397 protein-coding genes, 7 tRNA genes and 1 pseudogene (1 of these 405 only partly in view) are annotated in these 461,373 nt (G+C 65.5%); 156 read left to right on the top strand and 249 right to left on the bottom strand.

The annotated features are described in order from the left end of the window. The 5 genes from QW845_RS02025 to QW845_RS02005 all read right to left on the bottom strand — a co-directional run. Positions 1 to 38 carry the 5' portion of a hydroxyacid dehydrogenase gene (locus QW845_RS02025; protein WP_315799991.1) on the bottom strand. 961 nt of this gene lie to the left of the window's left edge, so the window shows 38 of its 999 coding nt (coding positions 1-38); it begins with the start codon at positions 36 to 38; its stop codon lies off the left edge, out of view. Between the two features lie 29 nt (positions 39 to 67). Then, positions 68 to 1,168 (bottom strand): sn-glycerol-3-phosphate ABC transporter ATP-binding protein UgpC, encoded by a 1,101-nt coding sequence (locus tag QW845_RS02020; protein WP_315799990.1) that lies wholly within the window; start codon positions 1,166 to 1,168, stop codon positions 68 to 70. 19 nt (positions 1,169 to 1,187) lie between these two features. Beyond that, positions 1,188 to 2,099, bottom strand: a complete 912-nt coding sequence (locus tag QW845_RS02015) for a carbohydrate ABC transporter permease (protein ID WP_315799989.1) — start codon at positions 2,097 to 2,099, stop codon at positions 1,188 to 1,190. After that, positions 2,099 to 3,034, bottom strand: a complete 936-nt coding sequence (locus QW845_RS02010) for a sugar ABC transporter permease (RefSeq protein WP_315799988.1) — start codon at positions 3,032 to 3,034, stop codon at positions 2,099 to 2,101. The genes QW845_RS02015 and QW845_RS02010 overlap by 1 nt, the downstream gene beginning before the upstream one ends. A 124-nt stretch (positions 3,035 to 3,158) precedes the next feature. Beyond that, positions 3,159 to 4,499, bottom strand: a complete 1,341-nt coding sequence (locus tag QW845_RS02005) for an ABC transporter substrate-binding protein (protein WP_315799987.1) — start codon at positions 4,497 to 4,499, stop codon at positions 3,159 to 3,161. A 477-nt stretch (positions 4,500 to 4,976) separates the two neighbouring features. On the opposite strand from QW845_RS02005, the gene QW845_RS02000 reads away from it, so the two are divergent. Together QW845_RS02000 and QW845_RS01995 are read left to right on the top strand one after the other, a co-directional pair. Further along, positions 4,977 to 5,621 carry a Spy/CpxP family protein refolding chaperone gene (locus QW845_RS02000; protein WP_315800427.1) on the top strand — a complete coding sequence of 215 codons (645 nt, stop codon included), beginning with the start codon at positions 4,977 to 4,979 and terminating at the stop codon, positions 5,619 to 5,621. A 429-nt stretch (positions 5,622 to 6,050) separates the two neighbouring features. After that, on the top strand, positions 6,051 to 7,325 hold the full coding sequence (locus tag QW845_RS01995) for a hypothetical protein (RefSeq protein ID WP_315799986.1): 1,275 nt from the start codon (positions 6,051 to 6,053) through the stop codon (positions 7,323 to 7,325). A gap of 146 nt (positions 7,326 to 7,471) precedes the next feature. Here QW845_RS01995 and QW845_RS01990 read toward each other — a convergent pair. Then, positions 7,472 to 7,561 (bottom strand) — tRNA-Ser (locus tag QW845_RS01990). 926 nt (positions 7,562 to 8,487) lie between these two features. Here QW845_RS01990 and QW845_RS01985 point away from each other — a divergent pair. Continuing rightward, complete coding sequence (locus QW845_RS01985) at positions 8,488 to 9,402, top strand: septal ring lytic transglycosylase RlpA family protein (RefSeq protein WP_315799985.1); 915 nt, start codon at positions 8,488 to 8,490, stop codon at positions 9,400 to 9,402. Positions 9,403 to 9,535: 133 nt separating this feature from the next. Here QW845_RS01985 and QW845_RS01980 read toward each other — a convergent pair whose 3' ends face one another. Continuing rightward, on the bottom strand, positions 9,536 to 14,197 hold the full coding sequence (locus QW845_RS01980) for a putative Ig domain-containing protein (RefSeq protein ID WP_315799984.1): 4,662 nt from the start codon (positions 14,195 to 14,197) through the stop codon (positions 9,536 to 9,538). A 492-nt stretch (positions 14,198 to 14,689) separates the two neighbouring features. On the opposite strand from QW845_RS01980, the gene QW845_RS01975 reads away from it, so the two are divergent. From QW845_RS01975 to QW845_RS01960, 4 genes are all read left to right on the top strand, one after another. Beyond that, positions 14,690 to 15,232, top strand: a complete 543-nt coding sequence (locus QW845_RS01975; protein ID WP_315799983.1) for a phage tail protein — start codon at positions 14,690 to 14,692, stop codon at positions 15,230 to 15,232. Between the two features lie 91 nt (positions 15,233 to 15,323). Further along, the gene (locus QW845_RS01970; RefSeq protein ID WP_315799982.1) at positions 15,324 to 15,851 is read left to right on the top strand and encodes a phage tail protein; all 528 of its coding nucleotides are present in this window, start codon (positions 15,324 to 15,326) and stop codon (positions 15,849 to 15,851) included. Between the two features lie 49 nt (positions 15,852 to 15,900). Next, complete coding sequence (locus QW845_RS01965) at positions 15,901 to 16,449, top strand: phage tail protein (protein WP_315799981.1); 549 nt, start codon at positions 15,901 to 15,903, stop codon at positions 16,447 to 16,449. A gap of 16 nt (positions 16,450 to 16,465) precedes the next feature. After that, positions 16,466 to 16,981 carry a GNAT family N-acetyltransferase gene (locus QW845_RS01960; RefSeq protein ID WP_315799980.1) on the top strand — a complete coding sequence of 172 codons (516 nt, stop codon included), beginning with the start codon at positions 16,466 to 16,468 and terminating at the stop codon, positions 16,979 to 16,981. Here the strand turns inward: QW845_RS01960 and QW845_RS01955 are convergent. Next, on the bottom strand, positions 16,978 to 17,931 hold the full coding sequence (locus tag QW845_RS01955) for an alpha/beta hydrolase (RefSeq protein ID WP_315799979.1): 954 nt from the start codon (positions 17,929 to 17,931) through the stop codon (positions 16,978 to 16,980). The two genes, QW845_RS01960 and QW845_RS01955, sit on opposite strands and share 4 nt — an antisense overlap. A 163-nt stretch (positions 17,932 to 18,094) precedes the next feature. Here QW845_RS01955 and QW845_RS01950 point away from each other — a divergent pair, with 163 nt between their 5' ends. From QW845_RS01950 to QW845_RS01920, 7 genes are all read left to right on the top strand, one after another. Then, a complete protein-coding gene (locus QW845_RS01950) occupies positions 18,095 to 19,354 on the top strand; it encodes a D-alanyl-D-alanine carboxypeptidase family protein (protein WP_315799978.1) in 1,260 nt (419 codons plus the stop codon). 4 nt (positions 19,355 to 19,358) lie between these two features. Further along, a complete protein-coding gene (tmk, locus tag QW845_RS01945; RefSeq protein WP_315799977.1) occupies positions 19,359 to 20,039 on the top strand; it encodes a dTMP kinase in 681 nt (226 codons plus the stop codon). Further along, positions 20,036 to 21,076: a DNA polymerase III subunit delta' gene (locus tag QW845_RS01940; RefSeq protein WP_315799976.1), complete on the top strand. Its 1,041-nt coding sequence runs from the start codon at positions 20,036 to 20,038 to the stop codon at positions 21,074 to 21,076. The genes tmk and QW845_RS01940 overlap by 4 nt, the downstream gene beginning before the upstream one ends. 69 nt (positions 21,077 to 21,145) lie before the next feature. Beyond that, positions 21,146 to 23,224: a methionine--tRNA ligase gene (metG, locus tag QW845_RS01935; protein ID WP_315799975.1), complete on the top strand. Its 2,079-nt coding sequence runs from the start codon at positions 21,146 to 21,148 to the stop codon at positions 23,222 to 23,224. Beyond that, positions 23,224 to 24,015, top strand: coding sequence for a TatD family hydrolase (locus tag QW845_RS01930; RefSeq protein WP_315799974.1), 792 nt, complete (start codon positions 23,224 to 23,226; stop codon positions 24,013 to 24,015). Before metG ends, QW845_RS01930 begins: the two co-directional genes overlap by 1 nt. Then, complete coding sequence (locus QW845_RS01925; RefSeq protein ID WP_315799973.1) at positions 24,012 to 24,812, top strand: MBL fold metallo-hydrolase; 801 nt, start codon at positions 24,012 to 24,014, stop codon at positions 24,810 to 24,812. Before QW845_RS01930 ends, QW845_RS01925 begins: the two co-directional genes overlap by 4 nt. Positions 24,813 to 24,988: 176 nt before the next feature. Beyond that, the gene (locus tag QW845_RS01920) at positions 24,989 to 25,618 is read left to right on the top strand and encodes an antibiotic biosynthesis monooxygenase family protein (protein ID WP_315799972.1); all 630 of its coding nucleotides are present in this window, start codon (positions 24,989 to 24,991) and stop codon (positions 25,616 to 25,618) included. 211 nt (positions 25,619 to 25,829) lie between these two features. Here the strand turns inward: QW845_RS01920 and QW845_RS01915 are convergent, their stop codons facing one another. From QW845_RS01915 to QW845_RS01905, 3 genes are all read right to left on the bottom strand, one after another. Further along, positions 25,830 to 27,473: an acyl-CoA synthetase gene (locus QW845_RS01915; RefSeq protein WP_315799971.1), complete on the bottom strand. Its 1,644-nt coding sequence runs from the start codon at positions 27,471 to 27,473 to the stop codon at positions 25,830 to 25,832. Positions 27,474 to 27,501: 28 nt separating this feature from the next. Next, positions 27,502 to 29,388: a TRAP transporter large permease subunit gene (locus QW845_RS01910; RefSeq protein ID WP_315799970.1), complete on the bottom strand. Its 1,887-nt coding sequence runs from the start codon at positions 29,386 to 29,388 to the stop codon at positions 27,502 to 27,504. A gap of 90 nt (positions 29,389 to 29,478) precedes the next feature. Beyond that, positions 29,479 to 30,507, bottom strand: a complete 1,029-nt coding sequence (locus tag QW845_RS01905; protein ID WP_315799969.1) for a TRAP transporter substrate-binding protein — start codon at positions 30,505 to 30,507, stop codon at positions 29,479 to 29,481. Between the two features lie 478 nt (positions 30,508 to 30,985). Here QW845_RS01905 and QW845_RS01900 point away from each other — a divergent pair, with 478 nt between their 5' ends. Continuing rightward, on the top strand, positions 30,986 to 31,804 hold the full coding sequence (locus tag QW845_RS01900; protein WP_315799968.1) for a hypothetical protein: 819 nt from the start codon (positions 30,986 to 30,988) through the stop codon (positions 31,802 to 31,804). 51 nt (positions 31,805 to 31,855) lie between these two features. Here QW845_RS01900 and QW845_RS01895 read toward each other — a convergent pair whose 3' ends face one another. The 7 genes from QW845_RS01895 to QW845_RS01865 form a co-directional block, all read right to left on the bottom strand. Continuing rightward, entirely contained in the window at positions 31,856 to 32,908 is a 1,053-nt protein-coding gene (locus QW845_RS01895) for a hypothetical protein (protein WP_315799967.1), read from the bottom strand. A gap of 34 nt (positions 32,909 to 32,942) precedes the next feature. Beyond that, positions 32,943 to 34,412 carry an ATP-binding cassette domain-containing protein gene (locus QW845_RS01890; RefSeq protein WP_409997866.1) on the bottom strand — a complete coding sequence of 490 codons (1,470 nt, stop codon included), beginning with the start codon at positions 34,410 to 34,412 and terminating at the stop codon, positions 32,943 to 32,945. Between the two features lie 8 nt (positions 34,413 to 34,420). Next, positions 34,421 to 35,350 carry a branched-chain amino acid ABC transporter permease gene (locus tag QW845_RS01885; protein ID WP_315799965.1) on the bottom strand — a complete coding sequence of 310 codons (930 nt, stop codon included), beginning with the start codon at positions 35,348 to 35,350 and terminating at the stop codon, positions 34,421 to 34,423. A 2-nt stretch (positions 35,351 to 35,352) separates the two neighbouring features. Further along, a complete protein-coding gene (locus QW845_RS01880; protein WP_315799964.1) occupies positions 35,353 to 36,228 on the bottom strand; it encodes a branched-chain amino acid ABC transporter permease in 876 nt (291 codons plus the stop codon). A gap of 76 nt (positions 36,229 to 36,304) precedes the next feature. Beyond that, positions 36,305 to 37,537 carry an ABC transporter substrate-binding protein gene (locus tag QW845_RS01875; protein WP_315799963.1) on the bottom strand — a complete coding sequence of 411 codons (1,233 nt, stop codon included), beginning with the start codon at positions 37,535 to 37,537 and terminating at the stop codon, positions 36,305 to 36,307. Positions 37,538 to 37,835: 298 nt separating this feature from the next. After that, positions 37,836 to 38,561, bottom strand: a complete 726-nt coding sequence (locus tag QW845_RS01870; RefSeq protein WP_315799962.1) for a site-2 protease family protein — start codon at positions 38,559 to 38,561, stop codon at positions 37,836 to 37,838. Then, positions 38,558 to 39,412 carry a DUF2167 domain-containing protein gene (locus QW845_RS01865; RefSeq protein ID WP_315800426.1) on the bottom strand — a complete coding sequence of 285 codons (855 nt, stop codon included), beginning with the start codon at positions 39,410 to 39,412 and terminating at the stop codon, positions 38,558 to 38,560. Before QW845_RS01865 ends, QW845_RS01870 begins: the two co-directional genes overlap by 4 nt. Before the next feature lie 321 nt (positions 39,413 to 39,733). Here QW845_RS01865 and QW845_RS01860 point away from each other — a divergent pair, with 321 nt between their 5' ends. Next, a complete protein-coding gene (locus QW845_RS01860; RefSeq protein ID WP_315799961.1) occupies positions 39,734 to 40,555 on the top strand; it encodes a hypothetical protein in 822 nt (273 codons plus the stop codon). A gap of 69 nt (positions 40,556 to 40,624) precedes the next feature. Here the strand turns inward: QW845_RS01860 and QW845_RS01855 are convergent, their stop codons facing one another. Further along, complete coding sequence (locus tag QW845_RS01855; protein ID WP_315799960.1) at positions 40,625 to 41,539, bottom strand: hypothetical protein; 915 nt, start codon at positions 41,537 to 41,539, stop codon at positions 40,625 to 40,627. A 243-nt stretch (positions 41,540 to 41,782) separates the two neighbouring features. After that, positions 41,783 to 43,243, bottom strand: coding sequence for a GH1 family beta-glucosidase (locus tag QW845_RS01850; RefSeq protein WP_315799959.1), 1,461 nt, complete (start codon positions 43,241 to 43,243; stop codon positions 41,783 to 41,785). 273 nt (positions 43,244 to 43,516) lie between these two features. Between QW845_RS01850 and nthA the strand changes: the two genes are divergently transcribed. The 4 genes from nthA (at position 43,517) to QW845_RS01830 (ending at position 46,148) form a co-directional block, all read left to right on the top strand. Continuing rightward, complete coding sequence (nthA, locus tag QW845_RS01845; protein WP_315799958.1) at positions 43,517 to 44,152, top strand: nitrile hydratase subunit alpha; 636 nt, start codon at positions 43,517 to 43,519, stop codon at positions 44,150 to 44,152. Then, entirely contained in the window at positions 44,152 to 44,814 is a 663-nt protein-coding gene (gene nthB / locus QW845_RS01840) for a nitrile hydratase subunit beta (protein ID WP_315799957.1), read from the top strand. Before nthA ends, nthB begins: the two co-directional genes overlap by 1 nt. Then, entirely contained in the window at positions 44,811 to 45,197 is a 387-nt protein-coding gene (locus tag QW845_RS01835; RefSeq protein ID WP_315799956.1) for a nitrile hydratase accessory protein, read from the top strand. Before nthB ends, QW845_RS01835 begins: the two co-directional genes overlap by 4 nt. A 183-nt stretch (positions 45,198 to 45,380) precedes the next feature. Beyond that, entirely contained in the window at positions 45,381 to 46,148 is a 768-nt protein-coding gene (locus QW845_RS01830) for a hypothetical protein (RefSeq protein ID WP_315799955.1), read from the top strand. Between the two features lie 52 nt (positions 46,149 to 46,200). Here QW845_RS01830 and queC read toward each other — a convergent pair whose 3' ends face one another. Beyond that, the gene (gene queC, locus QW845_RS01825; protein ID WP_315799954.1) at positions 46,201 to 46,917 is read right to left on the bottom strand and encodes a 7-cyano-7-deazaguanine synthase QueC; all 717 of its coding nucleotides are present in this window, start codon (positions 46,915 to 46,917) and stop codon (positions 46,201 to 46,203) included. Positions 46,918 to 47,049: 132 nt separating this feature from the next. Here queC and mazG point away from each other — a divergent pair, with 132 nt between their 5' ends. After that, positions 47,050 to 47,892 carry a nucleoside triphosphate pyrophosphohydrolase gene (gene mazG / locus QW845_RS01820; protein WP_315799953.1) on the top strand — a complete coding sequence of 281 codons (843 nt, stop codon included), beginning with the start codon at positions 47,050 to 47,052 and terminating at the stop codon, positions 47,890 to 47,892. On the opposite strand, the gene QW845_RS01815 is transcribed toward mazG, so the two are convergent. Next, the gene (locus QW845_RS01815) at positions 47,893 to 48,795 is read right to left on the bottom strand and encodes a LysR family transcriptional regulator (RefSeq protein ID WP_315799952.1); all 903 of its coding nucleotides are present in this window, start codon (positions 48,793 to 48,795) and stop codon (positions 47,893 to 47,895) included. Between the two features lie 124 nt (positions 48,796 to 48,919). Here QW845_RS01815 and QW845_RS01810 point away from each other — a divergent pair, with 124 nt between their 5' ends. The 3 genes from QW845_RS01810 to QW845_RS01800 are packed head-to-tail and all read left to right on the top strand — an operon-like array spanning position 48,920 to position 53,753. After that, entirely contained in the window at positions 48,920 to 50,293 is a 1,374-nt protein-coding gene (locus tag QW845_RS01810) for an MFS transporter (RefSeq protein ID WP_315799951.1), read from the top strand. Between the two features lie 24 nt (positions 50,294 to 50,317). Beyond that, positions 50,318 to 52,003, top strand: coding sequence for an FAD-dependent oxidoreductase (locus QW845_RS01805; RefSeq protein ID WP_315799950.1), 1,686 nt, complete (start codon positions 50,318 to 50,320; stop codon positions 52,001 to 52,003). A gap of 16 nt (positions 52,004 to 52,019) precedes the next feature. Continuing rightward, entirely contained in the window at positions 52,020 to 53,753 is a 1,734-nt protein-coding gene (locus QW845_RS01800) for a thiamine pyrophosphate-requiring protein (RefSeq protein ID WP_315799949.1), read from the top strand. Between the two features lie 176 nt (positions 53,754 to 53,929). Here the strand turns inward: QW845_RS01800 and QW845_RS01795 are convergent, their stop codons facing one another. The 8 genes from QW845_RS01795 to dusB all read right to left on the bottom strand — a co-directional run bounded on the left by QW845_RS01795 (position 53,930) and on the right by dusB (position 65,484). Continuing rightward, positions 53,930 to 55,597 (bottom strand): HNH endonuclease signature motif containing protein, encoded by a 1,668-nt coding sequence (locus QW845_RS01795; RefSeq protein ID WP_315799948.1) that lies wholly within the window; start codon positions 55,595 to 55,597, stop codon positions 53,930 to 53,932. Positions 55,598 to 56,071: 474 nt separating this feature from the next. Beyond that, positions 56,072 to 57,451 (bottom strand): GTPase HflX, encoded by a 1,380-nt coding sequence (gene hflX, locus QW845_RS01790; protein ID WP_315799947.1) that lies wholly within the window; start codon positions 57,449 to 57,451, stop codon positions 56,072 to 56,074. Positions 57,452 to 57,478: 27 nt separating this feature from the next. After that, on the bottom strand, positions 57,479 to 57,727 hold the full coding sequence (hfq, locus tag QW845_RS01785) for an RNA chaperone Hfq (protein WP_006613906.1): 249 nt from the start codon (positions 57,725 to 57,727) through the stop codon (positions 57,479 to 57,481). Between the two features lie 270 nt (positions 57,728 to 57,997). Next, entirely contained in the window at positions 57,998 to 59,368 is a 1,371-nt protein-coding gene (locus QW845_RS01780) for a sigma-54 dependent transcriptional regulator (RefSeq protein WP_315799946.1), read from the bottom strand. A 17-nt stretch (positions 59,369 to 59,385) separates the two neighbouring features. After that, a complete protein-coding gene (locus QW845_RS01775; RefSeq protein ID WP_315799945.1) occupies positions 59,386 to 61,731 on the bottom strand; it encodes a PAS domain-containing sensor histidine kinase in 2,346 nt (781 codons plus the stop codon). A gap of 175 nt (positions 61,732 to 61,906) precedes the next feature. Continuing rightward, complete coding sequence (gene ntrC, locus QW845_RS01770) at positions 61,907 to 63,349, bottom strand: nitrogen regulation protein NR(I) (protein ID WP_315799944.1); 1,443 nt, start codon at positions 63,347 to 63,349, stop codon at positions 61,907 to 61,909. A gap of 9 nt (positions 63,350 to 63,358) precedes the next feature. Beyond that, the gene (locus QW845_RS01765) at positions 63,359 to 64,534 is read right to left on the bottom strand and encodes a nitrogen regulation protein NR(II) (RefSeq protein ID WP_315799943.1); all 1,176 of its coding nucleotides are present in this window, start codon (positions 64,532 to 64,534) and stop codon (positions 63,359 to 63,361) included. Continuing rightward, positions 64,531 to 65,484: a tRNA dihydrouridine synthase DusB gene (gene dusB / locus QW845_RS01760; RefSeq protein WP_315800425.1), complete on the bottom strand. Its 954-nt coding sequence runs from the start codon at positions 65,482 to 65,484 to the stop codon at positions 64,531 to 64,533. Before dusB ends, QW845_RS01765 begins: the two co-directional genes overlap by 4 nt. A gap of 449 nt (positions 65,485 to 65,933) precedes the next feature. Between dusB and QW845_RS01755 the strand changes: the two genes are divergently transcribed. Together QW845_RS01755 and QW845_RS01750 are read left to right on the top strand one after the other, a co-directional pair. Beyond that, on the top strand, positions 65,934 to 67,115 hold the full coding sequence (locus tag QW845_RS01755; protein WP_315799942.1) for a bifunctional 2-C-methyl-D-erythritol 4-phosphate cytidylyltransferase/2-C-methyl-D-erythritol 2,4-cyclodiphosphate synthase: 1,182 nt from the start codon (positions 65,934 to 65,936) through the stop codon (positions 67,113 to 67,115). Between the two features lie 269 nt (positions 67,116 to 67,384). Next, a complete protein-coding gene (locus QW845_RS01750; RefSeq protein ID WP_315799941.1) occupies positions 67,385 to 67,999 on the top strand; it encodes a CinA family protein in 615 nt (204 codons plus the stop codon). Positions 68,000 to 68,395: 396 nt separating this feature from the next. On the opposite strand, the gene QW845_RS01745 is transcribed toward QW845_RS01750, so the two are convergent. Further along, positions 68,396 to 68,743 carry a DUF1127 domain-containing protein gene (locus QW845_RS01745; protein WP_315799940.1) on the bottom strand — a complete coding sequence of 116 codons (348 nt, stop codon included), beginning with the start codon at positions 68,741 to 68,743 and terminating at the stop codon, positions 68,396 to 68,398. A gap of 247 nt (positions 68,744 to 68,990) precedes the next feature. Continuing rightward, positions 68,991 to 69,548, bottom strand: a complete 558-nt coding sequence (locus QW845_RS01740) for an HD domain-containing protein (protein ID WP_315799939.1) — start codon at positions 69,546 to 69,548, stop codon at positions 68,991 to 68,993. A gap of 800 nt (positions 69,549 to 70,348) precedes the next feature. On the opposite strand from QW845_RS01740, the gene QW845_RS01735 reads away from it, so the two are divergent. Further along, entirely contained in the window at positions 70,349 to 71,611 is a 1,263-nt protein-coding gene (locus QW845_RS01735; protein WP_315799938.1) for a methyl-accepting chemotaxis protein, read from the top strand. A 351-nt stretch (positions 71,612 to 71,962) separates the two neighbouring features. On the opposite strand, the gene QW845_RS01730 is transcribed toward QW845_RS01735, so the two are convergent. Both QW845_RS01730 and lipA read right to left on the bottom strand, forming a co-directional pair. After that, complete coding sequence (locus QW845_RS01730) at positions 71,963 to 72,436, bottom strand: type II toxin-antitoxin system RatA family toxin (protein WP_315799937.1); 474 nt, start codon at positions 72,434 to 72,436, stop codon at positions 71,963 to 71,965. A gap of 10 nt (positions 72,437 to 72,446) precedes the next feature. Next, a complete protein-coding gene (gene lipA, locus QW845_RS01725; protein ID WP_315799936.1) occupies positions 72,447 to 73,406 on the bottom strand; it encodes a lipoyl synthase in 960 nt (319 codons plus the stop codon). Between the two features lie 135 nt (positions 73,407 to 73,541). Between lipA and QW845_RS01720 the strand changes: the two genes are divergently transcribed. Then, positions 73,542 to 74,180: a DNA-3-methyladenine glycosylase gene (locus QW845_RS01720; RefSeq protein ID WP_315799935.1), complete on the top strand. Its 639-nt coding sequence runs from the start codon at positions 73,542 to 73,544 to the stop codon at positions 74,178 to 74,180. 80 nt (positions 74,181 to 74,260) lie between these two features. On the opposite strand, the gene QW845_RS01715 is transcribed toward QW845_RS01720, so the two are convergent. From QW845_RS01715 to QW845_RS01695, 5 genes are all read right to left on the bottom strand, one after another. Then, complete coding sequence (locus QW845_RS01715) at positions 74,261 to 77,125, bottom strand: valine--tRNA ligase (RefSeq protein ID WP_315799934.1); 2,865 nt, start codon at positions 77,123 to 77,125, stop codon at positions 74,261 to 74,263. 311 nt (positions 77,126 to 77,436) lie between these two features. Next, a complete protein-coding gene (locus QW845_RS01710; RefSeq protein WP_315799933.1) occupies positions 77,437 to 78,192 on the bottom strand; it encodes a DUF2497 domain-containing protein in 756 nt (251 codons plus the stop codon). A 379-nt stretch (positions 78,193 to 78,571) separates the two neighbouring features. After that, positions 78,572 to 79,957, bottom strand: a complete 1,386-nt coding sequence (locus tag QW845_RS01705; protein WP_315799932.1) for a TolC family outer membrane protein — start codon at positions 79,955 to 79,957, stop codon at positions 78,572 to 78,574. Between the two features lie 281 nt (positions 79,958 to 80,238). Continuing rightward, positions 80,239 to 80,904: a protein-L-isoaspartate O-methyltransferase family protein gene (locus QW845_RS01700; protein WP_315799931.1), complete on the bottom strand. Its 666-nt coding sequence runs from the start codon at positions 80,902 to 80,904 to the stop codon at positions 80,239 to 80,241. A 133-nt stretch (positions 80,905 to 81,037) separates the two neighbouring features. Continuing rightward, positions 81,038 to 81,223 (bottom strand): hypothetical protein, encoded by a 186-nt coding sequence (locus tag QW845_RS01695; protein ID WP_315799930.1) that lies wholly within the window; start codon positions 81,221 to 81,223, stop codon positions 81,038 to 81,040. A gap of 258 nt (positions 81,224 to 81,481) precedes the next feature. Between QW845_RS01695 and QW845_RS01690 the strand changes: the two genes are divergently transcribed. The 6 genes from QW845_RS01690 to QW845_RS01665 all read left to right on the top strand — a co-directional run bounded on the left by QW845_RS01690 (position 81,482) and on the right by QW845_RS01665 (position 84,711). Continuing rightward, positions 81,482 to 81,556, top strand: a tRNA-Asn gene (locus QW845_RS01690). A 164-nt stretch (positions 81,557 to 81,720) separates the two neighbouring features. Beyond that, entirely contained in the window at positions 81,721 to 82,224 is a 504-nt protein-coding gene (locus QW845_RS01685; protein WP_315799929.1) for an NUDIX domain-containing protein, read from the top strand. 15 nt (positions 82,225 to 82,239) lie between these two features. After that, positions 82,240 to 83,085, top strand: coding sequence for an EamA family transporter (locus QW845_RS01680; RefSeq protein WP_315799928.1), 846 nt, complete (start codon positions 82,240 to 82,242; stop codon positions 83,083 to 83,085). A 228-nt stretch (positions 83,086 to 83,313) separates the two neighbouring features. Then, positions 83,314 to 83,778 carry a response regulator gene (locus QW845_RS01675; RefSeq protein ID WP_315799927.1) on the top strand — a complete coding sequence of 155 codons (465 nt, stop codon included), beginning with the start codon at positions 83,314 to 83,316 and terminating at the stop codon, positions 83,776 to 83,778. After that, positions 83,756 to 84,160 carry a response regulator gene (locus QW845_RS01670; protein WP_315799926.1) on the top strand — a complete coding sequence of 135 codons (405 nt, stop codon included), beginning with the start codon at positions 83,756 to 83,758 and terminating at the stop codon, positions 84,158 to 84,160. The genes QW845_RS01675 and QW845_RS01670 overlap by 23 nt, the downstream gene beginning before the upstream one ends. A gap of 371 nt (positions 84,161 to 84,531) precedes the next feature. Continuing rightward, positions 84,532 to 84,711, top strand: coding sequence for a hypothetical protein (locus tag QW845_RS01665; protein ID WP_315799925.1), 180 nt, complete (start codon positions 84,532 to 84,534; stop codon positions 84,709 to 84,711). A 120-nt stretch (positions 84,712 to 84,831) separates the two neighbouring features. Here QW845_RS01665 and QW845_RS01660 read toward each other — a convergent pair whose 3' ends face one another. Further along, complete coding sequence (locus QW845_RS01660; protein ID WP_315799924.1) at positions 84,832 to 86,574, bottom strand: methanol/ethanol family PQQ-dependent dehydrogenase; 1,743 nt, start codon at positions 86,572 to 86,574, stop codon at positions 84,832 to 84,834. Between the two features lie 91 nt (positions 86,575 to 86,665). Next, positions 86,666 to 87,241, bottom strand: coding sequence for a ubiquinol-cytochrome c reductase iron-sulfur subunit (locus QW845_RS01655; RefSeq protein ID WP_315800424.1), 576 nt, complete (start codon positions 87,239 to 87,241; stop codon positions 86,666 to 86,668). A 453-nt stretch (positions 87,242 to 87,694) separates the two neighbouring features. Here QW845_RS01655 and QW845_RS01650 point away from each other — a divergent pair. Further along, positions 87,695 to 87,768, top strand: a tRNA-Cys gene (locus QW845_RS01650). A gap of 48 nt (positions 87,769 to 87,816) precedes the next feature. Here the strand turns inward: QW845_RS01650 and QW845_RS01645 are convergent. Genes QW845_RS01645 through QW845_RS01620 form a run of 6 tightly spaced genes read right to left on the bottom strand, consistent with a single transcriptional unit; the run spans position 87,817 to position 97,990 of the window. Continuing rightward, positions 87,817 to 87,990, bottom strand: a complete 174-nt coding sequence (locus QW845_RS01645) for a hypothetical protein (protein ID WP_315799923.1) — start codon at positions 87,988 to 87,990, stop codon at positions 87,817 to 87,819. Between the two features lie 50 nt (positions 87,991 to 88,040). Next, entirely contained in the window at positions 88,041 to 88,778 is a 738-nt protein-coding gene (locus QW845_RS01640) for a tRNA-uridine aminocarboxypropyltransferase (protein WP_315799922.1), read from the bottom strand. A gap of 39 nt (positions 88,779 to 88,817) precedes the next feature. Next, positions 88,818 to 91,922, bottom strand: coding sequence for an efflux RND transporter permease subunit (locus QW845_RS01635; RefSeq protein WP_315799921.1), 3,105 nt, complete (start codon positions 91,920 to 91,922; stop codon positions 88,818 to 88,820). After that, a complete protein-coding gene (locus QW845_RS01630) occupies positions 91,922 to 95,050 on the bottom strand; it encodes an efflux RND transporter permease subunit (protein WP_315799920.1) in 3,129 nt (1,042 codons plus the stop codon). The genes QW845_RS01635 and QW845_RS01630 overlap by 1 nt, the downstream gene beginning before the upstream one ends. A 29-nt stretch (positions 95,051 to 95,079) precedes the next feature. Further along, entirely contained in the window at positions 95,080 to 96,477 is a 1,398-nt protein-coding gene (locus QW845_RS01625) for an efflux RND transporter periplasmic adaptor subunit (RefSeq protein ID WP_315799919.1), read from the bottom strand. Beyond that, positions 96,467 to 97,990: an efflux transporter outer membrane subunit gene (locus tag QW845_RS01620; RefSeq protein ID WP_315799918.1), complete on the bottom strand. Its 1,524-nt coding sequence runs from the start codon at positions 97,988 to 97,990 to the stop codon at positions 96,467 to 96,469. Before QW845_RS01620 ends, QW845_RS01625 begins: the two co-directional genes overlap by 11 nt. Positions 97,991 to 98,285: 295 nt before the next feature. On the opposite strand from QW845_RS01620, the gene QW845_RS01615 reads away from it, so the two are divergent. From QW845_RS01615 to QW845_RS01600, 4 genes are all read left to right on the top strand, one after another. After that, entirely contained in the window at positions 98,286 to 99,599 is a 1,314-nt protein-coding gene (locus QW845_RS01615) for an NAD(P)/FAD-dependent oxidoreductase (protein ID WP_315799917.1), read from the top strand. 7 nt (positions 99,600 to 99,606) lie between these two features. Then, complete coding sequence (locus QW845_RS01610) at positions 99,607 to 100,452, top strand: DUF1365 domain-containing protein (protein ID WP_315799916.1); 846 nt, start codon at positions 99,607 to 99,609, stop codon at positions 100,450 to 100,452. A 109-nt stretch (positions 100,453 to 100,561) separates the two neighbouring features. Beyond that, on the top strand, positions 100,562 to 101,794 hold the full coding sequence (locus tag QW845_RS01605) for a cyclopropane-fatty-acyl-phospholipid synthase family protein (protein WP_315800423.1): 1,233 nt from the start codon (positions 100,562 to 100,564) through the stop codon (positions 101,792 to 101,794). 81 nt (positions 101,795 to 101,875) lie between these two features. Next, positions 101,876 to 102,910 (top strand): cysteine synthase A, encoded by a 1,035-nt coding sequence (locus QW845_RS01600; protein ID WP_315799915.1) that lies wholly within the window; start codon positions 101,876 to 101,878, stop codon positions 102,908 to 102,910. A gap of 68 nt (positions 102,911 to 102,978) precedes the next feature. Here the strand turns inward: QW845_RS01600 and QW845_RS01595 are convergent, their stop codons facing one another. From QW845_RS01595 to QW845_RS01580, 4 genes are read right to left on the bottom strand one after another with little or no spacing between them, the layout of a single operon-like run. After that, positions 102,979 to 103,722, bottom strand: coding sequence for an amino acid ABC transporter ATP-binding protein (locus QW845_RS01595; RefSeq protein WP_315799914.1), 744 nt, complete (start codon positions 103,720 to 103,722; stop codon positions 102,979 to 102,981). A 22-nt stretch (positions 103,723 to 103,744) separates the two neighbouring features. Beyond that, positions 103,745 to 105,265, bottom strand: coding sequence for an amino acid ABC transporter permease (locus QW845_RS01590; protein WP_315799913.1), 1,521 nt, complete (start codon positions 105,263 to 105,265; stop codon positions 103,745 to 103,747). A gap of 13 nt (positions 105,266 to 105,278) precedes the next feature. Next, the gene (locus QW845_RS01585; protein WP_315799912.1) at positions 105,279 to 106,484 is read right to left on the bottom strand and encodes an amino acid ABC transporter permease; all 1,206 of its coding nucleotides are present in this window, start codon (positions 106,482 to 106,484) and stop codon (positions 105,279 to 105,281) included. A 28-nt stretch (positions 106,485 to 106,512) separates the two neighbouring features. Further along, a complete protein-coding gene (locus QW845_RS01580; RefSeq protein WP_315799911.1) occupies positions 106,513 to 107,529 on the bottom strand; it encodes an amino acid ABC transporter substrate-binding protein in 1,017 nt (338 codons plus the stop codon). A gap of 316 nt (positions 107,530 to 107,845) precedes the next feature. Between QW845_RS01580 and metC the strand changes: the two genes are divergently transcribed. Together metC and QW845_RS01570 are read left to right on the top strand one after the other, a co-directional pair. Continuing rightward, positions 107,846 to 109,039: a cystathionine beta-lyase gene (gene metC, locus QW845_RS01575; protein WP_315799910.1), complete on the top strand. Its 1,194-nt coding sequence runs from the start codon at positions 107,846 to 107,848 to the stop codon at positions 109,037 to 109,039. A gap of 123 nt (positions 109,040 to 109,162) precedes the next feature. Beyond that, positions 109,163 to 110,857 (top strand): Na/Pi cotransporter family protein, encoded by a 1,695-nt coding sequence (locus QW845_RS01570; protein ID WP_315799909.1) that lies wholly within the window; start codon positions 109,163 to 109,165, stop codon positions 110,855 to 110,857. Between the two features lie 156 nt (positions 110,858 to 111,013). Here QW845_RS01570 and QW845_RS01565 read toward each other — a convergent pair whose 3' ends face one another. The 6 genes from QW845_RS01565 to QW845_RS01540 all read right to left on the bottom strand — a co-directional run bounded on the left by QW845_RS01565 (position 111,014) and on the right by QW845_RS01540 (position 122,211). Continuing rightward, positions 111,014 to 111,352 (bottom strand): lipid-A-disaccharide synthase N-terminal domain-containing protein, encoded by a 339-nt coding sequence (locus tag QW845_RS01565; protein WP_315799908.1) that lies wholly within the window; start codon positions 111,350 to 111,352, stop codon positions 111,014 to 111,016. Continuing rightward, entirely contained in the window at positions 111,346 to 112,089 is a 744-nt protein-coding gene (locus tag QW845_RS01560; protein ID WP_315799907.1) for a glycosyltransferase family 2 protein, read from the bottom strand. Before QW845_RS01560 ends, QW845_RS01565 begins: the two co-directional genes overlap by 7 nt. A gap of 94 nt (positions 112,090 to 112,183) precedes the next feature. Further along, positions 112,184 to 112,975: a phosphatase PAP2 family protein gene (locus QW845_RS01555; protein ID WP_315799906.1), complete on the bottom strand. Its 792-nt coding sequence runs from the start codon at positions 112,973 to 112,975 to the stop codon at positions 112,184 to 112,186. Further along, positions 112,976 to 114,718 (bottom strand): glycosyltransferase family 39 protein, encoded by a 1,743-nt coding sequence (locus QW845_RS01550; protein WP_315799905.1) that lies wholly within the window; start codon positions 114,716 to 114,718, stop codon positions 112,976 to 112,978. A gap of 51 nt (positions 114,719 to 114,769) precedes the next feature. Continuing rightward, the gene (gene pbpC / locus QW845_RS01545) at positions 114,770 to 116,992 is read right to left on the bottom strand and encodes a penicillin-binding protein 1C (RefSeq protein WP_315799904.1); all 2,223 of its coding nucleotides are present in this window, start codon (positions 116,990 to 116,992) and stop codon (positions 114,770 to 114,772) included. Next, complete coding sequence (locus QW845_RS01540; RefSeq protein ID WP_315799903.1) at positions 116,989 to 122,211, bottom strand: alpha-2-macroglobulin; 5,223 nt, start codon at positions 122,209 to 122,211, stop codon at positions 116,989 to 116,991. Before QW845_RS01540 ends, pbpC begins: the two co-directional genes overlap by 4 nt. A gap of 475 nt (positions 122,212 to 122,686) precedes the next feature. On the opposite strand from QW845_RS01540, the gene QW845_RS01535 reads away from it, so the two are divergent. The 3 genes from QW845_RS01535 (at position 122,687) to QW845_RS01525 (ending at position 124,200) form a co-directional block, all read left to right on the top strand. Continuing rightward, positions 122,687 to 122,763 (top strand) — tRNA-Arg (locus tag QW845_RS01535). 131 nt (positions 122,764 to 122,894) lie between these two features. Beyond that, positions 122,895 to 123,734, top strand: a complete 840-nt coding sequence (locus QW845_RS01530; RefSeq protein WP_315800422.1) for an FkbM family methyltransferase — start codon at positions 122,895 to 122,897, stop codon at positions 123,732 to 123,734. A gap of 304 nt (positions 123,735 to 124,038) precedes the next feature. Further along, positions 124,039 to 124,200 carry a hypothetical protein gene (locus tag QW845_RS01525; protein ID WP_315799902.1) on the top strand — a complete coding sequence of 54 codons (162 nt, stop codon included), beginning with the start codon at positions 124,039 to 124,041 and terminating at the stop codon, positions 124,198 to 124,200. An 81-nt stretch (positions 124,201 to 124,281) separates the two neighbouring features. On the opposite strand, the gene QW845_RS01520 is transcribed toward QW845_RS01525, so the two are convergent. The 3 genes from QW845_RS01520 to QW845_RS01510 all read right to left on the bottom strand — a co-directional run bounded on the left by QW845_RS01520 (position 124,282) and on the right by QW845_RS01510 (position 127,276). Beyond that, entirely contained in the window at positions 124,282 to 124,494 is a 213-nt protein-coding gene (locus QW845_RS01520; RefSeq protein WP_315799901.1) for a hypothetical protein, read from the bottom strand. 122 nt (positions 124,495 to 124,616) lie between these two features. Continuing rightward, positions 124,617 to 125,090: a hypothetical protein gene (locus QW845_RS01515; protein ID WP_315799900.1), complete on the bottom strand. Its 474-nt coding sequence runs from the start codon at positions 125,088 to 125,090 to the stop codon at positions 124,617 to 124,619. Between the two features lie 149 nt (positions 125,091 to 125,239). After that, a complete protein-coding gene (locus QW845_RS01510; RefSeq protein WP_315799899.1) occupies positions 125,240 to 127,276 on the bottom strand; it encodes an acyltransferase family protein in 2,037 nt (678 codons plus the stop codon). 993 nt (positions 127,277 to 128,269) lie between these two features. On the opposite strand from QW845_RS01510, the gene QW845_RS01505 reads away from it, so the two are divergent. Both QW845_RS01505 and QW845_RS01500 read left to right on the top strand, forming a co-directional pair. After that, positions 128,270 to 128,425 (top strand): hypothetical protein, encoded by a 156-nt coding sequence (locus QW845_RS01505; protein ID WP_315738062.1) that lies wholly within the window; start codon positions 128,270 to 128,272, stop codon positions 128,423 to 128,425. Positions 128,426 to 128,693: 268 nt separating this feature from the next. Beyond that, positions 128,694 to 128,969: a hypothetical protein gene (locus QW845_RS01500; RefSeq protein ID WP_315799898.1), complete on the top strand. Its 276-nt coding sequence runs from the start codon at positions 128,694 to 128,696 to the stop codon at positions 128,967 to 128,969. A gap of 84 nt (positions 128,970 to 129,053) precedes the next feature. On the opposite strand, the gene QW845_RS01495 is transcribed toward QW845_RS01500, so the two are convergent. Continuing rightward, positions 129,054 to 129,422 carry a PRC-barrel domain-containing protein gene (locus QW845_RS01495; RefSeq protein WP_315738064.1) on the bottom strand — a complete coding sequence of 123 codons (369 nt, stop codon included), beginning with the start codon at positions 129,420 to 129,422 and terminating at the stop codon, positions 129,054 to 129,056. 376 nt (positions 129,423 to 129,798) lie between these two features. Here QW845_RS01495 and QW845_RS01490 point away from each other — a divergent pair. Further along, positions 129,799 to 130,451 (top strand): annotated as a pseudogene (locus tag QW845_RS01490) (SDR family oxidoreductase); the annotation flags it as partial. A gap of 14 nt (positions 130,452 to 130,465) precedes the next feature. Here QW845_RS01490 and QW845_RS01485 read toward each other — a convergent pair. Both QW845_RS01485 and QW845_RS01480 read right to left on the bottom strand, forming a co-directional pair. Then, the gene (locus QW845_RS01485) at positions 130,466 to 130,597 is read right to left on the bottom strand and encodes a hypothetical protein (RefSeq protein ID WP_315799897.1); all 132 of its coding nucleotides are present in this window, start codon (positions 130,595 to 130,597) and stop codon (positions 130,466 to 130,468) included. 24 nt (positions 130,598 to 130,621) lie between these two features. Further along, positions 130,622 to 130,813 (bottom strand): hypothetical protein, encoded by a 192-nt coding sequence (locus QW845_RS01480; RefSeq protein ID WP_315799896.1) that lies wholly within the window; start codon positions 130,811 to 130,813, stop codon positions 130,622 to 130,624. Positions 130,814 to 131,351: 538 nt separating this feature from the next. On the opposite strand from QW845_RS01480, the gene QW845_RS01475 reads away from it, so the two are divergent. Then, the gene (locus QW845_RS01475; protein WP_315800421.1) at positions 131,352 to 137,531 is read left to right on the top strand and encodes a HAMP domain-containing protein; all 6,180 of its coding nucleotides are present in this window, start codon (positions 131,352 to 131,354) and stop codon (positions 137,529 to 137,531) included. A 13-nt stretch (positions 137,532 to 137,544) separates the two neighbouring features. Further along, entirely contained in the window at positions 137,545 to 139,038 is a 1,494-nt protein-coding gene (locus QW845_RS01470; RefSeq protein ID WP_315800420.1) for an HWE histidine kinase domain-containing protein, read from the top strand. Positions 139,039 to 139,052: 14 nt separating this feature from the next. On the opposite strand, the gene QW845_RS01465 is transcribed toward QW845_RS01470, so the two are convergent. Together QW845_RS01465 and QW845_RS01460 are read right to left on the bottom strand one after the other, a co-directional pair. Next, positions 139,053 to 141,335, bottom strand: a complete 2,283-nt coding sequence (locus QW845_RS01465; protein WP_315799895.1) for an FdhF/YdeP family oxidoreductase — start codon at positions 141,333 to 141,335, stop codon at positions 139,053 to 139,055. Between the two features lie 288 nt (positions 141,336 to 141,623). After that, the gene (locus QW845_RS01460) at positions 141,624 to 142,184 is read right to left on the bottom strand and encodes a type 1 glutamine amidotransferase domain-containing protein (RefSeq protein WP_315799894.1); all 561 of its coding nucleotides are present in this window, start codon (positions 142,182 to 142,184) and stop codon (positions 141,624 to 141,626) included. Positions 142,185 to 142,325: 141 nt separating this feature from the next. On the opposite strand from QW845_RS01460, the gene QW845_RS01455 reads away from it, so the two are divergent. Then, the gene (locus QW845_RS01455; RefSeq protein ID WP_315799893.1) at positions 142,326 to 142,706 is read left to right on the top strand and encodes a hypothetical protein; all 381 of its coding nucleotides are present in this window, start codon (positions 142,326 to 142,328) and stop codon (positions 142,704 to 142,706) included. Positions 142,707 to 142,786: 80 nt separating this feature from the next. On the opposite strand, the gene QW845_RS01450 is transcribed toward QW845_RS01455, so the two are convergent. Further along, entirely contained in the window at positions 142,787 to 143,020 is a 234-nt protein-coding gene (locus tag QW845_RS01450) for a hypothetical protein (protein ID WP_315799892.1), read from the bottom strand. Between the two features lie 95 nt (positions 143,021 to 143,115). Between QW845_RS01450 and QW845_RS01445 the strand changes: the two genes are divergently transcribed. Together QW845_RS01445 and QW845_RS01440 are read left to right on the top strand one after the other, a co-directional pair. Then, entirely contained in the window at positions 143,116 to 143,307 is a 192-nt protein-coding gene (locus QW845_RS01445; RefSeq protein WP_315799891.1) for a DUF3072 domain-containing protein, read from the top strand. Between the two features lie 131 nt (positions 143,308 to 143,438). Next, positions 143,439 to 143,726 carry a hypothetical protein gene (locus tag QW845_RS01440; protein ID WP_315799890.1) on the top strand — a complete coding sequence of 96 codons (288 nt, stop codon included), beginning with the start codon at positions 143,439 to 143,441 and terminating at the stop codon, positions 143,724 to 143,726. Positions 143,727 to 143,747: 21 nt separating this feature from the next. Here QW845_RS01440 and QW845_RS01435 read toward each other — a convergent pair whose 3' ends face one another. After that, positions 143,748 to 145,115: a glycoside hydrolase family 3 N-terminal domain-containing protein gene (locus QW845_RS01435; protein ID WP_315799889.1), complete on the bottom strand. Its 1,368-nt coding sequence runs from the start codon at positions 145,113 to 145,115 to the stop codon at positions 143,748 to 143,750. A gap of 213 nt (positions 145,116 to 145,328) precedes the next feature. On the opposite strand from QW845_RS01435, the gene QW845_RS01430 reads away from it, so the two are divergent. The 7 genes from QW845_RS01430 (at position 145,329) to QW845_RS01400 (ending at position 154,496) form a co-directional block, all read left to right on the top strand. Further along, positions 145,329 to 146,807, top strand: coding sequence for a DUF4173 domain-containing protein (locus tag QW845_RS01430; RefSeq protein ID WP_315799888.1), 1,479 nt, complete (start codon positions 145,329 to 145,331; stop codon positions 146,805 to 146,807). Between the two features lie 23 nt (positions 146,808 to 146,830). Beyond that, positions 146,831 to 147,532: a response regulator transcription factor gene (locus tag QW845_RS01425; RefSeq protein WP_315799887.1), complete on the top strand. Its 702-nt coding sequence runs from the start codon at positions 146,831 to 146,833 to the stop codon at positions 147,530 to 147,532. After that, positions 147,529 to 149,142 carry an ATP-binding protein gene (locus tag QW845_RS01420; RefSeq protein WP_315799886.1) on the top strand — a complete coding sequence of 538 codons (1,614 nt, stop codon included), beginning with the start codon at positions 147,529 to 147,531 and terminating at the stop codon, positions 149,140 to 149,142. The genes QW845_RS01425 and QW845_RS01420 overlap by 4 nt, the downstream gene beginning before the upstream one ends. Positions 149,143 to 149,418: 276 nt before the next feature. After that, complete coding sequence (locus QW845_RS01415; protein WP_315799885.1) at positions 149,419 to 151,035, top strand: ABC transporter substrate-binding protein; 1,617 nt, start codon at positions 149,419 to 149,421, stop codon at positions 151,033 to 151,035. Between the two features lie 24 nt (positions 151,036 to 151,059). Continuing rightward, on the top strand, positions 151,060 to 152,037 hold the full coding sequence (locus QW845_RS01410) for an ABC transporter permease (protein ID WP_315799884.1): 978 nt from the start codon (positions 151,060 to 151,062) through the stop codon (positions 152,035 to 152,037). Between the two features lie 3 nt (positions 152,038 to 152,040). Beyond that, positions 152,041 to 152,871: an ABC transporter permease gene (locus tag QW845_RS01405; RefSeq protein WP_315799883.1), complete on the top strand. Its 831-nt coding sequence runs from the start codon at positions 152,041 to 152,043 to the stop codon at positions 152,869 to 152,871. Further along, positions 152,868 to 154,496 (top strand): ABC transporter ATP-binding protein, encoded by a 1,629-nt coding sequence (locus QW845_RS01400; protein ID WP_315799882.1) that lies wholly within the window; start codon positions 152,868 to 152,870, stop codon positions 154,494 to 154,496. Before QW845_RS01405 ends, QW845_RS01400 begins: the two co-directional genes overlap by 4 nt. On the opposite strand, the gene QW845_RS01395 is transcribed toward QW845_RS01400, so the two are convergent. Continuing rightward, positions 154,493 to 155,803, bottom strand: a complete 1,311-nt coding sequence (locus QW845_RS01395) for an FAD-dependent oxidoreductase (protein WP_315799881.1) — start codon at positions 155,801 to 155,803, stop codon at positions 154,493 to 154,495. The genes QW845_RS01400 and QW845_RS01395 overlap by 4 nt on opposite strands. A 150-nt stretch (positions 155,804 to 155,953) precedes the next feature. On the opposite strand from QW845_RS01395, the gene QW845_RS01390 reads away from it, so the two are divergent. Further along, positions 155,954 to 156,811, top strand: a complete 858-nt coding sequence (locus QW845_RS01390; protein WP_315799880.1) for a VOC family protein — start codon at positions 155,954 to 155,956, stop codon at positions 156,809 to 156,811. 39 nt (positions 156,812 to 156,850) lie between these two features. On the opposite strand, the gene QW845_RS01385 is transcribed toward QW845_RS01390, so the two are convergent. Genes QW845_RS01385 through QW845_RS01375 form a run of 3 tightly spaced genes read right to left on the bottom strand, consistent with a single transcriptional unit; the run spans position 156,851 to position 159,995 of the window. Next, positions 156,851 to 157,885: a 2Fe-2S iron-sulfur cluster-binding protein gene (locus QW845_RS01385; protein ID WP_315799879.1), complete on the bottom strand. Its 1,035-nt coding sequence runs from the start codon at positions 157,883 to 157,885 to the stop codon at positions 156,851 to 156,853. Further along, positions 157,885 to 159,816: an ethylbenzene dehydrogenase-related protein gene (locus tag QW845_RS01380; RefSeq protein ID WP_315799878.1), complete on the bottom strand. Its 1,932-nt coding sequence runs from the start codon at positions 159,814 to 159,816 to the stop codon at positions 157,885 to 157,887. Before QW845_RS01380 ends, QW845_RS01385 begins: the two co-directional genes overlap by 1 nt. After that, a complete protein-coding gene (locus tag QW845_RS01375; protein WP_315799877.1) occupies positions 159,813 to 159,995 on the bottom strand; it encodes a hypothetical protein in 183 nt (60 codons plus the stop codon). Before QW845_RS01375 ends, QW845_RS01380 begins: the two co-directional genes overlap by 4 nt. 777 nt (positions 159,996 to 160,772) lie before the next feature. Here QW845_RS01375 and QW845_RS01370 point away from each other — a divergent pair. The 9 genes from QW845_RS01370 to QW845_RS01330 all read left to right on the top strand — a co-directional run bounded on the left by QW845_RS01370 (position 160,773) and on the right by QW845_RS01330 (position 179,901). Beyond that, on the top strand, positions 160,773 to 162,635 hold the full coding sequence (locus QW845_RS01370; protein ID WP_315799876.1) for a type I secretion system permease/ATPase: 1,863 nt from the start codon (positions 160,773 to 160,775) through the stop codon (positions 162,633 to 162,635). Positions 162,636 to 162,638: 3 nt separating this feature from the next. Continuing rightward, positions 162,639 to 164,594, top strand: coding sequence for an HlyD family type I secretion periplasmic adaptor subunit (locus tag QW845_RS01365; protein ID WP_315799875.1), 1,956 nt, complete (start codon positions 162,639 to 162,641; stop codon positions 164,592 to 164,594). 67 nt (positions 164,595 to 164,661) lie between these two features. Next, the gene (locus QW845_RS01360; protein WP_409997856.1) at positions 164,662 to 166,791 is read left to right on the top strand and encodes an autotransporter strand-loop-strand O-heptosyltransferase; all 2,130 of its coding nucleotides are present in this window, start codon (positions 164,662 to 164,664) and stop codon (positions 166,789 to 166,791) included. A 551-nt stretch (positions 166,792 to 167,342) separates the two neighbouring features. Then, on the top strand, positions 167,343 to 170,609 hold the full coding sequence (locus tag QW845_RS01355) for a hypothetical protein (protein WP_315799873.1): 3,267 nt from the start codon (positions 167,343 to 167,345) through the stop codon (positions 170,607 to 170,609). Positions 170,610 to 171,171: 562 nt separating this feature from the next. Next, positions 171,172 to 172,992 (top strand): hypothetical protein, encoded by a 1,821-nt coding sequence (locus QW845_RS01350; RefSeq protein ID WP_315799872.1) that lies wholly within the window; start codon positions 171,172 to 171,174, stop codon positions 172,990 to 172,992. Between the two features lie 226 nt (positions 172,993 to 173,218). After that, positions 173,219 to 177,445, top strand: coding sequence for a sulfotransferase (locus QW845_RS01345; protein WP_315799871.1), 4,227 nt, complete (start codon positions 173,219 to 173,221; stop codon positions 177,443 to 177,445). A gap of 723 nt (positions 177,446 to 178,168) precedes the next feature. Further along, entirely contained in the window at positions 178,169 to 178,762 is a 594-nt protein-coding gene (locus tag QW845_RS01340; protein WP_315799870.1) for a formyltransferase family protein, read from the top strand. A gap of 298 nt (positions 178,763 to 179,060) precedes the next feature. Beyond that, the gene (locus QW845_RS01335; protein WP_315751045.1) at positions 179,061 to 179,411 is read left to right on the top strand and encodes a hypothetical protein; all 351 of its coding nucleotides are present in this window, start codon (positions 179,061 to 179,063) and stop codon (positions 179,409 to 179,411) included. A gap of 22 nt (positions 179,412 to 179,433) precedes the next feature. Next, on the top strand, positions 179,434 to 179,901 hold the full coding sequence (locus QW845_RS01330) for a hypothetical protein (RefSeq protein ID WP_315799869.1): 468 nt from the start codon (positions 179,434 to 179,436) through the stop codon (positions 179,899 to 179,901). 6 nt (positions 179,902 to 179,907) lie between these two features. On the opposite strand, the gene QW845_RS01325 is transcribed toward QW845_RS01330, so the two are convergent. Then, on the bottom strand, positions 179,908 to 180,138 hold the full coding sequence (locus tag QW845_RS01325; protein ID WP_315799868.1) for a hypothetical protein: 231 nt from the start codon (positions 180,136 to 180,138) through the stop codon (positions 179,908 to 179,910). A 232-nt stretch (positions 180,139 to 180,370) separates the two neighbouring features. On the opposite strand from QW845_RS01325, the gene QW845_RS01320 reads away from it, so the two are divergent. Then, the gene (locus tag QW845_RS01320) at positions 180,371 to 181,261 is read left to right on the top strand and encodes a DMT family transporter (RefSeq protein ID WP_315799867.1); all 891 of its coding nucleotides are present in this window, start codon (positions 180,371 to 180,373) and stop codon (positions 181,259 to 181,261) included. A 199-nt stretch (positions 181,262 to 181,460) separates the two neighbouring features. Then, positions 181,461 to 182,921: a caspase family protein gene (locus QW845_RS01315; RefSeq protein WP_315799866.1), complete on the top strand. Its 1,461-nt coding sequence runs from the start codon at positions 181,461 to 181,463 to the stop codon at positions 182,919 to 182,921. Positions 182,922 to 182,995: 74 nt separating this feature from the next. Here the strand turns inward: QW845_RS01315 and QW845_RS01310 are convergent, their stop codons facing one another. Continuing rightward, complete coding sequence (locus tag QW845_RS01310; RefSeq protein WP_315799865.1) at positions 182,996 to 183,235, bottom strand: BrnA antitoxin family protein; 240 nt, start codon at positions 183,233 to 183,235, stop codon at positions 182,996 to 182,998. Positions 183,236 to 183,237: 2 nt separating this feature from the next. Beyond that, positions 183,238 to 184,200 (bottom strand): cysteine synthase A, encoded by a 963-nt coding sequence (gene cysK, locus QW845_RS01305; protein ID WP_315799864.1) that lies wholly within the window; start codon positions 184,198 to 184,200, stop codon positions 183,238 to 183,240. A gap of 489 nt (positions 184,201 to 184,689) precedes the next feature. Here cysK and QW845_RS01300 point away from each other — a divergent pair, with 489 nt between their 5' ends. After that, positions 184,690 to 184,908, top strand: a complete 219-nt coding sequence (locus QW845_RS01300; protein WP_315711782.1) for a hypothetical protein — start codon at positions 184,690 to 184,692, stop codon at positions 184,906 to 184,908. Between the two features lie 175 nt (positions 184,909 to 185,083). Here the strand turns inward: QW845_RS01300 and tgt are convergent, their stop codons facing one another. Beyond that, positions 185,084 to 186,238: a tRNA guanosine(34) transglycosylase Tgt gene (gene tgt, locus QW845_RS01295; RefSeq protein ID WP_315799863.1), complete on the bottom strand. Its 1,155-nt coding sequence runs from the start codon at positions 186,236 to 186,238 to the stop codon at positions 185,084 to 185,086. Positions 186,239 to 186,511: 273 nt separating this feature from the next. Here tgt and QW845_RS01290 point away from each other — a divergent pair, with 273 nt between their 5' ends. Next, positions 186,512 to 187,537 (top strand): aspartate-semialdehyde dehydrogenase, encoded by a 1,026-nt coding sequence (locus tag QW845_RS01290; RefSeq protein WP_315799862.1) that lies wholly within the window; start codon positions 186,512 to 186,514, stop codon positions 187,535 to 187,537. Positions 187,538 to 187,648: 111 nt separating this feature from the next. Here the strand turns inward: QW845_RS01290 and queA are convergent, their stop codons facing one another. The 4 genes from queA to coaD form a co-directional block, all read right to left on the bottom strand. Then, on the bottom strand, positions 187,649 to 188,743 hold the full coding sequence (gene queA, locus QW845_RS01285) for a tRNA preQ1(34) S-adenosylmethionine ribosyltransferase-isomerase QueA (RefSeq protein ID WP_315799861.1): 1,095 nt from the start codon (positions 188,741 to 188,743) through the stop codon (positions 187,649 to 187,651). Between the two features lie 198 nt (positions 188,744 to 188,941). Continuing rightward, entirely contained in the window at positions 188,942 to 189,406 is a 465-nt protein-coding gene (locus tag QW845_RS01280; RefSeq protein WP_315799860.1) for a peptidylprolyl isomerase, read from the bottom strand. 291 nt (positions 189,407 to 189,697) lie between these two features. Next, the gene (locus QW845_RS01275; RefSeq protein ID WP_315711771.1) at positions 189,698 to 190,261 is read right to left on the bottom strand and encodes a peptidylprolyl isomerase; all 564 of its coding nucleotides are present in this window, start codon (positions 190,259 to 190,261) and stop codon (positions 189,698 to 189,700) included. A 68-nt stretch (positions 190,262 to 190,329) separates the two neighbouring features. Beyond that, the gene (gene coaD / locus QW845_RS01270; protein ID WP_315799859.1) at positions 190,330 to 190,824 is read right to left on the bottom strand and encodes a pantetheine-phosphate adenylyltransferase; all 495 of its coding nucleotides are present in this window, start codon (positions 190,822 to 190,824) and stop codon (positions 190,330 to 190,332) included. A gap of 292 nt (positions 190,825 to 191,116) precedes the next feature. Here coaD and QW845_RS01265 point away from each other — a divergent pair, with 292 nt between their 5' ends. Further along, entirely contained in the window at positions 191,117 to 191,374 is a 258-nt protein-coding gene (locus QW845_RS01265) for a hypothetical protein (RefSeq protein ID WP_315799858.1), read from the top strand. A 43-nt stretch (positions 191,375 to 191,417) separates the two neighbouring features. On the opposite strand, the gene gyrA is transcribed toward QW845_RS01265, so the two are convergent. The 3 genes from gyrA to QW845_RS01250 all read right to left on the bottom strand — a co-directional run bounded on the left by gyrA (position 191,418) and on the right by QW845_RS01250 (position 195,382). Then, positions 191,418 to 194,162, bottom strand: coding sequence for a DNA gyrase subunit A (gyrA, locus tag QW845_RS01260; protein WP_315799857.1), 2,745 nt, complete (start codon positions 194,160 to 194,162; stop codon positions 191,418 to 191,420). A 171-nt stretch (positions 194,163 to 194,333) separates the two neighbouring features. Then, the gene (locus QW845_RS01255; protein ID WP_315799856.1) at positions 194,334 to 194,732 is read right to left on the bottom strand and encodes a DUF2306 domain-containing protein; all 399 of its coding nucleotides are present in this window, start codon (positions 194,730 to 194,732) and stop codon (positions 194,334 to 194,336) included. A 152-nt stretch (positions 194,733 to 194,884) separates the two neighbouring features. Further along, positions 194,885 to 195,382 carry a single-stranded DNA-binding protein gene (locus tag QW845_RS01250; protein WP_315711764.1) on the bottom strand — a complete coding sequence of 166 codons (498 nt, stop codon included), beginning with the start codon at positions 195,380 to 195,382 and terminating at the stop codon, positions 194,885 to 194,887. A gap of 451 nt (positions 195,383 to 195,833) precedes the next feature. Here QW845_RS01250 and QW845_RS01245 point away from each other — a divergent pair, with 451 nt between their 5' ends. From QW845_RS01245 to uvrA, 6 genes are all read left to right on the top strand, one after another. Next, on the top strand, positions 195,834 to 196,577 hold the full coding sequence (locus QW845_RS01245; protein WP_315799855.1) for a porin family protein: 744 nt from the start codon (positions 195,834 to 195,836) through the stop codon (positions 196,575 to 196,577). 193 nt (positions 196,578 to 196,770) lie between these two features. Further along, on the top strand, positions 196,771 to 197,526 hold the full coding sequence (locus tag QW845_RS01240; RefSeq protein WP_315799854.1) for an outer membrane protein: 756 nt from the start codon (positions 196,771 to 196,773) through the stop codon (positions 197,524 to 197,526). Positions 197,527 to 197,810: 284 nt separating this feature from the next. Next, positions 197,811 to 198,596 carry an outer membrane protein gene (locus QW845_RS01235; protein ID WP_315799853.1) on the top strand — a complete coding sequence of 262 codons (786 nt, stop codon included), beginning with the start codon at positions 197,811 to 197,813 and terminating at the stop codon, positions 198,594 to 198,596. Positions 198,597 to 198,809: 213 nt separating this feature from the next. After that, positions 198,810 to 199,550 carry an outer membrane protein gene (locus QW845_RS01230; RefSeq protein ID WP_315799852.1) on the top strand — a complete coding sequence of 247 codons (741 nt, stop codon included), beginning with the start codon at positions 198,810 to 198,812 and terminating at the stop codon, positions 199,548 to 199,550. A gap of 286 nt (positions 199,551 to 199,836) precedes the next feature. Beyond that, on the top strand, positions 199,837 to 200,481 hold the full coding sequence (locus QW845_RS01225; protein WP_315799851.1) for a porin family protein: 645 nt from the start codon (positions 199,837 to 199,839) through the stop codon (positions 200,479 to 200,481). Positions 200,482 to 200,758: 277 nt separating this feature from the next. Continuing rightward, a complete protein-coding gene (gene uvrA / locus QW845_RS01220; RefSeq protein WP_315799850.1) occupies positions 200,759 to 203,821 on the top strand; it encodes an excinuclease ABC subunit UvrA in 3,063 nt (1,020 codons plus the stop codon). Between the two features lie 180 nt (positions 203,822 to 204,001). Here the strand turns inward: uvrA and QW845_RS01215 are convergent, their stop codons facing one another. From QW845_RS01215 to QW845_RS01205, 3 genes are all read right to left on the bottom strand, one after another. Further along, on the bottom strand, positions 204,002 to 204,328 hold the full coding sequence (locus tag QW845_RS01215) for a hypothetical protein (RefSeq protein WP_315799849.1): 327 nt from the start codon (positions 204,326 to 204,328) through the stop codon (positions 204,002 to 204,004). 223 nt (positions 204,329 to 204,551) lie between these two features. Further along, positions 204,552 to 204,866: a hypothetical protein gene (locus QW845_RS01210; protein WP_315799848.1), complete on the bottom strand. Its 315-nt coding sequence runs from the start codon at positions 204,864 to 204,866 to the stop codon at positions 204,552 to 204,554. 161 nt (positions 204,867 to 205,027) lie between these two features. After that, complete coding sequence (locus QW845_RS01205) at positions 205,028 to 206,020, bottom strand: lipase family protein (RefSeq protein ID WP_315799847.1); 993 nt, start codon at positions 206,018 to 206,020, stop codon at positions 205,028 to 205,030. 273 nt (positions 206,021 to 206,293) lie between these two features. Between QW845_RS01205 and QW845_RS01200 the strand changes: the two genes are divergently transcribed. Then, positions 206,294 to 206,938, top strand: coding sequence for an HAD hydrolase-like protein (locus QW845_RS01200; RefSeq protein ID WP_315799846.1), 645 nt, complete (start codon positions 206,294 to 206,296; stop codon positions 206,936 to 206,938). Positions 206,939 to 207,112: 174 nt separating this feature from the next. Here the strand turns inward: QW845_RS01200 and QW845_RS01195 are convergent, their stop codons facing one another. The 6 genes from QW845_RS01195 to QW845_RS01170 form a co-directional block, all read right to left on the bottom strand. Beyond that, a complete protein-coding gene (locus QW845_RS01195) occupies positions 207,113 to 208,045 on the bottom strand; it encodes a cytochrome D1 domain-containing protein (RefSeq protein ID WP_315800419.1) in 933 nt (310 codons plus the stop codon). A gap of 245 nt (positions 208,046 to 208,290) precedes the next feature. Further along, entirely contained in the window at positions 208,291 to 208,860 is a 570-nt protein-coding gene (locus tag QW845_RS01190) for an SRPBCC family protein (RefSeq protein ID WP_315799845.1), read from the bottom strand. A 103-nt stretch (positions 208,861 to 208,963) separates the two neighbouring features. Further along, positions 208,964 to 209,857, bottom strand: coding sequence for a UPF0149 family protein (locus QW845_RS01185; protein ID WP_315799844.1), 894 nt, complete (start codon positions 209,855 to 209,857; stop codon positions 208,964 to 208,966). Between the two features lie 460 nt (positions 209,858 to 210,317). Further along, positions 210,318 to 211,088, bottom strand: coding sequence for an AAA family ATPase (locus tag QW845_RS01180; RefSeq protein ID WP_315799843.1), 771 nt, complete (start codon positions 211,086 to 211,088; stop codon positions 210,318 to 210,320). A gap of 75 nt (positions 211,089 to 211,163) precedes the next feature. Then, the gene (locus QW845_RS01175) at positions 211,164 to 212,021 is read right to left on the bottom strand and encodes a PCC domain-containing protein (protein WP_315799842.1); all 858 of its coding nucleotides are present in this window, start codon (positions 212,019 to 212,021) and stop codon (positions 211,164 to 211,166) included. 6 nt (positions 212,022 to 212,027) lie between these two features. Further along, positions 212,028 to 213,626 carry an acyl-CoA synthetase gene (locus tag QW845_RS01170; protein ID WP_315799841.1) on the bottom strand — a complete coding sequence of 533 codons (1,599 nt, stop codon included), beginning with the start codon at positions 213,624 to 213,626 and terminating at the stop codon, positions 212,028 to 212,030. 255 nt (positions 213,627 to 213,881) lie between these two features. Here QW845_RS01170 and QW845_RS01165 point away from each other — a divergent pair, with 255 nt between their 5' ends. The 3 genes from QW845_RS01165 to QW845_RS01155 all read left to right on the top strand — a co-directional run bounded on the left by QW845_RS01165 (position 213,882) and on the right by QW845_RS01155 (position 214,983). After that, positions 213,882 to 214,424 (top strand): DUF3828 domain-containing protein, encoded by a 543-nt coding sequence (locus QW845_RS01165; RefSeq protein WP_315800418.1) that lies wholly within the window; start codon positions 213,882 to 213,884, stop codon positions 214,422 to 214,424. A 6-nt stretch (positions 214,425 to 214,430) separates the two neighbouring features. Further along, a complete protein-coding gene (locus QW845_RS01160) occupies positions 214,431 to 214,703 on the top strand; it encodes a GNAT family N-acetyltransferase (protein ID WP_315799840.1) in 273 nt (90 codons plus the stop codon). A 115-nt stretch (positions 214,704 to 214,818) separates the two neighbouring features. Next, positions 214,819 to 214,983, top strand: coding sequence for a DUF1127 domain-containing protein (locus tag QW845_RS01155; protein ID WP_315799839.1), 165 nt, complete (start codon positions 214,819 to 214,821; stop codon positions 214,981 to 214,983). Positions 214,984 to 215,083: 100 nt separating this feature from the next. Here QW845_RS01155 and QW845_RS01150 read toward each other — a convergent pair whose 3' ends face one another. Continuing rightward, a complete protein-coding gene (locus QW845_RS01150; RefSeq protein ID WP_315799838.1) occupies positions 215,084 to 215,491 on the bottom strand; it encodes a DUF3597 domain-containing protein in 408 nt (135 codons plus the stop codon). Positions 215,492 to 215,892: 401 nt separating this feature from the next. On the opposite strand from QW845_RS01150, the gene QW845_RS01145 reads away from it, so the two are divergent. Next, positions 215,893 to 216,804 (top strand): DUF2189 domain-containing protein, encoded by a 912-nt coding sequence (locus tag QW845_RS01145; RefSeq protein ID WP_315799837.1) that lies wholly within the window; start codon positions 215,893 to 215,895, stop codon positions 216,802 to 216,804. Positions 216,805 to 216,994: 190 nt separating this feature from the next. Then, positions 216,995 to 217,816: a lytic murein transglycosylase gene (locus QW845_RS01140; RefSeq protein ID WP_315799836.1), complete on the top strand. Its 822-nt coding sequence runs from the start codon at positions 216,995 to 216,997 to the stop codon at positions 217,814 to 217,816. Positions 217,817 to 217,883: 67 nt separating this feature from the next. Here the strand turns inward: QW845_RS01140 and QW845_RS01135 are convergent, their stop codons facing one another. Then, a complete protein-coding gene (locus tag QW845_RS01135; RefSeq protein ID WP_315799835.1) occupies positions 217,884 to 218,147 on the bottom strand; it encodes a hypothetical protein in 264 nt (87 codons plus the stop codon). Between the two features lie 477 nt (positions 218,148 to 218,624). Here QW845_RS01135 and QW845_RS01130 point away from each other — a divergent pair, with 477 nt between their 5' ends. From QW845_RS01130 to QW845_RS01110, 5 genes are all read left to right on the top strand, one after another. Continuing rightward, positions 218,625 to 218,777, top strand: a complete 153-nt coding sequence (locus QW845_RS01130) for a DUF1127 domain-containing protein (RefSeq protein WP_006614327.1) — start codon at positions 218,625 to 218,627, stop codon at positions 218,775 to 218,777. A gap of 157 nt (positions 218,778 to 218,934) precedes the next feature. Beyond that, entirely contained in the window at positions 218,935 to 220,368 is a 1,434-nt protein-coding gene (gene trmFO / locus QW845_RS01125; protein ID WP_315799834.1) for a methylenetetrahydrofolate--tRNA-(uracil(54)-C(5))-methyltransferase (FADH(2)-oxidizing) TrmFO, read from the top strand. Between the two features lie 7 nt (positions 220,369 to 220,375). Further along, positions 220,376 to 221,476, top strand: coding sequence for a serine/threonine protein kinase (locus tag QW845_RS01120; protein ID WP_315799833.1), 1,101 nt, complete (start codon positions 220,376 to 220,378; stop codon positions 221,474 to 221,476). A 67-nt stretch (positions 221,477 to 221,543) separates the two neighbouring features. Further along, positions 221,544 to 222,434, top strand: coding sequence for a TauD/TfdA family dioxygenase (locus QW845_RS01115; protein WP_315799832.1), 891 nt, complete (start codon positions 221,544 to 221,546; stop codon positions 222,432 to 222,434). 243 nt (positions 222,435 to 222,677) lie between these two features. After that, entirely contained in the window at positions 222,678 to 223,370 is a 693-nt protein-coding gene (locus QW845_RS01110) for a TauD/TfdA family dioxygenase (protein ID WP_315799831.1), read from the top strand. Positions 223,371 to 223,383: 13 nt separating this feature from the next. Here the strand turns inward: QW845_RS01110 and QW845_RS01105 are convergent, their stop codons facing one another. The 5 genes from QW845_RS01105 to yajC form a co-directional block, all read right to left on the bottom strand. Continuing rightward, a complete protein-coding gene (locus tag QW845_RS01105) occupies positions 223,384 to 224,244 on the bottom strand; it encodes a phytoene/squalene synthase family protein (RefSeq protein ID WP_315799830.1) in 861 nt (286 codons plus the stop codon). Beyond that, the gene (locus QW845_RS01100; protein WP_315799829.1) at positions 224,241 to 224,624 is read right to left on the bottom strand and encodes an Mth938-like domain-containing protein; all 384 of its coding nucleotides are present in this window, start codon (positions 224,622 to 224,624) and stop codon (positions 224,241 to 224,243) included. The genes QW845_RS01105 and QW845_RS01100 overlap by 4 nt, the downstream gene beginning before the upstream one ends. 55 nt (positions 224,625 to 224,679) lie before the next feature. Then, complete coding sequence (gene secF, locus QW845_RS01095) at positions 224,680 to 225,705, bottom strand: protein translocase subunit SecF (RefSeq protein ID WP_315799828.1); 1,026 nt, start codon at positions 225,703 to 225,705, stop codon at positions 224,680 to 224,682. Between the two features lie 8 nt (positions 225,706 to 225,713). Continuing rightward, on the bottom strand, positions 225,714 to 227,315 hold the full coding sequence (secD, locus tag QW845_RS01090) for a protein translocase subunit SecD (RefSeq protein ID WP_315799827.1): 1,602 nt from the start codon (positions 227,313 to 227,315) through the stop codon (positions 225,714 to 225,716). 88 nt (positions 227,316 to 227,403) lie between these two features. Then, positions 227,404 to 227,772 carry a preprotein translocase subunit YajC gene (yajC, locus tag QW845_RS01085; RefSeq protein ID WP_172108587.1) on the bottom strand — a complete coding sequence of 123 codons (369 nt, stop codon included), beginning with the start codon at positions 227,770 to 227,772 and terminating at the stop codon, positions 227,404 to 227,406. Positions 227,773 to 227,975: 203 nt separating this feature from the next. Between yajC and QW845_RS01080 the strand changes: the two genes are divergently transcribed. After that, positions 227,976 to 228,980 (top strand): ATP-binding protein, encoded by a 1,005-nt coding sequence (locus tag QW845_RS01080; RefSeq protein WP_315799826.1) that lies wholly within the window; start codon positions 227,976 to 227,978, stop codon positions 228,978 to 228,980. A gap of 226 nt (positions 228,981 to 229,206) precedes the next feature. Here QW845_RS01080 and QW845_RS01075 read toward each other — a convergent pair whose 3' ends face one another. Together QW845_RS01075 and QW845_RS01070 are read right to left on the bottom strand one after the other, a co-directional pair. Continuing rightward, positions 229,207 to 230,658 carry a LysM peptidoglycan-binding domain-containing M23 family metallopeptidase gene (locus tag QW845_RS01075; RefSeq protein ID WP_315799825.1) on the bottom strand — a complete coding sequence of 484 codons (1,452 nt, stop codon included), beginning with the start codon at positions 230,656 to 230,658 and terminating at the stop codon, positions 229,207 to 229,209. A gap of 107 nt (positions 230,659 to 230,765) precedes the next feature. Continuing rightward, entirely contained in the window at positions 230,766 to 231,413 is a 648-nt protein-coding gene (locus tag QW845_RS01070) for a protein-L-isoaspartate(D-aspartate) O-methyltransferase (protein ID WP_315800417.1), read from the bottom strand. Between the two features lie 261 nt (positions 231,414 to 231,674). Between QW845_RS01070 and QW845_RS01065 the strand changes: the two genes are divergently transcribed. Further along, a complete protein-coding gene (locus QW845_RS01065) occupies positions 231,675 to 232,058 on the top strand; it encodes a response regulator (protein ID WP_315799824.1) in 384 nt (127 codons plus the stop codon). An 8-nt stretch (positions 232,059 to 232,066) separates the two neighbouring features. On the opposite strand, the gene surE is transcribed toward QW845_RS01065, so the two are convergent. The 12 genes from surE to QW845_RS01005 form a co-directional block, all read right to left on the bottom strand. Next, positions 232,067 to 232,834 carry a 5'/3'-nucleotidase SurE gene (gene surE, locus QW845_RS01060; RefSeq protein WP_315799823.1) on the bottom strand — a complete coding sequence of 256 codons (768 nt, stop codon included), beginning with the start codon at positions 232,832 to 232,834 and terminating at the stop codon, positions 232,067 to 232,069. A gap of 95 nt (positions 232,835 to 232,929) precedes the next feature. Next, positions 232,930 to 233,289, bottom strand: coding sequence for a hypothetical protein (locus QW845_RS01055; protein ID WP_315799822.1), 360 nt, complete (start codon positions 233,287 to 233,289; stop codon positions 232,930 to 232,932). Between the two features lie 103 nt (positions 233,290 to 233,392). After that, positions 233,393 to 234,721, bottom strand: coding sequence for a serine--tRNA ligase (serS, locus tag QW845_RS01050; RefSeq protein ID WP_315799821.1), 1,329 nt, complete (start codon positions 234,719 to 234,721; stop codon positions 233,393 to 233,395). A gap of 130 nt (positions 234,722 to 234,851) precedes the next feature. Beyond that, positions 234,852 to 235,667, bottom strand: coding sequence for a twin-arginine translocase subunit TatC (tatC, locus tag QW845_RS01045; protein ID WP_315799820.1), 816 nt, complete (start codon positions 235,665 to 235,667; stop codon positions 234,852 to 234,854). Continuing rightward, positions 235,664 to 236,191 (bottom strand): Sec-independent protein translocase protein TatB, encoded by a 528-nt coding sequence (tatB, locus tag QW845_RS01040; RefSeq protein ID WP_315799819.1) that lies wholly within the window; start codon positions 236,189 to 236,191, stop codon positions 235,664 to 235,666. Before tatB ends, tatC begins: the two co-directional genes overlap by 4 nt. Before the next feature lie 112 nt (positions 236,192 to 236,303). Continuing rightward, positions 236,304 to 236,537 (bottom strand): twin-arginine translocase TatA/TatE family subunit, encoded by a 234-nt coding sequence (locus tag QW845_RS01035; protein ID WP_006614346.1) that lies wholly within the window; start codon positions 236,535 to 236,537, stop codon positions 236,304 to 236,306. Positions 236,538 to 236,816: 279 nt separating this feature from the next. Beyond that, the gene (gene scpB / locus QW845_RS01030; RefSeq protein ID WP_315799818.1) at positions 236,817 to 237,914 is read right to left on the bottom strand and encodes an SMC-Scp complex subunit ScpB; all 1,098 of its coding nucleotides are present in this window, start codon (positions 237,912 to 237,914) and stop codon (positions 236,817 to 236,819) included. Positions 237,915 to 237,933: 19 nt separating this feature from the next. After that, a complete protein-coding gene (locus QW845_RS01025; protein ID WP_315751001.1) occupies positions 237,934 to 238,773 on the bottom strand; it encodes a ScpA family protein in 840 nt (279 codons plus the stop codon). Continuing rightward, entirely contained in the window at positions 238,770 to 239,798 is a 1,029-nt protein-coding gene (nagZ, locus tag QW845_RS01020) for a beta-N-acetylhexosaminidase (protein WP_315799817.1), read from the bottom strand. The genes QW845_RS01025 and nagZ overlap by 4 nt, the downstream gene beginning before the upstream one ends. A gap of 42 nt (positions 239,799 to 239,840) precedes the next feature. Further along, positions 239,841 to 241,403: an SPOR domain-containing protein gene (locus QW845_RS01015; protein WP_315799816.1), complete on the bottom strand. Its 1,563-nt coding sequence runs from the start codon at positions 241,401 to 241,403 to the stop codon at positions 239,841 to 239,843. Positions 241,404 to 241,498: 95 nt separating this feature from the next. Continuing rightward, positions 241,499 to 243,295, bottom strand: a complete 1,797-nt coding sequence (gene argS / locus QW845_RS01010; RefSeq protein WP_315799815.1) for an arginine--tRNA ligase — start codon at positions 243,293 to 243,295, stop codon at positions 241,499 to 241,501. An 8-nt stretch (positions 243,296 to 243,303) separates the two neighbouring features. Continuing rightward, positions 243,304 to 244,470: a deoxyguanosinetriphosphate triphosphohydrolase gene (locus tag QW845_RS01005; protein ID WP_315799814.1), complete on the bottom strand. Its 1,167-nt coding sequence runs from the start codon at positions 244,468 to 244,470 to the stop codon at positions 243,304 to 243,306. A gap of 112 nt (positions 244,471 to 244,582) precedes the next feature. Here QW845_RS01005 and erpA point away from each other — a divergent pair, with 112 nt between their 5' ends. Continuing rightward, the gene (gene erpA, locus QW845_RS01000) at positions 244,583 to 244,924 is read left to right on the top strand and encodes an iron-sulfur cluster insertion protein ErpA (RefSeq protein WP_315799813.1); all 342 of its coding nucleotides are present in this window, start codon (positions 244,583 to 244,585) and stop codon (positions 244,922 to 244,924) included. Positions 244,925 to 244,942: 18 nt separating this feature from the next. On the opposite strand, the gene QW845_RS00995 is transcribed toward erpA, so the two are convergent. The 3 genes from QW845_RS00995 to QW845_RS00985 form a co-directional block, all read right to left on the bottom strand. Beyond that, entirely contained in the window at positions 244,943 to 247,258 is a 2,316-nt protein-coding gene (locus QW845_RS00995; protein WP_315799812.1) for an ATP-binding protein, read from the bottom strand. A 779-nt stretch (positions 247,259 to 248,037) separates the two neighbouring features. Next, a complete protein-coding gene (locus QW845_RS00990; RefSeq protein WP_315799811.1) occupies positions 248,038 to 248,778 on the bottom strand; it encodes a metallophosphoesterase family protein in 741 nt (246 codons plus the stop codon). A gap of 200 nt (positions 248,779 to 248,978) precedes the next feature. Next, the gene (locus tag QW845_RS00985; protein WP_315799810.1) at positions 248,979 to 249,638 is read right to left on the bottom strand and encodes a hypothetical protein; all 660 of its coding nucleotides are present in this window, start codon (positions 249,636 to 249,638) and stop codon (positions 248,979 to 248,981) included. Positions 249,639 to 249,904: 266 nt separating this feature from the next. Between QW845_RS00985 and QW845_RS00980 the strand changes: the two genes are divergently transcribed. Beyond that, positions 249,905 to 250,225 (top strand): hypothetical protein, encoded by a 321-nt coding sequence (locus QW845_RS00980; RefSeq protein ID WP_315799809.1) that lies wholly within the window; start codon positions 249,905 to 249,907, stop codon positions 250,223 to 250,225. Positions 250,226 to 250,362: 137 nt separating this feature from the next. Here the strand turns inward: QW845_RS00980 and QW845_RS00975 are convergent, their stop codons facing one another. Next, a complete protein-coding gene (locus QW845_RS00975; RefSeq protein ID WP_315799808.1) occupies positions 250,363 to 251,268 on the bottom strand; it encodes a LysR family transcriptional regulator in 906 nt (301 codons plus the stop codon). A 99-nt stretch (positions 251,269 to 251,367) separates the two neighbouring features. Between QW845_RS00975 and styA the strand changes: the two genes are divergently transcribed. After that, positions 251,368 to 252,615 (top strand): styrene monooxygenase subunit StyA, encoded by a 1,248-nt coding sequence (gene styA / locus QW845_RS00970; protein ID WP_315799807.1) that lies wholly within the window; start codon positions 251,368 to 251,370, stop codon positions 252,613 to 252,615. Positions 252,616 to 252,631: 16 nt separating this feature from the next. After that, positions 252,632 to 253,159, top strand: coding sequence for a flavin reductase family protein (locus QW845_RS00965; protein ID WP_315799806.1), 528 nt, complete (start codon positions 252,632 to 252,634; stop codon positions 253,157 to 253,159). A gap of 475 nt (positions 253,160 to 253,634) precedes the next feature. Here QW845_RS00965 and QW845_RS00960 read toward each other — a convergent pair whose 3' ends face one another. Next, complete coding sequence (locus QW845_RS00960) at positions 253,635 to 254,657, bottom strand: aldo/keto reductase (protein ID WP_315799805.1); 1,023 nt, start codon at positions 254,655 to 254,657, stop codon at positions 253,635 to 253,637. A gap of 176 nt (positions 254,658 to 254,833) precedes the next feature. Here QW845_RS00960 and xth point away from each other — a divergent pair, with 176 nt between their 5' ends. Continuing rightward, a complete protein-coding gene (gene xth / locus QW845_RS00955; protein WP_315799804.1) occupies positions 254,834 to 255,643 on the top strand; it encodes an exodeoxyribonuclease III in 810 nt (269 codons plus the stop codon). Next, a complete protein-coding gene (gene bla, locus QW845_RS00950) occupies positions 255,640 to 256,509 on the top strand; it encodes a class A beta-lactamase (protein ID WP_315799803.1) in 870 nt (289 codons plus the stop codon). Before xth ends, bla begins: the two co-directional genes overlap by 4 nt. Here the strand turns inward: bla and QW845_RS00945 are convergent. The 26 genes from QW845_RS00945 to QW845_RS00820 all read right to left on the bottom strand — a co-directional run bounded on the left by QW845_RS00945 (position 256,464) and on the right by QW845_RS00820 (position 281,749). Then, entirely contained in the window at positions 256,464 to 257,309 is an 846-nt protein-coding gene (locus QW845_RS00945; RefSeq protein WP_315799802.1) for an urease accessory protein UreD, read from the bottom strand. The genes bla and QW845_RS00945 overlap by 46 nt on opposite strands. Beyond that, entirely contained in the window at positions 257,306 to 257,950 is a 645-nt protein-coding gene (gene ureG, locus QW845_RS00940; RefSeq protein WP_315799801.1) for an urease accessory protein UreG, read from the bottom strand. Before ureG ends, QW845_RS00945 begins: the two co-directional genes overlap by 4 nt. Continuing rightward, the gene (gene ureC, locus QW845_RS00935) at positions 257,947 to 259,653 is read right to left on the bottom strand and encodes an urease subunit alpha (RefSeq protein ID WP_315799800.1); all 1,707 of its coding nucleotides are present in this window, start codon (positions 259,651 to 259,653) and stop codon (positions 257,947 to 257,949) included. The genes ureG and ureC overlap by 4 nt, the downstream gene beginning before the upstream one ends. Before the next feature lie 3 nt (positions 259,654 to 259,656). After that, positions 259,657 to 260,355, bottom strand: coding sequence for an urease subunit beta (gene ureB, locus QW845_RS00930; protein WP_315799799.1), 699 nt, complete (start codon positions 260,353 to 260,355; stop codon positions 259,657 to 259,659). An 11-nt stretch (positions 260,356 to 260,366) separates the two neighbouring features. Next, complete coding sequence (locus QW845_RS00925) at positions 260,367 to 261,044, bottom strand: urease accessory protein UreF (RefSeq protein WP_315799798.1); 678 nt, start codon at positions 261,042 to 261,044, stop codon at positions 260,367 to 260,369. Further along, the gene (gene ureE / locus QW845_RS00920; RefSeq protein WP_315799797.1) at positions 261,037 to 261,486 is read right to left on the bottom strand and encodes an urease accessory protein UreE; all 450 of its coding nucleotides are present in this window, start codon (positions 261,484 to 261,486) and stop codon (positions 261,037 to 261,039) included. Before ureE ends, QW845_RS00925 begins: the two co-directional genes overlap by 8 nt. Before the next feature lie 266 nt (positions 261,487 to 261,752). Continuing rightward, positions 261,753 to 262,055: a putative quinol monooxygenase gene (locus tag QW845_RS00915; RefSeq protein ID WP_315799796.1), complete on the bottom strand. Its 303-nt coding sequence runs from the start codon at positions 262,053 to 262,055 to the stop codon at positions 261,753 to 261,755. Next, positions 262,055 to 263,569 carry an amidase gene (locus tag QW845_RS00910; RefSeq protein ID WP_315799795.1) on the bottom strand — a complete coding sequence of 505 codons (1,515 nt, stop codon included), beginning with the start codon at positions 263,567 to 263,569 and terminating at the stop codon, positions 262,055 to 262,057. Before QW845_RS00910 ends, QW845_RS00915 begins: the two co-directional genes overlap by 1 nt. Positions 263,570 to 263,655: 86 nt before the next feature. Beyond that, on the bottom strand, positions 263,656 to 264,357 hold the full coding sequence (locus QW845_RS00905) for an ABC transporter ATP-binding protein (RefSeq protein ID WP_315799794.1): 702 nt from the start codon (positions 264,355 to 264,357) through the stop codon (positions 263,656 to 263,658). Further along, on the bottom strand, positions 264,354 to 265,082 hold the full coding sequence (locus QW845_RS00900) for an ATP-binding cassette domain-containing protein (RefSeq protein WP_315711676.1): 729 nt from the start codon (positions 265,080 to 265,082) through the stop codon (positions 264,354 to 264,356). The genes QW845_RS00905 and QW845_RS00900 overlap by 4 nt, the downstream gene beginning before the upstream one ends. 1 nt (position 265,083) lies before the next feature. Further along, positions 265,084 to 266,139: a branched-chain amino acid ABC transporter permease gene (locus tag QW845_RS00895; protein ID WP_315799793.1), complete on the bottom strand. Its 1,056-nt coding sequence runs from the start codon at positions 266,137 to 266,139 to the stop codon at positions 265,084 to 265,086. Continuing rightward, entirely contained in the window at positions 266,139 to 267,005 is an 867-nt protein-coding gene (locus QW845_RS00890; RefSeq protein WP_315711674.1) for an ABC transporter permease subunit, read from the bottom strand. Before QW845_RS00890 ends, QW845_RS00895 begins: the two co-directional genes overlap by 1 nt. Before the next feature lie 65 nt (positions 267,006 to 267,070). Continuing rightward, positions 267,071 to 268,309, bottom strand: coding sequence for an ABC transporter substrate-binding protein (locus QW845_RS00885; RefSeq protein ID WP_315799792.1), 1,239 nt, complete (start codon positions 268,307 to 268,309; stop codon positions 267,071 to 267,073). 100 nt (positions 268,310 to 268,409) lie between these two features. Then, a complete protein-coding gene (locus tag QW845_RS00880; protein ID WP_315799791.1) occupies positions 268,410 to 269,459 on the bottom strand; it encodes a substrate-binding domain-containing protein in 1,050 nt (349 codons plus the stop codon). A 199-nt stretch (positions 269,460 to 269,658) separates the two neighbouring features. Then, entirely contained in the window at positions 269,659 to 270,135 is a 477-nt protein-coding gene (locus tag QW845_RS00875) for a GNAT family N-acetyltransferase (RefSeq protein WP_315799790.1), read from the bottom strand. A gap of 47 nt (positions 270,136 to 270,182) precedes the next feature. Then, a complete protein-coding gene (locus tag QW845_RS00870; protein WP_409977886.1) occupies positions 270,183 to 270,899 on the bottom strand; it encodes a tetratricopeptide repeat protein in 717 nt (238 codons plus the stop codon). A 103-nt stretch (positions 270,900 to 271,002) separates the two neighbouring features. Beyond that, positions 271,003 to 272,727, bottom strand: coding sequence for a dihydroxy-acid dehydratase (ilvD, locus tag QW845_RS00865; protein ID WP_315799789.1), 1,725 nt, complete (start codon positions 272,725 to 272,727; stop codon positions 271,003 to 271,005). 236 nt (positions 272,728 to 272,963) lie between these two features. After that, entirely contained in the window at positions 272,964 to 273,935 is a 972-nt protein-coding gene (locus QW845_RS00860) for a tripartite tricarboxylate transporter substrate binding protein BugD (RefSeq protein ID WP_315799788.1), read from the bottom strand. Between the two features lie 90 nt (positions 273,936 to 274,025). Continuing rightward, on the bottom strand, positions 274,026 to 275,267 hold the full coding sequence (locus QW845_RS00855; RefSeq protein ID WP_315799787.1) for a threonine synthase: 1,242 nt from the start codon (positions 275,265 to 275,267) through the stop codon (positions 274,026 to 274,028). A 137-nt stretch (positions 275,268 to 275,404) separates the two neighbouring features. Next, positions 275,405 to 276,826 (bottom strand): dihydrolipoyl dehydrogenase, encoded by a 1,422-nt coding sequence (gene lpdA / locus QW845_RS00850; protein WP_315799786.1) that lies wholly within the window; start codon positions 276,824 to 276,826, stop codon positions 275,405 to 275,407. 32 nt (positions 276,827 to 276,858) lie between these two features. After that, positions 276,859 to 277,098, bottom strand: a complete 240-nt coding sequence (locus tag QW845_RS00845) for a hypothetical protein (RefSeq protein ID WP_315799785.1) — start codon at positions 277,096 to 277,098, stop codon at positions 276,859 to 276,861. Positions 277,099 to 277,137: 39 nt separating this feature from the next. Then, positions 277,138 to 278,496, bottom strand: a complete 1,359-nt coding sequence (locus QW845_RS00840; protein WP_315799784.1) for a pyruvate dehydrogenase complex dihydrolipoamide acetyltransferase — start codon at positions 278,494 to 278,496, stop codon at positions 277,138 to 277,140. A gap of 2 nt (positions 278,497 to 278,498) precedes the next feature. After that, positions 278,499 to 278,804, bottom strand: coding sequence for a DUF5076 domain-containing protein (locus QW845_RS00835; RefSeq protein ID WP_015666657.1), 306 nt, complete (start codon positions 278,802 to 278,804; stop codon positions 278,499 to 278,501). 13 nt (positions 278,805 to 278,817) lie between these two features. Then, positions 278,818 to 280,215: a pyruvate dehydrogenase complex E1 component subunit beta gene (locus QW845_RS00830; RefSeq protein WP_315799783.1), complete on the bottom strand. Its 1,398-nt coding sequence runs from the start codon at positions 280,213 to 280,215 to the stop codon at positions 278,818 to 278,820. Positions 280,216 to 280,245: 30 nt separating this feature from the next. Then, a complete protein-coding gene (pdhA, locus tag QW845_RS00825; RefSeq protein ID WP_315799782.1) occupies positions 280,246 to 281,268 on the bottom strand; it encodes a pyruvate dehydrogenase (acetyl-transferring) E1 component subunit alpha in 1,023 nt (340 codons plus the stop codon). Between the two features lie 232 nt (positions 281,269 to 281,500). Beyond that, a complete protein-coding gene (locus QW845_RS00820; RefSeq protein WP_315799781.1) occupies positions 281,501 to 281,749 on the bottom strand; it encodes a hypothetical protein in 249 nt (82 codons plus the stop codon). Here QW845_RS00820 and QW845_RS00815 point away from each other — a divergent pair. Continuing rightward, positions 281,748 to 283,427, top strand: a complete 1,680-nt coding sequence (locus tag QW845_RS00815; RefSeq protein WP_315799780.1) for a methyl-accepting chemotaxis protein — start codon at positions 281,748 to 281,750, stop codon at positions 283,425 to 283,427. The two genes, QW845_RS00820 and QW845_RS00815, sit on opposite strands and share 2 nt — an antisense overlap. Positions 283,428 to 283,560: 133 nt before the next feature. Here the strand turns inward: QW845_RS00815 and QW845_RS00810 are convergent, their stop codons facing one another. From QW845_RS00810 to eno, 8 genes are all read right to left on the bottom strand, one after another. Further along, positions 283,561 to 283,878 carry a septum formation initiator family protein gene (locus tag QW845_RS00810; RefSeq protein ID WP_315711657.1) on the bottom strand — a complete coding sequence of 106 codons (318 nt, stop codon included), beginning with the start codon at positions 283,876 to 283,878 and terminating at the stop codon, positions 283,561 to 283,563. A 78-nt stretch (positions 283,879 to 283,956) separates the two neighbouring features. Continuing rightward, positions 283,957 to 284,667 (bottom strand): GNAT family N-acetyltransferase, encoded by a 711-nt coding sequence (locus QW845_RS00805; protein WP_315799779.1) that lies wholly within the window; start codon positions 284,665 to 284,667, stop codon positions 283,957 to 283,959. A gap of 26 nt (positions 284,668 to 284,693) precedes the next feature. Next, a complete protein-coding gene (locus QW845_RS00800) occupies positions 284,694 to 285,485 on the bottom strand; it encodes an aldolase (RefSeq protein ID WP_315799778.1) in 792 nt (263 codons plus the stop codon). A gap of 134 nt (positions 285,486 to 285,619) precedes the next feature. Beyond that, positions 285,620 to 286,177 (bottom strand): NADPH-dependent FMN reductase, encoded by a 558-nt coding sequence (locus tag QW845_RS00795; RefSeq protein WP_315799777.1) that lies wholly within the window; start codon positions 286,175 to 286,177, stop codon positions 285,620 to 285,622. A 144-nt stretch (positions 286,178 to 286,321) separates the two neighbouring features. Then, positions 286,322 to 287,491 (bottom strand): serine hydrolase, encoded by a 1,170-nt coding sequence (locus QW845_RS00790; protein ID WP_315799776.1) that lies wholly within the window; start codon positions 287,489 to 287,491, stop codon positions 286,322 to 286,324. A 215-nt stretch (positions 287,492 to 287,706) separates the two neighbouring features. Further along, positions 287,707 to 288,702, bottom strand: coding sequence for an MBL fold metallo-hydrolase (locus QW845_RS00785; protein ID WP_315799775.1), 996 nt, complete (start codon positions 288,700 to 288,702; stop codon positions 287,707 to 287,709). Positions 288,703 to 288,822: 120 nt separating this feature from the next. After that, complete coding sequence (locus tag QW845_RS00780) at positions 288,823 to 289,962, bottom strand: zinc-binding dehydrogenase (RefSeq protein ID WP_315799774.1); 1,140 nt, start codon at positions 289,960 to 289,962, stop codon at positions 288,823 to 288,825. A 32-nt stretch (positions 289,963 to 289,994) separates the two neighbouring features. After that, the gene (eno, locus tag QW845_RS00775) at positions 289,995 to 291,278 is read right to left on the bottom strand and encodes a phosphopyruvate hydratase (protein ID WP_315799773.1); all 1,284 of its coding nucleotides are present in this window, start codon (positions 291,276 to 291,278) and stop codon (positions 289,995 to 289,997) included. A 210-nt stretch (positions 291,279 to 291,488) separates the two neighbouring features. On the opposite strand from eno, the gene queF reads away from it, so the two are divergent. Beyond that, entirely contained in the window at positions 291,489 to 291,965 is a 477-nt protein-coding gene (gene queF, locus QW845_RS00770; RefSeq protein ID WP_315799772.1) for a preQ(1) synthase, read from the top strand. Between the two features lie 249 nt (positions 291,966 to 292,214). On the opposite strand, the gene QW845_RS00765 is transcribed toward queF, so the two are convergent. The 8 genes from QW845_RS00765 to secG form a co-directional block, all read right to left on the bottom strand. Continuing rightward, a complete protein-coding gene (locus tag QW845_RS00765) occupies positions 292,215 to 292,643 on the bottom strand; it encodes a hypothetical protein (RefSeq protein ID WP_315799771.1) in 429 nt (142 codons plus the stop codon). Positions 292,644 to 292,877: 234 nt separating this feature from the next. Then, positions 292,878 to 293,492 carry a T6SS immunity protein Tdi1 domain-containing protein gene (locus QW845_RS00760; RefSeq protein ID WP_315799770.1) on the bottom strand — a complete coding sequence of 205 codons (615 nt, stop codon included), beginning with the start codon at positions 293,490 to 293,492 and terminating at the stop codon, positions 292,878 to 292,880. Positions 293,493 to 293,705: 213 nt separating this feature from the next. Then, positions 293,706 to 294,299: a DUF416 family protein gene (locus tag QW845_RS00755; RefSeq protein WP_315799769.1), complete on the bottom strand. Its 594-nt coding sequence runs from the start codon at positions 294,297 to 294,299 to the stop codon at positions 293,706 to 293,708. A 901-nt stretch (positions 294,300 to 295,200) separates the two neighbouring features. Beyond that, on the bottom strand, positions 295,201 to 296,412 hold the full coding sequence (locus tag QW845_RS00750; protein ID WP_315799768.1) for an MFS transporter: 1,212 nt from the start codon (positions 296,410 to 296,412) through the stop codon (positions 295,201 to 295,203). After that, entirely contained in the window at positions 296,412 to 297,275 is an 864-nt protein-coding gene (kdsA, locus tag QW845_RS00745) for a 3-deoxy-8-phosphooctulonate synthase (RefSeq protein WP_315799767.1), read from the bottom strand. The genes QW845_RS00750 and kdsA overlap by 1 nt, the downstream gene beginning before the upstream one ends. Before the next feature lie 117 nt (positions 297,276 to 297,392). Next, positions 297,393 to 297,719 carry an NIPSNAP family protein gene (locus QW845_RS00740; RefSeq protein WP_315756696.1) on the bottom strand — a complete coding sequence of 109 codons (327 nt, stop codon included), beginning with the start codon at positions 297,717 to 297,719 and terminating at the stop codon, positions 297,393 to 297,395. A gap of 201 nt (positions 297,720 to 297,920) precedes the next feature. Continuing rightward, positions 297,921 to 299,552 carry a CTP synthase gene (locus QW845_RS00735; RefSeq protein WP_315799766.1) on the bottom strand — a complete coding sequence of 544 codons (1,632 nt, stop codon included), beginning with the start codon at positions 299,550 to 299,552 and terminating at the stop codon, positions 297,921 to 297,923. A 167-nt stretch (positions 299,553 to 299,719) separates the two neighbouring features. Next, positions 299,720 to 300,103 carry a preprotein translocase subunit SecG gene (gene secG / locus QW845_RS00730; RefSeq protein ID WP_315799765.1) on the bottom strand — a complete coding sequence of 128 codons (384 nt, stop codon included), beginning with the start codon at positions 300,101 to 300,103 and terminating at the stop codon, positions 299,720 to 299,722. A gap of 210 nt (positions 300,104 to 300,313) precedes the next feature. On the opposite strand from secG, the gene QW845_RS00725 reads away from it, so the two are divergent. Both QW845_RS00725 and QW845_RS00720 read left to right on the top strand, forming a co-directional pair. Continuing rightward, on the top strand, positions 300,314 to 300,880 hold the full coding sequence (locus tag QW845_RS00725; RefSeq protein ID WP_315799764.1) for an XRE family transcriptional regulator: 567 nt from the start codon (positions 300,314 to 300,316) through the stop codon (positions 300,878 to 300,880). A gap of 2 nt (positions 300,881 to 300,882) precedes the next feature. Then, entirely contained in the window at positions 300,883 to 301,407 is a 525-nt protein-coding gene (locus QW845_RS00720) for a GNAT family N-acetyltransferase (RefSeq protein WP_315799763.1), read from the top strand. A gap of 37 nt (positions 301,408 to 301,444) precedes the next feature. Here the strand turns inward: QW845_RS00720 and tpiA are convergent, their stop codons facing one another. Next, on the bottom strand, positions 301,445 to 302,200 hold the full coding sequence (gene tpiA / locus QW845_RS00715) for a triose-phosphate isomerase (protein ID WP_315799762.1): 756 nt from the start codon (positions 302,198 to 302,200) through the stop codon (positions 301,445 to 301,447). A gap of 222 nt (positions 302,201 to 302,422) precedes the next feature. Between tpiA and QW845_RS00710 the strand changes: the two genes are divergently transcribed. The 5 genes from QW845_RS00710 to QW845_RS00690 all read left to right on the top strand — a co-directional run bounded on the left by QW845_RS00710 (position 302,423) and on the right by QW845_RS00690 (position 309,562). After that, a complete protein-coding gene (locus tag QW845_RS00710; protein ID WP_315799761.1) occupies positions 302,423 to 304,330 on the top strand; it encodes a peptidylprolyl isomerase in 1,908 nt (635 codons plus the stop codon). A gap of 22 nt (positions 304,331 to 304,352) precedes the next feature. Next, positions 304,353 to 305,366: an anthranilate phosphoribosyltransferase gene (gene trpD, locus QW845_RS00705; protein WP_315799760.1), complete on the top strand. Its 1,014-nt coding sequence runs from the start codon at positions 304,353 to 304,355 to the stop codon at positions 305,364 to 305,366. 16 nt (positions 305,367 to 305,382) lie between these two features. Then, entirely contained in the window at positions 305,383 to 306,201 is an 819-nt protein-coding gene (gene trpC / locus QW845_RS00700; protein ID WP_315799759.1) for an indole-3-glycerol phosphate synthase TrpC, read from the top strand. Positions 306,202 to 306,203: 2 nt separating this feature from the next. After that, positions 306,204 to 306,698, top strand: coding sequence for a cyclic pyranopterin monophosphate synthase MoaC (gene moaC / locus QW845_RS00695; RefSeq protein WP_315799758.1), 495 nt, complete (start codon positions 306,204 to 306,206; stop codon positions 306,696 to 306,698). Positions 306,699 to 306,850: 152 nt separating this feature from the next. Beyond that, positions 306,851 to 309,562 (top strand): EAL domain-containing protein, encoded by a 2,712-nt coding sequence (locus QW845_RS00690; RefSeq protein WP_315799757.1) that lies wholly within the window; start codon positions 306,851 to 306,853, stop codon positions 309,560 to 309,562. Positions 309,563 to 309,812: 250 nt separating this feature from the next. Here QW845_RS00690 and QW845_RS00685 read toward each other — a convergent pair whose 3' ends face one another. After that, on the bottom strand, positions 309,813 to 311,147 hold the full coding sequence (locus QW845_RS00685; protein ID WP_315799756.1) for a S41 family peptidase: 1,335 nt from the start codon (positions 311,145 to 311,147) through the stop codon (positions 309,813 to 309,815). Positions 311,148 to 311,567: 420 nt separating this feature from the next. Between QW845_RS00685 and QW845_RS00680 the strand changes: the two genes are divergently transcribed. Together QW845_RS00680 and QW845_RS00675 are read left to right on the top strand one after the other, a co-directional pair. Beyond that, the gene (locus QW845_RS00680) at positions 311,568 to 312,704 is read left to right on the top strand and encodes an alpha-hydroxy acid oxidase (RefSeq protein WP_315799755.1); all 1,137 of its coding nucleotides are present in this window, start codon (positions 311,568 to 311,570) and stop codon (positions 312,702 to 312,704) included. A gap of 45 nt (positions 312,705 to 312,749) precedes the next feature. Continuing rightward, positions 312,750 to 313,379, top strand: a complete 630-nt coding sequence (locus QW845_RS00675) for an HAD family phosphatase (RefSeq protein WP_315799754.1) — start codon at positions 312,750 to 312,752, stop codon at positions 313,377 to 313,379. A gap of 1,100 nt (positions 313,380 to 314,479) precedes the next feature. On the opposite strand, the gene QW845_RS00670 is transcribed toward QW845_RS00675, so the two are convergent. Both QW845_RS00670 and QW845_RS00665 read right to left on the bottom strand, forming a co-directional pair. Beyond that, entirely contained in the window at positions 314,480 to 315,469 is a 990-nt protein-coding gene (locus QW845_RS00670; RefSeq protein ID WP_315799753.1) for an alpha/beta hydrolase, read from the bottom strand. 12 nt (positions 315,470 to 315,481) lie between these two features. Continuing rightward, positions 315,482 to 316,414 carry an MBL fold metallo-hydrolase gene (locus tag QW845_RS00665; RefSeq protein WP_315799752.1) on the bottom strand — a complete coding sequence of 311 codons (933 nt, stop codon included), beginning with the start codon at positions 316,412 to 316,414 and terminating at the stop codon, positions 315,482 to 315,484. A gap of 84 nt (positions 316,415 to 316,498) precedes the next feature. Between QW845_RS00665 and QW845_RS00660 the strand changes: the two genes are divergently transcribed. From QW845_RS00660 to QW845_RS00640, 5 genes are all read left to right on the top strand, one after another. Further along, positions 316,499 to 317,452, top strand: a complete 954-nt coding sequence (locus tag QW845_RS00660; protein ID WP_315799751.1) for a LysR family transcriptional regulator — start codon at positions 316,499 to 316,501, stop codon at positions 317,450 to 317,452. Positions 317,453 to 317,664: 212 nt separating this feature from the next. After that, positions 317,665 to 318,876: a gephyrin-like molybdotransferase Glp gene (glp, locus tag QW845_RS00655; protein WP_315799750.1), complete on the top strand. Its 1,212-nt coding sequence runs from the start codon at positions 317,665 to 317,667 to the stop codon at positions 318,874 to 318,876. 205 nt (positions 318,877 to 319,081) lie between these two features. Then, on the top strand, positions 319,082 to 319,780 hold the full coding sequence (gene lexA / locus QW845_RS00650; protein WP_006611089.1) for a transcriptional repressor LexA: 699 nt from the start codon (positions 319,082 to 319,084) through the stop codon (positions 319,778 to 319,780). A 290-nt stretch (positions 319,781 to 320,070) separates the two neighbouring features. Next, positions 320,071 to 320,511, top strand: a complete 441-nt coding sequence (locus QW845_RS00645; protein WP_315799749.1) for a hypothetical protein — start codon at positions 320,071 to 320,073, stop codon at positions 320,509 to 320,511. A gap of 233 nt (positions 320,512 to 320,744) precedes the next feature. After that, complete coding sequence (locus QW845_RS00640; RefSeq protein WP_315799748.1) at positions 320,745 to 320,945, top strand: hypothetical protein; 201 nt, start codon at positions 320,745 to 320,747, stop codon at positions 320,943 to 320,945. Here the strand turns inward: QW845_RS00640 and QW845_RS00635 are convergent. Next, positions 320,900 to 323,203, bottom strand: a complete 2,304-nt coding sequence (locus QW845_RS00635) for a ComEC/Rec2 family competence protein (RefSeq protein WP_315799747.1) — start codon at positions 323,201 to 323,203, stop codon at positions 320,900 to 320,902. The genes QW845_RS00640 and QW845_RS00635 overlap by 46 nt on opposite strands. 142 nt (positions 323,204 to 323,345) lie before the next feature. Here QW845_RS00635 and QW845_RS00630 point away from each other — a divergent pair, with 142 nt between their 5' ends. Continuing rightward, positions 323,346 to 323,558, top strand: a complete 213-nt coding sequence (locus QW845_RS00630) for a hypothetical protein (RefSeq protein ID WP_315799746.1) — start codon at positions 323,346 to 323,348, stop codon at positions 323,556 to 323,558. A 30-nt stretch (positions 323,559 to 323,588) separates the two neighbouring features. On the opposite strand, the gene QW845_RS00625 is transcribed toward QW845_RS00630, so the two are convergent. Continuing rightward, the gene (locus QW845_RS00625) at positions 323,589 to 325,277 is read right to left on the bottom strand and encodes a glutamine--tRNA ligase/YqeY domain fusion protein (RefSeq protein ID WP_315799745.1); all 1,689 of its coding nucleotides are present in this window, start codon (positions 325,275 to 325,277) and stop codon (positions 323,589 to 323,591) included. A gap of 136 nt (positions 325,278 to 325,413) precedes the next feature. On the opposite strand from QW845_RS00625, the gene gltX reads away from it, so the two are divergent. From gltX to QW845_RS00610, 3 genes are all read left to right on the top strand, one after another. Beyond that, positions 325,414 to 326,838, top strand: coding sequence for a glutamate--tRNA ligase (gltX, locus tag QW845_RS00620; protein ID WP_315799744.1), 1,425 nt, complete (start codon positions 325,414 to 325,416; stop codon positions 326,836 to 326,838). A 301-nt stretch (positions 326,839 to 327,139) separates the two neighbouring features. Next, on the top strand, positions 327,140 to 328,444 hold the full coding sequence (gene gltA / locus QW845_RS00615) for a citrate synthase (protein WP_315799743.1): 1,305 nt from the start codon (positions 327,140 to 327,142) through the stop codon (positions 328,442 to 328,444). A gap of 361 nt (positions 328,445 to 328,805) precedes the next feature. After that, entirely contained in the window at positions 328,806 to 329,483 is a 678-nt protein-coding gene (locus QW845_RS00610) for a phosphatase PAP2 family protein (protein WP_315799742.1), read from the top strand. A 572-nt stretch (positions 329,484 to 330,055) separates the two neighbouring features. Here QW845_RS00610 and lpxB read toward each other — a convergent pair. From lpxB to QW845_RS00510, 20 genes are all read right to left on the bottom strand, one after another. Then, on the bottom strand, positions 330,056 to 331,219 hold the full coding sequence (gene lpxB, locus QW845_RS00605) for a lipid-A-disaccharide synthase (protein ID WP_315799741.1): 1,164 nt from the start codon (positions 331,217 to 331,219) through the stop codon (positions 330,056 to 330,058). A 26-nt stretch (positions 331,220 to 331,245) separates the two neighbouring features. Beyond that, on the bottom strand, positions 331,246 to 332,100 hold the full coding sequence (locus tag QW845_RS00600) for an LpxI family protein (RefSeq protein WP_315799740.1): 855 nt from the start codon (positions 332,098 to 332,100) through the stop codon (positions 331,246 to 331,248). 4 nt (positions 332,101 to 332,104) lie between these two features. Further along, a complete protein-coding gene (lpxA, locus tag QW845_RS00595; RefSeq protein WP_315799739.1) occupies positions 332,105 to 332,914 on the bottom strand; it encodes an acyl-ACP--UDP-N-acetylglucosamine O-acyltransferase in 810 nt (269 codons plus the stop codon). Between the two features lie 29 nt (positions 332,915 to 332,943). Further along, on the bottom strand, positions 332,944 to 333,402 hold the full coding sequence (fabZ, locus tag QW845_RS00590; RefSeq protein ID WP_315799738.1) for a 3-hydroxyacyl-ACP dehydratase FabZ: 459 nt from the start codon (positions 333,400 to 333,402) through the stop codon (positions 332,944 to 332,946). Next, the gene (gene lpxD / locus QW845_RS00585) at positions 333,402 to 334,469 is read right to left on the bottom strand and encodes a UDP-3-O-(3-hydroxymyristoyl)glucosamine N-acyltransferase (RefSeq protein ID WP_315799737.1); all 1,068 of its coding nucleotides are present in this window, start codon (positions 334,467 to 334,469) and stop codon (positions 333,402 to 333,404) included. The genes fabZ and lpxD overlap by 1 nt, the downstream gene beginning before the upstream one ends. Positions 334,470 to 334,586: 117 nt before the next feature. After that, a complete protein-coding gene (gene bamA, locus QW845_RS00580; protein ID WP_315799736.1) occupies positions 334,587 to 337,133 on the bottom strand; it encodes an outer membrane protein assembly factor BamA in 2,547 nt (848 codons plus the stop codon). 174 nt (positions 337,134 to 337,307) lie between these two features. Beyond that, a complete protein-coding gene (rseP, locus tag QW845_RS00575) occupies positions 337,308 to 338,459 on the bottom strand; it encodes an RIP metalloprotease RseP (protein WP_315799735.1) in 1,152 nt (383 codons plus the stop codon). 38 nt (positions 338,460 to 338,497) lie between these two features. Further along, on the bottom strand, positions 338,498 to 339,721 hold the full coding sequence (gene dxr / locus QW845_RS00570; protein ID WP_315799734.1) for a 1-deoxy-D-xylulose-5-phosphate reductoisomerase: 1,224 nt from the start codon (positions 339,719 to 339,721) through the stop codon (positions 338,498 to 338,500). A 41-nt stretch (positions 339,722 to 339,762) separates the two neighbouring features. Next, the gene (locus QW845_RS00565) at positions 339,763 to 340,650 is read right to left on the bottom strand and encodes a phosphatidate cytidylyltransferase (RefSeq protein WP_315799733.1); all 888 of its coding nucleotides are present in this window, start codon (positions 340,648 to 340,650) and stop codon (positions 339,763 to 339,765) included. Further along, complete coding sequence (locus QW845_RS00560; protein ID WP_315799732.1) at positions 340,647 to 341,405, bottom strand: isoprenyl transferase; 759 nt, start codon at positions 341,403 to 341,405, stop codon at positions 340,647 to 340,649. Before QW845_RS00560 ends, QW845_RS00565 begins: the two co-directional genes overlap by 4 nt. Before the next feature lie 12 nt (positions 341,406 to 341,417). After that, positions 341,418 to 341,981, bottom strand: coding sequence for a ribosome recycling factor (gene frr, locus QW845_RS00555; RefSeq protein WP_315799731.1), 564 nt, complete (start codon positions 341,979 to 341,981; stop codon positions 341,418 to 341,420). 162 nt (positions 341,982 to 342,143) lie between these two features. After that, positions 342,144 to 342,860: a UMP kinase gene (gene pyrH / locus QW845_RS00550; RefSeq protein ID WP_315799730.1), complete on the bottom strand. Its 717-nt coding sequence runs from the start codon at positions 342,858 to 342,860 to the stop codon at positions 342,144 to 342,146. A gap of 74 nt (positions 342,861 to 342,934) precedes the next feature. Beyond that, positions 342,935 to 343,858 carry a translation elongation factor Ts gene (gene tsf / locus QW845_RS00545; RefSeq protein WP_315799729.1) on the bottom strand — a complete coding sequence of 308 codons (924 nt, stop codon included), beginning with the start codon at positions 343,856 to 343,858 and terminating at the stop codon, positions 342,935 to 342,937. A 128-nt stretch (positions 343,859 to 343,986) separates the two neighbouring features. Continuing rightward, complete coding sequence (locus QW845_RS00540) at positions 343,987 to 344,976, bottom strand: 30S ribosomal protein S2 (RefSeq protein ID WP_315799728.1); 990 nt, start codon at positions 344,974 to 344,976, stop codon at positions 343,987 to 343,989. Between the two features lie 154 nt (positions 344,977 to 345,130). Continuing rightward, a complete protein-coding gene (locus tag QW845_RS00535) occupies positions 345,131 to 345,652 on the bottom strand; it encodes a hypothetical protein (RefSeq protein WP_315799727.1) in 522 nt (173 codons plus the stop codon). A 90-nt stretch (positions 345,653 to 345,742) separates the two neighbouring features. Next, a complete protein-coding gene (locus QW845_RS00530) occupies positions 345,743 to 346,705 on the bottom strand; it encodes an FHA domain-containing protein (RefSeq protein WP_315799726.1) in 963 nt (320 codons plus the stop codon). After that, the gene (locus QW845_RS00525; protein WP_315799725.1) at positions 346,702 to 347,994 is read right to left on the bottom strand and encodes a serine protease; all 1,293 of its coding nucleotides are present in this window, start codon (positions 347,992 to 347,994) and stop codon (positions 346,702 to 346,704) included. The genes QW845_RS00530 and QW845_RS00525 overlap by 4 nt, the downstream gene beginning before the upstream one ends. Positions 347,995 to 348,191: 197 nt before the next feature. Beyond that, a complete protein-coding gene (locus tag QW845_RS00520; RefSeq protein ID WP_315799724.1) occupies positions 348,192 to 350,504 on the bottom strand; it encodes a caspase family protein in 2,313 nt (770 codons plus the stop codon). A 165-nt stretch (positions 350,505 to 350,669) separates the two neighbouring features. Continuing rightward, the gene (gene dnaE / locus QW845_RS00515; RefSeq protein ID WP_315799723.1) at positions 350,670 to 354,197 is read right to left on the bottom strand and encodes a DNA polymerase III subunit alpha; all 3,528 of its coding nucleotides are present in this window, start codon (positions 354,195 to 354,197) and stop codon (positions 350,670 to 350,672) included. Positions 354,198 to 354,660: 463 nt separating this feature from the next. After that, on the bottom strand, positions 354,661 to 355,374 hold the full coding sequence (locus tag QW845_RS00510) for an outer membrane protein (RefSeq protein WP_315711588.1): 714 nt from the start codon (positions 355,372 to 355,374) through the stop codon (positions 354,661 to 354,663). A 265-nt stretch (positions 355,375 to 355,639) separates the two neighbouring features. Between QW845_RS00510 and QW845_RS00505 the strand changes: the two genes are divergently transcribed. Then, the gene (locus QW845_RS00505) at positions 355,640 to 355,975 is read left to right on the top strand and encodes a DUF3551 domain-containing protein (RefSeq protein ID WP_315738242.1); all 336 of its coding nucleotides are present in this window, start codon (positions 355,640 to 355,642) and stop codon (positions 355,973 to 355,975) included. A gap of 105 nt (positions 355,976 to 356,080) precedes the next feature. On the opposite strand, the gene QW845_RS00500 is transcribed toward QW845_RS00505, so the two are convergent. After that, positions 356,081 to 356,854: an outer membrane protein gene (locus tag QW845_RS00500; protein WP_315799722.1), complete on the bottom strand. Its 774-nt coding sequence runs from the start codon at positions 356,852 to 356,854 to the stop codon at positions 356,081 to 356,083. A 448-nt stretch (positions 356,855 to 357,302) separates the two neighbouring features. Beyond that, complete coding sequence (locus QW845_RS00495; protein ID WP_315799721.1) at positions 357,303 to 358,073, bottom strand: helix-turn-helix transcriptional regulator; 771 nt, start codon at positions 358,071 to 358,073, stop codon at positions 357,303 to 357,305. Positions 358,074 to 358,211: 138 nt separating this feature from the next. Between QW845_RS00495 and QW845_RS00490 the strand changes: the two genes are divergently transcribed. Continuing rightward, entirely contained in the window at positions 358,212 to 359,291 is a 1,080-nt protein-coding gene (locus QW845_RS00490) for an alcohol dehydrogenase catalytic domain-containing protein (RefSeq protein ID WP_315799720.1), read from the top strand. Between the two features lie 12 nt (positions 359,292 to 359,303). Here QW845_RS00490 and QW845_RS00485 read toward each other — a convergent pair whose 3' ends face one another. The 10 genes from QW845_RS00485 to QW845_RS00440 all read right to left on the bottom strand — a co-directional run bounded on the left by QW845_RS00485 (position 359,304) and on the right by QW845_RS00440 (position 370,055). Beyond that, positions 359,304 to 360,005, bottom strand: a complete 702-nt coding sequence (locus tag QW845_RS00485; protein ID WP_315738246.1) for an ABC transporter ATP-binding protein — start codon at positions 360,003 to 360,005, stop codon at positions 359,304 to 359,306. A gap of 7 nt (positions 360,006 to 360,012) precedes the next feature. After that, positions 360,013 to 361,296, bottom strand: coding sequence for a lipoprotein-releasing ABC transporter permease subunit (locus QW845_RS00480; protein WP_315799719.1), 1,284 nt, complete (start codon positions 361,294 to 361,296; stop codon positions 360,013 to 360,015). 94 nt (positions 361,297 to 361,390) lie between these two features. Further along, a complete protein-coding gene (gene proS, locus QW845_RS00475) occupies positions 361,391 to 362,725 on the bottom strand; it encodes a proline--tRNA ligase (RefSeq protein WP_315799718.1) in 1,335 nt (444 codons plus the stop codon). 208 nt (positions 362,726 to 362,933) lie between these two features. Beyond that, entirely contained in the window at positions 362,934 to 363,431 is a 498-nt protein-coding gene (locus tag QW845_RS00470) for a TlpA disulfide reductase family protein (protein WP_315799717.1), read from the bottom strand. After that, positions 363,428 to 364,654: a sialidase family protein gene (locus QW845_RS00465; RefSeq protein ID WP_315799716.1), complete on the bottom strand. Its 1,227-nt coding sequence runs from the start codon at positions 364,652 to 364,654 to the stop codon at positions 363,428 to 363,430. The genes QW845_RS00470 and QW845_RS00465 overlap by 4 nt, the downstream gene beginning before the upstream one ends. A gap of 8 nt (positions 364,655 to 364,662) precedes the next feature. Next, complete coding sequence (locus QW845_RS00460; protein WP_315799715.1) at positions 364,663 to 367,056, bottom strand: TonB-dependent receptor family protein; 2,394 nt, start codon at positions 367,054 to 367,056, stop codon at positions 364,663 to 364,665. Positions 367,057 to 367,149: 93 nt separating this feature from the next. Continuing rightward, positions 367,150 to 367,617 carry a DUF2946 family protein gene (locus tag QW845_RS00455; protein WP_315799714.1) on the bottom strand — a complete coding sequence of 156 codons (468 nt, stop codon included), beginning with the start codon at positions 367,615 to 367,617 and terminating at the stop codon, positions 367,150 to 367,152. 39 nt (positions 367,618 to 367,656) lie between these two features. Next, a complete protein-coding gene (locus QW845_RS00450; protein ID WP_315799713.1) occupies positions 367,657 to 368,175 on the bottom strand; it encodes a copper chaperone PCu(A)C in 519 nt (172 codons plus the stop codon). A gap of 137 nt (positions 368,176 to 368,312) precedes the next feature. After that, positions 368,313 to 368,678: a DUF2946 family protein gene (locus tag QW845_RS00445; protein WP_315799712.1), complete on the bottom strand. Its 366-nt coding sequence runs from the start codon at positions 368,676 to 368,678 to the stop codon at positions 368,313 to 368,315. A 531-nt stretch (positions 368,679 to 369,209) separates the two neighbouring features. Beyond that, the gene (locus QW845_RS00440; protein WP_315799711.1) at positions 369,210 to 370,055 is read right to left on the bottom strand and encodes a metallophosphoesterase family protein; all 846 of its coding nucleotides are present in this window, start codon (positions 370,053 to 370,055) and stop codon (positions 369,210 to 369,212) included. A gap of 197 nt (positions 370,056 to 370,252) precedes the next feature. Between QW845_RS00440 and QW845_RS00435 the strand changes: the two genes are divergently transcribed. From QW845_RS00435 to QW845_RS00425, 3 genes are read left to right on the top strand one after another with little or no spacing between them, the layout of a single operon-like run. Further along, positions 370,253 to 371,281, top strand: coding sequence for a sugar ABC transporter substrate-binding protein (locus QW845_RS00435; RefSeq protein ID WP_315799710.1), 1,029 nt, complete (start codon positions 370,253 to 370,255; stop codon positions 371,279 to 371,281). A gap of 10 nt (positions 371,282 to 371,291) precedes the next feature. Beyond that, positions 371,292 to 372,797, top strand: coding sequence for a sugar ABC transporter ATP-binding protein (locus tag QW845_RS00430; RefSeq protein WP_315799709.1), 1,506 nt, complete (start codon positions 371,292 to 371,294; stop codon positions 372,795 to 372,797). Between the two features lie 10 nt (positions 372,798 to 372,807). Next, positions 372,808 to 373,845 (top strand): ABC transporter permease, encoded by a 1,038-nt coding sequence (locus tag QW845_RS00425; RefSeq protein ID WP_315799708.1) that lies wholly within the window; start codon positions 372,808 to 372,810, stop codon positions 373,843 to 373,845. A gap of 285 nt (positions 373,846 to 374,130) precedes the next feature. Here QW845_RS00425 and mtnK read toward each other — a convergent pair whose 3' ends face one another. The 21 genes from mtnK to QW845_RS00320 all read right to left on the bottom strand — a co-directional run bounded on the left by mtnK (position 374,131) and on the right by QW845_RS00320 (position 394,467). Next, positions 374,131 to 375,432 (bottom strand): S-methyl-5-thioribose kinase, encoded by a 1,302-nt coding sequence (gene mtnK / locus QW845_RS00420; protein ID WP_409997855.1) that lies wholly within the window; start codon positions 375,430 to 375,432, stop codon positions 374,131 to 374,133. A gap of 101 nt (positions 375,433 to 375,533) precedes the next feature. Further along, on the bottom strand, positions 375,534 to 375,809 hold the full coding sequence (locus tag QW845_RS00415) for a DUF1467 family protein (RefSeq protein ID WP_315799707.1): 276 nt from the start codon (positions 375,807 to 375,809) through the stop codon (positions 375,534 to 375,536). A 15-nt stretch (positions 375,810 to 375,824) separates the two neighbouring features. Then, positions 375,825 to 376,229 (bottom strand): methylmalonyl-CoA epimerase, encoded by a 405-nt coding sequence (gene mce / locus QW845_RS00410; protein ID WP_315799706.1) that lies wholly within the window; start codon positions 376,227 to 376,229, stop codon positions 375,825 to 375,827. A gap of 46 nt (positions 376,230 to 376,275) precedes the next feature. Further along, positions 376,276 to 377,946, bottom strand: coding sequence for a ribonuclease J (locus QW845_RS00405; protein WP_315799705.1), 1,671 nt, complete (start codon positions 377,944 to 377,946; stop codon positions 376,276 to 376,278). Next, positions 377,947 to 378,750: a biotin--[acetyl-CoA-carboxylase] ligase gene (locus QW845_RS00400; protein ID WP_315799704.1), complete on the bottom strand. Its 804-nt coding sequence runs from the start codon at positions 378,748 to 378,750 to the stop codon at positions 377,947 to 377,949. It abuts the gene before it with no gap. After that, positions 378,751 to 380,178, bottom strand: a complete 1,428-nt coding sequence (gene nuoN / locus QW845_RS00395) for an NADH-quinone oxidoreductase subunit NuoN (protein ID WP_315799703.1) — start codon at positions 380,176 to 380,178, stop codon at positions 378,751 to 378,753. It lies immediately after the preceding gene. Between the two features lie 28 nt (positions 380,179 to 380,206). Beyond that, positions 380,207 to 381,715: an NADH-quinone oxidoreductase subunit M gene (locus QW845_RS00390; RefSeq protein ID WP_315799702.1), complete on the bottom strand. Its 1,509-nt coding sequence runs from the start codon at positions 381,713 to 381,715 to the stop codon at positions 380,207 to 380,209. Continuing rightward, entirely contained in the window at positions 381,712 to 383,787 is a 2,076-nt protein-coding gene (gene nuoL, locus QW845_RS00385) for an NADH-quinone oxidoreductase subunit L (protein ID WP_315799701.1), read from the bottom strand. Before nuoL ends, QW845_RS00390 begins: the two co-directional genes overlap by 4 nt. A 65-nt stretch (positions 383,788 to 383,852) precedes the next feature. Then, positions 383,853 to 384,161, bottom strand: a complete 309-nt coding sequence (gene nuoK / locus QW845_RS00380) for an NADH-quinone oxidoreductase subunit NuoK (protein WP_006611001.1) — start codon at positions 384,159 to 384,161, stop codon at positions 383,853 to 383,855. Further along, entirely contained in the window at positions 384,158 to 384,796 is a 639-nt protein-coding gene (locus QW845_RS00375) for an NADH-quinone oxidoreductase subunit J (protein WP_015666525.1), read from the bottom strand. The genes nuoK and QW845_RS00375 overlap by 4 nt, the downstream gene beginning before the upstream one ends. A 9-nt stretch (positions 384,797 to 384,805) precedes the next feature. Continuing rightward, on the bottom strand, positions 384,806 to 385,294 hold the full coding sequence (gene nuoI, locus QW845_RS00370) for an NADH-quinone oxidoreductase subunit NuoI (RefSeq protein WP_006611003.1): 489 nt from the start codon (positions 385,292 to 385,294) through the stop codon (positions 384,806 to 384,808). 7 nt (positions 385,295 to 385,301) lie between these two features. Continuing rightward, complete coding sequence (gene nuoH / locus QW845_RS00365) at positions 385,302 to 386,372, bottom strand: NADH-quinone oxidoreductase subunit NuoH (protein ID WP_315799700.1); 1,071 nt, start codon at positions 386,370 to 386,372, stop codon at positions 385,302 to 385,304. Positions 386,373 to 386,382: 10 nt separating this feature from the next. After that, complete coding sequence (gene nuoG, locus QW845_RS00360) at positions 386,383 to 388,452, bottom strand: NADH-quinone oxidoreductase subunit NuoG (RefSeq protein ID WP_315799699.1); 2,070 nt, start codon at positions 388,450 to 388,452, stop codon at positions 386,383 to 386,385. 97 nt (positions 388,453 to 388,549) lie between these two features. After that, complete coding sequence (gene nuoF / locus QW845_RS00355) at positions 388,550 to 389,875, bottom strand: NADH-quinone oxidoreductase subunit NuoF (RefSeq protein ID WP_315799698.1); 1,326 nt, start codon at positions 389,873 to 389,875, stop codon at positions 388,550 to 388,552. Positions 389,876 to 389,894: 19 nt separating this feature from the next. Next, the gene (locus QW845_RS00350) at positions 389,895 to 390,110 is read right to left on the bottom strand and encodes a hypothetical protein (RefSeq protein ID WP_315799697.1); all 216 of its coding nucleotides are present in this window, start codon (positions 390,108 to 390,110) and stop codon (positions 389,895 to 389,897) included. Next, positions 390,107 to 390,718 carry an NADH-quinone oxidoreductase subunit NuoE gene (gene nuoE, locus QW845_RS00345; RefSeq protein WP_315799696.1) on the bottom strand — a complete coding sequence of 204 codons (612 nt, stop codon included), beginning with the start codon at positions 390,716 to 390,718 and terminating at the stop codon, positions 390,107 to 390,109. The genes QW845_RS00350 and nuoE overlap by 4 nt, the downstream gene beginning before the upstream one ends. A gap of 14 nt (positions 390,719 to 390,732) precedes the next feature. Next, the gene (locus QW845_RS00340; RefSeq protein WP_315799695.1) at positions 390,733 to 391,692 is read right to left on the bottom strand and encodes an FkbM family methyltransferase; all 960 of its coding nucleotides are present in this window, start codon (positions 391,690 to 391,692) and stop codon (positions 390,733 to 390,735) included. Next, on the bottom strand, positions 391,692 to 392,888 hold the full coding sequence (locus QW845_RS00335) for an NADH-quinone oxidoreductase subunit D (protein WP_315711546.1): 1,197 nt from the start codon (positions 392,886 to 392,888) through the stop codon (positions 391,692 to 391,694). The genes QW845_RS00340 and QW845_RS00335 overlap by 1 nt, the downstream gene beginning before the upstream one ends. Positions 392,889 to 392,902: 14 nt before the next feature. Next, complete coding sequence (locus QW845_RS00330; protein WP_315799694.1) at positions 392,903 to 393,508, bottom strand: NADH-quinone oxidoreductase subunit C; 606 nt, start codon at positions 393,506 to 393,508, stop codon at positions 392,903 to 392,905. Between the two features lie 12 nt (positions 393,509 to 393,520). Then, complete coding sequence (locus QW845_RS00325) at positions 393,521 to 394,105, bottom strand: NADH-quinone oxidoreductase subunit B family protein (RefSeq protein ID WP_315800415.1); 585 nt, start codon at positions 394,103 to 394,105, stop codon at positions 393,521 to 393,523. Then, positions 394,102 to 394,467 carry an NADH-quinone oxidoreductase subunit A gene (locus tag QW845_RS00320; protein ID WP_008964559.1) on the bottom strand — a complete coding sequence of 122 codons (366 nt, stop codon included), beginning with the start codon at positions 394,465 to 394,467 and terminating at the stop codon, positions 394,102 to 394,104. Before QW845_RS00320 ends, QW845_RS00325 begins: the two co-directional genes overlap by 4 nt. A gap of 590 nt (positions 394,468 to 395,057) precedes the next feature. Between QW845_RS00320 and QW845_RS00315 the strand changes: the two genes are divergently transcribed. Beyond that, positions 395,058 to 395,255: a hypothetical protein gene (locus QW845_RS00315; protein ID WP_315799693.1), complete on the top strand. Its 198-nt coding sequence runs from the start codon at positions 395,058 to 395,060 to the stop codon at positions 395,253 to 395,255. A gap of 192 nt (positions 395,256 to 395,447) precedes the next feature. Here QW845_RS00315 and QW845_RS00310 read toward each other — a convergent pair. Beyond that, positions 395,448 to 395,524: transfer RNA gene (locus QW845_RS00310), tRNA-Asp, on the bottom strand. Positions 395,525 to 396,245: 721 nt separating this feature from the next. Between QW845_RS00310 and pepT the strand changes: the two genes are divergently transcribed. After that, entirely contained in the window at positions 396,246 to 397,502 is a 1,257-nt protein-coding gene (pepT, locus tag QW845_RS00305; protein WP_315799692.1) for a peptidase T, read from the top strand. 18 nt (positions 397,503 to 397,520) lie between these two features. Here pepT and QW845_RS00300 read toward each other — a convergent pair whose 3' ends face one another. Then, positions 397,521 to 398,378, bottom strand: coding sequence for a class I SAM-dependent methyltransferase (locus QW845_RS00300; protein ID WP_315800414.1), 858 nt, complete (start codon positions 398,376 to 398,378; stop codon positions 397,521 to 397,523). 223 nt (positions 398,379 to 398,601) lie between these two features. Here QW845_RS00300 and QW845_RS00295 point away from each other — a divergent pair, with 223 nt between their 5' ends. Further along, a complete protein-coding gene (locus QW845_RS00295; protein ID WP_315799691.1) occupies positions 398,602 to 399,429 on the top strand; it encodes a metallophosphoesterase in 828 nt (275 codons plus the stop codon). Here QW845_RS00295 and QW845_RS00290 read toward each other — a convergent pair. Beyond that, positions 399,368 to 399,853, bottom strand: a complete 486-nt coding sequence (locus QW845_RS00290; RefSeq protein ID WP_315799690.1) for a cyclic nucleotide-binding domain-containing protein — start codon at positions 399,851 to 399,853, stop codon at positions 399,368 to 399,370. The genes QW845_RS00295 and QW845_RS00290 overlap by 62 nt on opposite strands. A gap of 194 nt (positions 399,854 to 400,047) precedes the next feature. On the opposite strand from QW845_RS00290, the gene QW845_RS00285 reads away from it, so the two are divergent. Further along, positions 400,048 to 400,275: a hypothetical protein gene (locus QW845_RS00285; RefSeq protein ID WP_315799689.1), complete on the top strand. Its 228-nt coding sequence runs from the start codon at positions 400,048 to 400,050 to the stop codon at positions 400,273 to 400,275. Positions 400,276 to 400,312: 37 nt separating this feature from the next. Here QW845_RS00285 and QW845_RS00280 read toward each other — a convergent pair. From QW845_RS00280 to QW845_RS00255, 6 genes are all read right to left on the bottom strand, one after another. Next, positions 400,313 to 400,389, bottom strand: a tRNA-Val gene (locus tag QW845_RS00280). Positions 400,390 to 400,570: 181 nt separating this feature from the next. Continuing rightward, positions 400,571 to 402,994 carry an endopeptidase La gene (lon, locus tag QW845_RS00275; RefSeq protein ID WP_006611021.1) on the bottom strand — a complete coding sequence of 808 codons (2,424 nt, stop codon included), beginning with the start codon at positions 402,992 to 402,994 and terminating at the stop codon, positions 400,571 to 400,573. A 327-nt stretch (positions 402,995 to 403,321) separates the two neighbouring features. Continuing rightward, on the bottom strand, positions 403,322 to 404,596 hold the full coding sequence (clpX, locus tag QW845_RS00270; RefSeq protein WP_012044595.1) for an ATP-dependent Clp protease ATP-binding subunit ClpX: 1,275 nt from the start codon (positions 404,594 to 404,596) through the stop codon (positions 403,322 to 403,324). 442 nt (positions 404,597 to 405,038) lie between these two features. Beyond that, complete coding sequence (locus QW845_RS00265) at positions 405,039 to 405,671, bottom strand: ATP-dependent Clp protease proteolytic subunit (protein WP_172109612.1); 633 nt, start codon at positions 405,669 to 405,671, stop codon at positions 405,039 to 405,041. Positions 405,672 to 405,967: 296 nt separating this feature from the next. Further along, positions 405,968 to 407,326: a trigger factor gene (tig, locus tag QW845_RS00260; protein WP_315799688.1), complete on the bottom strand. Its 1,359-nt coding sequence runs from the start codon at positions 407,324 to 407,326 to the stop codon at positions 405,968 to 405,970. A 171-nt stretch (positions 407,327 to 407,497) separates the two neighbouring features. Further along, positions 407,498 to 407,582 (bottom strand) — tRNA-Leu (locus QW845_RS00255). A gap of 174 nt (positions 407,583 to 407,756) precedes the next feature. Here QW845_RS00255 and QW845_RS00250 point away from each other — a divergent pair. Next, positions 407,757 to 409,061 (top strand): multicopper oxidase domain-containing protein, encoded by a 1,305-nt coding sequence (locus QW845_RS00250; RefSeq protein WP_315800413.1) that lies wholly within the window; start codon positions 407,757 to 407,759, stop codon positions 409,059 to 409,061. 27 nt (positions 409,062 to 409,088) lie between these two features. Beyond that, positions 409,089 to 410,171 carry an enolase C-terminal domain-like protein gene (locus tag QW845_RS00245; RefSeq protein ID WP_315799687.1) on the top strand — a complete coding sequence of 361 codons (1,083 nt, stop codon included), beginning with the start codon at positions 409,089 to 409,091 and terminating at the stop codon, positions 410,169 to 410,171. 211 nt (positions 410,172 to 410,382) lie between these two features. On the opposite strand, the gene QW845_RS00240 is transcribed toward QW845_RS00245, so the two are convergent. Beyond that, positions 410,383 to 411,882 (bottom strand): NAD(P)H-hydrate dehydratase, encoded by a 1,500-nt coding sequence (locus tag QW845_RS00240; RefSeq protein WP_315799686.1) that lies wholly within the window; start codon positions 411,880 to 411,882, stop codon positions 410,383 to 410,385. Positions 411,883 to 412,421: 539 nt separating this feature from the next. Between QW845_RS00240 and QW845_RS00235 the strand changes: the two genes are divergently transcribed. Together QW845_RS00235 and glnA are read left to right on the top strand one after the other, a co-directional pair. Continuing rightward, positions 412,422 to 412,760, top strand: coding sequence for a P-II family nitrogen regulator (locus QW845_RS00235; protein WP_009027873.1), 339 nt, complete (start codon positions 412,422 to 412,424; stop codon positions 412,758 to 412,760). 223 nt (positions 412,761 to 412,983) lie between these two features. Beyond that, the gene (glnA, locus tag QW845_RS00230; RefSeq protein ID WP_315799685.1) at positions 412,984 to 414,393 is read left to right on the top strand and encodes a type I glutamate--ammonia ligase; all 1,410 of its coding nucleotides are present in this window, start codon (positions 412,984 to 412,986) and stop codon (positions 414,391 to 414,393) included. Between the two features lie 298 nt (positions 414,394 to 414,691). On the opposite strand, the gene QW845_RS00225 is transcribed toward glnA, so the two are convergent. Then, positions 414,692 to 415,294 (bottom strand): hypothetical protein, encoded by a 603-nt coding sequence (locus tag QW845_RS00225; protein ID WP_315779418.1) that lies wholly within the window; start codon positions 415,292 to 415,294, stop codon positions 414,692 to 414,694. Between the two features lie 201 nt (positions 415,295 to 415,495). Between QW845_RS00225 and QW845_RS00220 the strand changes: the two genes are divergently transcribed. The 3 genes from QW845_RS00220 to QW845_RS00210 all read left to right on the top strand — a co-directional run bounded on the left by QW845_RS00220 (position 415,496) and on the right by QW845_RS00210 (position 418,713). Then, positions 415,496 to 416,395: an AraC family transcriptional regulator gene (locus QW845_RS00220; protein WP_315799684.1), complete on the top strand. Its 900-nt coding sequence runs from the start codon at positions 415,496 to 415,498 to the stop codon at positions 416,393 to 416,395. A gap of 124 nt (positions 416,396 to 416,519) precedes the next feature. Then, positions 416,520 to 417,806, top strand: coding sequence for an MFS transporter (locus QW845_RS00215; protein WP_315799683.1), 1,287 nt, complete (start codon positions 416,520 to 416,522; stop codon positions 417,804 to 417,806). Then, positions 417,799 to 418,713, top strand: coding sequence for an amidohydrolase family protein (locus tag QW845_RS00210; protein ID WP_315799682.1), 915 nt, complete (start codon positions 417,799 to 417,801; stop codon positions 418,711 to 418,713). The genes QW845_RS00215 and QW845_RS00210 overlap by 8 nt, the downstream gene beginning before the upstream one ends. Before the next feature lie 56 nt (positions 418,714 to 418,769). Here the strand turns inward: QW845_RS00210 and QW845_RS00205 are convergent, their stop codons facing one another. Then, complete coding sequence (locus tag QW845_RS00205; RefSeq protein WP_315799681.1) at positions 418,770 to 419,381, bottom strand: hypothetical protein; 612 nt, start codon at positions 419,379 to 419,381, stop codon at positions 418,770 to 418,772. Between the two features lie 81 nt (positions 419,382 to 419,462). Beyond that, positions 419,463 to 420,233, bottom strand: a complete 771-nt coding sequence (locus QW845_RS00200; protein WP_315799680.1) for a gamma-glutamyl-gamma-aminobutyrate hydrolase family protein — start codon at positions 420,231 to 420,233, stop codon at positions 419,463 to 419,465. Between the two features lie 240 nt (positions 420,234 to 420,473). On the opposite strand from QW845_RS00200, the gene QW845_RS00195 reads away from it, so the two are divergent. Then, complete coding sequence (locus QW845_RS00195; protein ID WP_315799679.1) at positions 420,474 to 421,622, top strand: AI-2E family transporter; 1,149 nt, start codon at positions 420,474 to 420,476, stop codon at positions 421,620 to 421,622. 18 nt (positions 421,623 to 421,640) lie between these two features. On the opposite strand, the gene QW845_RS00190 is transcribed toward QW845_RS00195, so the two are convergent. The 4 genes from QW845_RS00190 to QW845_RS00175 all read right to left on the bottom strand — a co-directional run bounded on the left by QW845_RS00190 (position 421,641) and on the right by QW845_RS00175 (position 425,150). Continuing rightward, entirely contained in the window at positions 421,641 to 422,810 is a 1,170-nt protein-coding gene (locus QW845_RS00190; RefSeq protein WP_315799678.1) for a M20 aminoacylase family protein, read from the bottom strand. A gap of 160 nt (positions 422,811 to 422,970) precedes the next feature. Beyond that, positions 422,971 to 423,519 carry a phosphohydrolase gene (locus QW845_RS00185; RefSeq protein WP_315799677.1) on the bottom strand — a complete coding sequence of 183 codons (549 nt, stop codon included), beginning with the start codon at positions 423,517 to 423,519 and terminating at the stop codon, positions 422,971 to 422,973. A 36-nt stretch (positions 423,520 to 423,555) separates the two neighbouring features. Beyond that, on the bottom strand, positions 423,556 to 423,858 hold the full coding sequence (locus QW845_RS00180) for an antibiotic biosynthesis monooxygenase family protein (RefSeq protein ID WP_315799676.1): 303 nt from the start codon (positions 423,856 to 423,858) through the stop codon (positions 423,556 to 423,558). 68 nt (positions 423,859 to 423,926) lie between these two features. Then, positions 423,927 to 425,150, bottom strand: coding sequence for a GGDEF domain-containing protein (locus QW845_RS00175; protein ID WP_315799675.1), 1,224 nt, complete (start codon positions 425,148 to 425,150; stop codon positions 423,927 to 423,929). A gap of 387 nt (positions 425,151 to 425,537) precedes the next feature. On the opposite strand from QW845_RS00175, the gene QW845_RS00170 reads away from it, so the two are divergent. Beyond that, complete coding sequence (locus QW845_RS00170) at positions 425,538 to 427,634, top strand: LamG-like jellyroll fold domain-containing protein (protein WP_315799674.1); 2,097 nt, start codon at positions 425,538 to 425,540, stop codon at positions 427,632 to 427,634. Positions 427,635 to 427,723: 89 nt separating this feature from the next. Here the strand turns inward: QW845_RS00170 and rpsI are convergent, their stop codons facing one another. The 3 genes from rpsI to QW845_RS00155 form a co-directional block, all read right to left on the bottom strand. After that, positions 427,724 to 428,206 (bottom strand): 30S ribosomal protein S9, encoded by a 483-nt coding sequence (gene rpsI / locus QW845_RS00165; protein WP_006611043.1) that lies wholly within the window; start codon positions 428,204 to 428,206, stop codon positions 427,724 to 427,726. Between the two features lies 1 nt (position 428,207). Beyond that, on the bottom strand, positions 428,208 to 428,672 hold the full coding sequence (gene rplM, locus QW845_RS00160; RefSeq protein WP_315799673.1) for a 50S ribosomal protein L13: 465 nt from the start codon (positions 428,670 to 428,672) through the stop codon (positions 428,208 to 428,210). Positions 428,673 to 428,830: 158 nt separating this feature from the next. Beyond that, the gene (locus QW845_RS00155) at positions 428,831 to 429,259 is read right to left on the bottom strand and encodes a PaaI family thioesterase (RefSeq protein ID WP_315799672.1); all 429 of its coding nucleotides are present in this window, start codon (positions 429,257 to 429,259) and stop codon (positions 428,831 to 428,833) included. A 70-nt stretch (positions 429,260 to 429,329) separates the two neighbouring features. On the opposite strand from QW845_RS00155, the gene QW845_RS00150 reads away from it, so the two are divergent. From QW845_RS00150 to QW845_RS00140, 3 genes are all read left to right on the top strand, one after another. Then, positions 429,330 to 430,151, top strand: coding sequence for an enoyl-CoA hydratase (locus QW845_RS00150; RefSeq protein ID WP_315799671.1), 822 nt, complete (start codon positions 429,330 to 429,332; stop codon positions 430,149 to 430,151). Positions 430,152 to 430,389: 238 nt separating this feature from the next. Continuing rightward, positions 430,390 to 430,974: a CoA-binding protein gene (locus QW845_RS00145; RefSeq protein WP_315799670.1), complete on the top strand. Its 585-nt coding sequence runs from the start codon at positions 430,390 to 430,392 to the stop codon at positions 430,972 to 430,974. Positions 430,975 to 431,199: 225 nt separating this feature from the next. Then, positions 431,200 to 432,483, top strand: a complete 1,284-nt coding sequence (locus tag QW845_RS00140; protein ID WP_315799669.1) for an O-acetylhomoserine aminocarboxypropyltransferase — start codon at positions 431,200 to 431,202, stop codon at positions 432,481 to 432,483. Positions 432,484 to 432,712: 229 nt separating this feature from the next. Here the strand turns inward: QW845_RS00140 and QW845_RS00135 are convergent, their stop codons facing one another. Next, positions 432,713 to 432,907 (bottom strand): hypothetical protein, encoded by a 195-nt coding sequence (locus tag QW845_RS00135; RefSeq protein ID WP_315799668.1) that lies wholly within the window; start codon positions 432,905 to 432,907, stop codon positions 432,713 to 432,715. 313 nt (positions 432,908 to 433,220) lie between these two features. On the opposite strand from QW845_RS00135, the gene QW845_RS00130 reads away from it, so the two are divergent. Beyond that, positions 433,221 to 433,556, top strand: a complete 336-nt coding sequence (locus tag QW845_RS00130) for a hypothetical protein (protein ID WP_315799667.1) — start codon at positions 433,221 to 433,223, stop codon at positions 433,554 to 433,556. 55 nt (positions 433,557 to 433,611) lie between these two features. Here the strand turns inward: QW845_RS00130 and QW845_RS00125 are convergent, their stop codons facing one another. The 4 genes from QW845_RS00125 to QW845_RS00110 all read right to left on the bottom strand — a co-directional run bounded on the left by QW845_RS00125 (position 433,612) and on the right by QW845_RS00110 (position 436,152). Beyond that, on the bottom strand, positions 433,612 to 433,848 hold the full coding sequence (locus QW845_RS00125; protein ID WP_315799666.1) for a transcriptional regulator: 237 nt from the start codon (positions 433,846 to 433,848) through the stop codon (positions 433,612 to 433,614). Between the two features lie 115 nt (positions 433,849 to 433,963). Further along, on the bottom strand, positions 433,964 to 434,164 hold the full coding sequence (locus QW845_RS00120; protein ID WP_315799665.1) for a hypothetical protein: 201 nt from the start codon (positions 434,162 to 434,164) through the stop codon (positions 433,964 to 433,966). A gap of 4 nt (positions 434,165 to 434,168) precedes the next feature. Beyond that, positions 434,169 to 434,462: a BrnT family toxin gene (locus tag QW845_RS00115; protein ID WP_315799664.1), complete on the bottom strand. Its 294-nt coding sequence runs from the start codon at positions 434,460 to 434,462 to the stop codon at positions 434,169 to 434,171. A gap of 601 nt (positions 434,463 to 435,063) precedes the next feature. Then, a complete protein-coding gene (locus QW845_RS00110; protein WP_315799663.1) occupies positions 435,064 to 436,152 on the bottom strand; it encodes a COX15/CtaA family protein in 1,089 nt (362 codons plus the stop codon). Positions 436,153 to 436,254: 102 nt separating this feature from the next. Here QW845_RS00110 and QW845_RS00105 point away from each other — a divergent pair, with 102 nt between their 5' ends. Further along, positions 436,255 to 436,476: a DUF2842 domain-containing protein gene (locus tag QW845_RS00105; protein ID WP_315799662.1), complete on the top strand. Its 222-nt coding sequence runs from the start codon at positions 436,255 to 436,257 to the stop codon at positions 436,474 to 436,476. On the opposite strand, the gene QW845_RS00100 is transcribed toward QW845_RS00105, so the two are convergent. Beyond that, positions 436,477 to 437,538: a polysaccharide deacetylase family protein gene (locus QW845_RS00100; protein WP_315799661.1), complete on the bottom strand. Its 1,062-nt coding sequence runs from the start codon at positions 437,536 to 437,538 to the stop codon at positions 436,477 to 436,479. A 275-nt stretch (positions 437,539 to 437,813) separates the two neighbouring features. Here QW845_RS00100 and QW845_RS00095 point away from each other — a divergent pair, with 275 nt between their 5' ends. Beyond that, positions 437,814 to 439,058, top strand: a complete 1,245-nt coding sequence (locus QW845_RS00095; RefSeq protein WP_315799660.1) for a GNAT family N-acetyltransferase — start codon at positions 437,814 to 437,816, stop codon at positions 439,056 to 439,058. Here QW845_RS00095 and QW845_RS00090 read toward each other — a convergent pair. Further along, a complete protein-coding gene (locus QW845_RS00090; RefSeq protein ID WP_315799659.1) occupies positions 439,055 to 441,352 on the bottom strand; it encodes a lipopolysaccharide biosynthesis protein in 2,298 nt (765 codons plus the stop codon). The two genes, QW845_RS00095 and QW845_RS00090, sit on opposite strands and share 4 nt — an antisense overlap. Before the next feature lie 364 nt (positions 441,353 to 441,716). On the opposite strand from QW845_RS00090, the gene QW845_RS00085 reads away from it, so the two are divergent. The 3 genes from QW845_RS00085 to QW845_RS00075 all read left to right on the top strand — a co-directional run bounded on the left by QW845_RS00085 (position 441,717) and on the right by QW845_RS00075 (position 445,859). Beyond that, the gene (locus tag QW845_RS00085; protein ID WP_315799658.1) at positions 441,717 to 442,850 is read left to right on the top strand and encodes a glycosyltransferase family 4 protein; all 1,134 of its coding nucleotides are present in this window, start codon (positions 441,717 to 441,719) and stop codon (positions 442,848 to 442,850) included. A gap of 153 nt (positions 442,851 to 443,003) precedes the next feature. After that, a complete protein-coding gene (locus tag QW845_RS00080) occupies positions 443,004 to 444,533 on the top strand; it encodes an undecaprenyl-phosphate glucose phosphotransferase (RefSeq protein ID WP_315799657.1) in 1,530 nt (509 codons plus the stop codon). A gap of 87 nt (positions 444,534 to 444,620) precedes the next feature. Next, positions 444,621 to 445,859, top strand: a complete 1,239-nt coding sequence (locus tag QW845_RS00075; RefSeq protein ID WP_315799656.1) for an O-antigen ligase family protein — start codon at positions 444,621 to 444,623, stop codon at positions 445,857 to 445,859. A gap of 32 nt (positions 445,860 to 445,891) precedes the next feature. Here QW845_RS00075 and QW845_RS00070 read toward each other — a convergent pair whose 3' ends face one another. Further along, positions 445,892 to 447,070, bottom strand: a complete 1,179-nt coding sequence (locus QW845_RS00070) for a saccharopine dehydrogenase family protein (protein ID WP_315799655.1) — start codon at positions 447,068 to 447,070, stop codon at positions 445,892 to 445,894. Positions 447,071 to 447,195: 125 nt separating this feature from the next. After that, positions 447,196 to 447,981 (bottom strand): DUF169 domain-containing protein, encoded by a 786-nt coding sequence (locus QW845_RS00065; protein WP_315799654.1) that lies wholly within the window; start codon positions 447,979 to 447,981, stop codon positions 447,196 to 447,198. A 186-nt stretch (positions 447,982 to 448,167) separates the two neighbouring features. Between QW845_RS00065 and QW845_RS00060 the strand changes: the two genes are divergently transcribed. Further along, positions 448,168 to 450,015 (top strand): tetratricopeptide repeat protein, encoded by a 1,848-nt coding sequence (locus QW845_RS00060; protein ID WP_315800412.1) that lies wholly within the window; start codon positions 448,168 to 448,170, stop codon positions 450,013 to 450,015. Here the strand turns inward: QW845_RS00060 and QW845_RS00055 are convergent. Continuing rightward, positions 450,012 to 450,800 (bottom strand): YdcF family protein, encoded by a 789-nt coding sequence (locus tag QW845_RS00055; RefSeq protein WP_315800411.1) that lies wholly within the window; start codon positions 450,798 to 450,800, stop codon positions 450,012 to 450,014. The two genes, QW845_RS00060 and QW845_RS00055, sit on opposite strands and share 4 nt — an antisense overlap. Before the next feature lie 130 nt (positions 450,801 to 450,930). Here QW845_RS00055 and QW845_RS00050 point away from each other — a divergent pair, with 130 nt between their 5' ends. From QW845_RS00050 to QW845_RS00040, 3 genes are all read left to right on the top strand, one after another. Continuing rightward, positions 450,931 to 451,872, top strand: a complete 942-nt coding sequence (locus tag QW845_RS00050) for an acetamidase/formamidase family protein (protein ID WP_315799653.1) — start codon at positions 450,931 to 450,933, stop codon at positions 451,870 to 451,872. A 1,047-nt stretch (positions 451,873 to 452,919) separates the two neighbouring features. Beyond that, entirely contained in the window at positions 452,920 to 453,117 is a 198-nt protein-coding gene (locus QW845_RS00045; protein ID WP_006614936.1) for a hypothetical protein, read from the top strand. An 86-nt stretch (positions 453,118 to 453,203) separates the two neighbouring features. Then, a complete protein-coding gene (locus tag QW845_RS00040) occupies positions 453,204 to 453,680 on the top strand; it encodes a GcrA family cell cycle regulator (protein WP_315799652.1) in 477 nt (158 codons plus the stop codon). Positions 453,681 to 453,931: 251 nt separating this feature from the next. Here the strand turns inward: QW845_RS00040 and QW845_RS00035 are convergent, their stop codons facing one another. Continuing rightward, positions 453,932 to 454,900 carry an SDR family NAD(P)-dependent oxidoreductase gene (locus tag QW845_RS00035; RefSeq protein ID WP_315799651.1) on the bottom strand — a complete coding sequence of 323 codons (969 nt, stop codon included), beginning with the start codon at positions 454,898 to 454,900 and terminating at the stop codon, positions 453,932 to 453,934. Positions 454,901 to 455,125: 225 nt separating this feature from the next. Between QW845_RS00035 and QW845_RS00030 the strand changes: the two genes are divergently transcribed. The 6 genes from QW845_RS00030 (at position 455,126) to QW845_RS00005 (ending at position 461,177) form a co-directional block, all read left to right on the top strand. Then, positions 455,126 to 455,281, top strand: a complete 156-nt coding sequence (locus QW845_RS00030) for a hypothetical protein (RefSeq protein ID WP_315711478.1) — start codon at positions 455,126 to 455,128, stop codon at positions 455,279 to 455,281. Between the two features lie 526 nt (positions 455,282 to 455,807). Continuing rightward, positions 455,808 to 456,917, top strand: a complete 1,110-nt coding sequence (locus QW845_RS00025; RefSeq protein ID WP_315799650.1) for a BMP family ABC transporter substrate-binding protein — start codon at positions 455,808 to 455,810, stop codon at positions 456,915 to 456,917. Further along, the gene (locus QW845_RS00020; RefSeq protein WP_315799649.1) at positions 456,914 to 458,023 is read left to right on the top strand and encodes an ABC transporter permease; all 1,110 of its coding nucleotides are present in this window, start codon (positions 456,914 to 456,916) and stop codon (positions 458,021 to 458,023) included. Before QW845_RS00025 ends, QW845_RS00020 begins: the two co-directional genes overlap by 4 nt. 3 nt (positions 458,024 to 458,026) lie before the next feature. Then, positions 458,027 to 458,953: an ABC transporter permease gene (locus QW845_RS00015; protein WP_315775139.1), complete on the top strand. Its 927-nt coding sequence runs from the start codon at positions 458,027 to 458,029 to the stop codon at positions 458,951 to 458,953. A gap of 14 nt (positions 458,954 to 458,967) precedes the next feature. Continuing rightward, a complete protein-coding gene (locus tag QW845_RS00010) occupies positions 458,968 to 459,651 on the top strand; it encodes an isochorismatase family cysteine hydrolase (protein WP_315799648.1) in 684 nt (227 codons plus the stop codon). 50 nt (positions 459,652 to 459,701) lie between these two features. Continuing rightward, positions 459,702 to 461,177, top strand: a complete 1,476-nt coding sequence (locus tag QW845_RS00005) for an ABC transporter ATP-binding protein (protein WP_315800410.1) — start codon at positions 459,702 to 459,704, stop codon at positions 461,175 to 461,177. Positions 461,178 to 461,373: the final 196 nt, after the last annotated feature.

The following is a 461,373-nucleotide window of genomic DNA, read 5'->3' as shown; positions in this document are numbered from 1 at the left end:
AGGATCTTGTTCTTGTTGGTTGCCGTCCTGGTGGTCATGTCCTGCCCTTGAATCGTCCTGGTGCTCGTCAGATCACGAGCCCGGTCGCCTCGTTTAGCAGGTGCATGTTGTTGAGGTCCATTGCCATGCGCAGAGGGCTGCCATCCCGCGCGCCGGCATTGGGGTTGACTCGCCCGCAGACCGGCGTCTCGTTGAGGGTGAAGTAGACCAGCGTCTCCATGCCCATCGGCTCGGTGACGTCGAGCAGCGCCTCGAACGGCTCGATCCCAGGCTCCGCATGCGGCTTGGTCTCGGTGATGTGCTCCGGCCGGATGCCGAGCAGCAGCGGCTCATTCCGTGACACGGACTGATAGCGCGCGGCGCGCGCGGGCGGCAGCGGAAAGGCGATCCGATCGGTGAGGCGGATGTGGAGCCGGCCATTGGCCTCCTCGAGCCGGCACGGCACGAAGTTCATCGCGGGCGAGCCGATGAAGCCGGCGACGAAGCGTGTCGCCGGATTGTGGTACAGCTCGTTCGGCGTGCCGATCTGCTCGATGCGGCCCTTGTTCATGACCACGACACGATCGGCCAGGGTCATCGCCTCGACCTGGTCGTGGGTGACGTAGACCGTCGTGGTGCGGACCTTCTGGTGCACCTTCTTGATCTCGATGCGCATCTGCACGCGCAGCTTGGCGTCGAGGTTCGACAGCGGCTCGTCGAACAGGAACACCTTGGGATTGCGCACGATGGCGCGGCCCATCGCGACGCGCTGGCGCTGGCCGCCGGAGAGCTGCTTGGGCTTGCGGTCGATGAGGTCGGCGATATCCAGCATGCGCGCGGCCTCCGCCACGCGGCTCTTGATCTCGGCCTTCGGATAGTGCTTCAGCCGCAGCCCGAACGACATGTTCTCGGCCACCGTCATGTGCGGATAGAGCGCGTAGTTCTGGAACACCATGGCGATGTCGCGGTCCTTCGGCGGCACGTCGTTGACGACGTCGCCGCCGATCGTGATGTCGCCGTCGGAGATGTCCTCGAGCCCTGCGATCATCCGCAATGTCGTCGACTTGCCGCAGCCGGACGGGCCGACCAGCACGACGAACTCGTGATCGGCGATGTCGAGATCGATGCCACGGACGGCCTCGACGTCATCGTAGCGTTTCACGACCTTGCGCAAGCTCACTTCAGCCATGTCAGATCAACTCCCGTCCTCAGCCCTTGGTCGCGCCGGCCGTGAGCCCGGCAATGTAGTAGTCCATCAGGAACGCGTAGATGATCAGCGGCGGCGCCGCGCCCAGCAGCGCCCCGGTCATGATCTGTCCCCAGTTGAAGACGTCGCCCTTGATCAGGGTGGTGACGATGCCGACCGGCAGCACCAGCTGGTCGGTCGAGGTCGTGAACACCAGCGGATACAGGAACTGCGCCCAGGAGACGGTGAAGGCGAAGATCGTCGCCGCGATCAGGCCGGGCAGGGCGACGGGAATGAAGATCCGCGTCAAGGTCTGCAGCCAGGAGGCGCCGTCGATGATGGCGGCCTCGTCGAGCTCCTTGGGGATCGAGGCGAAATAGCCGATCATGATCCAGGTGCAGAACGGCACGGTGAGCGTCGGATAGATGAAAAGCAGCACGTACCAGCGATTGATCAACTGGATGCCGGTGACGTCGCCGACCAGCGCGAACATCTTGAACAGCGGAATGAACAGCAGGCTGTCCGGGATCAGGTAGGTCAGGAACACGCCGGTCGCCAGCGTCGCCGAGCCCCAGAACTTCATCCGCGACAGTGCGAACGCGGCCGGAATGCTGATCAGCATGGTGATGATCACGACGATGATCGAGACCATGGCGGAGTTGAAGAAGAAGCGCAGGAACTGGTTCGAGGTGAGCAGCCCGACATAGTTCTCCAGCGTCGGGTGGAACACCCACCAGGGGTTGGTCGCCGCCGAGATCTCCGCGCTGCCCTTCAGCGAGGTGATCAGCATGTAGAGCGGCGGCACCAGCGAGAAGATCGCGAACAGCGTCAGGAAGAAATACGACCAGCGCAGCGCCCAGGCGCGGTCGCGGCTCATCGAGCCATATTTGACATTGCGGGTCGGGCCGGCCTTGTCGACGGTCATCGTGCTCATCAGGACTCGTTCCCCCGCTTGTTGACGTCGCGCAGGATGAAGATGGCGGCGACCGCGAGGATCGGCACCATGAACAGCGAGACGCTGGCGCCGAGCGGAATGTCGCTGCCCTCGATTCCGACGCGGAACGCCCAGGTCGCGAAGATGTGCGTCTTGTCGAGCGGGCCGCCGGCGGTGAGGATGCGGACGATATCGAAATTGGCGAACGTCACGATCAGCGAGAACAGCGTCGTGATGGCGATGATGTTGCGCATCATCGGCAGGGTCACGTACCAGATCCGCTGCCACCAATTGGCGCCGTCGATCGCCGCGGCCTCATAGAGCTGGTCCGGGACGGATTTCAGCGAGGCCAGGTACATGATCATGAAGAACGGTGCGCCGTACCAGACGTTGACCAGGATCACCGAGAACCGCGCCCAGGCGGCATCACCGGTCCACGGGATCGGGCCGATGCCGAAGAACGACAGCGTATAGTTGAAGGCGCTGTAGGACGGGTCGAACAGCCACAGCCAGGCCAGCGTGCTCATCGCCGGCGGAATCACCCAGGGCACCAGCAGCATGCCGCGCCATTTGCGCTGGCCCTTGGCCGGGATGTTGTGGACGAAATGCGCGACGATGAAGCCGATCAGCGCCTTGAAGACGACGGCGGTGATCGCGAAGATGCAGGATTGCTTGACGACCAGCCAGAACGTGTCGCGCTTGAACAGGAACTCGAAATTGCCGAAGCCGACGAAGCGCTGCATCGACTTGTTCAGGGTCGCCAGATGCACCGAATACAGGGCGGGATAGACGACCAGGAGCACGATCAGCAGGATCAGCGGCAGCGTCATCAGGAAAGCGGCGGTCGATTTCCGCTTCAGCGCCCTGTGCAGACCATTGCGGCGGGCCGCGCGGGGGCGGGCGACGGCGTTTTCACCGATGGCGGCATCAACCATGAAAAAAGGCTCCTCGTGATGTCCCCTGCGACGGCGGGGTCCTCACTGGATGGGAAACACTGACGAGGTGAAAGGGGGCGGTCCGCCTGCCGAGGCGGACCGCCGGCGTTGCTTCGAGCATGCCTCAGCTGCGCATGAAGCCTTCGCACTCGCCTTCGGCCCAGGCGAGGGTCGATTCCATCTTCTCGCCCTGGGCGTAGCGCAGGCACATCTTGGTCATCGTCGCCTGTGCATAGATCTGCTGCGCGATCTTGGGCGGAGCAGGGGAGGCTGCGATCGACAGCGTCTGGTGATTATAGGGGTTGGGATAGTGAAACAGCGTCCCCTTTGGCGGCGCCGCCTCGGCCCACACCTTCAGCGTCGTCAGCTTCTCGTAGGCCGGCAGGTCGTAGCCACCGCTGGCCACCACCATCTTTTCGATCGAAGACGGTTTCGAGAGGTGGACGATCAGGCTCTTGGCCGCCTCCTTGTTCTTCGAGAACGCCCAGATGCCCCAGAAGTACGGCAGGAAGGGTGCGAAGCGTCCCTTCGGGCCCGCCGGGAACCCGTGCGTCCAGCATTGCTCGGCGACCTGCGGCGCATCGCGCTTGGCGACCGCCCAGGCGCTCGGCGGATTCATGATCATCGCGCCCTTGCCGGACACCAGCCATTTGTTGTTGGACGCGTCGTCCCACGCCGCGACGTCGGGCGGCAGCACGGCAATCAGCCGCTTGTAGAACTCCAGCGCCTGACGGACTTCATCGGTCTTGACCGTCACGTCCCCCTTGGCGTTGACGAGATCGGCGCCGAACGCCTGGAAGAAAGCGCCGGCGGAATCGACGCTGTCGGTCGTCTCGCCGAGACCGATGCCGAACGGCACGCCGGCCTTGTGGCATGCCTCCGCCGCCTTCAGGAACGTCTCGGTGGTCCAACTGTCGGCCTTCGGCGGGCTGCCGGCGGGATACAATTCCTGCACGTCGATCCCTGCGTGCTTCTTCATCAGATCGATGCGGGTGCAAGGGCCCTTGATCTGGCTGCCGACGCAGGCCGGCACCGCGAGCCATTTGCCGCCAGCCTGGCCGAGATATTTGACGGTGCCGTTGACGGAGCCATTCTCCTTGACGATCGGCTCCATGATGTCGTTGACGGGCTCGAGCTGATTGGCATAGGCCTGCGGCCACCAGGTGGGATGGGCGAGAATGTCGTGGCCCGAACCGGCCGCCGCCTCGGCAGCGATGGTGAGCTCGAGCTTCTTGCCCTGGCTGGTGATGTAGTCGATCTGGACCTCGACCTTTTCCTTGGCAGCCCATTCGTTGACGAGATCGGTCGAAGCCTGATTGGCGCCGGGAACCCAATGGTCCCAGAATCCCATCGAGAGCTTGCCGGCGGCGTAGGCGCCGCGCACATAGGGCGCGGCAATCATGACCGCCGAGGTGGCAGCGGTCGCAGCAACGAATTGTCGGCGGTTCAGCTTCCTCCGTGACATGGCGTTCCCTCCCTGGTGAGCCAAGCGTTTGGGTGCGAATCCGATTTGTTAGTTGTTGCGTCGCGTCATGCGACGCATGGATTTCGCTTGGGTGCAATCAGAGCAGAATTGCGAGCGGCTGTCGAGAAAGCAGGTGGGGCGAATCCTAGAACTAATGGCGGGCACAATCGTCGCAGGTCTCGCAACTGATTGCATCGCAACGATGAGCGCTGCAGCGCAAAGCGCGTCACGGCAGAACAGGAATCGATGTAGCTGGACGCGTTGGATGCATCGCACTGCGTGCGACAGATGGACTTGCGCGGTGCGGCAACGATAGAATTCGTTGGAATCATGGCCGTCACGACCGGCAAGTCGCGAGACGGTCGGACGTGTTGCACGGAGCATGAACTGATGGTGACGAGCCCCGCCGGCATCTGGCGCCGGTCTTTCGGATGCATCGCAATAGGAGTGTCAGTGGGCCTCGTCGGCCTCGCGGGGCTGCCGCGTCAGTCTGCCGCGCAGGGCCTGTTCAGGGGTGTCGAGCAGGGCGCGCGCGAAGGCAACAAGGCGGCAGGCCCGGTCGGCGGTGTGCTCGGTGGCGCGATCGGCGGTGTCGTCGGCGTGGTCACCGGCGTGACCGGGGCGTTCACCGGCAACAACGACCAGCAGAGTGCGCAGCCCGCGGCACCGCTGGCCGAGGCCAGGAAGGCGAAGCCTTCCAAGCCGGCGAAGACGAGCAAGGTCGCCAAGGCGACGCCGATGCTGACGCAGCCAGGCGCCCCGCAACTCACGGCCGAACAGATCGTCGCCAACAGCGACAGCAATGTCGAGCGGCTGAAGACCGGGCTGAAGCTGACGGAAGAGCAGGCGAAGAACTGGGGTCCGTTCGCCAATGCGATGCACGCGCTCGGCCGCAACGGCGCTGACAGGCTCGATCTGCGCATCGCGCGGTCGAAGCGCGACCCGCCGGATGACATCGTCGAGCAGATGCGCAACGAGGCTCAGTTCCTGGTCGACCGCGCCGCCGACCAGCGCGCCGTGGCCGACGCGTCGGAGCCGCTCTTCACCAGCCTCGACGACAGGCAGAAGCAGATCTTCATCGACGAGATGGTGCGGCTCAGTCGCGAGCGCGGACTGGACTAGCTCGACGGAGTTGGCGTCGCCGCGGCTGTGTCCGTTGGCAGCAGCGGCGCCTGCGGCATGCCGTGACGCATGATCACCGCGGCCGCACCGCGCTACGGTATTTTAATACCCCAAAAATGACGATTGGTCGCGTTGACGGCCTGACCGGGAGAAAGCAGGCTCCAGCGGCGTGCACATTTATCGAGCACGAGCGGGGTGCTCGCGCAACGTCCCGGCCCATCAGCGCTGCTTCTGCAACCGAACTGCGACGCATTTTGATGTACATTGCAATTGTATTACGTAGAGAGCCGGAGCCGGCAAGGCGGTCTTCGCAGGCGTGCTGATTCGCAGCAGCGATCGCACGGCAGACGATCAGCAGGCCGTTCGGCTCGATGTCTTGGAGGATGATTGTTGTCGAGAGTGCGACTGCGCCGATGGATCGAGGGCCGGTTGGGGATTGGCACCGCCAGCACCGAAAGCCGCCTCGATGAGGATGTGAAACGCTTCGTCGATGCGCTGCAAGCGGAGTTGATCGCCGCGAAGGATGAGTCCGAGCGGTACAGGCGCATCACCGAAGAGAGGGGCGTGATCATGGGCCGCCTGCGCGACGAGCGCGACGGCTACAGGCTGGAGTGGGAGGCGGCATCCGCGGAGCTTCGCCGGCTGACGCGCCAGCGTCCGGCCGTGGTCTCGGACAATGGAGCGACGCGCCCCTCCGGCAATCGCCGTGACGTGGCCTTGAGGAATTCTCCGCCTTCCGCGCTGCGGGTGCTGTGCGTCGGCACCGGCCGGGACGGCACGACGTCGCTGGCGCGGATGATGCAGGAGGTGTTCGACAACCAGGGCAACGGCGACAGTGCCGTGCACGAATGGGCGTCGAGCGAGCTCAATGAGCTGTTCTGCCAGCTCAAGGAAACCAACGATCCCAGCTTCGCGGATCAGATTCGTCAGACGATCCTCGATTGCCCCCATGCCTGCGTCGTCGGCAACGGTTATGCGGCCGTGCTGCCGATCATCGCCGAGCTCCTCGGCGACCAGGTCACGCTGGTGCATCTGCGCCGGCGCGACCGGGCGGCGTGCATCGCAAGCCTGGTTGAGAATGCGGCGCTGTCGCCGCAGAACCACCTCTACTACGCCGACTCGCCGGCCGCGCAGCGCAAGCGTCCGACCGCTTTCCACTTCGGAGAGATGTTGAAGCAGCAATGGATGGATCTGTCGCTGGCCGACAAGTTCGGCTGGTACTACGACAAGACCCACGCCTTGATCGAACGGCACAAGAGCCTGTTCCCGAACACGCTCTCCGTCGATACCGAGGACCTCAACGCGGACAGCGTGCGCCTCGCGCTGGCCCACGCGGCCGGCAGCGCCGAGGCGCCGCGCGCCTTCCACGTCAACCGGTTCGTCGATCTGCGCCATGTGCCGCCCGATCGCCGCAGCTTCGTGCAGCGGCTGCTCGGCCAGCTCGATGTCCAGAAGCTCGCCCATGACGACCTGTACGGGCTGCGGCAGGTGCTCAACGAGATGATCTATCATCTCTCGCATTTTCCCGACGCGGCACCAGGCGCGGTGGATGAGCTGCGCTGGACGCTTGGAGAGATGCACGGCCTTCTCGACAGCCGCATCCGCGACGTTCGCGAACTGATGGAGCGGGTCGGCGTGCCGCCGGAAGCTGCCGACGTTCACGGTGCGCCGCGAGCGATCAACGGCGCGCACGTCAGCCACTGATCGGGGGGGGGGGGCGCGCGCGACCCTGCGGGCAGGCTCAACGCCTCAGCGGCCGGATTTCTCAGCCTCTCGCGTCTGCCAGTATGGAACAGTGCATCGCCGGGCGAATCCGGCTGCCTGCAGTTTGCTGCCAGCAAATACGGGAATGGCGGAAGGGGTGGGATTCGAACCCACGGTACCCTTGCGGGCACGCCGGTTTTCAAGACCGGTGCCTTAAACCACTCGGCCACCCTTCCATCCGGCGTCGTCTCCAGGACGTCGGCGACGTCCACGCCACGGCGGCGCGGGATCGACGCGATCCTTGTTTAGGGTGCGGGCTTGCGGCTCGTCAACGGCGCATTCACGCCTGCCAGGACGGCCTCAGCTCAAAGCCCACGCTCACCTGAGCGCAAAGGCCATCAGGCCGGAGCACAAGACTGCGGTGCTCAGCGCTGCCAGGGCGAGAAAGCTGCCCGAGAGCAAGTCCTGATGTCGCAACGCTTGATGTCGTAGATCTTGGTGTCGCATGGGCCACCTGCTGCGGCTGCGCTACCGGTCCGACCTCACACCGGCCGGAGAAAACCGAGGGCCGGGCGACGAACGGTCTGGATGATCTGCTGGTCGAAACTTCCGGCTTCAGGGATGCTCCTGAAGTGTCGTTATTGAAGCGGACGCAAACATTGAAACGGACGAGAGCCGACCATGGCGTCGGCTGTCCGATCCGTCCGGAATCAGGCCCGCGAGCGGACCCCTTCAAACGCATGAGCAAGGAAGATCCCGGCGCCAACCAAGCCCATCACTGCCGTCATTGCTTCGATCATAGCGAACACACCCTGTTGCGCCCCACGTGAAGCAAACGACGTGCAGCCCCGCACAGTCAAAATGATTCAGGTCCCGCGAAATGAGAACACTCCCAAGTGAGGATTTCACGCAACATATGTGTCCAAAAAGGTGCACTCGCAACACAGTGGCGCAGCGGAGTGCACGCCTGGGCGGCCATCGTCCGCGTCACAACCGCTGGAAAGCTCCGGTTAACCACGGCGGGGCCCACCCCATTTCCGCCGTGTTCGGGTTGCGTTATCCTTGTGTATTGAGTTGCGGGGATGCGACTCGGGGACAAGCCGGGACGCGGGGGCCTGATGGGATGGCTCGGCTGCGACCGGCTCATTGGTAATTGGGGTCGATGGGGATTGGTCAAACAGATCCGGTCGAGAGAGCGGTGCGCAGTGCCGTCGCCGTCCTCGCCTGCCTGATGGTCGCGAACTGCGCCTCGTCCAACAAGTTCGCCAGCAAGGTCGATCCGAAATACGGCGTATCGTCGAGCCCGCGCGTCGTCGGATTCGGCGAGCCGGTGCCGAAGGGCGGCGGCGTCTACCGCGTCGGCAAGCCCTATACCGTGGCCGGAAAGACCTATGTTCCCGAAGAGGACACCAACTACCGCGCCGAGGGCTTGGCCTCCTGGTATGGCGATGATTTTCACGGCCGGCTGACCGCCAATGGCGAGGTCTTCGACATGACGTCGCTGACGGCCGCCCATCCGACCCTGCCGCTGCCGAGCTACGCCCGCGTCACCAATCTCGCCAACGGCAAATCGCTCATCGTCCGCATCAACGATCGCGGCCCGTACCACGGCAACCGGCTGATCGACGTCTCCAACAAGGCCGCCGATCTGCTCGAGTTCAAGGGCAGCGGCATCGCCCGCGTCCGCGTCGAATATGTCGGCCGTGCGCCTCTCGAAGGGTCCGACGATACCCAGCTGATGGCGACCCTGCGCACCGGCATCCCGGCGCCGGCGCCGTCCCTGGTCCGTGTCGCCTCCGCCAAGCCGTTCGTTCCCGAGATTGGCGCAGGTCGTCCGATTCGCGGCGAAGTCCCGCTGCCCGAGGGGCGTCCCTACACACTCGGCAACACCTCCGCCGACCTGGCGTCGGTCGCGGCGACGTCGGAGATGTCGGCTTCCAGCCGGAGCCGCGGACGCAGCCTCGATAATCCGCGTGCCGTGTCCTACGATCAGGCCGGCCGTTACGTGACGCCGACCAGCGCATACGACGGCGCGGATGAGGCCCGCGAGATCCTCGGCGGCCGCGGCCTGTACTGATCACGCAATACGCTCACGGAATACGATCTCGCACGTCGAACCAGCCGTCCCTCGCCGGGGCGGTTTCGATTCGACCGAGCCGCCAAGACCTTTTGCGAAAAGACCTGTTGGGAAAAGTCCTGCCGGGAGGGGCCTATCGGGCGGTGAATGGCACGCGCGCCCTGGCCGAGAAGGTCCAGACCCGGGTGTTGCCGCCGATCCCGCCATACTCGGCACCGAGGCCGACGCCGGCACCACCCTCCGTCTGGATGCCGAGCCCGCCGGTGAACCGGGCCGACCAGCCCTGCAGCAGCGGCGTCGAGGCGAGCGCGCCGGCGGCGAGCGTATTGGCGTCCTCCTTGTTGAAGTAGTAGTCGCCGTACATGCCGAGGAACGGCGTCAGCAGAACGCCGCTGTCGAGCCAGGCGACAGGGTAGGCGGCACGCAGGCCGCCCGAGGCGCGGCCGCTGGCGAAGTCGTTGGTGCCCTGCCGCGTGCCCAGCGAGTCGGTATAGGCGTTCTGGTGCTCCCACAGCGCGTAGACCTTGGTCGAGGGCTCGAGCACCACGCCGGCCAACTTGTAGGTTCCGGTCAGACCGGTCGACAGCATCCAGCGCTGACCGCTGAAGTTACCTTGGGCCGTCCCCGCGGTCCCGTCATAGCCGATGCCGGAATAGGCGACGGCGGCATCGAAGCGCAGGGTGGGGACGATCTTCCAGCCGAGATAGGCGCCGGTGGTCCAGCCGTCGCCCTTCAGCTTTCCGTTAATCTCCTGCTGGGTGTAGCTGAACGTCTCGTAGCCGCCGAGCACGCCGACCAGGAAGCTCGGCGTCGCCCGGTAGGTCAGCCCCATCATCGCGTTGAGCTGCTGGCCGTACAGCGAGACCTGGTTGGCCTGGGTGATGCCGCCGTTGTTGGTCGTGCCGAAGCGATCGACACCGGTGCCGCGGACATCAGCCCACAGCAGCCACTCCTTCTGCTCGTGCCATCTCGGCGCAGCCTGCTTTTTGTCGCCACGGTCGATGGCCGCGAAGGCATCGTCGACACGCCCGCGGCTGCGGCCTCGCGGCGGCTCCCGGCCGGGCAGCATGGAGGAATAGGCGTCGCTCCCGCCGGCCGCGGCACGGTCCGAGGTCGGCGCCGGCTCGTCCTGGTCGCGTGGATCGGCTGAGAAGTTGAAGCGCATGCGCATGTTGCCCGGCGACATGAACGGACCGCCATCACTGAAGCCGTCGGCAATCGCGTCATCGATCGCGCCGGAGATCGCCTGTCCCGAGTTCTGCGCCACCAGCTTGCTGACCGTCTGCTGCAGCGAGCGCAGCCGCACACTGTCGACGGGCACGTTGACGGTCTGGGCGAGGGCAGGCGATGTGCTCGCGGTAAACAGCGCGCTGCCGGCATAGCTTGCGGTGACCGTGTGGCTGCCGACGGCGAGCGTTGAGGTGGCGAAGGTCGCGACGCCTCCAGCCAGTGTCACCGTGCCGATCGGCGAGCCGTTGTCGTTGAAGGTGACCGTGCCGGTCGGCGTGCCGCCCGACGCTGAAACGGTGGCCGTGAACGTCACGGGCTGGCCGAACTGGCTCGGATTCTGCGACGAGGTCAGCGCGACCGTCGTGACCAGCTGGCCCACCGACAGATTGAAGGTGGCATTGGCCGAGGCACTGTTGGTGTCGGTCACGGTCACGGTATACGTGGTCATTGCCGCCGGCGCCGTCGGCGTGCCGGTGATCTGGCCATTGGTCGTGTTGAAGCTGAGGCCGGCCGGCAGGGCCGGCGAAACGGCAAAGACCAGCGCGCCCGTACCACCCGAGCCCGTCACAGGCGTGAATGGCGTCACAGCCTGGTTGATCGGCAGCGAGCTGGACGGCACGGCCGTCGTCGCCGTCACCGCACCATTGATGGTCAGGCTGAATGTGTTGCTTGCGGTCGCGTTGGCGGCGTCGGTCACGGTCACGGTGAAGGTCGTCGCCGCAATGGTCACCGTGGGCGTTCCGGAAATGCTGCCGTTGGCCGTATTGAGAGACAGTCCGGCCGGGAGCGCCGGCGCGACGGAATAGGTGAGCGGCGCGGTGCCGCCGCCGCCCGTGACCGGCGTGAACGGCGTGACGGCGTGGTTCGCGGTCAGCGTCGTCGCGGCGATCGCCTGCGTCGCGCTGACGGCGCCGTTGACCGCCAGGCTGAACGTATTGGTCGCCGTGGCACTGTTGGCGTCGGTCACCGTGACCGTATAGGTCGTGGCGCCGCTGGTCGCGGTCGGCGTGCCGGTGATCGCGCCCGAGGACGTATTGAAGGTGAGACCCGCGGGCAGCGCCGGCGCGATGCCATAGCTCAGCGGCGACGTGCCCCCGGCGCCGGTCACCGGCGTGAAGGACGCCACCGGTGTATTCACGGTCAGGCCTTTGGACGCGATGGCCTGCGTCGCGGTCACCGCGCCATTGATCGTGAGGCTGAACGTGTTGCTGGCGCTGGCGCTGTTGGCGTCGCTCACCGTGACCGTATAGGTGGCGGCGGTGCTGATCGCGGTCGGTGTGCCCGTGATGGCACCCGTCGAGGTGTTGAAGCTGAGGCCGGCGGGCAGCGCCGGTGCGATGCCATAGGTGAGCGGCGAGGTGCCGCCGCCCCCGGTCACCGGGGTGAAGGATGTCGCGGCGACATTCACGGTCAGGGACTTCGCCGCGATCGACTGCGTGGCGCTGACGGCGCCGTTGACGGTCAGGCTGAAGGTGTTCGTCGCGGTCCCGTTGTTGGTGTCGGTGACGGTCACGGTGTAGGTCGCCGTCGCCGCGCTGGTCGAGGGCGTGCCCGAGATCGCACCGGTGGAAGTGTTGATGCTCAGCCCGGCGGGCAGACTCGGCGAGATTGAATAAGACAATGCGCCCGTGCCGCCGCCGCCGGTGACCGGCGTGAAGGCGGTGATCGCCTGGTTGGCGGTAAACGTCCGAGAGGCGATGGCCTGCGTTGCGGTCACCGCGCTGTTCACCGTCAGGCTGAACGTGTTGCTGGCCGTGGCACTGTTGGCATCCGTCACCGTGACCGTGTAGGTCGTGGCGCCGCTGGTCGCCGTCGGCGTGCCCGTGATTGCGCCGGTCGAGGTGTTGAGCGTCAGGCCCGTCGGCAGCGCGGGTGCAACGGAGTAGGAGAGCGGCGGCGTGCCGCCCGATCCGGTGACAGGCGTGAACGAGGTCGCTGCTGTATTCTGTGTCAGCGCCTTGGACGCAATGGCCTGGGTCGCGCTCACCGGACCGTTGACGGTCAATTGGAAGGTGTTGCTGGCGGTACCGTTGTTGGCATCCGTCACGGTCACCGTGTAGGTGGTCGTGCTGCTGGTCACGGTCGGCGTGCCGCTGACCTGGCCGGTGCTGGTGTTGAAGCTGAGACCGGTCGGCAAGGTCGGCGCGATCGCATAGGTCCGCGGCGTCGTGCCGCCGCCGCCGGTGACCGGCGTGAATGGCGTGATGGCCGTGTTCACGGTGACGGTGGCCGAGCTCACCGACTGCGTCGCGGTGACGGCGGTGTTCACCGTGAGGCTGAAGGTATTGCTGGCCGTGGCGCTGTTGGCGTCGGTGACGGTGACCGTATAGGTGGTTGCACCGCTGCTCACGGTCGGCGTGCCAGTGATCGCGCCGGTGTTGGTGTCGAGCGTGAGGCCCGAGGGCAGCGCCGGCGACACGCCGTAGGTGAGCGGCGGGGTGCCGTTGCCGCCGGTCACGGGCGTGAAGGAGGTCGCAGCCGCATTCTGCGTCAATATCTTCGATGCGACCGACTGGGTCGCGGTCACGGCCGCATTGACGGCGAGACTGAACGTGTTCGAGGCCGTCGCGCTGTTCGCGTCCGTGACGGTGACCGTGTACGTCGTCGATCCGCTCGTGGCCGTCGGCGTGCCCGTGATCGCGCCGGTCGACGTATTGAGCGAGAGACCGGAGGGCAGCGACGGCAAGATGCTATAGGTGTAGGGCGTCGTGCCGCCGCCGCCGGTGACCGGTGTGAACGAGGTCGTCGCGTGGTTCTGCGTCAGCGTCTTCGAGGCGACCGCCTGCGTCGCCGTGACCGCGCCGTTGACCGTCAGGCTGAACGTGTTGCTGGCGGTGGCGCTGTTGGCATCGGTGACGGTGACCGTATAGGTGGTCGCGGTGCTGGTGATCGTGGGCGTGCCGGTGATCGCACCCGTGGACGTGTTGAACGAAAGACCGGTCGGCAGCGACGGCGCGATGCCATAGCCGAGCGGCGCGGTGCCGCCGGATCCGGTGACCGGCGTGAACGAGGTCGTCGCGGTGTTGACGGTCAGCGCTTTCGACGCGATGGACTGTGTCGCGGTGGGGCCGGGCAGGTTGACGGTAATGGTCCAAGAGGTGAGCGCCGTTCCGGAGCCTGAGCAGGTTACGAGAAAGTCGCTACAGTCTGACGCATAAAACAGCGTGATCGTATCCTGACCGCCGCCCGTCAGGCTGTTCAGAGTGATGTTGATCTGAGCCTGACCGGTATTCGCACTCTGCCCATTGTCGTTTCCACTGCTTGGATGCAGGGTGTAATTGGCCTTGCTCGTCGTCGGGCTGTAGTCGGAATAGGCACTCGAGCTCGTGCCGGCGATGGGCAGCTGGGTGTTCGCATTCGTGCCGGATACGGAGTACAAGCCGTAGACAACGGCATCGTCTCCGGTGTTGGGAGTGCCAACCACGGTGAGACACAGGTGATAGACCTGTGACACGGAATTGAATGTGATCGTGGCCCCGGTGGTCGAATTGACGGTCAGATCGCAGACCGCCTGCGCCGACGAGATCGACGCGCCCATGGCCGCGAGAACGACAAAGGTCGTCACCGCCAACGTTCTCACGTTGCCGACGGCCGACGACCAGCGAGTCAGAAACCGCTGGAACGACGTCTTCCACGCGCCAATGATGATCGCGAAAAGCTGCACCTTGCCCCTGCGCTTCCCCGCGACCGCGGGTCGACCTCGGCCGCGGTCCCAAATATTCTGCGACTGCAATAAAGATTACCGAAAACTTACCGTTGATTAAGCTTTGTTTCCCCTGTGCCGCAAGCCAGTGATGCACGGAACCGCTGCACTCGCGCGGCCTTTCTCGAAGTTAGTTGCGCGCCCGCAACACTGCGACCTTTCCGCGTGCTGATTCGGGGCAGGTCTCGCGAAACACCCCCACATCCCCTGCGGGTTCATGCTTGACTGTTCGCGTTGGATGCATGACACTTTCGAATTGCACATGATGAATACTGGACGCGTCGGTTGTCCGCGTTTCGTCGTGACACGCTTTCTTTTTTCGTTGAATTGCACAAAATCATTTGGAGGCAACGCATGCCGCTTACGCCTGTGCTCGGGCAAATCATGCCATTTGCTGGAAGCCAGCCACCGAGGGGGTGGGCGTTCTGCAACGGTGCGCTGTTGGCGATCCAGACGAATCAGGCATTGTTCTCCCTGCTCGGCACCTATTACGGCGGCAATGGTGTCACGACGTTCGCACTGCCTGATCTTCGCGGACGGGCTATCCTCGGCTCGACCGGCGGCAGCGGCCAGTTTCCCGCTGGCACGGTCAGCGGCGAGACCACGGTGACGCTCACGACGGCGCAGATGCCGACCCATAATCACCAGATCCAGGCGTCCAGCAACGATGGTGCGGGGCGTGGAGCGTCGGCGACCAACAACGTGTTCGCGACCAACAAGCTCCCGCCAGACAATCCCAAGCTGATCTTCACCACCGCTGGGACGAACGCGGTGCCGCTGTCGCTCAGCACCAACATCGTCGATATCGGCGGCGGGCAGCCCCACAACAACATGCAGCCCTATCTGGTGATCAATTATCTGATCGCCCTGAATGGGGTTTACCCTTCGCGCAACTGAGACGGCTCGGCGCTCACGTTTCTCACCATCGTCGCAATCCGCCGCATCGCGCCCGCTTCGCGGCGCCCACCGCACTTGAAAGGATGTCGGGATGTCAGACCCGTTTCTCGGCGAGATCAGGCTGTTCGGCTTTCCGCGCATACCGGATGGCTGGCTGGCCTGCGACGGAAGCGCATTGTCCATCGCCAACTATGATGCGCTCTATGCGGTCATCGGGACGACGTTTGGTGGCGACGGGGTCCAGACCTTCAATCTGCCGGACCTGCGCGGCCGCGTTCCGATCGGGCAGGGCACGCCGCCCGGCGGCGCATCCTATGTGCTGGGGCAACTCGACGGCGAAGACGAACACACCTTGATCACGACCGAGATGCCCACGCACAGCCACGCTTTGTTGGCGTCGACCACCGTCGCCGACACGGCACAGCCGGGGACCAGTACCTTCCTGGGAACCGCGACAGCGGGCAATCTCTACGCGCCCAGTGCTGACGCCGGGACTTACGAAGTGATGGCGGCCTGCGTCGGGCCGTCGGGGCAGAGCGTTGCTCACAACAACATCATGCCGACCGTCGTCGGCAATTACTGCATCTGCATCAACGGCATCTTCCCGTCGCCGGGCTGACGCCTTCGCGTTCGATCGGCTCTATTGCGCATTCCTCAGGAGAGACGTCGTGTCAGACCCCTTCGTCGGCGAAATCCAGGCCTTTCCGTTCACCTTCGCAAGCGACGGCTTCAACAGCGCGTGGCTGCCGTGCTTCGGCCAGTTGCTTCCGATCCAGCGGTATACGCCGTTGTTCGCGCTGATCGGCACCTATTACGGCGGCAACGGCACCACCAATTTCGCCCTGCCGAATCTGAGCGGCGCGATCACCAACGGGCAGGGCGACGGCCCCGGTCTGCAGCCGCGCGTCATCGGTGAGGCGATGGGGACCAGCACCGCCTTTCTGACCACGGCCGAGATGCCCGCGCATGCCCATACCTTGCAGCTCGGCAGCAAGGCGGCGGCGAATGCCACGCCGGGGCCGGGGACGGGCGTGGGCATCGTGGCGATCGATCCCAGCTTCAACGGGTTCCTTGCGCCGCCGGGCAATACGACGCTGGCGGTCAATGCGGTCACACCGAACGGGCAGAGCATTCCGCACGACAACATGCAGCCGACCCAGGCGCTGATCTGGTGCATCTGCTATGCGGGCATCTTCCCGTCATTCAACAACTCCTGAGCCGAGCAGGCTCGGAGTGACGCTCGGGATCGACGTCGTCTCACCGGACGTTCGCTTGCGGCTGCGGCCGGCCGAGACCGCCGACGAGCCGTTCCTGCGTGACCTCTTTGGTTTCGTCAAAGGTGCGCAGCTCGCCGCGGCCGGTCTGCCGCCGGCGATGCTCGATCTCGTGCTGGCGCAGCAGTATCGCGCCCAGCTCGCAAGCCATGCGGCGCAGTGTCCGGCGGCGCAGTCGCTGATCATTCTCCGCGACGCCGCGCCGGTCGGGCGGCTGCTGCTCGACCGCGCGGCGTCACAATGGCACGTGGTGGATCTCGCGCTGCTGCCTGGCGCGCGCAACGCGGGTGTCGGGCGCGAGATCATGCAGGCGGTCGCCACCGCCGCACGGGAGCAGGGCGCCTCGGTGCTTTCGCTCGCGGTCGCAACCACGAATGACGACGCGATAAGGTTCTACGTCCGACTGGGCTTCCGCGACGTGGCGGACAACGCGACAGCGTCGCATCGCATGATGGAGCTGCCGCTCGCGCGCTAACGAGCCGGAGCCACCTCGCGCAGGAACGCGATCAGCGCCGCGTTCACCTCGGCGGCGCATTCCTGCTGGATCCAGTGGCCGGCGCCGTCGATGATCAGCTTGCGCCGGAGATCCGGCAGCACGCGCGCCATGTCCTGGACGCGCCGGGCGCCGATCAGCCCGGTCACCACCGCGTCGTCGCTGCCGGCGATGAACAGCGATGGCTGGCGAATTTGTGCGTCCTGCCAGGGCGCGGTCAGCTCCCAGTTACGGTCGATGTTGCGATACCAGTTCAGGCCGCCGCGAAAGCCGGAGGCGAGATAGGCTGCGATGAACTCGGCGAGATCTGCCTCGCTCAGCCACGCCGGCAGAGGCTGATCGGGCGTTACGTCGCCGAGAAAGCCCTTGTCCGGCGCGACGAACAGCGACTGCGGGTCGGAGAAGCCACGCGCCAGCATCGTGCGCATCGTCAGCGCGACGTCACGCTCGAGTTCGGCCTCGGCGACGCCCGGCGTCTGAAAATACTGCCAGTAGAAGTTCTCGATGCCGCCGGCGCGGAGCGTGTCGAGCGGCCGGCCGCGGCCGCGAAGCGGCGGCGGCACGCTCAGTCCGGCGACGGCCGTGAACAGGTCCGGCCGGAACAGCGCCGCATGCCAGGCGACCGGCGCGCCCCAGTCGTGGCCGATGATGACGGCGGTGTCCTCGCCGAGCGCCTGGACCAGCGCCACCATGTCGCCGACGGTATCGAAGATCGAGTAGGCGGCAATGTCTGCTGGCGCCTGCGAGCGGCCGAACCCGCGCATGTCGGGCGCGACCACCCGATAGCCGGCCTCGGCCAGCGCCACGATCTGGTGCCGCCACGAATAGGACAGTTCGGGCCAGCCGTGGCACAGCACGACAAGCGGGCCTTCGCCCTGTTCGCGCACGAACAGCTCGATTCCGTTGGCCTTGATGGTCCGCGTCGATGACACCGTTTCCCCCTTGGTTGCTCGACTTGTGATTGCCGCCCCTGGACGTATCGCACCGCGCGATGAGCCGTGCAAATCCCGGGACAGCGGACGGATCCGCGGATTGCCGAGTTGTTTGCCCCCCCCCGCAACTGCTAGAATCCCAGTGCGCTCCAGAGCTTAGCCGATGAATGTCATGACCTTACCGCCGCGTCGCTCCGGTTTCACGTCCGGACGGGTGACGCGTGTGCTCATCGCCTTGGCCGCGGCGTTCGCCGTCGGCTGGAGCGGCGTGCTCTACGCCGCCAACCAGAGCGTCCAGGGCGCGCGCAAGGAGGATGGCGGCTTCGACGGCGATGCGCCGACCGCGATCCTGATGGAGGCCAACAGCGGCAGCGTGCTGTTCGAGAAGAATGCGGACGAGCTGCGGGCGCCTTCCAGCATGATGAAGCTGATGACCGCCGAGGTGGTCTTCAACGCGGTCAAGGACGGCACGATCAAGCTCAACGACGAATACCGCATCAGCGAGAACGCCTGGCGCCGGGGCGGGGCGCCCTCCGGCACCTCGACGATGTTCGCCGCGCTCAACAGCAAGGTGTCGGTGAGCGACCTCCTGCACGGCGCGATCATCCAGAGCGGCAACGACGCCTGCATTGCGCTCGCCGAGGGCATGGCCGGCAACGAGAAGATCTTCGCCGCCGACTACATGACCAAGCGGGCGCGCGAGCTCGGCCTCACCAGATCGACCTTCGCCAATTCCAACGGGCTGCCGGATCCCGGCAACAAGATGACGGTGCGCGAGCTCGCCATGCTCGCCCGGCACATCATCCTGGATTTCCCGGAGTTCTATAAGATCTTCGGCGAGAAGGAATTCACCTGGAACAAGATCCGGCAGCAGAACCGCAACCCGCTGCTGAACGCGATGGAGGGCGCCGACGGCCTCAAGACCGGCTACACCAAGGAAGGCGGCTACGGCATGGTCGGCTCGGCCGTGCAGAACGGCACCCGGCTGATCGTGGTCGTCAATGGCCTGGAGGACTCCGAGGACCGCGCCACCGAGGCCAAGAAGATGCTGGAATGGGGCTTCCGCAATTTCGAGACCCGCACCCTGTTCGCGGCGGAGCAGCCGATCGGCTACGCCAAGGTGTTCGGCGGCGAGAGCCGCTCGGTCAAGCTGTCGAGCCCGGTGCCGGTCAAGGTCATGGTGCAGAAGAACGGCGGCGACAAGCTGATCGCCCGCATCATCTACAGTGGCCCGGTCAGGGCTCCCATCGAGCCCGGGCAGAAGGTCGGGGTTGTCAGGGTCTGGCGCGGCCCCAATATCGCCATGGAGGCCCCTGTCTATGCTGCGGAGGCGGTGGGCAGGGGATCCACGATGCGGCGTGCGATCGATGGGGTCAGCGAGCTCGTGATCGGGATGTTCCGCGCCGGGGCCGAGAAGCTCTAGAGACATGGCGGATTCAGCTTTGAAACGTGGTCCGGGCCGCGGCCGATTCGTCACCTTCGAGGGTGGCGAGGGCGCCGGAAAATCCACGCAGATCAAGATGTTGGCGGACCGTCTGCAGAAGGAGGGTGTGCGCGTCGTCCTGACTCGCGAGCCCGGGGGATCGCCGGGCGCGGAGATCATGCGCCACCTCGTGCTGTCGGGCATGGGCAAGCTGCTGGGGCCGGAGGCCGAGACGCTGCTGTTCGCCGCCGCACGCGACGACCATGTGCGCAACGTGATTCTCCCGGCGCTGAACCAGGGAAGCTGGGTGTTGTGCGATCGCTTCTTCGATTCGACCCGGGCCTACCAGGGCAGCCAGGGCAAGGTCGCGCCTGATGTGCTCAATGCGATGCAGCGGGTCACGATCGGCGACCTCAAGCCGGACCTGACGCTGATCCTCGACGTGCCCGTCGAGGTTGGCCTGCAGCGAGCCGCGGCGCGGCGCGGCAGCGGCGCGCCGGACCGGTTCGAAGGCGAGGACATCAAGTTCCACAAGGGGCTGCGCGACGCCTTTCACAAGATCGCCGCCGAGGATCCCCGGCGCTGCGTGCTGGTCGACGCCACGGCGAGCGCGGATACGGTCTCGCAACTCGTTTGGGACGCCGTGCGCGAGCGGCTGTTCGCGGAAGTGGCGGCCGCCTCATGAGCGCACGCAAGGTCGAGCCGGAGATCGCGGTCCGCCATCCCCGCGAGACCAGCGCCTTGTTCGGCCATCGCGAGGCCGAGGCCGCGCTGCTGTCAGCCTATCGCAGCGGCCGGATGGCGCATGCCTGGCTGATCGGCGGCCCGCAAGGCATCGGCAAGGCCACCTTGGCCTACCGCATGGCGCGCTTCGTGCTGACCCACCGTGATCCTGCGTCGGACGCGGTACGTACCGCCGGCTCGCTGTACGTGGACCCGGATGATCACGTGGCCCGGCTGATCGCCTCCGAGGCCCATGGCGGGCTGCTCACCTTGGAGCGCTCAGCCAACGACAAGGGCGTGCTGCGCACCGTCATCACCGTGGACGAAACCCGCGAGACGATCTCGTTCTTCGGCTCGACGGCGGCGGTCGAGGGCTGGCGGGTCTGCATCGTCGACACCGTCGACGAGCTCAATCCCAACGCCGCCAACGCGCTGCTGAAGATCCTCGAGGAGCCGCCGCAGCAGTCGCTGTTCCTGCTGGTCAGCCACGCGCCGGCGCGGGTGCTGGCCACCATCAAATCGCGCTGCCGCCGGCTGGCGCTGCGGGCCTTGGCGACCGACGACGTCATCAGCGCCGCGGCCGAGGCCACCGGCATGAACGGAGCCGAGCCGGCGCTGCGCGAGGCGGCCAGGGCCTCCGAGGGCAGCGTCGCGCGCACCCTGATGCTGCTGGGCGGCGACGGGCTGCAGCTGCAGACCCGGACCACGGCGCTGCTCGCGAGCCTGCCGCGAATCGACGCCGGCGAGCTGCATGCCCTGGGTGATGCGCTCGGCACCAGCGACCGCGTCGCGCTGGCGAGCTTCCTCGACAGCATCGAGCGCTGGGTGGCGGAGCGGCTGCGCGCCGGCGATGCCAACGCGGAACTGCCGCGCCTTGCACGGCTGGCGGAGGTATGGGAAAAGATCGTCCGCGCCGCGCGCGACACCGAATCCTATAATCTGGAACGAAAACCGCTGGTTTTCTCGGTGTTCGGGATGCTTGCCGAAGCCACGCGGTAACCGCGCGACCATCATCCCGGGATCATCAGGATCAATCCGTCGACCGACGTCGTCAAAGAGGAATCTGCCGTGGCCAAGGCCAGCAAGACAACCGTGAAAAAGGGCAAGCCCGCGAGCAAGAGCGGCGCGAAGAAGGCTGCCCGCAACGCGCCCGCGAAGGGCAAGGTCAGCGCGGCCAAGGCGAAGGCGGCGAAGGACAAGGACGCCAAGAAAAAGACCGCCACATCCAAGACGGCCCCCGCGAAAGCCAAGAGCAAAGCTCCGGCGGCGACCGCGGCCAAGAAAGCTTCGAAGAGCGCCGCCAAGAAAGCGGTCAAGAAAGCTGTGAAGGCGCCAGCCAGGAAGGCCGTGGCAAAGCCCGCCAGACCGCCGGCCAAGAAGACCGCCGCCAAGCCTGCGGCAGCAACGAAAAAGCCTGCGGCAGCGAGGAAGCCCGCCGCTCCGAAACAGCCGGCCGCACCGAAGAAGGTCGCGCCGGCCATCGTTGAAGCCCCGAAGCCGCCGCGCGCCGCCAAGCCGAAGGCGCCGCGCAAGCCGAAGGTCGAGGCCGCTGTCGTCGTCGAAATCGACGAGATCGTAGCGCAGGTCGCCGCAGCTCCGGTCGACAAGAACACCTTCTACGTCACGACGGCGATCGCCTATCCCAACGGCAACCCACATATCGGCCACGCCTATGAGGCGATCGCGACCGACGCCATCGCACGCTTTGCGCGGCTCGACGGCAAGGACGTCTTCTTCCTCACCGGCACCGACGAGCACGGCCTGAAGATGGTGCAGACCGCGCAGAACGAGGGCCTGACGCCGTCGGAGCTCGCGACCCGCAATGCCGGCCGCTTCCGCGAGATGGACGAGCGGCTGAACGTCTCGTTCGACCGCTTCATCCGCACCACCGAGCCCGCGCATCACAACTCGGTGCAGGCGATCTGGACTCGCATGCGCGAGAACGGCGACATCTACGCCGACACCTATGCGGGGTGGTACTCGGTGCGCGACGAGGCCTATTACGCCGAGGACGAGACCGTCGTCGGCGAGGACAATGTCCGCCGCGGACCGCAGGGCACGCCGGTGGAGTGGGTCGAGGAGAAGAGCTATTTCTTCCGCCTGTCGGCCTACCAGGACAGACTGCTCGCGCTCTATGAGAGCCAGCCGGATTTCATCGGGCCGGACGCGCGGCGCAACGAGATCATCAGCTTCGTCAAGGGCGGGCTGAAGGACCTCTCGATCTCGCGCACCACGTTCGACTGGGGCGTCCGCGTGCCCCACGACGACGAGCACGTGATGTATGTCTGGGTCGACGCGCTCACCAACTACATCACCGGCGTCGGCTTTCCCGACGAGAGGGATCCGAACTGGAAGTATTGGCCGGCCGACGTCCACGTCATCGGCAAGGACATCATCCGCTTCCATGCGGTGTACTGGCCGGCGTTCCTGCTGTCGGCCGGCGTCCCTGTGCCGAAGCGGGTCTATGCCCACGGCTTCCTGTTCAACAGGGGCGAGAAGATGTCGAAGTCGGTCGGCAACGTCGTCGATCCGTTCAATCTCGCCGACCAGTATGGCGTCGACCAGCTCCGCTACTTCTTCCTGCGCGAGGTGCCATTCGGCCAGGACGGTAACTACAATCACGAGGCGATCGTCGCGCGCATCAACGCCGATCTCGCCAACGACCTCGGCAATCTCGCACAGCGCTCGCTGTCGATGATCTCGAAACAGCTCGGCGGCGTGCTGCCGGAGCCCGGCGAGTTCTCGGCCAATGACAAGGCGATTCTGGCCGAGGCCGACGCGATGATCGGCGCGGCGCGCAAAGCCATGGCGACGCAGCAGATCCACCAATGGCTCAACGCCGTGTGGTCGGTCGTGGCCGAGGCCAACCGCTATTTCGCGGGCGAGGCGCCCTGGGCGCTGGCGAAGACCGATCCGAAGCGGCAGCACACCGTGCTCTACGTCACCGCCGAGGTGATCCGTCAGGTCGCGATCCTGACCCAGCCGGTGATGCCCGCGGCTTCGGCAAAGCTGCTCGACAGCCTCGGCATTCCCGAGGACGAGCGAACGTTCGCGCGGCTTGGCGGAGAGCTCCGGATCGCTGCGGGCACGCAGCTGCCAGCGCCACAGGCGGTGTTCCCGCGCTACATCGAGCCGACGGCCGCGTGATGCTGGTCGACAGCCATTGCCATCTCGACTTTCCGGATTTCGCCGAGGATCTGGATGGCATCGTCACGCGCGCCGCGGCCGCCGGCGTCGGTCGCATGGTGACGATCTCGACGCGAGTGCGGCGCTTGCCCGAGCTGCTCGCCATCGCCGAGCGCTTCGACAACGTCTACTGCTCGGTCGGCACCCATCCGCACAATGCCGACGAGGAGGATGGTATTCCGGCCGCGGAGCTGATCGCGCTGACCCGCCATCCGAAGGTGGTCGCGCTCGGCGAGGCCGGGCTCGACAATTTCTACGATCACGGCTCGAAAGACGCCCAGGAGCGCGGGTTCCGCGCGCATATCGCCGCCGCCCGTGACACTGGTCTGCCGCTGGTGATCCACACCCGCGAGGCCGACGAGCAGTGCAGCCGCATCCTCGAGGAGGAGATGGCGCGCGGACCTTTCAACGCCGTGCTGCATTGCTACACCGGCGGACGCGAGCTGGCGATGAAGGCGATCGATCTCGGACTGCACATCTCGTTCACGGGCATCGTGACCTTCAAGAAGTCCGAGGCCTTGCGCGCGCTCGCCGCCGAGGTGCCGGCCGACCGCATCATGGTCGAGACCGACGCGCCATATCTCGCGCCCGGCAAGTTCCGCGGCAAGCGCAACGAGCCGGCCTATGTCGTCGAGACCGCGAAGGTTCTGGCGGAGACCCGCGGCGTCTCGCTCGAGGAATTCTCGCAGCAGACCACCGAGACCTTCTTCAAGCTGTTCTCGAAGGTGCCGCGGCCAAGGGAGGCTGCATGACGCTGACGCTGACCATTCTCGGCTGCGGCTCCTCGGCCGGCGTGCCGCGCCCGGCGCTGGGGTGGGGCGCCTGCGATCCGAACAACCCGAAAAATCGTCGCCGGCGCTGCTCGCTGCTGGTGGAGCGCCGCGCCACGCACGGCGTGACGCGCGTCGTGATCGACACCTCGCCGGATCTACGCGAACAACTGATCGATACCAATGTCGACCACATCGACGCGGTGTTCCTGACGCATGAGCACGCCGACCAGACCCACGGCATCGACGACCTGCGCTCGGTGGTCATGCATCAGCGGCGGCGGATTCCGGTCTATTTGAACCAGTCGACCGCCAAGGACATCATGCACCGGTTCTCCTATTGCTTCATCTCGCCACCGGGAAGCGACTATCCGCCGATCCTGACCCAGCACGCGATCGAGGCCGGCGAGACCCAGGCGGTGGAAGGCAAGGGCGGCGAGCTCAGGCTGACCGCCTTTCTGGTCCAGCACGGCAACATCCCCGCGCTCGGCTATCGCATCGGCAACGCCGCCTACACGCCTGACCTCAACGACATCCCGGAGGAGAGCTGGGGCGCATTGGAGGATCTCGACCTCTGGATCGTCGACGGCCTGCGCCCAGCCGCGCATCCGAGCCATTTCTCGGTCAACGACGCGCTTGCCTGGATCGAGCGCTTCAAGCCGAAGCGCGCCGTCATCACCAACATGACCGCCGACCTCGACTACGAGGTGCTGCGCCAGAGCCTGCCGGCCGGCGTGGTGCCGGCGTATGATGGCATGCGGCTGGAGCTGACTGCGTAGGGTGGGCAAAGGCGCGGCGGTGCTCGCTCCGCGGGCGAGACCGTGATGGCGCCGTGCCCACCATCTTGCTGATGAGTGCGTGGCCCGACGGTGGGCACGCGTCGCCTGACGGCGCCGCTTAGCCCACCCCACGCAGCAACGACGATTTCCGTCGAACTAACAAGGAGCAGCTTGCCATGCTGTCGCTGTTCTTCGAAGTCGAGGTCAAGCCGGGCCGGCTCGACCAGTATCTGCAGCTCGCTGCCGCGCTGCGGCCCGAGCTCGACGCCCTCGGCGGCTGCCTGTTCCTCGACCGCTTCAGGAGCCTGTCGCGCGACAACCTGATCCTGTCCTACCAGATCTGGCAGGACGAGGGCGCTATGACCGCCTGGCGGGTGCACGCCCATCACCACGACATCCAGACGCTCGGCCGCGACAAGGTGTTCTCCGACTATCGCCTGCGTGTCGCCGAGCTGGTGCACGAGGTGAGGCCGGGGCAGGCGGCATGGCAGCCGGAGCGGCGGGGGACGTACAATGATTCGAAGCGAAGGGCGCCGACCTATGTCCTCGTGGTGGAGACGGCAGAGCCACAGCTGAGCGGCGTGACGGACCTGCCGATTGCGAGCTTCTCGAGCGTCTATCGGGAGGGCCGCTTCGCTCACCTAGTCGAGCTGCCGGACGAGGCCGCTGGCGCGGCGTTGAGCCCGCAGCTTCTTGCCGAACCCGGCGCCGACAACATCCGCGTCGTCGAAGTCACCCGCGACTACGGCATGTACGACCGCCGCGAAGCGCCGCAATATTATCCGGAGAAGAGCAGAGAGATTTAGCTTCCGTCATTGCGAGGAGCGCAGCGACCGAAGCAATCCAGGACGTCGCGACGACTCTGGATTGCTTCGCTGCGCTCGCGATGACGACTTGGCCGATACAGTACCCCAACGGTTGGTGCGTAGGGCGGATTACGCTGCGCCAATCCGCCACAGCTTCCGGCACCGGTGCGGCGGGTTACGCCTGCGGCTAACCCGCCCTACTCAGAGGCACCTACGCGGAGATCGCCTTGGCCGAATTGACCTCGTTGCGCAGCAGGAATTTCTGGATCTTGCCGGTCGAGGTCTTCGGGATCGGGCCGAACACCACGACCTTGGGCGTCTTGAAGCCGGACATGTGGCTGCGGCAATAGGCGATGATCTCGGCTTCGGTTGCCTGCGCACCGTCCTTCAGCTCGATGAAGGCACAGGGCACCTCGCCCCATTTCGGGTCGGGCTTGGCGACGACGGCGGCGAACAGCACGGCGGGATGCTTGTAGAGGATGTCCTCGACCTCGACGGACGAAATGTTCTCGCCGCCGGAGATGATGATGTCCTTGGAGCGGTCCTTGATGATGACGTAGCCGTGCTCGTCGAGCACGCCGAGGTCGCCGGTATGGAACCAGCCGCCGGCGAAGGCGTCCTGCGTCGCCTTCTCGTTCTTGAGATAGCCCTTCATCACGATGTTGCCGCGGAACATGACCTCGCCGATGGTCTCGCCATCGCGCGGCACCTCCTGCATCGTCTCGGGATTGAGCACCGTGACGGCTTCCTGCAACGGATAAGGCACGCCCTGCCGACGCTTCAGCCGCGCGCGCTCCGGCGCCGGCAGGTCGTCCCAGCCGGGCTGCTCGGCGCAGACGGAGGCGGGGCCGTAGACCTCGGTGAGGCCGTAGACATGCGTCAGCTTGATGCCGATGCTCTCGGCGCCTTCGAGCACGGCAACCGGCGGCGCGGCGCCGGCGATCAGGCCGACGACCGGCTTGTCGCGCCTGCCCTTGGGCGCGTCCGGCGCGTTGATCAGCACGTTGTAGACGATCGGCGCGCCGCACATGTGGGTGACGCCGTGGGTCTTGATCAGCTCAAAGATCTTGGTCGGCTCGACCTTGCGCAGGCAGACATTGACGCCGGCGGCGGCCGCCATGGTCCAGGGGAAGCACCAGCCGTTGCAGTGGAACATCGGCAGAGTCCAGAGATAGACCGGATGCTGTCCGAGCCCGCCGGCGAGAATGTTGCTGACGGCGTTGAGATAGGCGCCGCGGTGATGGGTGACGACGCCCTTGGGGTTGCCGGTCGTGCCCGACGTGTAGCTCATCGCGATCGCGTCCCACTCATCAGCGGGACGGCGCGGCTCGAATGAGGGATCGCCCGCGGCAACGGCGGCCTCGTACTCGATCTCGCCGATGCGGCTGCCGCCGGCATAGGAGGCGTCATCGACGTCGATCACGAACGGCTTGGCGCCGCTCATCAGCTTCAGCGCCTCGCTGATCACGGCAGAGAATTCGGGATCGACCAGGATGATCCTGGCCTGGCCGTGATCGAGCTGAAACGCGATCGAGGATGCATCGAGGCGGATGTTGAGGGTATTGAGCACGGCGCCGGCCATCGGCACGGCGAAATGCGCCTCGTTCATCGCCGGGATGTTCGGCAGCATCGCAGCCACGGTGTCGCCCTCGCCGATGCCGCGTCCCGCGAGATAGGACGCGAAGCGCCGGCAGCGCTCATAGGTCTGGCGCCAGGTGAAGCTGCGGCCTTCATAGACCGTGCTGACGTGGTCGGGATAGACGGCCGCGCTGCGCGCCAGGAAGCTGAGCGGGGTCAGCGGCACGTAGTTGGCCGGCGTCTTGTCCAGGCCGAGCTTGTACTGGTTCGTGCTCATCACCACCCTCCCTCGTCATCTGAAGAGTTTACAGGAACCCGATCGAAATCCATGGAAAAATCGCAACCACGATGAGGCCGATGAGAAGCGCCAGCAGGTAGCCCCAGATCGGGCGGATGCCCTCGGCGGGATCGACCCGACCGATCGCGCAGGCGGCGTAATATCCAACCCCGAACGGCGGTGCGAACAGGCCAATGCCCATCGCCAGGATGATCACCATGGCATAATGCACCTCGTGCACGCCGACGGCACGCGCGATCGGAAACAACAGCGGCCCGAACAGCACGATTGCCGGAATGCCCTCGAGCACGCTGCCGAGGATCGTGAAGGCGACGATCGAGACCGCGATGAACGTCGCCGGGCCGCCCGGCAGCCCGGTCATGGCGGCCGCCAGCGCGCGTGAGAAGCCGGACTGCGTCAGGCCCCAGGCCATGCCGGTCGCCGTCCCGATGATCAGCAGGATCGCGCCGGACAACGCCGCCGTCTCGATCAGCATCGGCATCAGCCGGCGCCAGTCGAAACGGCGATAGACCAGCAGGCCCGCCAGCACGCCATAGACGATGCCGATGGTCGAGACCTCCGTCGCCGTCGCGACGCCCTCGACGACGGCCGCGCGGATCACGAAGGGCAGGGCCAGGGCAGGGAGCGAGACGATGAAGGCCTTGCCGATCTCGGCTCCGGTGGCGCGGCGGACGCCGCTCATGTCCTCGTTGCGGTAGCGCCACCACACCAGCGTGCACAGCGTGATCGCCAGCACCACGCCCGGCAGCAGGCCGCCGGTGAACAGCGCCGCGATCGACACGCCGGTGACGGAGCCGATCGTGATCAGCACCAGGCTCGGCGGAATGGTCTCGGTTTGCGCGCCGGTGGCGGCGAGCAGGGCGACGAGATCGCCGGGCCTGGCGCCGCGCGCCTTCATCTCCGGAAACAGCACCGGCGCGACCGCGGCCATATCGGCGGCCTTGGCGCCGGAAATGCCCGAGACGAGGTACATCGCGCCGACCAGCACGTAATGCAGCCCGCCGCGGACGTGCCCCAAGAGGCTTGCCAGGAACGCGACCATGGCGCGGGCCATGCCGGTCATCTCGATCAGCAATCCGAGAAAGACGAACAGCGGCACCGACAGCAGGATGAGGTGGCTCATGCCCTCGTCCATACGCCCGACCAGCACCATCAGCGGCGTGCGCGTCGTCAGCGCGAGATAGCCGAAGATCGCGAGCCCGAAAGCGAACGCGATCGGCACGCCGGCGAAGACGCACAAGCCGACCACGCCGACGAAGAAGATCACGAGGTTGATGTTGCCGAGCGGCTTCAGCAGCGGCTGCGCCACCCAGAACAGCGCGATGATGGCTACGACGGAGACGACGGCCAGCAGCATCGTCCTGACGCTGGCCGTGCGGGCGAGACGGATGAGGGCGAACAGCGCCATCAGTCCGACGCCGACCGGCAGTGCGGCGGCGCGCCAGATGTTTTCGATCTGCAGCGCCGGCGTGGTGATGAAGCTTTCCTCGTAGGCGTACTCCCAGGACGGCCAGGCGATCATGACCAGGAACGCCAGCGCCGCGCTCGTCGCGACCAGATCGAGATAGGCGCGTAAGCCGGGGCTGGCGCGCGCCACCATTGCCGTCATCCGCATGTGCTCGCCGCGGCGGAACGCCACCGCGGCGCCGAGCATTGCGAGCCACAGGAACAGGATCGAGGCCAGCTCGTCCGACCAGATCAGCGGCTGGTGCAGGACGTAGCGCGCCACGACGCCCGCGAACAGGATGACGATCTCGGCCACGACGAGCAGCGCGGCGGGGATCTCGACGAGGAGGCCGAGCAGGGCCTCCAGGCCGTCGAGCCAGGACCGGCGGCGAGGGGTCTCGATGATCACCTCGCTGATCGCAATTTCCGTGAACTCGGCATGCGCCATGACGTCACCCGAACGCGCCCTACGCCATTCTTGTTTTGAGCATGATCTTTTCGGAAAACCGGTCTCCACTTTTCCGGATCATGCTCGGGGCTACGACAGCTTGCCGACGGCCTTTTCGAGCAGCGCCCAGGCCTCGTCGCCGTATTTGCCCTTCCACTCGGCATAGAAGCCGGCGGTGCGCAGCTTGTCGCGGAACGGCGCGACGGTCGGCTGATTGAACGTCAGGCCCTTCGACGCGAGTTCTGCCTGCAGGCCGGCATTGAGCTTGGCGACGTCCTCGCGCTCCTTCACGGCCGCCGCGTTGATGTGCTTGGCGACGATCGTGCGCATGTCGGCCGGCACGGCCTCCCAGGCACGGCGGTTCGCCAGGAACCAGAAGCCGTCCCACATGTGATTGGTCAGCGAGCAGTACTTCTGCACCTCGTAGAGCTTGGCGGTGGAGATGATCGCCAGCGGGTTTTCCTGGCCCTCGACCACCTTGGTCTGCAGCGCCGAATAGACCTCGCTGAAATTGATCGAGGCGGGCGCCGCCTCGAATGCCTTGAACATCGAGGTCCACAGCGGCGACACCGGCACGCGGATCTTGAAGCCCTTGAGGTCATCCGGACCGTTGATCGGCTTGGTCGACGACGTCGTCTGGCGGAAGCCGTTGTCCCAGATCTTGTCCATGACCACCAGGCCGGCCTTGTTGATCTGGCCGCGCACATAGGCGCCGAGATCGCCGTCCATGGCCTTCCAGACCGTGTCGTAGTCCGGGAACGCGAAGCCGATGCCATTGATCGACGCGGCTGGCACCAAGGTCGCGAGGATCAGGCCCGAGAGCGTGAAGAACTCGACGCCGCCGGAGCGGATCTGGCTCAGCATGTCCGTGTCGGAACCGAGCTGGTTGTTCGGGAAGATCTGCAGGTCGAACTTGCCGTTGGTCTCGGCCTTGATCGCCGCCGCCATCTCCTTGGCGCGGACGTTGAGCGGATGGGAGTCGGGCAGGTTGTTGGCGTATTTGTAGGTGAACTCGGCGCTCTCAGCGCGCGCCACATGCGGCGCTGCGACGGCGCCAATTCCACCCAGTACGGCTGTCGCCGCGGAGGCCTTCACCAGCGCGCGTCGTGACAGGCTCATTCTCGTTTCTCCCTGAGAAGCTTCTTCTTGTTGCATCGCGCCGCCGCAAGCATCGCCGGACGAATCCAGCGACATCAGCGACGTCGCCTGCGCTTATTGCAGCGATGGGCCGCAGCAGCAATATCGGCGTTCGCAGTAGGCCCCATGCGCAGCGCGAGTCTCGGCGATGGCGAGCGCCCATCAGCTTGGCTGGCCGGGGGGTCTGAAGGGCCCGCGGCTGCCGTAAATTCGAGGATTCGGCGCCAAGCCATTGAACTCCCTCAGCATATAAATATTCCATAATATACCTTATGCGAATTGGCTATGGGCGGTTGCCTGACGGTGGAAGCCGCACATCGGCCCGCCCAGCGCACGTCGGCGCCTGTGCGAAATCGCCCCCGCCTCGTCACCCCGCAGTCTTCGTTTGGTCAAAGCCCAGAGGTCAAAACCGCATCCTTCAGGATTGGGCACGGGCGTATCGTGAATGGGATCCGAAGACATGCCAGTTCAGTCGACGTCGAAGGAAGTTGATCCGGGTGATGTCGCGCTGCCGCCTGACGACGCTGTCTGCGAGGAGATCTATCAGCGGGTGCTGGCCGAGGTGCGCGCACGTATCGATCAGCGGATCGCCGCCATCGAGGCCCAGGCCGCCGCAGATGCTGTCGAGGCTGCCGAACCCGCTGCAGGCATCGAGCACCTGGAAACGCCTCCTCCGGCCCGGCGCCGGCCCGTATTGCGGGCCATGATCACGCTGATGGCGTCAGCCGGGCTCATCGGCGCGGCCATCACCCTGGCGCGGGACCATACCGAGACCATCACCTCCGTCACCGATCGGATCGAAGCGGCGGTTCAATCCATCCGGCGCGAGAACGCTCAGACGGCGAATCCAGCCGTGACGCTGGAGACGGCGGCGAACGGATCGAGTGTGGCCGAGACGGCCCCTGCCTCACCATCACCATCCGTTTCGCCAACACCGGAGACGTCACCGTCAGCATCATCAACGCGCTCCAGCGATCCATCCTCCGCGATGGCGGAGGCAACGTCGGAGCGTGACATGCCGCCCGCTCCCGACCGGGACGTTATGCCACTGATCGAGAAGATCGCGCATGATGTCGCCGAACTGCAGAGCGGGTTCCAGGAGTTCAAGTCCAGCCAGGAGCAAGCCAACCGCGATCAGGCCAGGGCGATCGAACAGCTGCAGGCAAGCCAGGACCAGCTGGTGCGCGCGGTCCGGGGGGCGAAGACCGAGGCCACGACGGTTGGCGCAGCCGTGCGCCTCCCACCCCGGCCGCCTCAGGCCCGCCCGCCTCGCTTCTAAGAAGTTCCGGCACGGTTCTCCCGGACGCGCAGGCATGTGCGGACTTTGCGATCAGCGAAATCGCCAGGCCCAGTGCGCGTCGCCCCGGTCGCGCCGCTCGACGATGTCGATCCTCATGAATCGGTCGTGCGCGAGCGCCGTGCCGACCCAGAGTTCGCTCCAGGCCTCGAACACGGCTGGCGGGAGGTTGTCCCGCTCGGACATCAGACGCCAGGACGTCTGGCGTACGAGGATCGAGTCGCGATCCGGCGACAGCTCTGCGTCGTCGCCTTGGCCGCGGGCCAGTCGCGCGAACGCCTTTGCGAACCCTGCGGCGCCAGGCTCGACGCCGCCAAGAAGCGCTGCGACCTCGTCGAACGTATGCATGCCGATCAGCCTCGCCGCGGCGCCGGCCAGATGGCCGCCTTCCTCCGGGCCGAGCACGGCCACCGTCTCCGGCACGATCGAGGTGATATACTCCATCGCATAGTTGCGGAGCACCTTGAGGAGCCGTTCTTCGGGCCAGGCATTCTCCGCGAGCTTGGGAGCGCGGGCCGGATCGAAAGCCGGGCAACGCTCGCCCGGCGAGAACTGAAGACGTTCGTCCGGCACGAGATCGTGATCCCATTCCTTGTAGTAGCCTTCGAGGCCGGGCTGGCCGTCGACGGTCTGCCCGGTGCAGACGAAGCCGAGCCTGGGATTGCCGAGGACGACGCCATTGTTGGCGTGCCATCCGCGCAGCATCGCGCGCGACACCTCGGAGGGAATGCCGCAGATCGCCGTCCCTGACCAGATCCAGCGCGGCGGCGGATAGCGCACCCACGCCTTGCGATCGTTTTCGTAGACGTATTCGACCTTCACGCCGCCGACCTGATTGGACAGGTAATGGTACTGCGCACACGCGACCGCATGCGGCAGACCGTCGAGACCGAGCTTCTTCAACCCCGGAAGGAAGCGAGCCAGTTGCTGCCGCCGAAACGTCCGGAACACGATCTCCGCAGCGCGCTGCGGACCCGCCCGCGACGACAACATCAGGATGAGGCCGGTCAGGTAGGAGTGATAGATCAACTCGACGGCGCGACAGGCCGCAACGTCGGAAACGGGTGCGTGGCCATTCCCCTTCAATTGGCTCCCCTTCCCCACGCTCTCCGCTCAACCCTCACAGATAGTTCGCAGCGGCCTCGGCCTCGAAGCGGTCCGGCGGGCCTTCCCAGACGATCTTGGCATGATCCAGCACGTAGACGCGGTCGGCGTGCGGGAGCGCGAAGGTGACGTTCTGCTCGCCGAGCAGCACCGTGATCTTGGTGGTCTCGCGCAGTCGGTCGAGCGCCTTCGAGAGCGTCTCCAGGATGACCGGCGCGAGCCCGAGCGTCGGCTCGTCGAGGATCAAGAGCTTCGGCTTCATCATCAGCGCCCGCGCGATCGCCAGCATCTGCTGCTCGCCGCCGGACAGCGTGCGCGCCAGCTGCGGCTGGCGCGACTTGAGGATCGGAAACAGCCCGAACAGCCATTCGAGCCGCTCGGCACGCTCGGTGTCGGCCAGCGCATTGCCGCCGAGCTCGAGATTTTCGCGCACGCTCATGTCGCCGAACAACTCGCGCGTCTCCGGACATTGCACGATGCCTGAGCGGGCGATCTGCGCCGCCGTGCCGCCGGCAAGGCTGCGCCCTGCCCACTTCACCTCGCCCGAATATGGCACCAGGCCCGAGATGGCGTTGAACAGCGTCGTCTTGCCGGCGCCGTTGAGGCCGACGACCGAGACGAACTCGCCCTCATGGACGTGCAGCGACACGTCCTGGAGCGCCTGCGCCTTGCCGTAGAGCACGCCGACCTTGTCGACCTGCAGCGCAGGCGTGACGTCCTTGAAGCTCGCCTCCGGCCGCGCGGTCGACACCAGCGCGCCGCCGAGATAGACGCGCCGGACCGTCTCGTCCTGCATCACCTCGGTCGCCCTGCCCTCGGCGATCTTCTCGCCGAGATACATCGCCAGCACGCGGTCGACCAGCGCCGACACGCTCTTGACGTTGTGGTCGACCAGCAGCACGGCGTGGCCGTCGTCGCGGAATTCGCGGATGAGCTCGGAGAAGTCGGCGACCTCGGACGCCGTGAGGCCGGCGAAAGGCTCGTCCACCAGCACCAGCTTCGGGCTGCGCGCCACCGCCTTCGCAAGCTCGAGCCGGCGCAGATCGGCAAACGCCAGTGTCGGCGGCCGCCGGTCGATGACGCCGCCGAGGCCGACGCGCTCCGCAATGGCCCGTGCGCGCGCATCGACGTCCTTGTCGGCGAACAGCCGCGTCAGCTTGTCCGGCAGCAGCGCGACCTTGATGTTCTCCAGCACGGTCTGGCGCGCCAGCGGTCGCGAATGCTGGAACACCAGCCCGACGCCCATGCGCGCGATGCGATGCGACGGCAGGCCCGCGAGCTCGACGCCGTCGAGCCTGACCGAGCCCGCGGTCGGCCGCTCGACGCCCATGACGCTCTTCATCGCGGTCGATTTGCCCGAGCCGTTCGGCCCGATCAGGCCGAGGATCTCACCGGGCCGGATCGAGAAGCTCAAATTCTTGACGGCGACGAGGCCGCCGAACCGTTTGGTGAGGCCGTTGACCTCGAGCATCGGAGCGCCGCTCATGGCTTGCGTCATGCCTTGGCCCCTCCCCTGATCATGCCGAGGAAGCCGTCGGGGAAGAAAAGGATGACCACGAGCGCAATCACGGAGACGATGAGGGTCGCGAGCTCGCCGAGCGGCCGCAGCAGCTCGCCCATGCCGATCAGGAAGATCGCGCCGATCGCGGCGCCAATGACGGTGCGCCGGCCGCCGAGCACCGCGGCGATGATGATCTGCACGCCGACGCCGACATCGACAAAGGTCGAGACCGAGGCCGTGCCCATGTAGAACACCATCAGCGCGCCGGCGAGCCCGGAGAAGAACGCGCTGACGACGAAGGCGGCGAGCTTGTGCTTGGTGACATTGAAGCCGAGCGCGCCGGCCTGGATCTTGTCTTGGCCACTCGCCTGCAGGATCAGCCCGATGGCGCTGCGCGACAAGCCGAACAGGATCGCTCCGCTCACCAGCATGAAGCCGAGCGCGATCCAGTAGTTGGTCCTGGCATCGATCGAGATCACGTCCGGCACGGCGAGGCCGATCTCGCCGCCGGTCAGCCCTGCGGCAACGACGATGAAGTTCTGCAACATCAGCACGGCCACCAGCGTGGTCAGGCCGAAATAAGGCCCGCTGACGCGCAGCGCCGGCAGCGCCAGCACGACGCCGCCGACGACCGCCGCCAGTGCGCCGGCGGCGATGCACAGCCAGATCGACAGGCCCGGCGAGAAGTGCGCATCGAGAATGCCGGCCGTATAGGCGCCGACGCCGATCAGGAAGGTCGGTCCGAAATTGACCTCGCCGGCGAAGCCGAACAGCAGATCCCAGGACATCGCGAACACGGCCGTGTAGTACGCGACCGTCAGCAGCCCGAGGACGTAGCCTGAGACGTAGGTTGGCAGGATCAGAGCCACGATCACCGTCAGGAGCGCGATCCAGAACAGCCGCGACATAACGAATGCAGGCATGCTCACCTCCGTCCGAACAGCCCTTGCGGGCGCAGATACATGACGATGACGAGCAGCAGCAGCGCCGGGATCGTCCGGTAGGCCGGCGAGATCAGATAGGCCGTTCCGGTCTCGAGATAGCCGACGACATAGGCCGCGATCAGCGAGCCTGACACGCTGCCGAGGCCGCCGAGCACGACGATCGAGAACGCGCTCGCCGTCAGCGGTCCGACGCTGTAGGAGCTGACGCCCAGGAACATGCCGAGCAGGATGCCGGCAACGCCCGCCAGCAGGCCGTAGATCGCCCAGACGGTGAGATAGATCGACGACAGCTCGATGCCGAGCAAGGTGACGCCGCGCGGGTTCATCGACGCCGCCATCACGGCCTTGCCGCGCCTGGTGCGGTTGACCAGGAACCACAGCAGCCCGATCGCGACCCAGCAGATCACGGCGGTGAAATACTCGTTCTTCGGCGTACGCACGCCGAACACCGTGGTCACGCCCTCGACGATGGGCAGCACGGTCTTGGCGTTGTTGGTGAACAGATACGCGATCGCCTCCTGGATGATGATGCCCCACAGCAGCGTCGCGGTCAGGATGAAGATCTCCTTCTCGGACTCGGCGATGACCTTCGATCGCTGGATCGGCCTGACGGCGATGAAGTAGGTGGCAAACGCCAGGATGAAGCCGGCGAGGACGCCGATCAGCGCTCCCGTATAGGGCCCGACGCCCAGCTCGCTGGCGGCGGCCCAGGCGGCGACCGCAGCGCCAACCATGATGGCGCCGTGGGAAAGGTTGAGTACGCCCGAGACACCGAAGATCAGCGTGAAACCTGTCGCGCCGAGGGCATACAGCGCGCTGATGGCAAAGCCATCGATCAAGATCTGCCAGAAAAGCATTGAAAATCGACCTGCAACGTCAGACTGAGGCACCAAGAAAATGGGCCGCTCCTTGAAGGAGCGGCCCCGCGATGCGTCAGTTGCTGGCCGCCTTGAGCTTGATGAAGGACGGCCACGTGGCGGTGCCGGCGGCGAGCTCCTTGGGCCAGACGTTGACCTGCTTGCCGCTCTGCCATTGCAGCATCAGCCCGGTGATGTAGCCCTTGCCGGTCCGCAGCGCATGGGGGTTCGGATCGCCCTTCGGCTTGAAGGCGATGCGGCCGATCGTGCCGACATAGTCGGTCGCTTCCATCGCCTCGACCATCTTGTCGGGATCGGTGCCGCCGGCGCGATGGATCGCGTCCGCGATCATGTAGACTTCGTCGTAGGAGGTGTAGCCGGCATAGGATGGGAAGTTTCCGAACTTCTTCTGATAGGCATCCACGAACGGCAGTGTCTTCGGCGTCACCGCGACGCCCGGCCCCGATACGGCATTGTACATGACGCCCTCGACGGCGCCGTTGGTGTCCTTCCAGAAGGTCGAGTTGGTCGCCTGCGAGGAGATGCCGAACATCGGGATCGGCACCTGCTGGCTCTTCCACTGCACGGTCGGCTGGGTGCCGACATGCGAGATGCCGGTGATCATGACGTCCGGCTTCAGGCCTTCGATCTTGTTGAAGATCGGTGTGAAGTCGGTGGTATCAGGCGACATGCGGATATGGTCGACGACCTTCAGCCCGATCTCCGGCAGGCACTTCTCGTAGCCGGCGTCGAGCGGCGTCGTCCACGCTGCATCCTCGCTCATGATCACCGCGGTCTTCATCTTGTAGGGCTCGACCAGCAGGTCCTTGGCGGCGTCGCAGACGAGGCCGGCCAGCGAGGTCGAGGTCAGATAGCCATGGAAGGTGTATTTGAGCTGGTCGTAGTTCTTGGCGATGTTCTGGGTGATGACGTCGGAAGCGGCGCCGGGCGTGATCATCAGCGTCTTGAGGCGCCCTGCCCACGGCTCCAGGGCGAGCACGACCTCGGAGATGTAGCTCGCAATAACGGCGTTGACCTTGTCCTCGCTGACGGCCCGCTGGAAGGCACGCACCGATTCCGCCGAGGAGGAGTGATTGTCGTAGACGACGATCTCGATCTTGCGCCCGTCGACGCCGCCCTTGGCATTGATCTCCTCGGCGGCCAGTTGAGCGGCGGGGGCGATCGACGAGCCGGCGACGGCCTGGGCTTCTGCGATGACGCCGATCTTGATGGGATCGGCGGCCATGGCGGCCGAGGAGACGAGCGCAGTTGCGCAGCTCGCAAGCAAGATGGACTTGAGCGAAATCATGAAACCTCCCGAATCCTTATGCCTCTGACGGGCAGGCTCAACTTTGGTCTCCGATATGCCAGTGAGCAAGGGAACATCCCGCAACGTGCTCTGCGCTCAGCGCATTGTGATTGCGCGCCGCGCTCATGGCTGATGGAACATCGTACAAGACTGCCTCATTCCTGCGCGCCGCCCAGACACATCCGCTGCATTGCAGCAACGGATATTCCGAGTCGCAGAAGGCCCACGTCCTTACGACCAGGCGGTGCCGGTGCCCTCGATCTACATGAAGCTTCTCGTCTGAAGCGGCGACCTCAACTCAGCCAAACTGGCGCAAGTGTCCAAGCATCTCGTGCACGTCGTAGGTCATGACGGCGAGCAGCGCCGCGAGCGCGAGATAAGTCCCGGCATATTCGAGCTTCGTCTGCAGCGTTGTGCCGTAATAAGCAACGTTCTCGGGCGCGCCGGGATCGTAGCGCCAGGCCTTCATCAGTTGCGGGGCTGCGAGGATGGCGATGATGAACAGCATCGGGCTCGGCCGATAGAGCATCAAGGCCAGCAGCAAGGGAACGCCGAGCAGCCAGATGCGCGGGCTCAGCACGCTGGTGATGCGGCCGCCGTCCAGCGGCGAGATCGGCAGCAGGTTGAACAGGTTGAGGAACAGGCCGGAATAGGCGATCGCGAGCAGCAGATTGCTGTCTTCCGATCTTGCCAACAAATAGACCGCGAGCGCCGCGGCGGTCCCGACCAGCGGACCGGCGAGTGCCACATAGGCCTCCGTCTCGACGTCGACCGGCTGCTCCTTGAGCGCGATCCAGGCGCCGACGAACGGGATGAAGGCGGGAGCGCCGACGTCGAGACCGCGCTGGCGCGCGGCGACGTAGTGCCCCATCTCATGAGCAAACAGCAGCGCGATGAAACCCGCCGCGTAGCGCCAGCCCCAGATGCCCGCATACACGACCAGCGACAGCAGCATCGTGCCGCCGCTCATGGCGAGCTTCCCCCATTTCAGGCCGGAGAACAGGATCAGCAGGAGTGCCTTCACGCGGGCCCGCCCGCGTTGTCGCCGCGCGGCTTGCGGCGCAGGAAGTTCATGACCGCGGCCCCGGCGCCGACGACGGCGAAGATGATGATCTTGGCGAACTTCAGGACGAACGCACCGGCCAGCGCCAGCAGCCCGAGCTTCTTCGCGGCAACGCCGCCGACCAGCGCCAGCAAGCCATATTCGGCAATCCGATCCGTGCCGGCGCTGAAATCCTCATAGCGCTTGCCGGCATTGTAGGAGAGATCGGACAGCAGTTCGTGCGCGACAGCCTTGTCGCCCGCGATCCGCTCCGAGCCGGACAGCAGGTTCAGGCTGAAATAGCCGTCACGCCCGAGCGCGTAGGTGTTGTAGTTGACGTTCTTCGGCGCGTCGTCGGGCTGACCCTTCTCCTTGGCGAGCAGCGACCAGACGAGACGATGCGTCGTGGCATCGTAGGCCGGCGGCTCGACCCAGCCGACCACGGCCATTTCCGGAAATCCGCGCGCCGCACGGTCCTTGTTCGCCTCTTCGGCGCCGGCGCGGAGGTTGCTCAGGAGATCGTCCGCGTTCCAGCTCTTGGCGTCGTCGTCTTTGATGTAGCCTTCCTTGATGTGCTTGATGACCACCATCCAGTCGTCGTTCTGGCGCCTGCCGACGACCAGCCCGACGAAGGTCGCGTCGTTGACGACGTTGCCGAGCGCGCGAAGGACCCGCAGGCCTTCGTTCTTCGGGACGTAGAAGTAGTCGGCCGGAAGCTTCAGCGTGCCCTGGTCGATCAGCACGATGTCGCTTGGTCCGTCGGTGCCCGCTTGGCTCGCTGCCTGCCAGGCGGCCATCAGTTCAGCCTTGCGCGTGGCCTCATCCAAGGGCACGGCCTGCGCGTGAGCGGACAGAACGACGAACGCTGCGCACAACACTGCGCGCGCAATGACAATCAAGCTTTGCACCGGCCCCAATCCCCCAAAAACATCGGTCGGATAGTACCTCGAAGGCTCGGCAGCGCGCAACCAAAGGCCGATTGAGGCCTCTCGAAGCGATCGACTGGCGCTGCAGCGAGGGAGAGATGGTCCGAAAAGGCCCCCTCCTCGTCACGACGCTGTCTTGCTTTCGGCCAAAGCGGCGGGTCGAGTCACGTTTGAAAATTCAAAGAGAACATCGGCGTCGGCGGCGGGCCAAGGGTTTGGGGATCAGCAATGCAGTCCACACAGAACGTGCAACAGATTGATCAGAGCGAGATCGGCCTCGCCCCTGAGAAGCCCGAGAAGGCAGGCTACGATCAACTGTACCGGCGGGTCCTGCGCGAGGTGCTGACCCGGATCGATACGCGGCTTGCGGCGATCGAGAAACCCGGCATGGCGGCGGATGCCGCGGCGGCAGCGAGCACGAGCGGGGCGGCAGACGCCGGGGCCAGCCGCTGGGCGCGGGTGAAGGCCCCCCTCGGCAGGCTGCGCGGGCGCAACGCCGTGGGTCTCGCGCTGCTGGTCGTGCTGGTCGGCGGCTCGGTCGCCTGGTCGCAGCGCGACGTCGGCACGTCACTGATGGACCGCTGGATGCCGGGCGCCAGCGAAGCGACGCAGGACGAGGCGACGGCTCAGCAGGGCAGCGAGGATGCCATGATGTCGAATGCCTCGCTGAGGGGAGCGGAAGACACCACCGGCTCCCGCGAGCCCGCGACGTTGATGCAGAGGATGGCGCGCGACATCGCCGATCTGCAGCAGGGCATCGAACAGATCAAGTCCACACAGGATCAGGCCAGCCGCGATCACACCCGCGCCATCGAGCAGCTGCAGGCCGGCCAGGATCAGCTGATGCGACTGGTGTCACGAATGTCCAACCAGGCGGTGCAGGCACGCGGCACGGTCCCCCCAGGCCCGCCCCAGCAGATCATCGTCACGCCGCAGCAGCGGACCACGACGGGAATGGCCCGGCCGCAGCCGGCGCAGCCGCAGGGTTCGACGTTCGGGACACTCTTTACCCGCAACACCTCGGGCATTCAGCCGCCGATGCCGCGTTGATGGTGTGATCGGCAGCGGCCATCGGTAGCGGCCTTTGCGCTGCCGATGCGCCCATTTGCCGACCGGTCCTTACGAGCAGGTGTGAACGCGCCCGTCGTAGCCGCGATAGGTGCCCTTCTCCGCATCGTAGGTGCGGAAGCTCTTGCAACTGACACCACCCCTCTTCGCTTCCCGCTTCGCTTCGCTCTCGGGCTTGCTGCGGGCGCGGAGCTTGCGCTTGGCCGGCTTGGCGTCGTCCTCGGTGTGATGAGCATGCGCGTTCGCTTTGCCGTGCCGTTCGGGTTTGGCCGACGGGGCTGCGGTATCCTGCTTCACGGCCGCCGTCTGCGGTACCGCCGCTGAAGGCGCCGCGGCCGGCGGCTCGGATGTCTTGGGCTCGGCCGGCGCTACCGCAGGCTTCGCCTCGGCAGCGGTGGCCGGCTGTTCCGCCGGCGCAGCGGCCGCCGGCTTGCTCTCCGCCGCCTTCTCCTCGGCCTTCCCTTCGAGCTTCTCCGGTACGGGCGCGTCCTTGGCGACGGCGGCGGGCTGAACGGCCGGAGCGGGCTCTGCCGGTTTCGACTCGGTCACGGCCGGCTTCTGGCCGACGTCGGTGGCGGAGTTCGGTTCGACCTTGGTCTCGGATTTGGCCTCGGCCGGCTTGCTCTCGGCCGCAACATCCGTCGCGGTTTTTTCGGTCGATACTTTGTCCGCCGGCTGCGGGCTGGCGCTGTCAGTGGACTGAACGGGCTTGGTGTCCACAGCGGCCGGCTCGGCGGGCTTCTCGGCCGTCTTCTCAGGCTCGGCCGCAGCCGCCGGCTTGCCGGCGGCGTCCGAGGGCTGCTCTGCGGGCTTGTCGGCCGTCGGCGCGGCAGACTGCTCCGTGGCGGGCTTGGCCGCATCGTTCGCGGCTCCCTGGGCCCAGGCGCTGGAGCCAGCGATCACTCCGAGGACGCACAACAGAACGCCCGCGCGGACGGCTGGCGGACAGACAACGGAAACTTGCATGCTGGAAAACTCGCTTGAGGGGCCGGCAGATTGCCGGTTTAAGTCATCTGCAGCCAGCTTTCGCCACGAAAACTGCGTGCGCGCAAAAGAGTCGCACAAGGTGTGCTTTCCGCATCATGGATTTGCAATCGCGGCGTGAAGTCCGGCGCGCCGACACTCAATGCGTCGGGTGCCGAGGGCACATTGGCCGCCTGAATGGCGTGGACTGGGTCCGGCTGGACCCCCGGGTGACGTCGCGGCGCTTCACGCGCTCACGGCGTTGCGGCTGATCACGTGATGGTAGTACGACGCGCTGAGCTTGGGCGTGCGCACCTGGGTGTCGAAGTCGACGTAATAGATGCCGAAACGCTGCTTGTAGCCGAACACCCACTCGAAATTGTCCAGCAGGCTCCACAGGAAGTAGCCCTTCACGGGCACGCCCTCGGACGTTGCGCGCTGCAGCTGGGCGAGATAATTGCGCAGATACATCACGCGGTCGAGGTCGTGGACCTTGCCGTCGGCGGTCAGCTTGTCGTCCGATGAGGTGCCGTTCTCGGTGATGTAGATGGTCTGGAGATTCCAGATCTTGGCGGCGAGCTTCGGCACCCAATAGGCCGTCTCCGGACCGACCTGCAGCCAGGGGGAGCTCATATGCGGGAACGAGGACGGCATCGGCAGCACGTCGAACCCGGCCGCGCGGTCCGACGCGACGACATAGGCTTGCGGCGCGTAGATGTTGAGGCCGACGAAATCGACCGGCGCCGAAATGATCTTCAGTTCGTCGGCGGTGAATTTCGGCGCATCCTTGCCGGACCACGCCAGGAAACCGTCCGTGTAGCGCCCCTCGAGGATGACGTTGAGGAAGCCCGCATTCAATTCGCGCGTCGCGATCTCGGCGGCGCGGATGTTCTCCGGCGTGTCGATCGCCGGCAGGCAGGCCGTGATGTTCTCGGCCATGCCGACGCGCATGCCAGTTTGCCCGCTGGCGCGGATGGCCTGGACGGCGAGACCGTGCGCCAGCGCCACGTGATGGCGCGCCTGGTTGACCTGCTGCTGCGGCAGCTTCAGCCCGGGCGCGTCGACGCCGAGGCCATAGCCGAACGGGATGAAGCGGCCGCATTCGTTGATCGTGAAGATGGTCTTCACACGGTCGCCGAGATGCTGCGCGACGTAGCCCGCATAATGCGCAAAGGCCCTGGCCGTGTCGGCCGAGAGCCAGCCGCCGACCCGATCCTGCAGCGCCTGCGGCAGATCCCAATGATACAGCGTTGCGTACGGCGTGATGCCGTTGGCCAGGAGCTCGTCGACGAGGCGGTTGTAGAAGTCGAGGCCCTTCAGATTGGGCGTCAGCCCGCCGTCGGGAAACAGCCGGGGCCAGGCGATCGAGAACCGATAGGCCCGGCAGCCGAGCTCCTTGATCAGCCGCACGTCGCCCTTGTAGCGGTTGTAGTGATCACAGGCGACGTCGCCGGTGCTGCCGTCCTCGATGTTGCCCTGCAGATGCGTGAACACATCCCAGATCGACGGTCCGCGGCCATCGGCCGTGGCCCCGCCCTCGATCTGATACGACGACGTCGCCGTCCCCCACACGAAATCGGCGGGAAACCGCCGCCCGGCATCCTCCTTCACCGCGCTCTCCTCCGCCTGCGCCGGGCCATTGGCCGCCCCAAGGGCAGCCAGCCCGGCCAGCTTTGCAAGATCACGGCGGGAGACGTCGTTCGGCATTGATGAACCTCAAACCTCTGTCGCTTTCGCGCCCGATCGGGACAACGAAGGCCCTACGAACCATATCTGGGCCCCGATTTGAACAGCCCGGGATGGCGGCAATGGAGCGACCCCGATCACATCTGCGTCCCGCGCCGTCGCGTCAACGGCCGAGGACGCAACGCTCGGCATTCTGACCGCCGCACGGCTGCGGCGGCCGTTGAACACGGCGGCACGCACCGAGGGAGCCACCTCGGCTCGACAGCGGTGCCCGATTACGCCTATGGTTGAGTCATGACGGATCACGATCACCATCACGACCATCCGCACGATCACTCGGACCTGTCCGAGACCGATCTGCGCGTTCGCGCGCTCGAAAGCATCCTGACCGAGAAGGGGTATATCGATCCTGCTGCGCTCGACGTGCTCATCGAGACCTATGAGAGCAAGGTCGGTCCCCGCAACGGCGCCCAGGTCGTGGCGCGGGCCTGGACCGATCCCGCCTATCGGGCGCGCCTTCTTGCCGAGGCCACGCCGGCGATCGGTGAGCTCGGCTATGCCGGCCGCCAGGGCGAGCACATCGTGGCGGTCGAGAACACGCCGGATCTGCACAACATGGTCGTGTGCACGCTGTGCTCCTGCTACCCGTGGCCCGTGCTCGGCCTGCCGCCGGTCTGGTACAAATCGGCGCCCTATCGCGCCAAGGCGGTGAAGGATCCGCGCGGCGTCCTGAAGGATTTCGGCTTCGAGCTGCCGCCGACGACGAAGATCCGGGTGTGGGATTCGACCGCCGAGGTCCGCTATTTCGTGCTGCCGATGCGTCCCGCGGGGACCGACGGCTGGAGCGCGGAGCAGCTCGCCGAACTCGTCACGCGCGACAGCATGATCGGCACCGGGCTGCCGAAGCAACCGCATGAGGTCGGTAGCTGATGGATGGCGCGCATGACATGGGCGGCGTCGCCGGCTTCGGTCCGGTCCGCCCCGAGCCGAACGAGCCGGTGTTTCACGCCGAATGGGAGCGTCGTGCGTTCGCCATGACGCTGGCAATGGCGACGCCCGGCGGCTGGAACATCGACATGTCGCGCTTCGCGCGCGAGAACCGTCCGCCGGACGATTACCTCGGCATGAGCTACTACCAGATCTGGCTCGCGGGCATCGAACGGCTGATGCAGGAGCGGCATCTGGTCGACGCCGATGAGATCGCCGCCGGCGAGGCGCTGCATCCGGCCAGGCCCGTCGCCAGGATCCTCACTGCAGATGCCGTCGCGGCGACCCTGCGTCGCGGCGGTCCGACCGAACGCGCGGAAACCAAGCCGGCGCGGTTCGCCGTCGGCGACCGCGTGCGCGCCAAGGACATCCATCCGGCGACGCATACGCGGCTGCCGCGCTATGTGCGCGGCCATCTCGGCCGCATCGAGGCGATCCGGGGCGTGCACGTGTTTCCCGACAGCAACGCCCATGGCGGCGGCGAAGACCCGCAATGGCTCTACACGGTGTCGTTCAGCGGCGCCGAGCTGTGGGCCGACGCGCCCGATCCGCTGCTGGAGGTGACGGTCGACGCCTTCGAGCCCTATCTGGAGCCAGCCCGATGACACCGGACCGTGAGGCGGCGGTCGCGGCGACGCGCGCCCTGCCCGGCATTCCCGTCGATGACAGTGGGCCCGTGTTTCGCGAGCCGTGGGAAGCGCACGCCTTCGCGATGGCCGTCACGCTGCACGCCCGCGGCCTCTTCACCTGGCCCGAATGGGCGGCTGCGCTCGCCGAGGAGATTTCGCGCGCGCAAGCGTCTGGTGATCCCGATTGCGGCGATACCTATTACCGGCACTGGCTGGCGACGCTCGAGCGGCTCGTCGCCGAGAAGGGCGTCACCTCCGCGGACGCGCTGACGCGTTACCGCGATGCCTGGGATCACGCTGCCGATCGCACCCCGCATGGCAGGCCGATCGAGCTCAAGCCCGAGGATTTCGTCGGTTGAGCCCTTCGTGCGCGTCGTAAGAATGCTTAATGCCCGGTGAGCGGGCGATCCTGCTTTTGGTGGGCCGGTCTTAACGGCCGGCTATTCATGCCGCGAACAGCCGTATTCGTTCGAAATTGAACATTCATCAGTGCGTCCGTAGCGTCCCGCATCTTCTTTGCTGAAGTTGAGGGGGACGTCGAAATGCTCGCGCCAGAGTTCGCCACCATCGTCGACACGCTCGCCGGCGTGCGCCAGGACTATCACGAGAAGCTGAAATCGATTCCGCAATACGAGGCCTTCCTGCTGATCGAGAGCTCGACCGAGAAGGCCGCGGGCGCCCTGCACGGCACCGAGGCGTCGGGCTCCTCCATCGCCACCGACGTGATCGACTCGCTGCAATATGCGCGCAACCGGTTCGAGCAGCACATGGCCTCGATCCCGGAATATCGCGTGCTGGTGGCGATCGACCGCGTGATCAAGGAGATCTCGCAGCATCTCGGCCTCACGCCGGCTGATGAGGCGCCTGCCGCAGAGAGCCCCGCCGCGGCCGCCGAGCAGCCCGCCGAAGCTGCTGAGGCAATGGCGAGCGCCGAAACCGACGCCTCCGCCGAAGAGACCGCGCCCGTCGAGCCGGCCCAGCCCGAAATGGCCGAAGACGAAACGGCTTCAGCCGAGGACGAGCCGGTCGAAGCCGGGGCCCCGACCCTGCGTGTCGTCGATACTCCGGCGAAGTCGCCATCGATCGTGCCCGCCGATCAGGATGATGCCGCGGAGGACGACGACATCGTGGTGCTGAACGCACCCGCCTGGGAGAAGAGCGGCAAGGACGCCAAGGACGAGATCACTGCGCGTCTCGTTGCGCAGGCGGCCTCCGCTGCCGCCAACCAGGCCGATGACGGCCACGACGTCGCCGATGCCGATCTCGTCATCGTCAGCCAGCGCGAGCCGTCGGACACCGAAGCCGCCTGAGCGCTCGTCTGTCGCGCAACTCTCCGCGGGGCTCGAGGGCCCCGCTTCCGATTCAGGATGGCCCGCCCGCCGCGATGTATTCGCGCCATCCCTTGGCGCGCAGCTCGCAGGCGGGACACTGCCCGCAGCCATGGCCCCAATCGTGCCGCGCGCCGCGCTCGCCGAGATAGCAGGTGTGCGACTGGTCGCGGATCAGGTCGACGAGGCCGGTGCCGCCGAGATCGTGCGCCAATTGCCAGGTCGCGGCCTTCGACAGCCACATCAGCGGCGTGTGCAGCTCGAACGCGCGCGCCATGCCGAGGCTCAGCGCGCTCTGCAGCGCCTTGATGGTTTCGTCGCGGCAGTCCGGATAGCCCGAATAGTCCGTCTCGCACATGCCGCCGACGATGTGGCGGATGCCGCGGCGATAGGCGAGCGCCGCCGCAAAGGTCAGGAAAACCAGATTGCGGCCCGGCACGAAGGTGTTGGGCAGGCCGTCAGCACCCATCTCGATTGCGACGTCGCGCGTCAGCGCCGTCTCGGAGATCGCAGCCAGCGTTGGAATGTCCAGCGTGTGGCTGTCACCGAGCTTGGCCGCCCAGTCGGGACGCAGGCGCGCGATGCCCTCGACCAGCCGGTCGCGACAGGCGAGCTCGATCGCATGGCGCTGGCCGTAGGCGAACCCGATCGTCTCGACGCGCGCAAAGCGGTCGAGCGCCCAGGCCAGGCACGTCGTGGAATCCTGCCCGCCCGAGAACAGCACCAGGGCCGTCGTGTCCTGCTCATTCATGGCTCCCGCTTAGCATCATCGACGGGTCGGGCCAACCTGCGGCGCGATCCCGCGTCATGGCCTTTTTGCTGGGAGCCGCGCGCCGCTTGGGGCATACAGGACAGGATCGAACGATGCTGTCAGGACCTGCCCATGATCCCTTCCCGCGACATCTCCCGCCTGATCGAGATCATGGCGGCGCTGCGCACGCCGGTCACCGGCTGTCCGTGGGACGTCGAGCAGACCTTCCAGACGATCGCGCCCTACACCATCGAGGAAGCCTATGAGGTGGCCGACGCGATCACGCGCGACGACATCGACGATCTGCGCGAGGAGCTCGGCGATCTCCTGCTGCAGGTGGTCTATCACGCCCGCATCGCCGAGGAGCAAGGCGCGTTCGCGTTCGGCGACGTCGTCGAGGGCATCACGAAGAAGATGATCCGCCGCCATCCGCATGTGTTCCCGGATAAGGACGGCAACGTCACCCAGCCCACCAAGGGCACCTGGGACCGCATCAAGGCCGAGGAGAAGGCCGAGCGCGCCGCGCGCCGCCCGCCCGAGGAGCGGACGAGCAAGTCCTCGCTGCTGGCAGCGATCAAGGCCGGACAGCCGGCGCTGGTGCGCGCGATGGAGCTGCAGCGCAAGGCCGCGACCGTCGGCTTCGACTGGAACGATCCGCGTGCCGTGTTGCAGAAGATCCGCGAGGAGGCCGACGAGATCGAGGCCGCCCTCGACAACAGAGATGCGACCGAGCTGACCGAAGAGACCGGCGATCTCCTGTTCGCGCTGGTCAATCTCGCCCGCCATGCCGATGTCGATCCGGAGACCGCGTTGCGCGGCACCAACGCCAAGTTCGAGCGCCGCTTCGCGCACATCGAACAGGCGCTGACGGCCAAGGGCCGCAGCCTCGAAGAAGCCTCGCTCGACGAGATGGACGAATTGTGGAACGAGGCGAAGCGACTGGAGAAGGAGCGTCCCCCGTCTCCGAAGCCGTGATCAGCCGCCCTTGCGCGACAGCACGGCCTTCGCGATCTCGACGAAGCGCTGCGCGGCGGGCGACAATCCGAAATCGGCGCGGCTCAAGAGCGAGACGTGCCGATGGATCGTCGGCTGCGACAGGGGGATGGCAACGAGCGTCGGAAATTGTGCCTTCGGCAGCATGTGCGCGGGCAGGATGCTCAGGCCTGCGCCCTCTGCCGTGAGCGCCAGCGCGGTGGTGATCAGCGACACCTCCCAGGCCGGCTTCAGCGCCCGCCCCGTCTGCGCCAGCGCCTCGTCGATCTGACTGCGGATCCGCGTGCCGTGACGCATCGTGATCAGCTCGGAGCTCATGATGCCGTCCCACGTCAGGCGGCGGTGCTTCTCGAACCGGCCGTCCTTGATGCCGATGGCCGACAGCGGACTCTGCATCAGTGTGTCGATCCGGACCTCCGGCACGCCCTCGTCCTCGACGCTGCCGAGGCCGAACTCCGCCTGCCCGGCCATCACGATCGCGAGCAGCTCGTCGGGCGCGACATCACGCAGGTCGATCCTCACCTCGGGATGGCGCGACCGGAACGTCGCGAATACGCGTGGCAGCAGCGCCGACGCCACGCCCGCTGAGACCGCGATGGAAATCCGGCCGGCCTTGATCTCGGCAAGGTCGCGCATCCGCTGCGACAGCCCCTGCGCTCCCGCCAGGATGCGCTCGGCGGCGGTGATCGCCTCGCGGCAGGCCGCCGTCGGATGCAGCGCCCGCGTCGTGCGCTCGAACAGCTTGAGCTGAAAGTTCTCCTCGATCTGCCGGATCAAGAGGCTGATCGCCGACTGCGTGACGCGCAGCTCGGCGGCCGCCCTGGTGATGCTGCCGAGCCGATACACCAGGACCAGGGCCTCCAGTTGCCGCAGGGTCGGGGGCATTAGCTTTCCTCATGAATGAATGAGAATTTTGTGGCTAATCGAAAGAGTTTGATCATGCAACATATTTGAAAACAGCCGGAGCGGCGAAGCGGCCCGGCAACAACAAGCACATGGGGAGGGACATTTGACGCAGGCGATCAATCTCACGCGCTACGTCGACGAGCGGCCGCTGTCGGGATTCCAGATCCGGGTGATCTGCCTGTGCGCGCTGGTCGTCGGGCTCGACGGCTTCGATGCCCAGGCGCTCGGCTTCGTCGCCCCTGCCCTCAGCAAGGATTTGCATCTGGCGCCGGGCGCGTTGGGGCCCGTGTTCGGTGCGTCCCTGTTCGGCGTGATGATCGGCTCGCTGGTGTTCGGCGCGCTGGCCGACTATCTCGGACGCAAATGGCTGGTGGTGGCCGGCGTTCTCGTATTCGCGCTCGGCTCGCTGGCGACGACGCAGGCCACCAGCATATCCGACCTCGTCGTCCTCCGCTTCGCGACCGGAATCGGGCTCGGCGGCGTCCTGCCCAACACCATCGCGCTGACCGGCGAATATTCCCCGCAGCGTCGCCGAACCTTGCTGATCATGCTGATGTTCATGACCGTGTCGCTGGGGTCGGCGATCGGCGGAGCGGTCGCGGCCAAGCTCATCACCGCCTATGGCTGGCAGATCATCTTTCTCATTGGCGGCGCTCTGCCGCTCATCCTCTGTCCGGTCCTGATCGTCTGGCTGCCGGAATCGCTCTCGCTGATGGCGCTCGATCCGCGCAGGAGCGAACGCGTGCGCACGTTGCTGGCGCGCATCGATCCCACGGCCCAGCTTCCGGCCGATGCGCGGTTCACCATCGTCGAGGAGAGCGGCAAGGGCTTCCTGCTGCCGCAGTTGTTCACCATGCGGCGCCTGCTCCCGACCCTGCTGCTGTGGGTGATGTTCTTCATGAACATGATGGACATCTATTTCCTCAACAGCTGGCTGCCGACGCTGACGCATGGTGTCGGCCTCGACGTCCAGGCGGCGATCGCGGTCGGCGTCGCCTTTCAGCTCGGCGGCATGCTCGGCACCGTCGGGCTCGGCCTGCTGATCGAACGGTTCGGCTTCGATCGCGTCCTGTTCGTGACCTACGTCGCCGGCTTCCTCTCGATCGTCACCATCGGCATCGCCGGCGCCTCGTTGCCGATCCTGGTGCCCGCGGTCTTCATCGCCGGCGTCGCCGTGATCGGCGGACAGATCGGCTGCAACGCCTACGCGGCGCGGATCTATCCGACCTACATCCGCGGCACCGGCATCGGCTGGGCGCTGGGCATCGGCCGCTTCGGCTCGATCCTCGGCGTCACGCTCGGCGGGCTGATGCTCGCGGCGAAATGGGACGTGTCCTCGCTGTTTCAGGCGAGCGCGGTGCCGCAGCTGTTTTCGGCACTGGTGATCCTCGGCCTTGCCGTCCTTGGCATGCGCGGCAGTCTTCCGAGCGCCGGCGACGCGCAGCGGGACACGCTTTCGACAGCCGAGCGTGCCTAGGTTCAAATTAAAAAGAGAACTGACATGAAGACGATTCAAACCCAGGTGCTCATCGTGGGTGCCGGCCCGGTCGGGCTGACCGCCGCCATGGACCTTGCCTCGCGCGGCATCGACGTCGTCGTCGCGGAGATCAGGCGCGCCGGAGAGCCGCCCAACGTGAAGTGCAACCACGTTTCCGCGCGGTCCATGGAGGTGTTCCGCCGCCTTGGTATCGTCCAACACGTGCGCGAAGGCGGCCTGCCGGCCGACTTTCCCAACGACTGCGCCTATCGCACCGCGGTCGTCGGCCGCGAGCTGACCCGCATTCCGATTCCGTCCCGCCAGGATCGCTATACGGCGACCGGTGGACCCGACACCGATTGGCCGACGCCCGAGCCGCCCCATCGCATCAACCAGATCTATCTCGAGCCCATCCTGTTCGCTTGCGCCGAGGCGCAACGCGGCATCACGATTCTCAACCGCGTCGAGGTCGATCGGTTCGACCAGGATGAAGACGGCGTGGTCGCGCGGGCGCGCGATCTCGACACCGGCCAGGACATCACCATTTCGGCCGATTATCTGATCGGCTGCGATGGCGGCCGCTCCGCGGTGCGCAAGCTGATCGGCGCACGGCTCGGCGGCACCGATGTCGTACAGCGGGTGCAGTCGACCTACATCCGTGCCCCCGCGCTGAAGGACCTGATCACCCAGAAGCCGGCCTGGATGACGATGTCGCTCAACCCGCGGCGCTGCGGCACTACCGTCTCCATCGACGGCCGCGACAACTGGCTGATCCACAACCACCTCGCGGCCGAGGAAGTCGAATTCGACAGTGTCGATCGCGACTGGGCGCTGCGCACCATTCTCGGCGTCGACGACCGTTTCCAGTATGAGATCATCAGCAAGGAGGACTGGATCGGACGCCGCCTGGTGGCGGACCGCTTCCGCGATCGCCGCACCTTCATCTGTGGCGATGCCGCGCATCTGTGGATTCCCTATGCCGGCTACGGCATGAATGCGGGGATCGCCGATGCGGTCGACCTGTGTTGGATGCTCGCCGGCGTGCTGCACGGCTGGGCTGCCCCCGCCCTGCTGGACGCCTATGAGGCGGAGCGTCAGCCGATTACCGAGCAGGTGTCGCACTTCGCGATGAACCATGCGCTCGCCGTGATGAGCCAGCGGCGCGCCGTGCCTGCCGAGGTCGAAATGGAGGGCCCCGTCGGCGACGCGGCGCGTAGCAAGGTCGGCAAGGCCGCCTACGATCTCAACGTGCAGCAATATTGCTGCGCCGGCTTGAACTTCGGCTACTACTATGACCGGTCACCGGCCATTTCGTACGATGGCGAGACGCCGCCGCCCTACGGCATGGGCCATTTCACTGCGTCCACGGTGCCGGGCGCACGCGCCCCTCATGTGTGGCTCGCCGATGGCCGATCGCTGCTGGATGCGCTCGGCCCGGCCTACACGCTGGTCCGGTTCGATCCGGCCGTCGATGTCACGGCGCTCGTCGAGGCCGCAGCTCGGCATGGCGTTCCCCTGACTGTGGTCGACGTCGACCGGGCCGCGGCCGGCTATGGCTTTGCCGAAAGCCTGCTGCTGGTGCGGCCGGATTCCCACATCGCCTGGCGTGGCATGGCCGCACCGAAAGAGCCCGACGACCTGTTGGACCGCCTGCGCGGCCTCACAACCCAGCCTGAGGCCGTGCGCCGTGACAATGCCGTCGTCGCCTGATCCGCGTCATCGCGCCATGACCCGCCACACCACCGCGCACTACTTCCTCGAGGCGCTCGTCGAGATCGGCGTCGACTACATCTTTGCCAATCTCGGCACCGATCATGTCTCGCTGATCGAGGAACTTGCGCGCTGGGACAGCGAAGGCCGACGGCACCCAGAGGTGATCCTGTGCCCCCACGAGGTGGTCGCGGTGCACATGGCGATGGGCTATGCGAGTGCGACCGGCCGCGGACAGGCCGTGTTCGTCCACGTCGATGCCGGCACGGCGAACGCGTGCATGGCCATTCAGAATGCCTTTCGCTACCGGCTTCCGGTGCTGCTGTTCGCGGGGCGGGCTCCGTTCGCGCTGCATGGCGAGCTGCCGGGAGGACGTGACACCTACGTCCACTTCGTGCAGGAGAGTTTCGATCAGGGCAGCGTCATCAGGCCCTATGTCAAATGGGAATACACGCTGCCGTCGGGCGTCGTCGTCAAGGAGGCGGTGGCCCGCGCCGCCGCATTCATGCACAGTGATCCGCCCGGCCCGGTCTACATGATGCTGCCGCGGGAAACCCTGGCCGAGACCTGGGACGAGCAGGCGATGCCGGCCTACCCGGCCGCGCGCTATGGCAGCGTCAAAGCGGGAGGCATCGAGCCGGAACGGGCGCAGGCGATCGCGGACGCGCTGATGAAGGCGGACAATCCGATCGCGCTGACCGCCTATCTCGGCCGCAGCGCCGAGGCGGTTTCCGTCATGGAGCGGCTGGCGCTGGTGTGCGGCATCCGCGTCGCCGAGTTCAATCCCGTCACGATGAACATCTGCCAGGACTCCCCCTGCTTTGCGGGCGCCGACCCCGCCGCGCTCATCGCAGGCGCCGACCTCGGACTGCTCATCGACATCGACGTGCCCTTCATTCCACAGATGCTGAAGGCGGCCGATCGGCTGCGCTGGATCCAGATCGACATCGACGCCCTGAAGGCGGACATCCCGATGTGGGGATTTGCCACCGACCTTCGCATTCAGGGCGATTCGGCCGTCATTCTCCGCCAGGTCCTGGAGATCGTCGTCGCCCGTGCCGACGATGCGTATCTGAGAAAAGTGCGCGATCGGATCGCGAGCTGGCAGCCGGCCCGCGAGGCGGCACAGGCGAAACGCACCGCCGCGGCGGGCCAGAAGGGCCGGACCGGCGCGATCAACCCGGCCTATCTGTTCGCGCGGCTGCAGGCGCATCTGTCGGAGGACGACATCGTCGTCAACGAGGCGGTCCGCAATGCGCCGCTCCTGCAGCAGCAGCTTCGCCGCACCAGGCCGATGACCTATGTGGGCCTCGCTGGCGGCGGCCTCGGCTTCAGCGGCGGCATGGCGCTCGGGCTCAAGCTCGCCGATCCCTCGACGCGCGTGGTGCAGATCGTCGGCGACGGCGCCTACCATTTCGCCGCACCGGATTCCGTCTACGCCGTAGCGCAGCAATACCAGCTCCCGATCCTGACCGTGATCCTCGACAACAACGGATGGCAGGCGGTGAAGGCGTCGGTTCAGCGCGTCTATCCCGATGGCACGGCCCAGCGGACGGACTCGTTTCTGTCCCGGCTCTGCACCGGCCGTCAGGACGAGCAGCGCCGTCTCGCCGACATCGCCTGCGCGTTCGGCGCCCATGGCGAGCGGGTCGACGATCCGGACGCGCTCGACGCGGCGATCGAGCGCTGCCTCGCAGCCGTCGATGGCGGCCGCACCGCCGTGCTGCATGTGGACATCACGCCGCTTTAGTTCGATCGGGCGCGACCAAACGGCGCGGTCTGACCCGGCGCGGCGGTCAGTTCTCTTTGCCTACATCGAGCTCGTCCCTGCTGACGGGGCCACTCTGGAAGTGGTCCTTGCCTGAAGATGTCGACAACTATGGAACGACACGGAGAAGGCCAGTCGAACATGAAGTATGAAATGAATCATGCCGAGCTTCGGGACAGACCCGGTAATTCTTCCAATCTGGCGAGGGACGCTTCCAGATCGGCGATCGCGCTCCCATATCGCGCGCCTGCCACGCTCCGTGCCCTAACTAGGTGCGCCCGTGCTTCCTCCAGACGCTTTACATGCAAGCAGGCCCGCACACGTGCAGCATGTATCGGAAACTTATGCCCTCCATAGCGATTGGCGCGTTCGAAAAACCGCATTGCGAGATCCAGATCAGATCTACAACGAGCAGTTAAGGTACCTAGCATCGTCCAGAACTCCGCTTCATCAACACCGAAGAGCACGTCGTGGCCGAATGCGTCTTGCCCAAAAAAACGCCGTCGCGCATCAGTCAAGATGTTTGCGAGTTGGTTTGGAGCTTCGAGGTCAGTCTCAAACTTAGATAACAGGTTAACATCGAACCACTCTTCATCCACGATGGACCTGCAAGCAATCCAAGCCTTGAAATTGTGGGCATGGTCGAAGCCCTGACGCAATGACTCCGAAAGAAACGAGAGCGCGTCATTCACAATGGTCAATCCCCTGCTTCGATCTTGCGAATATGCAGCAGTCGACGCCTCGCCTATGATGTACGCCACTCGGCTCAACGAAGGACGAAATCCGAAATCGATGCCCTTCCAAAATGCGTCTATCGACTTGGTATATTGAAATGTCTGCCGATAGAAGATTGGACGATATTTTGCAGACGCGCCGTATTCTAGAAGTTCGGGGCCCTCCAAACTCTGGCCTATAGCGGCTATCCGTTCATCATACTCCGCAACCGACCTCAGCGGGAGCAATCTTGCCTTCGAGTATTCCACGAGCAAAGACTGCAGCAACGCCGACGAGGATCTGACGAGAGACAGGCTACGTTTCGCGCAGCGTTCAGCTTCGCTGAACGAACTCTCTTGGTGTGATTGAAGTCGCTGCAAGCGGCCTCGCCACCTGACGACGGCTGACTTCACTATTAAGATATAGGCCAAGGCGTCCTGATCTTCAGCTGAAGCACTAACTGAATCGAGCTTGTCGTTCAGAGCCTTTGCCAATGTGAGCTTCTTTTGCGTATCGAATACGCTGTACTCATCCCTTAAGAAAAGCAGCATAAGCGAAACCGCGACGGGCACCTTTCGCGCGTCTGCTATCTTTCTCAGCAGAGCGGTGCTCGCCTGCAGACCCTTCTCCCATCGAGACGAAGAATAGTCGTTCTCCAACGACGTCGTCTTGAGTTCAAGTCGCGCCAACTCCACCCATTGCACGGCAGTTTCGACCAACGGGTTGAGCGCAATATCGCCTAGAACACGCTCTGCCTCCCGGAGAAGACTGCGCCCCTCTTTTGGTCCGCTCAGGGTCGCCTCATTCATCAGGTCATAGATTCGACCGACCCTGACATCTTGCGCCAACTCGTGGTGGTCGAACCTGAATGGACTGCTCTGAAACAAGTCATCTACGAATCTAGCGACGTGACGAGCTTTGTTCATGACCATCTGGAAGAGGATCGCCGGCGGGTATTCGCTCGGTTTTTCCTGATCGATCAGGTGATGGTGCTTTCGGCAAAGCAGCATCAAGTTGTTTTCAGAATCGAGATCGACGTGCGGAAACGATGCTTTGAATTCGGATCGACTGCCATCATTCACCGGCAGGATGTGGCAGAGTTCGCCGATCATCTCGATGTGCCCATTGGACCATCTTGCAGCGATTTCCCCACAAGCACCGTACTCACAGTGACCAATCGATCTCATAAAGATCGAGGTTCGGACACTCTGTCGGATTTTTTCTCTTGAGGCCATACGCGCAACCCGCATGTCGCTCGACAAAATAATCTCATTTGAACGAAAGGCACTTCTGAACGGCGTGGCCGTCGGCCGCTATTGATACAAATCAATATTATGATTGACACGTTTTAGTTGTAAGTTTTTTGTCTGTAAAGTCATCCGCGTCTGTGAGCCGAGATGGCTGTTAGAGCCGTTGAATCGGCTGCATCTGTTTGATTTTGCTGCGCGATGAAGCTGATGGTGGCCCACTAAGCGGCCGCCGGAGACGCTCAAAGAATATAGCGAATAAGCGCTCAAATCAGTTGATTTGGATGGTTGCGCACTCGATCGAGTGGCAATCGATAGTGGTTGGATACCTTTACTATTCTACGCAACCCGGGGCACGCCGTGATAGCGCTCCACCACGATGTCGCGCTTGGTGGCGTCGACGCGCACGGTCATGTCGTAATGGCCCTCGTGCAGCTCCTTGGCCAGCACCTCGGCGTTGCGGTGCAGCCAGGAGATGCCGGCGCCGTCGGCGGCGTCGATGGTGAGGTCCAACGTGGTGCGCGCCGCCGCGAGCCGGTCCTCGATGGTCTGCAGCAGCGCGTCGACGCCCTCCCCGGTTTCGGCCGAGACCAGCAGGCAAGGCCGCTCCGGCGGACGCCGCGCGGCGATGTTGGCTAGGTTCTCGCGCGCAGCCGCATCGAGCCGGTCGATCTTGTTCCAGACCTCGATGATGGTGTCGGTGGCCTCGGGATCGATGCCGAGCTGGCTCAGCACCAGCTCGACGTCGTGCTGCTGCGCCTCGGCATCCTCATGCGACATGTCGCGGACGTGCAGGATCACGTCGGCCTCCAGCACCTCCTCGAGCGTGGCGCGGAAGGCGGCGACGAGCTGCGTCGGCAGGTTGGAGATGAAGCCCACCGTATCCGACAGCATCGCCTTGCCGCCATGCGGCAGCGTGATCGCGCGCAGGGTCGGATCGAGCGTCGCGAACAGCATGTCGGCGGCCTGGACGTCGGCGCGCGTCAGGCGATTGAACAGCGTCGACTTGCCGGCATTGGTGTAGCCGACCAGCGCCACGACGCGATACGGCACGCGCTGGCGTCCGGCGCGATGCAGCCGCCGCGTCGCCTGGACCTTCTTCAGCTCGTTCTCGAGCCGCGTGATGCGGTCGCCGATCAGCCGGCGGTCGGCCTCGATCTGGGTCTCACCGGGACCGCCCATGAAGCCGAAGCCGCCGCGCTGGCGTTCGAGATGGGTCCAGGACCGCACCAGACGGCTGCGCTGATAGTTGAGATGCGCGAGCTCGACCTGCAGCGCGCCCTCCTTCGTCTTGGCGCGGCGGCCGAAGATCTCGAGGATCAGGCCGGTGCGATCGAGCACCTTGGTGTTCCAGGCCTTCTCCAGGTTGCGCTGCTGGATCGGCGAGAGCGCGCAATCCATCACCACCAGCTCGACGCCATGGCCGGCGATCACGCCGGCAATCTCTTCGACCTTGCCCTTGCCGAGATAGGTCGCGGGGCGGATCTGCCCGATCGGCGCGAGAATGGCCTCGGCCACGGTCAGCTCGATGGCCCGCGCGAGGCCGGCCGCCTCGTCGATCCGCGCCTCGAAATCACGCATGTCGGATTGGCCTGCTTGCGCGCCATCGTCGCCGCGGCGCGCTCGCAAGTAGGGGCCGACCACGATGACGAGCCCGGTCCCCTTGTTGTCATCCGGCCTCGACAGGCCGATGGTCCCTTCGCGATCGCGGGGTTCCAATCAGGTCACTCTCACGTCAGGTCAGACTTACGCAGACGCGTCCTCGCCACCCTCGAACAGCTGGATCGGCGCTCCCGGCATGATGGTGGAGATCGCATGCTTGTAGACGAGCTGCGAGTGACCGTCGCGCCGGAGCAGCAGGCAGAAATTGTCGAACCATGTGACAATCCCCTGCAGTTTCACGCCATTGACCAGGAAGATCGTGAGCGGCGTCTTGGTTTTGCGGACATGGTTGAGAAAGGTGTCTTGTAGGTTTTGTGCGCGGTCGGCCGCCATTGTTGTTATCTCGCAGTCTTGTGCTTTTTCTTATTGAACCTTCGATGACCCGATCGCAGGCCCCGGATTCATCGAGGTGACCCATGGTCCATTGAGATCCCCCTCGAGGGACCACGGGATGCCGGATTAGAAGACAGGCGAGCATATTAGGCAAGCCGCTTGCAGGGAAGCCGGTTCCAAAAGACCCGGATTCATCCGTAAAATTCCGGAACTGGCCGAATTTTCCAATGTAAATTCGTCCAGTCGGCAAGTTTGGCCGAGCCGAAGGCCTCAGCCGACGCCGAGCGCCTTCAGCTTGCGATGCAGGGCGGACCGCTCCATGCCCACGAACTCGGCGGTGCGCGAGATGTTGCCGGAGAAGCGGCTGATCTGGGCGATCAGATAGTCCCGCTCGAACACCTCGCGTGCCTCGCGCAACGGCAGTCCCATGATGTGCTCGCCATTGTTGCTGGTCGGCATCGCCGGCACCATCGATCCCACATCCGGCGGCAGCATGTCCGCGGTGATGATCACCTCCGGTCCACCGGCGGCCAGAATCATCACGCGCTCGACGTTGTTGCGGAGCTGGCGGACGTTGCCGGGCCACACATGCGACTGCAGCACGGCCATGGCGTCCTGCCCGATCTGCCGCTTCGGCAGGCCGGTCGTGACCGAGATCTGGTCCATGAAATAGTCGATCAGCTCGGGAATGTCCTCGCGGCGCTCCGACAGCGGCGGAACCCGGATCGGCACCACCGACAGACGGTGATACAGATCCTCGCGGAAACGGCCGGCGGCAATCTCCTCCTCGAGATTCCGAGCGGTCGAGGAGATGATGCGCACGTCGACGTGCACCTTGGTGGTGCCGCCGGCGCGCTGAAACGTCTGGTCGACCAGCACGCGCAGGATCTTGTTCTGCGTTTCGCGTGGCATGTCGGCGATCTCGTCGACGAACAGCGTGCCGCCGTGTGCCTCTTCGAGCGCGCCGGTCTTGCGCGCCTGCTCGCCATTGGACTGCTCGATGCCGAACAGCTCCTCCTCCATCCGCTCCGGCGTGATCGCGGCAGCGTTGATGACGACGAACGGGCCTTCGGAGCGCGGCGACTGCGCGTGCAGCGACCGCGCGGCGAGCTCCTTGCCCGAGCCGGGAGGGCCGACGATCAGGATCCGGCTGTTGGCCTTGGCGGCGCGCTCGATGGTCTGGCGCAGCTGGTTCATCGATGGCGAGCGACCGGTCATGGTGCTCGCGGTCGGCGCCAGCTGCTTCAGCTCGCGCACCTCGCGCTTGAGCCGCGAATTCTCCAACGCACGCGTCGCGACCAGAATCAGGCGGTCGGACTTGAACGGCTTCTCGATGAAGTCATAGGCGCCGCGCTTGATCGCGGCGACCGCCGTTTCGATGTTGCCGTGGCCGGAGATCATCACCACCGGCAGGTCGGGATGGTCCTTCTTGATCTGCTCGAGCAGCTGCAGACCGTCCAACTTGGAGCCTTGCAGCCAGATGTCCAGGAACACCAGGTTGGGACGGCGGCTCGTGATCTCCGCGAGCGCCGAATCGCTGTCGCGCGCGGTTCGCGTCGTGAAGCCTTCGTCGTCCAGGATGCCGGCGACCAGCTCCCGGATATCGGCTTCATCGTCGACAATCAGAATATCACTCGCCATGGGTCACGCCTGTCTCGTCAGCTGCCGGTTGCGGCTTGGATTTTTGGTTCATCATTGGTCGTTTGAACCGTGTCGGCGGTTTCGCCGCCGGCCTCGGTCTTCTGCGCATTGTCAGACGCCGCCGCCTGCTCCTTCGCGCCCGTCTTGGCGGCCTGGCCGGAGACGGCAAAGCGCAGCCGCATCCAGGCGCCACGCTGGCCGGGACGAAAATCGGATGCGTCCTTCAGCTCGAGCTTGCCGCCATGGTCTTCCAGCACGCGGCCGACGATCGCGAGCCCGAGGCCGGTGCCCTTGGCGCGCGTCGTGACGTAGGGCTCGAGCAGCCGCTGCCGCGCCACCTTCGGCAGGCCGATGCCGTTGTCGATGACGTCGATCAGCACGTCCTCACCCTCGCGCGAGGCGACGACATCGATTCGGCCCTTGCCGAGCTCCGCCTCGGGCACCACCTCGATCGCCTCGGTGGCGTTCTTGATGATGTTGGTCAGCGCCTGCGAGATCAGGCGGCGATCGAACTGCGCGCGCAAGGGGTCCTGCTTGATCTCGGTCTCGATGTCGATCTCGGGATGCGCGACCTTCATCAGGAACACGGCCTGCCGCACGGTGTCGGCGACGTCCTCGCCTTCCATCACCGGCTTCGGCATCCGCGCGAACCGCGAGAACTCGTCGACCATTCGCCTGATGTCGTCGACCTGCCGCACGATCGTCTCGGTACATTGCTCAAATACCGCCTTGTCCTCGGTGATGACCTTGCCGAATTTGCGGCGGATGCGTTCAGCCGAGAGTTGAATCGGCGTCAGCGGATTCTTGATCTCGTGTGCGATGCGGCGCGCGACGTCGCCCCACGCCGAGGTGCGCTGCGCCGACACCAGCTCGGTGATGTCGTCGAGCGTGATGATGTAGCTGTCGCGCGCCTGGTTGGTCTGCTCGGCGGTGACGCGCACCGACAGATTGCGCTCATGGCCGTCGCGCTGGATCGTGATCTGGCCCTGCACCAGCCGCTGCTTGCCCTCGCGCGCGGTCTTCATCATGTCGTCGAGCTCGGGCAGCACGTCGGAGAGCGGATGATCGAGCACCTCCTGCTCGGCATGTCCGATCAGCTTCTCGGCCGAGCGGTTGAGGATGCCGACGCTGCCGGAGGCATCGACACCGATGATGCCGGCGGAGGCCGACGACAGCACCGCCTCGATGAAGCGGCGCCGGCTGTCGATCAAATCGCTGGCGCTGACCAGCTCGTCGCGCTGCGTGCGCAGCTCCTGCGTCATCTTGTTGAAGGTCTGGCCGAGCTGCGCGAGATCGCCCTCCGAGCGATGCACCGGGACCTGGACGTTGAGATCACCGGTCGACACGGTGTTGGCGGCATTCATCAGTTGCCGGATCGGCGCCACCAGCCAGTTGGCGAAGTTCAGCCCGATCAGCACCGAGGCCATCAGGATGGTCAGCGCGATCACCGCGAACATCAGCGCGAAGGCGATCTGGATGCCGAAGCGCCGCGCCTCGACCTGGGCATATTCGGCGACCGACAGCTCGGTCTGCTTGAGCTGCTCGACGACCTGCGGATCGAGCGGACGCGCGACGTAGAGGAAGGTGTCGTTGAACGCGCGCAGCCGGATCACCGCAGCGACGTAGTTCGACTCCGGCAGCACCGCGATCTCGGGTTCCTCCTCCCGGACATTGTTCAGGAAGTCGGGTGCCGGCGGCGAATAGGCCAGTTGCACCCCGCCGGACTCGGCCCAGACGATCGGATTGGTGTTCTTGTCGATGATCATCGCACCCGGCAGATTGCGCGAGGCGGCGCTGGTGGTCAGCAGATCGCGGAAGCTGGCGCGATCCTGATCGAACAGCGGCCGCGCACGGGCGATGTCATTGGCCATGCCGATGATGTCGCCGCGGATGAACTGCGCGTGCTCCTGCATGTAGGCGCGCGCGATGGTCAGCGAGTTCTGGATCGCGACCTTGGCCGGTCCGGAGAACAGCCGGTCGAGGCCGCGATCGATGGTGACGTTGGCGGCCACCGCGACCAGCACCGCCGGCAGGACCGCGATCACCGAGAACAGGCTGACGATCTGGACGTGCAGCCGCGCCGCCGCCCGGCCGCGCCGGCGGGCCTGCACCACCTGCCAGACCTCGCGGATGATGATCCCGACCAGGACCAGGATCGTTCCGGCGTCGATCAGATAGAAGGTCTTGACCACGTCCGTCGTCGGCTCGACCGGGGTCAGCCCGACCAGCACGATGAAGGTGAGGAAGGCCGACAGCAGCGCCAGCGCGACCGCGACCGGCGCGAGCCAGGTGCGCCAGGTCCAGCGCCGGCCGTCGGCGGACGAGGAATCGAAGGGGGTGGCCGAGGTCTCTGCGCTGGTCATTCCGGCAAGGTGGGTGATGCTGAACGCGGCACGTCCGGGAATCGGACTGATGCATTCCTACCACGCTGTTGCCAAATTGCGACAAATCCGCGGCGCGGAAGCGCGACGCGGATTTGTCTACAATAATTCTCACCTGAGGCGGGCTTGAGCCAGCCGCGAAGGTATCAAAGCACCGTCAGCCGCCGCTGCGGTACACCTGGATGTCGAGGTCGCGAATCTTCTTCCGCAGCGTGTTGCGGTTGAGACCGAGCAGATCGGCGGCGCGGATCTGGTTGCCGCGCGTCGCTGCGAGCGCCGCCGTCAGCAGCGGAATCTCGATCTCCTTGAGAATGCGGTGGTACAGCCCCGGCGGCGGCACGCCGTTCGGAAATCCCTGGAAGTGCGAGGACAGATAGGCCTCCACGGCACCACCCAGATTGTCGATCGAGGTCGGCGCGTTGGAGCCGGTGGTCACCGCCGGCGGGGCCAGTTCGCCGTCGATGACCGAGGCGGTGATGACGTCCTGCGGATACAGCGCCGCCAGGCGCCGCGCGAGGTTCTCCAGCTCGCGGACGTTGCCCGGCCAGCGGTGCTGCTTGAGCCGCTCGAGCGCGGCGGCATCGAGCTTCTTCGGCGGCAGCCCGTCCTTCTCGGCCAGCGCGAAGAAGTGCCGGACCAGATCCGGCAGGTCCTCAATGCGCTCGCGCAATGGCGGCAGCCGCAGCGGCACGACGTTGAGGCGGAAGAACAGGTCTTCCCGGAACAGCCCCTGCTGGATCAGGATGCGCAGATCCTTGTTGGAGGCCGCGACGATGCGCACGTCGGTCTTGATCGGGGTGCGGCCGCCGACTGTGGTGTACTCGCCCTGCTGCAGCACGCGCAAAAGCCGCGTCTGCGCCTCCATCGGCATGTCGCCGATTTCGTCGAGGAACAAGGTGCCGCCCTCGGCCTGCTCGAAGCGGCCGGAGGCGCGGGTGTTGGCGCCGGTGAAGGCGCCGCGCTCATGGCCGAACAACTCGGACTCGATGAGGTCGCGCGGGATCGCCGCCATGTTGACCGCCACGAACGGGCCGTTGCGGCGCTTGCCGTAGTCGTGCAGCGCGCGCGCCACCAGCTCCTTGCCGGTGCCGCTCTCGCCAGAGATCATCACGGTCAGATCGGTCTGCATCAGCCGCGCCAGCACGCGGTAGATGTCCTGCATTGCCGGCGAGCGGCCGACCAGCGGGATCGATTCGAACTCGCCGTCGTCGGGCTGGCTCGCCGCCCGCTCCTTCGGCTCGGCCAGGGCGCGGCCGACGATCGCGATCAGCTCCTTCAGGTCGAACGGCTTCGGCAGATACTCATAGGCGCCGCGCTCCGAGGCCTTGATCGCGGTCATGAAGGTGTTCTGCGCGCTCATCACGATGACCGGCAGGTTCGGCCGCATCTTCTTGATGCGCGGCAGCAGGTCGAACGCGTTCTCATCGGGCATCACCACGTCGGTGATGACGAGATCGCCCTCGCCCTGGCTCACCCAGCGCCACAAGGTGGCGGCATTGCCGGTCAGCCGCACCTCATAGCCGGCGCGTGACAGCGCCTGGTTCAGGACCGTGCGGATGGCCGTATCGTCATCGGCAACGAGAATGCTACCTGCAGGCATAGGTGGTCCTCAATTTGATCCCTGTGAGGCATGCAACGGCGTCCCCGAAACGTCATCGCGATTGCTTTGGTCTGGTTGTTTGGTTGCGCTGTACATCGGCATCAGCACCCGGAAGGTCGTCTTGCGCGGCTGCGACTCGCACTCGATGATCCCGCCATGGTCGCCGACGATCTTCGCGACCAATGCAAGTCCGAGGCCGCTTCCGGTCGGCTTGGTGGTCACGAACGGATCGAACAGGTTGGGCATCAGATCTTCCGGCACGCCGGGGCCGTTGTCCCTGACGCAGAACTCCAGCGGCAGCGACACCCGCGACTTCTTGCCGGGCACCGACAGTCGCACGCCCGGGCGGAACGCGGTGGTGAGCTGGATCTCCGCATCCGAGCCGAGGTCGACGACCGCTTCGGCGGCATTCTTGACCAGGTTGAGAAACACCTGGATCAACTGGTCCTGGTTGGCGAGCACCGGCGGCAGCGACGGATCGTAATCCTCGACGAAGCGGATGTTGCGGGCAAAGCCGGATTGCGCCAGCCGCTTCACGTGGTCGAGCACGGAGTGGATGTTCACCGGCCCGCGCGCCACCGGGCGGTCGTCGCCGAACACCTCCATGCGGTCGACCAAAGTCACGATGCGGTCGGCCTCGTCGCAGATCAGCCGGGTCAGCATGCGGTCCTCCGAGGAGGCCTGCTGCTCCAGGAGCTGCGCCGCGCCACGGATGCCCGACAGCGGATTCTTGATCTCGTGCGCCAGCATCGCGGCCAGCGCGATCACCGAGCGCGCGGCGCTGCGATGGGTAAGCTGGCGGTCCATCTTGTCGGCGATGGTGCGCTCCTGCAGCATCACCACGATGTGGCCGGGCCGCTCCGGCAGCGGCGCGACGTGCAGGTCGACGAGGCGATCGGCGCCGGTGCGCGGCGTGCCCAGATCGACCTTGTACTCGTTGACCGGCGCGCTCGTGGTTCGGACCTGGTCGATCAGCGCCAGCAAGGGGCTGCCGAACGGCACCAGCTTCTTCAGCGATTGCCGCTGCAAAAACTGCGTCGAGGAATCGAAGAACGATTCCGCCGCCATGTTGGCGTCCATGATCATGCCGTCCGGGCCGATGACGAGAACCGGATTGGGCAACGCGTTGAGGATGGCATCGCCATCCGACGGAAGTCGCTTGCGCTGTTCTGCGGCTGAGCTCATGCGGCTGCACTCCAGGCAAAATCGTCGAAAGCGTCACGCAGCGCCCGATGCACCAAAGACGGCTGCTCGGACGTGAGGATACGGTCGCGCCAGGCCTTCAGTTTTTCGGCCGGCGCGCGGGCGTGCTCGGCGGCGACGTCGAGCCCCCAGCTGAGATGCTTGCGGGCGTGGCGCAGGCCGACACGCTCGCCGTAATGGCGGCAGATCTCGTCATAGAGCGCCGTGAGCAGTGCGAGCTGCTGCGCCAGCTCCGGCGCGCCCTCCTCCGCCCCGCCATTGAGCTGGCGGCCGATCTGACCGGGCAGCCAGGGGGCGCCTTGCGCGCCGCGCCCGATCATCACGGCATCCGCGCCGGAGGCGTCGAGCGCCTCGCGCGCGTCTTCGTAGGTGGTGATGTCGCCGTTGACGACGACCGGCAGATCGACGGCGTCCTTCACCGCGCGCACCGCGCTCCAGTCGGCCTCGCCCTTGTAGAACTGCTGCCGGGTGCGGCCATGCACCGTGATCAGCTGCACGCCCGCGGCCTGCGCGCGGCGCGCCAGCTCCGGCGCGTTCAGGCTGCGCTCGTCCCAGCCGAGCCGCATCTTCAGGGTCACGGGCACATCGACGGCCTCGACCGTCGCCTCGATCAAGGTCAGCGCATGATCGAGATCGCGCATCAGGGCCGAGCCGGACTGGCCGCCGGTGACATGCCGCGCCGGGCAACCCATATTGATGTCGATGATATCGGCGCCGCCGTCCTCGGCCACCCTGGCGCCCTCCGCCATCCAATGCGCCTCGCAGCCGGCGAGCTGCACGACATGTGGCCCGATGCCGCTGGCCTCGCAGCGCAACCGGGATATCCACCGCCCGCGCACGAGATCGTCGCTCGCGGTCATCTCGGACACCACCAGCCCGGCGCCGAGTTCGGCCGCGAGTCGGCGGAACGGCGCGTCGGTGATCCCCGACATCGGCGCGAGAATGGCCCGGTTGGCGAGCGAAACGCCGCCTATCTTCAAGGCTTTGGCTGGTGGTTTGGCCGGACCGGTCACGAACGACTCTTAAAGCTCTTTGGACGCATCATCGCGTCTGCGCTGCACTCTCAAGCACAAATCTTGGGCAGTCAAGCGTCATGCCTACACTTTAGCCAAAACGATCAGTATTTCAAGTGCAGTGCAGCAAAATATGCTTGTTCGGCAGTCATGGTAAACCCTTGAGCCGCCGGATTTTTGCATGGCTCCACGGCGGTTCGCAGCAGCGGATCGGCCTTCAAGTGCCTCACGGCGCCTTACGAACGCGTCGCGGTCGCAGTCGCCGCTCAAGTCATGTGTGATCCTGCTCGCTTAACATCCTCTGCAGATGTAAGAAGCCGGCAAATCTCCTCACCCTGGTCTTTCATCAGCATCGATATCCTGTTCCCATGACGACTTCTCAGCGGACTGCAGCCATCCTCGTCGCGGCCGGACGCGGCCTGCGCGCCGGCGCCGGTGGTCCGAAGCAGTACCGCACGATTGGCGGCCGTACCGTCATCCATCGCGCGCTCGCCGCCTTCGCCGATCATCCCGAGGTGGCAGTGGTCCAGCCGGTGGTGAATCCCGATGACATCGACATCTTCAATGCTGCCGTATCAGGCCTGCGCCACGAGGTCCCCGCACATGGTGGCGCAACGCGCCAGGCCTCGGTGCTGGCAGGCCTGGAAGCGCTGGCGCCGCACAAGCCCGACATCGTGCTGATCCACGATGCCGCGCGTCCGTTCGTCACGCCGGCCGTGATCTCGCGCGCGATTGTCGCGGCCGGCAAGACCGGTGCGGCGATTCCCGTCGTGCCGGTGACCGACACCATCAAGGAGGTCGGAACGGGCGGCGACATCACCGCGACGCCGGAGCGCGCGAAGCTGCGCATCGCGCAGACGCCACAGACCTTCAAGTTCGAGACGATCCTCGAGGCGCATCGCCGCGCCGCGCGCGAGGGCCTCACCGAGTTCACAGATGATGCGGCGATCGCGGAATGGGCGGGATTGACCGTCGCGACCTTTGAGGGCGATGTTGCCAACATGAAGCTCACCACACCGGAAGATTTCGTGCGCGAGGAAGCGCGCCTCGCTGCCACCCTCGGCGACATCAGGACCGGCACCGGCTACGATGTGCACGCCTTCGGCGAAGGCGACCATGTCTGGCTGTGCGGCCTGCGTGTGCCGCATAGCAAGGGCTTCCTGGCCCACTCCGACGGCGACGTCGGTTTGCACGCTCTGGTTGATGCAATTTTGGGCGCCCTGGCCGATGGCGACATCGGCTCGCACTTTCCGCCCTCCGACATGAAGTGGAAGGGCGCGGCCTCCGACCAGTTTCTCAAATACGCCATCGAGCGCGTCACGGCGCGAGGCGGCCGCGTCGCCAATCTCGAGGTCACGATGATCTGCGAGCGGCCGAAGATCGGCCCGCTGCGTGACCAGATGCGCGCCCGCATCGCCGAGATCACCGGCGTCGACCTCTCGCGCATCGCCGTGAAGGCCACCACCAGCGAGCGGCTCGGCTTCACCGGCCGCGAGGAAGGCATCGCGGCCACGGCAAGCGCGACGATCCGGCTGCCGTGGAATGTTTGACGGGAGTCCCGGCGAGCAAGTGATGGAAGCAGTCGATGCCCGAAGAAGACATCGACTGCTGAGTTGAGACACGAGATCAAACTGATCTCTGGACCTTGGAATCGAGTTGTAACCGCGAGCGCGGTGCGCTCCCTCGCCCCGTCAGGGCGAAGCGAAGCTTCGCTAGGGTGGGGAGAGGCGAAGCTCGCGGCGCCACCTCGAACTTTTCGAACGCCATCGCTTTGGTGGTGCTTCCTGAGGTCTCGATCGGCATCGAGGAAACGCTGCAGATGGCGAGCGAACGTCAAATCGGCTCCACCAGCGCGCTGGCCCGCTCGCTGCTCGACCTCTGCCGGTCGCGCAAGCTGATGATCGCGACCGCCGAGTCCTGCACCGGCGGCTTGGTCGCCGCCGCGCTGACGGAGATCCCCGGCTCGTCCGACGTCATCGACCGCGGCTTCGTCACCTACTCCAACGAGGCCAAGCGCGCGATGCTCGGCGTCGAAGCCTCGACCTTGCAGACCTTCGGCGCCGTCTCCAAGGAGACCGCGATCCAGATGGCCGTCGGCGCCCTCGAACGCGCCGACGTCGACCTCGCGGTCGCCATCACCGGCATCGCCGGCCCCGGCGGTGCCACCCCCGGCAAGCCCGTCGGCCTCGTCCACTTCGCCGTCGCCGCCCGCGACGGCCGCATCACTCACCGCGAGCACCGCTTCGGTGCCATCGGCCGCAGCACCGTCCGGACACGTTCGGTGATCGAGGCGCTGCGGATGTTGATGGAACTGGCAAGACCGCAGGTCCCCGCCAAGCCGAAACGCGCGGCCGCGACGCGTCTGAGACCGCGCGTGGCTCGGGCGCCGCGGCTGCATCCGGTGAAGCGTCCGCCGAGGCGGCCGCGGACTTAGTTGGACATAGTGCGCCCGCTCCCGCTGCGCCGTCATCGCGAGCGCAGCGACGCGATCCAGTGTATCTCCACAACATCGAGATTGCTTTGGCGCAACGGCCCCTCGCAAATGACGCACACCTGACCTGCCCTGCGCCCGACAAACATCAACGGCCCGCTTGCCTGCCCTCGCGAGGTGGAGACGACGCTGCCGCCTTTGCCTCGGTCGTCATCCCCGCGAAAGCGGGGATCCATAACCACAGGATGTCGTGTAGCGGAACGTCCGTGGATCTCGTCCCACCACATCCGCCGCGGCGTGAATCCCGGGTCGGCGCCTGCGCGGCGCTCTGCGCCGCTCCGGCTTGCCCGGGGCGACACCGGTGCTTGAAACTCGCGGTGACAGTTCAGCCAGCAATGCTCATGCACGCCAGAACGGCCGTCGGCACAGCCGCCGCGCTTCATCGCGTGTCATGCCGTAGTCCTCCAGCACTTCATCGGCGAGCCAGGGGAGCTCCCTGGCGAAGCGGCGGCGCTCGCGCAAGCGCGCCAACCAGAGCCGAAGCACCGATTTTGGCACGGGCCCAGAGCTGCCGTGACCGACAATCGGTTGCGGCAAGTAGTAGACGTTGGCCCCAAGATTCGGCGAAGCAGGAAGTCGCGCGGCGTGATCGCGACCGCGCTCGAAGATCCGCGGCGCATGCGCGACACCACGCAATCCACGCGTCCCGATGGCGCTGACACTCTGCTCGTCGGTCGTGCTCGGCATGGCGGGCTCCCTTGAAAAGAAAGAACCTGCCGGCAATAAAAAAGCCGCCAGGTTCCTGGCGGCTGTTCGGATCAAAGACTGCACATCATCAGATTGCGCGTGATCCTCCCGCCGCCCGCAAGCTACGGTGCGTCCAACGACCAAAACGATGGGTGGCGACGGTGATCATGGCTGGTCTATAGCTGATAGATCTGAAGTTGTCATCTGCCAATCCGGTGAAAGATCAGCGCCCGCGCTGTCCAAAGTGTCAGGACGGAAAAGCGCCCACCGTCTGCGCTAGCTGCCGCGCCAACGATCCCGGCAACGCCTGATCGAAGATGCTGCTCAGCGTGCGGTAGTACCAGATCGTCCCCTCCCTTCCTCCGGTGAAGCGCTGCCACACCGCGTCGCCGACGTCATCAAGATCGCGCGCGATCGCCTCGGCATTGTCGACCTTGTCGGCGAGCGACACCAGCAGCGATGACGCCGGCTTGAGCGGCAGCTTGGCGAGATAGGCTTCCTTCCGCGGGCGCCATGCGGGCTTCGGATCGACCCAGGAATCCGTGCAGTCCGCGACGATCTCGGCGACGCCATCACCGAATCGCCGCCGGATCTCGTCCAGCGTGGCCTGTCCGCCCTGATCCTCGGCGGCGTCGTGCAGCAGGCCGGCGATGGCCTGCACCTCGCTGCCGCCCGCCGACAGCACGCGGCTGGAGACGCTGAGCAAGTGCGCGATGTAGGGCACCATGCTGCCCTTGCGCAATTGGGTCCGGTGCAACTCCGCCGCATAGACCAGCGCGTCGTCGTAGAGATGAGAGAGTGACATCAGCCTGCTTTCTTCTTCAGATTGTCCCTTGAGCATCATGATAGCTGACCCGTCGGGCAAATCAGCCCTCTTGCGGGTTTGCGCCCGGCGGGTTGCCTAGTCCCTTCCAACCGCCGAAGGCGCATCCAAGCCATGCGCCACGCGACGAATTTCTTGAGGGCTTTCAACGTCCGACTCACTGTCCAGTCCTCACCGTGAAAATAATCTTCTTTCGCTTTTCCGGAATCCGTGTTTCCCTCCGCTCATCCCGCCTCGACACGAGGGGCGTTTCGCGATCGTCACGACACGCGAGGTGGGGAGGCGATGGCCGCTGATTGCCGCAGCGCGTCTTGGACGTGCGGACGAACGGCTCCTGGCGGACGTGAAGTCGCAGCGTCCTGACACCCCGAAGCTGGTGTCACGCCGGTGGAGATGATGATCCGCCGGTCACGGGGGCAAGACAGCCGGTCCCCGGGGAGACTGCGTATAAGCGTGAAGACCGTCGCGCGGGGAATGCCGGGATGTCTCGGCTGCACCTGTGGTACCTGACGCCTGCATTTTTTTCCGCAGGCGGGCCATGGGGGCGGCGAGCTCCCGGCATTCCCTGCGCCCTCGTGATTTCAGAGGGGCCATCGACAGGCACAGCCCGGGCGCGATCGCGCCGCGGAGGATGCGGCTGCTCGTCCGCTCGATGCCGTCCCTCACCGTCCGGATCGCGATCGCCGACGATTATCGCACGCGCCGCCACGGCCTAAAGGTTTTGGTTAATTTTGTCCTGCTACGTCTCGCGCATTCTTCTCTGACAGTGGATTCGGGACCCCATGGCTTTCTTCTCCGGCAAGTCGGCTGATCGCACGCATAACCTCCTGATGACGGAGCTGTTCGAACGCCATCGCGACGCCATCCTGGTGATGTCCGACGGCAAGATCATCGCCTGCAACGAGACCGCGGTCCGCTTCGGCGGCTTCCGCAGCAAGCAGGACCTGCTGTCGCGTTCGCCGGCGACCATGGCGCCGGAGTTCCAGCCCAGCGGCAAGCGTTCCGCCGATGTCGTGAAGGAGATGGATGCCAAGGCGAGGCGCGAGGGCCACGCGACGTTCGAGTGGACCACCAAGCGCGCCGACGGCAGCCCGGCGCTGGTGCAGATCACGCTGGTGCCGACCCAGGTCGAGGGCCAGACCTATGTCATCAGCTTCCGCCGCGATCTCTCCGACCTCATTGCCGCGCGCGAGGAGAAGAAGCGCGCGCTCGACCGGATCGCCAAGGATTTCGAGACCTCGGTCGGCGCCATCGCCAATGCGATCTCCGGCGCCTCGCGCGAGGTCGAGACCACGGCCGCCTCGCTGACCACGACCGCGGATCAGGCCGCGCAGCGCGTGGCGCTGGTGGCGTCGGCGTCCAACTCCGCCTCCTCCAACGTGCAGTCGGTGGCCGGCGCCACCGAGGAGCTCTCGACCTCGGTCAGCGAGATCAACCGCCAGGTTGCGACCTCCTCGACCATCGCCGCCGAGGCCGTCGAGGCGTCCTCGCGCACCAACGACCTCGTCAACAGCCTGGCGGACGCTGCGGCCAAGATCGGCGCCGTCACCGACATGATCAACGCGATCGCGAGCCAGACCAACCTGCTGGCGCTGAACGCCACCATCGAGGCCGCCCGCGCCGGCGATGCCGGCCGCGGCTTCGCCGTGGTCGCCTCGGAGGTGAAGAGCCTGTCGAGCCAGACCGCGAAAGCGACCGACGAGATCAGCGCCCACATCAGCGCGATGCAGCGCGCCACCAGCGATACGGTGGCGGCGATCCAGGGCATCGGCGGCACCATCGGCCAGATCAGCGAGATCGCCAAGACCATCGCGACCGCGGTCGACCAGCAGGGCCACGCCACGCAGGAAATCGCGCGCTCGGTCAGCCAGGCCGCCAGCGGCACCCGCGAGGTCGCCACCAACATCGGCTCGGTCAGCCAGACGGTGGAATCGGCCGGCGGCGCCGCGCGGCAGATGCTGGGTGCAGCCGGCCAGCTCGCCAAGCATGCGGACGAGCTGCGCGGCAAGGTGAAGGACTTTTTGACCGCCGTGCAGGCGGCGTAGGTTCGATCGCAGCAGTTGACGCCGGCGATCAGGACGGCTCCGCGACCATGTCGCGGAGCAGCTGTTTGAAGACGTGGATAGGAAGGAACTTGCACGCTGCCGTCTCTGCGGTGAGAGGCACGCGGCCAACCGCGCCCTCCGCTGTCGTCCCGGGCAAGCCGGAGCGGCGCGGAGCGCCGTGGAGGCGCCGACCCGGGACCCATACCCTGCAGCAGATGTGGTGAAACGAGATCGGAGTGGCGCGCGTGCGGCCACACGGCCCTCTGTGGCTATGGGTCCCCGCGTTCGCGGGGACGACAGCGGAGAGTGGAGCGCCGTCAGTAGTTGATCATTGGCGTGATCAAAAAAGCGCTATGTCGACGACACCGCGGGCTTGCGGCCGTAGATCGCGTCGGCGCGCTTCTCGAACGCCGCCGACATGCGCGCGAAGATCGTGTCGAACATCGAGCCCATCAGCATCGCCAGCATGCGGCTCTTGAACTCGTAGGCGATGAAGAACGTCACCTCGCAGGCGCCCTGCTCTGTTGGCTCGAAGCTCCAGCGGTTCTCCAGGCTTGAGAACGGTCCGCTGACATATTCGACCAGGATCTTGCGCCCGGCGCGGTCGAGCGTGACGCGGCTGGTGAAGGTCTCCTTGACCAGCTTGAACGAGACCGTCATGTCGGCGACGACGACCTCGGTGCCGTCAGGCTTCGGATTGCGCTGGCGCACCACCAGCTTCTCGCACAGCGGCACGAACTCCGGATAGCGCTCGACATCGGCGACGAGGTCGAACATCTGGTCGGCCGTGTGCGCGACGCGGCGCTTGTTGGAAAATCTCGGCATCTGGTCTCGATCAGCGCGCGAGCGCGTCGCGCGCGGCCTTCAGTCTGGCGAAATCCTCGCCGGCATGGTGCGAGGAGCGCGTGAGCGGGCTCGCCGACACCATCAGGAAACCCTTGGTGTAGGCGACGGTCTCATAGCCGGAGAATTCCTCCGGCGTGACGAAGCGCATCACGGCGTGATGCTTCCTGGTCGGCTGCAGATACTGGCCGATGGTGAGGAAATCGACCTCGGCCGAACGCAGGTCGTCCATCACCTGCAGCACCTCGTGGCGCTCCTCGCCGAGGCCGACCATGATGCCGGACTTGGTGAAGATGGTGGGATCGATCTCCTTGACCCGCTGCAGCAGCCGGATCGAGTGGAAGTAGCGCGCGCCGGGGCGGACCGAGAGGTAGCGCGACGGCACGGTCTCGAGATTGTGGTTGAAGACGTCGGGCTTGGCCGCGACGACCTGCTCCAGCGCGCCGTCCTTGCGCAGGAAGTCGGGCGTCAGCACCTCGATCGTGGTGGTCGGGCACTTGGCGCGGATGGCGCGGATGGTCGCGGCGATATGGGCGGCGCCGCCGTCGGCGAGATCGTCGCGATCGACCGAGGTGACCACGACATGGGTCAGGCCGAGCTTGAAGGTGGCTTCCGCGACGTGCTCGGGCTCGCCGGCGTCGAGGGCGGCGGGAAGGCCGGTCTTGACGTTGCAGAAGGCGCAGGCCCGCGTGCAGGTGTCGCCCATGATCATGAAGGTGGCGTGCTTCTTGTCCCAGCACTCGCCGATGTTCGGGCAGCCGGCCTCCTCGCATACGGTGACGAGGCCGTTCTCGCGCACGATGTTGCGGGTGTCGGCATAGCCGCGGGTGGTCGGCGCCTTGACCCGGATCCAAGCCGGCTTGGCCGGCGAGATGGAATCCGGCCGGTTCGCCTTCTCGGGGTGGCGGGGGCGCAGCGGCGTGTTCGCGTTGATGTCGACGATGGTGACCATGGGATTCGCACAAACCTCTGTTGCGCCCTAGCTATTCCGTGCCGCGGCGCACCGCAACCGGCTGGCCGAGGATACCAGGGCATGGCAGATATGGGCAGCGCGGAACAGCGCTCACCACGGCGGATTTGCTCGAGAATGGCGCAAAAACCGGCAAAAGCCCCCGGAGTTTCACGGCTCCGGCGCAATGCGGCGGCCAAGCGGCTGACGCGGGCGTTCTTCGCCCGCGAGGTGCTCGCGGTGGCGCCGGAGCTGATCGGGGCGACGTTTCTGGTCGACGGCGTCGGCGGGATCATCGTCGAGGTCGAGGCGTATCACCACACCGAGCCGGCGGCACATTCGTTCCGGGGACCGACACCGCGCAACCAGGTGATGTTCGGCCCGCCCGGCTTCGCCTATGTCTACCGCTCCTACGGCATTCATTGGTGCGTGAACTTCGTCTGCGAGGCCGAGGGCTCGGCCAGCGCTGTGCTGATCCGGGCGATCGAGCCGACGATGGGGATGGAGGAGATGCAGCGGCGGCGTGGGCTCGAGGACGTCCGTGCACTGTGCGCGGGGCCAGGCAAGCTGACGGAGGCGATGGGCATCACGATCGCGCATAATGCGCTTCCGCTCGATGCTCCGCCGATCGAGCTGTTCGCCCGACCTGATGATGTCGAGATCGCCGCCGGCATCCGCATCGGCATCACCAAGGCCGTCGACCTGCCCTGGCGCTTCGGCCTGAAGGGCTCGCGATTCCTGAGCAAGCCGTTTCCTCCGTCATCGCGAGGAGCGTAGGCGACGAAGCGATCCGGGGGCCTCACAGGGACTCTGGATTGCTTCGCTGCGCTCGCAATGACGAAAGAGAGAGCGTCGTGTCAGACGCCCTGCAGCCGCGACAGCGCCTCCTGGAACTTGGCCTTGCGGGCCAGCGCCGCCTCGCGCTTCTCCTTCTCTTCCTCGACGAGCTCCTCCGGTGCGTTGGCGACGAACTTCTCGTTGCCGAGCTTCTTGTCGACGCGCTCGATGTCGGCCTCGGCCTTGGCGATCTCCTTGCCCAGGCGGGTGCGCTCGGCGGCGAAATCGACGACGCCCTTGAGCGGCAGCGCGGCGACCTCGCCGCGCACGACGAGCTGGGCGGAGCCGTCAGGCGCGGCGTCGGCGAAGCTGATGTCGGAGAGCCGCGCGAGGCGCTTGATGACCTCGGTCCAGCGCGGTGCGCGCTCCCTCGTCTCGGCGGAGGCCCCGACCAGCGCGAGCGGCATCAGAGTCGCCGGCGGAATGTTCATCTCGGCGCGGACCGAGCGGATCGCGGTAACGAGATCGACCACCCAGCCGATCTCGGCCTCGGCCGCCTCGTCCTTGAAGCTGGCGGCGTCGAACGAGATCAGCAGCGGCGGCACCAGGGGATCGCCGAAGCTGGCCGCGGACAGCGCGGCGATCTCGGCCACCGTCGGCCTGTCGGTGCGGTGCGGCCAGGGTGACAGGGTCAGCAGACTGTCGCGCTTGGCGGTGGACTCCCACAGCGCCTCGGTGATGAAGGGCATGAAGGGATGCAGGAGCTTGAGGATCTCGTCGCGCGCCCAGGCCACCATCGCGCGGGTCTCGGCCTTGGCGGGCCCGTCCTCGCCGAGCAGGGTCGGCTTGGAGAGCTCGACATACCAGTCGCAATAGACGTCCCAGACGAAACGGTAGATCGCGTTGGCCGCGTCGTTGAAGCGATAGGCCTCGAGCGCCTCGGTGACCTCGCGCGTCGCCGCGGCCGCCTCATGCGCGATCCAGCGGTTCAGGGTCTCCTTCGCGGAGCCCGGGTCGAAGCCCTCGGGCACCGTGCAGCCGTTCATCTCGGCGAAGCGGCTGGCGTTCCAAAGCTTGTTGGCGAACTTGCGGTAGCCGTCGACGCGCTGGGTCGACAGCTTGATGTCGCGGCCTTGGGCTGCCATCGCCGCCAGGGTGAAGCGCAGCGCGTCGGCGCCGTGCTCATCGATCAGCGCCAGGGGATCGATGACGTTGCCCTTCGACTTCGACATCTTGGCGCCCTTCTCGTCGCGGACGAGCGCATGGATGTAGACGGTCGAGAACGGCACCTCCTTCATGAAGTGCAGGCCCATCATCATCATGCGGGCGACCCAGAAGAAGATGATGTCGAAGCCGGTGACCAGCACGTTGGTCGGATAGTAGCGCTTCACCTCCGGTGTGTCGTCGGGCCAGCCGAGCGTGGAGAACGGCCACAGCGCCGAGGAGAACCAGGTGTCGAGCACGTCCTCGTCACGCGTGATGAAGCCTTCGCGCTTGTTGCGGTCGAGCGCCATCTCGCGCCCCTGCTCCGCCGTGATGACCTCCTGCTCGACGTAGTAGCCGATGGCGTGGCCGACGGCCTCCTCCTCGGTTTCGGCGACGAAGACCTTGCCGTCAGGGCCGTACCAGGCGGGAATCTGATGGCCCCACCACAACTGGCGCGAGATGCACCAGGGCTGGATGTTCTCCATCCAGTCGAAATAGGTCTTCTCCCAGTTGCGCGGCACGAACGTCGTCGCGCCCGACCTGACCGCCGCGATCGCCGGCTGCGCCAGGGTCTTGGCGTCGACATACCACTGGTCGGTCAGATAGGGCTCGATCACGACGCCGGAGCGGTCGCCATGCGGCACCATGTGCGTGTTCGGCTCGACCCGCTCGAGGAAGCCGAAGGATTCCAGTCGCTCCAGGATCTTCTTGCGCGCAGCAAAACGCTCGATGCCGTGGAACTCCCTGGCAAACTCCTCGGAGCCCTCGGGAAGGCCGCGCAGATAGTCCTCGTTGTCGACCAGCGCAATGCAGCCTTCGCGATCAAGAATGCTGATCTGCGGCAGGCCGTGGCGGCGGCCGACCTCGAAATCGTTGAAGTCGTGCGCCGGCGTGATCTTGACCGCGCCGGTGCCCTTCTCCGGATCCGAGTAAGTGTCGGCGACGATCGGGATCTCGCGCCCGACCAGCGGCAGGATCACGCGCTTGCCGACCAGGTGCTGATAACGTTCGTCATCCGGATGCACGGCGACCGCGCTGTCGCCCAGCATGGTCTCGGGACGCGTGGTGGCAACGACGATGAAGCTGGTCGGATCCTCCGGGCTGAACGTCTTGCCCTCGATGGGATAGCGCAGGTACCAGAGGTTGCCCTTGACCTCGATCTGCTGGACCTCGAGGTCCGAGATCGCCGTCAGCAGCTTCGGGTCCCAGTTGACCAGCCGCTTGTCCTTGTAGATCAGGCCGGCGCGATGCAGCTCGACGAACACCTTCACGACGGCCTTGGACAGGCCCTCGTCCATGGTGAAGCGCTCGCGGCCCCAGTCGCAGGAGGCGCCGAGACGCTTCAACTGGTTGATGATGGTGCCGCCGCTCTCGTCCTTCCACTGCCAGACGCGCGCGAGGAACTTCTCGCGGCCCATCTCGCGGCGACCGGGCTGCTGGCGCTCCATCAGTTGGCGCTCGACCACCATCTGGGTCGCGATGCCCGCGTGATCCGTGCCTGGCTGCCACAGCACGTCGCGGCCGCGCATGCGCTCGAAACGGCACAGGATGTCCTGCAGCGTGTTGTTGAGCGCGTGCCCCATGTGCAGCGAGCCGGTGACGTTCGGCGGCGGGATCACGATGGTGAAAGGATCGGCATCGCGGCGATCGGGGCGACCGGCGGAGAACGCCCGGGCATCCTCCCAGACCAGGGACATGCGACCTTCGAGATCGGTGGGCTGATAATTCTTATCGATCATGGCATTTCCAGCGGCGTGGGGCCGGCTGTCCAATTCGGGATGTCGCGGAACTCGTCCGGGCCTTTTGTGACATGACCTGAAAAAGCTCACGCAAGCTGTTGGTGCTTGGGCTGTTTTCGGACTGATGTCCGACCGCGGACCGTGCTCCCGGAGGAGCCCTCTCGATCCGTCCGGCAGGGATCAGCTTGACAGGGCTAGAAAGCCGCCGCGGCGCGCCAAGTCAACAGCAGCGGCGAACATTGACGGAAAGGGCCTACCGCCCGCCGCGGCTCGCTCCAGAACGGAATGCGAGTTCGTGCCCCCTCTCGGCGTCAGCGGCCGCGCGAGACGCGCTCGATCTCGGCCTTGACGATGCGCTCCACCAGGGCCGGAAGATTGTCATCCAACCACGATTTCAGCATCGGACGCAGCATCTCCTTGACGAGGTCCTCAAGCGTCCGGGCGTTGTTGCTCAGCACCGTGTTGGCCAGCGCATTGAATGCCGATTCGACGGCGTTGACCGTGGACGGCGCCAGGATCGGCTGCTTCGGCGTGGCCTGCTCGAAAGACGACTCGAAGCTCGCGGCCTTCTGGTTGAGCCGCCCGGACTCGATGAACTCGATATCGTTCTGCGGATCCACCTTTCGGAAGGATGCCGCGGCGGGGGCTGGCGCTGGAGCGGGAGTCGGTGGGGCCACTGCCATGTCGTCCGTCAACTCGAGTACTTCAGGTTCTGGATCCGGCTCGGGTTCGGCCGGCCTGACCTCTGCCGCCGGAGTCGTTTCATCCAAACCCGCCAGCAATGCGTCAATGTCATCCTGACTGTTGGGCGCCGCAGCCGCCGCGGGCGGCGGCGCAGGTGGTGGTGGCGCGGGCTTGGCGGGGGCCGCAGCAGCGATCTTCGAAGGCGGGATGTCGTTCATCACCGGCTTCGCGGCCGGGGCCGCCGGCTTCTCGGCCTTCACCGGCTCCGGCGCGGCAGCCTTGTCCGCCGCCGGCGGCTTGCCCTCGTCGTCGGCAATGATACGCCGGATCGACGCCAGAATCTCCTCCATGGAGGGTTCTTGGACCTTCGCAGGCTGCGTCATTTCCGACTCCAAATCAGCAACGCCGCCCTACGTATCGGCGCGGCGCAAAAGTCCCGGGCGCCGGATCCAAGAGGCTTGGACTTCTCAACGGACATGCCAACTTGTCTCCGGACAAGGCCTGATCGATGCAAAACAACAGAACGATACTGCCCATGTCGGAGACTATTCTTGGAAGAACTTCCGACGCAGTCCGAATCGTTCGGCGGCCATTTTGAGGCTATGTCATGGCAACAAATGAATGCAAGCAACGCCGGCCGCGAACCCGGTGGAGCACGGAGGTCGCCTGTCAAGCGTCGCCCATTCGTCACAACCACAGCATGTGCCACAAAAAAATCCCCCGGCCAAGGACCGAGGGATCAGGGTCGATATTAAGAATGTACTAACGACCATCCGGCGTCCGTACACCCGCCCAGTTATCCCGGACCTGCTGGTAGTGAACGCTGGGATCGTAGGTGGTCGTCGGCAGGTTCAGCACCTGCGGCGACAGCCGACCGACGGTCTGAAGCACCGAGTAGGACGCCACCACACGATCGTGCTGTGCGTTCACCAGCGAGTTCCGCGCATTGACCAGCGCCTGCTGAGCGTTGAGGACATCCAGCGTGGTCCGCTGGCCCGCCTTGGCTTCCTCGCGCACGCCGTTCAAGGCGATCTCGGAGGCCGCCACCTGGGCCTGCGCCGACTGCACCTGAGCCTTGCCCGCGAGCAGCTTGCCCCAGGCAGATACCACGTCGGAGCGAGCCTGATCACGCGTCTGCTCCAGGACCAGACGCTGCTGTGCCAGCGACTCCTTGGACTGCCGGATCAGCGAATATTCCGCCCCTCCGTTGTAGATCGGAACGTTCAGCGAGGCGACAGCCGACGCGCTGAACCCACGATAGGATTGCAGGCTCGACTCATAACCCTGCTGAGCCTGAGCCTGGACGTTTACGGACGGCAGCAGCGCACCTTCCTTGATCTTCGTGTCAAGATACTGGACGTCGATGCCGTACATCGCCGCGGTCACGCTCGGGTTTTCCGTCAGGGCCGTTTCGACCGACTGCTGGAGGCTCGGCGGCAAGTAACGATCAACAGGAGAGCCCGGCGCCAGATTCTGGGGATCGTTGCCGATGATTCGGCGGAAGTTCGAGCGGGTCGCCGTCAGCTGGGCCTCTGCTGTGAGCTGCTGCGTGCGGCCGGCGGCGAGCTGAGCCTCGGATTGCGCGACGTCGGTGCGGGTGACCTCGCCGACGTTGAACCGATCCCGAGTCTGCTTGAGCGTCTGCTCCAGCACTCGCGTGTTGCTGCGCTGGACCTCGACGATCGCCGCATCGCGCAGATAGTCCATATAGATCGTGGCCGCGGCTAGCAGCACCTGCTGCTCGAGAATACGGAGAGCCTCTCGTTGCGCCGAGACGTTCGCCTCGGCCTTGCGCACGCCGTTTGCCGTCTGCTGACCGTTATACAGATTCTGGTTGACCGTCAGGCCGACGCTTCGCGGCCTCTGCACGCCGCTGACGGCCGGCGTCGCGGGTGCCGCTTGCAAATCCGTATACTGAATGCCCGCCGTCGCAGTCAGATTGACCTTCGGCCGATACCCCGAGAGTGCCTGCGGAACGCCTTCGTCGACCGCACGAGCCTGGGCCCGCGACGCGTTCAGTTGCGGGTTGTTCTGATAGGCGCGCACCAGCGCAGCCTCGATCGTGTCGGCCAGCGCAGGCGTCGGGCCTGCACAAGCCATCACGAGGACCACAGCCGCCGCTGCGGTGACGAGCTTCACCCCAAACATCCCTGTTCCATTCATTTGTTACCGGCTCGAACGCCAGAGCCGGGCCGTAACCTGTTGAAGAGACTCCCGCGCACCTCGCACCTTATTCCCCATGCAAGCGCAACGGAACCACCCAAGCCTGGAACCCGTATCGAAAACTGTCAACGTGCAGCATCCAGGCCACACTTCTGATTTAAAACAGAATTTTGCCCGCCCGCAGCCGCGAAGACAACGCACCAAGCCGTACTGCGCGACGGGATGCCGGCAGTTCAGAGGGGTCGCCAAGAACTTCGTCTGACGACTTAAAAAACGAACTCGGGGACCCGTTCGAGGCCGGAAATGACCGGCGCCGCGGCATCGAACAGAACCCTGCTGCCGATATCACCATGCGATCGCGTAAAGATCATGGCGCGGGCGGGTCGCGAGGTGGCGAAGACGCCGACCAGGCGGCCGCCCTCTTTCAATTGACGGCAAAGACCGTCAACAGCGACCTCGGTCGCTCCATTGAGGAGAATCACGTCGAAGCGGCCGTCCGCCGGATCACCCTCCGCAGCCGGCGCGACTCGAATCGTAACCGGGCAGCCATCGACGGCGGCAAGCAGATGCTTGGCGCGACCTTCGACCGCCGAATCGACCTCGGTCGCCGTCACGTTGCCCGCAAGCCGGGCGGCCAACGCAGCGAGATAGCCCGTCGCACATCCGACCACCAGCACGCTGTCGGTCGGCTTGATCTCGGCAGCCTGCAGCAGTTTTCCCGTCAGCATCGGTTTGATCAGATACCGCTTGGTCGAAGCGGATTCGGAGACGTCGAGATCCAGGTCGAGATAGGCCAGCGCCTGCCGATCTGTGGGAACGTAGGCTTCCCGCGGCACGGTCAACAACGCATCCAGCACGCGGTGATCGGTGACGTCGTTGGTCCGGACCTGACCATCGACCATTTTCTGGCGCGCCGTCGCGAATGAAGACATGAGCAGACCTGCAAGCAAAGCGGATGGACCGCGGACGATCTGCGCAATCTTTTGGTACAAGGCCCTCGAAAAGGCAACATGCGGGTTTCAACGGAGCCGCTGGGACACCGCCTGTGAGGACGCCGACCGCCGGCTACTCGATCACCACGGCCAGTCGCCCGAGCAACTGCACGATCTCGTCAATATGTTCAGAATCACCGCGCGTCATCATGTCGGCCAACCGCGTGAGACATTCGTCGTCGCTGAGACGCTCGACCTGGTCGGGAATCAACGAGGGCGCGGAGACTTCTTCAGCGAATGGGATGACGGTGTTTGGCATCTACGACACTCCATGACCGCGGGGGACTGGCCGGTTCCAGCAAACTATCGGGGCCGGTTTGCTCCCCTCCAAGTGAATTTCCTGTCATCGAACTGTGGGCGGCCGCTGCCCAGCAAGCGTTCAAAATCAATCTAACCATATGAAATTTCGGTATTTTATTCCTGAGCCCGCAATCGTCGCAAAGATGCGATTTCGTTCTATGCAAGGCGAAACGGCTTTGTTATACGCAGCCGCATTCGCGAACATTGCTTCGCCTGTTCCTCGGTAGCTCAGCGGTAGAGCATTCGACTGTTAATCGAATGGTCGCTGGTTCGAATCCAGCCCGGGGAGCCATTCTGGCCATGCCGAATGGTTCTTTATCCTCCCAATCCTTCTTTCTTGTGACGCGGGACATCCGCCGATTGGCGGCGAACGTTCGCCGATCTTCACGGTCTTCCCTTGACCGCGCATGGGGCGTCGGGCAAGCGGGGGCACTCCTTCTGCAGTGACGACCAGCGATGCCGATTTCCGATCATCTGAGAGCCGTCCGCAGCAAGATCGGCCATGATCTGTTGGCGACCACGGCGGTTTCCATCTCCGTGTTCGACGACCAGGGCCGCATTCTGCTCGGGCGCGACGCGGAGACGGGCCTCTGGACGTTGCCCGGCGGCGCCATCGATCCGAACGAGCATCCGGCCGACGCCGCCACCCGCGAATGCTTTGAGGAGACCGGCCTCGTGGTCCGCCCGAAACGTCTGCTCGGGGTGTTCGGCGGCCCGGAGTTCCTCATCCGCTATCCCAACGGTGATCTGACCTACTATACGGTCATCGCCTTCGAAGCCGTCATCGAAGGCGGCGCGCTTGCGCCTGACGGCGAGGAGATCGCGAGCCTCCGATTCGTCGATCGTGGGGAATGGGACCAGCTCCCGGTGTCGCCATCGAGCCGGATCATCTCGCGTCAGGCGCTCCAGCACGACCCGGTCCCCTACTTCGCTGCCGCGAGCTGGCGGCCCGAGAGCTGAACCGGACTCGAGTCCTTGGATCCTGTCGCCGCAATTCTCATGCTGATGGCCGGTCTGCTTCATGCGAGCTGGCATGCCATCGTCAATACCGGCAGCAGCCTCTCCCTTCTGGCTGGCATGGGTCTGGTGAGCAGCGCCCTGATCCTGCCCTTCATGTTTCTCGTTCCCGTTCCGGCGCTCTCGACCTGGCCGCTCATCGTGGCCTCGCTGGTCTTGCACGCGGGCTACAAGGCGAGCCTCGCAATGGCCTACCGTTCAGCCGAGCTTGGACGTACCTACCCGATCGCGCGTGGCACCGTTCCGCTGTTCGCAACGCTGTTTGTCTCGCTGGGTCTGCAGCAACTGCCACGGAGCGGGCAGTTGATCGGAATCGCCGTCATCGTCCTCGGAATCACCGGCCTGGCACGCGACCGCATCCACGGTCCGATCGACCGCCGCGCGTTCTGGGCTGCGGTCTGCGCCGCCGCACTGGTCGCCGGCTATTCGGTCGTCGATGCGGCAGGCACTCGGCAGACCGAAGGCTGGGCTTCGTTTACGGTCTGGATGATCGTGCTCGACAGTGTCGTGTTCTTTCTTGTCGCAATGATGTTGCGAGGACCTGCGCTGGTGTTGGAGATCCGAGACGCCCGGACTCCGGTGCTGATCGCAGGCACCCTGGGGCTGACGTCATTCGTGGTATTCCTTTGGGCCTTGAGCCGCAATCCGATCGCCAATGTGGTCGCGTTTCGCGAATGCAGCGTCCTGTTTGCGACGCTGATCGGCGTACTGTTCCTGAAAGAGCGTGCAACGCCGCAACGGCTTTGCTGCGCGGCGCTGATCGCCGTCGGGCTGGTCATCGTCGCCTTGCTCAAGCCGGATTGAGATTCGTCAAACAGCCGGAGCCATCGACCCGGACATCATAGTTCCATCTTCATCGCATGATGCACAACAGAAGATCTGCCTGCGGTCCGGACAGGGAAGTTCCGTAAAACTCCTGGTTGCAGAATCGCAGCAACTAATTCAGTGTTAACTACTTTGCCATTTTTGAGCCTCAGCCTATTGTCCTTGTAGCGTGAGAGTCCTTCAGTCCCGCTGATACTGAGGTGGCCCATGCCTACTGTCCTCATTATTGACGATGATTGTGCCACGCGCGCTGCGCTGGAAACATTATTGAAGAAGAAGCGGTTCTGCGTGTTTCTCGCGCCGGATGGTCCGACCGGCATTCGATTGATCGGCAGCGTGTCCTTCGATGCCGTCGTGATCGACATGTTCATGCCGGGCATGGACGGCATCGCAACCATTCGCGAGCTCATCAAGCTCGATCCCACGGTCCCGTTCATCGCAATCTCCGGCTACGCGTTCACCGATAAGAAACTGGGAGCTCCAGACTTCCTCGGTATGGCAATCAAGCTCGGAGCAACGGCAGCGTTGCAGAAGCCGTTCGACATCCTCGATCTGCTCGAAGCGGTCGATCGTGCGATCGAGGTGCGGCAACGACTTCTGACCGAGGCGCGGCGCGTGGCTCCTCATCCACGTCTGTCAGGAAGGGCTCATGATGAACATCCTGGTCGTTGATGACGAAGTCGGCGTTTGCTGTGTCATCCAGCATCTTCTGGTTCGCGAGGGCTACGCGGTCACGGCCGTCACCGACGGTCGGCTGGCCATGGATGCCGTGTCCCGCGACGATTTCGCTGCGGCCCTGATCGATCTCAACCTGGCCGACATGGACGGCAACGACGTCATCCGGGCTGCGCGCGCGGCCCGGCCCACGATGCCGATCGTGATGATGTCGGGCATGGTGCTCGAGTCAGGACAGGGGGCGCCTGACTTGCTCTCCCCCTCGCCCAAAGTGGTCGGCCTTCATCGTTTGGCGAAGCCGTTCAAGCCGAAAGACCTGTCGCAGCTGATGCGTGACATTCTGGCGCAGGACACCGAGCTTCTCGCCGTGGCGGTCTGACTGCCAGCGATTCTGCTGCTTGCGTCGAGCCGGGCGTTTGGAGCGGGTCGCCTCTCTGGTCTTTGCCGGCAAGGCAGCCTGCGACGTGCGGCAGACGTTCTGGATCTCTTGCTCACGGTCGGCTACGGGCGGACTCGTGATCGCTGCAGGGCATCACCTGCCGCACGGGCAGACGGGTCGACGGACGACGAGAAGCCTTGGGATGTGAGCCCGTTCACACTGGAACGGCGCGGACCGCGGTATCTTTTGGAACGAAGGGCACCGGTAACCAATTAGGTCCTTCGTGCCCGATCGTTAGAATTTGAGCGATCCGCTCAATTTGAACAAAGTGGAATTTTGCCATCGTGGCTCGCAGTTTGTGCGAGGGCGAGATGAGCGAAGCCGAATACGAGTTGTTGATGGATGTTGTGAGAACCGCTATTGCGCCCGAGACCGAGACCGATTCCATGGCCCGCTTGTTCGCGATTCTGCATCTCCCCACGGCAGCCAACGACAACCAGGGCGCCTGGCCGCTGATCCCGTTTCCGGACGGCTGGTTCGCGGCCTGCTGACGCGCGATCTTCGGTCGTCATGCAAGCCAGTGGATCGGCACGTCTTTGCCGGAACACTGCTGCGGTCTTCATTTTCTGAGATGGCGACGGCGGAGGCCGCCGCCCCTCAGATCGCCGGCGCTACTTCTTGACTGCGAACACCCAGACGACGCCGCCTTGCGGGACGTTGTCCTCCAGACCGATGTTGCCTTTCGAGAGCGCATCCTGGATGCGTTGCGCATCGACGCCCCAGCCGGACTGCACGGCGATGTACTGCGTGCCATCGACCTCATAGGCGACGGGCATGCCCATGATCCCCGAGTTCGTCTTCTGCTCCCACAGCAGCTCGCCGGTCTTGGCATGGAACGCCCGGAACATCCGGTCGTTGGTGCCGCCGACCAGAACGAGATCGCCCGCCGTCGCGGTCACCGACCCGAACAGCTGGGATTTCGGGAAATTGTGCGACCACACCTTCTTGCCTGTCGCGGGATCCCAGGCCTGCAGCTCCCCGAAATGGTCGGCACCGGGCCGCACCGTGAGCCCGATGTCCTCGGCCTTGGTGCCGAGCCAGAGCTGGCCGGGAACGAGCGGCAGCTTTTCCCCGGTGAAGCCGCCGCAGAAATTCTCGTTCGCCGGCACGTAGACGAAGCGCGTCTTCTGGCTGTAGGCCGCGGACGGCCAGTCCTTGCCGCCCCACAACGAGGGACAGAAGTCGACACGCTTGCCGAGCGTCGGCTTGTGCGCGGGATCAACGATCGGCCGTCCCGTCTCGGGCTCGATGCCCTTCCAGACATCGGTGTGGACGAAGTTCCAGCCATTGACGTAGTTGATGCGCTCCGGCGTGCGCTCGAGCACCCAGAAGATGGCGTCGCGTCCGGGATGGATCAGGCTCTTGAAGCTGCGGCCGTCGCGCTGCAGGTCGACCAGCATCGGCGCATCGACCTCGTCCCAGTCCCACGAGTCGTTCTGGTGATACTGGAAATGCGTCTTGATCTTTCCGGTCGCAGGATCCAGCGCGATCACCGAGCTGGTGTAGAGATTGTCGCCGGGGTGCAGGCCCCCTGGCCAGGGCGCGGCGTTGCCGACGCCCCAATACACCGTCTTGGTGTCCTTGTCGTAGGTGCCGGTCATCCAGGCCGAGCCGCCGCCGTTCTTCCAGTCGTCGCCGCTCCAGGTGTCATGCCCGGGCTCGCCTTCGGCCGGGATCGTGAAGGTGCGCCAAAGCTCCTTGCCGTCCTCGGCGTCATAAGCGGCAACGTAGCCGCGGACGCCGAACTCGCCGCCGGAGCCGCCGACCATCACCTTGCCGTCGACGATCAGCGGCATCAGCGTGAGATATTGTCCCTTCCTGTAGTCCTGGACCTTCTTGTCCCACAGCACCTTGCCGGTCTTGGCGTCGAGCGCGACCAGATGATCGTCCGTCGTGGCGAGGTAGAGCTTGTCCTGCCAGAGGCCGACGCCACGATTGGTCGGATGCAGCTGGAACAGATCCTCGGGGAGCTCGCGCTTGTAGCGCCAGTACTGATCGCCGGTCTTGGCATTCAGCGCGATGACCTGCCCCATCGGCGTCGTGATGAACATGACGCCGTTGTTGACCAGCGGCGGCGCTTCGTGCCCCTCGACCACGCCGGTGGCAAAGGTCCAGACCGGCACCATGTCCTTGACGTTCGCGGTGTTGATCTGGTCGAGCGGACTATACCCCTGGCCATCATAGGTGCGGCGGTAGAGCATCCAGTTGTCCGGTTCGGGATTTTCGAGCCGCGCGGGCGTGACGGGACTATAGTTGTCGATCGGGCCGGCCACGGCTGCCGGTGCGGCGAGACAGGTGAACGCCACGGTGCTCGATAGCAGCCATTGCTTGATCGCGGTGGACGTGATGGACATGGACAAACCTCCCCTGCTTCGTTTTTCGATTCACTTGTTGTCGTGACGGGTGTCGAGACGACGCGAGTTCCGATAGGGACATGGGATCTCATCAGCCCTGTTGGCCACCTACCTTCCCAATGAAGGGCCCGGCGATCAGGAGCGTGCCGTCCTTGATCGCGAGGGGAAGCGCGGCAAGCCGCCGCGGCGCGGGGCCGAACACGACCTGCGCCCCGCGCCTCGGGTCGTACTCGGAATTGTGGCACATGCATTTGAAGACATCGTCGTTGCCCTCGGTCGCCTTGATCCAGGCCGTGACCGGGCATCCCGCATGCGAGCAGATGGCCGAGTAGGCCACGATGCCTTCGGCCGCGCGCTGACGCGTGTCGTCGTCGAGTTCGTTTGGATCGAGCCTGACGAGCACCACCTCGTTCAATCGCGATCCGTCACGCACGATCGCATTCGCTGGATCCTTCGGCCACGCGTGAACCGGTGGCTCGCCGAGCTTCAAGTCGTCAGGCGTGATCGTCTGCCCTTCGCGCTCCCCTTCCGAGAACACGATCAGGTCGCCTTTCTGCGGCCGCTTCTCCTTGCGAGGATCATCGTCGTCGGCCGCTGCGCCGGCGACTGTTGCGCATGCGGCAAGCGTGCCGAAAACCACCGAGCGGCGTGTCGGGTGATCATCCATGACAGATCTTTGCGTGTGAAGTTGTGTGCGTGAGTCGTGGGAATGCTGCTCTAAAGTCCGGCGTCCCGCAGCGCACCCTGACATAGAACAATTAGAACAACACAACCTGACGAAATCAAGGCGCGTTGCGCGATTTCGCCGCGATGTTTTCAACTATCGTCGCTGCTGCGCGTCATTGCCGATGCAACAGTTCGGCGAAAGCTGCTGGTGATCGGCAGCGACGGTGTCGCCAGCTCCGTCTGCAATTTTCGACCACGCGAGATGTGGACCAGGGTCGGGATGAGAGCGGCGCGACAACACCCCTACGCGCTGCCGAGCCCGATGCCGACCAGTTCGAAACGCGGCTCGGCGGATCGAACGTCCGGCCGGCTGAGGGCCCGGATCGATGGAGTCGGCTTCGCGACGAGAGTGGTTGCCTAAGCGACCGATTGCCTATATTGCTCCGCCCACAGGGGCCACGTGGCGGAGTGGTTACGCAGCGGTCTGCAAAACCGTTTACACCAGTTCAATTCTGGTCGTGGCCTCCACTCAATCAAGATCAAGCGGGTTGGACCACCCATTGGCCGCGGCCGGCGCTAGATGGGCAGATCGTCGATGCCGCCAGGATAGCTGACCTGCGCGCGCGGCCAGGTCAGAATTGCCCCTCGTTCACCGGCCGAGACGCCGCCCCGATCCGAGCCGGACCTGCCGGCCAGCCGGGGCGCGTAATCCCTGAACTGCACCACATTGGATTTTTCTGCTTCCTGCATGGCTCTGATCCTCGTTCCATGCTGCGATGCAAGAAGCGTACCCCCGGTTCCTAAACCCGGCGTTTACGGCCGCGCCAATCCGGCTTGCGGGCCTTTGGGCGGGGCGTGAGCTCCGGTTGCTCTTTTTCCACCTCCCGATACCGCGCCAGCATGCGCTCGAAGCTGGCGTCGAGGGTCGTGGCGATCTCCGGCCGGCGTTCCAGCGCGGCCATCAGCATCCCCGCCGCCTCGATGGTCGACAGCCCGTCGCGGCGCGGCTCGCGGCGCAGCCGGCCGTAGCGCGACGGCTGCCGCGGCCCGAGGATCACGCGCTGGCACTTCAGCATCCACGGATTGCGCCACCACAGCGCCTTGGCCTGGCTCCAGGTGCCGTCGAGCAGGATCACGCCCTCGATCGACTTGAGGATGGCGCGCTGGTTGTCGGCCACCTCGCCCTTGCGGGTCAGCGCGACCACCTCGGTCTCAGGATCGAGCTCGGCCGCCTTGGCCGAGCCGAGATAGAGAATGGCCCAGCGCGCGGGATCGGCAACCGGCCGTCCCAGCGCCCTGGCGAGGCTCGGCCAGGACAGCCCGACCTTGACCACCGCGTTCTTGAAATGCTGGGCGGCGAGCCGCGCGGTGCCGAGCGCGCGGTCCTGCTCCTGCGGGTGCTGCAGGATCAGGAGCCCCAGCCGGCTTTCCAGCGGCGTGACGCTGTCGCAGATGCACAGCGGCAGCGGCTTCTGGCAGCGCGGGCAGTCGGGTGGCGCCTCGGTGGCAAGCGGCGGATGGTTGTGTGTCTCTGGCATGCCGCGCCTATACGCGCCGCTGAACGTCGCGACAACGGCTCATTCGGCAGGAGCTGCGAGCGGCTCCGGCGCCGAGCGGCGGCGCAGCCGGTCGATCAGCAGATAGATCACCGGCGTGGTGTAGAGGGTGAGGATCTGCGACACCAGCAGCCCGCCGATGATGGTGATGCCGAGCGGGCGGCGCAGCTCGGTGCCGGGACCGGTCGCGATCACCAGAGGCAGGCCGGCGAACAGCGCGGCGAGGGTCGTCATCAGGATCGGGCGGAATCGCACCCGGCAGGCCTCGAAGATCGCATCGGCCGATGACATGCCGCGCTGCCGCTCGGCTTCCAGCGCGAAATCGACCAGCATGATGCCGTTCTTCTTGACGATCCCGATCAGCAGGATGATGCCGACGAAGGCGATCACCGTCAGCGGCGTGTTGGTAACCTGCAAGGCGAGCAGCGCGCCGAGCCCGGCCGACGGCAAGGTCGAGATGATCGTCAGCGGATGCGCCAGGCTCTCATAGAGCACGCCGAGCACGATATACATCGCGGCCAGGGCGAACAGGATCAAGAGAGGCTGGCGGCCGCTGCTCTTGTTGAAGTCCCCGGCATTGCCGTCGAAGCTGCCGCGGATGCCCTCCGGCATGTGCAGCTCGTCGACGGCGCGCTGGATGTTGGCGGTCGCGGTCTGCAAGGGCACGTCCGGCAGCAGGTTGAACGAGACGGTGGTCGAAGGGAACGATTGTGAATGATACACCGCCAGCGGTGACAGGCCGCGCTCGGCCTTGACCAGCGCCGACAACGGCACCTGCGCGTCCCCTGCCCCGGCCACATAGATGCGGTCGAGATTGGAGGGATCGGTCTGGAACTTCGGGTCGATCTCCAGCACGACCATGTACTGGTTGCGCTGGCTGTAGACGATCGAGATCTGGCGTTGCGCGAAGGCGTTGTTGAGCGCGTTGTCGATATCCTGGACGCGGACGCCGAGGCTCGCCGCCGTTTGTCGGTCGATCCGCAGCGCGAGCTGCAGGCCACCGGGATCGCGGTCGCTGGAAATGTCGGTGATGCCGTCGACCGTCTCCAGGCGCTTGGCGACAATCGGCGCCCATTTCTGCAGAAGGTCGAGATCGGGGCTGCTCAACGTGTACTGGTAGTCGGAATCGCTCTGGCGGCCGCCGGTGCGCACGTCCTGCGCGGCGAACATGAAGAGCCGAATGCCGGGGACCATCGCGAGGCTCCGCCTGAGGCGGTTGATCACGAGCTCAGTCGAGACGCCCTCGCGCTCCGCCGGGGGCTTGAGGTTGATGAACATGGTGCCGCGGTTGGACGTCGCGCCGCCCGGCCCGCCGCCACCCCCGACCGTCGAGCCGATGCCGGCCACGGCGGGATCGGCCATCACGATGTCGGCAAGCCGCTGCTGCAGGCCCAGCATGGACTGGAACGAAATGTCGGCCGAGGCGCGCGTCGCACCGATGACGAAGCCGGAATCGTCGGTCGGGAAGTAGCCCTTGGGCACCTTGATGTAGAGCGTCACTGTGAGCGCGATGGTGGCGAAGAACACGATCAGGGTGAGAAACGGATAAACCAGCACGCCGCGCAGCGTCCAGGCATAGAAGCGGACCATGCCGGACAGCGCGCCTTCGACGATACGGTCGAACCAGGTGGCACGATCGGACAGCGTCTCCTTGATGTAATGCGCGCAGATCATCGGCGTCACCGTCAGCGATACCAATGTCGACACGACGATCGCAAAGGTCAGCGTCAGCGAGAACTCACGCAGGAGACGGCCGACGACGCCGTCCATGAAGATCAAGGGCACGAAGGCTGCAATCAGAGAAAGGCTGATCGACAACACGGTAAAGCCGATCTGGCGGGCGCCATCGAGCGCGGCGCGCATCGGCGACAGGCCATGCTCGAGATTGCGGTACATGTTCTCGATCATGACGATGGCGTCGTCGACGACGAAGCCGACGGAGATCGCGAGCGCCATCAGTGACAGATTGTCGATCGAGAAGCCTGCGAGCCACATCGCCGCGCAGGTACCGGCAAGCGCCAGCGGCACCGAGACGCCGGCCGCGACCGTCGGCACCAGACGGCGAAGGAACAGGAACACGACGATCATCACCAGCACGGCGGTCGCGAGCAAGGTCCACTGCATGTCATCGACCGAGGCGCGAATGGTCCCGGTGCGGTCGACCAGCGTGGAGATCTCGATCCCCGCCGGCAGCCATTGCTTGAGCTCCGGGATCAGCGCCTTCACCCGGTCGACCGTCTCGATCACGTTGGCATCGCCCTGCTTGGCGATCTGGATCAGCACCGCCGGCTGCTTGTTGAACCAGGCGATCGAACGCACGTTGCGCACGGAATCCTCGACGTCGGCGACATCCGACAGCCGTACGAAGCTGCCATTGCTGCTCTTGATCAGGATGTCGCGGAATTCGGCCGCGCTGCGCATCTGCCGGTTGATGGCGATGGTCTCGCTCTGGCGGCCGCCCTCGAAGATGCCGACAGGCCCGATCGGATTGGCATTGATGATCGCCGTCCGGACATCGTCGGTCGAGATGCCGGCATTGGCGAGCGAGACCGGATTGAGCGCGATGCGCACGGCGGGTTGATCGGCGCCGCTGACCGTGACGTTACCGACGCCGGGTACCTGGAACAGCCGCTGCGCGAGCACGGTGTCGGCGACGTCATACATCGCGCTCGTCGTCATCGTCTTCGAGGTCAGCGCCAGAACGAATACGGGAGCCGCGGCCGTGTTCGCCTTGCGGAACCGCGGCAGCGCCGGAAGGTCGCTCGGAAGGTCCGACAGCGAGGCATTGATGGCCGCCTGCACGTCGCGCGCGGCCTTGTCGATGTCGCGGCCGATCGAGAATTGGATCTGGATGTTGGTGGTGCCGAGCGAGCTCGTCGAGGTGATCTGGTTGACGCCCGCGATCTCGCCGAGTCGCCGCTCCAGCGGCGCCGCGACCGTCCCCGCCATGACGGACGGGTCCGCGCCCGGGCGCGACGCGCTGACGAAGATCGCCGGGAAATCGACGTTCGGCACCGGCGCGACCGGAAGGAAGATGTAGGCGACGATCCCGACCAGGAACAGGCCGATCGAGAGCAGTGTGGTGCCGACCGGCCGGCGAATGAACGGCTCGGAGATCGAGGCCATCACTGGACGCCTTCGGTCGCACCTGCAATCGGCGGCGACGGCAGGTTCGGCGCCGGCGGCAGCGCGCGCTCGAAGCGACGATTGATGCGGTCGAGCGCGAGATAGATGACCGGCGTCGTGTACAGGGTCAGCAATTGGCTGAGCAGCAGGCCGCCGATGATGGAGATGCCGAGCGGAAAGCGCAGCTCCGAGCCGGTGCCGCTCTCGATCGCCAGCGGCAGCGCACCGAACAGCGCGGCCAGGGTCGTCATCATGATCGGGCGGAAGCGCAGGAGACACGCTTGCACGATCGCGTCGTAAGGCGTGCGGTTCTCGTGACGCTCCGCCTCGAGCGCGAAGTCGATCATCATGATCGCGTTCTTCTTGACGATGCCCATCAGGAGGATGATGCCGATCAAGCCGATGACCGAGAGATCCTGGCCGAACAGCATCAGGGCCAGGATGGCGCCGACGCCCGCCGACGGCAAGGTCGACAGGATCGTGATCGGATGGATGTAGCTCTCATAGAGCACGCCGAGCACGATGTAGATCGTGACCACGGCCGCCAGCAGCAGCCAGGGCTGGCCGGCCAGCGACTTGGCGAATTCGGCGGCATCACCCGAGTACACGCCGATGATGCTGCCGGGCATGCCGATGCGGTTCTCGGTCGCATGGAGCGCGTCGACCGCCTCGCTCAGGGCCACGCCGGGCGCGAGATTGAAGCTCAGCGACACCGCCGGAAACTGCGCCTGGTGCGAGATTGCCAGCGGCGCGGTGGTGCGCTTCAGGCTTGCCACCGCCGAGAGCGGCACTTGGCCGCCGGCGCCAGGCAGATAGAGCTTCGACAGGATCGAGGGATCGCGCTGATACATCGGCAGCGCCTCCAGCACGACGCGGTACTGGTTGGCCTGGCCATAGATCGTCGAGATCTGCCGCTGCGCAAAGGCGTCATTGAGCGTGTCGGTGACGCCCTGCAGACTGACGCCGAGCTGGCCGGCGCGCTGACGGTCGATGGTCAGCTCCGCGCGCAGGCCGCCCTCCTGGGCTTCGGAGGAGACGTCGCGGAACAGAGGGTCGCGACGCATTTCTCCGACAAGCTGCCTCGCCCATTTCGACACCTCGGCGGCATCGGCACCGGTCAGCGTGTACTGATACTGCGAACGGCTCGCCTGGGTCGAGATCTGCACGTCCTGGACCGGCTGGAAGTACACGGTCATGCCGGGAACGCCCGAGGTTTTCTGCTTCAGCCGGTCGATCACCTCGGCGACGCCATCCTGCCGGTCGCCGAGCGGCTTCAAGGTCATGACGAGACGGCCGACATTGGTGGTCGGGTTGACCGATCCGGCGCCGATCACCGAGACGACGCCGACGACGTCGGGATCGGCCCGGATCGCGGCGGCGACATCCGCCTGGCGCTTCTTCATTTCGGCGAACGACACGTCAGGGCCGGCTTCGGTCACCGCCGTGATCGAGCCGGTATCCTGCAGCGGCAGGAAGCCCTTGGGCGCGACGACGTAGAGCGCCAAGGTCGCCGCCAAGGTCGCGAAGGTCACGACGAGCGTCTCGGTCTGGCGGTCGAGCACCCAGAGCAGGCTGCGGTGATAGACCGCCACCGTGCGGTCGATGAAGCGGCTGATGGCGTTCAGTCCCGGCAGCACCCATTCCTCGCTGGCATGCTTCAACAGCCGCGAGCACATCATCGGCGTCAAGGTCAGCGAGACCACCGCCGACGTCACCACTGCGATCGTCAAGGTCAAAGCGAACTCGCGGAACATGCGGCCGACAAGCCCCGACATGAACAGCAGCGGAATGAACACCGCGATCAGCGACACGGTCAGCGAGATCACGGTGAAGCCGATCTCGCGCGCGCCGCGCAGCGAGGCGTTCATCGCGCTCTCGCCATTCTCCATGTGGCGCACGATGTTCTCGATCATCACGATGGCGTCGTCGACGACGAAGCCGGTGCCGATGGTGAGTGCCATCAGCGAGAGATTGTCGAGACTGAAGCCGGCAAAGTACATCACGCCGAAGCTCGTGATCAGCGAAAGCGGCAGCGCGACGCCGGCGATGATCGTGGCGCGCAGCGAGCGCAGAAACAGCAGCACGACCAGCGTCACCAGCACCACGCTGAGCACCAGCGTGAACTGCACGTCGTGCACCGAGGCGCGGATGGTCACGGTGCGATCGCTGACGATGGCGAGCTTCACGCCGGCGGGAAGCGTGCGCTGCAGCTTCGGGATCTCGGCACGGATCTGCTTGACGACCTCGATGACGTTGGCACCCGGCTGGCGCTGGATGTCGAGGATGACCGCAGGGACACCCTGGTACCAGCCGCCGGTCCGATCGTTCTCCAAACCATCGATAATCGTCGCGACATCGCCGATCGTGACCGGCGAGCCGTTGCGGTAGGCAATGATGATCGGCTTGTAGGCGTCGGCGGCCGCGATCTGGTCGTTGGCCGTGATCAGATAGGCCTGCTGCGCCCCGTCGAGCGATCCCTTGGGACCGGAGACGTTGGCGCCTGCGATGGCGGCGCGCAGGTCCTCCATCGAGATGCCATAGGCGGCGAGCCGCGCCAGGTCGGCCTGCACGCGCACCGCGGGCTTGAGTCCGCCGAGCACCGAGACACGGCCGACGCCCGAGACCTGGCTCAGCCGCTGGGCCATGATCGTGTCCGCCATGTCGCTCATCGCGCGCAGGGAGATCGTGTCCGAGGTCAGCGCGAGCGTCATGACCGGTGCGTCGGCCGGATTGACCTTGGCATAGGTCGGCGGATAGGGCAGCGACTTCGGCAAGACGCCGGCGGCGGCATTGATCGCCGCCTGGACGTCCTGCGTGGCGCCATCGATGTCGCGTCCGAGATCGAACTGCAACGAGATCTGGCTGACGCCGAACGAGCTCGTCGAGTTCATCGCCGAGAGCGACGGGATCTGCCCAAGCTGGCGCTCCAGCGGCGCCGTGATCAGCGAGGCGATCACATCCGGGCTGGCGCCCGGCAGTTGCGTCGTCACCTGGACGGTCGGGAAGTCGACCTGCGGCAGCGCCGAGACCGGCAGCGCGAGATAGCCGAGCAGGCCGCCGATCAGCAGCGCGACGCCGAGCAGCGAGGTCGCGATAGGACGGCGGATGAAGGGTTCGGAGACGCTCATCGCGACTGCTCGTCACTCTTGCGGTCGCGTCATGGCTGCGCCTTCGCGCCGCGACCTGCCTCACTCCCTCCCTGGGGCGCTGCACCGGCATCGGTCTGGCCCGCGGCCTGAGGTCTGCGACGCCGCTCGCCGTCCTTCGGCGCGCCGTTAGGCGGCGCTCCGCCCTCCTTCGCCTGGTCCTTGCCTTGATCCTTTGCTTGCGGATTGCGGCCGCGTTTGCGAGGCGCCAGATCGGCCTGCGGCGTCTGCTCGGCGCGCCCGACCACCACTTTGACGCCCTCGGCGAGGTTGGCAAAACCTGTCGTCACCACACGGTCCGAGGGGCTCAAGCCGCTCGCGATCACGGCCTCGCTCTCATTCTGCTGCACGACCGCCACCGGATGCGCGGAGACGATGTCGCCCTCGCCAATCACGTAGCTGAACGTACCTGCCGGCCCGCGCTGTACTGCCGACGTCGGCACCGTGATCGCCTGCGACAGGGTCTCGACCTTGAGCCGGACATTGACGAACTGTCCTGGCCAGAGCTGGAATTTACCGTTGGGGAATTCGGCTTTCAGCTTCAGCGTGCCCGTCGTCTGATCGACCTGGTTGTCGATGCCCCGCAACGTGCCGGTGTCGATGACGGTGACGCCGTCATTGCCGAACACGTCGACGGCGAGCGGTCCGTTGGCGGCGGCCGCATTGACGCGCATGATTTGCTGTTGGGGCAGGCTGAACTGAACCGCAATCGGCTGCAGCTGCGTGATGACGACGAGGCCGGTCGCGTCAGAGGCATGAACGACGTTGCCCTGGTCGACCTGGCGCAGACCGGCGCGGCCGGAGAGCGGCGCCACGATCTTGGTGTAGCTCAAGGTCGTCGCCGCGTTGTCGATCGCGGCCTGATCCGCCTTGATCAGCGCCTGCTGCTGCGCCACCACCGCGCGCTGCGTGTCGGCCTGCTGCTTGGTGCCGGCATTGCTGGCGGCGAGCTGCTCGTAGCGGGCGAGGTCGAGCTTCTGGTTGGCGAGCTGCGCCTCGTCCTGCGCCTTCTTGGCGACGGCCTGGTCGTATTGCGCCTGATAGATCGCCGGATCGATCTCGGCGAGCACGTCGCCCTTCTTGACGTCCTGCCCTTCGACGAAATTGACCGCGATCAGCTTGCCGTCGACCTGGGAGCGAACCGTGACGGTATTGAGCGCGCGGACCGAGCCGACGCCGTCGAGATAGACCGGCACGTCCTTGATGGCAGGCGAGGCGGCCAGGACCGGAACGGGAAGGTCGGGCCGCGCGAAGCGGTTATTGGTCTGCTGCTTCTGCTGCATCGCCGACCAGCCGATATAGCCGAGGCCGCCCAGGATCAGCAGCGTGATCGTGATCGACACCAGCCGCCGCGCCACGCTGGACCGCGCGCGCTTCACTGCTCCCTTCTCGTCCGGTTTAAAGAGCATCGGCCGACTTCTCCATGCGCGGCTCCCAGCCGCCGCCGAGCGCCTGATAGAGGCTCACGAACGCCTGCAGGCGCGCCAGTTGCGCCTGCCATAGCGCGTCCTCGGCCTGGAACAGCGTCAATTGCGTATTCAAGACTGTCACGATGTCGGCAGTTCCCGCGCGCAGTTGCTGCTCGGACAATTCGAACGCACGACGCGAGGCGGTAACGACCTGGCGCTGCAGTTGAAGCCTGATCGTGGTCTGCTTGATCGAGAACAGCGCATTGTCGACGTCGGTGAAGGCCTGGATTACGGTCTTGCGGTAGGTCTGCAGCAGCTCATCCTGGCGCGCTTTGGCATTCTCGAAATTGCCGAGAATCCGGCCGCCGTCGAAGATCGGCTGGGTCAGGCTGCCGGCGAGGCTGAAGAACGCCGCATGCGGCTGAAACAGCGAGGTCAGCGCTGCACTTTGATAGCCTCCGTTTCCGGTCAACTGGATGCTCGGAAAGAATTGCGCCCGTGCGCTGCCGACATTGGCGGTGGCTGACGCCAATTGGGCCTCCTGCCGGCGGATGTCGGGACGCTGCGTCAGGATCTCCGACGGCAGACCAGGCGTGACCCGCGGAGTCCTGATCTGGTCGAGCGAGCCGCCAATGACCCGAATGCCTTCGGGCGATCGCGCGACCAGCACAGCCAGGGCATTGACGTTCTGATCGAGCGTTTGGCGCAGCGGCGGCACCGCCGCCTTCTGATTGGCGAGCACGCTCTCCTGCTGCGCGACGTCAAGATCATTGCCGGTGCCGGCCTTCTGCCGCTCGCGGATGGCATCGAGCACACGCGTGGCGCTGGCGATGTTGCGCTCCGCCGTCCGAATCCGATCCTGGGCGGCCAGCACCTGGAAATAGGCATTGGCGACGGTGGCGAGCGTCGTCAGCTGCGTGACGTCGCGGTCGAAGCGGTTGGCCAATGCGGTCTCCTCGGCCGCCTGCAGCGCGTCGCGATTCTGGCCGAAAAAGTCGAGCTGGTAGCTCGCAGAGAGCGAGGCCTGGTAATTGACGACCTCGCGGCCGCCATTCGTGAGCCCGCTGGAGCTCGACCCGGACGTGCGCGAATAGGTCTCCTGCCCCGTGCTCGACAGGCTCGGCAGCAGCGCCGCGCCGGCCTGCCGCGCCAGCGCATCGGCCTGCCTGAACCTGGCCACAGCAGCGGCTATATCGAGGTTGACGGTCTGCGCCTCCTCCATCAGCTGGGTCAGCTCGCGTGATCCGAAGCCGCGCCACCAATCGAGCGGCGGTGGCGCCGCCATATCGGAACCGGACGCCGCCTTGTAGCGCCGGGGCATGTCGAGGGCCGGGTCGGGAATATCCTGCGTCAGCAGGCAGCCGGCCGAGCTTGCCGCCAGGCCGATCGCCGCGATCCAGCGGACGAAATGCCGCAGGCCCGCCGGAGCGCTATTCTCCCGCTTCCCGGCAACGATCCGCGGGTCAGCGGACGCGCGGCAAGGCTCGTCGACGGCAATCGGCACGGTGGACACTGGCGTGATGCTTCCCTGTAGTCTTGGGAATCATTCTAGCCGCAGCCCACGGCGCCGGACAGCCCTGCAGCCCCCGTCTCCCCGGCAGCGATGGTGCCGATAAAGTCCGCCGAATCGACAAATCTCCCGTAAATCAGCAGAGTTTCGTGCAGACGCGGCCCCGGGCCATGGCTGCCGCCTTACCAAGATTTCATCTGTCCAATGCCGTTTTAGGCGGGGTGTGACGCGGCGAGCGCGCCCGTGAAACCCTTTGGCGGGGACTCCGTAACTTGCACGTGAACTTCAGGGGGCATTCATGCGAGTTGCGGTGGTCGGAACGGGTATTGCGGGTAACGCCGCGGCCTGGTCCCTGGCGAAGCGTTATCCGATCACCGTCTACGAGCGCGATCTCCGTCCGGGCGGCCACAGCCACACCGTGACGATCGACTATGACGGCGCTCCGGTCTCCGTCGACATCGGCTTCATCGTCTACAACGAGCTGAACTATCCTGAGCTCACCGCCTTGTTCGATCACCTGGGGGTCGAGACGGTCGACAGCAGCATGAGCTTTGCCGTCACCGCGGATGCCGGCCGGTTCGAATGGAAAGGTGGCGGCAACACCTGGCTCGACACCGCCAAGGGGCTGTTCGCTCAGCCGAGCAACCTGCTGTCGACATCCTATCTCTGGATGCTCAGGGACATCCTGAGCTTCAACGAGCAGAGTACAGCGGACTTCAAGGCCGGTCGTCTCGAGGGCCTGACGCTTGGCGACTATTTCCGCCGCAACCATTTCGCGCCGCGCCTGCTGACCGACTATCTGGCGCCGATGGGTGCCGCGATCTGGTCGGCCCCGGCATCCGAGATGCTTGACTTTCCGGCCGAGAACTTCGTCGCGTTCTTCAGCAATCACAGGTTGCTGCAATATGATCGCCCGGTCTGGCGCACCGTCAAGGGCGGCAGCCGCCGCTACGTGGAGAAGCTGACGTCGAGCTTCCGCAACCACATCAGGCTCGGCAGCGCTGTGACGAGCATCGAACGCACCGGCCACGGCGTCGTCGTCCAAGATAGCAGCGGACGTCGGGATACCTACGATCATGTGGTGATTGCCGCGCACAGCGACCAGGCTTTGTCGATGCTCACCGACGCGGACGAGCGGGAGCGCGGCATCCTCGGTGCGATCAAATATTCGCCCAACACGATCTATCTGCACCGTGACAGCCGGCTGATGCCAAAGCGCCGCCGCGCCTGGGCTTCGTGGAATTTCCTGCGCTGGCGGCGTGAAGGCGTTCCCATGAACGATGTCGCCGTCACCTATTGGATGAACAATCTGCAGGACATCGACGACGCCAGGCCGCTGTTCGTCAGCCTCAATCCACCCTTCGCTCCGGCTCCGGAGCTGACCTTTGGCAAATATATCTGTGAGCACCCACAATATACGGCTGCCGCCTTTGCGGCGCAGAAGCGTCTGGCAGCGATTCAGGGGCAGCGCCATACTTGGTTCTGCGGGGCCTGGACCGGCTACGGCTTCCATGAGGACGGGCTGCGCTCGGGTCTCGCCGTGGCGGAGGCGCTCGGCGCGAGCGTGCCATGGCGCGGGTTTCCAGCCGAGCTCGCCGAGGCTGCGGAATAGGCGCGACATGGACATGGATCACTCGGGGCCGGAAGAACGAACAGAAGCGGCCGCGCTCTATGTCGGAGAGGTCATGCACGCCCGCATGCGGCCGACCACGCATCGCTTCCGGTATCGCGTGATGAGCCTGCTGATCGATCTCGGCCGGCTCGACCAGGCGGACCGGCAGACCTCGCTGTTCGGGGTCAATCGGCGCGCGCTCTACAGCTTCCACGAGGCCGACCACGGTCCGCGCGACGGCTCGTCGCTGCTGGCCTATGCGCAGACCTGCGCGGCGGATCAGGGGATCGATCTCAGCGGCGGACGCGTGCTGCTGCTGTGCTATCCGCGGCTGCTCGGCTACGTGTTCAATCCGCTGTCGGTCTATTTCTGCCATCGCAGCGACGGCACCCTGGCGCTGATGATCTACGAGGTCCGCAACACCTTCGGCGAGATCAAGCCCTATGTGCTGCCCGTCAGGCCCAATGAGCTGTCCGCGGCAGGGCTGCGCCAGACGCAGGACAAGACCTTCTACGTCTCGCCGTTCATCGACATGGCGATGCGCTACCATTTCCGCATCATGCCGCCGGGCGACAAGGTCAAGTTGCGGATTCTGGAAACTGGCGCCGACGGGCCCCTGCTCGCTGCAACCTTCTCCGGCCGTCGTCGCGGGCTGACGTCCGGCTCCCTGCTCGCTGCCTTCGTCTCGCTCCCGCTGGTGACTGTCAAAATCTTCGCCGCGATCCATTGGGAGGCACTGCGGCTGTGGGCCAAAGGCGTCCGGCTCGTGCCGCGCGGCGAAATCATTGCAGGCCCTGGAACCAATACCGGCTTGGCGGGGAACGGCAGCCACGCTTATATATCACGACGCTGACCGGAAACGGCCGGCTCGCTCTGCGTCCGTGATTCCCTGCCCGCACAGGTGCCACACCGGCCAGCCGACGGGGACGTGGGCTGGAGCCGTTTGCGTGAGTGGACCTGCCATGCCGGACGTCATCCCAGTCACCCCCGATACCATCGACAAGGTGCTTGCCGATCTTCCCCGCCTGCCCCGCCTTGCCCTCGGCTTCGGATCGCGGTTGCGAAAAGGCACGCTCGACGTGACCCTGCCGGACGGACGGGTGATCCGGCTCGGCGGCGTTGAGCCCGGGCCGGCCGCCGCAATGATCCTGGCCAATTACGGCTTCGCATCGCGCCTTCTCAATGGCGGCGACATCGGCATCGCCGAGGCCTATCTGAACGGCGAATGGGATACGCCGGACCTGACGCAGTTTCTCTATCTGTTCTGCGTCAACCAGCACCTGCTGCAGTCGATGCTGGAAGACAAGCCGCTGATCCGGTTTGCCCAGCTGGTCCGGCACTGGTTCAACCGCAACACCAAACGTCAGGCGAAGCGCAACATCTACGCCCATTACGACATCGGGAATTCGTTCTACTCGGCCTGGCTCGATCCGAGCATGACCTATTCCTCGGCCTTGTTCGAGGAGCACACCACCGACCTCACCGCTGCGCAGACCAACAAGTACAAGCGGCTGGCCGAGGCGATCGATCTCAAGCCCGGGCAGAAGCTGCTCGAGATCGGCTGCGGCTGGGGCGGCTTTGCCGAATATGCCGCCAAGACGTTCGGCACCAAGGTCGTTGGGCTGACGATCAGCCAGCAGCAACGCGATTTTGCACAGCGCCGCATCCACGAGGCCGGGCTCGCCGAGAAAGTCGAGATCCGCCTGCAGGACTATCGCGACGAGCGCGACCGCTACGACCGTATCGCCTCGATCGAGATGATCGAGGCGGTCGGCGAGCAGTTCTGGCCGAAGTATTTCTCGCAACTGCGAGACCGTCTGCTGCCGGGCGGACTGGCCGGTGTCCAGGCCATTACCATCCAGGACAGCCTGTTCCAGCACTATCGCCGCGAGGTCGACTTCATCCAGCGCTACGTTTTCCCGGGGGGCATGTTGCCAACACCGCAGATCCTGAAGTCGCTTGGCGACCGCTTTGGCATACCCGTCATCCGCGAGCGCATCTTCGGGGAAGATTATGCCAGGACGCTGGCGATCTGGCGAAATAACTTCCGAGAGGCTTGGCCTGACCTCACGCCCGCCGGATTCGACGAGCGCTTCAGGCGGCTCTGGGAATATTATCTGTCCTACTGCGAAGCAGGTTTCCTCTCTGGGAACATCGATGTTCGCCAGGTGGTCTTTGCGAAATCAGGGGGCTGATCCAGCCGGCTTACGCTCCCCTGGATATCAGGCTAGGGTCCTCTTAAGTGTGCTCGAGGAAACTCCTACGGTATCTGCAAAATGACCATTCATAACGACGTCGTCGCGGCGATCGGCAATACGCCGCTGATCAAGCTCAAGCGCGCCTCGGAGGCGACGGGCTGCACCATTCTCGGCAAGGCCGAGTTCATGAACCCGGGCCAGTCGGTCAAGGACCGTGCCGGCAAGTGGATGATCCTGGAGGCCGAGAGACGTGGCGATCTCAAGCCGGGCGGCCTCGTGGTGGAGGCCACTGCCGGCAACACCGGCATCGGTCTGGCCGTGGTCGCCAGCGCGCGCGGTTATCGCACGCTGATCGTGATTCCGGAGACGCAGAGCCAGGAAAAGAAGGACATGCTACGGCTGTGCGGCGCGGAGCTGGTCGAGGTGCCGGCGTTGCCGTTCAGCAATCCCAACAACTATCAGCATGTCGGCCGCAGGCTCGCCGACGAACTGCGCAAGACCGAGCCGAACGGCGTGCTGTTCGCCGACCAGTGGAACAACCTCGACAACGCCAAGGCGCATTATGCGTCCACGGGACCCGAGATCTGGGAGCAGACCAACGGCAAGGTCGACGGCTTCATCTGCGCGGTCGGCACCGGCGGCACGATTGCCGGCACCAGCCGCTATTTGAAGGACAGGAACAAGGATATCGTCACCGCCTGCGCCGATCCGCACGGCTTCGCCATGTACGAATGGTTCAAGAACGGCGTCGTCAAGTCGACGCCCGGCGACTCCATCACCGAAGGCATCGGCATCGGTCGCGTGACGCCCGTGATCGAGACCGCCAAGGTCGACGACGCGTTCCTGGTGTCCGACGAGGATGCCGTCAACACGATCTACGACCTCGTGCAGCATGAAGGCCTGTGCCTGGGCGGCTCGACCGGCGTCAACGTCGCCGGCGCGGTGCAGCTCGCCCGGAAGCTCGGCCCCGGCCACACCATCGTGACCATCCTGTGCGACTCCGGCACCCGCTATCAGTCGAAGCTGTACAATCCAGAGTTCATGCGTTCGAAGAACCTGCCGGTGCCGGCTTGGCTCGAGAAGCGCAGCGGGATCAAGCCGCCGTTCATGTAGGACGCGAAAGACGAGTAGCGAACGAGAAACGACCTCTATTCGCTATTCGCATCTCCCAATTCGCCCCATCAATGCCGCAGGATCTGGCTCAGGAACAGCTTGCTGCGCGCATGCTGCGGATTGGCGAAGAACTCCTGCGGCGTGTTCGATTCGATGATCTGGCCGGCGTCCATGAACACGACGCGGTTGGCGACCTCGCGCGCGAAGCCCATCTCGTGGGTCACGACCAGCATGGTCATGCCCTCCTTCGCGAGATCGACCATGGTGTCGAGCACCTCCTTCACCATCTCCGGATCGAGCGCCGAGGTCGGCTCGTCGAACAGCATGACCTTGGGGTTCATCGTCAGCGCGCGCGCGATGGCGACACGCTGCTGCTGACCGCCCGACATCTGGCCCGGGTATTTCTGCGCCTGATGCGGGATCTTGACCCGCTCCAGGAACTTCATCGCGGTCGCCTCGGCTTCCTTCTGCGGGATGTTGCGCACCCAGATCGGCGCCAGGGTGCAGTTCTCCAGCACGGTCAGGTGCGGAAACAGGTTGAAGCTCTGGAACACCATGCCGACCTCGCGGCGAACCTCGTCCACGCGCTTGAGGTTCGGACCGAGGTCGATGCCGTCGACATTGATCTCGCCCTCCTGGAATTCCTCGAGCGCGTTGATGCAGCGGATCAAGGTCGACTTGCCTGAGCCCGAAGGCCCGCAGATCACGATGCGCTCACCCTTCCCGACCGAGAGATTGATGTCGCGCAAGACGTGGAATTCGCCGTACCACTTGTTGAGGGCGGAAATGCTGACGATCGAATTTGCAGTCATGGATCTCTCGATGATCTCTGGCTCAATGGCGCCGGTGCGCGTTGACGCGGCGCTCGACCAGCAGGGAGTAGCGTGACATGCCGAAGCAGAAGGCGAAGTAGATCAGCCCCGTGAAGGCAAAGCCGGTGAAGGCCGTGGTCGGCGTCGCCCAGACCGGATCGGCAAACGAGGCCTTGAGGCTGCCGAGCAGGTCGAACAGCGCCACGATGGACACCAGCGAGGTGTCCTTGAACAGCGAGATGAAGCTGTTGACGATGCCGGGGATCACGTGGCGCAGCGCCTGCGGCAGCACGATGAAGCTCGTCGTCTTCCACCAGGACAGGCCGAGCGCGCTCGACGCCTCCGCTTGGCCGCGCGGAATGGCCTGCAGACCGCCGCGGATCACCTCGGCCATGTAGGCGCCGGAGAACAGCGCAACGCCGATCAGCGCCCGTACCAGGCCATCGACCCTGGCATTGCCGGGCAGGAACAGCGGCAGCATGTAGGTGGCGAAGAACAGCACGGTGATCAGCGGCACGCCGCGGACCAGCTCGATGAAGGCGATCGAAAAGATGCGGATCAGTGGAATGGTCGAGCGGCGGCCGAGCGCAAGCGCAATGCCGATCGGCATCGACGCAACGATGCCGATCACCGAGACGACCAGCGTCACCAGCATTCCGCCCCACAGCCTTGTGTCGACGATGGGAAGGCCGCCGCGATCGAGGCCCATGATCGCAATGACGACGGCAATGCCAGCGAAGGTCGCGGCCGTGGCGATGACGCTGCGCAGCGCCCTGCTCCCGCCGCCGACGATGAACACCAGCGCGGTGACAATGATCGCCGAGAGCGCGAGATCATTCCACACGGGCTGGTGAGATTGCTGCAGTTCGTTGCGGATCCAGACCAGTGGCCAGATCACGAGCGATGCGAGCGTTCCGATCAGAACGACCAGCTTGCCGAGCAGCCACAGCAGCATGCCGACCACCGGCACGTTGTCGCCGGCGCGCATCAGCGCGTTGCCGGCCGTATCGATGCTCTCGACGAACACCTGGAGGGCGCCTGTGGTCCAGCTCACGCCGAAGCCCTCCAGCCCACCGCCATAGAGCAGGAAGAACGCGACCACCGGCAGCGCGAAGAAGAACAGGCCCGCGTTCAATCCTTTGGCAGGCAGGCGCGGAATCAGCAGCGGCACCAGCAGCACCACCGCCAGCACATAGGTCAGATTGACGCGCCAGCGGTCGGCCTCCGGGTAGAAGCCGTACATGAACTGGCCGAACTTCGCCGAAATGTAGGGCCAACAGGCGCCGACCGGATGGCCGGCGTTCTGCGCCAGGCATGCTTCGCGGTCCTTGCCGACCCACACCGCGTCGACCAGCAGGAACTTGACCGCCGGGATCACGGTGAACCAGATCAACAGCGCGCTCACCAGGGTGAGCAGGATATTGGTCGGCGAGTTCAACAGCCTCGTGCGGACGAAGCCGACGAAACCCGTCGTCTTGATGGGCGCCGGGCGTTCTCCGGCCATGTCCTGACGGATGAAGGTTGAGGCCGTGATGTCGGTCATGCGCCAAGTCTCTTCATGCGCCAAGTCTCTTCCCAAGCCGCCAGCTGTAGAAGCTCATCATCGCGCTCGTGATCAGCGACAGCGCCAGATAGACGCCCATCGTGATTCCGATGATCTCGATGGCCTGACCCGTCTGGCTCATCGTCGTGCCCGCGAACACCGACACGAGATCGGGATAACCGATAGCGACCGCGAGCGAGGAGTTCTTGGTCAGGTTCAAATACTGGTTCGTCAGCGGCGGCAGGATGACGCGAAGCGCCTGCGGCACGACGATCAGGCGCAGCACGGTGCCTCGGCTCAGTCCAAGCGAGAGCCCCGCTTCCATCTGTCCCTTGTGGACCGAGAGAATGCCGGCGCGCACGACCTCGGCGATGAACGACGCCGTGTACATGGTCAGCGCCAGGGTCAGCGCGACGAGCTCTGGAATGATGCGCGAACCGCCGGCGAAGTTGAATCCCTTGAGCGCCGGTACCTCGAACGAAATAGGCACGCCGAACACGAGCGCTGCAATCAGCGGCAGGCCGATCAGCAGCCCCAGCACCCAGGGCCAGATCCGCATCACATGGCCGCGGAGGAACAGCTCGCGCCGCGCATAATAATGCAGACCGACCGAGACCACGATCGCCACACCGAGCGCGATCACGAACGGCATGAAGCCGGGCTCCTCAATCGGGCGCGGAACGATGAAGCCGCGGTTGTTGAGAAAGAAGGTCGAGAAAAGAGAGATGCTCTGTCGCGGTCCGGGCAGAGCCGCCAACACCGCAAGATACCAGAACAGGATCTGAAACAGCAGCGGCAGGTTGCGGATCAGCTCGACATAGGCGCCGGAGACTCGCGACAGCAATGCGTTCGGTGACAAGCGGCCAAGCGCAACCAGAAAGCCAAGGATGGTCGCCAGCACGATACCTATGACGGAGACCAGCAGCGTGTTCAGCACGCCGACGATCAGCACGCGACTGTAGCTGTCGGAGCCGGAGTAGCTGATCAGGGTCTGGTTGACGTCGAAGCCGGCCGTGTTGTTGAGGAAACCGAAGCCCGACGTGATGCGCTGGGCGGCGAGGTTGCTGCGTGCGTTGGCCACGATCTCGTAGCCAACCCACACCAGGACTGCGACGAACAGGATCTGCAGGATGATGCCGTTCCATCCTGCCTTGCCACCCAGCATGCGCTTCAGCCGAAGCCCATATTGCGCAGGCGGTAACCTCGCTTCGATACTCATTCGCCGCAGCCCCGCTATCGTGCAGTGATCAGCGGATCGGCGGCGCGTACTGCAGGCCGCCCTTGTTCCAGAGCTGGTTCAGACCGCGCGCGATCTGCAGCTTGGAGCCCGCGCCGACGTTGCGGTCATACATCTCGCCGTAGTTTCCGACCGCTTTCACGATCCGGGAGAACCAGTCCTTGGTGAGGCCGAGCTGCTCGCCGAGATTGCCATCGGTGCCGAAGGCGCGCTTGAAATCAGGCTTGTCCGACTTGGCCATCTCGTCCACGTTCGCCTGGGTGACGCCCATTTCCTCGGCCGTGATCAGCCCGAACAACGTCCACTTCACGATGTCGAACCACTGGTCGTCGCCGTGGCGCACCATCGGGCCGAGCGGTTCCTTCGAGATCACCTCGGGCAGCACAACATGGTCGGCCGGATTGGAGAGCTTCAGGCGCTCGGCATAGAGGCCGGAGACGTCGGTGGTGAACACGTCGCAGCGGCCGGATTCATAGGCTTTCACGGTCTCGTCGGCGCCGGCGAACGCGATCACCTCGTACTTCATCTTGTTGGCCTTGAAGTAGTCGGCGAGGTTTTGCTCGGTCGTGGTGCCAGTCTGCACGCAAACCGAAGCGCTGTTCAGCTCCAGCGCCGAGTTGACCTTGAGGGCCTTCTTCACCATGAAGCCCTGGCCGTCATAATAGGTAATTCCGGCGAAGTTCGCGCCGAGCGAGGTGTCACGCGACAGGGTCCAGGTGGTGTTGCGCGACAGCACGTCGACTTCGCCCGATTGCAGCGCGGTGAAGCGATCCTTGGCGGAGAGCGGCACGAACTTGACCTTGGTCGGATCGTTGAAGATCGCGGCGGCAATGGCGCGGCAGACGTCGACGTCGAGCCCGGTCCAGTTGCCCTTGTCGTCCGGGTTCGAGAAACCGGGCAGGCCCTGGCTGACGCCGCAGGCGAGCATGCCGCGATCCTTGACGGTCTTGAGCGTTTCGGCCTGGGCGCCGACGCTCGCCAGCATCGGGGCGAGAGCAAGAGTGAGAGCCAGAGTGACGCGTTTCATAAATACAGCCTTTCGCGGTCGTCCTTGGGGAGCGATGAAATCTCAGCGCGAAGATGGGGCCGACCTGAATCCGCCTTTGCAAACGCCATACCAAGAATATGGCACACGCAATGCACAACGGAGCCGTGCATGCGAGATGAAGCGGGAATCGCGGCAAGCCCCTCAACGTGCAGCGATCGAATTGCGCCGGCATCACAGAACGACTGGCGGTCCGGGTCAAGGGGTTGACGGGCCTGTTCTGCATTCTGTTATTAACGACCGCAGTGCAGCCTGATTTCCAGCTATCCCGGCAGGCTCAAAGAGAAAAGACACGCGAATGGCATTATCGAACGACCCCGCTGCGGCGGTGCGACAAAACGTCGAGACACGGCTGGTCACGGCGGGGCGGGACACGAAAGCGCAGCACGGATTCGTGAATCCTCCGGTCGTTCATGGGTCGACGGTCCTGTATCCAACGGCTGAAGATCTGCATGCACACCGCGGCGAATTCCAATATGGCCGCCACGGCACGCCGACCACCAAGGCATTGCAGCAGGCGCTGATGGCGTTGGAGGGCCCGCAATGCGCCGGCGTCGGCATCGCGCCGTCAGGTCTCGGGGCGATCTCGACGACCCTGCTGTCGGTGCTCAAGGCCGGCGACCACGTGCTGGTCTGCGACAGCATCTATCGCCCGACCCGCAATTTCTGCAACGGCATGCTGGCGCGCTACGGCGTCGAGACGACCTATTTCGACCCATTGATCGGCACAGGAATTGAGCAACTGCTCAAACCAAATACACGCGCGGTAGTGGTCGAGGCGCCCGGCTCGCAGTCGTTCGAAATGCCGGACATCCCCGCCATTGCGGCGGTTGCGCATGCGCATGGCGCACTCGTCATCGACGACAACACCTGGGCGACGCCGCTCTACCACCGCTCCCTCGATCAGGGCGTCGACGTCAGCATGCAGGCGGCCACCAAATATATCGGCGGCCACTCCGACATCATGTTCGGGACGATTTCGGCCAATGCGAAGGCGTGGCCGCTGATCTCCGAGGGCATCCGCCTGCTCGGCGTCTGCGCCGGGCCGGACGACGTCTTCCTGGCGCTGCGCGGCGTGCGGACGCTCGGCGTGCGGCTGGCGCAGCATCATCGGTCCGGCCTGGAGATGGCACGCTGGCTCGCCGCCCGCCCCGAGGTGATCGAGGTCCTGCATCCTGCGCTGGAGAGCCATCCGGGGCATGCGATCTGGAAGCGGGACTTCACCGGCGCCTCCGGCCTGTTCAGCATCGTGCTGCAACCAAAGCCGCAAGCCGCGGTTGATGCGATGCTCGACACGCTGACGCTGTTCGGAATGGGCTATTCCTGGGGCGGCTTCGAGAGCCTGGCGATTCCGTTCGACTGCGCGAGCTATCGCACGGCCACCACCTGGGCGCCCGGCGGCCCCACGCTGCGTCTGCATATCGGCCTGGAGAATGTAGAGGATCTCAAGGAGGATCTCGACCAAGGCTTTGCGGCGTTCAACGCATCTTAGCCACATCTTGGGCAGCCCATGGAACGCCCTGCGATCAGGCACGCAGGGCCGACAAAATAGCGTTGATCCCCAGCCGATTGGGCGTAGCCTTCGCGGCAGAGGTCGCGGAGACGAACGGAAATCATGGTTCTGCTCGATCTGATGGGCGGCGTGGCGTTGCTGCTGTGGGGCCTTCACATGGTCCACAGCGGCATTCTTCGCGCCTTCGGCCCGGATCTCCGGCTGCTGCTATCGCGGGGGCTGCGTAACCGCTTCAGCGCCCTCGCCGCCGGGCTCGGCCTGACCGCTCTGCTCCAGAGCAGCACGGCGACCGCGCTGATCACGACCTCCTTCGCGGCGGAAGGCCTGGTCGGCCTGATCCCGGCGCTGGCGATCATGCTCGGCGCCAATATCGGCACCACGCTGATCGTGCAGGTCCTGTCGTTCAACGTGGCGGCGATCGCCCCCATCCTGTTCGTGCTCGGCCTGGTGGCGTTCCGCAGCGGGCCGCGATCGCGCATCAAGGACCTGGGGCGGGTGTCGATTGGCCTTGGCCTGATGCTGCTGTCGCTGCACATCCTGATCGACACCCTGGCGCCGGCTGAAGAAGCGCCGGCGATGCGCGTGTTCATGCAGGCGATCACCGCCGATGTCACGCTGTGCGTCATTTTCGGCGCCGTCGTCACCTGGATCGTGCATTCCAGCGTCGCCAGCGTTCTTCTGGTGATGTCGCTGGCCTATGCGCACTTCATCACGGCCGATGCCGCGCTGGCGCTCGTGCTTGGCGCCAATCTCGGCAGCGCCGTCAATCCGGTGTTCGAGGGCGCGCGCCGCGACAATCCCGCGAGCTATCGGCTGCCCGTCGGCAATCTCCTCAACCGTGTCATCGGCGTCGCGCTGATCGCGCCGTTCCTGCATCCGCTCGCAGCGCAATTGCGGCAATTTCAGCCCGATCTGTCGAAGCTGACGGCCCAGTTCCACATGGCTTTCAATCTCGGCACGGCCGTGGTGTTCATCGGCCTGCTCGGCGTCATGGAGAAGCTGCTCGTCAGACTGTTCCCCGACCGCCCGGCGGAGGTCGATCCGGCCAAGCCGCGCTATCTCGACGAGACCGCGCTGGAGACACCGTCGCTGGCGCTTGCGGACGCGGCGCGCGAGGCGCTGCGAATGGGCGATCTGGTCGAGACCATGTTGCGCAATGTCATGACCGCGATGATGACCAACGACCGTGGCCTCGTGGATCAGGTGTCACGCGCGGACAATGTCGTCGACCGGCTCGATGAAGCTATCAAGCTCTACATCACCAAGCTGACGCGGGGCAGCCTGGACGACCGTGAGGGCAAGCGCGCGATGGAGATCATCTCCTTCGCGATCAACCTCGAACACATCGGCGATATCATCGACAAGAACCTGAGCGAGCTCGCGACCAAGAAGATCAAGCGCAGGTTCCAGTTCTCCGCGGAGGGCGCCGACGAGCTGCAGGCCTTTCACCGCCAGATCATGGAGGCGCTCCGCGTCGCGTTCGGCATCTTCATGTCCGGCGATGCGCAGCAAGCCCACCAACTGCTCGATCAGAAAGCCGAGCTCCGCAACGCAGAGCTCGGCGCGACCGAGCGGCACCTCGAACGTCTGCGCGAGGGCCGCTCGGAGACGCTCGAAACCACCTCACTGCATCTCGACGTGCTGCGTGACCTCAGGCGTATCCACTCCCACATCTGCTCGGTCGCCTATCCCGTCCTGGACGCGGCCGGCGAAGCGGCCAGCCGCCGCAGCGAGGCGGCAGACAGCGGGGCCACCGTCGCCCTGCCCGCATCCTCTGCAAAGCCGCTGCCGCGCTGAGCGTAGGACGGCGCTACGAACCGGTTGTTCCGCATGCCCGCGCCGGGGCCGAAGCGCCTTCGGCGCGGAGAGAGCTGGGCGCGAACTGCGATGGGAGAGGCAATGCCTGTCCTGCGCCAGCGAACATCCGCCCTGTGAACCTGAAGACGGCCCCGATCAATTGCTCAGCGTCTGGGATTCCCGCTGGCGGTTCTTGAAGATCAACATCACGTTGCGGACGTAGATGATGTTCGACAGCAGCTGGCCGAAGATGATGACCGGCTCGCGCTTCACGAGACCGTAGATCAGCGTCATCAGCCCTCCCCCGATCGAGAAGAACCAGAAGGCGATCGGCACCACGCTCTTGCCCGCGCGCTCGCTGGCGATCCACTGCACAAGGAAGCGCGCGGCGAAGGCCAGTTGGGCGGCGAGGCCGAACACCAGCCAGAAATCGAATTTGGCGACGAAGATGTCGTAGAGATAGTTGCTGAACGCCTGCCCGAATTGAATCAGCATGACTTCACCTCGATCGCAACCGGCGTCGGCTTCTTGCGGCGGATCAGCCACCACACGCCGGCGAGATCCATGATCCCGATCCACAGCCGGTCGAAGAACCCGTAGTTCGACACGCCCGAATGCCGGGGACGATCGATCACGTCGATATAGGCGATGTCGTAGCCCTCGCGCCGCACCAGGGCGGGAAGGAAGCGGTGCAGACCATCGAAATACGGCATCATCAGGAAGACGTCGCGACGGACCGCCTTGAGGCCGCAGCCGGTATCGCGGGTGCCGTCATGCAGCACCGCATTGCGGATCTTGTTGGCCAGCCGCGACTGTAGCTTCTTGAAGCCGGTATCCTTGCGGCCGACGCGCTGCCCTGCGACGAGGCCGACGCCTGCACCGCCCTTTTCGAGCGCGGCAATGAGGTCGGGCAAGAACGCGGGATTGTTCTGGCCATCGCCATCCAGCGTGGCCACCATGGCGCCATGGGCCGCGCGGATGCCGCTACGAACCGCAGCCGATTGGCCGGTCGATTTCTCATGCCGCAGCACACGCAGGTTCGGCCGCCGTGCCATTTCCTCGGCGAGCCGCTGCGCGGTGTCATCGGTCGAGCCATCGTTGACGTAGATGATCTCGTAGGACCACAGACCATCGAGCGCCGCCGCGATCTCGGTGATCAGCGGAACGATATTGCCGGCCTCGTTGCGCACGGGAACGACGATGGAGACGGCAACGGGGGTTTCGGTCGACAAGATGAGAACTCGTAATGGCGTGACTGGACCGGTTGCTGCACCGGGCGCTGCGGCGGAGGCTTCTTATGGGGCTTGGGGCCGCCTATCAACCCCTTTAGCGCGGTACGATTTGGCCGTCCTTGCCCAGGCGGAAACCCAGCCGCCGGGCTGCGAACCAGTAGCGGACCAGCATGGCGCAGGCCAATCCGACCACGGCGCCGGCGACCACATCGCTTGGATGATGGGCCAGCAGCACCAGCCGGCTCAGGGCGATCACGACGGCATAGATGAACGCGGGAACGCGCCATCGCGGCCAGACGGCGGCAACGGCGAAGGCCAGCGCAAAGGCCGTCACCGCATGCGCGGAGGGCATGCTGAAATAGGCAGGTGTGCCGTTGAACGGGTCGAAGTTGAAGGCATTCGCCTTGCCGCCGACGAAGGGGCGGCCGCGGCCGATGATGTATTTCAGCACCTGAGCCACGAGCACCGAGCCCAGCACCGCGAAGAAGGCGTACTGAACGTGGGTGGCGAAATTCAGCAGGCGGCTGCGCGTGGCCTCGGGCCATAGCGGCGCGATCAGGATCGTCACGATGACGCCGACTGCCAGCAGACCCAGCACGTATTCATCCTGGCCGAACTCGGTGACGATGCGCCATGGCCACATGCTGGGGGTGCCGCGGGCGGGCATCAACCCGATCTCATAGGCATCGAAGGCAACCATCAGGATCACGATCGCGCCCAAACCGATGCCAATCAGCAGGAGAAGTTCGCGCCACAGACGCTGCCGGCTTGCTGCATCGGGCGCCGTCTGAGGCCGGCGCACCAGCCGTCCCAGCGAGAATTTGCCGACCAGCGCGAGCTGCGAGACATAGCCTGAGGAAGACGGAGAGGTGTCGGGCGCCGACATCTATTCGGTGCCCTCCGAGCGATAGATCGCGATCGAGACCGGGCGGCCCTGCGAGATGTTGTAGCCGTCGATCCGCTTGGCGACGTTGTAGCGCAGCCCGATCGCCTCGGCGCGCTGCACGAAGGCGCGCTCGGTGCGCTGCTCGACAAGCGCGAAGCGGCACGTGCCCTGGTTGAGGAAGTCGGCCGCCCCCGAGCCGTCGGTGAGCTGGGTCGAGGTTCCCGTCATGAACACCAGGCTCGGCTCGTGGAAACCTGCCGCTGCCGCCTTTGGCCCGACGCAAACCACGTTGCGCAGCGCGCGCGCAATCTCCGCGCTGGGAAACAGCGGCGTCAGCGCCGGCAGCACGGCGCCATACACCACGAACGCCAGGAACATCGCCGCCACGCCGGCATTCAAGAGCGAGCGCTCGGCACGGCCATCGTCATAGAGCCACCAGGCGAACAGGCCGAAAATCAGCGATGCCGCCACGAACGGCCAGGCCAGGAACACCGGCTGATGCGCGACGATGATGGCGCCGATCACGGCCACGACCGAGGTGATGGCGGGAATCGCGAACCACCAGGCGGCGCCGCGGCGCAGCCACGAGCGCGACAGCACCCGCCGCTCCAGCGCGCCCACGGTCAGGATGGCGATCGCCGGATACAGCGGCAGCACATAGTGCGGCAGCTTGGTCAGTACCGCCTCGAACACGATCCAGGACGGCACCAGCCAGGCCAGGAGGAACTGCGCACCGGGCTCGCGCCGCGCGCGCCACACCGCGGGGGCTGCCATTGCGGCCAGCGGCGCGCCCGGCCAGAAGGTGATGAACAGCAGCAGCAGATAAAGTCCCGGCGGTGCGCCATGCGACTCCTGGGCGCCGATCTTGCTCAGCATGTCGCCGCCGACGGAATCGGCAAAGAAGGTGTCGCCGGCGCGCAGGAAGATCAGCACGAACCAGGGCAGCACCAGCACCAGCATCCACATCAGCCCCCACAGAGGGCGCAGACGCGACAGCCAGCCGGCGCCGCGATCCATGATCGCCAACGCCAAGATCGTCAGTCCTGCGAACATCAGGATCAGCGGGCCCTTGATCAGGATGCCGCCGGCGAGCGCCGTCCAGAAGATCGCAGGCGGCCCCCACGGGGGATGCACCGGATCCTCGCCGCGCTGCCACGACAGATAGACGCGGGCCAGCGCGCCCATCGCGGCCACCACGGTGAACAGCAGCATCGCGTCGGTCTTGGCGAGCCGGGCTTCCACCCCGAGTAGGACCGAGCAGCACATCAGGAGGGCGGCGAACACCGCGCCGCGCCGTGTCACGAAAGAGAGCGCGGTCCAATAGGTCAGCAGCACCGCGCCGATCGCGCCGATCAGCGAGGGAATGCGGTAGACCCAGATGCGGAGCTGCGCACGCGGCAGCCCGATCGCCGACGCCGTCTCGACCGCAGCCGATTGCAACCAGTAGATGCCGACTGGCTTCTTGTAGCGCACGTCGTCCTGGAAGCGGATGTCGACATAATCGCCGCTCTCGACCATCTGCTTGGTCGCCTGGGCGAAGCGCGCCTCGTCACGATCGATCGGCGGGATGGTGAAGAAGCCCGGCAGGAACAACAGCAGCCCGCAGACGAGCAGGAACGCCACCGCCCTGGTGTGGCTCACGGTGACGGCATCGATCATCCGCACCAGCCGATTGCCTGGATTGACCAGGTTCTTCGGCTCGCGCGGCTCTCCAAAACGGGGGCGGGCATAGGTCTCGACCATGGGGTTCCGAATACGCTGAAACCGCCATGCCGACAACCGCTTAGCGAACCCTCACTGGATTCTGACCACAACTGTGTCCGCAGCGCCCGTGGCATCGATCACGGTGAGGCGGGCAAAGCCCGGCCCGGGCGGATCGATCAGGCGCTGGCGCCGGCCGTCGATCTCGCCGACGGCCAGTCCATTGACCAGCATGGTCAGCGGCAGCACGCCCCCGGACACTTTCACCGGCATCACCGACGCCTCGCGTCCCGCGGATCGGTCGACATCGATCCGGGAGCCGTTCAGCGGGAACTGAATGTGCGGCGCCTGCTCTGCGCCGGTCCGCACCAATTCCCCGACCGGCCGGAACCGGCGAAGGGGCATTGGCAACTTTGAATTGCTGGCGACAAGCGCCCCTTTGGGCGCCTTTGGCAGTGTCGCCGGCAGCTTGCCGCTGCGGGCAAAAGCGTCGAACAGGATCGGCGCCGCGGCGACGCGGCCGATCAGGCCGGGCACCGGCGCACCATCGGGCCGGCCGACCCAAACGCCGATCGTGATGCGGCCGTCGAAGCCGACCGACCAGGCGTCACGATAGCCGTAGCTGGTGCCGGTCTTGAAGGCGATCCGGTTCCGGGCTGCGTTTTCCGGCGGCGGCGTCCCCAGCAGCACGTTGCCGACCTGCCAGGCGGCCGCCGAGTCCATCAGCCGCATCGGCTCGCGGGCGTTATCCTGCGCACCGTCAGCCGTCATGATCTCGCGCAGCGGCCTGGTGGTGCCGAGCCGCGGAAAGCCGGTATAGAGCTGGGCGAGGTCCTGCAGGGTCACACCGACGCCGCCAAGGCCCATGGCGAGGCCCGGGGCCTCGTCCTTCGGCAGCACCAGATTGCCGCCCGCCTGCTTCAGCCGCGACGACAGCCGGCTGGCGCCGACGCGGTCCAGCAGCACGATCGCCGGTACGTTCAGCGACAGTTGCAGCGCCTTGCGCACCGGCACCGTGCCCTGGAACGTCATGTCGAAATTCTCCGGCGCATAGGAGCCGAAGCGCACCGGGCGGTCCTCGATCAGGCTCTCCGGGTGCACGAAGCCGTCCTCGAAGGCGAGCCCGTAGATGAACGGCTTCAAGGTCGAGCCGGGCGAGCGCACCGCGCGAGTCATGTCGACCTGCCCTGCCCGCTTCTCGTCGAAATAGTCGGCCGATCCGACATGGGCGAGCACGTCGCCGCTGTCATTGTCGACCACGATGATGCCGACCGAGACGTTTGGTCCCAATGCGATGGCGCGATCGCGCGCCAGCGGCTCCAGCACCTTCTGCAGCGAGGCATCCAGCGTAAGGCGGATCATCGGCTGACCCTTGACGGCCGCCGAGGCCTGGTCGGCGGCATGCGGCGCCAGGATCGGCATCGGCTTGCGGAAGGTAGGCACGGCTTGCGCCTTCGCCTGCGCCGCGTCCTCGGCGGAGATCACGTTCTCCGACACCATGCGGTCGAGCACGCGGTCCCGGCCGCGTCGAGCGGCCTCGGGATGGCGGTCGAGCCGGCGCGTCTCCGGTGACTGCGGCAGCGCCACCAAGAGGGCCGCTTCTGCCAGCGACAGCCGCTTCGGCTCCTTGCCGAAATATGCGATCGAGGCGGCGCGGATGCCTTCGAGATTGCCGCCATAGGGCGCGAGCGTCAGATAAAGATCAAGGATCTCGTCCTTGCTCTTCTGATGCTCGAGCTCGAGCGCGCGCACGATCTGCCTGAGCTTGGCGTGCAGCGAACGCTGCCGTCGCGGCTCCAGCAGCCGCGCCAGCTGCATCGTGATGGTCGAGCCGCCGGAGACGATATGGCCATGCGAGCCGAGTTGGATCGCGGCCCGCGCCAGCGCGCGTGGATCGACGCCGTGGTGGTCGTAGAAGCGCTGGTCCTCATAGGCGAACAGCAGCTTCAGATAGGTCGGATCGACGTCCTTCTTCGCGCTGACCGGCAGCCGCCAGCGCCCGTCCGCCATCGCATAGGCGCGCAAGAGCTTGCCGTGGCGGTCGACGACGGTGGTGGACAGCGCCTCGGCCTCGCGCAGCGGCAGCGGGCCGAGGGAGATGGCGTAGGCGGTGAGTGCGAGAACGATTGCAACGATCGACAGGAGCGTACACACCAACAGCCGTTTGACGCCCCGCCCCCTCCTCCCGTCATGGCCGGGCTTGTCCCGGCCATCCACGTCGTGCGGAGGCAGCGTGGGTGCCCGGGACAAGCCCGGGCATGACGGAGTATGTGGCTCCGTCCTGCGCCCATCACCGCTCGTTCCAGCCTCGCTCATTTCGCCGCGCGGACCTCCACGGACCCCGTCCCGGTCCGACCATAGCGCGACGGATTGTACATGTCCTCGACATAGGCCTGCGGCAGCACGTATTTGCCGGGCGACACCGCGCGCACGACGTAAGCGACCGTGAACACGGACTTGGAATCCGCGGCGCGGTCGAGCGCGGCGGTGAAGCGGTCGTCGCGGAACTCGGTATTGACCGGTTCCTGGCCGTCCTCGATCCAGTCGAGCGTTCCGCTGTCTCCCGACGACACCAGATGCGGATTGTCGATCTCCAGCCCCGCCGGCAGATAGTCCGACACCATGATGTGCCCATATTCCGGCTTGGCCTCGGTGACCTTCAGCACGACAGCGAAACGGTCGTTCTGCTTCGCGGTTCTGATATCCGCCGGCTTGCCGTCGAGCGTGTAGTAGCCGCGCTCGATCTTGAAGCCGTTGGACGCCGCGGGCTCCGGCGTCAGCGGCGAGCCGGACACCGAGACCACCGCCTGCACCGGCGCATCGCCGGTATTGGTGATCTTCAGCGGCTGGCCTGAGAGCTCAGCCGCCTTGTAGCTACGGTACAGCGCCTGCTTCACCGCCTGGCCGTTCACGTCGAGCGTCAAGGTCTCCTTGGCGAGCGCCCGCGCCGCCAGCACCATCCACGCATTTTCCTGCGTCGAGGTGTAGGGCGTCAGCCCGCGCGCGGCCTCGACGCGGGCCACCGCCTGCGTCAGCGTCGCGCGCGGCGCATTGCCCTCGCCCGCCAGCGACACCAGCGCCGCGGCATCGCGCAGGTCGGAGCCGTAGTCGGTGCGGCCGAACACCAGCACCGGCTTCGGCGCGAGGCTGTCGGCTGCGGCACCATAGACCCGCTCGGCGCGGGCGCGATCGCCGACCAGCGCGAGCGCGGCGGCGAGTTGCGCCTTGGCAATTGGAGTTGCCAGATTGCCGAGCTTGGTGTCGGCGAGATAGCGCAGGTCGCCGATCGGCGCCGCGCCGTTGCGCGCCAGCACGTAGAGGCCATAGGCAAGATCGCGGCCTCCTGTCTTCTCCGGCTCCTCGGCATTGACCACCGAGTTCCTGACGCGATCCAGCGCGCTCTTGAACAGCACGTCGGGCACCGCAAAGCCCTTTTCGCGGGCGCGGGTCAGGAAGTCCGTCACGTAGGCGTCGAGCCAGGGATCATCGCCGCCGGCCGACCAGAGGCCGAACGAGCCGTTCGAGCCCTGCCGCGCCAGCAAGCGATCGATCGAGTCGCGGATGCGCTGATCGACCTCGGTGTCCATCGCCAGATGCGCGCCGGCCGCGAGCTCATTGACATAGAGCAGCGGCATCGCTCGGCTGGTGATCTGCTCCGAGCAGCCGTGCGGGTAGCGGTCGAGCGCCTTGAGGATCGTCGCCGCGTCGAGCGCGGTCGACAGTCCCGCCGACAGCGACACCGTGCCGGTGCCCGCCACGAGGTCGGAGAACATGTCCGACGTCAGCGTCAGGCTCTCGCCCTTGGCCAGCGTCCGGATCGAGCGCCGCGCCAGCACCTGTGTCGCCGGCTTGACATCGAGCTGATAATGCCGCGCGAGGCTCAGCCCGTTCGGCCCCTTGATGTCGACGTCGAGCTGCGCCGTGCCGGTGCCCGAGGCGTCCAGCGGCAGGGTCGATGAGCCCCGCTGCTTGGCCGCAAGCTTCAACGTCACATTGGCATTGCCGGACAGCTTGACCGGACCGCTCGCTTTCACGGCCACGACATAGTCTCCGGGCGCGCCCTCGACATTGTCGACGTCGAATGACAGCGTGCCGCGGTCGCCCGACAGCAGGAAGCGCGGCAAGGTCGCGGTCAACACCACGGGATCGCGCACGGTGACATCGATGTTGGCACGGCCGACCTTGGTCGCGCTCCACGCCACCGCCATCACGCGCGCCGTGCCCGCGAACTCCGGAATGTCGAAGCTGACCTCAGCCGTGCCGTCCGGTCCGACGGTGACGATGCCCGAATACAGCGCCAGCGGTTTCTGCGTCGGCGGCGAGCCCTGCAGCTCGGCGCCGCCGGAGTCACCGCCGGAGCGGATCTGGCCGCGCGTGCCCTGCATGCCGTCGATCAGCTGGCCATAGAGATCGCGGATCTCGGCAGAGAGCTGGCGCTGGCCGAGATAATACTCGTCCGGCGCCGGCGGCTTATAGTTGGTGAGGTTGAGAATGCCGACATCGACCGCCGCGATGACGATCTTGGCGTCCTCGCCGGGATTGAGGCCGCCGATCTTGACCGGGATCTTCAACGCCGAGCCCGGCCGCACCAGTGCCGGAGGTGTCAGCGCGACATTCAACGTGCGCGCCGACTTGTCGATGCCGAACCAGGCAACGCCGAGCGCGCGGCCCGGCATGCGCTGCGCGGCCGCATCGAGCGGACGGCGCAAGGTCGTCACGACATAGGCGCCCGTGCCCCAGTCCCTGCCGACCGCGAGCTTGACCTGGTTGGTGCCTTCCTTGACCTCGGTGGTCTGCGTCGTCAGCAGCCGGTCGCCAAGCACGTTGACCGTGAGCTTGCCAGCGGTGCGCGCATTCACCGTCACCACCATGGTGTCGCCCGACTGGTACTGCGGCTTGTCGAGCGAGGTCTCCAGGAGGTCAGGCGTATCGGCGCTGCCCTCGGTGTACCAGCCGACGTCGAACTGCAGCGACGTCACTGGACCGTCGGCCTCGGCCGACTTGACGTCGAGCCGATAGCGTCCAGCCTCCGGCTGGAAGCTCAGCTGCGCCGGCTTGTTGGCGGCGATTGCGACGTCGCCGTCACCGACGCGTTTGGTCGACTTCACCGGCTCATACTCCCAATAGGAGTTCTGCCGGTACCATTGATAGCGCGACTCGATCTTCAGGAGCTCATAGCGCAGGCCATTGCGCGCTAGCGTCTTCCCCTCGGGCGAGACGAACACGATTTCGAACTCGGCCTTGTCGCCCTCGCCGACACTCTTGCCGGAAAACGACGGCTTGATGCCGATCTGCGCCGCCTTGGGCGCCACGGGGAGCACCAGCTTGCGCTCGACGGCGCGGCCGCCGGTCTCGGCCATGCGCACGAAGATCTGCGCCTCCTGCGGCCGGCTCGACGACGGCGGCTTCGGCAGGCTGACCGGGAAGGTCGCCGCGCCCTTGTCGTCGGTCTCGGGCAGCCCCTCGATCGGCGCGCGCTCGTTGGAGGCGCTCTCCTCGTCGGCGACGCCGAACTGATAGCCGGGGAAGCCCGGCCGCTCCGAGGCCGTGGTCACCAGCAGGTCGCCTTCGAGCTGCAGGCCGGAGGCCGGCGCACCATAGAGGAAATGGCCGTCGACCTTCACCTCCACCGGAGTCTCAGCCTTGATCTGCTTGTCCTTGGAGGACAAGTCGAATTCCAGCCGCTCGGGGACGTAGTCCTCGACCATGAACGTGGTCTCGCCGACCGCCGTCCCCTTCGGATCGGTGAAGGCGCGGACGCGATAGGTCCCGGTCGGCACTGCCGAGTTCAGCACCACGCTGAACGAACGGCCGCCGGCGCCCTGATCCGGCAGCACGGCGCGGCGGAACTCGACGCCATCGGGACGCTCGACGACGAGCGTCAGCGGCGTGCCGGTCATGGCGTTGCCCTTGCCGTCGCGCAACAGCGCGGTGAGGTAGACCGTCTCGTTGGAGCGGTAGACGCCGCGCTCGGAATAGACGAAAGCGTCTGGCCCCGTGGGCGCCTCGCGCCCGGCGACGCCGCGATCGGACAGGTCGAAGGCGGACGTCTTCAGGCTGAGGAAGGCATAGTCGGTCTTCTCGCCCGATACGGTCAGCATCGCCGGCGACAGCCCCCCCTCGCCACGCGCCAGGCCCGTCTCGAACAGCACGTGGCCGGCGTCGTCGGTCTTGCGCGTCGCCAGGATCTCGTTGTTGCGTGCCACCAGCCGCACCTCGGCGCGCGCGACCGGATCGGTCGAGGCCAGCGAATTGACGAACACGTGAATGCCGTCATTGCCGGAGAACGCGGCGACGCCGAGATCGGAGACGATGAACCATTGCGTCGCGAGCTGGCCGCCGCTGTCCTCGTCACTGTTGCCGCTGGTCGGGCCCTTCGGCGCGGCCGTCATCACATAGACGCCCGGCTGCATGTCGCTCAGCGCCTGGTCGACCGGGAAGGCAGTGGTGATGTCCTGGTTCAGGGTCATCGCGGTCGACAGCTCGCCGCTCCACACCTTCATGCCGCGCTCGTTGCCGAGATCGGTGAGCTGGTAGCTCGACAGCGGACGCTGGAAGTCGCTGTCGATGACGGTGTTGATCAGGTTGCGGTCGCCGATCCGGAACACGTTGATATTGACCGCGGGCGTGTTGACGCTGACCAGCGGAATGCCCTTCTGCCCGGTGCGCGGCAGCACATAGGCCTTGCCGGTGAAGCGCACGAACGGCTTGCGGTCGCGGACATAGATATTGAACTCGGCCGATTTCGGCAGGCTCTCCTTGACGCTAGAGGGCAGGCCGGCGCGCAGATTGATGTTGTAGCGCTCGCCATGCTTGAGTCCCTCGACGCAGAGCTGCTTGTCCTCCGAGGTCAGCGCCGGCTTGTCATTGCCGGCCTGTGCCACGAAGGGCGAAAAGTCGGTGCGCTTGGCCAGATCCTCGGAGAACTGGAAGCAGGCGCGCGGGCTCGCCGAGTCCGAATCCACGGTATAGTCGAGCAGCCTGAAGCCGTGCTCGTCGCGCATCCGCTCATACTGGCCGCGGACGTCGGCGACCTCACGGAGCTCGAGCGACATCCTGAGCGTATCCAGCGCCGGACGCCACAGCTTGCGCTCGGCCATGGTCTTTCCGAGCACCGCGAGCGCGTCGGCCTCCTCCCCGGCATTGCCGGCGCGCTGATAGGCGATGTAGGCCGCCGTCGAGGCGCGCTCGAGCAGGAAAGTCTGCTCCGACGAGTTGGCCGGCTTGATCTGGTTCAACACAGTGCGCGCCAGCCGCAGCCAGTTGCCGGAATCATCCGGCGCCGCGGTGGCGATCTGCCCGAGGATCTGCAGCCCGGTGCGCAGGTCGTTCCGGCGAAGCGCCGCGTCGGCGTCCGTGCGCAAGGTCGCCAGCGGCTTGTTCACCGCCCCCGCCTCGCTCTTGATCTGCGCCTCCAGCTTGATTGCGGCATCCGCCAGGTCGTCGCGCTTGAACGCCTTGTCGGCGGCGTGGGCAGAAGCAAGACCGAGCGCCATGATGGCGCAGAGGACGGCGGCGCGGACCAGACCGATCATGGGGCAGCTCCTTGGACGGCGATTTCGGCGGCTGTTCGGGACACGCGGAGGGATGTCCGTGTTTGGCCGATTCGTGGCGAGAATGGACGCGAAATGGTGACGGACTGATGGCAAAGGTTGCAGTGGACCGCTGAGCGGCCCGTCGCAGGCGCGATCATCGGCATGCACATGCGACAGGAAAATCTGTTCATCGACGGGCAATTCACGGGACATGGCATACAGACAAGCCGCGGCGGCCGCTGATCCGACGCCGCTGACGCGCAAATGGGGCGATAGACCCACCTCCGCCTCCGCTTGGTCTCCCCGGGCCTCCGTCGGGTTCGGCCGCTCTTGGCGAAACGGAAGATTTTTCATATGACCCGTGCTATGGAAAGCGCGCTGGCCGGACGTCGCCCTCCGGCATCCATCCCATGACGCTCATCCTCCGGACGTTCATCTTGGGATGGTCACCCGGCGATGCTCGTCTCGCGACGACGGTCCCATAGCTCAACTGGATAGAGTAGCGGATTTCTACTCCGCGGGTTGCAGGTTCGAGTCCTGCTGGGATCGCCAATCGCCACGCCAGCGCCATCGTGGCGCCCCGCCGCTCGTTCATTTCGAAGCATCGCCGTGAGCGACAGGGCGTGCGCCACTAGGCTTGCCTTCGTTTGCCGGGCGCGTGGCCATGGCGTTGGGAGGCTCGGTTGGCGAAGCATGAGGCATCCCGGTTTCTGGTCAGAATCCTGCGGTCCCGATTCCGCGACCACAAGACGGAGCTGTCCGAGTTGCGGCGTCACATCCGGCGCGGCGACATCGTTTGCGACATCGGCGCCAACAAGGGCAGTTTTCTCTACTGGCTGGCACGGTGGTCGGCGCCGGGGCGGGTCGTCGCCTTCGAGCCCCAGCCGGATCTTGCCGAGCGATTGGCGCGGCTCTGTTCCCGGTTCTCGCTCGACAATGTCGTGGTCGAACCGCGCGCCGTCTATTCGTGCTCCAGCAGGAAAACCCTGTTCGTTCCCGAGGGGCATCAGCCCGGGGCCTCGCTGCTCCGGCCCGCCGAGACCTCGAGGGCGATCCAGGTGCAGACGACGTCGCTTGACGACTATCTCCCTGACACCGGAAACGTCTCTGCGATCAAGATCGACGTCGAGGGCGCCGAACTCGACGTGCTGCGCGGCGCCGAGCGCACCTTGCGCCGATGCCGGCCGTTGATCGTGGTCGAGTGCGACCGCCGCCTGGCGACGCTCGACAGGGTGAAGGAGACATTCTTGTTCCTGCGGGGTCTCGGCTATCAGGGCCAATTCCTGAGCCACGGGAGATTGCTTCCGTTGTCTGCCTTCGACCCGGAAATCCATCAGCGCGCCGATGGCGAATGGTTCTGGAAGCGGAAGGACTATTGCAACAACTTCATCTTCAGGAGCGTGCGCGCGCCCATGTCCTATGACCGCGAAGCTTTCCTGGCTCCGATCGAAACCACTTCGCTGGGCGCACGAAGTCGTCTTGAAACAGACCCCCGGCATGTTGCCGAGCATCACGTCGACTGATGGGGGTTACCGATGTCCACGTTGCTGAGCTTCATTTTCGAGTCCTATTGCCTGAGCTGCCGGGCGATGTTTCCGGAGCTCGATACCGATCAATCGACCGTCGCTGAGTAGTACGCGCCAAACGGCAGGACTCGCGATCCGCGATTCCGCCGCGCGGGCCCAGCGGTTCTGCTTTAGATGTTCGCCTGCAGCCTGCGACGCAGGATGACCCGCGCGCATTAAGCTTTCCTCTTCAGCTTAACGCCGGCTTCCATTTGACGCCGGCGCCCTTCATCCGCCACGTCTGGGGCGATGGAGTTGCATCATGTTTGAATTGGCCATTTTGACCGCAATCTGTTTCATTGCCGTTGTCGCCCTCACGATCATCTACCAGCGGCGCCAGGACGTTTTGTACGGCCCCTACATCTCGGACGTCTCGTGGCCGACGGCGCTGCCCGACGACCGCATGGAGGCGTCCTCGTCCTGACCTGGACAGGCTCTCAGAAGCCCACTCCGCAGGCGCCACGATCACGTCAGGGAAAATTGGTGGCCGCTGGACCGTCCGGCTTCACAAGCCGATGCGCCCACCGGCCTCGTTGAGCAACGCATCGAGCCGATCCGGGCTCATGCTTTGTCCGCCCGGCGTTTCAATGCTGACGCAGGCGGCGCCGAGACGCAGATAGGCGTTGGCCGTAAGCAGCGCGTCCTGCGCGCTGCGGCACCTGATGGTGGCGATCGCGCTGGCGCTTTGGGCCCGTACGGTGAAGGACGCTGCGGCCATGTAGGGCTGGCTCGTCTGTAAGCGGCGGCTGAAATGAAGCCGAAGCTTATTCAGAGGAGCCCGACGGCATCATTGAGGTGGATCAAAGCCGCCAGCCGAAGACTTCGTTAAAGGCGCCCCGCTCAGCTCCGGTTCAGCGACAGGCTGATACGGGTGACGATGCCGTCCCAATCGCGTTCCCAGGCCCGGGGATAGTTGATCAGCACGCAGTGCACATAGCCCCCAACGAAGTTGCAGCGATTGTACCAGACGTAGTCGCCCTTATAGCTCGACACCGCGAAGAAGCGCGAGGTGACGCGCTTGTATTGGATGTTCGGCGGCGGGTTCTTCCTGGCGAGGAACCGCGCAGGTGACTCCTGCGCGTTGTTGGATATCGACTGCACGGTCAGATTGGCGCGGCCGTCGGCAGTCTGGAAGCGTTGGCCGTAGCCCTCGGGTTGGCCCGCCGTGTCCCTGAAGATCGAGACCGGAATGTCGACCGAGGTGCCGGTCTCCGGGATCCTGTAGGTGTTCCAGCGCACCGATTGGGCTGTCGCGGCGGTGCTCCAGCAGGCGGCGCACGCAAGCACTGCCATCGCCTTGATGATCGGATTCATGTGTGTCGTCCCGAACGGCTTGAGAAACCGATGACGTTGGACCACTTTCACGGCCGCGCGAAGGCAACGTCCGACATCAACGGCAGGGGAACGCACGACACTCGCCGAAGTTCATGGCTCCCGCAGGTCCCGTGCTCGGTCGCTTCCCATCATTGAATCCGGGACGGAGCGGGGTTCCGGGTTGCCGTCGGGCCGTCACCCGCCAGGATCTCGTTCGTCCCGGCCCCGGAGGGCTGCTCCAGTCTCTGCAAGAATGCATCCAGTTGCGGAGCGAGTTGCGAGACGACGAACCTCGAGCCTTCCGGGGTGAAATGGATGGTATCCCAAACGATCGGTGTTTCCGCGTCGATCGTCAGCGGACAACGCCTCTTGCTGCAAATCGTGCCGAGAATGGAAACGTATTGAACGAGCGGATACGCGCGGGCGATCTCTCGCAGACGATCGTCCGCCTCGAACGACGCATCTTTCGGCATCAGCGCGTTGCCGATCGGGACGTGCGTCTGCTCATGGTTGAACAACGTCGACGCCAAGGGAGCTGGAAACTCGATCGAGGGACCGAGGAGCAGAACTGGAACTCCCGTTTCCTGAGCGACCACCAGCAGCGCGTTCAAATGACCGTCGACGCGCCGTGCGGGGGGCTGGCCATAAGTTTCGAGATAGGCGCGCCAATTGCCGGAAAGAATGATGGCGTCAAAGCGGTGCGCCCTGATCTGATCGCGTAGCAGCTGATTGACGTCGTTACAGTTTCGCGAGCTGCGCAGCTTGAGCTCGACAAACGGCGGGCAGCCCCCTGACGTGAGCTGCAGAAGATGGTAGGCATCGGACGATAGGTAGCTGCGCAACGCCCAGGCATAATGCGCGGCAAGGCTGTCGCCGGCGAGCAGAATGTTGCGCTTGTTTGCAGCCGGCTTCAGGCACGCCTCGAAATCGTAGGCCGATGCCGGCTCATCGGGCTGCAAGAAGCAGCTATGCGCCCGATAGAACGGCTCCATCGTCCGGGAATCGTACCGGAGCATTCGCGCCTGTGATTGCGGGAAGCGATCGGCGTAGCCGTCATGCGCGACGCCGTGAATTCCGACCGCAAACAGGACGGCGGCAACGCCCGCGATCACCGGTGAGCCACGCACGCCGACCCACACGGTTCGCGCGCGCGCCGGCCGCTCGACGATGACATAGGAGAAATAGGCCAGCAGCAGCGAGCACAGTAGGAGTCCAGCCGTAGCGGCGGCTGAGGTCGCAACATCCAGCGGCAGCGCGGCCCTGCCGAGGACGAAAACCGGCCAGTGCCAAAGATAGAGCGAATAGGACAGACGACCGAGGAATGCTCCGATCTCGCTGAATGGCAGCCTGGGTCTGCCCTCCTCCTGATTGAACGCGACGATGTAGACCGCAGCACCGACACAGGGGATCAGCGCGTGCAATCCCGGGAAGCGGGTCTCTGCGCGGAAGGTGACCACGGCGAGCAGCATGGAGACCAAGCCCAAGGCCGCGAAGGCCAGGCGCGTCTCGCCTCTGACCGGTGACCATCGATGCAGGAAAAACGCAATGCTTCCGATCAAGAACTCCCAGGCCCGCAGCGGGGCGATGTAGAAGGCGGTCGAGGGCGATTGCTTGATCCAAAGCTCGTCGAGCACACACAGCGCGACCGTTCCGAGGATGACCAGCCCGAGTGACGGCTTCGACGTTGGGTCGGGAAACAGCCGGCTCCAGAGCCATGTCACGACCGGAAACAGGAAATAGAACTGCTCCTCCACCGACAATGACCAGGTGTGGATCAGAATCTTCCCGATCGTTGGCAGATCGAAATAGCCGGTCTGCGACCAGAAGAAGACGTTTGACGAAAACAGAACCGTGGAGATCGCGCTTCCGAAGAACATCCGGTAGTCGCCAGGAGGCGCCAAGAACCACGCGACCAGCCCGGTGACGACGATCATCAGATAGAGCGCCGGAAGCAGGCGCCGCGCCCTTCGTTCGTAGAAGGCGATGAACGAAAAGGAATTGGATTGAATGCCGGTCCAGATGAGACGGGAGATCACATAGCCGGAGATGACGAAGAAGATATCGACCCCGACAAACCCCCCGCCAAAGCCTGGCAACTCGTAATGAAATCCAATGACCGAAATCACGGCGACGGCGCGCAGCCAATCGATGTCCGAACGGTACTCTAAAACCTTTGCACGCGTCATGCTGGCAGCCCGGGCGGGCCGTTCGCCCTAACAAGTTACCTGCTGACATACCGCCAAATGAATTGCAACGTGCAGAAACACACGAAAATACCGTTGATGGTTGGTGTATCCGAATTGCCGCACCCACCTCAGGGGCCCATCATGCGGGATGCTGGAGGATCGCGGGCGCGGCCCGGCTCCCATTCGCCTGCGGCGTCATCCGCTTCGCATCAGGAGGGCGGCCGGTCGGGACATCCCGGTACTGAGATGGGACCGGTGATCGGAAGCTCGACAGAGCAGCGAGAACGCGCAGCATCCGTCCAGGCCGTCACCGGAGGGCGGGCATGCCACGCGCGCTTCCTCCATCATCCATGAACTGCCCATCACGCTGGTGCCTCAACTGGGCTCGACACGAGACGCCCGTGCGATCCCTGCTCGATGATTATGCGGCTGTTGTTTGATGAGCACACCCACCTGCGAGATTTCAGCGAACGGCTTCCGTCGTCACCACTCACATGATACCAGTCATGCTAAAGAAGCCGGCGAGCGAGTGGCGACATTGCCATAGCCGTTAACGCCGCGTCACAAATTGGCCGAGGTCGAGGTGAGCCGCCTCTATACTTCGAGTTGCTTTTGCAACCGCATTGGCGTCGTGGCTCGGACACTGCTCATCGGCCAGCGGGCCGCACAGGCTGAGAACACTCAAACCGCTTCCCCGATGGAATTATGCTTAAAAACGTGCGGCGCCGCGTCGCCGCAACTTGGCAACTTCTTTCAGCAGCCAAGACGTGCAACAATACTGTACGCAACTAATATCAACCTCAGATTTAATTTACTGATCATTTACTTTCCGCAACTTTGCCCCAAAAACTGCACGATGCTGGGTTCCTCTTTCACAATTAGAACTCTTCTGGGACTCTACAAAAACCACCTCCCCAGAACGGGATCTAACAACCTCAGATATACTTTTCATAACTCACTCTCCGTCTTCGTTTCGCGTACAGAGGTCCCACAATGACAACACTCATCAAGGCTCTCCCGACCCATCTCGAAGAGACTCGTATCGACTCCGAGAAGCTGCGCACGATCCTGATGCTCTGCGGCGCCACGGCGTTTGGCTTCATTCTCCACGCCACCTACGGTCTCGATCTCAGCTACGCTTTCTTCTGATTTGATCAGTCCGCCGGTCGCGGGCTGGTACTCTTCATTGCCGGACGCAATCGGCGCCGGTCCCGGCTCGCGGGGTTATTGAACGGCCCCGCGCGTCGCCTTTTTCGCAGCGATACGCGTGTCATGCGAAGAATATGGAAGAGACCGTCCATCACAGGCTTGATCGTGCTTTTGCACAGCCTGGCCGCGTCGCTCCCACAATTCCGCCGCGACGACGCGACACGCTGAGGGTGTTGAGAATTGCGGTTGCTTGAGGACGAGTAGCGTCATGCGTTCACCAGTATATGATCTCTATCAGATGAAGCAGGATCGCTTGCCGAAAGGAGCCCGTTCGGCATGGCTGAGGACGAGGCCGAATGAGCCGCCACCTGCCGCCGACGACTGGGTCTTCGTCGGCAAGGAACGGCATCCGAGCCGGTGGACGGTCGCAGAGATGAATGAAAAAGGCACCTGCTACCGCGAGATTCCGATCTGGCTGTCGAGCCGCCGCAGCATGATGGCTGGATCGGCGGCCGAAAACAGCGCTCAGCCGCCGGCCGCCTGAGATTTCATCGGGGAGCGCTGACATGGCCGCGACGTGCGAGGTTCGTCAACGGCCTGGACAGCGCAATGAACGGGTTCGGCGGTCCTAAGCGAGTTGGACGCCGTAATAGTCGTCGACCTTGCGCCCTGCTCCGGCATCGCCCCAGTCCCACTCACGCTCGTCGGAATATTTCGGCGCACCTCGCAGCTGATTCTCGGTCACGCCGGTAACGTAGCCGCCGAGTCGCGTGTCGTACTTCAGGGATTGCCAGGGCAACGGGTAGTGGTCATTGCCAAGCCCGAGGAAGCCGCCGAAGCCCAGGACGGCATACGAGACCCGCCCGCTCAGCTTGTCGATCATCACGCGTTCGATGGTGCCGATCTTGGTGTCGTCGGCGCCATAGACGGCCGTGCCTTCGACCTTGTCGCTTCCAATCAGGTTGCCATATTCGCGTTCATCGAGCATCGATGTCATGTGATCCTCCCATGCCAATGGATCGGCAACGTTCGACCGTCACCGGCTGTTCCCAAGTCCCGCCGGACGCTCAGTCCGAATCCAAGTCTCCGCTGTGTTGCTTGCGATCCTGCGAAGGATGCCGCGTCGCCTCGCGCGAGGGCGCATCCGGCGATGTAGTCTGATGCACCCGCTGCGCACGCTCCTTGTCGGCGGGCTGGTCCTCGCCGCGTTCAGTCCTGACAATGCCTTGGCTTGGCTGCGTCATCGGATAGCTCCTTCTGTCGGTGATCCAAGCGCGCCGAGCTGGGTAGCGCCGACGCGGCCGCGGTTCGCGCCGTAACGACGCCGGCTACGCCTGTTCGTTCCCTCCTTGAGCCAACACGTCGCAGAATCGACCGCGTCACCCGGCTCAGCGCAGTTCGGAGGCCCTCGCCGGCGCAAGGCGCTGATCACCGGGGAGCGACTGCTGCATGGGACGCACTGACGCCCTCGCCGAAACGCGCCGAGCGACGACCCAACCGAAGAGCCGGATGCGCAGGAGGTCATCGCCTTGATCCGGGCGGGAGGGCGGAAGGCCGTCGCCATCACTGGCGACCTGCGCGACGAGGAGTTCTGCCGGCGGCTGGTGCAACAGGCCATCGAAGCGCTCGGCGGACTCGACATCGTCGCGGCAGCAGACGCGTCAGTCGATCCGGGACGTCTCTTCCGAAGATTTCGATGCAACCATGAAGGCCAACATTCATGCCCCGTTCTGGATCATCAAGGCCGCCTGCCCTCACGTCAAGCCGGGATCAGCCAACGAACTACGTAAAGTCGTTGGCCAAGCAGCCGGGCCGAAGGGTACTCGTAACGCCGTCGCTCCCGGCCAACCTGGACCCCGCTTCAGGTCTCCGGCGGAGCTGAAATGGAGACGCTGGACGCGCGGCGGCCAGACCCCGCTGGGCCGTACCGGCGGAGCTCGGATCGATCCATGTACAATTGGCGGCTGCAAACGCGAGCTACGCCGATGGACAGGTCTATGGATCCTCGGGCGGATCGGCAGCTTTGATGCTGCCGCTGGTTCAGATGCGGGTGATGGGCTGCGGCAGCGAATACGCTTCCGTATGCACCTGGCGGATCGTCGTGAACGCGGCGACGGCCGATGCCAGGCCGAAGGCCGTCAGCAGTGCAATGAGAACGGTGCGGGGTGTCATGGGACGCTCCTCCATTCGGATTTGTTACTTGGGCAGCGCAGTCCGGGGCTCTCCGAGCGGCGCAATCTCGCCATCGAGCCAATCCTGCTGGAGGGCGAGGGCGTTCCAGCCCTGGGCCATCCGTTGATAGCGCCGGAACGCCGGCTCTCCGTCGGCGCGCTCCGCGAGCTGAAGACAGTTGTCTGCGTTCTCTCTGAAAAGATCTGATTGTTTCATCCCAATGAGTTGGTAGACGCGGCGGAGCGGTGCAACTCTGTTACATGATATTAATATTCGCCCTGCGCTCGATGGAACATGGCGCGCATTGCAGCGCCATCCGACCTCCTCCTGTCTCCCGTACCATTCCTCGTCGTGCCTTCGGAGGCCATCGCGGCGACTGAGCTACCGATCTCGACCCGCGGTTCTCCGACGGCGTCTCTTCGTTGTTCCATGGAAATGGCCGTCCTCGTTGGCAGTTAAATCCTTTGGAACCCTATTGCTGGAGGGGAGTTGAGGTGCTTGTGCCAGCAGAAGCCGGTTCCATAAGCCTGAGAAATCGGCGTCCCGGCTTGATTTGGATAGTTGCGGCGGCTTGTATGCCGCCGGCTATACGAATCTCGGATTCTTGCTGGCAGGCGGTCTGCCACGGGGGAACTTGATGAGCGATGTCGATTCTGCTGCCGGTCCGATGCCCCTGCGCCAAGGGTTTGGTCGCCAAGGCAACGGAGCCGAGGCGGCCGATGCCAGCCAGGATCTGCTCCGTGTCCTCCAGGCGATGCGTTCCGGAGATTTCTCCGTGCGCATGAGCGGCGACTATCTCGGCATTGACGGCAAGATCGCCGACACGTTCAACGAGATCATTGCAGCCAACGAGCGGATGGCGCAGCAGCTCGAACGCGTCGGCCAGGTCGTGGGACGGGAGGGAAAGACGCGCCAGCGCGTGCGATTCGGCATTGCCAGCGGCTCCTGGGCGGACATGGAGAGCTCGATCAACACGTTGATCGACGATCTTCTATGGCCCACCCGCGAGGTGACGCGCGCGGTCGCCGCCGTGGCCCAAGGCGACCTCCTGCAGACCGTGAAGCTGGACGTCGATGGGCGGCCTCTGGGCGGCGAGTTCCTGCAGTCGGCGACCATCGTCAACACGATGATCAAGCAGCTCAGCGTCTTCACCTCCGAGGTGACGCGCGTGGCGCGCGAGGTCGGCACCGAGGGCAAGCTCGGCGGCCAGGCCCAGGTTCCCGAGGTCACGGGCGTCTGGAAGGACCTGACCGAGAGCGTCAACTCGATGGCCAACAACCTCACCGGCCAGGTCCGCAACATCGCGGAGGTGACAATCGCGGTGGCCAATGGCGACCTGTCGAAGAAGATCACCGTCGACGTGCGCGGCGAGATCCTGCAGCTGAAGGAAGCCATCAACACGATGGTCGATCAGTTGCGCTCGTTCGCCTCTGAGGTGACGCGCGTGGCGCGCGAGGTCGGCACCGACGGCAAGCTCGGCGGCCAGGCGATCGTTCCCGGCGTTGCCGGCACCTGGAAGGACCTCACCGACTCCGTCAACGCGATGTGCGGCAACCTCACCGCTCAGGTCCGCAACATTGCCAACGTCACCACTGCGGTCGCCCGCGGCGACCTGTCACGCAAGATCACGGTCGACGTGCGCGGCGAGATCTTGGAGCTGAAGGACACCATCAACACGATGGTCGACCAGCTCAACGCCTTCGCCTCCGAAGTGACGCGCGTGGCGCGCGAGGTCGGCACCGAGGGCAAGCTCGGCGGCCAGGCGCAGGTGCCGGGCGTTGCCGGCACCTGGAAGGATCTCACCGACAACGTGAACTTCATGGCGTCGAACCTGACGGCCCAGGTGCGCAACATCGCCGACGTCGCGACCGCCATCGCCAGCGGCGATCTATCAAAGAAGATCACGGTCAACGTCTCCGGCGAGATACTTCAGTTGAAGGAGACGCTGAACACGATGGTCGACCAGCTCAACGCGTTCGCCGGCGAGGTCACGCGCGTCGCGCGCGAGGTCGGCACCGACGGTCGGCTCGGCGGCCAGGCCAACGTGCTCGGCGTTGCCGGCACCTGGAAGGATCTCACCGAGAGCGTCAACTCGATGGCGTCGAACCTGACGGCGCAGGTCCGCAACATCGCGGAGGTGACGACCGCCGTCGCCAATGGCGACCTGTCCAAGAAGATCACCGTCGATGTGCGGGGCGAGATCCTGGAGCTGAAGGACACCATCAACACGATGGTCGACCAGCTCAACGCCTTCGCCGGCGAGGTGACGCGCGTGGCGCGCGAGGTCGGCACCGAGGGCAAGCTCGGCGGCCAGGCCATGGTGCGTGGAGTCGCCGGCACCTGGAAAGACCTCACCGACAGCGTCAACTCGATGGCCTCGAACCTGACCGGCCAGGTCCGCAACATCGCGGAGGTCGCCACCGCCGTCGCCAAGGGCGACCTGTCGAAGAAGATCACGGTCAACGTCTCCGGCGAGATCCTTCAACTGAAGGAGACGCTGAACACGATGGTCGACCAGCTCAACGCCTTTGCTGGCGAAGTCACCCGCGTGGCGCGCGAGGTCGGCACCGACGGCAAGCTCGGCGGCCAGGCCGAGGTGCCCGGCGTCGCCGGCACCTGGAAGGACCTCACCGACAGCGTCAACTCGATGGCCGGCAATCTGACCGCCCAAGTGCGCAACATCGCCGAGGTCGCAACCGCCATCGCCGGCGGCGACCTGTCGCGCAAGATCACGGTGGACGTCCGCGGCGAGATCCTGAGCCTCAAGGAGACGCTGAACACGATGGTGGATCAGCTCAACCGCTTCGCGGGCGAGGTGACGCGCGTGGCGCGCGAGGTCGGCACCGAGGGCCGGCTCGGCGGCCAGGCCAACGTCCCCGGCGTCGCCGGCACCTGGAAGGATCTCACCGACAGCGTCAACTCGATGGCCGGCAATCTGACGGCCCAGGTCCGCAACATCGCCGAGGTGACCACGGCCGTGGCGCGCGGTGACCTCTCCCGCAAGATCACCGTGGACGTGAAGGGCGAAATCCTCGAGCTGAAAAACACCATCAACACGATGGTGGACCAGCTCAACGCCTTCGCGTCCGAAGTGACGCGCGTCGCCCGTGAGGTCGGCACCGAAGGCAAGCTCGGCGGCCAGGCCGAGGTGCCCGAAGTCGCTGGTACCTGGAAGGACCTCACCGACAGCGTCAACTTCATGGCCTCGAACCTGACCGCGCAGGTCCGCAACATCGCCGAGGTCGCGACCGCCATCGCCGGCGGCGACCTATCGAAGAAGATCACGGTCGACGTGCGCGGCGAAATCCTGCTGCTCAAGGACACCCTGAACACGATGGTGGAGCAGTTGCGCTCGTTCGCGGCCGAAGTGACGCGCGTCGCGCGCGAGGTCGGCACCGAGGGCCGGCTGGGCGGCCAGGCCGTTGTGCCCGGGGTCGGCGGCACCTGGAAGGATTTGACCGACAACGTCAACCTGCTCGCGGCCAACCTGACCACGCAGGTCCGCAACATCGCAGAGGTCACCACCGCGGTGGCGCGCGGCGACCTGTCGCGCAAGATCACCGTCGACGTGAAGGGCGAAATCCTCGAGCTGAAGAACACCATCAACACCATGGTCGATCAGCTCAACGCCTTCGCCGGCGAGGTGACGCGCGTGGCGCGCGAGGTCGGCACCGAAGGCAAGCTCGGCGGGCAGGCGCAGGTGCCGGGCGTTGCCGGCACCTGGAAGGATCTCACCGATACCGTGAACTTCATGGCCGCGAACCTGACCGAGCAGGTCCGCGGCATCGTCAAGGTCGTGACCGCCGTCGCCAACGGCGATCTCAAGCAGAATCTCACGGTCAAATCGAAGGGCGAGGTCGCAGCGCTCGCCGACACCATCAACAACATGACGGAGACGCTGGCGACCTTCGCCGACCAGGTGACGAGCGTGGCCCGCGAGGTCGGCGTCGAGGGCAGGCTCGGCGGTCAGGCCAACGTGCCCGGCGCGGCCGGCACGTGGAAGGACCTGACCGGCAACGTCAACCTGCTCGCGGCCAATCTGACGTCCCAGGTGCGCGCTATCGCCGAGGTCGCGACGGCCGTGACCAAGGGCGATCTCACCCGCTCCATCCAGGTCGATGCCCGCGGCGAGGTGGCCGAGCTCAAAGACAACATCAATACGATGATCACCAATCTGAGGCTCACCACCGACCTCAACACCGAGCAGGATTGGCTCAAGACGAACCTCGCCAAGTTCACCAACATGCTGCAGGGCCAGCGCGACCTGACCACCGTCGGCCGCCTGCTGCTGACCGAGCTGACGCCGCTGGTGAACGCCCATCGCGGTGTGATCTATCAGGTCGAGACTGAGTCCGCGCCACAGCTGCGCCTGCTCGCCTCATACGCCGATGACGGCATCTATCCTCACCGGACGCATGTCCAGTTCGGCGAGGGCCTCATCGGGCAATGCGCGATCGACAAACGCCAGCGGCTGGTCTCGGAGATCCCAGCCGACGTCATCCCCGTGGGCTCCGCCCTGCTCCGCGCCGTCCCGAAGAACCTCGTGGTGCTGCCGGTGTTGTTCGAGAACCAGGTCAAGGCGGTGATCGAGCTGGCGTCGCTCAGCCCATTCACGACGTCGCAGATGACGTTCCTCGAGCAGCTCACCGACTCCATCGGCATCGTGCTCAATTCGATCGAAGCCACGATGCAGACCGAGGGACTGCTGAAGCAGTCGCAGCAGCTCGCCGCGGAGCTTCAGACCCAGCAGCGCGAGCTGCAGCAGACCAACGAACAGCTCGAGCAGAAGGCGCAACAGCTCGCCGAGCGCAACGTCGAGGTCGAGCGCAAGAACCAGGAGATCGAGCAGGCCCGCCGCGCGCTCGAGGAAAAGGCGACCGAACTCGCGCTGACATCCAAGTACAAGTCCGAGTTCCTCGCCAACATGTCGCACGAGCTGCGCACGCCGCTCAACAGCATCCTGATCCTCGGCCAGCAGCTGACCGAGAATCCGGACGGCAATCTCACTCTCAAGCAGGTCGAGTTCGCCCGCACCATCCATGGCGCCGGCACCGATCTGCTCAATCTGATCAGCGACATCCTCGATCTCTCCAAGATCGAGTCCGGCACCGTGACGGTCGATGCCGAGGAGATCCTCACCACCAACCTCCTGGATACCGTGGGACGTCCGTTCCGCCACGAGGCAGAAAACCGCCTGCTCGCCTTCAACATCGACGTCGACCCGAACCTGGCCCGCAGCATCGTCACGGATTCCAAGCGCTTGCAGCAGGTGCTGAAGAACCTGCTTTCGAACGCCTTCAAGTTCACCGCCGAAGGAGGGGTGCGCTTGAAGGTGTCTGCGGCGCTCGGCGGATGGAGCGCAGAACATCCGGTGCTCAACACTGCGCCGGCCGTGATCGCGTTCGAGGTCTCGGACACCGGCATCGGCATTCCGCAAGACAAGCAGAAGCTGATCTTCGAGGCGTTCCAGCAGGCGGATGCCGGCACGAGCCGCAAATATGGCGGCACCGGTCTCGGGCTCGCGATCAGCCGCGAGCTCGCCAACCTCCTGGGCGGCGAGATCCATCTCAAGAGCGCCCCCGGCAAAGGCAGCACCTTCACGCTCTATCTGCCGCTCAAATATTCAGGTCCCGCAACGACGCCGCGCGTCAGTCCCGCATCGCCCGTTCCCTACGTTCAACCTCCAGCCCTGCAGCAAGCGGCCGCGCCGGAGCGCGGGATCGAGCCGCCGCCGGACGATCGTCTCGATCTCGAACCCGGCGATACGATCCTGCTCGTGGTCGAGGACGATCCACACTACGCGCGCGTCCTGATCGACCTCGCGCGCGATAAGGGCTTCAAGGTCCTGATCGCCGGCCGCGGCGCCGAAGCGCTGGATCTCGCCAAGCAGTATCAACCAGCCGCGATCTCTCTGGACGTCTTCCTGCCGGATATGCTCGGCTGGACCGTTCTGAGCCAGCTCAAGCATAATCCGCTGACGCGGCACATCCCGGTGCAGATCATCACGCTCGACGAAGATCGCCAGCACGCTTTGGCGCGTGGCGCCTTCTCCTTTGTCAGCAAGCCCACGACAACAGAAGGCGTCAGCGCGGCCCTGTCGCAGATCAAGGAATACGCCAAGCCGCGACGCAAGCGGCTGCTGATCGTCGAGGACAACGCGGCCGAGCAGCTCAGCATCCGCCAGCTGTTGGATCACGACGACATCGAGATCATCGCGGCGGATACGGGAGCTGCGGCGCTCGATACGCTGCGTAGCGCCCCGTGCGATTGCGTGGTTCTCGATCTGCGGCTGCCCGACATGAGCGGGTTCGACGTCCTCGATCAATTGCGCTCCGACGAATTCTTGTCGAGCGTTCCGGTGGTCGTCTTCACCGGGCGGGAATTGTCGGCCGAGGAGGATGCGGAACTGCATACGATGGCGCGGAGCATCGTCGTCAAGGGCGTGGAATCGCCGGAGCGGCTGCTCGACGAGACGTCGTTGTTCCTGCACCGTGTGATTACGGAACTGCCGCTCGAGAAGCAGCGCATGCTCGAGAAGCTGAACAGTTCCGACGAGGATCTGATCGGCAAGACGGTGCTGCTGGTCGACGACGACGCCCGCAACATCTTTGCTCTCTCCAGCGTGCTGGAACGCCGCGGCATGAAGGTGCTGACGGCGACCACCGGCAGCGAAGCGATCGACCTGGTGCAGAGCAATCCTGCAATCGCGATCGTCCTCATGGACATCATGATGCCGCAGATGGATGGTTATCAGACAATCGGCGTCATCAGGCAAAACCCCGCCTTCGTCCGGCTCCCCATCATCGCGTTGACCGCGAAAGCCATGAAGGGAGACCGCGAAAAGTGTCTCGAAGCTGGCGCCTCCGATTATCTGGCAAAACCCGTCAACACCGAGCAGCTGCTTCTTGCGATTCGCATGTGGCTGCACCGCTGAACGGCTCATCATGATGGAACATGCGAAGGTCAACATCCTCCTGGTCGACGATCAGCCCGCGAAGCTGCTGGCCTACGAGGTCATCCTGAAGGAACTCGGCGAAAACCTCGTAGTCGCCACCTCTGGTCGCGAGGCGCTCGAAATTCTGTTGAAGAACGAGATCGCCGTGATCCTCGTCGACGTCTGCATGCCTGAGCTCGACGGTTTCGAGCTGGCGCAAATGATCCGTGAGCATCCGAGGTTCCAGAAGATTGCGATCATCTTCATCTCCGCCATCCAGGTAAGCGACTTCGATCGCCTGCGTGGCTATGAGATGGGCGCCGTCGACTACGTGCCGGTTCCCGTCGTGCCGGAGGTGCTGCGCGCCAAAATCAAGGTCTTTGCCGAGCTCTATCGCAAGACACGCGAGCTGGAACATCTGAACCTTGAGCTGGAGGACCGGGTACGGGCCCGCACGGCCGAGCTTGAGCGATCAACAGCAAAGCTCGTCGAGAGCGAGCAGCGTCGGAGCATGGCGATCGCGGCCGGCCGGATGGGCTCGTGGGACTGGGACGGTGTCGATGGCGACTGGATGTGGGACGAGGGCCAGTACCGCATCTTCGGCGTCACGCCGCAGAACTTCGAGCTGAACACCGTGAACATCATGGCGCTGCTGCACCGGGAGGATGCCGAGCGCGCCCGCCAGGTGGTCGCGGAATTCAGCCGTGGCACGGCTTCGTATGAGGCTGAGTTCCGGATCAACCGGCCCGATGGCGAAGAGCGGTGGTGCGTTGGAACGGCCGCGGCGACCACCGACAGGACTGGCCGCGTGATCCGCGTCAGCGGGGTCACGATCGACATCACCGAGCGCAAGCGCGCCGAGGAACGACAGAACCTGCTGACCCGCGAGGTCGATCATCGTGCCAAGAATGCGCTGACCTTGGCCCAGTCGATCGTGCGGCTCACCAAGGCGGACAGCGTGAAGACCTATGTCAACGCGGTAGAGGGGCGCATCAGCGCACTGGCCCGCGTTCACACCATCCTCTCGCTATCAAGCTGGGAAGGTGCGAAGATAAGCAGGTTGGTGGCCGAAGAACTTGCACCCTATGCACCGGGCGGCCAGGTCGCCTTTGACGGTGCCGAGCTGCAACTCGAGCCTGCGACCGCACAGACGCTGGCGTTGGCGCTGCACGAGCTGGTGACAAACTCGGCCAAATACGGCGCGCTGTCGGTCCGCTCCGGACATCTCTCGGTCAAATGGACCATCGAGGATGAGCGCCTGGATCTGATCTGGATTGAAACCGGCGGTCCCTTGGTGCGCGCACCGACCTCGCGCGGCTTCGGCACGCGCAGCCTGATGGCCAGTGTGGAAAGCCAGCTCGGTGGGCGCGCCTCCTTCGACTGGCGTCCAGAGGGATTGGTGTGCCGGCTGGTCGTCCCGCTCCGCCCCGGCGCGACCCCGCCGGAGATCACGAGCCCTTGCGCAACGGCGGCGCCGGGCGACGCACGACAACGGGCTGCGGGCTGACCGCACCGGATAGCTCAGGCCATGTCGCGCGAGATCCGGACCGGGATCGACTTGGCGGCGGGCACCTTGCTGCCCTCCGCATAGTGCCATAGCGGAATCAATCCGTTGCATTCGGGGTAGTAGGCCGCAACGCTGTAGCGCGGAATGTCGAACGCCACTGCCTGGAGCCCGCCCAGCGAGCGCTCCACGCCGTCATCGGCCTCGGTCGAGAGCCGAACCGGCTCGCCCTGCTTGATGCCCAGATCAGCCATGTCGCTCGCGTTCATGAAGACGATCTGACGGCCTCCGGTGACGCCGCGAAACCGGTCGTCCTCGTTGTAAATGGTGGTGTTGAACTGGCCGTCGGCGCGCAAGGTCATCAGCTGATACACGCCATTGCCTTCCTCCGGAGGATTGAGCGCCGCCTTGGGCACGGTGAAGTTCGCCTTGCCGGTCGGCGTCTTCCATTTGCGTTCGCGGGCGCCAAGCGGCCGCGGAAAGCCGCCGGGCTCAAACAGGCGCTTGTTGAAGTCTTTGAACTGCTCGGGATAGGTCCGCTCGATCGCGTCTCTGACGCGCGCGTAGTCGCCCACCCAGGCATCCCAGTCGACGTGCGGATTTGGCTTCAGGGTGGCCTTGGCGAGACCGGCGACAATGGCTGGTTCGGACAACAGGGTCTCGGCGACGGGTTGGCGCTGCCCGCGCGAGCCGTGAATGCAGGTGGTGGAGTCCTCCATCGAGACCGCCTGATCTCCGCTGGCCTGCCGGTCGATTTCGATGCGGCCGAGGCACGGCAGCAGATAGGTCACCTCGCCTGCGACGATGTGGCTGCGATTGAGCTTGGTTGCGATCTGCACAGACAGCCGCAGCTTCGACCACGCCGGCTCCATCAGCGAACGTTCCGGGACGGCGCGCAGGAAGTTGCCGCCGAGACTGATGAAGCCCTTCACGTCGCCCTTGATGATGCCCTGGCAGGCATCCACCGTGCTGAGACCGTCCCATCGCGGCGGCTCGAAGGAATAGAGATCGGCCAGTTTGTCGAGTGGCACCAGCTTGGTCTTCTCGGAGATTCCCACGGTGCGCTGACCCTGCACGTTGGAATGGCCGCGGACAGGCGAGATGCCGGCCCCGGGCTTGCCGATATTGCCGCGCAACAGCAGGAGATTCACGATCATCTTGGCCGTCTCGACGCCGTGCCGATGCTGCGTAATTCCCATGCCGTAATTGGCGATCACGGCGTGCGAGTTCGCGTAGACCTTGGCAGCCTCCAGGATGGCGGCGCGCTCGAGGCCGGAGGACCGCTCGATGTCGCTCCACGACGCCTGCCGGCAGAAGGTCGCAAAGGCCTCGAAGCCAGACGTGTGCTGCTCGATGAAGGCGACATCCAGCACACGCGGGCTCTTCGTGGCGACCGCCGCGTCATCCGCCTCGATGACCGCCTTGCACAATCCGAGCAGCGTCGCCCCATCTCCGCCGACGCGCAATTGATGATATTGCGTGCTGATCCGCGTCCCGCCGGTCAGCACCATCTGAATCGGGTTCTGCGGATCGGTGAAGCGCTCCAGCCCCCGCTCACGCAGCGGGTTGAAGGTGATGATGGGTACGCCGCGTTGCGCCGCCCGCTGCAACGGATGCAGCATGCGCGGCGAGTTCGTCGTCGTGTTCTGGCCGAAGAAAAATATGCAATCCGCTTTGTCGAAATCCTCCAGCAGCACCGTGCCGACGGGCACGCCGATCACCTCAGGCAGCGCTACCGACGTCGACTCGTGGCACATGTTGGAGCTGTCGGGAAAATTGTTGGTGCCGTACATCCGGCCGAACAGCTGATACATGTAGCTCGTCTCGAGCGAGGCCCGGCCCGACGTGTACATCACGACCGACCGTGGATCGAGCCTGTTCAACTCCGCCCCGATGTCGCGGAAGGCCTCGTCCCAGCTCACGGCAACATAGCGATCCGCCGCAGCGTCGTAGCGCATGGGATGAGCGAGACGCCCCTGCTCTTCGAGCTGATGATCCGACCAGCCTCGCAACTCTGTCAGACTGTGCCGAGCAAAGAACTCCGGTCCGACGGTCTTGCCGGTGATTTCCCACGCGGTCGCCTTGGCGCCATTCTCGCAAAATTCGAACGGGTGCGGCTTTGCCGGCTTGGCCCAGGAGCAGCTGACGCACATGAAGCCGCCCGGCTTGTTCTGTTTCAGCAGGATCTCGCTGCCGAGCAGCGTCACCTCCTCCTGCGTGAGGATGCTCGCGACCGCGTGCACCGACCCCCAACCGCCAGCCGGAGATTTGTAGTCCTGGATTTTTGCCTTCTCGCTCACGACGCATCTCCGCGGCCTGGTCAAAAGCGGCAAACCCGGGATGAGCAGCGAAGTTCCGATTCCTCACTGAACCTTGCGAGGCTATCATCGAAGTCACGCGGGCGAAGGACCGAACATAGGAATTAGGAACGACCCAGCCCGCCGCGAGTCATGTCCGTGCCTCTGGCGGCGTTCCCCCATCTCGCTGGAGGCACTCCGTGTGGACTGCGGCCCAGCGTTCGACCCCTCGGGCGCTGGGCCTGTCCCTCCTGAGGTAGCCGGGATTTCTCCCGGCTTCCGATCTCAGCTTCAAGCCGCGCTGCGCTTGAGATGGCGGCCTTCCCTGACCTCCTCGATGATCTTGGCGCTGAAGGCTTCCAGATCGCCGGGATTGCGCGAGGTGATCACGCCTTGATCGACGACGACCTCCGCGTCCTGCCACTGCGCGCCGGCATTGGCAACGTCCGTCTTGATCGATTTGTACGACGTCATTTTGCGCCCCTTGGCGATGCCGGTCTCGATCAGGAGCCACGGCGCATGACAGACCGCCGCGACGATCTTCTTGGCTTCGAAGATCTCCTTGATGAACCGCAGCGCCTTCGGCTCGAGCCGCAACAGATCCGGATTGATCTGGCCGCCCGGCAGCACGACGGCGTCGTAGTCCGCAGCAGAAGCCTGGTCCAACGTCTTGTCGACCTTGACGGGCCGTCCCCAATCCTTCTCATTCCATCCCTTGATCTCGCCCAGCGCGAGCGAGACGATCTCGACGGTCGCGCCCGCCTGCTTGAGGCGATCGCGGGGCACTTCGAGCTCGGATTGCTCGAACCCGTTGGTTGCGAGGATCGCGATCTTCTTTCCCTTGATATCCATTGAACTCTCCTGGCCATTCGCACCGCGGGCAACCTCCCGCTGGCGGGCATGTTCCACCTGGAAAGCGCGAGGACCGTCACAAATGGTCAATCGCTTGACGCTCTCCCGGGGGTGGAACCAGCCCGCACGTGCCGCAGTTTGTTGGACGTCCCTGCCCTGAAATGGATGGGCGGCGTCGGGCGGCACGGCATCGCTGCGTCGGCGGATCGCAATCTGGAGGCGCTCGTGCCCTACGCATTGTTTGAGAATGACGAACAGATGACCCGCCCGTTTCGCACCGAGCGCGAGGTCTGGGAGGCCGCGGAACAGGCCGATCTCATCACGTTCGGCACGCATGGCGAGAAAATTCTGGACAACAATTTCGAGATCAAATCATGCGAGGCCACTCCGGAAGAGCTGACGGCCGTACCGCCGGACATCGTATTGCCCGAAGCTCACACGCCCCATGTTGGCGAGCGGCACGGGACCGCCGACCCACCTTTGCCCTCGCTGCCCAAGCCAAGGACGCGGACCTCCTCATGACCGGGCGCGGACCCGCCATGGCCGTCTCGGCGAGCTGAATACCGACGAGCAGCGGATCGCTCGACCTTGTCGCCGGAATGTCATGCGTGCCGGGCCCCTCTCTGCCTGGGAGGCAGCCTGCTCGCCTCTTCCAGCTTGAGCTGCTCGCGTTGTTGCCGCAGTCCCTCGAGCGTTCCCAACATCCGCTGCAACAGCGCTTCGGCCGCCGCCGCCGGCACGCCGGCCCGCCGCAGTTGCACGATTTCGCGACGCTGCCGCCCGACCTGAAGGCGCAGACGGTCGATTTCGGCTCGAACCAGATCGAGATCGCGCATGGAGCCCCCCTCAGACGATGATCATTACACCATAGAACAAAATAGGAACATTCTGCAAGCTGGCGCATTGAGCCCGCCAAGAACGGCAGAGCCCCATGGCTGAACGGCTGCAGAAAGAACCCGAGGACTGGGGTTCCGGAGCCGATCCGATGACCGATGCCCACGCGTCCTGCTTGAAGACGCTCAGCGAGCAGGCCGGTCGCCCTGCCCCCACGCAAGCGGAGATGACGAAGGCTGAAGCGTCCGAACTGATCGATGAGATGAGACGCGCCGCGAGGTTGGATTGAGCTGGCCAAGTTCAAGTCATCGAGACGATGATTCGGCAGATCGGTATTCCGATGTTGCCGATGCCGGGCCTAGGCTGTCGCGAATCAGAAATCGGTCGTTTAGTCTTCGCGGCATTTCGCGGGAGTCCACCATGGTTGCGGACAGTGACAGCAAGGTTGCCTGGCATCGCGCCCAGCTCAAAAAGAATCGTGCTGCCTTGAAGCAGATTGAGACGGCGCGGTTCACGGTGGGCGAGAGCGCCGATGCGAAGGCGCTCGAACACACCAAGCGGCAGGTCGCGGAACTCCAGCTCAAGATACGCGAGTCCGAGCACCTCATTGCCCAGCACGACAAACAGGTACGACGCCCGCTGGCGACCGACCTGAGAAGCCTCTCGAACGTCGCCTGGCGCAACTGGACCGGCAACGGCCCGCGCTGAGGACTCGCGCTGTCCTGCCCTTCAGTCGACGATTTTCTGATGCTCGGCTCCAGTCTCTTGCAGAACCGTGGACACATTCGACGGCTCTGATCTGTCAACCGCCGGCGCCCAGCGCTTCAGCCGCTCATCGCTTCGGCTGAGGGCATCGAGGTCGATGCGTCCTTGCGCCAGAGCCTCCTTGGCGCAGGCCAGCACGCGATGAAACTGGGTGCCGTCATAGGCCACCAGCAACAGGTCGGCACCGCCGTTCAGAGCCTCCACGACAGCTTTGCAGAGATCGCGGCCGTAGATCGCCCCCATCACGAGATCATCCGTCACAATCACACCCTGATAGTTCCAGCGGCCGCGAATGAGTCCCTCGAGCACGGCTTTGGAATGTGAGGCAGGCCGCTCCGGATCGACCGCATCGACCGTCACGTGACCGACCATCATCGCCGCGTGCGAGCCCTGCAGCACCTGTCGAAATGGCCTCCAATCCGACCGTTCCAGGACATCTGCCGGTGTGCCGAGCTGTGCCGAGAAATGATGCGTATCGGCTGCGACGCGCCCCAGACCAGGGAAATGCTTGACGGCCGCGCGGACACCGCTAGCTTCCAGGCCACGGACGTAGCCGAGCGCAATGTCGCCAACCACCGCGGGATCGTTGGAGATCGCGCGGCGGCCGATCAAGGTGTGAAAGTCCAGTCGATTGCGTGTCCAGCTCGGGCGAAGGTCGACGACAGGCGCCAGGTTGAAGGTGATGCCGGCAGCCGCGAGCGCCTCACCTTGGGCGCGCCCCATCGCGAACGCATCCTGCGCGCGCCGCGAGGCCGGCAGATCGGCCAGCGTGGCGAGGCCGGGCATGTTCGGCAGTGTCGGAGACAGGTGCGCGACGGAGCCTCCCTCCTGATCCGCCGCGACCAGCAGGAACGGCAGCCCGGCACTCCGGCGCGCGTCCTGCAACCGCGCGATCTCGGCACGGAGTTGCGGCTCGGTCCGGCCACGGACGTTGTGGTGAGTGACGTAGACTCCCGCGATCAACCCCTGCCGCGCCAACGCGGCTGCGTCGCCCACGGCCGTGTAGCCGACGATGAAATGCCGGCCGAGCAGACGCGCCACGTCCGGGGGCGTGCGGAACGTCTCGTACTTGCGCCAGGCAAACATGAACTGCGTCGACGTCAGCATGATCAGCGGAACGCACCATGCCAGCACGAGCGCGCGTCCGGCGGCCCCCTGCCGCCACCGGCCGCCGAGCATCAGCAGCAGCGGGACAGCAAGCCCGATGAGGAGCAGGGCCGCATGGCCGCTGCCCCGCAGCCGAACCAGATAGGGCTCGTTGCTGTTCAGCGTGACGAAAATGAAGAGCAGAGCAAGGATCCAGAGAACCGCGGTCCTGATACGTCCAAGCATGTGTGTAGCCGATCATCCCAGGGGAAAGACGGCCATTGCGTAACAATCACGTTTCGCCCGCGCCAGCAGCAGAATCGCGTCTGCACGAAATCTGCAAACAAATCCTGAAATGCTGCAGATCCCCTCGTGAGCCGCTGCATGGGCAGGCGTCATGCTGGGCTCATCGGTTTGTGCCTCCCGGCCCGAGCGATGACCCGAACCAAGGATTCCTCCATGACCACCCTCACCGAGCCGACGGCTGCGACCGTCGCGCCCGATTCCATGTGGCTCAAATTCGCCCTCGCTACAGGCCTCGTCGGCCTCGCCGACCCGTTGCTCTACGACGGCCGGCCGATCGGCCTGGCGTTTCCGCTGTTTTTCGCCGCGCTTGCCGCGGCCAGCGTTCTTGCCAACCTTGCCAAGACCACTCGAGGCCGTCTGGTCGGAGCCGCAGTTCTCTTCTTTGCCGGCCTGGCTCCCGCCATCGAGGACCTGAACCTGCTTTCCTTTCCTGTCCTGCTGCTCACGACGCTGTCGGCTGTCACGCTGGCGACCAACCGATCCGCGCGCGGCTTCCGGCTTCCGTTGACCGGCGCGCGGCAATTGCTCCTGATCGGACCGTTTCGGCTGATACCGGATGCGATCGTGACGCTCCGCACGAACACGGTGATGCGAACCCTCCTTGTCTGGAGCATCCCGCTGGCACTCGGCTGCGTGTTCCTGGCTCTGTTCGCGGTAGCCAATCCGGTCATTGAGCGCTGGTTCGCCGTCCTCAGTCCCGAGCACGTCGCCTCCCAACTCACGATGGGGCGCGCGATCTTCTGGCTCGTCACGTTGTCCATGGTCTGGCCGTTCATCAATCTTCGCTGGCGCGAGCGGACCAAGACTCCGAGCCCGCCGATCGAAGGCGAGCCCGATCAGCCGTCACTCCTGGCGACCGTGCTCGGCCCTGAGACGGTGCTTCGGGCGCTGATCCTGTTCAACATCCTGTTTGCTCTCCAGACGGCGCTCGACGGCGCCTATCTGTGGGGGCATGCCGCGCTTCCGGACGGCATGACCTATGCGGCCTATGCGCACCGGGGCGCCTATCCCTTGATCGTCACGGCGCTGCTCGCGGCGGCCTTCGTCATCGTCGCCGTCCGCTCCGAGACCACGGCAAACGAGTCGCGATTGGTCCGGCCGCTGGTCTATCTCTGGGTGGCACAGAACGTGATGCTGGTCGTATCCTCGATCCAACGGCTTCATATGTATATCGAGACTTATGCTCTGACCTATTGGCGGATCGCGGCCTTGATATGGATGATCCTGGTTGCGATCGGCCTGATCCTCATCGTGCTCAGGATCGCTCTCGCCAAGTCCAACGCGTGGCTCGTCCGCATGAACATGCTGGTGCTCTCGGCGACCATTTACGGCTGTGCACTGATCAATTTCGACCGGCCGATCGCAGACTTCAATGTCTCCCATAGTCGTGAGGCGGGGCAGAGCGGCCCTCTCATCGACGGCTCCTATCTCGTCTGGCTCGGGCCAGAGGCGCTGCCGGCCATCGAGCGGGCGATGCTGTTGCGACCGACGGACCGGGGACTGGCGAGCGACCGCGATCGGCTCCTCGCGCAACAGCAAAGCAGCATGGCGTCCTGGCGATCCTGGAGTTTTCGCGGCTGGCGCCTGCAGCGCTATCTCGATACACATCCCGTGTCGCAGAAACCAAGCTGATGCCTCGCCGCGGAGGAAAGCACGTGTCTCCCCGAATCCTCATCGTCGACGACGACCCGCATATCCGCGAGGTCCTGCGCGTGGCCTTGAGCAAGGCCGGCATGGCGGTGAAGGAAGCCGCCGACGGCCGCGCCGCGCTGGCCAGGTTCGCCGAAGACCGTCCGGACCTGATCGTGCTCGACGTCGGCATGCCGGAGTACGACGGCCTCGAGGTCTGCCGGCGGATTCGCCGGACCTCGCAGGTGCCGATCCTGTTCCTGTCGGCGCGCGACGAGGAGATCGACCGTATTCTCGGGCTCGAGATCGGCGGCGACGACTACGTGACCAAGCCGTTCAGTCCGCGCGAGCTCGTCGCCCGCGTCAACGTCATTCTCCGCAGGGTCTCATCCGGTGGGGCGGATCGTGCGCCCGAACCGGAGGAGCTGGCGCATGGCAGGCTTCGTCTCGACCCGCAGCAGCATCTGGCGCGCTTCGGCGACGCGCCGCTGACACTTACCGCCCTGGAATTCAGCATCCTGCGCACGCTGATGACGCGCCCTGCCGTCGTGTTCAGCCGCGAGCAGATCATGAGCGCCGCCTATCAGCTCAACATCCAGGTTTCCGACCGCACCATCGACAGCCACATCCGCAACATCAGGGCCAAGCTGGCAGCCGCGCATTGCGAGGACGCCATCGAGACGGTGCATGGCGTCGGCTTCCGGCTCGGCCGCTGCGGCGCCCCATGATCGCGCCCAAGCCCAAGGCAAAATGGCGGCCGTCGCTGGGACAGATCGTCTTCGGCGTTCTGGCGCTGGTCGGCACCTTGCCGCTGGTCGGGCTGTTCTTCTTTCGCATCTATGACAACCAGCTGATCCGCCAGACCCAGGCGGAGCTGATCGCGCAGAGCCGCGTGCTGGCGGCGGTCTTTGCCGAGGAGGTTTCCGCGCGCCTTGCCGCCGGCGTGCCGCTCGGCGCCGAGATCCCGCCCGAGTCACGTCCGGATGCCTCCGACGAGGTGACGCCGATTCGCCCCCTGCTCGATCTCCTGGCCAACGATCTGTTCGTCCGCCGGCCCGACGCACGCGATGCGGTCCATCCTGCGGATCCGGCCTACGTCGCGATCGGCGCGCGCCTGCTGCCGATCGTCAGGGAGACGCAGAAGGTCACCTTGGCCGGGTATCGCGTGCTCGATCCCCAGGGCGTCGTGATCGCCGGCCGCGACGAGATGGGCAAATCCCTCGCCCATATCGACGAGGTGGCCGCCGCCCTGAAGGGACGCTACAGCGCCGCGCTCCGCATCCGCATTCCCGACAAGGCCCCACCACCGATCTATTCGATCAGCCGCGGCGTCGGCGTCCATGTGTTCTCGGCCATGCCCGTGATCGTCGACGATCACGTCGCCGGGGTCATCTATACCTCGCGCACGCCGCGCAACATCTTCGAGCATCTCTATCAGGAGCGCGGCAAGTTCATCGCGGCCGGCTCCACCATTGTCCTCACGACGCTGCTGGTCGGCCTCATCGTGGCGCGCACGATCACGCGCCCGATGCGCGAGCTGGTCGATCGCGCCGGCCGGATCGGACGCAACGATCCCGCAGGCTTCCGTCCGCTCGCCCATTACGGCACCCGCGACTTCGCGGAGCTCGCCGAGCACTTCTTCGCCATGGCCGAGCAACTGGCGCAACGCTCCAACTACATCAGGAGCTTTTCCGCGCATCTGACCCACGAACTCAAATCACCGCTCACCTCGATCAAGGGCGCAGCCGAGCTGCTGCTCGACTCTCTGGCCAGCCCTTCTGAGACCTTGACGCACGCCGAGCAGGAGACGTTCCTCTCCAACATCCTTGGCGACGCCGACCGCCTCGCGGCACTGGCCCAGCGCTTGCGCGAGCTGGCACGGGCGGAGACGGTGTCGGCGGTCGAGGCCGGTAGCATCGCCGAGGCCGTCGGCACGCTGCGATCGCGTTTCCCGTCGGTTGTCATCGAGACATCAGGGCCGGTCGAACGTAGCACGACATTACCGAACGAAACCGTGCTCATCGTGCTCACGCATCTCGTCGACAACGCCGTCCGGCATGGCGCCCGGCGCATCCGCCTCGAGGCCGAGGAGAGCAAGGAGATGCTGATCGTCATCGCCAGCAATGACGGCGATCCGATCTCGCCTGACAACCGCGACCGCATCTTCGACGCCTTCTTCACGACCCGGCGCGACAGCGGCGGTACCGGCATGGGGCTGGCGATCGTGCGCGCCATCATGGCAAACCATGGCGGCGAGATCTCGCTGCGGCCAGGCGAGACCTGCGTCGCGTTCGTGCTGCGGCTACCGATCGAATGCAGTCGCGGGACGCCGACTTAAGATAGCGTGCTCTCTGCGGCGCCACGTCAAAGTTGCTTCCGGTCGCTCAATCGCCGCCGGCAATCCCCACCACATTCAGGGCCTTGTCGACGAAGGTCTTCTCCCATTCGTTCGTATACGAGCAATGTATGCCACGGTGCCGCCGGCTGCATGGGCCGCACGAGAATGCCGCAGAACTGCATGGCAATTCGCAAATGACTTGGACCCGCGATCCGCGTAATCTTCGCCCCGATTGCACCATCGGCCAGCGTCCCGCTTGGCCTTCGGGAGACCTTGATGAATTCGAGCCGTTTCGAGATCAGCCGCCGGACCGCCCTCCTGACCTCCGCTGCCATCGCAGCGAACGTGGTCAATCCATTCCGCGCCTTCGCCCAGGAGACGCCGCGCAAGGGTGGCGTGTTCAACGTTCACTACGGCGCCGAGCAGCGCCAGCTCAATCCGAGCCTCCAGGCTTCGACCGGTGTCTACATCATCGGCGGCAAGATCCAGGAGAACCTCGTCGACCTCGACGCCAAGGGGCAGCCGGTCGGCGTGCTGGCCGAGAGCTGGGAGGCGACGCCGGGCGGCAAGACCGTCACTTTCAAGCTGCGCAAGGGCATCACCTGGCATGACGGCAAGCCGTTCACGTCGGAGGACGTTGCCTTCACCGCGATGAACATGTGGAAGAAGATCCTCAACTACGGATCGACCCTGCAGTTGTTCCTGACTGCGGTCGACACGCCAGATCCGCAAACTGCGATCTTCCGCTACGAGCGGCCGATGCCGCTCAACCTGCTGCTGCGCGCCCTGCCCGATCTCGGCTACGTCTCGGCCAAGCACATCTACGAGAGCGGCGACATCAGGCAGAACCCCGCCAACCTCGCCCCCATCGGCACTGGTCCGTTCAAATTCGTGAAGTACGAGCGCGGCCAGTATATCATCGCCGAGCGCAATGCCGACTACTGGCGGCCGAACGCACCCTATCTCGACCGCATCGTGTGGAAGGTGATTACCGACCGTGCCGCGGCGGCGGCGCAGATGGAGGCTGGCGAGCTGCACTACAGCCCGTTCTCGGGCCTAACGATCTCCGACATGGCGCGGCTCGGCAAGGACAAGCGTTTCATCGTGTCCACCAAGGGCAATGAGGGCAACGCGCGCACCAACACGCTCGAGTTCAACGTCCGCCGCAAGGAGCTGGCGGACGTGAAGGTCCGCCGTGCCATCGCGCATGCGATCAACGTTCCCTTCTTCATCGAGAACTTCCTCGGCGATTTCGCCAAGCTGGGCACCGGTCCGATCCCGTCGACCTCGACCGACTTCTACCCCGGCGCCAATACGCCGCAATATCCCTACGACAAGGCCAAGGCGGCGGCGCTCCTGGACGAAGCCGGCTACAAGCCCGGCGCCGGCGGAACCCGCTTCTCGCTGCGGCTGCTGCCTGCGCCGTGGGGTGAGGACATCTCGCTGTGGTCGACCTTCCTTCAGCAATCGCTGGGCGAGGTCGGCATCGCGATCGAGATCGTGCGCAACGATGGCGGCGGCTTTCTCAAGCAGGTCTATGACGAGCACGCCTTCGATCTCGCGACCGGCTGGCACCAGTACCGCAACGACCCCGCGGTTTCGACCACGGTCTGGTATCGCTCCGGCCAGCCCAAGGGCGCGCCGTGGACCAATCAGTGGGGTTGGGACGATCCCAAGATCGACAAGATCATCGATGACGCGGCGACCGAGGTCGATCCGGCCAAGCGCAAGGCGCTCTATGCCGATTTCGTGCGCGAGGCCAATACCGAGCTGCCGGTGTGGATGCCGATCGAGCAGATCTTCGTCACCGTGATCACGGCCAAGGCGCGCAACCACTCGAACACGCCGCGCTGGGGATCGTCGAGCTGGCACGATCTGTGGCTTTCCGCCTGAGCCGGAATCCGTCAGGATGAGGCCATGCGCATCTTGAGCCTTGCGGGGCGGCGGCTCGCCGCCTCGATCCCCACCCTGTTCCTGATCCTGATCGGCGTCTTCCTGCTGCTGCAACTCGCGCCCGGCGATACCGTCGACGCGATGATGGCGCAGATGGGCGGCGGCGATGCCGCCACCGCTCGCGAGTTGCGTCGCTTCTATGGACTGGACCTGTCGGTCCCGATGCAGCTCGCCAATTATCTGTGGCGGCTGGTGCGTCTCGATCTCGGGTTCTCCGCGATCTACGGCAAGCCCGTCGCTTCCGTGATCCTGGAGCGGCTGCCACCGACGCTGCTGCTGATGACATCGGCGCTGTCCTTTGCCTTCTTCTTCGGTCTTGTTTTCGGGGTGATCGCCGCGCGCGGCGTCAACCGCTGGCCGGATACGCTGATCTCCACGGTGGGCCTGATCTTCTATGCCACCCCGTCGTTCTGGTTCGGACTGATGGCCATCGTCGTGTTCTCGATCTACCTGCAGTGGCTGCCCGCCGGCGGCTTCGAGGATATCGGCGCGGTCACGACCGGCGTCTGGCGCGTGCTCGATATCGCACGACACTTGGTGTTGCCGTCCTTGACACTCGGCCTGATCTTCCTCGCCATCTATCTCCGCATCATGCGCGCCTCCATGCTCGAGGTCCTGAACCTCGATTTCGTCCGCACCGCGCGCGCCAAGGGCCTCGACGAGACCCGCATCGTCACCCGCCACGTGCTGCGCAACGCGCTGCTGCCGATGGTGACGCTGATCGGACTCCAGGCCGGCACGATGCTCGGCGGCTCCGTGGTGGTCGAGACGGTGTTCTCGCTGCCCGGCCTCGGACGTCTCGCTTATGAGTCGGTCGTCCAGCGCGACCTCAACACCCTGCTCGGCATCGTCTTCGTCTCGGCGCTGCTCGTGATCGCCGTCAACTTCGTGACCGATCTGCTTTACGCGCGGCTCGATCCGCGCATCACGGCGGAGAGCTAGCGCATGGACGCGGTCAAACGCTATTTCCGCAGTCCCGCTGCCGTCCTGGGCCTCGTGCTCCTGCTGATCGTCATCGGCATGGCGCTCAGCGCCGGCTATTTCTATCCACGCGATCCGCTCGCGCTCGCCGGCCGGCCCCTGATCTGGCCGCTCGCCAATCCGCGCTTCCTGCTCGGCACCGACAATTCCGGCCGCGACATCGCCGCCCAGATCTTCTACGGCGCCCGCATCTCGCTCCTGATCGGCGGCGTCGCCACGCTCATTGCCGTGGCGATCGGCGTGTTGGTCGGTGCGCTCGCGGGCTACTACGGCGGCTGGGTCGACAACATCCTGATGCGCATCACCGAAGCCTTCCAGACGCTGCCGAACTTCGTCCTGCTGCTGGTCCTGGTCGCGGTGTTCGGCTCGACTTTGACGACGGTGACGATTGCCGTCGGCATCGTCTCCTGGCCGGCACCGGCCCGGCTGACACGGGCGGAGTTCCTGTCGCTGCGCAGCCGCGAATTCGTCCAGGCCGGCCGCACCCTTGGCATGCGCGACACCCAGCTGATCCTGCGCGAGATCCTGCCGAACGCGCTGCCGCCGGTGATCGTCTATGCCGGTGTCGTGATGGCGGTCGCGATCCTCTTGGAGAGCGCGCTCGCCTTCCTACGGCTGTCCGACGCCAATGTCGCCTCCTGGGGCAACCTGATCGGGCTCGGGCGCGACGTGCTGCGCGTGCAGTGGTACGTCTCCGCGATCCCGGGCGTCGCCATTCTCGTCACTGTGCTCGCGGTGTCGCTGGTCGGCCAGGGGCTCAATGACGCACTGAATCCCCGGCTGAAACAGCGATGAGTCCCGCACAGCCCATTCTGACCGTCGACCGCCTCAGCGTGCGTTTGCCGAAGGGCGCCGACCGCACGCATGCGATCTCCGAGGTCTCGCTTTCGGTCGCCGAGAACGAAATCGTCTGCATCGTCGGAGAATCCGGCTCCGGCAAGTCGATGATGGCCAATGCCATCATGCGGCTGCTGCCCGACGGTGTGGGCACCGACGGCGGACGCATCCTGTTTGCCGGGCGCGATCTCTGCACCGCCACGGCGGCAGAGATGCGCAGCATGCGTGGCGCCGAGGTCGCGATGGTGTTCCAGGAGCCGATGACCGCGCTCAATCCGTTGCGCACGATCGGCGACCAGATCGGCGAGGTGCTGGACATCCATACCGATCTGTCGAAAGCCGAGATCAAATCGCGCGTGCTGTCGCTCCTGTCCGACGTCAACATTCCCGATCCGCCGCGCGCGGCGAAGGCCTATCCGCACGAGCTGTCCGGCGGCCAGCGCCAGCGCGCCATGATCGCCATGGCCTTGGCGCTTGATCCGAAGCTGCTGATCGCCGACGAGCCGACGACGGCGCTCGACGTCACGACGCAGGCCCAGATCCTCAAGCTCATCCGAGAGCTGCAGCAGCGGCGCAGGACGGCGGTGCTGTTCATCACGCATGACTTCGGGGTCGTCGCCGAGATCGCCGACCGCGTCGTCGTGATGCAGCATGGCAGCGTCGTCGAACAGGGCGCGGCGGCGGATGTCCTGCAACGGCCGCAGCATGACTACACCAGGCAACTGATCGCTGCGGTGCCACCCGTGGCGGCCCCTCCGGCACGCAGATTATCGGACCAGATGATCCTCGCCATCTCCGGTATCTCGAAGACCTATCGCACCGGCGGCTTCCTCGGCCGCGGCGAGCGCACTACCCATGCAATCAGGGACGTTTCGCTTTCACTGCCGAAGGGGGCAACGCTCGGCATCGTCGGCGAGTCCGGCTCCGGCAAATCCACCCTCGCCCGCTGCATCATTCGCCTGATCGATCCCGACACAGGAACGATCCTGCTCGACGGCGAGGACTGGGCACGCCTCTCGCGCAGCGAGGTCAGAAACAGAACCCAGCAGATGCAGATGGTGTTTCAGGACCCGTTCGCCTCGTTGAATCCGCGGCGCAAGGCGGTCGAGCTGGTGGCGCAGGGACCGATCGTGCACGGCACCGCGCGAGCGCAGGCGCTGACCGAGGCGCGCGAGCTGTTCAGCCTGGTGGGGCTCGACCCGTCCGCCGCCGACCGCTTTCCGCATGAGTTCTCCGGAGGTCAGCGCCAGCGCATCGGGCTTGCGCGCGCGCTGGCGCTGAAGCCCAAGGTGCTGGTCGCGGACGAGCCGGTGTCCGCGCTCGACGTCTCCGTTCAGGCGCAGGTGTTGAAGCTGCTGACCAGCCTGCGCGAACGGCTCGACCTGTCGATCATCTTCATCACGCACGACCTGCGGGTCGCAGCCCAGATCTGCGATCTGGTCGCGGTCATGAAGGACGGCGTCGTCGTCGAGCATGGGCCCACGCACGACGTGTTCGGCAACCCGCAGCATGCCTATACGCAGGCGCTGCTGGAGGCCATTCCGGGCGGCGACTTCGCCCGGACCCAACATCCCACGTCTTAGCTGATCTCACGCGCGTCGCGGTACCGGTACAGGAGCAGCATCAGTGGCGCGAACGGACGCAGCAGCGCGTGCGCCGGAATGGTGACCGGCTCCGTGAACGGCAGCGCCAGCTCGTTCGCCGGCACGCCGCGCACCGCCTTCGCTAGCTCCGCACCGAGGGGGATCGTGAGCGCGACCGCCCGGCCGTTGCAGCCGGTCCAGCCATAGGCGTCCGGGCCGAGGCGGTGAATCCGCGGCATGTAGTCCGTGGTCATGCCGACATAGCCATTCCAGACATAGTCGAACCGGACCTCGCCGATCTGCGGCCACAGGCGCTGCAGGCGCTCGGCGACCCTCGCCTTCAGCCGCTCGGCCCTGTTGCCGGGACCGATCACGGCGCCGCCCGTCACCAGGCGGTTGCGCGCATCGTAGCGGGCGAAATAGAGCTCGCCATGAGTATCGGACATCGCCTGCCGCGCCGGGATGATGGTCTTCCGCACATTGTCCGACAGCGGCTGCGTCGCCATCTGCCAGGACAGCACCGGCATCACCTCATGCGCGATCTCGGGTGCGAGAGCCTTGGAGAACTCGCCGCTATAGGCATTGCTCGCCAGCACCAGCGCGCGCGCCGACACCTCGCCTTGCGCGGTGCGGACGATCCAGCGATTCCCGCGCCGCTCGAAATCGATCACCGGCGAGCGCGCATAGATGCGGCCCCCAAGGCTCAGCACGGTTCGCGCCAACCCGCGCGCGAGCGCCAGCGGATTGATGTGACCGCCGGTCCTGTTCCAGAAGCCCCCATGCCATGCATCCGAGCCGAGCATGTCGCGCGTCTGGTCGCGTGACAGCAGCTCGACTTCCGCGCCGAACTTCGACCACTGCTTGAACCTGCGCTCGGCGATCTTGATGCGGCCGGGCGTATGCACCGGCTGGACCCAGCCGGCCTGCTCATGCTCGGCGTCGATGCCGTAGCGCCTGACGGTCTCGAACAGCGCCGAGGCACTGTCGCGCAGCATCGCAACGAAGCGCTCGCCGGCGGCGCCGTGACGGGCGATGAGATCCTCGGGATCCGGGCGCGACAGTGTCGGGATCACCTGGCCGTTGTTCCGACCCGAGGCGCCCCAGCCCGGCTCCATGGCTTCGACGATCGCGACATCGACACCGGCCTCGCGTAGATGCAGCGCCGTCGACAATCCGGTGAAGCCGCCGCCGATGATCACGACATCGGCCTGCACACTGCCCTGAAGCTCGGACAGGTCAGGTCCAGACGGGGTCTGCGCAGCCCACAAGGACGGCGGCCATTGAACGTTTTCCATCGTCATGCTCATCGTGAACAGCTCATCCCTGCTGATCAACCGCCCTCCAGGAAGACGGTCTTGCCTTGCGCCGAGCGCCCATCCGCGCCGGTTGCGGCGCATAGGTCGATTGGGCATAGTTCGGCCGCCAATATGCCAACTTCGCTGCAAGGAGACAAACGCGTGGCCCTCAAGAATGTCATCGGTATCGATCACGCGGTCGTCGTGGTGAAGGATCTCGACGCCGCGGCGGAGACCTGGAGGCGGCTGGGCTTCACGCTGTCTCCGCGCGGCACGCACAGCGCCAAGATGGGGTCCGGCAATTACACCATCATGCTCGATCCTGATTACATCGAGCTGCTCGGCATCCTCGCCGAGACCGACCACAACGTTCCGACCCGCAATTTCCTCGCCCAGCGCGGCGAAGGCATCGAGCGCATCGCCTTCACCGCGATCGACTCGGCGGCCGGCGCCGAGGAAATCCGCGCGAGGGGTTTTGAGCCGATTGGCCCGATCGATTTCGAGCGCCCGGTGCCCCTGCCCGACGGCTCCATCTCGGCAGCGAAATTCCGCGTGTTTCAATGGCCGGTCGTGGAGGCTCCGGGCGGCCTGCGCATCTTCGCCTGCCAGCACAAGACGCGCGAAACAGTCTGGATTCCTGAATTGATGCGCCATGCCAACGCCGCCAAGCAGCTGAAGCAGGCCCTGATCGTGACGCCGGATCCGACCAAGGACGCAACCCATCTGTCGCGCCTGATCGATCGCGACGGGCGAGCCGAGGCCGACGGCGCCGTGACCGTGACCTCGGGCGGCGATCGCGCCGATTTCGTGTTCTTGACCCGGGAGCAGCTCGCAGCGCGTTATCCCGGCGTGTCGCTCGCCGGCCTGCCGGAGCGCGGCGGCGCCGGCCTGGTGCTGGCTTCACATGATCTCGCAACGACGGAAAAGGCGCTTGGCGCGGCGGCGGTGCGCAGCGGCGCGAGCCTCGTTGTTCCGCCGGCGTCAGCGACGGGCACCCTGCTCAGCTTCGTGGCCGGCTAGACTTTCGCGAGGCGGCCACGGGCCGTGGCTGCCTCGATGTCATTCGGCCGGCTGGAACATCGCCGGCCGGCCGCGCTGGCTGTCGAGCCATCCGGCGAGACGATCCATGAGTCCGCCGCGGGTCTCCGAAGGTTGCGCCGACGACACGAACGGATCGCAATGACACTTCGCGCCGGCCGCGCGTGACATCTTCGCGACCGCCTCAGTCATGGCCGGCGCGCCGCAGGTATAGACGACGTCGTTGGGCGTGAGCTCCGGCATGTGTTCGGTCGGCCGGCCGCTGCGAATCGCGGGCGAGACGTTCTGCGGCTCCGACACGATCGGAATGATCTTCACGTTCGGGAAGCGCGCCAGGCGGCACAACGCCTGATGCATGTAGAACGACTGCAAGGTGCGCGACACGACGATGAAGACAATCTCGCGCTTGGGGTTCTCGGTGATGGCGGCGACAGCGATCGCCCACATCGGCGCGAAGCCGGTGCCGCTCGCCACCAGGATGATTCGGCCGCGATGCTTCTGCCGGAAGAACGCGGTGCCCAACGGCGCCGTCAGCTTGACGCGATGGCCGACCTGGATGTCGCGGCCGAGCGCCGAGGATACCAGGCCATCCTTCAGGATGCGGATGTGCAGATACAGCAGATGGCTGTCGGGTGCGCCAACCATCGGATAGGTCGGGCTGTAGCAGCGGGTCGGAAAACCGCGGTACTGCACCTTGGCGTATTGTCCGGGGAAGAATCGCAGCGGCTTCGGCATCTCGAGGGTGACGCCGACGACGTCGGGCGCGAGCCGCACGAGATCGCCCACCTCGCAATTCATCGTCACCGTATCCGGCACGGGCTCGGTGATGATCTTGAGGTCGGACACGACACGCGCCTGGCACGCATGCGCCATGTCGCCTTCCATCCCGCCGAACAGCTTGCCGTCGACGACCGTTACCTTGCAGGAGCCGCAGATTCCGCTGCGGCAGTCATGGGGCAGATCCACGCCACTGTTGATGGCGCCGTCGAGCAGGATATCGCCCACATTCGCGTAGAACGTTTCCCTGTTGTACTGGATTTTGCAAATCTTACCCATCACTGCACCTCAAGTCGCATCGGCCGGATCTGCCTCGTATGTCGGATCTGGGTGTGGTCGAACGCAGCGACTCGCATGAAGACACCGTTCTTGATCGGGACGTCGTACTTGCTTTTCGTGTCCATTTTGCGGGCAATTTCGAGCGTCCAGTGGCCCGCGGCCCAACGCGCTGCGCAACGGATGTCCGCGCGATCGCCGGTGAACTCGCCGCTGACGAGCACACCGGGCACGACGGTCCCGATCGGCGTCTGGGCATCCGCCTCGGCCGAATACGGCACCGATTCGGCCTCGGTCATGAACCAGCGTGCGCCTTCGCTCTCGCCGATGTTCGGATCGAGATTGATCTCGCCCATCGCCGCGGTCATCGCGGCGACGTCCTTCGGAAGGCGCTTCGGTCTCACGCCCCGATTCCCCAGTCTTGCGGCCTCCCTGTCGATCACGAAATTGTCGGAATAGTTCGCGGTCCCCGGATCCGGTGCGAACCCGCCCTTGTAGGGCGTGAGTCCCTTGACCTGATCCGGCGTGGGTTCTGCAGGCGGACCGAAATGATCATCATCCATCCATCCGGTCGGGCCGCCGCTCGTCGCCTTCCACAGCCAGGCGTCGGCATAGAGATTCGGCGCCGGCGTGTAGTGGATGCCGCGACCCGACAGCGTCGGCGGCTTGTCCGGCATCGGCTGCGAGCTCATGTGAAAGGTTCGGTCCGCGGCCAGGGTGATCGGCAGCGTCGTGAACAACAGCGAGAACTTGTCCTCGTTGAAGTCGTTCTCGTCGCCCTTGTCGAATCCGTTCTGCAGCAGATGCCAGCCGTCGGCCTTCTTGATCAGCGGCAACTGCTTCAGCGACCGCGTCGGGTCCTCCCAGATGACGAGGAAATACACCCACGTGCCGTCATGCGCGGCCTTGATCCAGACGCGCGATTCGCCGGTACCGTCGAAATTGTCGCCCTGGTTGGTCGTCACCATGTGCGGCTGGATGTTGCGCCAGACACGATCCGACGAATCGCCGTCAAGCGTCGGCGCATCCGATGTCGCGATTCGGTACACCGTGACGGTGTCCTCGGCGTAGTAGTCGGCGGCGAACATCGCCGAGCCGATCACAATGGCTGCGGCGATCGCGACCATGAACGGGTTGGACTGGAAGCTCGGATTGCGGCGACGGGAGTTGCCCTTGGCAGGTGCCGGCGGCGGACGCATGCGGCCTGGCGGCACCCGCGGCTCCGAACGTGCCCGCAGCGGCTCCTCCATGCGCCGCGGCGCCGGCATCGGCTCACGCGCTGCAGGCCGCGCGGCCGGCGCGGGCCGCTTCGGAGGCGCCTCCGCCTCCTCCAGCTTTTCCGACTGCTCGACCAGCATCGTGAGCAGTTCGACGGGATCGAGCTTCGGCGGCGGCGGCGGCAAGGGCGCCGGCCGGAACACGCGATAGAGCTGCATCTTTCCGCCGATGCTGAAATGAACCAGGACGTGCAGCACCACGAAGGCCGGGATCACCCAGGTCGCGTACCAGTGGATCATCATGGTGACGTAGCCGGAGGCCACGCCGAAGAAGAGCATGCCTCCGGTGACGATCAGGATCGCCATGGAGATGAAAAGCACCCAGTGCAGCATCACACTGATCGAGCCCAGCCGCGCCGGCCGGCGGCCGAGCAGGCCCTTGAAGCGCATCTTGTCGATGGTGACGCGGCGACCGAGCCCCGACTTCGAGATATAGATCATGTAGGCGACGGCGACGCTCGCGAGCACGACCCCAGCCGGCATGTGCCAGGTCCAGGTCCGGTGCCGGGGCAGCAGCCAGTCGAGATTGTTGGCGATCCACGCGTGTCCAGGCGCTTCGGTCGCCATGCGAAGCCCCGTCAAGAACGCGATCACAGTGGCCCCAACCAGGGTCCAGTGCAGGATGATCGTTCCATAGTCGGTCTTGCGGATCTTCATGCGTGCGCCTCCAGAGCTGCGCGCACGCGATCGGCGCGATTTACCGCCGACCTGGCGACCGTATTTCGTCTCAGCGGACCGATCCGGCGCAGGATGATGAAGTATTCACTCCTGCGGGCCGCCCCTCGACCCGAATCCATTCCCGCATCACGCGTCTCGATGGTGATGTCGTTCAGCAACTTTGTCGTCCCCCGGATACGCTTTACTAAGTGAGCAACTTCGTCCGACTTCGGCGTTACGGCGCCGTTCTGCACCCAATCGTTGCCCCGCTACGCTTGAGCGTGACCGGTTGGATCACGCCTATGGTTGATCAACTGCCGTGGCCCGAGCCGGTGACGAGTTGCTCGGATTGCACGCGGACTGATCTGCTTGGTCCTCCCTGGAGCTGATGTTGATCTCGTGCGCCCGATGCTTGACGGGTCACTGGTTCCACAGCGGCCGCACGTTCGATGATAGAACACATCGTCGGCCGCCATGCCTGGCCGAGCTGATTGCACGTCCTGGATTGGTGCGCGGGGCCGCATGTCCTCGTGTTGCCGCCGCCATCATGATCGTTCTCCGCACCATCATCGAATACCGCATGATCGAGATGACAACGCCTGTGCGTTGCACCGCAGGAAGATTTATTCGGCTTCGTGGCGTCATTCGGCCCGGACCGCGACCAATGAGTACGGAACCAAGGTGATAGACGGACGAATGTGTGACACGCGTCGCGTGCCGATGGCTGTTATCACGCTGCAACCATCGACGATCGCGGACAGATTTCGCACAGACCCGATCGCTCCGAACGACGCCACAACTTTTCAGAGCCGACCCGGCGCATTGCGTCTCGCGCCGGTCGTGTGCCCGCGACGCTGCGACGGAATTGCCCACATGTCCAATTGTTGCCGGAAAATCGTCGGTATCGACTGTCAATAGCGCGGAGTGAAGCACTGTGTTTTGGGAGACGCGCCTGGATGAGTCTGGCTCAAGAGCGCCCGAGAACGAAAGCCGCGGCTGCCCTCAACGACCTTCTCTCGGGAAGCGACGATCCGGTGACGCGCGGGTTGCGCCAGGCTGTGAAGCGCATGGCCGGCATCGGCGTGTTCAGCGGCGTCATCAACATCCTGATGCTCTCGGGCTCGGTTTATATGATGCAGGTCAATGATCGCGTCGTTCCGAGCAAAAATCTCGCCACGCTCGTCGGCCTGTCGGTGATGATTCTGGCCGTCTATCTGATTCAGGGTTATTTCGACGCGTTGCGCACCCGCATGCTGTGCCGGGTGGCGACCGTGTTCGACGCGAGCCTGCAGGACGCGATTCATCACGCTCTGGCCACCCTGCCCCTGCGCGGCACAAAGCCGATGCTGATGCAGCAGCCGCTGCGCGATCTCGACCAGCTCCGCGCCTTCATGTCGAGCATGGGACCGACCGCCTTTCTCGACATGCCGTGGATACCGATCTTCCTGATCGGGATGTTCCTGTTTCATCCGCTGATCGGCATCACGGCCGTCATCGGCACGGTCGGAATCATCTCGATGACGCTGGTGACCGACCGGTTGTCGCGTCAGGCCAGCAAATCCGCCAGCGATACGAGCGCCGCGCGGCAGGTCCTCGCCGATGCCACCCAGCGCAATGCCGAGGTGATTCGCGCGCTCGGAATGCTCGATCGCTTCTCGGCACGCTGGAACGCCGTCAACGAGCGCTATCTGAAGGACAATATTCGCGCCAGCGATGTCTACGCCAATCTCGGGGCCGCCGCGAAAGTGCTGCGCTTCATCCTGCAGTCGGGCATGCTCGGTATCGGCGCGGCGCTCGTCGTCTCCGAACAGGCGTCCGGCGGCGTGATGATGGCCTCGTCGATCCTGATGGGCCGCGCGCTCGCCCCGATCGAGATCGCACTTGGCAGCTGGAAACAGCTGGTCGCCGCGCGCCAGGGCATCGCGCGTTTGCGTGATATCTGCAAGGCCACGGCCAGGCCGGAAGCGCCGCCGGTCGCGTTGCCCCGCCCATTCCGCGAGCTGACCGTACAGGAGCTGACGGTCACCGCGCCGGGCACCGATCGGCCGATCGTTCAAAACGTGTCGTTCTCGATCAAGGCAGGCACGGGTCTGGCGCTGCTCGGCGCGAGTGCCTCCGGGAAGACCTCGCTCTCGAAGGCGCTGGTCGGCATCTGGCCTGCACAGCATGGATCCGTCCGCCTCGACGGCGCAGCGCTCGACCAATGGAGCAACGAGGATCTCGGCCGCCATATCGGCTACCTGCCACAGGACGTTGCCCTGTTCGATGGCAGCATCGCCGACAACATCTGCCGCTTCGACGAGAATGCGAGCTCGGATGCGATCCTGAAGGCGGCGCAGATCGCCGGCGTGCACGACATCATCCTGCGGCTGCCGGAGGGCTATTCGACGCGAATCGGCCAAGGCGGCATGTCGCTGTCGGCCGGTCAGCGGCAGCGCGTCGGTCTGGCCCGCGCGGTGTATGGCGATCCGTTTCTCATCGTCCTCGACGAGCCGAATGCCAATCTGGACACCGACGGGGAGAACGCGCTCAGCCGCGCCATTCAGATCATGCGGCAGCAGAACCAGAGCATCGTGATCGTGATTTCGCACCGTCCCAGCGCGCTGAATGCGCTCAACATGGCGCTGGTGCTGTACGAGGGCAAGGCGATCGCATTCGGTCCCTGCCAGGAGATCTTTGCCCGAGTCGCCGGGGCCAACAAGGCCGCGGGACCTGCCGTCGCGCATGCCCCCGCTCCGCCCAGGGTTGCTGCTCCCGCAGCGGCGCCAAATCCGAACGCCCGCTCGCTTCGTCGCGCCGCCCCAGCAGAAAGCGCTTGATCAATGAAACACATCAACGACTTCAGGCCGTTCGACGACGACGACTATGTACGACCGAAGACTCGCGCGGTCGGTCCGCAGGGCGACGCATTGATCCTCGAGCTGCAGCGGCTGCAGGGCGCATTCGACGACGGCTCCGACGAGGACCCGCGACAACGCCGCGGTGCACGTGACGGCGGCAAGAAGCGCCGGCGTCCGCCGCCGTCGCAGGGCAGGCCGAAGCCGCGCTCGAAGAAAAAGGGCAGCACCATGGGCCGCGCCCTCGGTGCGTCGCTGTCGCTGTTCGGTCTCGGTGCCCAGGCGCCCCGGGCACGCCGCGGTGAAGGCATCCGCGAGATGGACTGGCAGCAGCCCGCACCGATGCGTGGCTACGAGCCGGAGCTATCGCCGCCGCCGCGCCATCCGCCTGCACGCATGGCGGGCGGCAATTCGGCGCCCGTGCTCGACCTGCAGGATGCGCGGCGCGACGGCAATTTCGGCGTCGGTGCGCCGCGACCGATGGGACAGCAGAACCTCCCTGCCCGCCTGGCGCATGCGCCCGTCGTTCCGCAAACCCGTGTCGGCCGCCTGGTCGGCACCGCCGGCACGGCCTTGACCACCGGCATGACCTTCATTGCGACGCAAGGAACGGCGGCTGATCTCGACGACGGCTCGGACGAATCGCTGGTGCCGCGCGTCAGCCGCATGTTCGAGAACGAGCTGCGTCTCGGCTTGCGGGTGCTGCTCGTCGCCGGCGTTCTCGGCGGCGGCTGGCTGACCCTCGTGCCGCTCGCCGGCGCGATCGTGGTCCCCGGCAATCTCGTGGTGCAATCCAACGTGAAGGCCATTCAGCATCCGACAGGCGGCATTGTCGCGGAAATCAAGGTCGACAACGGCAAGCGCGTTGCGGCGGGTGATCTGCTCGTGCGGCTCGACGCCACGCAGAGCCAAGCCCAGCTCCAGGCGATCACCAAGCAATTGAACGAGCAGCGCGCGAAGATTGCACGGCTCTCGGCCGAGCGTGACGGTCTCGATCAGCCGGACTATCCGTCCACTCTGACCTCACGTCAGGACGATCCGAATGTCCGCACCGTGATCGCGTCGGAGAACGCGCTGTTCAAGGCCCGTGCCACGACCCGCAAGAGCCAGAAGGAGCTGCTGCAGGGCCGCATCGTCCAGCTGAACAACGAGATCAGCGGCATGGAGTCCCAGCTCGAATCCAAGAACAAGCAGATCGAGTTGATCAAGGGCGAGCTGGCCGGCGTGCAGGAGCTCTATGACAAGCGGCTCGTTCCACTGACGCGACTGACCACGCTGCAGCGGGAAGCCGCTCGAATCGACGGTGAACGCGGCCAATTGGTGTCCAGCGTGGCGGAGACGAGGTCCAAGATCAGCGAAGCCGAGCTCCAGACCGTCAAGATCGATCAGGATTTCCGCAGCGAGGTGGTCAAGGATCTCAGCGAGTCACAGGCCAAGGAAGGCGATCTGGTCGAGAAGGGCGTCGCCGCGCGCGACCAGCTCGATCGCATCGAGATGCGCGCGCCGAACTCCGGCACCATCCACCAGCTCGCGATCCACACCATCGGCGGCGTCATCAAGCCGGGTGAGACCGTCATGGAGCTGGTCCCCGATTCGGACGAACTGCAGGTCGAAGGGCACGTCCAGCCCAAGGACATCGATCACGTCCACACCGGGCAGGATGCGATGGTCCACTTCAACGCCTTCAACCAGCGCACCACGCCGAAATTGAGCGGCCAAGTCTCGTTCGTGTCGCCTGACATCACCAATGACCCAAGAACCGGCTCTACCTTCTACACGGTCAGGATCACGCTGTCCGACGAGGAGCGCAAGCGGCTCGGCAACGTCAACCTGATGCCCGGCATGCAGGCCGAAGTCTACGTTCAAACCGGCAGCCGGACGATGCTCAGCTATCTGATGAAGCCGGTTCTCGATCAGTGGCGCCGCGCCTTCGTGGAGTAACAAGACCGAACAGCCGCGGTCGGCGCCATCGCTCACGAATGAACGCAGACCGCGTCGGCACCTCAACATGAACGTTGCAAATTTTCCCCGCACCTCGGACCCGGCGATGGTGCCGACGAGTGCGTTACCGTCCGCCCAGCCCGGCGCCCGCACCGAGGCGTCTGATCAGGCACGCAAGCCGCGACTGCCACCGCCAGCGGCCATGCCGACCCAGGAGGGTCCCCAAGGGCTGCGCTTCGATTTCAACGACGGCTGTCGTGTCATGCTGCCCGACACCGGACACGCCTGGCGCGTCCGGTTGAGCGATCTCGAGACCGCCAACGTCCTGTTCGACATCGACCTGCGTTCTGGGCACGTCAACAGCAGCAAGCGCTACTTCGTCCCGTTCAGGCTGGAAGTGTGGTCAGGGCCCGAGCTGCTGCTGTGCCACGACTATGACGCCACCGACCGCGACGTCCTGATCCAATTCCCGGTCGGCACGATCGGCGACATCATCGGCTGGATGAGCTATGTGGTGAAGTTCAGGGACCTGCATCGATGCCGCCTGAGCTGTGCGATGGGCGAGCCGCTGATCCCGCTGTTCCGCGCCGTCTACCCAGACATCACGTTCCTCAGCCACGACACGGTCCAGGCGGAGCGATACTACGCGACCTACTCGGTCGCGCTGTTCTTCGACGATGCCGAGTTCGTGCATCATCCCTGTGATTTCCGGCAGGTCGGTCTGCATCGGACAGCAGCTCATATTCTCGGCGTCGATCCGGCCGAGCAGCCGCCACGCGTCGCGTTGAGCGAAGAGAGCCGTCCCATCGAGGACCCCTATGTCTGCATCGCCGTGCAGGCGACGACCGCATGCAAGCACTGGAACAATCCGGAGGGCTGGCAGAGCGTCGTGGCCTTCCTGCGCGCGACCGGCTATCGCGTGATCTGCGTCGATCAGACCGCGGAGCGCAGCCACGGCGCTTTCCGAACGCAGATTCCTGCCGAAGCCGAGGATCAGACCGGCGACCGGCCGCTGCCCGAGCGCGCCCGCTGGCTCAAGCACGCCGCGTTCTTCATCGGCCTTTCCTCGGGGCTGTCATGGCTGGCCTGGGCGGTCGGCACTCCGGTCGTGCTGATCAGCGGCTTCACCCACCCGACCAACGAGTTTGCGACCCCCTATCGGGTCATCAACCATCACGCCTGCAACAGTTGCTGGAATGATGCCCGTCATCGCTTCGACCATGAGGACTTTCTGTGGTGCCCGCGATGGCAGGGCACGTCCCGGCAGTTCGAATGCACGCGCCTGATCACGGCCGCGCAGGTCGAGGGCATGTTGCGCCGAATTCCCGGCTTCGGACGGGGATTGCGTCCGCAACCGCGCGCCTCTCAGCAGCAGGCGCCGCCTGCGCCCTTTGATCGGGATCGAGCCTCGAGAGCAGAGTCTGCGCCGGAATCCGTGGAGAGCGACGAGCCGGTCGCGCTCGCCGCGCTGCTGGAACGCCCGCGCGGCGATGTCGCCCGCGGGGGCCTTGCGGTCGGCGTCACGGTCGCCGCCGGCAGGCTGCTGGATCAGGCTGCCGCCGGGATCGCGGAAGGCGATCGCGCAGCCACCGCCAGCGATCTCATGGACGCGTTGCAGAACTACAAGCAGAGCATCGCCATCGTCAGGTACCTGACCGCAGCCAATCCGGACGACGCCGGGTTTCAACGCAACCTCTCGGTCGCCTTGAACCGCATCGGCGCCGTGTTGTTCGTTCAGCGAAACCTCGAGGCTGCGCATGCCGCCTATTCCGCCAGCCTCGCCATCATCCGGAAGCTGACCGCGGCCCATCGCGGCAATCTCAGCTTTCAGCGCGACCTCGCCTGGTGCCACGCTCTGCTGGCGGATGTGCTCACCGCCCAGGGCCGCCATGCCGAAGCCTTCGAGCAGCGTCGCGCCAACACCGCGCTGATCACCCATCTCGCCAACACGATCGCCAACGACCCGTCGCTGCAGCAGGCGCTTGCAAATTCCTATCAGAGTCTGGGCGATGCCTTCCTTCCGCTCGGCAACATCGACGGCGCCCTCGCCGTCTACCGGATCAGCCTGGGCCTGACCAAGCAAGGGCTCGACGCGAACGGGCAGAATGACCCGGCCTGGAATCAGCTCTACACCACACTGCTGCAGAAGATCAGGACTGCGCTCCTGGCGCAGCGCCAGGCCGCGCCGCCGTCCTGAACGGCGCGCGGCGAGGTCGCCGACACGCCCAGACGCCTTTGCCTCTAACTTCCCCGACACACAATCCATCGTGGCGTTTTTCCAGCGATGGCGCTGAGACAATGCCGCGCGCCCGCGTCGCCGGGCAGCCTTGACAGCATCAGACCAACCCTGCGTCTGATCGCTGGAGACCGGCCACTCACCGGCGAGATGCAGGCAGCATCTTGACGACAAGATGCAATTCGCGCCCGGTCGCCGCACCGCGCATTTGCTGCTTGCTGCCAGAAATCAATCACTTGGCACGCGATCGCGGCGCATCTGTCACAGATCCGCGATGTCCCGAGAACAACATATTTGCGGACTCCCCCACGCCTTTTTTGGCCCGATTGCTCCGAGCATATAGCGAGGTGCGACAAAGTAGCGCGCGTCAGAAGAACGCGCGACACAGCGGCGCACGGGCGTGAGGCGCGGCGCATCACGTCCGACGCAGGGCCGATGCGCTTCCGCATCGTCCGGCCAGTTTCGGTACGGGGCCCTGCCGGGCGTCGGATGAACTTGGGGAGAGATGATCTATGGCGAATAACACCTTCAACCCGACGGCGCTGGCCAACGGAACGTCGAACCTGCTGGTGCGCGCCTCAGCGCTCAACATGTCGACCGACCTCGTCCAAGCCGGCGTGGTGTTCAACGATGCGGTGCGCGCCTCGCTCGGCCTGTTCTCGCAAGCCGGCAGCGGCAACTCCAACCCCTTCCTCGGCAGCTACACGACCGATCTGCACGCCGTGCAGAACGATATCGCGGCGATGCTCGCGAATGCCGGACAGGTCACCCTCGGCGGCCAGGCCTTCACGCTGAACGCGACCGACACCGCCGTTCTCACCAACGTGCAGGCGCAGATCTCGACGCTGATCACTGCGGCCCAACAGACCACGAACGCGGCGACGATCACGGCCGCCGACCAGACGCTGCACGCCGTCCAGCAGGAGATCCTGCAGGAGATCAACGGCGACGCGCATCTGTCCGGCGCGCTCAACAAGGTCAACTTCCTCGCCAATACCGGCGGCCAGGACGTCGCCTTCCAGAACACGCCGGCCGGCGCCGATGATGCGGCGACCTTGGCTGCAGCGACCGCAGGCAACACGCTGAAGGATGTCGGCCTCGTTTTCAACAAGGTCGTCGACCTCGCCTCCGGCGGCATCCACACCGGCAACCTCCAAGAGGTCACGACCGACCTCACCGCGATCTCGCAAGGCCTCACCAACATCCTCAACAACAAGACCCAGCTCGCGCAGATCGAGAAGGGCGAGACGGCGAACGCGGCCGCGCTTACGACCATCCATCTGCAGACGGTGCTCGGACAGATCAACCTCGAGCTCAACCAGTATGCCAAGGCGGAAACGACCGGCAATCAGGCCGCGTTGCGCGGCACGGCCGACAACCTGCTCGACAGCATCGACATCATCCAGAACGACGCCAACCTGAACATGGCAGCCGGCGGCAACGGCATGCCGGGCCATGCCGGAGGCTTCGCGGAGGATCCCGGCGGATTGACCGGCACGGTCACCAAGTTCCAGGACAATCAGGCGCAGACCAATTTCTGGGCCGCGTTCCTGGCCGAAGCGAACACCATCAACGCAACCCTGCAGAAGATCTCGACGGGCGGCGCGCAAGCCAGCGCGGCATTGATCACGCAGATCCAGAACTACCAGCAGTTCGGCGCCAATTTCGACGCCGCCCAGGGCAATGTCTTCCGTGGTCGCTTCGACAACGAGCTGCTCAGCGGCACGCTGGAAGCCGACTCGGCGGCCGCCGTGAAAGGCTTGCAGGGCATCCTGAACGGTGACACCGGCGCGGCTCTCGCGGCGGACAAGGCGGCGATCAACGCCGCCGGACAGGGCTTCGCCGCTGACGCCATGGACGTCTCCGGCAACAACATCGCGATTGGCGGCGCGACCTATGTCGGCACGGCCACCACGGTCTCGACGGCGACCTCGGTGCACGGCCTCGCCCACGGCACGATCCCGGTGACGGCGACCCCGAACATCGCCAACGGCACCGGCGGCACCACTTCGACGCCGCCGAGCAGCGGCGGTGGTGCCACGCCGGTCAACTTCAGTCCGACCGCGCTCGCCAACGGCACGTCGAACCTGCTGACTCGCGCCACTGCTATTCAGCATTCGACCGATCTGGTGCAGGCCGGCGTCGTCTTCAACGATGCGGTCCGCGCCTCGCTCGGCCTGTTCAGCCTCGCCAACAGCGGCAACTCGCCGACGTTCCTGAGCAGCTATCAGGCCGACATCACGGCGGTGCAGACCGATATCGCCGCCATGCTGGCCAATCCAGGTCAGGTCACGCTCGGCGGACACACCTTCGCACTGAACGCCACTGACACGGCAGTCCTCACCAACGTCGAGGGTCAGTTGGGGACGCTGCTGCAGGCGGCGGGGCAGTTCGCGAACGCCACCACCCAGGCTGCCGCCAGCCAGACCATTCATGCGCTCCAGCAGGAGATCCTGGGCGAGATCCACAACGACGCCCATCTGGCGAACGCGCTGAACAATGTGCCCTTCCTCGCCAACACAGGCGGCCAGGACATCGCCTTCCAGACCTCGCCCGCCGGCGCGGACGATCCGGCGAGCCTTGCTGCGGCGACCGCTGGCGCCAGCCTCAAGGACGTCGGCCTCGTCTTCAACAAGGTGGTCGAGCTCGCCTCCGGCGGCATCGACGCGGCGCACCTGCAGGAGGTCAACACCGATCTGACTGCGGTCTCGCAGGGCCTGACGGCCATCCTCAACAACAAGACTCAACTCGCGCAGATTGAGGCCGGCGAGACCGCCAACGCGGCGGCGCTGACCACGATCCACCTACAGACCGCGCTCGGTCAGATCAACCTGCAGCTCAACAAATACGACGCGGCGGCGACCACGGGAAATCAGGCGGCGCTGCGCGGCACGGCCGACAATCTGCTCGACATCATCGACATCGTCCAGGGTGACACCAACCTCAACATGGCCGCGGGCGGCAACGGCAATGCCGGCCATTCCGGCGGCTTCGCCGAAGATCCGGGTGGACTGACCGGCACGGTCACCAAATTCCAGGACAATCAGGCGCAGACGAATTTCTGGGCTGCATTCCTGGCCGAGGCCAACACCATCAACGCCACCTTGCAGAAGATCTCGACCGGCGGTGCGCAGGCGAGCGCGGCCCTGATCACGCAGATCCAGAACTACCAGCAGTTCGGCGCCAATTTCGACGCCGCGCAGGGGGCCGTATTCCAGGGTCGGTTCGACAACGAGCTGCTCAGCGGTACGCTCGAAGCTGACACTGCCCATGCCGTCAAGGGCCTGCAAGGCATCCTCAACGGCGACACCGGCGCAGCACTTGCGGCAGACAAGGCGATGATCGCCGCGGCAGGCCAAGGCTTCGCGGCGGACGCCATGGACGTCTCAGGCAACAACATTCCCGTCAATGGCGGCACCTATGTCGGGACGGCCACGACGGTCTCGACGGCAACCTCCATCAAGGGCACCGCGCACGGCACCATTCCGGTCACCGCGACACCGAACCTGGCCAACGGCACTGGCGGCACAGCTGCGGCAGGAACCACCGCCGGCGGTGGCGCGGCAGCCGGTGGCACCGCGGCGAACGGAGGCACGTCGACCGGCGGAGCGGCGGCTGGCGGCACATCGACGGGTACGACGGCCAACAACGGCAGCAACGCGGCGCATCACAGCGATCATCATCATCACGATCACAGCCAGGGCGCGCATACGAACCAGGCCGCGGCTGCCGGTCCCGACATGTCGCATCTCCACGCGATGCATCACATGTGGGGTTGATGAGGCAGCCGCAGCGGCTGCTGCGGATCGGATACCCGGGAGCAAGCGGATGAGGTCAACTCACGCAGTGCTCCCGGGGGAAATGAGAAGGACGATGAGCCGGGCGAGACGACACGCGTTGAAGAAAGGAAGCCTCTGAAGATCAGCAAAGATGCATGTTCCGTTCCGCACTGTGAACCCTCGTTACGCTGGAACTTTTCTAAGGAGAGATCGGCGACCAGCCGCAAGATCGGGGCAACTTCTTGTCTGGACCGTGCATCGAAGCTTCGCTGAGCGGTGATGTTGCAAGGATGCCACGACGGAATTCAAGGAGTTAGTACGCTTCCGAGCGCGGCCGTGACCCGGCTGCGACAATCGTCGTTTGCCCGAACAACATCATATTTGAGGACTCCGCGGCGCTTCTTTTGGCCCCATTGGAGCAAATAATTCCCAGGTGCTCTGAGGCTGCGACATTTCGCCCGCTCCGCGAGGAGGTGAACGAGATGTCTCAGCCCGATCAACGCCCGCGTGCTGCCGAACCGCCAAGCAGCAGACGCCGGGTTGAAACTTGGGGAGATGATCAATGGCAGCCAATACCTTCAACCCGACGGCGCTGGCGAATGGCACGTCCAATCTGCTGGTTCGCGCCTCGGCGCTCAACCTGTCGACCGACCTCGTGCAGGCCGGCGTCGTTTTCAACGACGCCGTTCGCATCTCGACCGGCCTGTGGTCGACGCCGCAGAACAGCGGCAACTCGAACCCGTTCCTCGGCAGCTACACCACCGACCTGCATGCCGTGCAGAACGACATCAACGCGATGCTGGCCAATCCCGGAGACGTCACGATCGGCGGCAAGGCCTTTACGCTCAACGCGACCGACACCGCGGTGCTCACCCAGGTCTCGAACGAGATCACGACGCTGATCAACGCGGCGCCGAACACGACCAATCCGGCGACCCTCGCCGAAGCCGACCAGACCATCCACAACGTGCAGATGCAGATCCTGGCGCAGATCCAGGGTGACGCGCATCTCTCGGCCGCGCTCAACAACGTTCCCTTCCTGGCCAACACGGGTGCCATGGATGTGGCATTCCAGAGCCTTCCCGCCGGCAACGACAGCGCCACCAATCTCGCTGCAGCGGCCGCGGGCGACCTGACCGCCATCGGAACGGTGTTCAATGCCGTCGCTGATCTTTCGCTGGGCGGCATGAGCGCCAACAATATCAATCAGGTCCAAGCCGACTTCACGGCCGTGGCGCAGGGCCTCCAGGCGATCCTGAACGATCCCGCGAAGCTCGCTGCGATTGAAGCAGGTCAAACCGCCGTCGATGCCCAGACGACGACGCTGCATCTGATGACGCTGCTCAGCCAGGCAAACCTTCAGATCAACAACTACAACGTCGCCGAGACGATGGCCAATCCGACGGCGCTGCGCGGCTCCGCCGACAACATCGTCGACATGATCGACGTGTTTCAGAACGACGCGGCCCTCAACGCGGCGGCGGGCGGCACCGGCATGCCGGGACACGGCGGCGGCTTCTCGGAGATGCCCGGCGGCCTGACCGGCACGGTCACGAAGTTCCAGGACAATCAGGCGCAGACCAATTTCTGGGCCAATTTCCTCGCCGAGGGCAACACGCTGGGTGCGAAGCTGGTTGCGGTGGCCAATGGAACGGGGACGGCGTCGCAGGCCCTGATCGACCAGATCACCAACTACCAGAACTTCGGTGCGGCATTCGATGCGGCGCAGGGCGCGGTGTTCAAGGGACGCTTCGACGACGAGCTCGCCGCCGGTGCTCTGCAGTCCGACACCATCATGGCCACGAAGGCGCTGATGGGCATCATGAACGGCGACACGGGTGCGGCCCTGGCGACCGATCAGGCGATGTTGAAGGCTGCCGCCGCGAACTACATCGGCAATGCCGGAGACATCGCGGGCAACAACATCGCGATCGGCGGATCGGCCTACGTCACGTCCGCGACGAGCTTCGTGACGGCGACGGCGGTCAATGGCATTGCCCAGGGCACCGGTATGCCGGCGGGCGCCACGCCGAACATCGCCAACGGCACGGGCGGAACGCCTGCGAGCACGACCACGCCCGGCGGCGGCATGGGCGGAGGTGGCACGACAGGTGGCGGCACCACCGGAGGCGGCACTGCCGGCGGAGGCACCACGGGTGGCGGGACGACCGGAGGCGGCACGACGGGCGGTGGAACGGCCGGCGGAGGAACCACCGGCGGCAACAACAACACCACCACGACCCATCACTGCGGCGGCCACCACAGCCATCACAGCAGCCACCACACGGCGGCGGCCGCGGCGGCGCCAGCCGCAACCGCTGCAGCCGCATCGAGCGGTCCGGACATGTCCCACCACCACGCGATGCATCACATGTGGGGCTGACGCCCTCGGCAACCTGACCAACATTGGCCGGCGCAGACCCTTGGGTCTACGCCGGCTCGTTGCGTTGTGGCAGCACCGGCCATCGACGCTGCACGTGGCCGGACAAATTCCATGCACTGCTCGAAGGGTTCTAGCCGACCGCTTGCGATCGGCCTCGTCTAAGCCTCCGTTTCGCTTCAATCCGCCTCGACAACGGCATTCGTCGAACATTCAGCAAGTTGTCATCATGAACGAGCTCGCCGTCGCCTTCCGCCCCCGCCTCGTCCCCGCAGCGTCCGACGGCGGACAGCCGTCGGCGGCCGCGCTCAGCGATCAAGCCTTGCGCATCGCCGAGCAGGCCTACCGGAAAGTTCTTTCGCTTCAGCCCCGTCATTTCCGCACTTTGTGCAGCCTCGCCATGGTCCGCCTGCAGCTCGGCGACACGCATGAGGCACGCGCCCTGCTCGACCAGGCCGCAGAGGAAGCCGGCGACGCCGCGGATCTGCAGCTGTCGCTCGGCAAGACCTTCGCAGGTCTCGGCGACCTCGCCAGAGCGAGCACGCATCTGCAGCGTGCCGTCGCGCTCGACGAACGCTCGGCCGAGGCCCGGCTGCTGCTCGGCAGCGTGCTCACCAGCCTTGGCGATCCCGCCGGGGCGGTTCGGCATCTGGAGCTGGTGCTGGCCGCGGACGCAGGCAGCGCCGATGCACACCAGGCGCTCGGCTTTGCCTTGCAGCGCCTCGACCAGTACGAGCGCGCCCTTGCGCATCACGAGGCCGCGCTCGACGCGCGGCCCGATTTCGCCGCAGCCGCCGCCAGCCTCGGCGACGCCTGCCGCATGCTCGGGCGGCATTCGGAAGCCATTGCCCACTACACGCGCGCGCTTGCTATCCAGCCCAATGCGCCGGTCGTGCTGCTCAACATCGGCGGCTGCCAGCAGGCCGCCGGCGAGCTCGACGCCGCGATCCGCACCTATCAGCAGGCCCTTGCCCTGAGCCCGCATCTCGCCGAGGCGCACTACAATCTCGGCAATCTGCACCTGGAGATGAAGAGCGTCCCTGCCGCCATCTTCCATTATGAGCGCGCCATCGCCGAACGGCCCGACTTCCCGGAGGCCCATAACAATCTCGCCAATGCCCTGCAATCGCGCGGCAAGCATGACCTGGCGCTCACGCATTACGACGAGGCGGTGCGCCGGCGCCCCGACTATGCCGTCGCCCACCGCAATCGCGGCGATGCGCTGCGCGACATCAAGCGCTACGAGGACGCCATCGCGAGCTATCGAACCGCCCTCGCCCACGATCCCCGCGATGCGACGACGATGAACCATCTCGCCGGCGTGCTGACGATCCTGGGACGGCTCGACGAGGCGGCGCTCGCGTATGAGTCCGCCCTGGCTGTCAACCCGCGCAGCATCGGCACGCACCTCAACTACAGCGTGGTCAAGCCGTTCGCGGTCGACGACGCGCGCTGGGCGCCCCTGCAGGATCTGGCCGCGAGATCGGAGACGCTTACCGAGGATGCGCGCATCGCCCTGCACTTCACCCTCGGGCGGGCTTATGCCGACATCAAGGACGGCGAACGGTCGCTGGTCCACCTCAACGCCGGCAATGCTCTCGAACGCCGCCGCATCAACTATGACGAGAACCAGACGCTGCGCCAGATCGAGCGCATCCGCGCGGTGTTCTCCAAGGATTTGCTGCAGGCGCGCGCCGGCCATGGCGATCCATCGCAGGCGCCGGTGTTCGTCATCGGCATGCCTCGGTCCGGCACCAGCCTGGTCGAGCAGCTCCTCGCCAGCCATTCCGCCGTGCACGGCGCCGGCGAGGTCAACTATTTCGCGGCCGCCGCGGGACTGTTCACCGACCGTGCCCGCGGCGACTATCCGGAGATGCTCGCCAAGCTGTCCGACGCCGACATTGAGGCCCTCGCGCGCGCCTATCTCGAGCGGTTCACCGACCTGCCGGCGGACACCAAGCGCATCGTCGACAAGATGCCGTCGAACTTCCTGTTCGCCGGGCTGATCCATCTCGCGCTACCGAATGCGCGCATCATTCACGTCCGGCGCAATCCGATCGACACCTGCCTGTCTTGCTACACGCAGCTGTTCGCCGAGCCGCAGCCCTTCGCCTACGACCTCGCCGAGCTCGGCCGCTACTACCGCGCCTACGATGCCCTGATGAGCCATTGGCGCAAGGTGCTGCCGGACGGCGTCATGCTGGAGGTGGCGTATGAGGACGTGGTGCGTGACTTCGATGCGCATGCGCGCAAGATCGTGGCGCATTGCGGGCTCGACTGGGATGACGCCTGCCTGTCGTTCCACGAGAACGAGCGTCCGGTGAACACGGCCAGCCTGGTCCAGGTCCGCAAGCCGCTGTTCTCCGGATCGGTCGGCCGCTGGCGGATGTATGGCGACCGGCTGAAGCCGCTGCTCGATGCGCTCGGCAGCGAAGCCGTGCGGCCGACCATTGCCGAGGCGATCGCGGGCGCCAAGCCGCCCCAGCCCGTGAACGTGGCCCCGCCCGTGGTGACGCCGACGACAGCATCGCTTTCCTTCGCTTCGCAGCAGGCCGGATCGTTGCAGACGTTGGTCGAAGGCGCCGCTGCCGTGGCAAAGAGGCTGCAAGGCCGCGGCGACTCCAAGGATGCCGAGACGATCTACAACCTGATCCTGGCGGGGCAGCCGAACCAGTTCGACGCGCTGGTCGGACTCGGCATGATCTGCACCACCGCCAACCGGCTCGACGAGGCCAAGGACTTCTTCGTGCGCGCGGTCGCGGTGAACGACAAATCCGCCGAGGCCCATGGCAGCATCGGAGCCGTCGAGGCCTCCGCCGGCCACTATGAGACGGCCGTACAGCATTACGAGACGGCACTTGCGCTGGCGCCGAGCCACCCCGGCATCCTCTACGCCTTCGCCATGGTTCGCCAGAACCAGGGGCTGATCGACGAGGCGATGGCCCTGCTCCGGCGGGCGATCGACAACAAGCCGCAGCACCTCGATGCGCATTTCGCACTCGGCAACCTGCTCTACACGACAGGAAAAGACATCGAGGCAGCGAAACACTACCTCAAGGTCCTCGACTTCAGCCCGGAGCATGCCGAGACCCACAACAACATCGCCAACGTGCTGCTGCGCCAGGGCCATCGCGAGCGCGCCATCGAGCACTACAAGCGGGCGATCGCGAGCCGGCCCGACTATGCCGACGCCTATGGCAATCTCGGCAACGCCTTCCTCGAGCTCAACCGGCTCGAGGAATCGATCGAGCAGAACCTGCTGGCCATCAAGATCAAGCCGGAACGCTTCGGCTCCTACAACAATCTCGGCGTCGCCTACCAGGCGCTCGGCCGCTTCGACGAGGCGACGGCGGCGTTCCAGAAGGCCCTGGAGCTGGCGCCGGACGACGCGCCGATCCACCTCAATCTCGCGAACATGTCGAAGTTCAAGCCGGACGACAGCCGGCTTCCTGGTCTGCGGCAGCTGATCGAACGCGTCGACCAGCTCGACCAGGAGAAGCAGATCGCAGCCCATTTCGCGATGGGCAAGGCGTTGTCCGACCTGAAGGACTACGACCTGGCCTTCTCGCATCTGCACAAGGCCAACACCCTCAAGCGCAAGACCTTCGACTACGACTCCGAGCAGCGGCTCGGCATGATGAAAAACGTCGCGACGCGCTTCACGCCCGAGTTCTTTCGCATGGTTGCAGGGCACGGCGACGATTCCTGGGCCCCGATCTTCATCGTTGGCATGCCGCGCTCCGGAACCACCCTGATGGAGCAGGTGCTGGCCAGCCATTCCAAGGTCTTCGGCGCGGGCGAGCTCGAGACCTTCAAGGATCTCGTCGGCGAATGCGCCAACCGCCAGAAGGTCGTTCCGGCGTATCCCGATCTGATCACGCTGCTGCCACCCGAGGAAATGACGAAGATCGGTCAGGAGTACACCGCCCGCGTTCGGACGCTGGCGCCCGAAGCCGAGCGCATCGTCGACAAGATGCCGCTGAACTTCCTGTTCGTCGGGATGATCCATGCGGCGTTCCCGCGCGCCAGGATCATCAACGCGCGGCGCGACCCGCTCGACAATTGCATTTCCTGCTACTCGCTGCTGTTCACAGGCTCACAGCCATTCGCCTACGACCTGACCGAACTCGGCCACTACTACCGGGGTTATGAGGGCGTGATGGAACACTGGCACAAGGTGCTACCGCCCGGCATCCTGATGGACGTTCAATACGAGGATCTGGTCGACGACCTCGACGGCGTGTCGCGCCGCGTGCTCGCCCATTGCGGGCTCGACTGGGAGGATGCCTGCCTCGACTTCCATCGCACCGAGCGCATGGTGCGCACGGCGAGCCTGATGCAGGTGCGCGAGCCGATCTACCGCCGCTCGATCGGAAGCTGGCGCCGCTACGAGAAACATCTTGGGCCGCTGTGCGCGGCGCTCGGCATCGACCTTCCGCCGCCGGAAACCACATGACCGCCGGCAAATAACCGGGTGCTGTTGCCCAGGGATCGGTGACAGGCGCGGCACCCGGCTATCCGGCCGCGCGGCGGAGCGGCTCGAGCATTGTGCTCCTGGGCCTTTAAGAAATTATATTCGTCATACGCAGAAGCGTCAGTTTTACTACGCAGACGCGCCAACTGATAACACAACCAGAAGTTCGATGACATCTTCAGCCATGGGTCCAGGAAATTGCGTTCGAAGACCGACCAGATCGCGCCCGTTGAGCCGACAGGAGCGGCATCTTCGGTTGTCCTCATCAGTACAGTTGATAGCTCGGCGCCTTTAGTTGAGCTGTGTCGAGCAATATGCGTGATGCAGCACCGGTCTATACACAACCTATAGGCGAATTTCCGGCACCTGTCCTGACGTCCCGGTTCATCTGAGGCCGCCGCCGGTACCGACGAGGGCGTGTCATCCGCCACGGTCGTCTCGGCCTGCATCTTGATGGCGGCCAGGTTGATGGCGACCATGGCGATCGGCGCGCCAATAGGCGTGAGGGGCCCCGCCAACTCCGGCTCGGAGCGGCCTTCCCCTTTCCCGTTTGGGTCCCACAGCGCCTCCGGCGGCCGGACGAAGCCAGACTGTGACGACGGCCCAGCAGGCGCTTGACCTGGAGGCCAAGGCTTGGTTTGACCCGTTTCGCCCGGTCAGAGCCTCCGACCGGATCCAGCCCCCAACCGTGGAAGATCCCTGGCCATGCGCATCACTCTCGTCGGCTCCCGCCATTTCGGTGTCGCCACACTGAACATGCTGCGCGAGAGAGGAATCGAGATCGCGCGGGTCGTCGTTCATGATGGCGAGGACCGGCTTGCAGCCGCGGCGCGGGCGGCCGGGATCGAGGTCGTGGTCCAGGCCAATCCGAAGGTCGTGCCCGCCGGCGAGATCGCCCCCGGCACGGACCTGATCGTCACGGCGCATAGCCACGCCCGCGTCACTCACGAGGCGGTCGCAGCCGCCCGGCTCGGCGGCATCGGCTACCATCCGTCGCTGCTGCCGCGTCACCGGGGCATCGCTGCGGTGGAGTGGACCATCAAGGAAGGCGATCCGATCGCCGGCGGCACCATCTATCACCTCGCCGACCGCATGGATGCGGGCGCCATCGCCGCCCAGGAATGGTGCTTCGTCAAGAAGGGAGAGACCGCGCGCGAGCTGTGGGAGCGCGCTCTCGCACCGCTCGGGCTCAAGCTGCTCGGCGATGTCGTCGAATCGGCCAAGGCGACCGGCGCGATTCCGGCCAAGCCGCAGGACGAGCAGTTCGCGACCAAGGCGCCCAGCCTCACCCCGCACTGAGCATCTGATCGCATCGCCCTGATAAGTTGTGGACATCCTCCCCGCTGGCGCCCTCGCGGTGCCCTGCGAACGGCAGCATGGGCGGTCAGCGGAAAGATGTGGGCGTTCGCCCGCTCATGCCGTGGGCGAAGGCGCAGTTTGCGCACAATGCCGCCCGAATGCCTCCAAGCCGGGTTCCGCATTAATCGTTAATGGACTGAAATTGCTCGATAAAAATCCGTTGTGGCGCTGCGGCAAATTTTCGTCACAATTCTTCCAAATAAGGTCGTGATCAACGACATTTGAGGGACAACGATTCATGCGTCTCGACCGCATTGGAATGGCTTTCGCCGCGTCGATCCTGGTGGGCAGCTCGGCCGCCCCCGCATTCGCCCAGTCGCCCTATGACGGGCAGTGGCAGGTGACGATCGTCACCAACAGTGGCAGCTGCGAGCCCACGGCCAGCTCGACCTTGATCGTCGCAGACGGTAAGATTTCTGCGGCTGGCGCCAATGTGTCGGGTTCGATTGGACGCGAAGGCCTCGTCAAGGTCTCCATCAATGGCGCATATGCGAATGGGCAGCTCAACGGCAATTCTGGCTCGGGCAAGTGGAACGGCGCCTCGGCAGGCATCCCCTGCAGCGGCCGCTGGCAGGCTTCGCGCCTGTAACGGCGCGCACACGCTCCTGAAGATGGTGCGGCGGGTCGCGGCCACCGCCGTTGTTTTGACGGCGGGCGTGACCGCCTCGCCGGGGCATGCCGACCCTGGTCCCTTCACGGGCATGGCCGGAACATGGGGCGGCAGCGGCACGGTTGCCCTCGAGGACGGCTCAACCGAGCGCATCCGGTGCCGGGCCAATTACGGCGTCTCGGGACCGCGGATGACGCTCGTCCTGACCTGCGCCAGCGATGCCTACAAGTTCGGGCTGCAGGCCGAGGTGATCGCTGAGGGCTCGGCCATCTCGGGAACCTGGAGTGAGACCAGCCGCGGCATCAATGGCGTGCTGCAGGGCCGTGGCGGCGGCGGCAATTTCCAGCTGCTCGCGACCACCGCCGGCTTCAACGCCAACATCGCGCTCGCCACCCGCGGCAAGAGGCAGTCCGTGTCGATCCGGGCCGACAGCCAGTTCCGCGCAGCTAACATTTCACTGTCGCGGTGATCCCGATCAACTGCCGCGCCTGGCGCCGGGGACCGCACCTGCGGACGGCGGCGGAGCAAGCTGCGCGGCGGTGCGCTTGATGGTCTTGGCGACCAGCAGCGCCTGCTCCCGCGTCATGGCGAAGTCCTGCACACCTTTATGGGTGGTCAGCGACAGCACCATGAGATGAGGCTCCCGCTCCGGCCAGCCAGTGGCAAAGGCGGTCACGAAGTCGGCTGAAGCGGCGCGTTCGGTCATGTCTTGTCTCTGGCTGCCTTAGACTGTGTTGTGCTGTTCGCGGGCTGTATCGCGGCGGTCGCTTTAGGACGAAACACAGCCACACTCCACGTTTTTCTCGATGACGCGCGTCCGTCGCGAGCAAAGCCTGCAGCGGCGTTGGTGCGCTGCACCGTTGATTTCGTTTGCATTGCTCTGCGCGCGAGGTGATACAGCCCGCCTTCGCCGCCGTCCTCGCTCTCCCCGCCACCGCATGAATCGTCCCGCTTCGAAACTGATTGCCGCACTGTGGATGACGGGCTGGCTCAGCCTGATGCTGGTGATGGCGGTGGCCGGACGCGAAGCTATGCGCGAGCTCAACGTGTTCGAGCTGATGGAGCTGCGCTGCCTGATCGGCCTGGTGATGCTCTCGCCGGTCATCGCCCTCAGCGGAGGCTTTGCCACCTTGCGCACCTCGCGGCTCAAGCAGCACGCGGCGCGCAACCTCGTCCATTACGGCGCGCAGCTCGGCTGGTTCTTCGCGCTCACCTTGATCCCGATCGGCCAGGTGGTGGCGATCGAGTTCACGATGCCGATCTGGACGGCGCTGCTGGCCGCGGCCTTCCTCGGCGAGCGCGTCACCCTGTTCAAGCTGGCGGCGATCGGGCTCGGCCTCGTCGGCGTGGTCGTGATCGTCCGCCCGGATACCGGGGCGATCAATCCGGGACAGCTCATCGCGCTGGCCGCCGCGGTCGGCTTCGGTATCTCGATCGCACTGGTCAAGCTGCTGACGCGCACCGAGCCCACCGTGTCGATCATCTTCTGGATGCTGGTGGTGCAATCCGTCGCCGGCCTCATCCCTTCGCTCGTATTCTGGACGCCGCCATCGGCCACCGCCTGGGGCTGGATCCTGCTCGTCGCCCTCTGCGGCACCTTCTCGCATTTCTGCATGGCGCGGGCGCTGCTCTACGCCGACGCCACCATCGTGGTGCCCATGGATTTTCTCCGCGTTCCGCTGACCGCCACCGTCGGCTGGCTGGTCTATGCGGAGCGTCTCGACGGATTGACCGTGGTCGGCGCGGCGTTGATTCTCGCCGGAAACCTGCTGAACCTGCGTCCGCCGCAGCCTCGGCCGGTGCCGATGGGCAGTTCGGCAGGGACCTGAGGCGCCGAGCATCCCCTCAAGCGGCGTGACCCGGATCACGGAACCGCCGCGCTACACGCGATCGTCGTGGATCTGGCGCAACACCCGCGAACTGGTTTATGGCGGAAGCGTGATTTTTTGACCGGGAACAAGACTTTTGGCGCCGATCCGCGACAAATGCTGCAGTGAACGCTTCGCTTGATCGTTGGGGGATCTCCTGATGCGCTATCTCACCGTCGCCCTGTCCCTGCTCTGCGTGGTGCTGACCGCTGAAGCCGCCAAGGCCGACCGCCGGGTCGCCTTTGTCGTTGGAAACGGCGCCTATAAGAGCGTGGCCCAACTGCCGAACCCGCCGGTCGATGCCAAGGCCATGGCGGCCACCCTGCGCAACGTCGGCTTCGACGTCGTCGAGGGCACCAATCTCACCCGCGACAAGATGACCGAGAAGCTGCTCGATTTCGGTCGCAAGGCGCAGGGCGCCGATATCGCGGTGTTCTATTACGCCGGACACGGCATTGCGATCGCCGGCACCAACTACCTGCTGCCGGTCGACGCCGACCTGAAATCGGAGATGGACGTCAAGCTGGGCTCGGCCATCAACATCGACGTGACGCTCGACCAGACGATGGGCGACGCCAAGGTCAAGCTCGTCTTCCTCGATGCCTGCCGCGACAATCCGTTCGCCGCCAAGATCAAGTCGAACTCGCCGACCCGCAGCGTGTCGGTGCAGACCGGCCTGGCCGAGATGAAGTCCGGCGAGGGTACGCTGATCGCGTTCGCCACCGGCCCGGGCCAGACCGCCCTCGACGGCGAGGCCGGCGCCAACAGCCCGTTCACCCGCGCGCTGATCTCGCACATCGCCCAGCCCGGCATCGAGATCCAGCAGGCCATGACCGCCGTGCGCGCCCAGGTCAATGAGGAGACCAGCAAGGGCCAATTGCCCTGGGGGCATACCAACCTGATCGGCGCCGTCTACCTCAACCCGGCGGCGGCCCCTGCTGCAACGGCCGCCACGGCCGGGACGACGCCGGCCGTCGCGACGGCCACCGTGACCGCAGGCGAAGCCGAGCTCGAATTCTGGCGCTCGGTGAAGGACTCCAACAAGCCGGAAGAGCTGAACGCCTATCTCTCGACCTACCCGAACGGGCAGTTCAAGTCGCTGGCGATGGCGCGCATCGCCGCGATCGAGAGCGGCGCCATCAACACCGCCACTCGCAACGTCGCCAAGGGCGTCGATCCCGCCACCTACACCGAGGAAGGCACTCAGGTCAGCGAGGATCAGATCGGCCTCGACAAGACCAAGCGCCGCGACGTGCAGCGGCGGCTGACCGGTCTTGGCTTCGACACCAGGATGACCGGCGTGTTCGACGACCAGACCCGCGGTGTCATGAAGCGCTGGCAGGCGGCCCGAGGCTATCCATCGACTGGATTCCTGACCAAGCTGCAGCACAAGGCGCTGCTGGCAGAGCCGCAGCCCGCGCCGGCGACCGCCGCAGTCGGCGACGAGGCCAGGCCGCGCCGCGCCAAGCCGGCCGGCAACGTGGCTGCCGGCGGCCCGCCGCCTCAGGGTGCGCCGGTCTATCGCAATCCGCCGCCGCAGGACAATTCGGGCAACGCCGCCGGCGCCGCCTTCATCGGTGGCATGATGGGCGGTGTGCTCGGCAGCGCGCTGCGCCGGTAAGCGACTTCGTCTTTCCCCCGTAAAAAAGCCCGGAGCACGAGCTCCGGGCTTGTTCGTTAGAATGCAGCCGCCCCTCAGAGCCCTGCCGCCTTGCGCAGCGCCGCGTTGATGCGGTCCTGCCAGCCCGGCCCTTGAGACTGAAAGTGCTCGAGAACGTCCTGGTCGATCCGCAACGTCACCTGCTCGCGCACACCAGGAACCGCCGCCTTCTTCGGCGGCGCCTCCACCGGCTTGGTGGTCACCTTCTTGAACGCGGCCTCGGCCTCGGTACGGGCGTCAGCGAGCGTGCGCGGACGCCGCGGCTGGTCGGCCATGATCAGATCCCCTCGAACAGCGCGGTGGACAGATAGCGCTCCGAGAACGACGGCACGATCGCCAGGATCGTCTTGCCCGCGCTCTCCGGCCGCTTGCCGATCTCGATCGCGGCTGCAATCGCCGCGCCCGAGGAGATCCCGCCGGGAATGCCCTCGGTGCGAGCCAGCGCGCGCGAGGTCTCGATGGCGGTGGTGCTGTTGATCTTGACGATCTCGTCGATCACCGAGCGGTCGAGAATGTCCGGCACGAAGCCGGCGCCGATGCCCTGGATCTTGTGCGGCGAGTGCTGGCCGCCCGACAGCACCGGGCTCTCCTCCGGCTCGACCGCGACGACCTTGAGACCGGGCTTGCGCGACTTCAGCACCTGGCCGACGCCGGTGATGGTGCCGCCGGTGCCGACGCCGGCGACGAACACGTCGATATTGCCCGCCGTGTCGTTCCAGATCTCCTCGGCCGTGGTGCGGCGATGGATGTCCGGGTTTGCGAGGTTCTTGAACTGCTGCGGCATCACCGAGTTCGGCGTCGTCCGCAACAACTCCTCGGCGGTGGCGATGGCGCCTTTCATGCCCTGCGACGCCGGCGTCAGCACGATCTCAGCGCCGAGGAAGGCGAGCATCTTGCGCCGCTCCACCGACATCGACTCCGGCATCACCAGTTTGAGCTTGTAGCCACGCGCCGCCGCGACGAAGGCCAGCGCGATGCCGGTATTGCCCGAGGTCGGCTCGATCAGCACGGTGTCGGGCTTGATCACGCCGGCCTGCTCCATCGCCAGGATCATGCCGACGCCGATCCGATCCTTCACGCTCGCGGCGGGATTGAAGTATTCCAGCTTGGCGAGGATGGTCGCCTTGACTCCATGTTGCTCCGGCAGCTTTCGCAACCGCACAATCGGCGTATTGCCGAACGCGTCGACAATTGAATCAAATACGCGCCCGCGTCCTGGACGCTGTGCTGACGACTCCATGAAATCACTCCTCTGCGCGCCCCGCGCGACGTCGACAACGCTTCTGACCATCTTCAGCGAGCCTGTTGCGCTGCGCAAGCACGTTTGCGCGATCTTAGGACGATCGCGGCGCACAACAAGTCGTGGCTAAATTGCGAAAAACCAACGCATTTGTGTTGCGACAAGGTCAATAAACTCGGTGTATGCTTGATTTTAGCCGGATGAAGATTCACGGTGCAGGTCGACTGCAACCCGGGCGGACATCAGCAAGATGTCATCTTCGGAGTGATACAATCGGGGCGTTCGTGCCAAACGAAAGCGCCGTTGTAGAATAGATATAAGAACAGACCACCCAGACAAAACTCTTTGTGTGACGGACTTGATATCCGCGAAAGTTGGACTCGTCGGAAATAGACCCGTTCGAACGCGACTTGTTCGAAATCGACCCTTTTCGAAATTGACGTCGTTCAAGCAGAGATCGCCAACAAAGAGATCGTCCAGGAGGTCAATATGTCAGCACTCGCTGATCTCGTGTCGACCGCAACCGCCCGCCCGAATCCCCGCGGCTGCGATCTGCCGACATGCCCGGTCTGCGCCGACTCCATGATTGCCGCGGAGGCGTCGGCATATTTGGCTGACAATGCGATCAGCTATCTCTGGACCTGCGACACCTGCGGCTATGGCTTCGTCACCAAGCACTCCGTGAAAAGCCGCTTCGTCTGCAACTGAACGGCCCCAGGGCGAGAGAGTTCCGCGACGTGATGTCACGGCCGTTCGATGGCCGAGGATAACGCAACCGTCGGCCATCGAGCCGGTCGGCAGTGCATGATCAGCACAATTTCATGAGGGCCGGCGCACAGGGCCGGGCTCACAACAAGCTGACGGCCTTCACCTGAAGCGGCCGTCAGCCGGCGCGCGAGGCGATGTCGCCGCGCGCCCAATCGGCCTTGGTGCGCTCGTAGAATTCCGTGAACCGCCCCTGTGCAATCGCCTCGCGCATCCCGGCCATCAATTGCTGGAAATAGGCAATGTTGATTTCCGACAGCAGCGTCGCGCCGAGCGCCTCGCCCGCCTTGATCAGATGATGCAGATAGGCGCGGGCATAGCTGCGCGCCGCCGGCCACGGGCTCTCCTCATCCAGCGGCCTGTCATCGTCGGCATGACGCGCGTTGCGCAGGTTCACCGGCCCGAAGCGCGTGTAGGCGACGCCGTGGCGGCCGTTGCGGGTCGGCAGCACGCAGTCGAACATGTCGATGCCGCGCCGGACCGACTCCAGGAGATCGTCAGGCGTGCCGACGCCCATCAGGTAGCGCGGACGGTCGGCCGGCAGCGCCGGCGCGGTCGCCTCGATCATCTCGAGCATGACCGCCTGCGGCTCGCCGACGGCCAGGCCGCCGATCGCATAGCCGTGGAAGCCGATGTCGACCAGCGCCTGCGCGCTGGCGACGCGTAGTGCGGGCACGTCGCCGCCCTGCACGATGCCGAACAGCATGTAGCCTGCCGGCGCCTTCTCGAAGGCGCGGCGGCAGCGTTCGGCCCAGCGCAGCGACAGCCGCATCGCGCGCTCGATATCGTCGCGCTCGGCCGGCAGCCGCACGCATTCGTCGAGCTGCATCGCGATGTCGGAGTTGAGCAGGCGCTGCACCTCGATGGCGCGCTCCGGTGACAGCTCGATCTTCGCGCCGTCGATGTGCGAGCGGAACGTCACCGCCTGCTCGGTCACCTTGCGCAAGCCCGACAGCGACATCACCTGGAAGCCGCCGGAATCGGTCAGCATCGGACCGCCCCAGCCGGTGAAGCGCTGGAGGCCGCCAAGGGCGGCGATGCGCTCTGCCGTTGGCCGCAGCATCAGGTGATAGGTGTTGCCCAGCACGATGTCGGCGCCGGCCTCGCGGACGTCGCGCCAGTGGATGCCCTTCATGGCGCCGGCGGTGCCGACCGGCATGAAGGCCGGGGTGCGCACCACGCCGTGCGGAGTCGTCAGCCGGCCGGTACGGGCCGCGCCGTCTGTGCCGAGCAGTTCGAAATGGTTGGGAAGGTCGCTGACCGAGGAGCTCATGGCCGGCTTATTGCGTCAGGACCGCCCCCGATTCAACCGCGATGGCGCTGTTTTGGTGCCTTTCGGCCGTTGACGGCGGTTCCGGCCGCCCCTATGGTCCGGCGCCATGTCGACCTCGACCAAACGCACGACGAAAACCACCAAGCCCTTGCGGGCCTCGGGAGGCGTGCGCGCGTAGTCGAACTCGATTGCGACCATCTTCGAACCGAAGCCCCGCCTGATGAAGGTCCGGGGCTTTTTTTATGCCCAGATTCCAACCGGAGACTTGAAGACGTGCCTCACGATCCCACCATTGCCATCGTCGGCGTCACCGGCGCCGTCGGCGCCGAGTTCATCGCCACCCTGGACCGCCGTAATGTCCGCGTCGGCAAGCTCAAGGCGCTGGCAAGCGCCCGCTCGGCCGGGCAGACCCTCACCTTCCGTGGCCAGACGATCGTGATCGAGGAGCTCAACGAGCGCTCGTTCGAAGGCGTCGACATCGCGCTGTTCTCGGCCGGCAGCGGCATCTCCAAGAAGTTTGCGCCGATTGCGGTCCGCTCCGGTGCCGTGGTGGTCGACAACTCCTCGGCCTTCCGGATGGACCCGAACGTTCCGCTGGTCATCCCGGAGATCAACGCCCGCCGCATCCGCGACCACAAGGGTATCATTGCCAACCCGAACTGCGCGGCCATCACGGCGCTGGTGCCGCTGTGGCCGATCCACCAGAAGAACCGCATCAAGCGCATGATCATCTCGACCTACCAGGCCGCCAGCGGCGCCGGTGCGGCGGCGATGGACGAGCTGGTGCAGTCGACCCGCGCGAGCCTCAACGGCCAGGTCTATGCGCCCAAGGTGATGCCGCACCCGTTCGCCTTCAACCTGTTCAGCCACAACACGGCCATCGATCCCGACACCGGCTACAACGACGAAGAGACCAAGGTCATCAACGAGACCCGCAAGATCTTCGAGGATGAAGGGATCGCCGTCGGCGTCACCTGCGTCCGCGTGCCGGTGCTGCGCGCGCATTGCGAGGCGATCACCTTCGAATGCGAGAAGCCGATCACCGAGGACGACGTCCGCCGCATCCTGGCGACCGCGCCCGGCGTGCGCGTGGTCGACGACCGCGCGAAGAACTACTTCCCGATGCCGGTCGACGCCTCCGGCCAGGACGACGTGCTGGTGGGCCGCATCAGGACGGATCTGTCCGATCCGTCAGGTCACTCGATCGCGATGTTCGTCGCCGCCGATCAGCTGCTCAAGGGCGCTGCGCTGAATGCGGTGCAGATCGCCGAGCTCTTGCCGGAGCAGGCCATGGCGTGAGGCGGCCACGCACCCTACTCGCCAACACTGTCATCACCCGCGAAAGCGGGTGATAGACGGTGGGCACGCATCGCCTTCGGCGCCGCTTTGCCCACCCTACGTTTCTGCGCTCTACGGCTCGACGACCCGCTCGTCCGGTTGGCGGAACAGCAGACACGCATCGCCGTAGGAATAGAACCGGTAGCCGCTTTGAATCGCATGCGCGTAAGCCGCCTGCATCGTCTCGAGCCCGGCGAAGGCCGAGACCAGCATGAACAGGGTCGAGCGCGGCAGATGGAAGTTGGTCATCAGGATGTCGACCGCGCGAAAGCGATAGCCGGGCGTGATGAAGATCGACGTCTCCGCCTCGAATGGTGCGATCGTGCCGTCGGGCTGCGCCGCGCTCTCGAGCAGCCGCAGCGACGTCGTTCCGACCGCGACGATGCGGCCGCCTTGGGCGCGGGCCCGGTTCAGCGCAGCGGCGGTCTCAGGCGTCAGACTGCCCCACTCCGCATGCATGCGGTGGCCTTCGGTGTCATCGACCTTCACGGGCAGGAAGGTGCCGGCGCCGACATGCAGGGTGACGCGCTGCAGCCCGACGCCGCGCTCGCGCAGCCGCCGTTCCAGCGTCGGCGTGAAATGCAGTCCGGCGGTGGGGGCCGCCACCGCGCCCTCCTTGGCCGCGAACATGGTCTGATAATCGGTCGCGTCCTGCTCGTCTGCGGGCCGCCTGCCGGCGATGTAGGGCGGCAGCGGCGGCCGGCCGAGATCGGCGATCGCCTGGTCGAGCGCGGGCCCATGAAACACAAAGGACAGCGTCAGCTCGCCCTCCTCGCCCTTGGCTTCGACGGTGGCGTCGAGATGGCCGAGCAGGCAGACCTTGCCCTCGTTGCCGAAACGGATCGTATCGCCTGGCGCGAGCTTCTTGGCGGGCCGCACCAGCGCCTGCCAGCGCGAGCCGTCGAGCCGCTTGATCAGGGTCGCCTCGATCTTCGCCTCGGTCTCGCGGCTGATGCGGCGTCCTGAGAGCTGAGCGGCGATGACCTTGGTGTCGTTGACGACGAGCTGATCGCCCGGCTCCAGCCAGTCCGGCAGGTCGGCGACCGTGCGGTCGCGCAGCACGCCATCGCCCTGCACCACCAGCATGCGCGCGGATTCGCGCGGGCTCGCCGGCCGCAGCGCGATGTTTTCGGGGGGCAACTGAAAGTCGAAGAGGTCTGTGCGCATCGTCGTTCTGGAACGACCGTCGAAAACCTCATCCTGAGGAGCGCGTCAGCGCGTCTCGAAGGATGAGGCCCGACTGTGGCCTCATGGTTCGAGACGCGTGCTGCGCACGCTCCTCACCATGAGGGTCAAAAGCCGAGGGCGGTACTGCACACCGACCATGAACACGCCGAGAGGCGTGTTCATGGAGAGGGTCGTTGGTTACGCCGCGTCGGCGGCCATGTAGGCCTTCACGATCTTGTCCGGGTTCTGCACCGGCTCGCCGCGCTTGATCTTGTCGACATTCTCCATGCCCTCGGTGACCTTGCCCCAGACCGTGTACTGTTTGTCCAGGAAGCGGGCGTCGTCGAAGCAGATGAAGAACTGGCTGTCGCCTGAATCTGGATTGGCCGCACGCGCCATCGAGGCGGTGCCGCGAACATGCGGCTCGGCGTTGAACTCGGCCTTCAGCTTCTTGCCGGAGCCGCCGGTGCCGGTGCCCTGCGGGCAGCCGGTCTGCGCCATGAAGCCGTCGATGACGCGGTGGAAGACGATGCCGTCGTAGAAGCCCTCGCGGACGAGCTCCTTGATGCGCGCGACATGGCCGGGCGCGAGATCGGGACGCATCTCGATGGTGACGGGGCCCTGGGTGGTCTCGAGGATCAAGGTATTTTCGGTCACAGCCATGCTGGTCTCTCGGTTTTGGTAGAATTGACGGGGGTCAGGACAAAGCAAATCCTGGGTCTGAAATGTCGCGGCGCCTTCCCATGTGCGGCCGTCACCCCTCCTGACGGCAATCCGAGCACGACGAGGCCCGCGATGCTGGTCCAGAATAGACCCAATGCGTTTAAAGCTGAAGCCACCGGCCCTGTCGATGTGGCGGGCCGGCAGAATCGGCATGCCGCCGCGACGTGGCAAAAGGTTCCTTAAAGCCCGAGGGAACCGGGCGCGAGACCCGGGTGTCCCCCTGCTCTGCCTCTACTTGATGTCCGAGGCGACCTGAACCTTCACCATCTTGTCCGGATCGGTGACGGCACCGCCCGAGGAGCCCGGAGGCGCCTTCTTGAGCTTGTCGACGACGTCCATGCCCTGCACGACCTCGCCAATCACGGTGTATTGGCCGTTGAGGAAGGAGGCATCGCCGAAGCAGATGAAGAACTGCGAGTTGGCGGAATCGACGCTATCGCCCCGGCGCGCCATGCCGACGGTGCCGCGCTTGAACGGCGTGCTCGAAAACTCCTGCTTCAGGTTCGGGTACTTCGAGCCGCCGGTGCCATTGAAGTTCTGGCCGTCACCGGTCTGCGCCATGAAGCCGTCCATGACGCGGTGGAACGGCACGTTGTTGTAGAAGCCTTCGCGCGCCAGCGTCTTCAGCCGCTCGGCATGCTGTGGCGCCAGATCGGTGCGCAGCTTGATGATGATGCGGCCCTTGGTGGTGTCGATGACCAGGGCATTCTGCTTGTCGAGGCCGGCAGGCAGCGACTGGGCCAGCGCCGGCAATGCGAAGACGAGAGCGAAGACGAAAGCGAGCGCGCGGATCATGGCAACTCCGATGACATGAGACGATGTGGAGAGGAAGGCACCGCCGGAAGCGGCCGGTGCCTGAAGGATCACTTGAACTTGGCCTTGAGACTTTCGACCACCGACGGCGGCACGAAATGCGAGATCTCGCCGCCCATGGCGGCGATCTGGCGAACCAGCGTGGCTGCGATCGGACGGACACCCACCGAGGCTGGAACGAACACCGTCTGGACCTGCGGTGCCATGGTCTGGTTCATGCCGGCCAACTGCATCTCGTAGTCGAAATCGGTGCCGTCGCGCAGGCCCCGGATCATCATGATCGCACCGGCCTTTTGCGCGGCCGTGACCGTCAGATTGTCGTAGGTCGAAGCCTCGAAGCTGCAGCCCGCCGCGGTTGCCACGGGGCCGAAGATCTCATGCGCCATCGCCAGCCGCTCCTCGGTCGAGAACAGCGGCTTCTTGCCGTGATGCACGCCGACCGCGACGATCAGGCGGTCGCAGAGGTGGACGGCCTGCCGGACCACATCGAGATGGCCGTTGGTGACGGGATCAAACGAGCCCGGATAGAGCGCAATGCGTTGCATGCGCTCGTCCTATACCGCCCGGAACAGGCCGGCAAGCCGCCGTCAGGCGCGCTGGCGTGGCTGTGATGGGCAAAGAGCGGCCGAGAGACTGCATTGCGATGGAACGAGGTGCGACGCCGGTGGGCCGGAACCGTGGTCGGCTACCGCGATTGTTTCGTCGGAACATCCGACATGAAACACGCTCGCGCCGAGACGAAACCAATTCGCCCGTCCCGCGAAGACGTCTCGAAACCCGACCTGGTTATCAAATCGTTAACGAACACGGGCCGAACGGCCCAGACAGGGGACCGTCATGATCAAAGCGCTATCTGCAGTCGCAGCAGCCGGCTTGGTGGCTGCCGGCATCACCCTCCTGCCCGGCTTCGCTCCCCAGGTCGAAGCCAGCGTGCCGCGTCCGCTGGCCAAGGCGGACCGCCTGGACATCCGCCCGATCGGCCGCGACTGCTCGCAGCAGGCCTGGCCCAACTTCGAGGCGGGCTGCCTGCGCAGCGCCGGAACCCGGGGAACCATCCGCGAGGCCAGGATGGTCTCGGTCGAGCGGACGCAGTGAGGCGAACAGCGAAAGACCTGCGTCGTCCGCTATTCGCTACGCCCTATTCGCCATTCGCCTGGTCAGCGTTCCCGTTGCCGTTCTCGGCCTCCTCGCCGATATGCTCCACCGAAACGACGTGCTCATCATCGGCGGTGTCGAACACGATGACGCCCTGCGTCGAGCGTCCCGCGATGCGGATGCCGTCGACGGGGCAACGGATCAACTGCCCCTTGTCCGTCACCAGCATGATCTGATCGCCATCCTCGACCGGGAATGAGGCGACGAGCTTGCCGTTGCGGTTGTTGACCGACATCGCGACGATGCCTTTGCCGCCGCGGCCGGTGGTGCGGTACTCGTAGGACGAGGTGCGCTTGCCGTAGCCGTTGACCGAGACGGTCAGCACCACCTGCTCCTGCGCCGACATCTCGACATAGCGTTCCTGCGACAGCTGGATCGCGCCAGCGGCCGCCTCCTCGCCCTCGGCCTCGACCGGCTCCTCGGTGGCAGCATCGCCCGACATCGCCCGGCGCATCTTCAAGTACGCCGTACGCTCGTCCGAGGTCGTCTCGACATGGCGCAGGATCGACAGCGAGATCACCTTGTCGCCGCCGGCGAGCGCGATGCCGCGCACGCCCATCGAGGTCCGACCGGTGAAGACGCGCACGTCGGTGACGGGGAAGCGGATGCACTGCCCGCCCGACGCCGTGAGCAGGACGTCGTCGCGCTCGGTGCAGATCTGCACGTTGACGATCTCTTCGCCCTCGTCGAGCTTCATCGCGATGATGCCGGAGCGGCGCACGTCGACGAAATCCGACAGCTTGTTGCGGCGGACGTTGCCGCCGGTGGTCGCGAACATCACGTCGAGATTGGCCCAGGAGGATTCATCCTCCGGCAGCGGCATGATGGTGGTGATGCGCTCGCCCTGCTCCAGCGGCAGGATGTTGATCAGCGCCTTGCCACGCCCGTTGGGCGCCGCGATCGGCAGCCGCCAGACCTTCTCCTTGTAGACCTGGCCGCGCGACGAGAAGAACAGCACCGGCGTGTGCGTGGAGGCCACGAACAGCCGGCTGACGAAATCCTCCTCGCGGGTCTGCATGCCCGAGCGGCCCTTGCCGCCGCGGCGCTGCGCCCGATACGCCGACAGCGGCACGCGCTTGGTGTAGCCGGCATGCGACACGGTCACGACCATGTCCTCGCGCTGGATCAGGTCCTCGTCCTCGACCTCGCCTTCCTGCTCGGCGATCACGGTGCGGCGCGGCGTGCCGAACTCCGCCTTAACAGCGGCGAGCTCGTCCTTGATGATCCCCTGTACCCGCGCCCGCGAGCGCAGGATGTCGAGATAGTCGTTGATCTCGACCTTGAGCTTGTCGAGCTCGTCGGAAATCTCCTCGCGACCGAGCGCCGTCAGGCGCTGCAGGCGCAGGTCGAGAATCGCCTTGGCCTGCTCGAACGACAGCCGGATGGTGCCGTCCTCGGAAAGACGGTGGCGCGGATCGTCGATCAGCGTGATGATGGCCTCGACGTCGCGCGCCGGCCAGTCGCGCGACATCAACGCCTCGCGCGCGGTCGCAGGATCGGGCGACGTCCTGATGACCCGGATGACCTCGTCGATGTTGGCGACGGCCACGGCAAGGCCGACCAGGATATGAGCGCGGTCGCGCGCCTTGTTGAGCAGGAACTTGGTCCTGCGCGTGACGACACGCTCGCGGAACGCGACGAAGATCGTCAGCAGGTCCTTCAACGTCATCGTCTGCGGGCGGCCGCCGTCGAGCGCCAGCATGTTGGCGGCGAAGCTCGTCTGCAGCGGCGTGAACTTGTAGAGCTGGTTGAGCACGACGTCCGGCACGGCGTCGCGCTTCAGCTCGACGACGACGCGGTAGCCGTCGCGGTCGCTTTCGTCGCGCAGGTCGGCGACGCCTTCGATCTTCTTTTCGCGCACCAGTTCGGCGATGCGCTCGACCATCGTCGCCTTGTTCACCTGGTAGGGAATCTCGGAGATGATGATCGCCTCGCGATCCTTGCGGATCGTGTCGATCGTCACCTTGCCGCGCATCATGATCGAGCCGCGGCCCAGATGATAGGCCGAGCGGACGCCGGCGCGGCCGAGGATGATGCCACCGGTCGGGAAATCCGGCCCCGGAATGATGTTGATGAGGTCGTCGATCGTGAGCGCGGGATTGTCGATCAGCGCGATGCAGGCATCGATCACCTCGCCGAGATTGTGCGGCGGGATGTTGGTGGCCATGCCGACCGCGATGCCGCCGGCGCCATTGACCAGCAGGTTCGGATATTTGGCCGGAAGAACCGACGGTTCCTTGTCGGAATTGTCGTAGTTGGCCTGGAAGTCGACGGTGTCCTTGTCGATGTCGTCGAGCAGCGGAATCGCCGACTTGGCGAGCTTCGCTTCGGTGTATCGATAGGCCGCGGGGGGATCGCCGTCGACGGAACCGAAATTGCCCTGGCCGTCGATCAGCGGCACGCGCATCGAGAAGTCCTGCGCCATGCGCACCATGGCGTCGTAGATCGACTGATCGCCATGCGGATGGTATTTACCGATGACGTCGCCGACCACGCGCGCGGACTTGACGTACTTCTTGTCGGGCGTGTGCCCCTGCTCGTACATCGAATACAGGATGCGCCGGTGCACGGGCTTGAGGCCGTCGCGCGCATCGGGCAGCGCTCGCGACACGATCACGCTCATCGCGTAATCGAGGTAGGAGCGTTTCATCTCGTCGAGGATGGAAACGGGACGAATGTCGGAAGGTCCGCCCGGCTCGCCGGGCTTCTCATCTTCTTTATCGGACAAAGGGGATACCGGTCGGTTTTGACACGCGAAAATCGCTTGGAATCATATAGCGCATGGCGCTGCCGCTAGCCACCCCCAAGGGGGTTCGGAGCGCGCTTTTTCTGCTCGCCTTTCCAGGGACTTAACCGGTTGCCGCGGCCGCCCATGGCAGGCTCCGGGAACCCTGTTTGGCTATGGGCCGAAGACCACCTTGTGCATGATCCGTCCAGGCATGAGCGTGAACAGTCCGGCAATCACGAGGGCGCCGGAGAACAGCGTGATCATGGCCCGGCGATGGGGCCCCACCCGATGGCGGTGCGCAGCCCACACCGCAACCGGCAGCACGGCCAGCGTATAGAGCGACAGCAGGTGAATCGGGCTGAAGGGACCGACCAGCCGGATGGTGTGAATCCAGAACGAGCTGGCCGCAACGGCGGCCATGAGAGCGACCCAGATCCAGCCGAGCGTTCGATGCGGCAAGGTCCCGTTCGGGGCTGCGAACTGGACCAGCCCCAGTGCGAACGCCGTCATCGCGGCGACAGCGTGCAGCAGGACGGCGGGCTCGGCGGCGAGCAGCGGTGCGAAGCTCATGCAACACCCCGGTGGTCAGGTTACGCACAGCTCAAGCGAACGAAACGTCAGACGCGCGCGATCGCCTGCAATGCGAGACCCGAGGTGATCGCCCCGGCTCCCGTCCCGACACGGACGGAAGCCACCTTGTATCGACCGAGGACGCAGGCGGCTCAGAACGGAATGTCGTCGTCCATGTCGCTGTTGCGTCCGCCACCGCCGGCCGAAGCGACTGCGCGGCGCGGCGGCGCCATCGACGGACCGCTGCTGCCGAAATCGCCGCCACCCATGTCATCGGAGAAGCTGCCGCCCCCGCCACCACGGCCATCGAGCATCGTCAGGGTCGAGTTGAAGCCCTGCAGGACGACCTCGGTCGAGTACTTCTCGACGCCGCTCTGGTCGGTCCATTTGCGGGTCTGCAGCGCGCCCTCGATGTAAACCTTGGCGCCCTTCTTCAGATACTGCTCGGCGACCTTGCAGAGACCTTCATTGAAGATCACCACACGGTGCCATTCGGTCTTTTCCTTGCGCTCGCCGGTCGCCTTGTCGCGCCACGTTTCCGACGTCGCAATGCTCAGATTGGCGATCGGCCGCCCATCCTGCGTACGCCGGATCTCGGGGTCCTTGCCGAGATTGCCGACCAGAATCACCTTGTTCACACTACCCGCCATCACCACTCTCCCGCGGTTCTCGATCATCGGACCGGCCGTCCACACCGGCCTCACGGCGTCCGGTGGCTAACCCTTCCTCTCGCGGCGGACCCTATACGGTTGCCGCGCGGTCCACCCGCCTCGTCCATTGTTTATCCACATATAGCAGGCGGACGGCCATTGTTCCAGTTTTGTTCGCGCGCCTGTGTCTACAACCGTGCGTCGAGTTCCAAGGAACCCGATGGAACCCAATGGAACCGCGAAAAAGTTCCGTCAATCACGAAAAAGCGATTAACTTTCATCAGCTTACATCGCCCCACTTCCTCCCCGCCTGTGGCTTTTGGGAGACGGTATCCAGGGTTGAATCGCGTATATTTGAGGACGGATTGGGGCCGCAAGCGTGGTCGCACCAACTTCACAGACGTGCGTCTCCGGGGACCATTTTGGAGACGCCCAAAGCGGGAGACTTGGGATGAAAAGAATTTTTCTTGGAGCTGTCAGCTTGATGGTCTTGGGGGCGCTGACGCCGGCGGGAGCCGCCGATCTCGCCGCCCGCCCGTACACGAAGGCCCCGGTGATGGCGCCCGCTCCGCTTCCGACCTGGGCCGGCTTCTATCTCGGTCTGCAGGGCGGTGGCGGCTGGGGCCGCAGCGATGAGACCTTCTTCGGTGCGCCGAATACGGCGATCTTTGCCGGCACGCAGCGTTACGACATCACCGGCGGCTTCGCCGGCGGCGTGATCGGCTACAATTGGCAGGTCGACAACATCGTGTTCGGCCTCGAGGGCGACTATCACTGGGCGGACATCGACGGCCGCTCGGCCGTGATCAACGCCGGCGTCGGTGACACCTACTTCACCAAGCTGCGCGGCTTCGGCGACATCAAGGGCCGGCTCGGCTGGGCCACGGGTCCGGCACTGCTCTTCGTCAGCGGCGGTGCCACGGTCGGCGATCTGCAGCACCGCTACGATGGCGTTCCCGGCAACGTGTTCGTGCAGAACGACTGGCGCTGGGGTTGGACGATCGGCGCCGGTGCCGAGTACATGTTCGCTCCGAACTGGTCGGCCAAGGTCGAGTACAACTATCTCGATTTCGGCAAGAGCTCGATCCAGTACTCCCCGGTCGCGACCAACCGCTCGGAGTGGAGCGACACCGTCCATACCGTCAAGGCCGGCATCTCCTACCACTTCGGTGGTCCGGGCATGTCGCGCTACTGATCGCACGCCAAAAGCGAATATGTCGAAAGGCCGGCCTCGCGCCGGCCTTTTTTTGCGTGCCAGAACCGGTACTTGCCGAGCCGTTGTGTCCTTTGGGTGACGGCTTTTTACGGCGGAAGGGGCTATCAAGGTCCGGCGGGTGGGCGTTGGTGAGAGCGTGCGTGCGGGCGTCGGACTTGGTTTGGGGAATGCGATGAGAAGGCTGTTGCTGGGGGCGACAACTTCGCTGGCGCTGGGGATTGCGCCGGCCATCGCTGCCGATCTGCCCGCGCGCACCTTCACCAAAGCGCCTGCGATGATCGCGACGATCTATGATTGGAGTGGTTTCTATGTCGGCCTGAACGCCGGCGGCGCATCCTCCCGCACCTGCTGGACCAACAAGGTCACTTTTGCCGGCGTCGCGGCGACCAATGCCGAGGGCTGCCATGATGCGACCGGCGCGCTGGCGGGCGGCCAGATCGGCTATCGCTGGCAGGCTGGCGGCTGGGTGTTCGGCGTCGAAGGTCAGGGCAACTGGGCCAACCTCAAGGGCAGCAACACCAGCCAGTTCGCCCCGGCCGTGACCAACCAGACCAAGATCAACGGCATCGGCGTGTTCACCGGCCAGGTCGGCTATTCCTGGAACAACGTGCTCTGGTACGTCAAGGGCGGCGCCGCGGTCGCAAGCGAGAAGTACAACGGTCTCGCCACGGCAACGGGCGCGGCTCTCGACCAGTCCAGCGCCACGCGCTGGGGGGCTGCGGTCGGCACCGGTGTCGAGGTCGGCTTCGCCAAGAACTGGTCGGTCGCAGCCGAATACGAGCACCTGTTCATGGGCAACCGCACCCTGGGCTTCTCCGGTGTTCCCGGCGGAGCCGCGGGCCGGACCGATGCGGTCGGCCAGGACGTCGACATGGCGACGGTCCGCGTCAACTATCGCTGGGGCGGTCCCGTCGTCTCCAAGCACTGACCCTCGAGGACAGGCACTCGAAGACTGGCGCGCTCGAAGACTGGCACTCGAGGCCTGACGCGCCAGGCGCTCACCATGCGTGCCCTCGGGACAGCTCCACGATCGGCGCGACGGCCGCCATCTTTACCCGCGCTTAAGCACGTTCGACACATCCCGCCGCACGCCTGCTGCCGATCACGAGTTTAGAAAGCAGTCTCTCCTACAACCAGCCACAGGCCACCTTCGCGTGGGCCCGGATCGGAGGGATCCGGTGCGAGGACAGTTATGGGACTGGGGAGAGACGAATGCAGAAGACGACCTTGATCTTGACCGCTGGAGCCGCGGCGCTGGGACTGGCGCCGGCCTCCGCGGCCGACTTCGCGACGCGCCCTTACAGCAAGGCGCCGCCGCCGGCCTATGTCACGCCGCTGCCGAGCTGGGCCGGGTTCTACCTCGGCGTCAATGGCGGCGCCGACTGGAGCCACAACTGCTGGACGCTCAATCGCGTCGGCGGCGTGCCGGTCGTGCCGGCCCAGTCCGAAGGCTGCCACAATGCCTCGAGCGGACTCATCGGCGGCCAGGTCGGCTATCGCTGGCAGGCGGCGAGCTGGGTGTTCGGCGTCGAGGCCCAGGGCGACTGGACCGACCTGAAGTCGTCGAACGCGAGCACGGCTGCGCTGGCTGCAGGCATCACCAACACCACCAAGACCGATGCGATCGGCCTGTTCACCGGCCAGGTCGGCTATGCCTGGGGCAACGTGCTCTGGTACGTGAAGGGCGGCGCGGCCGTCACCCACAACAAATACACCGGCACGGCGAATGCGGCTGCGCCCTTCCCGGTCGGCACGCTGCTGGATTCCGCCAGCGAGACCCGCTGGGGCGGCACCGTCGGCACCGGCGTCGAGTTCGGCTTCGCGCCAAACTGGTCGGTCGCCGTCGAGTACGACCACCTGTTCATGGGCTCGCGCGACATCAGCTTCCCGGCCACCGCCACCGTGCTGTCGCGCGTCGACACCATCAAGCAGGACATCGACATGGCGACCGTCCGAGTGAACTATCGATTCGGAGCGCCGATGGGCACCCGCTACTGAAAAAAAACCGCCACTCGCACGCATTCGGAAAGGCCGGCCTCCACGCCGGCCTTTTTCGTGTCAACAGCCCGGCAGCGTCGCGGCGTTTTTGTGCTAAATATATGATTTATAACGCTTTTTCGTTTCTGTGGCGGGCGCGTTACAGCGTCTCCGGGATGCCCTGTGTATGACTTGCCCATCGCTTGTCATTCCAACCTCCCGGGGGAGAATTTGATGAAGAAGTTGCTTGTGATCACGACGGCCCTCGCCGGCGTCGCGGCCGCCACGTCCGCGTCGGCGGCCGACATGGCGGCACGGCCCTACACCAAGGCGCCGCCCATGGTCGCGCAGATCCTGAGCTGGTCGGGCCTCTACGCCGGCATCCAGGGCGGCGGCGGCTGGGGCACCAGCAAGGAAACCTTCCTTGGCCGCTTCAATGCGCCGGGCTTCCTGGGCACCCAGAACTACAACACCAATGGCGGCTTCGTCGGCGGCGTGCTCGGCTACAATTGGCAGGTCGACAACGTCGTGTTCGGCCTCGAAGGCGACTATCACTGGGCCGACATCAACGGCCGCTCCGCAGTGGTCAATGCCGGCGTGGGCGACACCTTCTTCACCAAGCTGACCAGCTTCGGCGACATCAAGGGCCGCCTCGGCTACGCCGCAGGTCCCGCTCTGTTCTTCGTGAGCGGCGGTGCCGCCGTGGGCCAACTGCAGCACCGCTACGACGGCGTGCCGGGCAACGTCTTCAGCCAGACCACCACCCGCTGGGGCTACACGGTCGGCGCCGGCGCGGAATACATGTTCGCCCCGAACTGGTCGGCCAAGCTCGAGTACAACTATCTCGACTTCGGCAAGAGCGCGATCCAGTACAGCGCTTTCGCGACCAACCGCTCCGAGTGGAAGGACACCGTCCACACCGTCAAGGTCGGCCTCAGCTACCATTTCGGCGGCCCGGTCATTGCCAAATACTGATACCTGCAACCGACAGGTTCCGAGAAAGGCCGGCGAAAGCCGGCCTTTTTTGTTGCACCGATACCACCGTGCCGGCTCGCCACACACGGAACCAAGCAATTGAGTAACATAGGCTTTCTGGAACTGGGCCGTAAAAACGCGGTTTGGCCGCGAGTGTGTCTTCAGGGTGACGGTAATCCGTACGGAACCGGGCTATAGGAACCTCGTCAACTTGAACGGGTGAGTCTGTTTCGTGCGTAAGCTTATCGGTGCGATGCGGACTTCGAGGAATAAACTGGAGACTGGAATGAAGAAGATCTTGCTCGCGACCGTGGCCCTGGCCGCCCTGGCCGCTCCCGCTGCCGCCGCTGATCTCGCCGCACGCCCGACCTACACCAAGGCCCCGGTTCTCGCGCCGGTGCAGACCTGGACCGGTTTCTACATCGGTGCGATGGGTGGCTACGCCAATGAGGATGCTGACTTTGCGGCCATGAAGGGCGGCTTCGCCGGTGGCACCGTCGGCTACAACTGGCAGCAGGGTGCTGTCGTGTTCGGCCTCGAGGCCGATGCTGCCTGGGCTGACATCAATGCCTCCGTCGGCGCGCTTGGCGTGACCGCCGAATCGAAGATCCGTGACTGGGGCACCGTCCGTGGCCGCATCGGTTACGCCTTCGGCCCGACCCTGCTGTACGCCACCGGCGGTTACGCCTGGGCGGACAACCGCATCTCGCTGACGGCTCCGGGCGTCGCCGTTTCGGACAGCAAGATCCACTCGGGCTGGACCGTCGGCGCAGGCGTCGAGTACATGTTTGCCCCGAACTGGTCGCTGAAGGGCGAGTATCTCTACAAGAGCTTCGGTGGCGAGAGCTACACCTTCACCGGCCTCGGCACGCTCGCGACCGGCACGCTCAACGTGCATTCCGGTCAGGTCGGCATCAACTACCACTTCTAAGAACGTCGCCTCCGGGCCAACGCACACAGCCTCCGCTCTGCCAGAGCGGAGGCTTTTTCTTTGCGGGATCGCGCACAGGGCCGGACGGAACCGGCAGCCTCCTGCCATTCGCTGCCATTCCCTGAGCGCATTGTTGATGATTCGCTGACGGTACTGGAAATCCGGCCACGTTCTTCCTACGTTCCGACGATACCTTTTCCCTCTGGCGTCCGATGGCCGGCTCCCGGCAGAACGCGCCTGCAACAATGGCGCGGTCTCGCGCCGTGGGACGATCGTCATGGATGAAGTGCTCAAGGCCAAGCAGCGCGCGCAAGCCAACCAGTCGAGCCTGCGGGCCATCACCATCCGCGGCGCCCGCGAGCACAATCTGAAAAACATCGACGTCGAGATCCCGCGCGACAGGCTGGTGGTGTTCACCGGGCTGTCCGGCTCCGGCAAATCCTCGCTCGCCTTCGACACCATCTATGCCGAGGGCCAGCGCCGCTACGTCGAATCGCTGTCGGCCTATGCACGCCAGTTCCTGGAGATGATGCAGAAGCCGGATGTCGACCAGATCGACGGCTTGTCGCCGGCGATCTCGATCGAGCAGAAGACGACCTCGAAGAATCCGCGCTCGACGGTGGGCACCGTCACCGAGATCTACGACTACATGCGCCTGCTGTGGGCGCGCGTCGGCGTGCCCTACTCGCCGGCCACCGGCCTGCCGATCGAGAGCCAGACCGTGTCGCAGATGGTCGACCGCGTGCTGGCGCTGCCCGAAGGCACCCGCCTCTATCTGTTGGCCCCGGTCGTGCGCGGCCGCAAGGGCGAGTACAAGAAGGAACTCGCCGAATATCTCAAGAAGGGCTTTCAGCGCGTCAAGATCGACGGCACCTTCCATGAGCTCGCCGAGGCGCCCACGCTCGACAAAAAGTTCCCGCACGACATCGATGTCGTCGTCGACCGTATCGTCGTGCGCCCCGATATCGGCCAGCGCCTGGCGGAGAGCTTCGAGACCGCGCTGAAGCTCGCCGAGGGCTTGGCCGTGATCGAGTTCGCGGATGCAGCCCCTTCCTCGTCATCACCGGGCCGCGCCGAAGGCGCGAGACCCGGTGATCCATCCTCTTCGAAGGAGATGGATGGCCGGGTCAAGCCCGGCCATGACGAGAAGAAGAAGGTGGCCAAGATCCACGACAAGAGCGGGCCCGAGCGCATCCTGTTCTCCGAGAAGTTCGCCTGCCCGGTGTCCGGCTTCACCATCCCCGAGATCGAGCCGCGGCTGTTCTCGTTCAACAACCCCTATGGCGCGTGCCCCGAATGCGGCGGCCTCGGCGTCGAGCAGCACGTCGATGCCGACCTCGTGATCCCCGACAAGGACGTCACGCTGCGCAAGGGCGCGATCGCGCCGTGGGCCAAGTCGTCATCGCCCTACTACCTGCAGACGCTGACCGCGCTGGGGAAGTTCTACAAGTTCACGCTCGACACTAAGTGGAAGGATCTGCCGAAGAAGACGCAGAACGCGCTGCTGCACGGCTCCGGCGACGACGAGATCAAGTTCACCTATGAGGACGGCGTTCGCGCCTACGACACCAAGAAGCCGTTCGAGGGCGTGATCACCAACATCGAGCGCCGCTTCCGCGAGACCGAGAGCGAATGGGCGCGCGAGGAGCTCGGCAAGTACTTCAACGACGTGCCCTGCGCCGGCTGCAAGGGTTTCCGGCTCAAGCCCGAGGCGCTGTGCGTCAAGGTCGGCGGCAAGCACATCGGCGAAATCAGCGATCTCTCCGTCAAGGCTGCCGGCGAATGGTTTGCCGAGGTGCCGAAGGCCCTGAACGCGCAGCAGACCGAGATCGCCACCCGCATCCTCAAGGAGATCCGCGACCGCCTGACCTTCCTGCTCGATGTCGGCTTGAACTACCTGACCCTGGCGCGCTCCTCCGGCACCTTGTCCGGCGGCGAGAGCCAGCGCATCCGCCTGGCCTCGCAGATCGGCTCGGGGCTGACGGGTGTGCTCTACGTGCTGGACGAGCCGTCGATCGGCCTGCACCAGCGCGACAATGCCCGCCTGCTCGACACGCTGAAGCGGCTGCGCGACCTCGGCAACACCGTGATCGTGGTCGAGCATGACGAGGATGCCATTCGCCTCGCCGACTACGTGCTCGACATCGGCCCCGGCGCCGGCACCCATGGCGGCAACATCGTCGCCGAGGGCACGCCGGCCGAGATCATGCGCAATCCGGCGTCGCTGACCGGCAAATATCTCACCGGCGAGCTCGAGGTCGAGGTACCCGAGCGGCGGCCACCGAACCATCGCCGCACCATCAAGGTCGTCAACGCCCGCGGCAACAATCTGAAGAACGTCTCCGCCGAGATTCCGCTCGGCCTGTTCACGGCGATCACCGGCGTGTCCGGCGGCGGCAAGTCGACGCTGCTGATCGACACGCTGTACAAGGCGATCGCGCGCAAGCTCAACGGCGCCAACGAGGCGGCGGCGCCGCACGACCGCATCGAGGGCCTGGAGCACATCGACAAGATCATCGACATCGACCAGTCGCCGATCGGCCGCACCCCGCGCTCCAACCCCGCGACCTATACCGGCGCGTTCACGCCGATCCGCGAATGGTTCGCCGGCCTGCCGGAATCGAAGGCGCGCGGCTACGAGCCCGGCCGCTTCTCCTTCAACGTCAAGGGCGGCCGCTGCGAGGCCTGCCAGGGCGACGGCGTCATCAAGATCGAGATGCACTTTTTGCCCGACGTCTACGTCACCTGCGATGTCTGCAAGGGCAAGCGCTACAACCGCGAGACGCTCGACGTCCTGTTCAAGGGCAAGTCGATCGCCGACGTGCTAGACATGACCGTCGAGGAGGCCGCCGAGTTCTTCAAGGCGGTGCCGCGCGTGCGCGACACCTTCGAGACCTTGCGCCGCGTCGGCCTCGACTACATCCATGTCGGCCAACAGGCCACCACGCTCTCAGGCGGCGAGGCGCAGCGCGTCAAGCTCGCCAAGGAATTGTCCAAGCGCGCCACCGGCCGCACGCTCTACATCCTGGATGAGCCGACCACCGGCCTGCACTTCCACGACGTCAAGAAGCTTTTGGAGGTGCTGCACGAGCTGGTCGCCCAGGGCAACACGGTCGTCGTCATCGAGCACAATCTCGAGGTCATCAAGACCGCCGACTGGGTCATCGACCTCGGCCCCGAAGGCGGCGACGGCGGCGGCGAGATCGTCGCCTGGGGCCCGCCCGAGGACATCGTCAAGGCCCCGCGCAGCTACACCGGGCAGTTCCTGAAGCCGGTGCTGGAGAAGTCGGCCAAGCCGAAGAAGCGCAGCCGCGGCGCCGCGAGCGAGGCGGCGGAGTAGTTCCGTCGCGCCGTCATTGCGAGCGAAGCGAAGCAATACAGGGCCGAACCCGAGCCTCCGGATTGCTTCGTCGCTTTTTGTCCCTCGCAATGAGGGGCGATGGATAAACGTCCTCTCCAAAAAGCGAAGCCCGCCGCTCGATCACGAGCGGCGGGCTTCGTCTGTCTGCTCACGTACAACTCACCAGCGATAGTACCCGCTGCGCGTGCCGTTGTTGTTGCCGCCGGGCCCGACATCGCCCTGGGTCGAGCTCGGAGTCGGATGGTTGGTGCCGTTGTAGCCGGCGCCCCAGCCCGGGCCGTCATACGGGCCCGGCGCGACCGCGACGTAGCCTTCCTCATAGACCGGACCCGGCGCCCAGGCGAAGGAATCGCGGTAGGCGTAGGTGCTGGTGACCTGGCCGCCATAGCCGTAGCCACCCGGGCCATACTCGCCGGCTGAAGCGGCGGCGGTGCCGGCAACCAGCGTGACCGCGGTCAAGGCCGCCAAACCAAACATGCGCCTCATGAACTTGCTCCTTCGTTCCTAATTATCGCGGAGCAAACAACGTGAGGACCCTGCCGGTTCCGCGGCAGGTCACGACAATGCTGCGACACAACGCTTCGCTCACATTGCCGCGATTGAATGATCCAACGCGGCTGTCTCTCGGTAGCTCCTTGCGGAAGACAAGCCCGCCGCTCGTGTCCGGGCGGCGGGCTTGTCGACTGGACGCTGACTTATCTGACAGCGATTACCACTGACGATAGACGCCGGTCAGCGTGCCGTTGTTGTTGCCGGACGGACCGACATCGCCCTGGGTCGAGCCCGGGGTCGGATGGTTGGTGCCATTGTAGCCGCCGCCCCAGGCCACTGGGCCAGCCACCGGACCGGGCGCGTAGGCCGGCGCCGGCGCTGCGCCATACACCGGCTCGGAATCCGTGGTCTGCGCCGGCGGCACCCAGGCCATGGAGTCGCCGAAACGGGCATAGCCCTGCGCCGACGCGGCGGCGGTGCCGATCACCACGGTGGCTGCGGCCAGCGCGGCCATCTTGATCGTGCGTTGCATGTCTCTCTCCTTGCTTCTGTGCGGGGTCAACCACCGCACCGCGCAAGGCGTTCCTGCAGCGCACACTCACAAAAATCGTGATGAAAGGTTGATTGGCCGCCGCACCGAGCCCCCTTGCAGGACTGAGCGAACCCAGCCCCGCAAAAGCTCCCCTGCGACGCTCAGGCCGCGACGGCGACCGCCCGCGGCCGCGCCACGCCGGTCTTGGTCACTCCCGGCAGGGGCGGCGCCTTCGTGCCGGTCGCATGCGGGAAATACTGCAGCTGCATGGAATGCATGTAGCCGGCTTCCGCGGTCCAGGAGTCGTTCGCCTCGACGATCGGCGTGATCGTGAACAGGTCCGGATTGCTCGGCGCAATCGCGGTATAGGTCGGGATCGATGCGCTGAGCCACTCGAGCGGTTTGTAGATCGAGTAGTAGTTGGTGTCCTTCAGGACAGGCGCCGGCGGCGGATAGGTGCCGAGAATCCCGTTCAGGTTGGCCCAGCCCATCGGCACGATGTCGTTGCTGTTGACCGCCGCGTAATAGGTGTAGCTCTTCGCGAAGGTCGCCGCGAATCCCGCGTTCCACATCGTCGGAGCCGCGAAGGTGTGCGGCCACAGCGTGAACTTCAGCGACGAGTTCAGCTTCGGCAGCTGATCCTGCAGCCATGCCGTCGCCGCCACGGCGAGCGCGCCGCCGAGGCTGTGCCCGGTCACCATCAGTTGCAGGTTCTGCTTGGCCGCGAGGCCGCGCAGATAGTCCAGCAGCGACAGGTCCGTCGTGGGATCGGTGAGCGCGATGACCAGCGCCAGCGCGTCGTTGATTCCGGCGCTGATCTGGAGCGGCGCGCCGGCCTGCTGCGGATACAGCCACGGCACCTGGAAAACCGCGTCGGCATCGGCGAGCACGTTCTCGAAGGCGCCGGCGACCGAGCCGTCGACATCGGTGCCGCGGAACGCCAGCGCATAGCTGCCGTCGCTGCCTTGCGCGACATAGGCGAGCACGCCGTTGTTGACCGCCGGGCCCCAGACGAGCGACCACGGACCGTTCGCGGCGCCCGATGGGACGGACTTCAGCATCGTCACGAAATCGCTCGGCTGAACCGCATCGAGCGCATCGTCGATATAGGCGAAGTAGGACAGATAGGCTGCAGCAACCTTGTTGAGGGCCATGTGAAATCTCTCTGGCTTGAATGATGAAAACAATTTCGATCAAATCGGGCAGGCAGACCCTGATCCGCCGGCGCACCGCGATCATAGACCGCGTCATCTCCAGGTGCACATCACAACATGTTCAACCCCTGATCATCGAACGTCGCCATGGCGCTGCGAGACGCAATGGTCGCGTCTCATTGCGCCCCGCCCCTCCCATTGCTATGGCGCAGGGCTGTCGCAGCACGACACGCCTCGACGATCATCAGCCCCTCGCCACGCTCACCCCGCGCGATGCCATATTCTCTCGTCATCTTCGATCTCGACGGCACCCTCGCCGACAGCTTCCCGTGGTTTCGGGTCCACGTGAATGCGGTCGCCGCGCGCTTCGGCTTTCGCCAGGTGAAGGACGAGGACATCGACGGGCTGCGCCATGCCTCGACCCGCGAGATCCTCGATTTCCTCCAGGTGCCGCGCTGGAAGCTGCCCTTCATCGCGCGCCACGTGCGCCGCCTGAAGACGGCGCATGCCGCAAGCATTCCGCTGTTTGCAGGCGTCGACATCATGCTCGACACGCTTGCCGCGAACGGCACGACGCTCGCATTGGTCTCGTCGGACAGCGAGGCCAACGCGCGGCAGAAGCTCGGATTGCGCGCCGGTCTGTTCGCCGATTTCGATTGCTCGGCCTCGGTGTTCGGCAAGGCACGCAAGTTCCGCCGCGTGCTGAAGCGGCTGCGCGTCGACCCGGCCCGGGCCATCGCGATCGGCGACGAGACCCGCGACATCGAGGCGGCGCGCGCCGCCGGCATTGCCTTCGGCGCGGTGACATGGGGCTATGCCGCGGAGCAGGCGCTGCGCGACCAGCGACCGGAGATGCTGTTCACGCGGGTGGAAGAGATCGTGGAGCGGCTGGTCGTGCATGCCGGACGAGATCCGTAGCCTGCATCGGCGCCGGGATGCAGGGACAATGACGAACCTCGATACCTGCCCGCGTCTTTGTGAGCGCCTCGTCAAAGCCCGGATGAGCGCAGCGACATCCGGGGTCATCGCCGGCGTCGCAGAAGAACCCGGATATCGCTGCGCTCATCCGGGCTACAGTCCGTGCCCAGCGCCTCACCGCCGCAGGAACGCGCCGAAGGCGCGCGGACCGTCGCCGACCTTGATCTCTCCCGTGACCTTCAGCGCGGCCACGTCGATGACGCTCAGGATGTTGCTCTCCCAATTGGCGACGATGACGCACTGGCCGTCGGCGGTCGCCTCGATGCCCTCCGGATAGTCGCCGACACTGATGCGCTTGAGCGGCTGCAGGCTCGCCAGGTCGAACACGCTGACCGTGCCGTCATACTGGTCGGTGGCGAAGCCCCTGCCCTGCGCCAGCGCCACCGCATAGGGCCGCAAGCCGGTCTTGACCCGGCCGATCTCGCGGCGCCCGGCGAGGTCGATCACCGAGACGTCGTTGGAGGCGACATTTGCCGTGTAGGCGCGCTTGCCCTCGGCGTCGATGGTCACACCGAACGGCCGCGCGCCGACCTTGATGGTCGCGAGCCGCTGGCGCGTCGCCGTGTCGATCACCGAGACCATGTCGTCGTCGCGGTCGGCGGAGAGCAGCAGCTTGCCGTCGGGGGTCACCGCAAGCCCCGAAGGCGAGGCGCCGACCGTGATGCTGCCGCTCACCGTCCGGGTCTTCGCATCGATCACGCGGATCGCGGCGTTGTACCAGTCGGCGACGTACACCGTCGAACCGTCCGGCGTCACCGCTATGCCGAGCGGCCCGCCACCGACCTCGATGCGGCCGACGACTTTTCGCTCGGCAGCATCGACGACGCTGACGGTCTTGTCGTCCGGACTCGCGATATAGGCGAAGCGGCCGTCTGCGGCGACGGCAACGCCGGCCGGCTTGCCGCCGATCGGAATCGTTGCCACCGGCTTGGAGGTCACGAGATCGACGATCGTCAGATCGTCGCTGAGCTGATTGGTGACGAAGGCTTCCTCGGCGTGAGCTGCGGTGCCAAGGGCGAGCAAAGCACCAAGCAGAAGGGCTCGAATATGATTAGAGAGACGACAAACGCTGCGGCCGCGGTCTCCGTCTTTACCTCGCCCCGCTTGCGGGGACGCGACGAGCTTCGCTCGCACTGAGAGGTCGGATTGCATCGGAGATGCAATCCGGGTGAGGGGGTACAGGTCCCTCTGTTCACACCACCCGTGCGGCTGCCCCTCACCCCAGCCCTCTCCCCGTGAAGGACGGGGAGAGGGAGCGCACCGCTGACCGGGCGACATCTTCCGCCTTGCGCTCAGCTGCCGCTCTCCACCTTCTTCTTCAGGCCCTCGAGCCCGCCCTTGTAGAGCCCACTCACCGCGTTGACCGCGGCCTCGTCGTTCAGCTCCGGCGGCGGGTCGTTGTTGGGGAAGCCGCGGTAGAACGCGCCGGTCCATTCGACCACGCTGCCCTTGCCGTCAGCGCTCGGCGTCACCGCGATGGTCGACGAGTAGTTCGTCACCGGCAGCACCTTCACGTCGACGGCGGTGATGCGATACGAATAGCTCATCTTCTCGGCGTCGTATTTGTAGAGCTCCTCGTCGACGGTCGCGCCGCCCTTCAAGGTCAGCTTGCGCGTTGCGCCGATCTCGTTGCCCTTGTCGCCCGCGGTCTTGTCGACGATGCCGAGCCAGCTCATGTCCTGGAAGTTGCCGATCACGGCCCACACCTTGGCGGGCGCGGCGTTGATCTCCACGTGCTCCTGCACCTTGCGCCGGGTGGGCCCATGCGCTTCCGCCATCGTCAGGGTCGTGATTGTCAGGGCCGTCGTCGCGATCGCGAGCGCCGTCCTTGCGGTCAGCGCCTTGCCGAACACCATCCTCATCTCGTTTCCTCGGTCACTTTCATTGGTCCGCATCCGGCGCGGACAGGCCTATCTTTGCACCGCACTGGATTGTTGCAACAAAAAAGACCGTGTCGTGGCCGCCTCAATTCGCGCCGCAGCAGCGCTTGTATTTCTGGCCGGAACCACAGGGACAGGGGTCGTTGCGGCCGGTCTTGCCGAACGAGGCGAACGGATTGGGCTGCCGGGCAAAGTTGGTCGACGTGGGCACCGGCGGCCCGCTCTGCCGGTATTGATACAGCGTCAGCACCGCCTCGCGGATATCAGCCGGCGCCTCGCGGTCGAGCTTGGCGTTCTCGGCACGATCGTCGTCGAGCGCCAGCTCGATCGCCACCATCAGACGCAGCGCCGCCTCGCCCACCTCCCCGTCGACCTGCCGATAAGCCTTGAACCTCTCATGGCGAAGGTCCACGGCCGCCGCAAAACCGTCGATCCACAGCTCCCAGACGACGTCGCCGTTGAAGGCGTCGATTGGAAAACGCGGCTGGTACTGCTCCGGATGCTGCGCGAGCGTCAGCGCGATCTCCCGGTGATAGTCCATGACCAGCCCGAGCACCTCATTGGCATGGTCGATGCTGGAGAAGACGGAGCGATGCCCCTTGCCGAGCCCGAAGGCCGCCGCGAACCATTCGCCCGGCGGAATCGGCTCAGGCAGCACGAGCAGGCCGGCGATGAAGCCGTCGAGCTCCTCCAGCACCATGGCGCGATCATCCAGGGCCAGCAGCGCCCGTTCGAGCTTGTCGTGGCGACCGATCTGCTCCGGCATGCAGCCCCCTCTTCCTTCGCTCCCGTCACGTTCCGAGTCGCCCGACGGGCAAGCCGCGCACACGGCCGAGCCACGACGCGGCCGTTTTGACACCAAAACAGCCGTGCGCGCAAAACCTAAATTTCCGCACGGGATCAGCGGCATCACCCTTGTCCAGTCCTGCCGCGAAAAATATTCTTCTTTCGTTTTTACGGAATTTCTGTTTTCCTGCATGCGTCCCGTCCTCACGAGAGGGGCGCTTCGCGGTCGTCACGGGCGTGGAGGGCGGGATGCGATGGACGTCACGGGCCCGGTGCTGATGCGCAAGACGACGGGTCGCGGGACGGACGGCGAAATCGTGTGGTCCTGACCTCCCGACGCTGAGGTCAAATGGGTGTCGATGCCTTCAGGGCATCGCGCCGATGACGGTGGCCAGAAAGCCCGGTGCACCGAGGAGAGCGCGTATAAGTCGTAAACCGTCGCGCAGGGAAGGCCGGTTGTTCGGCCAATCCTGTGGTTCCTGCCGCCTGCATTTTTTTCGCAGGCGGGCCATGGGTGCGGCCTGCACCCGGCCTTCCCTGCGCCCTCTCACCTTGGGAGGGCGGAATGAATGTCAAAGCTCGGATGCCAGGGCATCGCGAGATCGGTGTCACATGGCCAGTCGCGGCGAGCAATCCAGAGTCGTCTGGAGCCCTCACTCCGCGAACACCGCCTGCACGAACCCGTCCGGATCATTGCAGAACTCGCGCATGGCCTTGAAATGATCGGTGTCCTGCACGCGGACGGGCTCCAATCCGTATTTGGTCAGCCGCAGCAGCGTCGCGCCCGGATAGGCCATCAGCACCGGCGAATGCGTCGCCATCAGCACCTGGCAATGGCTGGAGTCATCCATCCGCCGCATCAGCTTCAAAAACTCGATCTGCCGCGCCGGCGACAGCGCCGATTCCGGCTCGTCGAAGATGTAGATGCCCTGGCGCTGGCAGCGCTCGTCGAAGAAGCGCAGGAAGCCCTCGCCGTGGGAGTGGGACAGGAAGTCCGGCGGCGGCCCGCCGAGCGGATCGTCCAGTGCGGCCTGGTCGAGATAGCGCGCCACCGAAAAGAAGCTCTCGGCGCGGAAGAACCAGCCCTGCGTGATCTTCGGCTGCCAGCTCGCCCGCAGCGCGGCAGCGAGTGCGCCGCCCATGCGCTCCACCGCGCGGCCATGATCAACCGGCATGTAACCCTTGCCGCCGCCGGCCTCGTCATAGCCGGCGAGCGCTGCGATGCCTTCGAGCAGGGTCGACTTCCCGGTGCCGTTCTCGCCGACGATGATCGTAATCGCACTCGTGAAGCTGAGCTCGAACTCATCCTGCAGGAACGGCAGGCAGAACGGATAGGCGGCGCGATCGGAGATCTTGGCCGGATCGAGCCACAGCCGCTTCAGATAAGGGGCTGGCAGCCGGATCTCGCGTTGCTTCCTCGCCATGACGCCTTCACAACCTCGGTGACATCCCCGGCAATCTCGCACATCGCGGCCGCATCGGCCACCGCCGCACCACCGCTACGCCACGACCTCCAGCACCAGCTCCATGGTCATCAGCACCGGATTGTCGCCGCGGACGAGGCGGCCTTGCGCGAGTGCTCCGGTGTAGTCGACCAGCGCGACGTCAACAGTGGCTTCAAGGCTGTCGTCACCGGGCGCGATCGTGCCGGCGGTGATCGTCAGCTCCGTCGCGAACGGCTCGACGACGCCGCCGTCCTCGAAGCGCGCCCCGATGGTCGAGCCGACGCCGCCGCGAATGCGCCCTTTGCTGATCCGCTGCGCCCGGCAGAACGCCTCGAGGCAGCCGGCGAAATCCTGGTTCGGCCGCAGCCGCAACGCGAAGGCGCGGCGATCCGTCGTGGCGCCGCTTGGTGCGGCCGCCACCGGGCCGAACAGCTTGAAGCCGGTCTCGGGATCAGGCGCGGCCGTGAAGATCGCGCCATCGAGCCCGAAAGCCTCGACCTCGAACGGCTCGGCGACGATGGTCTCTTCCGGCAGGATGTGCCCTCCCCCGGCGCGGCCGCCCTGTTCCGTCCACAGCGCGTGGCAATGGAAGAATGGCGCGCCGTCGCGCACGCCAAGCGTCATCGTCGCGGTCGACAGGCGCGTCACACCGGCGGGCCGATAGGTCTCGCTGTAGAACGCGGCATGATCCGCCGTCTTCGACAGCGCCGGCATCACATAGGCGAACGGTCCGAGCGCCCCGCCTTTGATGTCGAGCACGCCACCGGCAAAGCCATTGGCCGCGAAGCCGCGGCGCGCGGCTTCCAGCAGCGGCAGGCCTTTTTCGAGCGCGAACGTGAAAGCGCGGCCGCGCGCCGCGACCCACTGGATGCGGTCGGCCACGGGCGCGCCGGGCTGGATGATGGATCGCATCACGCGTCAGTCCTGCCTGGTGAGATCGAGCAGGCCGCGCGCCTCGAGCTCGTCGCGCACCAGACGCTTCGGGATCTTGCCATAGCCCGATTTGGGCAACGCGTCCCAGAAGAAGAACCGCTTCGGCATCTTGTAGCGCGGCAGCTTGGTCGCGAGATAGCCGGCGATGGCGCTCTCGCTCGGCGCCGCGCCCTCGCGCGCGACGCAGACGGCGACGCCGACCTCGCCCCACACCGGATCGGGCACGCCAAGCACGGCGACCTCGCCGATATCCGGATGCGTCAGGATCTTTTCCTCGACCTCGCGCGGATAGATGTTGGAGCCGCCGGAGATGTACATGTCCGACGCGCGGCCGGTGATGTAGACGAAGCCGTGTTCGTCCATGTGGCCCAGATCGCCGGTGCGGAACCAGCCGTCGCGAAACGCCTTCGCGTTGGCCTCCGGATTGTCGTAGTAGCCCGCGAACACGGCCGGTCCGATGACGCAGATCTCGCCAGTCTCGCCGGGCTTGAGCTCACGCCCCTGATCGTCCTGGATCGAGACCTGCATGCCCGTGCGCTCATAGCCGCAGGTGCCGATCCGCGCCTCCGGTCCATCCTCTTCCTCATGCGCCGCGGCCGGCAACACCGTGATGTTGCCGGTGACCTCGCCGAGACCGAAATACTGCACGATCACCTTGCCGAGCCGCGCGAGCGCGCGCTTCTGGTCCTCGCGATACATCGGCGCGCCGGCATAGATGACATGCCGCAGCGAAGAATGATCGAACTGGTCGACCGCGGGATGCTCGACCATCATCTTGAGGATGGTCGGGACCGTGAACAGGTTGCTGACGCGATGCCTCTCGATCAGGCGGAAGGCTTCGGTGATGTCGAACTTCTCGCTCGGCAGCAGCACCGTCCGGGCGCCGCGCGCGCTCTGCATCAGCTGGTGCACGCCGGCGCCGTGCGACAGCGGCGCCACGACGAGAGACGCGTCGTGTTCTGTCGTGCCCGGCGTCAGATCCGCGAGATGATTGGTGATGACGAACGCCATCTGGCCATGGGTCAGCACCGCCGCCTTGGAGCGGCCCGTGGTGCCCGAGGTGAAGAAGAACCAGCAGGGATCGTCGTGCTCGACGGCCGCATTTGCGACCTCTGCGCCCGCATGCGCCTGCATGGCGTCGGCCACGGAGCGCGCGCCGAAGCTGCCGCCCTCGCCGATGCGCCACGTGAACTCCGTGGTCGTCACCGCCGCAGCATGCTCCGGAAAATCGCCATGGCAGAGAAATGCCTTGGCGCCCGAGGCGGTCGCGAGATAGGCGACCTCGTCCGGCATCAGTCGGAAATTGGTGGGCACCCAGACCGCGCCGAGCCGGAACGCGGCGAACATCGAGACGAACATCTCCTCGCAGTTCTTGGAGTGCACCAGAATGCGATCGCCCTTGGCGATCCCCCGCTCGGCCAGCGCCGCCGCGAGCGCCGAGACCATCGCGTCGATTTCGCGCCAGGTCCACGACCTCTCGCCCCAGACGAAGCCGACGCGATCGCCAAGCCGGCGGCCATTTTGCGTAACGATATGCGCGAGGTTCATCACCCGGCGGGACATGCGCAGGGGTGCCGGTGTCATCGACAACCTCTCGCGCCGCTGCAGCTGACGAACAGACCCATGGAAGCGTCCCCTCGATCGATCCTTCAGGCGATCTCAGCCGCCCGATACCTTTGGGCCTGTTTATCCCGGTCCTGCTCGCCCTCGCAAGGCCGGCCTCCCCATCGCACCCATGCGGTGGCGTGTTTCGAACGGATGCAGATGCCGCGCGACAAACCGTGGCCGGCCGCGCATTTCTTCATATCACCGCGCGCCGAATCTGATTTGAGGACAACCATGATCGATCGTCGCTTCCTGCTTCTCGGCCTCGCTGGCGTGCTCGCCGCTTCTCCGCTGCACGCGCAGGCGTCTTCTTCCAACGAGCCCGTCGGCATCATGACCGCGATCTATACCCGCGTCGCCAAGGGCAAGGGCGAGGATGGCGGCACCTTCATCATCGAGGACAAGGCGGCGCGCGCGAAATATCTGTCGAAGTCGCTGGCCGCCCAATGGGCGAGGATGGACGCCCGCACGCCCAAGGGCGAGGTCGGGGCGATCGATTTCGATCCCGTCACGAATTCGCAGGATCCCGATGTCGCCTCGTTCAAGGTGACGCCGGAAATGCAGGACGGCGACAAGGCAACCGTTGCTGTCAGTATTCGCGGCCACCGGACCGAGCGCAAGGAACAGGCCGACGACATCATCCGTTACGACCTCGTGCGCGAAGCGGGCCAATGGAAGATCGACGACATCCGGGGTGCGGTCGATGGCAAGCCATGGTCGATCCGCGCGATGCTGGCGGAGTTCCTCAAACTCACCGAGAAGCCCAAGCGAAAGTAGAGACGCATGACTGATGTCCGTGACAACAAGGCCGGGAGCCGCTTCGAGCTCGACATCGATGGCCACGTCGCGTTTGCCGATTACCGGGCCACGCCGCAGGGGGTGATCATCACCCACACCGAGACCCCGCTACCGCTGCGCGGCCGCGGCATCGGTTCGCAGCTCGTGAAAGGCGCCCTCGCGCTGATCCGCGCCGACGGCCGCAAGGTCATCGCGGGCTGCAGCTTCGTCGCCGACTACCTCCGTGACCATCCGGAGAATCGGGATCTCATGGCCTGATGGGCCGTGGAATTACCGGACGAGACGATTGGACGGTGCGCTTTAACGCAATGGCTACCTGGATGGATCAGCAATCCCCCGCCGAACAAGCAACCAGACCCATGGGGAGAGGCACATGTTCATCACAGCCATTTTCGACGTTCTCAAGCGCTACGTTCACTACCGCACCCAGCTCGCCTATCTCGACCAGCTCGACGAGCGCACGCTGCGCGACATCGGCTTCGAGCGCGACCAGCTGCACGCGGAGGCCTGGGAACGCGCCGGCTTCGTACACGTCTGAGGCGCTGGCGCAGCCTCGCGCTCGACGCGATCCAAGACGACAAAGGCCCGCACGATGGCGGGCCTTTCGCTTTCTTGTTCTTGCCGTGAGCGGCGCAAGCTCAGTGCTTGATCTCCGGCGGCAGCTTGCCGCCATTGGCGGCGAGCTTGCTCATCACCTGCTTGTGCAGCCACACGTTCATGCTGGCGGAGTCGTTGGTGTCGCCGCTATAGCCGAGCTCCTTGGCGAGCTCCTTGCGCGCAGCGAGGCTCGAATCGATGTCGAGCGCCTTCATCAGGTCGACGATCGAGGTTCGCCACTCCAGCTTCTCGTGCTTGGCAGCCGCGGCCTTGTCGACGATGGCCGCCACATCGACATTTTGCGGCGCAGCGGCCGGGGCCGCCGTCGGGGACGCAGCAGCGCCGCCTGCCGGCGCGGTACCACCCGCGGCCGGCGCACTGCCGCCGGCCGGTGCAGCCTCGGCATGATGGCCGAAAATTGCGCCCATGATCTTTCCGAAAACGCTCATCAATGGCTCCCAATGGATAGTGATCGAACAAGAACTCGGCCGGCGATGTTCCGTTGCGAAGAGGCCCGTCAAAACCCCTCCGCCACCACCGTTGCCTGCCAAACGCGAACACGGCGACGAATGTGAAGCTTACCCAAGGCGGAATGACGGCGGAATGACTTTATTGGACAATGCTCAGCTTCTGCATGGACGTACCGTTTTAAATGCACTGCGACATTCACAGCCCTCACCGAGGCGTGAGTAGGCGCAGCCTGTTTTGGCACTATCCTGATGACTTCCGTTCGCGAATGGCCGCCCCGAGGTTCGTCGCGTCTGGCCGTCCGCGAATTTGTTCCAACGAGAAGCGCAGCCCGCCTGCGTGGTTGGGAAGCGCCCTACGCAAGTTGAGGGAGCACACGACGATGGCCACCTACCACAGCAATGCTGCCTCCCACGTTCGGGCGGCAGACGAGGTCGCGGCTGAGCTGACGATTCGTACGATCGACATGTCGAGCCTGATGCGCGCGCTCCGGCTCGGCTGGGATGACTTCAAGGCGGTGCCGAGTCACGCCGTGATGCTATGTGCGATCTATCCCGTTCTCGGCCTGGTGCTGGCACGCGCAGCGTTCGGCTATGCGGTGGTGCCGCTGTTGTTTCCGCTGGCGGCGGGCTTCGCCCTGCTCGGCCCGTTCGCCGCGCTCGGTCTCTATGAGCTCAGCAGCCGCCGTGACCGCGGCGAGGACACCAGTGCCTGGGACGCCCTGGAGGTGCTGCGGTCGCCCTCGTTCGGCTCGATGCTCGGACTGGGCACGCTGCTCCTCGCGCTGTTCGTCACCTGGGTCGCGACGGCGCAGGCGATCTACGTCGCAGTGTTCGGCTATGGCGGCGCGACCGGTGTGAGCGATTTCCTGCAGCGGGTCTTCACCACACCGCAAGGCTGGTGGCTGATCGCGGTCGGCTGTGGCGCAGGCTTCCTGTTCGCGCTGCTGGCGCTGTGCCTCAGCATCGTGTCCTTCCCATTGATGCTCGACCGTCACGCCGGCGCGCTCGAAGCGGTGGTCACCTCGCTGCGCGTGGCGGCCAAGAATCCAGTTCCGGTTGCGGCCTGGGGCCTCATCGTCGCAGTGCTCCTGGTGGCCGGCACGATCCCGTTCTTCCTCGGCCTCGCCGTCGTGATCCCGGTGCTCGGCCACGCCACCTGGCATCTCTACCGTGAGGCCATCGCGATCCATCCCGACGCCGCCCGGATCGTGCCGCCGGCCCCCCGCAGCTCCAAGCCCGCGGCGGATTTCCCGGCGAACCTGTTCCCATGGCGCTCGCGTGACCAGATGTGAGGACGCCGCGATGAATCTTCACTGCCGCCGGCCTCCAGGCCGGCGGTCGCGTCGAGTGGCCGCAGAGTGTGGCGGCGCTCACGAAATCCGACGCCAATGTGATCGAAAGGCCTTGCTGCTGCCGCGGTTACGCCCGACATGGAGCACGCCCAGCAACGCCTTTTGAATCCATTGCCGTCCAGGTGTTTCGATGATTGCTCGCGTTCTCGCCGTTTCCGCTCTTGCCTGTCTCGCTGCCCTCACCCCCCTGTCAGCGCCAGCGCATGCCGCGGTACCCTGCGGCAACGGCAATTTCGACGGCTGGCTCGCCGAGTTCAAGACCGAAGCGGCGGCCAAAGGCATCTCGCAGAACACGATCAATGCGGCGCTGACGGGCGTGACGCCCGACCAGAGCGTGCTGAACCGCGACCGCGGTCAGAAGGTGTTCAGCCAGACCTTCGAGGAGTTCTCCGGGCGCATGGTGCCGCCGCGCCTGACCCGCGGCTCCAACATGCTGAAGCAATACGGCTCGGTGCTGTCGCGGATCGAGCAGAGCTACGGCGTGCCCGGCGAGGTGCTGGTCGCGATCTGGGGTCTCGAGACCGATTTCGGCGTCAACGTCGGCAAGTTCCCGACCATCCGCGCGCTCGCGACGCTGGCCCATGACTGCCGCCGCGCCGAGCAGTTCCGCGGCGAGCTGCTGGATGCGCTGCGCATCGTCGACCGCGGCGACCTTCAACCGGCCGAGATGCACGGCGCCTGGGCCGGCGAGATCGGGCAGACCCAATTCATGCCGTCGTCCTGGATCAAATATGCCGTGGATTTCGACGGCAATGGCCGGCGCGACCTGATCCGCAGCGCGCCCGACGTTCTCGCCTCCACCGCGAACTATTTGAAGGGCTATGGCTGGCAGAAGGGCAAGGACTGGGAGCCCGGCGGCCCGAATTTTGCGGTCATCCAGCAGTGGAACAAGAGCGAGGTCTATGCGCGGACGATCGCGACGTTCGCGACCCAGCTGGCGCGGGCGCCGTAGGAGGGAGAGTGAGGCCGATCGCGGCATCGCGACCGGCCGTTCGTTCGATGATGCTGTGATACGCCCGCTACTTGCTCATCCCGGCCTGCATCGCCCTGGTCAGGTGCATGCTGCAGGCACCCATCTTGCCGCTCAGAAGCGCGTCCTGCGCCGCCGCGATCTCTTTTTGCGCCGTGTATCGGGCGTCGCCGTCGGCCATGGCCTCGATCGCCGTCTCGGTCTTTTCCAGGTTGGCCCCGCTGCAGCCGGCGCCATGCATCCGCGCGGCCTGAGCCGGATCGAACGCCACGATTGCCGCAGTGATGAGCGCGGCCCCAAACAGTTTGTTCATTGTTCTTCCTCGCTGGTGCGGCGGCATCGGCATCATTGCCGGATACCGCGACACTTTGTCGCACCTTCCGCGAGATGGCACGAAATGAAATCGCCGCGAGCGATCCGTGATGGCGAGCCTTCCATTCGACAGGTAAAGCCAAAATAATGAATTTATATTCATTCTATCAACCCATGCATTTCGCGAGGTACGGACCGGGCGGGCACCTCCAAAACTTGTCCAGCATCGGAGTTGGCATTACGCGATCCGGCAATCCGAACGAGCGATTGAAAAACCGCATGAATACGTGGTTTTTTGCAATTCGCTTAGCGGCTGGGCGCCCTGCCCGATTCTTACCCAAGCGTTACTCAAGCTATGCGCCGAGGGGTTAGCTGCATCGCAACATTCACGCTTCCGCATCGCAACATTCCCTTCTATGTTCATTTCAACGATGAAGTTCCAACGAAGAACTGAATCGCGAACTAAAGGAGATTTCTCATGTTGCTCTCGCTCATCCGCATGGTTCAGGCGTTCCGTGAGTATCAGCGCAACGTTGCCGAGCTGTCGCAGCTCAGCGATCGCGAACTCGCCGACATCGGTCTCGATCGCTCGGACATCCCGCGCGTTGCCGCCGGTCACTACAACGGCTGATCAGCACTCTTCCGATATCTACCGGACATCGCCCGCCTCGCTGCGGGCGTTGCCGTTTTCGGGCGGTTCGCACACGGCGACACACGCGCCCGCTTTCTCGCGCCGAGCCTCACTGGCGCATTTGCAGCGCTCGGGAAAAGCGCTACCTGTCCCGCGCATGACAGGCTCCAAATCACCTTCGAAGACCGTCCACATTGTCGGTGCCGGCCTCGCCGGCTCGGAAGCCGCCTGGCAGCTCGCCGAGGCTGGAGTCGACGTCGTGCTGCACGAGATGCGGCCGGACCGCATGACCGAGGCGCACCGGACCGCGACGCCGGCCGAGCTCGTGTGCTCCAACTCGTTCCGCTCCGACGACGCGGCCAATAACGCGGTCGGCCTCCTGCATGCCGAGATGCGTCGGCTTGGCTCGCTGATCATGCGGGCCGCCGACGCCAACCAGGTCCCGGCCGGCGGTGCCTTGGCCGTCGACCGTGACGGGTTCTCGGCTGCCGTCGCAAGCGCGCTGGAAGGCCATCCGCGCATCGAGCTGCGCCGCGGCGAGATCACCGGCCTGCCGCCGGCGGACTGGGAGAAGGTGATCATCGCCACCGGTCCGCTCACCTCGCAGCCGCTGGCAGAGGCCGTCCGTGACCTGACCGACGAGACGGCGCTCGCCTTCTTCGACGCCATCGCGCCGATCGTGCACAAGGACACGATCGACATGTCCAAGGCTTGGTTCCAGTCGCGCTACGACAAGGTCGGTCCGGGCGGCACTGGCGCCGACTACATCAACTGTCCGATGACGAAGGAGCAGTACGACGCCTTCGTCGCGGCGCTGCTCGCCGGCGAGAAGACCGACTTCAAGGAGTGGGAGACCAACACGCCCTATTTCGACGGCTGCCTGCCGGTCGAAGTGATGGCCGAGCGCGGTCACGAGACGTTGCGCCATGGTCCGATGAAGCCGGTCGGCCTGACCAATCCGCACAATCCGACCGTCAAACCCTACGCGATCGTGCAACTGCGCCAGGACAACAAGCTCGGCACGCTCTACAACATGGTCGGGTTCCAGACGAAACTGAAATACGGCCCGCAGCAGCAGATCTTCCGCACGATCCCCGGTCTCGAGAACGCCGAATTCGCGCGGCTCGGCGGGCTGCATCGCAACACCTTCCTCAACTCGCCGAAGCTGCTCGATGCGCAGCTCCGTCTGCGCGCGCAACCTCGGCTTCGCTTTGCCGGCCAGATGACGGGATGCGAGGGCTATGTGGAGTCGGCGAGCATCGGCCTGATCGCAGGCCTCTACGCCGCCGCCGAGGTGCGCGGCGCCGATCTGCTGCCGCCACCGCCAACCACCGCGCTCGGCGCCCTGCTCGGCCATATCACCGGCGGCCACATCGAGACGATCGACGGCGCGACGCGCTCGTTCCAGCCCATGAACATCAATTTCGGCCTGTTCCCGCCGCTGGCGGCGGCCCCCACCCGCAAGCCGGACGGCACGCGGCTGAAGGGCAACGAGAAGACGGTGGCGAAGAAGCAGGCGATGAGCGCCCGCGCGCTGGCTGATCTCGACCGCTGGATCGCCGAGCACCTGCGCGTCGCGGCCGCTGCGTGAGAGCCCCATGAGTTTGCCGAAGACTGATTCCGCCGTGCTGGCGGCACGTTGGAGCGAAGGCGTGCTGCTCAAGCGCGACGTGTTCTCGACCGTCGAGCGCGGCCGCTTCCAGAGCGAGGCCGGCGAAGTCGATGCGGTGCTGCGCCGGCTCGACGAGGTGCCGTGGTGGTCGTTCGTGCTGGCGCGGCATTTGTTCACGCGCGAGCGCAAGGCGCTGACGCGCGCCAGGGGGCTCAACGCCGGCCCCGATCTGCTGTGGGCGGGGGATCGCGCGCTGGTCCGCGGCTTCATCAATGGCGTGGCGCTGCATCTGGCCAAGCCGCACGGCAACGTCGCCTATTTCCGTTCGGCCAAGCGGATGATGCGCCGGCTGCATCGCGCCGGAATCACGCACAACGATCTCGCCAAGGAGCAGAACTGGCTGGTCGGTCACGACGGCCATAGCTACGTGACGGACTTTCAGCTGGCCGCCTGCTTCGACAGCCGCAGCCGCCTGTTCCGGATCGCGGCCTATGAGGATTTGCGTCACCTGCTCAAGCACAAGCGGAGTTACGCGCCCGAGGCGCTGACGCCGAAGGAGCGCAAGATCCTGGCACGCAAATCGCTGTTCGCGCGCATCTGGCTGATGACCGGCAAGAAGGTGTATCGCGCGATCACGCGCGGCATCTTCAATTTCACCGACCGCGAGGGGGGTGGACGGCGCCTCGTCAACGATGCGCCGGTGCTGATGGATATGATCCGGAAGAACCCGGCCGTGCGCGATGCCGCGATCGTCGCCTTCGCCGACCGCCGAACCGGCGTCGGGCTGTATGCGTTCGTCGAGGGGGAGCAGCCTACGCTTGAAACCCAGTTGCAGAACGAGCTTGCTTCAGCCAAGGGCCCGAAGCCGCCGGAGCACATCCAGGTCGTGCATGCCCTGCCGCGCGACGCCAGCGGCAGGCCACGCACCGAGCTGTTGCAGCTGGTCGCGATGAACCAGATCGACCTGATCGAGCCGATGCTCACGAGCGACAGTGATCGCGCCTTCCTCAAGGACATCCTGGACTCGCGCAAGAACCTGCGCGACCGGTTCAATTTCGAGGCCGACCTGAAGCTGCCTTCGGCCTGAGCGGACGAGACTTCGCGGCCCGGCCATTGTATCCTGTGGTTGCAATGTCGTTTGGGAGGATTTGGCAATGAACGTCGAGACCCGCGCGGCGACAATCTCTCGGTCGTCGAGCATCGAGATCATCCCGACTGGCCGGCAACTCGGGGCGGAGATTCGACATGTCGATCTCAGGCATCTCGACGATGCGGCCTTCGGCGCCCTGCTCCGCGCCTTTCACACGCACTCCGTTTTGCTGGTGCGCGGCCAGGATCTGACGGACCAGGACCTGATCGCCTTCAGCCGCCGCTTCGGTGATCTCGACTGGGCGCCGGTGCAGGAGAACGGGCGCCGCTTCGTCGACGGTCTGCCCGAAATCTATATCGTCTCGAACGTGAAGGTGAATGGCGAGGCGATCGGCAGTCTCGGCGCGGGAGAAGCGGTGTGGCATACGGACATGTCGTATCTCGACACGCCGCCGATCGCGAGCGCGCTCTACGCGCTGGAAATTCCGCCCGCCGGCGGCAACACCTCGTTCTGCAGCATGTATGCCGTGTACGACGGGCTTCCGCTCGAACTGAAGCGCCGTGTCGCGGATCTGAAGATCAAGCACGACGGCACCTACAACAGCGGCGGCTTCGTACGTCAGGGCGTGACGCCGACCGATGATCCGCGCACCTCGCCGGGCGCGATCCATCCGCTGGTCTGCACGCATCCCGATTCCGGTCGGCAGATGCTTTATCTCGGCCGCCGGCGCAACGCCTATCTGGTCGGGCTCGAACTGGCGGAATCGGAGGCACTGCTCGACGAATTGTGGGCGTATGTAGCCCGTCCGGAATTCGCCTGGGAGCATGTCTGGAAGGTCGGCGATCTCGTCATCTGGGACAATCGCTGCACCATGCATCGGCGCGATCCGTTCGATGATCATGCGCGGCGAATCATGCATCGGACCCAGATCAAGGGAACGAATCGCCCGCACTGATTCGCTTGCGCGCGACATCCGCACGATCAAGCGCCAGATTGCCTGCGAATGAGTTGCAGGTTGCTGGATATTTCCTCGTGCGTCGCCTTGAAGCGTCCAATTTCCGACTCAGAGCGGCAGAGTGTGCCGACAATCGGCAGATCGTGCCGCGATCCTTCCGCGAATTGCCTCCGAGCCGAAACACCCGCGACAAATTACGATGGTTGATTTGCAGGCGCTGGTGAAACTTGGGAGATGACGCAAGTGAGTCTCAGAAGCAACGTTGCTCGAAGCGCCGAAAGCAGCCTCATCCAGGTCATCCCGACGGGAAAGACGCTCGGTGCCGAGGTCTGCAATGTCGATCTCGGATCCTTCGATGATTGGGCGTTCGCCTCGTTCATGCGCGCGCTGCTCAAGCACCAGGTCCTGCTCGTGCGCGGCCAGCGTCTTGGTGAACGTGACATCGCGGCTTTCAGCCGCCGCTTCGGTCACGCGGATCTATTTTACACCTCTCCCGGCGGCTTGCTGGGCGACAGACTGTCATTCTGCAGCCTCTACGCCGCTTATGACGCGCTCTCGCCGGCGCTGCGCAGCCGCGTCGCTCATCTGAAGGTTCGTCATCTCGCGACCGACACCGCCGATGATGGCCGTCGCACCGTCATCGCAGGCCCGGTGCACCCGCTGGTCGGCAATCATATCGATACCGGCCGCTCGATGCTCGCGCTGGGGCAGCGCCGCCATTCCTACGTCGTCGGCCTCGAGCAGGACGAATCGGACGCGCTGCTCGACGATCTCTGGCAGCTTGCCGAACGGCCCGAGTTCAGTTGGACCCACACCTGCCGGCCCGGTGATCTCGTCGTCTGGGACACCCGCTGCACGATCCACCGGCACGAGTCGCCGGACATGCCGAGACTCCTGCACAGCCCGCCACTATGGAACACGATGCCCTCGGCTTGAGCCGGCGACGGCGTCAGCGCGCGCGAAAACTCGCCGTCCCCGCGGCCCGCCACAGCGTCCACAGCGTCGCGAGGCGCGAGCGGGGGCGCTGCTGAAACGGATCGTCGCGGGGCTCGGCCCGCGCGAGGTCGCGCCGGACCAGCGCGAGCGGCAGCAGAACCGGCCGCACGGACGGCGGCGCCTGGCGCGCCAGCTCGAGGGTGTGATCGAGATGCTGCCGGGCCTGCCCGCGCAGCTCCATGATCACCTCCTGGATCGCCGGTGACGCCTTGCCGGAGAACATCTCCTCCTGGCCGACGCCATGCCGCGCGAGAAGATCGAGCGGAACGTAGAGCTGCCGGTGGGCGGCATCGCGCGGCAGCGACGCGATCACCTGGAGCAACCCTTGCGCGATGCCGGCATGGTGCGCGAGATGATCGGCGTCCGCAAACGGCGGCGCAATGATCTGCGCGGCCAGCGCGAACAGCGCGCCGCGCGTGTCGCCGAGATAGCCGTCCAGCGCCGCCATCGTCGGCATCGGATCGTTATAGAGATCGAACTGGTGCTCATCGACCAGGCGCGTCAGCCGCTCGACCGGAAGCGCGAAGCGCTGCACGGTGAGCAGCAATTCGGCCGCAACGGGATTTCCCTCGGCGCCGCCATGTTCGTGACCCGTCAGCGTGTCGTGCCACCACTGCAGCCGGACTTCGCCCGGCAGCGGCTGCGACACCAGATCTCGTATGCGGCTGACTTCGACGTTGAATGCGTACAGCGACAACAGCGCACGCCGGGGCTCGGGCGGCATGAACAGCGTCGAGGCGTAGCGGTCGAAATCGTGCTCGCGGACAAGGCCTGCACAGAACGCGGCGTCGCTGTTGGCGCTCGTCTCGCTCATGGGACGGCGATGAGCGCTGCCGCAACCCGGCGCCGCTCGCCGATCATGACGTTGTAGGTGCGAATCGCGGGGCCGGTCTGCATCGCATCGAGCACGACGTTCACGCCGCGCAGGGCCGCGCGCAGCGGTGCGGGCGGGATCCAGACTTCGTTTCCGGTGCCGATGATGAGCGTGTCGATTCTGTTCGCCGCGTCGAAAACGCGCTGCAGCGAATATCGGTCGATCTGGCCGGGCTGAGTGACATCCCAGGCCCAGATCGAGTCGGGCAGGCACAACAGCGAGCCGCGGTGCGACATGCCGGCAAAGGCAAAGCCGCCTTTGCCATAGCCGTCGATCGGCGCCGATCGCGGGAAGTGCGGAGTGTCGTTCGGAGTGGTCATGCCCGAGACCAGCTTGCTGCCTCCGGATCTGATCCGAAGGCAAGCTTCCTTCGAATCACGGCATCTTCTTCTTCGCCGCCGGCTTCTCCTCCTGCGCTTCGGCTCGGACCGAATGCACGCCAAGATAGATGAGGATCGGCGACGCGATGAAGATCGAGGTGTAGGTGCCGACCAGCACGACTCCGAACATCATCACCGCGGTGAAGCTGTGGATCGCCGGGCCGCCGAACAAGAGCAGCGCCAGCAGCGCCAGGGTCACCGTGACGTGCGTGATGATCGAGCGCGACAAGGTCGAGTTGATCGATTCGTTGAGCAGCTGCGGCATCGGCATCTTCTTGTAGCGCCGCAGCATCTCGCGGATACGGTCGTAGATGACGACGGTGTCGTTCAGCGAGTAGCCGAGAATGGTCAGCAGCGCCGCGATGCTGGTGAGGTCGAAATCGACCTGGCTGATCGACATGAATCCGATCGTCAGCACGATGTCGTGGACGTTGGCGATCATGGCGCCGAGCGCGAACTGCCACTCGAAGCGGAACCACAGATAGATCAGGATCGAGACGATCGCGAGCATCAGGCCGAGCAGTCCGACGGCGAGGAACTCGCCAGAGACGCGCGGACCCACGACCTCGACGCGGCGATATTCGACGGAATCACCGATCGCCGCCTTCACCTTGTTGGCGGCCTCCTGCTGCGCGGCATCACCGCCAGGCTGCTCGGCGATACGGATCAGAACCGATGCATCGGTATCAGCACCGAACTGCTGCAGCTGCACTTCGCCGAGGCCGAGCGTCGACAGCTTCGCACGCATCCCGGCGATGTCGGCGGTGCCCGACTTGGCCCGCACCTCGAGCAAGGTGCCACCGCGGAAGTCGATGCCGAGGTTCAGGCCGTGGGTGAAGAACAGCACGATCGCCAGGATCGACAGTGCCGCCGAGATCGGGAAGCTGATGCGGCGGAACTGCGTGAAATCGAAATGCGTGTCGTCGGGCACGATGCGCAGCGACGGTAGCAGGCCGAGCGCGCTGACCACCGTCAGCACCACGATCAGGATGCCAAGCCCGATGAGAACCCAGTGTGTCACAGTAGCTCCTAGATTGGCACGCTTTGCGGCCGCTTCCACCGCACCCACCCCGCCACGATCAGGCGGGTGAGCGTGAAGGCGGTGAAGACCGTGGTGAGGATGCCGATGCCCAGCGTCACGGCGAAGCCGCGCACCGGGCCGGTGCCGATGTAGAACAGCACGGCGGCGGCGATGAAGGTGGTGATGTTGGAGTCGAGAATGGTCGCCAGCGCGCGCTTGAAGCCGGCGTCGATCGCCGAGATCGCGTTGCGGCCGCCACGCAGCTCCTCGCGGATGCGCTCATAGATCAGCACGTTGGAGTCCACGGCGATGCCGACCGTCAGCACGATGCCGGCGATGCCCGGCAAGGTCAACGTGGCGTTGAGCAGCGACAGCACACCGAAGATCATGGCGACGTTCACGACCACCGCGATGTTGGCGAACACGCCGAACAGCCGGTAGGTCACCAGCATGAACACGATGACCAGGATCGAGCCGACATAGGAGGCGAGCTCGCCCTTGGCGATCGAATCGGCGCCGAGACCCGGACCGACGGTGCGCTCCTCGATGACCGTGAGCGGCGCCGGCAGCGCACCGGCGCGCAGCAGGATCGCGAGCTCGTTGGCCGACTGCACGGTGAAATTGCCCGAGATCTGGCCCGAGCCGCCGGTGATCGGCTCGCGGATGACCGGCGCCGAAATCACCTTGTTGTCGAGGACGATGGCGAACGGCTGCCCGACATTCTCGGTCGTGGCCTGCGCAAACTTGCGCGAGCCGGCCGAGTTGAAGCGGAAGGTGACGATCGGCTCGTTGGTGCGCTGGTCAAAGCCGGTCTGCGCATCGGACAGATCACCGCCGGAGACCAGCACCTGCTTCTTGACGACATAGGGCTGGTTGGGCGGCGATGCGCTCTGCAGCACCTCGGAATCCGCCGGCACCCGCCCCTGCATCGCCTGATCCGCCGGCACCGAGGTGTCGACCATGCGGAATTCCATCTTGGCCGTGCGCCCGAGCAGGTTCTTGAGCTGCGTCGGATCCTGCAAGCCCGGCACCTGCACCAGGATGCGGTCGTTGCCCTGGCGCTGGATCACCGGCTCGACGGTGCCGAGCTCGTTGACGCGGCGCTCGACGATCTGCATCGACTGCTCGATGGTCTGGCGGATGCGTTCCGTGATGGCCGCCGGCGGGATCGTCAGCCGGACCAGTCCGCCGCCGGCATCGCTGACCTCGAGGCTGCGCTGGCCGCTGGAACCGAGCAGCCCACCGAGCGGCTGCGAGAGATCACGCAGCTTGGAGATCGCAGTTCCCGTGTCGCCTTCCTTGGTGATCCGGACCTCGACCCCATCACCCCGGCTCACCAATCCGGTGTAGCCGATCTTGGCATCGCGCAGCGTGCGGCGAACGTCGTCGCGCACGGCATCGAGCCGCTCCTTCTTGATGTAGTTGGAGTCGACCTCGAGCAGCAGATAGGAGCCACCCTGCAGGTCGAGGCCGAGCACCAGCCGGCGCTGCGCCCAGGCCGGCCAGGTCTTGACCGTCGCCTCGGAGAAGAAGTTGGGCACCGCGCACAGGCACACGACGAGCGCCGTGAGAATGATGCCCAGCGCCTTCCACCGCGTGAAATACAACATGGAGCTTGTCCGTAAGGGCCGTAGCCGGCCCGAAAAATCAGAACATCACTAAAGAGCGAAGGCCGGAGTTGATCTGGCCGGGCCGCAATCAGCTCGCGGCCTTTTCGTCCTTCTTGTCGTCCTTTGCGTCTGCCTTCGCGGGCTCGCCCTTGGTGCGGACGCCCGTGATCATCTGGCGCATCTGCCGCACGCGGATGCCGTCGGCGATCTCGAACTCGACCTGGTCGTCGTCGACGACCTTGGTCACCTTGCCGACCAGGCCGCCCTGGGTCACGATGGTGTCGCCGCGGCGGACGTTCTTGACCAGGTCGGCATGCTCTTTGACCTTCTTCTGCTGCGGCCGAAGGATCAGGAAATACATGATCACGAAGATCAGCGCGAACGGCAGCAGCGACATCAGCATGCTGTTGGTGTCGCCAGCGCCGGCGGCCTGGGCATAGGCAGGGGTGATCAGCATGTGGTCGATCCTCGTGGGCAGCGCCCGGTGAGACGGGAATAGCCGGCGAACCACGCATGTCTCGGCGCGGGCCGGCCTCTTGCGAATTTCGCGCGGAATATAGCGGCAGCGGTCCCAATAGCAAGGCGCCCCGCCCCTTCATTTCGCCCCGCTTGCGGCAGCCGGCGAGGCCCGATATGGCTGCCCCATCAGGAACTTGCAGCATGTCGAAAAAACCAGCCAAAGCCCCGTCCCGTAGCCCCGCCAAAAACGCCCTCGGACCGCTCGCCAAAGGCACCCGGCCTGCAGCGCAAAAGCCACCAGAGATCGCGGCAAAACGTCCTGCCCGCCCCGCCTCCGACGATACGGCTGACCGGATTGCCCGTGCGCTGGAAGCCATTGCCACGCATCTGGCGGCAACCCATGCGGGTGCCACGCCCGCGCTGGACCTCAACGCGGCCGACGCCTTCGTCTGGCATCCGAACGGCCGGCTCTCGACGGTGCCGCGCGTCAGCCGTGTCGAGATCGACCTGCTCAAGGGCATCGACCGGATGCGCGACATCCTGATCGAGAACACCGAGCGCTTTGCCAACGGCCTGCCGGCCAACAACGCCTTGTTGTGGGGCGCGCGCGGCATGGGCAAATCATCGCTGGTGAAGGCCGCCCATGCCAGCATCAACGTCACGCGCAAGCCGGCCGACCGGCTGAAGCTGATCGAGATTCACCGCGAGGACATCGAGAGCCTGCCGGCGCTGATGGACATCCTTCGTGCCGCGCCGTTCCACTTCATCGTGTTCTGCGACGACCTGTCGTTCGACGGCAATGATGCGTCCTACAAATCGCTGAAGGCCGTGCTCGAAGGCGGCATCGAGGGACGGCCCGAGAACGTCATTCTCTACGCCACCTCGAACCGACGCCATCTGTTGGCCCGCGATATGATCGAGAACGAGCGCTCCACCGCGATCAATCCGGGCGAAGCGGTCGAGGAGAAGGTCTCGCTGTCCGACCGTTTCGGCCTGTGGCTCGGCTTCCACCGCTGCAGCCAGGACGAATATCTCGCGATGGTCAAAGGCTATTGCAGCCATTTCGACATCGCAGTGGCCGAGGATCAGTTGGAGCGCGAGGCGCTGGAATGGGCCACGACGCGCGGCTCGCGCTCGGGCCGCGTCGCCTGGCAGTTCACGCAGGATCTGGCGGGCCGCCTCGGCGTGCGGCTGAGCGCGAAGTAATCCGACCTTCCGCGCCCCATCGCAGGCGATGACAGTCGCCTGCGTGGCACGCAACCAGTCTCAGCCTCCGTCATTGCGAGCGCAGCGAAGCAATCCAGAGTCCCGCACACCACCCTGGATTGCTTCGCTGCGCTCGCAACGACGCCTTTGGCTGATATCCCGCCTCAAACGACAAGGGCTCGCCCAGAGGCGAGCCCTTGCATGTGAGGGCGGCAGGCGTCGCGGCTCACGCCCCGTTGAGGAATTGCAGCGGGTCAACCGGAGACGATCCCTTGCGGATCTCGAAGTGGAGCTGCGGCGATCCGACTTCTCCCGATTGACCCGACTTGGCAATGACCTGGCCGCGCTTGATCGGATCACCGCGCTTCACCATCAGCTCACTCGCATGGGCATATGCGGTGACATAGCCGTTGGAATGCCGCACCAGGACCAGGTTGCCATAGCCCTTCAATTCATTGCCGGCGTAAGCGACGACGCCATCTTCGGCTGCCTTCACCGGGGTGCCCTCGGGCACGGCGATGTTGATGCCGTCGTTGGACTTGCCGTTGGTCTTGGCGCCGTAGCTCGTGATCACCTTGCCGCGCGCCGGCCAGCGGAAGGTCGGCAGCGAGCTGGTGGTTTCGGCCGGCCGCGCCGGCTCCTCCTCCTTCTCGGGCGCCGGATTGGCCTGGGCCAGGCGGGCGCTCTGGACCGGACCTGCCGCCGCAACCCGCGTCGTCGGCGCTGGCGCCGGCACGGTCGCAACCGCCTGGGGAACGGTTGCGACCGGGGCCACCGGCGCGGCTGCCGCTACGGCCCTGCCAGGGACGGTCAGCCTGGTCCCGAGCTTCAGCGGCGATGCCTGATCGATGTTGTTGGCGCGGGCGAGCTCAGCCGCCGTCAGATGATTCTGGCGGGCGATGCTGGCGAGTGTCTCGCCGCGGTTGACGAAGTGGACGGTGGACGGTGCTGCGGCCGCCACCGGCTTCGGCGCGATCATTGGCGCCGCAGCAACGGGCTGGGCCGCGGGCGCAGCCGCCACCGCGCCAGGATGCGGAATGATCAGCTGCTGGCCCGGCGACAACGCGCGCGGCCCCTTGTAGCCGTTGGCAGCCAGGATCTCAGCCGGCGTCACGCGGTAGCGCTTGGCGAGGATGTCGAGCGTATCGCTGGTGCCGACGATGATCTTGGTGCCACTGGCAGGACGCGCGGCCGCGACCGAACGCGGCGGCACGGTGCCGGTGGTCTCGAGCCGCGGCTGAGCCGGCGGAGCATAGGAATGCGCCGGCTGTGCATAGGCCTGGGGTGCGGCGACGGCGGGCGCTGCGACGGGGACCGCAGCGGGTGGCGCATAGGATGCGACGCCGCGCCCACCCGACGACATGCCTCCGGCACCGCCGCCCGTCGGATAGGATTGCGGAGCCCCGACCGCCGGGGGCGGCAGCGCCGCGGACGAATAGGCTGGCGCCGGCGCGGGAGCCGGCGTGTAGGACTGGCTGTATTGCTGGTGCTGCCGGGGCGGCTGCGCCTGCACCGACCCGGTGGAATCGGATGCAAACGGGTTTGAAAACGGATTTTGCGTCTGCGACAGCCGCGTCGACATGTCGGCGCTGCAGCCGGCGACGCCGAATGACATCAGCGCCAACGCCGCAACCTGCGGCAGGCGGCGCGAGCGAAGCAACTCGACAGTGGCGGGCATGGTTACTCACTCGTACGCAACAAACAACGAATTCGAGTAAACACAGCCGCGGTAAATAAGCGCTTAAGCCGCGAATAAAGCGTTGTGCGGCCTGCTGATCCGTCTCTTTAGAGTTCGCGCGCAATTCCCGGAATTGCCGGCACAAATCGCACGTCGACGAGCTCTTTTCGGTCGAAACGATCACCCGTCCGCGTGATCCTGACGAGCGTCTGCACCCCGTGTTGCGGCCCGACCGGCGCGATCAGGATACCGTCCGGCTCCAGCCGGTCGAGCAGGCTCTGGGGAATCTCATCCATCGCCGCCGTTACGATGATGCGGTCGAACTGGCCGCCCCCCGGCGGCAGCGCGTAGCCATCGCCGAGCATGACCTCGACATTGAAGCAGCCGAGCTTCTCCAACCGCTCCCTGGCCTTGTCGGCCAATGTCCGGAAGCGCTCCACCGTCAGGACGTTGGTGACCAGCCTGGACAGAATCGCGGCCTGGTACCCCGACCCCGTCCCGATTTCGAGGACACGATGGGACTTCTGCAGCTTGAGCTGCTCGGTCATGTAGGCGACGACGAAGGGCTGGCTGATGGTCTGTCCACAAGCGATCGCCATCGCGCTGTCGCGATAGGCGTCCGGGCGGTCGGCCGGCAGAACGAACTCCTCCCGCGGCACCTCTTCCATCGCACGCAACACCGCCTGATCGCTGATCCCGCGCCGACGCAGGGTCAGCTGAAACATCATTTTCTCGGGAGGAGCAGCTGGGGGCATCGGGATGTCGGTTGGTGGGCTCCTGCGCAATTTACCTGCCGGGCGAGGGTTGCGCACCGATTTTCCGCGTACCCGTCGCAACCAGGATGCATGGTCCCGACAACGACCGCGTTCCGAACGAGGAACCAAGTCGGATCCGATTCGTTCACCTTACGGGCGATCGTGCCCACGCCGCACGGCCACGAAAGACGACATTGTTGACGTTGCGCCATAAGCCGTTATTTGCGAGCGTCAAATCGGATATGGGCAAGGACTGACATCATGACTGCACCGCGGCCGCCGCGCGGCTCTGTGTTTTTGGTTGAAGACGAAGTCATGATCCGAATGATGGTGGCCGACATGCTGGAAGAGCTCGGCTACACCGTCGCGGCCGAGGCCGGCGAAATCGGCGAAGCGATGCGGCTGGCGGAGAGCACCTATTTCGACGTTGCCATTCTCGACGTCAACGTCAACGGCAAGGTCATCTCGCCGGTGGCCGATCTCATCAAGGCGCGCAACCGGCCCTTCATCTTCGCAACCGGCTACGGCTCGTCGGGGTTGCCGGAAGAATATCGCGACCGGCCGGCCCTGCAGAAGCCGTTCCAGCTCGAGACGCTCGGAAAGGCGATCGATCATGCCCTGCGTGGCGCTGAGCCGCAGGGGTAGAAGGCGCTTCAGCCGAGAATGTCGCTGAGCTTGCCGGAGAACGCCTCGTCCGTGCGATCCAGGCGAAGCGGAGTCACTGACACGTAGTGCGCCGCGAGAGCTGCGAGGTCCGTCCCCTCGTCGGGCAAATCGAGCGAAGCTGCCCGGTCGAAGCCGATCCAGAAATAGGGGTTGCCGCGGCCGTCGCGCCGCTCATCGACCTTCAAGAAGCCGAGATTGCGCTTGCCCTGGCGGGTGACCACGACGCCCCTGACCTCTTCCGGTGCACAGGCGGGGAAGTTGACGTTGATCACTGTATTCCTCGGCACGCCGGCTTCGAGCACCTTGCGCACGATCTGCGGGCCGAATTTGAGCGCGGTGTCCCAGGACGGCTTGTCGCGAGTGGCGATGCTGAATTCCTGCGACAGGGCGAACGACGGCAAGCCGAGAATGGTGCCTTCGAGCGCGCCGGCGATGGTGCCCGAATAGACCACGTCCTCGGCAACGTTGCGGCCCTTGTTGACGCCGGACAGCACCACGTCGGGCAGCTTCGCCCCCAGGATATGCCGGGCCCCCATGATGACGCAGTCGGTCGGCGTGCCGCGCACGGCAAAGTGGCGCGGGCCGACCTCGCGCAGCCGCAACGGATCATTGAGCGAGAGCGAATGCGACACGCCGCTCTGGTCGAGCTCGGGCGCCACGATCCAGACGTCGTCGGACAGGGCCCGTGCGATCTCCTCGATCACCTTGAGACCCGGCGCATGGATCCCGTCGTCATTGGTGCAGAGAATCCGCATGGCCAACCTTCCGTCTCTTCGAAAGCATCGTTCGGGGGTGTCTTATCTGCTGTGCAGCAGCGAGGCAAACCCGAGCGCTCGCCGGCATCACCCGGTCAATGCCGGATCCGCCACTGCGGCAGGAACCTGGCGAGCTGCCCTCGTATGCCCAGCCTCAACGGTAGGCTGGACGTGCCGGATACGCCGGCTGCCTGCTGAGCAGGAGGCGCCGGCACTGCTGAAGGCTCGGTCGGCGGCACTGCTGCAAACCGGGCCCGCGCGACACTCAACGCCTTCTCGAAGTCGACCGGGTTGAACCAGGGCTGATCGCGCAGCGAGTCGTGCAGACCCTCGTCCCAGACCCTCGAGCGATCGACGTCGAACGCTCCCTTCAGGCGCTGATCGACCGCCTGGATGCCGGAGCCGGTGACGGCCCATTGCCGCCCGATCCAGAAAATATCCCGATGCAGGACCATGTTGCCGGTTTCTGAAAAGCAATTGCTGAACAGAACCGGAGGATACGACCCGCCGGCCGCCACGCAATGGCGGCGACCGGGGCGGATGCAATTTGCCGCGGCGCTATGGCTCGGCGGCCACCACCTTGAGGCCGCCCATATAGGGCTGCAGCACGTCGGGGACCGCGATCGAGCCGTCGGCCTGCTGATAGGTCTCCATGACCGCGATCAGCGCACGGCCGACAGCCGTGCCCGAGCCGTTCAACGTGTGCACGAAGCGCGGCTTGCCGTCACTTCCGCGATAGCGTGCATCCATGCGGCGCGCCTGGAAGTCGCCGCACACCGAACAGCTGGAGATCTCGCGGAAGGCGCCGCCATCGCCTTGCCCCGGCATCCAGACCTCGATGTCGTAGGTCTTCTGCGAGGAGAAGCCCATGTCGCCGGTGCACAGCGTGATGACGCGATAGTGCAGATCGAGCCGGCGCAGCACCTCCTCGGCGCAGGCCAGCATGCGCTCATGCTCGTCCTTGCTGGCTTCCGGCGTCGTGATCGAGACCAGCTCGACCTTGGTGAACTGATGCTGACGGATCATGCCGCGGGTGTCGCGGCCGGCCGCGCCTGCCTCGGCGCGGAAGCACGGCGTCAGCGCCGTGAGCCGCATCGGCAGCTCCTTCTCGTCGACGATGGACTCGCGCACGAGGTTGGTCAGGGCAACCTCAGCAGTTGGAATGAGTCCGAGCCGCTCGGTCTTGAGGCGATCATCCGGCTCCGCAATCAGCTCGCCCTTCACGGCCCAGAACTGGTCGTCCTCGAACTTCGGCAATTGTCCCGTGCCGAACATGACGTCGTTACGCACCAGCAGCGGCGGGTTGATCTCGGTGTAGCCGTGCTCGGTCGTGTGCAGGTCGAGCATGAATTGCCCAAGCGCGCGCTCCAGCCGCGCCAGTCCCTTCTTCAGGACGACGAACCGCGCGCCCGACAGTTTTGCGGCCGCCTCGAAGTCCATGCCGAGCGGTGAACCAATGTCGTCATGCGGCTTGGGCGCGAACGCGTAGTTGCGCCTGGCGCCGAACACATGGCGCTCGACATTGTCGTGCTCGTCCTTGCCGTCGGGCACTTCGTCGAGCGGCAGATTCGGAATCGCTGACAGCTCGCGCGCCAGCTCCTGGTCGGCCTGCTTCGCTGCGGCCTCAAGCTCCGGCATCGTGGTCTTGAGCCTCGCGACCTCCTCCATCAACGCGCTCGCACGCGCCTCGTCCTTGGCCTTCTTGGCCTCGCCGATTTCCTTGGAAGCGGCGTTGCGCCGGGCCTGCGCCTGCTCGGACGCCAGGATCGCCGCGCGACGCCGCTCGTCGATGCCCAGCAGTTGCGACGACTGGGGCGACAGACCCCGGCGCGTCAGCGCCGCATCGAAACCTTGCGGGTTGTCACGGATCGATCTGATGTCGTGCATGGTCGTTCGGTCCTGGGAACGAAAGATGTCGGCGAGTCGCCGTGGATCACGGGCCGGCCTGCACTACCGCGAAAGGCGGCGGATGGGAACAGGCAACGCCCGGGATGGAGCCCGGGCTTGCGGGCCTGCCCTAGTCCGCTGGTGTGGTCGGCAAGTTGCCGGAGCCCGACGAAGAGCCCGCCTTGGCCGCAGCCGCCTGCTTCTCGACGATGCCGACCGCGATGATCGCGCCCTCGTAGAGGGCCAGCAGCGGCAATGCCAGCGAGGCCTGGCTGAGCACGTCGGGCGGCGTCAGGACGGCCGCGATGATGAAGGCGATCACGATGAAATAGCGCCGCTTCTCCTTCAGCATCTGCGAGGTGACGATGCCGATCCTCCCAAGCAGGGTCAGGATGACCGGGAGCTGGAATGCGATGCCGAAGGCGAAGATCAGCGACATCATCAGCGACAGATATTCGCCGACCTTTGGCATCAACGCGATTTGCGCCGTCTCGGGGCCGCCGAGCTGCTGCATGCCGAGTGAGAAGCGCACGATCATCGGCCACACCGCAAAATAGACCAGCATGGCGCCGAGCACGAAGAAGACGGGGGTCGCTATCAGGTAAGGGAGGAAAGCATTGCGCTCGTGGCGGTAGAGGCCGGGCGCCACGAACTTGTAGATCTGCGTCGCAATGATCGGAAAGGAGATGAAGCCGGCGCCGAACATCGCCAGCTTGAGCTGCGTGATGAAATATTCGAGCAGCTGGGTGTAGATGAACTTGCTGTTCTCGGCACCTGCCACCCAGACGAACGGCAGCACTAGGATGTTGTAGATCTGCTTGGCGAAGAAGAAGCAGAAGATGAAGGCCACGCCGAAGCCGAGCAGCGCCTTGATCAGCCGCGACCGCAGCTCGATCAGGTGGTCCATCAACGGGGCCTTGCTGGCCTCGATATCTTCGACGGTCATGACGCTTTGGCGTCCTTCAGGCGTTCAGCTTCTGCTGACGCAGACATTTCGGGCTGCGGCTCGGGCTTGATTTCACGTACGATCGCCAGCGGCTCGCCCACCGGTTGATGAGCTTCAGCCTCCACGAAGGTCTCGGCCTGTGGCGGTTCGGGGGTCGTCGGGGTCATCAAAGGAGGCTCGGACGAAGCAGCGGCCGCGTCCGGTGCGGGCGCCGGCTCAGTAGGCTTGTCGATCCCCTCGATATCGAGAGCCTTGTCGACGTCGCGCTGCAACGAGGAGATCACGCCGGTCGGGGTGAAACCGCTGGCGGCCTCACGGACCTCGTCGAAACTCTTCTTGAGGTCGGCCATTTCCGCTTCGCGCATCGCCTCCTGGAACTGGCCCTGGAACTCCGAGGCCATCCGGCGCGCCTTGCCGATCCATTGCCCGACCATGCGCAGGACGCCCGGAAGCTCCTTGGGACCGATCGCGATCAACGCGACGACCCCAATGACGAGCAGCTCACTCCAGCCGATATCGAACATGAAACAATCCGCCTACGCGACGACGCCTCTGATCCCGCCTGCCCGGGCCTGCCTGAACAGGTCCCGGTGCCGTCCCTGCGGGGGCGCGCCGCCCGCGCCTTTCACGCGCAGATCAAACGGCTTTGCTGCCGACATCCGTGCGGGTGGCCGAAGGCGTGGCGCCATGATCGATCGACTTGACGGGCTCGGTCTTCTCCGGCGCCTTGTCGTCGTCCTGCATGCCCTTCTTGAACGCCTTGATGCCCTGCGCGACGTCGCCCATCAGATCGGAAATCTTGCCGCGCCCGAACAACAGCAGGACGACCGCGATCACGACGATCCAGTGCCAAATGCTAAGCGAACCCATCCTGCAACCCTCCAAACACCGGCGCAGCCTTCACCCGACTGCCCGTCGACGCTACCGCCGAAACCGCGTCATATCCATGGACTTGACCGCGACACTTCGCTTCTAGCATTCGATTGCGAAACAGCAACACGAACGCGGCCTAGCACCGGCCGAAAATAGCGCGCGGACAGCCCGATCTGGGCGGAAGGTAGGCGCCAACGCCTCCAAAAACAAGCACTTAAGGTCCGACAATTCGCGGCGGGACCTACGTAATAACGCGAGTGTTAACAGCTCCGACCACTAGTTTTGGTGCGGCGAGCCGTCCTCGTCGGTATCGCGGTCGTGCTCGCCATCGGCTGCGTCGATCTCATGGTCTGCCGCGTCGATCTCGGCCTCTGCTTCTGCCTCGTCCTCCACCTGAGCCTGAGCCTCGGCAGAAGTTTCGACGAGCTCGGTCACGGCCTCGTCCTCCTGCTCGAGCTCGGTCTCCTCGACGGCGAAGTCCACCTCCGTCGTGTCGGTTTCCGCATCGGTGCCGGGCAGTTCCAGATCGCCAACGGCGACCTGCGACGAGGCGTCGTCCTGAACCGCGGTCTCGGCGGTTCCCATCTCGCCCTCGGCAGCCTCGGCCGCCGCCGTCTCGGCTGCGACTGTTTCCATCTCCGCCGTTTCGGCCTCTGCCGCCTCAGCGTCGCCAGGTTCGGCCTCGACCGCCGGCGCAAGCGCCAGATCGAGATCGCCCGGATCCAGCGGCTCCTCGTCCTCCCGGAGCGTCGGATCGTCCGATGGCGTCGGGACGGTGAAGCCGGTCGGCAGACGGGAATCCAGCAGGCCCGTGCCCTTCAGCTCTTCCAGGCCTGGCAGATCGCCCAGGGTCTCCAGGCTGAACTGGGCCAGGAACGCATCGGTGGTGCCGAAGGTCAGCGGACGGCCTGGGGTCTTGCGGCGCCCGCGCGGCTTGATCCAGCCGGTCTCCAGCAGAACGTCCAGCGTTCCCTTGGAGGTGACGACGCCGCGGATCTCTTCGATCTCGGCGCGCGTCACCGGTTGATGATAGGCGACAATGGCCAGCACCTCGATCGCCGCACGCGACAGCTTGCGCGTCTCGGTGCTCTCGCGCGTCATCAGCCAGGCGAGATCGCCGGCGGTGCGGAAGGTCCATTTGTTGGCAACGCGCACGAGATTGACGCCGCGATTGGCGTACTCCGCCTGCAGCTGCGCCAGTGCGGCCTTGATGTCGACACCTTCAGGCATACGCTTGGCGAGCGCGGCCTGCTCGAGCGGCTCGGCCGAGGCAAACAGGAGAGCCTCGAGGATGCGCAACTCTTCGGGGCGCGCCGCGGGCTCGATCGCGATCTCGTCGGGCTCTTCCATGCGCAGTTCCGCCAAGCTTGCCATGGCAGGGTCTCCTTGTTCGTTACTCAACCGTCAAGTCCGGCGCAGCCATGGCGCCGGGCTGGATCGGTGGACGCTTACGAAAATACAGCGGCGCGAACGCCTGCTTCTGGTTCAGCTCGAGCTTGCCTTCGCGGACCAGTTCGAGGACGGCCGCAAAGCTCGATGCGAAGACGGTGGCCTTCTGTGCAGGCTCGACGACGTAGTCCAGCAGGTAGTCGTCGAGACATCCCCAGTCGTCCGACACCTCCGTCATGCCGACGAGCCGTTCGAGCGACGCGCGCGCCTCGGCGAGCGACCAGACGGTGCGCTTGGCCATATGAACGGACGTGACGACGCGCGACTGCCGCTGGATGGCATAGGCCGACAGCAGGTCGAACAGGGTCGCGGTGAATTTGGGACGACGGACCTCCGCGATGGCCTCCGGGTTGCCGCGCGGGAACACGTCACGCTGGAACTGCGGCCGGTTCATCAGGCGATTGGCGGCCTCGCGGATCGCCTCCAGCCGGCGCAGCCGGTTGGCAAGTGCTGTGGCCATCTCCTCGGCGCTCGGACCTTCCTGCGCCGGCGGCTCGGGCAGCAGCAGGCGCGACTTCAGAAAGGCGAGCCAGGCCGCCATCACGAGATAGTCGGCGGCGAGCTCCAGCCGGATCTTGCGGGCGGCCTCGATGAACTGAAGATATTGGTCGGCGAGCGCCAGGATCGAGATCTTGGCGAGGTCGACCTTCTGCTGCCGCGCCAGCGCGAGCAGCAGATCGAGCGGGCCCTCGTAGCCCTCGACGTCGACGACCAACGCCGGCTCGGCCTCGGCCAGCTCCGTCGTGGGACGGCCGGTTTCAAACGACAGAATTTCAGCGGTCATGCGCTCGCGGGTCCCAGCCGGTTGATCAGGGCGTCGAGCTCGCCGCGCGCGGCGTCACGATCGAAGCCCGTGGGCGCCTTGCGCGCCGCAAGTGCACGATCGGCGCGGATCAGGGCTTGGCCGGCCAGCTCCGGCGTCTCGGCGGCCACGGCCTGCATCTCGTCGAGCTTGCCGTTGCAATGCAGAACCATGTCGCAGCCGGCCGCCACGATCGCACGCGTGCGCTCGGCGATCGATCCGGCCAATGCGTTCATGGAAACGTCATCACTCATCAACAAACCCTGGAACCCGATCCGTTTGCGAATCACCCGTTCGATCATTGTCGCAGAAGTCGTGGCCGGATGGGCGGCGTCGATCGCGCTAAACACAACATGTGCAGTCATCGCCATCGGGAGGTCGGCCAGCGGCCGGAAGGCGGCGAAATCGGTTGCATCGAGTTCCGCTTCCGGCGCGTCCACGGTCGGCAGCCGGAAATGGGTGTCGGCGGTGGCCCGGCCATGTCCCGGAATGTGCTTGAGCACCGGCAGCACGCCGCCCCGCTCCAGCCCCTCCGTCACCGCCCGGGCGATCGCCGCCACCTTTTCCGGCGTCGTGCCATAGGCCCGATCCCCGATCACGGCATCGGCGCCAGCGACGGGGACGTCGGCGAGCGGCAGGCAATCCACGGTGATGCCGAGCGCGATCAGGTCATCGGCGATCAGGCGGGCGCTGAGCCAGGCGGCACGGAGGCCTGCGGCCGAATCAAGGTCGTAGAGACGGTCGAACACCACGCCGGCGGGATAGGCCGGCCAATGCGGCGGCCCCAGGCGCTGCACCCGGCCACCCTCTTGGTCGATCAGAACGGGAGCGTCGGCGCGGCCGACGCAGGCCCTTAATTCCTCAACCAGTTCAGTCACTTGGGCGGGTGACTGGACGTTGCGCTTGAACAGGATGAAGCCCCAGGGCCTGAACTCGCGGATGAACGCGCGCTCGGCGTCGCTGAGATCAGGTCCGGAGATGCCGGTAATGAAAGCCCGCATGGTCATGCGGGCCGCATAGACCCCGCCTCGGAGGCGGTCAAGCGAGCCTTAATTGTTGCTAAACGGGAAACACTGTCCGCCGGCAGTTTTCAACGATCCGCACATCTTGTTGGCCTCTTCCTTCGTCGCGAAGGGCCCAACGGCCGCGCGGTACCTGACGCCACCCTTCTCACCCAGATCCATCCGCTTGATGATCGGCTCGTATTTGCCCAGCACGGCGCCGTACTTGTCCTGCACCGCCTTGTACGATGTCATCGCCTCGGCCTCGCTGGCCTGCGACGAGATCGAGACCAGATAACCGCCGGTCCGATCGTTCTGGGTCTGCTCGGTGACCGGCACGGCGGCGGCGATCCGGGCCGGCGCGCTCGCCGGCGCGGCCGGCTGCGGTGTCAGCGGCATCGGGCTGTCGTTGGCGGCCGACGCGTTGGCGTTGGCCGGCGATTTACGGCCCTTCGGCGTCGCCGCCGGTTTGGTTGCAGGCGTCGCAGGCATCGGCGGATCGACCGCGGCGGCCTGATTGCCTCCCGTCACGGACAGCGTCTTGATCGGACGCGGATCACTGTTGGGCAAAATGCCATTGGCATTGGCCATCTGCGACATCGGGGCCGCCCCGGCGCTGACCGGCGGCGGCGCCGCATTCTGGTTCATCTGCGGGAACACCACGCGCGGATTGCCGCCGCGGGTGTTCAGATCCATCGGCGTCTCCTCGCGGGACACCAGCTTCTCGCCGCCGTCATTGCCGAGCAGCCGATCCGGCACCTTCGGCGTCGGATCCTGCTGGGCCATGATCTTGGTCGGACTGTTGTCAGCGCGGATGATCGGCGGCTCGCCGGTCCGGCCGGACGAGATGTAGGTCTTGTAGCCGTAGGCGCCGCCGGTGCCGACCACCGCAAGGGTCAGCACCGCGAGCACGGTGCTCATGCCGCTGCGCCGCCGCGGCCGCTCCTCTTCCTCGCCTTCGTCGTAACCGTCCTGATAGCCGTATTGGCTGTCCTGGAAATCGTTGTCGCCCTGAAACCCCTGCTGTCCCGAGCCCATCTGCCCGAACAGCGCATCGTCATAGCGCGAGGAGTCCGGCTCGTTGTCATCGAAGCCATTGTCGCGGTTGTAGTCGCGATCATTCTCGGCGAACCCGTGGCGCGACTCGCCGACGCTGTAGTCGAGCTTGGACAACTGATCGGCAAACTCCGCGTTCGGATAACCCTGCTGCTGCCGGGGAGCGGGCGCGGGCGCGAAATCCTGATCAGGGAAGCCTGGCTGGCCGCGCGGATCCTGATAGCCCGCCGGAAAGGCCGGCGGTGCGGGCGCCGGCTGCGGCGGCTCGCGGCCCATGTCGGCGAAGGGGTTGGCGGCGGCAGGCTGAGCTCGCTGCATCCAGGCCGGGGCACCGGCCGAAGGCATGCCGGGGACCGGCTGTTCTGGCGCGGGCGCCGCGGGGCGCGCCATCGGCCGCGGCTGAGACTGCGGGGTGGCCCGGCCCGAGGCGGCAAAAGGATCGTTCTGCCCGATCAGGCGAGCGAGTTCGGCGAGCGGATCGGCATCGGCCTGCTGGTTTCCACCACGGCCAAAACCATCAGCGGGAAAGGGTCTGTCCTGGTAACGATCAGCCATCGTGATGAAGCGTCCCTGCGGGTGAGCCGCATATGCGTCCTAAGGCGGACCCTGCCAGATTGAGGCCCCCAACTGAAGTCGTGTGTTTCCCCCAATCAGCGCATTGCATCAGGAGCATTAACGCCCAAGATCGCAAGTCCCGACGCCAGAACCGAGACGACGCCCTGAACCATGGCCAAACGTGCCTTGGTCAATTCTGCATCATCATCGATAATGAAGCGTAAATAGGGCAAATCCCGCCCCCGCGTCCAGAGGGCGTGAAATTCGCTTGCAAGTTCATACAGGTAGAAGGCGATCCGGTGCGGCTCATGCGCCAGAGCCGCGCTCTCCACCGTACGTGGGTACAGTGCCAGGCGTTTCAAGAGGTCGTGTTCGGCCGAGTCGGAGAGTTTTTCGAGGTTGGCCTCGCGGAGGAACGCCAGCCGTGCCCCCTCCTCCTCCGGCAGCTCGGGCACGCTCTCCCGCGCATTGCGGAAGATCGAATGCCCCCGCGCGTGACCGTACTGGACGTAGAACACCGGATTGTCGCGCGACTGCTCGATCACCTTGGCCAGGTCGAAATCGAGCACGGCGTCGTTCTTGCGATAGAGCATCATGAAACGGACCGCATCGCGCCCCACTTCATCAACAACTTCCCGCAAGGTGACGAAGTCGCCGGAGCGCTTCGACATCTTCACCGGCTCGCCATTGCGCAACAGCTTGACGAGCTGCACGACCTTGACGTCGAGCACCGCCTGTCCGGCGGTCACCGCTTTCACCGCGGCCTGCATGCGCTTGATGTAGCCGCCGTGATCGGCGCCGAACACGTCGATCAGGTCGGCGAAGCCGCGCTCGAACTTGTGCCGGTGATTGGCAATGTCGGAGGCGAAATAGGTGTAGCTGCCGTCCGACTTGATCAGGGGACGATCGACGTCATCGCCATAGGCGGTAGCGCGGAACAGCAGTTGCTCGCGATCCTCCCAGTCCTCGGGCGGCGCGCCCTTCGGCGGCGGCAGACGGCCTTCATACACGTCGCCCCGCTCGCGCAGGAACTCGATCGTGTCGGCAACCTTGTTGGTGCTACCTGCGATCAGCGAGCGCTCCGAGAAGAACACGTCATGACGGATGTTGAGCGCGGCGAGATCGTCCTTGATCTCGGCCATCATCATCGTGATCGCCTTGTCGCGTACGATCGGCAGCCATTCGGTTTCAGCGAGCGACTTGAGCTTGTCGCCGTGCTCGGTCGCGAGCGCCTGCCCGACCGGCTTGAGGTAGTCGCCCGGATAGAGCCCATCCGGAATCGCGCCGATATCCTCGCCGAGCGCCTCGCGATAGCGGAGGAAGGCGGAGCGTGCGAGTACGTCGACCTGGGCGCCGGCGTCGTTGATGTAGTACTCGCGCGTGACGTCGCGCCCGGCGAACTGCAGCAGGCTGCATAGCGCATCGCCGAACACGGCGCCGCGGCAGTGCCCGACATGCATCGGCCCGGTCGGATTGGCCGAGACGTACTCGACGTTGACTTTCGGCGCGCCCGGCACCGGCGCGACGCGGCCGTAGGCAGCGCCTTCGCGCAGGATCGTGCCGAGCGCTTGCGCCCAGACGGTCGGCTGCAGGGTCAGGTTGATGAAGCCCGGTCCGGCGACGTCGACCTTGGCGACCAGCTCGTCGGCGCGCAGGCGCTCGGCAATCTGTTCGGCGAGCTCGCGCGGCTTGGCCTTCGCCTCCTTGGCGAGCACCATCGCGGCATTGGTGGCCATGTCGCCATGGCTCGGATCGCGCGGCGGCTCGACCACCACGCGCGAGAAATCGATGCCCTCGGGCCAGCCGCCCTGCTTGGCGATGATGGCGCAGATGGTGTGGACACGCGCGAGCATGTCGGCAAAAAGGTAAGGGGTGGAAGCTTGTTCGACCATGCCGCCGCCTAACGCAAATCCGGAGTCGAGTCAAAAAGCCGGTGGTGCTCGGTTAAGGCGAAACGGTCCGTCATTCCGGCGATAAAATGGCCGATGCGGCGAGCCCGATCGCCCTCGCCGTCGCAACCGTCCAGCCAGCCTGCGGGCAGCGTCGAACCGTCCTCATGGTAGCGGCCATACAGGTCGGCGACGATGCGCTCGGCGTCGCGCATCACCCGCATCACCCGCTCATGGCGGTACATCCGCTGCCAGAGAAACCCCTTGATCGTCGCCTCGTGCTCAGCGACATCGGCCGGAAATGCCACCAGCGGCCCGCTGTGCCGCCTGATGTCGTGCGGCGACATCGGCTGCGCCCGCGTGATCCGGCGCTCGGCTTCGGCCGCTACAGCTGCGATCAGGTAGGAGATCAGCTCGCGCACCAGCTCGGCGCCGCGCCGGATCGGATCGAGCGCCGGATATTGCCGGTCGATCTCGGCGATCATCGCCGCGAGCAGCGGAATCTCCTGGAGGTCATCGACCGTGAACAGGCCGGCCCGCAGCCCGTCGTCGATGTCGTGGGCGTCATAGGCGATGTCGTCCGCGAGCGCGGCGACCTGGGCCTCGAGCGAGGCGTAGCTCCACAGCTCCAGGTCAAACCGGGCATTGAACTCGGCGATTCCCGGCGGGATCGGCGCCTGCAACGGCCCGTTGTGCTTGACGATGCCTTCGAGCGATTCCCAGGTCAGGTTGAGGCCATCGAAATCGGGGTAGCGCTGCTCGAACGAGGTGACGATGCGCAATGTCTGGGCATTGTGGTCGAAGCCACCATGCTCCGCCATGCAGCGGTTCAGCGCGCGCTCGCCGGCGTGGCCGAACGGCGGATGTCCCAGATCATGCGCCAAGGCCAGCGTCTCCGTCAGGTCCTCGTCGAGGCCGAACTGGCGGGCCAGGGCGCGGGCGATCTGGGCGACTTCCAAAGAATGGGTCAGACGGGTGCGGTAATGGTCGCCTTCGTGGAAGACGAACACCTGGGTCTTGTGCTTGAGCCTTCGGAAGGCCGTCGAATGGATCACCCGGTCGCAATCCCTGCGGAACGGGCTGCGGGTTCGGGACGGCGGCTCGGCGAACAGGCGGCCCCGGCTGCGATCGGGATCGCAGGAATAGGGAGCGCGGGGGGCAGCCATTCCGACCGACACGGGCAATTGTTCCTTTTGCGATTTGATTCCTCGGCGGAGCCCACATAACTATGGGGAGTGCCCGGGACCAAATGAATAGGGCATGACGCACGACCCTCGGAGACCTCCTGCCATGACCGATGCCTCGACCGGCCCCGTCACCATCAGCGAACGCGCCGCCCGCCGCATCGGAGAGATCCTCGGCAAGGAGAGCGCCGGCGCGATGTTGCGCATCTCGGTCGAAGGCGGCGGCTGCTCCGGCTTCCAGTACAAGTTCGACATCGACCGCGCCAAGGCCGACGACGACCTCGTGATCGAGCGCGATCACGCCGTGGTGCTGGTCGATCCGGCCTCCGTGCCGTTCCTCGCCGGCTCGGAGGTCGATTTCGTCGACGACCTGATGGGCGCCTCGTTCCGGGTCAATAATCCCAACGCCACCGCCTCCTGCGGCTGCGGCACCAGTTTCTCGGTCTAGCGCCCCCTCATTATCGGCTCAGGCCTCCGCCGTCGCGGCCGGGACATCGGACGGCGCAAGCGCCGGCGCCTCGACGTTCGGCGCGGGCGTTCCGATCGCCTTCAGCATCGCCGCCACCATCGCCGGCTTGCGCAACGGCTTGGCCAGAAAGTCGGTCATGCCGGCCTCGCGGCACTGCTTGATATCGTCGGGGAAGGCATTCGCGGTCAGCGCGATGATCGGCAGCGCGACAAGCCGTCCGCCCTTCGCCCGGATGGCCCGGGTCGCGGTGATGCCGTCCATCTCCGGCATGCGGACATCCATCAGCACCAGGTCGAACTCCCGTTCGTCGGCCGCCTTCACTGCCTGCAAGCCGTCCGGGACGATGCATTTGTCGACCGGGAACTCCTGCAGCATCTTCGACACCACCATGCGGTTGGTGGCGTCGTCCTCGGCGATCAGCACGCGCAAGGGACGACCGAGCGCCTCGATCCGCGCCTTGAGGTCGCCGGCGCCGACGCGGTCGCCGCGCTGATCGGACACCTGCTTGTCGCTCCACGGCAAGGTCAGGCTGAAGCGGAAGGTCGAGCCTTCGCCCTGCACCGACGACACCGCGATGACCCCGCCCATCTGCTCGATGATCCGCCGGGAGATCGCCAGACCGAGCCCGGTGCCGCCGAAGCGGCGGTTGATCGAGGCATCGGCCTGGGCGAAATCCGTGAACAGCTTGCCGACCCGATCGGCGGGAATGCCGATGCCGGTGTCGGAAACGCGCCACTCGATGGTCGCCTTCTGATCGTCGCGCGCGCGGCAGGCCACGGCGATGGTGATGCCTCCCTGCTCGGTAAACTTCACCGCATTGGAGGCGAGATTGATCAGCACCTGACGAATGCGCGCCACGTCGCCCTTGAGCGCCGGCGGCAGCTTCGGATCGATATCCGCATTGACCAGCAGGCTCTTCGATTTCGCGTTGACGCCCATGATGGCGGTGACCGCCTCGACCAGCGCCGCCGGCGAAAAATCCACCGTCTCGAATTCGAGCTTGCCGGCGTTGAGCTTGGACAGATCGAGGATGTCGTTGAGGATGCGCTGCAGGTTGTCGCCGGACTCGCGGATCGTCATGACCGCGTGACGCTGCTCGTCGTCGAGCTTGGTCTCCAGCAAGGTCGAGGCGAGCCCGAGCACGCCGTTCATCGGGGTGCGGATCTCATGGCTCATCATCGCCAGGAAGTCGGACTTGGCACGGCTTTCGGCTTCCGCCTGCTCGGCGCGCCAGCGCTCGGTGACGTCGCGGCCGAAGCCGCGATAGCCTGCGAACTTGCCCTCATGATCCCGCGCCGGCCGCGCCGTCAGCGCCCAGCGGCGGCGCTCGCCGCCCGCGACCACGACATGGATCAGAATCTCGGGGATCGACAGCCGCTGCGCCATGCGGTCGGCGAACGTCTTGAGCGTCGCCGTATCCGTCGGGCAGAGATATTTCAGCGTATCGATCAGCCGCTCGCCCTTGAGCTGGTCGAGCGGAAGCTGGGCCACGTCGGCGAAGCGCTGCGGCGCGTCGATCAGACGGCCCTCGGCATCGGTCTGCCACAGCCAGCTCGCGGCATTCTCCTGGAATTCCTTCAGCAGCAGCGAGATCGTCTCGTTCTGGCGCTCGTGCCGGATCTGCGCCTTCAGGTTCTCCAGGAATACGTTGCCGTGCGACACCAGGTGCCGCACCATGAACGAGGTGTAGAGCAGCAGGAACACGACGAGCACGAGATAGGTCGCGCCGCCGCAAAGAAACAGCGAGCCCACCGAGGCGACCATCAGGGTCCAGGTGTACGCGAGACCAGCCCGCGGCACGCTCGACATCGCGAATGCGCCACCGGAGATCATCCCGGTCATCAGCGAGCCCACGATGATCTGCAGATGCGGATCGACCTGCGGCATCACGATCAACGGCAGCGATCCCCAGATGGTCGCCAGGAAAAACGCCTGCAGCGTCATCCGGGAGATGGCGCGTTCGGACGCCTCCTGCGGCCGCGACCTGCGCGCCCGCCACCAGCCGCGCAGCGCCATGCCGCCAGCCACGCCGATCGCAGTGCCCCACGCGATCAGGAAGAGATTGGAGACCGTGTTCCAGAACACGCCGAGAATGATGGCCGCGTTCGCGAAATTGATGCCGATGGTCACGGGGACAAGGCGCGCGACGGCATCGACCTGCCGTGCCCGGATACGCCGGCGATCGCGCTCGGTCAGCGCTTCGTCGTCGAGGCCTTCGATGGCGTTGAAACCGCTGATCCAAAGGAAGAAGGCGCCCAGCGGACTGCCGCCCGCGGTACGCTTCGCGATCGAGGAGTCCCCAGGCCAATTCATGTGGGCGCAGAACCTTCCTTGTGATCCCTTGCCATGCCTGATCGGCTGCTTCAGCCGCGTTAATTGTTCCGCCCGTAGAATTACGGAACCTCCGAATGCGCGCGCTGACAGGGCTGGATGCAACTCGTCGTTCCCGCGGCACGATGTGCCCGAGTCATGATCGTCCATGTCCCCCTCGTTCAGGTCGAGGGCGCAGGGAATGCCGGGTGCTGGCCGCAACCCATGGCCCGCCTGCAGAAAGAAAGCAGGCGGCAGTCACCACAGGTCCAGCCGGTCAACCGGCATTCCCTGCACGACGGCTCTACGCCTTATACGCACTCTCCCCGGGGACCGGCTGTCTTGCCCCCGTCGCCGGCGGATCATCGTCCCCACCGGCTTGGCCTCAGCATCGGGAGGCCAGGACCATGCGATTTCGGCGTGCGCCAGGGCTGTTCGTCCGCACGGCATCAGCCATGCTGCAGCCCCAAGCGCCCATCGCATCCCACCCCGCGTGTCGTGACGATCGCGATACGCCCCTCGTGCCGGGGCGGGACGGCGGGATGAAAGCACGACTTCTGACAAAGCGAAACAAGAGAATTGTTCCCGGCAGGACTGGACAGGGCAAATCAGCTTGAAGGCGTTGGAGAAATGAATTTCTGCGCGCAGGCAGATTTAAAGCCGGTGTCGCCCGTTGCATCGCGCACAACAGCGATGAACCGGCCTTGATTTGCCCGACGGGCATGGCCGATCGCATAGCGCCTCGCCAAGTACCTTGCCAAGCACCGCGTCGTCGTGACCTGTCAGATAACCGCGCCCGAGGCGTAGGCGCCGGCCCAATGCGGAAAGCCGTTTTCGGCGGCGCGCGCCGCCGCGCGATCCCAGTCATAGGTCAGCGCCAGCAGCTCGGCCTGCCAATGCCCGCGGCGCTCCGTCAGCACGGCGTAGCGGGCGTGCGGCGAGCGATATTCGAGCTGGGCTGCGATCGGGATGTCGCCGAACACGGGACAGCCGACGCTGCCGGGATTGACCACCAGGGGTCCGCGCGGCACCTGCACCATCGCCTGACGATGACTGTGGCCGCACAGCACGAGCGTGGCACCGCCGAGATTGACGAGGCGCGAGGCCAGCACGTCGCGGCGCGCCGGGACGTAGCGGCCGTCATCGAGCATCTCCTCGAGCAGAAGGGCGCAGTCGTCGTCGGGCGTGCCATGGACGGCGAGGATGCCCTGCTCCAGGGCGAGCCGTGGCGGAAGCGCGTGCAACACCCGGCGCTGCTCGGCGGTCAGCGCCGCGCGAGCGAAGCGACCGGCGGGAGAGAGCTTCTCTTCCGGAAACTCCTCGATCCAGCGGTCATGATTGCCACGCACGGTCGGCAACTCCAGCGACCGCAGCAGGTCGAATGTCTCGCGCGGCCACAACGGGCTGGTCACGCAGTCGCCGAGATTGACGGTGGCATCGACCTCGCGTGTCTCGATGTCCGCGAGCACCGCCTCCAGCGCCGGCAGATTGCCATGCACATCGGAAATCACTGCCAGCCGCATCGTCGTCTCCTTCGTCACGCGGTTCGATCGGTCCGTTCAAGGCAAAGCCTTAGCATCTTCGTCATTGCGAGCGAAGCGAAGCAATCCAGGCCGCGCGTGGGACTCTGGATTGCTTCGCTCGCGATGACGGCGGAGAGGCCGGTGTCCGAAGCGACGCCAGCGGGCGGCGCGTGCCGACGATCCTCAAAGAGACGCGCGGATCACAACCTTGCAGGAACAACCGTCAACACCGGCGCGCGGCCTGCATAGCGCAGCAACAGTCGGTGGGTCGGATAGAAGATCACGAGCGGCAGGCCGATCAGCAGCATCGCGAACCATGCCGGACCCGGCATGAAGCTCTGCGCCAGGGCATCGCTGAGGCCGAACACGTAGTTGATGTTGACCGGCAGGTCGCTGGTCGCGGGTGGCGGCGGCATCAGGAAGTAGCACACCGACAGCAGCGCCCAGGCGGCGACGGTCCAGACCGCGAAGGCGCGGCGATCATAGCCGAGCCGCCAGACCAGCCAGGCCAGCACGAACGGGAGCCAGAAATGGAAGAACGACAGGCTGCGGGTGAACAGCGGCAGCTTGGCGTCGAACATATAGGCCGTCATGCCCGTCAATGGCACGCCGGCAGCGGTGCCGAGGAAGTCGACGACCCACAACGCCTGCGGCAGGAGGATGCCGACCGCCGGCGCCGAGGCGAGCAGCGGGCTCTCCAGCCAGACCGCCGCCAGCGTGGTCAACAGCGCGACGTCGCAGAAATACAGGAAGTTGGTCGGGCCGTAGGCCATCAGATAGGTCGGCACCAGCACCGCGCAGAACGCGCTATAGGCAAGCTTGAACCACAGCGGAATGCCTGGCTTCGCGGCCTCGTTCATCGATCCCCTGCCCCCTGCAATATGAGTGTTTTCGCAATCGCGCGGAGATTGTGGGGAGATGAGCCGGCGCGTCAATCAGGGCGCCCGTGATGTTCACGAGCAGCGTTAATGAGAGTTTGCGCTGGTCGCAGTGGCAGCCACGCGTGACGCGAACCGCGGCCTGCGAGGCGCTGTGCTCAACCGGCACCTCTCCCAATTTGAAGTGCTTGGGCACCCTGTGCAAGACCGGGCGGAACCGTCCATCTGCAAGGCAAGGAGACGGAAGAATGGTGCAAGTGTTTGCTGGGCCTGCTGTCGCATGGGTGACGTTCTTCGGGGTCATGATGCTGATCGTCCTGGGCATCGGCATCTACTGGCTGTTCAACAAGCGGGCCAGGTTGAGAGATATCGAGATCCTCCGCGAGAAGCTCGGTCAGATGACGACAATGGATCCTGAATACGGCGCCGTGAGAGCCCTGTACACATCGATGGTGATCGACGCCCGTCGCTGGCACTTCTATCATTCCGATGCAGCATCGGGAGATCACGGCGGCAGTCACCATTCCGGCGCTGATGATGCCGGCTCCGGTGGCCATGGCGATCAATGATCATTGGACTCCGGAGGGTGGGCAAAGCGACGCCGTCAGGCGGCGCGTGCCCACGGTCTTCCTGCCGCGAGAACGGTGGGCACGGTGCTCACGACGCTGTCGCGTCGTCGCGCGCCTTTACCCACCCTACGCATCCCTCAATGCGACGTACCGATCGCGAACACATCGGCACGCTCGATGATCAGATCACGAAACAATCGCGCGCGATGCGACATCCATTGCGGGTCGGGATAGACGACGTGCAGCGGCAGCGACGACACATCGTAGTCCGGCAGCAGGTGGACGAGCTTGCCTGAAGCGATGTGGCCCACCGCGCACCAGTCCGGCAGCACGGCGGCGCCGAGGCCTTCCAGCGCCGCCAGCGCCATGATGTCGGCGTCGTCGCAGGTGAGCGAGGGCGCGATGCCGACGACATGTCGGCCGGTCTCGGACTCGAAGCTCCATTCGTTCTTCGGCGACAGCCGCGAATAGGTCACGCAGGGCAGCTGGCGCAGATCGTTGGGCAGGCGCGGCGGGCGGTGTCTCGCGAGCAGCGATGGCGCCGCGACCAGCAGCCGCTTGACCGTGCCGACGCGGCGCGCGACCAGCGAGCTCGATGAGAGCAAGCCGATGCGGATGGCGAGCTCGGTGCCGGTCTCGACGAGGTCGACGAACTGCTCGGTGAAGCGGATGTCGAGCCGCACCTCGGGATAGCGGCGGCCATACTCCGCAAAGATGTCGGCGAAGAAGAAGCGGCCGAACGAGGTCGGCACCGTCATGCGCAGGGTGCCGGAGGGCGCGCCGACGCGCTTCGGCGATGGCACGCCGGCGCTCTCGAACAAGGTGACGATGTCCTTGGCGAGCTTGAGCACGCGGTCGGCCTCGGCGGTCGGCCGCAGCTTGCGCGTGGTGCGTACGAATAGCCGACAGCCGAACTGTTCCTCCAAGAGCGCGATGCGCTTGGTGATCGCCGGCTGTCCCAGGCCGAGATCAGCCGCAGCCTGGGTGAAGCTGCCGGCCTCCATGACCCGGATGAAGGTCTGCAGCGCGTCGATCCGGTCCATCCATTCCTCCCCGGAATGAGTTTTATTCTGGCTATTCCGTATACGTCAGGAGGCGGCCTAGTCTAGCCTCTCAAAAAAGATCACAGGGAGGGGAGACCCATGGAGAAGTCGATTGGCATCGTCGGCGCCGGCATCGGCGGGCTGCATCTGGCGCTCTATCTGCAGCAGCACGGGATCCAGGCGACCGTCCTGACGGATCGCGCGCCCGAGCAGTATGCTGCAACGCGGCTGATGAACACGGTGGCGCATCACGGCATCACGGTGGCGCGCGAGAACGAGCTCGGCGTGAACCACTGGGACGATCCCGATGTCGTCTATCACCACCATGATCACTTCTTCAATTTTCCGGGCAGCCCCCTGCTCTTCCGCGGCGCCTTCAAGCAGCCGAGCCGCGCGGTCGACTACCGGATCTACCTGCCGGCGCTGATGAAGGATTTCGAAGATCGCGGCGGCACGATCGAATACGCCAGCATCCAGGACGACGACATTCCGGCGCTGGTGGCGCGCTTCGACCTGCTGGTGGTGTCGACCGGCAAGGGCGCGCTCGGGCGGATGTTCAGCCATCGGCCGGAGCTGTCGCCCTACAACCAGCCGCAGCGCCTGCTCTGCGTCGGCCTCTATGACGGCGTCGATCACGGCAGCCCCGAGGGTGACGATCCGCGCGGCGTCACGCTGTCGGTGTCGCCGGGCCATGGCGAGATGATCGTGATCCCGACGCTGACCTTCGGCGGCATGAAGACGGCGCTGCTGATGGAGAACATTCCCGGCGGCGACATGGCCGAGCTGGTGTCGCTCAACTACGACGCCGATCCCTCGGCCTTTCGGCAGACGCTGCTCGACAAGCTCGAAAAGCACCATCCGCACACCTACAACCGGATCGACACGCACCGCTTCGATCTGCAGCCGCTGGACCTCTTGCAGGGCGCGGTGGTGCCGACCGTACGGCGCTCCTCGGTGAGCTTCGACGACGGCAAGATCGCGATCGCGCTCGGCGACGTGCACTCCGTGGTCGATCCGATGATGGGCCAGGGCGCCAACATGGCTTCCTACGCCGCGTTCGAACTGGGCAAGGCGATCGTTGACGCCGTGGCGTTCGACGACCGCTTCGTCGAGACGGTCGATCGCGCGCGCGAGAACCGCGTGCTCGCCGCGGCGCGCTGGACCAATCTGATGCTGCAGCCGCCGTCGGAGGCGATGGGCCGGCTGATCTTCACCATGGCGCAGGATCGCGCGCTCTGTGACGAGTTCACCGACAATTTCAACTATCCGGAGCGGCAGTGGGACCGGCTGGCGAGCGACCGGCGTATTCATGCCTGGATCGATGACCGGGCAAGGCTCGCAGCGTGATGGCGGAGAGAAGCCGATGAGCCATCATCCGGACCCGGCCAGCTTTCGCGCTGCCGCCTCGCGGTTCTCGACAGGCGTGACCGTCGTGACGAGCCGCGATGCCCAGGGCGCACCGGTCGGGATGACCGCGAACAGCTTCACCACGGTCTCGATGCAGCCGCCCACGGTGCTGGTCTCGCTGAAGCGCGGCCGCACCTGGCAGGCGGTGAGTACCTCCGGCCGCTATGCGGTCAACGTGCTCGCGGCGGATGACGTCGCGATCGGCCGGCATTTCGCCGGCGCACCACTGGCGCAGGGCGCACCAAGCTTCGACGAACGCGATGGCTTCTTCCTGCTGCCGCAGGCGATCGCGCAGTTCGGCTGCGAGGTCGTCAACGCGATCGAGATCGCAGACCACACGCTGTTCATCGGCGAAGTGCGCTGGTGCCGGCACCAGGACGGCCTGCCGCTGGCGTTCTATGCCAGCCGATTTTGCAACGGGCTGGGCGCGGAGATCAGGCCAAGCGAAGCGCTGGCCTATCCGGCGGAGGGATGGAGCATTTGATCGCACAGCCGGCGAGCCGAGTACGCCACCATCGTTCACCGTAAGCAGCTTCGCATGATCAAGGTGCAGCGCCGCTCTCGGAGCTGCCCCCTCATGGTGAGGAGACGCGCAGCGCCGTCTCGATCCATGAGGCCACAGTGTGGGCCTCGCCATTCGAGACGCCCGCCTGCGGCGGGCTCCTCAGGGTGAGGAGCGAGAGTTTCGCTCTTCAGCACAAATCGGATGCGGTTCGCCGGGACGACTTAGTGAGCCAAACATCGTCACATTGAAGACTGCGGGTCCGGCACAGTCGTGAGGCTCAACCGCCGATCGGTCCGGGGTCGATGCCCCCCGTTGTGGCGGCTCCAGGATGACCGGAGCGCGGCCACGTGACGATCGAAGCGTGATTTTAGTGCCGGCCGGGGGACGTCGTCAAATGCATCGGCCGCAGGCACGAGGCCTGCGGCCGATGGTCCACAGCAGTTTCGCTCGTCGGCTAGCGCCGCTCGTTCAGCATCGGGAAGCCGCGCTGATGCCAGACCGGATAGGCCGCGGGAATGTCGCTGGCGGCATCGAGCGTGGCCACGTGCTCCGCCGCCAGGCTCCAGCCGAGCGCGCCGATGTTCTCCATGAGCTGGCTCTCGTTGCGGGCGCCGACGATGATGGTCGACACGGTCGGGCGCTGCAGCAGCCAGTTCAGCGCCACCTGCGGAATCGTCTTGCCGGTCTCCTTGGCGACGCCGTCGAGCGCATCGACGACGCGATACAGCCGCTCCTCCTCGTAATGCGGTCCCGTGCCGGCGATGTCGTGGGCGCGGGTGCCGGGCTTGGCCGGCTGTCCGCGGCGGATCTTGCCGGTCAGCTTGCCCCATCCGAGCGGGCTCCAGATCACGGCGCCGACGCCCTGGTCGCGGCCCAGCGGCATCAGCTCCCACTCATAGTCGCGGTTGAGCAGCGAGTAGTAGGCCTGATGCGCGACATAGCGCGGATAGCCGTAGCGGTCGGAGGCGGCCAGCGACTTCATCAGGTGCCAGCCGGAGAAGTTGGAGCAGCCGATGTAGCGGATCTTGCCGGCGCGCACGAGCTGGTCGAGCGTGGACAGCGTCTCCTCCACCGGCGTGTTGTAGTCCTGGCCGTGCAGCTGGAACAGGTCGATGTGGTCGACGCCGAGCCGCGCGAGCGAGCCGTCGATCGCCTCGATCAGATGCTGGCGCGAGGAGCCATAGTCGTTCGGGCCACTGCCTTTCGGGAACGTCGCCTTGGTCGAGATCAGCAGGCGGTTGCGCTTGCCTTTGATGGCCTGGCCGAGAATGCTCTCGGCCAGGCCGTCCGAATAGACGTCGGCGCTGTCGAACATCGAGAGGCCATGATCGAGGCAGACGTCGATCAGCCGGGAGGCGCCGTCAGCGTCGGTCCCGCCCCAGGCCTTGAAGAAGTCGTTGCTGCCGCCAAAGGTCGCGGTGCCGAAGCTGAGCGCGGGCGCGCGGAGGCCGGAATGGCCGAGACGTCGATGGTCCATCATGATCTCCCTGGGTGTTGGCCGCATGAATACGCGCAGCGCGCGCCCCCGACCATGCCGCACCGTGCATGGCATTGTTGCACCGCCTGTGATTCCGACGCCATTCGCCTTGACCGGAGTGGTCGCGGCTTGATCTAACCGGGGCCGTTTCTCTTTCCCCCCGGGAACCTCAGGCCATGCGTATCGCCACTTGGAACGTCAATTCGGTCCGGCAGCGGATCGATCACCTTCTGACCTGGCTCAAGGAATGCTCCCCGGACATCGTCTGCCTGCAGGAGATCAAGTGCACGGACGACGCATTCCCGCGGCTGGAGATCGAGGCGCTCGGCTACAACGTCGTGACCCACGGTCAGAAGACCTTCAACGGCGTCGCGCTGCTGTCGAAGCTGCCGTTCGATGAAACCAAATCGGGTCTGGATGGCGACGCCGAGGACGTGCATGCGCGCTTCCTGGAGGGCGTGGTCAGCCTCAAGAGCGGGGTGGTGCGCATCGCCTGCCTCTATCTGCCCAACGGCAACCCGCCGAACACGGAAAAATATCCCTACAAGCTCAAATGGATGTCGCGGCTTCGTGACTACGCGCGTGAACGGCTGAAGACCGAGGAGCCGCTGATCCTCGCAGGCGACTTCAACGTCATTCCGGCCGCCGCCGACGTCTCCAACCCCGAAGCCTGGGTCGAGGATGCGCTGTTCCGTCCCGAAACACGGGAGAGCTTCCAGTCGCTGCTCGGCCTCGGGCTCACCGACGCGCTGCGCGCCGTGACCGATGCGCCGGGGCAGTACACGTTCTGGGACTATCAGGCCGGCGCCTGGCAGAAGAACATGGGGATCCGGATCGATCACCTGCTGCTGTCGCCGCAAGCCAGCGACCGGCTGGTCGAGGTCGGCATCGACAGCTATGTCAGGGCCTGGGAGAAGCCGTCGGATCACGTGCCGGTGTGGGCCGATTTCGATCTCGAGACGGCGTCACTCGAGGACGCTCGATGACGATGTACACACGGCGGCAATTGTTTCCGCTCGCACTCGTGCCGCTGCTGGCGGCGAAGCCGGCGCTTGCCGCCGACCTCCAGGCGACGATCGCCGGCATCGAAGCCGACAGCGGCGGTCGGCTCGGCGTGGCCCTGCTGGACACCGCGAGCGGCGCCCTCGGCGGCCATCGGCTCGACGAGCGGTTCCCGATGTGCAGCACCTTCAAGGCGCTGCTGGCGGGCGCGATCCTCACCAAGGTCGATGCCGGCTCCGAGCAGCTGGCGCGCCGCATTCCGATCGCGCAAGGAGACATCCTGTCCTATGCGCCGGTCACCAAGGCCTATGTGGGGACGTCGGGCCTGTCGGTCGGCGAATTGTGCGAGGCGACCGTGACGCTCAGCGACAACACCGCGGCGAATCTGCTGCTGGCGACGCTCGGCGGCCCCGCCGGCTTGACCCGCGCCATCCGCGGCTTCGGCGACGCCATCACCCGGCTCGACCGCATCGAGCCTGCGCTCAATGAAAGCGTGCCCGGCGATCCGAGGGACACCACCACGCCCGCGGCGATGGCCCAGACCTTGGCGAAGCTGACCACCGGCACTGCGCTGTCGGCGGCGTCGCGCGATGTCCTGAATGGCTGGCTGATCGCCTGCAAGACCGGTGGCGCCAAGCTGCGCGCCGGCCTGCCCGGCGAATGGCGCATCGGCGACAAGACCGGCGCGGGCGACAACGGCAGCAGCAACGATGTCGCCGTGATCTGGCCGACAGGGCGCGCGCCGGTCCTCGTGAGCAGCTATCTCACCGAGACCAAGGCCAGCGACGAGAAGCGCAACGCGGTTCACGCAGCGGTCGGCCGCGCCGTCGCCGGCGCGCTCGGGGCCTGAGCCGCCGCCTCGCGATAGATCGCGGCGATCGCGTCGAATCCGGTGCGCAGCTGGCGCATCTCGCGGGCGGCGAGGCGCACGCCGAGACCGGCGCTCTCCGGCAGCAGGCTCGCCGCGGCGTAGAGGCCGTCGATGCAGGACAGCGCATCGGCGAGACGCTGGCGGAGCGCGGCGAGATCGTTCGTCGGCGGCAACATCAGCACGGCCGAGCCGAACGCGCGATGACCGTTGAAGACGGCGACATCAGGATCGCTCAGATGCATACGGTCGATGAGGAGCGGCTCCTCGCCCGTCCGGCGCACGACGAGCGCGGAGTCGAGCTCGCGGAACAAGCGTCCTTGCCCGTCCGGGTCATGCATCGTGAAGGCGTCGGTGACGAGCGCCGATGCATCGGCGGCGCAGTTCAGGTCGAGCACCTGGCACAGGGCCGCCCCGGGAAAGAGGATGCGCGGCTCCGGCCGATAGTCGAGCCTGGCGCCGGTCGCGACCCGGAGCAGAACCTGCTCCTTGGCACGTGCGCCCGGCTCGGCGCGATGTACTGAGGTGGCGCCCTGCGTGGCCACGCAAACGGCTGTACCCGCAGATAGCGTGAAGCGCTGCGTCAACCGGTCCTCGCCATGCACCGCGCCACTGCCCGTCTGCAAGATCACCCTGAGGCAATCCGGCCGCGCAGCATCGGCGTGGAAGCTGCGCGTCAGCACAAACGGCCAGGCGAACAGGCGCCGGTCGATCACGGTACGTCCGCCCCGGCGGACGAAGGAGAGATCGAGCCGCGGCGGCTCTGGGGCGGAAGCGCTCACGAGCGGAACAAAACCTCGCGCTCCAACAGATCGACGATTGCGTTCACGCCTTCGCCGCGCCGGCAGTTGGTCAGGAGCACCGGCCGGCCGCCGCGCACGTCCGTCGCCTCGCGCTGCATGCGGGCGAGATCGACGCCGACATGAGGGGCGAGATCGACCTTGTTGATGACCAGGAGATCGGCGCGGATGACGCCGGGGCCGCGCTTGCGCGGGATGTCGTCGCCGCCGGCGACGTCGATCACGAACATCCAGAAATCGGTGAGGTCGCGCGAGAAGGTCGAGGCGAGATTGTCTCCGCCGCTCTCCAGCAGGATCAGCTCGACGCCGGGAAAGCGCCGCTCCAACTCGTCGGCGGCCTCGATGTTGAGCGTCGGGTCCTCGCGGATCACGGTGTGCGGACAGGCGCCGGCCTCCACCGCCGAGACCCGCTCGGGGTCGATCAGGCCGGAGCGCCGCACGCGCTCGGCATCTTCGGCGGTGACGAGATCGTTGGTGATGACGGCGATGTCGATGCCGCGCGCCTGCAGCGCCGGGATCAGCTGCTCGACCAACGCGGTCTTGCCGGAGCCGACGGGGCCGCCGATGCCGACGCGCGCGGCCGTCATCGGCGCATCGGCGCGGGTGAGAGCGAGACGGCTCATCGCAGCATGAACCTCCTCGCGAGCGGCACGGTTGTCGCGGGCGGGCACATCAAGAGCTTGCCGTCGGCGCGGACCTCGAAGGTCTGCGGATCGACCTCGACATGCGGCATCGCCGCGTTGCGGACCATGTCGGTCTTGCGCAGGCGGCGCACGTTCTTGATCTGCACCGTCTCGCGGCCGAGCCCGAGCCTGCCGCGGATGCCGGCGTCGACCGCGAGCTTCGACATGAAGTTGACGCCGAGACGCTGCGGCGCTGCGCCAAGCGCGCCCCACATCCGCTTCTGGATCATCGGCTCCGACAGCCCGAGGCTGCCATTGCCGTCGCCCATCGCGGCCCAGACCGGAAAGCCGTTCTTGATCACCATGTAGGGCTTCAGCCCGAACGAGGCGCGCGGCCACAGCACGAGATCGGCCATCTTGCCGACCTCGATGGAGCCGACGACATGATCGATGCCGACGGCAATAGCCGGATTGATCGTGAGCTTGGCGACGTAGCGCTTGATGCGCTCATTGTCGGCCCGAACAGTTGTCTCCTCCGGCAGCCGGCCGATGCGGTCCTTCATCACGCTCGCGAGCTGCCAGCATTTGGCGACGTTCTCGGCGAGCCGGCCCATGCCCTGCGTATCCGTGCCGAAGATCGAGATCGCGCCCATGTCGTGCAGGAAGTCCTCCGCCGCCATCGACTGCGCGCGCACCCGCGCCTCGCCGAACATGACGTCCTCGGGTGAATTGTAGTTGAGCTGATGACAGATCATCGTCATCGGCACGCCCTCCTCCATGCCATACGACGTGTACGGATTGGTCGGATTGGTGGAGGACGGGATCACGTTTGGCCAGGACACGACCTTGAGCAGGTCGGGCGCATGGCCGCCGCCGGCGCCCTCGACGTGGTACATGTGGATGGTGCGGCCATCGACCGCCGCCATCGTGTCCTCGCAGAAGCCGTATTCGTTGATCGAGTCGGTGTGCAGATGCACCGCGAAGTCGTGACGATCCGCCGCGATCAGGGTCTTGTCGATGACATCGGGCGACGCGCCGAAGTCCTCGTGGATCTTGACCGACATGCCGCCGGCCGCGACCGCCTCCTCGACCGCTGCGGGATTGGAGCCGCCGCGGCCGAACAGCGCGTAGTTCAGCGGCGAGAACTCGATCGACTTGAGGAAATGGCCGAAGTTCGGGCCCGAGCCGGAGCCGACGTCGAACACCGGCCCCGAGCCGTTGCCGACCATCGTGGTGGTGCCGCCGGCCAGCGCGTGATCCGACTGCTCCGGCGAGATCAGATGCGCGTGGCTCTCGATCGCGCCCGCGGTGACGATGAACGGGCCGCCGGCGATCGGCGCGGTGGTGTGACCGACCACCATGTCCGGATGCACGTCCGGCATGATGTCGGGATTGCCGGCCTTGCCGATGCCGACGATGCGGCCGTCGCGGATGCCGATGTCGGCCTTCACGATGCCGATCACGGCGTCGACGATGGTCGCGTTCTTGACGACGACGTCGAGGGCCTTGTGAGTGGACGTCCGGTGCGCCGCGACGGCCTCGCCGTCGCGGATGTTCTTGCCGGCACCGACCAGCAGCTCATGGCCGTAACTCGTGTAGTCGTGCTCGATCTCGGCGAGCAGGCTGGTGTCGGCGAGCCGGACGAGATCGCCTTTCGTGGGACCGTAAAGCTCGGCATACGCTTGCCGTGTCAGTGTTGCCATGACCTAGGCTCCGAGATAGCCACGCGATTGCGCGAGCTTCAGCGCGGCGTCGCGCGCGCCGGGCGCATCGAGCGGACCATTGACCAGCCCGGCCTGGCCGCGCACGATCCGGTCGCCGGTGATCGGCACCAGCCGCACCGATTTGAAGATCCCCGGCTCGAAGCGGATGCCCAAGCCCGCGGGCCGGTCGATCTTCATGCCCCAGGCGGCGGCGCGGTCGAAGCGCAGCGCGCGATTGACCTCGAAGAAGTGGGTGTGACTGCGCACCTGGATGTCGCGATCCCCGGTGTTGACGACGTCGATGGTGACCGCCGGCAGCTCCGTGAACATCGCGATGTCGTCGCCGCCGGCGATGATCTCGCCGGGCACGATCTCCTCGGCGGCTGCGCCTTCGGCCGGCTGGATCGGCTCGAACAGCGCCATCACCTTGGTGCCCTCGGCGAACATCAGCTCGACATAGAGCATCGGGATCATCTGCGCGACGCCGGGCTCGACGTCATCGGTGGTCAGCAACCGGCCGGCCATGTCGCGGATCTCGGCATAGGGCAGATTGCGTCGCGCCGCGGTCATCACCTCATCGGTGATGTAGGCGACCGCCTCGGGATGGCTCAGCTTGATGCCCAGCAAGCGATTGCGCCGCGCCATCTGCGCGGCGTTGAAGATCACGAGACGATCCAGCTCGGTCGGCGACAGGTTCATCATGGCGCGGCACCTCAGGTCGTGAACATGCGCACGTGCCGCAACGGCCCGCGCGACACGGCGATATCGATGAAGGGCGTGAAGCTCGACGGCATCGCGTCGTCGTCGGGTGTGCCGTTGAGCAGATCGCCGAGCCGTGCGCGGGCGCGCGCCAGGCTCTGCTGCGAGTCGATGTGGCCGATCAGGCCGAGCCGCACCGCGGCGCTGACGAGGCCAGTGATGAGGGTCCAGCCGGAGACGAGCTCGGCGGCATCGAGGCTCAGGCCGGCATCACGGCCGGCGATCGCCTGCGCCACGGCGAGGTGTCCAAGTCTCGGATCGGCCGAGACGCGCGCGCGGTAGGACACGGACAAGGGGCCTGCAAGCTTGACCCAGACGCCGAGCAACGCCCTGCCCGCACGCCGCGAGCCCTCGCGCATCTCGGCCGACGCCGTCGTGGCCTCGGCGAGGCGATCCACGGCTACCATCGCCGCGGTATCGCCAGCGTGCCAGGCGCGCCGCAGCAGGATGCGATCCATCGTGGCCCAGCGCTTTGCAAGGTGATCGGCAATGACGCCGTCGAGATCGCTGCGGTCGGACAGCAGGCCATCGGCGGCGAGGCCTTCGATGCCCCAAGAGAAGGCAAAGCCGCCGGCGGGAAAGGCGCTGTCGCCGAGTTGCAGCAGGGCCAGCGTCTCGCCGCGGTCAAACATGCGCGCGCTCCACGACTTCGCCGGCGTCGAGCAGCGGCTTGATCCGCGCACGGTAGGTCTCGATCGGGGCGTCGAGCAGTACGACGAGGCTGTCGCCCTCGAAGCGGACGCGCCAGTGCAGATTGCCGGCATGCCAACCGAGCTTGAGCGCGCTGGCCTCGTCACGCGCCTTGAGGCGCAATACCTGCTGCTCGCCAAAACGTGCGATGATGGCGCGATCGGAGTCGAGATGCAGCAGCGCGCCGTCGACCAGGTCCTCGTCGCGATCCAGGCTGACGGCGCAGTCGGTGCCGCGATCTGTTGTCAGGCGGAAGCGCTTGCGGCCGGCATCCTCCGGCGGCACGAACAGCAGCTCGATGCCACCGCGATGCTCCAGCGCGTGGATGCGGCCGGCATAAGCCTTGTCGCTCGCGCGTCCCAGGATGCCGTGCAGACGGAGCATCGGCGATGTTCCTCTTGTTGTTCTGCGCTCGTCGTTTGGGGCCTCGTGGTTCGAGACGCCCGCCCAAAGGACGGGCTTCTCACCATGAGGATCGAGATAGAGGGCGGGACTTGCATGCGGTGTGGCCGCAAGCCCCGTACGATTTTGCATGAGGCTCGCTTTGGCCGAAGACTTTCATCCGGCCAAACCCGAAGCCCTCGTCGAGAGGAGCCCGCCCTTGGCGGGCATCTCGAAGAACGGTTGGTGTGGTCATCTCTCGCCGCGCCCTACCGCATCGTCGCCGACACCTCCTGCGAGGTCACGAGAATGACCTCGCCGTCGAGGATCGGCTTGGCGATGCCGAAGAAGGTCGCCACCGCGGCGGAGCCGTTGTGGCGGTCCATCGCGGCCTTGTCGGCGAAGCGCTCATAGGTGGTGAACAGACCGGGCTCGGTCTCGCTCTGCGAGATGAAGAACCCGATCGTCTCCGGTTCGTTGGCCGCGACATGGGCCGCGACGGCGACGAGGGCGTCGCGCATCGTGGCCTCTTGTCCCGCCTTGGCCCTGATGACCGCGGTGATGGTGATCATCAGAAGGTCTTCCAGTCGCCGTCGGCCTCGAACGCCGCCGCCGCCTGGTAGATCGTGGACTCGGCGTAGTCCTTGCCGATCAGCATCAGGCCGACCGGCAGGCCATCGGAGAGGCCGCACGGCACGGTCATCGCGGGATGACCGGTGACGTCGAACGGGCTCGTCGTCGCGGTCATCTCGAAGGCGCGCTGCACCACCTCGGCGAGCGGCGCATCCTTGGCCGGAATCGGCGTGGCGACGCACGGCAGGGTCGGCATCAGCAAGAGGTCGTAGGAGCCGAACATCGCGTCATAGGCCGCCTTCGCCTGGATCGCGATGTTGCGCGACTTGGCGTAGTAGCGGCCGCGGTAGTGCTCGAGGCCCCACTGCCCGACCAGCATGGTCAGCTTCAACGTCACCGACAAATCGTCAGCGCGCGTGCGCCAGCCGGAATGCGCGTCGAGCAGGCCGACGTCGTAGAGGCCCTTCCAGTTGAAGCCCATGCCGTTGCCGAGCATCATCTGCACCAGGAAGCCTTCCAGCGTGATCGGATTCCACGCCGCCAGCGCATGCATGTGCTCGGGGATCGAGACCTCCGACACCGACGCGCCCATCTTGGCGAAGCGCTTTGCGCCGGCCTTGACCTTGCTGACCACGCCCTCTTCCATGTTCTGCGCGCTGAAGCCTTCCTTGAGCACGCCGATCTTGAGGCCCTTGACGCCCTTGCCGAGCGCCTCGGTGTAGGCCGAGACCTTCGGCGCATATTGCCGCGGATCGAGGCCGTCGGCACCCGCCAGCACTTCGAGCAGCAGCGCGTTGTCGGCGACCGACTTGGTCATCGGCCCGGTGTGGTCGATCGTCGACTCGATCGGCATGACGCCGGTGTAGGGCACGAGACCGTGCGTCGCCTTCATGCCGTAGATGCCGCAATAGGACGCGGGAATGCGGATCGAGCCGCCCTGGTCGCCACCGATCGACATGTCGACCTCGCCGGCCGCCACCAGCGCAGCGCTGCCCGAGGACGAGCCGCCGGCCGAATAGCCCATCTTCCAGGGATTGTGCACCGGCGCGGGATTGGAGGTATGGCTGCCGCCGGACAGGCAGAAGTGCTCGCAGACGGCCTTGCCGACGATGGTGCCGCCGGCATCGAGGATGCGGGAGACAATGGTGGCGTCGGCTGCGGGAATGAAGCCTTCCAGCGTGGTCGAGCCGTTCATCATCGGCACGCCGGCGAGCGCGACGTTGTCCTTCAGCACCACCGTGCGGCCGGCGAGCTTGCCGGACGACGCACCCTTCACCTCGGTCTTGATCGCCCAGGCGTTGTACTTGTTCTCCTTAGGCATCGGCTTGGCGCCCGGCGTGCGCGGATATTTCACCGGCGGCAGCGGGTTCGGCAGCTCATCGATGATGTCGTACTGGTCGAACATGCCGCCCATCAGCGACAGATATTCGGCGGCCTCCTCGACCGTCATGTTCATGTGCAGGCTGGCGGCGAGATCGGCGACTTCCTCGGCATTCGGGCGTTTGATGGACATGAGTCATCCTTTCTTGTGAGGACAAGCTGGGCAGAGACAGCAAATTGTCAGTTCAATGGGCCGGCGCGCGCGCGCCGGTACGGGCTCTAGCTCGGGATCATCTGACCTTCCCGGGCCAGGAGAGTCTCACGGTCGAGTTCCTCGGTGATACGCCCCTTCTGGATGTGCAGGATGCGATCCGATAACGACGTGATGAATTCGAGGTTCTGCTCGACCACGATCAAAGACATCTTCCAGCGCGACTTCAACGCCAGCAGCGTCTCGATGATCTCCTCGATGATCGACGGCTGGATGCCTTCGGTCGGCTCATCCAGCAGGATCAGCTTGGGCTTTGTGCACAGGCAGCGCGCCAGTGCCAGCAATTGCTGCTCGCCGCCCGACAGCGCGCCGCCGCGGCGGTCGAGCAGCCGCACCAGGCGCGGAAAATCCTGCAGCACGGCATCGATGACGCTGCGGTCCTCCCTCGGCGCCGCGGCGAGCCCCATGCGCAGATTTTCCATGACCGACAGGTCCGGGAAGATCTCGCGGCCCTGCGGCACCAGGCCGATGCCGAGCCGGGAGCGCTCGTGCGGCTTGAGATGCGTGATGGTCTTGCCGGCAAACACGACCGAACCGTCGGTGGTCGGCAGGTGTCCCATCAAGGTGCGCAGCGCCGTGGTCTTGCCCATGCCGTTATGGCCGAGGATGCCGAGATATTCGCCGTCGGCGACCGTCAGGTCGACGCCGAACAGGATCGGAATCCGCCCATAGCCGGACTTGAGCCCCTTAACCTCGAGAAGCGTGCTCATGCGGCCACCTTCTTGCCGAGATAGACGTCGCGCACGCGCTGGTCGGCGAGCACCTTGTCGACGGTATCCTCGACCAGCACGCGGCCCTGGTGAAACACGGTCACACGCTTGGCGATCTGCTTGATGAACTCCATGTCGTGCTCGACCACGACGATGGCGCGGGTCTGGTTGATCTCGCGGATGATCGCAGCGGTATGGAACGTCTCCTCGTCGGTCATCCCGGCGGCGGGCTCGTCGAGCAGGATCAATTCCGGCTCGGCGGCGAGCACCATGCCGATCTCGACCCACTGCCGCTGTCCGTGGGACAGCGTCGCGACGATGCTGTCGGCGTAGTCGGTCAGCCGGATCATCTCCAGCACGGCATTGACCGCCGGCCCCTGCTGCCGCGGCGTTGCCTTGCGCCGTACCGCCATCCAGATGTTCTCACGCACCGAGAGGCCGTTGAACACGTTCGGGACCTGGGTCTTGATGCCGATGCCCATGCGCGCGATCTCGTGCGACAGCTTTCCCGCGATCGGCATGCCGCGGAACGCGATGCTGCCCGACGTCGGCACCAGTTGTCCGGTCAGCGTCTTGAAGAACGTGCTCTTGCCGGCGCCGTTTGGGCCGATCAGGCAGCGCAGCTCCATCTCCTGCAGGGTGAACGTGATGTCGTCATTGGCGACCACGCCGCCGAAGCGCATCGTCAGGTGCTCGGCCTTGAGCAGAGGGACGAGGTCGGCCATGTCACTCGGCTCCTGCAGGATGCGGCGCCGCCGCTGACGGGACCGGCGGACCATTGGTCTTCGGCTTCTTGTCCGGGATCAGCCGCATCACCAGATCACGCGCGGTCGGGAAGATGCCCTTCGGCAGGAGCAGCACGAACACCACGAGTACGCCGCCGAGAACGAGGTTGGAGTTCAGGAGCTGCTGCGAGCCGATATAGGCGACGATGTACTCGATCACGACGCAGCCGATGATCGGCCCGAGCAAGGTGCCGAGCCCGCCGACCGTGATCCAGATGATGATCTCGGCGGACAGCGACAGGCTGAAGATGGTCGGGCTGACGAAGGCGCCCCAGTTGACGTAGAGCGCGCCGGCAAGACCGGCGATGGCGCCGCCGAGGATGAAGGTCAGGCACTTCACCAGCCGCGGATCGTACCCGAGCAGCGACGCCCGCACCTCGTTCTCGCGCACCGCGACGATGATGCGCCCGGCCGGCAGCGCCAGCAGCAGCCGCAGCAGCAGGAACACGCCGAGCAGCACGTAGGCGGTGGTCCACCACGACTGCTCGGGCGACAGCACGGTCGACGGATCGAACGGCATGTTGAAGGTCGGCACCGCCGGCATGCCGTTGAAGCCGCCGAGGAGCGCCTTGCCGATCTTGTAGGCGTCGCCCGAGGTCGAATTGACCGAGTTGAACAGGATCAAGGTGACGGTGAGCGTGATGACGCCGAGATAGACGTCCGAGATGCGGCCGAAGAAGATGAAGTAGCCGAGGATCGCCGCGAACAGCGCAGGCACGGCGATCGCCAGCAGGATCGCCGGCGTCGAGTCCTGGAAGTTGACGGCAGCGATCGCGTAGGCATAGCCGCCGAGGCCGAAGAAGGCGGTTTGGCCGAACGACAGGATGCCGCCATAGCCCCAGATGAAGGCGAGGCTCAGCGCCAGAACCGACATCGCGGCGAACAACGTCAGTTGCATCAGGCCGAACAACTCGATCACGCTCGGCATGATCGCGATCACGCCAATGGCGACGACGGTCCCCGCGGCCTGGAGAGCGAGGCGAAGGCGCTTGTCCATCACAGGTTCCCCTTGAAGAAGCGCCCGGAGATGCCCTGCGGCAGCAGACGGATGAGCACGATCGCGGTGGTGAAGACGATCACCTCGCCATAGACGGGCGTGGTGAAATAGGCGCCGATCTGGTTGACCGAGCCGAACAGGCTCGCCGCCGAGAGCGTGCCCGACAGGATCGCCGCGCCGCCGCCAACCACCGTCATGAAGGCCTTGGCGACATAGGCGCCGCCCATCACCGGCGTGATGCCGGACACCGGCGCCAGCAGGCCGCCGGCGAGACCCGTCACGGCGGCCCCGAGCGCGAACGTGCTCATGTAGACGCGGGCCGGGTTGACGCCGAGCGTCGCCGCCATCGCCGGGTTCTGCATCGTGGCGCGGGCGACCAGGCCGAACCGGGTGTAGCGCATCACGCCGTAGATGATGGCCATCATGACGGCCGCCATCAGTGCAAGGAACAGCGTGTAGTAGCTCGACTGGTACGAGCCGATCGAGAAGCCGCCGAGCGGCGTCGGCACGCCCTGCTGGGTGTTGCCGTAGATCGTGGTGATGATGCCGATGATCAGGAGGCTGAGGCCCCAGGTCGCGAGCATGGAATCGACCAGGCGGCCGTAGAGAAACCGGATCAGGCAGCGCTCGATCACGAGGCCGACGATGCCGACGAACAGGGGCGCGATGATCAGCATCGCGATCCAGATGTTCACCCCGGCATTGGCCGAGATCACGGTGGCGTAGGCGCCGAGCATGATGAACTCGCCATGGGCGAGATTGATGATCTTCATCATGCCGAAGATGATCGCCAGTCCCAGGCAGAGCAGGAACAGCGATGAGATTCCATTGAGGACATCCAGCGCGAGGATGACGTAGATCGCCATGCGTCAGGTCTTTCAGGGCAGTCCAATGAAACCGGGTCCCGCCGAATGGCGGGACCCGGCACGCGTCAGAGATTGATGATGTACTGCTTGACGTCGTTCGGGTTCTTGACGAGGTCACAGACGCTCGCGGTGTCCGCGGGCTTGGCGTCGGTGTAGGTCTCGAGCACCGACCATTTGCGGTCCTTCACCTCGGCCAGGAACGCGTTGCGGACGGTGTGATGGGTCTGCTTGTCCAGCGAGACCTTGCCGCTCGGGCCGTCGAAAACGAGGCCGCTTTCGAGCGCCTCGATCACCTTCATGCGGTCGATGCTGCCGGCCTTCTTGACGCCTTCAGCCCAGAGCATGACGCCCTCATAGGTGCACGAGGCGAGCTCGCTGATGTAAGGCGAATCCGGATGCGCCTTCTTGATCTTCTCGACGAAGCTCTTGGAGGCCGGCGTGGTCAGCTCCTCGAAATAGCCGTAGGCCCCGATGACCCCATCGCTCTCCGCCGCATCCAATGTCGAGGGCTCGTTGACGAGACCAAAGGTGGTCGAGGCGATCGGGATCTTCCCCTTCATGCCGGCCGCGGTCCACTGCCGGTAGAACGCGGTGTGGTTGCCGCCGACCAGCGCCGACAGGATGAGGTCGGGCTTGGCCGCCTGGATCTTCGAGATGGTCGAGCCGAAATTGGTGACGTCGAGCGGGAAGAAGTCGGTCGCCAGGATCTCGCCGCCATTGTCCTTGCAGTATTTGGTCATCCACTTCGCGGTGATCTGACCGTAATTGTAGTCGGCCGCGATGATGTAGGCCTTCTTGCCGGACTTCTTCATCGCGCTCGGCACAAGCTTCTCCACCGTCTGCGCCGGCGTGGTGCCGGTGCAGAAGGTGTTGCGGTCGCAGACGCCGCCTTCGTACAGCGTGTTGTAGAAGTACAGCACCTTGAAACGGTCGAAGGTCGGGCGGATCGCCTCGCGCGAGGCCGAAGTAATGCCGCCATGGACGACATCGACCTTGTCCTTCACCGCCAGCTGCTGGGCGTATTGCGAATAAAGCTGGATGTTGGACTGGGTGTCGTAGTGGATCACCTTCAAGGGACGCCCGAGCAGGCCGCCCGCGGCGTTGATCTCCTCAACGGCAAGCTGCAGCGCGTAGACCATCGGCGTGCCGGAGGTGCCGATGGGACCGGACTGGTCGTGCAGGCTGCCGACCGTGATCGGGTTCTCGGCCGCGAGCGCACCCGAGCGCAGCACGGCGGGTGCCGCGATCAATGTCGAGGTCGCGATGGCCGAGCGTTGCAGGAAACGACGTCGGGAGAGAGTCATAAAGGTCCCCATGGGTTGATGATGCTGGTTCATGATCCGCGAGAAGTTTAAAATTACAATATTTGAAAAGGCAAGTGTTTTTTGGAGCGCGCCCTGCGCCTCAGCGCGAGGCGACGACCGCGAAGTCGTAGCCATCCAGCTCGGCGAGATGGATCGGATGGCGCCCGCCAACCACCGGCTGCGCCTCGTTGCCGCGCGCCGTGCGCCGCTGCAGCGTGCGCCCGAAGACGCGCCTGAGATCGCGGGCGTCGAAGCTCTCGGCGCGCTCGATCAGCGCGGCGAGCGCGTGAATGCCTTCGTAGCAGGACTCGCCATAGCCGTTGGGCGGCGGCGGATTGTCACCGAAGGCCGTGTAGTAGCGCTCGAGAAACGCGCCGTTGTTGCGCGACCGCAGCGAGGCGAAATAGCTGGAGGCGACATAGACATTCTCGGTCTCGCCGCTGTCGAGCCCGTAGACGATGGTCTCGTCGAAGGCGGACGAGAATCGCAGCACGTGACGGCTGAGACCGGCGGCGCAGAAGGCGCGGCTGAAGGCGATGCAGTCGAAGCCGAGAAAGACCGGCAGCACCACGTCGCTGCGCGTGGTCTTGATGCGGTCGAGCATCTCGTCGAAATCGTGGACGCCGACCGGCACGTAGCATTCGCCGGTCACGGTCCCGCCGAAGCGCGCGATCAAGCGCCTGGCGATGCCGAGCGACGAGCGCGGCCAGATGTAGTCGTTGCCGCACAGGAAGAAGCGCCGGGCGCGCTTGATCTCGGAGAGCCACTGCACCGCCGGCCCCAGTAATTCGCCGGCGGTCTCGCCCGTGGTCATCACATCGCTGTTCGCCGGCAGGCCCTCGAACTGGGGCGTGTAGACGAACGGCACGCGGCCGCGCGCGGCTTGCGCGACGGGATCGCGCGCGTAGCTCGGCAGCATGCCGATCAGGCCATCGACGGCGAGCTCGTCGACCGCCTCCACCGCAGCCCGGCCCGCGCTGGCGCCGGTCGCGCCGGCGTCGATGACGATCAGCTCGACCTGTCGGCGGCGGATGCCCGCGGCCTGGTTCAGCTCGGTCACGGCCAGCCGCCCACAGGCTTCCGCGGAGGGTGCCCACAACCCTGCCGAGCCGCGCCGAGGAATGATCAGGCCGATCCGAACGCTGCGCAAACGTGCCGCCTCTGCTGTTGCAGGGGACTTGCACTCACGAATCGTGCCAAGCGCGTTTTGGCGTCATCGCGGTCGTTCGTGTACCAAAGATCGCCGATTTTGGTTATGGAACCTGACGCTGATCAAAACATCGGCGCGCCGACGCCTATTCGTTAGGCATCCGCGGCCATGGCCTCGATGTCTCACCATGGCCCGCGACTCACGGCGCAGTGGCGAGGGTCTTGCTCATCGGATAGGAGGCCGCGGTGCCGAACTTGCCGGCGGGCACGCCGACATCCGCGTAGCCGCGGGCGAGATAGAATCGGTGCGCGGTCTCGGTGCTCAGCAGGGCCACGTCACGCGCGCCCAGTGCGGCCGCCCGCCGCTCCAGCTCCGCCAGCAGAGCCGAGCTGATGCCGCGAAAGCGTCCGCGCGGCGACACGTAGTTGAGCGTGATCTCGCCGGGGTGGGCGAGCCCGCCGACGGCGAGAATCACATCATCCTCGACCGCGACGAGCAACGATCGCCCTCGCCCGCCCGCCCAGGCCGCGACGTTCTGCGGTGTCTTGTTGGCGAGCCAGCGCGCCAGGATATCAGGGTTGCCGCGGTGATCCGCCAGGCACAATTCGGATATGGAGGCGCGCAGCACGGCGCAGGCCGCCTCGGCATCGTCAGCCGTCGCATCGCGGATGATCATCGCAGTCCCTCTGTCGAACGGAGGGAACGCGATGCATTCCGCTCCTGCTACTCGCGCTTGCCCTGCACCCAGCTCTCGAGCATCTGCAGCGCCGAGGCGCGGTCATCGTCCGAGGCCTTGGCGAAGGCGCGGTTGTAGCTCTCCTTGATCCAGGCTTCGTCCGGACCGGCGCTGTCGCGCGCCAGCGTGAGCCACATCAGTCCGCGCGCCGGCTGGCGCGGCAACCGGTCGCCGTTGAACAGCATCTGACCAAGCAGCGCCTGGGCCTGGTGCTGGCCCTTCTGCGCGGCGAGGCCGAGCCAGCGCGCGCCATAGCGGAAGTCGTCGCGCGAGGCGTCTGCGGTCTTCAGGTACATCCGCGCCAGATCGTACTGGGCGTCGGCATTGCCGAAATAGGACGCCGCATAGGAGAACATCTCCCGCGCGCGATCCGGATCGGCCTTGACCTTCGTGTTCGGAATGCCGCTCAGGTAATAGCGGCCGAGCGCGACAAAGGCATTGGCGACGATCTGCGCCTGAGGCGCCGACGGACTGTCCTCCGCATGCGCATTGGCGATGCGGCTGAAATAGTCGAAGGCGCGCATGTCGTCGCGCGCAACGCCATCGCCCGCCGCATACATGCGGCCGAGCTTGAACTGCGCAATCGGGTGACCTTCCTCCGCCGCGTATTGCAGCGCCGTCAGGGACTGCGTGGGCGAGGTCGAGGACGTCGTCGCGGGCAGCGCCTTGCGCAGCGCGCCGGCGCCAGCCTGCTGTCCAGCCACGGGGATCGCCGGCTCCTGGTTGACCGGAGCGCCATCGAACGCGAACGATGGCGTCGGCAACGCGAGCGGGGCAACCCCCAGCATCAATGCGAAAAGGATCCGATCAGATGTCCGCATAGCAATACTTCTCTTGCGCACCACCTGGATGGGTCACGGCGCCCGCCACGGCCGGCCCCACCTGCTGGGCATATTTCCAAAGTGCACCTGACGTGTGATGCGTCTCACGCGGCGTCCACTTGGTCTTGCGTGTCGCCAGCTCGGCATCGCTCAACTTCACGTTAAGGATGCCCGCCTCGGCGTCGATCTCGATGATGTCGCCATCCGCGACCAGCGCGATAGGTCCGCCGACCGCCGCCTCCGGTCCGATATGACCGATGCAGAAGCCCCGGGTCGCGCCCGAGAACCGGCCGTCGGTGATCAGCGCGATCTTGCCGCCCATGCCCTGCCCGGTCAGCGCCGCCGTGGTCTGCAGCATTTCCCGCATGCCCGGACCGCCGCGCGGCCCCTCGTAGCGAATGACGATCACGTCGCCTTCGCGATAGGTGCGCTTCTGGACGGCGTCAAAGGCGTCCTCTTCCCGATCAAAGCAGCGGGCCGGCCCAGAGAATTTCAAGTTCGACATGCCCGCGACTTTCACGATCGCGCCCTCTGGCGCGAGATTGCCTTTCAGACCGACCACACCTCCGGTTGCAGTGATCGGCTGGTCGGCCGGCCTCACCACGTCCTGGTGCGGATTCCACTTCACGCCATTGAGGTTTTCGGCGATCGTCCGGCCGGTGACTGTGAGGCAGTCGCCGTTCAAATAGCCATGGTCGAGCAACGTCTTCATCAAGAGCGGAATGCCACCAGCCTCGAACATGTCTTTGGCGACATAGCGGCCACCCGGCTTCAAATCCGCGATATAAGGTGTCTTTTTGAAGATTTCGGCGACGTCGAATAAGTCGAACTTGATGCCGGCCTCGTGTGCAATCGCAGGTAGATGCAGCGCAGCATTGGTCGACCCGCCGGACGCCGCCACAACCGCAGCGGCATTTTCCAGGGATTTTCGCGTGACGATGTCGCGCGGCCGGATGTTGGCGGCGATCAGTTCCATGACCTTCTCGCCGGCGGTCATGCAGAAGGAATCACGGATCTCGTAAGGCGCGGGGGCGCCGGCCGAATATGGCAGCGCCAGCCCGATCGCCTCGGACACCGTCGCCATCGTGTTGGCCGTGAACTGGGCGCCGCAGGCGCCGGCCGACGGACAGGCGACGCGTTCGAGCTCGTCGAGGTCGTCGTCCGACATCGCACCCACCGAATGCTTGCCGACAGCCTCGAACATGTCCTGCACCGTGACCTGCTGGCCGCGGAAATTGCCGGGCAGGATCGAGCCGCCATAGATGAAGATCGAGGGCACGTTGAGCCGGACCATCGCCATCATCATGCCCGGCAGCGATTTGTCGCAGCCGGCGAGGCCGACGAGCGCATCGTAGGAATGGCCGCGAATCGTGAGCTCCACCGAATCGGCGATCGCCTCGCGCGACGGCAGCGACGAGCGCATGCCGTCATGGCCCATTGCGATGCCGTCGGTCACGGTGATGGTGCAGAACTCGCGCGGCGTGCCGCCGGCGTGGGCGACGCCCTTTTTCACCGCCTGGGCCTGCCGCATCAGCGCGATGTTGCAGGGCGCAGCCTCGTTCCAGCACGAGGCGACGCCGACGAAGGGCTGATGGATCTGCGCCGTGGTGAGGCCCATGGCGTAGAGGTAGGACCGATGCGGCGCACGCTCGGGCCCTTCCGTCACATGACGGCTGGGCAGCCTGCGCTTGATGTCGGTCTTCGCGTCCATCGCTGTTTTGGCCTCCCGGTGCTGCGGAGAACGCTCAAAATCCGGCAAGTGGATTTTCGGCAGCCTCACACGCACTGGTTATGTTCTGATCAAAGTATTTCACGACCAGGTGTGGCTAAAAAGCGGCGCGTTTGCGGAGCGCCGGAGATTGTTACCAAAACTTCGCAAACTGTGGCGACGTCGCAACATTCGTGGCCGATGCGCAACCATCCTTGGTTGGCAGGAACTGAGGGCGCCTACTCGGGCACCACCCCTGCGGCGCGGATCATCGGCCACCATTTGCGGATCTCGGCCCGCTGCAAAGTTCCAAGCGCGGCGGGGCCGCGCTGATCGGCCGCCGGCATCTGCAACCCCAGGTTTTTCAACTGGTTTTTCACATCCGGATCGTCCAGCGCGGCCACCGCCGCCGCACTGAGGGTGTCGACGATCTCCTTGCTGACGCCCTTCGGCAGCCAGAGGCCCGACCACAAGGTCATGTGGAAGCCCGGCAGGCCGGCCTCGTCGGTGGTCGGAATTTCCGGCGCGGAATCGAGGCGCTTGGCGTCGGTGACGGCGTAGGCGCGGATCGTCCCGGCACGAACCTGGTTGATGGCGTTGGAGGTCTGGTCGACGATCAGGTCGATCTGGCCAGCGACCAGATCATTCATCGCCGGCCCCGTGCCGCGATACGGCACATATTGCAGCTTGAGGCCGGTGACCTGCTCGAAATAGAGCCCTGCGATGTGGCTGCCGGAGCCATTGCCGGCGGTGCCCGCCGATACGGGGTTCGGCTGCGATTTCACCCAGGCGAGAAACTCCGGCAGCGACTTGGCCGGGATGTTGTTCCTGCTGACGATGATCATCGGATTGCTCGGCAGCAGCACCACCGGCTCGAGATCGCCCTCGAGGTCATAGCCGAGCCGGTAGACGGCACCGTTCGCGACATGGGTGCCGAGATGGCCGAAGCTCACGGTGTAGCCGTCGGGCTTCGAGCGCACCGCGCGTCCCACGCCGATCGAACCGCCCGCCCCGGTCACGTTCTCGATCAGAATGGGCTGCCCGAGCGTCTGTCTCATGTGCTCGGCGAGGATGCGCATCATCGCATCCGACGGGCCGCCGGCGGCGAACGGCACGATCACGGTGATCGCGCGCGAGGGATAATTGTCGGCCCGCGCCGGCAACGTCAGCACGAGACATACAAACAGCACGGCGCAAAGAGCTCGTCGCATCACGTCCTCCCTTGTGTCGCACGCGCCGGTCACAGACGCGAATGCGTCTGCGCCGGAGCATGTGCCCGAGGCCGCGGTGCTGGTTGTTAGTTAGAACTGCCCGAAGTCGATCGGCTGGTGACGATCGAGCGTGCGGGTAACCGGCGGCAGCGGATATTTAAGTCCTGTCGCGCAATTGAACAGCATGACGCGATCGTTTTTCGTCACGCGTCCGTCGGCCAGGCTCTGCTTGTAGGCGGCATAGGTCGCCGCGCCCTCCGGGCACAACAGCAGCCCCTCCTCGCGCGCGACCTCGGTGAGCGCAGATGAAATCTTCTCGTCATCGACCGCGGTGGCGAAACCTTTGCTCTCGCGCACGGCGCGCAGGATGAGGAAATCACCGACGGCCTGGGGCACGCGGATGCCGGACGCGATGGTGTGGGCGTCCTCCCAGCGCGTGGCATGCTCGACGCCCTGCTCGAAGGCGCGCACCATCGGGGCGCAGCCGGAGGCCTGCACTGCCACCATGCGCGGGCGCTTGGCGCCGATGAACCCGATTTTCTCCAGCTCGTCGAACGCCTTCCACATGCCGATCAGGCCGGTGCCGCCGCCGGTCGGATAGAAGATCACGTCGGGCACGTCCCAGCCGAGCTGCTCGGCGAGCTCCAGGCCCATCGTCTTCTTGCCCTCGATCCGATACGGCTCCTTCAAGGTCGAGGTGTCGAACCAGCCGACTTTGGCCTTGCCCTCGCCGACGATCTTGCCGCAATCATCGATCAGGCCGTTGACGCGATACACGGTCGCGCCTTGCAGCTCGATCTCGCTGACGTTCACTTCTGGCGTATCGGCCGGGCAGAAGATGGTGGTCTTGATGCCGCAGGAGGTCGCATAGGCCGCGAGCGCCGCGCCGGCATTGCCGTTGGTCGGCATCGCCATGTGCCTGATGCCGAGCGCCTTGCCCATCGACACCGCCATCACCAGGCCGCGCGCCTTGAACGAGCCGGTCGGCAGCCGGCCCTCGTCCTTGACGATGATCTCGCCGCCGCCGAGCTTCTTCGACAGCTTGGGCAGATTGATCAGCGGCGTCATCACCTCGCCGAGGCTCACGATGTCGGCGCATTTGCGCACCGGCAGCAGCTCGCGATAGCGCCACATGTCGGCCGGACGCTGCGCCAGCGCGTCCTTGGTCAGCGCCTGTTTCACCCCTGCGAGATCGTAGCGCACCAGCAGCGGCTTGCCGGCCTTGGAGAGGTTGTGGACCTGGTCCGCCGGATAATGATCGCCTTCCATCGCGCATTCGAGATGGGTGACGAAGGTCGGGCGCTCGGTGGTGAGATTGTCGCTGGATTTCACGGCGGAGCCTTCTTGTTGTGCCCGTCTGGTCATCTCCGTCATTGCCGGGCTTGCCCCGGCAATCCATCCCCTTCGCAAGGATTTTCGAAGGGGATGGATGCGCGGGTCAAGCCCGCGCATGACGGCCGGTGAGCGGATTACATATTCAGCACGCGGCCGTAGGCGTCGAGCACGGCTTCCTTCATCATCTCCGACAGGGTCGGATGCGGGAACACCGTGTGCATCAGCTCTTCCTCGGTGGTCTCGAGGTTCATCGCGACCACATAGCCCTGGATCAGCTCGGTGACCTCGGCGCCGACCATGTGGGCACCGATCAGCTGTCCGGTCTTCTTGTCGAAGATCACCTTGACCAGACCCTGGTCCTCGCCGAGCGCGATCGCCTTGCCGTTGCCGACGAAGGGGAAGCGGCCGACTCTGACGTCGCGGCCCTGCTCCTTGGCCTTGGCCTCGGTAAGACCGACGGAGGCGACCTGCGGATGGCAATAGGTGCAGCCCGGAATCAGGTTCTTGTCCATCGGGTGCGGATGCAGCCCCTTGATCGCCTCGATACAGACCACGCCTTCATGCTCGGCCTTGTGCGCGAGCATCGGGGGCCCCGCGACGTCGCCGATCGCGTAGAGGCCGGGCACGTTGGTCTTGCCGTAGCCGTCGATGACGATGCAGCCGCGGTCGGTCTTCACGCCGAGCTTCTCCAGCCCGAGATTCTCGATGTTGCCGACCACGCCGACCGCCGAGATGACACGGTCGAACTCGACCGTCTCGGTCTTGCCCTTGCCGTCGTCGATCGTCGCCACCACGCTGTCGCTCTTCTTGTCGAGCTTGGTGACCTTGGCGCCGGTCATGATCTTGAGACCCTGCTTCTCCAGCTGCTTGCGCGCGATGCCGGCGATCTCGGCGTCCTCGACGGGGAGGATCTGCGGCAGCACCTCGACCACGGTGACCTCGGAGCCCATGGTGCGGAAGAACGACGCGAACTCGATGCCGATCGCGCCGGAGCCGACCACCAGCAGCGACTTCGGCATCCTGTCGGGCACCATCGCCTCGAAATAGGTCCAGACCAGCTTCTTGTCCGGCTCGAGGCCCGGCAGCACGCGCGGCCGCGCGCCGGTCGCGACGATGATGTGCTTGGCCTGATAGGTCCCCTCGCCGAGCGCACCCTTCGGCGCCTCGACATCGGACTTGGTCACGGTGACCTTGCCGGGCGCATCGATCGCGGCACGGCCCCAGATCACCTGGACCTTGTTCTTCTTCATCAGGAAGCCGACGCCGTCGTTCAGCCGCTTCGACACGCCGCGCGAGCGCTGCACCACCGCCTTCGGATCGTAGGAGATCTTTTCCGCCGACAGGCCGTATTCCTTGGCGTGCTGCATGTAGTGATAGATCTCAGCCGAGCGCAGCAGCGCCTTGGTCGGGATGCAGCCCCAGTTCAGGCAGATGCCGCCGAGGTAGGATTTCTCGATGATCGCGGTCTTGAAGCCGAGCTGCGCGGCACGGATCGCGGTGACGTAGCCGCCCGGGCCGGAGCCGATGATGATGACGTCGAAGGATGTGTCGGCCATTACGGCTCCCATTCAACTGAAGCAGTTGGAAATCAGATGGTCGTGGTGCTGCCGACGGAACGTCGCCAGATCAAGGCTCGAACTATTGCCTCCAGCAGCACCAGCACGGCGCAGATCGCAAATCCGGCAAGCACGATCGGCGCCCAGATGCCGCGCGACAGCGCCTCGCCGGAGTAGAAAGCAGAATGGATGACGTCGATCCCGAGCGGGTTGGCAAACAACGCGGCGCTCACCAGTGCCGTGATCCAGGGCCACCGCGTTCTGATGCGCATGCGCTGGCCCCGTCTGCCATCCCGCTCCGGAACGCAACGTCACACCATCATCATCACGGGATTCTCGATCAGCTGCTTGAACGCGCCGATCAGCTCGGCGCCGAGCGCGCCGTCGATGGCGCGGTGATCGCACGACAGGGTCACGCTCATCATGCTGGCGATCTCGATCTTGCCGTTGCGCACCACGGGGCGTTCTTCCGAGGTGCCAACCGCGAGGATCGTCGCATGCGGCGGATTGATCACGGCGGTGAAGTGATTGATGCCGTACATGCCAAGGTTGGACACGGCCGTGGTGCCGCCCTGATATTCCTCCGGCTTCAGCTTGCGCGAGCGGGCGCGTGCGGCGAAGTCCTTCATCTCGCCCGAGATCGCCGACAGCGTCTTGGTCTCGGCCTTGCGGATGATCGGCGTGATCAGCCCGCCCGGCATCGCCACGGCGACGCCGACGTCCGAATGCTTGTGCTTGACCATGCCGCCTTCGGTCCAGCTCACATTGCAGTTCGGAATCTTCTGCAGCGCGACCGCCATCGCCTTGATGACGAAGTCGTTCACCGAGAGCTTGTAGAGCGGCTTCTTCTCCTTGTCCTTTGGAGCTGCCGCATTGATCTCCTCGCGGGCGGCGAGCAACTTGCCGATGTCGCAGTCGATCGTGAGATAGAAGTGCGGGACGTTCTGCACCGACGCGGTCAGGCGCTGCGCGATGGTGCGGCGCATGCCGTCATGCGGGATGACCTCGTAGGAGCCCGGCTCGAACAGCGCCAGGATCTGCTTGTCCGACATCGACGGCGCCAGCGCCGGCGCGCCTGCCGCGGCAGGTGCCGCCGACGGCGCAGCCTTCAGGCCCTTGCCGGACTTTGCGTCCTCAACGTCGCGCGCGACGACGCGGCCGTGCGGGCCGGTGCCGGTGATGCGGCCGAGATCAATGCCGGCATCCTTGGCGAGACGACGTGCCAATGGCGACGAGAAGATGCGCGCGTGACCGTTGACCTGGGGCGCAGCCGCGGGAGCGGCCGGCGCAGGAGCCGCGGCCGGCTTCGGCGCGGGCGCGGCGGAAGGTGCAGGTGTGGCGGCGGGCGCCGCCGCGGACACCGTCGGCTTCGCCTCGGGCTTGGGAGCCGCCGCCGCCGGCGCGCTGCCGGCCGCCTTGACGTCCTCGCCCTCGCCGGCGAGCACCGCGATCACGTCGTTGACCGGCACGTCCTGCGTGCCTTCCGGCACCAGGATCTTGGCGAGCGTGCCCTCATCGACCGCCTCGACTTCCATCGTGGCCTTGTCGGTCTCGATCTCGGCGATGACCTCGCCGGACTTGACCTGGTCGCCTTCCTTCTTGAGCCAACGAGCGAGGTTGCCCTTCTCCATCGTCGGCGACAGCGCGGGCATCAGAATGTTGATCGGCATGATCAGTGACCTTGTTTCGACCTGGGGCTGGTGGTGCCCGTGTCAGTCGGCCGAGCCAGCTCGGCTTCGAACATCTCGACGATGCGCTGCAGCGCCTCGTCTTCGGAATAGTCGCTCTCGCGCGCATAGGCGCGCGCAGCATGTCTGGCGACGTCGACCAGGAGCAGCCCCCACACGTCGGGCTCCTCGAAGGCGCGCTGGAATGCGATCGAGAGCCCGCCATCGAGCACGAAGGCGCGCAACACTTCGGTGGCGTCCTCGCGGCCGATGACGTCGGGCGGCAGCGGCTGCTCCTTGGGTCCGGCCATGGTGGGATGTCCCTTAGCGGTAGCAGACGGACTTGGCGGCCTGCACGACCTCCGCCGCCGACGGCAGCGCGAGCTTCTCGAGGTTCGCCGCGTAAGGCATCGGCACGTCCTTGCCGGATACGCGCGTCACCGGCGCATCGAGATAGTCGAAGGCGTGCTCCATGATGCGCGCGGCGATCTCGGCGCCGACGCCGCTCTGCGCCCAGCCTTCTTCCACCGTCACCGCACGGCCGGTCTTCTTGACCGAGGCGACGATGGTCTCGGTGTCCATCGGACGCAGCGTGCGCAGGTCGATCACCTCGGCCTCGATGCCCTCCTTGGCGAGCTCATCGGCGGCCTTCAGCGCGTAGGTCATGCCGTTCGACCACGAGATGATGGTGACGTCCTTGCCGCTACGGGCGATGCGCGCCTTGCCGATCGGGATCACGTAGTCGTCGAGCTTGGGCACCTCGCCGGAGTGACCGTAGAGCACCTCGTTCTCGAGAAAGATCACCGGATTGGGATCGCGGATCGCGGCCTTCAACAGGCCCTTGGCGTCCGCGGCGGAATACGGCGCGATCACCTTGAGGCCCGGGATGTGCGAGTACCAGGACGAGTAGTCCTGGCTGTGCTGCGCGGCAACGCGGGCGGCAGCGCCGTTCGGACCGCGGAATACGATCGAGCAACCCATCTGGCCGCCGGACATGTACAAGGTCTTGGCCGCGGAGTTGATGATCTGGTCCATCGCCTGCATGGCGAAGTTGAAGGTCATGAACTCGACGATCGGCTTCAGGCCGGCCATCGCGGCACCGACGCCGATGCCGGCGAAACCGTGCTCGGTGATCGGCGTGTCCATCACGCGGCGGGCGCCGAACTCCTGCAGCAGGCCCTGGGTGACCTTGTAGGCGCCCTGATATTCGGCGACCTCCTCGCCCATGATGAAGACGTCGCCGTCGCGGCGCATCTCCTCGGCCATCGCGTCGCGCAGCGCCTCGCGGATGGTTTGCGTCACCATCTCGGTGCCCGCGGGCACCTCGGGATCGGGCTCGGCCACGCTCTGCGGCGCAGCCACGCCGGTCGGCGCAGGCGATGCCGACACCGAAGCAGCCGGCTCGGCCGGCGGCGCCGACTGCGCGGCCTTCATCTCGGCTGCAGGCGCTGCCGCCTTGCCGAGATCGGCGGCGGTCTCGCCGTCGGCGAGGATGGTCGCAATCGGCGTATTGACCGCGACGTCGGCAGTGCCTTCGGGGATCAGGATCTTGCCGAGCGTGCCCTCGTCGGTCGCCTCGACCTCCATCGTGGCCTTGTCGGTCTCGATCTCGGCGATCACGTCACCCGACTTGATCGCCTCGCCTTCCTTCTTCAGCCATTTGGCGAGATTGCCCTTTTCCATCGTGGGCGACAGCGCAGGCATCAAAACTTGAATAGGCATATCAGCTCCAGAGAAACAGCTTGCGCGCGCTCAGCGATAAACGTCGGTGTAGAGCTCGGCGACATCGGGCTCGGGATCGGCTTGCGCGAAATCGGCGGCCTCGTTGACGATCTTGCGCACGTCGGCATCGATCGTCTTGAGATCCTGCTCGCTGACCTTGGCCGCCAGCAGGCGGTTGCGCACCTGCTCGATCGGATCCTGGTCGTGACGGACCTTCTCCACCTCCTCGCGGGTACGGTACTTGGCCGGGTCCGACATCGAGTGGCCGCGATAGCGGTAGGTCTGCATTTCCAGGATGTACGGACCCCTGCCCTCGCGGCACCACGCGACCGCCTTCTCGCCGGCGGCCTTCACCGCGCGGACGTCCATGCCGTCGACCTGCTCGCCCGGGATGTTGAAGGAGATGCCGCGCTTGGAGAAGTCGGTCTGCGCCGAGGCGCGCGACACCGCCGTACCCATGGCATAGCGGTTGTTCTCGATGACGTAGATCACCGGCAGCTTCCAGAGCTCCGCCATGTTGAAGCTCTCATAGACCTGCCCCTGGTTGGCCGCGCCGTCGCCGAAATAGGCGACGCTGACCGAGTCGTTGCCGCGGTAGCGGTTGGCGAGCGCAAGGCCGGTGCCGAGCGAGACCTGGGCGCCGACGATGCCGTGGCCGCCGAAGAAGTTCTTCTCCACGCTGAACATGTGCATGGAGCCGCCCTTGCCCTTGGAATAGCCGCCGCGGCGTCCCGTGAGCTCGGCCATGACGCCCTTGGCATCCATGCCGGTGGCCAGCATGTGGCCGTGATCGCGATAGCCGGTGATGACCTGGTCGCCCGGCTTCAGCGCCATCTGCATGCCGACCACGACCGCTTCCTGGCCGATGTAAAGATGGCAGAAGCCGCCGATCGCACCCATGCCATAAAGCTGACCTGCCTTTTCCTCAAAGCGGCGGATCAGCAGCATGTCGCGCAGCGCAGCCAATTCCTGTTCTCTGGTGAATTCCGGCGGCGGGCCGTTATCTCTGTCCTGCCCTTGTTCCTTTGCGGCGGTCTTCTTCGGTGCGGCCATGGCAATTCCGGATGAGAGAAAAAGTAGCTCTCTCTAGCTCAACTCCAGGAGACGTAAAAGGACCGCGTGGCACGTCCGAAGGCTTTGGCGTGCCGCACTGCAATGCACACGAAATATTGCAAATACAATTCCACCATTTTTGGAATCCGACCGCAGGCCGCTACAAAAAAGAGCAGCCATCTCAGCGGATGGGACGCGTCAGGCCAAGCCGACGACGCCCTCCGCGACACCCTCATCGGTGGATCTCGACGACGCCATCGGCGACCAAAAAACCCGACATATCGAACATCGGCATAACGGATATTCCGACCGAGCAGCGGCAGAGGGTCTCCGTGTTTCTACGGGCCTTCGAATCAATCAATTCTAAACCTTCCGCAACGCACAATTTTTCCGAATTCATCAACGAAATCAAATAACTCAACGGAAATCCCTGGCTGCCTGAACTGTCCGGCTGCCTCGGCCCCCGGACAGGAACGAACATGGTTCTCACCATCCCTCGCCGCTTTGCGGTTCTGGTCGCGCTATCCATCGGCGTCTGTATCGTCGCCGTCGTCAGCCAGCTGCTGGCCACCCGCACAGCCCTGGTCGAAGAGCGTAAGGCCGCGGTCGTCGGACAGGTGCAATCTGCCGTGTCGATCGTTAAGGGCTTTGCCGATGCGGCGGCGAAGGGCGCCCTGACCGCGGACGAGGCGCAGAACCGCGCCAAGGCCGTGCTCCGCGGCATCCGGTTCGGCAAGAACGACTACATCTTCGTCTACCAGCCGGACGGCGTGAACCTCGTGCTTGGCCCGAAGCCGGATTGGGAGGGCAAGGGCCTGCTCAACGAGAAGGACGCCAACGGTCTGCCTTTCGTACGCGAGTTGATCGCGGCTTCGACCCAGCCTGGTGGCGGCTTCGTCAGCTATATGTTCGCGCGCGCCGGCAGCAGCGTCCCGGTGGCGAAGCTCGGCTACACCTTGAAGGCCGATCCGTGGAACTGGGTCGTCGGCACGGGCGTGTATGTCGACGATCTCGACGAGGCGTTCTACGCCTCCGTCAAGGTGACGCTGATGTGGGCCGTCGGATTGATCGCCCTGCTGTGCGTTGCGACCCTGATGATCGCGCGCGGCCTGGTCCGGCCGCTGCAAGCGATCACCCGGACGATGACCGAGCTTGCGAACGGGAATCTCGCTGTGCAGATACCGAGCTCGGAACGGCGCGACGAGGTCGGCGAGATGGCCCGTGCCGTCGAGGTGTTCAAGGTCAATGCCGTCGCCCGCCAGCGGCTCGAAGCCGAGCAGAACGAGCTGGAGGCGCGCCAGGCCGAGCAGCGCAAGATCGATACGATGCGCCTTGCGAACGATTTCGAGACAGCGGTCGGCCAGATCATCGAGACCGTGTCGTCGGCAGCGACCGATCTGGAGTCATCGGCCCAGTCGCTCAGCGCGACTGCCGAACGCTCGAAGGGTCTCGCCACCGTCGTAGCCGGCGCCTCAGGCGCCGCCTCCAACAACGTCCAGTCGGTTGCCGCCGCCACCGAGGAAATGTCCTCCTCCGTGAACGAGATCAGCCGGCAGGTGCAGCAGTCTTCGGCGATCGCCAGTGAAGCCGTCGAGCAGGCCCGCAAGACCAATGAACGCGTGGGCGAATTGTCGCAAGCGGCGGCTCGCATCGGCGACGTGGTGGAGCTCATCAACACCATCGCCGGCCAGACCAACCTGCTGGCCTTGAACGCCACCATCGAGGCGGCGCGGGCGGGTGAAGCCGGCCGCGGCTTCGCCGTTGTCGCCTCGGAGGTCAAGGCGCTCGCCGAGCAGACCGCCAAGGCGACTGGAGAGATCAGCCAGCAGATCGGCGCCATCCAGACCGCCACCCAGCATTCGGTCACCGCCATCAAGGAAATCGGCGACACGATCGGCCGGATGTCGGAAATCGCCGCCACCATCGCAGCCGCTGTCGAAGAACAGGGCGCCGCAACCCAGGAAATCTCGCGCAACATCCAGCAAGCCGCCAGCGGCACGAAAGAGGTTTCCGCGAATGTTGCCGACGTCCAGCGCGAAGCAACCGAGACGGGGACGGCTTCGTCCCACGTGCTCAACGCCGTGCAGTCACTGTCCCAGGACAGCAACCGCCTGAAGGCCGAGGTCCACAGGTTCCTCGCCACCGTGCGGGCCGCATAAGGAGCAGCGCATCAGCGATCGTCGAAGGCCCGCGCGCAGCGCGGGTCTTCCTCGTCATGGGCTTGTCGTGCACGCGTTCGGTACGCAGACAAAGGCCAGTCTCACGACGGATGCCTCGAGGAGACCGGCTCGCTCAGTTTGGCCGGTTGATCCGGATCAGATCGCGCGGGTTGGCGTAGCCGAGCTGAAAGCGGGCGCGCTCATCGAGCATGTCGGGATCAACCCGGTCGGAGCGCAGCAGCGACACGCGCTTCTCGCCCTCGGCCCGCTCCTGCTTCAGTCGCGCGAGCTCGGAGGTCAGCGCGATGATCTCCTGGTCGAGCTCCTGGCGCGCGGTCAGGCCGTAGCGGCCGGTATAGGCGTTGATGCCGAAATAGCCGATGATGGCGGCCGCCATCGTGTAGAGGGCGAGCCCCGTCAGGAACGATTTGAGCCGCGCGCGGGAGACCATGGCCGGAAGATGGGGCACCTTGGTTAAGGATTTGCTAATCCGCCCCGCGAGGCTTCTTTACGAAGGTCGCATCACCGGTCACTGGCTGACGGATTGCCGAAGCACCGTGAAACACAAGGTGGCTCGCGACACGAAGCCGAGACGCTCATACAGCGCGATCGCGGCATGATTGTCCTCTATGACGTGGAGAAACGGCGTCTCGCCCCTGCCCCTGATGGCCGTCATCAGGGCTGTTACGAGCCTTTGGGCATAGCCACGGCCGCGATAGTCCGGATGGACACAGACCGCGCTGATTTCCGTGAACCCGTCGAGGCGCATGCGCTCCCCGGCCATCGCGGCCAGGCGCTCCCCGTCGCGAATGCCGATATAGCGGCCCAGCTCGTGGGTCCTGGCCAGGAACGGGCCCGGCTTGGTCAGCGCCGTCAGCTCCAGCATCGCCGGAATGTCACGCTGGTCGAGCGTTTCGATCACGGCATCCCCAACAGGGGCCTCGGCCTCGACCGCAACCATCTGGCGGACGCAGGCGCTGAACCAGGCGGCAAGGCCGTGCAGGTCGCCCGGAGGAGCGGGAGTCACGATCGCAACCACGTCCTTCTTGGCGAAGTCGGCGAGCTCAGACCACGCAGCATCGCTGTCGTCCGACATGGCAGCGAATGGTGCAATCGCCGCTGGATAGCGACGAGCATGCGCGGTGCCTTCCGCCAGCGCCCGGTGCCCGGTGGTCAGGGCTGACCAGACGGGACGATCCAGCGCTGCGCGCTGTTCGGCAGAAAGCTCCAATCTGGACATCGCACCAGCCTCCAGACGATCAGTCCTCAGCTCCGGTAGACCGGCTCCTCGAGGTCGAGCATGCGTTTGACGGCCTCGAGGTGCAACCGAGCCGATTCCGCATCTCCTTCGCGCATCTGGCGAGAGGCGGCTTCCGCGATTGCCGGCGCGACGGCGGTGACCTTGCGGCCGGTCGACAGCGCCAGGCACTGCACCTGGCAGGCGCGCTCGAGATAATAGAGATCGTCCCAGGCTTCGGCGATGGTCGGCGCCAGAACCATGACGCCATGATGCTTCATGAAGACGATGTCGGCGTTGCCGACCGCCCCGGCGATGCGGTCCCCCTCCCGCGCGTCGAGCGCCAGCCCGTTGTAGTTCGCGTCGACCGCGGTTCGTCCGTAGAATTTCAGCGCCGTCTGCCCGGCGAAGATCAGCGGGTCGCCTTCGGTCATCGACAGCGCGGTGGCGTAGGGCATGTGGGTGTGGAACGCGACCTTGGCCCGCGGCAACGCCTTGTGGATGCGGGCATGGATGTAGAAGGCAGTCGCTTCCGGGCGGCCATCGCCGGCAATGACGTTGCCGTCGAAATCGCACACCAGCAGCTTCGAGGCCGTCAGCTCACGAAAGGCATAGCCGTAGGGATTGACGATGAAGAGGTCGTCATAGCCGGGCACCAGCGCCGAGAAGTGGTTGCAGATGCCCTCTTCGAGCCCGTGCCGCGCCGCCATCCGGAAGCACGCCGCGAGGTCGATCCGCGCCTGCCAGACGGCCTCCGAGTCGAGATCCGGCTGGTTCGGGCCGGGCCTCGACGACGACGCGGGTGTGAACGAATGGGCCATCATGCTTCCTTGGCAATGCGCATCCTTGCGCTGGTCCGGCATGGCCTTGAAACGGATCGGGCAAGGCGCGTCAACGCCCTGCCCGCATCATACCCGTCATGCAGTTGGCGACCGCCGCACGGCGACGACCAAGGTCAGCCGTTCTGCTTGGCAACGAAGGCGGCGAAGGCATCCAGATATTGCTGCAACACCGTCTTGAGCGAATCCTTGACCAGCTCACCCTGGGCGCCGAACGCGTCGCCGACGCCATTCAGGTAGATTTCCGGCTGCCCCATGATCGGGCCCGAGATGCCCGGCATGATGTTCTGCAGGTGCTTGGCCGCCGCCACGCCGCCGAGCGGGCCCGGCGAATTGGAGATGAGGCCGACCGGCTTGCCCAGGAACGAGCTCTGCCCATAGGGGCGCGAGGCGATGTCGATCGCGTTCTTCAGCACGCCGGGGATCGAGCGGTTGTATTCCGGCGTCAGGATCAGCACGCCGTTCGAGGCCTTCAGCTTGTCGCGCAGGGCGAGCCAGTCGGCCGGCGGATTGGCTTCGAGATCCTGGTTGAAGAACGACAGGCCGTTGAGCGTGGTGACGTCGATCTTCAGGCTGGCCGGCGCCAGCTTGGCGAGCGCATTGGCGATCTTCAGGGTGAAGCTCTCCTTGCGGAGACTGCCGACGAGGGCGACGATGGCGTACGGAGCAGGCATAGGGCATCCTTTGCAGGGGAACGTGAGGGGTGCACTTAAGACACATGGGCAAGACCATGCAAGTGCATGAAAACAGCGTGTCGCGAAACTCAGCGTTTCATCGCGAGCAGGGCTCCAATGTTCCAGACCTTCGCCGCGGCGAGCTCAAGCCGTGGCTTTGAGGCTGCGGGCAAATTCAGCCACCGCCTGATGCGTCAGCCAGATCGCCTGCCCGTCGACCGGCTGCGCCCATGACGAGACCTTGGCGATCACGATGCCGTTGGCGGCATCGACGAACAGGTTCTGGCCGTGAATACCCATCGCGAACATCAGCTGCGGCTGATCGTTGATGACGTACCAGCCGCTGCGATAGTGCATGTTGCGGCTGATCGCGGCAAAACTGTCGCGCCATTGGCCGTCGCGCCAGGCCTTGATGTCGCCATTGTGCCTGATGTCGTCGAGCCAGGCCTCGGGGATGATCGCGTGCGAGCCGCGCCGCCCGCCTGACAGCACGAGCTGCCCAAGGCGCGCGAAATCGCGCAAGGTGGCGCAGAAGCCGCCGGTGCAGCGCGGCGCGCCCTTGCGATCGAGGGTGATGAAGGCCTCGCCGCTGGCCCCCATCGGCTTCCACAGCAGGCTGCCGACGAGGCTTGCGAAACTGCGGCCGGTGGCGCGCTCGATCGCCCAGCCCAGCAGATCGGTGTTGGAGGAGACGTAGCTGAAGGTGCCGCCATGCGGCGCCGACTGGGCGCGCATCGTCGCGAAGAAATCGTGCAGGTTCGGCGTGGTGCCCGGCGCGACCGGCTCCCAGCCGCTGGCGTCGGCATAGGCCTGCAGGCCGGCGCCATCGAAGACGACGCCGGCGCGCATGTCGAGAAGCTGCCGGATCGTGGCGCCGCGATAGGCCGTGGCGGCCACTTCCGGCACATAGCGCGTGACCTCGGCGTCAATGTCGAGCTCGCCGCGGCCAGCCAGGATGCCGACCATGAGGCCGGTGATCGACTTGGTCGCCGACATCAGGATGTGCGGCGTGTCGCAGTCGGTGCCGCCGTCATAGTGCTCGAAGACGATGCGGCCGTCATGCAGGATCAGCAGCCCGTCGGTCGCCGTCGCCTTCAGGAAACCGTCGAGATCGAGCGTGCCGCCCTTGGGCAGCCGCACGCTGAAATCCTCGAACGCAACCGGGCTCGCCGGCAGCGGCCAGGCGCTGCCGGGCGCGCTCTCGACGTCGGCGACCGGCAGGATCGCGCGGATGTTGTGAAAGGCCCAGCGGCTGAACGGCGCAGTGCGCCAGTTGGAGAGATCGGCGGTGGTGGGAGAGAGGTCGATCGACATGCAAGGCCCTGCGGAGTCCCGGGAACGCCTGACATAGGCGTTCGCCGGAGCGGCGGGAAGCCCGGCATTTCGCATATGCAAAACAAGCAGGCCGCATCGAAAGACGGCCTGGCACACTCCATCCCCGTCATTGCGAAGAGCGAAGCGACGAAGCAATCCAGAGTCTCAACCGACCCCTGGATTGCTTCGCTTCGCTCGCAATGACGAGGAGGAGATCAGATCACCGGATTCCACGGCGCCGGAATCAGCCGGTACTTGGCGCCGTCCTTCTCGACATAGCCCACGGAGGGGAACGAGAAGTGGAAGCCGATCACCTTGGCCTTCTCGGCGGCGGCCATGTCGTAGAACTTGTGCCGCGTCTCCTGCGCCATCGCGGCATCGGTGTCGAACATCACGTGCCAATCCGGATTGCGCAGGAACAGCTCGGGGACGTTGGTGACGTCGGCCTGGATCAGGACCCTGGCATTGCCGGAAGCGACCGCGAACGAGGTGTGTCCCGGCGTGTGACCGGGCGTGCCGAGCGCGGTGATGCCGGGCGCGACCTCCTTGTCCCACTCGTACTGCGTGACCTTGCTTTCGAGCCCGCCGAACACCTTCTTGAAGTTGGCGAAGTTGCCCTTCATCAAGTCGGTCTGCGCCTTGGCGGCGTTCTCGTCGCTATTCCAGAACGCCCACTCCTTGGCCGGCACCTTCAGCTCGGCGTTCGGAAATGCCAGCGAGCCGTCCGCGAGCTTGAGGCCGTTGATGTGGTCGCCATGCATGTGGGAAAGCACGACGACGTCGATGCTCTTCGGATCGACGCCGGCGGCAGCGAGGTTCTGCAGGGTGCGCCCGACCGCGCCCTTGCTGGCCTCGAAGGCCCCGGCGCCGTTGCCGGTATCGATCAGGACCAGCTTGGAGCCGGTGTTGATCAGTTGCGGATTGAAGGGGATCGTGATCATGCCCTTCGGCATGTAGGCGCTTTCGGCAGCCGCGAGCGCGTCGTCCTTGGCGGTGTTGACGACGAACTTGTCGGGCATCGGGAAGGTGCGCGCGCCGTCATTGACGGAGGTGCACTCGTAGTCGCCGACCTTGTAGCGGTAGAAGCCGGGGGCCTGCGCGCCGGCGGGCGCAACCGCCGCGCGTGCCTGTCCGGCCAGCGGCGGCAAGGCGGTTGCAGCTCCGGCGAGGGCCGCACCAGCCAGAAATCGACGGCGATCCAATCGGGTCATGACAAATCTCTCCTCAGTGCTCCATGCGGCTGACGCCGCCCCCCAGACAAACGGGGCGGATTGTCTCCGCATGCGGGCCAAACGCAAGCCCGTCAGCAACGTCCGAGGAGCGACGTTAGGTCACTTATCTTTGTTGGGGTCGATGAGGAATTTTTCGCCGGTAGCCCGTTTGGCGTACACGGCGAGGTTGGCCGGATCGAGCGCCTCGGACAAGGAAACGACCTTGGTGTAGTGGCTCGCAAAGGTCGTCTTCAGCTCGTCGACGACGCGCTGGCGCAGCCGCTCGGTATCCGCCTTGCCGATCTTCATCAGGAACGGAAACAGCAGCCAGCCGCCCACGCTCCAGGTCATGCCGAAGCCGCGGGTGATCTCGGTCGGCCTGACGTCGAGGCTGCCGTAGATGTAGACCTGCTTGTGCACGTTCGAGCCGTACCGGCTGTACGGGTGCTTGCCGGACTTGTTGATCGCGGCTTCCATCGCGTTGAGGATCTGGCCGGCGAGCTTGCCGCCGCCGATCGCATCGAAGGCGATGGTCGCGCCGGTCTCGACCAGCGCCGCGATGAGTTCGTCCATGAAGGTGGGCGAGGTCGAATCCACGACGTATTTGGCGCCGAGGCCGCGCAGGATCTCGGCCTGCGCCGCACTGCGCACGATGTTGACGAGCGGGATGCCGTCCTTGAGGCAGATCTTGTTGAGCATCTGCCCGAGATTGGACGCGGCCGCGGTGTGCACCAGCGCCGTATGGCCCTCGCGCCGCATCGTCTCGGTCATGCCGAGCGAGGTCAGCGGATTGACGAAGCAGGAGGCGCCCTCGGCCGGGGTCGTGCCGGCCGGCAGCGGCAGGCATTCGGAGAGCTTCAGGCAGCGATACTGGCTGTACATCGCCCCACCGATCGCCGCGACCGTGCGGCCCATCAGCGCCTTGGCGGCGTCGGAGGATCCGGTCTTGACCACGACGCCCGCCCCCTCGTTGCCAACAGGCATGGACTCGTCGACCCGGGCGGCCATCGCCCGCATCCCCGCCTCCGGCACCTTCGCGATGATGACCGGACGGTCCTTGGTGCCGGACGCTTGCATGGTCGTGAGGTCGGCAGCGCCAACGAGCAGGCCGAGATCGGACGGGTTGATCGGCGCCGCCTCGATCCGCACCACGACCTCGTCCGGCCCAGGCTCAGGGGTCGGCACGTCGACCAGCGAGAGCTCGAGCTCACCGCTGCGCTTGATCAGCGTCCGCAGTTGCAGGCCTGCCTCGACACCCATGCGCGCCTCCCTCTTCCGTGTTGCGTTCCGGATCAGGCCAGCGCCTTCAGCGCCGCCCTGCCCGCATATTTGGCCTGCGCGTCGAGCTCCTGCTCGATCCGCAGCAGCTGGTTGTACTTGGCGGTGCGGTCGGCACGCGCCAGCGAGCCGGTCTTGATCTGCCCGCAATTGGTGGCAACCGCGAGATCGGCGATGGTGGAATCCTCAGTCTCGCCGGAGCGGTGCGACATCACGGCGGTGTAGCCGGCCTTGTAGGCCATCTCGACCGCGGCGAGCGTCTCGGTCAGCGTGCCGATCTGGTTGACCTTGATCAGGATCGAGTTGGCGCGGCCGTTACGGATGCCGTCCTCCAGACGGTTCACGTTGGTCACGAACAGGTCGTCGCCGACGAGCTGGCACTTGTGGCCGATCAGGTCGGTCAGCTCCTTCCAGCCGTCCATGTCGTCCTCCGACATGCCGTCCTCGATCGAGGCGATCGGATAGCGCGCGACGAGGTCGGCGAGATATTTGGCCTGCTCCGAGCGCGAGCGCGACTTGTTCTCGCCCTCGTAGACGTACTTGCCGTCCTTGAAGAACTCGGTCGCGGCGCAGTCGAGCGCCAGCATGACGTCCTCGCCCGCGGTGTAGCCGGCCTTGCCGATCGCGCTCATGACGAAGTCCAGCGCTGCGTCCGCCGACGGCAGGTTCGGCGCGAAGCCGCCTTCGTCGCCGACATTGGTGTTGTGACCGGCCTTCTTCAGCTCGCCCTTCAGCGTATGGAAGATTTCCGAGCCGCAGCGCAGCGCTTCCGCAAAGGTCGGTGCGCCCACCGGCATGATCATGAATTCCTGGAAGTCGATCGGGTTGTCGGCGTGGACGCCGCCATTGACGATGTTCATCATCGGCACCGGCAGGGTGCGCGCCGAGGTGCCGCCGACATAGCGATACAGCGGCATGTCGTAGGAGATTGCCGCCGCCTTGGCGCAGGCGAGCGAGACGCCGAGGATGGCGTTGGCGCCGAGCCGGCTCTTGTTCTCGGTGCCATCGAGCTCGATCAGGATCTGGTCGATCTGGACCTGGTCATGCACCGACATGTCGGCCAGGGCCTCATAGACCTCGTCGTTGATGGCCTCGACGGCCTTGAGCACGCCCTTGCCGAGATAGCGGTGCTTGTCGCCGTCGCGCAGCTCGACCGCCTCATGGGCGCCGGTGGAGGCGCCGGACGGCACGGCGGCGCGGCCGACCGAGCCGTCCTCCAGGACGACGTCGACCTCGACCGTGGGATTGCCGCGGCTGTCCAGGATTTCGCGGCCGATGATGTCGACGATGGCGGTCATGGGGTCCTCGTGCGGGCTTTTCTGGTGGGCGACTTTTGCTGCGCCGCTTCTACCGCAAGGGCAGGAGGGCGAAAAGGCCAAGTGTTGCTGAAATCGAGTCTTGCTGACATCAGGTCGCGCTGACGTGAGGTCGCCGAGGGATCAGGAAGCGGATGACGCCGGCGCCCCGATTGGGTAAGAGGGCGCCTCCTCCCACCCGTGACGCGAGACATGGCGAAAAGACCCGGCAAACCCGAGACATCAGCAGGCCTGCAACTGGGCCGCGAGGTGGCGTGGCCCGAGAGCCCCGAGGCGGCCCGGCTCGACCGCGTGCCCAATCCGCAGAAGGATACGGATTACCTGGCCCGCTTCACGGTGCCGGAGTTCACGTCGCTGTGTCCGGTGACGGGCCAGCCGGACTTCGCCCATCTCGTGATCGACTATGCGCCCGGCCCGTGGCTGGTCGAATCCAAGTCGCTCAAGCTCTATCTCGCGAGCTTCCGCAACCATGGCGCCTTCCACGAGGACTGCACGGTCGCCATCGGCAAGCGCCTGGCCAACGAGCTCAAACCGAAATGGCTGCGCATCGGCGGCTACTGGTACCCCCGCGGCGGCATCCCGATCGACGTGTTCTGGCAGACCGGCAAGCTGCCGAAGGGCCTGTGGGTGCCCGACCAGGGCGTCGCGCCGTATCGCGGCCGCGGCTAGCGCCCGATCACACCTGACGATTCGAATCCGGCACCTTCCGCGCCGTCATGGCCGGGCTGCGTCCCGGCCATCCACGTCGATCGGCATACGCGGCTGGATGTGGATGCCCGGGACGCAGCCCGGGCATGACGATGTGGAAACAGCGTGGCGACAAACTCAGGGACACGGAGACGATGCTGGACAGCACTTCACGTGACACCCAAGCCATTTGCCGCCCCGTTTCCGACGGCTTCACACAAGCCGACTATTTCAAGGGCGACTTGGCTCGCTCAAGATCGACTCGGTGATCACTCGCTCCCACTCGCTATACTTGGCGGGGCTGATAGGAAGGCCGATAACGTGATAACCAGAGGAGTCTTCGTACATCGCCACAAAATATTCCTGCTCGAGCTGATACGGTGTGCGGGGACCTCGAGCGTAGCTTGGATCGCCTCCGAACGTCACGTTTATGCGCTCCAGCTCGGGTCGCTTGCCACGGATGACCTCAATCACCTGCAACCAGGCCGACCAGCGCTCGCGGGGAACTATGCGTGTAGGCTGTCCAGATTGGTTCTCCCCGACAAGATATGCAGGCCGGCCTAACACCCGCACTTTAGCCAACAAGATTTCATGCTCTGATGACGGGGCCTTGGGTTTTGGTATTTCTAAGGGCAACTCTTCCGAGAAGTAGGTGAGCAAGCCATCGGCTGTCGCCTTCGCGATAGTCGCGGTCCAAATCAGGATAACACAGACCAAACAGCTAACGAGCGATCTCATCGCTCTCGACCTCGATCGGCCCAATGAATCAGATTTCGATGAGTTGTTCATAGCAGATCAGCCTTCAAGCAGGACAACGCTAGGTTACGGTGACCGCCCAGCACCTTCACCGGAATTCCTCACCGCACGCTCGTGTTACCCTGAAGTCATCGATCTTCACGGACGACTGATGCGAATCGGCGTCCCGACGGGAAGCCCTTTGGCCTTGAGGATAAGCTGGCCGGATATGTGCCAGTACACGTCAATATCGGAAGGCTCCAAATTCCCGACATCATCCACTCCGCCGAGGAACAGCGGCTTCTTATAACCGGCACACTGATCGTATTCCAATTTGGTACGAGCAAGTTTCTGCCAGCGTTGGAAAAAATCAATTGCAAGAACAGCCTCGCCAAAATTGACCAGCTCGCCATCGTGAAAGGTTTCGATATTCGCAGGAATCTTCAGAGCTTCCCCTGTGCCGGGCTCAAACATCACTACCCCGGGCTTTCCGCCTTCGAGGCGCTTTTCATCAGTCGCGAACGCCCTACCAAGCCAATCATAACCAAAGCACGCGATGCGCCCTTTGAATTCGGGAAACGCATAGCCAACGCGCGCGGCCCATGTGTCGAGGCTGCTCACCCGCACCACGCGATACAGCCCGCCATTGAAGGAGCATCCACCAAATTCAGCGAATAGTTTCGCAGCCTCCGGCCGCAAGCTCGCATCACTTAATGGGCCTATCGGGCTTGGGCCTGCATCCAGAAGAAAATGTCTCTTGAAGGTCTCGAACATCACATTGGACCAATCGTAACGCTATTGATAGCCGTTCCTACGCGCAGACGTCTGATCTGCAGTTAAACTGACGGTTATTCCCTCTTGCTGCCACAGGTCATCCTCGAAATGCCTGTCACCGAGATTATCGTGTCTCACTGGAGGGGTGCAGTCCAGCACTGTCACCGTAATTCCGTAATTCATCACGATCAAAGTCCGCCCAACCTCAGCCTTTCACCTGAGCAAGCCGTGCTGGCCTTCGGCCCTCCCCCGCACCAAGGAATACATGCTTTCCGACCAGGGCGGATCCTCGATCGTGCTCAAGAATGCGACGTCTTCTTCCTCCGTCCGCGCCTCTCTTTGCACGAGCGGGTGGCCGCCCACGATGTTGTTGATCGCCTTATCGTAGGTGACCAGTCCCATTTGATCGATCGCGTAAGCATGCAGCGACTCCAGAGGATACTCCATGGCTTCGACGATATGGACGTCTCGCGCATCAGCCATAAATCCGGCGATATTCGCCGCAACCAGAGCTGCGTTCAATGCGAATGAGACTTCCAGAGAACCAAAATCCTCGGTGTCGGGGGTCGCATCGAGAATATCCTCACGAAGCTGGGCCCAAGATATAGGACGCGAACCATCCAGAAGTGATCGCCAATACTCCTGTCGTGCCTTTTCAAAAATGAAGAAGTCGCGGTCCTCGGCAAGGCAAAAAGAACGAAGCTCGGGCACCATTCTCTCGTAAAGCAGAATCAGAAAGGCGGCCTTCTTTCCTGCCGAGAATGACAGGAGCTTTGTGGCGGCTTCGTTGGCGATCAGCTTCATCATCTGATTGTCACTTCCACAAAGTAGCGGAGCAAGCGATCGTGGGTTGAGCTCTCGCCGTCTCCAACGCTGTCATGCTGCCGAGTCGCCCGACGGGCGCGACTCGCCCAATGGGTTGGCTTGCCCCGTCTTGTTCGACCGTCAAACCGCGCGCGCCTGGAAACTGATTTCGTCAGCGTGTTCAAGCCGATCACCCCTGTCCAGTCCTCCCGCGAAAAATATTCCACATTCGTTTTATCAGAATCCATGATTGACTATCTCCGTCCCGTCTCGATCAGAGGGGCGCTTCGCGGTCGTCACGGACGTTGAGGCGGGATGCGGTGGGTGTGTCGGGTTCGCAGCGTGATCAGTCACGCGGACGAACGAGCCCGATGCGCCGGCGAAATCGTATGGTCCTGGCCTCCCGACGCTGAGGTCACGCTGGTGGTGATGATCCGCCGGTCACGGGGGCAAGACAGCCCGGTCCCCGGGGAGAGTACGTATAAGCCGCCCAACCATCGCGCGGGGAATGCCGGGATGTCTCGGCTGAACCTGTGGTTCTCGCCGCCTGCATTTTTTTCCGCAGGCGGGCCATGGGGGCGGCCAGCTCCCGGCATTCCCCGTGCCCTCTTCTCAGAAAGAGGGCATGTCCAAAGGCAAAGCTCGGACGCAGATGCGCCGCGAGATGGCGGCGGTGTGCGCCCAGGGCTAAAGCAGCAAACGATGGGCCTTTATGCGCTCGCCTGTCTCCACGTCGTCATGCCCGGGCTTGTCCCGGGCATCCACGTCCTTCTCGGCGTGCCGGACGACGTGGATGGCCGGGACAAGCCCGGCCATGACGGAGCTACAAATGAGCAGGCGTTCCTGCGGCTATGGCTCGGTGTCTTCAGATGCAATGAGCATGCACCTGTGCCCGACAGGGCGGTCAGCTCGTCGCCGCATCCGCCGGCGGCCGCTGCCGCAGCAGCGCGGCACAGGCGAAGCCGAGCGCGACCATCAGGACGGCGCCGGCGAGCAGCGTCGGCTGCTTGCCGCCATGGACGACGCCAAAGCCGTAGGCGATGGGGCCGACGGTCTGGCCGAGGAAGAAGAAAAACGAGTGCAGCGACATCGCGGTCGCGCGGGCGCCGATCGACAGCTCGCTGGCGAACACCTGCAGGCAGCCGTGGATCATGTAGAAGCCCCAGCCCATCATCAGCATGCAGGCGAACTGCAGCTTCCAGCCGGGGCCGAAGGCGAGCGCAGCGAGTTGCAGGCCGACCAGTCCCGCGCCCACGATCATCATGCCCTTGACGCCGAGCCGCGGCAGGAAGCTCGACACCGTGAAGGTGTAGAACAGGCCGCCGACCGCAAAACCCGCGATGACGATGCCGGCGATCGACAGCGAGGTTTCGCCGAGGTCGAACAGGAACGAGGCGATGAACGGAAACAGCCCGAATACGCAGCAGCCTTCGACGAACACCGCCGGGAAGCAGAAGCGCGCATTCGGATTGGTGAAGATGGTGCGGTAGCCCCTCCTCAGCGCGGCGAGATCCGTGGTCGGCACGTGGGTGACCTTGGCGCCGCGGAAGCCGGCCGCCACCGCGAGCGAGGCGATCAGCCCGAGCGCGCCGAGGATCGCGAGCACGCCGCGCCAGCCGATGAAGTCGCCGATGATGCCCGACGCGGTGGCGCCGAGCAGGTTGCCGGCCATCGATCCCGCCAGCGTGCGGCCGATCGCAACCTGGCGCTTGTCGGGCGCGACGAGATCGCTGGTCAATCCGAGCGCGACCGGGAACACGCCGCCCGAGGCAACGCCCGCGAGAATGCGCGAGGCGAACAGCAGCGGAAACGAGGTGGCGAGCGCGCCAAGGATGCTGGCGACGCCGAGCAGCGCGAGGCACAGCGTCATCAGGCGCGCCTTGCCGAACAGATCGGCGGCGGCGCCGATCGCCGGCTGGATCAGCGCATAGATCAGCGCATAGCCGGCGGCGATGCCGGCCGCCGTCGCAATGCTGATCGAAAAATCCTCGGCGACATGCGGCAGCACCGGATCGAGCGCCCGCGTCGACAGCGCCGCCGAGAAGCCCGCCAGCGCGATGATGTTCACGGCTGGCGGAAACTTGTTGTCTGCGGGCTTGGCGACGGGCTGGTGCATCAGCTGATGGCGTCTGTCGTCTGCGCCTTGGCCAGCCGGTCGAAGTCCATCAGCGTCTTCAACAAGGCCTCGAACTGGGCGAGCGGCACCATGTTCGGCCCATCGGAGGGCGCATGATCCGGATCGGGATGGGTCTCGATGAACACGCCGGCGACGCCGACCGCGACCGCGGCGCGCGCCAGCACCGGTACGAATTCGCGCTGGCCGCCCGACGAAGTGCCCTGCCCGCCCGGCTGCTGCACCGAATGCGTGGCGTCGAAGATGACCGGCGCCCCGGTCGTGCGCGCCATGATCGGCAGCGACCGCATGTCCGAGACCAGCGTGTTGTAGCCGAACGAGACGCCGCGCTCGGTCGCCAGCACGTTCGGATTGCCGGCGCCGGTAATCTTGGCAACGACGTTCGCCATATCCCACGGTGCCAGGAACTGGCCCTTCTTGACGTTGATCACCTTGCCGGTCGCGGCGGCCGCGAGCAGCAGGTCGGTCTGGCGGCACAGGAAGGCGGGGATCTGCAGGATGTCGACGGCCTGCGCCACCTCGGCGCACTGGCTCGCGTCATGGACGTCGGTCAGCACGGGAAGGCCGAGCGAGGCGCGGATCTCGGCGAAGATCGGCAGCGACTGCTGAAGGCCAAGCCCGCGCGCGGCGGAGCCAGAGGTGCGGTTGGCCTTGTCGAACGAGGTCTTGTAGACGAGGCCGATGTTCAGGCGCGTCGCGATCTCCTTCAGCGCCGAGGCGACCTCGAGCGCGTGGGCGCGGCTCTCGAGCTGGCACGGCCCGGCGATGACCGCGAGCGGCAGATGATTGCCAAACTTGACGGAGCCGAGGCTGACGACCGGCGCGGCAGAGATCGGAGCGTTCACGACTTCATCCTCTTTGAGCGCGCGACCATGGCCCGGCGCGGGCATCCGGATCAACCCGGCGCGCGCCCGCGAATAGCAGGGTTGCGGGGATCGGTCATCCCCGCCCCTCCCCGGCCTCTATTTCAGCGCCGAGAATGCGGTCGGCACCAGGAACTGGCTGGTGATGTTGGCGACGATCTGGCCGTCCTCCTCGCTCTTGGCGCGGGCGGCGATCCAGTCCGGATTGGTCATGAAGGCGGTCCATTTGGTCTCGCGCTCGGCGAGCGATTCCCAGGCGAGGAAATAGGTCAGGTCCTGGTTGGATTCGCCGATCAGGGTGGTGAAGAAGCCGACCGGGCGGATGCCGTGCTTCTCCCACAGCTTCAGCGTCGTCGTCTCGAAGCGCTTGAGCAGCGCCGGCAGCCGGCCGGGAATGCAGCGATAGATGCGGCTCTCGTAGATCATGTGATCCTCCCTGATCTCTGTTGCTTCGAACGATCAGGGAGCCTTGTCGCAACAATCGGCGCAGTCGTCAAAGGCCGCGGCTCTCGCCCCGACCGTCATTGCCAGGAGCGTCAGCGACGAAGCAATCCAGGGCCGCGCAAGGACCCTGAATTGCTTCGCTGCGCTCGCAATGACGGCTTGCGCGGGGAGAGCAGCTCCCGCTCACACCAGTCGCGACTGCACCACCGCGGCCTGGATGAACGAGGCAAACAGCGGATGCGGCTCGAACGGGCGCGACTTCAGCTCGGGATGGAACTGGACGCCGATGAACCAGGGGTGGTCCTCGTACTCCACGATCTCCGGCAGCACGCCGTCGGGCGAGAGACCAGAGAATTTCAGGCCGTGCTGCTCGAGCCGGTCCTTGTAGGCGGTGTTGACCTCGTAGCGATGGCGATGGCGCTCGGAGATCTCGGTGGCGCCGCCATAGACCTCGGAGACGCGGCTGCCGCGCTTCAGCGCCGCAGGATAGGCGCCGAGCCGCATCGTGCCGCCGAGATCGCCGCTCTTGGAGCGCTTCTCCAGCTCGTTGCCGCGCAGCCATTCGGTCATGAGACCGACCAGCGGCTCCGGCGTCGGACCGAACTCGGTCGAGTTGGCCTCGGTGATCCCGACCAGATTGCGCGCGGCCTCGATCACCGCCATCTGCATGCCGAAGCAGATGCCGAAATACGGCACGTCGCGCTCCCGCGCGAACTGCGCCGCGCGGATCTTGCCCTCGGCGCCGCGCTGGCCGAAGCCGCCGGGCACCAGGATGCCGTTGACGTGCTCGAGGAACGGCGCCGGGTCCTCGTTCTCGAACACCTCGCTCTCGATCCAGTCGAGCTTGACGCGGACCTTGTTGGCGATGCCGCCATGCGACAGCGCCTCGATCAGCGACTTGTAGGCATCCTTCATGCCGGTGTACTTGCCGACGATCGCGATCGTCACGTCGCCTTCCGGGTTGCGGACGCGCTCGTTGATCGTGTGCCAGCTCGCCAGCGCCGGCGGCACCCGCGGCTCGATGCCGAACGCGGCCAGCACCTCGTCGTCCAGACCCGCGGCGTGATAGGCCTCGGGCACGGCATAGATGTTGTCGACGTCACGCGCCTCGATGACGGCGCTTTCGCGCACGTTGCAGAACAGGCCGAGCTTGCGCCGTTCCTCCTTCGGGATCGGGCGGTCGGTGCGGCACAGCAGGATGTCCGGCTGGATGCCGATCGAGCGCAGCTCCTTGACCGAATGCTGCGTCGGCTTGGTCTTCAACTCGCCGGCGCTCGGGATGTACGGGAGCAGCGTGAGATGGATGTAGATCGCGTGATGGCGCGGCAGCTCATTGCCGAGCTGGCGGATCGCTTCGAAGAACGGCAGACCCTCGATGTCGCCGACGGTGCCGCCGATCTCGACCAGCACGAAATCGTACTCGTCATTCCCGGACAGCACGAAATCCTTGATCGCATTCGTCACGTGCGGAACGACCTGGATGGTCGCGCCGAGATAGTCGCCGCGGCGCTCCTTGGTCAGGATGTCCTGATAGATCCGCCCGGTGGTGATGTTGTCGGCCTTGGTCGCGGGCCGCCCGGTGAAGCGTTCGTAATGGCCGAGATCGAGATCGGTCTCGGCGCCGTCGTCGGTCACGAACACTTCGCCGTGCTGATACGGCGACATCGTGCCTGGATCGAGGTTGAGATAGGGGTCGAGCTTGCGAAGCCGGACCTTGTAGCCGCGGGCCTGCAGCAGCGCGCCTAACGCGGCTGAAGCCAGACCCTTTCCGAGCGAGGAAACCACGCCGCCGGTGATGAAGATGTACCGCGCCATGGGACCCTACCTTTAATGCCGCTGATGCGATTCGCCAAAACGAATCGTGGTCGGCCCGCAACGTCGTCGCGGGCCTGTGGGTGACGTCAAAATATGAATGGTCCCAGGGACTTGAGACCGCTTTATGATGCAGGACGCCAACTGCGTTCCTGCATGGCTTGCCCGCTTTATTGCGACTGCGGGGCCTGCGGCGCGCTCGGTGCCGCGGGGGCCTGCTGCTCGTCGGCCTTCTTGAGCTGGTCGAGCACGCCACCGCTGGTCGGCGCCACCGGGGTCGCCCCGCCCGATTGGGTCTGCCCAGGCACGGTGCCGAGGATCGAGGCCGGCTTGCGATCGTATCCTGCCAGCCAGGTCAGGGCCAGGCTGGTGAGGAAGAAGCCGACCGCCAGGATCGCCGTGGTGCGCGTCAGCAGGTTCGCCGTGCCGCGGCTCGACATGAAGCCGGCGCCGCCGCCCATGCCGAGGCCGCCGCCTTCGGACTTCTGCAACAGCACCGCGCCGATCAGGACGGCGACGATCATGAGGTGAATGACGATCAAGACAGTCTGCATGGTGACCTTCCGTCACAAGCCCTCGCAGGCCCCGGCCGGAGGCCGGGATCGCGAGAGCTTCGCGGGCTATTCGGAAATTTGCGCGGTGTTACACGATCGTGTCGAGCAACGCCACCCCGCAGATAATCGCAAGCACGCTTCACACAAGCGCCGACGTAACCCTCGGGGTCGCCCCTTGCCGTCCGCCGTGACATCCATTATCAGAGACGAATGGATCAAATAATGGACGATTTCAGCCAGCGGCTCGCGCGCCGCCTGCTGCTGGAACGCGACGCCCGCGGGTGGTCGCTGGCCGACCTCGCCGAACGCTCCGGCGTGTCGAAGGCAACCATCAGCAAGATCGAGCGTGCCGAGGTCAGCCCGACCGCGGTCATCCTGGTGAAGCTCGCAAGCGCGTTCGACCTCACGCTGGCCGGCCTGATGCTCCGCGCCGAAGCCCAGTCGGAGCGCCTGTCCAAGGCGGCCGAGCAGCCGGTCTGGCGCGATCCGGAGACGGGCTATGTCAGGCGCCAGGTCTTTCTCAGGCCGGATCATCCGATCGAGTTGGTAACGGTCGAGATGCCGGCGCACCGCAGCGTGACCTTGCCGGCCTCTTCATACATCCACATCCGCCAGCTTCTCTGGGTGCAGAGCGGACAATTGACCATCACGGAAGGCGCGGACCGCCACGTCCTCGGCCCCGGCGACTGCCTCGGCTTCGGCCCACCGATCGACACCACCTTTGCCAACGAATCGGACGCGCCCTGCGTCTATGTCGTGGCGCTTGCCCGGAGTTGAGCATGTTACCGCGAATCGCAGCCTTGTCCGACACGCCGGCCATTCGCGCGGCGCTGAGCGCGATGCTGATCGAAACAGTGGCCCATGGCGGGTCCGTCAGCTTCATGCACCCGCTCAGCTCCGGCGATGCCGATGCTTTCTGGCAGGACTCGCTCGCGGCCGCGGAGCGCGGCGAACGAATCGTGCTGGGGGCCTTTGACGGGCAGGATCTGATCGGGACGGTGACGCTGCAGCTGAAGCTGCCGCCGAACCAGCCACATCGCGCCGAGATCGCCAAGATGATGACCCGCGTGAGCCATCGTAAGCGCGGCGTCGCACGTGCTCTGCTGGATGCGGCAGAAACCCTCGCGCGCGGGCACGGCCGCACGATGCTCGTGCTCGACACCGCCGAAGATGGCGGCGCCTCATCACTCTATGAAGGCGTCGGCTTCCAGCTGAGCGGCATCATTCCAGACTATGCCGTGAAGCCGCATGGCGGCCTCACCGGCACGATGATCTATTGGAAGCGGATTGGAGAAGCGGCATGAGGCGCAGGGCATCAGAGCGCCCGGCTCAGCTCGGCTCTCAACAGCCCTTCGCAATTGCGAGAAAATCAGCCGCTTTCAGGCTAGCGCCGCCGACCAGCCCACCGTTGACATTCGCGACCGCCATCAGCTCGGCCGCATTGGAGGGCTTGACCGAGCCACCATAGAGGATACGCATGCGCGCCCCCTGCTCCTTGAAGCGGTCGATCAGCAATTGCCGAATAAAGGCATGAATCTGCTCGACATCCTTGGCGGTCGGCGTGAGGCCGGTGCCGATCGCCCAAACCGGCTCATAGGCCACGACCAGGTTGTCGGCCCGTGAGTCCTGCGGCAGGCTGAGGTTGAGCTGGCCGCGCAGGATGTCGAGCGTCTGTCCGGCATCGCGCTGCTGCTGGGTTTCGCCCACGCAAACGATCGCGACCAGCCCCGCGCGCCACACCGCCTCGGTCTTCTGGTGCACCACAATATCGCTTTCGCCATGATCGGCACGCCGCTCGGAATGGCCGACGATGATGGCGCTGGCGCCAGCATCGGCCAGCATCTCCGCCGAAATGTCCCCGGTATGGGCTCCTGAGGCCTTAGGGTGGCAGTCCTGCGCGCCGATCGCGATCGCGTGGGTGCCGCGCGCCCGCTCGGCGAAGCCTGCCACCAGGGTGGCGGGAGGACAGACCAGCAGGTCGGCCTTGCCGGTGACCTCGGCGGCTCCGGCCAGCATGGCGTCGAACTCGGTGGTCGAGGCCTTCAGGCCGTTCATTTTCCAGTTGCCGGCGATCAGCGGCCGGATGCGGTCGGTCATGGCGGGATTCCAGCAAATGTTGTGACGGACATCGGCTAGCAGAGCCCTTCGAGGAGCACCAGAGCGGGAGCCGTCTTCTCACCGCTTCAATCGGCCTCAGGGCCGAGGTTGCGACCGGGCGGCTGCCTCTTTATAAGCCGTTTCAACTCGGCGACGGCCTTTCGCGGAATCTGCTTTAAGGCGCGGCCTCTTCATCCTTTTTCCTGCAGACAGACTGGACCCATGCTTCGAGGATTACGCAAGGCCTCATCAAACTGGCTCGGCAAGACCATCATGGCGGTGGTCATGGGCGTTTTGATCGTCAGTTTCGGCATCTGGGGCATCGCCGACATCTTCCGCGGCTTCGGGCAGTCGACGGCTGCAACCGTGGGACGCACGGAGATCTCGATCAACGAGTTCCGGCAGATCTATACCGACCGGCTGCAGCAGATCGGCCGCCAGCTCGGCCGTCCGCTGACCACCGAGCAGGCCCACATGTTCGGGCTCGACCGCTCCGTGCTGCAGCAGACGATTGCGGAAGCCGCCCTCGACGAGCAGGCTCGCCGTCTCGGTCTCGCCCAGTCCGATGCGGAGACCATGCGGGTGATCCTCAGCGATCCCAACTTCAAGGGCCCGAACGGGGCATTCGACCCGCAGCGTTTCCAGGCCATCATCCGCAATTTCGGCTTCACCGAGCAGCGCTATCTGGCTGACCAGCGACGACAGTCGCTGCGGCGGCAGATCACCGGCACGATCGCGGCCGGGCTGGAGCCGTCCAACACGATGCTCGAGGCGCTGAGCCGCTTCCAGAACGAGCAGCGCTCGATCGATTACATCAAGCTCGACGCGGCGCAGGCCGGCACCATCGATGCGCCCTCGCCCGAGGTTCTCGCGTCCTATTTCGATGAGCACAAAGCCCAGTTCAAGGCGCCGGAATATCGCAAGATCTCGTTCGTCGTGGTGACACCCGAAGAGATCGGCAAGTCGACCGACGTTTCTGACGAGGACGCCAGGAAGCTGTTCGACCAGCGCAAGGCGCTGATGGGCACGCCGGAGAAGCGCCAGGTCCAGCAGATGACCTTCCCCACCATGGAGGAGGCACAGGCGGCGCGCGCCCGGATCGCCGCGGGTGAAGTCACGTTCGACGAGCTCGCCAAGGAGCGCAACCTCAACCCGGCCGATCTCGATCTCGGTCTGGTGACGAAATCGGCGATTCTCGACCCTGTCGTTGCCGATACCGCCTTCTCGCTGCCGACCGGCGAGGTCAGCCAGCCGGTCAAGGGCGCGTTCAACGTGGCGCTGGTCAAGGTCAGCGCGATTCAGCCGGGCCAGCAGCCCGAATATGAGAGCGTCGCTGCCGAGATCAAGAAAGAGATCGCAGCCGACCGCGCCAAGTCGCAAGTCGCCAATCTTCGCGACAAGATGGAAGATGAGCGCGGCGGCGGCGCCAGCGTGGCCGAGGCCGCCAAGAAGCTCGGTCTCAATGCCGTTACGCTCGAAGCGGTCGACAGGTCCGGCAAGCAACCCAACGGCCAGCCCGTTTCGAACATCCCGCTTGGCCTTGATGTCGTTGCGCAGGCCTTCACCAGCGACGTCGGTGTCGACAACGAGCCGATCTCGTTCCGCGGCGGCTATGTCTGGTTCGAGGTTCTCGGCATCACCCCGCCGCGCGATCGCGCCCTCGACGAGGTCAAGGATCAGGTCGCCGCGCGCTGGCGCGACGACGAGGTCGCAGCGAAGCTGCGCGCCAAAGCCACCGAGCTGGTCAAGAAGCTCAACGAGGGGGGCGAGCTCGCCGATGAGGCGACATCGCTGGGCGTGAAGATCGAGACGGCCAGCGCGTTCAAGCGCGACGCCTCGGTGCCCGGCGTCCCCACCGGAGCGATCACCGCCGCGTTCCGCACCGCCAAGGACGGCGTCGGCCAGACCGAGGCTGATGGCGGCCGGCAGTGGATCGTGTTCCGTGTCACCGACATCATCGATCCGAAGGTCGACCTTGCGTCCGAGGACACCAAGAAGCTGAAGGACCAGTTGCAGCGCGCGCTCGCCGACGAGCAAGGCACGGCCTATGTCATGAAGCTCGAGAAGGACATCGGGACGACGATCAACGAGGCCGCCGTGGCCCAGGTGGTCGGCGGCAACAATCAGTGACGGTTTGCTAGGGGCACGCGTGATGGACGATCTCAAGTCGATCATTGGCAAGGTCGCGACCGGCGCGCCGCTGTCCCGCGAGGAGGCGGCGTCCGCCTTCGACAGCATGATGTCGGGCGAGGCGACGCCGTCGCAGATGGGCGCGCTGCTGATGGCGCTGCGCGTGCGCGGCGAGACGGTCGAGGAGATCACCGGCGCCGTCAGCGTGATGCGGGCGAAGATGCTGCGCGTCGATGCGCCGGCGAGCGCGGTCGACATCGTCGGCACTGGCGGTGACGGCTCCGGCTCGGTCAACGTCTCGACCTGCGCCTCCTTCATCGTGGCCGGCGCCGGCGTGCCGGTCGCCAAGCACGGCAACCGCGCACTGTCGTCGCGGTCCGGCGCCGCCGACGTGCTCGCCGCGCTCGGCGTCAAGATCGACCTGAAGCCGGACCAGGTCGGACGATGCGTGCACGAGGCCGGCATCGGCTTCATGTTCGCGCCCGCGCATCATCCGGCGATGAAGAACGTCGGACCGACCCGGGTCGAGCTCGCCACCCGCACGATCTTCAATCTGCTCGGTCCCCTGTCCAATCCGGCCGGCGTCAGGCGCCAGATGGTCGGCGTGTTCTCGCGGCAATGGGTCGAGCCATTGGCCCACGTGTTGAAGAATCTCGGCTCGGAGGCCGCCTGGGTCGTGCACGGCTCCGACGGGCTCGACGAGATCACCTTGACTGGCCCGACCTTCGTCGCCGCGCTGGAGAACGGCCATATCCGCACCTTCGAGGTCTCGCCCGAGGAGGCCGGGCTTGGCCTGTGCGGCAGCGACGGTCTGAAGGGCGGCGACGCTGCGGCCAATGCGGTGGCGCTGCAGAGCGTGCTGGACGGCCTGCCGAGCCCCTATCGCGACGTCGCTCTGCTGAACGCTGCGGCGGCGCTGGTCGTCTCCGGCCGTGCCAAGACGCTGAAGGACGGGGTCGCAATCGGCCGCGATTCGCTCGACAGCGGCGCCGCGGCGGCGCGGCTGAAGCAGCTGATCGAGGTCTCCAACAGCTGATCCACCGGAGCGTGCCATGTCGGACATCCTGACCAAGATCGAAGCGTATAAGCGCGAGGAGATCGCGGCAGCCAAGCGGGCATGCGCGCTGCCCGAACTCGAGGCCCGCGCGCGCGTCGCTTCGCCGCCGCGTGGCTTCGTGGCGGCGATCCGAGCCAAGCACGCAAACGGCGACTACGCGCTGATCGCCGAGGTGAAGAAGGCCTCGCCGTCCAAGGGACTGATCCGCGCCGATTTCGATCCGCCGGTGCTCGCAAAGGCCTACGAGGCCGGCGGCGCGGCCTGCCTGTCGGTGCTGACCGACACGCCATCGTTCCAGGGCCATCTCGACTTCATGGTCGCCGCGCGGACCGCGACCGCCCTGCCCGTGCTGCGCAAGGACTTCATGTTCGACACCTACCAGGTGATCGAAGCGCGTGCTCACGGCGCCGACTGCATCCTCATCATCATGGCCGCGCTGGACGATGCCGCCGCTGCGGACATCGAGGCTGCCGCGCTCGCCCACGGCATGGATGTGCTGATCGAAATCCATGATCGCGCCGAGCTCGATCGCGCGCTGAAGCTGCGCTCGCCGATGATCGGCATCAACAACCGCAACCTGCGCACCTTCGAGACCACGCTGGCGACCTCCGAGGCGCTGGCGCCGCTGGTGCCGAAGGAGCGCCTGCTGGTCGGCGAGAGCGGCATCTTCACGCCCGCCGACCTCGCGCGCCTGGCGCGCGTCGGCATCCAGACCTTCCTGGTCGGCGAGAGCCTGATGCGGCAGGCGGACGTCACGGCGGCGACGCGCGGGCTGCTCGCGCGCAATGCCGCCTCCGCCAGCGCGGCTGAGTGACCATGTCCGACAAGTCGCCCGACGCTCCCGCCCTCACCCACATCGACGCCCGCGGCGAAGCCCGCATGGTCGACGTGTCGGACAAGGCCGCGACCGAGCGAACCGCGACCGCCGAGGGCCGCGTCGTCATGAGCCCGGCGACGCTCGAGCTCATCCTGTCCGGCAACGCCAAGAAGGGCGACGTGCTCGGCACTGCCCGCATCGCGGGCATCATGGCCGCCAAGCGGACCTCCGAGCTGATTCCCCTGTGCCACCCGCTGGCGCTGTCCAAGGTGACCATCGACATCACGCCCGATGCCGCGCTACCCGGCTGCATCGTCAGCGCCACCGTCAAGGTGACCGGGCCGACCGGCGTGGAAATGGAAGCCCTGACGGCCGTGTCCGTCGCCTGCCTGACCATTTACGACATGATCAAGGCGGCCGAGCGCGGCGTACGCATCGAAGGTATCCACTTGACCGAGAAGATCGGCGGCAAGTCCGGGCACTATCGCGCCTGAAGAGATTACCAAGTCAAATACAACTTCGAATTAATTGTTCGCTAACTCAACTTCCTAACCTCACTTCCATAGCGGGCCTATAGCAATGGTTGTGGGAGGGACGTCGTAGCGGTCCATCCCGAAGCGCCTATCGCAAGCGTATTCAGGGGCCGATGACGACCAACGCCAGTCCACGGAATGCCCTCAGAGCTTCGACCGACCGCGGTGGACCGATCCGCTGGCTGGTCGGCGGAGGCCTCGTGCTGATTGCAGCCATCGCGATCGGCACGACCATCATGGCCGACAGTTTCCGGGAACGCGCGCTGAACAGCGCGACGCGCGAGCTGGAGAACACCGTCCTTCTGCTGGCGCGTCATTTCGATCAGCAGATGGAGGATCTCGGCGCGATCCAGCGCGATCTCGCCAACTACGTCCGACAGAACCACATCGACACCGGCGCCCGCTTCAAGGAGCAGATGGGAAGTGCCGCCGTCAATGCCATGCTGAAGGACAAGCTGAGCGCGGTGACCTATGTCGGCGGTTTGAACATCTTCGACTCCGAGGGCAACCTGATCAACTCCGGAGCGGCTTGGCCGGTACCGCCCGTCAACATTGCCGATCGCACATTTTTCAAGCGGCTGAAATCCGATCCGACTGCGCCGCAACTGCTGATCGAACCGGTCGTGGGCCGGATCACCGGCACCTATGTCGCGGTCATCGCCCTGAAACTGACCAGTCCCAGCGGCGAGTTCCTGGGCATCATCAGCCGCAGTCTCGAACCCATCAATGTCGAGCGGTTCTTCGCCTCCGTCGCGCTCGGGCCCGACGCGGCGATCTCGATGATGCATCGCGACGGAACCCTTCTGGCCCGCCATCCACGCCATGAGGGCATGCAGAACCAGAACTACAAGAACGCGCCGATCTTCCGCCAGATCCTGGCCGGCGATGGCAACACCACGGGCATTTTCAGCAGCCCCGTCGACGGCGAGCACCGCATCGGCGCATCGCACCGGCTGACGAGCTATCCCTTGATCGTGACCGCGACGACAACGGTTTCGGCGGCGCTCGCTGACTGGCGCGAGCAGATGCGCTTCCTGATCGCCGTCGGCGTGACATCGGTGCTGCTGATCGCCGGCATGCTCTACGTCGTCGTGCGCCGGCTGATCAGCGACCACGACGTTTCGAGCCGCCGCTTGACGCTGGAGAAGGAACGGCTCGACAAGGCCGTCAACAACATGACCCAGGGCCTCCTGTTGTTCGACGCATCGGAGCGCCTGGTCATCAGCAACCAGCGCTACGTCGACATGTACGGCCTGTCGGCCGACGTCGTGAAACCAGGCTGCACGTTCCGCGAGCTGATCGCGCACCGCAAGGCGACCGGCTCGCTCGCGGGCGACGACGGCGAATATGCCGATGCGGTGCTGCGCGACATCGGCCGCAAGACCTCGCAGATCATCGAGACCACGGACGGTCGCTGGATCCAGATCGTCAACGAGCCGATCGCGGGCGGCGGCTGGCTCGCCACCCACGAGGACATTACCGAGCGCAAACGGTCCGAGGAGCAGATCACGCATCTGGCGCACTACGACGCCCTGACGGATCTGCCGAACCGCACCCTGTTCCACGAGCGCCTCAAGGAGGAGCTGACCGGCGTCCCCCAAGGCCGGCGCCTCGCGCTGCATTACATCGACATCGACGAGTTCAAGGGCGTCAACGATTCGCTCGGCCATCTCGTCGGCGACGAGCTGTTGAAGTCCGTCGCGGCGAGCCTGAGCGCCTGTGTCGGCACCACGGGATTCGTCGCCCGCCTCGGCGGCGACGAGTTCGCCGTGGTTCAGACGGCGATCCGCAACCGCGAGGACGTCGAACAGCTGATCGAGGACATTCTCGGCGCGATCCGCGCGCCGCGCGACTGCCTCGGCCATCAGCTCACCGCCGACGCCTCGATCGGCGTGGCGCTGATCCCCGAGCACGGCACCGATCTCGACCAGATCATGAAGAACGCCGATCTGGCAATGTACGCCGCCAAGGGCGCGGGACGGCGCACCTGGCGCTTCTTCGAGCCCGAGATGGACGCCCAGGTCAAGGCGCGCCACCAGCTCGAGGTCGACCTGCGCCAGGCCATCGCCGACGATCGGCTCGAGGTCTACTACCAGCCTTGCCTGAGCCTGCAGGACGACCGCATCGTCGGCTGCGAGGCACTGGTGCGCTGGAAGCATCCGGTGCGCGGCAGCGTCTCGCCGGCCGAGTTCATTCCGATCGCCGAGGACACCGGCCTCATCAACCTGCTCGGCGAACGCGTCCTCCAGGTCGCCTGCACCGAGGCGGTGAGCTGGCCGGACGACATCCGGCTCGCCGTCAACGTCTCGCCGGTGCAGTTCAAGAGCGGCACCCTGGCGCTCAAGGTCGCCAATGCCCTTGCGACCTCCGGCCTGCCGCCGCATCGGCTGGAGCTCGAGATCACCGAAGCGGTGCTGATCCGCGACGACGACGCGCTCGACACGCTGCACCAGTTGCGCGCGCTCGGCGTCCGCATCGCGCTCGACGATTTCGGCACCGGCTATTCGAGCCTCAGCTATCTGCAGCGCATTCCGTTCGACAAGATCAAAATCGACCGCTGCTTCGTCCAGGACATCACCGAGAGCGAGGGCTCCGCGGCGATCGTGCAGGCCGTGGTCAACATTGCCGCCATCCGCAAGATGTCGACGACCGCCGAGGGCGTCGAGACCGAGGCGCAGCGCCAGGTGCTGAAACGGCTCGGCTGCTCGGAGATGCAGGGCTATCTCTTCAGCCCTCCGAAGCCGGCGGCCGACGTGCGGCAATTGTTCGCCGCGCAGCGCACCAATCGCTCACCCGGCCGCCGTTCGCGCTCGGACGCCGCCTGAGCCGGTTCCGAACCGATAAATACCGTTGCAATTTGAGGCGTTTCCGCAAGCCAGATTCAAACCCTGCCGACCAGTCGTCCCGTTCGCCGCTTGAAGTCCACAGCTCCGCCATGATCTACCGGACACAGACGGACATGCTCCGTGTCCGCCAGTACACGCTGGTCGAATACCACGGCGGGACGGCCTCAGGGCCGCCCCGTCGGGTGTGAGCATCGAGCGTCGCAAGCCGCGCACCCGCCCACTTCGCAGATCAGTTCGGCACCGCCGCCTTGGCGCGGACATCGGCGTTCACCGTGACGCCCCGCAGCACGTTGAATGCGGCGTGCAGCGCCTTGTCGTCCTTCTCGTCCGGCGGAACGTAGGACTGCGACCCGGTCTGCTCGGTGCCGTCGGCGGCCGAGAGATGGCCGCGCATGCCGGCCTCCCCCTTGAGATCGCCGCGATCCTTGAATTCGTCCGGCACGTCCTGCTTGACCTCGATGTCCGGCGCGATGCCCTGCGCCTGGATCGAGCGGCCCGACGGCGTGTAGTAGCGCGCCGTGGTCAGCGCCAGCGCGCCATTGCCGGCGCCGAGCGGAATGATGGTCTGCACCGAGCCCTTGCCGAACGAGCGCGTGCCGACCAGCGTCGCACGCTTGTGATCGTGCAGCGCGCCGGCCACGATCTCCGAGGCCGAGGCCGAGCCGCCATTGATCAACACCACGAGCGGCTTGCCCTTGGTGAGATCGCCGCCGCGGGCGGTGAAGCGCTGCGTCTCTTCCGGATTGCGGCCGCGGGTGGAAACCACCTCGCCGCGCGGCAGGAACGTGCTGGAGACCGACACCGCCTGGTCGAGCAGGCCGCCCGGATTGTTGCGCAGGTCGACCACGTAGCCGGCGAGCTTCTCCTGCGGGATCTCCTTGGAGATGGTGGCGACGGCCTTGCGCAGGCTCTCGGTGGTCTGCTCGTTGAAGGATGTGATGCGGATATAGCCGATGTCGCCGCCTTCGGTGTGATAGCGTACCGGGCGCACCTTGATGATCTCGCGCGTCAGCGTGACGTCGAGCGGCGACTCCTTGCCCTTGCGCATGATCGTGAGCTTGGTCTTGGTGTTGACGCCGCCCTTCATCTTGGCGACGGCCTGCTCGAGCGTCAGTCCCTGCACGGCTTCGCCATCGATCTTGGCGATGAGATCGCCGGAGAGAATGCCGGCCTTGGACGCGGGCGTGTCATCGATCGGCGCGACGACCTTGACCAGGCCCTCTTCCATGGTGACCTCGAGACCGAGTCCGCCGAACTCACCGGACGTCGTCTCCTGCATGTCGCGCCAGGACTTGTCATTCATGTAGCGCGAGTGCGGATCGAGCGACGACACCATGCCGTTGATGGCGCCTTCGATCAGCGCGGGATCGCTGGGCTTCTCGACATAGTCGGCGCGGACACGCTCGAACACCGCACCGAACAAATTGAGCTGCGAATAGGTGTCGGCCATGCCGGCCGCGGCCTTGGCCTTCGCCACGAGTTGCGCGCCGTCGGGACCCGTCACCATCAGGGTCAGACCGACGCCGGTCATCGTGCCCGCCAAGAACAGCCAGTTTTTCCGCATTGTTTGCTTCCCGAGCGTTTGTTGGATGGCCGGTCGATCACAGGGTCCGCACGCGTCGCCGGCGCGATTTGTGTTGCGAACTCACACCACATTTCCGGTTTCTTCAAGGCCGATATTGCGCCGCCGTACCGGAGCCCGACCGCCGGCGCCCGCATCCGAAATGGACGTTCGCAGGCTGAAATCAAGATCAGGGCTGCGCCTGTCCTCCAGGGACCGACTGCACATATCCGGTCTTTCACGGGCACCCCTCATCACATTTCGACGAGCCGCGGAAGATGACGCGATTTGACCGCCGGCGGCTGCGGCGACCGCCTTTGCACGCCCGGCGAACTCCAGTTCGGAATGGCTTGCACCCGGACCGCACGATGGGCGATGCTCCGCGGCAAAACCGGGAAACATGACAGTCGCTGGGAGGCAACCATGAACCAACAGACCCCGATCGAGGCCGGGTGGCGGAACGTCGAGCTCGGCTCGAGCGACGAGAAGTTCCAGAACCTGCACGAGTTCATCCGCAAGGCCCGCGCCCAGCTCAACCAGAATGCCTGGGACTACATCATCGGCGGCGCCGAAACCGAGACCACGCTGCGCCGGAACCGGATGGCGCTCGACGAGATCGCGTTCCGTCCGCGCGTGCTGCGCGACGTCTCCAGGGTCGATGCCTCGGTCGAAACCTTCGGCCGCAGGCTGCGCCTGCCGGTGGTTCTGGCTCCGGTCGGCGCGCTCGAAATCTTCGATCCGGCAGGGGCCGCCAGCGTCGCTCGGGGCGCCGGACGATTCGGGGCCGCGCATATGCTGAGCTCGGTGTCCGAGCCCGGGCTGGAGAAGACCGCCGAGGCCGCTCCCGACGCGCTGCGCATCTTCCAGCTCTATGTCCGCGGCGACGACGCCTTCGTCGAGGACTATGTGAGCCGCGCCGTCGCCAACAGCTACACGGCGTTCTGCCTCACCGTCGACACCGCCCACTACAGCCGGCGCGAGCGCGACATCGCCAAGCGCTATGTGCGCGAAAGCCGGCTGCGCGCGACCGGCGGCGATCATCAGAAGGCGCTGAGCTGGCACACCGTCAAGCTGATCAAGGACAAGTTCAAGCTGCCGCTGATCATCAAGGGCATCGCGACCGCCGAGGACGCGCAGATCGCGGTCGATCACGGCGTCGACTGGATCTACGTCTCCAACCATGGCGGCCGCCAGCTCGATCATGGCCGCGGCGCGATGCACGTGCTGCCGGAGATCGTCGCGGCGGTGAAGGGCCGGGCCAGGATCATGGTCGACGGCGGCTTCTGCCGCGGCACCGACATCGTCAAGGCGATCGCCTCCGGCGCCGATCTCGTCGGCATTGGCCGGCTGCAATGCTGGGCGCTGGCGGCCGCCGGCGAGGACGGCATCCTGCGCATGCTCGAGCTGCTGGAGGACGAGGTCATCCGCGCGCTCGGCCTGCTCGGCGTCACCTCGTTCGCGGAGCTGAACGCATCCTATCTGCATCCGGCGACCGCCACCAACCTGCCGAGCGTGGTCAGCGCGTTTCCGCTGGTCGACATCGAGCCCTATCGCTATTAAGGAGGCGCTCCGTCGCTTCCACACCAGGCACCGCCGCCGCTGTCCATGCCCTCCTCCGCTCTCCACCCCGGCGCGGCCGATGCGCTGCTGTTCGATCTCGGCCGCGTCGTCATCGACATCGATTTCGTCCAGGTGGTCTCGCGCTGGGCGGCGCATGCCGGCTGTCCGCCCGAGCAGATCGCGGCGCGCTTCGTGCGCGACGAGATCTATCACGGCCATGAGCGTGGCACCGTTTCCGACGCCGCGTTCTTCGCCAACCTGCGCCAGCAGCTCGGCATCGACATCACCGACGCGCAGTTTCTCGAGGGCTGGAACGCGATCTTCGTCGGCGCGATGCCGGGCATCGCCGCGCTGCTCGCACGCGCGGCGGAAAAGCTGCCGCTCTACGCCTTCTCCAACACCAACCAGCCGCACATCGATCACTTCTCGCCTGTTTACGCCGATCTGCTCGGTCACTTTCGCGAGATCTTCCTGTCGTCGTCGATCGGCCTGCGCAAGCCGGATGCCGAGGCGTATGATCACGTGGTGCGAGCGATCGGCGTGCCCGCCGAGCGGATCGTGTTCTTCGACGATCTCGCCGAAAACGTCGAGGGCGCGCGGGCCAGCGGGCTGAATGCGGTGCTGGTGCGCTCGACAGCCGATGTCGCCGCGGCGCTGGAGGCGCTGGGGATCTAGGCGCTTGTCGGAAGGACGCGTCATGGCCGGCGGCGGCGTATCAACGAGGCTCGGGCCCGCAACTCCGCCACAACCTCCGCTGTCGCCCCTGCGAACGCAGGGGCCATAGCCACCGGCAGCCATGATCTGGCAAGACTCGTTCGATATCGTGCGCAAAACATCTCCCTGTGGCTATGGATCCCGGGTCGGCGCCCCGCCGCCGCTGGCGCGGCGTCGTGACTTGCCCGGGACGACAGCGGAGGGCGGCGCTGGATCGAAGCTCATACAGGCTTGAGGCGGTGAGAGAGGCACGAGGAATTCGCAAAGACGAAAACTCCGCTTCTCGATCACCGCGCATAAGCGGAGTCCCCCCGCGGAAAAATTCTGAGTTGCTGCGCTCGCAATCACGACGTCCACTCATGCGAAATTGTTCTCGCGGCACGGTGAGCCCGAGTGATGCTGCTGTCGTTCACCCTCGAAGTCGGAGGGCGCAGGGAATGCCGGGCTGCAGGCCGCAACCCATGGCCCGCCTGCAGAAAAAAAGCAGGCGGCAGTCACCACAGGTCCAGCCGACATCCGGCATTCCCTGCGCGATGGTCTTCACGCTTACTTCGCGCTCTCCCCGGTGCTCCGGCTTGTTGGCCACCGTCGCCGTCGGGCTCATCATCACCCGCCGGCTTGGCATCAGCGTCGGGATGCCAGGACCACGCGACTTCACGTCCGCGCCATGCCGTCCGTCCACATGCCGAAGCACGCTGCGACACGTCGCGGCCACCGCATCCCGCGCTCCACGTCCGTGACGATCGCGAAGCGCCCCTCCTGTCGAGCACGGGACCAAATCAGCATAGCAGACTTTTCCGAAAAAGCGAATCCTAAATTCGGCCGCCGGCAACGGCGCCGTCCGGCCCGCCTCCCGGCGCGTCCGCTGGCCGCGGTCGCAATGGACCGGCGTGACCTTCGATCGATCGGGTGAGATCGAGATCCCCTGTGCTCTCGTGCCTGTGCTCGCGTCGGTCGCGCACGACCATGCCGCCTATGTCGAGCCGAATGTCTGGATTCGACATCCGCTCTAACAGACCGCACGAAAGCCGTCCGCCCGTTGCAGATCGTCCGCGCCATGATCAACGCGCCGGCACGGCGCGTTCGTCGAGAAATCCGATCACTGCATCGAACGCCTGCTGTCGATTCCGTTCCATCAGGACCATGTGCGTGCCCTGGCCGATCTCGACCAGGCGCTTGTACGGCGCGCTCGCGAGTCGAACGAACAGGTCGTGCGCCATCTCGAAGCTGACATCCACATCCCATTCCGCCGAGAGCAGGAGAACCGGGCAGTTGATGCTGCCGGGATCATAGGTCGGCCTGGCCGCGGTCCAATGCGCGCGGACGTCCTGTACCGCGCCCGAGGGCGCGCGGATCGCGTCGGGGTACGGCGAGTCCGGATCGGTCGCGAGCGTCGCCTGCGCCCAGGTCTCGAACCAGCCGTCCGGAATCAGCTTGTCCCGCGCGTGCTCCGGAGCCGCGCCGCGCCATGCCGCCTCGAACGCGCGCGGGGTGACGATCCGATAGGCGCCGAGCGGTCCGCCGGCGTCGATGCGCAACGGCTCGCTCGACAGCCAGAGCGGCGTCACCAGGATCAGCTTCTCGAGCTTCGCGTTCGCCGCGCTCGCGAACATGCCGGCGATCGTGGCGCCCCAGGACATGCCGAGCACGTTGACGCGCGGGATATCGCGATGCCGGCGGATGAAGTCCACCGCGGCAGCGAAATCGTCCACGGCGGTCCGCGCATTGACCAATGGAGAACCTTCCTCTGGCGCGCGCGACATCTCCGGCGGCCGGCTGGAGCCGCCGTAGCCGCGCGCGTCGACGGCCCAGACGTCGTAGCCGGCCTGCGCCAGCACATCCATGAAGGAGGCGCCATCGACCGTGACGTCGAACAGGCTTGCGGACGAAAAGGTGGCGCCGTGCATCATCACCAGCGTGCGCTCGGCCGAGAAGCGTTGCAGGTCGTGCCGGCGCTTGTTGATGAGCTGAAGCTGGACATCGGACACCGGACCTTCGATCAGGCGGCGCTCGGAAACGATGCGCGAGGAGAACGTTGCATTATCGATCATGGCCATCTCGGATCAGGCGAAGTGCCAGGCAAACCGGTCGCCGTCGCGGCTGACGCGCCCGGCCGAGGACTCGGCGAAATGGGTGGTGAACACGAGGGAGCCGGTCTCCGCGGCATGGTTCATCGCCCATAGCCGTGAGGTCCGCGCCGCCTCCGGGAATTCGCAATAGACCGAATTCCAGTCCGGATGCGCGACCTGCATCGGATGATGCAGCACATCGCCCCAGAACAGCGCGCGCTCGCCACGCGAGCTGAAGCTGATGCAGGCGTGATCGATGCTGTGACCGGGGCTCGGCACAAAACGGAAGCCGCCTACGACCTCGCTGCCATCGACCGTGATCTCGCGCGCGAGGCCGGCCTCGACGATCGGCAGCACGCTGTCTTCGTAGACCCCCGGCATCGGTGGATGCAGCATGGGTCCGAGCCCGGCCGCGTCCCTGATCGCGGCGTCCGAGCCGTCGCCGGCCGAGAGGGCGGCGACATAGGCGCGCTCTCGGCCCGAGAAAACGTGCCGGGCGTTCGGAAACACCGGCATCCAGCGGCCATCGGCAAGCTGCGTATTCCAGCCCACGTGATCCGCATGCAAATGCGTCATCAGGACGAGGTCGACATCGTCGGGGGCGACGCCGGCCGCCCGCAATCGGTCGAGGAACGGCTCGTTCAGGCGATGCAGAACGGCCGCGCCGGGCCGCTCCTTGTCGTTGCCGGTGGCCGTGTCGATCAGCACCACGCGCTCCGGCGTCCGCACCAGCCAGCTATGGATGCTCAGGCGCAGCGATCCCGTGCGCGGATCGACCGATCCCGGCCCGAAACGGCCGCGTTCGCGGGCAATGCTGGCGGCGTCCACGCCTGGAAACAGAAACTCGCCCTCGACCGCATCGAGACCGATCTCGAAAATCCTGCTGATGGTGGCGTCCCCGACGCGATAGGTCGTGATGTCCTGCATGTTTGGCGGCCTCGATCCGAACGGTGATCTTGTCTGGGCCGAGATCTACGATTAGGTCATGCATTCCTCAAATCGATCCAACTCATGCAGTCCATCGATCATTTCGATCTTCGCTCCTTCGACCTCAATCTGCTGGTCGCGTTCGACGCGCTGATGCAGGAGCGCAGCGTGACGCGCGCGGCGGCGCGCCTGAAGGTGGGGCAGCCGGCGATGAGCCATTCGCTGTCGACGCTTCGCGTGCTGCTGCAGGATGAGCTGTTCGTCCGCGTCGGCACGGTCATGCAGCCGACCCCCAAGGCTGCGGTGCTGGCCGGACCGGTTCGGGCGGCGCTGGCCCAGATGCAGGCTGCGTTGCACGCCGCACCGGAGTTCGACCCAGCGACCGAGCAGCGCACCATCCGCTTGGGATTCTCGAGCGAGGTCGAGCTGCTGCTGATCCCCGAACTCACGGCGGAGCTGCGTCGAACGGCGCCCGGCGTGCGGCTTCTCAGCCGTCCGACCGAACGCAACGAGGTGCATCGTCTGCTCGACGAGGGCGCCTTGGATGTCGGCGTCGGCTGCTTCGAGGCGGTGGCGCTGCGGCACCGATCCCAGTTCCTGTTCGAGCAGGCGCTGAGCTGCGTCTACAATCCAAAGCGCATCGCGATGAAAACACCGATCGGCCTGGATGCCTATCTGTCGCTTCCGCACGCACTGGTGACGCTGACCAACAGCCTGCAGGGCTGCCTGGAGGCGGCGCTGGATGAGATCGGCACCGAGCTCAACGTGGTCTCGGCCTCCTCGGATTTCCTCAGCGTGCTGGCGACGGTGGCCGCGTCACCGGTGATCACCACGATCCCGACCCGGATGGCAAGGCTCTACGGACCCCGGTTTGGGCTGGCGCTCTGTCCGGCGCCGTTGAAGTTGCGGCTGCCGGCGGTCTCGATGGTCTGGCCGCTGCAGCTCGATCGTGACGCGGCATCGGTCTGGCTGCGGAACATGGTGGCGGACATCCTGCACACCACCGAGCGCGCCGCCTGTCGCGCGGCTGCCGGATAGCTCCGTCTGGACTCCGTGTGCACGTGAGCAGATCGCGACTGCCCCCCCGGCATGATTGCAGAGTTTCTCGCGCGATCGTGAGGCGGCGGGCCACGCGACGCACCTTCAGACGATCGGAAAGCCGGGAGCGGCTTAGGCTCTTGGCCACCCCGTGCGCGTTCGGTTAGAAGGCGATTCAGTCGATCTGCCCGTCTTCGTCCGAAGGTAATCCCATGGCCCTGATGCCGGTCTCCGATGCGTTGTCCGCGGTGCTCGCCGGCACCGAGCCGCTGGCTGAGGAAATGGTCGGGCTGGACGAGGCCTATCACCGCATCCTGGCCCGCGACCTCGCGGCGCTGCGGACGCAGCCGCCCGAGGCGATGTCGGCGATGGATGGCTATGCGGTGCGCGCGGCCGACGCAGCCGAGGCCAAGGCGCGGCTGAAGGTGATCGGCGAGGTCGCGGCGGGACGGCCGTTCGATCGCGTGGTCGGGCCCGGCGAGGCGGCGCGGATCTTCACCGGCGGCGTTGTCCCCGCAGGCGCCGACGCGGTGGTGATCCAGGAGGACACGATCGCCGAGGACGGCCATGTCGTGATCACCGAGGCCGCGATCACAGGCCGGCACATCCGGCCGGCCGGCGTCGACTTCCACCAGGGCATGGTGCTGCTGAAGGCCGGGCGCCGGCTCAGCGACCGCGACCTGTCCCTGGCGGCCAGCATGAATCATCCGGCGCTGCCGGTGCGGCGGCGGCCGAAGGTGGCGCTGCTCGCCACCGGCGACGAGCTGGTGATGCCGGGCTCGACGCCCGGCCCGGGGCAGATCGTCTATTCCAACGGCTACGCGCTGCGGGCGCTGGTGCGCAGCGAGGGCGCGACGCCGATCGATCTCGGCATCGCCGCGGATACGATGGAGGCGACGGTCGCTGGAATCCGGCGCGCCCGCGCGGCCGAGGCCGACGTCCTGATCACGACCGGCGGCGCCTCGGTCGGCGATCACGACCTGGTCAAGCAGGCGCTGGAGGCCGAGGGCGTCGAAATGGCGTTCTGGAAGATCGCGATGCGGCCGGGCAAGCCGATGATGCACGGACGGCTCGGCGACATCAGGGTGATCGGACTGCCCGGCAATCCGGTGTCGTCCTATGTCTGCGCCATCCTGTTCATGGTGCCGCTGATTCGGCGCCTGCTCGGCCGCGACGAGGCCGTGATGCCGCGCGAGACCGCCCTGCTCGGCCGCGAGTTGGGGGCGAACGATTCGCGCGAGGACTATCTGCGGGCGCAGCTCAAGGAGCGCGCCGACGGCACCCTGGTCGCAACACCGGTGACGCAGCAGGATTCGTCGCTGCTCGGCAATCTCGCGCTGTCGCAGGCGCTGGTGATCCGGCCGGCGTTTGCGCCGAAGGCGCCTGCCGGCAGCCCGTGCGAGATCCTGCGCCTGCCGAACTGAGCCGCTTCCCCGGTAAAGCCCGGTCCGTTCATCATATTTTTAGGATTGCGGAACACACATCGAACATATAGTGTCCGTTCATGATTTGTTTTTAGTATGTTGCGGGCGACGCGATGACGGTCCGACTCCAGGGCGCTCTCAGCCGGCTTGTGCTCAAGGCGCAGCTCCTGGACTCGGACAACAACAAACCGGGGACCAGGTCGAAATGCTGACGCGCAAACAGTACGAACTTCTGCGGTTCATCAACGAGCGGCTCAAGGAAGCCGGCGTGCCGCCGTCCTTCGACGAGATGAAGGATGCGCTCGATCTGCGCTCGAAGTCCGGCATTCATCGCCTGATCACGGCGCTCGAGGAGCGCGGCTTCATCCGCCGGCTGCCGAATCGCGCCCGCGCGATCGAGGTGATCAAGCTGCCCGAGCTGTCGCAGGCCGCGGGCAACCGTCGCGGCTTCACGCCGTCGGTGATCGAAGGCAATCTCGGCAAGGTGCGCACCAGCACTCCCGCGCTGGACGATGGCGAGCGCCCTGTCGCGGTGCCGGTGATGGGCCGCATCGCCGCCGGTACCCCGATCGAGGCGCTGCAGACGCGCAGCCACACCATCAGCGTGCCTGCCGACATGCTCGGCAACGGCGATCACTATGCGCTCGAGGTGCGCGGCGACTCGATGGTCGATGCCGGCATCCTCGACGGTGACATGGCGCTGATCCAGCGCAACGAGACCGCCGACACCGGCGACATCGTGGTGGCGCTGATCGACGATGAGGAAGCGACCTTGAAGCGCTTCCGCCGCCGCGGCGCATCGATCGCGCTCGAGCCGGCCAACACCGCCTACGAGGTGCGCATCCTGCCGCCGAACCGGGTGAAGATCCAAGGCAAGCTGGTCGGGCTGTACCGCAAGTACTGATCGCGAATGGGATCGGTCGATCGGCGGCGGGCGCACGCGCTGTCGCCGCCGAGCGAGAAGCCAGCCAAGCTGGAATCAGCCAGCAAAATACGCCACACGCGAATGCACTTCATGATGTGCAGCGCGGCATGCTCAAACGCTTGTGATCGGCCGCGGGCACACGCGATGCAGATCAGCGCAGAATTGCCGCGAAGCGCGCGCTAACATCACCATCGATGTCCACTCTGATAGAGGCCTGCGCCTGTCCGGGGGGAGCGTGGGTCGGCTATCTCTCAACGAGGAGCGATCCGATGTGTGACTACAGCCTCCATGCGGTTGCGTCCCGTCCCGCCAAGGTCGGCGAGACGTTGATCTCGATGACCTTCCGTGGCACCGCCACCCGCGGCTTCGCGCTGGAGAGCGAGCCGACCGTCGCAGTCTGCATGCTGCCCGGCACCGAGTTGGCCTTTGCCGAGGACGTCCGCTACGACAGCCGCTGGCTCTGGACCCGGACGATCCGCGAGCGCGTCGCGAAGTTCAACAGCATCGAGACGCACATTCCCGATCGCCATCACGACGCGATCGAGTTCGCCGACGGCCGCCACGTGCTGGTGACCCAGCTCTGCGAGGGCCAGCGCGTCACGGTGCTGCAATTGCCGGTCAGCAAGCAGCCGGCAGAGCGCCGCCCGGACATCGCCGAGGACGTGCCGACGTCGCAGGCCACACCGATTCGCCGCATCAGCATCACCTAAGGGTCTGCGCGTCGGCATTTCTGTCGGTCGTGAGCGCGCTTTCGACGGCGGGAGACTTGGTAGACTTGGGTTCTGCAAGCGCAAAGTCCTCTCGGGCGAATCTCACGCCCCGGCATCGCATCGGATAGGAACGACATCCCTCGGCCGGCATTGTGTGCCCGGGGGAGCTTGCCGCCGTGGTCAACAAGATCGATTAGAACAAGGCCGGACGGATCACCGAGCCCGGCCGCGACATGCTTGCGTTCGGATGGCTGACGGTCACGGCTGATGACGTCGCCATCTGGCAACGCTATCCGGGCGCTGCGTTCACGCTGGTCGAAGGGCCCTCGCTGTTCGATGGACCAGACGACACCGAGTATCATCTCGGCACGTTCGAGCTGCCCGGCGCTCAATCCTGCTCGCCCTGCTCCGTCTCCGGCGGCGTCGCGTCCTGAAGCCGCGCGGCCGGCGCACGCGGCGTCAGCGTCGTGTCGAACTCGCCGGCCTCGGCGGGCGCCGGCCACCATGGGCGGTCGGTGCCGCCGGCACGCGCCGGCGTCACGGCGAAGCCTATGCCCTGCTGCACCAGCAACAAGGCGCCCTGCTGCCGCAGCCGCTCGCGATCGATCACGGCCGCCGCGCAGGATGACGGCGCGGCGCGCGTGGTGACGATCAGCGCGACACGGGCGCAATCGTCGGCGAGCGCCTCAGCGCGCAAGGTCATGGCGGCGAAGCGGCCGTCGGCCATCGCGACCACGCAGCCCGCCTCGTCGCAGGAGACGCCATCGGCGAGCGAGGCGTCCGCCGGCAGCCGGGCATCGGCGTCGGCCGCGAGCCACTCCTTGGTGGCGAACACATCCTTGCCGGCGCGCATCACATGCAGGCGTCCGTCACGGCCGCGCACCGCCACCGCGCGCCCATCGCCGGCGACCAGGACGTCGGGCAGCGGCGTCGCGGCCGCCCAGGCGGTGGCGGCCAAAAGCCCCATGGCGCCCAACCAGCGCAGCGGTGTGCGCAGCAGGCCGATCAGGATGACGCCCAGGCTGGCCAAGATCAGCGGGCCGATGCCGAAGGCCGGGATGCGGCCGACCGCGCCCGGCAGCGCCGCCACCCAGCGCGTCACCGCGATCATCCAGTCGATGCCGAGGCCCATCAGCGACCACCAGACGCCATCCAGGCCGAACGGCGCCGCCAGCAAGCCCATCAGGCCGGCCGGCATCACCAGCGCCGAGACCACCGGCATCGCCGCGAGATTGGCGAGCACGCCATAGGGCGTCACGCGATGGAAATGGAAGGCGGCATAGGGCGTGGTCGCGAGCCCGGCGACCAGCGAGGCCAGCAGCAGCATCGCGAGCTCGCGCCCGCCCCACAGCGCGACGCGCTGCGTCGTGGAGCTGTCCGGCGTCGCGAACAGCCTGGGCAGGCCGAACTGCACCAGCGCGACCAGGCCGAGCGTTGCCGCGAACGACATCTGGAAGCTCGGATGCACCAGCGCCTCGGGGGCTGCGATCAGCACGATCATCGCCGCGACCGCGAGCGTGCGGAAAGTGACGGCGCGGCGGTCGACCATGACCGCGATCAGCACCACGGCCGTCATGAAGAACGATCTCTGGGTCGCGACCTCCGCGCCTGAGAGCAACAGATAGAACGCCGCCGCGACCAGCGCCGCGGCCGCCGCCCATTTCTTGATCGGGTGGCTGACGGTAAGGCCTGGGATCAGCGCCAGCAGCGCGCGCACGGCGAAGAACACGACGCCGGCCACGACCGCCATGTGATAGCCTGAGATCGACAGCACATGGCCGAGACCGGAGACGAACATCGCGTCGTTGACATCGGGCGTGATGGCGTCGCGCCGGCCTGTCAGCAGCGCGGTGGCAATCGCCCGCTCGTCGCCCGACAGGCGGGCGCGGATGCGTGCGTCGATCGCGTCGCGCAGGCCCTGCATGGCCGCCGCATAGCCCAGGCCGAAGCCGACGGCCTGGGGCGGCGGCGCCGTCGTGATCGCGCCCATCACGAAGCCGGAGGCTCCGATGCCCTGGAAGAACATGTCGCGCGCGAAATCGTAGGAGCCCGGCCGCACCGGGGCCATCGGCGGCAGCAGCCGCGCCTTGAGCTGCACGAAGCTGCCGACCTCGGGCGCCGCGCCCTTGCGCACCGCGAGCCGCACGCGCGCCAGCGTGATCGCGTTGCGCGGGCTCTCCATCGCGGTGACGCGCAGCACGATGCGGTCGCTGCGCTCGCGGATGTCGCGCGCCTCGACGAAGCCGGACAGCGCCACCGAATACAGCGGCCGCGCCAGCACCGGATGCGCCACCCGCGCGGTCTTGATGGTCGCGGTGGCAAAGCCGCACGCCGCCGCCGCGATCATCACGGCAGCCGGAAACAGCCGATGCCGCCGCATCATGATGGCGACGAGGCAGAGCAGCGCCGCCGTGATGGCGGCGATCCAGAGCACAGGCTCGTGATCGGCGGTGAAATACAGCGCGATGCCGGCCCCGAATGCCACCGGCACCCAGGGCAGCAGCCGCCCCGCGCCGGCCTCCTCGGCCGCCCAGATCTTGAGGCGCGCGGCGAACGCCGATGACGCGCCGGGCCGGATCGCGGGCCAGCCGCCGGCCAGCGCGCCCCGCGGCGGCCAGACGTCGGCCATCACGCCCGCGATCCCGCGCCGCCCTCCTGGACGTCCTGCTGGCGGCCTGACCGGCTCCGCCATTGCCAACACCACCCGTGACCCGACCGGGCGGGAAGGCTATCGGAAGCTGCGCGAGGCCGCCTAGCAGAACGGAACGGGAATCCTGGCTTTCTGCACGCGCACTTGGCTTGGAACTTTTCGCGTCGCACGCGCTTATCGGGGTATGGACGCTAAAGGTATTGACGACCCCTTCGCCGATCTCGCGCTCGAGAGGGCGATCCACCTCCGCTGGACTCTCCGGGACATCAAGGCCCACCGGCTCACGCTGTCCCCAGTCGCCGAGGAAGACCTCTCGCTCCTCGCCGAGCGCGGGCTCGTCGAGCTCACCGACGGTGTGCCGACCCTGACGAACGCCGGCCAGGACGCGATCAGCTGAGCTGCAAGCGTCCCGCGGCTTCCGCTCGCCTCAGCCCTTGGCGACCTCCTTCGCAAACGTGTCGCGCAGGCCGATGGTACGATTGAACACGAGCTTGTCGGGCGTCGAGTCCGGATCGCGCACAAAGTAGCCCTGGCGCTCGAACTGCATCGGCGCGTCCGAATTGCTCGCGGCGATCGCCGGCTCGATGCGGGCGTCGGTCAGCACTTCCAACGAGTTGGGATTGAGGTCGGCCGTAAAGTCGGCCGCGTTCGGGCTCGGACTGGCGAACAGCTGATTGTAGATGCGGATCTCGGCTTTCAGCGACTGCGCCGCCGGCAGCCAGTGCATCGTCGCCTTGACCTTGCGTCCGTCCGGCGCGTTGCCGCCCTTGGTCGCCGGATCATAGGTACAGCGCAGCTCGACGATCTCGCCGGCATCGTTCTTGATCACGTCGCGGCACTTGATGAAATAGGCGTAGCGCAGCCGCACCTCGTTGCCGGGCGACAGGCGGAAGAACTTCTTGGGCGGGTTCTCCATGAAGTCGTCCTGCTCGATATAGAGCTCGCGGCCGAAGGCGATCTTGCGCGTGCCGGCGGAAGCGTCGTCGGGGTGGTTGATCGCCTCGAGCTCCTCGACCTGGCCTTCCGGGTAGTTCTCGATCACCACCTTCAAGGGCCGCAGCACCGCCATCCGGCGCTGCGCCGTGCGATTGAGCTCCTCGCGAATGCAGAATTCGAGCATGCCGACATCGACGATGCTGTTGGCCTTGGCGATGCCGATGCGCTTGATGAACTCGCGCACCGCCGCCGGCGGCACGCCGCGGCGCTTCAGCCCGGCGATGGTCGGCATGCGCGGATCGTTCCAACCGGAGACGTGGCCGTCCTGCACCAGCCGCGTCAGCACGCGCTTGGACAAGAGGGTGTAGGTCAGATTGAGGCGCGCGAATTCGTACTGGTGCGGATGCGACGGCACCGGCAGCTTGTCCAAGAACCAGTCGTAGAGCGGCCGATGGTCCTCGAACTCAAGCGTGCAGATCGAGTGCGTCACGCCCTCGATCGCGTCCGACTGGCCGTGGGCGTAGTCGTAGCTCGGATAGATCTTCCAGGTGTCGCCGGTGCGCGGGTGATGGGCGTGCAGGATCCGGTACAGCACGGGGTCGCGCAGGTTGATGTTGCCGGCGGCCATGTCGATCTTGGCGCGCAGCACGCGCGCGCCGTTGGGAAATTCGCCGGCCTTCATGCGCCGGAACAGGTCGAGATTCTCCTCGACCGAGCGGTCGCGGAACGGGCTGTTCCTGCCGGGCTCGGTCAGCGTGCCGCGCGCCAGCCGGATCTCCTCCTGCGTCTGGTCGTCGACATAGGCCAAGCCGGCCTTGATCAGGCCCTCAGCCCAGTCGTAGAGCCGCTCGAAATAATCCGAGGCGAAGAACAGGTTGTCGCCCCAGTCATAGCCGAGCCAGCGCACGTCAGCCTGGATGGAGTCGATATATTCCTGCTCTTCCTTGGTCGGATTGGTGTCGTCGAAGCGCAGATTGCAGCGGCCGCCGAACTCCTGGGCAATGCCGAAGTTGAGACCGATCGACTTGGCATGGCCGATATGCAGATAGCCGTTCGGCTCCGGAGGGAACCGGGTGACGACCGTCTTGTGCCTGCCGCTGTCGAGATCGGCCTGGACGATGTCGCGGATGAAGTCGCGCCCTGCCTCTGCCGTCGCCGCCGTGTCTGTCGTCGTGGTCATCAAGAATATCCTGCTCCGGAATTTGGCAGCCTATGTGCCAAATCCGCCTCCCCCAAGGAAGGCTTTAGTTATGCGATAGGCCTGCTATACACCCCCCGCCCTTCATAGCCCCTGCCTGGATTTCGTGCTGCCGCCCATGACCTCCCCGATCGTCACGCGCTTTGCCCCCTCCCCGACCGGCTTTCTCCACATCGGAGGTGCCCGGACGGCCCTGTTCAACTGGCTGTATGCGCGGGGCCGCGGCGGCAAGATGCTGCTCAGGATCGAGGACACCGACCGCGAGCGCTCGACCGATGCGGCCATCGCTGCCATCCTGGATGGCCTGAAATGGCTCGAGCTCGATTGGGACGGCGAGGTCATCTACCAATATAGCCGCGCCGCGCGCCATCGCGAGGTCGCCGAGCAGCTGCTCGCCAGCGGCATGGCGTATCGCTGCTATGCCACCGCCGAGGAGCTGACGGCGATGCGCGAGAAGGCGCGCGCGGAAGGCCGCACCCGGCTCTACGACGGGATGTGGCGCGACCGCGATCCGAAGGAGGCGCCCGAGGGCGTCAAGCCGACCATCCGGCTGCGCGCGCCGCTGACCGGCGAGACCGTGATCGAGGACCAGGTCCAGGGCCGCGTGGTCTGGCAGAACGAGAACCTCGACGACCTCGTGCTGCTGCGAGGCGATGGCAATCCGACCTACATGCTGGCGGTCGTCGTCGACGACCACGACATGGGCGTCACCCACGTCATCCGCGGCGACGACCATCTGATCAACGCCGCGCGCCAGAAGCAGATCTACGACGCGCTCGGCTGGACGGTGCCGTCGATGTCGCACATCCCGCTGATTCACGGGCCCGACGGCTCGAAGCTGTCGAAGCGCCATGGTGCGCTCGGCGTCGACGCCTACCGTGCGATGGGATATCTGCCGTCGGCGCTGCGCAATTACCTGGTGCGGCTCGGCTGGAGCCATGGCGACCAGGAGATCTTCTCCACCGAGGAGATGATTGGGGCGTTCGACCTGCCGGCGATCGGCCGCTCGGCGGCGCGGTTCGACTTCGCCAAGCTCGAAAATCTCAACGGCCACTACATCCGCCACAGCGACGATGCGGCGCTGGTGCGGCAGTTCGAGGACGTGCTGAATTACGTGCCGAACGGCGCGGCTCTCAAGGCCAAGCTCAACGACGCCACGCGCGCGCAGCTCACTTTGGCGATGCCGAGCCTGAAGGAACGCGCCAAGACGCTCTTGGAGCTGATCGACGGCGCCGCCTTCATCTTTGCCGACCGGCCGCTTCCGATCGACGCCAAGGCCGCCGCCCTGCTGACGCCGGACAGCCGCGCCCTGATCGGCCGGCTGCATGACGCGCTGGCCGCCGTCGAGTCCTGGAGCGGGCCGGCCACGGAAGCCGCGCTGCGTGCGTTTGCCGAAGCCAACAATCTCAAGCTGGGCGCGGTGGCGCAGCCGCTGCGCGCGGCGCTTACCGGCCGAACCACCTCACCCGGTATTTTCGACGTTCTGGCGATCCTGGGGCGTGATGAATCCTTGGGCCGCCTGGAGGACCAGACCACCTCATAAGGTCTCATGGACCTCCATCTTGCAGCGCACAGGGCAATACGATACGCATTTGCGCGGCACCCACTGGTTTTCCCGGCTCGGACATTCTTCACACGTTGCGGCGGGCTCGTTGAGCGATGTTTGGGCCGAAGGACACTAGTAAGCATAAGATTCCAGTACGGTTTCGGATTTGACCTTCTTAAGCTGTTGGCAGCGACAGTGACGCGAATGTCAAAGCCGCCGCACTAGATAAAGTCCACCCGCCCTGCCATCTCTCACAAAGAACAAGGGCCAAGCCTAACGATCTCATCGGGGACAAACGATGGACGCAAAATCCGCAAGCAAGACCGCGACGCTCACCGTCGGCAACAAGAATTTCGATCTTCCGATCCTGAGCGGCACCGTGGGTCCCGACGTCATCGACATCGGCAAGCTCTACGCCCAGACCGGGATGTTCACCTATGACCCCGGCTTCACCTCGACCGGCAGCTGCCAGTCCAAGATCACCTATATCGACGGCGACGCCGGCGTCCTCGAATACCGCGGATATCCGATCGAGCAGCTCGCCGAGAAGGGCGACTTCCTGGAGACCTGCTATCTGCTGCTGTACGGGGAGCTCCCCACCAAGGCCCAGAAGCAGGATTTCGACTATCGCGTGACCCACCACACGATGGTGCACGAGCAGATGTCGCGCTTCTTCCACGGCTTCCGCCGCGACGCGCATCCGATGGCGGTCATGGTCGCTTCGGTCGGCGCGCTCGCCGCGTTCTACCACGACTCCACCGACATCAACGATCCGAAGCAGCGCATGATCGCGTCGATGCGGATGATCGCGAAGATCCCGACGCTGGCGGCGATGGCCTACAAATACACCATCGGCCAGCCCTTCGTTTATCCGAAGAACTCGCTGTCCTTCGCCGAGAACTTCCTGAACATGTGCTTCGCCGTGCCGTGCGAGGAGTACAAGCCGAACCCGGTGCTCGCCGACGCGCTCGACAAGATCTTCATCCTGCACGCCGATCACGAGCAGAACGCCTCGACCTCCACGGTGCGCATCGCCGGCTCGTCGGGCGCCAACCCGTTCGCCTGCATCGCCGCCGGCATCGCCTGCCTGTGGGGCCCGGCGCATGGCGGCGCCAACGAGGCTGCGCTGAACATGCTGGCCGAGATCGGCACCGTCGACAAGATTCCGGAATTCATCGCCAAGGTGAAGGACAAGAACAGCGACGTGCGCCTGATGGGCTTCGGCCATCGCGTCTACAAGAACTACGATCCGCGCGCCAAGATCATGCAGAAGATGTGTCACGCGGTGCTCAAGGAGACGGGCCACGCCGACGATCAGATGCTCAAGGTCGCGCTAGAGCTGGAGAAGATCGCGCTCAGCGATCAGTACTTCATCGACCGCAAGCTCTACCCGAACGTCGATTTCTACTCGGGCATCACGCTGAAGGCGATGGGCTTCCCGGTCTCCATGTTCACGGTGCTGTTCGCGGTCGCCCGCACCGTCGGCTGGATCAGCCAGTGGAGCGAGATGATCGAGGATCCGCAACAGAAGATCGGCCGTCCGCGCCAGCTCTACACCGGCGTGACCACGCGCAGCTACGTCGAGATGGACAAGCGCGGCTGATCGCGCCCGCCGCGAGACATCAAATCACCAAAGGCCCGTCCAGCACGCTGGATGGGCCTTTTTCGTTACGGCTGGATGCTCTTGCGCCGAAGCTTGGGATGCGTCGCAAAGATCGGCAACGCGGCAGTCCCAACCGTCGATCGGCGAACCGATCAGCAAGACGGGGGGACGGCGCCACGGCGTAGCCTCTCGACGAGGACCGTCTCGGGCTGATGCCGGAGACATGATCATGTGGGGACCGGGCATACGACGACACCGCGGGCGGCAGGGTTAACCAAAATCGCATGTTCTGCTTGCTGCCGATTGACGCAGTCTGCGAGGGATGGCTGTCCCGCAGTTATATTTAGACTTGGCTAAGGAGATGACTGGCAATTTGGATCAGGACCTGTTGCTTGGAATAAACGCGCTCGCCGGAACGCATGCCGGTCTCTATGAGCTTGCGACCAATTCCCTGTTCAGAGGAATTCCGATATTCGGCTCGCTTGTCGCGCTGTGGTTCGTGGACGATTGTGCAAAGCGCCGGAGTCGTATGCTGGCAGGACTGTTCGGAGTCTGCTTGGCGACGATGCTGTCTGTCTGGCTCCAGTTTCACGTCTTTGTCCACACGCGTCCTCTCCTGGACCCAGCGCTTCATGTGAACTCCGTCGCCGTACCCTGGAGCTGGGACCGCCAGAGTTCGTTTCCCAGCGACACCGCGACGTTGTTCTTCGGCCTCGCGACGGTGGTGTTCATCGAGAACAGATGGGCTGGATGGCTTTGCTTTCTTTGGGCGACCGTCGTCGTTGCGCTATCCAGGGTCGCCTTTGCGTTTCACTATCCAAGCGACGTGATCGGCTCGCTGGTCCTTGGCGTAGCATTCGTCATGCTTTTCGGCAGGCCTTCATATCCGCGCGTCGTCATCGAACGTATGCTCGTTACGCTCGGCAACCGCATGTATCTGGTGCATGCATTCCTTTTCGTCTTTTTGGCCGAAGCCTCAAATTTGTTTCTGAGCTTGGAACAGCTCGGAAAAGATCTCGTGCGAATGGTGCACTCGTAGAGCTTCGAGCCGCGGAACAAATGCCAGCAGCCGATTGAGCTGCGACAGCCCGTTGAAAGTGTCCAAGGCAACGGACGCGCTCACACGAGCGACCAGCTTTCTTGTGGAGCAGTTCAAGTGAGCGGCTCTGCGAGCCGCCATAGGTGGGCAAAGCGGTCGCCGCAAGGCGGCAGCAGGCCCACCGTCGCGCGGCGCGGTCTGTCGGGGAGTCCGCTGGACGCATCGCCTATCCGTCGGCGGCACGCCAATCGTCGGTCGCCAACCTTGTGGACGTCGGGCTGCGTCGCTCTAATCCCGCGGCCTAACGCGGCATACCTCGCACGGCTGCGTCGAAGGCGACACGGATGTCAGTTTGGCTGAAATTCCGGTCCCATAGCTCTGTCATCAAGGTGCCGATGATCTCGTTCAGCGGCCCAGGCAAACTGTGAGGGTTTCGCGCAGACCATTCCGCGCATCGCAATGCGAACGTGTACGCGGCATCGGCGCATTGTCCCTCCCAGGGGAGATCGTCTTGGTCGACCATCGTTTTACACCTCTCGCGGCGCTTAGACTGTAGCTCGGACTCGACCTGATTAGTTCCCTGCCCGTCCCCCGCGCATCGTCTCCAGCACGATGTCGGCGGCGCGCATGCTCGGTGACGATGCGCCGGTCGACATGATGGCGTCGAGGCGATTGAACGCCTCGACCTGACGCGCGCGGATCGGGCCGTTGCTCAGCAGATCCGCCAGCACGGGCGCGAGATTGTCGGCGGTGCAGGCTTCCTGCAGGAATTCCGGGATGACGTTGTCGCCGATCACGAGATTGGCGAGGATGACGGATTGGACCTTGATGAGACGTCGCAAGATGAAGGCTTCGACCTCGCCGACGCGATAGGCCGTGACCATCGGCACGCCGGAAATCGCGAGCTCCAGCGTGACCGTGCCGGATTTGGCGAGCGCCGCATGGGCGCTCCTGAAAGCGGCCCGCTTCTCGGCCTCGGCGGTGACGATCTGCGGCACGACCTCCCAGTTCGCTACCCCTGCCCTCACCGCCGCTTCGAGATGCGGCGTGGTGGGCACCACGGCCTCGAACGCGACGTCCTGCGCCCGCAGCCGCGCCAGCGTCTCACCGAAGACGGCGATGTGACGCGCGACCTCGCTGCGCCGGCTTCCCGGCAGCACGAGAAGAATCGGGGGTTTGGCGTCACGGCGCTGCTGCTCGGCCGCATTCGGCCGGAGCGTTGCAAGCTGCTCGATCAGGGGATGGCCGACATAGGTGCAGGGCGGGCCGCCGAGTCTGCGGAACGCCTCCGGCTCGAACGGCAACAGACCCAGCACGTGATCGACATAGCCGCGCATCGCCCTGGCACGGCCGGGACGCCAGGCCCACACGGTCGGCGCCACGTAGTTCACGATCGGAATCGCGGCATCGCGGGCATGAACCTTCTTCGCCACCCGCTGGGTGAAATCCGGGCTGTCGATGATGACGAGCACGTCGGGCTGAGCTGCAACGATCGCGTCCACCGTGCCGCGGATCAGGCGCAGGATCTTCGGCAGCTGCTTCAGCACCGCCGCGAAACCGACGATCGAGAGCTCCTCGATCGGAAACAGCGAGGCGAGCCCCTCGCGTGTCATGCCGCGACCGCCGACGCCGGAGAACTCGACGCCGTCGCCGAGCCGCTGGCGCAGCACCTTCATCAGGCTGGCGCCGAGGCGATCACCGGACTCTTCGGTCGCGACCAGGCAGATCCTGCGCATCGCCGGGCCTGCCGGAGGCCGGAACGTCACGCCGTGACACCCGTGATGAACACGCCTGCCCGGTCGGCGGCAGCCACCGTCTCCTGGGGATCGGCGAGCAGGGTATAGGCGGCAGCCACGGCGACTCCGGCGAGACCCGCGGCTGAAAGCCCCTCGACGGTGCGCGGCCCGATGGTCGGCAGGTCGTAGCGGAGATCCTGGCCGGCCTTGGGCGCCTTCACCAGCACGCCGCGCCCGGCGGCAGCACGAATGCGGCGATCGGCACGCAGCCGCGCCACGCGGGCCAGCAGCCCGTCGGTGCCCTCGATATCCTCGAGCGCAACGACGTGGCCGTCGATCACGACCACCGCCTGCCCGACATCGAACGGCGCCATGGCGCGGAGCACGGACATTCCTTTGGCGATGTCGCCGGTCACGAGATCGTTGGGCCGGCTTCGCGTGAGATGCCCCTCGGGAACAAGCAGATTGGGGGCGACGTCCTTGACGCCGATCATGTGGAAGCCGTGGCGCTCGAAGATGCGGCCGACGCCGGACAGCAGATGATCGTCGCCGCCGCGAAAGGCGGACCAGATGTAGGGCAGCTCGCGCAGCGTGCCCCAGTCGAACCGGATCTCCGACACGGCCGGCCGAACGAGATTGCCGATGAACATGAGATCGCGAACGCCCTCGGCCTTCAGCAGCTTCAGGGCATTGCCGAGCTGGCCGAGGCCGATCCAATGATGACGAAAGCGCGCCAGCGGCTTTGGATCGCAGATGCCCTTCAGGGCGAACAGCACCGGCGTCTGGCCGCGCGCGACGATGGCGTCGGCGACCGCGAAAGGCAGCACCCCGCCCGCGGCGATCATGCCGATCGGCGGAGAGGTGTCGGCGGCGGGCGCCATGGCGCTACGGCTCGATGGCCGGCCTGCCGATCTCGGGCAGGCACAAGGCGCGATGTCGGCCGCCATCGATGAAGGCGAGAATCTCGGCAATCGCGGGATCCTCGCCAGCGAGCGGCCGCACCGCCGCGAGGCGATCGGCGAACACGCCCGGACCGTGGAACAGTTTCTGATAGAACGCCCGCACCGTGGCGAGGCGCTCACGGGTGAACTTGCGGCGCTTCATGCCAATGACGTTGAGACCTTCGAGCGCGGCATACTGGCCGTTGGCGAGGCCATACGGAATGATATCGCCGCGTACGCCGCAGACGCCGCCGACCATCACGCCGTGGCCGATGCGGGTGAACTGATGCACCGCGGACAGGCCGCCGATGTAGACGGCATCACCGACCTCGACATGGCCGCCAAGTGTGGCCGAGGTTGCGAAGATGACGTTGTCGCCGACCACGCAATCGTGGGCGACATGGGCGTTGTTCATGAAGAAGCCGGCATTGCCGACCTTGGTGAGACCGCCGCCCTTGGTGGTGCCGATGTTCATCGTCACGCCTTCGCGGAAGGTGCAGCCGGAGCCGATCTCGAGCCGATGCGGCTCGCCGCGATAGCTGAGATCCTGCGGCGCGCCGCCGAGCACGACGAAGGGCGAGATCACGTTGTCATCGCCGAGCGTGGTGTGGCCCATGATCTGGACGTGGCTGATCAGCTTGCAGTTGGCCCCGATCACGACGTTGGGGCCGACGATGCAGTAAGGACCGATCACGGTCCCCTCACCGATGACGGCGCCATCCTCGACGCGTGCGGTGGGATCAATCTTGCTCATTTCGACGCAATCAACTTTCTACCAGTCCGTCAGTCGGTCAGCATCGCGCCGACATCGGCCTCGGCGACGACGACGCCGTCGACCTTGGCATCGCCGTGGAACCACCACATCGTCTTGCGCCGGCCAATCGAGCGCATGTGGTACTCGATGGTCTGGCCGGGCAGCACGGGCTTCCGGAACTTGCACTTGTCGATGGTGAGGAAATACACCGCGCGCGGCTTTTCCGTGCCCTCGACCGACTTGATGCCGATCACGCCCGCCGTCTGCGCCATGCCCTCGATCATCAGCACGCCCGGATAGACCGGCCGTTCCGGAAAATGGCCCTGGAAGCACGGCTCGTTGAACGAGACGTTCTTGACGCCGATGCCGCTGTAGTCGGCCCGGATGTTCTTCACGCGGTCGATCAGGAGAAACGGGTTACGGTGCGGCAGCGTCTTCAGAATCTCGTTGATGTCGATGTCCGCAAACCTGATGGGTGACTCGTCCATCACTCCCGCCCCTCGTCCCTGTTCGCCGCCGTCTGATCGCGCACCAGCCGTTCCACGGCGACGATCTCGCGGAACCACTGCTTGGTCGGCTTGGCGAAGAAGCCGCCCCACCGGCCGTTCGGCGGAATGTCGTCCTTGACGCCGCTCATCGCGGTCACTTGGGCACCATCGCCGATCGTCAGGTGATTGTTGATACCGACTTTCGCTCCAAGCGCGACGTTGTCGCCGATCGTGAGGCTGCCTGCCAGCCCGATCTGGGCCGCCAGCAGGCAATGCCGCCCGATTGTGACATTGTGGCCAATCTGCACCTGGTTGTCGATCTTGGTGCCCTCGCCGATGACCGTGTCGCGCAGGCTGCCACGATCGATCGTCGTACCGGCGCCGACCTCGACGTGGTTCTGGATCAGCACCCGCCCGGTCTGCGGCACCTTGGTGTGCCCATCCGCGCCGAAGAAGATGAAGCCGTAGCCGTCCTGGCCGATGCTGCAGCCGGGATGGATCAGGACGTCATTGCCGATCAGCGCGCACTGAATGACGGTGCGGGCGCCGACATTGCAGTCGCGACCGATCTTGACGTGGGGGCCGATCACCGCACCCGCACCAACGATCGTCCCCGAGCCGATCTCGACATGGGCGCCGATCACCGCCAGCGGCTCGACGATGACGCCGTCCTCCAGCCGCGCGGTGGGATCGATGATGGCTTGGGGCGAGAGTCCGTCGTCGCCGAACCAGGGCTGCGGCCGCAGTGCGTCGGCATGGAACTCACGCGCAAGCTGCACGAAGGCGCGGAACGGCTGATTGGCGCGGACCACCGCGACATGGGACGGCACGCGCGCCTCGAATCGGGGACTGACTAGGCAGGCGCCCGCCTTGGTCCCGGCGAGCTGGTCGGCGTATTTGAGGTTGTCGAAAAACGCCAGATGCATCGGGCCGGCCTCGTCGAGCGACGCCAGTCCCTTGATCACCTGCTCGCCGCGGGACGGGTCGACCAGGGTCGCCTTGGCGGCGGCTGCGATCGCCGCCAGCGTCGTGGGCGGCGGCGAGTGGAAGAAGGTCGGCTGGGCCATTCCGTCGTACTCTCTGGGCAAAAAGTCAGAGCCCGGCTCCGGTGTCCCGGAACCGAGCTCCCATCTCTTACACCGGCGGGGTTGGTCGATGCCAACCCGGATTCGATCGGCCCAGGCTCAGAACGACGTACCGCCGCCGAACCGGAATTCCTGCGTCCGGTCGAACTGACCCTTGGTGAGCGGGATCGCGTAGTCGAAGCGCAGCGGACCGAACGGCGATGCCCACACCAGACCCACACCGACCGACGTCCGGACCGTATTCTGGTCGCTGAACTGCAGGCCCAGGCAGGTGCCGGCGTTGTTCGGATTGCGCGACGGCGGGGTGCAAGGGGCTCGATTGACTTCGTTTGTCAAATCCCAACCCGTCGGACCCTGATAACCCGACAGACCGCCTGCATCAGCGTAGATCGCGCCCTTCAGACCCGTCTCCTTAGGCAGGAACCAGAACGGCATCTGCAATTCGAGCGAAGCGCCCCAGTACTTGGTGCCGCCCAGCGCATCCTGCGTGCCGAAGGGATTGATGTCACGCGGACCAATGCCGTTCGGGGCGAAACCACGAACCAGGTTCGGACCCATCTGGAAGTGATCGAGCATGCGCAACTGCGTGTTGCCGATCTTGTTCAGGATGCCGCCCTGGAGGTGGACGATGCTGACGATGTCCGACACCAGCGGGGTGAAGTACTTCGCATCGAAGGCGGTCTTCAGGTACGACACGTCGCCGCCAACACCCGCAAAGTCCTGCTTGAAGTCGACCAAGAGGCCGTCGGTCGGGTTCTTGGTGTTGTCGAGCGTGTTGTAGTTCAGCGTATAGCCGAGCGCCGAGGTCAGCGTCGCGCCCTTCGCCAGCTCCTGGCGGACCGGCAGCGAGGCCTCGCCATCAGAGAAGCACCCGAGGCCACCGGTCGCCGCACCGATCGCCGCAGCCTGCGCGTTGCCGGGATTGGCGTTGATGAACGCCGGTGTCGGATTGAAGGGCAGCGGGCTGCCGCCACCGCCGTTGTTACAGTTCGAGAGCGTCGCCGGCAGCGAGATCTCCTGGCGGTAGATCGAGTAGCGCAGCTGCAGCGACAGGTCTTCACGCAGCTGGAAGCCGAGGCGCGGGCTGAAGCCGAGCGTCTTGGTGCCGTAGGAGATGAAGTTGTTGGCGAGCTGCTGGCGCTGATACAGGTCGAGGCCCAGCGCAACCCGGTAGTCGAGCAGATACGGCTCGACGAAGGACAGCGAGTAACCGCGGGCGAACTGGCCGTAGGTCACAGACGCCTTGGCGAACAGGCCGCGGCCGAGGAAGTTGCGCTCGGAGATCGAGACCTCGGCCAGCGCGCCGTCCGTGGTCGAGTAGCCGCCGGAGATCGAGAAGTCACCCGTGGATTTCTCTTCCAGGTTGACGTTCAGGACCACGCGGTCGCTCGACGAGCCTGGCTCGGTGACGATCTTCACGTCCTTGAAGAAGTCGAGGTTCTTCAGGCGGCGCTCGGCACGGTCCACCAGGGCGCGGTTGTAGGCGTCGCCCTCGGAGATGTCGAACTCGCGGCGAATGACGTAGTCGCGGGTGCGGGTGTTGCCGCGAATGTTGATGCGCTCGATATAGGTGCGCGGGCCCTCGTCGATGGCGAACACGACCGACACGGTGTGGGCCTCGAAGTTGCGATCACCGCGCGGGCGGACCACCGCGAACGCGTAGCCGCGCCGCGAGGCCTCGATCTGCATCTCCTCGACCGATTTCTCGATGTTCTCGACATTATAGAGCGAGCCGACGCTGACGCGCGAATAGCCGCGCAGCGCGTTGCCGTCGAGCGTCGCGATCGACGACTGGAAGTCGACCGAACCGACCCGGTACTGCTGGCCTTCCTCGATCTTGAAGGTCACGAGGAAGCCCTTGCGCTCCGGATCGTACTCGCTGAGCGCGGCCACGACCTGCACGTCGGCATAACCGTTCTTCAGGTAGAAGCGGCGAATCAGGTCGCGATCGGCCTCGACACGGTCCGGATCGTAGACGTCGCCCGAGCCCAGGAAGCTCAGGAGGTTGGTCTCGCGGGTCTTGATGACGTCCTTGAGGCGATAGGACGAGAAGGCGTTGTTGCCGACGAACTCGATCGACTTCACGCCGGTCTTGGCGCCTTCCTCGATCGTGAAGATCAGGTCGACGCGGTTGTTCGGCTGCTCGATCATCTCCGGCGTGACGCGCACGTCGTAACGGCCCGAACGGCGGTAGATCTCCGCAATGCGCTGGGCGTCGGACTGCACCATCGGGCGCGAGAGCGTGCCGCGCGGCTTCGACTGCACTTCCGCCTGGAGCTGCTCGTCCTTGACCTTCTTGTTGCCTTCGAAGGCGACGCGGCCGATCACCGGATTCTCGACGACGGTCACGATCAGCCGCCCACCCTGGCGGTTGATCTTCACGTCCGAGAACAGGCCGGTCTCGATCAGCGCCTTGAGGCCGTCATCGACCCGGCCGGCGTCGAGCGTCCCGCCGGGGCCCGGCTTGAAGTACGAGCGGATGGTCTCCAGCTCGACACGGCGGTTGCCGACCACTTCGATCGAGTTGACCGTCTGCGCCGCAGCTGGCGACGAAAGAACCACGCTCGCCAGCGGCAAAGCCACCGGTCCGGCGAACATGATAAAGGCGGCCGCCAAGCCCCCCCGCACCCGCAATCCGAACTTCATGCGCTACGCGCCCTTATATTCCGTTGCCGGTTCCGTACCCCTACGAACCCGACAGATTCCCATTTGTCGTTCGCTTGTAGCCAATTTGGACCCGACGGCAAACGCCGGATCTCTCTGAATTTTCAAATTCGTTTCAAAACGTTGCCTAACGGCCACGTCGTAAAAAAGCCGCGCTCAGGACCCGGCGAGGTGAAGGATATCGTTATAGGTTGCAAAGACCATGAGCATGAGGACCAGCCCGAGGCCGATTCGGAACCCCATCTCCTGCGCCCGCTCCGACAGCGGCCGGCCGCGGACGGCCTCGACCCCGTAGAACAACAGGTGTCCGCCATCGAGCAGCGGAACCGGGAACAGGTTCAGCAGCCCGATCGAGACCGACAGCGTCGCGCACAGCTGCACAACGAACTGGAAGCCGAGGCTGGCCGCCTGTCCCGAGAGTTGAGCGATTCGGATCGGACCGCCGACGTCGCCGGCACTCCCGGCGCCCGCGAACAGCGAGGCGATGAACTTGAAGGTCGTGGAGATGATGAACCAGACCTGCTCGAAGCCGATCTTGATCGATTCGAGGAACCCGACCGGGATCGACCGCGATTCGTCCGGCTTGGCGTTGTACTGGATGCCGAGCACGCCGATCCGGTGGCTGTTGCCGAACAGGTCCTTGACCTCCTTGAGCGCCGGCGTCGCCTTGAGGGTGAGTTCCGTGCCGTCCCGCTTGACCAGGAAGGACAATTCCGTGCCGGCGCTGACCGAGACGACGCGCTGCATGTCGGCGAAGGTCTCGATCGACCGGCCGTCGATGGCGGCAATGACGTCACCGTCCTTGAAGCCGGCGGCGGCCGCGACGCTGTCCGGCTGAACGGCGTCGACCCGCGGGGTCGTGTTCGGCTTGCCGAAATACAGCGCCATGCCGGCGAAGATGATGACCGCCAGGATGAAGTTGGCGATCGGGCCGGCCGCGACGATCGCGGCGCGCTGGCCGACGGTCTTGTGGTGGAAGCTGTCGGCGCGCTCCTCGGCCGTCATCTTGGCAAGCGCCTCGGCCGACGGAGTCGAGGCCTCGGATTCGTCGCCGAAGAACTTCACGTAGCCGCCGAGCGGGATCGCCGAGATCTTCCAGCGGGTGTTGTGGCGGTCGTTGAAACCGATCAGTTCTGGGCCAAATCCGAGCGAAAACGTCAACACCTTCACGCCGGCCCAGCGTGCGATCAGGAAATGGCCGAGCTCGTGGAAAAACACCACGATCGTCAGCACGAACAGGAACGGGACGATGTAGCCGAGAAGGCCGTGGCTCAAGGTATTGAAGATATGGTGGAAAAATTCGGACATCGATGACCTTCCCGACGGGCCAGCGGCCCATCAACCCGTTAAGATGCTTTTGCGGCGATTTGAGGCAAGAGGCCGGCGGCCCTTTTTCGCGCATCATGGTCAATGGCGATGGCGTCGTCCGCGGACGTCAGAGGTGCCAAATTACCTGAGCGCGTCCAGCTCTCGAGGGTCGCCTCGACCAGGCGGGCGATCGCACCAAAGCGGATGTGGCCGCCGATGAAGGCCGCGACGGCGACCTCGTTGGCGGCATTGAACACCGTCGTCGCGCCGCGCCCGGTGCGCAGCGAATCGTAGGCCAGCCGCAGACCGGGGAACCGCTCGAAATCCGGGGCCTCGAAGGTCAGCGTGCCGATCTTGGCGAGATCGAGTCGGGCCGACGGACCCTTGATGCGCTCCGGCCAGCCGAGGCAATGGGCGATCGGGATCCGCATGTCGGGCGCGCCGAGCTGCGCCACCACCGAACGGTCCGAGAACTCGACCATGCCGTGGACGATGGACTGCGGGTGCACCAGGACATCGATCTCGTCGGGCGACAACGCGAACAGGTAGGACGCCTCGATCACCTCGAGGCCCTTGTTCATCATCGAGGCGGAATCGATCGTGATCTTCTGGCCCATGCTCCAGTTCGGATGCTTCAGCGCCTGGGCCAACGTCGCCTGCTCGATATCGGCCGGCGCCCAGGTGCGGAACGGGCCGCCGGAGGCGGTGATGATCACCCGCACCAGCTCCTCGCGATTGCCCGAGGACAGCGCCTGGAACAGTGCGTTGTGCTCTGAATCGGCCGGCAGGATGCAGGCGCCGGCCCGGGCGGCCCGCTCCATGAAGAAATCGCCGGCACAGACCAGGCATTCCTTGTTGGCGAGCGCCACGGTCGCGCCGCGGTCGACCGCGGCGAGCGCCGGCTTGAGGCCGGCAGCGCCGGAGACGGCGGCCATGACCCAGTCGGCGGGACGGGCTGCCGCCTCGATGATGGCGCTCTCCCCTGCCCCGCATTCGATCCCGGTGCCGGCCAGCGCATCGCGCAGCTCGTCGAGGCCGGCCGGATCGGCCACCGCCACGAAGCGCGGGTTGAACTCTCGGGCCAGCTTCACCAGCCCCTGGACGTTGCTGTTGCCGGTCAGCGCCTCGACGCGGTAGCGCTCCGGCGCGCCGCGCACGAGGTCCATGGTCGAATCGCCGATCGAGCCGGTGGCGCCGAGCACGGTGACGCTGCGCATCTCCGCGACACCGGCCTTGTTGTTCCGCAATGGCACTGCGCTCATGTTCTCACCAAACATTATCGACCGGTCGGCTGCGCCGACGGTCACCAAACCAGAAGACCGCGGCCGACCCCATCGAGGCCGCCGCGCAGCAAACCGAGCAATGCGGCGACGACGATGGCCGCGACATAGCCGTCCAGGCGATCCAACAGGCCGCCATGGCCGGGAATGATGTGACTGGAGTCCTTGACCCCGAAGTGCCGCTTCACCGCAGATTCGGCGAGGTCGCCGAGCTGCGAGACCACCGACAGCGTCGCGGCCAGCACGAGCGTCGTCACCAGTCCGCCGGCGCCGGCCATCGACCAGGCGGCCGCGGCGACGAGGCTGGCGGCGAAGCCGCCGACTGCGCCGGCCCAGGTCTTGTTCGGGCTGATCCGCGGCGCGAGCTTCGGCCCGCCGATGCTGCGGCCGGCAACATAGCCGCCGATATCGCTGGCCCAGACGACGAGAAACACCAGCACCAGCGCGTGCCATCCCTCGGCGGCATCGAAGCGCACCAGCACCGAGCCGAGCTCGGCCGCCGACGCATAGGCGAAGCCGGCGGCCACCCAGGTGCGACGCCCCGCAGCAAGCGCCGTAGCGGCGACCAGACCGAGCCCGAGCACGACGACGGCGAAGTCGATCAAGCCATAGGCGCAGCAGACGCCGGCAATGCCGATGGCCAGGGCTCCGGCCGTGCCGACGCTGGCGGTGCGGATCTCGCCTACCACCATCAACCATTCGAGATACAGGCCGACCGCGACCACCGTGACCAGTGCGGTCCAGAACATGCCGCCGGCATAGGCGGCGCCAAGCGCCAGCGGCACCAGCACGAGTGCAGCCACAACCCGCATCACCAGATTGCTGGTTGCGGCCTTTTTCGGCTGACCGGCATCATTGCGCTGCGCGGCGTTGGCGGCGTCTCCCACGGCTGCGGTATCCGGTTTGGTCACGAGGCGGTTTTCGCCGCGAGGCCGCCGAAGCGGCGTTCACGCCGGCCGAACTCGGCGATCGCGCCCTCAAGCGCCGCCTTGTCGAAGTCGGGCCAATGGATCGGCACGAACACCAGCTCGCTATAGGCGGCCTGCCACATCAGGAAGTTGGACAGCCGCTGCTCGCCGCTGGTGCGGATGATGAGGTCGGGATCGGGAATGTCGGGCGCATCGAGATGGGCGCCAATGGCATCGGCATCGATCGACGCCGGATCGCGCCGACCCTCGGCGACCTCGCGCGCCAGCCGCTGCGCCGCGCGCGCGATCTCCTGGCGCGAGCCGTAGTTGAAGGCAACCACCAGCGTCAGCTTGGTGTTGCCCCGGGTGAGATCCTCGGCTTCGCTGAGAAGCGCGCAGATGTCGGGCTCGAGCCCGTCGCGCTCGCCGATCACCCTGACACGCACGCCGTCGCGATGCAGGGTCGCGAGATCGTTGCGGATGAAGCGGCGCAACAGGCCGAACAGGTCGCCGATCTCGCTGGCCGGACGCGACCAGTTCTCGGACGAGAACGAGAAGATGGTGAGATAGCGGATGCCGAGCTCATGCGAGGCACGCACCACGCGGCGCAACGCCTCGACGCCGCGGCGATGCCCTTCCGCGCGCGGCAGCCCGCGGGCCGCAGCCCAGCGGCCATTGCCATCCATGATGATGGCAACATGGGCCGGTGCGTCGGACCGGTCCGGCGCCTCCGTCACCGGGGCCGCGGCTTTCGACATCAAGCGCATCCTTCAGACGGTGAGGATTTCCTTTTCCTTCGCCGCCAGCAACTGGTCGATCTCGGAGATCACGCTGTCGGTCGCCTTCTGCACGTCGCCGGCGAAGCGCTCCTGATCGTCCTCGGACATCTCGTGATTCTTCTCGAGCTTCTTCAGCGTATCGAGACCGTCGCGGCGCACGTGACGCACGGCGACACGGGCAGCTTCCGCATATTTGTGCGCGACCTTGACCAGCTCCTTGCGCCGCTCCTGGTTGAGCTCGGGAATGCGCAGCCGGATCACCTGGCCTTCGGTCGCAGGCGACAGGCCGAGGTTGGAATCGACGATCGCCTTCTCGACGGCCTTGACCATGGAGCGGTCCCAGACCTGCACCGAGAGCAGCCGCGGCTCGGGCACGGAGACGGTCGCGAGCTGGTTGAGCGGCATGTGCGAGCCGTAGGCCTCGACCTGGACTGGCTCCACCATCGATGCCGAGGCGCGGCCGGTGCGCAGGCCGCCGAGCTCGTGCTTCAGCGCCTGGGTCGCGCCCTGCATGCGGCGCTTCAGTTCGTTGAGGTCGAAATTGCCCGTGCTCATCACGCTTTCCTTTCTGCAATCCGGGGGGCTGCGGCCGGCTCTGCCGGGCCTCGAAAGGCCTGCGGTCGGACTTGGGCGACTCCCGGACGAATTCCTGTCTCGCTTACGCTTCTACCGCAGGCTCGAAGCCGGTCCAACACCGGCCGCCAGCGGCGCCGCGGCTCACCCCGCGACGATGGTACCGCGCCCTTCGCCCCGCAACATGGCGCCGATCGAGCCCGGTTCGGCAATGGAGAACACAATGATAGGCAGCGATGTTTCCCGGGCAAGGGCGAATGCGGTCGCGTCCATGACCTTGTAGCCGCCTTCGATGGCCTGCGAATGCGTCAGCCGGTCGAAGCGCTTGGCGGCCGGATCCTTCTTGGGATCGGCGCTGTAGACGCCGTCGACGTTCGTAGCCTTCAGCACGGCCTGGGCGCCGATCTCGGCGGCCCGCAAGACCGCCGTGGTGTCAGTCGTGAAATAGGGATTGCCGGTGCCGCCCCCGAGCACGACGATACGTCCCTCGGCCAGCGACTTGTGCGCCGCAGCGCGCGTGAACAGCTCGCACACTTCCGGCATGACGAACGCCGAGAGCGCCTGCGCCGGGGTGCCCTTGCGCTGGATGGCGGCTTCCAGCGCCAGGCAGTTCATGACGGTGGCGAGCATGCCCATGGTGTCGCCGGTCGGACGCGACACGCCCTGCGACGAGACCTCGACGCCGCGCACCATGTTGCCGCCGCCGACCACGACGGTGATCTCGATGCCGAGCTTCTGCGCTGCGATGAGGTCGTCGGCGATCCGATCGACGGTCGGCTGGTCGATGCCGAAGGAATGAGGGCCCGCGAGATACTCGCCGGACAGCTTGACCACGACGCGACGATAGACCGGCTCAGCCATGTGCCAATGCTCTCCTATCCCGCGCGTTGATATCCGGCGCGAACGCCGCGCCGGATCGTGACTGTGCCCAGTCGTTACTTCTTGCCGCTCGCAGCGGCGACTTCGGCCGCGAAGTCGGTCTCTTCCTTCTCGATGCCCTCACCGAGGGCATAGCGGACGAAACCGGCGACCTTGATCGGACCGCCGACCTTGCCTTCGGCTTCCTTCAGCGCCTGCGCGACCGACTTGCCGCTGTCGTGGATGAAGGCCTGCTCGAGCAGGGTGACTTCCTTGTAGTAGGTCTTCAGGCCGGACTCGACGATCTTCTCGATCACGTTCTCCGGCTTGCCCTGCTGACGATACTTGTCGGCGAGCACGTCCTTCTCGCGCTTGACGAGCTCGGGATCGAGACCCGCCGCATCGATCGCCTGCGGGTTGGCCGCGGCGACATGCATCGCGAGCTGACGGCCGAGCACGGCGAGCTCGTCGGTCTTGCCGGGCGACTCCAGCGCGACGATGACGCCGAGCTTGCCGGCGCCTTCGATGACGGCGCCATGGACGTAGCTCGACACGACGCCTTCGCTCACTTCGAGCGAGGCCGCGCGGCGCAGCGTCTGGTTCTCACCGATGGTGGCGATCGAATCGGCAATCGCGGCCTCGACCGTGATGCTGCCGACCTTGGCGGCCTTGATCTTCTCCACGTCGGCGCCGACGTCGAGCGCGACCTGGGCGATCATCTTGACCAGGCCCTGGAAGTGCTCGTTGCGCGCGACGAAGTCGGTCTCGGAGTTGACCTCCACGACCACGCCCTTCTTGCCCGAGGTCAGCGCGCCGATCAGGCCTTCAGCCGCAACGCGGCCGGCCTTCTTGGCGGCCTTCGACAGGCCCTTCTTGCGCAGCCAATCCTGCGCGGCCTGCATGTCGCCGCCGTTCTCGGTGAGCGCGGCCTTGCAGTCCATCATGCCCGCGCCGGTCGACTCGCGCAGGTCCTTCACCATCGCTGCGGTGATATTCGCCATTGTTGAACGTCCTTTTGCCTGTCCAAAGCGCGACGCAGCGGATGGCTCGCCGCCGCCCGCTGCCAGGAAAACCTATCTCAGTCGCGATGGCCGGCGTGCGACGCCGGCCAGAATGGTGTTGTGTCGTCTTACGCGTCGGCGAGCGACTTGGCCTGCGCGACCCAGGCATCGGCCCGGCTCGGGAGACCGACCTCTTCGCCGATCTGGTGCGCGGTGTCGTGGTTGAGCTCGGCGAGCTGCCAGTAGTGGAAGATGCCGAGGTCGTTGAGCTTCTTCTCGATCGCACCGGACACGCCGGTGAGCTTCTTGAGATCGTCGGCCGTGCCGCGCGGACCAGGCAACCCCTGGAACGTCGAAGCGGACGCAGCCGGAAGATCCTCCTCGAGCGGAGCCGCCGAGGCGCCGACATCGATCCCGAGCTCGCCCTGCGCGCGCGAGATGCCGTCAATGGCGGCGCGCGCGATCAGGTCGCAGTACAGCGAAATGGCGCGGCCGGCGTCGTCATTGCCGGGCACGACATAGGTGATGCCCTTCGGGTCGCAATTGGTGTCGACGATCGCGGCCACCGGGATCTTGAGGCGCTGGGCCTCCTGGATCGCGATGTCTTCCTTGTTGGTGTCGATCACGAAGATCATGTCGGGCAGACCGCCCATGTCCTTGATGCCGCCGAGCGAGCGGTCGAGCTTGTCGCGCTCGCGCTGCAGGGTCAGGCGCTCCTTCTTGGTGTAGGAGTTGGCTTCGCCCGAGGACAGCACCTCGTCGAGATGGCGCAGGCGCTTGATCGAGGCCGAGATCGTCTTCCAGTTGGTCAGCGTGCCGCCGAGCCAGCGCGAATTGACGAAGTACTGGGCGCAGCGCTTGGCTGCGTCGGCCACGTTGTCCTGTGCCTGACGCTTGGTGCCGACGAACAGGATGCGGCCGCCCTTGGCGACGGTGTCGCTGACGGCCTGCAGCGCCGTGTGCAGCATCGGCACGGTCTGGGCGAGGTCGATGATGTGGATGTTGTTGCGGGCTCCGAAAATGAAATCGGCCATTTTCGGATTCCAGCGGTGAGACTGGTGACCAAAGTGAACGCCAGCTTCGAGCAGCTGGCGCATCGTGAATTCAGGCAGCGCCATTGGATATTCTCCGGTTGATTCCTCCGGAAACGCGTGAGCAAAAACGGGCCATCAAGGCCCGGCTTGCCACCGGACGCCCTCTAGGAGAGCCAAGTTTCCGTGTGAGATGGCGCGCTATATAGCCGGATTTTGGCGCAACGCAAGGAAAATGGGCTCATTCCGCCTGCAGAAGCTCGGCCATCGCCGTCCGGGCCTGGCCCTCCTGGAGCGGAACGAAGTCGACCGGGCCCTTGTTGTCGGCGCCGGACGAGGCCGCGGCCATCACGCCCATGCCGAGCAGACCGAACGCCATGCCGCCGCCCTGCATCGCCCTGGACCGGTCGCTGGGCCTGATCGAGAAGAAATAGGTCCGCCCCGGTTCGGTGTTGAAATCGAGCACCGAGTCGCCTGGGAACAGGGTCTGGCTGGCGACGAGGTGGTGCGGACCGGCCGGCCGGTCGATGTAGACATAGGTCCCGGGGATCAGGCGGCTCAGCGCGACGCCGTCGACCTTGGCGTCGCAGGTGGTCCTGTCCAGCCAGGCATCCTTCAAGCTCATGATGATGATGCGGGACTGCCCTGGACGCGGCGCCCCGATCTTCTGTGACACCACGGCGTATTCGGTGCCTTCCTTGCCTGTCAGGCATCCTGATACCAGAAATGCCGCTCCCAGTCCCAGCAGCGCTCGCCTGTTCATCGCCCCCTCCCCGTAGAAACCCGGGCTCCAAGGCTATGACGGGAACCAGGGAACTTTCAATCTCGGGGAGCAAAGACAATGGAACTGTGATCAGCGCTCCACACCGGCCGGCGCCAGCGCGGCGCGGTCCGCATCAAGCTTCGCCCTCAGCCGCGCGGCGTCTTCGAAGAAGGTCTGCTCGTCCTGCACCGGAACCAGGCGCAGGGACGGCGGCATCAGCACGTGGCTCACATTGGGACGGCCGGAATTCGCCAGCGCCTCCGACCGCTGCACGGTCTGGATCGCGATCGCGACCACCAGCAGAAGGCCGACCACCACGCCCTTGGCGAGCATATGGCTGCGTCCGACCTCACGCAGATGCAGCAAGCAGGTCGCGGCGAGAACGATCCACGAGACGAGGTAGCCGTAGGTGAAGACAGCGGTCCAGGTCAGGGCGAACGAGGCAATCTGGGCGAACTCGCTGTAGACCCAGAACGCGATCAGACCCGCCTGCGCGATCAGGAGGTGGCGCAGAAAATGCGAGCGGCCGGAAAACAACCGCGCCAGCAGCGCCCAGACGCCAACCCATGCGACGACCACCCCGATCATCGTGACGGTCGGCACGAGATAATCGGACAGATGCGCCTCGGAGGTCTGCGCAAACCAGGTCATCACCGCGTTGATTGCGAGCAGGACGACGCCGAGGGCGATCGCGGCGATGATCGGCAGCGCCCCGCGTTCGGAGCCCGCGAGCCGCTCCGGCTCGACGGCATGGCCGGCGTCGCGGATCCGAAGCAGCGTCTGGCCGATCCGGATCGGCTTGGTGCCGTCGAGAACGAGCTGCGGCTTCCGGCTCTTGCCGCGATCGAGAAAGAGGCCGTTGGCGCTGCCGAGATCCTCGGCGACCAGGCGCCCCTCGCCGTCGCGGAAAATTCGCACATGGCGCGCGGCGACATAGGGATCGTCGAGAATGACGTGATTGTCGTAGCCGCGGCCGATGCTGATCTCGGCGGCATCGACACGGAAGCGGCCGGCGACGTCGCGATGCTTGGAGAGGATCTCGATCCAGATCATCGTGCGACCTGCAGGCGTTCGAGGAAGCTCTTGCCGAGGCGCAAGGCGTCGTCATAAGCGATCGCCTGCAGGTTCAGCCGCGACACCAGCGCCTCGTCGGCATGATCCTGCGTCACCGCGACCAGAACGACGTCATAGAGGCCGTCGAACTCGCGATAGCCCTGCGCGCACCACAGCACGCGCAGCGGCGGATGAGCGGCCGCCGGCGTCACGCCGACGAAATCGGCATGGCAATGCTGCGGCGTGTACCATTTGCGGAACGAGCCGCCCTGGGTGAGCCGCGGCTGCGCGAGCTGCGTCAGCACGGTCGCGAACTGGAACTGGTTGAGGTCGATCGATTTCGCGTAGGAGTGGCTGACCTCGACCACGCCGGTGTTGAGGTCGGAGGCGACATAGACGCTGGCCTCGGCCTTGCAACTGGTCGAATTGATGCTGGCGCGCGGCTTCGGCGACGCGCTGGCATTGGTGCTCGCCCAGCATTCGAACCACCCCGCGCGCGTCTCCGGCGCCTGATAGGACCCGAACACGCGGTCGCGGAAGCCCTCCTCGCCCAGCGACTTGTAGAGCGCTCCCCGCCAGCTCGTAAGCTGCGCGATCACGTCCTTGCGCAGATCGGCCGCCGCCGGCCTGGCATCCTGGCCGCGCGCCAGGAGCGCGGCCGCGAAGCGTGCGGGCACCAGGAAGCTGATGAGCTGGCCGCCGCGGCGCGTCGCGACGTTGATGCCCACCACCTGGCCCTGCGCATTGACCGCCGGGCCGCCGCTCATGCCGGGATTGAGCGCGCCGGTGAAATGGATGTGATCGTTGTAGCTGTGCTCGACGAGGCCGTTATAGGTGCCCTCGATGATGGTGAAGCCGAGGTCGAGCGGGTTGCCGAGCGAATACAACCGCTCGCCTTTCGGCAGGCTGCCGTCGAGCGCGGCCTTGTCGAACGAGAAGAACGGCGCGTTCTGCTTGTCGACGCGAACGAGCGCGAGATCGTTGGGCAGGTCGACGGCAAGCAACGTGACGCCGCCCTGCGTGCCATCCGCTCCGGTATATTCGAGCCGGTACGTCTTCGGCTCGAGCGCTGCATCCGAGACGACGTGATAGTTCGTGACCGCGAGCCCGTCGGCCGAGACCAGAAAGCCGGATCCTGTCGAGGTCTGGCGGCCGGCATCGGCCACGAGCGTGCGGATCTGGAGCAGGCGCGGCGGCGCCGAGGCATAGACGGCTTCGGCGCCCGGCAGCCCCTGCGCATCGCTTGGCGAAGGCAGGCCGGCGATACCGACGCTGCAAAGGGCGGCCATGATTGAGCTTCGCCAAATTGAGCTTCGCCAAGACAGCGTGCGCAAGGTCCCGACAAACGCTGATTTCACTGAAGCCCCCGCAACACGTCGTCGGCCGTCGACGTCTTGCGCCCACGATCGATCAGTCCGGCGGTCCGCCCATATCGAAAACAGGCCGATGTTGCAACCGCGCCGGCGTCAGGCCAACGCGCGGCGGCTCAGCAATGCGGAACGTTCGGCGGACATCTCTTGCCCGGCGGCGGCGGGGCCGCCGGACGTGGCGGCGGCGCCGCGGGCCGTGCCATCGGCGGCGGTGGCGGCGCCGGCCGGGCCACGGCGGCCATCGGCGGCGGACTGGGACGCGCCATCTGCGGCGGAGGCGCAGGGCGCGCCATCGGTGGCGGAGCGGACGGACGCATGACTTGCGGCGGCGGTGGCGCCGGCTGAGGTGGCGGAGCCGCCCGAACCATCGGTGCAACCGGCGGTCGTGGCGGCGCCGGCGGCGGACTCAGACGCGCCGTCGCCGGTGGTGGCGGCGGGCGGCGCTGGATCTGCGGTGGCGTCGCCTGCTGAATGCGCGGGCTCACCTCAGGCCCGCGCGGAGCGGCTGACGGCATGACCGGACGGGACGGCATCGCCGACGGCCTTGCCGGCTGCGGCATGACGGCGCCCGGCGGCGTGCGGTTCGCGCGCAGATCCTGGCGCGCGGGCGGTGGCAGCGCGCCAGAGGGCGATGCCGGTGCCGGCTGGCGCAGACCAGGAGTCTGAACCGATGGTGGCACCGGCGGACCACCGCGACCGGGCACCGGCAGCGGATTGACGTTGGCATGCCCCTGCCCTGGTCCTGTCATGGCGGGCGAGGGTCCACCCGGCGGAGCGTTGGCCTGAATGGCCGGTGCCGCACCGGGCCGGAGTGCGGGATTGGCGAGCGGTCCTCCCGGCGGCGGGACCTTGCCCTGCTGGATCAGCGTGGCGCGCTGCACGACAGCCGGCGGCAGGGCCGGTGCCACCGCCACGGCCGGCGTCGGCACCGCCGCGGGGCCTGCAGTGATCGGTCCGGCCGGCGGCGCCGGACGATTGATCACGGTGTTGATGACGGTCGTGTTGTGGATGTTCTGGTAGATGATGTTGTTCGGCGGCGGCGCAACGAAGGCCGGCGGCCGGACATAGACCGGGATCGGCACGAACACCGGCCGCGGCAGGATGAACAGGCCCACCGGGGCGAATGGCGGCGGCAGCTCCACGAAATCCGGCGGAGGCGGCGGCAGGATGTAGACCGGCGGCGGGGGCGGCGGCACGAAATCGAATTCGGGATCCGAGAACATCAGCACCGGGCGCTCGACATAGATCACCTCGTCGAGCGGCGGCGGCGGCACGTCATAGTCGATCATCGCGAAGGTCGGCGGCGGCGCGGGCGGCGCGGACAACATCGCCAGCCGCCGCCGGGCGTCCTCGGCATGCGCGCCATAAGGATAGCGCTTCAGGTAGGACCAATAGGCTTCCGGACTGTCGGTGCGGAACGTCCGCCGCCAGGTCAGCGCCTCGCGGCGTGCGGCGACGAGGGCGCGCACGCGCCGCGCCAGCGGGTCGCTCGGATAGGCGGCGATGAAGTCCTCATAGCCCTGCAGCGTGTCGCGCTCGAGCGCGGCGGCATAGGCCTCCTGCACCGGCAGCTCGCGGATCGGGCGCGAGCGCAGCGCCGCGCTCTGCTCCGGCGAATCCGACGTGGCGGGGGCGTCGGGCGCCCGCTCGAAGAAGGTGAAGGCGGCCTGGATCTTCTGCGCGTCCCAGGGCACCTGCGCGCCCTTGGTCTCCTCATTGACGCGCAGCCGCAGCCGGTCGAACACCTCCGGCAGCGACAGCCCGCCGGTGCGGATCATCTCGGCGAGCGAGCGCGCGTAGACGCCGTAGGCGCCGGTCTCGTTCGGCGCGATCGTGCCCGGCGCGGCATTGAACGCGATCAGCATGTTGGCATCGGGCTCGACCAGCGCCAGGCCGCCGGCGATCGCCGGACCGCTGGCGATGAAGGGCTGCTGGCGGGCGGCATCGAGCACCACGACGCTGGCCTTCACCGGCGTCGCCGCAAGCTGGCGGATGTAGTCGCTGAGGCGCAGCCCCTCGGTCGGAATGTCGACGTCACTGCCGATGTTGGCGTCGACGGGAAGAAAGTAGTTCTCGCCGGCGAGCTGCATGCCGTAGCCGGCGAGATAGACCATCGCGACGGTGTTGTTGTCGGCTGACTGGGCCTTGTGAATGAAATCACGAAAGCTCTTGCGCAACGTGTCTGCATCGAGATCGCGCGCGCCGACCACGTCGAAGCCCGCGGCCTGCAGCGTCTGCGCGATCAGGCCGGCATCGTTGGCCGCCGACGCCAGCGGGCCCTTGGCATAGGCCCCGTTGCCGATCACCAAGGCGATACGCTTTTCGGCACCGGGCTGCTGCGCTGCGGCAGGCCGCGGCAGGGCCGCCCAGGCGAGCAGGCAGAGCGAAACACTCAGGACGATCTTCGCGGTGATCTTGGCCAAGCGCATGGTTCAAGCCCCTTCGAGGCACCCGCCGCGGATTCAGCGGGAGAATGGCTGAACCGCGGTTGAACGGAGGCATGTCCGTACAGCCCACGCGCAGCTTTTTTGTTCCTCGTCCCCGTTCGACCGGCAAGATCGCCGGACGCAGCCGCTCCAGCGGAACGATCGCCTTTAGAGCTGCTGCACGTCGACCACGCCGGTCACCGCCTTGATGGCACCTGCGATTTGTGGCGAAACCTTGAAGCGCCCCGGCAGCTTCATCTCGACCTCGGTTTCGAGGTCCAGCATCATCACCAGCGATACCTCGCCCTCGCCTGCTGCCGTGCGGGGCGCCAAGGGGGGCGCCGCACCCTTGGCGATCGCTCCATTGCCATTGGCCGCGGTGCCTTCCGGCCCCTGCAGGCGCTTGACGATGGAGTCGAGCGGCTTGGTGTCGCGCAGGAAGATGCGCAGGCCGCGCTGCGTCTTGGCGGCGGCATCGTCGAGCGGTTCGGCATGCAGCACGCGGGCGCGGACATCCTCGCCCTGCAGCTCGGCGCCGAGCTGCAGCAGCACGGCCGCGCCGGGCTCGAGCACGTCGCGATATTGTGCAAGCCCCTCCGAGAACAGCACGGCCTCGAAATGCCCGGTCGGATCCGACAGGCCCATGATGCCCATCTTGTTGCCGGTCTTGGTGCGCCGCTCCATGCGCGATACCACGGTGGCGGCGACCTTGCCCGCGGTCGCGCCGGTCTTCACCGCGCGCGAGAACTCGGCCCAGCTCTGCACCCGCAGCCGCTTCAGCGCCGCCGCGTAGTCGTCGAGCGGATGGCCCGACAGGAAGAAGCCGATCGCATCATATTCGCGCCGTAGACGCTCGGCCGGCAGCCAGTTCTCGATGTTCGGCAGGATGATCGCCGGCGCATCGGCGGCGTTGCCGAACATGTCGTTCTGGCCGGAGGTGGCAGCCTCGTTGGCGCGCTGGCAGGCGGCAACGATGGCATCAGCGCCGGCGAACACGCGCGCGCGGTTCTTGTCGAGCCCGTCGAAGGCGCCGGCGGCGGCCAGGGTCTCGATGATGCGCTTGTTGATCGCGCGCGGACTGACGCGGGAGGCGAAGTCGGCGAGCGAGGTGAACGGCCCCCCCTTGTTGCGGGCCTCGACGATCATCTCGATCGCCTGCGGGCCGACGCCCTTCAAGGCGGCGAGCGCGTAGAAGATGGTGTTGCCGCTGACCTCGAAGGTCGGACCGGAGCGGTTGATCGACGGTGGCTCGACCTTGATCCCCAGACGCTGCGCCTCGGTACGAAATTCCGAGAGCTTGTCGGTGTTGTTGAGATCGAGCGTCATCGACGCCGCGATGAACTCCACCGGATAATGCGCCTTCATGTAGGCGGTGTGGTAGGACACCAGCGCGTAGGCGGCCGCGTGCGACTTGTTGAAGCCGTAGTCGGCGAATTTGGCCAAGAGGTCGAAGATCGTGTCGGCCTGGTCCTTCGGCACGCCGTTCTTGACGGCACCTTCGACGAAGCGGACGCGCTGCTTGTCCATCTCGGCGCGGATCTTCTTGCCCATGGCGCGCCGCAGGAGATCGGCTTCGCCGAGCGAGTAGCCGGACATCTGCTGCGCGACCTGCATCACCTGCTCCTGGTAGATGATGACGCCGAAGGTCTCCTTCAGGATCGGCTCCAGAATCGGGTGTAGATATTCCGGCTCCTCCTCGCCGTGCTTGCGGGCGCAGTAGGTCGGGATGTTGGCCATCGGGCCCGGGCGATACAGCGCGACCAGCGCGATGATGTCCTCGAACCGGTCGGGGCGCATGTCGATCAGCGCCCGCCGCATGCCCTGACTTTCAACCTGGAACACGCCGACCACGTCGCCGCGGGCGAGCATCTGGTAGCTCGGCGCATCGTCGATCGGCAAGGTCGCGAGATCGACGTGGATGTCGCGCTGCTTCAGCAGCTTCACGGCGACGTCGAGCACGGTCAGCGTCTTCAGGCCGAGGAAGTCGAACTTGACGAGGCCGGCCGGCTCCACCCATTTCATGTTGAACTGGGTGACCGGCATGTCCGATTTCGGATCGCGATACATCGGCACCAGCTCGCTCAGCGGCCGGTCGCCGATCACGATGCCCGCGGCGTGGGTCGAGGCGTGGCGCGTCAGGCCTTCGAGGCGCATCGCGATGTCGAAGGCGCGCGCCACCACCGGATCCTCGTCGCGGAACGCCTGCAGCTTCGGCTCGCCCTCGATCGCGGCGGCGAGCGTGACGGGAGCAGCCGGGTTCTGCGGTACCAGCTTGGTGAGCTTGTCGACCTGGCCATAGGGCATCTGCAGCACGCGGCCGACGTCGCGCAGCACGCCGCGCGCCTGCAAGGTACCGAAGGTGATGATCTGCGCCACCTGGTCGCGGCCGTAGCGCTGCTGGACGTAGGAGATCACCTCGCCGCGGCGGTCCTGGCAGAAGTCGATGTCGAAGTCCGGCATCGACACGCGCTCGGGATTGAGGAAGCGCTCGAACAGCAGCGCGAAGCGCATCGGGTCGAGGTCGGTGATGGTCAAGACCCAGGCGACCAGCGAGCCGGCACCGGAGCCGCGGCCCGGTCCCACCGGGATGCCGTGCGCCTTGGCCCATTTGATGAAGTCCGACACGATCAGGAAGTAGCCCGCGTACTTCATGCGCATGATGACGTCGAGCTCGAAGGCGAGCCGCTTCTGGTAGTCCTCCTCAGTCATGCCCGGCGCCATGCCGTGCACCTTGAGGCGCCGCTCCAGGCCCTCCTCCGCCTGCCGCTTCAGCTCGGCGGCCTCGGCGCTGGCGGCGTCCACGGCATCGCCGCTGCCGGCGCCGACCGTAAAGAACGGCAGGATCGGCTTGCGCGTGCGCGGCCGGTACGAGCAGCGCTCGGCGATCTCGACCGTCGAGGCCAGCGCCTCCGGCAGGTCGGCGAACAGCACCGCCATCTCGGCACGGGTCTTGAAGCGGTGATCCGGCGTCAGCTGCACGCGCTCGGTGTCGGCGATCAGATGGCCGCCGGCGATGCACAGCAGCGCATCATGCGCCTCGTAGTCGTCGGCGGTCGCGAAATACGGCTCGTTGGTCGCGACCAGCGGCAGGCCCCTGCCATAGGCGATGTCGATCAGGCCGCCTTCGACGCGGCGCTCGCGATCGACGCCGTGGCGCTGCAGCTCGATGTAGAGGCGGTCGCCGAACAGGCTCGCCAGCCGCTCGCAGCGCTGCGTCGCAAGTGCCGCCATGTCGTGCTGGATCGCAAGCGAGATCGGCCCATCGGGCCCGCCCGTGAGCGCAATCAGGCCATCGACACCCTCGTTCAGCCACTCGAACTTGATGTGCGGCGCCTGGTGCGTCGGCGTCTCCAGGAAGGCGCGCGAGTTCAGCCGCATCAGGTGGCGGTAGCCCTCCTCGCGTGCGGCGAGCAGGACGATTCGCGAGGGCTGCGCGACCGCGCCGGCATTGCGGGCATTCGGGTCCATGTCGCCGAAATCGATGGCGAGCTCGCAGCCGGCGATCGGCTGGATGCCGTAGCTCGCCATCTTGTCGGAGAATTCGAGCGCACCGAACATGTTGTCGGTGTCGGTCAGCGCCAGCGCCGGCTGGCGATCGGCCTTGGCGAGCTCGCCGAGCTTGGCGATCTTGATCGAGCCCTTCAGCAGCGAATAGGCGGAGTGAACGTGGAGATGGACGAATCCGGCGCTGGACATGCTCGCCTTGCTGATACCTGGGCTTTTCCGAGATCACGGGATCGGGCCGGCTTCGGGGCTCGCTCGGGATCCTGCCCCCCGCGCCATGCCCTATCCTCCGACCGACTCGCCCCCGCATCATATCGGAGGCCCATCGGTAAGTCCGGCGCCCTCGCCTGCCTTGTCCCCAGCCAACGCGCTCGGAAAACTAAAGCTGTGGAATGATTTGCGCCCAGAGCGCGATCATGCCGACGAACAGCGTGATCGACGCCAGCGCGGCGGCTTCTTGAACGAAAACCTTCAGCATCGGGACCTCCCTGAGTCAGAACATATGAAGAACAATGTTCCTTTTCTGTTCTCAGGTCAAGCGCGCTGATCGGCCCGTCGCGGCGCCGGCGCCGCAAATGGTTAATCCGCCGCCCCAAACAAAAAGCCCCGGCGCGAACGCCGGGGCTCTCCAATCCGCCGATCGGGCGGAATCGACTCAGTAGCGCGTCGCGACCGGGCCACCGAAACGGTAGTTCAGGCGGGCGGTGAACAGATCGACGTCCTGCTTGATGCTGTCGGAGCCGAGCGCGCCGAAGCTGACGGTCTGGCGGTCCATGAACAGATGATCGTACTCGACGCCCAGCGACCAGTTCGGCGCAAAGCCGTATTCGACGCCGGCACCGACCACGCCGCCCCAGCGCGTGTCGTCGTTTGAGGCGAGGAACGCGCCGGTCGCCGCATTGGTGATCGTGTACTTGTTGCTGGTCACGGCCGCACCGCCCTTGGCGTAGAGCAGCACGTTGTTGATGGCGTAGCCGACCTGGCCGGTGAACAGGCCGAACGCATCGGTCTTGGTGCGGTTACGCGTTCCGAACAGCGCGCTCTGATTGTCGCCGGTGAGGTCGGCCCAGTTGCCCTGCGCCTCGACGCCGAACACGATCTGGCCCATCTGCCAGCGATAGCCGACCTGGCCACCGACGGTGCCGCCGGATGCATCATGCGAGCCCTCGCGGCCGCCGCCGACCAGATCCCAGGTGTTCTCGCTCCAGCCGCCGCCACCGTTCACGCCGATGTAGAAGCCGCTCCAGTCATAGATCGCAGCCATCACCGGCGGCGGTGCCTTCGTGTAGGGACGCGCGGCGAGATCCGCAGCAAGCGCCGGCGAGGCCAGCACCACGAGCGCCGTCGTCGTCAACAGAAGTTTCTTCATCACAGGTCCAGTCTCGTCTCATTTGGCCCCCAGGCCAGCCGCACCTCTTAACGATCTGCGCCACAATTGCTGTAGCCGCTCGGTCACAGCTCGCTGCTGAAAGGCCGTGAGACATGTCGGGAAATTAATCTGTAATCACAGTGTGTTGATGGAACTTTCCAGCTTGCAATCGAGAGCCGACCGACTACACACGTCAGGGCCGCGCCAGTGCTTCGCCATGATGCACCCGCGTTCTGGTCATCGAAGGGATGAAGGGAGATCGTTGATGCGTGAGGTGTTATTCGCGGCCCTGGCTGCAGCCGGCCTCGTGGTCGCAACCCATGCCCCGGCTCACGCCGTCGGTGTCAGACATGCGTTCTGCCTGCAGGGTGATGAGTTTCCGGGCTTGAGCCACTGCACCTTCGACACTTACGCGCAATGCCAGGCGACGGCGTCGGGACGCCTGCTGAACTGCATCGCGAATCCCTATTTCGCCGGCGTCAGCAATGACCCGCGCGCGACGCCCTATCCGTATCCGCACAGGCAGCGGATCAAGCCGCGTCCGCCGGCGCCCAATCCCTACGCGCCGTTCCCCAACCCGTTCGTGTTCGAAGAGGACTGACCCGTCCCCGCCTTCAACGCGACGCGTTGCCGTCTCAGGCCGTAGCATCAAGGTTCGTCGAAGCCGCGGCTTCGACGAACCGGAGCAATCGAGGGTGACGTTGCGTCAGCGCATCATCCCGAAACCCGGACCGAACTTGTAGTTCAGCTTCACGAGTCCGATGTCGATATCCTGCTTGATGCGATGAGTCATCGCGGGCGCGCCGGCCGCGGCGACGAAGTTCAGGTTCTTGTTGCCCAGGAAAATGTGATCGTATTCGACGCCGACCGACCAGTTCGGCGCAAAGCCATATTCGATGCCGGCACCGACCGTGCCGCCCCAACGCGTCGTGTTGGCCCGATCGAGCATCACGTTGGTGCCCGTGGTGAAGGTGTCGTAGCGATCGCCGACGACCGCGGCACCGCCCTTGATATAGCCGAGAATGTTGTCGAAGGCATAGCCGACCTGGCCGGTGAACAGGCCGAAGCCGTTGGTGCGTGACCGGTCGCTGACATTGGGAAGAATCAGGTTGCGATTGGTGCCCTTGAAGTTGGCCCAATCCCCCTGCGCCTCGACGCCGAACACCCAGTTGGCCATCTGGTAGCGGTAGCCGACCTGGCCGCCGACCGCCGCGCCGCCACCGCCGGAACAACCCTCGCGATTGGCGGCCGGGTTCACCGCCACGCCGGCGTTCGAAACCAGATTCCAGCAATCCCGGCTGGAACCGCCGCCGGCGTTGAAGCCGACATAGAAGCCGCTCCAGTCATACACCGTCGCCACGACGGCGGGCGGCGCCTTGGTGTACGGTCCCTTCTTCATTGGAAGATCAGCTGCGAATGCAGACGTCGCCGCCGCGATTGCGCCGAGCCCCACCGTTGCGCCGAAAAGCGTCTTCATCATCGAACTCCGTAGCTTCTGTCCCAAAGTCCCCAGGCCCTCTGGTTCCCTGCGAAAAACATGCAGCGCGACGAAGCGACTATGCCACCCGCATTCGCTCCGCCGACATCAAACCGATGTGCAGATCAGAACCATTCTTTCCGGCTTTTATGGGATTGGGTGCAAAGGCCTGTTTTCAAAGGCTTTGCCGGCAACATGAACAAACAACTAATAAGATGTATGGAGGAGTCGTGGCCGTCGTCCATCCATGGCCACAATACGAGCGACGGCAAAATCGTGATCGGGAAACTCCCGGTCACGTAACGAACCTTCTGGCGTCCCAGTCGTGGATTCTTCGGGGCAGCACGATGGGTCCTGCGAATGCGTAGCATCATCATCCGCAAAGCAGTCGATTGTATGATGCCTGCCGGTCGATGCCGAACGCGCGCGCTCGTCCGCAGCGGCGGCGTCATCACGTGTAGTAGATCGCCAGCTTCAGCGCGGGATCGTCGTTGGACTGGAACGTCGCGTATCGCAGCCTCACGCGGCCCTTCTTCGGGTGCTCGAGCAGCTTCTCGCCCGCAGCAAGCGGGTTGATGTCGTGCGCCGCCCACAGACCGTCGAACTCGCGGCTGCCGTGCCGCAGCCGCGCGATCAGATCGACGAAGGCGGGATCGCCCGCCCACAGATCATAGGTCCCGCGAAACTGCGCGACCATGCGTTGCGCCAGCTCCTTCCATTGCGCGCCGAACAGCCGGCGCACGCCGGGCTTGCAAAGCATCAGCACCAGCGTGTTGCGCTCGTCGTCGGCGAGTTGCGAGAAGCCGAAGATCTCGTCCGCCGCGGCATTCCAGGCCAGCACATCCCATCGTCGTCCGGAGATGTAGGCCGGCTGGTTCAGACTCTGCACGAGATCGCGCAGCCGGACCGGCACCTGCTCGCGCACGAACGGCTTGCGCGTGGGATCGCGCACCAGCGCCTTGAGGTGAGCATGCTCGGTTCGGCTCAGGCGCAGGGCGCGCGCCAGCGCATCGATGGTCGAGGAGGACGGCTTCACCGCCCGGCCCTGCTCGATTCGGATGTACCAGTCGACGCCGATGCCAGCGAGCTCGGCTACTTCCTCCCGCCGCAGCCCTGCGGTGCGTCGCCGCCGCCCGGTCGCGAGTCCGACCGCCTGCGGCGTCAGCTTCTCGCGCCGCGAGCGCAGGAAGTTGCCGAGCTCGGCATGGCGCTGATCACTCATGCGCTGGATCCCTCATGGTTCGCTTTCGAGGCGGCTTGCCAGCCTGGGCTTGCCCAATCCCAGGATAATACCAGGCCTTCCTGCGCGGAGCATAGACCGGCAGGCTGCAGCCTCGCCATCGCGAAATGGAGAAGCACCATGAAGGCCGCCGTACTCAAACGATTTGGATCGCCGCTCGAGATCGAGCGTGTCGAGGACCCCGTGCTCGGCACCGGCGAGGTCATCGTCGACATCGCCGCGGCCGGCGTGCTGTCCTATGCCAACGAGGTTTTCAGCGGCGAGCGGAAGTACCTGCTGGACCTGCCGGTCATCCCGGGGACCGGGGGCATCGGCCGGATCAGCGCCCTCGGCCCCGATGCGACGCATCTCGCGATCGGCGACTGGGTGTACTGCGATCCAACCGTGCGCTCGCGTGACACAGCACTCGCCCCTGACATCACCCTGCAGGGCCTGAGCGCGCGCGGACCGGGCGGGCTGAAGCTGCAACAGCATTTCCGGCACGGCTCGTTTGCCGAGCGCATGCGCGTGCCGACGGAGAACGCCAAGCCGATCGGGGCCATCGACGCTGACGACGCGGCACGGTGGTGCGCGCTCGGCACCCTGCTCGTGCCCTATGGCGGCTTTCTTGCCGCCCATCTGCAGGCGGGCGAGACCGTCCTGGTCAGCGGCGCCACCGGCAGGTTCGGCAGCGCCGCGGTTGCGGTGGCGCTCGCCATGGGCGCCGCTGCGGTCGTGGCGCCCGGCCGCAACGAGGCCATGCTGGCGGAGCTGAAGCGCCGGTTCGGCCCCCGCGTCCACCCGGTCAGACTCTCCGGCGACGAGAGCGAGGACACCGCACGCATGAAGCGCGCGTCGCCGCGTCCGATCGACTGCGTGCTCGACATCATGCCGCCGTCGGTCTCGGCCGGGGTCGTGCGATCAGCCGTGATGACCGTGCGTCCCTATGGGCGCGTGGTGCTGATGGGCGGCGTCGGGATGCTGGGCGGAGCGGGGCTCGAGCTGCCCTATCCATGGATCATGCGCGACTGCATCACGATCCACGGCGTCTGGATGTATCGGCCGGATGCTGCGGTCAGGATGGTCGCGCTGATCCGGGCCGGGCTGCTCGACCTCGCGCAGTTCGAGCCCACCTGTTTCGACCTCGATCATGCCAACGACGCGGTCGCCCACGCCGCCGCTCATCGCGAGCCATTCCAGATGACGGTGATCAGGCCCTGACTGCGACCTGACTCAATCCAGCTCGACGACCTTGCCGCCGACGATGGAGACGCGCCGGTCCATGCGGCCGGCCAGCTCCATGTTGTGGGTCGCGATCAGCATCGCGACCCGCGTCGCCTTCACGAGCTGCATCAGCGCGTGAAAGACGTGATCGGCGGTGCCAGGATCGAGATTGCCGGTCGGCTCGTCCGCCAGCAGCGCACGCGGCGCATTGGCGACCGCACGCGCGATCGCGACGCGTTGCTGCTCGCCGCCGGAGAGTTCGGCCGGGCGGTGCTTGATCCGCTCGCCGAGGCCGAGATAGGCCAGGATCTCGGTCGCCCGCTTCACCGTCTCGGACCGTTTCAAGCCGCGGATCATCTGCGGCAGCATCACGTTCTCCAGCGCCGTAAACTCCGGCAGCAGCCGGTGCGACTGGTAGACGAAACCGATGTCGGTCCTGCGCATCTGGGTGCGCTCGATGTCGGTGAGCTGCGACGTCGGCACGCCCCCGACATAGACCTCGCCCTCGTCGGGGCTCTCCAGGAGGCCCGCGATGTGCAGCAATGTCGACTTGCCTGAGCCCGACGGCGCCACCAGCGCCACCGATTGCCCGGCCCACAGCGCCAGCTTGGCCCCGTCGAGAATGGTCAGCTGCTGCTCGCCCTGCATGTACCGCCGCTTGATCTCGTGGAGATAAACGACCGGCACATCCTCTGCCCCCTGCTCTTCCATCAGCGCCTCACTCGTAGCGAAGCGCTTCGACCGGGTCTAATCGGGCCGCGCGCCAGGATGGATACAGCGTAGCCAGGAAAGACAGGGTCAAGGCCATGATCAGAACGGCCGTAGTCTCGCCGGCATCGATCTCAGCCGGCAGCTTCGACAGGAAATAGAGCTCATTGGGAAACAGATCGGTGCTCGTCAGCCAGGACAGAAACTTCCTGATCGAATCGATGTTCATCGAGATCAGGAGGCCGACGACAAATCCGGTGAGCGTGCCGACCACCCCGATCGAAGCGCCGGTGATCAGGAATATCCGCATGATCGCCCCCTGCGAAGCCCCCATGGTGCGCAGCACGGCGATGTCCTGGCCCTTGTCCTTGACCAGCATGATCAGTCCCGAAACGATGTTGAGCGCGGCGACCAGCACGATCAAGGTCAGGATCAGGAACATCACGTTGCGCTCGACCTGCAGCGCATTGAAGAAGGTCGAGTTGCGCTGGCGCCAGTCGACGAGAAAAATCGGGCGGCCGGCCGCCTCCGTCACCGTCTTGCGAAACTCCTCCACCTTGTCGGGATTGCTGGTGAATATCTCGATCGCGGTGACGTCGTTGTTGCGGTTGAAATAGGCCTGCGCTTCGGCCAGCGGCATGAAGACGAAGCTGGCGTCGTACTCGGACATCCCGATCTCGAACACCGCCGCGATCTTGTAGGGCTTGATGCGCGGCGTGGTGCCCATCGGCGTCACGGCGCCCTTCGGGGCGACCAGAGTGATGCTGTCGCCGGCATGCAGCGACAATTGGTCGGCAAGCCGGCGGCCGATCGCGACGCCCTGGCCTTCGTCGAAACCTTCCAGCGAGCCCTGCTTGATGTTCTTGGCAATCGACGTCAGGTTCGTGAGGTCCTGCGCGCGAATGCCGCGGATGAACACACCGGACGCATTGAAGGGCGACGAGCCGAGACCTTGTCCGTCGACCACCGGCGCGGCGAGGCGGATGCCCTGCACCTGCGCGATCCGATCGGAGACGTCCTTCCAGTCGGTGAGCGGCGACTCCAGCGGCTGCACCAGCAGATGCCCGTTCAGGCCGAGGATCTTGTCGAGCAGCTCCTTGCGGAAACCGTTCATCACCGCCATCACGATGATCAGGGTTGCGACGCCCAGCATGATGCCGAGGAAGGAGAACCCCGCGATCACGGAGATGAACCCCTCCCTGCGGCGCGCACGCAGATAGCGCCCCGACAGCATCCACTCGAAGGGAGCGAAGGGAGTGGTGGTCTGCACCGGTTCGGTCATGGCGTCATCCATTGTGCGATCATCCCATGATTCGGGCCGAATGTGGCCGGATTGGCCTGAAGGGGCGGGCAGCCCCGGTGGATAATCCGATGATCGAACGAGCGCCTCAGCCAGCCGATGTCCCGCCGCAGAGCCGTGCCACGACGTCCGCCGGGGACATCATCTGGCGGGCGCCGTCGCTGCGAGTCTTCACCTCGACCTTGCCTTCGGCAAGGCTCTTGGGTCCGACCATGATCTGCCAGGGGATGCCGATCAGGTCCGCCGTGGCGAACTTGCCGCCGGCGCGCTGCTCGGTGTCGTCGTAGAGCACGTCGACCCCCTTGGCGAGCAGATCGCGATAGAGCTGCTCGCAAGCGGCATCGGTGTCGGAGCCGCCCTGCTTCAGGTTGAGGATGACGGCGCGGAACGGGGCGACCTCCTCCGGCCATTTGATGCCGGCCTCGTCGTGACAGGCCTCGATGATCGCACCAGCCAGCCGTGACACGCCGACGCCATAGGAGCCACCGTGGACGGTGACCTCCGCCCCCTCTGGGCCGGCGACCAGGGCCTTCATCGGCTCGGAATATTTGGTGCCGAAATAGAAGATCTGGCCGACCTCGATGCCGCGGGTATGGACCCGCCGCTCGGCCGGCACCTCGGCCTCGAAGCGGGCCGCGTCATGGACGTCCTCGGTCGCCGCATAGAGCGAGGTCCATTGCTTGATGATCGGGGTCAGGTCGCCGTCATAGTCGACGGAGGCCGGCGGGATCGGCAGGTCGAGCACGTCACGGTCGCAGTAGACGCCGGATTCACCGGTCTCAGCGAGCACGATGAATTCATGGCTGAGATCGCCGCCGATTGGACCGGTCTCGGCGCGCATCGGGATGCCCTTCAGGCCCATCCGCGCGAAGGTGCGCAAGTAGGCGACGAACATCTTGTTGTAGGCACGCCGCGCGCCGGCCTCGTCGAGATCGAACGAATAGGCGTCCTTCATCAGGAACTCGCGGCCGCGCATCACGCCGAAGCGCGGACGCTGCTCGTCGCGGAATTTCCATTGGATATGATAGAGATTGAGCGGCAAATTGCGGTAGGACTTCACATAGGCACGGAAGATTTCCGTGATCATTTCCTCGTTGGTCGGCCCGTACAGCAACTCACGCTTGTGGCGGTCGCTGATGCGCAGCATCTCCGGCCCATACGCGTCGTAGCGGCCGCTCTCGCGCCAGAGGTCGGCGAGCTGCAGCGTCGGCATCAGCAGTTCCAGCGCACCGGCGCGGTTCTGCTCCTCGCGCACGATCTGCTCGATCTTCTTCAGCACCTTGAAGCCCAGCGGCAGCCAGGCATAGATGCCGGCCGCCTCCTGCCGCAGCATGCCCGCGCGCAGCATCAGACGATGCGAGACGATCTCGGCTTCCTTCGGATTTTCTTTCAGAATGGGTAGGAAAAACCGCGACAGACGCATGGGCGAGGCCTTCAAGATTCGGTTCGGGCTGGCGCAGTCAAACCGGATCAGGCGGCAAAACACAAGGCTGGGTTTGAAAAAAGGCGGCTAAGCCGCCGGATTCCCAATCAATTTACCGGTTCCGCTGAAGTGGAGGATGAACGGCGCACGCCGCCATGACGAGGCTCGCACTGGGCGCCCGGGCAGGATCCCGCGCGCCCTAGACGCCTTAGTGCCCCCGCCCCTGCTCCGACGACCATTTGTCGAGATCGCTGATCTCGGCGCTGCCTTCGATGGTCGAGACCACGCCCTCGCGGGTCACGAGCATCGTGCGCGGGATGTCGCCCTGCCAGGACGGATCGATCTCGAACCGGAGGCGCTCGACGTAACCGTCGTTGAAGATGAAGTTCTCCGCCGTGGTGAGACCGGCCTTGTCCAGCATGGCCTGGGTCGCAGCATCCAGATTCGGCACCAGGTCGGCGCTGACGGTGACCACGTCGATCTCGGGATGATCGGACATGAACTTGCCGAGCTGCGGCAGCTCGATCTTGCAGGGGCCGCAGGTGACGCCCCAGAAATGGATCAGTGTCGGACGACCCGCATGGGCCCGCAGCACCTCGCGCCAGGTGCCGCGCTCGAACGGCTTCAGCGACGGTGGAGCTGCGGTGCTCGACGCCGTCAAGGCGACGAGGCCAAAGATCGCAAGGGCGGCGAATGCGCGTGTCATGATTCATCTCCGATCGGCTGCAACCGATAGCCGTCCGACTTGGTCATCCAGGACAGGAAGATCTGCCTGCCATGGGCGACCAGGAGCGGATGATCCGACGCATTGTCCGTGCTGGCAAGCGCGCGCGGCTTCGACCACGTCTCGCCATCGTCACGGGATTGCATCACCATCACCGTGGTGCGCTCGCCATCGAACTCCTTCCACACCAGCGTCGTGGTGTCCTGGGTCGCGAGCATATAGGGTCGCGTCGGATTGCGGTCGGCCTGGCCGATCGCCATCGGTTCCGAGAACGTCCGGCCGCCGTCGCGCGAATGCGCGTAGAACAGCCCCTTGCGAACCTTGCCGCTGGTGAACCAGGCGACATGATAGGTGCCGGTCGGCGCCACGGTCAGGCTCGGACCCTGATGCGGGCAGGCCTTGATCTGCCAATCATCGGTGCTGACCCGGTAGACCTCGCCGGGGGTGCCGAGGTCGCTGAACGTGATCACGGCGTGGTCGCGCACGCTGCCTTCGAAGATGTTGCGGAACATCACCACCGGACGTCCCGGCCCCGCGAAGGCAACGCCGAGCCGGCAACATTCGCAGGTGTTGTCCTGGGCCAGCGTCGCTTCGGCATAGGTGGCGCCGCCATCGCGCGACGAGGAGAAGTACAATGCCGCACCCTCGTACGAGCGCCCTGCGGCCTTGGCCGGCACCCGGTTGCGCTTGTCGAGCCACGCCACGAAGACGGTGCCATCCTGGTCCAGCGCCAGCGCCTCGAAGCGCTGGCTTTCGTTGTTCGACGTGATCGGACGGGGCGCCGCGAAGCTCTTGCCGCCATCCTCCGACCTGGAGTACAGCACCTGCCCGTTGAACGCCTGGTCGCGGAAGATCGAGAACGCCACCGCTATAACGCCTTTGCGATCGACCACCAGCTTCGGCCGGGCATCGGGCCCCCAGTCGAGATTGAGCTGCTGCTCGGTGACCGGCGCGGCGGCGGAATACGTTTTCCCGCCGTCGGTCGAGCTCGCCACCGACACCCGTCCTCCGGCCATCCAGACGAGCCAGAGCTTGCCGTCTTCAGCGAAGAATGGCGTCACCTTGGTGGCGCATCGGAGCTCGGTGCCCTCGCATGCCGCCTCCGACCCGTGCTGGTGCGCCATCTGGGCTCGGGCGGTGAGCGGACAAAGCATGGCGATCGCCAGCCCGACGAGCCCGCTCCGAAGCCGTGCGATCCTTGTCATTTCGGCCCTCATCTGAATGCCACCTTCATCCCGGCCAGGAACGCGCGCGGCGAGCCGGCGTAGATCGTTCCCGTGCCTGCCAGTCCCTGCACGCCGGCGCCCGTCACCGTATTCTGCAGGTTGTTCGCGGAGGCGATGTAAGTGCGGTCGAACACATTGCGGACTTCGAAGAAGACGTTCATCGACTTGAACGTGTCAGAGGCAAGCTCGGTCTTGTAGTGAACGTTCAGATTGACGAGCTCGTAGCCCGGCGCCTTCAGCAAATTCGCATTGTCCATATAGAACGAGTCCTTCCACTGGACCTCGACGAACGCACCAAGTCCCGCGAACCGCCCGCTGTCGTGATCGTATCCGAGCCGCGCGGTCAGCTCGTTCGGCGAGATGCCGGGAATCTTGTTGCCGGCGCGGTTGAAGCCGAACAGGTTGCTGCCGTTCACAAGGTTCTCAGAATACTCGGTGTAGACTTGGTCGAGGTAGGTGTAGGCAGCGGTGAACCGCCAGCCCGGCAGGACCCGCCAATCGGCCGCCAATTCGACGCCGCGATGCTCCGAACGCGGTGCGTTGAAGGTGTAGGACGTGTTCTGCGTCCCTGTGACGGCCTGGGTGACGATCTCGTTGCGGAAGAACTCGTAGAAGCCCGTTGCGCTGAGGGTCAGAGACCGGTTCGGCGTCCAGTCGAACCCCACGTCGTAGCCCAGATTGGTCTGCGACTTCAGCTGCGTGTTGTTGCCGAAATCGCCGGTCGGCAGCACGAACAGGTTGGAGACCTGCGGCGTGCCGTACCCGGTGGCGACGCGAGCTCGCAGCAGCCAGTCGCTATTCACCCTGTAGAGCAGTGCCAGCTCGGGGGCGAGATTGTCGAACTGCCGGTCCGCCGTCGTGATCGTGGTCGTCGTTGCCGTCGCGCCGTAGGTGTAGGCGGTGTTCACGCCGCGCAGATGGGTGCGCTCCCAGCCGAGACCGGCCACCCCCGTCAGTGCCGACGTCAACTTGAGCTCCTCGCGGGCTCGCAGGCCGTAGTTGGTGGTCTCGCTCCAGGTGTTGGCCGAGAGGCCGCCGAGCGCTGCGTTGCCGCCGGGCACGACGAAGCGCGTATCTCCGGACGCGGTCAGCGTGTTGTAGAACGCGCCGAAGAAGGCGGTCGATTCCAGCCCGAAGATCTCTCCCCTCTTGGTGATGTCGCTCATGTAGTTGTAGGACGGATAGTCGCCGATCGCGCTGGTCGATCCTGTCGGCTGGCTGATGTTGCGGTCGTCGAACACGAACTGGTTGCGCCAGGTCGTGTCGTTGTCGAAGTCGTGCTCCCAGCGGCCGCCGACGATCGTGCGTCGATCGTTGCGGCCGAGCCCCGCCTGCAACGCGGTCTCCTGATCAACCCCACCGAGCGTATTGATTCCGTTCTTGTTGAGCCCGACGGTCGCGCAGCCGGCCGCCATAGACGTTCTCGTGGTGCAGCCCTGCTGATATGGGTTCTGATAGTACTGGCTCAGCGTGTATCGAATCGGCAGCCGCGTAAACAGGTCGTTGTTGATGATCTTGACCGTGAAGCGGTCATCCGGCGTCGCCTTGTAGGTGCCGAGGAAGTTGACCGTCTGGGTGTTGAACCAGCCGTTGCCGAGATAGCCGTCGCCGCGGACGTCGCTGGTGAACAACGAGCCCTCGAAATTGCCGACCTTCTTGCCGAAGGTCATGTAGTTGCTGAGATAGCCGAAGCTGCCGCCCTCGCTGCCGATCTCCGCGCCGTCGATGCTGCCGCCCGGACGGGTGCGGAAGTTGATGGCGCCTCCGGTCGCATAGTTGCCGTAGAGCGCCGAGGACGGGCCGCGGATGACGTCGACCGCGCCATAGGCGTGGGGATCGATCAGGTCGCTGCGCGACAGCCCGTCCGGCTGCGTGACGGGAAAGCCATCCTCGAACAGCGCGATGTTGCGGATGCCGAAGCCGTTGCGGGCGTTGGAGCCTCGGATCGAGATGCCGAGATCGCGCGGTCCGTTGCCCTGCTTGAGCGAAACACCGGGGCTTTCGCGCAGGATGTCGCCGACGGAAAACGCAGGCCGGTCATCGTAGCGGCTGCGGTCGATGGTGGTTGCGGTCTGGCCGGACGGCGACTGGCTGAGCTGGTTGCGGGCGGCGCCGACAGCCGAGGCTGGGTCGGACACCGCTCCTCCCGGCCCGGAGCTGCCGGCCACGGATGCGCCGGCCGGCTTCGGCGCGCGGGGGCGGACGGAGGCGGCCTGCACAACCGGCTTGCGCACGGTCCGTTGTGGTGCTGCACGCGGCGCGTCGACGGTGACGGACGGCAATTCCTTCTCGGTCTCGGCGCGCGCGATCGTGGCCGGTTGCAGCAGCATGAGCTGCAAGGCGACCACGCTCACGCCACCCAGGGCATGACGACGGAACATGTTTGACTTCCCCGATGCCGGCTCTACACGGCCGGTCTTCCTGGTTCAAAACGGATCGGCGCGCTGCTGCGGCGCCGACGACGAGTTCTGTGCTCAGGAGGGGAACGGGGGTCCTCTTGGTTGCGCCTGCGCCCGGGCGAGGAGATGAACGAGGCGGAGCTCGCGCGCAGTCCAGACGATGGACGCCGTCAGACGCAGCGGAGCCGCATCGAATGGCGCCGGCGGCGCATCGAGCGCCGCAGCGGCGTGCAGCACGCAGCACATGACGCAGTCAAGGCCGCAGGCAGCGCGGTCGGTATCACCATTAGAGGGCGCCGCATCCGTCTCGGCATGGCAGATCGCCGTCCCGCCGAACGGATCGACCGTCACGATCGTCGCTGCCGTCAGGGCGGACGCCGCCACTGGCGCCAACACCTGCAACAGCATTGCTAGCAGCGCGACCGGCAGATATCGGACGAACTTCTGACGGACATTGGCAGGACGTCGGGTGCGGTCGGCCGCCAGCAGCCGGCTCGCGCGCGAGCCGGCTATCATGGCGGCGTTCAACACCCGTTGCGTCATCGAGGCCGGCCTCTCCGTCGGAGCCGCAGAGCGCCCGGCCTACATCTTCATGCCGGAATGATCATGCTGCTTCATCATGCCGCCGCCCTCGCCGCCTGGTGCCTTGGCGCCGACCGCCTGCACCTCGAGCGTCACGGCCACCTTGCCGGCCTTCTCGAACTCCAGCGTGACCGGCAGCTTGTCGCCCTGCTTCAGCGGGCTCTTCAGATCCATCAGCATCAGGTGATAGCCGCCCGGCGCCAGCGCGACGGTCTTGCCCGGCTCGATCGTGAGTCCCTTGTCGAGGGGACGCATGGTCATGACGCCGTTGGTGACGGCCATCTCGTGAATCTCGACTCGCCCGGCGACGTCGCCGGTCACCGCGACGAGGCGGTCGGGCGCGCTGCCCTTGTTCTCGATGGTCAGATAGCCGGCGCCCGTCTTGGCGCCGCCCGGCGTGGCGCGGCTCCAAGGCTGGGTGATGACGAGGTCACCGGCCTTCACGTCGGCGGCCAAGGCGGCGGAAGATCCTCCCAACAGGAGAGCGAATGCGAGCAGATAGCGTCCGAGGAAGGTCATGTCGATTATCCTTCTTGTCTTGGCGGCGATGCGCCAGCTTGGTTGATCGGCGCATGTCCGCACGGCGATCGCCGCGCAGACAACGCAGGTCGTGGTGATGTGATTTGGGAGGTCAGGGCCGCACGACGGCCAGCGCGTCACGCTGCGGGCGGAGCCCGTGCCTGCGCGTTCGAAAAAGCCTTGGTGATCCCGTCAGCCCGGTCACCGGCGCGCCACACGACCTCGCCCGAATCGCGTTGCGGAACGGCGATGGTGGAGAGCTCTGGCCCATCCAGTGTGACCGGCTGCGCCAGGCAGCACAGCGAACAGCCGTGAAGCGCAGGGCTCGCCGGCGACCCATCGTCAATCGGCTGGGAACCCAGCTGGCCGTGGCAGATCTCAAGTCCGTACAGGGGATCGGCCGCGGCTGATGCCGCCGCCCAGGCAACACCGATCGGCGCCAGGATCTGCACCATCAGTGCGATCAGCATGATCGGGAGAAACGCCTGCAGCCGCTGCCGCATCAAAGCCTGCCAAATGAACCGAATTCTTGTGCCCGAGTGGACGCCCGGAGTCGAGGTCGCGCAGGGCACAGTCGGCACATTTCGCCAGCGGTCGTTGATTAAGAACAATCCCGCCGCGCCTCAGGGGCCGCCGTCAAATACGGTAACTTGGCACCTATCACGAGAAAACACGAAAATAAAACTCGTCAATTGCAAGCACTTACCGATCATTTCAGGAAGTGCGCGAAATTTGAACAATCGTTGCCGAAAAGGATGACAAACGCAAAAAGATCGTCTACGAATTTGGGCCTCAGGCTAACGCTTGCGGAAGTCTGGTGGTCCAAGTCTCGGGAGGAGCCCTGGCGCGCAACAAGCAGCGTCACCCCGCTTAACAAGATCAAATCTGAACTTGCGGGATATCTAAAGGGTCGACACAATTTCCGAGCAGGGCCCGCTGCCCTGCTCTATTTTTTTTGCAGTCCTCGCAGGGCAGCCACCGTCTTCATGACGGTATTGCGGGCCGCATGAACGCCACCTGAACACGCCACCACCTCAAGCCACCGCAGCCGTCGCGAAGCGTGTCAATGGCGCACGCCACCGCGCCTTGGCCTTTGGCCAAGGCAACGTCACCGACAGCGGTTCGCGGCCCGTCACGCTCCAGCGCAACGAACCATCGCCGATATCGAGAAGGCCAGCCGCTTCGGCTGGATCGCCCGAGATGAACGTCTCGGTCAGCGACTGCAACGTCAGATGCGGTGTGCCATCGACCGTCGTCATCGTATTCCAATGGACATGCCCGGCGAGCGCGACGATCGGGCAAGGCGCATCCGCGATCGCCGCGCGGATCGCATCGGTCTCGGCATAGGCCGCGTGTTCCGGATTGGCTTCGAAGTAGTAGTTGCCGGTCTGAGCCTGTCCTGACAACGGCACGTGGCTGACGAGCAGGGTCGGCCGGTCATCCTGGGCAAGCAGCTGGACCAACGCGCCGAGATCGCCCGCGGAGAGGCGAAAGCCACGGCTCCGCGTCAGACTCACGTCGGGTTGCCACAACACGCATCTGACATCGCCGATGTTCAGAGCCCGCGACCCGCTCGGACGATCCATGATCGCTTCATTGTCGGCGAGACTGAGCAATGCGACATCATGATTGCCGCTGACATGATGATGCGCCGGCGCAAGCTTTGCGAAACACATCGCGACGTCGCTTTGCAGCAGACGATCGCGCTCGGGATCTTCGTCGGAAATCCGGTCGCCGAGATCGATGACCGCAGCGATGTTTTCGGCGTTCATCTGCGTGACGAAGCGCTCGAGCAATGGCAGCGCCACCGATCCACGCTTCGTCTGCGTGTCCCGGCCGTGATGGATGTCGGCGATCACGGCGATGCGTGTCGTTGCCAAAGGCTCTCTCCCAAAGCTGCGCTGCCGCGTACCACGGGTGCATCACGGTTTTCTGACATTGCGCGTGCAGCGCGAAAGCCATCCAGTGCAACGCACAACATCCGGCTGTGGCGTGATGAATTGGGTTGTGAAACACTGCAGATCTTGGCGGCGCGATCAATGACGCCGCCGGACAACGATGGGACAGGGAGCACGGGATGCCCGGCACTGACAAAACGTCCAAGAAAACGACCAGGCGCGATCTTCTCCAGGCGGCGACGGCCGCGGGCTCTGCGGCCGCGCTGCTCGCCGGCTTCGGCATCAATCCGGCGATGGCCGCCGAGATGGGCCGTTCCGAAAAGCCGCTCAAGGCGGCGTTCTCCAATGCCGGACTGCAGGCGACCTGGTGCGCCCAGGGCAAGCAGGCCGCGGAATGGTGGGGCAAGCTGCTCAACGTCGAAGTCACCTGGTTCGACGGCCAGCTCGATGCGGTGAAACAGCGCGCCGCGATCGACAACATGGCGTCGCAGAAGTGGGATTTCGTCGCCATCCAGGCGTTCGGCATCGGCACCCTGACCCAGCCGGTGCAGAAGATGATCGACGCCGGCATTCCCGTCATCGACATGGACACGCTGATCGCCCCGCTCGATCAGATCAATGTCCACTCGTTCCTGGCACCCGACAACGAGTTCATGGGCGCATCCGTCACCCAGGCGTTGGCGAACGCGATGGGCGGCAAGGGCAAGATCATCATGACGCAGGGCGCGCTCGGCCATACCGGCGCGCAGGGCCGCGCCAAGGGCTTCAATTCGGTGATCAAGCAGTTCCCGAACATCGAGGTGCTGGACACGCAGCCGGCCGACTGGGACGTGTCGAAGGCGGCGCGGCTGTGGGAGACCTATCTCACGAAATATCCGCAGATCGACGCGGCGTTCTTCCACAATGACGACATGGCGCTTGCCGCCTACAACATCATGAAGGCGCGCAACCGCACCAACATCCTGATCGGCGGCGTCGACGCCATGCCGCCTGCGATCCAGGCGGTCAGCGACGGCCGCATGTTCGCGACCGTGCGCAATCCGTCCTGCCGCATCCACGGCGGCGCGATCGTGGCCGGCGTCGCGGCGGTCACCGCCGGCGAGAAGAGCGGCCAGGGCATTCCGAAGCATGTCATCACCGACGGTCCGGTCGTGACCAAGGCGAATGCCGCGGGCATGCAATGGATGGAGGATCATTTCCTGATCTGAAGTCCCTCCCATGTCGAACAGCCGCCCGCCGCTTCTGGAACTGCAGGACATCACCAAGTCGTTCGGCGGCGTCACCGCGTTGCGCGGCGTCGACTTCACGCTTCGCCCCGGCGAGATCCATGGTCTCGTCGGGGAGAACGGCGCTGGCAAGAGCACGCTGATGAAGATCATCGCCGGCGTGCATACCGGGTTCTCCGGCCGCTTCCTGCTCGACGGCCGCGAGGTTCACTTCAACTCTGCCCGGGATGCCCGTGCAGCCGGCATCGCCATGGTCCATCAGGAGCTGAGCGTCGCCCCGGATCTCACGGTGGCCGAGAACGTGTTTCTCGGCAACCAGCCGACCAATGCGCTGGGCATCGTGCAGTGGCGCCGGATGGCGCGCGAGGCCGCCGAGCAGCTCAAGCGCCTTGGCATCGACGCCGATCCGATGAGCCGGCTCGGCGATCTCCCGATCGGCGTGCAGCAGCTGATCGAGATCGCGCGCGTGCTGTTCTCCGGCGCGCGCATCATCATCCTGGACGAGCCGACCTCGGCGCTGTCGCCGCCCGAAGTCGAGCGGCTGTTCGCGGCGCTGCGCAAGCTACGCGAGCAAGGCACGGGGATCATCTTCATCTCGCACTTTATCGAGGACATCCTGCTGATCTCCGACGAGGTCACGGTGTTCCGCAACGGCCGCAAGATCATGGAGACGCGTGCTGCCGACACCAGCAAGGCCGCGCTGATCGAGGCCATGATCGGCAAGGGACGCGATGCGCTGGAGGACAGCTACACCCACGACATCACCCTGCCCGCGCCCACGGCCGGCAAGCCCGTGGTCGTCGAAGCCGACGGCCTGTCGCTGGCGCGCAATCTGAAGCGCGTCTCGTTCGCCGTGCGCGCCGGCGAGGTGCTCGGCATCTACGGCTTCATGGGCTGCGGCCAGCTCGAACTGGCGCGGATCCTGTTCGGCAAACTCGCACCCGACGCCGGCGAGTTGCGCATCGCCGGCGAGCGCAACCGCTTCAAGAGCACGGCGGATGCGCGCCGCGCCGGCATCGCCTTCGTGCCGGAGAGCCGCCGCGACATGCTGTTCCTGCAGGAGCCCGTCTACAAGAACGTCTCGATCAGCATCCTCGACCGCATCAACGCGGTGCTGCTGAAGCCCGCACACGAGCGCGCGCTCGCGAAGCGCCAGGTCGAGCAGTTGCAGATCCGGCCTGCCGATGTCGAGATCGACCTCGGCCTGCTCTCCGGCGGCAACCAGCAGAAGGTGGCGCTCGCCAAATGGCTCAGCCATCCGCCGCGGCTCCTGGTGTTGTGCGAACCGACGCGAGGCATGGATGTCGGCGCCAAGAGCGACGTCATCCAGATCGTGCGGCAGCTGCGCGACCAGGGCATCGCCGTGATCGTGCTCTCGACCGAGCCGGAGACCGTGCTGTCGCTGGCCGATCGCGTCATCGTGCTCAAGCGCGGCGAGGTCGTGCGCGAATTCGCCGGCGAGACCATCAGCAAAGACCGTCTGCTCGAGGCGGCGTAGGGAGATTGTCATGGCGCATGGCGAGACCGTTCCGATGCCGGAGGCGCAGCCGCGGCGCGCCGGCGGGGTCGCAGCGCTGCTGCGCTCGCAGATGCGCAACATCGCGCCGTTCCTGACGCTGATCTTCCTCACCGCGTTCTTCGCGATCGCAAGCCCATCTTTCGCAACGCTCGACAATGTCGGCAACATCCTGACCCAGGTATCGGTCACCGGCATCATTGCGGTGGGCCTCACCTTCGTCATCCTGTGCGCGGAGATCGACCTGTCGATCGCCGCCATCGCCAACGTCACCGGCATCGCCGTGGCCTACTTCACCCTGCAGGAGTCCTACGTCAACATCGCCAACCTGCCGATGCCCGGCTTTGCCGCCATCCTGCTCGCGCTGGCGCTGTGCGCGCTGCTCGGCGTGGTCAACGCCTTCGGCCTCACCGTGATCGGCATTCCCTCGTTCATCATGACGCTCGCGATGATGCAGATCGCCGCAGGCATCTCGGCCATGCTGGTGCGCGGACAGATCGCCTACAAGGTCCCGCCCATCATCACGACGCTCGGTTCAGGCTCGATCGCGGGCGTGCCCTGGATCGTGATCGTGGCGGCGCTGATGCTGCTGCTCGGGCACCTCGTGCTGACCTACACGCGGTTCGGCCGCTACGTCTACATGGTCGGCGGCAACCGCGAGGCGGCGGAATATTCCGGCCTGAACGTCAAGCTGATCCTCGGCAGCGTGATGGTGATCTCGGCCGTGTGCTCGGGAATCGGCGGCATGCTCGGCGTGGCGCATTTCGGCAGCGCGCAGCAGAACGAATTCGACACCTACCTGCTGGACTCGATCGCTGCCGTCGTGGTCGGCGGCACCAGCCTGTTCGGCGGCCGCGGCGGCATCGGCAACACCATCGTCGGCCTGTTCGTGCTCGGCGTCCTCAACAACGGCCTCGACCACGTCAACATCGACAGCTTCCTGAAAATCCTGATCCGCGGCCTGATCCTGCTGGCGGCACTGGTGATCAACGTCTACGCACAACGGCTGCGGGCCAAGGCGGCGGACTAACTGGGATGCCGTAGGGTGGGCAAAGCCGCCGCCCGCAGGGCGGCAGCGTGCCCACCGTCCATCAGCAAGCTTGGTGCGAAAATGGTGGGCGCGGCGCGGGAAAGAACGAGGCCGAGCTGATGCATCGCGGCGCGCCTTTGCCCAGCCTACGCACCTGCTTCCATCATTGCGAGCGAATTGACATGTCCGCCGAAGGCGTAGGCGGAAGCAATCCAGGGCGTCACGCGCGCCTCCGGATTGCTTCGTCGCTTCGCTTCTCGCGGTGACGGGAGCCTCTGTCGAGGTCTAGAACCCCGGCTGCCAATGACGCAGCTCGCGCGCGGCCTTCGTTACCGTGTCGATCGACGTAAACGATGCCGTCTCAAGCATCAGCGTCCGCGCGAGCCGCAGCGCCCTCGCCTCACACACCGCGCGCTGCTTGGCATCCTCGATCAGCTCGAAGTCGATGTTGTGCGCGAGACCCAGGATGCGGCGGATGATCTTCGCCGCCGTGAAGCCGACGGCATCCTGGAACAATCCGGCCATGTATGCCTGACGCTCCGTCTCCAGCCGTGTCGCTCCCGCCTCGCCCGGAAACAGCGACGGCGGATAGGCATCACCGGTCGCCTCACTCCGCCACAGTGCCAGGAACTTGTCGACAAACCCGGTCCAGACTTCATCGACAGTCGCAAGCACCCAGCTTTCGAAGGCGTCCCTACTACCGCGCTCCTGCTCATGTCCTTCGGAGGCGAAATACGCCATCAGCAAATTGGCCAGCACGGCACCGACGTCAAAACCCATCGGGCCGTAGAAGGCGAATTCCGGATCGATCACCCGGGTCTCGGTATTCGTCACCATGATCGATCCCGTGTGCAGATCGCCATGGATCAGCGCCTCGGCGCATGACAGGAATTTCAGCTTGAGCCGGGAGATCGCGACGTGCAGATCGAGATCGGCACGGATCTCGGCGGCCGTGGCGTCGAGCCACGGTGACGTCCAGCGATTCTGCTCGGCGATGCGATAGGGGTCGGTGAAGATCAGGTCCTCGGTGATCTTGCACAGCGCATGATTGCCGGCAAAGCTCGCAATCGCATCCTTCTTCGCGGCGGCAGACAGCGCGAGGTCGGACGAGAAGAACAGCGTCCGCGCCATGAAGGTCGTGATGTGATCGACGAAGGCCGGGTAGATCGTGCCCGCGACCAGTCCCCTGCGCATGATGATGTGCGGCTCGAGCAGCTCCATCGCCGTCAGCGCCAGCGCCGGATCATGGTGAATGATGGCCGGCACGAGGCCGGGGCCAAGGCGGTTCTGATACGTCAGCGCCAGATGCTCATAGTGGGCGCGTGACAGCGGCAGCGGCCAACTCTCGCCGACCAGCCGCACGTAAGGCAACGCCTGCTTCACTGCGAGTCCGCCGGACGATCCCTTGACGATGAAGACCAGGTTGAGGTTGCCATCGCCGACCTCGGTGATCGACCAGCGCTCAGCCGATCCGCCGAGTTGCCCTGCGACCGAAGGAATCCCCGCGAGATGGTTTCGAAGATCAATCTCGTTCAGAATGCGATAGCCCGATGGCGTCCCGTTCCGGGCCTCGGCCGATGTCATCACGCGCAACCTCCCTGTCGGTCTTGTTTTGACCTCCTATAGCAAAAAAGCCGACGCGCGTCCGCGCATCGGCTTCGAGAGGACGTTGTGCGATGCGAGCGCGGCTAGAACGGAATTCCCATCAGCCGTGACAGCCGCTCGATGCTGAGATAGCCGGCCTGATAGGCCAGGAGCGCCAGGCCGAACACGACCGCCGACAACAGCGTGGTCCAGATCAAGCGGCGCCCCATCAGGCTGATGGTCGGCGCGCCGGGATCGGTGCCGGGCGAACCGCCGCCCGTCTCGTGCTGGCTACGCACGCCGAACGGCAGGGTCACGAACAGCATGACCCACCACAGCACGAAGTAGATCGCAAGCCAGGTTGAGATGATGTAGGCCATGATTGCCCCCGCTGCTCAGGCCTGCTCGATCTCGACGAGCGCGCCGGAAAAATCCTTCGGATGCAGGAACAGCACCGGCTTGCCATGGGCGCCGATCTTCGGCTGGCCGTCGCCGAGCACGCGGGCGCCCTCCTTGATCAGCGTGTCGCGCGAGGCGATGATGTCGGCCACCTCGTAGCAGACGTGATGGACGCCGCCATCCGCATTGCGCTCGAGAAATTTGGCGATCGGTGACGCCTCGCCCAGCGGCTGGATGAACTCGATCTTGGTGTTGGGCAGGGTCACAAACACGGTGATCACGCCATGCTCCGGCAGCGGCACCGCGGGGGAGATCTCGGCACCGAACGCCGCGCCATAAATCCTGGCAGCCTTTTCGGCGTCCTTGACCGCGATGGCGACGTGGTTGAGCCGGCCCAGCATGACTTCCTCCACTTTTTCTTTTGAACGGCCGTTCTGTTGGCCCGCGTCAGACTTCCAAGACATGGACGAGGCAGATCGGCTTCTTGCCCCACTGCTCGTTCACCGTCGAGCGCACCGCCCGCCGCACGGATTCCGCCGCGGCATCGGGATCACGACGCCGCGCGCGTGGCAGTCCTTCGAAGGTCGAGACGACCGCGTCGAACACGATGTCGTCCATCGCCTCGCCTGCCGCATTCTTCTCGGGGATGCCGACCATGTCGACTTCGGGATCGTCGGCCAGCTCGCCCTTCTCGGTGATGGCGAGCGCGACGAAGATGCAGCCGGCAAAGGCCATCTTGCGGCGCTCGACCACGGCGCGCGATTTCGAGTCCTCGACGATGCTGCCGTCCTTGTAGAGCCGTCCCGCCGGCAGTTCGTCGATGATCCCGGGATCACCGGGGCCGAGCTTGACCAGGTCGCCGTTGCGGCAGGTGATCACCTTCGGCACGCCGCAGGCGCGCGCCAGCCTCGCATGCTCATGCAGATGCAACGCTTCGCCATGCACGGGGATCAGGAGCTGCGGCCGCGTCCACGCGATCATGTCGCGCAGCTCGTCGCGGCGCGGATGGCCGGAGACATGAACCAGATGGTTGCGGTCGGTGATGATCTCGATGCCCTGCTGCACCAGCCCGTTGATGACGGCACCGACCGCCTTCTCGTTGCCGGGAATGGTGCGCGACGAGAAGATGACGGTGTCGCCCTTGTTCAGCGTCACCAACGGATGGTCGTCATTGGCGATGCGCGCCAGCGCGGCGCGCGGCTCGCCCTGGCTGCCGGTGCACAGCGCCAGCACCTTGTCCGCGGGGAAGTGGCCGTAGAGATCCATGCCGCGGAAGTTCTGCACGCCGTCGAGATAGCCGGTTTCGCGCGCGACCTGGACCACCCGCTCCATGGCGCGGCCGACGATGACGACCTCGCGCTCCGCCTCACGCGCTGCCTCGGCGACAGCGCGGATGCGCGCGACGTTGGAGGCGAAGGTGGTGACGGCGACGCGCCCCTTCGCTTCCTTCACCAAAGCCGCGATCGTCTTGGCGACCTCGGCCTCGGACGGCGACCGCCCCTCGCGCACCGCGTTGGTGGAGTCGCCGATCAGCGCCAGCAGCCCGGCGTCGCCGAGCTCGCGCAGCCGCTTCTCATCGGTCGGCGCACCCAGCACCGGCGTCGGATCAATCTTCCAGTCGCCGGTGTGCAGGACGGTACCGACCTCGGTATGGATCGCGAGCGCATGCGATTCCGGAATCGAATGCGCGACGGGGATGAACTCGACGTTGAACGGACCGATATCGACGCGGCCGCCGGAAGGAATCACCTTGACCGGAATCTTGGCCGGCAGGCGCTCGGCCTCGCACTTGGCCTCGAACAAAGCGGCGCTGAACTTGGTCGCGTAGATCGGGCATTTCAGCCGCGGCCACAGGTCGATGATCGCGCCGAAATGGTCCTCATGCGCATGGGTCAGCACGAGACCGACGAGGTTGTTGCGCTCTTTCTCCAGGAAAGCGACGTCGGGCATGATCAGGTCGATGCCCGGCAGATGCTCCTCGTCGCCGAAGGAGACGCCGAGATCGATCGCGAGCCAGGACCGCTGGTGGCGGTTGCCGAGGCCGTAGATCGACAGGTTCATGCCGATCTCGCCGACGCCGCCGAGCGGTGCAAAAGTCAGTTCGTCGGGACGTGCCATCTAGACCGCTCCTTGGGAGGCGACCGAGCCGAAATGAACATCGCCTGCCGTGATCGGCTCCAATCGTCCCTCCGCGGTCCGCACCAGCATACAACCCTGTTCGTCGATCGTGTCGAAAATCCCCTCGATGATAGCATGTCCGGACCTGATGGCGACGGGCTGCCCGAGGCCGGCCGCCCGCTCCAGCCAGAGCCGGCGAATATCACCGAAGCCCCGGCCCTCGTTCCAGATGCCGAAATATTCGACCCAGGCGTCAGACAAGGCCGCGAACAAATCCTCGGCAGCCACCTGGATGCCGAGGTCCGCCAACGAGACCGCCGGTGTCGGGGTATCCGGCGGCGCCGCCACCACGTTGGTTCCGATGCCGGCAACCACGGCGAGCCCGCCAGCCACCTGCTCCGCTTCGAGCAGCATGCCGACGATCTTGCGGCCGTCGGCCAACACGTCGTTGGGCCATTTCAACGCAAAGGCCACGCCGCCTCCCGACCGCAGCGCAGCCTCGAGGCTCACCTGGCGCAACGCGGCCTCGATGGCCAGGCCCGCGGCGAAGCCGAGGGTGGCGGCGACGGCGGGAGCCACGTTCAGCACTTCGAGCACGCTCGAGGCCAGATTGCCGCGCGGCGCGATCCACGGACGCTGGCGACGACCGCGCCCGGCCGTCTGCTCCGACGTGACGAACCAGCACCGCGCCTTGCCGCCCTCTCTGGCCGACTTCAGCGCCTCGACGTTGGTCGACCCCGCCTGATCGAACGTGACGAGCCCGTAACCTGCCGCAGCGGCACGGGACCCGAGAGCAAACGCCATCTAGAACAGCGACTTCGCCGCGGCCGCAGCCGCGCTGACCAGCGGGCCGGGATAGGCGAAGAACAGGATGTTGAAGATGCCGGAGATCGCCAGCACCGTGCGCAACTCGATCCGGACCGGATCGAGCGTCGACAGCGGCTCGTCGAAATACATCGTCTTGACGATCAGCAGATAATAGTAGGCGCCGACCACGCTGGTCAGCACGCCGATCACCGACAGCGTGAACAGCCCGCCCTTGATGGCGGCGACGAACACGTACCATTTCGCGAAGAAGCCCGCGAGCGGCGGAACGCCGGCCAGCGAGAACAGCAGCATCGCGAAGAAGAAGGCGAGCAGCGGATTGGTGCGCGACAGCCCCGAGAAATCGCTGATCTTCTCGAACGACTGGCCGTTCCGCTTGATCGCCATGATCACCGCGAAGGAGCCGAGCGTCATCGCGACATAGATCGCGATGTAGGTCAGCACGCCCTGCGCGCCCTCGACCGTGCCTGCGGCGAGGCCGACCAGCGCGAAGCCCATATGGCCGATCGACGAATAGGCCATCAGGCGCTTGATGTTGGTCTGTCCGATCGCGGCGAACGAGCCGAGCGCCATCGAGGCGATCGAGACGAACACGATGATCTGCTGCCATTGGAAGGTGATGCCCGGGAACGCCGTCAGCGCGACGCGCGCGAACACGGCGATCGCCGCGACCTTGGGCGCGGAGGCGAAGAACGCCGTCACCGGGGTGGGCGCGCCCTCATAGACGTCCGGCGTCCACATGTGGAACGGCACCGCCGAGACCTTGAAGCACATGCCGGCGAACAGGAAGACGAGGCCGAAAATGATGCCGACGCTGCCGGTCTTGGTGGCAGCCGCGATCCCGGCAAAGCTCACCGTGCCGGTGAAGCCGTAGATCAGCGAGGCACCATAGAGCAGCATGCCCGACGACAGCGCACCGAGCACGAAGTACTTCAGGCCGGCCTCGGTCGACTTGACGTTGTCACGATGGCTGGCCGCGACGACGTAGAGCGCGAGCGACATCAGCTCGAGACCCAGATACAGCGAGATCAGGTCGCCGGCCGAGATCAGGACAAGCATGCCCAAGGTCGAGAGCAGCACCAGGATTGCATATTCGAAGATGCGGCGGTCCGGCTTGGACAAGAATTCCGCCGACATCACCAAAGTCGCGATCGAGCCGATGATCGCCAGGATCTTCAGGAAGCGCGCGTAGCTGTCAGCGATGAAGCTGCCGCCGAAGGCCTGGCCGCCCGGCTGCCTGAAGACGAGGATGCCGACCACGATCAGCAGAGCAACCGCCAGCCAGGTGACGAGCCCCGTCGTCCCCTGCCCGCGAAACGCGCCCAGCATCAACAGCGCCATGGCCCCCACGGCCAACAGCAGCTCCGGCAGCACCACCCAAAGCTGAGGCCCAAGATTCTCGATCATCGTCTCTGTCCCGACCCCAAGGGTCTCATCATTGGAGCAGCGCGGCGGCCTTCACGGCCGTCACGGCGGTATTGTAGTTGGTGACGAGCTGCTGCACCGACGCCGCCGACATGTCGAGGATCGGCTTCGGATAGACACCGAACAGGATGGTCAGCGCCACCAACGGAAACAGGATCACGCCTTCACGCAGCGTGAGGTCCTTGATGCTGGCGAGCGACGAATTGGTCAGCGCACCGAACACCACCTTGCGGTACAGCCACAGCGCATAGGCTGCCGACAGGATGACACCGAAGGTCGCGAAGAACGCGGTCGGGATCGACACCTTGAAGGTGCCGAGCAGGGTCATGAACTCGCCGACGAAGCCGGAGGTGCCTGGCAGGCCGACATTGGCCATGGTGAACACCATGAACACCAGCGCGTAGACCGGCATCCGGTTGACGAGGCCACCATAGGCCGCGATCTCGCGGGTGTGCATCCGGTCGTAGACGACGCCGACGCAGAGGAACAGCGCGCCGGAGACAATGCCGTGCGAGATCATCTGGAACACGCCGCCCGCGACGCCCTGCATGGTGCCGGCGAAGATGCCCATCGTCACGAAGCCCATATGCGCCACCGACGAGTAGGCAATGAGCTTCTTGATGTCCTCCTGCATCAGCGCGACCAGCGAGGTGTAGATGATCGCGATGGCCGAGAGTGTCCACACCAGCGGCGCGAAGTCGTGCGAGGCCAGCGGGAACATCGGCAGCGAGAAGCGCAGGAAGCCGTAGCCGCCCATCTTCAGGAGGATCGCGGCCAGGATCACGGAGCCCGCCGTCGGCGCCTCGACATGCGCGTCCGGCAGCCAGGTATGAACCGGCCACATCGGCATCTTCACCGCAAAGGAGGCGAAGAAGGCCAGCCATGCCCAGGTCTGCAGGTTACGCGGCACCGCGGTGTGCATCAGCGTCGGGATGTCGGTGGTCCCTGCGTTCCAGTACAGCGCCATGATGGCGAGCAGCATCAGCACCGAGCCGAGCAGCGTGTACAGGAAGAACTTGAACGAGGCATAGACCCGACGCGGACCACCCCAGACGCCGATGATCAGGAACATCGGGATCAGGCCGCCCTCGAAGAACAGGTAGAACAGCACGAGGTCGAGGGCCGAGAACGTGCCGACCATCAGCGTTTCCAGGATCAGGAACGCCATCATGTATTCGCGCAGGCGGTTGGTGACCGACTTCCAGCTCGCCACGATGCAGAACGGCATCAAGGCGGTGGTCAGGATCACGAACGGCAGCGAGATGCCGTCGACACCCATGTGATAGCTGATGCCGGCCGCCAGCCAGTTCGACTTCTCCACGAACTGGAAGTCGGTCTGTCCGGGATCGAAGCGCAGCACCAGGATCACCGACACCGCAAAGGTGATCAGCGTGGTCCACAGCGCGATCCAGCGCGCATTGCGCCGGGCCGCCTCGTCGTCGCCGCGGACCAGATAGATCAGCAGCGCGCCGACGATCGGCAGGAAGGTGACGACGGAGAGAATTGGCCAGGTGGTCATTGCTGGCCCCCCATGAACATGAACCAGGTGATCAGGCCGGCGACGCCAATCAGCATGGCAAAGGCGTAATGATAGAGGTACCCGGTCTGGATCTTGACGACGTTGCGCGTGATGTCGAGCACCCGCGCCGAGACACCGTCCGGACCGAATCCGTCGATGACGAAGCCGTCGCCCTTCTTCCAGAGGAAGCGGCCGAGCCACTTCGCCGGACGGACGAAGATCACGTCATACAGCTCGTCGAAGTACCACTTGTTGAGCAGGAACCTGTAGAGCAACGGTTGCTGCGCGGCGAGCTCCTCCGGGATGTCCGGACGTCTGACGTAGAAGAAGTAGGAGACCACAAATCCCAGCACCATCATGACGAAGGGAAGCTGAGCGAGCCAGGCCGGCATGTGCTCCATGTCTTCGAGAATGTGCGGGTTCATCTTCAGCGACTCGCCGAAGAAGTGCTCGACGCCATGAGGATCGGTGAACACGCCCTTGAACGGGAGCCCGGCCAGGATCGAGCCGGCCGCGAGCACGCCGATCGGGATCAGCATCCAGATCGGGCTCTCATGCGCGGCATCATAATGATGCTGATCGTGCGGCGTGCCGAAGAAGGTCTTGAACACCAGGCGCCAGGAATAGAACGAGGTCAGGCCGGCGGCGACAATGGTGAGGAAATACGCGTAGGTCGCGAACGGATTGTGCGCGGCGTATGCAGCCTCGATGATCGCATCCTTGGAGAAGAAGCCGGCGAAGCCGGGGAAGCCCGTCAGCGCGAGCGTACCGACCGTCATCACCGCGAAGGTGTACGGGATCTTGCGCCACAGGCCGCCCATGTTGCGGATGTCCTGCTCGTGGTGCATCGCGTAGATCACCGAGCCGGAGCCCAAGAACAGCAGCGCCTTGAAGAAGGCATGCGTGAACAGATGGAACATGCCGACCGAGTAGGCCCCTGCTCCCATCGCCACGAACATGTAGCCGAGCTGCGAGCAGGTCGAGTAGGCGACGATGCGCTTGATGTCGTTCTGCACGAGGCCGACGGTCGCTGCGAAGAACGCCGTGGTCGCGCCGAAGAACATCACGACGGCCTGCGCGTTCGGCGCGAGCTCGAACAGCGGCGACAGGCGCGCCACCATGAACACGCCGGCGGTGACCATGGTCGCGGCGTGGATCAGCGCAGAGACCGGGGTCGGACCTTCCATCGCGTCCGGCAGCCAGGTGTGCAGCAGGAACTGCGCCGACTTGCCCATCGCGCCCATGAACAGCAGCAGGCAGGTCAAGGTCAGCGCGTCGGCGTGCCAGCCGAGGAAGTTGATCGTCGCCTTGCCAGCCAAGCTCGGCGCGGCGGCGAAGATCGTCTCGAAGTCGGTCGACTTCGTCAGCAGGAAGATCGCGAAGATGCCGAGCGCGAAGCCGAAGTCGCCGACGCGGTTGACGACGAAGGCCTTGATCGCGGCCGCGTTGGCCGACGGCTTCTGGAACCAGAAGCCGATCAGCAGGTAGCTGGCGAGACCGACGCCCTCCCAGCCGAAGAACAGCTGCACGAGGTTGTTCGCGGTCACCAGCATCAGCATCGCGAAGGTGAACAGCGACAGATAGGCGAAGAAGCGCGGACGGTTCGGATCCTCGTCCATGTAGCCGATCGAATACAGATGCACGAGCGAGGACACGCTGGTCACCACGACCAGCATGACGGCCGTCAGCGTATCGACGCGCAGCGCCCAGGAGACCTGCAGCTCGCCGGAATTGATCCAGGGCAAGAGCTCCTTCACCCCGGCCTCGTGATGCATGAAGCCAACGCTGATCAGCATCGCCCAGGACAGCCCGGCCGAGACGAACAGCAGCGCGGTGGTGATCGCCTGCGCCGCCCAGGTGCCGGCCGCGGGCGGCTCTGCGACATGATGGTCGTCGTGCCCATGACCGTGATCGTCATGTGCGTGCGCGTCGGCGGCGCCATGGTGATGGCCGTCGTCGTGATGATGCTCGACCACATCGCCGCTCGGATGGCGTCCATGCGCCCCCAGCAGCGCGATCAGGCCGGCCAGGATCGCGCCGAGCAGCGGCAGAAAGACAATGGCCTGGATCATTCGCCCATCCCCTTACGCATGACCTTGCCGGCAAGCCGGCCCCCATCTGTGCGGATCATGCGTCCTTAGCCCTTCATCAGATTGACGTCTTCAACCGCAATCGAGCCGCGGTTGCGGAAGTAGACCACCAGCACGGCAAGGCCGATCGCGGCTTCCGCCGCCGCAACGGTCAGGACCAGCAGCGCGAACACCTGGCCGACGATGTCGCCGAGGAAGGTCGAGAACGCCACCAGGTTGATGTTGACTGCGAGCAGGATCAGCTCGACCGACATCAGGATGACGATGATGTTCTTGCGGTTCAGGAAGATGCCGAGGATGCCGAGCGTGAACAGCATCGCCGCCACGGCGAGGTAATGTCCCAGTCCGATGGTCATTTCACCCACTCCGCGGCATCCGTGTCCTGCAGCCCCTGCCCGACCGCGACCTTGCGCACCGCCATCGCCATCTCCGGCGTGCGCGCGTTCTGGACGTTGATGTCCTGGCGCTTCACGCTGGCCTTGTGGCGCAGGGTCAGCACGATCGCGCCGATCATCGCCACCAGCAGGATCATGCCCGACAGCTGGAAGTAATGGATGTACTTCGTATAGAGCACCAGGCCGAGCGCCTCGGTGTTGGTGACGTTGGTCGGGATCGCCGCCGTGATCGCCTTCGGCGTCGTCGGGTTGATGACCCAGTACGACACCGTCAGCAGCAGCTCGAACAGGAAGATGCCGCCGATGACGAGGCCGATCGGCATGTATTGCAGGAATCCCTCGCGCAGCTCGGTGAAGTCCACGTCGAGCATCATGATCACGAACAGGAACAGCACCGCGACCGCGCCGACATAGACGACGACCAGGATCATCGCCAGGAACTCGGCGCCCATCAGCACGAACAGGCCTGAAGCATTGACGAAGGCGAGGATCAAATAGAGCACCGAATGAACGGGGTTCTTCGAGACGATCACCATCACCGCGGAGGCCACGCAGACCGCCGCGAACAGGTAGAAGAAGAGCGCAGGAAGGATCATCGGACGGCCTCAGCGGTACGGCGCGTCGAGCGCGATGGCTTTGGAGATCTCGCGCTCCCAGCGGTCGCCGTTCGCGAGCAGCTTGGCCTTGTCATAGTAAAGCTCCTCGCGGGTCTCGGTCGCGAACTCGAAGTTCGGTCCCTCGACGATGGCGTCCACCGGACAGGCTTCCTGGCACAGGCCGCAATAGATGCACTTCACCATGTCGATGTCGTAGCGCACGGTGCGGCGGGTGCCGTCGTTGCGGCGCGGGCCAGCCTCGATCGTGATCGCCTGCGCCGGGCACACGGCCTCGCACAGTTTGCAGGCGATGCAGCGCTCCTCGCCATTGGGATAGCGGCGCAGCGCGTGCTCACCGCGAAAGCGCGGCGAGATCGGGCCCTTCTCGAACGGATAGTTCAGGGTCGGCTTCGGCTGGAAGAAGTAGCGCATCGCGAGGAAGAACGCGGAGACGAACTCCTGCAGCAGCAGCGACCGTGCGGTGGCGGAGATGTTCATGATAGCCTCATTTCGGCGCGATGCCGGCGAATTGCAGCACGCCCGCGACGATCACCACCATGGCCAGCGACAGCGGCAGGAACACTTTCCAGCCAAGGCGCATCAACTGGTCGTAGCGGTAGCGCGGCACGATCGCTTTCGCCATCGCGATCAGGAAGAACATGAAGAACAGCTTGAGCGAGAACCAGATGACGCCCGGCACCCAGTTGAACGGCGGCAGATCGATCGGCGGCAGCCAACCGCCCAAGAACAGGATCGTGGCCAGCGCGCACATCGTGGTGATCGCGACATACTCGCCGAGCATGAACAAGAGATACGGCGTCGAGCCGTATTCGACCATGAAGCCGGCGACGAGCTCGGATTCAGCTTCGACCAGGTCGAAGGGCGGGCGGTTGGTCTCGGCGAGCGCCGAGACGTAGAACACCACGAACATCGGGAACAGCGGCCAGACGTACCAGTTCAGGATCGTCAGCTGCGGCAGGCCGATCAGGCTCGCAAGCCCGCGGGCGTGCTGCGCCTCGACCACCGCCGACAGATTCAGGGTGCCGGCGCAGAGCAGCACGGTGATGATCACGAAGCCGATCGAGACCTCGTAGGACACCATCTGCGCCGCCGAGCGCAGCGCCGCCAGGAACGGATACTTCGAGTTCGACGACCAGCCGGCCATGATGATGCCGTAGATCGACAGCGACGAGATCGCGAAGATGAAGAGGATGCCGACATTGATGTCGGCGATCGCCCAGCCGAGATTGGTCGGGATCACCGCCCACGCCGCCAGCGCCAGCACGCAGGACACCAGCGGCGCCAGCAGGAACACGCCCTTGTTGGCGCCGGCCGGAATGATCGGCTCCTTGAGCACGAACTTCAAGAGGTCGGCGAACGACTGGAACAGGCCCCAGGGCCCGACCACGTTCGGACCCCTGCGGATCTGCACCGCCGCCCAGATCTTGCGGTCGGCCAGCAGAATGTAGGCGATCGCGACCAGGAGGACGACGAGCAGCAGCACGCTCTGCGCGATCATGATGATCAGCGGCCAGAGGAAACCGGTCCAGAATGAGCTCGCAAAGAAATCAGCCATCAGGTCACGCTCACTCCGCTGCCGTCAGCATCTGCCCGGAGGCCAGGCGGGAGCATTCCGCCATGACTGCCGAGGCACGCGCGATCGGGTTGGTGAGATAGAAGTCATCGATGACAGGCTTGAACGGCGCCTTCTCGAGGCTGCCGCCCTTGCCCGCCAGGGTCTTGATGTCGGCGATCTTGCCCGCCTCGATCTGGTCGATCCGGCCGAGATGCGGCACGGCCTTGATGATCGCAGCGCGCAAGCCGGCCAGCGAGTCGTAGCCGAGCTTCCTGCCGAGCACGTCGGACAGCGCCCGGACGATCGCCCAGTCCTCGCGTGCCTCGCCCGGCGGGAATGACGCCCGGCCCGTCATCTGCACCCGGCCCTCGGTGTTGACGAAGAGACCCGACTTCTCGGTGTATGCGGCGCCCGGCAGGATGACGTCGGCGCGATGCGCGCCACGGTCGCCATGGGTGCCGATGTAGACAGTGAACACGCCCTCGGGCACCTCGACCTCGTCGGCGCCCAGCAGGAACATCACGTCCATGGTGCCGAAGGTCGTCATCTGCGCAGCCGTCAGGCCGGTGCCGTTGAAGCCGATGTCGAGCGCGCCGACCCGCGACGCGGTGTCGTGCAGCACGGCAAAACCGTTCCAGTCGTCGCGCACGGCGTTGACGTCCATCGCGATCTTGGCCGCGAGCGACAGGATCGCCGCGCCATCGTGACGCGCGACCGCGCCGGCGCCGACCAGCACGATCGGATTCTTGGCGTTGCGGAACGTGGTCGCAAACGAGTGCTTGCCCGCGGCGACGTCGCTCAGGGAGTCTGTGCCCGCGCCAATGTGCTCATAGGCATAGGTGAGATCGGCCTTTGGGCCGACCACGCCGACCTTGAGCTGACCCGACCGCCAGCGCTTGCGGATGCGGGCGTTGAGCACGGCCGCTTCCTTGCGCGGATTGGCGCCGACGATCAGGATCGCGTCGGCCTGCTCGATGCCGGCGATGGTCGGATTGAACAGATAGGATGCGCGGCCGAGCTTGGCATCTAAGCTGTCACCGCCCTGCACGGCGACGTTGGTCGAGCCGAGCTTGGCAAGCAGATCCTTGAGCGCGAACATCTCTTCGACCGCGGCGAGATCGCCGGCGATCGCGCCGATGCGCTTGCCGTCGATGCGCGACAGCTTGGCGGCAATCGCCTTGAATGCCTCAGGCCAGGAGGCGGCGCGCAGCTTGCCATCCTCGCGAACGTAGGGACGATCGAGCCGCTGCGTGCGCAGGCCGTCGACGACATGGCGGGTCTTGTCGGAGATCCACTCCTCGTTCACGGCATCGTTGATGCGCGGCAGGATGCGCATCACCTCGCGGCCGCGGGTGTCGACCCGGATTGCTGAGCCCACGCCGTCCATGACGTCGATCGACTGCGTCTTGCCGAGCTCCCAGGGCCGCGCCGCGAAAGCATAGGGCTTGGAGGTCAGCGCGCCCACCGGGCAGATGTCGACCAGATTGCCCTGCAGCTCCGAGCTCAGCGCCTGCTCGAGATAGGTCGTGATCTCCATGTCCTCGCCGCGGCCGATCGCGCCCATTTCCGGCACGCCGCAGACTTCCGCCGAGAAGCGGACGCAGCGCGTGCACTGGATGCAGCGGTTCATCGAGGTCTTGACCAATGCGCCGAGATATTTGTCCTCGACGGCGCGCTTGTTCTCGGCGAAGCGGCTGGTGTCGACACCATAGCCCATCGCCTGGTCCTGCAGGTCGCACTCGCCGCCCTGGTCGCAGATCGGACAGTCCAGCGGATGGTTGATCAGAAGGAATTCCATCACGCCTTCGCGCGCCTTCTTGACCATCGGCGACCGCGTCGAGATCTCCGGCGGCTCGCCCTTCGGGCCCGGCCGGCAGTCGCGCACGCCCCAGGCGCAGCTCGCGACCGGCTTCGGTCCGCCCTTCACCTCGACGAGGCACATCCGGCAGTTACCGGCGATCGACAGCCGCTCATGATAGCAGAAGCGCGGGATCTCGGCGCCCGCCGCCTCGCACGCCTGCAACAGCGTGTACTCCGGCGGCACATCGATCTCTTTGCCATCGATGATGATCTTGGTCATAGCCTCACATCTCTCTCAAACCACGGACCGCCGCGCTGCGCACCGTGAGGGCGCGAGCGCGGGGGAAAACCTTGCTGGCGGACCGGACCGCCACCGCCTACTCCGCCGCCACCATGTGCGCGGGATCGCGCACGCCGACGTCGTCGACATCGGCCTTGTGCGAATACTGATCGATGCGCGCCTCGATCTCGTGACGGAAATGCGTGATCAGGCCCTGGATCGGCCAGGCCGCGGCGTCACCGAGCGCGCAGATCGTGTGTCCCTCGATCTGCTTGGTGACCTCCAGCAGCATGTCGATCTCGCGCTTGTGCGCCCGGCCCTCGGCCATGCGGGTCAGCACGCGCCACATCCAGCCGGTGCCTTCGCGGCACGGCGTGCACTGGCCACAGCTCTCATGCTTGTAGAAATAGGAGATGCGCGCGATCGCCCGGATCAGGTCGGTCGACTTGTCCATCACGATCACGGCCGCGGTGCCGAGGCCGGAGCGCAGCTTCGACAGGCTGTCGAAATCCATCGGCGTATCGATGATCTGCTCGGCCGGCACCATGCGCACGGACGAGCCGCCGGGGATGACCGCCTTCAGATTGTCCCAGCCGCCACGGATGCCGCCGCAATGCTTCTCGATCAGCTCGCGGAACGGGATGCCCATCGCCTCTTCGACGTTGCAAGGCCGCTCGACGTGACCGGAGATGCAGAACAGTTTTGTGCCGACATTGTTCGGACGGCCGATGCCGGCGAACCACGCGGCGCCGCGGCGCAGGATGGTCGGCGCCACCGCGATCGACTCGACATTGTTCACCGTGGTGGGGCAGCCGTAGAGGCCGACGTTGGCCGGGAATGGCGGCTTCAGCCGCGGCTGGCCCTTCTTGCCCTCCAGGCTCTCGAGCAGCGCCGTTTCTTCGCCGCAGATATAGGCGCCGGCGCCGTGGGCGACGTAGAGATCGAACGGCCACCCGTGGATGTTGTTCTTGCCGATCAGGTTGGCCTCATAGGCCTGGTCGATCGCCGCCTGCAGCCGTTCGCGCTCGCGGATGAACTCGCCGCGCACATAGATGTAGCAGGCATGCGCGTTCATCGCGAAGCTGGCGAGCAGGCAGCCCTCGACGAGATGATGCGGATCGTGCCGCATGATCTCGCGATCCTTGCAGGTACCGGGCTCGGACTCGTCGGCGTTGACCACGAGATAGCTCGGCCGGCCGTCGGTCGATTCCTTCGGCATGAACGACCATTTCAGGCCGGTCGGGAAGCCGGCGCCGCCGCGGCCGCGCAGGCCCGACGCCTTCATCTCGTTGATGATCCAATCGCGGCCGTTCTCGATCAGGCCCTTGGTGCCGTCCCAGCTGCCACGCCGGCGAGCGCCCTCGAGGCCCCAATCGTGCAGGCCGTAGAGGTTGGTGAAGATGCGGTCCTTGTCGTCGAGCATCAGACGGCTTCCTCGAAAATCAGCGGTTCGACTGCATGGTGGCGATGAAGGCGGCACAGCCGCCGAACACCAAGGCCCACAGCAGACTGGACTCCAGCGTCGCGTTGAGCGCGAACCGCTGCAGCACGAAAATGAAAGCGGCGGCAGCAAGCGTATGCAGCGCCACGTAGCGCCAGTTCTTCATCGCGGCGCCCTCTTCCGTCAGGGCCGCAACGCGGGTGCGATCGCGGCTCATGTCTTCTCCTTCAGCGTGGTCGGCCCACCTGCCGGCGCCGAGAACTGGCGGCCGTTCTGCGGGCCGGGCGTCGGCAGATTGCCGGTCGCGAAGCCGTCCAGCACCTTGCCGAAGCTCTCCGGCGTCAGGTCCTCATAGGTGTCCTTCCAGATCTGCACCATCGGCGCATTCACGCAGGCGCCCAGGCACTCGACCTCTTCCCAGCTGAAGTCGCCGTCCTTCGACAGGTGGAAGGGATCATGATGGATACGATGCTTGCAGACCTCGATCAGCTCTTCGGCGCCGCGCAGCCGACACGGCGTGGTGCCGCACACCTGCACATGCGCCTTCTTCCCGACCGGCTGGAGCTGGAACATGGTGTAGAAGGTCGCGACCTCGAGCACGCGGATATAGGGCATCCCGAGCATGTCGGCGACGACGCGGATCGCAGCCTCCGACACCCAGCCGTCGTGCTGCTCCTGGGCCCGCCACAAGATCGCAATCACCGCCGAGGCCTGGCGGCCTTCCGGATATTTCGCGATCTGCGCTTTGGCGAAGGCAAGGTTCTCGTCCGTGAACGCAAAGCTCGCGGGCTGAACTTCCTTCGGGGCAAGACGGCGGACGGACATGGCTCTTCAATCTTTCATTGCATGCGGCGCGCGGCGTCTGCATTGAGCGCTGCGACGCGATTCTGCCAGAAGGCACTTGCAGTTCCGAACACGTTATAGCCGACGTGGGCGGAAGCCTTGATGCGGTCGAGGATCGACAGCTCCGTCACGATCTCGAAGCGGCCGCTCGCGGGGTCGTAGACCATCAGCTGCATCGGCGTCTGATCGAGGATGTAGCGCGACACCGTATGGTTGCGGTCCTGGCCGTGCTCCTCGCACAGGATCATGCTGTCGGTCGCCAGCAACCGCGCGCCGCCCTTGATCGCCTCGATCTCGACGCCCTCGACGTCGAGCTTGATCAGGTACTTGCCGGACGCGGCGACCTTGCCGTCGTCGATCAGATCGTCGAGCGCCATCACCGGCACCCGCTCGCCGTCGGCGGCGCCGCCCGCAATGCTGAAGGCCTCGTGCTTGGTGCCAGTCAAATAGGCCGTGCCGCGGCTGGCGCCGATCGCGCACTTCATCACCTCGAAGCGGCCGGCATTGATCCGGGCGTTGTTGGCGAGCTTGGCGAAGTTGGCCGAGGACGGCTCGATCGCGATCGCCTTGTGCGCACCGTAGGGCGCGCTCGAGACCAGCACCGACCAGTAGCCGTAATTGGCCCCGCCATCGATGAAGGTGTAGTCGACATCGACAGTGCCGAGAAACAGGATCTCGAGCTCGTCCTCGTAGTGATAGTCGCGGTTGAGCAGCTTGCTCCAGTAGCCGTCGCCATAGGGAAACTCGAACACGGCGTCCGGGTTGAGCTTCACCGCGATATCGCGTTCGGGCAGCGCCAGGCGCAACAGGTTGGCGCAGCGGTTGTAGCCGCGATGCGAGAAATGCGACGAGATCTTCGAGCCGGTCGACAGCGCCAATGCAGCCGTGCGCTCCCAGAGGTTCGCTCCTTCGAGCGCTCCGGACGCACGATCGAACTGGATCGGCGCATGGCCCATCAGCGGTCCACCTCTCCGAACACGATGTCGAGCGAGCCCAGGATGGCCGAGACGTCGGCGAGCAGATGGCCGCGACAGATGAAGTCCATCGCCTGCAGATGCGCGAAACCCGGCGCGCGGATCTTGCACTTGTACGGCTTGTTGGTGCCGTCGGCGACGAGGTAGACGCCGAACTCGCCCTTCGGCGCCTCGACCGCCGCATAGATCTCGCCGGCGGGGACGTGCACGCCCTCGGTATAGAGCTTGAAGTGGTGGATCAGCGCTTCCATCGAGCGCTTCATCTCGCCACGGCGCGGCGGCGCGATCTTGTTGTCGGTGATCATCACCGGGCCCTGCCCGTCCGGTGCACGCAGCTTCTGGATGCACTGCTTCATGATACGCACCGACTGGCGCATCTCTTCCATGCGGATCAGATAGCGGTCGTAGCAGTCGCCGTTCTTGCCGATCGGAACGTCGAACTCCATCTCGGCGTAGACGTCATAGGGCTGCGACTTGCGCAGGTCCCAGGCCGCGCCCGAGCCGCGCACCATCACGCCCGAGAAGCCCCACTCCCAGGCCTGCTTCAGGGTGACGACGCCGATGTCGACGTTGCGCTGCTTGAAGATGCGGTTTCCGGTGAGGAGCCGGTCGAGATCGTCGACCACCTTCAGGAACGGATCGCAGAATGCGTCGATGTCGTCGATCAGCTTCGGCGGCAGGTCCTGGTGGACGCCACCGATGCGGAAGTAGTTGGCGTGCATGCGCGAGCCGGAGGCGCGCTCATAGAACACCATCAGCTTCTCGCGCTCCTCGAAGCCCCACAGCGGCGGGGTCAGCGCGCCGACGTCCATCGCCTGGGTGGTGACGTTGAGCAGGTGCGACAGCAGCCGTCCGATCTCGGAGTAGAGCACGCGGATCAGCTGGCCGCGGCGCGGTACCTCGATTCCGAGCAGGCGCTCGGCCGCGAGGCAGAACGCATGCTCCTGATTCATCGGCGCGACGTAGTCGAGCCGATCGAAATAGGGCATCGCCTGCATGTAGGTCTTGGTCTCGATCAGCTTCTCGGTGCCGCGATGCAGCAGGCCGATATGCGGATCGACGCGCTCGACCACCTCGCCGTCCAGCTCCAGCACCAGGCGCAGCACACCGTGCGCCGCCGGATGCTGCGGGCCGAAATTGATCGTGAAGTTGCGGAGGGCCGGGCTCTGCTCGTTCATGCTCGCGCTCCCACTCACTTATTCGCTTTCTCGTCGCCCGGCAGCGGATAGTCCGCGCCTTCCCAGGGCGACAGGAAATCGAACTTGCGGAATTCCTGGTTGAGCCTGACCGGCTCGTAGATCACCCGCTTCTCCTGGTCGTCGTAGCGCACCTCGACGAACCCCGTCGTCGGGAAGTCCTTGCGCAGCGGATGGCCATCGAAGCCGTAGTCCGTCAGCAGGCGGCGCATGTCGGGGTGGCCGACAAAGATCACGCCGTAGAGGTCGTAGGCCTCGCGCTCGAACCAATCGGCGCCCGGAAAGACATCGATCAGCGACGGCACCTGCGTGGTCTCGTCGGCTTCGGCCTTGAGCCGGATGCGCGCGTTCAGCGTCGGTGACAGGAAGTGGTAGACGACATCAAAACGCTTGGCGCGCTCGGGATAGTCGACCGCCGTGATGTCGGTGATGTTGACGAAGCGGAGAGCCGGATCGTCGCGCAGATGTGTCACGACCTCGACGATCCGGGCGGGCTCCACATTCACCGTGAGCTGATTGAAAGCGACCGTATGGCCGATCGCGGCGCCCGGGAGCGCGCTTACGATCGTCTGCCCAAGGGCGTCGAGCCTGCCGTCGTCCATAACGAAAAACCTTCAGCGTTCGATGGTGCCGGTGCGCCGGATCTTCTTCTGCAGCAGCAGCACACCGTACAGCAGCGCTTCGGCGGTCGGCGGACAGCCGGGCACATAGATGTCAATGGGAACGATGCGGTCGCAGCCGCGGACCACCGAATAGGAATAGTGATAGTAGCCGCCGCCATTGGCGCACGACCCCATCGAGATGACGTAGCGCGGCTCCGGCATCTGGTCGTAGACCTTGCGCAGCGCCGGCGCCATCTTGTTGGTCAGCGTGCCGGCGACGATCATCACGTCGGACTGGCGCGGCGAGGCACGCGGCGCGAAGCCGAAGCGCTCGACATCGTAGCGCGGCATCGAGACCTGCATCATCTCGACGGCGCAGCAGGCCAGGCCGAACGTCATCCACATCAGGGAGCCGGTGCGGGCCCAGGTGATGAGATCGTCAGCGGTGGCAACGAAGAATCCCTTGTCCGACAGCTCGGACCTGACCTCGAGGAAATACGGGTCGTTGGCACCGATCGGCCTGCCGGTCGCGGGATCGAGAATGCCCTTCGGGGCCGGAGCGATCGCCGGCCCGGTCGAGGACGTGGTCGGGCTCAATCCCATTCAAGCGCGCCTTTCTTCCATTCGTAGGCAAACCCGACCGTCAGCACGGCCAGGAATACCAGCATCGACCAGAAGCCGGCCGCGCCGAGCTTGCCGAATGCGACTGCCCAGGGGAACAGGAAGGCGACTTCGAGGTCGAAGATGATGAAAAGGATGGCAACCAGATAGAAGCGGACGTCGAACTTCATACGGGCGTCGTCGAACGCATTGAAGCCGCACTCGTATGCGGAGAGCTTCTCGGGATCGGGCTGCTGGTAGGCGACCAGGAACGGCGCGATCAGCAGCACCACCCCGATGATGGCTGCGACACCTATGAAAACGACGAGGGGGAGATAGTTCTGAAGGATGCCGGTCATCGGCGCCACTTTCCTCTGCGGTTTCGGTGCAAACCGCAGACTCGTTGCATTGGAATTGGTCGAAGCCTTAGCGCAGCGCACCAAGCCGCGCAAGACGAGCCGTCTCGCCGTCGTCATCCCTCCCCACATTGCGGAAACCGGGACACACCGAGCAACGGCGCCGCGGATGACGCGTGCAGGAGCCGCATTGCAGACCCGCAGCATTACGGTGCCGCACGGTCCACCGCAGGATGCTGAGGCGATCAGCAATCGCGAGGACGCACGCCGTTGTGCGCAGGCTGGGCTGGTCGGAGACGGATGCGGATCAGCGTTCGATCGGGCGATCCAAACGAGGCGACTGGACCGTCGCCCGATAGGCTTCCGTTACCGCAGGAAATGGTCACGAAGGGCCGCCGGATCAAGATCATCCGCGGCCGCCGTCGATGCCGGCACCGCCGCGCGCAGTCAGCCCCGGCCGCATACTCCCGATTGCCGCCGCGGCGGCTGCAACCGATGAAACCATTTTGAGGAAACGAAGAAACCGGATCGAAACAAAGCAGGGGTACATGTCCAGGCAACAAAGTGGCGCTCTGAGACGCCGGGAGGCTGACATGAACCACTCGCTGCATTCCGCAGACCGATCGACCCATCTGAAGATCGTCGCCGTTGCCCTGATCGCCGGCATCGCCGTGACCGCTTTCGGCATCGCGACCCGCGCCAACGTCGACTACAGCCAGACGGCATCGCACGTCGTGAAGGCCGGCAAGCCGGTGACCATGACGAGTTCCAGCGACTCGATGGTCCGCTGAGGCCGCTGCCCGCTGCCATCTGACAGCATTCGCAGGCCACCCGCCGGGTGGCCTTTTTCATGCCCGGTCGGAAAATTGGCGACGGAGCACTTGCAGTCGGCGGAGCATCAGGTCGTAGGCGGGAAGAGATCGCGCGGGAGTGCCGCTTGCGCCAGCGGACGGATCAGATCAAAAGCTAAGCCATTGAAAACATGGCGCGAGAGACGGGGCTCGAACCCGCGACCTCCGGCGTGACAGGCCGGCGCTCTAACCAACTGAGCTACTCCCGCGTGATCGCGAAATCCGCGGAGGAGTGCGACTTAAAGGGGCGATGTTTCGAAGTCAAGGACAATGAACCGAGAGCTGTGCGAAGTCATTGATGAGGGGTCCATGCAGCACGCCCGGTCTCCTTGTCTGGGCCGAGCAGCCGACGTCAATCGCTGCACGATGATGGGCCATCCCACGTCTCTCCCTCCGGACCTCGGCACCCCTGCCCCGCGGCCGTGGCGGTCGCTTCGCGAAGACGTCGCAGGCCGGATATGGCAAAATGGGCGCCAAGTCCGACCAGGCATACTTTCGACCGGGCATATTGAAATTTCCGGCCGCCGTCCCGGTCGAGGCGCACGGGCTGACCAGGAAGCGAGTGAGAGGAGATTCCTCGCGGACGCCGCCCACGAATCGCCCGGCACCTGTGCGAGCAAGCTGAGCTTCGAATCGCCGGAGGCGGTATCCTGCAGATGGAGCTCAATCCTGCCGTCGGCGAAGCGGTGCTGATCAACGCCGGCCGCGAAACGTCGTATTCCGCAGCACGGGAGCTGGCGGACGTTCTTTGATCAGAGCTGAAACCATTGATAACCTGCCGCTCCTGGTATCTGGCATGCAATAACTGATATATTAGTATACTGATACCTCCGGCAACCTCTTTCTCTCTCTCTCTCTCTCTCTCTCTCTCTCTCTCTCTCTCTCTCTCTCTCTCTCTCTCTCTCTCTCTCTCTCTCTCTCGTGGTGCCCATGTCCGACCCGCTTCGCAGCTATACCCACTCCGTCACCGAGCGCCTGCTCCGCTACGCCGTGATCGACACCCAGTCGGACCCGACGTCGCCGACCTGTCCTTCGACGCTCAAGCAGAAAAATCTTGGCCGGATGCTCGCAGCCGAGCTGCAGGCGATGGGACTTTCGGACGCCCATCTGGACGACAACGGCTACGTCTACGCGACCATCCCCGCCACCACCGACAAGGCCGTGCCGGTGATCTGCTTCTGCTCGCATATGGACACGTCGCCCGACTGCTCCGGGGCCAACGTGAAGCCGCAGATCGTGCGCAACTACCAGGGCGGCGACATCGTGCTGCCGGCGGACCCGAGCCAGATCATCCGCGTGGCTGAGCATCCTGCATTGAAGGACCAGATCGGCAGCGACATCGTCACCACCGACGGCACGACCCTGCTGGGCGCCGACAACAAGGCCGGCATCGCCGAGATCATGGACGCGGCGCAATTCCTGATCAGCAATCCGCAGATCAAGCACGGCACCATCAAGATCCTGTTCACGCCGGACGAGGAGATCGGCCGCGGCGTCGACAGGGTCGACCTGAAGAAGCTGGGCGCCGATTTCGGCTATACGATGGATGGCGAGACCGCCGGCAACATCGAGGACGAGACCTTCTCCGCCGACGGCGCCACCATCCTCATCAACGGCGTCAGCGCCCATCCCGGCTTTGCCAAGGGCAAGATGGAGCATGCGATCAAGATCGCGTCCGCAATCGTCGATCGGCTCCCGAAGGATGGCTGCTCGCCGGAGACGACGGAGGGCAAGGAAGGCTTCCTGCATCCGGTCGGGATCTCCGGCGCGCTCGAACAGGCGCGGCTCGACTTCATCGTGCGCGATTTCAGCGAGCAGGGCCTGCGGCAGAAGGAAGCGCTGCTCGAGGACATCGTCAGGGATGTCCTGAAGGACTATCCGCGCTCGACCTATCGGATGGAGGTCCGGCAGCAATACCGCAACATGAAGGAGGTCATCGACCGGCATCCGGAGATCGTGACCTATGCCGAGGAGGCGATCCGCCGCGCCGGACTGACGCCGGTCCGGACATCGATCCGCGGCGGCACCGACGGTTCGCGGCTGTCGTTCATGGGCCTGCCCTGCCCCAACATCTTCGCCGGCGAGCATGCCTTCCACTCGCGTCTCGAATGGGTCAGCGTCAAGGACATGGAGAAGGCGGCGCAGACCATCGTCCATCTGGCGATGATCTGGGAAGAGCGCTCCTGAGCACCGTCCGGCGCCGCGTCAGGCGCGCGCCGTCACCAGCCAGATCGAGCCCGACAGCGTGACGCTGCCGCCATCCTGATGCTGTGCGAGCAGCTCGCGTACCGAGAGACGCGCCGCATCGCGCGTCTCCGCCGGGTGCCCTTCCAGCGCGCGGCTGGCGGGGCCGATCTCGAAGGCCGATTGCACCGCCGCGTCGAGACCCTGTCCGCGGGCGATGTCGAGCGACAGCGGATGTGCCTGCAGCGCGACGTCGCTGAAGCCGGCCTCGCCGAGGATCCGCGTCACCCGCGCCTCGGATGCGAACGCGAACGGACCCGGATCCTCCGGCGCCATCTCCGGCAGCTTCGGGACGTGGCGATAGACCGCCTGCAGCGGCGCAATCATCCAGGGATTGGCCTTCGGCTCGCGCCAGCAGGCGAACACGACCCGGCCGCCCGGCTTCAGCCCGCGGCGGATGTTGGCGAACGACGCCACCGGATCGGCAAAGAACATCACCCCGAACCGCGACACCAGCAGATCAAAGCTCGCCGGCGCGAACGGATGCACGGTGGCGTCGGCCAGCACGAATTCGGTGGCGAGCCCGGCCGGCGCGACGGCCCGCGCCCGCGCCAGCATCGGCGCGGAAATGTCGACGCCGAGCACATGCCCGCCCGGGCTCACCTGCCCGGCCAGCGCGATCGACAGGCCGCCACAACCACAGCCGATGTCGAGCACACGATCTCCCGGCCTGGCCGCGATGCGGTCGATCAGGATCTGCGACACCGGCGCAAGCAGGACGTCCTGCGCCTCCTGGCGATCCGACCAGCGCTGTCCGCCCGGGCCGTTCCAATAGGCGATCTGGTCGGCGTTGCGGTCGTCTCCTGAAGGCAATTGCATGACGCGCCTTGTCTGGTTGAGATCATCGAGAGAGTAGGCATCGCGCATGCGCGGGTCTTGCCTGTCAAGGCACGAGCGCGCGATGGTTCGCGCCAACATCATACCGGCGAGATCGACAGACCAGAGGACGACCTGGTCTTGCCGGCGCCCGCAGTTTCAAGATGCAATAGCGCGGGCAGAATATGGTCCCGCTCTTGCTTCGATCCTGCGCGTCAGGAGCCTCATGCGCTGTCTCATCGTTGCCGATCTTCACTACACGTTGCCGCAGTTCGACTGGCTGGTCGCCGCGGCCGAGCATTTCGACATGGTGGTGTTCGCCGGCGATGCGCTCGACCTTGCCTCGATCGTGGACATCCGCGCCCAGATCGTCGTCGTGAAGAAGTATCTCGGGCTGCTCGCCGCCAGGACGCGCGTGATGATCTGCTCCGGCAATCACGACCTGGAGGAGCGTAGCGCGGACGGCGAGAAGATCGCGGCTTGGCTCAGCACGGTCCGCGAGCTCGGCATCGCCTCCGATGGCGACGATCTCCTGGTCGGCGACATCATGTTCTCGGTCTGCCCGTGGTGGGATGGCCCGCGCGTGAAGGCCGCGATCACGCGCCAGCTCGAAGCCGCCGCCGCACGCAGACCCGAACGCTGGATCTGGGTGCATCATGCGCCGCCGGCCGCCTCGCCGGTGAGCTGGGGCGGCAAGCGCTTCTTCGGCGACACCGAGCTCGAAGGCTTCATCGCGCGCCATCGGCCAACGATGGTGATCTCCGGCCACGTCCACCAGTCGCCCTTCATCACGAACGGATCCTGGTTCGATCGCGTCGGTGAGACCTGGGTCTTCAACACCGGACGGCAGCCCGGGCGCCCGCCGACCTACATGGTGCTCGACACCGAGGCCCAGCGCGCGTTCTGGCTGTCGGCGGGGCAGGCCGAATGGATCGACCTCGCCGGACCGCTGGAGCGCCCGGCCCAGCCGGTGACAGCGGCGCCCGACTGGCTCAGAGCCGTGGATCGGATTCCAGATCCGTTCCTGGCGAGACCTGCTGCGGCGGCAGGTTGACCATGCTCTGCAGGACGTCGCCGACCATCGCGAGGTGCGTGCCATGGCCGGCATATTGCCGCTTGAGGTCGGCCAGATAGGTATTGGCGACATTGAGCCGCTGCGCCAGCATGCGCGCGATCGCCAGCGTCGCCTCGGGATTCTCGGCCAGGAAGCGCGGCGCATTGGGGATCTCATAGATCCGGCACTCGGCAAGCGCCCGCACGGTCGCCGTGTGCGGCTGCTCCAGCAGCAGCGACATCTCGCCGAACAGCGCACCCGGCTCGGAGACGACGGCCACCGTGGCCCCGGCCTTGATGACCTCCAGCCGCCCGTCCAGCAGGATGTAGAGATGCCCGGTGCTGTGGCCCTCCTCCAGCAGGTCGGAGCCAGCCGCGATGATGCGTTCGTGTCCGCCTGTGCAGTGACGCAGGAAGTCGGTCATCGTTTCGTCCGCGATGTTTCACCCCGCGCGAAGCTAGCCGAAGAAGAGCTGGTCACCACGCGAAATCGTTCTGACACTTCGTAGTGGCCGCCGAAAAGGATTCTAAACCCTGTCCCACGGCGACGTCCCGCAGCACCTACGCTTCACCACGAGGCTGCGGTATAGCCATCCTGCTACCTCTGACAGAGGTTCAAATGGGGGAATGGGTCGTCATGCAACAATGGGTCGTGGAGCTGATCGTCTCCTGGCTTCCCTTCATCTTCCTGATCGGGGTTTGGTTCTTGCTCAGCCGTCGCGGCGGATTGGGTCCCAGCGCGAAGGTGGTTCAGCTCTACGAGCAGCAGATCGATGAAACCAGACGTACGAACACGCTTCTGGAAAGGATCGCGGTCAGCCTGGAAAAACAGCGCCTGCCGCAATAGCCACCGCAATTCGAGCGCGCCTGCCGGCAGATCCGAGTGGTAGGCGGCGAGAGATTCGAACTCCCGACCCTCTCGGTGTAAACGAGATGCTCTAACCAGCTGAGCTAGCCGCCCTCACGTCGCGCTTCTTTACCCCCTGCCCGATCCGCAATCAACGCCGGAACCACGCAGCGGCAGCGAGAAACCGCCGCAGCGGGAACGGTGGGGCAGACTCCGCACGCTCGAAGTCAGTGGCTCGATCCCGCAAACGAAAACGGCGCCCCTTCGGGCGCCGTTTCCTTGTTCTGTTCGGTCGTCAGTGGGCGGTCAGGCCGCCGGCGGCTTCGTCGCCATCGGCCTTCACGGGCACCTTGGTGTCCTCTTCCCAGACGATCGGCACCGGCTTGCGGACCAGGGCCCGGGCGACGACGTCGTCGAGACGGGCGACCGGGATGATCTCCATGCCGCCCTTGATCGCATCGGAAATCTCCGTGAGATCCTTGGCGTTGTCCTCGGGGATCAGCACCGTCTTGATGCCGCCGCGGGCCGCAGCCAACAGCTTCTCCTTCAGACCGCCAATCGGCAGCACACGACCACGCAGGGTGATCTCGCCGGTCATCGCGACGTCGTGACGGACCGGGATGCCGGTCATCACCGAGATGATGGTCGTCGCCATCGCGACGCCCGCCGACGGTCCGTCCTTCGGGGTTGCTCCCTCCGGCACGTGGACGTGGATGTCACGCCGGTCGAACAGCGGCGGCTCGATGCCGTAGTTGATCGCCCGCGAGCGGACGAACGAGGCCGCCGCCGAGATCGACTCCTTCATGACGTCGCGCAGATTGCCCGTCACCGTCATCTTGCCCTTGCCGGGCATCATGACGCCTTCGATCGTCAGCAGCTCGCCACCGACATCGGTCCAGGCCAAGCCCGTCACGATGCCGACCTGATCGTCGCTCTCGATCTCGCCGAAGCGGTACTTCGGAACACCCAAGAATTCCTCGACGGTCTTCTCGGTGATCTTCACCGACTTCTTCTTGGACATCATGAGCTCCTTCACGGCCTTGCGGGCCAGTGTGGAAATCTCACGCTCCAGATTACGCACGCCCGCTTCGCGGGTGTAGCGCCGGATCACGAGCAGCAACGCGTCGTCGTCGATCGACCACTCCTTCGAGTCCAGGCCGTGCTTCGAGATCGCGCTGGGGATCAGGTGCTTGCGGGCGATCTCGAGCTTTTCGGTCTCGGTGTAGCCCGCGATGCGGATGATCTCCATGCGGTCCATCAGCGGTCCGGGAATATTCAGCGTATTCGCGGTCGTGATGAACATCACGTTCGACAGGTCGTAGTCGACCTCCAGATAGTGATCGTTGAACGTCGTGTTCTGCTCGGGGTCCAGGACCTCCAGCAGCGCCGACGAGGGATCACCTCGGAAGTCCGAGCCCATCTTGTCGATCTCGTCCAGCAGGAAGAGCGGATTCGAGGTCTTGGCCTTGCGCATCGACTGGATGATCTTGCCGGGCATCGAGCCGATATAGGTCCGGCGATGACCGCGGATCTCCGCCTCGTCGCGCACGCCGCCCAGCGACACGCGAACGAACTCGCGCCCCGTGGCCTTCGCGATCGACTTGCCGAGCGAGGTCTTGCCGACGCCGGGAGGTCCGACCAGGCACAGGATCGGGCCGGTCAGCTTGTTGGCGCGCGACTGCACCGCCAGGTACTCGACGATGCGGTCCTTGACCTTCTCCAGCCCATAGTGATCCGCATCCAGAACCGCCTGCGCGGCCTCCAGATCCTTCTTCACCTTGGACTTCTTGTTCCACGGAATCGACAGCAGCCAATCCAGGTAGTTGCGCACGACGGTCGCTTCCGCGGACATCGGCGACATCTGGCGCAGCTTCTTCAGCTCGTGCTGAGCCTTCTCGCGCGCTTCCTTGGAGAGCTTGGTCTTGTTGATGCGCTCTTCCAGATCGGCGAGCTCGTCGCGGCCGTCCTCGTCGCCCAGCTCCTTCTGAATGGCCTTCATCTGCTCATTCAGGTAGTATTCGCGCTGGGTCTTCTCCATCTGGCGCTTGACGCGCGAGCGGATGCGCTTCTCGACCTGCAGCACCGAGATCTCGCTCTCCATCAGGCCAAGCACCTTCTCCAGGCGCGTGGTGACGGACAGCGTCTCCAGGATGCCCTGGCGATCCGCGATCTTGACGGCGAGATGCGAGGCGACGGTGTCGGCCAGCTTGCCGAAATCGGTGATCGACTGAACGACGCCGACGACCTCGGCGGAGATCTTCTTGTTCAGCTTCACATAGCTCTCGAAGTCCGACACGACGGAGCGGCCCAGCGCTTCGGCCTCGACCGACTTGGCGTCGGTGTCCTCGAGCGCAACGGCAGTGGCTTCGTAGTAGTCGGCGCGATCGGTGTACTTCTCGACGCGCGCGCGCTCCAGGCCTTCGACCAGCACCTTCACGGTGCCGTCGGGCAGCTTCAGGAGTTGCAGCACGCTGGCGAGCGTCCCGGTCTCGTAGATCGCATCCGGAGCTGGATCGTCGTCGGACGCGTTCTTCTGCGTCGCCAGCATCACCAGCGCGTCGTTCTTCATCACCTCTTCGAGGGCGCGGATGGATTTCTCGCGGCCGACGAACAGCGGAACGATGTTGTGCGGGAAGACGACGATGTCGCGGAGCGGCAGAACCGGATAGGCGTGGCTCTCGCCGTAAACGATGGTCGGCCGGGGTTTGGGGGTCGTCATGGCCTGTTCCTTTTGTTTAGCCCCCTTGCACGCAGTCCGCCATCGTGCGCAACCGCCACAAGGTGCGATCTGATCCGGACTTCACTGACGCGTCGATATCGCCCGCTTGTTTCGGATCGTTGTTGAGGCGAATCCCGGGATTGAGATTTGTATCGCCACGCGACATTAGGTGGCTATCGACCCGGGGGGTGTCAAGTATCGGTAAACACCCGCCAAAAATGGCTTTACGCGGCGGGACTCTGAAACGCTGCGATGCCGCGGACATGATGTCCGCGGCGATCGCCGATCTAATAAATCGAGGTCTTCTGTCTCTCGTACCAGCGCGCCTCACGCGCTGGCGCTGCTTTCCACCGCGCGATCGGACCGATCGGCGTAGATGTAGAGCGGACGGGCGGTGCCCTCGACCACTTCGCGCGAGATGACCACTTCCTCGACGCCCTCGAGACCCGGCAGGTCGAACATCGTCTCGAGCAGGATGCTCTCGAGGATCGACCGCAGACCGCGCGCGCCGGTCTTGCGCTCGATGGCCTTGCGCGCCACCGCGCCCAGCGCCTCGTCGGCGAAGGTGAGCTCGATGTTCTCCATCTCGAACAGCCTCTGATACTGCTTCACCAGCGCGTTCTTGGGCTCGGTCAGGATCTTCTTGAGCGAGTTCTCGTCGAGGTCCTCGAGCGTCGCAACGACCGGCAGACGGCCGACGAACTCGGGGATCAGGCCGTACTTCAGGAGATCCTCAGGCTCGACGTGACGGAAGATCTCGCCGGTGCGGCGGTCTTCCGGCGCCAGAACCTGGGCGGCGAAGCCGATCGAGGTCGACCGGCCGCGCGCCGAGATGATCTTCTCGAGACCGGAGAACGCACCACCGCAGATGAACAGGATGTTGGTGGTGTCGACCTGCAGGAACTCCTGCTGCGGATGCTTGCGGCCGCCCTGCGGCGGAACCGACGCAACCGTGCCCTCCATGATCTTCAGCAGCGCCTGCTGGACTCCCTCGCCCGACACGTCGCGGGTGATCGAGGGATTGTCCGACTTGCGACTGATCTTGTCGATCTCGTCGATGTAGACAATGCCACGCTGCGCGCGCTCGACATTGTAGTCGGCCGCCTGCAAGAGCTTCAGGATGATGTTCTCGACGTCCTCACCGACATAGCCGGCCTCGGTCAGGGTCGTCGCATCCGCCATCGTGAACGGCACGTCCAGGATGCGGGCGAGCGTCTGCGCGAGCAGCGTCTTGCCCGATCCGGTCGGACCGATCAGCAGGATGTTCGACTTCGCGAGCTCGACGTCGGAGTGCTTGGTCTGGTGATTCAGCCGCTTGTAGTGGTTGTGGACGGCGACCGAGAGCACCTTTTTCGCGTGGTTCTGGCCGATGACGTAATCGTCCAGGACCTTGCAGATCTCCTTCGGGGTCGGAATCCCGTCGCGCGACTTGACCAGCGAGGACTTGTTCTCCTCGCGGATGATGTCCATGCAGAGTTCGACGCACTCGTCGCAGATGAAGACGGTTGGACCTGCGATCAGTTTGCGGACTTCGTGCTGGCTCTTGCCGCAGAACGAGCAATATAGCGTGTTCTTCGAGTCGCTCGTGCCGACCTTACTCATTCCTGTCTCCGTCCGCGGTTCGCTCTTGTCCGCTCGTTCGTTCCGATCCGGCACGGGCCGGACCAGACTGGTGAAAGAGCAAATTTCGTACCAAAATTAACACCTTGTTCTTCACCTGTCGTGCGCCCACGACCTACGCGAATCCCCCACGATCCATAACTGGACACTCTAGCCAATCATGCTGTCATCCGACTATCAAGAATTCGCTAATCGGAGCACAGACCCTAGACCGTGACATTACCGTGATTTTGGGGCTTGACACGGTAAGAGCACGCGAAATCAGCGGAGCGTTGCGTGTTTGCCACGCCTATTTGCCGGCCGCACGGCAAGGTTGCGACCCTTTTGGGACCCCACCTCAGTACCTTTGCCGGCCCGGGCCGACAAAGGTGATGCTGTGCGCTCCGAGGCGGGTCAAACGAACCCCGCCTCGTTTACGGAGGGCTCACTTGCCCATCGCCGCCGGATCTTCCGGCCGCTTGTCGAGAACCTTGTCGATCAGGCCGAACTCCTGGGCGGCTTCCGCCGTGAGGAATTTGTCGCGCTCCAGGGCGTCCTCGATCGCCTTGTAAGGCTGGCCGGTGTGCTTGACGTAGATCTCGTTGAGCCGCTTCTTCAGGTTCAGGATCTCCTGGGCGTGCAGCATGATATCGGTCGCCTGGCCCTGGAACCCGCCGGACGGCTGATGCACCATGATGCGCGAGTTCGGCAGCGAGAAGCGCATGTCCTTGTGGCCGGCACAGAGCAGCAACGAGCCCATCGAGGCCGCCTGGCCGGTGCACAGCGTCGACACCGCCGGACGGATGAATTGCATCGTGTCGTAGATCGCGAGGCCCGACGTCACCACGCCACCGGGCGAGTTGATGTACATCGCGATTTCCTTCTTCGGGTTCTCGGCCTCGAGGAACAGCAGCTGCGCGACGATCAGGGTCGCCATGCCGTCCTCGACCGGACCGGTCACGAAGATGATGCGCTCCTTCAGGAGGCGCGAGAAGATGTCGTAGGCGCGCTCACCGCGGTTGGTCTGTTCGACCACCATGGGCACAAGGTTCATATAGGTTTCGACGGGATCGCGCATGAATCACCCAAGGGTTGGACCAGCAGTTGAGACGACCGGCCGCCGCAGGTGAGGCTCATTCAACGAGCAGCGACGGACAGGTGTCCCGTGATGCAGAACTTCAAGACCGAGCCCACAGATATGGACCAATTTGCCGGTGACAAGACCGGGCCCCTGGCCAGCCGCGAGCGAGGTCGTTGCTCTGTTCAAGCTGATTCCCGCGGCGGCGGCCAGCACCCGAACCGGGTTGACCGGCGCTTTCGCCGGTCAACCTTAATCACGCGCTTATGTCGCGAACCCTACGATGGGCGGCCTTTTCAGGCCGCCTTGTCGCTGTCGTCGTCCTTGAACAGCTCGTCCTTGGAGACCTTCTTCTCGGTCACATTGGCGAGCTCGAGGATGAAGTCGACGACCTTGTCCTCGTAGATCGGCGCGCGCAGCTGCGCGAGCGCCTGCGGGTTGCTGCGATAGAAGTCCCAGACCTCCTTCTCGCGGCCCGGCATCGAGCGCGCACGCTCGATCACGGCGCGGCTGACCTCGTCGTCGGTCACGGTGATCTTGTTCTTCTCGCCGATCTCGGAGAGCACGAGGCCGAGGCGCACGCGGCGGTCGGCGATGGTGCGGTACTCCTCCTTCGCCTTGTCCTCGGTGGTGTTCTCGTCGGCGAAGGTCTTGCCGCTGGAATCCATCTCGGCCTTGACCGAGTTCCACATCAGGTTGAACTCCTCGTCGATCAACGACGGCGGCGCATCGAACTTATGGGTCTCGTCGAGACGGTCGAGCAGCGCGCGCTTGACGCGCTGGCGGGTCGCCTGGCTGAACTCGCCGGCGAGACGATCGCGCATCAGCTGCTTCAGCTTGTCGAGCGATTCCAGGCCGAGCGTCTTGGCGAACTCGTCGTCCACCACCTTGTCTTCCGGCGCCTCGATCGCGGTCGCCGTGGTCTCGAACTCCGCGGCCTTACCGGCGAGCTCGTTGTTCAGGTAGTTGGTCGGGAACGTGACCTTGAGCGTACGGGTCTCGCCGACGCCGATGCCGACCAGTTGGTCCTCGAAACCGGGGATGAAGGTGTTGGAGCCGATGACGACGTCGATGCCCTCGCCCGTGCCGCCCTCGAAGGCGACGCCGTCGATCGTGCCCTTGAAGTTGATCTTCACGCGGTCGCCGTTCTCGGCCTTCGCGCCATCGGCCTTGGCGGCGTAGCTACGGTTGGCATCGGCCAGGCGCTTGATCGCCTCGTCGACGTCGGCGTCGGTGATGTCGGCCACCGGCTTTTCGACCGAGAAGGTCTTGAAGTCGGCGAGCGCGATCGCCGGCACGACCTCGACGGCCACGGTGTAGGTCAGGTCGGACTCGCCAGCGAGGATCTTCTCGACCTCGGCTTCCTCGGTCGGCATCGTCACCTTGGGCTCGGTGGCCAGGCGGAAGCCGCGCTCGGTGAAGATCTGCGTGTTGGTGTCGCGGATGGTCTGGTCGATGGTCTCGGCCATGACCGACTTGCCGTAGATCTTCTTCAGATGCGCGACCGGCACCTTGCCGGGGCGGAAGCCGTTGATGCGGACCTTGTCCTTGAGATCGACCAGCTTGGCATCCGCCTTGGCGTCGAGATCCGCCGCCGGAACGCTGATCTGGAACTCGTGCTTCAAGCCTTCCGACAAGGTTTCTGTGACCTGCATGGCGTCAATCTTCTTCCGCTTCGGTCCGGACCCTTGCGATCCGGACACATCTGACTCAATTGTGGACGACGCGCGGCAAAGGGCCTTGCGTCGGTGGGATCGGCGGCCCGCTTCTCTGTGCGAGAGAACGGGTTCGCCGGTAAAACTAGGGGCAAACGCCGGAGAAGCGCTTGGTGCGGGCGGAGGGACTCGAACCCCCACAACTTTCGTCACTGGAACCTAAATCCAGCGCGTCTACCAGTTCCGCCACGCCCGCGTGAACTGCATCGATAGCCCGGCCGCGGTGCCGCGGGCGGCGCGGCTTATACCACGCACGAAACCGTCCGCAGCAAAAAAATGGGCTGTCGAAAGCACCACCGGCAGGCCGATCGACCGTGTCGAACGCACAGATAAGGGAAAACAGCATGATCCGCATCCCCCTCATTGCACGATGTTTTGTCGCATGACCGAATCGTCGGAGGGGCTCAGCCGCCGCGCCCTGCTCGGCGGCCTTGCGGCAGCCGGCGCGGCCTCGTTTGCCCGCCCGGCGCGGGCCGCTCGCCGAATCTCGGTTTCGTTGAACGCTCGCGGCGAATCTCTCGTGCTGGCCCAGGGACGCGCGGCCAGCCCGCTCTGGCGGCTGGCAGCACCGGCCCCGGTGGTCCGGCTTGCCCGCGGCACGGCCCTGGATCTCGACCTTTCGAATGGCCTTACGATCCCCGCCGCGCTGTCCAGCCGCGGCCTCGCTTTGCCCGCCCCGCTGCTGGCGCAGGCGGAGATCGGCCCCGGCGGCCGGGCCACCATTCCAGCCCTGGCGTCGCGGGCCGGGACCGGCCTGCTCGACCTGCGGCTGCTGGCCGACGTCGTGGCGATCCGCCCGCTGCCTGTCATCGTCGATGAGGCCGCGACGGTAACTGTCGACCGCGACGAGGTTTTCCTGATCGAGGACTTCAGGCTCAAGGCCGACGGCACCGCGGTTGCGCCGGGAACCGAGGCGACGGACGCCGAGCTCCTCTACACCGTCAATGGGCAGACCCAGCCCGAGATCGCGCTGCGGACCCATGCGCGGGTCAGGCTGCGGTTCATCAATGGCTGTCAACGCGCTGTGATCGCGATCAAAATCGCCGACCTCGACGCCGTCCGCGTGATGGCCATCGACGGCCAGCCGGCCGAGCCTTTCCTGGCGCGCAACGGCGCCGTGGTGCTGCCGCCCGGCGGCCGGACCGATGTGTTCATCGACATGCCCGCGGCCAGGACGGCGCTCGACGTGCTATTGCACGACGGCAGCAATGCGCGCCCCATCGCCCGGCTGGTGACGGCGAGCGAGCCGCCACTCCGTGCCGCCCCACTGCCGCCGGCGCCAGCTTTGCCGTCGAACGGCTTGCCGGACAGACTGGACCTCAAGACGGCCGTTCGGGCCGAACTCGCGCTCGACGGCGCCGAGTGGCGACCACCCGCCCAGTTCAGCGCCACCGCCGAACCCGCCTTGCAGGCGAAGGCCGGCCGGGTGGTCGTGCTGGCTCTTACCAACAAGACCGCCGCCTCCCGTGTGGTCCATTTGCACGGCCAGCCGTTCCGGCTGCTCGACCAGCTCGACGACGGCTGGAAGCCCTATTGGCTCGACACGCTGGCACTGGAGGCCGGCCAGACCCAGCGCATTGCGTTCCTTGCCGAGCAGTCCGGCCGGTTCCTGGTCGAGAGCATGGCGACCAGCTGGGCAGCGCCGCGCCTGCTGCGATGGTATGAGATCCGGTGAGGAAACGAACCTGAGGGAACAGTCCCCATGACCATCGCTGCCATCACCGGGGTCACGGCGCGCGCCGTGATCACGCCCATGAAGCGCCCCTTGCGCAACGCGTTCGGCATCATCGACTCCGGACCGCTGGTGCTGATCGACGTCGCCACCGATCAGGGGGTTACCGGCCACTCCTACCTGTTCGCTTACACCAGGATCGCGTTGAAACCGCTACTGCATCTGGTCGAGGAGATCGGCCGCGAGCTCAATGGCCAGGCCCTGGTCCCGTTCGACCTGATGAAACTCATGGACGCCAAATTCCGCCTGCTCGGCTGGCAGGGCCTCGTCGGCATGGCCGTCTCGGGCCTCGACATGGCGTTCTGGGACGCGCTCGGTCAGCTCGCCGGCAAGCCCGTCGTCGAGCTGCTCGGCGGCACGGCGCGGCCGATTCCGGCCTATGACAGCTATGGCGTGCTCGATGCAAAGGACGACGAGCGCATCTTACGCGCCGCGCGCGACGAGCACGGCTTCCGCGCCATCAAGACCAAGGGCGGTCATGGCGATCTCGCGACCGACGAAGCGATGATCAAGGGCCTGCGCGCCCTGCTCGGCCCGGACATGGCGCTGATGCTCGACTTCAACCAGTCGCTCGATCCCCCGGAAGCCACGCGCAGAATCACGCGCCTTGCGGACTACGACCTGACCTGGATCGAGGAGCCGGTGCCGCAGGAGAATCTCTCCGGCCATGCCCGGGTGCGCGAGCGGTCGGAGATCCCGATCCAGGCCGGCGAGAACTGGTGGTTTCCGCGCGGCTTTGCCGAGGCAATCGCGGCCGGCGCGTCCGACTTCATCATGCCCGACCTGATGAAGGTCGGCGGCATCACCGGCTGGCTCAACGTCGCGGGTCAGGCCGATGCCGCCTCGATCCCGATGTCGAGCCACATCCTGCCCGAGGCGAGCGCGCATGTCCTGGCGGTGACGCCGACGGCACACTGGCTGGAGGTGCTGGACTTCGCCGGCGCCATTCTCGCCGAGCCGCTGCAGGTGATTGACGGCAAGGTGACGGCGAAGGGCCCGGGCCTCGGGCTCGCGTGGAACGAGAGCGCGGTGGCGAAGTATCAGGTCACGTGAGCCGACCAGCGTTAGCTAGACGGTCCGACGTCACCGCAACCACAACTGTCATTGCCCGGGTTGACCGAGCGATCCCGTACGCCGAGGCGGCCGTGATTGACTCGATGGGCCGCGGCGTACTGGATGCCCGCTGGAGCCTGTCATCGGGCTTGCCAAAGGCGAGACCCGGTGGCGGGCATGACAGTGTCTGCCGGGCGACGGCTCGCCCTGCTCAATACTCGATCCCGAACCGGTCATAGAGCCGCCGGAACACCGCGGGCAGCGTCTCCGTCAGGTCCTCGGCAATCAGCCCCGGCCCCGCCTCGTTGCCCGCCTCGCCATGCATCCAGACGCCGATGCAGGCGGCCTCGAACGCCGGCACACCCTGCGCCAGCATGCCGGCGATGATGCCGGCGAGCACGTCGCCGGCGCCGGCGGTGGCGAGCCAGGGCGGTGCGTTGGCGGCGATTGCGGCGCGGCCGTCGGGCGCGGCCACCGTCGTGTCGGCGCCCTTCAACAGCACCACGGCGCCGCAGCGCACCGCTGCCGCGCGGACGCGCTCCAGCTTGGAGCGGCCGGGATGCTTGTTGCTGAGATCGGAGAACAGCCGGGGGAATTCGCCCTCGTGCGGTGTCAGCACGATCTGCGCCTCGGCCATCGCCCTGAGCTGCTCGAACAGCCGCTCCGGCGCGTCGGCGAAGCTCGTCAACGCGTCGGCATCGAGCACGAGGTGACGCTGCGCCGTGAGCGCGGTGTAGACGAGGTCGCGCGTGCGCTCGCTGACGCCGGTGCCGGGCCCGATGATGCAGGTGTTGTAGCGCTTGTCGCCGAGCAATTCGCCGAACGCGATCGCGGTGTCGGCGGCGCGCACCATCACCGCCGTCAGCGCCGCGGCATTGACCGCCAGCGCATCGCGCGGCGAGGCCAGCGTGACGAGGCCGGCGCCGGCCCGCAACGCGGCCCGCGCGGCCATCCGCGCCGCGCCCGTGGCGGTGACGTCGCCGGACATCGCCAGCACGTGCCCGCGGGCGTATTTGTGGCCGTCGATGCGTGGCACCGGAAAATGGCCCTGCCACAGCTCGGGATCGTTCTCGAAGGCCTGCGGCCTGATCTCCGCGAGCACCTGGGGAGCGATGCCGATGTCGGCGAGCCGGACGCGCCCGCAATGCTGGCGGCCCGGCAGCAGCAGATGCGCCGGCTTCTTGCGGAAGAAGGTCACCGTCTCGGTGGCGCGGACTGCGATGCCCATCACCGCGCCCGTGGTGCCGTTGATGCCGCTCGGCAGGTCGACCGCGAGCACCGGCGCGCCATTGCCGTTGATCGCTGCGATGACGTCATGAGGCTCGCCGGTGACGGGCCGGCTGAGGCCGGCGCCAAACAGCGCGTCGATGATCAGCGCCGGCCTGCCGATCGCCTGCGGCGTGAACGGCAGCACCGGAAACTTCCAGCCCTTGGCGGCGGAGGCCGCGTCGCCGTGCAACGCGTCGCGCTCGCACATCAGGATGACCGAGACGTCCCTGCCCTGCGCGGCGAGTTCGGCCGCGGCAACGAAGCCGTCGCCGCCATTGTTGCCCGGCCCGCAGACCACCACGATCGGCCCGGTCTCGACCAGGTCCATGGCCGCCTCGGCCACTGCCTGGCCGGCGCTCAGCATCAGCGAAAAGCCCGGCGTGCCGGCTGCGATCGTCAGCCGGTCGGCGCGCTCCATTTCGCTCGTGGTCAAGATTTCCATCGCCGCTCTCGTCCCCAGCCGCCGTCTAGCGCCGGCTGCGTGATATCGTCCCCATCGCGTCTCAGCGGGCGTCGGCGCCCCGTCCCGAGGAGCCGGCGCGCGCGAATCCCGCGCTTCCTATTGCCGCGCCGGCCCGCAACTTCCAAGGGCGCTGCGCGTCTGGCAAGACGCGACGAAACCCGGCATGTCGCCTTTTCCCTGGGCATTTCGGACAGCGCGCGTCTGGATCGTCGATGTCTGCACAACGTTTGATCTGTTTGCCTAATCTCAAGGCTCCGGTATTCTAGACGTTCCTTGAGGGAATCGTCAGGGCGCTCGTGAAATGCCTGATTATCGGCCCTATTTGGGCCCGTTAACGACTTGGCATAGACCCTGCTTTTGTGGAGCCACTTCGGCACGGGGCAAGTCGGGCAGTCAATCACCGGGCCTCCGCCGGAGAGTGTCGGGCCCGGTAGCGAAATGATCGAACGACCTGCGCGTGGGCGCAGCCTGACGATGACCCACCTGTTGTTTATAGCGGAATGCCCGGGAGGCGCTCAGTGAAGAAGATCGAAGCCATCATCAAGCCGTTCAAGCTCGACGAGGTGAAGGAGGCGCTTCAGGAAGTGGGACTTCAGGGCATCACCGTCACCGAAGCCAAGGGTTTTGGCCGGCAGAAGGGTCATGCCGAGCTGTACCGGGGCGCCGAATACATCGTCGATTTCCTGCCCAAGGTGAAGATCGAGATCGTGATCGGCGACGACCTGGTCGAGCGTGCGATCGAGGCGATCCGCCGCGCCGCCCAGACCGGCCGCATCGGCGACGGCAAGATCTTCGTGTCCAACATCGAGGAAGCGATCCGCATCCGAACCGGCGAATCCGGTCTGGACGCGATCTAGCCTGACCCGGGGCCTGGAACGGACCGTCCGCTCCGGGCCCTGCACAGAACGTTTGCTGCGCCAGCAGCCCTCACGGCAGCTCAGGCGTCCTCTGCGAGGCGCTTGCACGCGGCCGTTTTGGCGTTTCCGATATTGTCTTGGTCCCCGCGCGAGGCTAATGGAGCATGACCCGCGGACGCCGTCCCGCGCCGGGCCGTGACGTTATAAGCCAAGAGGGGTATTCATGAAGACCGCCAAGGACGTCTTGAAAGCAATCAAGGACAACGACGTCAAATATGTCGACCTCCGCTTCACCGACCCGCGGGGCAAGTGGCAGCACGTCACCTTCGACGTCAGCATGATCGACGAAGACATTTTTGCCGAAGGCACCATGTTCGACGGCTCCTCGATCGCCGGCTGGAAGGCGATCAATGAATCCGACATGTGCCTGATGCCCGACCCGGTCACCGCGACGATCGATCCGTTCTTCGCCGAAACCACCATGATCATCACCTGCGACGTGCTCGAGCCGACCACCGGCGAGCCGTACAATCGCGACCCCCGCGGCATCGCCAAGAAGGCCGAGGCGATGGTGAAGTCGATGGGCGTGGGCGACAGCGTGTTCGTCGGCCCGGAGGCCGAGTTCTTCGTGTTCGACGACGTCCGCTACAGCTCCTCGCCCTACAACACCGGCTTCCGCCTCGACTCCTCCGAGCTGCCGATCAACTCGGACACCGAGTATGAGGGCGGCAATCTCGGCCACCGCATCCGCACCAAGGCCGGCTACTTCCCGGTGCCGCCGCAGGACTCGGTGCAGGACATGCGCTCGGAGATGCTCGGCGCGATGGCGCGCATGGGCGTCAAGGTCGAGAAGCACCATCACGAGGTCGCTTCCGCCCAGCACGAGCTCGGCATGAAGTTCGACACGCTGACCCTGATGGCCGACCAGATGCAGATCTACAAGTACTGCATCCACCAGGTCGCGCACATCTACGGCAAGACCGCCACCTTCATGCCGAAGCCGGTGTATGGCGACAACGGCTCGGGCATGCACGTCCACCAGTCGATCTGGAAGGACGGCAAGCCGGTGTTCGCAGGCAACAAGTATTCCGACCTGTCGGAGACCTGCCTGTCCTACATCGCCGGCATCATCAAGCACGCCAAGGCGATCAACGCCTTCACCAACCCGTCGACCAACTCCTACAAGCGTCTGGTCCCGGGCTATGAGGCGCCGGTGCTGCTCGCCTACTCCGCGCGCAACCGCTCGGCCTCGTGCCGCATCCCCTACACTTCCTCGCCGAAGGCCAAGCGCGTCGAGGTCCGCTTCCCCGATCCGATGGCCAACCCCTATCTCGGCTTCGCCGCGATGCTGATGGCCGGCCTCGACGGCGTGAAGAACAAGCTCGATCCGGGCCCGGCGATGGACAAGGATCTCTACGACCTGCCGAAGGAAGAGCTGAAGCAGATCCCGACCGTCTGCGGCTCGCTCCGCGAGGCGCTCGAGAACCTCGACAAGGACCGCGCCTTCCTGAAGGCCGGCGGCGTGTTCGACGACGACTTCATCGACAGCTACATCGCGCTGAAGATGACCGAGGTCGAGCGCTTCGAAATGACCCCGCACCCGGTCGAGTTCGACATGTACTACTCGGGCTGATCGCCCGACACGATCGGCGGATCACGAAGGCGCCCCCTCGCGGGGCGCCTTTTTGTTAAATGGCGCGTTGTTTGTTGAAAAAAGATCACGGGCCTCGTCCTTCGAGACGCTTGGCTTCGCCAAGCTCCTCAGGATGAGGAGATGGAGCTCGCGCAGAAGACGCAAGGTGGGAGATCTCGCGTGGTGTCAGATGCATCTCCTCATGGTGAGGAGGCGCGCGCAGGTCATCCGGTGAAAGCGCTGTTGGCAGATGCGCGCCGTCTCGAACCATGAGGCCCGCTCGTTAACGCAGCAGCTGCTATTTCTCGGGGAAGCGAACCTCGATCTGCTCGACCACCGGTCCCCATTTACGCATCGTGGCGTTGTCGGATGCAACCGGATCGCCATCGGGCGCGCCTCTGACGTCCTTGCCCTGCCCGAAGCGCACCACGATTTCGCATCCGCCCGCCAACGGACGACCTAGCACGCCGCCCTTCCAGTTGATGACGAAACCGCTGAAATCCGAGTCGATCCCGGTGACGAGAAAGGGCTTGCCGTTGATCTTCTGAACCTGTGCCAATGTCGAACCGATCGTCACCCCAGCCACGTTCCAGTGACTGGTCTTGGCATCTCGCACCGTCAATCGTGCAACGCGGGTCATCGCATCATCCGCGAAGAACACGTCGATGCGCCAGTCCGGAGATTGCGGCAGCAGGGCCACGCCTCGATACGTGATGTCCTCCACGCCAGTGTAGAGATCCTCCGCGACCACCGCCTCCCCGCCATAGCGCTGCATCAGACTCTTGGCGGAATCGCCGACCGACACCGGGGAGGTGCAGGTGATCGGCCCGTCGGCCGGAGGCGCCGTCTGCGCCGATACCGGCGCGGCAAGCAGCATCAAGAGAACGATGGAATTGCGCACGGCGTCTCCTCACTCCTGTGCGACGCTACCACCGCTGCATAGCAAATATCACCCGGATAATATTTGCCGATAATCAGGCGGCCTTGAGGCGACGTCGACCCGCGACGCTGGAGAACGCCGCGCCCTGCCTGCCCGGAGGTCGCCAGCCCGGCAAGACAACGCTAAAATCTACATCAGCCATTCAGCCAGACGTCCCTCCCCATGCAGCTCAATCCCCTTCGTCATGCCGAGCGCGTCACCGGACGCCGGCAGTCGGCGCTGATCGACCTGTGGTCGACGGCCGGGTTTGCCGCGGCGGTCAGCGAGGTCACCGGGCCGCATCTTTACGAGTATGGCGAGCTGCCGGTCCCGGTGGCGATCACGCTATATGACGTCCGGCGTCACGTCCTGATCGAGGATGGCAAGGTGCGGCGCGATGCGCCGGTCAGCGCCGGGCGTTTCCGGATCGGCCAGCCCGGCTGCAGCGTGGTGGTCGATGCCGTGCCGGAGGTCCGCTCGGGCCCGCTGCTCATTCTGTATCTCGGCGATGCCCTGCTGAAGGAGGTCGCGGCCTCCCGCGGCTGCGCGGCGCCGGTCACGCTGACGCACCAGGCCTGGGACACCGAGGATCCGATGCTGGAAGCCGCGGCGAAGCGGCTGGTCGAGAGCTGCGGCGATGGCGGCAGGCCGAGCCGACTGCTCGCCGAGCAGTTCGCCTACACGCTGGCGCTGCACGTCTCGGACCGCTACGCGACGCAGCGCCCGACCGGACCGGAGCAGGCGCCGCCGCTGGACGACCGGGTGCGGGCGCGCATCGCGGAGTTCGTGGGCGCCGATCCCGGCGCCCCGCTCACGCTGGCCGCGATGGCGGAGGTGGCGGGGATGAGCCCGTCCTCCTTCCTCCGCAGCTTCAAGCAGGCGACCGGAACGACACCGCATCGGTTCGTCGTCGAGCAGCGCGTGCTGGCCGCGCGCCGGCTGCTTTCGACCTCCGATCTGCCGATCGTCGAGATCGCGCTGTCGCTCGGCTTCTCCTCGCAATCGCATTTCGGCGCCGCGTTCCGGGCGGTGACCGGCGAGAGTCCGGCGCGCTATCGCCGCATGCAGCGCGGCGGCCGGTGATTTCCTGACAAGGCTGCACGCAGCAGCGCCGATCCTGACGATTTTCTGACAGACACCGCCGGATCTTTCAGCGAACTCTGCCGCGGATCGACCGTTCAACAAGAGCGGCGCATGGGAGGCGAGGATGTCGACAGCTGCAGACACGGTGGTGCCGATCGAGGATACGAGCCTCACCGGCTTCTACAATGGCATGACCACGGCCGAACGGCGCACCTTCTGGGCCTGCGCCACGGGCTGGGCGCTCGACGGCATGGACTTCATGATCTACCCGCTGGTGATCGGCACGATCATCGCGCTGTGGAAGGTTGACGCCGGCACCGCGGGCCTCGCCGGCACGGTGACGCTGCTCGCCTCGGCCTTCGGCGGCTGGGCGGCGGGCTATCTCGCCGACCGCATCGGCCGCGTCCGGACGCTGCAGTTCACCATCATCTGGTTCTCGCTGTTCTCGCTGCTGTGCGCGTTCGCGCAGAACTTCGAGCAATTGCTGGTGCTGCGAGCCCTGCTCGGACTCGGCTTCGGCGGTGAATGGGCGGCCGGCGCGGTGCTGATGGGCGAGACCATTCGCGCCCAGTATCGCGGCCGCGCCGTCGGCAGCGTGCAGTCCGGCTGGGCCGTCGGCTGGGGCCTCGCGGTGCTGGCGCAAGCCGCCTTGTTCTCGCTGCTGCCGGCCGATCAGGCGTGGCGGTGGATGTTCGCGATCGGGGCCTTGCCGGCGCTGCTGGTGCTGTATCTGCGCGCCTTTGTAAAGGAGCCGGAGGTCGCGGCCGCCGCACGCGCCAAGGTCGCCGCCGCCGGCGACCGCCCGTCGATCCTGGAGATCTTCCAGGGACCGATCCTGAAGACCACCATTCTCGCCTCGCTGGTGGCGACCGGCTGCCAGGGCGGCTACTACGCGATCACCTTCTGGGTGCCGCGCTTCCTCACCACCGAGCGCAAGCTCTCGATCGTGAGCTCGACCGGCTATCTCGCCGCCCTCATCATCGGCTCGTTCATCGGCTATCTGGTCGGCGCCTGGTATGCGGATCGCTTCGGCCGGCGCAACCTGTTCCTGGTGTTCTCGCTCGGCGCCATGGTCGTCGTCGCCGCCTACACCCAGTTGCCGCTGTCGAACGAGCTGTTGTGGCTGCTCGGCTTTCCGCTCGGCTTCTTCGCCTCGGGCTATTTCTCCGGCATGGGCGCGTTCCTGACCGAGCTCTATCCCACGCGCTTGCGCGGCTCCGGCCAGGGCTTCTGCTACAATTTCGGCCGCGGCATCGGCGCGCTGTTTCCGTTCCTGGTCGGCTACCTGTCGCAGATGACCTCGCTCGCCACCGCGATCTGCCTGTTCGCTCTGTTCGCCTATGCGCTGTTCTTCGTCGCCGCCTATGCGCTGCCGGAGACGCGCGGCAAGGTGCTGCACGCCGATGCGTGAGATCGCACCCGACGCCGATCGGGCTCCCGCCTGCGTGGGGCCCGATCCGCATCCGCGCAGGGCCTCCCGCTTCATCGTGCCGCCAGGCGCGGTCGACACCCACGCCCATGTCATCGGGCTGCCGCCGCGCCATCCCTTCGTGGCCGAGCGCAGCTACACGCCGCCGGAGGCCACCGCGGCCTCCTATCTGGCGATGCTCGATGCCACCGGCATGACCTATGGCGTGCTGGTCCAGGTCAGCGTCCACGGCACCGACAACAGCCTGATGGTCGAGACGCTGGGCGCCAACCGCGAGCGGCTGCGCGGCATCGCGGTGATCCCGCTCGGCCTGCCGGACCGCGAGCTGGCGGCGTTGCAGCAGGCCGGCGTGGTCGGTTTGCGCCTCAATGTTCTCTATGGCGGCGGCATCGGCTTCGATCAGCTGCACGACTACGCCGCGCTCGCCCGCGAGCTCGGCTGGCACCTGCAGTTCCTGATCGACGCCGCCGACCTGCCGGCCCTGGCGCCGCGGCTGGAAGGGCTCGCGGTGCCGATCGTGATCGATCACTGGGGCCACTTCCCGGTGTCGCGCGGGACAGCCGATCCCGGCTTCCAGACGCTGGTCTCGCTGGTGCGCGACGGCGCCTGGGTCAAGCTGTCCGGCGCCTACCGCAACACGGTCGCCGGACCGCCCTATGCCGACACGGTCCCCTTCGTCCGCCGCCTCCACGCGGCCGCCCCCGACCGCTGCGTCTGGGGCTCCGACTGGCCGCACGTCGCGCACCGCGGCCACATGATGAACGTCGGCGAGCTGCTCGACCTCTTGGCCGACTGGGTGCCCGATGCCGCCGCCCGCAACCGCGTCCTCGCCGATAACGCCCAGCGGCTGTACGGGTTTCCGCCGAGCGGAGGCAGACACTCATCGTGATCGATCAATGGTGGTGACGATCACCGGTCTCAGCCGGCGCCGAGGGATGACTCCGATTACTTCGCAGCGAAATTGACTCCGATCTCGGTCACCACGGGCGCGAGCTTCAGCAGCGCCGGATTGTCGGACGACACCTTCACGCCATCGCCGGAGAGCGCCCGCGGCGTATCCTTCTCGGTGCCGAACCGCACGGTCACCGAGCAGCCGCCCGGCAGCATGCGCCCGAGGGCGCCGTTCTTGAAGTCGGTGACATAGCCGCCATAGTCCCAGCCGAAGCCCGCGACGACGAACGGCTTGCCGTTGGCCTTCTGGACCGCGGCGAGGCTCGCGCCGATCGAAATGCCGGCCACGGTCCAGCGGCTGGTCTTGGCGGTGTCGCGAAGGGTCAGTCCGGACACCGTGGCGGTCTTGTCTTCGATGAAGGCGACTTCGATGCGGCGGTCCATCGCGCGGGGAAACAGCACGAGGCCCTTGTAGGTCTCCCCCTCCGCCCCCGGCAGATCCTCGATCACGGCTTCACTGCCATAGCGCTGCTTCAGGCTCTTCGCCGTGTCGGTCGCGGCCGCGGGCAGCGCGCAGGTGATCGGCCCTTCGGTCGGCGGCGCGGTCTGAGCAGAAGCAGGACTGGCAACAGCCAGCGCAAGGACGGTGGTCAAGACATGGCGCATCAATGAACCCTTGTGAGACTGCGAAACAACGCGGCCGGCATCGTTAGGTCTGTTTCGCCGCATCTCGGGTTCAGGCCGACGTCACGACGACTGCCGCCGCTTCCTCACGGCATCCCCGAACGCCTCGAACAGCTTGCGGTTGATCGGGTTCTTCTGCGGATCGTATTCGGCGTGCCATTGCACGCCCAATGCAAAGCTCGGCGCGTCGGCAATGCGGATGGCCTCGATGGTGCCGTCCTCGGCGATCCCCTCGATGACGACGCGATCGCCCGGCTCGAGGATGCCCTGGCCGTGCAGCGAATTCACCTTGATGCTCTCGCAGCCGAGGATGCCAGCGAAGGCGCCGCCCGGGGTCAGCCGCACCTCGTGGCGGTCGGCGAAGATGACGGTCGGATCGGGATGGATCTCGCCATTCTCCAGCCGGGGCATGCGATGGTTCATGCGGCCGGGAATCTCGCGGATCTCCGGATGCAGCGAGCCGCCGAAGGCGACGTTCATCTCCTGGAGGCCACGGCAGATGCCGAACAGCGGAATGCCTCGGGAGACGCAAGCCTCCGTCAACTGCAGGGCGACCTCGTCGCGATGGATGTCGTAGGGCTCGTGCTTGAGACTGGGCTCGGTGTTGAAGCGGGTCGGGTGCACGTTGGCACGGGCGCCGGTCAGGACCACGCCATCGACGACATCGAGCAGCGCGGCGATGTCGGTGATCTCGGGAACGCCGGCAAACATCAGCGGCAGCGCGCCTGCGACCTCGGCCACGGCGCTCAGGTTGCGTTCGCCCACCATCTGCACGGTGAACCTGTTCTCGACGCGATGGCTGTTGCCGATCACGCCGACGACCGGACGCTTCATGGCCCTCGTTTCTCTCCCTGGGAGCCCAGGCTCGATCTCCAATGAGCCCGGAGGCACAGATCATGCCTCGACAAATCATGCCTGTGTCGCAAAGCCGGATCAACATATGGCGGCGCGGGTCGCCAATGCCAATTCCGGACAACCCCGCAAGCGCCCCGCCGCACCCCGATCCCAAGCCTGCGCTTGATCCGCCAGCCGTTTTCGCCAATGTGTGGGGCCGATCAGCACAGAGGACGCCCCATGACCGCCCCCGCCGACCCGCGCCTCCAGGCCCGCAGCGACCTGGCCTGGGCCATCGCCGTGGGCGGCATCGGGGTGATCCTGTTCATGGCCGCGCTCGCCTTCAGCTGGTATTACGCTGCGGCGCTGTTCCTGCTGTTCTCCGGCATGCTGCTCGGTGTCGCGCTCAACGCGATGACCAGCCTGCTCGGCCGCGTGCTGCCCTGGCCGCACCCGGCGCGGCTCGTCATCGTCTGCGTGGCGCTCGCGGCCGTGCTCGTCGGCATCGTCTTCCTGGGCGGCACCACCATCGCGGAGCAGGCCAAGGTGCTGAGCGATACGATCAAGTCGCAGCTCGGCAACATCAAGGGCTTCCTCGACCGCAACGGCATCGACACCAGCTTCTTCGACTTCAACGCTGCGAACACGGCCACTGCCGCGCCTGATGGCGGCTCGACCACACCGACCCAGACGCCGTCCCATGGCCTTCCGGGCGGCCTGCCCTCGCCAAGCGCGCTGGCCTCCTCCGGCGGCGCCATCGTCAGCCAGACCTTCAAGCTGCTGCTCGGCACCGTCAGCGCCGTCGGCAACTTCTTCATCGTGCTGTTCTTAGGATTGGCCTTCGCGGCCCAGCCGGCGGTCTACCGCAGCGGATTGCTGTTCCTGGCGCCGGCGAAGTACCGCGACCAGGCCACCGTGATCGTCGACCGCATCAGCTACACGCTGGAGCGCTGGCTGATCGCCCAGATCACGACGATGTTCGCGGTCTTCCTGGTCACCTGGATCGGCCTTGCCATCATCGGCGTGCAGAGCTCGTTCATCCTGGGCATCCAGGCCGGCCTGCTGGCGTTCATTCCAACCGTCGGCGCGATCATCGCCGGCGTCATCGTGGTGCTGGCGAGCCTTGCCTCCGGCTGGGTCGCTGCGGTCAGCGCCTTCGTGCTGTTCCTCGGCGTGCACGCGATGGAGAGCTATGTGCTGACGCCGCTGATCCAGCGCCAGGCGCTGGACATCCCGCCGGCCACGCTGTTCGCGTTCCAGATCCTGCTCGGCATCGTGTTCGGCGTCTGGGGCCTGACCCTGGCGCTGCCGCTGATGGCGATCGCCAAGGTCATGATCGATTATTTCAAGAGCGACCACCGCACCGAGGACGCCGCCGCCGCGATCTGAGAGATCGGTTGCGGCGGTTCAGCCCGCCGGCATCGCGGTCTCGACGAGCTTGGCCCAATAGCTGATGCCGTGCGGGATCACGTCATCGTTGAAATCATATTCGGGGTGATGCACGCCGGCGCCATCGCCGATGCCCATGAAGACGAACGCGCCGGGCCGAGCCTGCAGCATATAGGCGAAGTCCTCGCCGCCGAGCCGGGGCGGCATGTCGGTGATGACCTGATCCGGCCCGACGACGCTGCGCGCCACGTCGGCGGCGAACGCGGTCTGCTCCGCATGGTTGATGACGACCGGATAACCCCATTCGTAATCGATCTCCGCCTCGACGCCCATGCCGCTCGCGAGCGCGGTCACGAGGCCCTTGAAGCGCTCGTCCATCAAACGGCGGATGTCCTCGTCGAGCGTGCGCACGGTGCCGCCGATGATCGCGGTCTGCGGAATGATGTTGTCGGCGGTCGTCCCCGCGTGGAAGCGCGTGATCGACAGCACCGCGCTCTCGACCGGATCGACGTTGCGCGCCACGATCGTCTGCAGCGCGGTCACGATCTGCGCGCCGGCGATGATCGGATCGACGCATTTGTTCGGCCGCGCGGCATGGCCGCCGAGGCCCTTCAGACGCACCTCGAAGGTGTCGGCCGCGGCCATCACGGCGCCGGTGCGCGTCGCGACGGTCCCGAGCGGAAGACCCGGCGCGTTGTGCAGGCCATAGACCTCCTCGATGCCGAAGCGCTCCATCAGGCCGTCCTCGACCATCGCACGGCCACCGGCCCCGCCCTCCTCGGCCGGCTGAAAGATGACGATGGCGGTGCCAGCGAAGTTGCGCGTCTCGGCGAGATAGCGCGCCGCGCCCAGCAGCATCGCGGTGTGGCCGTCATGGCCGCAGGCGTGCATCCGGCCCGGAATGGTCGATTTGTGCGGGAGGTCGCCGACCTCCTGCAGCGGCAGCGCATCCATGTCGGCGCGCAGGCCGATGACACGCTGCGACGGCTCGCGCCCGCGGATGACGCCGACCACGCCGGTCCTGCCGATACCGGCGACGACCTCGTCGACGCCGAACGACCTCAGCAGCTCGGCAACGCGCGCGGCCGTCCGATGCACCTCGTAGAGCAGTTCGGGATGCTGGTGGAAGTCGCGGCGCCAGACCTTGGCGTCTTCGGCGAGCTCGGCGGCGCGGTTGATGATCGGCATGACGGAGTTCCGGAAAATGAGAGCACGCCGTGGCGACGCGCGTGTCATCTCATTGCATGTCGCGCGACGGCAAAACACAAGCCACATTCGCTCATGCGATGCTGCGCAGGCTGCATTGCCGCGCTGATGCGGCCGTTCAAAAACGCCTGAGCTGATCCGCTTAGGATCGAAGGCCGCGCAGCTCGCGGGCGAGATTGCTCCGCGCCTTCCGGTCGAGCGCGGCGGCAAAGCCCGCATCCGGATAGATCACGGGGCGGCTTGCGAAGCGCTCCAGCACCGCCGCGCGCCCGGCGCGGTAGGCGTCGTCCGGCACATCAGCATATTCGCGCCGGATCGCATCGGCATAGGCGTCGTAGCTGGCCTCGTCGCTGCCCAGAATGGCGAGATCGATCGAGACGAGCAGCGCGCCCAGCCGATCGCCGGGCGCGACATCGTGGGTGCGGGTCAGCCGGATCAGGCGTCCGACCTCGTCGCGCAGATCGGCCGCGACATGACGCTCGGCAAGGACGGCGCTCTGCTCCTCATTGTCGGACCGCGTCGGATCATACACGACGTCGTGCCACCAGATCGCGAGCGTCAGGATCTCGCGGTCGCGGACGTTGAGGTCGGCAACGCGAGCGAGCTCGGCCAGGCAGTCCTGGATGTGGCGAAGATCATGGTAGTGCCGTCCCGCCGCGGAGTAGGCTTCGACCAGATCGTCATGCGTCATGGTGGCGTTCCGTCGGCAGCAGCGGCTACGCGGTGCTCAGCCGGCCGAGGTCAGCACCGTCTCGGTGTGCTCGACATCCGGAGGGCTGGCGAAATACTGCCCGACCAGGCCGCGCCATTCGGTGAAGTTCTCCGAGCCACGGAAATCGACCGTGTGGCTCTCGAGCGTCTCCCACTTCACCATCAGGCGGTAGCGTTGCGGCTTCTCGATCGACTTGTGCAGCTCGAAGCCGTGAAAGCCCTTGGAGCGGCCGAACGCGGCGCGTGCTTTGGCCACCGCGGCCTCGAAATCCTTCTCCGTGCCCGGCTTGACGTCGATCTGGGCGATTTCCGTGATCATGCTCTGTCGGCCTCCCCTGGTGTGGGCCGCTTGTCTAGCCCAGACCTCGGGAGAGCGAAAGCCGCGCCTCAGCTCGACAATACCGCCTGTTCCGACTGCGGCAGGCTGGCAGAAGCGGCGGCGCGCTGGCGGCGGTAGCGGTCGAGCGACAGCGGCAGCTCCTCCGACGCTTCGACCCGGTTGCGACCGGAGCGCTTGGCCTTGTAGAGCGCGGTATCGGCGGCCGCGAGCAGCACGTCGAGTTCGGTCCCGCCCGGCCCGCCGGCGACGCCGATGCTGACGGTGGTGTCCACCGGCTGGTCCTCGCGCACCACCCCGGAGGCCGCGAACGCCTCGCGGACACGCTCGGCGGCGACCATGGCCTCTTCGATGGAACAGGGCAGAAGCGCTGCGAACTCCTCGCCGCCGATCCGGCCCGAGAGATCGGTGAGGCGCAGATTGTTGACCACGACGTCTGCGAAGATCTTCAGGACCTCGTCGCCCTCGGCGTGGCCGAAGCGGTCGTTGATCGACTTGAAATGATCGATGTCGAAGATCAGCACGCTGACCGGCCGCTGCTCGCGCGCCTCGCGCTCGATCAGTTGCGCGCAGGACTCGGCAAAGCCGCGCCGATTGAGCAGGCCCGTCAGCGGGTCGGTGGTCGCCGCGCGCTTGTGGGCGCTGACGATGCGCTCCGACACCAGCATGAAGATCACGAACACGGTGCCGACAGCGTAGAGCACGAGCTCGATCGAGAAGATCGTGACCCAGGCCCCGGCGAAGGCGCCGTCGGACTCGCGCAGCATGTTGCCGAGCAGGATCGGCAGCATCAGGACGAAGCCGTGCATCACCGGCACGATCAGCGCCGGCCAGCGCTTGTGCAGAGACCGCCGCCGCTCCTGCCACAGCTCGGCCGCGGTGAGCATGGCATAGATCACGACGATCGCGGCGCCGATCGTCAGCCGCAGCGCCTGCGCCGAGGGATCGAGCAGCATGCCGCTGGCGATCCAGACGATGGCGCCGAGCACGAGTCCGGGCACGCTCGGCGGCTTGCCATGAAACACGCGCGCGGCGTTCCACACCATGGCGGTGGCGATCAGGCCGATCGAGCTCAGGAACAGCGACACCACCTCGCCATAGAGCTCGCCGATCAACGTCCACAGCGCGATCGCGACCGCGCCGAGGACATAGGCCGCGCCCCACCAGCGCAGCGCCGGCGTGTTCTCCTGCCGTCCGAAGTGCAGCAACATGGCGCCAAGCAGCGCCGCGACCATGGTCGCTACGATGTCAAGCGTCATGCTGTCGAGTGCCATCCGTCACCTCGGTTGCTGCGGCGGCGCGGAGACTTTGGTTAGCGCGGCCTTGTCGCGATCAACCTAGCGAGCGGTCTGTTCGAAAGAGGTTTGCCTGGGATACCAAGTTTTCTCGAAAAGCTCGGCACAACTCGTCGGCAAATTGCTGCGCAAAATGCTGCAAACAGGATTCAAAACCGATCGCGCCAGGCACCATGCGCGCCCGCCTTGATTGCACGAAATGCAGCTAATTATTGAGAGTTGCGGAACTGAGCATGTGGAATCAATCGTTTCCCGCTCCGCACCGAACACTCATGGAAACGATAAGAAACCTTCTCAAATTTGAGATCATCTCTCCCTACCACGGCGCGACAGCAGCGCGATCGGTCGCATGCGATGGGGACGAGAATGTCTTTCGACGACGATTCATACGACAGCCAGGCCGCACCAAATCATCCGTCGCGCGATCCGCAAGCAACCCAGGGCGTCGATCGCCGCACGCTGCTGCGCAATGCCATGGGCGTCTCGGCGCTCGGCCTCGGTGCCAGCCTGTTGCCGGGCCAGGCCGCGCACGCGCATTGGCGCATGCACCACCATCATCACCACGTCACCACCAGCTTCGCGCTCGCCGTCCTCCCCGATACGCAGTTCTACTCGCGCTATGCGACCTCCGAGGAAGGCCAGGCCTATCAGCGGCAATATGGCAGCACGCCCTATCCGGCGCAGACCCAGTTCATTGTCGACAACGCCGCGAAATATCACATCCCATTCACGATCCATCTCGGCGACGTCGTCGACCAGTCCAGGCATCCGCAGCAATGGGCCGTCGCCGACGCCGCAATGAAGCTGCTGGAGAATGCCGGCCGGCCGTATTCGGTGCTGGCCGGCAATCACGACGTGCTGTCGGCGCTGGAGTTCGAGAGCGCGGCGAGCCAGAGCGCGGGCACCGATGCGCAGCGCGGTTCATCGGAGCCGTATCTGTCATGGTTTCCGGCCAGCCGCGCGGCGAAGCAGCGGACCTTCCTGGAGCGGCATCCGAGCGGCTGGCACGAGGCGCATGTGTTCCACGCCTGCGGCGTCAGCTTCATGGTGCTGTCGCTGTCGTGGCGTGCCTCGGACGACGCCGTCGCCTGGGCGCGCAGCATGATCGCGCGGCACCCGATGCTGCCGGTCATCCTCGCCAACCACCAGTTGCTCAACATCGCCAATGACGGCACGAGCCCGCTCGAGGTCGCCTACGGTCAATACCTCTGGGAGAAGCTGATCCGCAGCAACGACCAGATCTTCATGACGCTCAACGGCCACTATCATGGCGGCGCGCTGCTGACGAAGATCAACGACTTCCATAACCCCGTGCACCAGATGGTGGTCGACTATCAGATGGCCTATCAGGGCGGCAACGGCCTGATGCGGCTCTACGAGTTCGACTTCACGGCCAACAAGATCGACGTCGCCTCGTTCTCGCCTTGGGTGGTCGAGAAGCCGAAGGACAGTCTCAAGCAGTTCGACCGCGCCTGGCTGACGGAGGACAACCACGAGTTCTCGATTGCCATCGACTTCCGCCGGCGTTTTTCACGCTTCACCAATTTCTGCCATCTGCCGGCCTTCGCCGGCACGCCGATCCTGCCGCGGGTGAAGCAGGATCTCTATGCCAACTACACCGAGGCGCCGGAGCCGGTGGTGGTGCCGCCCGCGAACGAACAGGACTATCCGCTGATCGCCGAGACAACAGCGCATTGGCGGATCGCGTCGTCGGCGATCGGCAAGGCGGTGGCCGCCGGCACCGCGCTGTCGGACCTCACCGCCGCCAACCCAATGCAGCGCGCATCGCTCGCCGGTGCCGCGGAGGTCGCCGATGTGGCCTTCACCGCCGACAAGCACCGCCTGTCGTCAGCGCCGGGGAGCGTTCAGTTCCTCAACACCACCAAGCAAGGCGCCGGCCGCTTCAGCTGGTTCACGACGGCGGCCAACGCGCCGATCAATGCCGCGACCTTCGCATCCGGCTACACGGTCGAGGCCTTCATCAAGATCGATCCGAACTGGAAGGCGGCCGATCATGCCTGGTGCAACATACTCACCCGCTTCGGCAACCGCGGCTGGCTGCCGGGCTATACCGGCGGCGACCCGGAATCGCCGCCGATCCTGTTCGCGATCTCCAACCTCCGCGAGGTGCAGTGGGAGATCGTGCCGTCGAGCTCGACCAGACAGCCGCAGACCGACTGGTCCGGCGAGATCATGCTCGACACCTGGTATCACCTCGCCATCGTCAACGACCCCACCGATAACTCCACCGTGCTCTACATCGAGGGCGCGCCGGTCGTGCGCAGCGTGATCGGCGGCAACGGCATCGCGAGCGTCGCAGCGTCCCAGCCCTGGGCGCTCGGCTGCGGCTGGTGGGACCGCGCGCCGTCCGATGGCTTCATCGGCAGCATCGGCGAGGTCCGCGTGGTGTCGAAGCCGCTGGCGCCGAGCCAATGGCTGACCGCGCGCCGCGCCAGCGCCTGATCACACAACCTCCAAGCAAAACGGGCGCCCGCGAGGGCGCCCGTTCGTATTGGTAGCTGACGGATCCGGCCGCAGCCGGACCCAGGAGATCAGCGCTTCGAGAACTGGAAGGAGCGGCGGGCCTTGGCCTTGCCGTACTTCTTACGCTCGACGACGCGCGAGTCGCGGGTCAGGAAGCCGCCCTTCTTGAGGACGCTGCGCAGCTCCGGCTCGAAATTGGTCAGAGCCTTGGACAGGCCGTGACGCACCGCGCCGGCCTGGCCGGACAGACCGCCGCCGGCGACCGTGCAGATCACGTCGTACTGGCCCTTGCGGGCGGCGACGACCATCGGCTGCTCGATCATCATGCGCAGCACCGGACGGGCGAAGTAGACCTCGATGTCGCGGGTGTTGACGGTGACCTTGCCGGAGCCCGGCTTGATCCAGACGCGGGCGACCGCGTCCTTGCGCTTGCCGGTGGCATAGGCGCGGCCGAACTTGTCGACCTTCTTCTCATACTTCGGAGCGTCCGGGGCCGTGACGGCGCCCTTGAGCTGCGACAGCTGATCGAGAGACTGGATGCTTTCGGCCATCTTATGCGGCCCTCGTGTTCTTGCGGTTCAACTTGGCGATGTCGATCTTCTCGGGGTTCTGCGCCTCGTGCGGATGATCAGGTCCGCCATAGACACGCAGATTGCCCATCTGCACGCGGCCGAGCGGGCCGCGCGGGATCATGCGCTCGATGGCCTTCTCGATCACGCGCTCGGGGAAGCGGCCCTCGAGGATCTGGCGCGCGGTGCGCTCCTTGACGTGGCCGACATAGCCGGTGTGCTTGTAGTACGTCTTCTGCTCGCGCTTGCGGCCGGTCAGCACGGCATGCGCGGCATTGACGATGATGACGTTGTCGCCGCAATCGACGTGCGGGGTATAGATCGGGAGGTGCTTGCCCCGCAGCCGCATCGCGACCAGCGTGGCGAGACGACCGACGACCAGACCCTTGGCGTCGATGACGACCCACTTCTTCTGGACCTCGGCCGGCTTTGCCGAAAAGGTTTTCATGAGAGATATCCGTGACAGGGAGAATGCGGCGCGGGTGACGCGCCGAACTGGTCGCAGCTTCTAGAGAAGCGGCCTGCATTCGTCAACGCCATCCACGCGAAATTAATACAATAAAAACAGCGACTTACAAATATGGTGCAATAATACCCTCAAAAACCCTACGCATTAGGAATGGAATAGGTCGCCGTGACATGGGCGATCGGATCAGGCGATTCCCCTGACAACAGCGTGACTTCGCCGACCGCAAGCCGCTTGCCGAGCTTGAGCAGCCGCGCCTCCGCCAGCACGTCGGCGCCGGCCGCGCCCTTGCGCAGGAAGTTGATGTTGAGATTCGTGGTCACGGCGAGCCCGACCGGGCCGATCGCCGACAAGAGCACCACGTACATCGCGAAATCGGCCAGCGCCATCAGTGTCGGCCCGGAGACGGTGCCGCCTGGGCGCAACATGCGCTCGTTGAAGCGCTGGCGCATCCGGCAGCTCTTGCCATCGGCGCTCTCGATCGAAATGTCGCCGCCGGTGCGGAACGCCTGGGGAAATTCCGCGTGCAGGAACGCTTCCAGCTCCGCGATGGTCATCTTCGCCGTCATGTCTCCCCCTGCTCTCGTCGTCGCTCATCTGTTACATTAGCTGCATCGACGCGCCCATATGGAAATCGCAATGTCCGCCCCTGCCCTCGCCGACGCCGCCGATACGCCGATTTTGTTGCGCGAGATGGCGGGCGCCGTCGCCGTGCTCACGCTCAACCGCCCGGCACAGCGCAACAGCCTGTCGGAGCCGCTGATCGCAGAGCTGCATCAGGCCCTGGCCGAGATCGGCGCCGACAAGGCCGTGCGCGCCGTGGTGATCGCAGCAAATGGCCCGGCGTTCTGCGCCGGCCATGACCTCAAGGAACTCACCGCGCATCGCGGCGACGCCGACCGCGGCCGCGCCTTCTTCGCCAAACTGATGAATGCCTGCAGTGCGATGATGCAGGCGATCGTGCATCTGCCGAAGCCCGTTGTCGCGTCCGTGCAGGGCATCGCCACCGCCGCCGGCTGCCAACTGGTCGCGAGCTGCGATCTCGCCGTCGCCTCCGAGCGCGCCTCGTTCGCTACGCCCGGCGTCGACATCGGCCTGTTCTGCTCGACGCCGATGGTGGCGCTGTCGCGCAACGTGCCCCGCAAGCAGGCGATGGAGATGCTGCTGACCGGCGAGCCGGTTCCCGCCCCGCGCGCCCGCGAATTGGGCCTCGTCAACCGCGTGGTCACGGCCGGCACGGAGCGCGACACCGCGATTGCGCTGGCACAACAAGTGGCGCGCAAATCGGCCTATACGATCAAGCTCGGCAAGGAGGCATTCTACCGCCAGGCCGAGATGAGCCTTGCCGACGCCTATCGCTATGCGGCAGAGGTGATGACGCAGAACATGCTCGCCCGCGACGCGGAGGAAGGCATCGGCGCCTTCATCGAAAAGCGGACGCCGACGTGGCGGGATGAGTGAGCACCGACGCTCTCTCCGCCGTCATCGCGAGCGCAGCGCCGCGATCCAGAGTCCCACCCGAGCCCCTGGATTGCTTCGTCGCTGTCGCTCCTCGCAATGACGGTTTCAGCAACTTCGTCATTCCGGGGCGATCCGAAGCATCGAACCCGGAATCTCGAATTGGTCGAACTCAGCTCGAGATTCCGGGTTCGCCCTCCGGGCGCCCTGGAATGACGGCAACTAATAGAAGCGCGAGCCCATGAATCACGACACCTACCCCGACGACTACATCCGCGGCATTCTCAACGGTGTGAAGGTGATCGCGATGGTCGGCGCCTCGCCGTCCGAGATCCGGCCGAGCTTCTTCGCCTTCAAATATCTGGTGCAACGCGGCTACGACATGATCCCGGTGAATCCCGGCCATGTCGGCAAGAGCCTGATGGGCCGCCCCTTCGTCGCCTCGCTCGCCGACATCGGCCGCCCGATCGACATGGTCGACATCTTCCGGAGCTCGCAGCACATCATGCCCGTCGTCGACGAGGCGCTGAAGCTCTCACCCTTGCCGAAGGTGATCTGGATGCAGCTCGGCGCGCGTGACGATGCGGCGGCCGAGAAGGCCGAGGCCGCCGGGCTGAAGGTCGTGATGAACCGATGCCCCAAGATCGAGTATGGCCGGCTGTCGTCGGAGATCTCGTGGATGGGCGTCAACTCCCGCACCATCAGCGCCAAGCGCGCGCCAATCCCGACCCAGGGCATGCGGCTGTCGCTGAACCGCACCAGCGTCGGCGGCGGCGCGACGGCCGCGGCCGACCGCGCCGCGAAGGACAGAAGCGATCCCACCTGACGCATCTGCGAAAGGAACGTGTCGCGACGACGGCGCGACACAGCAGCGCATTTCAAATCGGAGCGATCCGCGCCGGCAGCCTTGACGCCATCCTGGCCGCTGGCAAATGTCCTCCGCCGGGATGACGCGGAGGCGCACGATGCGCGCTATCGACACCGTCTCCCATCATCGATCCCTGCGCCAGCCGGCGCCGGCGCGCAACGGATCAAGCCAAGAGGAAACACCATGACCGAACGTGCCCCGGGATTTGCCACCCTCGCCATTCACGCCGGCGCCCAGCCCGACCCGACCACCGGCGCGCGGGCGACGCCGATCTACCAGACCACGTCCTTCGTGTTCAACGATGCCGACCACGCCGCCTCGCTGTTCGGGCTGCAGGCGTTCGGCAACATCTACACCCGCATCGGCAACCCGACCAACGCCGTGCTGGAGGAGCGCGTCGCCGCGCTCGAGGGCGGCACCGCCGCGCTGGCCGTTGCCTCGGGCCATGCCGCGCAGGTCGTGGCGCTGCAGCAGTTGCTGTCGCCCGGCGACGAGTTCATTGCCGCGCGAAAGCTGTATGGCGGCTCGATCAACCAGTTCACGCACGCGTTCAAGAGTTTCGGCTGGAACGTGGTGTGGGCCGACACAGACGACGTCGCGAGCTTCGAGGCCGCGGTCTCGCCGCGCACCAAGGCGATCTTCATCGAGTCGCTCGCCAATCCCGGCGGCACCATCACCGACATCGAGGCGGTCGCGCAGGTCGCGCGCAAGGCGGGCGTGCCGCTGATCGTCGACAACACCTTGGCCTCGCCCTACCTGATCCGCCCGATCGATCACGGCGCCGACATCGTGCTGCACTCGCTGACCAAGTTCCTCGGCGGCCACGGCAACTCGATCGGCGGCGTCATCGTCGATGCCGGCACCTTCGACTGGGCCGGCGGTGGCGACAAATATCCGATGCTGACGCAGCCGCGTCCCGAATATCACGGCATCCGCCTGCACGAGACGTTCGGCAATTTCGCCTTCGCGATCGCCTGCCGCGTGCTGGGCCTGCGCGATCTCGGCCCCGCGCTGTCGCCGTTCAACGCCTTCATGATCCTGACGGGCATCGAGACGCTGCCGCTGCGCATGCAGAAGCACTGCGACAACGCCAAGGCGGTCGCCGAATATCTCAGCAGGCATCCCGCCGTGGCGTCGGTGAGTTACGCCGGCCTGCCCGAGGACAAGTATCACACGCTCGCCCGCAAATACTGCCCGAAAGGCGCCGGCGCCGTGTTCACCTTCTCGCTCAAGGGTGGCTACGATGCCGGGGTCAAGCTGGTGTCGAACCTGAAGCTGTTCTCGCATCTCGCCAATGTCGGCGACACCCGCTCGCTGGTGATCCACCCGGCCTCGACCACCCACAGCCAGCTCGACGATGCCGCCAAGATCAAGGCCGGCGCCGGCCCCGACATCGTCCGCATCTCCGTCGGCATCGAGGACAAGGAAGACCTGATCGCCGACCTCGAGCAGGCGCTGAGCGCGTAGGCGGGTCGGCAGCTGCGCTGAACGTGCGGCGATCTCAGACGCGAGTTGCACACGCATATCGCCATCGACGTCATGCCCGGGGCTTGACGAACGGCTGAGACCGAGATGGCGATCCGGGCCTCGAAAACAAAGAGAGCGCGACAGGCCTCCCCTGGCCTTCCGCGCTCTCTTTCGTCCCACGGTCATGCCGTTGCCGGCGTCTCGGACCGCGCCCTCGTTAACTCCGGATCTAGCTCAGCAGCACCAGCAGGCTCGCCTGCGCGGGGCTCGTCAGCGGAAGCGCGGCGGTCGCGATCGACCGGCGCGCCGTCAGCGCCTGGCGACAGGCGGCGACCTCGTCGGCGATGGCAAGATGCGGTTGCGACGCTTCAGTCCTGGACAGCAGCCTGAGACGTGCGGACGCCGACATCACGATGACCGACATGCGCGAACCCTTCTGGTCTGACACTCTGATGGAAATGCAGCAGAGATTTTCATCCCGGACGCAGACAGTGCTGGTTTGCGTCCAGCCGGCCTTCAAAATCGCCGGCACCCGTAACCTTGCACCCGCAGAACTTAACAAAAGCTGAAAAAGCCCGTCCTTCTACGGGTGATTGCAGCCCCGTTCCGCGCGCTGGAAGGTTTTCGTTAACCATACAGGGCCCATCCTGCCGGCCATGGAATCGCTCCGGTGCAGCCAACAGCACCGATGTCGCATGGCATCACGCCGGCCGTCCCGGAGCTGCAAGGAGAGCAGAATGCGAACGTTGGTGATCATGATGCTGCTGGCGGCCATCGCGGCGAATGGCGTCGTGCTCGCAGCCGACCTGCCGGCCGTCCACGACAAGCTCGTCCACTACAAGGCCCGCCGCGCGGTCAAGGCGCCGCCCACAATCGTCGTCGTCAAGGACCAGGACTCGCTGATCTCCCCGATGTGGCCCTCGACCCCGCTGCTGCTCGGCCGCCAGGAGCTGCCCGGCTACTACGGCCGCGCCTTTTCCTACGACTACCAGGGCGCGTATTACGGCGGCGAAGGCTACACGAGCTACATGTTCCGCCTGCCCTATGCCTGCGGCGTGTACGGGTATTGTTGAGTGTAGCGCTAGTTTGCGGGGTTGGCAGCCGACTTCAAGGAGTCCAAACCACTACTTACTCAGCCGCGGCAACGCGCACCTCGAGCTGCACGCCCGTCTCAGCCTGCAACACATTGATCACACCGAGCAGGTTCTCGGCCGTCGAATTGCCTGAAGGACCAAACATGCGCATCAGGCTCTTCGGCGGTCGGCCGAGCGCCTTGCTCAATGCGTCGAAGCCAATCGTTGCATTGATGTAGGCACGCAAGCGGGCGCGCCCTTCGTCGACTTCACCGAGCAGCAGAGCGCTCACTTTCCTTGAACATCGCCTCGCGAAAAGCCGGATCGCGTTCCGCGCGCGCTTGCAGCGTCTCTCGAAAGTCCCTAGTCAAGCGCATCGTGAGGTCCGTCATAGCAGCGCTAAAGAGCTATTTCGCAGCCTCGATCCGCTCAATATCCTCCTTGAGGAGCGTGTTGACGAGCTCGTTCAGCGAGACGCCGCGCGCACTGGCAAGCCCTGCGAGATGATCGAGCACATCGGGCTCCAGATGTACCGGCGGCACGATGCGCGCTCCCTTGCGAAAGAACTTGCCGCGCTCCGCATTGGAGAAATCGTATTCGTTCTTCATCGGATCATCCATTCTCGTAGGAGCGGATTTCGCGCCGGGTCGGCCGACGAACCGAAATGATACGGATCGCTGCGCGGTCTACTGCCAGTTCCGTATAGGTATGCACAACCAACAGCAGCTCGTGGGCAACGTTGCGTCCCATCGTAACCCATCGTTCCTCGCCTGCGCCAGACCCGTCGTCCAGACGCGAGAGCGCCAACGGATCGCTGAAAACGCTCATCGACTGCTCAAAGGCGACACCATGCTTCCGCCGATTGTTCTCTGCCTTTGCCGGGTCCCAATCGAACTCGAATTGCATAGTCAGCCCCAATCGACGAACCGTCGCATCGCCGCGCTTGCCAAACGACCCAACTCAGTTTATGTTCTCTTTTTGTTCCTATCCAGCCGAGGGGCGCTTCCGGATCGTCCAGTTGCGTGGGGTGGGAATGCGGTGGACGTGGCGGGCCGTGCGTGGGCGAATGCTTGCGCGGACGAGCGGCTGGTCACGGACGGCGAAATCGCGTGGTCCTGGCGCCCCGACGCTGGCGCCAAGTCTCGTGTCGGTGCTTTCAGCATCGCGCGGGGTGACGGGGGCAAGACAGCCGGTCCCCGGGGAGATCGCGTATAAGCGTTAAAACCATCGCGCGGGGAAGGCCGGGTGTTTTCGGCCGTACCTGTGGTGACCGCCGCGTGCTTTTTTCTTTGCACGCGGGCCATGGGTGCCGGCCAGGCATCCGGCCTTCCCCGCGCCCTCGCGTGTTTCGAGGGCGAAACGACCGGCATGGCTCGGCGCTATCGGCGCGCGAGGATGAGAGTTCATGTCTCGACGTCATTGCGAGCGAAGCGAAGCAATCCAGAGTCGCGGGCGTGACTCTGGATTGCTTCGTCGCTTCGCTCCTCGCAATGACGGCGGTGAGGCCCTACCCTGCTTGCCCCGCAACGACAGCCGCCTGCGGCACTGCGACCGCGGCCACACGCCGCGGCGCAAGGCGCTCGGCCTGCAGCACGGCGAGCGTCAGCACGATGATGGCCGTGCCCTGATGCGACAGCGCCAGCGAGATCGGGACCACCATCAGCAGCGTTGCGATGCCCAGCACCGCCTGCACCAGAATCGCCGCGAGCAGCCGGTGCGCGCCGCGCACCACGGCGCGGCCGGCGCCGGCGCGCATCACGTCGAAGGCGTGCCAGGCGGCGAGCGCGAGCAGCGTGTACGCGGTCATGCGATGCATGAACTGCACCGTCAGGTCGTTCTCGAACAGGTTGATCCACCACGGCGAATGGATCCACAGATGGGCCGCCTTCGGAATCAGGCCGCCGTCGATCTCCGGCCAGGTGTTGTAGACGAGGCCGGCGCGCAGGCCCGCGACCAGCGCGCCGAGATAGAGCTGCACGAAGGTGACGCCGACCAGCACCCAGGATATCAGCCGCAGCCGCGCCGGCGCCTCGGCCGCCTCGCGCGGCTTCAGCCGCTGCAAGGTCCAGACGATCGCAGCATAGATCAGCAGCGCCAGCGACAGATGCGTGGCGAGGCGGACCGGCGCCACCTCGGTGCGCTCGGTGAGGCCGGAGGCCACCATCCACCAGCCGACCGCCCCCTGCAGCGCGCCGAGACTGAAGATCAGCCACAGCCTGCGGCCGAGCGGGCCGGAGACGGCGCCACGCCACAGGAACCACAGGAACGGCAGCAAATAGACCATGCCGATGACGCGGCCGAGCAGCCGGTGGCTCCATTCCCACCAGAAGATGGTCTTGAACGCGTGCAGGGTCATGCCGGCGTTCATCTGCCGGTACTGCGGAATGGTCTTGTAGGCCGCGAAGGCGTCGCTCCAGGCCTGCTCCGTCAGCGGCGGCAGGGTGCCGGTGACCGGCTTCCATTCGACGATCGACAGCCCGGATTCGGTCAGCCGTGTCGCGCCGCCGACCAGCACCATCAGCGCGATCAGGCCGGCCACGACGAGGAGCCAGATGCGGATCGCGGCGAGATCTGTCGTGCGGGGAACCGTGGTCATGGATGTTGAACGCTCGATTGAACCGGGGCTGACAGGCCCTTATAATCCCGACCAAATCGCGCGCAAGCCGCGCCGCCCCCAGCCGAGGCTGACAATCCCGTCATGACGATCCGCACCCGCAAACTGATCGGCGCTGTCGCGCTGCTGCTGCTCGCCTTCGCCTGGTCGATGATGGGCATGGTGATGGCGCAATTCCCCCTGATCGCCAATTCCGGCTGGCTGCAGGCGGTGTATTACGTCGTTGTCGGCATGGGATGGGTGCTGCCGGCGATGCCGATCGTCAGTTGGATGCTGCGCCCCGATCGGGAGCAACAGCAGGGCTGATCAGCCGAGATCGAGCTTCGGCGGCTGCGCGGCTTTCTCCCGCGGCAGGGTCACCCCGGCCATCAGCACCTTCAAGGCGCGCAGCGAGCGCGAGCGGCCGTCCCAGGCGATGCGCGGCAGCATGTGCAGATGGGTGCGGCCCTCGCTCTGCACGACGCCTGACATCGCCGAGGCCGCGCTGACGAAACCCGCCTGCTCCGCGAGCACGACATCGCTGCGGCGGAACGAGGAGCGGTCGCCGAACGGATACGCCATGTGCCGGACCGGGCGGCGCAGCGCCGTCTCCAGCACCGCCCTGCCCATCGTGACTTCGCGCTGGGCGTCGGCATCCCTGAGATTGGCGAGCACGGGATAATGCACGGTGGCACTGCCGATCGTGACGTTGGGGTCGGCGGCGAGCCGGGCGATGTCGGCCCAGTCCATCGCGGACTCGCGGCTCAGCGCGGTGAGATCGACCGAGTGGCGCGAGCAGAGGTCGCGGATCGCGATCGACAACTCGGCTGGCGGCAGCTTGCGCAGCCACGCCGAAAGATACGCGAACAGCTCGTATTTTTCCGCCGGCGTAAACACGTTGAAGCGCTGCTCACGATGATCGATCACGAGGCTGATGCGGGCCTCGCGCGCGATCACGGCCTCCAGCGCCAGCCACCAGGCTTCGCCGAGCCCGTCAGGAAAGGCCGAGGGCACGTAGACGGTGAACGGCACGCCGTGGTGCGCGAGCACCGGATAGGCGTGCGTGATCAGGTCCTTCGCGGCGCCGTCGAAGCTCAGGCAGGCGAAGCGACGGCTGTCGGGCAGCCGGACCGACCGGTCGCAGGCCTCGTCGAGCGAGACGATCTCGTAGCCCCAGCGCTTCAGCGCCCGGATCACCTTGTCGAGGAAGACGGGCGTGATCTCCGCGCATGTCAGCGGCTGGAACGCGCCCTTGCGCCGCGGCCGCACCCGCTCGAACCGCAGCACGGCACCGGCGCCGGCCGCGGCTCGCGAGGCGAGCAGCGTGCGACCGCTGAAATAGGCCAGCTCGAGCCGGGCGCTGCGCAGCCACCTGTTGTCCGACGACAATTCCCGCGCCCCTTCCGAAAATCCCACTTGAAACCAGACCGTCTGCGCCCACCTGATGCGGACAGACCATGGCGCGATCGCGTCATGATCACCGCCATCCGATGATAGCGATCATCCGCCGTCAAGATCGCGTGGCCGCTGCCGATTTGAACAGGTCTTTGTTTGCGTCATTCCCGATTTGGGACGAAGTCATTGCCATTACCTTTTGTTGAGACTTCTTTGCGAGGGTCTCCCGACGTCAAGCAACAAAATTCCACGACAACGCGAGCTGCGCGATGACCATGGCCGCCGTGATCGAGAGCCGGACGGCGCAGGCGCCCGCGCGGCGGCTGCCGTCGGGGCTCGCGCGGGTCGACATCGTGTCCGATCTGGCGGCCGCCGAGCCGGTCTGGCGCGCGCTCGAAGATCCCGCCCATGTCTCGACGCCGTACCAGCGCTTCGACCTGCTCGGCGCATGGCAGCGCGACGTTGGCGCGCGCGAGCATGCGACGCCGTTCATCGTCATCGGGCGTGATGCCGAGCAACGTCCGCTGCTGCTGTTGCCCCTGACGTTGCGGCACGCTTGCGGCATGCGCATCGCCAGCTTCATGGGCGGCAAGCATACGACCTTCAACATGCCGCTGATGGATGGCGAATTCGCCGCGCGCGCCAGCGCCGGCGATCTCGACGTCCTGCTCGCGGGATTGCGCGATCACGGCGGCGTCGACGTGCTCGCCTTGACGCAGCAGCCGCAGCGCTGGGGCGATCTCGCCAATCCGCTGGCGCAATGGCCGCACCAGCCGTCGGTGAACGACTGCCCGGTGCTGCTGATGCCGCCGGGCGCCGCGCCGACGGCGTTGTTGTCGAATTCATTCCGAAAGCGGCTCAAGAGCAAGGAAAAGAAGCTGCAGGCGCTGCCCGGCTATCGCTACATGGTCGCGGGCAGCGACGCCGAGATTGCCGAGCTGCTCGACTGGTTCTTCCGCACCAAGCCGATCCGCATGGCCGAGCAGAAGCTTCCGAACGTGTTCGCGGAAGCAGGTGTCGAGGCCTTCGTGCGCAGCGCCTGCATGGCCAAGCTCGGCTGCGGACATCGCGCCATCGATATCCATGCGCTGCGCTGCGATGCCGAGATCATCGCGCTGTTTGCCGGCGTCGCCGACGGGGCGCGCTTCTCGATGATGTTCAACACCTATACGCTATCGGAGAATGCGCGCTGGAGCCCCGGGCTGATCCTGATGCGCTCGATCATCGATCACTACGCGCAACAGGATTTTCGCGCCCTCGATCTCGGCATCGGATCGGACGACTACAAGCGGATGTTCTGCAAGGACGACGAGCCGATCTTCGACAGCTTCATGCCGTTGACCGCGCGGGGCCGCGTTGCCGCAACGACGATGGCTGCGGTCAGCCGGGCCAAGCATGCCGTCAAGCACAGCCCTGCCCTGCTCCGTCTGGCGCAGCGCCTGCGCGGCGCGCTGCAATCGCGTGGCGGCGTCGCCAAGGCCAACGAGAACGAGAACGAGAAGGCCGAAGACTAGGCGGCGACGCCGCGCGGCCCCGGCTGGTTGCGGTTCGCGCCTCCGCCCGGTGCCTTCAGCATCGTGACGGCACCGAAGCCGACCTCGCGCAGCTGCTCGCTCATCTGGCTGCGCGCCTCGGCGGCCATGATGGGATCGGGCACGACGACGGCGCGCGCGCCCGCGGTCAACAGCTCGGCCGGCAGGTCGGAGGCATTGCCGGCGTCGAGCAGGACGTGGTCGTAGACCCGCAGCAGCGCGTCGATGGCGAGCGCGAGCCGCGGCGATTGCAGTTGGCTGCGGTCCGCGCCCGGGCGGCCGGCGTTGACGATGTGCAGCCGCGAGGCCTGGTCCTTGGTGATGATGGACGCGAACGACGCCTCGCCCAGCATCAGCTCGATCAGGCCGGGCGCGGCCGGATCGACCGAGACGCCTGCAAGCAATTGCGGGCTGCCGGCGAGGTCGACCAGCACCACGCGCGCCTGCGCCGCCATGGTGCGGGCGATCGCGAGCGCGGTGGACGTGACGGCATCGCCGCCGGCCGTGCCGAGCACGGTGACCTTGCGGGCGCCCTCGCCCGCGGCGAGCAGATCGGATGCGAGCTGCTCGAGCTCGTTCATCTGCGCTGGCTTGATCGGCTCGGCCGACGGCGCCTCGGCCGCCTGCATGGCCGTGACGGGCGGCGGTACGAAAGCCGGATGCGTGGCCTCAACCGGCGCCGGCGTCGAAGGTGGTGCAACGGCCGGCGATGCGGAAACCGTCCGCGGGGCGATCATCGGCTCGACCCGCGCCGCGAGCACCATGACGTCGGCCATGCTGCCCATGGCCGGGGCGGTGGGGCCCGCCGCGCGCGGCGCCGTGAGGCGCAGCAGCTCTCCGGTGATGACCACGCCTGAGGTCAGCATCAGGGTCGCCAGCGTCGCGATCAGCACGATCGGCAGCTTCTTCGGATAGGCCGGCGTATTCGACACCACCGCCCGCGAGATGATCCGTCCATCCGCCGGCGGCGTGTCGAGCGTTTCGCGGGTGTTCGCCTCGCGGTATTTGGCGAGATACGATTCCAGCAGGTCGCGCTGCGATTTGGCATCGCGCTCCAGCGCCCTCAGCTGGACATCGAGGCCATTGGTGGAGGTGGCCTGCTTCTTGGCCTGCTCGAGGCTCTGGCTCAGCATCTGCACCCGCCCGTCGGCGATGCGCGCGTCGCTGTCGAGCGAGCGGGAGATCTTGCCGGCCTCGTCGCGGATCTGGCGATCGAGATCAGCCAGTTGCGCCTTTAATTCCTTGATGCGCGGATGATTGTCGAGCAGCGTCGACGACTGCTCGGCGAGCTGCGCACGCAGGCTCACGCGCTGCTCCGACAAGCGTCGCATCAGTTCCGAATTGAGCACCTCGGATGCCTCGATCGGCTGGCCGCTCTGCAGCATCTCGCGGATCAGCCGCGCCTTGGTCTCGGCGTCCGATTTCAAGGCGCGGGCGTTGTTGAGCTGGGTGTTGACCTCGCCCATCTGCTGGTTGGACAGCGAGGTGTTGTTGGTCCCCATGAACGAATTCGACTTGGCGCGGAACTCCTCGACCCGCGATTCCGCCTCCTCGACCTTCTTGCGCAGCCCCTGGATCTCCCCGGCCAGCCACTGGCTGGCCGACTTCGCCTGCGCCTGGCGGGCGTTCTGCTGAACCACGAGATAGCCGTCCGCGATCGAATTCGCGACCTGTGCCGCGAGCGCCGGATCCTGCGACTGGAACTCGACGACGAGGACGCGCGATTTGTCGACGGCGTAGACCGTCAGGCGCTCGTAATAGGCATCCATGACGCGCTCGTCCGGCGTCATGGCAAGCGGATCCTTCACGAGCCCGACCATGGCCAAGACGGACTTCAGCGGCGACACGCCGCGCAGGACGGGATCAAACTCCGGCAGCTCACCCAGCTTGTTCTTCCTGATGATGTCGCGCGCCAGATCGCGCGACAGCACCAGTTGCACCTGGCTGGTGACCGCCTCGGGATCGAGTGCCGTTCGCTCCTCGGTACGCTCGCCGTTCGGCCGCACGAACACGTTTTCGCGGCCGTCGATCAGGATCCGCGCTTCGGACTTGTACCGCGGCGTGATCATGTTGACTGCGGTGATCGACAGAACGAGAGCGAGCAGCGTCGGCAAAAGAATGAAGCCGCGCTTTCGTGCCAAGGCGCGGCCGACCAGCCGGAGATCGAGATCGCCGGCCGGGCCCGGCTCGGCCGACGATGGCGAGCCTGTCACGGGTCGGACGGAAGCTCCGTCAACCTGTGTCGTCTTGCCGGCACGCCAGAACGCCAACCGCATCATCCACTCCCGCGAGACCTACGCCACGCCGCTACCATACGTGGTACAATTACACTCCATTAAGGTTGCTGACGGGTTAACCGGAGCGCCTGCAACCTCGCCCTATAGAACAATCGTCATCCTTCGCCATATGCTGCTCGCTACAAGTAGGCTTGCGCCAGATCGTCACAATGTTGGAGCGAGCTCGCCCGGCAGCGACGACAAGTGAGACTTTGTTAACCATCAAGCCTCTATCGAGGTTGGAGCTATCAATATTCAGCGACGAGAGGCGCCCGTGCTTCCTCTATCCGCCAGTCGTCAGATCAGCACCCTCGGCGGAGCCTGGCGAAACCACGCGCAACCCGATGGCGCGGGCGAGTTCGACATGGCACCGTCGCAGACCAAACCTCTCAAAATCCTTCACGCCGTCAGAGCTCCCGTCGGCGGCATCTTTCGGCACATCCTTGACCTTGCCAACGGTCAAGTGGATCACGGGCATGACGTCGGCATCATTGCGGACAGCCTGACCGGCGGCGAACGCGCCGATGCCGCGCTGGCCCAGATCGCGCCCCGCCTGACACTCGGCGTGCACCGCATTCCCATTCACCGGGAGCCTTGGCCGAGCGACATTCTGGCACTCAGCCGGTTCCATCGCCTCTCCCGCGCGCTCGCCCCCGACGTGCTGCATGGCCACGGCGCGAAGGCCGGCGCGTTCGTCCGCCTGCTGCCGCATCGGCCAGGAACGATCCGTATCTACACGCCTCACGGCGGCTCGCTGCACTACCCGCTCGACACGCTCAAAGGCGCGCTGTACGGGCGGCTTGAACGTGCGCTGATGAACCGGACGGACCTCTTCCTGTTCGAGAGCGCCTTCGCCCGCGATACCTATGAGCGCATGATCGGCCATCCCAGGGGATTGGTGAATTGCGTCTTCAACGGCGTCACTGCAGGCGAATTCGACCCGGTCACGCCGGCTCAGGACCAGACCGACCTGGCCTATGTCGGCGAATTCCGGCACATCAAGGGCACGGATCTGCTGATCGACGCCGTCGCGCTGTTGCGCTCCCGTGGCCGGCCGCTGACGCTGACGTTGGGCGGCGACGGCGAAGAGATGTCGAAGCTCAAGGCTCAGGTCGAACGCCTCGGTCTTACGGCCGCGGTGCGCTTCATCGGCCATGTGAAGGCGCGCGACGGATTTTCCAAGGGAAGCCTGCTCGTCGTTCCCTCGCGTGGCGATTCCATGCCTTATGTCGTGATCGAAGCGGGTGCCGCCGGGGTTCCGATGATCGCGGCCAGAGTCGGCGGCATTCCGGAAATCTTCGGACCGCATAACGACGCGCTGTTCATGCCGGGCAATGCGACCGCGCTGGCCGACGCAATTGCAGCCGCACTGGACGATCCGGCCACCGCGCAGCTCCGCGCCAAGGCGCTGCGCGAGCGCGTCTTCCAGCATTTCTCGCAGAAGGCGATGGTCGAGGGCGTGCTCGACAGCTACCGCGAGGCGTTTACCAAGACCTGACGTCATTTACCATCGCTAACCGTTTCTTCCGATTTGGCCCGTAATCCCGCCGGTAGGGAATTTCCCCCGGCGCTATCAGCGCTTACATGACCACAAATACTAACAAACATAATCCGGGCTTGTACGACTGTGGAACCGATCAACGCTCGCTCGATGTTGGATGCCGCTGCGGCCGCGGCCGCATCCACGGCCGCGGCAGGCAAGCCGGCCGTTGAACGCCGTCGCCGCCTGTCGCCGGCGGCCCTGGCGGTCGCCAATCAGAAGGTTCACCGCGCCTATTCTCCGATCGTCCTCGCCGGCATCGTCCGCATCACCGATTTCGTGCTGTTGAGTGTCGTCGGTAGCGCCGTCTATTTCGGCTACGTGGTTCCGCTCAGCGGCTTCCATTGGGAGTATCTCGTTGCCATCGTCGGCCTCGCCGTGAGCGCGGTGGTGTGCTTCCAGGCCGCCGACATCTACCAGATCCAGGTCTTCCGCGCCCAGGTGAGGCAGATGACTCGGATGATCTCGTCCTACTGCTTCGTGTTCCTGCTGTTCATCGGACTGTCCTTCTTCGCCAAGATCGGCAGCGAAGTTTCCCGTCTCTGGCTCGCCGCGTTCTTCTTCGTGGGACTCGGCGCGTTGATCGCGAGCCGCGTCGTGCTGCGCAACCTGATCCGCAGCTGGGCCCGACAAGGGCGCCTCGATCGACGGACCATCATCGTCGGCTCCGACCAGAGCGGCGAAGATCTGGTACGTGCGCTGAAGGCGCAGGACGACTCCGAGATCGAGATCCTCGGCGTGTTCGACGACCGCAACGACTCCCGTTCGCTCGAGACCTGTGCCGGCGCGCCGAAGCTCGGCAAGGTCGATGATATCGTGGAGTTCGCGCGCCGAACCCGCGTCGACTTGGTGCTGTTCGCGCTGCCGATCTCGGCGGAGACCCGAATCCTCGACATGCTGAAGAAGCTGTGGGTGCTGCCGGTCGACATCCGCCTCTCGGCCCATACCAACAAATTGCGTTTTCGCCCGCGCTCCTATTCCTATCTCGGTGCGGTCCCGACGCTCGACGTGTTCGAGGCGCCGATCACCGACTGGGATCTGGTGATGAAGATGCTGTTTGACCGATTGGTCGGCGGCCTCATCCTGCTGCTCGCACTGCCGGTGATGGCGCTGGTCGCGCTCGCGATCAAGCTCGACAGCCCGGGACCGGTGCTGTTCCGGCAGAAGCGGTTCGGCTTCAACAACGAGCGCATCGACGTGTTCAAGTTCCGGTCGCTCTATCACCACCAGGCTGATCCCACGGCGTCCAAGGTCGTCACCAAGAACGATCCGCGCGTGACCCGCGTCGGCCGCTTCATCCGCAAGACCAGCCTCGATGAGCTGCCGCAGCTGTTCAACGTGGTGTTCAAGGGCAACCTGTCGCTGGTCGGCCCGCGGCCCCACGCGGTTCAGGGCAAGCTGCAGAACCGGATGTTCGACGAGGCCGTCGACGGCTATTTCGCGCGCCACCGCGTGAAGCCCGGCATCACCGGATGGGCGCAGATCAACGGCTGGCGCGGCGAGATCGACAACCAGGAGAAGATCCAGAAGCGAGTCGAGTTCGACCTCTACTACATCGAGAACTGGTCCGTGCTGTTCGACGTCTACATCCTGCTCAAGACGCCGCTGGCGTTGATGACCAAGAGCGAGAACGCCTATTGATTGCGGGGATCCGGAGCGGACCCACGTCCGCTTCGCGCGTGTGTCCGGCCGATCCCGCCCTGCGTTGCGTATGAGTGTGAGTTCGCGATGGCCATGACGGCGGCAGCCGGAGAGTTCGCGTCCAGACCGATGGCCCCGCCCGGCGTCGTCGCCCTGCAGCGTGCGCTGGTCTGGTTGGTCGGCGCCTCCGGCGCCATCGTGTTCATCGAACCGAGCCCCTACGAGCTCGTGACGCTCGCGTCCGCCGCGGTGTTCATTGCGACCGGCATGAGGCTGCGCCTCGTCTTCGTCCCGCTCCTGCTGCTGCTGGTCCTGGTCAATCTCGGCTACACGATCAGCGCCATACCGCTGCTCGACGATTCCAAGATCTCGACCTGGATCGCCACCTCCTGGTACATGGCGTTCACGGCCATCTTCATCGCCATGCTCATTTCGGACGACACCGAAGCGCGGCTCGACATGCTCCGGCGCGGCCTCGTCATGGGCGGCGCGATCGCAGCCCTTGCAGGTGTCGCCGGCTACTTCCATCTGGTGCCCGGCGGATACGATCTCCTCACCTTGTATGGCCGCGCGCGTGGTACGTTCAAGGACCCGAACGTTCTCGGCGCATTCCTGATCCTGCCGGCGCTGCTGGCGCTGCAGAATGTCGTCACCGCCCGCTTCGCAGCGACGCTGCGCGCCAGCTTCGCCCTCGGCGTGATGGCGCTCGCCATCCTGCTCGCCTTCTCGCGCGCGGCCTGGGGCGGCCTCGTTCTCACGGCGGCCTTCATGCTGGCGCTGATGGTACTGACCAGCACCTCGCCCCGCGAGCGCTCCCGCATCATCGTCATGACGCTCGCGGCTGCCGTGGCCGGCCTCGTCCTGATCGGCGTACTGCTCTCGATCGATTCCATCGCCGACATGTTCAAGCAGCGGGCGAGCTTCGACCAGAGCTACGACGAAGGCCGGTTCGGCCGGTTCGGCCGCCACATCCTCGGCGCCGACATGGCGCTCGACCTGCCGTTCGGGATCGGGCCGCTGCAATTCCACAACTACTTCCCCGAGGACACCCACAACTCCTATCTGAACGCCTTCATGTCGGGCGGCTGGCTGTCCGGCATCTGCTATCCCGCTCTGGTCTTCACCACCGTCGTCCTCGGCTTCCGCTATCTGCTCGTGCGCGTGCCCTGGCAGCGCACCTACATCGCAATCTTCGCAGCCTTCCTCGGCACCGTCGGCGAAAGCTTCATCATCGATACCGATCACTGGCGGCACTTCTTCCTGATGCTCGGCACGATGTGGGGCATGATCGCCGCCACCCGCGCCCACCAGGTCGACGCGGGCTGATCCGCAGGGATCGGTCCGCACATCGCAGCCTCCTAGTCCTCCACCGCGAACGTCAGGCCGGCATGGTCGACCAGCCGCTTGATCAGGCTGTCCTGGAGCGCCGCGCCCGGAGTCCAGAAACCGCCCTTCACGCCAGCTCCGTCGCGCAGCAGGCCGACGGCACATTCGCTGATCATCTTCGAGGTCGAGCCGTAGCCGGGGTCGCGGTTGCCCTTCACGGACGCGCGGACCTGGCGGCCATCGGGGGCGATCGCGACAAAAAGAAGATTGTAGTAGCCGTTCTCACGCTCCTCCTTGGAAGGCCCCTCGCCCGGCTTCGGCGCGTTCGGGCCGGTCTTCTCGGCATTGGCGGCCATCACCTTCTTGGCGTTGGCCTCGCCCTTCTCGCCCGGACCGGTCAGCACCATCTCGTCATAGACGAAGTCCTGGCCGTACGGGAAACCCATCAGCATGTTGGAGCGGTGGACGTTGCGGGTGTTGATCAGCGCCATCATGAACGGCGCCGTCCAGGACTGCAGATCCTCCTCATAGACGGGCTTGTTGCCTGACGGCTGCTTCGGCCCCTTGAAGCCGGGCGTCAGGGCGAACGCGTCCTTGAGGATCGCTACCAGGCTCAGATCCTTGGCGACCGCATCGAATGTCGCCTTGGCGCTCGCCGAAGTGCCGCCCGACAAGGTCCCGCTCATGCCACGGACGCGGCCCTTCACGCGGGCGGCCGGCGCGCCGAGCACGCGTCTCGCCTGCTGCTGCACGAAGTAGACTCCGAGCTCGAACGGTACGGAATCGAAGCCGCAGGAGAACACGATGCGCGCGCCGCTCTTCTCGGCGGTCGCCTGATGCTTGTCGATCATCTGCCGCATCCACACCGGCTCGCCACAGAGATCGACGTAGTCGGTGCCGGTTTCGGCGCAGGCGGCGACGAGCTCGTTGCCGTAGAGCTGATACGGACCGACGGTGGTCAGCACGAGCTTCGTCTGCGCCACCATCGCCTGCAGCGACGCCGGATCGGAGGCGTCGGCGGCAATGAGAGGCGTGTCGGTGGGCGCGCCGATCTCGTCCCGCACGGAAGCGAGCTTGTCCAGGCTCCGGCCGGCCATCGCCCAGTGCAGCGAGGCGTCGCCGCGATATTGCGTGGCGAGATATTCAGCCACGAGCTTGCCCGTGAAGCCGGTGGCGCCGTAGACGACGAGATCGAATTTCGGTGAGGTCATTGGTGTTCCCTGGAGATCAGCTGCAAATCAGTTGCTCCGTCATTGCGAGCGAAGCGAAGCAATCCAGGGCTGCGGACAGGACTCTGGATTGCTTCGCTTCGCTCGCAATGACGGCGGATGTGGTTCTATTTCTTTCCATAAGACACGCTCATGCCGGCGCGGACGTCGTTCTGAATGCCGTAAGGGGCGATCGGGTAGCGCAAGCCATTCCTGGCGAGCTGCTTCATGCCGGCGATCGCCTTGGCGAGATCGGACGGCTTCAACGCCATCAGCATCTCCTCGTCCGGCACGCCGCCATAACGGCGCTCGGCGAAGCAGGGCAGCGACAGGCTCGGCTCGCCGGTTTTCAGCGCGCGTCCCCAGGAATCGGCGCAGGCGGTCTCGCCGACGACGCCCCACTCGAACTTCTTGTAGCCGACATATTGCAGGCCGTTGATCAGGATGATCATCTGTCCCGGCGTCGCATAGACAAGACAGATGTCCGGCGGATCCAGCCGGCCGCTCGACAGCGGGCTCACCGCCATGGCCTGATGGCGGCCGAACGGCACGACATCCAGCGCCTCCTGCCGTTTGCGCGCGTCCTCCGCCGTGCCGTGCCAGACGCCAACATAGTTCGCGCCCTCGAGCCAGGTGTCGTCCTGCGGGCCGAGCCCGATCACCGCGCGGCACTGCGCGCCGACCAGATCATCTCCGGTGATGCCGACGGTCCAGCCGAGCCGCGACGCCATGCTGACGATCTGGTCGGTGGTGTGCACCGCGTTGGGACGGCGGATCTTCTCGATCGCTTCCATGTCCTCGACGCGGGCAAACATCTTGATGCCGATCACGGTCGTCTTCAGCCGCAGCAGGCTGTTGAGATCGGCGACCATGGCCGCCAGGTCCAGCCTGTCTGCCGCGTTCGGCTGTTGCATGTGGCATTCCCTCCCTGCCGCACCGGGCGTCCGCGCCGCGTGTGGTTCAGCTTCGGGCGGCTTGTTAGACCCTCGCACCTGATGATGCCAGTATTTCCACCTTCCGGGCTCGCCCGCCATACCATGATCCTTCTCGAAATCACGGGAATCACTTATGAATTTTCGATCCTCGGACAGGATCAGGTGATGACCCGCAGCGACCGGAAGGAAGGCGCCAAGAGCGCAACGGCCGGCCCCGGCGGAACGCCCGTGCTGTCGCCCGCCGCGCTCTACGAGGCGGGACTGCATCACCTCGGCGGAGGGCGTCTGCTCGATGCGCAGGTCTGCTGCGAGCAGGCGCTGGCGGCCGACCCGACCCACGCCGACAGCCTTGCGCTGATGGGCATCATCGCGCTGCAGACCGGCCAGCACGACCATGCCGTGGCGTGGTTCTCGCGCGCGATCCGGCAGACGCCGAAGATCGACTATCTCACCAGCCTCGGCTTCACCCTGAAGCAGATGGGCCGGCTCGACGACGCCCTCGCCGTCTTCGACAAGGCGATCCAGCTCAAGCCCGACGAGGCCGAGCTGTGGAAGCATATGGGCGGCGTCCTGCAGGCGCTCGACCGCGGCGCCGAGGCGCTGCTGAGCTATCAGCACGCGCTGACGATCGATCCCGTGCACCGTGAGGCCGCGTTCCAGAGCGGCCTGCTGCTGCATCAGCAGCAGCGCTACGAGGAAGCCGCCCAGGCCTTCACGATCTGCCTGACGCTGCAGCCGGGCGACCTGCAGTCGCTGCAGATGCGCGCCCGCTGCCTGCGCGGGTTGAAGCGCTACGACGACTACCTGGCGGATTGCGAGCGCGCGCAGGCGCTGGCGCCGACCGATGTGCTGACCTGCAACAATCTCGGTGACGCCCTCGTCTGCCTGCGCCGGATCGACGAGGCGCTGGTCTGGTTCGACAAGGCATTGGCGCTGCGGCCGGGCTTTGTCGACGTGCTGCACAACAAGGGCTTCGCGCTGCTGCAAGCGCTGCGTTTCGAGGAGGCGGCCGCGGTCTACCGCGAGATCCTCGCGATCGAGCCCAGCAACGCCAAGGCGGCGTGGCAGCTTGCCCATGTCGAGCTGCAATGCGGCGACTACGCCGCGGGCTGGGCGCGGCGCGAGGCGCGCTGGAACATGCCGGATTTCTCGCCCGAGTATCCGCGCTTTGCGGAGCCGAAATGGCTGGGCAAAGAGGATATCGCCGGGAAGACCGTCCTGATCGAGGAGGACGAGGGTTTCGGCGACACCATCCAGTTCGCGCGCTACCTGCCGATGCTCGCCGCGCGCGGCGCCAGGGTGATCCTGGTGGTCCGCGAGGCGCTGCGGCCGCTGATAGCCGGTGTCGAAGGCGTGTCGCAATGTCTTGCGTACGCGCCGGAGCTGCAGCGACCCGCCTTCGACATGCATTGCCCGGTGATGAGCCTGCCGCTCGCTTTCGGCACCACGCTCGCCACCATCCCGCCCGCTGGCTATCTGCCGCCGCTCCCGGCCGAGCGCATCGCGGCCTGGGAGCAGCGGCTGGGGTCGCATGACCGGCTGCGCGTCGGGCTGGTCTGGTCCGGCAACCCGCACCAGGGCAATGACCGCAACCGCTCGATGCCGCTGTCGACCTTGCTGCCGCTGCTCGATGTCGACGCGGACTTCATCAGCCTGCAAAAGGAGCTGCGGCCTGCGGACAGAGCGCTGCTGGCGCAGCAGAGCGGCATCCGCGACCTCACCGCCGAGCTGACCGACTTCGTCGAGACGGCGGCCCTGATCTCCTGCCTCGACGTCGTCGTCACCGTCTGCACCAGCGTCGCGCATCTCGCCGCGACGCTCGGACGTCCGACCTGGATCATGCTGCCCTACCTGGCCGACTGGCGCTGGCTCAGGGATCGCGACGACAGCCCGTGGTATCCGAGCGCGCGGCTGTTCCGGCAGGACTCGAGCTGCCGCTACGAGCCGGTCGTCGCGCGCGTGCGCGGCGAGCTGGCAGCGAAAGCGGCGGGCTTCAGTACAACAACCGCCTAGGCCGGCCCGGGAAACAGGTCGTCGATGCGGCCGCGCAGCCGGTAGGCCACCAGCCCGACCCATTCGCGCACGGCGATGTCGGCGCGGCGCAGGCCGAGCAGCGAGATGCCGTCGAAATCCAGCACACGGCCGACGCGCCAGTCCACCGGATAGGGCTCGACCGGAAAGCCCGCTTTTCGGAACAGCCCGACCGAGCGCGGCATGTGATACGCGGAGGTCACCAGCAGCCAGCGTTCGCCCGGCTTCGGGGAGATCATCGCCTTGGAGAAGATCGCATTCTCGTAGGTGTTGCGCGACTGCCGCTCCAGCAGCAGCCGCTCCCTGGGCACGCCGAGGCTGAGCAGGATCTCGGCGCCGACATCGGCCTCCTTGGCCTCGGTCGCGATCAGGTTGGCGCTGCCGCCGGTGAACAGGATGCGTGCGTTCGGGTAGCGCCGCGCCAGCGCTGCGGCCTGGATCACACGGTCCGCGCCCGCCACCGTCACCGGCATGCCGTACATCACCGAGAGATCGGAATCGACGGGACCGCCGAGCACGATGATGCCGTCCGGGGCGCCGTTCGCCGGGTCCCATTTCGGAAACCGGCTCTCCAGCGGATACAGCATCAGGCTGCCGAGCGGCGTCAGGCCGACGATCGCCAGCAGCAGCATCGCCGACACCACGAGCCTGCGGCCAAGCACGGCAAACCGTGTCAGCATCAGGATGGCGCCGACGAGGCCGAGCGCGATCATGAAATTGGTCGGCAGTGCCAGCAAGCCGAGCGTCTTCGACAGGACAAAGAACATTGCGAGCTCCGGCGCGGGGTGAATGGCCACGGCCGCCCTCATACACGACAGCCGCCATGCGTTGCCATCTCTCTGCGAACGGCATGGGATGCGTTATGCTCAGGCCCGAACACGGATGAATGAGAGGATCATGGCCCATCACCATCTGCACGCCAGCCCCGAGACCTGCCATTGGGGCTTCTTCGAATCCCGGCTGAAGCCGGTGCTCACGATCGACAGCGGTGACGAGGTCACGATCGATTCGATCAGCGGCGGGCCCGACGTGGTGCCCGACACCAGCAAATTCCACGTGCCGCCGGAATTGTTCGACGTCCACGCGCGCAGCGAGCGCATGGTGCCCGGCCACATCCTGACCGGCCCGATCGCGGTCCATGGCGCCGAGGTCGGCGACGTGCTCGAGGTCGACATCCTCGACGTCCAGCTGCGGCAGGACTGGGGCTACAATTTCATCCGCCCGCTGGCCGGCACCCTGCCCGACGATTTCCATGAGAGCCGGCTGATGAACATCCCGCTCGACAAGGAACGGATGGTCGGCAAGCTGCCGTGGGGGCTCGAGCTGCCGCTGGCGCCGTTCTTCGGCGTGATGGGTGTGGCGCCGCCGCCGGCCTGGGGCCGCATCACCTCGCTGATCCCGCGCGCGATGGGCGGCAATCTCGACAACAAGGAGCTCGGTGCCGGCGCCAAGCTGTATCTGCCGGTGTTCGTGCCGGGCGCGCTGTTCTCCTGCGGCGACGGCCATGGCGTGCAGGGCGACGGCGAGGTCTGCGTCACGGCGATCGAGACCGCGCTGCAGGGCCGCTTCCGCCTCACCGTGCGCAAGGATCTCAAGTTCGACTATCCACGCGCCGAGACCGCCACGCACTACATGACGATGGCGATGGACCCCGATCTCGACCAATGCGCGGTGCGGGCGCTGCGCGACATGATCGTGCTGCTCGGCGAGAAGCGCAACCTGTCGCGCGAGGACGCCTACACGCTGTGCAGCCTCGCCGCCGATCTCCGGGTGACGCAGACCGTCAACGGCTCGAAGGGCATTCATTGCATGATCGCAAAGGCGGTCGTGCACGGGTGAGTGCGTCAGGAGCGCAGGCTCGCGCCATTCACGCAGCTGTCGTCCCGGGCTTGACCCGGGACCCATAGCCACCGGCTGATGTGGTGACATGAGGTGGTTGGACCTGCGCAAGCCAACTGCTCCCTGGGGTTATGGGTCCCGGGTCGGCGCCGCGCCGCCGCTGGCGCGTCGTCGCGGCTTGCCCGGGACGACGGCGGAGAATGAGGGCACGAGCGGAGCAACTCATCGGCGTGCGCGAACACACGGCCGCGGTCTCGCGACAATCCTGCCCGAGTGATGCTGCAGCTCTCGCCCTCTCAAATCGGAGGGCGCAGGGAAGGCCAGGCGTCGGCTGACGCCTGCGAGAAAAAATGCAGGCGGCAGAACCACAGGTACAGCCGAGAACACCCGGCCCTCCCTGCGCAATGGTTTTCACGCTTATGGCGCGCTCTCCCCGGTGTCCGGCTTGATAGCCACCGTCGTCAGCGGGATCATCATCACCCGCGGACTTGGCGCCAGCTTCGGGGCGCCAGGACCACACGCTTTTGCGTCCGCAACGAGCCGTTCGTCCGCGCATCCCATAAGGACACGCTGCGGCTCCTTGCAGCCATCGCATCCCCGTCTCGCGTGTCGTGACGATCGCGCGCTACGCCCCTACCGAGTGAGACGGGATGGGTGCAATAGAGCATGATTTTCGGAAAAACGAAAGCATAATTTTCTGGATTATCGAAATAGTGATCGAGAGCGCCGCCGCCCCGCGGCCGTCATGATAGCCGACCGCATGTCCCCTTCGGCTTGAACGCCGCTGATCGGCCGGGGAACCGCCGCGGAAGGAGTCCTGCCAGTTGCGGCGCGAATCCTCTCCACCGGCTCGTGCACCGTATCAATCCGGCCCCGGACTCGCCGAGCGGGCGGAGAGTCACCGCCGCGACCAGCCCGATTCGTCATATTTCCATAAAATTCAATATCTTAACCAGTTATCCCCAAGCCGCTGTACAACCAATCCGATTCCTAATAGAGTCTAAAAAGTTACTTTTCTGTACATCGGTTACGGACTAGCTTTTAGGCATGGCGACGGAAAAAGCCGAAACTGACCGCATCCCCGTAACCCTAGCCCTGGCAACCATCGGCTATCTCGAAAAGCTCGTGAAACAGGGAACCCACGGCACCAGCGTTCCGGGTGTCTGCAGAACGTTGATTGAAGAAGGCATCCGGCTCGCCATCAAGGATGGGCTGCTGTCGATTCGCGACAACGGACGGGCGTAAGCTAGGGACACGCAGCGCGGACAACAGTTTCGGTGCAGCCGTCGGCCAGGACGATCCAGGACGGATCAAACTTGGAAGCGACAACAATGCCCGCCGAACGACAGACACTCCCCACCTGGACCGAGGAACGGCTCCAGGCCCTGAAGCAGCACTTTGAGGCCGGGCTGACCTGCCGAGAGATCGCCGCCGAGCTCGGCGTCAGCCGCAACGCCGTGATCGGCAAGATCTCCCGCCTGGCGCTGACGCGCGATAATGGCGGCGACACCAGGCGCGTGGTTCGCGCCGAGACGACACGCGATGGCGCCCGCCGTCCCGTGCCGAAGCTGCGCCGCCGCATCCTGCGCGCGGTCCAGAACGATCCGCCGCCGATCGTTGTCGAGGAGCCGGTCGGCACGGTCGAGAACGGCTGCTCGCTGTTCGAACTCTCCAAGGAGCGCTGCCGCTGGCCGATCTCCACCCCCGGCGCCGACGATTTCTGCTTCTGCGGCTCCAAGCCGATCGAGGGCCTGCCCTATTGCCCGAGCCACACGCGGATGGCGTACCGGGTGGCGTCGTCGAGGTAAAACTCAGCGGCCGACTAATTAGTTGAAAGTCGTGTCTCGCCGCACGGACGGTGCACCCTCTCCCCTTGTGGGAGAGGGTGGATTCGATGCGTAGCATCGAATCCGGGTGAGGGGTCTCTCTCCATACGGGCGGCGATTCTGTGGATACAACCCCTCACCCAAGTGAGCACGACGCTGATATCAGCGGAGCCCTCTCCCACAAGGGGAGAGGGCGCAATCACTGGCACCGTCGAGGCGTGCGTACGCCAACCCTACCCCAGCTTCCAGCCCGCCTCCTGCGCAAAGCGCTGGAAGAACTCCGGCTCGTAGGCCTGCTCTGGTGACTGCCGGACGCGCATGTCGAGCAGCTTGGCGTCCTCGCCGACGAGGATGCGCCACTGCTCGGCCTTGACGCCGTCGAGGATGATCTTCGCGGCCTGCGCCGCCGTCGTCGGCGCGTCTTCGAGGAAGCTGCGGGCGCGCTCGCGGGCGGCGGCCTGGATGTCCTGGTCACTCATGGCGGAGACGTCGATGCCCATGCCCTTCATGCGCTGGCGCGCTAGCCCGATCTCGGTCTCGCTGAGCTCGTCGGACTCGGTGCCGCTCTGCACCTTGCGCGAGTTCGACACGATCGAGGTGCCGATATGGCCGGGCATCACGACCGAGCATTTGATGTGCGGCGCGTTGAGGCGGAGGTCGTTGATCAGCGCTTCGGTAAATCCCTTCACCGCGAACTTTGCGGCGCTGTAGGCGGTGTGCGAAACACCCATGCCGACCGAGGCCCAGAAGCCGTTGACGCTCGAGGTGTTGACGATATGAGCCTCGTCCGCCTTCAGCAGCATCGGCAGGAAGGTGCGGACGCCGAGATAGACGCCGCCCCAGCAGATGTTGAAGGTGCGCTCCCATTGCTCTCTTGAATTGGTGAACAGGCTGCCGCCGCCGCCGATGCCGGCATTGTTGAACAGCAGATGGATCTTGTCGGTGGCCTGCTGCTCGGCGAGCTCATCGCGAAAACGCTGGAGCTGCGCCTCGATCGAGACGTCGGCGACATGGGTGGTGACGCGCAGGCCCTGCGGCAGCTTCTCGGCCTCGCACAGCCGCTTGGTTTCGGCCATCGCCTCGGTCGAGACGTCGCACATGGCGACGTTGCAGCCTTCGGCGACGAGCTGGCGCGCGAGCTCGCGGCCCATGCCCGTGCCACCCCCGGTGATCACGGCGATCCTGCCGGCGAAATCCTTCATCGGATGGTCTTCCTTCCCTGCTGCGGGACGGCCATGCCGCCCCGGCGACTTGCTCGTTCTCTTCGTGGAACGCGTTTGCGAGCTTAGGACGTTTCGCCGGCCTGACCAGAGGGGATGTCGGAGATTTGCGTTGCAGCGCATGCAACGAAGATTTCAGCTTGGGGTTGAACCTTCTCGACAGGCGTCCGACTTATTCCACGGGGAGGCAGGCTCGAGGAGGTTCGCATGGCGTACCAACAGGGGCACTGGCAGGACGAAGGCTGGCGCGACACGATGGTCGATCCCGCGGGATCGGACGACGGCGCCTATGTGACGGGGTGGACGATCAGCGGGCTCGCCGTGATCGGCACCATCGTCGCGGTCTGGCTGCTCGGGATCTGAGAGCAGCGCGACGAATTCTCATGCAATAGGACGCCATGCAAAGCGTGGCCTCTGAGCCCTGCTGCGTTCTGCGCTCTCATCCGTCATTGCGAGCGCAGCGCAGCAATCCAGCGCTGTGGACGGGACACTGGATTGCGTCGTCGCTGCGCTCCTTGCAATGACGTTGAGAGAGCCGACTGTTTCCCAGAGAGCCTGGCGCCCCCCAAGACGTCCGCATTCACGCCCGGGATCTGGCAGCCGCGTTTCGCGAAGGCGCGCGGCTGACCGTCTGAGGGTCCCGCCCGGCCGAACTCATTGCATACAATTGCAGTCGATTGATCAATTAATAGGCTAATGATTGCCGTGTCACGCTACTGCCCAGTTTGCAGTCAGCCACAAAACACCAACACTTCAGTGACTTAGCTCCTCGGCCGCGCTGAAAGCCGCTGGCACAAAGCTTGCGATCACTCCCTTTCGAGGCTCCGCCGTGTGGCGGTGAAGCCGAGATGACAGCGCGGGCGGATCGACCCGCCGAGGGAGCTCACCAATGGACTTTGGCAGGATTTCACGACGGCATCTGTTGCAGGGTGGCGCGGCGCTGACGCTCGGCGCGGCCGCGGGCCTGCGGCCGGCCTTCGCCGCGGAGACAACGATCGGCTTCATCTATGTCGGCTCGCGCGACGACTACGGCTACAACCAGGCGCATGCGCAGGGTGCGGCGGCGCTGAAGAAGCTGCCCGGGCTGAAGGTCATCGAAGAGGAGAAGGTGCCGGAGACCGACGCGGTCGAGAAGACGATCGAGTCCATGATCAATCTCGACGGCGCCACGCTGCTGTTTCCGACCTCGTTCGGCTACTACAATCCGCACATGATCAAGATGGCGGCGAAGTACCCGAAGCTGCGCTTCGAGCACTGCGGCGGATTGTGGAGTGAGAAGGACCCGAAGAACGCCGGCTCGTATTTCGGCTATATCGACGAGGCGCAATACATTGCCGGCATCGTCGCCGGCTATACCTCGAAAAGCGGCAAGCTCGGCTTCGTTGCCGCCAAGCCGATCCCGCAGGTCCTGCGCAACATCAACGCCTTCACCCTCGGCGCGCAGCTTGCCAATCCCAAGGCCACCACGCAGGTGATCTTCACCGGCGACTGGTCGATGCCGGTCAAGGAGGCCGAGGCGACCAACAGCCTGATCGACCAGGGCGTCGACGTCCTGACCTGCCATGTCGACGGTCCGAAGACGATGGTCGAGAACGCCGCGCGCCGCGGCGCGTTCGTCACCGGCTATCACGTCAACCAGTCGCCGCTGGCGCCGAAGGCCTATCTGACGGGCGCCGAGTGGAATTGGGAAGCGCTGTATCCGAAGTTCGTCAAGATGCTCCAGGCCGGCGAGAGCATTCCGAACTTCTATCGCGGCGGCCTCAAGGAAGAGGTGGTCAAGATCTCGCCCTATGGCGAGGCGGTGTCCGAGCAGGCGCGCAAGCACGCCGACGAGATCAAGAGCAAGTTCCTCGGCGAGGGCTATACGATCTTCAAGGGCCCGATCAAGGACAACAAGGGCAACACCGTGATCACCGCCGGCACCGAGCGCGGCCAGAAGGATCCGGAGCTCGAGAAGATGGACTATCTGGTCGAGGGCGTGATCGGAGCGACGTCGTGACCACGGAGGCGGCCGATCCGGTTGATGCGGCCGCCATCGCGCCGGCCGCCGACGCAGGCTTCCTGCAACGCCATGGCGCGAGCATCGAATACATCCTCATTCCGGGCGCGGCGCTGGTCGCCGCGCTCCTGGTGTTCGGCATCTTCGTCGCGCTGTTCGGCAAGAACCCGCTCGACCTCTACTGGTACATGTATTACGGCGCCTTCGGCACCTGGTTTTCCTGGCAGAACACGCTGACGCGCGCGGCTCCCTTGATCCTCACCGCGCTGTGCACCGCCCTGCCCGCTCAGCTTGGCATGGTGATCATCGGCGGCGAGGGCGCGCTGCTGATCGGCGCGCTGTCGGCAACCTCGGCGGCGCTGGCATTGCAGGGCATGCCGCCGCTCGTCGTGCAGATCGCGATGGTAATCGCGGGCATGACCGGCGGCGGATTGTGGATCCTGCTGTCGGGCGGCTTGCGCCAGTATCGCGGCGTCAACGAGACCATCTCCAGCCTGCTGCTGGTCTACATCGCGCTCGCGATCCTCAACCATCTCGTCGAGGGCCCGATGCGTGACCCGGCGAGCCTCAACAAGCCGTCGACGCGCGAGATCGGCACCGTCAACATGATCGGCAGCATTCCCGGCACCGACGTGCATTGGGGCCTGGTGTTCGGGCTGATCGCGGCGATCGCGTCCTATGTGCTGATCTATCACACGACCTTCGGCTTCGCCGCGCGCGTCGCCGGCGGCAACATCCGGGCCGCCAAGATCGTTGGCCTCTCCGTGGGCAAATTGATCCTGACGGTCTGCTTCCTCGCCGGCGCCTGCGCTGGCCTGGCCGGCATGGTCGAGGTCGCCGCGGTCCAGGGGCGCACCAATGCCAATCTCGCCGTCGGCTACGGCTTCACAGGCATCCTCGTGGCGTTCCTGGCGCGGCAGAATCCGCTGGCGATCATTCCGGTCGCAATCCTGCTCGGCGGCATCAATGCCTCGGGCGGCCTCTTGCAGCGAAGGCTCGGCCTGCCCGACGCCTCGGTGCTGGTGCTGCAGGGCATCATCTTCATCTCGGTGCTGGCGAGCGACGCGCTCTATGGCCGCATCGGCTTCCTCAAGGGAAAGTCGTGAGACATGGCTGACGGCAACATCGGACTCTGGACCGTGCCGCTCGCGGTGCTCGGCGGCGCCATCCGCGTCTCCACGCCGTTCCTGTTCGTGAGCTTAGGGGAATGCATCACCGAGCGCTCCGGTCGCATCAATCTCGGCCTCGAGGGCACGCTGGTGATGGGCGCGATGAGCGCCTATGGCATCTCCTATCTCACGGGATCGCCATGGGCAGGCGTGCTCGCCGCCGGCCTCACCGGCGCGCTGCTCGGCGCCCTGCATGCCGGCATCTGCTCGCTGCCGCGCGTCAACGACGTCGCGGTGGGAATCTCCTTGATGCTGTTCGGCACCGGGCTCGCCTTCTTCCTCGGCAAGCCGCTGATCGAGCCGACCGCGGCGCGGCTTCCGGCGATCGATTTCGGCTGGTGGAGCGACGTGCCGCAGGTGCGCGCGGCCTTGCGCATCAACGTCCTCTTCCTGCTCGGCGTCGTGCTCGCGCCGCTGTTGCTGTGGGCATTCCGAACCACCCGCTGGGGCCTGCTGATCCGTACCGCCGGCGAGAGCGCCGACGCGGCGCGGGCGATGGGTCATTCGGTGCTGATGATCCGGCTGCGCGCCACCATGGCCGGCGGCTTCCTCGCCGGCATCGGCGGCTCGTTTTTGTCGCTGTTCTATCCCGGCAGCTGGAACGAGGGCCTCTCCTCGGGCCAAGGCATCACCGCCGTGGCGCTCGTGATTTTCGCGCGCTGGGACCCGATGCTGTGCCTGTGGGCCTCGCTCGCCTTCGGCGGTGCCGCCGCGCTCGGGCCGGCGCTGCAATCGGTCGGCGTCACCTCCGGCTATCATCTCTTCAACGCCGCGCCCTACATCCTGACGCTGCTCATCATGATCATCACCTGCTCGCCGAAGCGCACCTTGAGCGGCGCGCCGGCCGAGCTGTCCATCACCCGCTGATTTCGGAGTCCACCATGACCGCGCGCACCATCCGCTCCGAGCCCTATGCCTGGCCGTACAACGGCGATCTTCGCCCTGAGAACACCGCGCTGATCGTGATCGACATGCAGACCGATTTCTGCGGCGTCGGCGGCTATGTCGACAAGATGGGCTACGATCTCTCGCTGACGCGGGCGCCGATCGAGCCGATCAAGACCCTGCTCGGCGTCATGCGCGCGCAGGGCTTCTGCATCATCCACACCCGCGAGGGCCACCGCACCGACCTGTCCGACCTGCCCGCCAACAAGCGCTGGCGCTCGCAGCAGATCGGCGCCGGCATCGGTGACCCCGGCCCGTGCGGCCGCATCCTGGTGCGCGGCGAGCCAGGCTGGGAGATCATCCCCGAGCTGGCGCCGCTAGCTGGCGAGATCGTCATCGACAAGCCCGGCAAGGGCTCGTTCTGCGCCACCGACCTCGAGCTGATCCTGCGCCTGAAGGGCATCCAGAACATCGTGCTGACCGGCATCACCACCGACGTCTGCGTCCACACCACGATGCGCGAGGCCAACGACCGCGGCTTCGAATGCGTGCTGCTGTCGGACTGCTGCGGTGCCACCGACAAGGGCAACCACGATCACGCGCTGAAGATGATCAAGATGCAGGGCGGCGTGTTCGGCGCGGTCGCGACCTCCGCGGCGCTGATCGAGGCGCTGTCGTGATCGGCGACGATCCGACGCCATCAGGCGCGTTCGGCGTCGAGGCCATCGCGATGACGATGCGCTTCGGCGCGTTCACCGCGCTCGACAATGTCGAGCTGAAGGTCAGGCCTGGCTCGTTCCACGCGCTGCTCGGCGAGAACGGCGCCGGCAAGTCGACGCTGGTCAAATGCATCATGGGCTACTACCGCCCGACCGAGGGCGACGTGCTGATCGCCGAGCGCGAGCGCGCCATCAACAATCCCAGGGACGCGCACGCGCTCGGCCTCGGGATGGTCTATCAGCACTTCACCCTGGTGCCGGCGATGACGGTCGCGGAAAACCTGGTGCTGGCGCGCGACGACGTGCCGGCGGTGGTCAACTGGGCGAAGGAGAAGAAGGAGCTGGAGGCCTTCCTGGCGCGGATGCCGTTCCGCGTGCCGCTCGACGCCAAGGTCTCCGACATCTCCGCGGGCGAACGGCAGAAATGCGAGATCCTCAAGCAGCTCTATCTCAAGCGCCGCTTCCTGATCCTGGACGAGCCGACCTCGGTGCTGACGCCGGGCGAGGCCGACGAGGTCCTGGGCATGCTGCGCAAGATGGTCGAGGCCGGCGAGCTGACCATCCTGATGATCACGCATAAATTCCGCGAGGTGATGGCGTTCGCAGACGACGTCACCATCCTCCGGCGCGGCAAGCTCGCCGGCCGCGGCAAGGTCACCGAACTGACGCCCGACGACATGGCACGGATGATGATCGGCGCCGAGCAGCTCACGGTGCAGCCGTCGCGCACCGGCGAGGCCGGCAACGTCAGGCTCGAGGTCGAGAAGCTGGTGGCGCGCGACGATTCCGGCGGCCTCGCTGTGCACAACCTGTCGCTCACCGTGCGCGCCGGCGAGATCGTCGGCATTGCCGGGGTCTCCGGCAACGGCCAGCGCCAATTGGTCGAGGTGCTCGCCGGCCAGCGCGAGGCCGAGAGCGGCGCAATCCGGGTCTCCGGCGAGGCCTATGTGGCGAGCCGCGAGGAGATGCGCCGGCACAAGATGTCGCTGCTGCCGGAGGAGCCGCTGAAGAACGCCTGCGTCGGCGGCATGAGCGTCGCCGACAACATCGCGCTGCGTGAGTTCGACCGCGCGCCGTTCGCCCGCGGCGGCTGGTGGCTGAACAAGGCTGCCTTCCGCCAGGGCGCGACAACCAAGATCAACCGCTACAAGATCAAGACCCGCACGCCGGATACGCCGATCTCGGCACTGTCGGGCGGCAACGTGCAGCGCGCCGTGCTCGCGCGCGAGCTCGGTCACGACGTCGAGGTGCTGATCGCCGCCAATCCCTGCTTCGGCCTCGACTTCGCGGCGGTGGCGCAGATCCACGCCGAGATCATGGCCGCGCGCAATCGCGGCGCCGCCGTGCTATTGGTCAGCGAGGATCTCGACGAGCTGCTGGAGCTGTCGGACCGCTTGGTCGTGATGTTCCACGGCCAGCTGGTCTACGAGACCCGCGGCAGCGATGCTGATCTCACCGAAATCGGCCGCCACATGGCGGGGCATTGAGGCCGACGTCGACTGCGCCGGACAACGAAACAAGCCGGCTGCCGCGCGGTTAACGGCGAACCCGGCTCTCACCGCGTCATTGCGAGCGCAGCGAAGCAATCCAGAATCCTTGCTCGGCACTGGATTGCTTCGCTGCTGTTCAGCCCGGGGACATGGCTGACAGGTGTTCGGAGACATGGTTGACACCTCAAAATTG

It is taken from the genome of Bradyrhizobium sp. SZCCHNS3002 (assembly GCF_032377435.1).
GTDB lineage: Bacteria > Pseudomonadota > Alphaproteobacteria > Rhizobiales > Xanthobacteraceae > Bradyrhizobium.
The sequence above is the reverse complement of the archived record's forward strand: the minus strand, read 5'-3'. Positions and strand labels throughout refer to the sequence as shown.

Coding starts and splice junctions, on each gene's coding strand:
- secD (WP_315799827.1), bottom strand. CDS start 227,315: ATGTTGTATTTCACGCGGTGGAAGGCGCTGGGCATCATTCTCACGGCG.
- queF (WP_315799772.1), top strand. CDS start 291,489: ATGGCGAAAAGACCCGGCAAACCCGAGACATCAGCAGGCCTGCAACTG.
- QW845_RS00145 (WP_315799670.1), top strand. CDS start 430,390: ATGAATCACGACACCTACCCCGACGACTACATCCGCGGCATTCTCAAC.
- QW845_RS00915 (WP_315799796.1), bottom strand. CDS start 262,055: ATGATCACCATCACCGCGGTCATCAGGGCCAAGGCGGGACAAGAGGCC.
- QW845_RS00490 (WP_315799720.1), top strand. CDS start 358,212: ATGAAGGCCGCCGTACTCAAACGATTTGGATCGCCGCTCGAGATCGAG.
- QW845_RS01070 (WP_315800417.1), bottom strand. CDS start 231,413: ATGCCCCCAGCTGCTCCTCCCGAGAAAATGATGTTTCAGCTGACCCTG.
- QW845_RS00535 (WP_315799727.1), bottom strand. CDS start 345,652: ATGAACAGGCGAGCGCTGCTGGGACTGGGAGCGGCATTTCTGGTATCA.
- ureC (WP_315799800.1), bottom strand. CDS start 259,653: ATGGCAACACTGACACGGCAAGCGTATGCCGAGCTTTACGGTCCCACG.
- QW845_RS01360 (WP_409997856.1), top strand. CDS start 164,662: ATGAACGTTGCAAATTTTCCCCGCACCTCGGACCCGGCGATGGTGCCG.
- QW845_RS01190 (WP_315799845.1), bottom strand. CDS start 208,860: ATGAGGATGGTGTTCGGCAAGGCGCTGACCGCAAGGACGGCGCTCGCG.
- QW845_RS00065 (WP_315799654.1), bottom strand. CDS start 447,981: ATGCAACAGCCGAACGCGGCAGACAGGCTGGACCTGGCGGCCATGGTC.
- QW845_RS01130 (WP_006614327.1), top strand. CDS start 218,625: ATGTTGCTCTCGCTCATCCGCATGGTTCAGGCGTTCCGTGAGTATCAG.
- QW845_RS00285 (WP_315799689.1), top strand. CDS start 400,048: ATGGGGGAATGGGTCGTCATGCAACAATGGGTCGTGGAGCTGATCGTC.
- QW845_RS01600 (WP_315799915.1), top strand. CDS start 101,876: ATGACCATTCATAACGACGTCGTCGCGGCGATCGGCAATACGCCGCTG.
- QW845_RS01175 (WP_315799842.1), bottom strand. CDS start 212,021: ATGCGATCCATCATCCAGCCCGGCGCGCCCGTGGCCGACCGCATCCAG.
- QW845_RS01055 (WP_315799822.1), bottom strand. CDS start 233,289: ATGGTCCTGCATCGGGATATTTTCTGGATCGGGCGGCAATGGGCCGTC.
- QW845_RS00050 (WP_315799653.1), top strand. CDS start 450,931: ATGGCCCATCACCATCTGCACGCCAGCCCCGAGACCTGCCATTGGGGC.
- QW845_RS00810 (WP_315711657.1), bottom strand. CDS start 283,878: ATGGTCTCCCGCGCGCGGCTCAAATCGTTCCTGACGGGGCTCGCCCTC.
- QW845_RS00910 (WP_315799795.1), bottom strand. CDS start 263,569: ATGTCCATCAAACGCCCGAATGCCGAGGAAGTCGCCGATCTCGCCGCC.
- QW845_RS01245 (WP_315799855.1), top strand. CDS start 195,834: ATGAAAAGAATTTTTCTTGGAGCTGTCAGCTTGATGGTCTTGGGGGCG.
- QW845_RS00315 (WP_315799693.1), top strand. CDS start 395,058: ATGAACCACTCGCTGCATTCCGCAGACCGATCGACCCATCTGAAGATC.
- QW845_RS01025 (WP_315751001.1), bottom strand. CDS start 238,773: ATGACCGCTGAAATTCTGTCGTTTGAAACCGGCCGTCCCACGACGGAG.
- QW845_RS00210 (WP_315799682.1), top strand. CDS start 417,799: ATGCGTGAGATCGCACCCGACGCCGATCGGGCTCCCGCCTGCGTGGGG.
- QW845_RS00350 (WP_315799697.1), bottom strand. CDS start 390,110: ATGAGCCGCGATCGCACCCGCGTTGCGGCCCTGACGGAAGAGGGCGCC.
- rplM (WP_315799673.1), bottom strand. CDS start 428,672: ATGAAAACCTTTTCGGCAAAGCCGGCCGAGGTCCAGAAGAAGTGGGTC.
- QW845_RS01750 (WP_315799941.1), top strand. CDS start 67,385: ATGGCGAGCGAACGTCAAATCGGCTCCACCAGCGCGCTGGCCCGCTCG.
- QW845_RS00600 (WP_315799740.1), bottom strand. CDS start 332,100: ATGGCGCCCGCCGCCGACACCTCTCCGCCGATCGGCATGATCGCCGCG.
- QW845_RS01815 (WP_315799952.1), bottom strand. CDS start 48,795: ATGCCCCCGACCCTGCGGCAACTGGAGGCCCTGGTCCTGGTGTATCGG.
- QW845_RS00975 (WP_315799808.1), bottom strand. CDS start 251,268: ATGGACCGGATCGACGCGCTGCAGACCTTCATCCGGGTCATGGAGGCC.
- QW845_RS00675 (WP_315799754.1), top strand. CDS start 312,750: ATGCCCTCCTCCGCTCTCCACCCCGGCGCGGCCGATGCGCTGCTGTTC.
- QW845_RS01520 (WP_315799901.1), bottom strand. CDS start 124,494: ATGGCCGCAGCGTCCTTCACCGTACGGGCCCAAAGCGCCAGCGCGATC.
- QW845_RS01975 (WP_315799983.1), top strand. CDS start 14,690: ATGCCGCTTACGCCTGTGCTCGGGCAAATCATGCCATTTGCTGGAAGC.
- QW845_RS01200 (WP_315799846.1), top strand. CDS start 206,294: ATGCCATATTCTCTCGTCATCTTCGATCTCGACGGCACCCTCGCCGAC.
- gltA (WP_315799743.1), top strand. CDS start 327,140: ATGGACGCAAAATCCGCAAGCAAGACCGCGACGCTCACCGTCGGCAAC.
- QW845_RS00250 (WP_315800413.1), top strand. CDS start 407,757: ATGTTTTGTCGCATGACCGAATCGTCGGAGGGGCTCAGCCGCCGCGCC.
- QW845_RS01665 (WP_315799925.1), top strand. CDS start 84,532: ATGAGCGAAGCCGAATACGAGTTGTTGATGGATGTTGTGAGAACCGCT.
- QW845_RS01595 (WP_315799914.1), bottom strand. CDS start 103,722: ATGACTGCAAATTCGATCGTCAGCATTTCCGCCCTCAACAAGTGGTAC.
- QW845_RS01470 (WP_315800420.1), top strand. CDS start 137,545: ATGGAACATGCGAAGGTCAACATCCTCCTGGTCGACGATCAGCCCGCG.
- QW845_RS01460 (WP_315799894.1), bottom strand. CDS start 142,184: ATGGATATCAAGGGAAAGAAGATCGCGATCCTCGCAACCAACGGGTTC.
- QW845_RS00610 (WP_315799742.1), top strand. CDS start 328,806: ATGACTGGCAATTTGGATCAGGACCTGTTGCTTGGAATAAACGCGCTC.
- QW845_RS00215 (WP_315799683.1), top strand. CDS start 416,520: ATGTCGACAGCTGCAGACACGGTGGTGCCGATCGAGGATACGAGCCTC.
- QW845_RS00780 (WP_315799774.1), bottom strand. CDS start 289,962: ATGGGTGTCGAGGCAGGCCTGCAACTGCGGACGCTGATCAAGCGCAGC.
- QW845_RS01645 (WP_315799923.1), bottom strand. CDS start 87,990: ATGCAGGAAGCAGAAAAATCCAATGTGGTGCAGTTCAGGGATTACGCG.
- QW845_RS01740 (WP_315799939.1), bottom strand. CDS start 69,548: ATGTCACTCTCTCATCTCTACGACGACGCGCTGGTCTATGCGGCGGAG.
- QW845_RS01370 (WP_315799876.1), top strand. CDS start 160,773: ATGAGTCTGGCTCAAGAGCGCCCGAGAACGAAAGCCGCGGCTGCCCTC.
- bamA (WP_315799736.1), bottom strand. CDS start 337,133: ATGAAGTTCGGATTGCGGGTGCGGGGGGGCTTGGCGGCCGCCTTTATC.
- moaC (WP_315799758.1), top strand. CDS start 306,204: ATGTCCGACAAGTCGCCCGACGCTCCCGCCCTCACCCACATCGACGCC.
- tmk (WP_315799977.1), top strand. CDS start 19,359: ATGGCGGATTCAGCTTTGAAACGTGGTCCGGGCCGCGGCCGATTCGTC.
- QW845_RS00845 (WP_315799785.1), bottom strand. CDS start 277,098: ATGCGCATCAGAACGCGGTGGCCCTGGATCACGGCACTGGTGAGCGCC.
- tsf (WP_315799729.1), bottom strand. CDS start 343,858: ATGGCGAATATCACCGCAGCGATGGTGAAGGACCTGCGCGAGTCGACC.
- QW845_RS00245 (WP_315799687.1), top strand. CDS start 409,089: ATGACCATCGCTGCCATCACCGGGGTCACGGCGCGCGCCGTGATCACG.
- QW845_RS00015 (WP_315775139.1), top strand. CDS start 458,027: ATGGCTGACGGCAACATCGGACTCTGGACCGTGCCGCTCGCGGTGCTC.
- QW845_RS00035 (WP_315799651.1), bottom strand. CDS start 454,900: ATGAAGGATTTCGCCGGCAGGATCGCCGTGATCACCGGGGGTGGCACG.
- metC (WP_315799910.1), top strand. CDS start 107,846: ATGGCATTATCGAACGACCCCGCTGCGGCGGTGCGACAAAACGTCGAG.
- tatC (WP_315799820.1), bottom strand. CDS start 235,667: ATGACCGTCGAAGATATCGAGGCCAGCAAGGCCCCGTTGATGGACCAC.
- QW845_RS00445 (WP_315799712.1), bottom strand. CDS start 368,678: ATGCGGCAGCGGCTGCAGGCGTTTCTCCCGATCATGCTGATCGCACTG.
- bla (WP_315799803.1), top strand. CDS start 255,640: ATGACGATGTACACACGGCGGCAATTGTTTCCGCTCGCACTCGTGCCG.
- ureE (WP_315799797.1), bottom strand. CDS start 261,486: ATGCTCCGTCTGCACGGCATCCTGGGACGCGCGAGCGACAAGGCTTAT.
- serS (WP_315799821.1), bottom strand. CDS start 234,721: ATGCACGACATCAGATCGATCCGTGACAACCCGCAAGGTTTCGATGCG.
- QW845_RS01555 (WP_315799906.1), bottom strand. CDS start 112,975: ATGTCGGCGCCCGACACCTCTCCGTCTTCCTCAGGCTATGTCTCGCAG.
- pbpC (WP_315799904.1), bottom strand. CDS start 116,992: ATGAGCGAGGCTGGAACGAGCGGTGATGGGCGCAGGACGGAGCCACAT.
- QW845_RS01430 (WP_315799888.1), top strand. CDS start 145,329: ATGACCACCCTCACCGAGCCGACGGCTGCGACCGTCGCGCCCGATTCC.
- QW845_RS00625 (WP_315799745.1), bottom strand. CDS start 325,277: ATGACCACGACGACAGACACGGCGGCGACGGCAGAGGCAGGGCGCGAC.
- QW845_RS01930 (WP_315799974.1), top strand. CDS start 23,224: ATGCTGGTCGACAGCCATTGCCATCTCGACTTTCCGGATTTCGCCGAG.
- pyrH (WP_315799730.1), bottom strand. CDS start 342,860: ATGGCTGAGCCGGTCTATCGTCGCGTCGTGGTCAAGCTGTCCGGCGAG.
- QW845_RS00530 (WP_315799726.1), bottom strand. CDS start 346,705: ATGATCTGGATCGAGATCCTCTCCAAGCATCGCGACGTCGCCGGCCGC.
- QW845_RS01120 (WP_315799833.1), top strand. CDS start 220,376: ATGAGTTTGCCGAAGACTGATTCCGCCGTGCTGGCGGCACGTTGGAGC.
- QW845_RS00290 (WP_315799690.1), bottom strand. CDS start 399,853: ATGACCGACTTCCTGCGTCACTGCACAGGCGGACACGAACGCATCATC.
- QW845_RS01265 (WP_315799858.1), top strand. CDS start 191,117: ATGATCAAAGCGCTATCTGCAGTCGCAGCAGCCGGCTTGGTGGCTGCC.
- QW845_RS00390 (WP_315799702.1), bottom strand. CDS start 381,715: ATGACCACCTGGCCAATTCTCTCCGTCGTCACCTTCCTGCCGATCGTC.
- QW845_RS01885 (WP_315799965.1), bottom strand. CDS start 35,350: ATGCCTGCATTCGTTATGTCGCGGCTGTTCTGGATCGCGCTCCTGACG.
- QW845_RS00635 (WP_315799747.1), bottom strand. CDS start 323,203: ATGGCGGAGCCGGTCAGGCCGCCAGCAGGACGTCCAGGAGGGCGGCGC.
- QW845_RS00405 (WP_315799705.1), bottom strand. CDS start 377,946: ATGGCACGTCCCGACGAACTGACTTTTGCACCGCTCGGCGGCGTCGGC.
- QW845_RS00665 (WP_315799752.1), bottom strand. CDS start 316,414: ATGCAGGACATCACGACCTATCGCGTCGGGGACGCCACCATCAGCAGG.
- QW845_RS01705 (WP_315799932.1), bottom strand. CDS start 79,957: ATGTTTGGGGTGAAGCTCGTCACCGCAGCGGCGGCTGTGGTCCTCGTG.
- QW845_RS01915 (WP_315799971.1), bottom strand. CDS start 27,473: ATGAGCACGAACCAGTACAAGCTCGGCCTGGACAAGACGCCGGCCAAC.
- glnA (WP_315799685.1), top strand. CDS start 412,984: ATGAAGACCGCCAAGGACGTCTTGAAAGCAATCAAGGACAACGACGTC.
- QW845_RS00900 (WP_315711676.1), bottom strand. CDS start 265,082: ATGGCCGACCTCGTCCCTCTGCTCAAGGCCGAGCACCTGACGATGCGC.
- QW845_RS00190 (WP_315799678.1), bottom strand. CDS start 422,810: ATGCCGATCATCAACCGCGCCGCCGAGCTCGCCGAAGACGCCAAGGTC.
- mce (WP_315799706.1), bottom strand. CDS start 376,229: ATGCTGGGCCGGCTCAACCACGTCGCCATCGCGGTCAAGGACGCCGAA.
- QW845_RS00140 (WP_315799669.1), top strand. CDS start 431,200: ATGACCGAACGTGCCCCGGGATTTGCCACCCTCGCCATTCACGCCGGC.
- QW845_RS01780 (WP_315799946.1), bottom strand. CDS start 59,368: ATGGCGAGTGATATTCTGATTGTCGACGATGAAGCCGATATCCGGGAG.
- QW845_RS02015 (WP_315799989.1), bottom strand. CDS start 2,099: ATGAGCACGATGACCGTCGACAAGGCCGGCCCGACCCGCAATGTCAAA.
- QW845_RS01525 (WP_315799902.1), top strand. CDS start 124,039: ATGTTTGAATTGGCCATTTTGACCGCAATCTGTTTCATTGCCGTTGTC.
- QW845_RS01720 (WP_315799935.1), top strand. CDS start 73,542: ATGGCGCAAAAACCGGCAAAAGCCCCCGGAGTTTCACGGCTCCGGCGC.
- QW845_RS00010 (WP_315799648.1), top strand. CDS start 458,968: ATGACCGCGCGCACCATCCGCTCCGAGCCCTATGCCTGGCCGTACAAC.
- QW845_RS01115 (WP_315799832.1), top strand. CDS start 221,544: ATGAACGTCGAGACCCGCGCGGCGACAATCTCTCGGTCGTCGAGCATC.
- QW845_RS00790 (WP_315799776.1), bottom strand. CDS start 287,491: ATGTCGATCGACCTCTCTCCCACCACCGCCGATCTCTCCAACTGGCGC.
- QW845_RS01940 (WP_315799976.1), top strand. CDS start 20,036: ATGAGCGCACGCAAGGTCGAGCCGGAGATCGCGGTCCGCCATCCCCGC.
- QW845_RS00895 (WP_315799793.1), bottom strand. CDS start 266,139: ATGGACAAGCGCCTTCGCCTCGCTCTCCAGGCCGCGGGGACCGTCGTC.
- QW845_RS01210 (WP_315799848.1), bottom strand. CDS start 204,866: ATGCAACGCACGATCAAGATGGCCGCGCTGGCCGCAGCCACCGTGGTG.
- QW845_RS00120 (WP_315799665.1), bottom strand. CDS start 434,164: ATGAAGAACGAATACGATTTCTCCAATGCGGAGCGCGGCAAGTTCTTT.
- QW845_RS01315 (WP_315799866.1), top strand. CDS start 181,461: ATGCGCTATCTCACCGTCGCCCTGTCCCTGCTCTGCGTGGTGCTGACC.
- QW845_RS00740 (WP_315756696.1), bottom strand. CDS start 297,719: ATGATCTACGAGAGCCGCATCTATCGCTGCATTCCCGGCCGGCTGCCG.
- QW845_RS00175 (WP_315799675.1), bottom strand. CDS start 425,150: ATGGCACTCGACAGCATGACGCTTGACATCGTAGCGACCATGGTCGCG.
- QW845_RS01910 (WP_315799970.1), bottom strand. CDS start 29,388: ATGGCGCATGCCGAGTTCACGGAAATTGCGATCAGCGAGGTGATCATC.
- QW845_RS00820 (WP_315799781.1), bottom strand. CDS start 281,749: ATGTTCGTTCCTGTCCGGGGGCCGAGGCAGCCGGACAGTTCAGGCAGC.
- QW845_RS01345 (WP_315799871.1), top strand. CDS start 173,219: ATGAACGAGCTCGCCGTCGCCTTCCGCCCCCGCCTCGTCCCCGCAGCG.
- QW845_RS01715 (WP_315799934.1), bottom strand. CDS start 77,125: ATGATCGATAAGAATTATCAGCCCACCGATCTCGAAGGTCGCATGTCC.
- QW845_RS01225 (WP_315799851.1), top strand. CDS start 199,837: ATGAAGAAGATCTTGCTCGCGACCGTGGCCCTGGCCGCCCTGGCCGCT.
- QW845_RS00735 (WP_315799766.1), bottom strand. CDS start 299,552: ATGGCGCGGTACATCTTCATCACCGGCGGCGTGGTTTCCTCGCTCGGA.
- QW845_RS01615 (WP_315799917.1), top strand. CDS start 98,286: ATGCGAGTTGCGGTGGTCGGAACGGGTATTGCGGGTAACGCCGCGGCC.
- QW845_RS01920 (WP_315799972.1), top strand. CDS start 24,989: ATGCTGTCGCTGTTCTTCGAAGTCGAGGTCAAGCCGGGCCGGCTCGAC.
- QW845_RS01745 (WP_315799940.1), bottom strand. CDS start 68,743: ATGCCGAGCACGACCGACGAGCAGAGTGTCAGCGCCATCGGGACGCGT.
- QW845_RS00685 (WP_315799756.1), bottom strand. CDS start 311,147: ATGCGGAAAAACTGGCTGTTCTTGGCGGGCACGATGACCGGCGTCGGT.
- QW845_RS00135 (WP_315799668.1), bottom strand. CDS start 432,907: ATGTCGGTCATCGTGATGTCGGCGTCCGCACGTCTCAGGCTGCTGTCC.
- hfq (WP_006613906.1), bottom strand. CDS start 57,727: ATGGCGGCCGACCGCGCACAAAACCTACAAGACACCTTTCTCAACCAT.
- QW845_RS00375 (WP_015666525.1), bottom strand. CDS start 384,796: ATGATCCTTCCTGCGCTCTTCTTCTACCTGTTCGCGGCGGTCTGCGTG.
- glp (WP_315799750.1), top strand. CDS start 317,665: ATGGCCCTGATGCCGGTCTCCGATGCGTTGTCCGCGGTGCTCGCCGGC.
- QW845_RS00980 (WP_315799809.1), top strand. CDS start 249,905: ATGGTGCAAGTGTTTGCTGGGCCTGCTGTCGCATGGGTGACGTTCTTC.
- QW845_RS01440 (WP_315799890.1), top strand. CDS start 143,439: ATGGTTGCGGACAGTGACAGCAAGGTTGCCTGGCATCGCGCCCAGCTC.
- QW845_RS00470 (WP_315799717.1), bottom strand. CDS start 363,431: ATGACACGCGCATTCGCCGCCCTTGCGATCTTTGGCCTCGTCGCCTTG.
- xth (WP_315799804.1), top strand. CDS start 254,834: ATGCGTATCGCCACTTGGAACGTCAATTCGGTCCGGCAGCGGATCGAT.
- QW845_RS01310 (WP_315799865.1), bottom strand. CDS start 183,235: ATGGCCGACCAGCCGCGGCGTCCGCGCACGCTCGCTGACGCCCGTACC.
- QW845_RS01985 (WP_315799985.1), top strand. CDS start 8,488: ATGGGGATTGGTCAAACAGATCCGGTCGAGAGAGCGGTGCGCAGTGCC.
- nuoF (WP_315799698.1), bottom strand. CDS start 389,875: ATGCTCGACGACAAGGACCGCATCTTCACCAACCTCTACGGCCTGCAC.
- QW845_RS01350 (WP_315799872.1), top strand. CDS start 171,172: ATGGCAGCCAATACCTTCAACCCGACGGCGCTGGCGAATGGCACGTCC.
- QW845_RS01445 (WP_315799891.1), top strand. CDS start 143,116: ATGGCTGAACGGCTGCAGAAAGAACCCGAGGACTGGGGTTCCGGAGCC.
- QW845_RS01565 (WP_315799908.1), bottom strand. CDS start 111,352: ATGCTGATTCAATTCGGGCAGGCGTTCAGCAACTATCTCTACGACATC.
- surE (WP_315799823.1), bottom strand. CDS start 232,834: ATGCGGATTCTCTGCACCAATGACGACGGGATCCATGCGCCGGGTCTC.
- tatB (WP_315799819.1), bottom strand. CDS start 236,191: ATGTTCGATATCGGCTGGAGTGAGCTGCTCGTCATTGGGGTCGTCGCG.
- lpxD (WP_315799737.1), bottom strand. CDS start 334,469: ATGGCCCAGCCGACCTTCTTCCACTCGCCGCCGCCCACGACGCTGGCG.
- QW845_RS00070 (WP_315799655.1), bottom strand. CDS start 447,070: ATGACCTCACCGAAATTCGATCTCGTCGTCTACGGCGCCACCGGCTTC.
- QW845_RS00220 (WP_315799684.1), top strand. CDS start 415,496: ATGCAGCTCAATCCCCTTCGTCATGCCGAGCGCGTCACCGGACGCCGG.
- dusB (WP_315800425.1), bottom strand. CDS start 65,484: ATGTCGGGGATCACCGACGCGCCGTTCCGCCGACTCGCGGCCGAACTC.
- QW845_RS00430 (WP_315799709.1), top strand. CDS start 371,292: ATGTCGAACAGCCGCCCGCCGCTTCTGGAACTGCAGGACATCACCAAG.
- styA (WP_315799807.1), top strand. CDS start 251,368: ATGGAGAAGTCGATTGGCATCGTCGGCGCCGGCATCGGCGGGCTGCAT.
- scpB (WP_315799818.1), bottom strand. CDS start 237,914: ATGGCAAGCTTGGCGGAACTGCGCATGGAAGAGCCCGACGAGATCGCG.
- QW845_RS01625 (WP_315799919.1), bottom strand. CDS start 96,477: ATGCTCTTTAAACCGGACGAGAAGGGAGCAGTGAAGCGCGCGCGGTCC.
- QW845_RS00105 (WP_315799662.1), top strand. CDS start 436,255: ATGACGATCCGCACCCGCAAACTGATCGGCGCTGTCGCGCTGCTGCTG.
- QW845_RS00110 (WP_315799663.1), bottom strand. CDS start 436,152: ATGACCACGGTTCCCCGCACGACAGATCTCGCCGCGATCCGCATCTGG.
- QW845_RS01385 (WP_315799879.1), bottom strand. CDS start 157,885: ATGGGTAAGATTTGCAAAATCCAGTACAACAGGGAAACGTTCTACGCG.
- QW845_RS00335 (WP_315711546.1), bottom strand. CDS start 392,888: ATGAACGAGCAGAGCCCGGCCCTCCGCAACTTCACGATCAATTTCGGC.
- QW845_RS00295 (WP_315799691.1), top strand. CDS start 398,602: ATGCGCTGTCTCATCGTTGCCGATCTTCACTACACGTTGCCGCAGTTC.
- nuoN (WP_315799703.1), bottom strand. CDS start 380,178: ATGATCGAGAATCTTGGGCCTCAGCTTTGGGTGGTGCTGCCGGAGCTG.
- QW845_RS00965 (WP_315799806.1), top strand. CDS start 252,632: ATGAGCCATCATCCGGACCCGGCCAGCTTTCGCGCTGCCGCCTCGCGG.
- QW845_RS01410 (WP_315799884.1), top strand. CDS start 151,060: ATGCGCATCTTGAGCCTTGCGGGGCGGCGGCTCGCCGCCTCGATCCCC.
- QW845_RS00500 (WP_315799722.1), bottom strand. CDS start 356,854: ATGATGAAGACGCTTTTCGGCGCAACGGTGGGGCTCGGCGCAATCGCG.
- trpD (WP_315799760.1), top strand. CDS start 304,353: ATGGACGATCTCAAGTCGATCATTGGCAAGGTCGCGACCGGCGCGCCG.
- secG (WP_315799765.1), bottom strand. CDS start 300,103: ATGCAGACTGTCTTGATCGTCATTCACCTCATGATCGTCGCCGTCCTG.
- QW845_RS01880 (WP_315799964.1), bottom strand. CDS start 36,228: ATGCTTTTCTGGCAGATCTTGATCGATGGCTTTGCCATCAGCGCGCTG.
- nuoI (WP_006611003.1), bottom strand. CDS start 385,294: ATGAACATCTCCGCCACCGCACGGTCGCTGCTGCTGCAGGAGTTCGTC.
- QW845_RS01500 (WP_315799898.1), top strand. CDS start 128,694: ATGCGTTCACCAGTATATGATCTCTATCAGATGAAGCAGGATCGCTTG.
- QW845_RS01105 (WP_315799830.1), bottom strand. CDS start 224,244: ATGAGCGAGACGAGCGCCAACAGCGACGCCGCGTTCTGTGCAGGCCTT.
- proS (WP_315799718.1), bottom strand. CDS start 362,725: ATGCGTCTGTCGCGGTTTTTCCTACCCATTCTGAAAGAAAATCCGAAG.
- QW845_RS01580 (WP_315799911.1), bottom strand. CDS start 107,529: ATGAAACGCGTCACTCTGGCTCTCACTCTTGCTCTCGCCCCGATGCTG.
- QW845_RS01035 (WP_006614346.1), bottom strand. CDS start 236,537: ATGGGTTCGCTTAGCATTTGGCACTGGATCGTCGTGATCGCGGTCGTC.
- QW845_RS01280 (WP_315799860.1), bottom strand. CDS start 189,406: ATGGCTGTGACCGAAAATACCTTGATCCTCGAGACCACCCAGGGCCCC.
- QW845_RS01450 (WP_315799892.1), bottom strand. CDS start 143,020: ATGCGCGATCTCGATCTGGTTCGAGCCGAAATCGACCGTCTGCGCCTT.
- QW845_RS00005 (WP_315800410.1), top strand. CDS start 459,702: ATGACGATGCGCTTCGGCGCGTTCACCGCGCTCGACAATGTCGAGCTG.
- QW845_RS01365 (WP_315799875.1), top strand. CDS start 162,639: ATGAAACACATCAACGACTTCAGGCCGTTCGACGACGACGACTATGTA.
- QW845_RS00785 (WP_315799775.1), bottom strand. CDS start 288,702: ATGACCCGATTGGATCGCCGTCGATTTCTGGCTGGTGCGGCCCTCGCC.
- QW845_RS01330 (WP_315799869.1), top strand. CDS start 179,434: ATGGTGCGGCGGGTCGCGGCCACCGCCGTTGTTTTGACGGCGGGCGTG.
- QW845_RS00505 (WP_315738242.1), top strand. CDS start 355,640: ATGCGTGAGGTGTTATTCGCGGCCCTGGCTGCAGCCGGCCTCGTGGTC.
- QW845_RS01355 (WP_315799873.1), top strand. CDS start 167,343: ATGGCGAATAACACCTTCAACCCGACGGCGCTGGCCAACGGAACGTCG.
- QW845_RS00060 (WP_315800412.1), top strand. CDS start 448,168: ATGACCCGCAGCGACCGGAAGGAAGGCGCCAAGAGCGCAACGGCCGGC.
- tgt (WP_315799863.1), bottom strand. CDS start 186,238: ATGAGCTCCTCGGTCAGCGACCTTCCCAACCATTTCGAACTGCTCGGC.
- QW845_RS02005 (WP_315799987.1), bottom strand. CDS start 4,499: ATGTCACGGAGGAAGCTGAACCGCCGACAATTCGTTGCTGCGACCGCT.
- QW845_RS00330 (WP_315799694.1), bottom strand. CDS start 393,508: ATGGACGACGGCAGGCTCGACGCCCTTGGGCAGACGATCGTAAGCGCG.
- QW845_RS01340 (WP_315799870.1), top strand. CDS start 178,169: ATGCGCATCACTCTCGTCGGCTCCCGCCATTTCGGTGTCGCCACACTG.
- QW845_RS01240 (WP_315799854.1), top strand. CDS start 196,771: ATGAGAAGGCTGTTGCTGGGGGCGACAACTTCGCTGGCGCTGGGGATT.
- QW845_RS00990 (WP_315799811.1), bottom strand. CDS start 248,778: ATGCGGCTGGCAGTGATTTCCGATGTGCATGGCAATCTGCCGGCGCTG.
- lpxB (WP_315799741.1), bottom strand. CDS start 331,219: ATGCGCAGGATCTGCCTGGTCGCGACCGAAGAGTCCGGTGATCGCCTC.
- QW845_RS00815 (WP_315799780.1), top strand. CDS start 281,748: ATGGTTCTCACCATCCCTCGCCGCTTTGCGGTTCTGGTCGCGCTATCC.
- QW845_RS00265 (WP_172109612.1), bottom strand. CDS start 405,671: ATGCGCGATCCCGTCGAAACCTATATGAACCTTGTGCCCATGGTGGTC.
- nthA (WP_315799958.1), top strand. CDS start 43,517: ATGACGGATCACGATCACCATCACGACCATCCGCACGATCACTCGGAC.
- QW845_RS00155 (WP_315799672.1), bottom strand. CDS start 429,259: ATGACGGCGAAGATGACCATCGCGGAGCTGGAAGCGTTCCTGCACGCG.
- lpxA (WP_315799739.1), bottom strand. CDS start 332,914: ATGAGCAAGATTGATCCCACCGCACGCGTCGAGGATGGCGCCGTCATC.
- nthB (WP_315799957.1), top strand. CDS start 44,152: ATGGATGGCGCGCATGACATGGGCGGCGTCGCCGGCTTCGGTCCGGTC.
- QW845_RS01830 (WP_315799955.1), top strand. CDS start 45,381: ATGCTCGCGCCAGAGTTCGCCACCATCGTCGACACGCTCGCCGGCGTG.
- QW845_RS00150 (WP_315799671.1), top strand. CDS start 429,330: ATGTCCGCCCCTGCCCTCGCCGACGCCGCCGATACGCCGATTTTGTTG.
- trmFO (WP_315799834.1), top strand. CDS start 218,935: ATGACAGGCTCCAAATCACCTTCGAAGACCGTCCACATTGTCGGTGCC.
- QW845_RS01275 (WP_315711771.1), bottom strand. CDS start 190,261: ATGATCCGCGCGCTCGCTTTCGTCTTCGCTCTCGTCTTCGCATTGCCG.
- QW845_RS00180 (WP_315799676.1), bottom strand. CDS start 423,858: ATGATCACGGAAATCGCCCAGATCGACGTCAAGCCGGGCACGGAGAAG.
- QW845_RS00725 (WP_315799764.1), top strand. CDS start 300,314: ATGGATCAAATAATGGACGATTTCAGCCAGCGGCTCGCGCGCCGCCTG.
- QW845_RS00640 (WP_315799748.1), top strand. CDS start 320,745: ATGCTTGCGTTCGGATGGCTGACGGTCACGGCTGATGACGTCGCCATC.
- QW845_RS01630 (WP_315799920.1), bottom strand. CDS start 95,050: ATGAGCGTCTCCGAACCCTTCATCCGCCGTCCTATCGCGACCTCGCTG.
- QW845_RS00630 (WP_315799746.1), top strand. CDS start 323,346: ATGGACGCTAAAGGTATTGACGACCCCTTCGCCGATCTCGCGCTCGAG.
- QW845_RS01300 (WP_315711782.1), top strand. CDS start 184,690: ATGTCAGCACTCGCTGATCTCGTGTCGACCGCAACCGCCCGCCCGAAT.
- QW845_RS01485 (WP_315799897.1), bottom strand. CDS start 130,597: ATGACACCCCGCACCGTTCTCATTGCACTGCTGACGGCCTTCGGCCTG.
- QW845_RS00805 (WP_315799779.1), bottom strand. CDS start 284,667: ATGTCCAGATTGGAGCTTTCTGCCGAACAGCGCGCAGCGCTGGATCGT.
- QW845_RS01700 (WP_315799931.1), bottom strand. CDS start 80,904: ATGTCTTCATTCGCGACGGCGCGCCAGAAAATGGTCGATGGTCAGGTC.
- fabZ (WP_315799738.1), bottom strand. CDS start 333,402: ATGGACGAGTCACCCATCAGGTTTGCGGACATCGACATCAACGAGATT.
- QW845_RS01605 (WP_315800423.1), top strand. CDS start 100,562: ATGCCGGACGTCATCCCAGTCACCCCCGATACCATCGACAAGGTGCTT.
- QW845_RS00690 (WP_315799757.1), top strand. CDS start 306,851: ATGACGACCAACGCCAGTCCACGGAATGCCCTCAGAGCTTCGACCGAC.
- QW845_RS00710 (WP_315799761.1), top strand. CDS start 302,423: ATGCTTCGAGGATTACGCAAGGCCTCATCAAACTGGCTCGGCAAGACC.
- QW845_RS01835 (WP_315799956.1), top strand. CDS start 44,811: ATGACACCGGACCGTGAGGCGGCGGTCGCGGCGACGCGCGCCCTGCCC.
- QW845_RS00040 (WP_315799652.1), top strand. CDS start 453,204: ATGCCCGCCGAACGACAGACACTCCCCACCTGGACCGAGGAACGGCTC.
- QW845_RS00885 (WP_315799792.1), bottom strand. CDS start 268,309: ATGACTCTCTCCCGACGTCGTTTCCTGCAACGCTCGGCCATCGCGACC.
- QW845_RS01140 (WP_315799836.1), top strand. CDS start 216,995: ATGATTGCTCGCGTTCTCGCCGTTTCCGCTCTTGCCTGTCTCGCTGCC.
- QW845_RS01170 (WP_315799841.1), bottom strand. CDS start 213,626: ATGACACCGGCACCCCTGCGCATGTCCCGCCGGGTGATGAACCTCGCG.
- QW845_RS01185 (WP_315799844.1), bottom strand. CDS start 209,857: ATGCAGGAAAACAGAAATTCCGTAAAAACGAAAGAAGAATATTTTTCG.
- pdhA (WP_315799782.1), bottom strand. CDS start 281,268: ATGGCCGCACCGAAGAAGACCGCCGCAAAGGAACAAGGGCAGGACAGA.
- QW845_RS00195 (WP_315799679.1), top strand. CDS start 420,474: ATGACCGCCCCCGCCGACCCGCGCCTCCAGGCCCGCAGCGACCTGGCC.
- QW845_RS01635 (WP_315799921.1), bottom strand. CDS start 91,922: ATGGCCTCGATCTCCGAGCCGTTCATTCGCCGGCCGGTCGGCACCACA.
- QW845_RS00460 (WP_315799715.1), bottom strand. CDS start 367,056: ATGTTCCGTCGTCATGCCCTGGGTGGCGTGAGCGTGGTCGCCTTGCAG.
- QW845_RS01925 (WP_315799973.1), top strand. CDS start 24,012: ATGACGCTGACGCTGACCATTCTCGGCTGCGGCTCCTCGGCCGGCGTG.
- QW845_RS01405 (WP_315799883.1), top strand. CDS start 152,041: ATGGACGCGGTCAAACGCTATTTCCGCAGTCCCGCTGCCGTCCTGGGC.
- QW845_RS00030 (WP_315711478.1), top strand. CDS start 455,126: ATGGCGTACCAACAGGGGCACTGGCAGGACGAAGGCTGGCGCGACACG.
- QW845_RS01395 (WP_315799881.1), bottom strand. CDS start 155,803: ATGAGCATGACGATGGAAAACGTTCAATGGCCGCCGTCCTTGTGGGCT.
- QW845_RS01505 (WP_315738062.1), top strand. CDS start 128,270: ATGACAACACTCATCAAGGCTCTCCCGACCCATCTCGAAGAGACTCGT.
- QW845_RS00750 (WP_315799768.1), bottom strand. CDS start 296,412: ATGCACCAGCCCGTCGCCAAGCCCGCAGACAACAAGTTTCCGCCAGCC.
- QW845_RS01540 (WP_315799903.1), bottom strand. CDS start 122,211: ATGATCGGTCTGGTCCGCGCCGCCGTCCTCTGCGCCATCATGGCGCTC.
- lon (WP_006611021.1), bottom strand. CDS start 402,994: ATGACGACCCCCAAACCCCGGCCGACCATCGTTTACGGCGAGAGCCAC.
- QW845_RS01015 (WP_315799816.1), bottom strand. CDS start 241,403: ATGGCTGATCGTTACCAGGACAGACCCTTTCCCGCTGATGGTTTTGGC.
- QW845_RS01655 (WP_315800424.1), bottom strand. CDS start 87,241: ATGGATGATCACCCGACACGCCGCTCGGTGGTTTTCGGCACGCTTGCC.
- QW845_RS00075 (WP_315799656.1), top strand. CDS start 444,621: ATGGCCATGACGGCGGCAGCCGGAGAGTTCGCGTCCAGACCGATGGCC.
- QW845_RS00860 (WP_315799788.1), bottom strand. CDS start 273,935: ATGCGACGAGCTCTTTGCGCCGTGCTGTTTGTATGTCTCGTGCTGACG.
- QW845_RS00760 (WP_315799770.1), bottom strand. CDS start 293,492: ATGTTCGAGACCTTCAAGAGACATTTTCTTCTGGATGCAGGCCCAAGC.
- QW845_RS00045 (WP_006614936.1), top strand. CDS start 452,920: ATGGCGACGGAAAAAGCCGAAACTGACCGCATCCCCGTAACCCTAGCC.
- QW845_RS00540 (WP_315799728.1), bottom strand. CDS start 344,976: ATGGCGCTGCCTGAATTCACGATGCGCCAGCTGCTCGAAGCTGGCGTT.
- QW845_RS01550 (WP_315799905.1), bottom strand. CDS start 114,718: ATGGTCGAGACCTATGCCCGCCCCCGTTTTGGAGAGCCGCGCGAGCCG.
- pepT (WP_315799692.1), top strand. CDS start 396,246: ATGTCCGACCCGCTTCGCAGCTATACCCACTCCGTCACCGAGCGCCTG.
- QW845_RS00960 (WP_315799805.1), bottom strand. CDS start 254,657: ATGGACCATCGACGTCTCGGCCATTCCGGCCTCCGCGCGCCCGCGCTC.
- nuoK (WP_006611001.1), bottom strand. CDS start 384,161: ATGACCATCGGACTGGGACATTACCTCGCCGTGGCGGCGATGCTGTTC.
- QW845_RS01710 (WP_315799933.1), bottom strand. CDS start 78,192: ATGACGCAGCCTGCGAAGGTCCAAGAACCCTCCATGGAGGAGATTCTG.
- QW845_RS00205 (WP_315799681.1), bottom strand. CDS start 419,381: ATGCGCCATGTCTTGACCACCGTCCTTGCGCTGGCTGTTGCCAGTCCT.
- QW845_RS01320 (WP_315799867.1), top strand. CDS start 180,371: ATGAATCGTCCCGCTTCGAAACTGATTGCCGCACTGTGGATGACGGGC.
- QW845_RS01255 (WP_315799856.1), bottom strand. CDS start 194,732: ATGAGCTTCGCACCGCTGCTCGCCGCCGAGCCCGCCGTCCTGCTGCAC.
- QW845_RS00450 (WP_315799713.1), bottom strand. CDS start 368,175: ATGACCTTCCTCGGACGCTATCTGCTCGCATTCGCTCTCCTGTTGGGA.
- QW845_RS01685 (WP_315799929.1), top strand. CDS start 81,721: ATGCCGATTTCCGATCATCTGAGAGCCGTCCGCAGCAAGATCGGCCAT.
- QW845_RS01250 (WP_315711764.1), bottom strand. CDS start 195,382: ATGGCGGGTAGTGTGAACAAGGTGATTCTGGTCGGCAATCTCGGCAAG.
- queA (WP_315799861.1), bottom strand. CDS start 188,743: ATGCGCACAGACCTCTTCGACTTTCAGTTGCCCCCCGAAAACATCGCG.
- QW845_RS01675 (WP_315799927.1), top strand. CDS start 83,314: ATGCCTACTGTCCTCATTATTGACGATGATTGTGCCACGCGCGCTGCG.
- tig (WP_315799688.1), bottom strand. CDS start 407,326: ATGCAGGTCACAGAAACCTTGTCGGAAGGCTTGAAGCACGAGTTCCAG.
- QW845_RS01480 (WP_315799896.1), bottom strand. CDS start 130,813: ATGAAACAATCAGATCTTTTCAGAGAGAACGCAGACAACTGTCTTCAG.
- QW845_RS00985 (WP_315799810.1), bottom strand. CDS start 249,638: ATGAACGAGGCCGCGAAGCCAGGCATTCCGCTGTGGTTCAAGCTTGCC.
- ntrC (WP_315799944.1), bottom strand. CDS start 63,349: ATGCCTGCAGGTAGCATTCTCGTTGCCGATGACGATACGGCCATCCGC.
- QW845_RS01670 (WP_315799926.1), top strand. CDS start 83,756: ATGATGAACATCCTGGTCGTTGATGACGAAGTCGGCGTTTGCTGTGTC.
- QW845_RS01075 (WP_315799825.1), bottom strand. CDS start 230,658: ATGCCCGCCACTGTCGAGTTGCTTCGCTCGCGCCGCCTGCCGCAGGTT.
- QW845_RS01695 (WP_315799930.1), bottom strand. CDS start 81,223: ATGCCAAACACCGTCATCCCATTCGCTGAAGAAGTCTCCGCGCCCTCG.
- ureB (WP_315799799.1), bottom strand. CDS start 260,355: ATGATGAACCTGTCGCCGACCGAGCTGGATCGTCTCGTGATCTTCAAC.
- QW845_RS01775 (WP_315799945.1), bottom strand. CDS start 61,731: ATGACCAGCGCAGAGACCTCGGCCACCCCCTTCGATTCCTCGTCCGCC.
- QW845_RS01735 (WP_315799938.1), top strand. CDS start 70,349: ATGGCTTTCTTCTCCGGCAAGTCGGCTGATCGCACGCATAACCTCCTG.
- tpiA (WP_315799762.1), bottom strand. CDS start 302,200: ATGACCGACCGCATCCGGCCGCTGATCGCCGGCAACTGGAAAATGAAC.
- QW845_RS00185 (WP_315799677.1), bottom strand. CDS start 423,519: ATGACGCATGACGATCTGGTCGAAGCCTACTCCGCGGCGGGACGGCAC.
- QW845_RS00645 (WP_315799749.1), top strand. CDS start 320,071: ATGTGTGACTACAGCCTCCATGCGGTTGCGTCCCGTCCCGCCAAGGTC.
- QW845_RS00340 (WP_315799695.1), bottom strand. CDS start 391,692: ATGGGCCATGCGCCGATCCAGTTCGATCGTGCGTCCGGAGCGCTCGAA.
- rseP (WP_315799735.1), bottom strand. CDS start 338,459: ATGTCCGAATTTTTCCACCATATCTTCAATACCTTGAGCCACGGCCTT.
- QW845_RS00240 (WP_315799686.1), bottom strand. CDS start 411,882: ATGGAAATCTTGACCACGAGCGAAATGGAGCGCGCCGACCGGCTGACG.
- QW845_RS01100 (WP_315799829.1), bottom strand. CDS start 224,624: ATGACCACTCCGAACGACACTCCGCACTTCCCGCGATCGGCGCCGATC.
- QW845_RS00520 (WP_315799724.1), bottom strand. CDS start 350,504: ATGCGCTTGGCCAAGATCACCGCGAAGATCGTCCTGAGTGTTTCGCTC.
- lexA (WP_006611089.1), top strand. CDS start 319,082: ATGCTGACGCGCAAACAGTACGAACTTCTGCGGTTCATCAACGAGCGG.
- QW845_RS00755 (WP_315799769.1), bottom strand. CDS start 294,299: ATGATGAAGCTGATCGCCAACGAAGCCGCCACAAAGCTCCTGTCATTC.
- QW845_RS01805 (WP_315799950.1), top strand. CDS start 50,318: ATGAAGACGATTCAAACCCAGGTGCTCATCGTGGGTGCCGGCCCGGTC.
- nuoE (WP_315799696.1), bottom strand. CDS start 390,718: ATGTCCGTCCGCCGTCTTGCCCCGAAGGAAGTTCAGCCCGCGAGCTTT.
- QW845_RS00925 (WP_315799798.1), bottom strand. CDS start 261,044: ATGTTTGACCGCGGCGAGACGCTGGCCCTGCTGCAACTCGGCGACAGC.
- QW845_RS00905 (WP_315799794.1), bottom strand. CDS start 264,357: ATGAGCACGCTTCTCGAGGTTAAGGGGCTCAAGTCCGGCTATGGGCGG.
- QW845_RS00455 (WP_315799714.1), bottom strand. CDS start 367,617: ATGACGCAACGGGTGTTGAACGCCGCCATGATAGCCGGCTCGCGCGCG.
- QW845_RS00055 (WP_315800411.1), bottom strand. CDS start 450,800: ATGTTCTTTGTCCTGTCGAAGACGCTCGGCTTGCTGGCACTGCCGACC.
- QW845_RS01900 (WP_315799968.1), top strand. CDS start 30,986: ATGCCAGTTCAGTCGACGTCGAAGGAAGTTGATCCGGGTGATGTCGCG.
- QW845_RS01080 (WP_315799826.1), top strand. CDS start 227,976: ATGTCGAAAAAACCAGCCAAAGCCCCGTCCCGTAGCCCCGCCAAAAAC.
- QW845_RS00415 (WP_315799707.1), bottom strand. CDS start 375,809: ATGGCCTACATCATCTCAACCTGGCTTGCGATCTACTTCGTGCTGTGG.
- QW845_RS00800 (WP_315799778.1), bottom strand. CDS start 285,485: ATGGCCCATTCGTTCACACCCGCGTCGTCGTCGAGGCCCGGCCCGAAC.
- QW845_RS00875 (WP_315799790.1), bottom strand. CDS start 270,135: ATGATCATCCGCGATGCGACGGCTGACGATGCCGAGGCGGCCTGCGCC.
- queC (WP_315799954.1), bottom strand. CDS start 46,917: ATGAATGAGCAGGACACGACGGCCCTGGTGCTGTTCTCGGGCGGGCAG.
- nuoG (WP_315799699.1), bottom strand. CDS start 388,452: ATGACCAAGATCATCATCGATGGCAAAGAGATCGATGTGCCGCCGGAG.
- QW845_RS01150 (WP_315799838.1), bottom strand. CDS start 215,491: ATGAGCGTTTTCGGAAAGATCATGGGCGCAATTTTCGGCCATCATGCC.
- QW845_RS01235 (WP_315799853.1), top strand. CDS start 197,811: ATGCAGAAGACGACCTTGATCTTGACCGCTGGAGCCGCGGCGCTGGGA.
- QW845_RS02020 (WP_315799990.1), bottom strand. CDS start 1,168: ATGGCTGAAGTGAGCTTGCGCAAGGTCGTGAAACGCTACGATGACGTC.
- QW845_RS00130 (WP_315799667.1), top strand. CDS start 433,221: ATGCGAACGTTGGTGATCATGATGCTGCTGGCGGCCATCGCGGCGAAT.
- QW845_RS00830 (WP_315799783.1), bottom strand. CDS start 280,215: ATGCCTATTCAAGTTTTGATGCCTGCGCTGTCGCCCACGATGGAAAAG.
- QW845_RS00115 (WP_315799664.1), bottom strand. CDS start 434,462: ATGCAATTCGAGTTCGATTGGGACCCGGCAAAGGCAGAGAACAATCGG.
- nuoL (WP_315799701.1), bottom strand. CDS start 383,787: ATGATCCAGGCCATTGTCTTTCTGCCGCTGCTCGGCGCGATCCTGGCC.
- QW845_RS00840 (WP_315799784.1), bottom strand. CDS start 278,496: ATGCCGATCAACATTCTGATGCCCGCGCTGTCGCCGACGATGGAGAAG.
- QW845_RS01800 (WP_315799949.1), top strand. CDS start 52,020: ATGACCCGCCACACCACCGCGCACTACTTCCTCGAGGCGCTCGTCGAG.
- QW845_RS00525 (WP_315799725.1), bottom strand. CDS start 347,994: ATGGCCGCCCTTTGCAGCGTCGGTATCGCCGGCCTGCCTTCGCCAAGC.
- QW845_RS01415 (WP_315799885.1), top strand. CDS start 149,419: ATGAATTCGAGCCGTTTCGAGATCAGCCGCCGGACCGCCCTCCTGACC.
- QW845_RS01160 (WP_315799840.1), top strand. CDS start 214,431: ATGACTGATGTCCGTGACAACAAGGCCGGGAGCCGCTTCGAGCTCGAC.
- QW845_RS00095 (WP_315799660.1), top strand. CDS start 437,814: ATGACCATGGCCGCCGTGATCGAGAGCCGGACGGCGCAGGCGCCCGCG.
- trpC (WP_315799759.1), top strand. CDS start 305,383: ATGTCGGACATCCTGACCAAGATCGAAGCGTATAAGCGCGAGGAGATC.
- QW845_RS00485 (WP_315738246.1), bottom strand. CDS start 360,005: ATGGAAGAGCAGGGGGCAGAGGATGTGCCGGTCGTTTATCTCCACGAG.
- yajC (WP_172108587.1), bottom strand. CDS start 227,772: ATGCTGATCACCCCTGCCTATGCCCAGGCCGCCGGCGCTGGCGACACC.
- QW845_RS01135 (WP_315799835.1), bottom strand. CDS start 218,147: ATGAACAAACTGTTTGGGGCCGCGCTCATCACTGCGGCAATCGTGGCG.
- mazG (WP_315799953.1), top strand. CDS start 47,050: ATGATCCCTTCCCGCGACATCTCCCGCCTGATCGAGATCATGGCGGCG.
- uvrA (WP_315799850.1), top strand. CDS start 200,759: ATGGATGAAGTGCTCAAGGCCAAGCAGCGCGCGCAAGCCAACCAGTCG.
- QW845_RS01970 (WP_315799982.1), top strand. CDS start 15,324: ATGTCAGACCCGTTTCTCGGCGAGATCAGGCTGTTCGGCTTTCCGCGC.
- QW845_RS01165 (WP_315800418.1), top strand. CDS start 213,882: ATGATCGATCGTCGCTTCCTGCTTCTCGGCCTCGCTGGCGTGCTCGCC.
- QW845_RS00085 (WP_315799658.1), top strand. CDS start 441,717: ATGGCACCGTCGCAGACCAAACCTCTCAAAATCCTTCACGCCGTCAGA.
- QW845_RS01380 (WP_315799878.1), bottom strand. CDS start 159,816: ATGAAGATCCGCAAGACCGACTATGGAACGATCATCCTGCACTGGACC.
- QW845_RS00090 (WP_315799659.1), bottom strand. CDS start 441,352: ATGCGGTTGGCGTTCTGGCGTGCCGGCAAGACGACACAGGTTGACGGA.
- QW845_RS01155 (WP_315799839.1), top strand. CDS start 214,819: ATGTTCATCACAGCCATTTTCGACGTTCTCAAGCGCTACGTTCACTAC.
- lipA (WP_315799936.1), bottom strand. CDS start 73,406: ATGGTCACCATCGTCGACATCAACGCGAACACGCCGCTGCGCCCCCGC.
- QW845_RS00480 (WP_315799719.1), bottom strand. CDS start 361,296: ATGGATGACGCCATGACCGAACCGGTGCAGACCACCACTCCCTTCGCT.
- QW845_RS00320 (WP_008964559.1), bottom strand. CDS start 394,467: ATGACCGGCATCCTTCAGAACTATCTCCCCCTCGTCGTTTTCATAGGT.
- QW845_RS01510 (WP_315799899.1), bottom strand. CDS start 127,276: ATGACGCGTGCAAAGGTTTTAGAGTACCGTTCGGACATCGATTGGCTG.
- QW845_RS01435 (WP_315799889.1), bottom strand. CDS start 145,115: ATGCTTGGACGTATCAGGACCGCGGTTCTCTGGATCCTTGCTCTGCTC.
- QW845_RS01855 (WP_315799960.1), bottom strand. CDS start 41,539: ATGCAAGTTTCCGTTGTCTGTCCGCCAGCCGTCCGCGCGGGCGTTCTG.
- QW845_RS01495 (WP_315738064.1), bottom strand. CDS start 129,422: ATGACATCGATGCTCGATGAACGCGAATATGGCAACCTGATTGGAAGC.
- QW845_RS00495 (WP_315799721.1), bottom strand. CDS start 358,073: ATGAGTGATCAGCGCCATGCCGAGCTCGGCAACTTCCTGCGCTCGCGG.
- QW845_RS01585 (WP_315799912.1), bottom strand. CDS start 106,484: ATGAGTATCGAAGCGAGGTTACCGCCTGCGCAATATGGGCTTCGGCTG.
- QW845_RS01180 (WP_315799843.1), bottom strand. CDS start 211,088: ATGGCGAGGAAGCAACGCGAGATCCGGCTGCCAGCCCCTTATCTGAAG.
- QW845_RS00300 (WP_315800414.1), bottom strand. CDS start 398,378: ATGCAATTGCCTTCAGGAGACGACCGCAACGCCGACCAGATCGCCTAT.
- QW845_RS01205 (WP_315799847.1), bottom strand. CDS start 206,020: ATGGCCCTCAACAAGGTTGCTGCAGCCTATCTGTCCTACTTCGCCTAT.
- QW845_RS00995 (WP_315799812.1), bottom strand. CDS start 247,258: ATGAATTGGCCTGGGGACTCCTCGATCGCGAAGCGTACCGCGGGCGGC.
- eno (WP_315799773.1), bottom strand. CDS start 291,278: ATGACCGCCATCGTCGACATCATCGGCCGCGAAATCCTGGACAGCCGC.
- rpsI (WP_006611043.1), bottom strand. CDS start 428,206: ATGGCCGAAAGCATCCAGTCTCTCGATCAGCTGTCGCAGCTCAAGGGC.
- QW845_RS00890 (WP_315711674.1), bottom strand. CDS start 267,005: ATGGCGATCTACGTCATCCTCGCGCTGGATGTCCTCAATGGAATCTCA.
- QW845_RS01765 (WP_315799943.1), bottom strand. CDS start 64,534: ATGAGCTCAGCCGCAGAACAGCGCAAGCGACTTCCGTCGGATGGCGAT.
- QW845_RS01660 (WP_315799924.1), bottom strand. CDS start 86,574: ATGTCCATCACGTCCACCGCGATCAAGCAATGGCTGCTATCGAGCACC.
- QW845_RS00670 (WP_315799753.1), bottom strand. CDS start 315,469: ATGATCGATAATGCAACGTTCTCCTCGCGCATCGTTTCCGAGCGCCGC.
- QW845_RS01230 (WP_315799852.1), top strand. CDS start 198,810: ATGAAGAAGTTGCTTGTGATCACGACGGCCCTCGCCGGCGTCGCGGCC.
- QW845_RS01065 (WP_315799824.1), top strand. CDS start 231,675: ATGACTGCACCGCGGCCGCCGCGCGGCTCTGTGTTTTTGGTTGAAGAC.
- QW845_RS00170 (WP_315799674.1), top strand. CDS start 425,538: ATGTCTTTCGACGACGATTCATACGACAGCCAGGCCGCACCAAATCAT.
- QW845_RS01400 (WP_315799882.1), top strand. CDS start 152,868: ATGAGTCCCGCACAGCCCATTCTGACCGTCGACCGCCTCAGCGTGCGT.
- QW845_RS01420 (WP_315799886.1), top strand. CDS start 147,529: ATGATCGCGCCCAAGCCCAAGGCAAAATGGCGGCCGTCGCTGGGACAG.
- QW845_RS01145 (WP_315799837.1), top strand. CDS start 215,893: ATGGCCACCTACCACAGCAATGCTGCCTCCCACGTTCGGGCGGCAGAC.
- coaD (WP_315799859.1), bottom strand. CDS start 190,824: ATGCAACGCATTGCGCTCTATCCGGGCTCGTTTGATCCCGTCACCAAC.
- QW845_RS00510 (WP_315711588.1), bottom strand. CDS start 355,374: ATGAAGAAACTTCTGTTGACGACGACGGCGCTCGTGGTGCTGGCCTCG.
- QW845_RS00400 (WP_315799704.1), bottom strand. CDS start 378,750: ATGGCGTTTGCTCTCGGGTCCCGTGCCGCTGCGGCAGGTTACGGGCTC.
- QW845_RS00680 (WP_315799755.1), top strand. CDS start 311,568: ATGAACCAACAGACCCCGATCGAGGCCGGGTGGCGGAACGTCGAGCTC.
- QW845_RS01610 (WP_315799916.1), top strand. CDS start 99,607: ATGGACATGGATCACTCGGGGCCGGAAGAACGAACAGAAGCGGCCGCG.
- lpdA (WP_315799786.1), bottom strand. CDS start 276,826: ATGGCCGACACATCCTTCGACGTCATCATCATCGGCTCCGGCCCGGGC.
- QW845_RS01570 (WP_315799909.1), top strand. CDS start 109,163: ATGGTTCTGCTCGATCTGATGGGCGGCGTGGCGTTGCTGCTGTGGGGC.
- QW845_RS00720 (WP_315799763.1), top strand. CDS start 300,883: ATGTTACCGCGAATCGCAGCCTTGTCCGACACGCCGGCCATTCGCGCG.
- QW845_RS01850 (WP_315799959.1), bottom strand. CDS start 43,243: ATGCCGAACGACGTCTCCCGCCGTGATCTTGCAAAGCTGGCCGGGCTG.
- dxr (WP_315799734.1), bottom strand. CDS start 339,721: ATGAGCGCAGTGCCATTGCGGAACAACAAGGCCGGTGTCGCGGAGATG.
- QW845_RS00560 (WP_315799732.1), bottom strand. CDS start 341,405: ATGTCGAAAGCCGCGGCCCCGGTGACGGAGGCGCCGGACCGGTCCGAC.
- nuoH (WP_315799700.1), bottom strand. CDS start 386,372: ATGGCTGATTTCTTTGCGAGCTCATTCTGGACCGGTTTCCTCTGGCCG.
- frr (WP_315799731.1), bottom strand. CDS start 341,981: ATGAGCACGGGCAATTTCGACCTCAACGAACTGAAGCGCCGCATGCAG.
- QW845_RS01475 (WP_315800421.1), top strand. CDS start 131,352: ATGCGTTCCGGAGATTTCTCCGTGCGCATGAGCGGCGACTATCTCGGC.
- QW845_RS01890 (WP_409997866.1), bottom strand. CDS start 34,412: ATGAGCGGCGCTCCGATGCTCGAGGTCAACGGCCTCACCAAACGGTTC.
- QW845_RS01590 (WP_315799913.1), bottom strand. CDS start 105,265: ATGACCGACATCACGGCCTCAACCTTCATCCGTCAGGACATGGCCGGA.
- QW845_RS01795 (WP_315799948.1), bottom strand. CDS start 55,597: ATGATCGGCGAACTCTGCCACATCCTGCCGGTGAATGATGGCAGTCGA.
- ureG (WP_315799801.1), bottom strand. CDS start 257,950: ATGAGCCGTCTCGCTCTCACCCGCGCCGATGCGCCGATGACGGCCGCG.
- QW845_RS00025 (WP_315799650.1), top strand. CDS start 455,808: ATGGACTTTGGCAGGATTTCACGACGGCATCTGTTGCAGGGTGGCGCG.
- cysK (WP_315799864.1), bottom strand. CDS start 184,200: ATGGAGTCGTCAGCACAGCGTCCAGGACGCGGGCGCGTATTTGATTCA.
- QW845_RS00200 (WP_315799680.1), bottom strand. CDS start 420,233: ATGAAGCGTCCGGTCGTCGGCGTGATCGGCAACAGCCATCGCGTCGAG.
- QW845_RS00660 (WP_315799751.1), top strand. CDS start 316,499: ATGCAGTCCATCGATCATTTCGATCTTCGCTCCTTCGACCTCAATCTG.
- QW845_RS01515 (WP_315799900.1), bottom strand. CDS start 125,090: ATGAATCCGATCATCAAGGCGATGGCAGTGCTTGCGTGCGCCGCCTGC.
- QW845_RS01215 (WP_315799849.1), bottom strand. CDS start 204,328: ATGAGGCGCATGTTTGGTTTGGCGGCCTTGACCGCGGTCACGCTGGTT.
- QW845_RS00080 (WP_315799657.1), top strand. CDS start 443,004: ATGTTGGATGCCGCTGCGGCCGCGGCCGCATCCACGGCCGCGGCAGGC.
- QW845_RS01335 (WP_315751045.1), top strand. CDS start 179,061: ATGCGTCTCGACCGCATTGGAATGGCTTTCGCCGCGTCGATCCTGGTG.
- QW845_RS00435 (WP_315799710.1), top strand. CDS start 370,253: ATGCCCGGCACTGACAAAACGTCCAAGAAAACGACCAGGCGCGATCTT.
- erpA (WP_315799813.1), top strand. CDS start 244,583: ATGACCGATGCCTCGACCGGCCCCGTCACCATCAGCGAACGCGCCGCC.
- dnaE (WP_315799723.1), bottom strand. CDS start 354,197: ATGTCCAGCGCCGGATTCGTCCATCTCCACGTTCACTCCGCCTATTCG.
- QW845_RS00835 (WP_015666657.1), bottom strand. CDS start 278,804: ATGGCCGGACCCAAGGAGCAGCCGCTGCCGCCCGACGTCATCGGCCGC.
- gltX (WP_315799744.1), top strand. CDS start 325,414: ATGACCTCCCCGATCGTCACGCGCTTTGCCCCCTCCCCGACCGGCTTT.
- QW845_RS01875 (WP_315799963.1), bottom strand. CDS start 37,537: ATGATTTCGCTCAAGTCCATCTTGCTTGCGAGCTGCGCAACTGCGCTC.
- QW845_RS00465 (WP_315799716.1), bottom strand. CDS start 364,654: ATGACAAGGATCGCACGGCTTCGGAGCGGGCTCGTCGGGCTGGCGATC.
- QW845_RS01640 (WP_315799922.1), bottom strand. CDS start 88,778: ATGCCAGAGACACACAACCATCCGCCGCTTGCCACCGAGGCGCCACCC.
- QW845_RS01860 (WP_315799961.1), top strand. CDS start 39,734: ATGCAGTCCACACAGAACGTGCAACAGATTGATCAGAGCGAGATCGGC.
- QW845_RS01325 (WP_315799868.1), bottom strand. CDS start 180,138: ATGACCGAACGCGCCGCTTCAGCCGACTTCGTGACCGCCTTTGCCACT.
- argS (WP_315799815.1), bottom strand. CDS start 243,295: ATGGTCGAACAAGCTTCCACCCCTTACCTTTTTGCCGACATGCTCGCG.
- QW845_RS00795 (WP_315799777.1), bottom strand. CDS start 286,177: ATGCCTGCTCCGTACGCCATCGTCGCCCTCGTCGGCAGTCTCCGCAAG.
- nagZ (WP_315799817.1), bottom strand. CDS start 239,798: ATGACCATGCGGGCTTTCATTACCGGCATCTCCGGACCTGATCTCAGC.
- QW845_RS01755 (WP_315799942.1), top strand. CDS start 65,934: ATGACGACTTCTCAGCGGACTGCAGCCATCCTCGTCGCGGCCGGACGC.
- QW845_RS01950 (WP_315799978.1), top strand. CDS start 18,095: ATGAATGTCATGACCTTACCGCCGCGTCGCTCCGGTTTCACGTCCGGA.
- QW845_RS02010 (WP_315799988.1), bottom strand. CDS start 3,034: ATGGTTGATGCCGCCATCGGTGAAAACGCCGTCGCCCGCCCCCGCGCG.
- QW845_RS01730 (WP_315799937.1), bottom strand. CDS start 72,436: ATGCCGAGATTTTCCAACAAGCGCCGCGTCGCGCACACGGCCGACCAG.
- clpX (WP_012044595.1), bottom strand. CDS start 404,596: ATGAGTAAGGTCGGCACGAGCGACTCGAAGAACACGCTATATTGCTCG.
- ilvD (WP_315799789.1), bottom strand. CDS start 272,727: ATGGACGCGAAGACCGACATCAAGCGCAGGCTGCCCAGCCGTCATGTG.
- QW845_RS01905 (WP_315799969.1), bottom strand. CDS start 30,507: ATGAGCCTGTCACGACGCGCGCTGGTGAAGGCCTCCGCGGCGACAGCC.
- QW845_RS00425 (WP_315799708.1), top strand. CDS start 372,808: ATGGCGCATGGCGAGACCGTTCCGATGCCGGAGGCGCAGCCGCGGCGC.